The sequence below is a fragment of the Scytonema sp. NUACC21 genome, assembly GCF_054684315.1.
This window is the reverse complement of record NZ_BAAFZH010000107.1, coordinates 1-368,878: the sequence shown is the minus strand read 5'-3', so window position 1 is coordinate 368,878 and position 368,878 is coordinate 1. Positions and strand designations below refer to the sequence as shown.

Annotated in this window: 260 protein-coding genes and 14 pseudogenes; 143 read left to right on the top strand and 131 right to left on the bottom strand. The window is 42.1% G+C overall.

Features of this window, described 5'->3' with window-relative positions; translation table 11 throughout:
* Positions 1-54: 54 nt before the first annotated feature.
* The 8 genes from ACYRY3_RS40530 (at position 55) to ACYRY3_RS40495 (ending at position 12,707) form a co-directional block, all read left to right on the top strand.
* Positions 55-7,650, top strand: coding sequence for an amino acid adenylation domain-containing protein (locus ACYRY3_RS40530; RefSeq protein WP_460207482.1), 7,596 nt, complete (start codon positions 55-57; stop codon positions 7,648-7,650).
* Entirely contained in the window at positions 7,643-8,998 is a 1,356-nt protein-coding gene (locus ACYRY3_RS40525; RefSeq protein ID WP_460207481.1) for an MFS transporter, read from the top strand. The genes ACYRY3_RS40530 and ACYRY3_RS40525 overlap by 8 nt, the downstream gene beginning before the upstream one ends.
* A gap of 48 nt (positions 8,999-9,046) precedes the next feature.
* A complete protein-coding gene (locus tag ACYRY3_RS40520; RefSeq protein ID WP_460207480.1) occupies positions 9,047-9,382 on the top strand; it encodes a hypothetical protein in 336 nt (111 codons plus the stop codon).
* A gap of 45 nt (positions 9,383-9,427) precedes the next feature.
* Complete coding sequence (locus ACYRY3_RS40515) at positions 9,428-9,754, top strand: MbtH domain protein (RefSeq protein WP_460207479.1); 327 nt, start codon at positions 9,428-9,430, stop codon at positions 9,752-9,754.
* Between the two features lie 112 nt (positions 9,755-9,866).
* Positions 9,867-10,091, top strand: coding sequence for an MbtH family protein (locus tag ACYRY3_RS40510; RefSeq protein WP_460207478.1), 225 nt, complete (start codon positions 9,867-9,869; stop codon positions 10,089-10,091).
* A gap of 369 nt (positions 10,092-10,460) precedes the next feature.
* Positions 10,461-10,952, top strand: a complete 492-nt coding sequence (locus ACYRY3_RS40505; protein ID WP_460207477.1) for a tellurite resistance TerB family protein — start codon at positions 10,461-10,463, stop codon at positions 10,950-10,952.
* A 477-nt stretch (positions 10,953-11,429) separates the two neighbouring features.
* Positions 11,430-12,206: a hypothetical protein gene (locus ACYRY3_RS40500; RefSeq protein ID WP_460207476.1), complete on the top strand. Its 777-nt coding sequence runs from the start codon at positions 11,430-11,432 to the stop codon at positions 12,204-12,206.
* 312 nt (positions 12,207-12,518) lie between these two features.
* Positions 12,519-12,707 (top strand): hypothetical protein, encoded by a 189-nt coding sequence (locus tag ACYRY3_RS40495; RefSeq protein WP_460207491.1) that lies wholly within the window; start codon positions 12,519-12,521, stop codon positions 12,705-12,707.
* 566 nt (positions 12,708-13,273) lie between these two features.
* On the opposite strand, the gene ACYRY3_RS40490 is transcribed toward ACYRY3_RS40495, so the two are convergent.
* Both ACYRY3_RS40490 and ACYRY3_RS40485 read right to left on the bottom strand, forming a co-directional pair.
* Entirely contained in the window at positions 13,274-14,056 is a 783-nt protein-coding gene (locus ACYRY3_RS40490) for a sulfite exporter TauE/SafE family protein (protein ID WP_460207475.1), read from the bottom strand.
* An 8-nt stretch (positions 14,057-14,064) separates the two neighbouring features.
* Entirely contained in the window at positions 14,065-14,829 is a 765-nt protein-coding gene (locus ACYRY3_RS40485; protein WP_460207489.1) for a class I SAM-dependent methyltransferase, read from the bottom strand.
* A 168-nt stretch (positions 14,830-14,997) separates the two neighbouring features.
* Between ACYRY3_RS40485 and ACYRY3_RS40480 the strand changes: the two genes are divergently transcribed.
* Positions 14,998-15,897, top strand: coding sequence for a LysR family transcriptional regulator (locus ACYRY3_RS40480; RefSeq protein ID WP_460207474.1), 900 nt, complete (start codon positions 14,998-15,000; stop codon positions 15,895-15,897).
* A gap of 56 nt (positions 15,898-15,953) precedes the next feature.
* On the opposite strand, the gene ACYRY3_RS40475 is transcribed toward ACYRY3_RS40480, so the two are convergent.
* The 3 genes from ACYRY3_RS40475 to ACYRY3_RS40465 all read right to left on the bottom strand — a co-directional run bounded on the left by ACYRY3_RS40475 (position 15,954) and on the right by ACYRY3_RS40465 (position 19,234).
* Positions 15,954-16,553, bottom strand: coding sequence for a CHASE2 domain-containing protein (locus ACYRY3_RS40475; RefSeq protein WP_460207488.1), 600 nt, complete (start codon positions 16,551-16,553; stop codon positions 15,954-15,956).
* A 1,708-nt stretch (positions 16,554-18,261) separates the two neighbouring features.
* Positions 18,262-18,852 (bottom strand): DUF1822 family protein, encoded by a 591-nt coding sequence (locus ACYRY3_RS40470; RefSeq protein ID WP_460207473.1) that lies wholly within the window; start codon positions 18,850-18,852, stop codon positions 18,262-18,264.
* Positions 18,853-18,886: 34 nt separating this feature from the next.
* Positions 18,887-19,234, bottom strand: coding sequence for a hypothetical protein (locus ACYRY3_RS40465; protein ID WP_460207472.1), 348 nt, complete (start codon positions 19,232-19,234; stop codon positions 18,887-18,889).
* A 999-nt stretch (positions 19,235-20,233) separates the two neighbouring features.
* On the opposite strand from ACYRY3_RS40465, the gene ACYRY3_RS40460 reads away from it, so the two are divergent.
* The 10 genes from ACYRY3_RS40460 to ACYRY3_RS40415 all read left to right on the top strand — a co-directional run bounded on the left by ACYRY3_RS40460 (position 20,234) and on the right by ACYRY3_RS40415 (position 31,117).
* Positions 20,234-20,782, top strand: coding sequence for a hypothetical protein (locus tag ACYRY3_RS40460; RefSeq protein ID WP_460207471.1), 549 nt, complete (start codon positions 20,234-20,236; stop codon positions 20,780-20,782).
* Positions 20,760-21,284 (top strand): helix-turn-helix domain-containing protein, encoded by a 525-nt coding sequence (locus ACYRY3_RS40455; RefSeq protein WP_460207470.1) that lies wholly within the window; start codon positions 20,760-20,762, stop codon positions 21,282-21,284. The genes ACYRY3_RS40460 and ACYRY3_RS40455 overlap by 23 nt, the downstream gene beginning before the upstream one ends.
* 198 nt (positions 21,285-21,482) lie before the next feature.
* Complete coding sequence (locus ACYRY3_RS40450; protein WP_460207469.1) at positions 21,483-22,001, top strand: 3D domain-containing protein; 519 nt, start codon at positions 21,483-21,485, stop codon at positions 21,999-22,001.
* 24 nt (positions 22,002-22,025) lie between these two features.
* Positions 22,026-22,808 carry a LysM peptidoglycan-binding domain-containing protein gene (locus ACYRY3_RS40445; protein ID WP_460207468.1) on the top strand — a complete coding sequence of 261 codons (783 nt, stop codon included), beginning with the start codon at positions 22,026-22,028 and terminating at the stop codon, positions 22,806-22,808.
* Between the two features lie 629 nt (positions 22,809-23,437).
* Positions 23,438-24,115 carry a CAP domain-containing protein gene (locus ACYRY3_RS40440; protein WP_460207467.1) on the top strand — a complete coding sequence of 226 codons (678 nt, stop codon included), beginning with the start codon at positions 23,438-23,440 and terminating at the stop codon, positions 24,113-24,115.
* Positions 24,116-24,300: 185 nt separating this feature from the next.
* Positions 24,301-25,137, top strand: coding sequence for a caspase family protein (locus ACYRY3_RS40435; protein WP_460207466.1), 837 nt, complete (start codon positions 24,301-24,303; stop codon positions 25,135-25,137).
* A complete protein-coding gene (locus ACYRY3_RS40430; RefSeq protein WP_460207465.1) occupies positions 25,061-25,582 on the top strand; it encodes a hypothetical protein in 522 nt (173 codons plus the stop codon). The genes ACYRY3_RS40435 and ACYRY3_RS40430 overlap by 77 nt, the downstream gene beginning before the upstream one ends.
* Positions 25,582-25,800 carry a hypothetical protein gene (locus ACYRY3_RS40425; RefSeq protein WP_460207464.1) on the top strand — a complete coding sequence of 73 codons (219 nt, stop codon included), beginning with the start codon at positions 25,582-25,584 and terminating at the stop codon, positions 25,798-25,800. Before ACYRY3_RS40430 ends, ACYRY3_RS40425 begins: the two co-directional genes overlap by 1 nt.
* A gap of 73 nt (positions 25,801-25,873) precedes the next feature.
* Positions 25,874-30,061: an nSTAND1 domain-containing NTPase gene (locus ACYRY3_RS40420; protein ID WP_460207463.1), complete on the top strand. Its 4,188-nt coding sequence runs from the start codon at positions 25,874-25,876 to the stop codon at positions 30,059-30,061.
* Positions 30,062-30,097: 36 nt separating this feature from the next.
* Positions 30,098-31,117, top strand: a complete 1,020-nt coding sequence (locus tag ACYRY3_RS40415; protein ID WP_460207462.1) for a beta/gamma crystallin-related protein — start codon at positions 30,098-30,100, stop codon at positions 31,115-31,117.
* A 58-nt stretch (positions 31,118-31,175) separates the two neighbouring features.
* Here the strand turns inward: ACYRY3_RS40415 and ACYRY3_RS40410 are convergent, their stop codons facing one another.
* The 3 genes from ACYRY3_RS40410 to ACYRY3_RS40400 all read right to left on the bottom strand — a co-directional run bounded on the left by ACYRY3_RS40410 (position 31,176) and on the right by ACYRY3_RS40400 (position 33,782).
* A complete protein-coding gene (locus ACYRY3_RS40410; protein ID WP_460207461.1) occupies positions 31,176-31,712 on the bottom strand; it encodes a hypothetical protein in 537 nt (178 codons plus the stop codon).
* Positions 31,713-32,137: 425 nt separating this feature from the next.
* A complete protein-coding gene (locus ACYRY3_RS40405; protein ID WP_460207460.1) occupies positions 32,138-32,344 on the bottom strand; it encodes a hypothetical protein in 207 nt (68 codons plus the stop codon).
* Between the two features lie 43 nt (positions 32,345-32,387).
* Entirely contained in the window at positions 32,388-33,782 is a 1,395-nt protein-coding gene (locus ACYRY3_RS40400) for a GTPase family protein (RefSeq protein WP_460207459.1), read from the bottom strand.
* 1,143 nt (positions 33,783-34,925) lie between these two features.
* On the opposite strand from ACYRY3_RS40400, the gene ACYRY3_RS40395 reads away from it, so the two are divergent.
* From ACYRY3_RS40395 to ACYRY3_RS40385, 3 genes and pseudogenes are all read left to right on the top strand, one after another.
* Entirely contained in the window at positions 34,926-35,417 is a 492-nt protein-coding gene (locus ACYRY3_RS40395; protein ID WP_460207458.1) for a sigma-70 RNA polymerase sigma factor region 4 domain-containing protein, read from the top strand.
* A 20-nt stretch (positions 35,418-35,437) separates the two neighbouring features.
* A complete protein-coding gene (locus ACYRY3_RS40390) occupies positions 35,438-35,938 on the top strand; it encodes a DUF1822 family protein (RefSeq protein WP_460207457.1) in 501 nt (166 codons plus the stop codon).
* A 10-nt stretch (positions 35,939-35,948) separates the two neighbouring features.
* Positions 35,949-36,243: pseudogene (locus ACYRY3_RS40385) on the top strand (putative PEP-binding protein); the annotation flags it as partial.
* A gap of 142 nt (positions 36,244-36,385) precedes the next feature.
* Here ACYRY3_RS40385 and ACYRY3_RS40380 read toward each other — a convergent pair.
* Positions 36,386-37,285, bottom strand: coding sequence for an ABC transporter ATP-binding protein (locus ACYRY3_RS40380; RefSeq protein ID WP_460207456.1), 900 nt, complete (start codon positions 37,283-37,285; stop codon positions 36,386-36,388).
* 133 nt (positions 37,286-37,418) lie between these two features.
* Positions 37,419-38,192 carry an ABC transporter permease gene (locus tag ACYRY3_RS40375; RefSeq protein ID WP_460207455.1) on the bottom strand — a complete coding sequence of 258 codons (774 nt, stop codon included), beginning with the start codon at positions 38,190-38,192 and terminating at the stop codon, positions 37,419-37,421.
* A gap of 26 nt (positions 38,193-38,218) precedes the next feature.
* Between ACYRY3_RS40375 and ACYRY3_RS40370 the strand changes: the two are divergent.
* The 4 genes and pseudogenes from ACYRY3_RS40370 to ACYRY3_RS40355 all read left to right on the top strand — a co-directional run.
* Positions 38,219-39,214, top strand: a pseudogene (locus ACYRY3_RS40370) (FAD-dependent oxidoreductase); the annotation flags it as partial.
* Positions 39,215-39,470: 256 nt separating this feature from the next.
* Positions 39,471-44,147: a trifunctional serine/threonine-protein kinase/ATP-binding protein/sensor histidine kinase gene (locus tag ACYRY3_RS40365; RefSeq protein WP_460207454.1), complete on the top strand. Its 4,677-nt coding sequence runs from the start codon at positions 39,471-39,473 to the stop codon at positions 44,145-44,147.
* A gap of 893 nt (positions 44,148-45,040) precedes the next feature.
* On the top strand, positions 45,041-45,622 hold the full coding sequence (locus ACYRY3_RS40360; RefSeq protein ID WP_460207453.1) for a LemA family protein: 582 nt from the start codon (positions 45,041-45,043) through the stop codon (positions 45,620-45,622).
* Between the two features lie 29 nt (positions 45,623-45,651).
* Positions 45,652-47,607 carry a DUF3137 domain-containing protein gene (locus tag ACYRY3_RS40355; RefSeq protein ID WP_460207452.1) on the top strand — a complete coding sequence of 652 codons (1,956 nt, stop codon included), beginning with the start codon at positions 45,652-45,654 and terminating at the stop codon, positions 47,605-47,607.
* Positions 47,608-47,927: 320 nt separating this feature from the next.
* Here the strand turns inward: ACYRY3_RS40355 and ACYRY3_RS40350 are convergent, their stop codons facing one another.
* The 3 genes from ACYRY3_RS40350 to ACYRY3_RS40340 all read right to left on the bottom strand — a co-directional run bounded on the left by ACYRY3_RS40350 (position 47,928) and on the right by ACYRY3_RS40340 (position 49,690).
* Complete coding sequence (locus tag ACYRY3_RS40350) at positions 47,928-48,536, bottom strand: hypothetical protein (protein ID WP_460207451.1); 609 nt, start codon at positions 48,534-48,536, stop codon at positions 47,928-47,930.
* 157 nt (positions 48,537-48,693) lie between these two features.
* Positions 48,694-48,897: a hypothetical protein gene (locus ACYRY3_RS40345; RefSeq protein WP_460207450.1), complete on the bottom strand. Its 204-nt coding sequence runs from the start codon at positions 48,895-48,897 to the stop codon at positions 48,694-48,696.
* A 451-nt stretch (positions 48,898-49,348) separates the two neighbouring features.
* Entirely contained in the window at positions 49,349-49,690 is a 342-nt protein-coding gene (locus ACYRY3_RS40340; RefSeq protein ID WP_460207449.1) for a hypothetical protein, read from the bottom strand.
* Between the two features lie 807 nt (positions 49,691-50,497).
* Between ACYRY3_RS40340 and ACYRY3_RS40335 the strand changes: the two genes are divergently transcribed.
* The 4 genes from ACYRY3_RS40335 to ACYRY3_RS40320 all read left to right on the top strand — a co-directional run bounded on the left by ACYRY3_RS40335 (position 50,498) and on the right by ACYRY3_RS40320 (position 56,754).
* Positions 50,498-50,650 (top strand): hypothetical protein, encoded by a 153-nt coding sequence (locus ACYRY3_RS40335; protein ID WP_460207448.1) that lies wholly within the window; start codon positions 50,498-50,500, stop codon positions 50,648-50,650.
* Between the two features lie 5 nt (positions 50,651-50,655).
* Positions 50,656-53,616: an ATP-binding protein gene (locus ACYRY3_RS40330; RefSeq protein WP_460207447.1), complete on the top strand. Its 2,961-nt coding sequence runs from the start codon at positions 50,656-50,658 to the stop codon at positions 53,614-53,616.
* A 166-nt stretch (positions 53,617-53,782) separates the two neighbouring features.
* Positions 53,783-54,925: an IS4 family transposase gene (locus tag ACYRY3_RS40325; protein WP_460207446.1), complete on the top strand. Its 1,143-nt coding sequence runs from the start codon at positions 53,783-53,785 to the stop codon at positions 54,923-54,925.
* 41 nt (positions 54,926-54,966) lie between these two features.
* Positions 54,967-56,754 (top strand): hybrid sensor histidine kinase/response regulator, encoded by a 1,788-nt coding sequence (locus ACYRY3_RS40320; protein ID WP_460207445.1) that lies wholly within the window; start codon positions 54,967-54,969, stop codon positions 56,752-56,754.
* 205 nt (positions 56,755-56,959) lie between these two features.
* Here the strand turns inward: ACYRY3_RS40320 and ACYRY3_RS40315 are convergent, their stop codons facing one another.
* On the bottom strand, positions 56,960-57,406 hold the full coding sequence (locus tag ACYRY3_RS40315; RefSeq protein WP_460207444.1) for a hypothetical protein: 447 nt from the start codon (positions 57,404-57,406) through the stop codon (positions 56,960-56,962).
* Between the two features lie 751 nt (positions 57,407-58,157).
* On the opposite strand from ACYRY3_RS40315, the gene ACYRY3_RS40310 reads away from it, so the two are divergent.
* Positions 58,158-58,346 carry a helix-turn-helix domain-containing protein gene (locus ACYRY3_RS40310; protein ID WP_460207443.1) on the top strand — a complete coding sequence of 63 codons (189 nt, stop codon included), beginning with the start codon at positions 58,158-58,160 and terminating at the stop codon, positions 58,344-58,346.
* A 241-nt stretch (positions 58,347-58,587) separates the two neighbouring features.
* Here the strand turns inward: ACYRY3_RS40310 and ACYRY3_RS40305 are convergent, their stop codons facing one another.
* Genes ACYRY3_RS40305 through ACYRY3_RS40295 form a run of 3 tightly spaced genes read right to left on the bottom strand, consistent with a single transcriptional unit; the run spans position 58,588 to position 62,158 of the window.
* The gene (locus tag ACYRY3_RS40305) at positions 58,588-59,514 is read right to left on the bottom strand and encodes a hypothetical protein (RefSeq protein WP_460207442.1); all 927 of its coding nucleotides are present in this window, start codon (positions 59,512-59,514) and stop codon (positions 58,588-58,590) included.
* A complete protein-coding gene (locus ACYRY3_RS40300; protein WP_460207441.1) occupies positions 59,508-60,977 on the bottom strand; it encodes a caspase family protein in 1,470 nt (489 codons plus the stop codon). The genes ACYRY3_RS40305 and ACYRY3_RS40300 overlap by 7 nt, the downstream gene beginning before the upstream one ends.
* Positions 60,974-62,158 carry a lipase family protein gene (locus tag ACYRY3_RS40295; RefSeq protein WP_460207440.1) on the bottom strand — a complete coding sequence of 395 codons (1,185 nt, stop codon included), beginning with the start codon at positions 62,156-62,158 and terminating at the stop codon, positions 60,974-60,976. The genes ACYRY3_RS40300 and ACYRY3_RS40295 overlap by 4 nt, the downstream gene beginning before the upstream one ends.
* Before the next feature lie 1,451 nt (positions 62,159-63,609).
* Here ACYRY3_RS40295 and ACYRY3_RS40290 point away from each other — a divergent pair.
* Positions 63,610-66,243: an ABC transporter substrate-binding protein gene (locus ACYRY3_RS40290; RefSeq protein WP_460207439.1), complete on the top strand. Its 2,634-nt coding sequence runs from the start codon at positions 63,610-63,612 to the stop codon at positions 66,241-66,243.
* A 172-nt stretch (positions 66,244-66,415) separates the two neighbouring features.
* Here the strand turns inward: ACYRY3_RS40290 and ACYRY3_RS40285 are convergent, their stop codons facing one another.
* The 3 genes from ACYRY3_RS40285 to ACYRY3_RS40275 form a co-directional block, all read right to left on the bottom strand.
* Positions 66,416-67,549, bottom strand: coding sequence for a DUF1822 family protein (locus ACYRY3_RS40285; protein ID WP_460207438.1), 1,134 nt, complete (start codon positions 67,547-67,549; stop codon positions 66,416-66,418).
* A gap of 24 nt (positions 67,550-67,573) precedes the next feature.
* A complete protein-coding gene (locus tag ACYRY3_RS40280; protein WP_460207437.1) occupies positions 67,574-68,212 on the bottom strand; it encodes a sigma-70 RNA polymerase sigma factor region 4 domain-containing protein in 639 nt (212 codons plus the stop codon).
* Positions 68,213-68,887: 675 nt separating this feature from the next.
* Positions 68,888-70,804 (bottom strand): GTPase family protein, encoded by a 1,917-nt coding sequence (locus tag ACYRY3_RS40275; protein WP_460207436.1) that lies wholly within the window; start codon positions 70,802-70,804, stop codon positions 68,888-68,890.
* A 756-nt stretch (positions 70,805-71,560) separates the two neighbouring features.
* Here ACYRY3_RS40275 and ACYRY3_RS40270 point away from each other — a divergent pair.
* Positions 71,561-72,640 carry a glycosyltransferase family 4 protein gene (locus ACYRY3_RS40270; protein ID WP_460207435.1) on the top strand — a complete coding sequence of 360 codons (1,080 nt, stop codon included), beginning with the start codon at positions 71,561-71,563 and terminating at the stop codon, positions 72,638-72,640.
* Positions 72,641-72,704: 64 nt separating this feature from the next.
* On the opposite strand, the gene ACYRY3_RS40265 is transcribed toward ACYRY3_RS40270, so the two are convergent.
* Positions 72,705-74,417, bottom strand: a complete 1,713-nt coding sequence (locus ACYRY3_RS40265; RefSeq protein ID WP_460207434.1) for an HAD-IIB family hydrolase — start codon at positions 74,415-74,417, stop codon at positions 72,705-72,707.
* Between the two features lie 179 nt (positions 74,418-74,596).
* Between ACYRY3_RS40265 and ACYRY3_RS40260 the strand changes: the two genes are divergently transcribed.
* A complete protein-coding gene (locus ACYRY3_RS40260) occupies positions 74,597-75,523 on the top strand; it encodes a ribonuclease D (protein ID WP_460207433.1) in 927 nt (308 codons plus the stop codon).
* Positions 75,524-75,526: 3 nt separating this feature from the next.
* On the top strand, positions 75,527-76,261 hold the full coding sequence (locus tag ACYRY3_RS40255; protein ID WP_460207432.1) for a tetratricopeptide repeat protein: 735 nt from the start codon (positions 75,527-75,529) through the stop codon (positions 76,259-76,261).
* A gap of 170 nt (positions 76,262-76,431) precedes the next feature.
* Here ACYRY3_RS40255 and ACYRY3_RS40250 read toward each other — a convergent pair whose 3' ends face one another.
* Positions 76,432-77,424 carry an aspartyl/asparaginyl beta-hydroxylase domain-containing protein gene (locus ACYRY3_RS40250; protein ID WP_460207431.1) on the bottom strand — a complete coding sequence of 331 codons (993 nt, stop codon included), beginning with the start codon at positions 77,422-77,424 and terminating at the stop codon, positions 76,432-76,434.
* Between the two features lie 392 nt (positions 77,425-77,816).
* Positions 77,817-78,182: pseudogene (locus tag ACYRY3_RS40245) on the bottom strand (Uma2 family endonuclease); the annotation flags it as partial.
* 345 nt (positions 78,183-78,527) lie between these two features.
* On the opposite strand from ACYRY3_RS40245, the gene ACYRY3_RS40240 reads away from it, so the two are divergent.
* The 3 genes from ACYRY3_RS40240 to ACYRY3_RS40230 all read left to right on the top strand — a co-directional run bounded on the left by ACYRY3_RS40240 (position 78,528) and on the right by ACYRY3_RS40230 (position 82,742).
* Positions 78,528-79,256 (top strand): phytanoyl-CoA dioxygenase family protein, encoded by a 729-nt coding sequence (locus ACYRY3_RS40240; protein WP_460207430.1) that lies wholly within the window; start codon positions 78,528-78,530, stop codon positions 79,254-79,256.
* Positions 79,257-79,305: 49 nt separating this feature from the next.
* A complete protein-coding gene (gene dprA, locus ACYRY3_RS40235; RefSeq protein ID WP_460207487.1) occupies positions 79,306-80,424 on the top strand; it encodes a DNA-processing protein DprA in 1,119 nt (372 codons plus the stop codon).
* Positions 80,425-80,741: 317 nt separating this feature from the next.
* On the top strand, positions 80,742-82,742 hold the full coding sequence (locus ACYRY3_RS40230) for an ATP-binding protein (protein WP_460207429.1): 2,001 nt from the start codon (positions 80,742-80,744) through the stop codon (positions 82,740-82,742).
* Here the strand turns inward: ACYRY3_RS40230 and ACYRY3_RS40225 are convergent.
* The 4 genes from ACYRY3_RS40225 to ACYRY3_RS40210 form a co-directional block, all read right to left on the bottom strand.
* Complete coding sequence (locus tag ACYRY3_RS40225; protein WP_460207428.1) at positions 82,728-84,314, bottom strand: serine hydrolase; 1,587 nt, start codon at positions 84,312-84,314, stop codon at positions 82,728-82,730. The genes ACYRY3_RS40230 and ACYRY3_RS40225 overlap by 15 nt on opposite strands.
* A 237-nt stretch (positions 84,315-84,551) precedes the next feature.
* Positions 84,552-85,328 (bottom strand): RNA methyltransferase, encoded by a 777-nt coding sequence (locus ACYRY3_RS40220; RefSeq protein ID WP_460207427.1) that lies wholly within the window; start codon positions 85,326-85,328, stop codon positions 84,552-84,554.
* Positions 85,329-85,440: 112 nt separating this feature from the next.
* Positions 85,441-86,589 (bottom strand): hybrid sensor histidine kinase/response regulator, encoded by a 1,149-nt coding sequence (locus ACYRY3_RS40215; RefSeq protein WP_460207426.1) that lies wholly within the window; start codon positions 86,587-86,589, stop codon positions 85,441-85,443.
* 13 nt (positions 86,590-86,602) lie between these two features.
* A complete protein-coding gene (locus ACYRY3_RS40210) occupies positions 86,603-88,129 on the bottom strand; it encodes a sensor histidine kinase (RefSeq protein ID WP_460207425.1) in 1,527 nt (508 codons plus the stop codon).
* A 419-nt stretch (positions 88,130-88,548) separates the two neighbouring features.
* On the opposite strand from ACYRY3_RS40210, the gene ACYRY3_RS40205 reads away from it, so the two are divergent.
* Entirely contained in the window at positions 88,549-89,349 is an 801-nt protein-coding gene (locus tag ACYRY3_RS40205; RefSeq protein ID WP_460207486.1) for a hypothetical protein, read from the top strand.
* Here ACYRY3_RS40205 and ACYRY3_RS40200 read toward each other — a convergent pair.
* The 3 genes from ACYRY3_RS40200 to ACYRY3_RS40190 all read right to left on the bottom strand — a co-directional run bounded on the left by ACYRY3_RS40200 (position 89,292) and on the right by ACYRY3_RS40190 (position 94,636).
* Complete coding sequence (locus ACYRY3_RS40200; protein WP_460207424.1) at positions 89,292-90,881, bottom strand: bifunctional metallophosphatase/5'-nucleotidase; 1,590 nt, start codon at positions 90,879-90,881, stop codon at positions 89,292-89,294. The two genes, ACYRY3_RS40205 and ACYRY3_RS40200, sit on opposite strands and share 58 nt — an antisense overlap.
* Before the next feature lie 198 nt (positions 90,882-91,079).
* Positions 91,080-93,569 (bottom strand): ATP-binding protein, encoded by a 2,490-nt coding sequence (locus ACYRY3_RS40195; protein WP_460207423.1) that lies wholly within the window; start codon positions 93,567-93,569, stop codon positions 91,080-91,082.
* Between the two features lie 2 nt (positions 93,570-93,571).
* Entirely contained in the window at positions 93,572-94,636 is a 1,065-nt protein-coding gene (locus ACYRY3_RS40190; RefSeq protein WP_460207422.1) for an nSTAND1 domain-containing NTPase, read from the bottom strand.
* Between the two features lie 175 nt (positions 94,637-94,811).
* Here ACYRY3_RS40190 and ACYRY3_RS40185 point away from each other — a divergent pair, with 175 nt between their 5' ends.
* Together ACYRY3_RS40185 and ACYRY3_RS40180 are read left to right on the top strand one after the other, a co-directional pair.
* A complete protein-coding gene (locus tag ACYRY3_RS40185; RefSeq protein WP_460207421.1) occupies positions 94,812-95,738 on the top strand; it encodes an ABC transporter ATP-binding protein in 927 nt (308 codons plus the stop codon).
* 27 nt (positions 95,739-95,765) lie between these two features.
* A complete protein-coding gene (locus ACYRY3_RS40180; protein WP_460207420.1) occupies positions 95,766-96,539 on the top strand; it encodes an ABC transporter permease in 774 nt (257 codons plus the stop codon).
* A 291-nt stretch (positions 96,540-96,830) separates the two neighbouring features.
* On the opposite strand, the gene ACYRY3_RS40175 is transcribed toward ACYRY3_RS40180, so the two are convergent.
* The 4 genes from ACYRY3_RS40175 to ACYRY3_RS40160 form a co-directional block, all read right to left on the bottom strand.
* The gene (locus tag ACYRY3_RS40175) at positions 96,831-97,976 is read right to left on the bottom strand and encodes an outer membrane protein assembly factor BamB family protein (RefSeq protein WP_460207419.1); all 1,146 of its coding nucleotides are present in this window, start codon (positions 97,974-97,976) and stop codon (positions 96,831-96,833) included.
* Positions 97,977-98,088: 112 nt separating this feature from the next.
* Positions 98,089-113,445: a CARDB domain-containing protein gene (locus ACYRY3_RS40170; RefSeq protein WP_460207418.1), complete on the bottom strand. Its 15,357-nt coding sequence runs from the start codon at positions 113,443-113,445 to the stop codon at positions 98,089-98,091.
* Between the two features lie 356 nt (positions 113,446-113,801).
* Positions 113,802-113,924: a hypothetical protein gene (locus tag ACYRY3_RS40165; protein WP_460207417.1), complete on the bottom strand. Its 123-nt coding sequence runs from the start codon at positions 113,922-113,924 to the stop codon at positions 113,802-113,804.
* Between the two features lie 350 nt (positions 113,925-114,274).
* Positions 114,275-115,051, bottom strand: coding sequence for a glucosamine-6-phosphate deaminase (locus ACYRY3_RS40160; RefSeq protein ID WP_460207416.1), 777 nt, complete (start codon positions 115,049-115,051; stop codon positions 114,275-114,277).
* Positions 115,052-115,264: 213 nt separating this feature from the next.
* Between ACYRY3_RS40160 and ACYRY3_RS40155 the strand changes: the two genes are divergently transcribed.
* Entirely contained in the window at positions 115,265-115,945 is a 681-nt protein-coding gene (locus ACYRY3_RS40155) for an HAD family hydrolase (RefSeq protein WP_460207415.1), read from the top strand.
* 686 nt (positions 115,946-116,631) lie between these two features.
* Complete coding sequence (locus ACYRY3_RS40150; protein ID WP_460207414.1) at positions 116,632-116,898, top strand: hypothetical protein; 267 nt, start codon at positions 116,632-116,634, stop codon at positions 116,896-116,898.
* A 130-nt stretch (positions 116,899-117,028) separates the two neighbouring features.
* Here the strand turns inward: ACYRY3_RS40150 and ACYRY3_RS40145 are convergent, their stop codons facing one another.
* The 4 genes from ACYRY3_RS40145 to ACYRY3_RS40130 all read right to left on the bottom strand — a co-directional run bounded on the left by ACYRY3_RS40145 (position 117,029) and on the right by ACYRY3_RS40130 (position 120,914).
* Positions 117,029-117,580 carry a DUF1634 domain-containing protein gene (locus ACYRY3_RS40145; protein ID WP_460207413.1) on the bottom strand — a complete coding sequence of 184 codons (552 nt, stop codon included), beginning with the start codon at positions 117,578-117,580 and terminating at the stop codon, positions 117,029-117,031.
* 4 nt (positions 117,581-117,584) lie between these two features.
* Entirely contained in the window at positions 117,585-118,421 is an 837-nt protein-coding gene (locus tag ACYRY3_RS40140; protein WP_460207412.1) for a sulfite exporter TauE/SafE family protein, read from the bottom strand.
* A 324-nt stretch (positions 118,422-118,745) separates the two neighbouring features.
* Positions 118,746-119,405 (bottom strand): cadmium resistance transporter, encoded by a 660-nt coding sequence (locus ACYRY3_RS40135; RefSeq protein WP_460207411.1) that lies wholly within the window; start codon positions 119,403-119,405, stop codon positions 118,746-118,748.
* A gap of 51 nt (positions 119,406-119,456) precedes the next feature.
* Positions 119,457-120,914 carry an APC family permease gene (locus ACYRY3_RS40130; RefSeq protein ID WP_460207410.1) on the bottom strand — a complete coding sequence of 486 codons (1,458 nt, stop codon included), beginning with the start codon at positions 120,912-120,914 and terminating at the stop codon, positions 119,457-119,459.
* A gap of 767 nt (positions 120,915-121,681) precedes the next feature.
* Between ACYRY3_RS40130 and ACYRY3_RS40125 the strand changes: the two genes are divergently transcribed.
* Positions 121,682-122,365, top strand: coding sequence for a hypothetical protein (locus tag ACYRY3_RS40125; RefSeq protein ID WP_460207409.1), 684 nt, complete (start codon positions 121,682-121,684; stop codon positions 122,363-122,365).
* 235 nt (positions 122,366-122,600) lie between these two features.
* Here the strand turns inward: ACYRY3_RS40125 and ACYRY3_RS40120 are convergent, their stop codons facing one another.
* Positions 122,601-123,371: a phosphatase PAP2 family protein gene (locus ACYRY3_RS40120; protein ID WP_460207408.1), complete on the bottom strand. Its 771-nt coding sequence runs from the start codon at positions 123,369-123,371 to the stop codon at positions 122,601-122,603.
* A 594-nt stretch (positions 123,372-123,965) separates the two neighbouring features.
* On the opposite strand from ACYRY3_RS40120, the gene ACYRY3_RS40115 reads away from it, so the two are divergent.
* Positions 123,966-124,763: a sulfite exporter TauE/SafE family protein gene (locus tag ACYRY3_RS40115; RefSeq protein WP_460207407.1), complete on the top strand. Its 798-nt coding sequence runs from the start codon at positions 123,966-123,968 to the stop codon at positions 124,761-124,763.
* Between the two features lie 73 nt (positions 124,764-124,836).
* Here the strand turns inward: ACYRY3_RS40115 and ACYRY3_RS40110 are convergent, their stop codons facing one another.
* Complete coding sequence (locus tag ACYRY3_RS40110; protein ID WP_460207406.1) at positions 124,837-125,484, bottom strand: cadmium resistance transporter; 648 nt, start codon at positions 125,482-125,484, stop codon at positions 124,837-124,839.
* 117 nt (positions 125,485-125,601) lie between these two features.
* Here ACYRY3_RS40110 and ACYRY3_RS40105 point away from each other — a divergent pair, with 117 nt between their 5' ends.
* A complete protein-coding gene (locus ACYRY3_RS40105) occupies positions 125,602-126,282 on the top strand; it encodes a cadmium resistance transporter (protein WP_460207405.1) in 681 nt (226 codons plus the stop codon).
* 45 nt (positions 126,283-126,327) lie between these two features.
* Here ACYRY3_RS40105 and ACYRY3_RS40100 read toward each other — a convergent pair whose 3' ends face one another.
* Positions 126,328-126,762, bottom strand: coding sequence for an RrF2 family transcriptional regulator (locus tag ACYRY3_RS40100; RefSeq protein ID WP_460207404.1), 435 nt, complete (start codon positions 126,760-126,762; stop codon positions 126,328-126,330).
* A gap of 286 nt (positions 126,763-127,048) precedes the next feature.
* Entirely contained in the window at positions 127,049-127,975 is a 927-nt protein-coding gene (locus ACYRY3_RS40095) for a LysR substrate-binding domain-containing protein (protein WP_460207403.1), read from the bottom strand.
* Positions 127,976-128,512: 537 nt separating this feature from the next.
* Between ACYRY3_RS40095 and ACYRY3_RS40090 the strand changes: the two genes are divergently transcribed.
* The 3 genes from ACYRY3_RS40090 to ACYRY3_RS40080 all read left to right on the top strand — a co-directional run bounded on the left by ACYRY3_RS40090 (position 128,513) and on the right by ACYRY3_RS40080 (position 131,412).
* Positions 128,513-130,000 (top strand): APC family permease, encoded by a 1,488-nt coding sequence (locus ACYRY3_RS40090; protein WP_460207402.1) that lies wholly within the window; start codon positions 128,513-128,515, stop codon positions 129,998-130,000.
* An 84-nt stretch (positions 130,001-130,084) separates the two neighbouring features.
* On the top strand, positions 130,085-130,813 hold the full coding sequence (locus ACYRY3_RS40085) for a cadmium resistance transporter (protein ID WP_460207401.1): 729 nt from the start codon (positions 130,085-130,087) through the stop codon (positions 130,811-130,813).
* Between the two features lie 182 nt (positions 130,814-130,995).
* On the top strand, positions 130,996-131,412 hold the full coding sequence (locus tag ACYRY3_RS40080; RefSeq protein ID WP_460207400.1) for a YidH family protein: 417 nt from the start codon (positions 130,996-130,998) through the stop codon (positions 131,410-131,412).
* 137 nt (positions 131,413-131,549) lie between these two features.
* Here ACYRY3_RS40080 and ACYRY3_RS40075 read toward each other — a convergent pair whose 3' ends face one another.
* A complete protein-coding gene (locus ACYRY3_RS40075) occupies positions 131,550-132,032 on the bottom strand; it encodes an RrF2 family transcriptional regulator (protein WP_460207399.1) in 483 nt (160 codons plus the stop codon).
* A 200-nt stretch (positions 132,033-132,232) separates the two neighbouring features.
* Between ACYRY3_RS40075 and cysE the strand changes: the two genes are divergently transcribed.
* Entirely contained in the window at positions 132,233-132,958 is a 726-nt protein-coding gene (gene cysE / locus ACYRY3_RS40070; RefSeq protein WP_460207398.1) for a serine O-acetyltransferase, read from the top strand.
* Positions 132,959-133,123: 165 nt separating this feature from the next.
* Entirely contained in the window at positions 133,124-134,326 is a 1,203-nt protein-coding gene (locus tag ACYRY3_RS40065) for an FtsW/RodA/SpoVE family cell cycle protein (protein ID WP_460207397.1), read from the top strand.
* A gap of 296 nt (positions 134,327-134,622) precedes the next feature.
* Here ACYRY3_RS40065 and ACYRY3_RS40060 read toward each other — a convergent pair whose 3' ends face one another.
* From ACYRY3_RS40060 to ACYRY3_RS40050, 3 genes are all read right to left on the bottom strand, one after another.
* Positions 134,623-136,986, bottom strand: coding sequence for an SBBP repeat-containing protein (locus ACYRY3_RS40060; RefSeq protein WP_460207396.1), 2,364 nt, complete (start codon positions 136,984-136,986; stop codon positions 134,623-134,625).
* A gap of 715 nt (positions 136,987-137,701) precedes the next feature.
* On the bottom strand, positions 137,702-138,853 hold the full coding sequence (gene devC, locus ACYRY3_RS40055) for an ABC transporter permease DevC (RefSeq protein WP_460207395.1): 1,152 nt from the start codon (positions 138,851-138,853) through the stop codon (positions 137,702-137,704).
* Positions 138,854-138,866: 13 nt separating this feature from the next.
* A complete protein-coding gene (locus ACYRY3_RS40050) occupies positions 138,867-140,090 on the bottom strand; it encodes an ABC exporter membrane fusion protein (protein WP_460207394.1) in 1,224 nt (407 codons plus the stop codon).
* Between the two features lie 1,113 nt (positions 140,091-141,203).
* Between ACYRY3_RS40050 and ACYRY3_RS40045 the strand changes: the two genes are divergently transcribed.
* The 6 genes from ACYRY3_RS40045 to ACYRY3_RS40020 all read left to right on the top strand — a co-directional run bounded on the left by ACYRY3_RS40045 (position 141,204) and on the right by ACYRY3_RS40020 (position 154,102).
* The gene (locus ACYRY3_RS40045; protein ID WP_460207393.1) at positions 141,204-143,042 is read left to right on the top strand and encodes a fatty acyl-AMP ligase; all 1,839 of its coding nucleotides are present in this window, start codon (positions 141,204-141,206) and stop codon (positions 143,040-143,042) included.
* A gap of 319 nt (positions 143,043-143,361) precedes the next feature.
* The gene (locus tag ACYRY3_RS40040) at positions 143,362-144,195 is read left to right on the top strand and encodes a response regulator transcription factor (protein ID WP_460207392.1); all 834 of its coding nucleotides are present in this window, start codon (positions 143,362-143,364) and stop codon (positions 144,193-144,195) included.
* A 561-nt stretch (positions 144,196-144,756) separates the two neighbouring features.
* Positions 144,757-145,104 (top strand): acyl carrier protein, encoded by a 348-nt coding sequence (locus tag ACYRY3_RS40035; protein WP_460207391.1) that lies wholly within the window; start codon positions 144,757-144,759, stop codon positions 145,102-145,104.
* Positions 145,105-145,162: 58 nt separating this feature from the next.
* Entirely contained in the window at positions 145,163-146,569 is a 1,407-nt protein-coding gene (locus ACYRY3_RS40030; protein ID WP_460207390.1) for a hypothetical protein, read from the top strand.
* Positions 146,570-146,740: 171 nt separating this feature from the next.
* Positions 146,741-152,809 carry a thioester reductase domain-containing protein gene (locus tag ACYRY3_RS40025; RefSeq protein WP_460207389.1) on the top strand — a complete coding sequence of 2,023 codons (6,069 nt, stop codon included), beginning with the start codon at positions 146,741-146,743 and terminating at the stop codon, positions 152,807-152,809.
* Between the two features lie 39 nt (positions 152,810-152,848).
* Entirely contained in the window at positions 152,849-154,102 is a 1,254-nt protein-coding gene (locus tag ACYRY3_RS40020) for a glycosyltransferase (protein ID WP_460207388.1), read from the top strand.
* On the opposite strand, the gene ACYRY3_RS40015 is transcribed toward ACYRY3_RS40020, so the two are convergent.
* Together ACYRY3_RS40015 and ACYRY3_RS40010 are read right to left on the bottom strand one after the other, a co-directional pair.
* A complete protein-coding gene (locus ACYRY3_RS40015) occupies positions 154,070-154,669 on the bottom strand; it encodes a sugar-binding domain-containing protein (RefSeq protein ID WP_460207387.1) in 600 nt (199 codons plus the stop codon). The genes ACYRY3_RS40020 and ACYRY3_RS40015 overlap by 33 nt on opposite strands.
* 623 nt (positions 154,670-155,292) lie before the next feature.
* Complete coding sequence (locus ACYRY3_RS40010; protein ID WP_460207386.1) at positions 155,293-155,511, bottom strand: hypothetical protein; 219 nt, start codon at positions 155,509-155,511, stop codon at positions 155,293-155,295.
* Between the two features lie 349 nt (positions 155,512-155,860).
* Between ACYRY3_RS40010 and hflX the strand changes: the two genes are divergently transcribed.
* Positions 155,861-157,567, top strand: a complete 1,707-nt coding sequence (gene hflX / locus ACYRY3_RS40005; protein ID WP_460207385.1) for a GTPase HflX — start codon at positions 155,861-155,863, stop codon at positions 157,565-157,567.
* Positions 157,568-157,771: 204 nt separating this feature from the next.
* Here hflX and ACYRY3_RS40000 read toward each other — a convergent pair whose 3' ends face one another.
* Positions 157,772-158,140: a cupin domain-containing protein gene (locus ACYRY3_RS40000; RefSeq protein WP_460207384.1), complete on the bottom strand. Its 369-nt coding sequence runs from the start codon at positions 158,138-158,140 to the stop codon at positions 157,772-157,774.
* A gap of 167 nt (positions 158,141-158,307) precedes the next feature.
* Here ACYRY3_RS40000 and ACYRY3_RS39995 point away from each other — a divergent pair, with 167 nt between their 5' ends.
* The 9 genes from ACYRY3_RS39995 (at position 158,308) to ACYRY3_RS39955 (ending at position 171,128) form a co-directional block, all read left to right on the top strand.
* Positions 158,308-159,219 (top strand): pentapeptide repeat-containing protein, encoded by a 912-nt coding sequence (locus ACYRY3_RS39995; protein ID WP_460207383.1) that lies wholly within the window; start codon positions 158,308-158,310, stop codon positions 159,217-159,219.
* Positions 159,220-159,588: 369 nt separating this feature from the next.
* Positions 159,589-160,284: an SIMPL domain-containing protein gene (locus tag ACYRY3_RS39990; protein ID WP_460207382.1), complete on the top strand. Its 696-nt coding sequence runs from the start codon at positions 159,589-159,591 to the stop codon at positions 160,282-160,284.
* A 510-nt stretch (positions 160,285-160,794) separates the two neighbouring features.
* Positions 160,795-162,843: an NAD-dependent DNA ligase LigA gene (ligA, locus tag ACYRY3_RS39985; RefSeq protein WP_460207485.1), complete on the top strand. Its 2,049-nt coding sequence runs from the start codon at positions 160,795-160,797 to the stop codon at positions 162,841-162,843.
* Between the two features lie 729 nt (positions 162,844-163,572).
* The gene (locus ACYRY3_RS39980; RefSeq protein WP_460207381.1) at positions 163,573-165,462 is read left to right on the top strand and encodes a response regulator; all 1,890 of its coding nucleotides are present in this window, start codon (positions 163,573-163,575) and stop codon (positions 165,460-165,462) included.
* On the top strand, positions 165,459-168,971 hold the full coding sequence (locus ACYRY3_RS39975) for a PAS domain S-box protein (RefSeq protein WP_460207380.1): 3,513 nt from the start codon (positions 165,459-165,461) through the stop codon (positions 168,969-168,971). Before ACYRY3_RS39980 ends, ACYRY3_RS39975 begins: the two co-directional genes overlap by 4 nt.
* Positions 168,968-169,342 (top strand): response regulator, encoded by a 375-nt coding sequence (locus tag ACYRY3_RS39970; RefSeq protein WP_460207379.1) that lies wholly within the window; start codon positions 168,968-168,970, stop codon positions 169,340-169,342. Before ACYRY3_RS39975 ends, ACYRY3_RS39970 begins: the two co-directional genes overlap by 4 nt.
* Before the next feature lie 105 nt (positions 169,343-169,447).
* Positions 169,448-169,852: a response regulator gene (locus ACYRY3_RS39965; protein WP_460207378.1), complete on the top strand. Its 405-nt coding sequence runs from the start codon at positions 169,448-169,450 to the stop codon at positions 169,850-169,852.
* Between the two features lie 179 nt (positions 169,853-170,031).
* Positions 170,032-170,454 (top strand): hypothetical protein, encoded by a 423-nt coding sequence (locus tag ACYRY3_RS39960; protein ID WP_460207377.1) that lies wholly within the window; start codon positions 170,032-170,034, stop codon positions 170,452-170,454.
* Between the two features lie 101 nt (positions 170,455-170,555).
* A complete protein-coding gene (locus ACYRY3_RS39955) occupies positions 170,556-171,128 on the top strand; it encodes an SCP2 sterol-binding domain-containing protein (protein WP_460207376.1) in 573 nt (190 codons plus the stop codon).
* 42 nt (positions 171,129-171,170) lie between these two features.
* Here the strand turns inward: ACYRY3_RS39955 and ACYRY3_RS39950 are convergent, their stop codons facing one another.
* A complete protein-coding gene (locus ACYRY3_RS39950; protein ID WP_460207375.1) occupies positions 171,171-172,505 on the bottom strand; it encodes a glycosyltransferase in 1,335 nt (444 codons plus the stop codon).
* 578 nt (positions 172,506-173,083) lie between these two features.
* Here ACYRY3_RS39950 and ACYRY3_RS39945 point away from each other — a divergent pair.
* From ACYRY3_RS39945 to ACYRY3_RS39915, 7 genes are all read left to right on the top strand, one after another.
* Positions 173,084-174,220 carry a ricin-type beta-trefoil lectin domain protein gene (locus ACYRY3_RS39945; RefSeq protein ID WP_460207374.1) on the top strand — a complete coding sequence of 379 codons (1,137 nt, stop codon included), beginning with the start codon at positions 173,084-173,086 and terminating at the stop codon, positions 174,218-174,220.
* A gap of 265 nt (positions 174,221-174,485) precedes the next feature.
* Positions 174,486-176,498 carry an interleukin-like EMT inducer domain-containing protein gene (locus ACYRY3_RS39940; RefSeq protein WP_460207373.1) on the top strand — a complete coding sequence of 671 codons (2,013 nt, stop codon included), beginning with the start codon at positions 174,486-174,488 and terminating at the stop codon, positions 176,496-176,498.
* Positions 176,499-176,663: 165 nt separating this feature from the next.
* Positions 176,664-178,676, top strand: coding sequence for an interleukin-like EMT inducer domain-containing protein (locus tag ACYRY3_RS39935; RefSeq protein ID WP_460207372.1), 2,013 nt, complete (start codon positions 176,664-176,666; stop codon positions 178,674-178,676).
* A gap of 284 nt (positions 178,677-178,960) precedes the next feature.
* Positions 178,961-180,187 (top strand): polyprenyl synthetase family protein, encoded by a 1,227-nt coding sequence (locus ACYRY3_RS39930; protein WP_460207371.1) that lies wholly within the window; start codon positions 178,961-178,963, stop codon positions 180,185-180,187.
* Between the two features lie 53 nt (positions 180,188-180,240).
* Positions 180,241-181,773, top strand: a complete 1,533-nt coding sequence (locus tag ACYRY3_RS39925) for a hypothetical protein (protein ID WP_460207370.1) — start codon at positions 180,241-180,243, stop codon at positions 181,771-181,773.
* A 2-nt stretch (positions 181,774-181,775) separates the two neighbouring features.
* On the top strand, positions 181,776-182,843 hold the full coding sequence (locus ACYRY3_RS39920) for a hypothetical protein (protein ID WP_460207369.1): 1,068 nt from the start codon (positions 181,776-181,778) through the stop codon (positions 182,841-182,843).
* A 1,029-nt stretch (positions 182,844-183,872) separates the two neighbouring features.
* Positions 183,873-184,754 (top strand): putative Ig domain-containing protein, encoded by an 882-nt coding sequence (locus tag ACYRY3_RS39915; RefSeq protein ID WP_460207368.1) that lies wholly within the window; start codon positions 183,873-183,875, stop codon positions 184,752-184,754.
* 138 nt (positions 184,755-184,892) lie between these two features.
* On the opposite strand, the gene ACYRY3_RS39910 is transcribed toward ACYRY3_RS39915, so the two are convergent.
* The 8 genes and pseudogenes from ACYRY3_RS39910 to ACYRY3_RS39875 form a co-directional block, all read right to left on the bottom strand.
* Positions 184,893-186,125, bottom strand: coding sequence for a DUF4336 domain-containing protein (locus ACYRY3_RS39910; RefSeq protein WP_460207367.1), 1,233 nt, complete (start codon positions 186,123-186,125; stop codon positions 184,893-184,895).
* A gap of 189 nt (positions 186,126-186,314) precedes the next feature.
* Positions 186,315-187,076, bottom strand: coding sequence for a phycobilisome rod-core linker polypeptide (locus tag ACYRY3_RS39905; RefSeq protein WP_460207366.1), 762 nt, complete (start codon positions 187,074-187,076; stop codon positions 186,315-186,317).
* Between the two features lie 163 nt (positions 187,077-187,239).
* Positions 187,240-187,983 carry a phycobilisome rod-core linker polypeptide gene (locus ACYRY3_RS39900; RefSeq protein ID WP_460207365.1) on the bottom strand — a complete coding sequence of 248 codons (744 nt, stop codon included), beginning with the start codon at positions 187,981-187,983 and terminating at the stop codon, positions 187,240-187,242.
* A gap of 101 nt (positions 187,984-188,084) precedes the next feature.
* Positions 188,085-188,921, bottom strand: coding sequence for a phycobilisome rod-core linker polypeptide (locus tag ACYRY3_RS39895; protein WP_460207364.1), 837 nt, complete (start codon positions 188,919-188,921; stop codon positions 188,085-188,087).
* A 39-nt stretch (positions 188,922-188,960) separates the two neighbouring features.
* On the bottom strand, positions 188,961-189,581 hold the full coding sequence (locus ACYRY3_RS39890) for a HEAT repeat domain-containing protein (protein WP_460207363.1): 621 nt from the start codon (positions 189,579-189,581) through the stop codon (positions 188,961-188,963).
* A 6-nt stretch (positions 189,582-189,587) separates the two neighbouring features.
* Positions 189,588-190,418: a HEAT repeat domain-containing protein gene (locus ACYRY3_RS39885; RefSeq protein ID WP_460207362.1), complete on the bottom strand. Its 831-nt coding sequence runs from the start codon at positions 190,416-190,418 to the stop codon at positions 189,588-189,590.
* A 9-nt stretch (positions 190,419-190,427) separates the two neighbouring features.
* The gene (locus tag ACYRY3_RS39880) at positions 190,428-190,673 is read right to left on the bottom strand and encodes a phycobilisome linker polypeptide (protein ID WP_460207360.1); all 246 of its coding nucleotides are present in this window, start codon (positions 190,671-190,673) and stop codon (positions 190,428-190,430) included.
* Between the two features lie 98 nt (positions 190,674-190,771).
* Positions 190,772-191,479, bottom strand: a pseudogene (locus ACYRY3_RS39875) (phycobilisome rod-core linker polypeptide); the annotation flags it as partial.
* An 897-nt stretch (positions 191,480-192,376) separates the two neighbouring features.
* On the opposite strand from ACYRY3_RS39875, the gene ACYRY3_RS39870 reads away from it, so the two are divergent.
* Both ACYRY3_RS39870 and ACYRY3_RS39865 read left to right on the top strand, forming a co-directional pair.
* Positions 192,377-193,849, top strand: a complete 1,473-nt coding sequence (locus ACYRY3_RS39870) for an aldehyde dehydrogenase family protein (RefSeq protein WP_460207358.1) — start codon at positions 192,377-192,379, stop codon at positions 193,847-193,849.
* 294 nt (positions 193,850-194,143) lie between these two features.
* Entirely contained in the window at positions 194,144-194,656 is a 513-nt protein-coding gene (locus tag ACYRY3_RS39865; protein ID WP_460207356.1) for a pentapeptide repeat-containing protein, read from the top strand.
* Between the two features lie 129 nt (positions 194,657-194,785).
* Here ACYRY3_RS39865 and ACYRY3_RS39860 read toward each other — a convergent pair whose 3' ends face one another.
* The 3 genes from ACYRY3_RS39860 to ACYRY3_RS39850 all read right to left on the bottom strand — a co-directional run bounded on the left by ACYRY3_RS39860 (position 194,786) and on the right by ACYRY3_RS39850 (position 198,502).
* Positions 194,786-195,952, bottom strand: coding sequence for an IscS subfamily cysteine desulfurase (locus ACYRY3_RS39860; protein ID WP_460207355.1), 1,167 nt, complete (start codon positions 195,950-195,952; stop codon positions 194,786-194,788).
* 77 nt (positions 195,953-196,029) lie between these two features.
* Positions 196,030-196,722: a L,D-transpeptidase family protein gene (locus ACYRY3_RS39855; protein WP_460207354.1), complete on the bottom strand. Its 693-nt coding sequence runs from the start codon at positions 196,720-196,722 to the stop codon at positions 196,030-196,032.
* Positions 196,723-197,044: 322 nt separating this feature from the next.
* Positions 197,045-198,502, bottom strand: coding sequence for a cytochrome P450 (locus tag ACYRY3_RS39850; RefSeq protein WP_460207352.1), 1,458 nt, complete (start codon positions 198,500-198,502; stop codon positions 197,045-197,047).
* 392 nt (positions 198,503-198,894) lie between these two features.
* Between ACYRY3_RS39850 and ACYRY3_RS39845 the strand changes: the two genes are divergently transcribed.
* From ACYRY3_RS39845 to ACYRY3_RS39835, 3 genes are all read left to right on the top strand, one after another.
* On the top strand, positions 198,895-199,893 hold the full coding sequence (locus ACYRY3_RS39845; RefSeq protein ID WP_460207350.1) for an aldo/keto reductase: 999 nt from the start codon (positions 198,895-198,897) through the stop codon (positions 199,891-199,893).
* A 12-nt stretch (positions 199,894-199,905) separates the two neighbouring features.
* The gene (locus ACYRY3_RS39840; protein WP_460207348.1) at positions 199,906-200,505 is read left to right on the top strand and encodes a TetR family transcriptional regulator; all 600 of its coding nucleotides are present in this window, start codon (positions 199,906-199,908) and stop codon (positions 200,503-200,505) included.
* Between the two features lie 300 nt (positions 200,506-200,805).
* The gene (locus ACYRY3_RS39835; RefSeq protein WP_460207346.1) at positions 200,806-201,657 is read left to right on the top strand and encodes an FAD-binding domain-containing protein; all 852 of its coding nucleotides are present in this window, start codon (positions 200,806-200,808) and stop codon (positions 201,655-201,657) included.
* 80 nt (positions 201,658-201,737) lie between these two features.
* Here ACYRY3_RS39835 and ACYRY3_RS39830 read toward each other — a convergent pair.
* Positions 201,738-202,097, bottom strand: a pseudogene (locus tag ACYRY3_RS39830) (GNAT family N-acetyltransferase); the annotation flags it as partial.
* A 113-nt stretch (positions 202,098-202,210) separates the two neighbouring features.
* Here ACYRY3_RS39830 and ACYRY3_RS39825 point away from each other — a divergent pair.
* The 3 genes from ACYRY3_RS39825 (at position 202,211) to ACYRY3_RS39815 (ending at position 204,924) form a co-directional block, all read left to right on the top strand.
* Positions 202,211-203,062 (top strand): DNA adenine methylase, encoded by an 852-nt coding sequence (locus tag ACYRY3_RS39825; RefSeq protein ID WP_460207344.1) that lies wholly within the window; start codon positions 202,211-202,213, stop codon positions 203,060-203,062.
* A complete protein-coding gene (locus ACYRY3_RS39820) occupies positions 203,055-204,380 on the top strand; it encodes a type II restriction enzyme (protein WP_460207343.1) in 1,326 nt (441 codons plus the stop codon). Before ACYRY3_RS39825 ends, ACYRY3_RS39820 begins: the two co-directional genes overlap by 8 nt.
* A gap of 127 nt (positions 204,381-204,507) precedes the next feature.
* Entirely contained in the window at positions 204,508-204,924 is a 417-nt protein-coding gene (locus ACYRY3_RS39815; protein WP_460207342.1) for a hypothetical protein, read from the top strand.
* Positions 204,925-205,231: 307 nt separating this feature from the next.
* Here the strand turns inward: ACYRY3_RS39815 and ACYRY3_RS39810 are convergent, their stop codons facing one another.
* On the bottom strand, positions 205,232-205,462 hold the full coding sequence (locus tag ACYRY3_RS39810) for a hypothetical protein (protein WP_460207341.1): 231 nt from the start codon (positions 205,460-205,462) through the stop codon (positions 205,232-205,234).
* Positions 205,463-205,474: 12 nt separating this feature from the next.
* Between ACYRY3_RS39810 and ACYRY3_RS39805 the strand changes: the two genes are divergently transcribed.
* The gene (locus ACYRY3_RS39805; RefSeq protein WP_460207340.1) at positions 205,475-205,699 is read left to right on the top strand and encodes a hypothetical protein; all 225 of its coding nucleotides are present in this window, start codon (positions 205,475-205,477) and stop codon (positions 205,697-205,699) included.
* 136 nt (positions 205,700-205,835) lie between these two features.
* Here ACYRY3_RS39805 and ACYRY3_RS39800 read toward each other — a convergent pair whose 3' ends face one another.
* Both ACYRY3_RS39800 and ACYRY3_RS39795 read right to left on the bottom strand, forming a co-directional pair.
* Entirely contained in the window at positions 205,836-208,124 is a 2,289-nt protein-coding gene (locus ACYRY3_RS39800) for a CHAT domain-containing protein (protein WP_460207339.1), read from the bottom strand.
* A 226-nt stretch (positions 208,125-208,350) separates the two neighbouring features.
* On the bottom strand, positions 208,351-210,675 hold the full coding sequence (locus ACYRY3_RS39795) for a CHAT domain-containing protein (protein ID WP_460207338.1): 2,325 nt from the start codon (positions 210,673-210,675) through the stop codon (positions 208,351-208,353).
* 87 nt (positions 210,676-210,762) lie between these two features.
* On the opposite strand from ACYRY3_RS39795, the gene ACYRY3_RS39790 reads away from it, so the two are divergent.
* The 3 genes from ACYRY3_RS39790 to ACYRY3_RS39780 all read left to right on the top strand — a co-directional run bounded on the left by ACYRY3_RS39790 (position 210,763) and on the right by ACYRY3_RS39780 (position 213,989).
* The gene (locus tag ACYRY3_RS39790; RefSeq protein ID WP_460207337.1) at positions 210,763-212,832 is read left to right on the top strand and encodes a caspase family protein; all 2,070 of its coding nucleotides are present in this window, start codon (positions 210,763-210,765) and stop codon (positions 212,830-212,832) included.
* A gap of 421 nt (positions 212,833-213,253) precedes the next feature.
* Complete coding sequence (locus ACYRY3_RS39785; protein WP_460207336.1) at positions 213,254-213,418, top strand: hypothetical protein; 165 nt, start codon at positions 213,254-213,256, stop codon at positions 213,416-213,418.
* Positions 213,419-213,758: 340 nt separating this feature from the next.
* Entirely contained in the window at positions 213,759-213,989 is a 231-nt protein-coding gene (locus tag ACYRY3_RS39780) for a hypothetical protein (RefSeq protein ID WP_460207335.1), read from the top strand.
* Between the two features lie 24 nt (positions 213,990-214,013).
* Here the strand turns inward: ACYRY3_RS39780 and ACYRY3_RS39775 are convergent, their stop codons facing one another.
* The 3 genes from ACYRY3_RS39775 to ACYRY3_RS39765 form a co-directional block, all read right to left on the bottom strand.
* Positions 214,014-215,285, bottom strand: a complete 1,272-nt coding sequence (locus ACYRY3_RS39775) for an MFS transporter (protein WP_460207334.1) — start codon at positions 215,283-215,285, stop codon at positions 214,014-214,016.
* 214 nt (positions 215,286-215,499) lie between these two features.
* Positions 215,500-216,570 (bottom strand): hybrid sensor histidine kinase/response regulator, encoded by a 1,071-nt coding sequence (locus ACYRY3_RS39770; protein ID WP_460207333.1) that lies wholly within the window; start codon positions 216,568-216,570, stop codon positions 215,500-215,502.
* Positions 216,571-216,573: 3 nt separating this feature from the next.
* The gene (locus ACYRY3_RS39765; RefSeq protein ID WP_460207332.1) at positions 216,574-220,953 is read right to left on the bottom strand and encodes a PAS domain-containing protein; all 4,380 of its coding nucleotides are present in this window, start codon (positions 220,951-220,953) and stop codon (positions 216,574-216,576) included.
* Positions 220,954-221,513: 560 nt separating this feature from the next.
* Here ACYRY3_RS39765 and ACYRY3_RS39760 point away from each other — a divergent pair.
* Both ACYRY3_RS39760 and ACYRY3_RS39755 read left to right on the top strand, forming a co-directional pair.
* Positions 221,514-222,005, top strand: coding sequence for a hypothetical protein (locus tag ACYRY3_RS39760; protein ID WP_460207331.1), 492 nt, complete (start codon positions 221,514-221,516; stop codon positions 222,003-222,005).
* Positions 222,006-222,010: 5 nt separating this feature from the next.
* Positions 222,011-222,289: a hypothetical protein gene (locus tag ACYRY3_RS39755; RefSeq protein ID WP_460207330.1), complete on the top strand. Its 279-nt coding sequence runs from the start codon at positions 222,011-222,013 to the stop codon at positions 222,287-222,289.
* 288 nt (positions 222,290-222,577) lie between these two features.
* Here the strand turns inward: ACYRY3_RS39755 and ACYRY3_RS39750 are convergent, their stop codons facing one another.
* Entirely contained in the window at positions 222,578-223,303 is a 726-nt protein-coding gene (locus ACYRY3_RS39750; RefSeq protein WP_460207329.1) for a Crp/Fnr family transcriptional regulator, read from the bottom strand.
* A 223-nt stretch (positions 223,304-223,526) separates the two neighbouring features.
* Here ACYRY3_RS39750 and ACYRY3_RS39745 point away from each other — a divergent pair, with 223 nt between their 5' ends.
* Complete coding sequence (locus tag ACYRY3_RS39745; protein WP_460207328.1) at positions 223,527-224,144, top strand: chemotaxis protein CheB; 618 nt, start codon at positions 223,527-223,529, stop codon at positions 224,142-224,144.
* 241 nt (positions 224,145-224,385) lie between these two features.
* A complete protein-coding gene (locus ACYRY3_RS39740; protein WP_460207327.1) occupies positions 224,386-226,566 on the top strand; it encodes a PAS domain-containing protein in 2,181 nt (726 codons plus the stop codon).
* Positions 226,567-226,589: 23 nt separating this feature from the next.
* On the opposite strand, the pseudogene ACYRY3_RS39735 reads toward ACYRY3_RS39740, so the two are convergent.
* Together ACYRY3_RS39735 and ACYRY3_RS39730 are read right to left on the bottom strand one after the other, a co-directional pair.
* A pseudogene (locus ACYRY3_RS39735) lies at positions 226,590-228,173 on the bottom strand (UPF0182 family protein); the annotation flags it as partial.
* The gene (locus ACYRY3_RS39730; protein WP_460207326.1) at positions 228,059-228,760 is read right to left on the bottom strand and encodes a hypothetical protein; all 702 of its coding nucleotides are present in this window, start codon (positions 228,758-228,760) and stop codon (positions 228,059-228,061) included. The pseudogene ACYRY3_RS39735 and the gene ACYRY3_RS39730, both read right to left, overlap by 115 nt.
* 113 nt (positions 228,761-228,873) lie before the next feature.
* Here ACYRY3_RS39730 and ACYRY3_RS39725 point away from each other — a divergent pair, with 113 nt between their 5' ends.
* The gene (locus ACYRY3_RS39725; RefSeq protein ID WP_460207325.1) at positions 228,874-229,260 is read left to right on the top strand and encodes a hypothetical protein; all 387 of its coding nucleotides are present in this window, start codon (positions 228,874-228,876) and stop codon (positions 229,258-229,260) included.
* On the opposite strand, the gene ACYRY3_RS39720 is transcribed toward ACYRY3_RS39725, so the two are convergent.
* Complete coding sequence (locus ACYRY3_RS39720; RefSeq protein ID WP_460207324.1) at positions 229,257-231,002, bottom strand: 5'-methylthioadenosine/S-adenosylhomocysteine nucleosidase family protein; 1,746 nt, start codon at positions 231,000-231,002, stop codon at positions 229,257-229,259. The genes ACYRY3_RS39725 and ACYRY3_RS39720 overlap by 4 nt on opposite strands.
* 221 nt (positions 231,003-231,223) lie before the next feature.
* On the opposite strand from ACYRY3_RS39720, the gene ACYRY3_RS39715 reads away from it, so the two are divergent.
* A complete protein-coding gene (locus tag ACYRY3_RS39715; protein WP_460207323.1) occupies positions 231,224-233,674 on the top strand; it encodes a tetratricopeptide repeat protein in 2,451 nt (816 codons plus the stop codon).
* 112 nt (positions 233,675-233,786) lie between these two features.
* Here ACYRY3_RS39715 and ACYRY3_RS39710 read toward each other — a convergent pair whose 3' ends face one another.
* From ACYRY3_RS39710 to ACYRY3_RS39680, 7 genes are all read right to left on the bottom strand, one after another.
* A complete protein-coding gene (locus ACYRY3_RS39710) occupies positions 233,787-238,199 on the bottom strand; it encodes a CHAT domain-containing protein (RefSeq protein ID WP_460207322.1) in 4,413 nt (1,470 codons plus the stop codon).
* Between the two features lie 5 nt (positions 238,200-238,204).
* Entirely contained in the window at positions 238,205-239,431 is a 1,227-nt protein-coding gene (locus ACYRY3_RS39705; protein WP_460207321.1) for a hypothetical protein, read from the bottom strand.
* Positions 239,418-240,344 (bottom strand): AAA family ATPase, encoded by a 927-nt coding sequence (locus ACYRY3_RS39700; RefSeq protein WP_460207320.1) that lies wholly within the window; start codon positions 240,342-240,344, stop codon positions 239,418-239,420. Before ACYRY3_RS39700 ends, ACYRY3_RS39705 begins: the two co-directional genes overlap by 14 nt.
* Entirely contained in the window at positions 240,329-241,474 is a 1,146-nt protein-coding gene (locus ACYRY3_RS39695) for a hypothetical protein (RefSeq protein WP_460207319.1), read from the bottom strand. The genes ACYRY3_RS39700 and ACYRY3_RS39695 overlap by 16 nt, the downstream gene beginning before the upstream one ends.
* 190 nt (positions 241,475-241,664) lie before the next feature.
* Entirely contained in the window at positions 241,665-244,334 is a 2,670-nt protein-coding gene (locus ACYRY3_RS39690; RefSeq protein WP_460207318.1) for a metallophosphoesterase family protein, read from the bottom strand.
* Between the two features lie 757 nt (positions 244,335-245,091).
* Positions 245,092-245,532 (bottom strand): tetratricopeptide repeat protein, encoded by a 441-nt coding sequence (locus ACYRY3_RS39685; RefSeq protein ID WP_460207317.1) that lies wholly within the window; start codon positions 245,530-245,532, stop codon positions 245,092-245,094.
* A 240-nt stretch (positions 245,533-245,772) separates the two neighbouring features.
* Positions 245,773-246,516: a hypothetical protein gene (locus ACYRY3_RS39680; RefSeq protein ID WP_460207316.1), complete on the bottom strand. Its 744-nt coding sequence runs from the start codon at positions 246,514-246,516 to the stop codon at positions 245,773-245,775.
* Positions 246,517-247,533: 1,017 nt separating this feature from the next.
* Between ACYRY3_RS39680 and ACYRY3_RS39675 the strand changes: the two genes are divergently transcribed.
* The 3 genes and pseudogenes from ACYRY3_RS39675 (at position 247,534) to ACYRY3_RS39665 (ending at position 249,858) form a co-directional block, all read left to right on the top strand.
* Positions 247,534-248,322 carry a ParA family protein gene (locus ACYRY3_RS39675; protein ID WP_460207315.1) on the top strand — a complete coding sequence of 263 codons (789 nt, stop codon included), beginning with the start codon at positions 247,534-247,536 and terminating at the stop codon, positions 248,320-248,322.
* The gene (locus ACYRY3_RS39670; RefSeq protein WP_460207314.1) at positions 248,319-249,389 is read left to right on the top strand and encodes a ParB/RepB/Spo0J family partition protein; all 1,071 of its coding nucleotides are present in this window, start codon (positions 248,319-248,321) and stop codon (positions 249,387-249,389) included. The genes ACYRY3_RS39675 and ACYRY3_RS39670 overlap by 4 nt, the downstream gene beginning before the upstream one ends.
* Before the next feature lie 176 nt (positions 249,390-249,565).
* Positions 249,566-249,858 (top strand): annotated as a pseudogene (locus ACYRY3_RS39665) (HNH endonuclease).
* A gap of 262 nt (positions 249,859-250,120) precedes the next feature.
* On the opposite strand, the gene ACYRY3_RS39660 reads toward ACYRY3_RS39665, so the two are convergent.
* The 6 genes from ACYRY3_RS39660 to ACYRY3_RS39635 all read right to left on the bottom strand — a co-directional run bounded on the left by ACYRY3_RS39660 (position 250,121) and on the right by ACYRY3_RS39635 (position 254,625).
* On the bottom strand, positions 250,121-250,840 hold the full coding sequence (locus tag ACYRY3_RS39660) for a hypothetical protein (protein WP_460207313.1): 720 nt from the start codon (positions 250,838-250,840) through the stop codon (positions 250,121-250,123).
* 88 nt (positions 250,841-250,928) lie between these two features.
* Positions 250,929-251,531, bottom strand: a complete 603-nt coding sequence (locus ACYRY3_RS39655; RefSeq protein ID WP_460207312.1) for a hypothetical protein — start codon at positions 251,529-251,531, stop codon at positions 250,929-250,931.
* Positions 251,532-251,552: 21 nt separating this feature from the next.
* Complete coding sequence (locus tag ACYRY3_RS39650; protein ID WP_460207311.1) at positions 251,553-252,581, bottom strand: ImmA/IrrE family metallo-endopeptidase; 1,029 nt, start codon at positions 252,579-252,581, stop codon at positions 251,553-251,555.
* A gap of 241 nt (positions 252,582-252,822) precedes the next feature.
* A complete protein-coding gene (locus tag ACYRY3_RS39645; RefSeq protein ID WP_460207310.1) occupies positions 252,823-253,830 on the bottom strand; it encodes a PD-(D/E)XK nuclease family protein in 1,008 nt (335 codons plus the stop codon).
* An 11-nt stretch (positions 253,831-253,841) separates the two neighbouring features.
* Positions 253,842-254,342 carry a 3'-5' exonuclease gene (locus ACYRY3_RS39640; protein ID WP_460207309.1) on the bottom strand — a complete coding sequence of 167 codons (501 nt, stop codon included), beginning with the start codon at positions 254,340-254,342 and terminating at the stop codon, positions 253,842-253,844.
* 19 nt (positions 254,343-254,361) lie between these two features.
* The gene (locus ACYRY3_RS39635) at positions 254,362-254,625 is read right to left on the bottom strand and encodes a UvrD-helicase domain-containing protein (protein ID WP_460207308.1); all 264 of its coding nucleotides are present in this window, start codon (positions 254,623-254,625) and stop codon (positions 254,362-254,364) included.
* A 233-nt stretch (positions 254,626-254,858) separates the two neighbouring features.
* Here ACYRY3_RS39635 and ACYRY3_RS39630 point away from each other — a divergent pair, with 233 nt between their 5' ends.
* On the top strand, positions 254,859-255,920 hold the full coding sequence (locus ACYRY3_RS39630) for a ParB/RepB/Spo0J family partition protein (RefSeq protein WP_460207307.1): 1,062 nt from the start codon (positions 254,859-254,861) through the stop codon (positions 255,918-255,920).
* Positions 255,921-256,033: 113 nt separating this feature from the next.
* On the opposite strand, the gene ACYRY3_RS39625 is transcribed toward ACYRY3_RS39630, so the two are convergent.
* The 4 genes from ACYRY3_RS39625 to ACYRY3_RS39610 all read right to left on the bottom strand — a co-directional run bounded on the left by ACYRY3_RS39625 (position 256,034) and on the right by ACYRY3_RS39610 (position 258,501).
* Positions 256,034-256,339 (bottom strand): TRADD-N-associated membrane domain-containing protein, encoded by a 306-nt coding sequence (locus ACYRY3_RS39625; RefSeq protein ID WP_460207306.1) that lies wholly within the window; start codon positions 256,337-256,339, stop codon positions 256,034-256,036.
* A gap of 166 nt (positions 256,340-256,505) precedes the next feature.
* Positions 256,506-257,174: a hypothetical protein gene (locus ACYRY3_RS39620; protein ID WP_460207305.1), complete on the bottom strand. Its 669-nt coding sequence runs from the start codon at positions 257,172-257,174 to the stop codon at positions 256,506-256,508.
* 4 nt (positions 257,175-257,178) lie between these two features.
* The gene (locus ACYRY3_RS39615; protein ID WP_460207304.1) at positions 257,179-257,574 is read right to left on the bottom strand and encodes a PadR family transcriptional regulator; all 396 of its coding nucleotides are present in this window, start codon (positions 257,572-257,574) and stop codon (positions 257,179-257,181) included.
* A gap of 315 nt (positions 257,575-257,889) precedes the next feature.
* A complete protein-coding gene (locus ACYRY3_RS39610; RefSeq protein ID WP_460207303.1) occupies positions 257,890-258,501 on the bottom strand; it encodes a hypothetical protein in 612 nt (203 codons plus the stop codon).
* 28 nt (positions 258,502-258,529) lie between these two features.
* On the opposite strand from ACYRY3_RS39610, the gene ACYRY3_RS39605 reads away from it, so the two are divergent.
* On the top strand, positions 258,530-258,685 hold the full coding sequence (locus tag ACYRY3_RS39605) for a hypothetical protein (protein WP_460207302.1): 156 nt from the start codon (positions 258,530-258,532) through the stop codon (positions 258,683-258,685).
* Between the two features lie 50 nt (positions 258,686-258,735).
* On the opposite strand, the gene ACYRY3_RS39600 is transcribed toward ACYRY3_RS39605, so the two are convergent.
* From ACYRY3_RS39600 to ACYRY3_RS39580, 5 genes and pseudogenes are all read right to left on the bottom strand, one after another.
* Positions 258,736-258,957, bottom strand: coding sequence for a hypothetical protein (locus ACYRY3_RS39600; protein WP_460207301.1), 222 nt, complete (start codon positions 258,955-258,957; stop codon positions 258,736-258,738).
* 155 nt (positions 258,958-259,112) lie between these two features.
* Complete coding sequence (locus ACYRY3_RS39595) at positions 259,113-260,699, bottom strand: WD40 repeat domain-containing protein (RefSeq protein WP_460207300.1); 1,587 nt, start codon at positions 260,697-260,699, stop codon at positions 259,113-259,115.
* 4 nt (positions 260,700-260,703) lie between these two features.
* Positions 260,704-261,057, bottom strand: a complete 354-nt coding sequence (locus ACYRY3_RS39590) for a PadR family transcriptional regulator (RefSeq protein WP_460207299.1) — start codon at positions 261,055-261,057, stop codon at positions 260,704-260,706.
* Between the two features lie 609 nt (positions 261,058-261,666).
* Positions 261,667-262,686: a tyrosine-type recombinase/integrase gene (locus ACYRY3_RS39585; RefSeq protein WP_460207298.1), complete on the bottom strand. Its 1,020-nt coding sequence runs from the start codon at positions 262,684-262,686 to the stop codon at positions 261,667-261,669.
* A gap of 80 nt (positions 262,687-262,766) precedes the next feature.
* Positions 262,767-263,166, bottom strand: a pseudogene (locus tag ACYRY3_RS39580) (four helix bundle protein).
* Positions 263,167-263,548: 382 nt separating this feature from the next.
* Here ACYRY3_RS39580 and ACYRY3_RS39575 point away from each other — a divergent pair.
* The gene (locus tag ACYRY3_RS39575; protein WP_460207297.1) at positions 263,549-263,782 is read left to right on the top strand and encodes a hypothetical protein; all 234 of its coding nucleotides are present in this window, start codon (positions 263,549-263,551) and stop codon (positions 263,780-263,782) included.
* 69 nt (positions 263,783-263,851) lie between these two features.
* On the opposite strand, the gene ACYRY3_RS39570 is transcribed toward ACYRY3_RS39575, so the two are convergent.
* Positions 263,852-264,328 carry a hypothetical protein gene (locus ACYRY3_RS39570; RefSeq protein WP_460207296.1) on the bottom strand — a complete coding sequence of 159 codons (477 nt, stop codon included), beginning with the start codon at positions 264,326-264,328 and terminating at the stop codon, positions 263,852-263,854.
* Positions 264,329-264,447: 119 nt separating this feature from the next.
* Here ACYRY3_RS39570 and ACYRY3_RS39565 point away from each other — a divergent pair.
* A pseudogene (locus ACYRY3_RS39565) lies at positions 264,448-264,963 on the top strand (cobaltochelatase subunit CobN); the annotation flags it as partial.
* Between the two features lie 240 nt (positions 264,964-265,203).
* Entirely contained in the window at positions 265,204-265,782 is a 579-nt protein-coding gene (locus ACYRY3_RS39560) for a transposase (protein ID WP_460207295.1), read from the top strand.
* Between the two features lie 153 nt (positions 265,783-265,935).
* Here ACYRY3_RS39560 and ACYRY3_RS39555 read toward each other — a convergent pair whose 3' ends face one another.
* Positions 265,936-266,343 (bottom strand): WD40 repeat domain-containing protein, encoded by a 408-nt coding sequence (locus ACYRY3_RS39555; protein WP_460207294.1) that lies wholly within the window; start codon positions 266,341-266,343, stop codon positions 265,936-265,938.
* Between the two features lie 3 nt (positions 266,344-266,346).
* A pseudogene (locus ACYRY3_RS39550) lies at positions 266,347-266,424 on the bottom strand (hypothetical protein); the annotation flags it as partial.
* A 124-nt stretch (positions 266,425-266,548) separates the two neighbouring features.
* Between ACYRY3_RS39550 and ACYRY3_RS39545 the strand changes: the two are divergent.
* From ACYRY3_RS39545 to ACYRY3_RS39535, 3 genes and pseudogenes are all read left to right on the top strand, one after another.
* Positions 266,549-267,768, top strand: a pseudogene (locus ACYRY3_RS39545) (ISL3 family transposase).
* A complete protein-coding gene (locus tag ACYRY3_RS39540; protein ID WP_460207490.1) occupies positions 267,738-268,241 on the top strand; it encodes a hypothetical protein in 504 nt (167 codons plus the stop codon). Before ACYRY3_RS39545 ends, ACYRY3_RS39540 begins: the two are co-directional and overlap by 31 nt.
* Before the next feature lie 5 nt (positions 268,242-268,246).
* Positions 268,247-268,516, top strand: coding sequence for a type II toxin-antitoxin system HicB family antitoxin (locus ACYRY3_RS39535; protein ID WP_460207293.1), 270 nt, complete (start codon positions 268,247-268,249; stop codon positions 268,514-268,516).
* Between the two features lie 65 nt (positions 268,517-268,581).
* On the opposite strand, the gene ychF is transcribed toward ACYRY3_RS39535, so the two are convergent.
* Both ychF and ACYRY3_RS39525 read right to left on the bottom strand, forming a co-directional pair.
* Complete coding sequence (gene ychF / locus ACYRY3_RS39530; protein WP_460207292.1) at positions 268,582-269,673, bottom strand: redox-regulated ATPase YchF; 1,092 nt, start codon at positions 269,671-269,673, stop codon at positions 268,582-268,584.
* A 54-nt stretch (positions 269,674-269,727) separates the two neighbouring features.
* On the bottom strand, positions 269,728-269,937 hold the full coding sequence (locus ACYRY3_RS39525) for a hypothetical protein (protein ID WP_460207291.1): 210 nt from the start codon (positions 269,935-269,937) through the stop codon (positions 269,728-269,730).
* Positions 269,938-270,100: 163 nt separating this feature from the next.
* Here ACYRY3_RS39525 and ACYRY3_RS39520 point away from each other — a divergent pair, with 163 nt between their 5' ends.
* The gene (locus ACYRY3_RS39520; protein ID WP_460207290.1) at positions 270,101-271,600 is read left to right on the top strand and encodes an aminotransferase class I/II-fold pyridoxal phosphate-dependent enzyme; all 1,500 of its coding nucleotides are present in this window, start codon (positions 270,101-270,103) and stop codon (positions 271,598-271,600) included.
* Between the two features lie 279 nt (positions 271,601-271,879).
* On the opposite strand, the gene ACYRY3_RS39515 is transcribed toward ACYRY3_RS39520, so the two are convergent.
* From ACYRY3_RS39515 to ACYRY3_RS39505, 3 genes are all read right to left on the bottom strand, one after another.
* On the bottom strand, positions 271,880-272,398 hold the full coding sequence (locus tag ACYRY3_RS39515) for a GNAT family N-acetyltransferase (RefSeq protein WP_460207288.1): 519 nt from the start codon (positions 272,396-272,398) through the stop codon (positions 271,880-271,882).
* Positions 272,391-272,678: a type II toxin-antitoxin system TacA family antitoxin gene (locus tag ACYRY3_RS39510; protein ID WP_460207287.1), complete on the bottom strand. Its 288-nt coding sequence runs from the start codon at positions 272,676-272,678 to the stop codon at positions 272,391-272,393. Before ACYRY3_RS39510 ends, ACYRY3_RS39515 begins: the two co-directional genes overlap by 8 nt.
* A gap of 546 nt (positions 272,679-273,224) precedes the next feature.
* The gene (locus ACYRY3_RS39505) at positions 273,225-274,037 is read right to left on the bottom strand and encodes an SDR family NAD(P)-dependent oxidoreductase (RefSeq protein ID WP_460207286.1); all 813 of its coding nucleotides are present in this window, start codon (positions 274,035-274,037) and stop codon (positions 273,225-273,227) included.
* A gap of 765 nt (positions 274,038-274,802) precedes the next feature.
* On the opposite strand from ACYRY3_RS39505, the gene dhaK reads away from it, so the two are divergent.
* The 7 genes from dhaK to ACYRY3_RS39470 all read left to right on the top strand — a co-directional run bounded on the left by dhaK (position 274,803) and on the right by ACYRY3_RS39470 (position 281,985).
* Entirely contained in the window at positions 274,803-275,876 is a 1,074-nt protein-coding gene (gene dhaK, locus ACYRY3_RS39500; RefSeq protein ID WP_460207285.1) for a dihydroxyacetone kinase subunit DhaK, read from the top strand.
* A 3-nt stretch (positions 275,877-275,879) separates the two neighbouring features.
* On the top strand, positions 275,880-276,518 hold the full coding sequence (dhaL, locus tag ACYRY3_RS39495) for a dihydroxyacetone kinase subunit DhaL (protein WP_460207284.1): 639 nt from the start codon (positions 275,880-275,882) through the stop codon (positions 276,516-276,518).
* Positions 276,519-276,680: 162 nt separating this feature from the next.
* Entirely contained in the window at positions 276,681-276,881 is a 201-nt protein-coding gene (locus tag ACYRY3_RS39490) for a hypothetical protein (protein ID WP_460207283.1), read from the top strand.
* 131 nt (positions 276,882-277,012) lie between these two features.
* Positions 277,013-278,158 (top strand): hypothetical protein, encoded by a 1,146-nt coding sequence (locus ACYRY3_RS39485; protein WP_460207282.1) that lies wholly within the window; start codon positions 277,013-277,015, stop codon positions 278,156-278,158.
* A gap of 228 nt (positions 278,159-278,386) precedes the next feature.
* Positions 278,387-280,648, top strand: coding sequence for a heavy metal translocating P-type ATPase (locus ACYRY3_RS39480; RefSeq protein ID WP_460207280.1), 2,262 nt, complete (start codon positions 278,387-278,389; stop codon positions 280,646-280,648).
* A gap of 69 nt (positions 280,649-280,717) precedes the next feature.
* Positions 280,718-281,026 carry a DUF5132 domain-containing protein gene (locus ACYRY3_RS39475; protein WP_460207279.1) on the top strand — a complete coding sequence of 103 codons (309 nt, stop codon included), beginning with the start codon at positions 280,718-280,720 and terminating at the stop codon, positions 281,024-281,026.
* A 374-nt stretch (positions 281,027-281,400) separates the two neighbouring features.
* On the top strand, positions 281,401-281,985 hold the full coding sequence (locus ACYRY3_RS39470) for an HMA2 domain-containing protein (RefSeq protein WP_460207278.1): 585 nt from the start codon (positions 281,401-281,403) through the stop codon (positions 281,983-281,985).
* Between the two features lie 8 nt (positions 281,986-281,993).
* Here ACYRY3_RS39470 and ACYRY3_RS39465 read toward each other — a convergent pair whose 3' ends face one another.
* Together ACYRY3_RS39465 and ACYRY3_RS39460 are read right to left on the bottom strand one after the other, a co-directional pair.
* Positions 281,994-282,374 carry an alpha/beta hydrolase family protein gene (locus ACYRY3_RS39465; protein ID WP_460207277.1) on the bottom strand — a complete coding sequence of 127 codons (381 nt, stop codon included), beginning with the start codon at positions 282,372-282,374 and terminating at the stop codon, positions 281,994-281,996.
* Between the two features lie 50 nt (positions 282,375-282,424).
* Positions 282,425-284,755 (bottom strand): WD40 repeat domain-containing protein, encoded by a 2,331-nt coding sequence (locus ACYRY3_RS39460; RefSeq protein ID WP_460207276.1) that lies wholly within the window; start codon positions 284,753-284,755, stop codon positions 282,425-282,427.
* A 562-nt stretch (positions 284,756-285,317) separates the two neighbouring features.
* On the opposite strand from ACYRY3_RS39460, the gene ACYRY3_RS39455 reads away from it, so the two are divergent.
* From ACYRY3_RS39455 to ptsP, 3 genes are all read left to right on the top strand, one after another.
* Positions 285,318-285,470 carry a hypothetical protein gene (locus tag ACYRY3_RS39455; protein ID WP_460207275.1) on the top strand — a complete coding sequence of 51 codons (153 nt, stop codon included), beginning with the start codon at positions 285,318-285,320 and terminating at the stop codon, positions 285,468-285,470.
* 132 nt (positions 285,471-285,602) lie between these two features.
* Positions 285,603-286,334 (top strand): class I SAM-dependent methyltransferase, encoded by a 732-nt coding sequence (locus ACYRY3_RS39450; RefSeq protein ID WP_460207274.1) that lies wholly within the window; start codon positions 285,603-285,605, stop codon positions 286,332-286,334.
* Between the two features lie 288 nt (positions 286,335-286,622).
* On the top strand, positions 286,623-289,196 hold the full coding sequence (gene ptsP, locus ACYRY3_RS39445) for a phosphoenolpyruvate--protein phosphotransferase (protein WP_460207273.1): 2,574 nt from the start codon (positions 286,623-286,625) through the stop codon (positions 289,194-289,196).
* 94 nt (positions 289,197-289,290) lie between these two features.
* Here ptsP and ACYRY3_RS39440 read toward each other — a convergent pair whose 3' ends face one another.
* On the bottom strand, positions 289,291-289,680 hold the full coding sequence (locus ACYRY3_RS39440; RefSeq protein WP_460207484.1) for a hypothetical protein: 390 nt from the start codon (positions 289,678-289,680) through the stop codon (positions 289,291-289,293).
* A 181-nt stretch (positions 289,681-289,861) separates the two neighbouring features.
* Between ACYRY3_RS39440 and ACYRY3_RS39435 the strand changes: the two genes are divergently transcribed.
* The gene (locus tag ACYRY3_RS39435) at positions 289,862-290,137 is read left to right on the top strand and encodes a DUF2087 domain-containing protein (RefSeq protein ID WP_460207272.1); all 276 of its coding nucleotides are present in this window, start codon (positions 289,862-289,864) and stop codon (positions 290,135-290,137) included.
* Here the strand turns inward: ACYRY3_RS39435 and ACYRY3_RS39430 are convergent.
* Positions 290,134-291,612, bottom strand: coding sequence for a CoA-acylating methylmalonate-semialdehyde dehydrogenase (locus ACYRY3_RS39430; RefSeq protein ID WP_460207271.1), 1,479 nt, complete (start codon positions 291,610-291,612; stop codon positions 290,134-290,136). The genes ACYRY3_RS39435 and ACYRY3_RS39430 overlap by 4 nt on opposite strands.
* 416 nt (positions 291,613-292,028) lie before the next feature.
* Between ACYRY3_RS39430 and ACYRY3_RS39425 the strand changes: the two genes are divergently transcribed.
* Positions 292,029-294,518 (top strand): DEAD/DEAH box helicase, encoded by a 2,490-nt coding sequence (locus tag ACYRY3_RS39425; protein WP_460207270.1) that lies wholly within the window; start codon positions 292,029-292,031, stop codon positions 294,516-294,518.
* A 396-nt stretch (positions 294,519-294,914) separates the two neighbouring features.
* Here ACYRY3_RS39425 and ACYRY3_RS39420 read toward each other — a convergent pair whose 3' ends face one another.
* Positions 294,915-295,658 carry a Uma2 family endonuclease gene (locus ACYRY3_RS39420; protein ID WP_460207269.1) on the bottom strand — a complete coding sequence of 248 codons (744 nt, stop codon included), beginning with the start codon at positions 295,656-295,658 and terminating at the stop codon, positions 294,915-294,917.
* Between the two features lie 117 nt (positions 295,659-295,775).
* Here ACYRY3_RS39420 and ACYRY3_RS39415 point away from each other — a divergent pair, with 117 nt between their 5' ends.
* Positions 295,776-296,279, top strand: coding sequence for a hypothetical protein (locus ACYRY3_RS39415; RefSeq protein ID WP_460207268.1), 504 nt, complete (start codon positions 295,776-295,778; stop codon positions 296,277-296,279).
* Positions 296,280-296,348: 69 nt separating this feature from the next.
* Here the strand turns inward: ACYRY3_RS39415 and argS are convergent, their stop codons facing one another.
* Both argS and nadC read right to left on the bottom strand, forming a co-directional pair.
* A complete protein-coding gene (gene argS, locus ACYRY3_RS39410; protein WP_460207267.1) occupies positions 296,349-298,109 on the bottom strand; it encodes an arginine--tRNA ligase in 1,761 nt (586 codons plus the stop codon).
* A 304-nt stretch (positions 298,110-298,413) separates the two neighbouring features.
* Positions 298,414-299,271 carry a carboxylating nicotinate-nucleotide diphosphorylase gene (gene nadC, locus ACYRY3_RS39405; RefSeq protein ID WP_460207266.1) on the bottom strand — a complete coding sequence of 286 codons (858 nt, stop codon included), beginning with the start codon at positions 299,269-299,271 and terminating at the stop codon, positions 298,414-298,416.
* 377 nt (positions 299,272-299,648) lie between these two features.
* Between nadC and ACYRY3_RS39400 the strand changes: the two are divergent.
* Positions 299,649-299,846: pseudogene (locus ACYRY3_RS39400) on the top strand (DUF1825 family protein); the annotation flags it as partial.
* Positions 299,847-299,943: 97 nt separating this feature from the next.
* Here ACYRY3_RS39400 and ACYRY3_RS39395 read toward each other — a convergent pair.
* Complete coding sequence (locus tag ACYRY3_RS39395; protein ID WP_460207265.1) at positions 299,944-301,866, bottom strand: transglycosylase domain-containing protein; 1,923 nt, start codon at positions 301,864-301,866, stop codon at positions 299,944-299,946.
* 185 nt (positions 301,867-302,051) lie between these two features.
* Between ACYRY3_RS39395 and tyrS the strand changes: the two genes are divergently transcribed.
* The 3 genes from tyrS to ACYRY3_RS39380 all read left to right on the top strand — a co-directional run bounded on the left by tyrS (position 302,052) and on the right by ACYRY3_RS39380 (position 304,710).
* On the top strand, positions 302,052-303,221 hold the full coding sequence (tyrS, locus tag ACYRY3_RS39390; protein WP_460207264.1) for a tyrosine--tRNA ligase: 1,170 nt from the start codon (positions 302,052-302,054) through the stop codon (positions 303,219-303,221).
* Between the two features lie 86 nt (positions 303,222-303,307).
* A complete protein-coding gene (pyrF, locus tag ACYRY3_RS39385) occupies positions 303,308-304,027 on the top strand; it encodes an orotidine-5'-phosphate decarboxylase (RefSeq protein WP_460207263.1) in 720 nt (239 codons plus the stop codon).
* Positions 304,024-304,710 (top strand): hypothetical protein, encoded by a 687-nt coding sequence (locus ACYRY3_RS39380; RefSeq protein ID WP_460207262.1) that lies wholly within the window; start codon positions 304,024-304,026, stop codon positions 304,708-304,710. The genes pyrF and ACYRY3_RS39380 overlap by 4 nt, the downstream gene beginning before the upstream one ends.
* A gap of 11 nt (positions 304,711-304,721) precedes the next feature.
* On the opposite strand, the gene ACYRY3_RS39375 is transcribed toward ACYRY3_RS39380, so the two are convergent.
* Positions 304,722-305,417, bottom strand: coding sequence for a uracil-DNA glycosylase (locus ACYRY3_RS39375; protein WP_460207261.1), 696 nt, complete (start codon positions 305,415-305,417; stop codon positions 304,722-304,724).
* 306 nt (positions 305,418-305,723) lie between these two features.
* Between ACYRY3_RS39375 and ACYRY3_RS39370 the strand changes: the two genes are divergently transcribed.
* Positions 305,724-306,401 carry a phosphoribosyltransferase gene (locus ACYRY3_RS39370; protein WP_460207260.1) on the top strand — a complete coding sequence of 226 codons (678 nt, stop codon included), beginning with the start codon at positions 305,724-305,726 and terminating at the stop codon, positions 306,399-306,401.
* A gap of 69 nt (positions 306,402-306,470) precedes the next feature.
* On the opposite strand, the gene ACYRY3_RS39365 is transcribed toward ACYRY3_RS39370, so the two are convergent.
* Both ACYRY3_RS39365 and ACYRY3_RS39360 read right to left on the bottom strand, forming a co-directional pair.
* Entirely contained in the window at positions 306,471-307,565 is a 1,095-nt protein-coding gene (locus tag ACYRY3_RS39365; RefSeq protein WP_460207259.1) for a tetratricopeptide repeat protein, read from the bottom strand.
* Positions 307,566-307,748: 183 nt separating this feature from the next.
* The gene (locus tag ACYRY3_RS39360) at positions 307,749-308,054 is read right to left on the bottom strand and encodes a hypothetical protein (RefSeq protein WP_460207258.1); all 306 of its coding nucleotides are present in this window, start codon (positions 308,052-308,054) and stop codon (positions 307,749-307,751) included.
* Between the two features lie 497 nt (positions 308,055-308,551).
* Here ACYRY3_RS39360 and ACYRY3_RS39355 point away from each other — a divergent pair, with 497 nt between their 5' ends.
* Together ACYRY3_RS39355 and ACYRY3_RS39350 are read left to right on the top strand one after the other, a co-directional pair.
* On the top strand, positions 308,552-308,821 hold the full coding sequence (locus ACYRY3_RS39355; RefSeq protein WP_460207257.1) for an SAM-dependent methyltransferase: 270 nt from the start codon (positions 308,552-308,554) through the stop codon (positions 308,819-308,821).
* On the top strand, positions 308,811-309,230 hold the full coding sequence (locus ACYRY3_RS39350; protein WP_460207256.1) for a UbiA family prenyltransferase: 420 nt from the start codon (positions 308,811-308,813) through the stop codon (positions 309,228-309,230). Before ACYRY3_RS39355 ends, ACYRY3_RS39350 begins: the two co-directional genes overlap by 11 nt.
* A gap of 202 nt (positions 309,231-309,432) precedes the next feature.
* Here the strand turns inward: ACYRY3_RS39350 and ACYRY3_RS39345 are convergent, their stop codons facing one another.
* Both ACYRY3_RS39345 and phnD read right to left on the bottom strand, forming a co-directional pair.
* Positions 309,433-311,322, bottom strand: coding sequence for a sensor histidine kinase (locus ACYRY3_RS39345; RefSeq protein ID WP_460207254.1), 1,890 nt, complete (start codon positions 311,320-311,322; stop codon positions 309,433-309,435).
* A 26-nt stretch (positions 311,323-311,348) separates the two neighbouring features.
* Complete coding sequence (gene phnD / locus ACYRY3_RS39340; RefSeq protein WP_460207252.1) at positions 311,349-312,239, bottom strand: phosphate/phosphite/phosphonate ABC transporter substrate-binding protein; 891 nt, start codon at positions 312,237-312,239, stop codon at positions 311,349-311,351.
* Positions 312,240-313,086: 847 nt separating this feature from the next.
* On the opposite strand from phnD, the gene ACYRY3_RS39335 reads away from it, so the two are divergent.
* The gene (locus ACYRY3_RS39335; protein WP_460207250.1) at positions 313,087-314,688 is read left to right on the top strand and encodes a tetratricopeptide repeat protein; all 1,602 of its coding nucleotides are present in this window, start codon (positions 313,087-313,089) and stop codon (positions 314,686-314,688) included.
* Between the two features lie 204 nt (positions 314,689-314,892).
* Here ACYRY3_RS39335 and ACYRY3_RS39330 read toward each other — a convergent pair whose 3' ends face one another.
* Entirely contained in the window at positions 314,893-315,111 is a 219-nt protein-coding gene (locus ACYRY3_RS39330) for a hypothetical protein (protein WP_460207249.1), read from the bottom strand.
* 119 nt (positions 315,112-315,230) lie between these two features.
* On the opposite strand from ACYRY3_RS39330, the gene ACYRY3_RS39325 reads away from it, so the two are divergent.
* Positions 315,231-315,425: a hypothetical protein gene (locus ACYRY3_RS39325; RefSeq protein ID WP_460207248.1), complete on the top strand. Its 195-nt coding sequence runs from the start codon at positions 315,231-315,233 to the stop codon at positions 315,423-315,425.
* Here the strand turns inward: ACYRY3_RS39325 and ACYRY3_RS39320 are convergent.
* From ACYRY3_RS39320 to ACYRY3_RS39310, 3 genes are all read right to left on the bottom strand, one after another.
* Entirely contained in the window at positions 315,422-316,423 is a 1,002-nt protein-coding gene (locus ACYRY3_RS39320; protein ID WP_460207247.1) for a PRC-barrel domain-containing protein, read from the bottom strand. The genes ACYRY3_RS39325 and ACYRY3_RS39320 overlap by 4 nt on opposite strands.
* A gap of 57 nt (positions 316,424-316,480) precedes the next feature.
* Positions 316,481-320,158 (bottom strand): chromosome segregation protein SMC, encoded by a 3,678-nt coding sequence (gene smc / locus ACYRY3_RS39315; RefSeq protein ID WP_460207246.1) that lies wholly within the window; start codon positions 320,156-320,158, stop codon positions 316,481-316,483.
* A gap of 299 nt (positions 320,159-320,457) precedes the next feature.
* The gene (locus ACYRY3_RS39310) at positions 320,458-323,700 is read right to left on the bottom strand and encodes a hypothetical protein (protein WP_460207245.1); all 3,243 of its coding nucleotides are present in this window, start codon (positions 323,698-323,700) and stop codon (positions 320,458-320,460) included.
* Between the two features lie 486 nt (positions 323,701-324,186).
* Here ACYRY3_RS39310 and ACYRY3_RS39305 point away from each other — a divergent pair, with 486 nt between their 5' ends.
* Together ACYRY3_RS39305 and ACYRY3_RS39300 are read left to right on the top strand one after the other, a co-directional pair.
* Positions 324,187-324,864: a hypothetical protein gene (locus ACYRY3_RS39305; protein WP_460207244.1), complete on the top strand. Its 678-nt coding sequence runs from the start codon at positions 324,187-324,189 to the stop codon at positions 324,862-324,864.
* 16 nt (positions 324,865-324,880) lie between these two features.
* The gene (locus ACYRY3_RS39300) at positions 324,881-325,876 is read left to right on the top strand and encodes a M4 family metallopeptidase (RefSeq protein ID WP_460207243.1); all 996 of its coding nucleotides are present in this window, start codon (positions 324,881-324,883) and stop codon (positions 325,874-325,876) included.
* 89 nt (positions 325,877-325,965) lie between these two features.
* Here ACYRY3_RS39300 and ACYRY3_RS39295 read toward each other — a convergent pair.
* Positions 325,966-331,389 (bottom strand): annotated as a pseudogene (locus ACYRY3_RS39295) (AAA family ATPase).
* Between the two features lie 306 nt (positions 331,390-331,695).
* On the opposite strand from ACYRY3_RS39295, the gene ACYRY3_RS39290 reads away from it, so the two are divergent.
* A complete protein-coding gene (locus ACYRY3_RS39290) occupies positions 331,696-334,425 on the top strand; it encodes a protein kinase domain-containing protein (protein WP_460207242.1) in 2,730 nt (909 codons plus the stop codon).
* A 186-nt stretch (positions 334,426-334,611) separates the two neighbouring features.
* Here the strand turns inward: ACYRY3_RS39290 and ACYRY3_RS39285 are convergent.
* A pseudogene (locus ACYRY3_RS39285) lies at positions 334,612-335,265 on the bottom strand (Clp protease N-terminal domain-containing protein); the annotation flags it as partial.
* 299 nt (positions 335,266-335,564) lie between these two features.
* Between ACYRY3_RS39285 and ACYRY3_RS39280 the strand changes: the two are divergent.
* The gene (locus tag ACYRY3_RS39280) at positions 335,565-335,855 is read left to right on the top strand and encodes a DUF3288 family protein (RefSeq protein WP_460207241.1); all 291 of its coding nucleotides are present in this window, start codon (positions 335,565-335,567) and stop codon (positions 335,853-335,855) included.
* Between the two features lie 69 nt (positions 335,856-335,924).
* On the opposite strand, the gene ACYRY3_RS39275 is transcribed toward ACYRY3_RS39280, so the two are convergent.
* Entirely contained in the window at positions 335,925-337,469 is a 1,545-nt protein-coding gene (locus tag ACYRY3_RS39275; RefSeq protein ID WP_460207240.1) for an MlaD family protein, read from the bottom strand.
* Positions 337,470-337,548: 79 nt separating this feature from the next.
* The gene (locus ACYRY3_RS39270; protein WP_460207239.1) at positions 337,549-338,331 is read right to left on the bottom strand and encodes an ABC transporter ATP-binding protein; all 783 of its coding nucleotides are present in this window, start codon (positions 338,329-338,331) and stop codon (positions 337,549-337,551) included.
* A gap of 114 nt (positions 338,332-338,445) precedes the next feature.
* Here ACYRY3_RS39270 and ACYRY3_RS39265 point away from each other — a divergent pair, with 114 nt between their 5' ends.
* Complete coding sequence (locus ACYRY3_RS39265; RefSeq protein WP_460207238.1) at positions 338,446-339,969, top strand: phytoene desaturase family protein; 1,524 nt, start codon at positions 338,446-338,448, stop codon at positions 339,967-339,969.
* Positions 339,970-340,127: 158 nt separating this feature from the next.
* The gene (locus ACYRY3_RS39260; protein ID WP_460207236.1) at positions 340,128-340,646 is read left to right on the top strand and encodes a peptidoglycan-binding domain-containing protein; all 519 of its coding nucleotides are present in this window, start codon (positions 340,128-340,130) and stop codon (positions 340,644-340,646) included.
* 96 nt (positions 340,647-340,742) lie between these two features.
* Here the strand turns inward: ACYRY3_RS39260 and ACYRY3_RS39255 are convergent, their stop codons facing one another.
* The 3 genes from ACYRY3_RS39255 to ACYRY3_RS39245 form a co-directional block, all read right to left on the bottom strand.
* Entirely contained in the window at positions 340,743-342,023 is a 1,281-nt protein-coding gene (locus ACYRY3_RS39255; protein ID WP_460207235.1) for a dihydroorotase, read from the bottom strand.
* 312 nt (positions 342,024-342,335) lie between these two features.
* Complete coding sequence (locus ACYRY3_RS39250; protein ID WP_460207234.1) at positions 342,336-343,688, bottom strand: histidine phosphatase family protein; 1,353 nt, start codon at positions 343,686-343,688, stop codon at positions 342,336-342,338.
* Positions 343,689-343,997: 309 nt separating this feature from the next.
* Positions 343,998-344,348 carry a hypothetical protein gene (locus ACYRY3_RS39245; RefSeq protein ID WP_460207233.1) on the bottom strand — a complete coding sequence of 117 codons (351 nt, stop codon included), beginning with the start codon at positions 344,346-344,348 and terminating at the stop codon, positions 343,998-344,000.
* Positions 344,349-344,601: 253 nt separating this feature from the next.
* Here ACYRY3_RS39245 and ACYRY3_RS39240 point away from each other — a divergent pair, with 253 nt between their 5' ends.
* Positions 344,602-345,774: a DNA cytosine methyltransferase gene (locus ACYRY3_RS39240; protein WP_460207231.1), complete on the top strand. Its 1,173-nt coding sequence runs from the start codon at positions 344,602-344,604 to the stop codon at positions 345,772-345,774.
* On the top strand, positions 345,764-346,453 hold the full coding sequence (locus tag ACYRY3_RS39235) for an exonuclease (RefSeq protein ID WP_460207229.1): 690 nt from the start codon (positions 345,764-345,766) through the stop codon (positions 346,451-346,453). The genes ACYRY3_RS39240 and ACYRY3_RS39235 overlap by 11 nt, the downstream gene beginning before the upstream one ends.
* A 406-nt stretch (positions 346,454-346,859) precedes the next feature.
* Here the strand turns inward: ACYRY3_RS39235 and ACYRY3_RS39230 are convergent, their stop codons facing one another.
* The 3 genes from ACYRY3_RS39230 to ACYRY3_RS39220 all read right to left on the bottom strand — a co-directional run bounded on the left by ACYRY3_RS39230 (position 346,860) and on the right by ACYRY3_RS39220 (position 350,444).
* Complete coding sequence (locus ACYRY3_RS39230; protein ID WP_460207227.1) at positions 346,860-347,477, bottom strand: Uma2 family endonuclease; 618 nt, start codon at positions 347,475-347,477, stop codon at positions 346,860-346,862.
* Positions 347,478-347,650: 173 nt separating this feature from the next.
* Positions 347,651-348,865 (bottom strand): DUF790 family protein, encoded by a 1,215-nt coding sequence (locus tag ACYRY3_RS39225; RefSeq protein WP_460207225.1) that lies wholly within the window; start codon positions 348,863-348,865, stop codon positions 347,651-347,653.
* Positions 348,866-348,902: 37 nt separating this feature from the next.
* Positions 348,903-350,444, bottom strand: a complete 1,542-nt coding sequence (locus ACYRY3_RS39220) for a DEAD/DEAH box helicase (RefSeq protein ID WP_460207223.1) — start codon at positions 350,442-350,444, stop codon at positions 348,903-348,905.
* A 422-nt stretch (positions 350,445-350,866) separates the two neighbouring features.
* Here ACYRY3_RS39220 and ACYRY3_RS39215 point away from each other — a divergent pair, with 422 nt between their 5' ends.
* From ACYRY3_RS39215 to ACYRY3_RS39205, 3 genes are all read left to right on the top strand, one after another.
* Entirely contained in the window at positions 350,867-353,167 is a 2,301-nt protein-coding gene (locus tag ACYRY3_RS39215; protein WP_460207221.1) for a hybrid sensor histidine kinase/response regulator, read from the top strand.
* Positions 353,168-353,244: 77 nt separating this feature from the next.
* The gene (locus tag ACYRY3_RS39210; RefSeq protein ID WP_460207219.1) at positions 353,245-355,092 is read left to right on the top strand and encodes a tetratricopeptide repeat protein; all 1,848 of its coding nucleotides are present in this window, start codon (positions 353,245-353,247) and stop codon (positions 355,090-355,092) included.
* 604 nt (positions 355,093-355,696) lie between these two features.
* Entirely contained in the window at positions 355,697-358,117 is a 2,421-nt protein-coding gene (locus tag ACYRY3_RS39205; protein ID WP_460207483.1) for an adenylate/guanylate cyclase domain-containing protein, read from the top strand.
* 100 nt (positions 358,118-358,217) lie between these two features.
* On the opposite strand, the gene ACYRY3_RS39200 is transcribed toward ACYRY3_RS39205, so the two are convergent.
* Both ACYRY3_RS39200 and ACYRY3_RS39195 read right to left on the bottom strand, forming a co-directional pair.
* Positions 358,218-359,402, bottom strand: coding sequence for a homospermidine biosynthesis protein (locus ACYRY3_RS39200; protein WP_460207217.1), 1,185 nt, complete (start codon positions 359,400-359,402; stop codon positions 358,218-358,220).
* A 197-nt stretch (positions 359,403-359,599) separates the two neighbouring features.
* On the bottom strand, positions 359,600-360,790 hold the full coding sequence (locus tag ACYRY3_RS39195) for a GGDEF domain-containing protein (protein WP_460207215.1): 1,191 nt from the start codon (positions 360,788-360,790) through the stop codon (positions 359,600-359,602).
* Between the two features lie 744 nt (positions 360,791-361,534).
* Here ACYRY3_RS39195 and ACYRY3_RS39190 point away from each other — a divergent pair.
* The 6 genes from ACYRY3_RS39190 to ACYRY3_RS39165 all read left to right on the top strand — a co-directional run.
* Positions 361,535-362,329: a metallophosphoesterase family protein gene (locus ACYRY3_RS39190; protein ID WP_460207213.1), complete on the top strand. Its 795-nt coding sequence runs from the start codon at positions 361,535-361,537 to the stop codon at positions 362,327-362,329.
* Positions 362,330-362,964: 635 nt separating this feature from the next.
* Positions 362,965-363,606 carry a (2Fe-2S)-binding protein gene (locus tag ACYRY3_RS39185; RefSeq protein ID WP_460207211.1) on the top strand — a complete coding sequence of 214 codons (642 nt, stop codon included), beginning with the start codon at positions 362,965-362,967 and terminating at the stop codon, positions 363,604-363,606.
* Positions 363,500-366,103 (top strand): xanthine dehydrogenase family protein molybdopterin-binding subunit, encoded by a 2,604-nt coding sequence (locus ACYRY3_RS39180; RefSeq protein ID WP_460207209.1) that lies wholly within the window; start codon positions 363,500-363,502, stop codon positions 366,101-366,103. Before ACYRY3_RS39185 ends, ACYRY3_RS39180 begins: the two co-directional genes overlap by 107 nt.
* 1 nt (position 366,104) lies before the next feature.
* Positions 366,105-367,166 carry an FAD binding domain-containing protein gene (locus tag ACYRY3_RS39175; RefSeq protein ID WP_460207207.1) on the top strand — a complete coding sequence of 354 codons (1,062 nt, stop codon included), beginning with the start codon at positions 366,105-366,107 and terminating at the stop codon, positions 367,164-367,166.
* A 157-nt stretch (positions 367,167-367,323) separates the two neighbouring features.
* The gene (locus ACYRY3_RS39170; RefSeq protein ID WP_460207205.1) at positions 367,324-368,481 is read left to right on the top strand and encodes an XdhC family protein; all 1,158 of its coding nucleotides are present in this window, start codon (positions 367,324-367,326) and stop codon (positions 368,479-368,481) included.
* Positions 368,463-368,878: nucleotidyltransferase family protein (locus ACYRY3_RS39165; protein ID WP_460207203.1), on the top strand; the 416-nt coding region annotated here is incomplete at its 3' end. The genes ACYRY3_RS39170 and ACYRY3_RS39165, both read left to right, overlap by 19 nt.

The window sequence follows — 368,878 nt, the reverse complement described above, 5'->3', positions numbered from 1 at the left end:
GTGGAAGCACTACAGCCCGAGCGCAACCTCAGCCACCAGCCCCTGTTCCAGGTCATGTTTGTCCTCCAGAATGCCCCAATGGCAACATTGGAACTACCCGGTCTGACCTTAAACCCCCTGTCGATGGACAGTACAATTGCAAAGTTCGATTTAACTCTGTCGATGGAGGACACAGACCGGGGACTGGTGGGATGGTTGGAATACAACAGCGACTTGTTTGATGCTAGCACCATCACCCGGATGCTCGCCCATTTCCAGACGTTACTTGAAGGTATCGTCGCCCACCCCGAACATCGGCTTTCAAACTTGCCGCTGCTAACACAACAAGAGCGCCAACAGTTGTTGGTGGAATGGAATCGCACAGGGACGGATTATCCGAATGATTTATGTATTCATCAGTTATTTGAAGCGCAGGTGGAGCGCACACCAGATGCTGTGGCAGTGGAGTTTGAAGACCAACAACTAACATACTTTGAATTGAACCGAAGGGCGAATCAACTAGCGCACTACTTGCGTTCGTTGGGAGTGGAACCGGATGTTTTGGTAGGTATCAGTTTGGAGCGCTCCAGTGAGATGATATTGGGGATTTTAGCTGTCCTGAAGGTGGGCGGAGCCTACGTACCCATAGATCCAGCGTATCCCCAAGAACGCTTAGCTTACATATTGTCTAATTCACAGGTGTCAGTACTCTTGACTCAAGAGAAGTTGCTGTCTGGGCTTCCTGAGTCTCAAGCGTCTTTGATCTGCTTGGATAGAAACTGGGACATAATCTCTCAGAAGAGTGAGGTAAATCTGACCAGTAGAGTCAAGCCAGAGAACTTGGCTTATGTGATTTATACTTCTGGGTCTACGGGAAAGCCCAAGGGCGTTCTAGTTACCCATCAAGGATTGTGCAATTTAGCTTCAGCGCAGATTCAGCTCTTCGATGTAAAATCAGACAGCCGTGTTCTCCAATTCGCTTCTTTTAGCTTCGATGCCTCAATCTGGGAAATTGTCATGGCTCTTTGTTCCGGAGCGATGCTCTGTCTGGGAACGCGGGAATCCTTGCTACTAGGACCTACTTTAATGCAGTTTGTGCGTGAGCGGTCTATTACACATGCTACGCTTCCCCCGTCAGCGCTAGCAACCCTACCTACTGAGGAATTACCAGCATTGCAGAATATGATTGTGGCGGGAGAGGCTTGTTCCACTGAATTAGTAGCACAATGGTCAAAAGGTCGTAAATTCTTCAACGCTTATGGACCAACTGAGTCAACCGTGTGTGCAACCGTGTATGAATGCGCCAATGACATTCGGAAGTCGCCCATCGGACGTCCCATCGCCAACACCCAGGTTTATATTCTAGATCCCCATCTTCAGCCAGTCCCAATCGGAGTTCCTGGTGAAATGTATATCACTGGTGCTGGACTGGCGCGAGGATACCTCAACCGTCCAGAGTTGACCAGCGAGAAATTCATCCCCAACCCCTTTAGTAATGAATCAGTGGCACGCCTATACAGAACCGGCGACTTAGCTCGATACTTAGCCGATGGTAACATTGAGTTTCTTGGTCGCCTTGACGACCAAGTAAAAATTCGCGGCTTCCGCATCGAGTTAGGGGAGATCGAGTTCGTGCTGGGTCAACACCCAGGTGTGCGGGAAACCGCAGTCACGATCCGGGAAGATGTAGTTGGTAGCAAGCGCTTAGTGGCCTATGTAGTCGTGAACCAGACACTGACACCAACGATTACAGAACTGCACCAGTTTCTCAAAGATAAGCTACCCCAATATATGGTACCCTCAGCCATAGTGGTGCTAGAAGCCCTACCGCTAACGCCCAATGGTAAGGTAGACCGTCGTGCCCTCCCTGCTCCTGATACAGCTAGGACAGAATTACCAGGTACCTTAGTGGCAGCTCGAACCCCGGTTGAGAAAGCACTGGCTCTCATCTGGACCGAGGTTTTGGGACTGCAACAGGTCAGCATCCACGACAATTTCTTTGCGTTGGGTGGGGATTCCATCCTCACCATTCAGATCGTTGCCAGAGCCAATCAAGCAGGTCTAAAACTCACCCCCAAGCAGCTGTTTCAACACCAGACAGTCGCCGAGTTAGCCCTTGTGGCTGGCACTACCTCTGCACTTCAAACCGAACAGGGTTTGGTGACAGGATCGGTGTTGCTGACGCCGATTCAGCAATGGTTTTTTCAACAGGAGCAGCCGCAACCACACCATTGGAACCAAGCAATGTTCCTGGAAGTCCGACAACCCCTAAACCCGGTACTGTTGTCCCAGGTGGTGCAGCAATTGCTAGTACATCACGATGCCCTCCGGCTGAGGTTTGTGCGCTCTACATCTGGGTGGCAACAAGTTAACGTAGAGCCGGACTCAACATTAAGTTTCTGCACGCGCATAGATTTGTCAGTGCTGCCCGAGCTTGAGCAAATACCGATGATGGAGGCTGCTGCTGCCCAACTGCAAGCCAGTTTGAATTTGGAGGAAGGACCTTTAGTGCGGGTGGCTTTATTCGACTTAGGTCCGAACCAGCCGAATCGACTGCTGTTAATCGTTCATCACCTAGTCGTAGATGGCGTTTCCTGGCGAATTTTGCTGGAGGATCTGCAAACAGCCTACCAGCAACTGAGCCGTGGACAGACAATTTCACTGCCACCCAAGACAACTTCCTTCCAAGATTGGGCGCAAAAGTTGAGCGAGTATGCGCGATCTGCCCCTCGGGCAGGAGCGAAGCTATCGCCAGAGATGGAGCAAGAGCTGGACTACTGGCTGGCTCAGTCTTGGACTGGAGTCACCTCCTTACCGATAGACTATTCGGTGGATAAGGACGTCAACACCACAGCCAGTGCTAAGAACGTGGTAGTTGCGCTCTCGCCCGAAGAAACCCGAGCCCTGCTTTCGGAAGTGCCGCAAGCTTACAATACCCAAATTAATGATGTGTTGCTGACAGCTTTGGTGCAGGCTTTTGCCCAGTGGACCGATACTCGCTGCCTGCTGGTTGACTTGGAAGGTCACGGGCGAGAGGAAATATTGGAAGGGGTGGATCTGTCACGCACGGTGGGTTGGTTCACCACTGTTTTCCCCGTGCTTTTGGATTTGAGGAAGGCACGCGATCCGGGGTCGGCGTTGAAGTTAGTTAAAGAGCAATTGCGCCGCATCCCCAACCGGGGTATCGGCTATGGTCTGCTACGCTATCTTAAGGGGGATGTGGCAATCACCGAGAAACTGCAAGCTCTTCCCCAAGCTGAGGTGAACTTCAACTACCTGGGGCAGTTAGATCGGGTGCTGACGCCGGATGCAATGTTTGAAGCGGCGAAAGAGTCCACCGGACCAGAGCACAGTCTGCTCTCAAAGCGAAGCCATCTGCTAGAGATTAACGGAATAATAACTGGTAGCTGCCTGCACCTAAATTGGACATACAGCGAGAAGGTACATAAACGCTCAACGGTTGAGGGCTTAGCCCAGAGCTTTGTGGCGGCACTGCAAAAGCTGATTGCCCACTGCCAGTCCCCCGAAGCAGGGGGCTTTACACCTTCCGATTTCCCATTGGCAAAACTGAATGAGCAAAAACTTAGCAAACTCCCTACCCTGATTGATAAAACAGATGGCTCGTCAACAAAAATTAAAAATGTTGAGGACATATATTCCCTATCGCCAATGCAGGAGGGTATGCTCTTTCATACCCTTTATGCCTCAAACTCTGGAGTATATTTCGAGCACTTGAACTGTACCCTCAAAGGAAACCTGAATGTTTTGGCATTCCAAAAGGCTTGGCAACAAGTGGTGGAGCGACACCCAGTTTTGCGAACCGCCTTCATTTGGGAGGGCTTAGATGAACCGCTCCAAGTGGTGCGCCAGCACATCAGCCTGCCTTGGGAGCAGCACGATTGGCGTTCTTTGTCCCCAGTAGAGCAGCAAGAGCAACTTGAGGCTTTCCTTCAGGCAGATCGAGAACGGGGCTTCGATCTTTCCCAAGCACCGTTAATGCGCCTGACCTTGATTCAGCTTGCATCGGACGCCTACCAATTCATCTGGAGCCACCATCACCTGTTGCTGGATGGATGGTCGCTGCCTTTAGTACTCAAGGACGTCTTTGCTTTTTATCAAGCATTCTCTCTCAAGCAGGACTTATACCACAAACACAGCCGTCCTTATCGCGATTATATCGCCTGGTTGCAACAGCAAGACTTGACTCAGGCTGAGGCGTTTTGGCGGCACACACTCAAGGGTTTTACTGCACCAACTCCACTGGGCATCGATAGAGCATTGGACAGCACTTCCTCTCTGGAAGAACCCCACAGCGAGCAACTTCTTCAGCTATCGATCGCAGTCACCTCCGAACTACAGTCCTTTGCCCGACAACATCAACTGACACTGAACACCCTCATACAAGGAGCTTGGGCTCTACTCCTCTCGCGCTACAGTAGTCAGGAAGACGTGGTTTTTGGGGCTACCTTCTCCGGTCGCCCAGCCGCTCTGGCGGAGGTTGAATCGATGGTGGGGTTATTTATCAACACCCTGCCAGTGCGCGTGATGGTGTCGCCCACGACTGAGTTGTTGTCCTGGCTAGGGCAGTTGCAAGCTCAGCTCTTGGAGTTGCGCTCCTACGAATACAGCCCACTGGTACAGGTACAGGGGTGGAGTGACGTGCCCCGAGGGCTGCCCCTGTTCGAGAGCATTGTAGTATTTGAGAACTACCCGGTGGATGCTTCCTTGCGGGAGGAGGGCGGTAGTTTAGAGATCCGTAATGTTGGTGCTGTTGAGCAAACAAACTATCCCCTGACTCTAGCGGCAGCGCCCGGTAAGCAATTGTCACTGCACCTAAGTTACGATTGCCGCCGCTTTGATGCAACCACCATCACTCGGATGCTGGGGCATTTGGAGACCTTGCTCTGTGGCATTGTCACCAATCCAGAACAGCGTCTTAGCGACTTGCCAATCTTAACACCAGCAGAGCGCCTGACATTGCTTGAGGAATGGAATTGCACAGAGGTAGATTATCCCAAAGATTTATGTATCCATCAGCTGTTTGAAGCAACCGTGCAGCGGACTCCCGATGCTGTGGCAATCGTGTTTGAAGACCAAATCCTCAGCTACTGCGAACTGAACCGCCGCGCCAATCAACTGGCGCATTACCTCCGTTGCCAGGGAGTGGGGCCGGATGTTTTGGTGGGTATCTGCGTGGAACGCTCAGTGGAAATGGTAGTTGGGCTGTTGGGTATCCTGAAAGCGGGTGGTGCATACGTGCCCTTAGACCCAGCCTATCCCAAAGAACGCTTGGCCTTTATGCTGGAAGATTCACAGGTTTCTGTGCTATTGACCCAACAGCAGCTAATGGCAGCACTGCCAGTTCATAGCGCTCAAGTGGTGCAGTTGGATGGAGATTGGGAAATTATTGCCCACAACAGCGAAGCAAATCCACTTAGCCCGGTCACCTCGCAACACCTGGCGTATGTGATTTATACTTCGGGTTCTACAGGTCAACCAAAAGGTGTCCCCGTCGCCCATCAAGGGTTAGTTAACCACTCTGTTGCGGTTGCCAAACAATACGAGCTGCAATCGAGCGATCGCATTCTACAATTCTCGTCAATTAGCTTCGACATTGCGGTGGAAGAACTCTTCCCTTCTTGGATGAGCGGTGCGGCTGTCATCCTCCGTTCGGAAGATATGGTAGCTGACAGCAGAGATTTTCTGCAGGCGATAGCTTCGCTCCTGCCCGAACGGCAGATCGAACACGAACAATTAACTGTCCTCAATCTACCAACAGCATACTGGCATCAGTGGGTGCATGGCTTATCTTTATTAAACAAGCCTTTACCCCAAACTCTGCGACTGGTAGTGGTAGGTGGGGAAAAAGCTTCACCAACAACTTTCGTCGCTTGGAAGCAGCTTGGCGGAGTGGAGCGCATCCGCTGGCTAAATAGCTATGGTCCCACAGAGACAACCGTCATCGTCACGGTGTATGAACCAGGGGCGAACGCCGTCACCCAGAAACTCGTGTTGGAGTTGCCGATTGGTCGCCCGATTGCCAACACGCAGATTTATCTGCTGGACACCCAGTTGCAGCCTGTGCCCATCGGCGTTCCGGGCGAACTATATATTAGCGGTTCTGGTCTGGCTCGGGGGTACCTCAACCGTCCAGAATTAACGGCCCTTAAGTTCATTCCCAACCCCTTCAGCCAAACACTGGGAGCACGGCTGTACAAAACTGGTGATTTGGCTCAATACTTACCTAATGGTGATATTGAGTACCTCGGTCGCCTTGATGACCAGGTGAAGATTCGCGGCTTCCGCATTGAACTCGGAGAAATTGAGTCCGTGCTCAGCCAACATCCAGCAGTGCAGGAGAGTGTGGTCATAGCTCGGGAGGACGTACCGGGTAACAAGCGCCTGGTAGCATATGTGGTAGTTAACCAGACACCAGCCCCCGAGAGCAAGCAACTGCAACAGTTTGTGAAGCAGAAGTTGCCCGAGTACATGGTACCCTCTGCCATAGTGCTGCTAGAAACCCTACCCCTGACACCTAACGGTAAAGTAAACCGTCGGGCTTTGCCTGCACCTGACACGGTCATAGCCGAGCGACAGGAAACCAGAATCGCACCCCGTGACACCTTAGAACTGCAACTCGCCCAAATCTGGGAATCTGTTCTGGATGTCCGTTCTATTGGTGTTACCGACGACTTCTTCAGCCTGGGTGGTCACTCCCTCCTAGCTATACGCCTGATGGCTCAGATTCAGCAGCAATTTGGACAGAATCTGTCACTAGCTACACTCTTTCAAGCCCCGACGATTGAACAGCTTGCCCGTACCATCCACCAGCAAACAGGTTCTCTACACTGGTCTTCTTTGGTGGAGATTCAACCTCGTGGTTCAAAGACACCTTTTTTCTGCGTGCCAGGTGCTGGTGGACATGCCCTCTCCTTCTACAATTTGGCCCAATATCTGGGCAAAGACCAACCGTTTTACGCCTTGCAACCACGGGGTCTGGATGGGGAACAGGCACCTCACACGCGAATCGAGGACATCGCGGCTTATTACATTGAAACTCTACAAGCCGTTCAGCCACAAGGCCCATACCTTCTGGGAGGTTACTCCTTTGGCGGTCACGTGGCCTTTGAGATGGCCCTGCAGTTGCAATCATCCGGTCAGGAAGTTGCCCTGCTTGCCATTCTGGACACCCCGGCACCGATTCCCACTAACCAGCCCATAGCAGTTGAAAAGGATGATGCCAGATACTTAACCGATCTTGCAATTCTGATAGAACATTTTTCGGGAAAAAGCTTATCGGTATCCTACGATGATATCCAGCGACTCCAGCCAGACGAGCAATTGAACTACCTCTTGGAGCGATTGAAAACGATCGACTTCTTGCCTCCGGAGGCAACGCTTTCCCAATTTCGCGGCTATCTGCAAGTTCTCAAGGCTAACGATCGAACTGTTTATCTGCCACAGGAAGTTTATAGGAAGCGAGTTACCTTCTTCCGAACCAGCGAGCAGTTCTGTGATGATTCCACAATGGGTTGGAATAAGATTTCTGCCGAACAGGTAGAAATTTACGATGTCCCAGGGGATCACATCACGATGCTCACCGAACCCCACGTTCAGCTTTTGGCAAAACAGCTAAGAACCTGCCTTGAGCGGGCACAGGCAAATGATTGAAGAAAATAAGACAACCCAACTCCCTACAGGCAAACGAATGTCGGTCTTCATCCTCATCTGGCTGGGACAACTGGTCTCCCTCATCGGTTCCGGTCTCACTAGCTTTGCCTTAGGCGTATGGGTGTACCAACGCACCGGGTCGGTCACCCAATTCGCCCTCATCTCTTTATGCACAACCCTACCGCTCATCGTGATTTCCCCAATAGCGGGTGCCCTTGTGGATCGCTGGAATCGGCGCTGGACAATGCTGCTAAGTGACTGCGGCGCAGGTCTGACTACGCTGGCTCTTGCACTGATGCTCTTTGTTGGCAGACTTGAAGTTTGGCACATCTACTTAGCCACCTTCGTTAGTTCCATTTGCAGCGCCTTCCAGTCACCTGCTTATGTGGCAGCAACGACGCTACTTGTGCCCAAGCAGCATCTCGCCCGTGCCAGCGGGCTCATCCATCTGGGGCGATCCGTCGGTCAGCTCATCTCACCAGTGCTAGCGGGCGTACTGGTCGTAACCATTCAGATTCGTGGCGTTATCCTGCTTGATTTTGCTACCTTCCTTTTTGCCTTGCTCACGTTGCTGTCGATCCGTTTTTCTGAGGCAAAGATGACAGCTACGGCTGACGCAGGGGAAAACTCCTTGTTGCGTGAAGTTGCTTACGGCTGGTCATACGTCACGGCTCGTCCTGGGCTTCTAGCTCTGCTCATATTCTTGGCTGCGAGCAACTTCGTTATGGGCGCAGTTGAGGTTTTAGCCACGCCACTGGTATTGTCTTTCGCTTCAGCCGCTGTACTCGGCACTGTACTGTCTATCGCAGGCTGCGGTATGTTGGTCGGCAGCCTCGTATTGAGCACCTGGGGAGGACCACAGCGCCTGATCAAAAGCGTGTTTGGCTTCATGCTGCTAGGGGGATTGAGCATTATGGTCGCCGGACTGCGACCCTCACCCTCGCTCTTTGCCGTCGCTGCCTTCCTCTTTTTCTTCGGTCTACCTATTATTAATGGCTCCAGCCAAGTTATTCTTCAGAGAAAGGTGCCACCTGATGTACAGGGCAGGGTCTTCGCCTTGACAGGAGCGATCGCAAGCTCATCCCTACCCCTCGCCTATCTTATTGCCGGACCGCTAGCCGACCGGGTTTTCGAGCCCCTACTAACCTCTGGTGGAGCGTTAGCCGGAAGTATTGGGCAGTTAATCGGCGTTGGACGAGGGCGGGGCATTGGTCTGATGTTCATCATCATGGGAATACTCACCATGCTCGGAACGGTTGTCGCCTACCAGTACTCTCCTTTAAGGTTGCTAGAGGAGGAACTGCCAGACGCAATTGCCGAACCACTTGCTGAAGGCTCTGTAAATTAAGGTTACGTTATTTGCAATAAAATAAGTTTATTCTAAAGAGGTGTCACTATGGCAACAATGGGAAAATATTGCAAAGCTTACTCCCTTAAGAAGTTACGTGAGTTCAGTCAGTGGACTGAGCGTGTTGAAAACGTTAGAAAAGAAACGAAAGAGGTCGATGGAAATGTTGTCGAGGTTTCCAGACAACTAACCGATGATGACTTTCTTTACCTACAAGAAAATTATGTTGTCACAGATGGTATCTTCATAGATGAAAATATCATCTTTGATAACGTAACTCCTGAATGGAAAGATTTTTGTAAAACCACACTTTTGTTCGAGATTCCAGTTTATGAAACTGTAACAGTAGGAGCGTCAGCAGCTCAAGACAAAAGTGAGTCATAGATATTTGACCCAATAAAAATAACAAAGTTATTAGGAGAAATTGTGATGAACGAGCTAGTACAACGATTGTCTCAAGGGGAACATCCCGTTGAAGCCAGCTTACGACCAGCAAAAACAGCCGCTGCTCTAAAAGAGAGCATTGACCGAGGCTATGTTCACATCAAATTCACAAACACAAAGGGCGGAACGGAGTTAGGCGTCAGGCTTGACTCAGCAGCATCCAATTTCAATGACGCTGACTTTGAGCGTCAGATGGGTAAGGTTCATTTAGTTGGGAACCTAACACTAAATTACGTGAAAGTGCAATGCATTGCAGATATCGATCTGGCAACCTTAGAAGGCAAGGGACACCTTCAACCCATAGAGGATTGAGATATACCGGGTGAAAGTTATAAGGTTTATGAAGGGCTCTTGAAAACAAGCAGACTAAGTCTGGAACCCTCAGTTGTGCAAACTAGAACTAATGAACTTATAGGAGACAACAATGAATCGAGACGACAAAGAAGATACGACAATTTACAAAGTTGTAGTCAATCACGAAGAACAGTACTCCATTTGGCCCCTTGACCGAGAGAACGCACTTGGCTGGCGAGATGCAGGCAAAAGCGGTCTTAAACAGGAATGTCTTGATTACATTAAGGAAGTATGGACAGATATGCGCCCCCTCAGCTTGCGGAAAAAGATGGAAGAATCAGCAAGTCAGACCTAGTTTAGTCTAAGTAGGATGACCCAGTTAACTTATAAGGGTCGTCCTTAGTCCTTCTTCATCCGTTATTAGTAAGAATTTTGTATCAATTTACATTTCGTTACACAATTCTATTTATTTCTGTCTACTTAGGGTAGCTAACTGTTGCAGACAGTAGTAATTTGACTGCTTTTCGTCGCTTTGCTAAGCGATTGCGTGAAGATGATGACGCTGTGAAAGCAGGTGTAACTATGTCAGTTAGGGATTAAGCCGATATGTGCAAGTGCAATTCGTTTGCTCTAAATCAGTTTGTACACACAGACACCCATCGTATAAAAAATTTCAATTTTGTGGTATTAGTAAAAGAGCTTTTGCCAAACCAAGAGGTAATCTATGAGTGATATTACACAAGCAGTTCCTTTTTCAGAATTTCTGAAAAAAAACTTAGGTATTTCCTCAGCCCCCTATGAAGCAGTCCTTAACTACGGATATGCACTGCTCGCTATTGCTGGTGCTGATGGAGAGGTTTCAGAAGCCGAACTAAACTGGTTACTAAATCATCAACGCACTGTAGGCGCTCCTGAAGAAATAATAGAGAAATACAAAACATTTGACTACAAAAATGCTGATTTAGAAAACTTGTTGACCAAGATTACAGTTGATGTTTCTACTTGGTCAAAATCAAGAACATTGTTGTATCATGCAATTCAAATGTCTCGTGCTGATAATAATTACTCACTCGAAGAGCAAAAAGCTGTTAAAAAAGCAGCGAAACTGTTGAAGGTTGAAGATGATATTGCTCTTGCTCTCAACAAGTTGGTAGATACAGAAGAAGCAGTAACTGCATTACGCAAAGCGCTACTACAAACTGAAGTTTTAACTTAATCCAACAAAATTTTCACCCATCTTTGTAACAAAATATTAAGCACCGTGCCACCTGTAGTCCAATACTACATCGCACAGTGCTAATTTTTCGTTGTAGTTGTAGCACGAAAATACCCCATCAGTCCAAATAAAAAGATGCATCTTCGCTGAGAACTGCATTTTAGGAATGTTAATACCATAACTCAGTAGTATCTAGAGCAAACAACTCCGTCAGTACTGCCATTCCCGCACACAAGAGCCGCATTTTTGGTAAATTTTTTACTTTAATACTAAAAAAAGCCCTTTTTCAGTATAATTAATAACAAACATAAAGTGAGTCCATGCGCTTCTTTTAAAAGCAGCCTCAGCGCACACAACAAGATTTTATGAATTTTTTTACTTGAATACTAAGCAAATTCACAGATTTGGTATAATCGGTAGCATTCATCAAATCCAGTCTAAGTTTCAAAGACAATTTAGGTTTGGGAGAATTTATTAATGGCGATCGCAACTCGATGGCAAAACCTTTCCATTAAAAATTTGCTGACTCCTGTTGTAGGAGCCGCACTAGCAGCTTGGGTGACAACATTAACATCACCAGTTCAAGCACTTACGTTTATAACGGAACGGGCTACTTTAGCAGGCAATGACCGAATTGATTGGTCAAGTTTGGGTAAAGTGTTCAATCCTTTTTCTCCCAATCCAACTGATTTTTTGCCCAACTCGTTTTCAGCAATGTCTCAAAAGGGTTTGGGGCTTTCTGTTGATATTCCAGTACCCTCTAACTCTCAAATCAGCCCACCATTTGTCTTTCTAACGGGCATTCCACCTAGAGGGATTCCTACTAACTTTGCCAATGGCGATTTTATTCTTTTTACAGGCGTCGCATCAGGCTCTTTTCCTGCCGTTGGCAACCCAGGACCTCTAAGCATTAGCTTCAAGACTCCTGTTTTGGGTGCGGGCACTCAAATAGCTGTAGATGATACTGAAAACTTTACAGCATTTGTCTCAGCTTTTGATAGCGCTAACAATCTACTAGGAACATTTTCAATCTCCGGTACTGGTGCAGAAGCGCTAAATAATTCTGCCGTGTTTGTTGGTGTTCGCAGTGACATTCCCAATATCTCGCGATTGGTTTTTAGCAGTTCCCAACCCAATCGCGCTTTGGGGATTAATGCCGTTAGCATTGCTACAGTAAGCGAACCAACTGCTGCTTTTGCTGTCATGCTTGTTGGTGTTATGGGTGCAAGTTTTGCTATCAAGCGTCAAGTTTAGGGTAGCGCTATCCGCGAAACAGTGGACAACACTGAACAACTAGTACCAGGGGAAACAGGGCTAGTCCCTGGTAAACCTGGTCTGGTTGGCAGTATTGAAGCTCGTTGCAGGATTTGCTGCACATCTTCGTTACTATACAACCCACATTCCGCACTTCAAAATGTAGCACAAAAAACTACATAATGATTTCTGATTGCAAGTAAATAATAATATACATAAATTTTCAGTAAACCTGCATTGAGAAATAAACCTGTGTGACGAAGACGGTGAGGCTAAAGTGCGAGCAAAAAAATTGATTTCAAGCTAGTCCAAGTGAGACAATCAAAAAAACTCAAAAATATTTCAGGGGGAAAAATGTCTCCAATCGAAAATGCAAAAATTAAAAATATCGACCACTTAGGAATAGTAGCTGGATTAATTGATGAAATAGGAGTAGAAATACTTTTAAAAATAAATACAGACGTGTTTAGTGTAGTAATCTTTAAAGTTTCTATAAGATGAGTGATGAAAATAAATAATTCTCGTTTTATTTCAATAACTAAAGCTTATTAAAATTATAATCTATATGTATGTGTTCCTACAATCTTTACTCTGCTTAGTTTTCAGACTTTTTCTTACGTCGAACTTAGGTTAAGATAGGGAGGAAAGAATTTATCATTAAGGCAGAGGGGGAGAGGGGGGGAGAGGGAGAGGGGGAGCAAAGCGATTGAGGGCATTATTCCAAATATATAGTAGTCATCGCCAATTGGGGTAGCAGTTGCCACCCCAGCAATACGCCTCCGTATTTGTACTAACTAGCTTGTTGCAGTATCGATGAAATTACCTCGGCTGTTTGGATTGGTTGCTCTTTGAGTCGTGCTTTGATTTGCGATCTTAACCAGGACAAGGGTACATTTTTGCCCTGCACTTTCTGAGCTATGTTTAGTGCCTTGGCTATTTTACGCGCTGGACGGAGTTGTAGCTTCTCAATGTTTATTACCTGAAGCAAGTTATCAACAAGTGCGGTAGTTTCTGGGATAGGGGAGATAGCGCTTTTGCTTACAACAATCAGTACCTCATTAAGCGGTCTAAGTTAGATTTTTAACAAAAAAATAGGCAGTCATCGCGAAACCGACACAGGTGATAAAACCGCGAACCCAAGATTGACTGAGGCGACGAGCAAAGTGAGCGCTTGCGTAACCACCAAGTGATGCACCAATTGCCATTAAGATTGCTGGAAACCAGACTATGACATTTGCTCCCATAAAATGAATGAGGGCAACTGCGTTGAGGCAGGTAGCTAACCAACTTTTAAAAGCATTCATGGCATGGACATTCTTCATCCCCATCATGTCCAAAACAGCAAGTATAAGAATGCCACCACCTCCACCAAAAAAGCCGCCGTAAATTGCAATTGCTAACTGTAGTGGCAGAATCACAGTGATGGGCATGGGAGAAGAAGGTTTGTTACTGCCCTTAAACCGCTTTTTAATAGGCTCATTTACAGCAAACAACAAAGTGGCAATTAACAGTAGGTAGGGAACTAATTGCTCAAAGTCCACTGGCGAAGTGTGTAAAAGCAAGTAAGAACCTAACGCACCTCCCAAGACACTGGTACCTGTTAGTAGCAACAGTTCCCGCCTTTGGGTGGAGAGTTCTTGACGATAAGCAAAGCTACTTGCAGCTGTTCCAAACCACAATGCTGCTGTGTTAGTTGCATTTGCAGCAAGCGGTGGTACGCCTGTCAGCAGCAGCGATGGAAAACCAATTAATCCGCCTCCACCAGCAATCCCATTGAGCATCCCTGCGACAACAGCCATACTAAATAAAAATAGAGATGGCAGTAAAGGTAAAGTTGTTTGAGCTATCATTAATTCAATTATGCTTTGATAGCAACAACACGAATTCTGCGGTAATCAGCTGTCCATCTGCCATTTTGATAGAGCACTGGTTTTAAACGCTGCTCTACACCACGAATCACGCGGGTTTGCTGTTCGGCAGATAGCCCCGACAAAAAGCACGCGCCAAACATCCGAATCCAATTTTCCAAGCCTGCATCTCCATCTTCTAATGGGGTGGGGCGATCGAACAGAACCGCATAGCGAGCTTCAAATCCATGCTGTTCCAAATATGTTGTGTACTCACTAATACTGGGAAAATACCAAGGGCTGAATTGTTCGGGGGATGGTATGCCATTTTCTTTGAGGACACTGTAAAGAGCTTCTGTAATGGCTTTGACATTCCCCTTACCACCAAACTCTGCCACAAAACGACCGCCTCTTTTGAGGGATTTGTAAATACAGCGAACAACTGCATCTGCTTCCGGAATCCAATGTAGCGTTGCGTTAGAGAAAACAGCATCATATGGATCGTCTACCTGAAAGTCTTTTGCATCAGCAAGTGCAAATTGTAATTGCGGGTAGTTTTGCCTTGCTTTTTCAACCATCATCGCATCGGCGTCAATTCCCATGACAACAGCCCCAGCAGCGGCAATTTTTGCCGTCAGCTGTCCCGTACCGCAACCAATATCCAAAATACGCTCTTTGGGTTGTGCGGATAACAATTGCAGCACTTCTTCTCCGTATTGCCACACAAAAGCGTGTTTGCCCTCGTAGAGAGCTGTATCCCATTTATTCTGAAGCATCATCAATTCTCCTAAGTTTGCAGAATTTTAGTTCCAAAACACATATGTGCTCTGATGCCCACACACCTGTTAATGGATTCTTTCATTACGGTATAAAATTTCCAAGTGATTGTCCAATATATTTTTCCCTACTGAATAATATGTAAAAGATATTAGTTGGGAACCAAAATGGAGCTTCGACACCTGCGCTACTTTGTCACTCTTGCCGAAGAACTGCACTTTGGAAGGGCTGCAGAGCGATTGCACATTGCACAACCACCTTTGAGCCAGCAAATTCGTCAACTAGAAACAGAGTTGGGCTTTGAGCTATTTCATCGCACGAAACGATCGGTGCAGCTAACGGCAGCGGGAGAAGTTTTCTTTGCACAAGCGCAACAAATTCTCGAGCAGGTAGAGCAAGCAATCCAAATGGGACGACAAACCAGTCGGGGTGAAATTGGACAACTAGCGATTGGTTTTGTCAGTTCTGCAGCGTATAATATTTTGCCAGATATCTTACGTAGGTTTCGCACAACTGTTGCCAAAGTGAGGTTAGAATTGCACGAACTCACGACTGACCAACAACTGCAATGGTTAGCCGAAGGAAGAATTGATATTGGGTTTCTTCGTCCCCCAGTTGAAGACACTCTTTTTTCTACGGAAACGATTTTTCGAGAACCTTTGGTAGTCGCTTTACCCTCCGGGCATTCTCTGGCAAATGAAACTCAAGTGTCCGTGCGATCGCTCTCGTGCGAACATTTTATTCTATTTCCCCGCAAGCTTGCTCCTGGGCTTCACGACCCGATTATCAGTCTCTGCCAACAGGCGGGTTTTAGTCCGAAAGTAGCACAGGAAGCATCTCAGATGCAAACAATTGTGAGTCTAGTGGCTGCCCAGATGGGGGTGGCTATTGTTCCTGCGTCATTGCGACATCTACAGCGCACTGGAGTTGTTTACAAACTCATACAAGAGTCAACCCCAGAGGTAGCGATTAACATGATTTGGCGACGACATGAACATTCCCCAACTGTACAACGTTTTATAGAATTGGTTAAGAGTATTGCACCACAGTTAAGCGCTTGTTGCTAAAGACCGTTTTGCACCCTTACAGACGTACCTCGTTGAATTGCAAATCGCTATAATTTTTACGTTTCAAGCGCTCGATCCCGAACCTGCACTCGGTTCCAACACTCGCAGATAGCAGAGGATGCAGGGGTGCGATCGCGTTGATAAAATGCAAAAGCACTCAAACCTACTCCGTTGATACTTAAAATTAACAAATTGGGGGCGACAGGAACCCACCAACCGGATAGAAGAAGCAAATAACTCCCTCCAACTAAGGAAAGACTCGTCACGCCAACAGCAAATAAATTCATAAGTACGGATTGAGTCATCCGCCCGATGACGATGGGAATAAAACCCCAAACCGCAATCCACAGATATTCCCACTCATCTGACCAAACTTTTAACAACGGTCGTTCATTGAGAACTGCACTAATAATTTGGGAACAAGCATGAGCGTGAAATTTGACTCCAAAAATATGACCATCGGGTTTTAAACCAGCAACGGCTTCAGTATTGATGTAGTCTGGAACGCTGGGAGCCATTATACCTATTAAAACAATGCGATCGCGCAACCATTCTGGCTGAAATTTATCTGTTTTAATATCATCAAGAGATAAAACTCGAAATGGTTCTTTTCCACTCCGCCACTTGAGTAATGTTTGAACTCCACCTGCATCTATCTTTTACCACAGTCCTGCTCTACAAAAAGAGTGTTATTGAACATCGTGTAAAATGCTATGAGCGATACGGGTTTAGCCGTTACGCGTAGCTTTCGCGATTCAATCAAGTTACTTTTGATACATATGATTTCATCATAAGCACATCTGTTGGCGTACTCATTTATTGTATTAGAGGCAAATTTAGAATCGCATACAGAAAAGTGTATTTTTTGCACCTAAGTTTGGCACTTAACATAGCACAAATGATAAATGCATAATTCAAACGATGTTTTTATCTTATTACTTAAGCTTAATAGTTTAGTAAATAAGGACATAAAAATGCCGAAACTCATTACCGTACTAACAGTATCCAATTTTACTGAAGAAATTCACACTCCGTAGCTTAAGAAGAGTTTTGTAAACTATTGTAAATAGTCTAATTTTTTTAGATAAAGCTCCAATTTCCCTGCGATAAGTTTTTAGAGAAACACAATCCTACATGAAGAGAACAGCTTAAATCAATACCAGTCGCCACCGAATAAGCATTGGGTGAGTACTCAAATGCTTATCAAACCCAATTGCAAAGTATTTTTCCAACTAAAGTATCAGTAATTGAAATTTAAGGAGAATATCTATTTTGAAAAGAAGAAGATATCAAGTCATTTATGTAATAACTTCATACTCCTTACCTACAAATAACTTTGCTCAAAACAATTTAAAAGCATCAGAGTTGTTTTTCAAAGTTGTTTTTTTCTCAGTTGTGATGTGGCTTTGTTTATTTATTAGTACGTTATTTCTCTTTTCTTAAGAAGTATTTTCAGCTATCCTCAATTGTAAAGAAAGCTAACGTATGGAAAGCAAGCGATCGCAACCAATAACTTATGACAGTATTGAGCGTAACCTTCAGAAAAAACGGTAATTGATTGGATTATTGAGCGTTGCATTGCAAGAATACTAAAGCATAGTTCACTTGTTTAATAGATCGATAAGCGCTTTTTCGGCTTGCGCCTTGCGATACGGGTTTAGCTGTTAGCGCTTACGCAATCGAGATTTTGGTAGTTCGTTAAAGTATGCACTGGTAATTGACCTCAGAAGTTTTGATGCGTAAGTGAACACACTACTGGTCCATCGCATTAATTTTGAGCGGCTCTCAGATCTCCGACTTCTTAAAGAAGTCGGAGATCTAGACCAACTTAACCTATCAAAACTTTTGCGACAGACTACTAGAGAAAAGATTCAGTGTTGTTTATTATTTCCAAGCGTACCATTCTTCATTGGTGGTACAGTTCTGGCTTGCATAAGAAGTAGATTGAGCAGTGCATACAGAAAAGTGTATTTTTGATAGCCCGATTTGATATTCAACACAGCACAGATGGTTAGTGTGTTCTTTGGGCTTTCTTTTTATCTTATTAATTAAGGTGAATCTTATCCAAAAAATAGAAAATTTTTGAAGAAGGAGCTAGAAGACAAAAGCCATACCATTTCACGAAATGATTGCTAAATACGATTCCCCCAATCCTCTTATTAAGGGGGCTAAGAGGATGTTTTAAAAGTCCTCTGGTTGGTAGCAAAATGTTTAGCTTCCCCTAAATTTTTCGATAAATTGAGGGACTTTAAGAAGTCTTTTCCCCCTTTTTTAAAGGTTGATTGTTGGGTTTCGTTCCTCAACCCAATCAACCTCTGGTACCTTTATTCTTTCATGTTAAAAGTAGAACTGTGAAAAACCCGATCATTTGGCTCTTGGCTCCTGGCTACTTTCTTGTTCAATGGAATTCCCAGCCGTTTCAAAATTGTTTTTCAACCATACTTTTAAATCCACAAAGCCTTTACTAGGTAAGTCTACTTTTGTTAATTGCGTGCATTCCTCTAAACAATAAAATAAATGTTCTAGAGGTTGTAATTGATTGATGTGCAAAGAGGTTTTTGTAATTTTTTTGACAAATCCTAATAACTTTGCTTCTCGTAAATTCTCACTTATTTGTACAGCAACATAACCAACTCTATTTGATTGAACTTCTGGTGGTACGTAAATTGATTGTGCATTCTCTAAAACAGGAAGGCATTCTAATTTACCTAAATTTTTGATTTGTAAATCTGCCACATTCATCAAAGTCTGCTGTACTGAATTCCAACTGTCACTAGCTTCTATATCTGTCTCAAACCCCATGCAGTTTAGATAAAAATTTACGAAGGATACAGATAAGCTATTGAGCAAAACTTGCTGTTTTTTTTCAGGCGTAGCTTGCTGTTTTGACCATTGTCTTGCTAGTTTACGAGAAACTGGAGATATAAAACTAGTAAATGTAGAGAGGGTTTCCATTAGATTTATAACTTCTTTGACTAATGTTAAGCTTCTAACTCACACAAATTTCAGAATGAATTTCCTGAGATTCTTCAACTATCTTGGGAACAGCTTCTTTAAAAAAACGCTGACTTAATAACATATTCACCCACGTCATAAATTCACCACGTTGGGAATCGTATTGGTCAATATTTTTACAAAGATACAAAAATAGGTCTTGTACAGCCTCCTCATAGATGTGTTTGTAAAGTTTAGGCAACTGACCCTTATATGGGTAGCAGAGTTTGCTCGAACGGTAAATACTGTCAATGAGCTTTGATAGAGCTATTCGCCTGGCTGTTGTACCTGGCGGATGTTGTTGGGCTATTAAAGCTAACTCTTTCAGCTGTTGTTCGTTCATATAAATTGTTCTCTTACAAAAAGTTATCGGACAGTTAACAAAGCTTTTATCTGAATTATTTTACAAACTTTACAAAAATTTACAGATAAATGTGTCAGAGGTCTTGGTTTAATGTTTGCGATCGCAAATTTTTCTACAAGTCTTACAAGCCCTCCCAAGCATCGGCACGCAAGCGAGAGATGAGGGCAGAAGGTTGATGTGATAGTCTATACTAAGATTGTTATGCCATCCTCCTTTTTAATTCAACACTGCTTTAAGCGAAAGCATAATGCTAAATAAATTTCTTTGCGTTAAAGAACCGGAAATTTATGGACTTCTACACATTTAAAATATGTTTTCCATAAAAATAAAAAAATTTTCTGCAAAAATCCGTGATAGCAGTAAAAATTTACACTTACAGAAAAAATAGGCGCTTAAATAGAAAAGCACGAATAAAAACTTCATGCTAATGGTAAACGCCATACGCTACATATATATAGGTTAAATTCATGCTTAGCTATGCACTTGTAATATTTGAACCAAGTAGGTCGGTATGAAAAAACGTAACTGGGAATGGTTGTCCTTAGTCATTTGTCATTGGTCCTTGGTAAGGATTTCAGCGGATTTACATTTTGTAATGTAGTTCTGTTTATTCCCACCCACTTACTTATTCACAATTACATAATTCAAAACTGCTTTTTTTATTAAGTTATGTAAATAAATTGTAATTTTAGAGATAAATAGGGTTGTAGCAACCCGAGTAATAAGTGAAGCATCTCAATTATCGATCCTGATTCGGGCGTTGCATTACAGCCATTTTCAGGTAAATAGACCACAATCGTAGGGCGCAATGCCTTGCGCCCCTACTGTAGCACCAAAGACGGAAAGACTTGGTAATACAGAGGTACAGAGGATAACACATCCTCTATATTTGCATACCTATCTCAAACTCACCATTATTTAGAGCTTTCTGTGATTCTGATTTAGCAAATTCTTAGCAATAACCACTTAGATTGAAGTATGTCAGAAAAATCTACCAAAGGATACGTTTATTCTTTTAAGAACAAACAAGACAATAATAAGTTTTGTGTATTGAGATACACGGATATTTCTCCCCCTGAAAAAGCACTTGAAGAAATAGAAAAGGAGTATCCTAAACTAAAAAATACCTTGTGCTTATCTAATACGCTTCAGGTTCCAGACATTAACAAAGCAGAAAACTGGTTTGAACACGAACTAAGCTATCTTCACCAAGAGAACGTAATAGAGCGGGATTTTTATGACGACAAAAACCATAGGCTTCGACGTATAAAAAGTCTGAAAGTTTCGGCAGAAGAAAAAATTAGTGATTTAATCAACTGTTATCCATCCGCAAAAAATAGCAACTCCACAAAAAATAGTGACTCCACCAACAGTGCAGTACTTTTTATTGTAGTGCTTTTATTACTTTTCTTTTGTTCTAAAAATTCAGACCCTCAATATCAAGACTGTGTAGACAATGGTGGTGGTAGAGCTTGTGAAAAATTCTACGAGACATCTAGAGATAATGAATACTATCTTAGTAATTGATGAGAATCTTGAAAATAAAAATCTCTTAATGACATCCTTGAAGACAGCAGGATTTGAGGTGATTGACACAGAGGACGGTCTTGTTCGTGTTCGGAAAGCCCAGGAGAAATTATCTGGTATTAAGGATAAGGAGAGCCAAAAATTAGAGGCTCCTCAGTCCATATTTCCTTCCATTCCCCGCATGAATAAAGTCTTTCAGTTTATTGAATTGAATTACCATCAACCTATTAAGCTAGATGATATTGCTAAAGAAGTTGGTTATGCTTCAGCGTATTTATCCAACTTAATGCGTAATCTTACAGGAAAAACAGTAATTGATTGGATTATCGATCGCCGCATGGCAGAAGCACGCATCTTGCTTTTAAAAACTAACAAATCTGTCAAGCAGATTGCTTTAGAAGTGGGCTATCAAAATACCAATCTTTTCTACTACCAGTTTCGCGATCGCCACAATTCTACTCCTCTCGTTTGGAGAAAGACACGGCGGTTTCAACAACGATAGCGGTCAAGTTAATTACAAGCATTACTGGACACAAGTATTTGGTACACCTGTGTAATACCATTTCACAAAAAAGATCGTACGAATGTAGGTTGGGTTGAGGAACGAAACCCAACTGTCTCATTTTTTTCTGGAATTGGTATAAGCCCTTAATACGGCTTCTGGTCTTTTGACAACGGAATTCTTGAAACGGAGAAAATTATGACAGCAGCCCAAGCATCCAGTCAAACTTATACCGTCCAATCTGGAGACACGTTATTTTTGATAGCCCAAAAAGTTTACGGGGATGGCAATCGTTGGCGTGAAATTTATGAAGCGAATCGTGGTGTAATAGGAGGGAATCCCGAACAACTTCAAGTAGGGATGGTACTTGTTATTCCAGGGCTTGGTCAACCCAATCCCAATCCCCCTAACACATTAAATGTAGAAGCTACATTCTATAGTAGAGAAGAAACAAAAGGACATCTCCCTGCAACAGGCATACATGGAGCCACATTGCAAGAAGCCCTAAGCGGTAGAGGGCGGATACAATGTGCTGTAGATCCAAACGTTATTCCCCTACTAAAAGAGTTCACTATAATACTGTGGGACGGTCGTCAAGTTCCTGCAACTGCGTTAGATAAAGGTACGGCAATCATCGGTAATAAAATTGATATTTTTGTCGATACCATCCAAGAGGCCATTAATTTAGGTAGAAAACAAGTTCAGGTCATTCTTTAAGCAGACATTTGAAAGGAGAAAATCATGGCATCTGGTCAAAATTATACTGTTCAATCTGGCGATACGCTGTTTTTGATAGCCCAAAAATTCTACGGAGATGGCAATCGTTGGCGTGAAATTTATGAAGCGAATCGCGGTGTAATAGGAGGTAGCCCCGAGCAACTTCAAGTGGGGATGGTACTTGTTATTCCTGGCTCCGGTGGAAATCCTGGTTCGGGTGGAAATCCTGGTTCGGGTAGGGGAAATTTCCCAGCTATGCTAGAAGCCCTCGGAGCATTTGAATCAGGGTTTCCATCAGGAGATCCAAGACAGTACACCTCTGAAAACTCCCTCGGTTTCATGGGTAAGTATCAATTTGGAGAGCCGTTACTGATTGACCTTGGCTACTACAAAGCTGATGTTTTTTATGGAAACGGTGCTGACAAGAACTATTGGCGGGGTGCTTGGACGGGAAAAAGAGGTATTAATAGTAAAGAACAATTCCAAAATTCCCGTGAAGTTCAAGAAGCTGCTATTCGTGAAGCTTTTAATCTCAACTTACAACGTATTAACAATACACTTGGAGCGCAAGCACAGTCTCTCAACAATTACCTCGGTCAGCAAAAGACATATAACGATAGAGGGGGGTCAAAAACAATCACTCTTACCCTTTCCGGTATTTTAGCCGGAGCACACCTGCGCGGTCCTTTTGGAGTCGCTAACCTTTTGTTGAAAAATGAAGTTTCTCAGGATGAATTTGGAACTTCTATACTCCGGTATGTGGAAGAATATGGCGGTTACAATGTTTCGCCTGCTGATTTCTCTTGAAATTGTCTTGCGGACGAGCGCCTGTATAGTCGCGATTTCAATCGCAAACGTGTTTTTTCCAAATTGGGATGCTCCCCAAAATTGAGACAGGCGATCGCTTATCACTGGTAACTCATAATTGTTGTTAAATATTCTGACTTTTCACGGGATGAGAAAAGTCAGAATGATTGTTTAATAGCCATAAAAGAAAGTATTTACATCCTTAAAATAATTACTTATTTCTTGAATACAATCTAAAAATAATTAATTGTCGCTTTTATTAAAAAAGCTACCATTGTTATTAGGAAATAAAAATATCTGATAAACAACTTGTATTTTGTATTTCCAGAAGTCTGCAGGAAAGAGAATTTGTAAAGTCAATCTTAAGAAATCGGTAGATTGGGTTGAGGAACGAAATTCAACATTGAATTGAATTATTGGATTCCACTTTGTTCTGCCCAACTTACACAGGAAAATTGACAGTTAAGATTTGCTTTATAAATGACTTTGTCAGCAGGAAAATATTAGAAGAGAAGCAAAGAAAATATTCTTTAAAGAGGAAAGCATTAACTGTGAATTATTTAAGAATATCAAGCTCGAAATCTTCTTTTTTTGTAGAAACAAATTAACCAATTTTTCGAGGTCTTATTATGGCTCAGATAGAAATTTTTTCGGATGCAAATTTCGCCGGAGCGGCTTCAGGTGTACTTACAGATTTAACAAGTGCCTACGTTGGAGATTTTTGGAACGACAAAATCTCATCAATTAAAGTCTACTCCGGTACTTGGCAGTTCTTTGAGCACATTAACTTTCAGGGAAGAAGTTTTCAACTTCAACCTGGTGAATACTCTTATGTAGGCGATGCTTTCAATGATACTATTTCCTCGTTTAAACCGATTACTAAAACTTCAACTTTTGCTGAAGAAATTTTAAATGCTCATAATAAATACAGAGCCGAAGTAGGGGTTCAACCACTGCAATGGTCAAACGATTTAGCAGCAAGTGCTCAACAGTGGGCAAACCATTTAGCTCAAATTGGAAAGTTGGAACATAGCAGATCTGGAGAGAACCTTGCTCTTGGTACTACTGGTGCTTTTTCCGTCACCCAGCTAGTAGATATGTGGGGTAATGAAAAGCAATATTTTAGAAACGGTACTTTCCCCAATGTATCCAGTACTGGGAATTGGCAAGATGCGGGTCATTACACTCAAGTTGTTTGGAGAAATACAACTTCTGTTGGGGGTGGTTTAGCCCGTGGTAATGGCAGAGATATTTTGGTTTGTCACTACAATCCTGTAGGTAACTTTATAGGACAACCTGTTTTCTAATGATATTCAGCAAATGCTTCAGAGGTCATTTATAAAGTAAATCTTAAATGATCGAATGTATTGTGTAGGTTGGGTTGAGGAACGAAACCCAACAACAAGGGTTCAATGTTGGTTTCGTTCTTCAACCCAACAATAAGGGTTCTCTTTTTAATGGTTACTCCCGAACAAATTCAAGTGTAATACCCATGACCAAGAACATTTATGCACTACTAGTTGGCATTGACAACTATCATCCTGACTCAAGTCCAAAGGTGCGATCGCTTACAGGTTGTCTCAATGACATTAAAGCAATAGAATCATACTTGCGCGATAGAATTTCCTTTGGAAGTGAATGGAAACTTGTAGAATCTACAGATGTCCCCTGGATTCTTACCAACGAACAAGCGACTCGTCAAGCAATTATTAATGGTTTTCAACAACACTTGTGCAAGGCAGATAGCGATGATGTCGTACTATTTTACTATGCAGGTCACGGTTCCCAACAAAAAGTACCAGAAGCTTTTTCTCATTTAGAACCAGACAATTATAATGAAACGTTAATTTGCTATGATAGCCGCACAAAAGGGAGTTGGGACATAGCAGATAAGGAACTGGCATATTTGATTTCTCAAGTGTCAAAGAACAACCCACATACCCTTGTGATTTTGGATTGCTGTCATTCCGGGACTGGGACAAGAGACTCAGAAATCGTGCGTCAGGCTGCTGGTGATGAACGCCAACGCCCTTGGGATAGCTTTATTTTTGCCAAGGACTCTGTTGCATTAGAGGAATTGGCTTCTTTGAAGAACCAAGACAAGAAGATGAAATGGCGGGGATTTCAGGGGAAACATATTGCGATCGCCGCCTGTCGTTCTCACGAAACAGCGAAGGAGTACACATCAGTTGACGGTCAACGGCGAGGCGCTTTTTCCTATTTCCTCACGGAAACCTTGAAAAAAACCAATAGTGAACAGTTCGAGAACCCTCTACTGCAACGTACTGGAACTCTCAGAAAGTTACGGTATTTACTTACCCTTCTTTGAGGAAAGAAGTAGTATAAGTATCCCAGCTTATGCAAGCATCGAAAGTGAGTGTGAATTTTACATACCAGATGATTTCTTAGAACGAGGAGTCACTGAGTATAAAGAGATATTTAAGCTGATTGTCAGCACCGCAGAATTCGACGCCGGAGTGTTAGAACAAGATGGGCTAAATCCACCACCGCAAACTCGTTCGCTGGGATTACCTGAGAGTACTTTCAATCTTTTATTGGATCGGGTTAACACCCGCGAACCGGGTAACTCAAGCAGAAAGCTGGATGATTGGATGACAAAGAGCATTGCACTCACAATTGTGCATCCGCAAGATGCTGTTCAAATTCAGCCCAATGAAAGTACCACTTTACGGGATGGAGCCGTTCAACTGCAACCGCATCCCAACTTACAGCTTCGCAACTCAAAAACCAATCCAGTCAGTTACAAAGATTGATGGAAAAGCTGTTTGGGGAAGTTGTGGATAAAGCGGTCGATTTCGTCTTTTTTAAACAACCTAATGATATTGCTGTCAGTCTAAGCAGCATCAAAAGTGTTGATTCTCAGCGATCGCCTCAACCCAGAATACTAGAACCAGATGCTGCTTGCGACCATGTCACCTACTTCACAACTCCAGCCGGATTGGAAGCGTTAGTGAAAGCGTTGACTTCGTAGGCTTCGTATAAGTTTTCACTCTAAAGCCCACCTCTTAAATGGGGTGGGTTATGAAAAACATAAAAATATCCTTATGAACCAGATTAAACATAGCTACGCCATTGTTATTGGTATTAATAATTACATAAATGACGTTCCAACCTTAAAAACAGCAGTCAATGATGCCAAAAGATTGGCAGAAATTTTGAGACAGTCACACCAATATCAGGTTTTAGAGTTAATAGACACTAATGCGACTCTCGATAAACTAAAGAATCTCCTTGAAAACCTCAAACAGGGAAAACTTCCGCTATCTACTGAAGCGATCGCTATTGAAAAACACGACCGCATACTATTTTACTTCGCCGGACACGGTATAGCCTCAGATGGGCTGGAAAGCGAGGACGGACAAGCAGCCGGTTACCTTCTCCCCCAGGACGCTCACAAGGATGAAAACAGCTTTCTACCAATGCAATTATTACACGATGCACTGGTCGCACTGAATTGCCGTCACCTGTTAGTGATTCTGGATTGCTGCTTTGCTGGTGCTTTTCGCTGGTCAAGTTTAACGCGAGAAGCAAGGCGTCATCCCAAAATGTATCGCGAACGTTACGATCGCTACATTCAAGGCTGTGCTCAACAGGTTATCACTTCAGCCGCCCATGATGAAAAAGCAGTCGATGTCCTTTCTCGCCTTGGCGATCGCGGTGTAGGTAGCACGGGAAAACACTCTCCTTTTGCAGAGATTTTGTTTGAAGCTCTGGAAAATGGTAAGGGAGATGTGATTCAAGATGGAGTGATGACAGCTTCCGAACTTTACATATACTTGCGCGAAGAACTGGGAAAGACAGTACACCGACAAACACCAGGGTTGTGTCAATTAAAAAAACACGATAAAGGCGAATTTATCTTTTTAGTTCCTGATTTCGATCCCAAGAATCTGGAAAATGCACCTCCACTTGATGAGAACACAAATCCCTATCGAGGACTAAAGCCTTACGAGTTTAATGAAGAAGATAGCAAGTTCTTTTTTGGCAGACAACAGGCTATAGACAACCTAAAAACTCATCTTTTGAATTCAGAAAAACCACCAATTACCGTTGTTTTGGGAGCTTCAGGGACAGGTAAATCGAGTTTAGTCAAAGCCGGGTTACTCCCTTCCCTGTCAAAAGAGCAATGGCATATCCTCAGTCCAATGCGTCCTGATTCAAGCCCTTTTACTGCCTTAGCAAGTGCTATTCTACCGCTTATCAATCAATCTACATCTGACAATTCAAATTTCATTTATACCCTAAGCCAGGAATTGCAACAACCTCAAAAATTAGGAGAAATTATTAAAAATTGGAGTCGGAACAATTCAGCAAAATTACTTTTGGTTATTGACCAATTTGAAGAACTGGTGACCATGTGTCAACCAGAGGATAAAAACTTATTTTTGCATATACTAAAAGCATTACTCACTGATGGTTATGAAAACTTGAGAATTATTATAACTTTGCGTTCTGACTTTGAACCTTATTTTTCTAACAAAATTTTGGAATTAAATTCTTGGTTAGCAGCGTGTTTTCGTGTACCCCTTATGGGACGAGAGGAATTGCGAGAGGTTATTGAGAAGCCAGCCGCAGAAAAAGTGCTGTATTTTGACCCTCCACAACTGGTTGAGCGGTTGCTTGATGATGTCGCCCAAATGCCTGGTGCGCTCTCATTGTTATCTTTTACTCTTAGCGAACTTTATCGTAAATATTTACATCGTCGGGGTTCTGACCGAGCGTTAAAACAAGAAGATTATGAGGATTTAGGTGGTGTTATTGGTTCTTTGACAACAAAAGCTACACAAGAATATGGAGAATTAGTTTCTCTAAACTCCGCTTATCAAAAAACAGTGCGTCAAGTTATGCTGCGAATGGTTTCACTTGAGGGAGGAGAGTCAGCAAGACGAAGAGTACCATTATCTGAATTAGAATATTTAGATGCAAATGAAAACGAGCAAGTGAAAGCATTTCTGAATTGTTTTTCTAAGGCTCGCCTTATTGTAGGAGATAAAGACGTTGAAGGCAAACCTTATGTTGAGCCAGTCCACGATGCATTAATACGCGGATGGAGTCAGTTACAAACGTGGATCGTAGAGGAACAAAAAACCTTTACTTTGCAAGAACGCTTGACACTTGCTGCTAATGATTGGTTAAATAATAGTAATGAAGAACAAAAAAAGGGTTTTCTTTGGGATGATGACCCTCGCTTACCAATATTAGAAAAGCTACTTCAGTCTGAGAATAACTGGCTCAATCGGGTAGAAACAGAGTTTGTTGAACAAAGCATTCAACACAGAAATCAAGAACTTGAAAAAGCCAAGCAGCAGCTTGACGAAGCAAGACAAGGTGAGATAAGTGCATTGGTTGCATTGTCTGAAGCTCGTTTTCAAAACGATCAACTTGGGGCATTAATATATAGTTTGAAAGCAGGTAGACTATTTCAACAAATTAAGCGTTCGCCCTGGCTGAAAGAGGACGTTGTGACTCGCACATCTGTTGTCCTCCAACAAACTCTCCGCCGAGTGGAAGAATACAACCGCTTGGAAATGCACCAAGGTGGGGTCAATGCTATTGGTTTTATTTCCAACGGTCAAATGATAGCTACGGAGGATAAAACAGGAATCATACGGATATGGCAATTGGACGGTGCATTGTCTCAAACTTTAGAAGATAGAAGATACCATCTTTCTGAACTGGCTGTTAGCCCAGATGGTGAGATGTTTGCTTCACGGGGTCAAGAAAGAGGCACAATTCATCTCTGGAATCGTGATGGTTCTTTGCACAAAACCCTAGAAGTGCATGGGAATCAAGTCATGAAAGTTATTTTCAGCCCTGACAACCAAATATTTGCCACAGCCAGTTGGGAACATGAAATTAAACTCTGGAACCGAGATGGGACATTGTACAAAACCTTAACAGGGCATCAAGGTTCAGTCACCAACTTAGATTTTAGTCGTGATGGTAAGATGATTGCTTCGGGAAGTACGGACGGAACGGTAAAACTATGGAAGAGCGACGGGACTCTGTTGAAAACTTTTACCGATCATCGGGATGCCGTTTGGAGTGTCTGTGTCAGCCCTGATGGTAGTCTCATTGCCTCAGGAGGTCAAGACACTACAGTAAAATTATGGAAAAGTGACGGCACTTTAGTAAAAACCCTTTACGGACATAAAAGCGCAGTTCGTGCTCTTCGTTTTAGCCCAGACGGTCAAATTCTCGCTTCTGGAAGTGATGATGAAACGGTGAAACTTTGGAAGATAGGCGGTACATCGTTAAAAATTCTAGATGGGCATATTGATGTGGTTTATGATGTGTGTTTTAGTCCCGATGGTAAGACGATTGTAACCACACACGGACACGGGTTGGTATCGCTTTGGAATAGCGATGGTATGTTAATCAAAACAGAAAAATGGCAAGGTGGACCCATAACTGCTGTAGATTTTAGCCCCTATGGTGAAGCGATCGCGACTGCAAGTGGCGATAGAAGCGTACATCTGAGGAGTTCTGATGGCGCTTTCTTGAGAACACTAGAAGGGCATACGGGGGAGATCTTCCATAAAGAAGTTCTTGGATTGAGCTTTAGCCCTGACAGTCAAATGCTTGCTACTGGGTCTGTAGACGGGAGTGTCAGACTTTGGACAATAGATGGCAAGCTACACGCAACTCTTCAAGAACAAGGAAGCACAGTTCGAGGTGTATGTTTCAGCCCCGATGGCAAAACGGTCGCTTCAGGAGGTGATGATAGAACAGTCAAAGTTTGGACACGAGATGGCAATTTGCTTTTAACCCTTACAGGGCATAAGCATTCAGTGTGTGCGGTGTGCTTTAGCCCAGACGGCGGTCTCATTGCTTCAGCAAGCGCAGACGGCACAGTCAAACTTTGGAGACAAGATGGCATTTTATACAATACATTAAGAGGGCATCAAAATGTAGTGAGTGCAGTACGTTTCAGTCCAGATGGCACACTCATAGCTACGGCTAGTTATGACAAGACAGTGAAACTATGGAGACGAGATGGAAAATTATACAAAAATTTACACGGTCATAGCGATCGCGTTTATGCACTGGCTTTTAGTCCTGATGGTAAAACCATTGCCTCAGCCAGTACTGACAAGACTGCGATTCTCTGGAATTTAGATCTCGCTTTAGATTTGGATGAATTGCTGTCCTATGGTTGCCATTGGGTGCGCGATTATCTCCATTGCAATCCTAATGGTCACAAAGAGCAAGCGGTGTGTCTGCCTGAATGAAAAACATTATCCACCAAACAATCAAGAGGTAAACAAATGAAAGAACTTATCCGCGAAAACACTTTTGAAGACATCAAAATCTGTATAGAAATCCCACCAGATATGTCTGAAGAAGCGCAAAAAATAGCGTTTGAAGAAAACCCACTCAACGCAGAAGCGATCGATAATTCATCAGACAGAATAGCGCTCATCACCGGGAAAAAATGGCAACCCGGTCGTACTCTGCGCGTTCGTTTTTTAGACGGACACCCTGTCGTTCAGACAAAAATTGCAGCTATAGCCCAACAGTGGACTCAATACGCCAACATCAAGTTAGTTTTTGGAAATGACCCCGATGCTGAGATTCGCATTTCATTGCAACCGGGAGGCTCCTGGTCATATCTTGGTACTGATGCTTTAAATATTCCAAAAAACCAAGCCACAATGAACTATGGATGGTTAAAACCAGATTCATCCAACCAAGAATATACGCGAGTTGTGCTTCATGAATTTGGTCATGCTCTTAGTTGCATCCACGAACACCAACACCCACAGGCTGGAATTCCTTGGAATCGGGATGCTGTTTACCGTTACTATAAAGAGACCAACAATTGGGATAAAGAACAAGTAGACAACAATATTTTCCGACGTCTCGGTACTGACATCACGCAATTCTCCCAGTACGACAGAGAGTCAATTATGCATTATGCAATTCCCAAAGAGTTGACAATTGGAGGTTTTGAAGTGCCTTGGAATACTCAACTCTCAACCACGGATAAAAATTTCATGCGTCAAATGTACCCAGGGGGAACGGTAGGGTCAAATAGAGTCGTGATTTACTCAGACCGTGACTTTCAAGGAAGAAGCCAAGAACTAGAACCAGGTCGATATGATGTCGGTCAAATTGCTATTGGAAACGACCACTTAAGCTCGTTAAAAGTACCATCAGGGCTTCGAGTCATCTTATACGAACATGCGGGATTTCAAGGCAGAACTAAAGTGTTTGCATCTGACACACCCTATGTTGGAGATGACTTTAACGATTTCACCTCCTCCCTTGAGATACAAGCTGCATAAGTTAGGTCAAGGTTAAGACACCCCTAAGTCCTCCTTTTTAATGGGGATTTAGGGGGAGCTAAAAAATTAGAAGTCTTAACGAGTTGTTTGAAAACACTCTCCAGACACAGATACGGCAATTGTAGCGCAGAAGGGCAGCATCTTTGTTAAGACTCTCCAAGAAATAATTTAGGTTTTTGGATAAAAGCTTTAATTCTCTGGCTTTTTCTGGAAGTGTAGCCAATTCCAACATTGTACCAATCACAAACAAGTGTGGTGTGTTCACTAAGCGTTCCTTTGGAACAGAGCGAACTTCCAGCAATCCTGTTGCTAATTCCAGTTCATCATTATTTTTAATTTCTTTCCAAGAATCATCTAACAAATCAGCTAGACTGCAACCATTAGGAGGTTGTAGTTGTTTACTCTTCGCAAGAATTTTCTTTACTAACAATTCCCGGTAACGTTTTAGATCGCCAGTTTCCAGTTCATACATCACCACAGAACTGCTAAATACTTCTCTCACTAATAGAGCTACTTGCAACGTCCAAGGTAGCAGCTTGTAAGTTTGCTGTTCCCAAGCGGTTACAATTCTGTCTAAATCTTCATTAGCAGCCACTCGAATCTCCAAACGATGTACCCGCGCCTCGATTTCATGGAGGTGTACCCCAACCTGTTGAGCGAGTTTATTTAGTTGCTCGCTTAGTTCAAATAATGCTTCATCTTGAAGAAGAGATTTTTGTTTGAGATTGCGAGTTGAATGTTAATGGTCGGCTAAATTAGAAAACTGTAGCAAGCGAGTTGCGGTTTTGAAGATGCTCTACTTATAATTCGGGTCGGCTTCATCATGTTTATCTAAATAACAGCAACTTTTTACAAAACTTCATAAACTACAGAGCATCGGTACAGAAATTATAAAAACCCAGTTTTTTCGTAAAGACTAGCCATGCTAGTCTCTACATTAACGAAATATTAGGATTTACAGCAAAAAGAAAACGTGTTGTTTGCTCCCGTTTTAACTACTTTACCGCCGCTCTATTCTATTCAGTTAGAAAAGTTATTTGAGATGTAATTAAAGAGTTCTTTAAGCGCTTCCCAACTGATTTTTCCGATTACCCAACCAGCTGCTTGTTTAATCCATGTCCTGAATGAATTTTCACTAGCAATAATGGCGTTTTGGTTATCTTTGGAAAGCTGACGAAACCTTCTAATTATCTCTATTTCTTCTTGAGTAAAGCTTGAATCGAGCATACTAATTACCTCTAAAAATGTATTTTTTGCCTTACGTAAATTTTTATTGATCTAACTTTTTTCTTAGTAAGTCTCTAACCTCCTCAGCAGCTAGTTCAATGGGATCGGCAGGACTGATAGAAAATTTCCAACCAACATTCCCAGCCGCTTTGATAATTGCTGCTAAAAGTTGATACAGCCTGTATCTTTTTATTGCTGAGAAATATTCTACTTGCTCAACGTTAATAAAAAGGCTTGCGCTCAACTTTTCCTGTATGTCCTTACAGCGGCGATTAATGTTATCTTCCTGTTCTGGTGATGGATAATTAAATTTTTCGTTCCAATTGCCAGGATCTATCTTATCCACCTGGTTTAATCCGACTACAAGGCGATCCTTCAAGTTGCCCATGGCATTTTGCACAATGTCCCTGAGAATTTTTTGATCCTCATTTAGAGCTTTCAAATCTGCTTGTACAACGTACAGTACAACGTCCGCTGAGGGCAAAACTTTTTCGTAAATCTCTTTATATTGCCTGTCCAGTTCAATATCTTCTCCCAACCCAGGCATATCTATTACCGAAAGTTGACCCCCATTAGGCAGTTCAATAGTGTTTTCGCTTGGTTCTTTGGTTCCAGTCGTCGTGTGACTAACTCTTTCTTGTAAATCAAACAGCGAATTAATAGTGGTAGTCTTACCAACACCAGCTTTACCAATGATGGCAATTTTTGGTGGCTTGGCAAGTTCGTCGTCTATTAAACGCTGAAACCTGTTAAAATCTGTTGTACCCAAAACTTGGCGCAGTTTGTCTATTGTTTTTTGCTGTTCCAGTGATACATTCTTCCTAAAAAATGACATTTTAGACTCCTTTAGTCGGTAATAGTTAATGGCATTCACAAGATTATTCAGCCCATATCGCCTCAATGCAGAACAGGGAAGGATATGTTTTTCTGCAATAGGTAGATAGGGCGAGAAACGCTTGTAAACAAGATTGACTTTCTCTGGAATTAGAGAAAATTGTTCAGCCGATGGCACATTATCGACCGTATTCCAATTTTCTGGATATACTCGATCTATTTGGTTAATTCCTATGACAAAATGCGCCTTTGGTATTTTCTGACCATTGTCAGTTAACCGCAGTATTGACTCCTGATCTTCAGTAAACGCACGAGTGTCAGCCTGAACAACCCATAAAATCATGTTAGCTGTGTGAAAAGATTCATAAAGTTGTTGGAAGTGCCTTGCATCTGCTTCTTCGCTTTCGCCTACACCCGGAGTATCGAGTAGTCGCCACTCTGGAAGCATATCTCCATTGAAGACTGAAACTATTTTTCCTTCATGTTGAGATACTGTTTGTGTACAAGCCACAGCCGGATCGGTGCGCCAATTTAGTCCAAAAAGGGCATTTGATAAGCTGGTTTTGCCAGAACCAGTCTGTCCAAAGATAGCTAGGGTAAACATAATAAGCTCATCGTCTTAGTGTCCTCTAAAGCAGTAGAGATAGAAGTAAATAAGGTCGTACATTTGACATATGCAGAAAATGAGTGTAGACAGAACATAAGTTAAAGTTTGTTTACTCAGATGTTGCACCAAGCTTAGAAGGTATTGAGCCGAGACATGACCAGAATCTATTGTTCGGCCTTCATTCGTGTTTGATTCCTCGTTGCCAAACCAACTTTTTTGACAAGAGTGTAGTCAATTATTCAACCCAAATAGGATAAGGGTTTTCAGACCATCTTGCAGGAAATTACACGTATCTTGGCTCAATACTAATTACGCATGACTCAAGGTATTGAATACTTTGCTTCAACAATTGAGTTGCTCTACTTATGACTCGGGTGAGTGCAACCCTATTTATCCAAATGACTGCAAGTTTGTTACAAACTTCATAAATTTAGAAATCTGCAAGTAATAACTGAGGAATGCAATAGCGCGAAGCTTCCACCGTAAGTGATTTGCATCACTGTCGCTGTAGAATAAACTATGCCATAAAAAAGTAACTAGCATTCCTGGCACATATCATCATGAATCCCTATACATCGATTTTGCTCCTGATAACGTCGTGTTTGTGTAGGAAACTGTAAAACCGAATTTCAACAAAGCTATCGGTTCGACATCCGTTACTATCAACAGTAAAGACAATTGCTAAAGAGCACACTAACCATTTGTGCTGGCTTAGACACCAAATTTGATATCCGAGAATACACTTTCCTGCATAGACCGCTAGACTTCTTCCCAATAAGATCGATAAGAGCAGTGTTATAACCACTATGCAATTAAGAAGTGCATCTGGTGAAGATGTACCTTCTTGAAAGCCCCTCTTCCAGTTCCTTATCCGGAATCCCTCCTTAACACCCTCAAACGTCCAATTGTAAAGTTTTGTAACTTTTATCAGATGATTTGGATAAAAGCCGTGCTTATCTTGCGAAAACTTTTTATAGGAGTGCTTTCTACATGAAGGAGTCCGAATTTAAACAACTAGCTCTAGAAGCCCAAAAACACCCCCTAAATTCAACAGCTAGACGAATGGCGTTATCAAAGTTGATCGAGGGTCTTTATAAATCGCATAAACTTTGCTCCCCATACAAAGGGAGATTTTCTCAAGTGTATCAACATATATATGAGGAGGCAGTACAAGACCTATTCTTATACATCTGTAAAAATATAGACAAATACGCTCCCGAACGTGCTGAATTTATAACCTGGGTCAATATGTTACTCAGCAAGCGTTTCTTTAAAGAAGCTGTTTCCAAAGTCGTTGGGAAAGCCAACGAAATCAAGGTAGAAGCTTCTTTTCTAGAAAACTTAGAAGATTTGGCACCAAAAGACAACGAAGAGGATTGTATATCTGATTTTTTAAAAATCAGACAATATATAGAAAAAGATCCACAAGGAGTGTTTCGACAAACATACATCAAAAGTTACCCCCAAGCAAATTTTCAAGAAATAGCGATGAAAAGATGGTCTGGTCTCTCTTGGAAAGACATTTCAGAAGAGTTCTGCGTTCCCATTCCAACGTTAAGCAACTTTTATCAAAGGAGTTTAGATAAGTTTCGCCATGAATTCAAAGAATTGTGCGATCGCTATGTATTGTAAAATCAAAAAAATCGAGTAGTATGACAACTCTTTCAACATTTACTGGTCTGATATCTCCAGTCTCCCGGAGATTGGCAGAAAAATGGTCAAAGCAGCAAGCCACACCTGAAAAAGGTCAGCAGGTATTGCTGAATATCATGGCTGTATCCTTCGTAAATTTTTATCTAGAATGTATGGGATTTGAGACAGAACTAGAAGCTAGTGACAGTTGGAATCCGGTACAACAAACTCTTATGGATGTAGCCGATTTATGCATTAAAGATTTGGGTAAATTAGAATGCCGTCCCGTGTTAGAAAATTTCCAGACTGTCTACATACCGCCAGAAGTTACATCAGACCGGATTGGCTATGTAGCCGTACAAATCAGCGAAACATTGCAAGAAGCCAAATTATTAGGCTTTGCTAAAGAGGCATCAATGAGTGACTTACCTATCAATCGATTAGAACCTCTAGAAAACTTACTAAGGTATCTAGAAGAATGTACACAAATACAAAAAGCTAAATCATCCATAAAGTCATAAAAACCTAAAAATCATTTTGATGCTTCCTTTCTGCCGTACTCCTCAAGAAGGTCGTCGCGTAATTGCAGAGATGGCAAAAAATGGTTTGGTGCAAGGAGAAAACGGATTACAAACCTACGTGATGTGTGAATTACCTAGCAATGTACAACTAGCAGATGAGTTTAGTGAAGTCTTTGATGGATTTTCTATTGGCTCAAATCACACTGACTCAGTTGATGCTGGGATTGGATCGGGATTCAGAGTTAGTGGCGCATTTATTTGATGAACGTGACGAAGCACTCAAGCGAACGATCGCAAAGGCAATTTACTTACATTAAGTCCGGTTAATTAGTTATTATTAAACAATCTGTGCAAAAACCGGAAAACCCTCTCCCCATCTCCCCATCTGCCTTAATGATAAGTCTTTACCCGGACATGATATTACCTGCCTCATCGACCAATGCAACCTCAAATGTCAGATTCTTGCGTCAACTCTAAGTAAATATGTTCCAACCCCACCTGCTTCCTGGTAATCGAATCCAGAGGAATACCCTCAAAGCAAGCAAGAATTTCCTTTAATTCCAAATGTTCCGGCAACCAAAAAGCCAAATCGCTACCATAACGACGAGGAGTAAACCCACACTCAATTGCCCGTGCGATCGCTTGTTCTTCATTAGGAGTTTGTACGATCGCAATCTCTTTAGCTGAAATCCGCCTTTTCAATTCTGCCAAGCTACCTTCAGCCAAAATTCTACCTCTTTTAAGAATACCAATTCTGTGACAAAGACGCTCGGCTTCATCTAATAGATGAGTCGTCAGTAAAATTGTAATTCCCTGATTTTTCAGTTGTTTAATCAACTCCCAAATTTCATATCGCGCCTCAATATCCAAACCTGTCGTTGGTTCATCAAGAATCACTAACTTTGGTTGATGTACCAGTGCAACCGCAATATTTAAGCGTCGCTGCATCCCGCCACTGAGAGTTTCTACTGGGCTTTTTGCCCTATCTAACAAGTTCACAGCTTCCAAAGTTGTTCTTACCTGTTGCTGTCGTGTTTTATAGTCCAGACCGTAAATCTTAGCAAAAAAGTTAAGGTTTTCTTCACAAGATAAAGTTTTGTACAGTAAATTTTCTTGAGGTGCAATACCAATAAGTTTTTTGGTTTCTTCTGACACTGGCTGATTGTAAACTGTAATATAACCATTATCAGCCTGAAGAAGATTACAGATAATATTAATTGTTGTAGTTTTACCGGCTCCATTTGCACCCAGCAAACCGTAAATTTCTCCTGTATCTATATGTAGGGTCAAATCTTGCAGAACTTTTCTTTTACCGTAGGATTTATTTAAATTTTTAATTTTTAGCATAGGGTTATGGATAACCTATTTCTGACATCTTACACCTTCTCAATAACGGCGTGGTGGGCAGTGCCCACTACGAGCGGGATCGGCTTTTTAGGCTTTTATTTTTGCAATAAGGCGATGGTGCAAGATATGAGATTTACAATCTCTTTTCTACCATCAACATCCGCCGATAAGACAACCATCCTCCTAAAAACATTAACAATGCAAACACGGATAAAAATTGAAAGTGAGATGCTATATCAGCAACTCCATTTCCCTTTGCCGACACCCCTACAAGAGCTTCATTCATATGATATATTGGATTGAACCTCGCGATGTTCAATAGTCTTTCAGGGAATAATGAAGTGGGCAAGAATACTCCCCCCAAGATTAACAAAGGCACCCCAAAAGCTGCGACTAGAGCATTAACATCTTCGGTACGACGAGCTAATTGTGTACCCAAAATAAACCCCAAGCCTACATAAGCAACTATACTCATCAGAATGATAAGGAATCCAAAGAAGAGAGAACCCTTGAATTGGGCACCCCAAAAAGCTGCAATAGTATAAACAAGCAATGTTTGTCCAATGCCAATGCAACTATGAGCAAGAAAAATACCTAAAAAATAAGATGTGCCGCTTAAGGGAGAAATAAAAAGACGTTTGAGAGTTTGTTGTTCTCGTTCTGCAACGACAGTAGCTACACTACCACCCAAACAACTAAAAAATAGTGCTGCGCCTACCAAGGTTGATGGTGCAGCATTTTCAAAAGCAAGAGCTATTGACAATTTTGCCCGTTCTGCCAAAATATTTCCGTTAAGAATTAACACTGAAATGGGAAAAATACTCCAAAAAATCAGACTGCGTCTCCGTCGCAATAATTCAATTAAAATGCGCTGAGTGACAGCTATAGTTTCATGCCAGTACTTCATAGTGTGGGGAGTTAATTCAGTAACAAATGACTCAAGGATCTAATTCACCAGAATCATATACCCTTTCCCGTCGTGCATTGCTGCAATTGTTCGGCGTAGGTACTGTTGGAGGAGTCTTAGGATACTCCCGGTGGAGCAAACCAAGACCAACAGTTTTTATACAAGATACCCTAAATTTACCAACAATGCTAAGTCAACAAAAAAGTGTTGTGGTTGTTGGGGGTGGTTTGGCTGGTTTAGCTTGTGCATACGAACTCAGTCAAAGAGGCTTTACGGTGACACTGTTGGAAAAGTCTCCACAATTAGGCGGCAAAATTGCGAGTTGGCAAATTGAAGCTGTGGGTGAAACCTTCAACATGGAGCATGGCTTTCATGGATTTTTCCCTCAATACTACAATCTCAATAGTCTGGTAACAGAATTGGGGATTGGGGAAAATTTCAAGTCATTAAATTTTTACTCTGTTGTTTACCATAATAGTAAGTATCGCCCAGAAGTCTTTCGACCCAGTCACTCTGCTTTTCCTTGGAATATTGTAGATTTAGCTATAGCCTCTCCCAACCGCTTTCAATGGGGGATTAATTTAGTCAAGATAAAACATTTGCAAGTGTTTCAAGCAATTGGTGGTTTTGAGCGCGAAAAAAACTATCGGCGCTTTGATAATATATCAGTTGCAGACTGGGTGAAGGAAGAATTTCCTAAAGGTTTATATGACTTGTATTTTCTACCTTTTGCTAAGTCTAGCTTGAATTCACCAGATGATATGAGTGCTGCTGAATTGTTGCAGTTCTTCCACTTTTATTTTTTTGGAAACCCAGAGGGATTAGCTTTTAATGGCACCAAAGATGATATGGGAACATGTTTGGTGCAACCTCTAGTTAGGGCAATTCAGGGCAAAGGAAACAAAATTATCACGGGAACAACAGTCAGTGAAATTCGCGCTGCACAGGGTAAAATTGCTTCACTAAGTTATGTTATTGGTAGTCAGACAAGCAATGTTCCTTTCTGGGTAAAGCGCAACACTGATGTAGAAACGCCCAGTTTAAATGTAGAGACGCGCCATGGCTCGTCTTTCCGGACGCATGAATCGAGGAATTGATGACCGTAGTGATTTTTAGTCCTTAGGTGTCACTTTCTTTGAACTCCTTACAGGACAGTTACCCTTTAGTAGCGACCGTCCTCTGGAGTTAGTACACTCTCATATTGCTAAGTTGCCGCCACTCGTCCATAGTATCAATACGGATATTCCCCCGACTCTATCTGCCATGATTAATAAGCTGATGGCAAAACATGCAGAAGATCGCTATCAAAGTGCTTTTGGTTTAAAGCATGACTTAGAAAAATGCTTGCATGACTTGAAACAAAAAGGGTATGTTGATTCATTTAAATTAGCACAAAGAGATATTTCCGATCGCTTTCTCATACCCGAGAAACTTTATGGGCGGGTAAAGGAAGTGGAAAAGTTACTTGAGGCATTTGAGCGAGTGTCGCAGGGAAATTCTGAAATGATGATGGTAGGAGGTTTTTCTGGGATTGGAAAAACCGCCGTGGTTAATGAAGTCCACAAACCAATTACCAAACGGCAGGGCTACTTTATCAAAGGTAAATATGACCAATATAAGCGCGATGTTCCTTTGTCGGCATTTGTGGAGGTGTTACAGGACTTAATAGAACAACTCCTCTCTGAAAGCGATGCTCAATTACAACACTGGAAAGACAAAATTTTGGCTGCTTTGGGCGAGAACGGTCAAGTGATTATTGATGTGATTCCAACACTCGAACAGATTATTGGTCCGCAGCCCCCTGTTTTGGAACTATCAGCCACTGCTACACAAAACCGCTTCAACTTACTGTTTCAACACTTTATTCAAGTCTTTGCAAATACCGAACATCCTTTGGTCATATTTCTTGATGACTTACAGTGGGCAGACTTGGCATCACTGAAGTTGATGCAACTATTAATGACAGAGACAGGTCATGTGTTAATGATTGGGGCATACCGAGATAATGAAGTCTCTCCAACACATCCATTAATGCTAACGTTGCAGGAAATACAAAAAGCAAAAATGGTTGTCAATACCATAACCCTATCATCCCTCACAATAGCTGATATCAACTCTTTGATTGCCGATACAATGAGTTGTTCTATTCAACGAGCGCAATCTCTCACGGAACTAGTTTACCAAAAAACTAAAGGCAATCCATTCTTCACCAATCAATTTCTCAAATTCCTATATAACGAAGGTCTAATTTGCTTTGATTTTAAGATAGGTTCTTGGCAGTGCGATATTGCTCGGGTGAAGATGCTAGCACTTACCGAGGATATTTTGGAATTCATGGCAAGGCAATTGCAGAAACTGCCAATTGCCACTCAATTAGTGTTGAAGCTAGCGGCGTGTATCGGTAACTCTTTTGATTTAGCGACCCTGGCTATTATATGTGAAAAAACAAAATCTAAAATCGCTAACGATTTGTGGAAAGCATTGCAGGCGGGATTAATTATTCCCACAACTGAAGTTTACAAGTTCTTTCAAGATGAGTCAATAGTTTATAGTCAAGAGGATGTTAGTTCTGAATTTTGGACTTTGGACTCCGAACTGTGGACTATTAATTACAAATTTCTCCACGACCGAGTACAGCAAGCAGCGTATTCTTTAATTCCTGAAGACCAAAAGCAAGCTACTCACTTTAAAATTGGACGGCTGCTGTTAAAAACTACACCCAAAACTCAACAAGAAGAGAAAATTTTTGAAATTGTTAACCAATTAAATTATGGAATAGAATTAATTACTCAAGAAACCGAGCGGGATAACTTAGCATCGTTAAATTTGATAGCTGGACGAAAAGCAAAGTTTGCCACTGCTTATACAACTGCTATGAAATACCTTAGGACTGGAATGCAACTTTTAGCAGTTGATAGCTGGGAGAACAGTTATGAGTTGACACTTGCTGTATATCAAGAAGCAGCAGAAGCAGCATACCTAGCTGGTGAATTTGAGCAGATGGAAAAATTAGCAGATGTTGTGTTGCAGAAAGCTGATTTATTACTAGATAAAATGAAAGTGTATGAAGTTCAAATTCTAGCTTTGGGAGCACAAATACAACCAAAAGAAGCTGTCAGGAAAGCACTCGTCGTTTTAAAAATGTTAGGTCAAGAATTGCCATTTAATCCCAGTCCTGATGATATTCAAGGGGCAATGGCAGAAACAACATTACATCTTAATGGAAAATGTGTTGAGGATTTAATAGATCTGCCAGAAATGACAGCAGCCAAACTCCTAGCAGCTATGCGTATCCTATCTCTTATCATTACTTTTTCCTATCAAGCTGTTCCTGAGTTATTTCCACTTATTTTGTTTAAACTGGTCAATTTATCACTTCAACATGGTAATTCTCCTTTATCGGCTTTTGCATACGTAGTATATGGGTTAACACTTTGTGGTGTCGTTGGAGATATTGATCGAGGTTATCAATTTGGCAAACTAGCATTAAACTTGTTGGTCAAGTTTAATGCTAGAGAAGTGAAAGCAAAGGTTCTTCAAACATTTAATACTCTTATCAGGCATTGGAAAGAGCATACAAAGGAAATGTTACAACCTTTACTAGAAGCATATTCTGCTGCATTGGAAACGGGCGATATAGAATTTGCAGCCCTTTCTCTTAAAGTTTATTCCTACTCTTCATACTTTATTGGTAAAGATTTAGCTACACTAAAACTGGAAATGGCAATCTATAGTCATGCCATTAGTCAACTCAAACAAGAAATGCCATTAAGTTGGACTGCTATCTTTCGGCAGATTGTCCTGAATTTACTTGGGGAAGAAAATCCGTGTTGCTTGCGCGGTGAATCTTATGATGAAAAGAAAATGTTACCGATTCACCAACAAGCGAATGATAGAATTGGACTTTTATTTTTATTTTTCAGTAAACTCCATCTGTATTATCTATTTGAAGAGTTTCAACAAGCAGTGAAATATGCAACTTTGGCAGAGAAGCATTTAGATGCTGGAATAGGACAGATAGTCACCGTGCTTTTTTATTTTTATGATTCACTATCTAGACTAGCAGTATACCCTGAAGTCGTCAAATCCGAACAAAAAAGTATTCTCGACAAGGTACACATCAATCAGGAAAAATTGCAGAAATGGGCACAACATGCTCCTATGAATTACCTGCACAAATTTTATCTGGTTGAAGCAGAACGGTATCGGGTGCTGGCTCAAAAGTCTGAAGCTATAGACATGTACGATCGCGCTATCTTTTTAGCTAAAGAAAATGAATATGTAAATGAAGAGGCACTAGCTCAGGAATTGGCAGCCAAATTCTACCTTGAATGGGGAAAGCAACGGATTGCTCAAGACTATCTTAGCAATGCCTACTACTGCTATGCTCGTTGGGGTGCAAAAGCAAAAGTTGATGACTTAGAAAAACGCTATCCTCAATTACTGACCAACACCCTGCAAGAGGAGAAAATTCTTCTGAGTCCCACTGATACAGTCACCACTTCGGGTTCTATTTCTTTACCCATCACTGGCAAAACGATCTCCTCTAGCACCAGTGTTTCAGAAATACTGGATTTGAGGAGTATTATCAAAGCGTCTCAAACTCTTTCTAGCGAAATTCAACTGGACAAGTTACTTGCTAAATTAATGGAAGTCGTGATGGAAAATGCAGGTGCAAAAAAATGCGCTCTCATTTTGCCTTATGGGGATCGGTTGGCGATCGAAGCGCTCGCAATGTTTTCACAAACGCCCACCATTCTGCAATCTCTTCCTGTTGAGTCTTCTTTAGAAATCCCCATTACCCTAATTTATTACGTCAAAAACACTCTAAAAACCTTGGTGATGGATAATGCTGCGTCAGAAAATTTCTTTGCTGCTGATGCCTACCTCAACCAACACCAAACAAAAAGTATCTTGTGTACGCCCATTCTTAATCAAGGAAAGTTAATTGGTATTTTGTACTTAGAGAACTCTCTAACCCCTGGAGCGTTCACTAAGGACAGAGTTCAAATTCTTAACCTTCTGGTGTCCCAAGCTGCTATCTCTTTAGAAAACGCTCGTCTTTATCACAAATCTCAAGAACTTTACCAAAAAACTCAAAGCTATGCCCAACAACTGGAAAGCTCTCTTGCTAACCTGCAACAGATGCAACTTCAACTTATACAAAGTGAGAAAATGTCTGCACTTGGCAATCTAGTTGCAAGTGTAGCACACGAAATCAACAACCCGGTGGGATTTATTGTTAACAATCTAGAACCAGCGCAAGAATATATTCGCGATCTTTTTCATCTGATCGATCTTTATCAGCAACATTTTCCCCATCCCGGTGCTGAAATTTTAGAAACAATAGAAGCTATCGATCTGGAATATGTGCGAACAGATCTATTCAAGCTTATTAACTCATTAAAATTGGGGACTGACCGCATTCGTAATATCAGTAATAGCTTGCGAATTTTTTCCCGTAATGATACAACTGCAAAAGTCTCCTTCAATATTCATGAAGGACTTGACTGTACTCTTCTTATTCTTAAGCATCGTTTGAAAGCTAACGATACGCATTCTGAAATTGTAGTTATTAAAAACTATAGTAACTTACCATCGATCGAATGTTTTCCCGGACAACTTAATCAAGTATTTATGAATATACTAGCAAATGCTATTGATGCAATAGAAGAGTCTTTGAAAAAAGAAAAAGGAAAAATTTTAATTCAAACAAAATTAAATTCAGACAATACAAGTGTAGTCATTAAAATTACAGATAATGGTTTGGGAATACCAGATGAAATAAAATCAAAGATTTTTAACCATTTATTCACTACGAAAGCCGTAGGTAAAGGAACAGGATTGGGATTATCAATTGCTCATCAAATTGTTGTCGAACAGCATCAGGGAGTTTTGGAGGTCAACTCAGTTTTAGGACAGGGTTCAGAATTTACAATTATCCTTCCTATCTAGAATTTGCCCTTATTTCTACTAGCTTGTTCATCTAGTAATCCCACACAACATAGTTTCTATTGTTATTAAAAGCTATTTTTCTTTGACTAAAGTTCAAGAAACTGAGTTTCTGTACTCTGGCTATAGATAACAAAATAGCTTTGCTTAAATCAAAGATTTAAGGTTCTTCCTTCACTTGCACTTTAACCTTAACCCAAATATCATTATTATCCGAGATATTGACCTTAACTAACAGTCTAAACGTAGAATTCACTTTGACTAAAACGTTGACTTTAAGCACAATTGATAAAAACCCCGGTATTAAACCGGGGAAATGGGGTTTTGTCTTATGCTGTGGGTCTTTTTTGCAAGACCGCATTGATTTCCTAAAGATACTGTTGTCACCATTTCAAGAGTTGCCAAATTGCCGAGTTAACTAAAAGTTGCTAAAACAAAACCCCAGGTTATAAACCTGGGGCATCCGGTGTTGCAAAAATGATGTGCATGACGATTTCTTGCATTAATCTATCTTTCTGGTTTTATAAAGACTAGCCAATTTGGCAAGAAAAGGTAGCTTCATTAAAACTTTAAAATCTTCTCGCGGACAACACTGTATTGACAACTCTTTGTGATACTTGAGCGACCTAAGACTGAATCACGAATTTTACGTATTTTTTCCATTCTAGATAAGAAAAAACTTATGTATGCTAATAAGCAATATTTTGTTAGCTAATATTTAACTACAATTTTAGTTTAACAATATTTCTCATAACAATCCTGATGAAGTCATGAGCTTCAGTTTGTTGCGCGGGCTTTTAGTCCGCACTTTTATTGGTTTTACATGGCAAGCAACGTTCGGAACTGCAATAGGACTGCCTAAGGCGTAAATATCTCAATCAAGACAATTTTTAAGTATGTTAAAAACATTATTGACAGGATTTATTCTAGCACTTCTTCTTTTTTCACTAATTCCTATCATTGTTATATTACTATATAACAGCCTAGTGGCTAAAAAAAATCAAGTTGAGAAAGCCTTCGGTACTATAGACGTGCTTCTAAAAAAAAGAAGCGATCTGATTCCCAACCTAGTAGCAGTAGCCCAAAATTATATGCAATATGAGAAAGAAACTCTAACGGAAATTGCCAGACTGAGGTCAAGAGCAATGTCAGGGCGAGTGACTGGCAAGAATAGAATTGACCTAGAAAATCAAATATCTAAGGCACTAGGTAATATTATGGTTTCTCTGGAAGCATACCCAGAGTTGAAAGCGAACAATCACTTTATCAAGTTACAAGACTCTTTAAATGAAATTGAAGAGCAGATCTCAGCTGCCAGACGTTTCTATAATAGTGCCGTTACCGATTACAACAATGCTTTGGAAATGTTTCCCACTAGCCTGATAGCATCATATATGAATTACCACCAAAAAACAGTATTTGTAGCTACAGAGCAAGAAAGACAAAACGTAAATGTCAGTAATTTATTTAATCAGTAGAGAAAATATATTAGCTTAGAAAAAAGTTTATGCTATCTGGAGAATATCAACCTGGGCTAGAGGCGATTCAGAAAGGTCGTTACTCAACAGCTATTCAATTGTTGGAAAAATTTTGCCAAGAATGTCAAGTTGACCCTCAGGCAAACTTTAAGGAATACATTCAAGCGCAAATGGGCTTAGTGAAAGCCTATCATTGTACTGGTGAGCAGCAAAAAGCAATTGCCTTGTGTCAACAGCTAGCAGCCAGCAAGCATTCTCAGGTTAGGGCTTGGGCACAACGAATCTTGCCATCTTTATCTACACCTACTGAATCTGCTGAGTCTTCTCCTGCTGAAACACAGTTAGCCGAAACACAAACTACACCCGAACCCACGGTGGCTGAAAAAGTTTATCTGACACCAGAACAAGCAGCTGAACTACTTGCATCTGGAAGTAAAGCATTGAAATTTAAGCGCTTTGCAGATGCTGTTAATGCCCTTGAACAATATTCTCAGGGAGTGGATGCGGGGACAAAAGATTATTCTCAAGCCCAGATGTGGCTGGTGAAAGCATATAAAGGGAATGAACAGTTAGAAAATGCGATCGCACTTTGTCAGCAGTTAACAGCACACGAACAAGAAGTCACGCGGATTTGGGCACGACAATTTCTTGAAACATTATCACCGAATGCAATACCAGCTTCAGTAGGAAACCAGACAGCCACAGAATCCTCTTCTCAAGAACAACCCCACACCACCTTGGCATCTGGACAAGATATTGTCGTGGAATTCAAATTAAAAAGTTGGAATGAATTCAAAAGTTTCTGTCAAAATCAATTATTGAATGAATTAAAGGCTGTTGAAAACACCAGAAAAGAAGTTCTCAGGTCTATTAGTTTTGTAGGAATTACCTTGTTCATTATAGCTGGAGGTATAATCCATTTTTTTACTTCAAGTTTTTTAAATTTTAGCTCGCGCTACTCACCAAGACCATCTGCTTTGATTGTTTTTTTGTTTTTATTGGCACTTTTAACTTGTTGTTGGCTTTGGGTAGCATTTTATACTTCTGCAACGGAAGCCTATGCCAGTGGTTTTAGGTCGAAAATTATTGAAAGAATTTTTGATTTTATCAACACTAATAAAACTTTAAAATATTCTAGCTTTTCATCCGATTTAGACACAGAGCTTACTATGTCTGCTTTTATTCATAGTAAACTTTTCCAAACTTTATTAAAACCTAATAAAATTCAACAAAATGATTGTATTTCTGGTGTAATTGGTGAAACTCATATCTTCTTTTCTGAAATTTTTGCTCAAGTAGAAGTTAGCCATGTTTGGGCGAAATATCTAAATTTTACACAACAAATAGTAACTCTTAACTCACTTCTTCCCAGATTTATTACCAGACGAATTATTTTATTCCTGCTGCCTTTATATATCATTGTTTTTCTCATCAAATTCCTGAAAGGGCTTCCTTACGTAGCCACCAGAATGATTAAAGGCAGAAAAATAGACTATAAACGTTTTGAAGAAGAGATAATCAAGAACGAATACTCCAGAAAAACAGTATTTAAAGGTTTATTTTTTAGAGCGAGGTTTAATAAAACCTTAAAAGGTAAAACAGTGGTTTTGCCACAATTATATAATTCTAATATTAATTCTCTAAACTTGAGAAAAGGACAATTGGTCAAGTTAGAAGATCCAGAATTTTCTCAGTTATTTACAGCTTATGGAGATGACCAAGTTGAAGCACGGTACATCTTGTCTACAAACCTCATGTCCAAGTTGGTTAAGTTTCGGAAAAAAGCACGAAGAAACATTTATGTTTCTTTTGTAGAGAACATGATATACATTGCCATTGAGTATCCAGAAGATATCTTTGAACCCAAGCTGTTCCACACTATGTTAAGCTTTGCTCCCATGGGAGAATACTTTGAAAGCATACAGTTAATGTTGGGAATTGTTGAAGACCTAAATCTTAACAGACGCATTTGGGGAAACAATTAATACCTTCTTACACTAATTCTCTATAAACTTGCACTCTTCTGATTAAATTTCTCGTCTTGGGGCTCTTAGCGTATGTGCGCTAGTATGCACGCTTCGCTATGGCGGTCTGTCCGGATTGCCAGTTTTTAAATTTCTCTCAGTAGTAGGTAGGGCTAAAGCCCACCACCCCTCCCACTAAGAATTTGCAAGATGTCAATAGCTGGACTCTTGGCTAAAGGTCATAAAGCGGCTTTCATCCCGGCATAAATGCACTGGGCTTTCAGCCGCCTTTCTAGTAAACCAATGGTTTACTTCAGCAAAGGAGAACTCCAAAGTCTTCCTTAGCCCAGGCGATCGATGCCAACGTGTTTGTCAAAAGCATACCAATTGCTAGAAAAGCCCTTGATATCAAGGTCTTGAAGAGAAAATCTGACATGATTCTTCACAATAGGAAATCTTACAGCACCATTTGCATCGGGTCTGCTGGTAGCTAAAACCAGTTCTGTGCCTGCAGGAATTGTCTGCTTGAACTCATCTCTGAGAACAGATGAGTCAACTGGTTCGCGTTTAAACACGGTGTCTGTGTTAGCGACAATTTTCAAAAAGCTTCTTTGGTTCCCAACAGAGTCGCGGTCGACAAAAATTTTTACTTCATTATTGTTTTGTTGTTCGGCGGCAATATCATCTACATTTCTGATAGGGAAAACTTCATCGGAAAATATATCAACATCTGGTGCGAAAGCATACCAGCTACTAAAGCCTTTTAATTGAAGGTTTTTGAGTGTTATTCTGTGGTGGTCTTGGGTAATCAGGAATGTGTAGGACTGAAGAACCAGTACAGTAAAAGCTGGAATGTTCACACGTTTAAAGCTTGGCAGTCGGCTAGATTGAATGGGCTCTTGCTTCAGGACTGTATCTTGGAAAAAGACGATTCGGGTTGCGAATACCATAGATTTTACCTGTGTTCTAGAAAAAACCGGATAATTTATCCTGGAACTGATACTGGCACAAATTCTGAATCAAAACCAAATCTATAATAAAAGGCGGATCTTCACCGCCCACGAAAGAAGTATACTTAATATAGTAAAAATGGCTAAAGATCCCAGTTCAGCACGTTACCTCTGTACGTCTCATTTCACGTGATTCTTGCCGAATCAAACCAGCCATAGCAGCTTCCTGTAGGCTTATAAAAGCGTTTAAATCTTCTAAATCATACTTTGTTCTCAGCAGTTGCCGTAATTGTTCTTCTGCGGCAACGCTAAGAAAACCAGTTATCATAGCTTGTCTCACAACATCACGAATCATTACCATACACATACCAATGTAGTTTAAGTACAACCATGTCTGAAGCCGATGCGTTGCTCTATGTTATGTCTCGGGTCACACGGGTTGTTTTACGCAAATTTTAACGAAGCTTTACAAAAATTGCATTAAAATTTATCGTGTTCTAGGTAATTTAATGTAAAGCTTAGATACCATTTGGTTATTTGATAAGAAAAGCCTATGAAAATTTCAAATCCAAAATAGTATAACTTAGCCCATGTGGAATCTAAAAAAACCACGTTTTTGTACCCTGGGGAAACAGGCTTTCCTTGTGCAGCCTAAGACCTGTAGCCTTTAGGCTTGGAGAAAGATATTAGCCCCAACTAGGGGCGCACCAAGAGAGGAACTTGAATGTCAATACTTTTCGCTCTTGTTTGAGCTTTTAGCTGGGAATTTATGTCTCGGTCTATCTCCTATACCTTGAAAATATCCAAAAACCTTATTTGACTATTTGTTGCTTAAAAAAATCTGTAAATTGAAATATTCTTTTTCTTGTCTTTTGAAAGAAACTCACTCTTGCTCTGGGCTCATTATCAACATAAGTAGGTAGAGAATCTGCTAATTGCTCAATCAAAGCTGCTAACAGTAAAACGCTTTCTTCATTGTTAATACTGGGATCGATATGTTGTTTAACAGCTAATCTATACTTGTTAAATGCATTCATTAATACTCCGTAATTCTCAGGGGATTGAAATAGAGAAGGTTGTTGCCCTTTGGTAAATTCTTCTAACTTATCATTCGCTACCGCGACATACGTATCCCTATGCGATTGCTTGTTCATATCTTAAAATTTTTCCATCCTCCAAAAAATACCCTTCTTTAAAAATGTAAGACAACTTAACACAAGGTTAATTTATCTTCCCTGATTTTACTATTTTTGTTTTGACAAAACTAATACCACCTAAAAAATATTTACCACTTATAAGAAAGATGATCAAGTTCTTTCCTAAACTTTTCTTCGGGTTGACTATTCGTGTTCATTTATTGCTCCATAGAGCAACATCTATCCAGTTGTTGATAACAACAACTTAGCTTTATGCAAGTTCTACTCTTTCTTTACAAAAAGTTCATATTGATTTCATGATTTCTACAAGTTGACCTCCTAAATTTCACCACAAGAAAAAGCTATGTGCGTAGATTCTACAAGTAAAAACCCTGCCTGACAATTGTAAATTGAACAGTGCAGAGTTTGATGGTGATTGTTGTTGCAGCATACAGTTACTCTTCAATTGAAGAACAAGGTCATTACGCAAAATCCTGGCAACTTTGATAAAACTTTACAAATCCTATCTAAAAAACTCTAATTTTTGGCAAAATACAAAGACCACTTAACAGTGGTGGGAAAATTCAGTAAGGCAGGATACATAAAGTGAACGAGTTTTGGTTATTCTCTAAAATTAGTTAAGTGTAAAGCCCTTCACATCCTCACAAAGGTGAATAAACTTCACTCAATACTTGTAGCTTCAAGGGCGATCGCTCCTCGAAATCCAACCTTAGGTAGAGAAGCATCAACTTAGGGTAATAGAATATTAGATATCATGTGTGTTACATCTGGCTTAAGCAGATGCCATCTCCCAACCAAACCATCATGTTTAAAAGGACAGCGGTGCTTCGACAACAATCGCTGCCAACACTGAAACAAATTCAAGCAGTGCCAGACGAACTGGGCAATTTGCCAGAAGCAACCTTCGGGGAACGCAGCAAACACCTCCTTACCAGATGTTTTCCAAAAGCGGAGTAAAGGGTGTGACTCACAGACAGAAGGCAACTGCAGAAGAAAATATCTTTATCGGCGGTGGGGAAATGGGAGCACTGATGCGAAGGCTCAACTGGTCCCAGACGCTTTTAGGACCAGTATCGTCATGGCCACAGAGCTTGAAAACTGCTGTTAGTATTATTCTCAACTCCCGGTACCCCATGTTTATTTGGTGGGGACGCGACTATGCCACCCTTGATAACGATGCCTACCAACCAATTCTCGGTGCAAGCAAGCACCCCCAATTTTTAGGGAAGTCAGCCAAAGACTGTTGGTCGGAGATTTGGGATGTTGTGGGATCGCTTGCTGATAGTGTTCTTACCACGGGTCAACCCACCTGGTCTGAGAATTTGCTGCTGCTCATGAACCGCTACGGCTACCTGGAAGAGACCTACTTCACCTTCTCCTACAGCCCGGTGCGAGACGAAAGCGGTGGAATCGGCGGAGTCTTCTGTGCTGTAACTGAAACAACTGAGCGGATCGTGGGAGAGCGTCGGTTGCGAACACTAAGGGAACTTGCCAGCAACACAGCAGAGGCAAAGACGGTAAAGGAAGCGTGTCACATAGCGATTGAAACCCTATCTCACAACCCTGCGTGTATTCCCTTTTCCTTACTGTACCTAATAGAGGCTGACGGAAAACAAGCTCGTCTGGTAGGAACGACGGGTATTGAAGAAGGGACACTCGCCAGTCAACAGCTGATAGATTTGACTCAAGAGACGGACGACTGGCATCTGGCACGGGTGTGCCATACAGGACAAGCTGAGGTGTTGGATGATTTAACTACGAGGGTAGGAGCACTATCGGGAGGAATGTGGAAGGAACCGCCAAATACCGCCTTAGTCATGCCTATTGCTCAATCGGGACACAAGCAGCAGTTATCTGCATTATTGGTCGTTGGAATTAGCCCAGTGCGTGCATTGGATGACGACTACCGAGGTTTCTTGGATTTAGTTGCCAGTAATGTTGCAACCGCGATCGCTAATGCTGATGCTTACGAAGCAGAACGCAAACGAGCAGAGGCACTCGCAGAACTAGATCGGGCGAAAACTCACTTTTTCAGTAACATCAGCCATGAGTTTCGCACCCCCCTGACTCTCATGCTCAGCCCTCTTGAGGACATATTAACCAATCCCTCAAAGGATCTTCCCAGGCATGAGGGCGAGCAATTGGAAATGGTGCAACGTAACGGCTTGCGCTTGCTAAAGCTAGTTAATACCCTGCTAGATTTCTCCCGCATTGAAGCAGGGTGGGTAGAGGCGGTTTACGAACCAACCGAGTTAGGGTGCTTGACGGCAGAGCTAACCAGTGTGTTTCGCTCCGCAATTGAACAAGCAGGGCTGAAGCTTTTGGTCAACTGTCCACCTTTACCAGAACCCGTGTACGTAGACCGCGAGATGTGGGAAAAGATTGTGCTTAACCTGCTCTCCAATGCCTTTAAGTTCACCAATGAAGGAGAAATTGAAGTCACGCTGTGCGATCGCGGGGATCGTATTGACTTAGCGGTACGGGACACAGGCATAGGCATCCCTGACAGTGAGCTACCTCATGTGTTCGAGCGGTTCCATCGCGTCAAAGGAGCGCGGGGACGCACCCATGAAGGTTCGGGCATTGGGCTATCCTTAGTTCAGGAGTTGGTAAAGCTGCACGGTGGCACGATCCAAGTGAGCAGCATTGTGAATGAGGGAACTTGCTTCACAGTCTCAATTCCCACTGGCGCTGCCCATTTGCCGAGCGATCGCCTTCGGTGGGGGGAAGCCCAACGCACTGACGCAGCCCGAACCCTCGCATCTACAGCACTAGGTGTTGCCCCGTTTGTAGAAGAAGCGTTACGCTGGCTTCCTGAAGAAGAGAACAGGGGAGCATCTACCATGTCCCCCTTGTCCTCCCCTGCCCGGATTCTCCTTGCTGACGACAATGCGGATATGCGAGACTACGTGAAGCGGCTTTTGTGCCAACACCATCACGTAGAAACTGTAGCAAATGGTACTGATGCGTTAGCCGCTGCTCGTGCCCTCCTTCCAGACCTGATTTTAACTGATGTTATGATGCCAGGGCTTGATGGCTTTGAGTTGCTTCGGGAGTTAAGGGCAGATCCACGCACCAAAACAACCCCTATCATTCTGCTTTCTGCCCGTGCTGGGGAAGAATCCCGCATTGAAGGTTTGGAAGCAGGGGCAGATGACTACTTAATTAAGCCCTTTTCTGCTCGTGAACTATTGGCGCGTGTCAATGCTAAGTTAGAGATGGCTCGATTGCATCAGGAAGTCACACGGCGGGAGCAGGAATTACGTGCTGTGAGCGAAGCGGCACAACGTGCGGCAGAGACAGCCCGCGACCAAATTAGCAACATTCTTGAAAGTATCACTGATGCTTTTGTAGCTTTCGACCGCGAGTGGCGGTACGTTTATGTCAATCAGCAAGCAACGAAACTTTTACACAAAACCCGTGAAGAGTTGCTTGGCAAGCAGGTGTGGGAGGAGGTATATCCAGAGATAGTTGACACTCCAGAATACCATGAGTTGCACCGTGCTGTAACGGAACAGGTTGCTGTTGTCTTTGAACATTTCGACCAATTAATAGGTAAATGGCTTGAGATCCATGCCTACCCTTCCCCAGATGGTCTTGCTGTTTATTTTCGGGATATTAGCGAACGGCAAACCGCGCTGAGAGAACGGGAATGGGCAAAGGAGGCGCTCAAAGAACAGGAGAATAAATACCGCCATATCTTTGAAGGTGCAGGTGTGGCAATTTGGGAAGAAGACTTTTCTGTTGTCCTAGCAGCGCTTACGGATTTAAAAGCGCAAGGAGTCCGGGATTTTCGCACCTTTTTTGCTGACAATCCGGGCTTTGTTCAACAAGCAGTCGGCATGGTGAGAGTTACCAACGTAAATGATGCGGCTGTGCGGATGTTTGATGCTCGAGACTTGAGGGGGCGACAAGGAAGGTGAAACAAAGACAGGAAAAAGGTTTCACGTGATAGACCCCCTGAAAAAATGGAGGGAAAAACCGTATTTATTGAGAAGAAATCGTGAGGTTATTAGACAGCTATGCCGGAGGGACAGTTTAATGGTAGAAAAGAATGGTCTCGTCAAAACAACAAGACCAGAACAATAAATGCTACCACCATTCTATCAAACAATCCTGGAAAAATACCTGAGCGATAGACAGTTAATAACTCTAAAAATGTTGGTGTGGGTACTCCAAAATCAGAAGGAAGTCAGAATAGAAAGATTAGCCGCTAACTTGCCTTTACCAATACAAGAAAATAGCCGTCGTCGTCATATACAAAGATTTTTAAAATCAAATAAGTTGAGTGTAGTGCTATTATGGTTTCCAATTATTGAAGAAATTTTAGCTCGCTTATTTAAACCGCAGTCACAATTAATTATCGCCCTAGATAGAACCCAGTGGAAAGATAATAATATTTTGATGGCAAGTGTAATTTATCAAAAAAGGGCATTCCCAATATACTGGTGTGTTCTTGATAAAAAAGGTTGCAGTAACTTGTCTGAACAACAGAAAGTATTACGCCCGGTCATCAAGTTATTGAAACAATATCAATTAGTCATCGTTGGGGATAGAGAATTTCACGGTATTGAATTAGCCGATTGGTTAGCCCGACAGGGGTTGAAGTTTGTGTTCAGACAAAAAAAGGACACCACATTTCGAGAGAAAAGACAAAAATTTCAGCCCCTCAGTACAATTCCAATTTATCCTGGAGAACACAGATTTTATCATCAGGTCAATCTTACCCAAAACAAGGGTTTTGGTCGTTATAATTTAGCAGTCTATTGGAAACGAAAGTATCGTGGTAAGCAAGAATCAGAACCTTGGTATTTATCAAACAATCTGTCAGACATCTCAACGACAGTGAAAATCTATCATCAACGTTTTGGGATTGAAGCTATGTTTAAAGACTGTAAAACTGGGGGTTATAATTTAGAAGGCTCTCAAGCGAATCCTGATAGACTGGTCCGCTTAATTTTTTTGATAGCTTTGGCAATGACTTCTGCATGGTTACAAGGTCAAAAAACTCAATTCTCCAGACAAAAATCTTATGTTTGTCGTCCTTGTGAACAGAAAAGAAGCAGAAGAAGACATAGCGCTTTTTGGATAGGTTTATATGGTTCTAGTTGGATAGTTTCTCTCAAGGAGTGCCAAGAATTAGTTCTTTTAATGATGGCGCTCGTTCGCAATAAGCTGCCATTTTATCAGAAGGGTCTGAGGGCTATGATGCTTATACAGCAACCTTTTTAACTTCTTTGTCGCCCCCTCAAGCTCGAGACAAAAATGAACTCTTGGCTTCACTTGACCAAGTCTTTCTACCGAAAACCCTAGAGGTTTTTGTCGAAGAACTCGTGGCGCTTGCAAACGGAGAAACTTACTTTGAATCGGAAACAATTCTGAAAACTCTTAAAGGACAGCGTCTCAACATCCTGTTTACGATTACATTTCCGCCCCCAACTGCAAAATTTCATAATGTGTTGGTGAGCATAATGAATATTACGGCTCGCAAGGAAGCAGAAGCAGCAGTTCAAGCCAGTGAAGAGCGCTTTCAAGCTTTTATGAACAACAGCCCTACTGCTTCTTGGATTACGGATGCAGATGGGCGTGTACTTTACCTCAGTCAAACTTATCTTCGCACATTTCAGCTACCAACACAAGATGCGATCGGTAAAAGCATCTTCGAGCTATACCCGAATGAAATCGCCCAGCAATTCCTTAATAATATCAAAACGGTTGCCCAAACACATCAAGTGGTTGAAGCAATTGAAACTGCCCCACGCACAGACGGCACCCTGGGCGAGTTTTTAGTGTATAAGTTTCCAATTGCAGATGTCTCCGGGCAATGCCTGGTAGGAGGAGTTGCCATTGATATCACCGAACGGGAACGGGCACTTCGCGAACTCCAGCGTGCAGAACAAGCTTTGCAGCGACAGACAGAGCAATTGGTTCAAGTTAACCGCATCAAAGATGAATTTTTAGCAGTCCTCTCCCACGAACTTCGCACACCCCTCAACCCCATTCTAGGATGGTCGAAGTTACTGCGAACTAAAAAGCACGATGAAGCAACCACTGCTCGCGCTTTAGAAACCATTGAACGCAATGCCAAACTTCAGACGGAGTTAATCGAAGATTTGCTGGATATCTCGCGCATCCTGCAAGGTAAACTCAGCCTAAATATAAGTGCAGTTGATTTGGTGTCTACGATCGCAGCCGCAATAGAAACTGTAAGATTAGCTGCCCAATCGAAATCAATTCAGCTTCAAACCGTGTTTGAGGCGAACATGGGACAGGTTTCAGGGGATGCAAGTCGTTTACAGCAAGTTATTTGGAATTTGCTTTCCAACGCTATTAAGTTTACACCCCAAGGTGGTCGGGTAGAAGTTCGTTTAAAGTCCCTTGGTTGTGAAGCCCAACTTCAGGTGTGCGATACAGGGCAAGGAATTGCGCCTGAGTTTCTACCCTACGTGTTTGACTACTTCCGACAAGCTGACGGTACAACGACCAGGAAATTTGGTGGGCTGGGGTTAGGGTTAGCCATTGTCCGCCATATTGTAGAATTACACGGTGGCAGGGTGAAAGCTGAAAGTTTGGGAGAAGGACAGGGAGCAACTTTTACAGTTATGCTGCCGGTGATAAAGACTCAGGGACATAGCAATGTGAGCGATGGACAAGCGGATGAACCTTCCGATCTCAATGGAGTGAAAGTTCTGGTTGTAGATGATGAGGTTGATACGCGAGAATTGATTGCTTTTATTTTAGAGCAGTCTGGGGCAGAAGTGACACAGGTGGCTTCCGCAACTCAAGCACTACAAGCGATAACCGAATTTCAGCCAAATGTGTTGGTAAGCGACATTGGAATGCCAGAAGTAGACGGGTATATGCTAATACGTCAAATCAGAGCAATGCCTCCAGAACTTGGAGGGAAAATTCCCGCGATCGCTCTCACTGCTTACGCAGGTGAAATGGATTCCCAACAGGCAATTGCCGCCGGATTTCAGCAACATATTGCCAAGCCAGTAGAGCCCGCCACCTTAGTTGCAGCTGTTGTCAACCTTGCTGGAAGTTGCCGCAATGTCTAGAGTCGAAGACTGTAGTACTGTCCGTCGGGAAATCATCCCATCAAGCCATCTTTTTCTGCTTCAACACTCGTAAGACAACTTGCGGGTGATACAGTGCCAAAGGAGATTTGAGTTGTTGAGTCACTTCTATAAATAAGCGCCAGTTCTGCCAATTCATCTTAACTGCGATGAATTACGAATTGGAGCAGGTACTTTTTGACTATTTTCAACGCTTTGGTTGATTGATATTCAATGCTGGCACTGAAAACAATGGAATTGCATCATTTCCTTCCCCTCGAAAAACGCTAGCAGCCGCACGCAAATCCTCTGGAGTTCCTCGATAAGTCCATCTACACGCAAAAATTCTATCGGTAGGCAAGCTAAATGCAACAATTGAACCAGAGCGTTCTGGAGCCAAAATATCTACAGTTCCCCCCGATATGTTTCCAAACTGGTCTAGGATATCAACTTTAACATCCAGTTCTCGTTGGCTTACGTTAATATGGGAACATCCAAATGCCCTAACATTCTCAAGTGGTGGAGAGTACAATTGCACCTCTGGTAGCTTTACATCTACCTTAGTTTTCGCGAGCGGCACTAATTCCCCTGCATCTGCTTTCCCTCCGCTCATAAGCATTACCCCTATTACCAGGTATGCAACTTTCTTAAGCATATGATTTCTCCCACTTATTAAGCGTAAAATGATACAAAAAACTGATTTTCTCTTAGGAACATTAGGTGTCGTACCAATCCATACGTGTGTTGCTAATGTTTATGCAGGGTTTCCTTTTCTTAAGCAGAAGTTGTAAAATTGCTTAATATTTTGCATTTAATGGGTGATTGCTAAGGGCAAAAGCATTAAAATTTGAAACGATAAAAATCCCATATGTTTGTATTGAAAGCGATCGCAGTTCCTACTTAGCCTAAGATATCGCAACAAAAATCGACATTCAAACCATTGATTTTGTGTTGTTGAATATATAGCGATCGCCGTCCTACTGAAAGATTATGGTTGAACTTAGATATAGTTGTTCCAGTTCCAATAGTAAAGCGCCAAACTCTATAACCTAGAGGTGACGCTTTACAGAAGCTATCTTCAAGGTCTTTATAATGGCTGACCCTTTTGAATTGGGAAATTTTATCTTTTATTTAGATTTTCATAAAATTAGTCATATTTCGTAAAACTTAATATTTTATTTAAATTTAAGGAAAGATTTTTTCACCATTGTTTACCATCCAATATTACCTATAATTCTGCAGATTGGCGGATTGGGGCTTTTAAATGGATAAGCAAAGTTTCTCATTATCATGCTGACACGGCGTATCTTGGCGAGCGATTCGTTACATTTTTTTAATTTTCTTAAGAAATCATTCTAATTAAATTAGATAGTTGTCTAATTTAATGACCGAGAAAGCAACAGTATATGCAGAAGCAAGGTGTTTCACTGGCAGAGGCAGCAAGGCGTTTAGGTGTGAGTCAGAGTACTTTATATGTGGCTGTGCAAAAAGGACAAATTTCTTCCTTTAGAAGAGATAGGAGAACTGTAATTTCTACGGGAGCCTTAAGAGACTATCAAGTCAGGCAACGCTCTATCTCTGATTACAGACTCTAGCGCTAAAAGGGTTGAAAGTAGCGCGGTGGCGTAAATGGGAGAGAGAGGGTTCGGCAAGTACACGCGCCGCTAGCAATCCGGCAATGCTACCACCAATAACAACAGCTTTGTGCAGTATCATATCCGCCAATCAACATCCACATTAACTATCCTAATTGTTACTTAATTCGCGATTGGGCTCCCGTCGTAGGAAACTATAGCAAAAACAACTCACCGTAATGTTTATTCTCGATCGGGACATTTAGTCTTCTCCAGAAATTAACCTTTCTAAAATAAATGTGTCTAATTCATTTAAAGGCACTACTCTCATAGGGGTTGCTAGAAATGTCATGCCTTGGTTAAAATATTTACTAACAATATTGAAAAATTGCCTATCTAAAATGAAATCTACCCAAGTTATTACTGGGTTTTGTGGATTATAGTTATCAATTTTTTGACACATTTCACATGAAGCTTTTTGGAGCGCTTCATTGTAAAGATTCTCGTAGAGTTGTTTGTGAGACGACCAACTCTGTCTTTCAAGATGCCCTAGATTTGGAGCTTGCAAAATTTCACGAGAAAGTTTAGCCAAGACTGATTGTCTTTGAGGACTTAGAGGCGGTTTCTCTTGAGCTTCTATTGCTAGAAGCCGCAGTCGCCTATCTAGTTCTGCTAATTTGTTTAAACTAGTTTCCTCATTTAAGTGTTGGCTTAACCAATCTTGATAAACTATCGCAGCTTCGGCAAGGTGAGGAATGGCTTGATTAATTTTAGTAATATCTCTCTGAGTAAGTGTCGGGGAAATACTCTTCACTACTTCTACCATTGCTGCACAAAAGCCGCGCTTGAGTTCCGATGCTTCTGCTAAATCTTCTAGCTTGACGCGCAGTAATTCCCGAATTCGCTCGTGGATTTGGTAGGTGCCATCCTCTACTAAATATTGCAGCAGATATCGCTCAATCAAAAGATTGCGGCTTACTGCAATGTCGAAGTTTAAATTGCTAGCGCTTGCTGCTGATTGTACCAAAGACCAAGAAATAGGAGCCAAGGCAAATAAACTCAATAGACAAGCTAACTTTTGTGTTTCAGGTTTCAAAGATTCCCAGTTGAGTTCAAAGGCTGCTGTTACATCTGACTCGCCAATGGAAGTTTTCTTTTGCTGTAACTGTGCAAAGATGTCTGCTAGCATAGTATTCTCCTGGGCTTTTCTCTGTATGCTAATGCTGCTACTTGGTAAAGTCCAATAGGTCGATAACCCACATACTTGCAAATTTGTTTTGCTGTTTCCTGTTCCTGTTTAACATACTCATCCCCCATTAGCTTGGTAAACAACTCTAACGCTGCATCTGCTGATAATCCATTAAGCTGGAGTGAGGGATATGAGCAACTTATCTGTTGGCGAGTGGTGATTAACGCCTTAAACCGAGAACCTTGTGGTGGGAGGTACGGTTGAATTTTCGTCCAGTCTGTGACGTTATCAAACACCAGTAATACCTTCCCTGGTTGCCAATTTTTCCAGCAATACTGAATTTGAGCACCAGCATTTGGTAGCGAAGGATTGAAGTTAGAGAAATTGACTGTGCCAAAGCCTGTTAATTGTGTTACTAAATCAGGTCTCTCTGGGTACAACCAACAACACCCACCGTTATAATTTTCCAAATTCTTCCAGGAATAGTGAATGGCTAATTCTGTTTTACCTACCCCTCCGTTGCCATCTACATCAGTAATAGCTACTATATTGTTCTCTTGTAATAGCTGATGTAAACGTTCTAGCTCTTCCTCTCTACCAACAAATTTAATCGCAGTGCTTTGAGGAATATTGTGTGGGATCTCAAAGGGGTCTAGGTGTTGTTCTTCTTTATCTCCGTCCCCACTACGATAATACCAGTAGGTTGGGAGTTGTTTTTTATCTAAGTTCGCCAAACACTGTTTGACTTGTTTAGCGACTTGTTGCATATCTGGCGGGAAAATATGAGCGGGTGCTTGTTCCAAGGCTTCCCGCACTGCTTGGGAAAAATATCCTGTTCTTTGGGGGCTGACTTTGGCTTTTTCACCATCTTTGGTTGCAAGCAAGACAAATTGCTGACTATCTTGCCTTGGCTTACCCCTATTAAATATTTTTCCACCTAAGTTCGTCGGTTTTCCCGCGATATCTAGGTAACAATTTGCACAAGCATCAATAATACAAATATGATTGGGAATTTTAAAGAAATCTGAGCTTAATAACCGCAGCAGCGAATTTAAATCTAAATTCTGCCAATTGTGGGATGTTGCATCAGCACAAAGTAGCCTGCGATCGCGTTCTGATGTTATCAAACCATGTCCCGCCCAAAAAATAAAAAGTAAATCTCCTGACTTTCTTAAAAGAGAATTATTAATGACATCGTCAAGAGATCCCAAGGTCGCTTCTGCTACTGGGAACTCACATTGCCTCACTCGTTCATTATTTTCCTCTAGTGGAGACAAACACAAATGAATGTTTTTCTGAGGCACACCCTGCCTTTTACACAGCCATTCAGCGAACTTAAGGGCATCGTTGATTGGTCCCCCACCTATTACATTCCAGCTAGATTCTTGATATTTTTCAATACCTACAATCAAAGCGTAAGTTTGCTCTGGTCTAGCGGACAATTCTTTTATAGGGGCTATCATCGGATAACCTCCATAATACATTCCCAAGTTCTATCCTGCTCCCAATATGCACTGTGCGATCGCGGGAATGGTTGTTTGCTAGTAACTTCCTCATCCCTCACTTTAGGAAAGATTTTACCTGCTTTGTAACTCAGGAAGTCTCGTAAATCGTATATATTTAGCCATTGTGGAAAGTGTTCTGGCAGTGGTTGTCCAAATTCTAAACTACACAAAGCGTTAATCTCATACAGAAATGGTGCTTGGGAGCCAACTGTCACTAAATGTGCTATTTGAGGTAAAGGTTCTTCTACTAGTAAATCTACACAGGCAATCCCGCCCAAACTGTGAGCAAGTAATACTACTGGTGGTTCTGCTTGTTCTATCTTTTGCTTAATAAAATGGTGGATTTTTCCACCTCGTGCTTGATACAGTAGGATATCGCAAGGCATAGGTGAAACTTTATTTGTCACAGCCCCACGTTTTCCTACTACATAATTTGTTCCTATGGGAAGCGCCAATCTAGTAATTTGTTCTAACACCCAATTACCCAATCCCAACTCAGCCTCCGCTAAAGCCAGACTCAGTAATTCCACTACTTTATCTCGCAGATGGGCGTTAGTAAGTACGGGTAGATATTTTTCTTGCTGTTCATAAATCAGCATTGCCTGAGCTACAATAGCCCTGGCAATAGCATTGCTATATTCAGCATTAGATTCTTCTGATACATTTTGCAATGCTTCATTATAGGCATCAGAGCGTATTACTGTTTCTCGCGCTTCATCAAAAATGTCCGCGATTCCCGCCTCTACTAATTTAACTTGCAGTTCGCCTGACGGAGCCAGACGGTGAACGCGAGCACGGAATACATCCGCTGGACTTTCTGCAAAAGGGTTACCGCTTCCCTCTTCATTGGTTTTTAGTGACAGCAACCGCAATTCACACAATGGGTCGCGGTATAATTGCGCCCATCTAAGAATTTCTTTGTCTTCTTCCTCTTCCTCATCAAGTGCCAAAGTTTCGTCATACTTGGGAACAGATGCGCCAAAAGCGAGTAAACTAGTTCCTAATTCGTCACCCCAAAGGCAACGTTCTACCTTGACACCAGAACGTTTTGCGTGAATCTTTTTCTCTATTATTTTAAAAGTTTCCTCGTATTCATCCCCTCGCACTCCTGTACCGTGTATAAATATTACTGTTGTCATTGCTTGTTTAGGTATAGGGTTAAGTTGGCTTTAATGGTGAGAAGGCGGTACTTGTTTATCTTCTCACTACTGATTTCTGAAAAAGTCAAGCATTTTTACGCAAATCTTATAAATTATAATAGGGTATCGCTTTCCCAAACTTACGTAGTAAAGAACTCTGTGATACTTATATAAGTCATAGCAACCTTGACATTAAAACTGCCTTTTGGATGCTGCTATTTACGGGAGTTCTTGTTAGTGAAGCGATCGCAACGCCCACCAACAATACACCTTTTTGATATCCATATACTCGTAAAAATAACTAAGCTGTGATTAAAATCACAATGTTAATGTGAATCTACTTTTATCAAACTTCCAGACTATATAGTACGGTTTAGGAGAGTAAAGTCAGTTATGTTCAGCCTTATGAATTGCCAGAAACATTTTCTGTGTGGCGAACTGTACGTTAAACATTATTGTATCTTAGATAAGCCAGCGAAAAAAGCTCCATACTCAAACTACACCTAAACTAAAGTCTAGGTAACAACCTCATCTAACAGTCAGTTTTTTACTGAATTTAGGAATAGTGACAAGATATGGCGGGTTGTATTAGTTAAGTAGTAACTGCTCTGGGATGACTGTAAGAAATTATGTGAGTGAACTTGAAGCTGAAAGGATTAAAAAGACAATCAAAGGAGGGCGATCGTACATCTTGCACTAAAAATTACTCCTTTTCTGCTGTAAAATTACCGATTTTTGTAGATTTTTGTAGGGTGGGCACTGCCCACCAGCAGCCTATATCTTTAGATAATCTTCTGGCGAGAAGGAAGTAGTGTATCTAAACTACATAGTATGAAACCCAATATCCTTAATTTACAGATAAAAGTCGATAAAACGAAGGTATCTTTATGACGAGTATTTTTAGTTATCAGGATTAGTACGGATAGACGCAAGATAGGAGTTGAGAGAAACCGCTATTGTGATAGATAGGTATCTATATATAAATTGATTAGAGGCTTGCTCAATCTATGGAATAAAACGTTCCTTTTGGTGGAAAAATGAGAATAATTTGTGTCACAATACTACCATCAAAACTAGCTGAATCCTCAGCAAATTTACATAAAATGCTGACGAGATAAGCAGTGGTTAATCTACTTAATCCTAGTTTTTGCTCTCAGATGGCTGCAACTGAAGTGGCAAAATATTTATTTTGTTTTCAGTACCAGATTCTCAAGCTATCACATTAGGAGCAAACGCGTGCTAATTGTAGTTTCTGGTTCTGGTGTTCATATTTTGCTGAACAACTACTTCACAACCATGTTAATGCTTTCACTCTGATTAACTCTGAAACCGTTAAGAACACAAATTTTCGTTGTACAAATTATGATATCAAAGACTTAGAGTATTCCGAAAAAAGAAACGCTATTCATACTAAATTAAATACTAATTAACATTATAAAATTTAAAATAATATGACAAAATTGGTTGTACTCACAATTCATAATGGTAGCTTCAATGATGGTTTTTTTGTTACCTTACAAATTAGTGATAATGGTAGAAACCTCTTCCAGGAACCAAAACCAAAAAATTTACCCCCTGCAGCTGACATTCCTGAACTTTATCAAAATTGGCAGAGACAGTATTCTTCTTGGAGAAAAAGATCTATTACTTATTCCGATAATCAAGTCACTAATGTCTCTAATCATCAAAGTTCTAAGGATGCTGCAGGAAAACTTGAAGCAGCTATGAGAAAATGGTTCCAGAATCCATCTTTTTCACAATTGACTAGTGAGGTGCTAAGTTGTGTTAAAGAGGACGAATCAGCTCATATCATCTTTAAAATAAATAGTGAACTTTTACAGATACAGAATAATAAACTTTTACAGAAGCTTCCTTGGAATGTATGGAATGTATTTGAGTTCCGTAACAAAGTGTGGTTTTCCCTTAGCCTTGTACTTAATCAAGATTCTAAGACTCGGAAAATATCTGTGTTAAAAACACCTGTAAAGATTCTGGCAATTTTTGGTAATGCGGAAGGAATTAATACCCAAAAAGATAAAGAATTATTGAAGGAGTTAGAAGCAGAAGTAGAAATAATGCCCAACCCATCACAGCACAATTCATTACCATTACGACAGCAGGTTCATGATAAGTTGTGGGATGAGAACTGGGATATTTTGTTCTTTGCAGGACACAGTTCTAGCCATAATGAAGGTAATAGTGGTGAAATACAGATTAGCAGGAATGAAAGTTTAGATCTGAATGAGTTTAAAAAAGCCCTTAGAAGGGCTATACAAAAAGGTTTAAAACTAGCTATCTTTAACTCCTGTGATGGAATGGGATTAGCGAATAAGCTTGCAGAATTAGAAATCCCTCAAGTGATTGTGATGCGGGAATCGGTACCAGATGAAGTCGCACAGAGGTTTTTACAAGAATTCTTGCGCTTGTTCTCTAATGGTGAACCTTTTGATTTAGCAGTGCGACAAGCACTAGAAAGGTTGGAGATTATTGAAAATGAATACCCCGGTGCTTCTTGGCTACCTGTGATTTGTCAAAATCCCGCAGCAAAGTTCCCTGTTTGGCCTCAATCAATTTGGCTTCAAATTTGGCAGTCGCATAATAAAAAAATTGTTTTCGGTAGTTTAGTGTTTATAGGTTTGTTAGCGAGTATTCCGATATATCAATCAATAACCAGATCTTCAAGTGTGCGAAGACCTCTTGTTCCAACACAAGAAATAAAATCATCTGTTTCCTCGCTAGTAAAAACACAAAACCCAACTCCATCTCCAAATTCTAATGATTTATTTAGCCAGGGAGAAAAAGTTTTAATTGTCACAAATAGTTTTGACGATAAAAGTAAGAAAGCAGAATACGAAAAGAAAAAAGGCACAGAAGAATTTGCAAACAATAATTTTAAGAGTGCTATTACGCACTTCCAAAATGCTCATAACATAGATCGGAACGATCCAGAAAACTTAATTTACTTGAACAACGCCAACATTACAGTTGGCAAGCGTCAATACTACACGATTGCCGTACCAATTCCCATGACTAAATATAAAACAGGTGCAGAAGAAGTCTTGCGCGGGGTGGCTCAAGCTCAAAATGAAATTAACAAGGCAGGCGGTATCAATGGTAAACTGCTACAGGTGTTGCTTGCTGACGATCGTGACGATCCCGATTTAGCCAAGCAAATAGCAAAAGAATTGGTCACTCGTCCTAACGTGCTTGGAGTTGTGGGGCACTCTGCCAGTGACGTTGCCTTAGAGGTAGGTAAAGTTTATGAAGAGAATAAATTAGTAGTAATTTTCCCAACCAGTACATCTGTAGAATTGTCTGGCTTTGGTGATTATGTTTTTCGTACCGTTCCCAGTGATGCCTGTGCTGGAAAAGTATTGGCTGATTTCATGCTTAATGACCTCCGGCAGAAAAAAGCAGCAGTTTTCTACAATTCCCAAAGTGAGTATAGCAACTCCCTAAGGTCGGCTTTCAAAGACGCAATTTCTCAGAAAGGAGGGGAGGAGGCAATCGCATTTGACTTGCAAAGTCCTTTGAATATTCCTATGAGTTTCAAAAGCTCTCTTAAGGAGAAAGCCACCGTCTTAGTACTCTTTCCAAATACCGAAAAATTAAAGGATGCACTACAGGTATTGAAAGCGAACGACAAGGGACTTACCGTTTTGGGCGGAGATGATATCTATGACACCTTAACATTGCAAGATGGTGCTAATACATCGGGTATCCATATTGCAGTTCCCTGGCACATTCAATCAAATGACCAAGCAGAGTTCGTACAGAAATCTCAAAAGCTTTGGGGAGGGGATGTCAGTTGGCGAACTGTCACGTCTTACGATGCAACCAAAGCCCTGATTGCTGGTATTAAGCAGAACCCAACCAACTCAACCCGTGAAGCAGTGGGTAAAACTCTTCGTTCAAACAACTTTACTGCAAAAGGAGCAGTCAGCGAGGTAAAGTTTTTGCAAGGCGATCGCACTAACGCGTCTATCCAACTCGTTAAGGGACAATACTCTGGTTCTTCCTCCCGCACTGGTCTGGAGTATGAGTTTCGTCCTATAGGTCAACCAAGGTCTTGTCAACTTGAATAGTTTCTTCATAAAAATTTAAATTGATAGGGTACCGCGATCGAGATTTTGGACATTGGTTTATTGATATCTAAGTCAATAGGCACAATAGAACATATCCATCAACACTGGTTAAGGCGAGGATATTGCCATCTAAGCTGAAATTGACTGACATGACTCGGTCTTTTTCTCAAACTCAGGCTACAAAAAACTCTGTGATGCTAGCATCGGCTAAAACAACCTTGACACTGAAACGATCTCCTGGATCTGCTGTCAATTTGAATAGAATATAATTATCTTGCTCCCTAGCTGATACTTCTTTAATGAGTATGCCAATTTCATCTAAAACAATCAATTTGAGACTGGGAGGCAGGTAAGATCGATCGCTCATTGTTACTTGTATACGAATTGCTCTCCTACCATCGGGTATTGGTAAAATGGCAACTATAAGTGTAAGTGGATAACTTGCTAACTCTACACCTAAATTTTTAAGTCCTCTTTGTCCAGCATCAGGATAGTTTGGGTTTATCTGCCATAAGTAGTCAGCTGCTTGCCATTGAATTTCTGGATTCTGAGTTGATTTTATAAGTTGCGTTAATGCTGAACTTGGATCTAATTCAGCTAGAGAATTGGCTTGTGATTGATTAATACTAGGTTCACTGGCATATACTTGTGCAATCCAACGTTTAACACTTTCAGGAGCGTTCGGGTCAACCATTTCCGATTGTCCACGACGAAATGCACCAGCCAAGCCTTGTGGCTGACTGAACAATACTGCTACTCCTAGTTCTATTGCTTGCCAACCATTGGTAAAAACATTAGAAATATTTTTATTTTTTAACCAATTTTCCAGATTCACTTCTTGTTTTTGGCTCAAGTAATTAGGAAATTCTTCAAGCGATCGCAATGCGCTCAAAGGAACGATTCCTTGCTTAGATGCTACCTCTGGAGTAAATCCTATCAGTTTTGCTTCTTTCAGAGATGGTTCTAGCTGTACAGCTATATAACCAATTCGACCCTCCCAAGCCTCTGGAGGTACCTCCAAAACTTCTGCATTTGGTAACACTGGACGACACTCAAACTTACCTAAATCTTTTACATACAAATCTGCTACATCTCTTAATTTTCTATTTAGTGAATTGTAACTATCACTTTTATCATAGTCTGTTTCAACTGCTATTATTTGAAAATAATAGTTTACTGCATAAACTGCTAAAGTATTGAGATAAACTTGCTTAGCTTTTTCTAACTGTTGATGCTGTTTACTATATTCTTGTGCGAGTGAGTGTGCTTCAAAAGACAGCATGACTGGAAAACTGTTGGCGTTCATAAACTCCTTCCAATTAATTTCAAACTACGATTTTAATTTATCCTGCAGAAACGGGATAAAACCTTTTAAACTACGCTCATAAAAGCTAGAGAGTGTTGAAATTTTAACTCCTCCTAATTCCTTGGAAATTTGTTTCCATCCTTGACCATCTAGCCGAGCTATAGCTATGTATTGAAAACTGGCTTGGGGAAGACCCTTTATATGCTTTCTTTTAAAAATATTATCGGGGTCTTCTTCCAAGTATTTCCGTAATAATTCTTCATCAGAGATTTTGTCTTTTCCGGAAATTAACCTTTCTGAAATAAAGGTATCTAATCGATCTAAAGATATAATTTGTACCGATTTTTTAGCTTTTGAAGTTATGCCTTTGCTAAAGTCTTTATCAAGAATATCCTTAAATCGGTATTTTAATGTTTCATTAATCCAAGCCATCACTGGCTTTTGTGGATTGTACCTATTAATTCCTTTAAAAAACTCAAGCATAACTTGTTGGAGCGCTTCTCTATAATGTTCTTCATAGAAGTCAGACCAATCTGGATAATGGTTTCTAGCACGCCAAAGAGTGGGCGCTTGATAAATTTCCTTAAAGAGGATATACAAGGCTTTCTTTCTGTGAGAACTGTCAGTTTGTTGCTCTTGAACTTCTATTACCAGCTGTTGCAAACGCCGATCCAGGGGTATGGAACTCATATATTGCTTGCATACTCCGAGTGCTCCTAGTGATTTTCTAAAGAAGTGTTTGAGTTTTACGCAAAACTCTGATTTCTTAACAAAACTTCATATTTAAGACTGGATAAAAAAATATTAAGTCAGTCAGTGTCAAGAATTGTTACTGCTTATAGCGTTTCTCGACCTGGTGAGGTATGTTTTCAAAGCTACTACCCTTGTTACACAAGATTTTGGTGTACCTCAGTTGTTTAGGAAACGCTATAGTAGTTGCGGTGCACGCGTTCGCCGCTCTTGCGTGCCGCAGGCTAGACAGCGCTACTACGAGCCAAATACAGGGGTTTTGCTTTTCTTTACATAGTTTGGTTTTTTCAAGTCGTTCTACTTACTACTTTGGTACCCGATGGGAGGATGTTATATCATGTTCGGTTAAACGACTTGTAATATAAATACCCCTCCCTAACCCTCCCCGAAGTTCGGGGAGGGTGCCGTTAGGTCCAGAGAAGTCGCGTGCGGGGGTTCCCAGAGTTGAGCGAACTTCGGGGTGGGGTAGAATTTGTGTATCGTAAGTAATGAGTCGAACATGATATTACGCTATGGAAGCAGTTTAGCAAGCAATAACGGCTAGTAACTGTTAGATAATTTCTGCTCAAACCTGCTCATTAGTCAACTCTATCCCTTTAGATAAGAATTAAACCGTTCCCGTAATTGTTCAACCGTCAGATTCTGAGTCCAATATTCCACCAAAGCGTGACCAAATGCCCAGGCGTTGCGATCGGGAGAGGCGGAGTTTTGCAACAGCAACGGCCAAAGGGATAGTAGCTCAAAGTTGAGGGGATTGGAATTGCCAGTGCCTAATAGTGAGAAAAGATCGTAAGCCATTTGAAGTTTGCCAATGACGATAGGCAACTGTTCTACTGGAATTTGCGATGCTAGCAAAGTAGCTAGAGTTGGCGAACCAGTTGACAGTGTAGAAATAAATTGAAGTACCGGGCTTTTAAGAAATGCTGTGAGTCCCTGAGTTGTTGCCATCTGAAAGGTGTAGCGATCGATGATTTTGCTTGCCCCTAGTATGCGGGCTTCTCGATCGCGTAAAAATCTGGCTAGACGGAGTTGCTTGGCAGGCGCGATCGCATTTATCAGCCCCAATGACAGTGCATCTATTCCCCAAGGGAGGCGACCTGTTTTGCTGTCACCAGTTACGACAGGTAAAACCAAATTGCAGAAGTCTCCCAAAAGTTGAGCGCGATATTCAGTAGCTTCCCGAATAGCAATTTCCTTAGGGCGATCCCCCCATTCCCAATCATAGGGTGGAGCCCACTCGCGAATCGGGCGCAGACGATCCACCTGGGTGACGGCTGCAATCGCAGGTAAATCTGCGATATCTGTCTTTAAGTCTTTCAGAAAGTCCACATCCATTTGCAGAGCCGGATCGAGAGCAGGGGTAACTAAGACTAACAAATCGGCATTTTTAGCATAATCTAGCACAATTTCGCGTAAATCTGTACGGTTGACTTGTTCGTAACCTGGTGTATCGCAAAGCGTTAGAGTTTCTCCTGTTTTGGCTTGCCAGTGGTAATTTTGAATTCGATCTGTACTGGGTAACACATCAACAGCAGCTAAATCTGTTTGAAAAAGCGTGTTAATCAGACTGCTTTTTCCAGACCCGGTTCTTCCTACAATTAGAATATTAGCGGGTTTTTGCTCCACTGCCTCCGCAGGTTCTGCTTGAGCCAGGATATCTCGAAGAGTTTGAGTTTTTGCTGTTTTGGATGGCGTTTGTGCGGGAATAGAGGGTGGTGCCACTGGCAAGGTACTGCTACTGTAGAGAGCGATCGCTTGGTGGCATAAGTTTCTCAAAGCGGCTTCTCTCAAAAGCTGGCTCAAATTCCCCAAAAGTTGCTGAGTTGCTTGGTTGCTGGAACGGTTACTGGCGAGTCTAGCCACTGCAGCCGCTGGGTTCAAAACCCACTGTGCCCAGTTCCATGCTTGTAAAAATTTCCGAGCAGATGGCTCTACCTTACGGTACATCTCGTATGTTTTGTATGCCTGCCCTACTGTCACTTGATTGAGAACAGGAGATAAACCCTGCATCCACCGATCTAGGTCATCCACCGTTCCCCGAATCAAACCATAAGCCTGGGGAACGTAGATATTCAACAGGGGATACTTTTCTTCAGGATTGTAAATATGAGCGATCGCAACTACAAGTTCCTGACACCTCTGCCAAAAAGTTGACCATTCCTCCCAAATTGGGGGATCGGCTTGAGAAGCTTGGAGTACTTCCTGTAGGGCTGCTTCTGCTTGCTTTGCAGTGTCATCACCTGCGGGTAGATTTGCTACAGCATCGGCAGACGCTCCTACTTCTTTGCTAATTGCTGCCACCACCGCTTCCACTTCCCCAACCAAAGGTCGCGTCCATTTCACCAACAACCAACGCCAACCTACAAATACAAGGATGAATACACCCCAGATCCAATTAATACGCCATTCATGAATTTGCAACCCTGCCGCTACCAGTAAGAAACCGACGATCGTAGCGATCGGCATTGCCAACACAATCCACTGCCACAACTTTAATCGTACCATTACCCCATACCCGTTTCGATTAGGTTACTTAACACCAACTGCAAATTTTAAAGTTTATAAAGCAACCTTTTTTCACAAAGCACGCTTTTTATCTGGTTAAGTTCGGTTCTCTCTACCAAAAGTAGAGTATTTACCGTAATTTACAGTGTGTTCAGAGTCTTTCTAAATTTTAATTAAAACTCGATATCAAATCTATCTCAAGTCTAGTTGTTAAGAGTGTTCAGCGCTAAGGTTGAAATTTTTTGTAATTGATTGTCTATTGTCTCAAGCACTTGTATGCAACATTCAGTCAGATTTCAAATTCGAGAACAAAGTTGAATTGGTGTCATCAATTATGCTAAATTCACTCAAAATCATTCAAATTCATCAACTATTCGTGAATATTTGGTTGGCGATATCAAACCGATTTTGTAAAGAATCATTAGTTCATAAAGAAATGTTGCCGTTACACCCTTTTCCGATGCAAACGGATTGCCAGTCAAAGATAACCCTTCTTCAGCAAAGACAAATTTATACCTGAGGATTGATTGATAAGTAATAAGTAAGTGGACAGAATTAAATATAACCATGTTGACCGTCATTAGTTATGAAACATTAGTCTTTTGCTCGATACAAACGATTAATGACTGAGAACCAGCGACGACTCATCAGTTAACTTTATTTCTATCGGCTTACTTCGCTGTTACCAATTGATGTAAATAGCTGCCTATCATAATGCCAGTGCAGATATTTTTAGGAATGTTTTAGGAGAATAATATGCGAATTGCTCAAGTTGCTCCATTATGGGAAAGAGTACCTCCTCCTGGATATGGTGGTACTGAGTTAGTGGTGGGTTTGTTGACTGATGAATTAGTCCGACGCGGTCATGATGTTACGCTATTTGCATCAGGAGATTCCATAACTTTAGCAAAATTAGAAACCGTTTGTCCCAAAGCTTTACGTCTGGACTCGACTGTTAAAGAATACAACGTCTACGAAGCCTTGCTACTGAGTCGCGTCTATCAGAAGGCAGAAGAATTTGACATTATCCATTCTCATGTAGGCTATCCAGCTTTAACTTACGCAAATTTTGTCAAGACCCGTACCGTTCATACACTACACGGTATATTCACCCCAGATAACGAGAAAATCTTTTCCGCAAGTTGCAAACAACCTTTCATCAGCATATCTCACTCTCAGCGAGAACCTAGATTAGGTCTAAATTACGCTGCAACAGTTTATAACGGTATAGATACAGACAGTCATCGCTTCTATCCCGAACCACAACAGCCTCCATATCTAGCATTTTTGGGACGGATGTCTCCTGAGAAAGGACCCCACATCGCTATTGAAGTTGCTAAGCGAGCGGGGATTCCACTTAAGATGGCAGGTAAGGTAGATGCGGTAGATTTAGAATATTTCGAGAGTCAGGTGAAGCCTCATATTGATGGCAAGCAAATAGAGTTTTTGGGTGAAGCCAATCACTTTGAGAAAAATAAGCTTTTGGGTGGAGCCTTAGCAATGCTTTTCCCCATTGCTTGGCGCGAACCTTTTGGGTTGGTGATGGTTGAGGCAATGGCGGCTGGAACTCCTGTAATTGCTAGATCTCTGGGTTCGGTGCCAGAAGTGATCCTAGATGGTCAAACAGGCTTTGTGTGCAATAGTGTTGAGGAATTTGTGAAAGCGAGCGCACGTTTAGGAGAAATTGACCGTCGTGCTTGTCGCGCTCATGTAGAGCAAAACTTTAGCGTTAAAAGTATGGTAGACGGTTATGAAGCTGTTTATCAGAAAATACTTGCAGAGAAATTTGCTCAAAATGGCTATTCCCGCACCTTAGCCAGTCAGCTTAGCAAGTAAAAAGTACTTTGACCGACAGAAATAAAATTCCCTCCTCTTTATAAGGGGAGGGTTATGTAACGGTTTAAGCAGGTAAGGTATAACGCTGTTCGATAGCAGCTTTAATAGCAGCGCGGCTTTCCGTTGCTGAATTGTTAGCAGTTTTCTCTATCTGTTCAGCTTCCTCTGCCAAAGAATCATCCTTAATTGCTTCTTGAAACCAGCGTGAATAATCTCCCTGTTGCAGGTGGTACAACCAGGTTTCATCATCAACACCTTCAGCCAGTTGTGTGAACAAAATCAAGTTTTGGGCGCGGAGATTGAGCTTACCCTCTGGTCCTGTGAAGTAAAAGCTTTTGTCTTCTCCGAGTTGTCCTTGAGCATACTTGCGAACGTGACGGCGGCGTTCTGTGTGTCCCGGAGTGATGCGGAAGCGGAAGGGATCGGAATTTGCTTGTCGGAACCATGCGATCGCTTCTCCCGGTTCAAGGGTTTGGGGAGCAAGCTGTGGCGGACAATGACCTACGACGGAACAGAATTGCTCAATATTCTTTTCTGGTGACAGACCTACAGTAATGATAGCGTCCACCAAAGACAAGGCAGCTGGCGCAACTTGGTCTGGGTGGACAGTGATGAGCATCATGCAATTTAGCTCTTGGGGTAGTGTAAGAGAAGCGGGATTCCAAGAGGCAGGCATGAGATGGTGAGCCTCGTCTACAACGATCCAATGAGGACGACCAGTACGTGCTCTAAGTTCTTGCAATTGAGGTAAAAGTTCGGCAAAAAATGCCGGACGATCTGCTAAACCAACACCCAACAAGTTAATAATGACATTTTGATGTGGTTGTTCAAGCAAGTCTAGTACTTCTGCTATCCTGGGTGCTCGGTTGGCATCACCTAAAATAACTGCTCCTTCAAAGTTTTCGTAATCGCCTTCTGGGTCAATAATACAGAACTGATAACTTTGTTCTGCGATGCGTTCAAGTACACCTGTTGCCAAAGTAGATTTACCACCACCAGAAGTGCCAGCCAGTAATAAACTTGAGCCGTAAGCCTTCATATTTACAGAAGAGCCATCTTCTTTTGTCCCCAGTAAGATATTGTGTTTTTCCCGTTGGGTATCTATTTCCGACAAGTCCGAAGCCAGTAGTTTGTCAATAAGTTCGATAACACCCTCACCGCGACTGTTATTCGTGACAAAATCCACTCGTTCCTTGACCATTGGCAAAGCGTTGGCAACCGCAACAGAACACTCGCACAATTCTAGGAAAGCATGGTCATTTTCGGCATCACCAACACCTACAACATTGTGTGGAGATAACTTCATTGCATCTAAAGCTGCAGTCAGCCCTGCTGCTTTGTTGATCCCTGAGGGCAGCACCATCACCGCACCCTTGTTAAAAATAACTTGCAACTCCAGCCCTAGCTCGCGGATTGTTTGCAGTACAGTTGTTTCGTTGGGATGCCAGGTAGCAACAATAACTCGACCTACTGACAAGGGGTTAACTTGGCGATCGCGCAATGCTTTGATGAACTCTTCGGGTGGTTTTGAGCCTAATGGTTTTTCCTGACGTGAAGCGGGTGAGTAAAACAGAGCGCCATTTTCAGCCACGACACAATCAAATAAATCCAATTGTGGAAATACACGCTGCAAATCATCTAGCTCGCGACCCGTAACCATGATAAGTTTTCGACCGGAAAGGCGCAAGCGTTTCAGCGCTGCTACGGTTTCATCACTAACATGACCATCTGCGGCTAGCGTGCCATCGTAATCAGTGGCTAAGACAAAGTAGCGCATGGGTAATTAAAGGTGGAGTAACTCCAGGCATAAAAGATGTACATACATAAAATGACCTGAGTCACAGAGGGATGAAATCCGGCTTGAGAAATAAATAACCCTATACCCGTTTGCTGAAAATGCTATTTTAGGTAGCTATAACCGAATTTACCCTTGCCTCTTTTTAGGAAAAATCACACATGCCATACTTAACTTCAGAAAGCGCTATCCGTTCTCTTGTTGCTGAGTATACAAAAGCCAGTACTTTATGGATTGATACAGAAGTTGCTGACTACAACAGTCGCAACCCCAGATTATCACTGATTCAGGTATTGGACAACCCCACAGATTTGAGCGGCGATCGCACGTTTATTTTGGATGTCCTCAACCAGCCCGATACAGTTGCTGAGTTTATTGACAAAATTATGGTTAATTCCAATATTGAAAAAGTATTCCATAATGCTAATTTTGATGTGAAATTTCTGGGTAGTAAGAAAGCAAAAAATATCACCTGCACTTTAGAAATGGCGAAAAAAATTCCTTATTATGCTTTACCAGTCTCCAATTACAAACTCAAAACTTTAGCTGAGGAACTTTGTGATTTTCGGACTATAGATAAACAAGAACAGACGAGTGATTGGGGACGGCGACCTTTAACCGAAGAACAAATAGAGTATGCTTACCTAGACTGCATTTATCTTGCTCAAGTGCATTTGAATTTGGTAGAATTAAGCAAAGAAATAAATCCAGAACCCGCTACAGAAGATATAGAAAAACTAAATGCAAGATACATACAAATTGAGGAAGAGTGGAAAATATTAAATTCAGAATACGAGCATTTGCAAGAGCGCATCAAAAAAGCCATGCAATCTCAAAATGTATCTGAAACATCATATTTGAAGCTGACTCCTTACGAACGCACGACTGTAAAAGTGTCCTTTACAGAACTAGTACGACTCTTACAAAACCAAGACATTGACTTTGATTTTCCCATCACTTTGACTCAAAAACTACAAAAGGATTTAGGGGAAAATCTCGAACAACTGTCTGTGGATATTGAAAAAACGACTTCGTGGAGACTGAATTCCAAAAATCAAGAAGGTGACGAAAAAAAGGATGAAGGATAAAGGATGAAGAACCGCGATGCTAAAATTTCTACTTCAAACTTAAAATTTTTGCCTTCATTGCTGGCTGCATTTGTAGCTATTGCAACTGTTGCTTGTAATAACAATAAAGAAGTATTTGTAACAGACATCCAATCTCGTCCTGTTTTGCGTTCAGTTGTTAGACCAAGCAGCGCTAAAGATTTTTACACTCTGGGTCAGTACAGGCAAACTCAAGGGGATTCTAGAGGGGCGATTGCTGCATACAGTCAAGCGATTAACCTTAATTCCAATAATAGCGATGCTTATAATAAGCGAGGGCTGGCTTACTTTAGTTTGGGAAATAGACAGCAGGCAATCGCGGATTACAATCAAGCAATTCGCATCAATCCCAAATATGCCGAAGCCTACAATAACCGGGGAAACGCTCGGGCGGCTAGCGGAGAGAGAGACGCAGCAGTAGACGATTACAGTGAAGCAATTCGCATCAATCCCACGTATGCTGTTGCCTACAATAACCGAGGAAACGCCCGTACTGCCCTGGGAGATAGAGAAGGAGCCATTGCTGATTACGATGAAGCGATTCGCCTCTCCCCCAACTTTGCCGCAGCATATAATAACCGGGGAAACGCTCGCGCTGCACTAGGAGATAAAGAGGGTGCTATGGCTGACTTGCAGAAAGCAGCAAAAATCTTTGAAAAACAGAAGAATCAGCAGTTGTATCAAGAAGTTATGAATAATATGAAAGAGCTTGGGCAATAGTCTTTTGTCATTAGTCCTTTGTCATTGAATATTTTTGTACTTGCTCGTGAGTAAGTTTCATTTCACCTTGTCGAAGTATTTAACCGGAGGGTGGGCAACCGCCCACCATCACCAAGAAATTCCAACCGGAGGGTGGGCACCGCCCATTATTACTAAAAAGACGCAAAATATCAATCGTTAAACAAAGGCAAATTAATCCTCGTCTTGTGACGCCCGCTGCATATTACCAACTGTAAATCACAAACCGAATTGTTGAAAGTTTCAAATTCCAAGTAGCGCTCGCAAGTCCAACCAGTAAAGCAAAAACGTGTCGGAGAAATAGGAACTAGTGAGATTAACGGTCTCTCTTCTACAAAAAATACAAGCCGATCGGCTTGTATTTTTATACTTGCATTAAACTCACCGGGAATTCCATCATCCGTCTCAAAAATTCCCTTCATAAGAGCTGCAGGAATGATAAATTTGCATTCAAATTTCTCCAGATTTTCTTTGGGTAAATTCACTGGCTCTTGATGCTCAATAATACCATTAGTCCTCACTTTAGCAATAAAGTCCTCAGGAAATAAGTTTAGTACAAAATCGTTAATAATGACATCAAGGATCATATGTATCCTATCCAAAGGACTATTATTTTCAACCCTATGAGGTTTCGCAAAGTTACCATACCACACCTGACCTGCTTCCCACTGATAGCGATCGCCATCAATCACTAACATGACATCTTCATGAGTAACAAGCGGGATGTGTAAACGTATTTGACCGTATTTAAAGTCATGATAAGTATCGCAGTGCTCCTGAATGGAAGCTCCTGCAGGTAGCAGAGATAAACGGACACTTCGCTTATAACATTTAAAGCTGTCAATGATTTCCTTAAAATAAGGAGTATGCTTGAGAATAGCTGTTTCTTCAAAAGGCTCCAAACCAGGACCACCTGGATCGGATTTGTCCCATCTTCCTCCTTGCGATCGCAAACTTAGACCCTTCCACTTGCCATCATGAAAAATTTCTGGGGAAGAACCCCATAAATCTTTGAAAGAAAAAGGCTCTTCTGGTATCCAACTAAAGGAATTGACTATTTTCAGTTCTTCTTGAATCCTTTCAGAATCAAAAGACATTTTTAATGGAAGAGAAGAGGGTAGCTTTTCTGCTTTTAGTCCAATCATTCCTAGACCTCCTAAATTATGTTGAAATCTGGGAAAATGATAGTCCTCTCTTTCGAGATGGTTTTGTTTATTTATTTAACCTCTTTTTTTCTTACCATTTCTTATAATAATTGTTAAATATTTTTTAGAAAAATTAATTGTGACAAATATCAGGTAGTTCGTGTTCTACAGTTAAAAGGAAATTTATTTAGCAGCATTAGATGCAGAGCGAACAGAGAGAAGAAGAGCCGTACTACGCTTTTCTGTTTTGTAACTCAGTTAAAGATTCAAGTAAGCAAAAGAGGAATGCTTGGGAAGATTAATAATTTACTTTTCCAACGTTTTCGCATCCGAATTCCCCATTATAGGATTTCTACATACCCTTCTGTTCCATGCACGCGAATTCGTTGCCCATCTCCTTGGTCATAATTTTTAGTCGATGTAGATAAAACCTCAGCAATAAATGAGGGATTCATGACAGTCGTCGTACTCGTTCCCGTATAAACAGGTTGTCCCTGAATGACCATGATATCGGGATATGTATATTGCCGATAACGAGGTATCCACAAACGCACATCTCCAATATAAACCCGATAATCACGTCCTTTTAGGGAAACTTTTAAATTGGAATACAAATTTCCTGCAATTTCGTTGTGATTTGTCGTTCCCCCAGCCATAGGTACAATTTCTCCATCTCGATATTCACTTTTATATTCTGCTTTTTCCTCAAGTTCTAGATATTCTTCAGGTGTAAAGATTTTTTTGGTTTGTAATTGCATAAATATTACCTAATTTCTTATTTATCATATTTTATCAACATAATACCGCTAAAAAAGTAGGGTGGGCACCGCCCACCAAAATTATTAATGGGCAACATAACCCAAAAAGGCACCGCCCACCAAAATTATTAATGGGCAACATAACGCAACAAAGTTAAGTTAGCTCTAGATAATGATATCGAAGGTTTGTTGAGTTACAGAAGGAAATCTAACAAGCGATTTGATTGTGTTGGGTTTCACAAGCGATGGATTGTGTTGGGTTTCACTATCGTTCAACCCAACCTACGGTGTCTGTGTTAAAATTCTCGGAAGATTAATTGCAAATAAAATTGATGGGATGTTGATTTGACAGAGCTTGAACGCTACCTGTTTGATTTACAAGGGTTTCTAGTGCTGGAAAATGCCCTAGCTCCAGCAGAGATAGCAGCTATTAATGCACTTTTAGACCAGCAGATTGCTCGTGTAGATGAGCCGGGAAAACTATGGGTACGCTTTGATAGCCTGTTAAGTTGGGGAGTTCTGTTTCAAAATCTCATTGACAATCCCCGAATCACGCCTTATCTCTATGCTCTACTGGGAGTGAACTTTCGCTTAGATCACGATTACGTTCATGTCATCCGCCAAGGGACAGGTCCAATTGGCAGCTTACTGCATGGCGGTGGTACTCCCTATGACCCTTGTCAATATTACCTTTATAAAGAAGGAAAAATTCACAACGGTTTGGTTGCAGTAGCTTATAGCCTAACAGACGTACCAAAGGGCGCTGGTGGTTTCGGCTGCATACCGGGCAGTCATAAAAGCAATCTACCATTGCCCAAAGAGTGGGAGGATTTAGAAAACCCACTCCCCTGCGTACAAGAAATTTCTGGGAAAGCAGGAACAGCAATCATCTTCACCGAAGCCCTGACTCACGGTACTCTGCCTTGGAAAGGAGAACACGAACGCCGCACTCTGTTTTACAAGTATTCTCCCTATGCCAGTGCTTGGGCGCGGTATTACTATAACCCCGATGATTATCCCGGCTTAACAGAAGCACAACGGCGTATTTTAAAGACTCCAGGTTTTTATCCTTAGGTTTGGAATTGGGAACAATAAACCTAGAAGGGATGAGGATGGGGAATTGGTGGGACAAGAACGTGCTTATTGGTTGGCGTGGGCGCAAATTTCTGGAATTGGACCTATATTGTTAGGTCGCTTGCAGCAGCATTTTGGCACGCTAGCAGGGGCTTGGGATGCAACAGCTGCTCAATTGCGAGAGGTAGAAGGTTTTGGTGTTCAAACATTATCCAAGGTGGTGGAACAGCGATCGCGTTTGCACCCAGAAAAATTTCTCCAGCAACACCAAGAGCAAAACCCGCATTTTTGGACGCCTGCAGATGCAGAATACCCCCGGTTGCTGCTAGAAATTCCCAGCCCACCACCTGTCTTGTACTACCGTGGTGAAGTCGATTTGCAAGAAAATCTCGGGTACAAACCGACGGTTGGTATTGTGGGTACGCGCCAACCCTCAGAGTATGGTTTGCGTTGGGCTCGCCAAATTAGTACTGTATTAGCTAAAAATGGCTTCACAGTTGTTTCCGGCTTGGCAGAGGGAATTGATACTGAAAGCCATGCCGCTACAATTAAAGCAGGAGGACGCACCCTAGCAGTCCTGGGAACGGGTGTGGATGTGGTTTATCCATCCAAAAACAAAGAACTGTACAAACAGATTTTACCCAACGGATTGGTGTTGAGCGAACATCCAGCAAAAACTCCACCCGATCGCACTCACTTTCCCCGTCGCAATCGAATCATAGCAGGGTTAAGCCGAGCCATATTAGTACTGGAAGCACCAACAAAATCAGGTGCTTTGATTACCGCCAGTTATGCCAATGAATTTGGACGAGATGTGTATGCATTACCGGGTAGAGTAGATGACTACCCTTCTCAGGGGTGTTTAAAACTGATAAGCCAGGGGGCTGTTCCCATCCTCAAAGAATTAGACGAACTCCTAAAAATGTTGGGAGCAATACCGGAACTTGATTCTGTGGAAGCATCGCCTGCGCCGCAGCAACTCACTTTGCCCGATCTATCACCGGAACTTCAACGGGTTATGGATGCAATTTCTTCAGAGGCATTACCCTTCGACTTGATTGCCCAAAAGACTGGCATGAGTGCTGGTTCAATCTCCAGCGCTTTATTACAGTTAGAATTGATGGGTTTGATTTCACAACTTCCTGGAATGCGATATCAACGATGTTAATTTCTCGTCGTACTCCGCAACTTCATATTAAGTTATATTGTAAATATGAATACAAATTACACATAACCTTAGTTAGATTTATGTACGCTGAATTTTTTCAAGCTTAAAGCTATGGTATGTATTAGAGCAATAGGAAAACAGTTTGCTAATGCTAGGTCAATGCTTTTTTATACTATATGGAGACTTGTTGATGAATACTAGTTAGAAGCAACTATTATTCATCTTAATATTCATAAGCTAACTTGACATTAAGCCGACAGCGTTTATTTGCGTAGTCACAGCAGAAAGTAGCGAATACACTGTTGGGAGAGTGCACTATGGAACAACGAACCGTTCTGATTATTGATGATTGTCAGGAAGATAGGGAGATTTATCGCCGCTATTTGCTCCAAGACCAAGAGTACCGCTACACAATTTTGGAAGAAGAATCGGGAGAAGGAGGATTGGTATTGTGTCAGCAGTTCAATCCCGACAGCATCTTACTAAACTGTGTGCTGCCTGACATGGATGGACTGGAATTTTTAGCGCAGCTGAAACAGCAGACACAAGGATATGTTCCGCCTGCGATCGTGCTTGCTGAACAGGGCAATGAATCGGTTGTCGTGCAGGCTATAAAGAGGGGCGCTCAGGATTATCTGTTTAAAGGACGGACGACTGCCAGCGACTTGCTTTTTACACTCAATAGTGTTATAGAAAATGCCCAGTTGCGGGAAACTCAGCGATTGATTCAACAGATTGCTAATACAACTCCTGGGATTTTATACGTTCAAGACATTGTCAAACGGCATAATGTCTACATCAATCGTCAGACTGCCGAAGTTTTGGGTTACACTCCTCAACAGATTCAGGAAATGGGAATAGGGGTGCTGGAGGAGTTGATGCACCCTGAGGATTTGGCTCGAGTTCCCGAACACTTCGGGCGGTTTAGCTCAATTGAGGATGGACAGATTGTAGAGTTTGAGTATCGGCTGCGTCACGCAAACGGTGAATGGCGTTGGTTTTGCAGTCAAGAAACCGTATTCAAAAGAAACTTTAATGGTTCGGTGCAGCAGATTTTAGGTACGGCGCTGGATATTACCAGGCACAAGCGGGCGGAAGTTGCCCTGAAACAACAGTTATTGAGGGAGCAGGTTGTAACAAAGATTGCCCAACACATTCGTGAATCACTTAATTTAGAAGAAATTTTTAAGACAACCGTGGAGGAAGTGCGGCAGTTCCTCCAAACCGACCGCGTGCTCCTTTTCCGCTTGGAACCGGACGGCAGCGGAACTGTGGTCATGGAATCCGTCAGCCCGAACTGGACTTCGATTGTATCAACTAACATTTACGATCCCTGTTTCAGGGAAACCTGGGTCGAACCCTATCGGCAGGGGCTTGTTGTTGCAAAAACGGATATCTACAATGCAGGTATTGACCCGTGCCACGTTGAACTATTGGCGCGGTATCAAGTTAGGGCTAACCTAGTTGTTCCCGTGCTTCAAAACGAGGAATTGTGGGGACTGCTTATCGCCCATCACTGTGAAGCCCCCCGGCAATGGCTTCAGGTGGAAATTGATTTACTCAAGCAATTGGCAACCCAGGTGGGAATTGCTATTCAACAAGCCACACTTCTCGAACAGGCTGAGGCAGCTAACCGTGCCAAAGATGAATTTGTAGCAATGGTTACTCATGACTTACGCAGTCCCCTGAATGCCATTCTAGGTTGGACTCATCTACTGTGTCATGTTAAGTTAGATGAGGCGGCAGTGGCTCGCGGTCTGCAATCTATCGAGCAAAGCGCGAAGTTTCAAGAGAAATTGCTTGAAGACCTGCAGGATATTACACGTATCGTTCAAGGCAATCTAAAGCTAGTCTTGAGTGAGGTAAATTTAGCTACCGTCATTCAGACAGCCTTTGAAACTGCTTACCCCCTCGTCCGCGATAAAAACCTTCAGTTAGAATCTTCAGTTGACAGTTCCATTGAGCCTATTTCGGGCGATCCCAATCGCTTACAGCAGGTTTTGGGGAATTTACTCTCGAATGCTATTAAGTTTACGCCAGAGGGTGGCAGAATTGAAGTGCGGTTGGAGCGGATTGAAACCTTCGCTCAAATCACGGTGAGCGATACGGGCTGCGGTATAAGTGCGGAGTTTCTTCCTTACGTGTTTGAACGGTACCGTCAGGCTAATGGCGATCGCCAAAAAGGTGGCTTGGGATTAGGGTTAGCGATCGCCCGTCATTTAGTAGAACTACATGGCGGAACAATAGAAGTCGCCAGTCTTGGTTCCGGACAGGGAGCTACCTTCACAATCAAGCTACCGCTATTAACGTTGGTATGAAGGATAGTAATATTGCGGAGCTACTTGTGGAGCCATCACTGGTGGTTGATACCCGGTTAGAGGTATGGTATTTCCCACGCCATTGGGTAACGGTTGATTCATCATTGGCGGCTGATACCCTGTGGGAGGTATAGTAGTTCTTATGCCACCGGGTAATGGTTGATTCATCACTGGCGGTTGCTGATAATTGGTGTTTGGTACGCTACTACTTCCCGTGCTGTTAGGAATGGGAGGATTTTGGTTAAACTGTTCGTATGCAGCACGAGAAATTGAGACAATGAGTTTTTCGGCACTGGGGTCGTTACTTGGGCGTTGTACCATCACAGCCACAACATAACGCTTGCCAGTAGGCATATCAACTAAACCTGCATCACCGATTATTACTCCAATATTGCCCGTTTTATGGGCAATGGTTGCGCCCGATGCCAAACCTGCGGGGAGCAAATGATTTCTGACAGTACGACGCATAATGTCCAGTATGCGATCGCGGGATGGCATACTTACCAAATTCCCTTTCCCGACCATTGCCATCAAATTACCCAACTCTTTGGGGCTCGTTGTGTTTGTACCTCCCAAATCGGGTAATAAATTGCGAATTGCTGTAGTTGACAAACCCCAAGTTTGAAAGCGCTGATTGAGAGACTCAATACCACCCAAGCGAGCAATCAGCATATTTGTTGCTGTATTATCGCTAATCGTCATCATCTTGGTTGCAACCTCAAGTGCTGTAAACTTGGTTCCTACAGCGCTGTACTGCATATTCCCAGAACCACCTGCAATCATTTCCTTTTCAAGGGTTAGGGTTTCATCCAGACGAATTTTCCCTGCATCCACGTCTTGGAAGAAAGCGACCAAAATTGGAATCTTGATGGTGCTAGCAGCAGAAAAACTCGAAGATGCATTTACATCCACATAACCACCGTTGTCCAAATCAACTAAGAAAACACCAGGTGTGAGATTTGGATTTGCAACTGCCAAACTTTGTATAGCAGATTTCAAGGGAATAATTTCTTGGGATAAGTACAAGCCAGAAGCAGTTTGTGTGGGAGTTGGGGTAGGTTGGGACTGGGCTTGCTCAATTGCCGTATTGGGTGATGCTCCACCTGGGGTAGTGAGACGAGTGGCAGGGTCTAATACTGATAAAATCGTACCTACAATCGCACCGATACCAACTCCTACAATTAACAACCGCAGCGCATACAAAATTGTTCTTGCCATCGGCTTCAACCGTGTTCTTTGAGATGAACTGCTTTGTCGGATCGGCAACTGCTTCCGTACCCTTACAGTTTTTAATTCTACAGTATTGGGGTTATAGGGAGGAATGCTCGGTCTATAAGTCACCGTAGGTCTGATAATTGGCGCTGCTACTTTTGGTCGTCTTGCGGGTGCAGTAGCAGGATTCATTGGTGAAATAACCTTGATACGTGGAGACGCTGGTTTCTTTTGTGAGGAACGCTGCTGGTTGTGAACTCCCGCGTTCTTGGGTCCCTGCTTTTGAACTTTGCGGGGAACCGGACGGCGAGAAGGGGATTGATGCCTGGGGACGGCTTTTATACGAGCTCTCGTATCCATAACATAGCCTGATGATAAAATTTTATATAATAATTAATATTTATTCTAGGTGAATTCGAGGGCATAGGGGCAATTACATACTAATGCCTATTAGGAATGAAAAAGATTTTTTTTACGTGCTGACCACCCAAACACGATGAATTAATACCTCTGTATTTAACAAATAATATTTAGTAATTAGTGTAAGCCAAGTTTTTATCCTTTGGGGGGATGCCTGGTAACTCAACAGAATCTCAATTATAGTTCTTCATCAAGATTCTGGCTCCTGCCATCTTGCCCTAGTGCCCATTCTACCTGTCGCAAAATACCTCGCAACATGGAAACTTCTTTATTTTGTATTTGACTGCGATTGTACAATTGCCGAAATTTTGCCATTCGGCTAGCAGATGTATGGGGGTAAAGATAACCAATCTTGAGCAGCAGCGATTCTAGTTCCTGATAATATGCTTCCAAAAAATCCATAGGAGCAGGATCTTGAAGGGGCTGGGGGATATTTTCTGTCTGTGTGTCCCCATGTTTTTCAGCCTCCACCTCAATTTGTGCCAGTTCATAGCAACAAAGGGCAACAGCGGTGGCTAAATTGAGTGATGGATAGCTCGAACTCGTGGGAATGCGAATAAACCGCTGAGCGTAGTTCAATTCTTCATTGCTCAATCCCCGATCCTCTCTACCAAAGATAAGCGCTGTAGATTGTTCTGAGTTTTCTAATAACCAGGGCAGTGCTGTACGCGGATTTTCCAGAGGGGAATCCCAGTAACGAACGCGGGCAGTTGTTGCGATCGCTCGCGTACATCCTTGCAAAGCTTCTGGCAAAGTCTCCACTGATAAGGCTGATTCTAAAACGTCCTTCGCATGAACCGCCATTTGACGCGCTTCTGCTGAAAGCGGATCGCATTGGGGATTGACCAACACCAGATGATTGAACCCAAAATTTTTCATTACCCTTGCCACCGATCCCACATTCATTGGACCTGCTGGTTCTACTAAGATGATTCTCACCAAGCCCAGTGCCATTGTTGCTCTCTCATGCCAATTTGAATTGATTTTATAGCAATCTGTCCATCATTTTTTGTAGGGTGGGCAATGCCGCACATTCTACTTGTCCGTTGACGGACTACTAGTAACATCAGGATTGAGGTTCGCTAACGGCTAAATCGGTCAACTTTAACGAAAAAGTTGTCCATCCCCCAGTGCTTTCAACTTCAATTGTGCCTTTTAGTTGTTCAACCAGCTTCTCCACTAAAGTTAGCCCTAAACCAGTGCCTTGTTGTTTTTTGAATTCAGGGCTGCGAACACGATAGAATTTCTCGAAAATTTTTGGTAAACCGGCAGCGGGAATTTCTGTTGAATTGCTAATGGTAATTACAGTAGTAGAAGTGGAAGTATCTTTGTGAACAGCAATAACAATTTCACCCCCAGCAGCAGTGTACTTACAAGCATTATTTAATAATTCTCCCACGATTCTTGTTAAGCAGGCATTATCGGAAATCAGTGGGGGTGTATCTGGGGAAATATTTAGCCGTAGAGTTTGCCGATGTTCCTGAATGCGGGCATAAAACCCATCAATAATGTTGGGAAGCCAGTACTGTAACTCTAATGGTTCACCATTTAACAGGCGAGTTATTCCAGATTCTGCCTTCTGCAAATCCAGCAAATCGTTGATCAGACTCATCTCGCGATCGCACTCTGCTTTTAAAATATTAATATATTGCTGACCTTGTTCAGCGACTCCACTATTTTGCAGTAATTGAATTGCCATTCTAATATTAGAAAGAGGGGCACGCAACTCATGAGAGACAGTAGATAAAAATTCGTCTTTAAATTTGTTACTTTCTGCTATTTTTGCTAACGTTTGCTCGTGTTCAAGTTGCTTTTGATAAGCTTCAATAAGTTGCTTTTCCTTTTTATATTTGCTTAGAGCTATTTCAATAGTCGTGTGTAATTCTTTTTCTTTAAAAGGTTTGAGTAAATAACCAAAAGGTTCTGTTAGACGAGCGCGTTCTAATGTATTATCGTCAGCATAAGCAGTAAGATAAATGATAGGAACATCAAATTTACTTTGGATTTGCTGGACAGCTTCTACACCATCTATGTTTCCTTTTAATCTAATATCCATTAGTATTAAATCTGGATGTATATCTTCCGCCATATGAATAGCTTCTTCTCCTGAAGAAGCAAGAGCAGGTACATTATAACCCAGCTTTACAAGACGTTTTTGTAAGTCTTTAGCAACGATTCCTTCATCTTCCACAACTAAAATTGTTGTCCCAGTCATTTTTTTCTCCAGTTTATTTCTTTTCAAGAATAGGAAATGTAATTAGCACTTCGACTCCACTCTTAGTGTTCATCTGTATATTCCCTAATAATTGATTTGTCAAAGCTTCTACTAACTGCAAGCCTAAGGATGTTATATTTTTTAAATTAAATTCTGAAGGTAACCCAATACCATTATCCTTGACTTTCAAAGTATAAAACATATTACTTTCTAACTGAATTTCAATACAAATTTCTCCTGTCCTTCCTTTAGGAAATGCATATTTTAGGGAGTTGGAAACAAGCTCTGTGATAATCAAGCCACAAGGAATTGCTGCATCTAAGCTTAATAAAACATTCTTAATATTCACTGTAAGCGCAATCACATTTGTATTCACCTCATAGGAACTAAAGAGACTTGCTACCAAATCGCGAATGTATTCACCGAAGTCAATCCTTGCTAGGTCTTGAGATTGATATAATTTTTGGTGAATCAAAGCCATTGATTCGATCCGCATTTGGCTTTGTTGGAAGATTTCTAGATCGTCTTTATCCTTAATATATTCTGATTGAAGATTGAGTAAACTAGAAATAACCTGTAAATTATTTTTAACTCTATGATAAATTTCCTTTAAAAGGACTTCTTTTTCTAGTAGGGAAGCTTGAATCTGCTCCTCTGCCTGCTTGCGTTCGGTAATATCAACACAAGAGCCAATGTAACCTGCAAAGTTGCCATTTTCCGTGTAACGTGGGATACCTGTATCTAAAACCCAGCGATACTCACCATCCAATCGTCTCAGCCTGTATTCCGTTTTAAAGCTTTGACAAGCATCAAAAGCTTTGGAACGGATAAAAGAACAACGTTCTCTGTCCTCTAAATGGACAGATTCTAACCAGCCATTACCCATTTCCTGTCGAATAGTTCTTCCAGTAAACTCCAACCAGACTTTATTAAAATAATTACAGTACTTATCAATATCAGACACCCAAATCATGACTGGGGCTGTATAAGCTATGAGGCGAAATCGCGCTTCACTTTCCCGCAAAGCCTCCTCTATCCGCTTACGTTCGTTGATTTCTGCCTCTAGTGATTTGTTAATTTCTATTAAATCCGCTGTTCGTTCCTGAACTCTTATTTCTAGTTCATCACGTATTTTTTGCAAAGCAAGATTAGCTGCCTCTAGTTCTGATGAACTGGGTAAAGCTAGGGCTTTGGGTAACACAGAGACAAGATCGATCGCAGTCAAAACAGAGATAATAGCAGTGATGGCTTTGATAAATCCCGAAACCCAATACGTTGGATGCCATAGTGTCCATACTTCCATTAAATGTGATGTGCCGCAAGCAATAATGAATGCGCTAAACATCACGAACATCCCTGCAAAAGGTACATCCGGTCTGAGACGGACAAAGTATACCAGTATAAATGGTATTGAATAATAAGCAATTGCAATTAATAAATCTGACAGGACGTGAAGCCACACTAAGTTTGGTATCCAAAGGTAGCAATGCCCGTGAGGAATAAACTGTTGGGATAGAAAATTTTGTAATAATTCAGTCATAAAATCGGGTAATTCTATGCAGTTATCCGGTATTTATAAGTAATTCCACTGAGAAGAAACCACATGAAAATTTATGCCATTTCTCTGCTTTCTAAGATAATGCTTGGGGCATTAACTTGAAAGGTTTTCAGATTGATTTTTTGTTTGCATAACAAATGTTACGGTCATACATAAAATCTCTTAACCAAATGTAAAAAGACTATTAAGTTTAAAAGCAAAGTGCTATAAATAAATCTTCGAGAGTCAGAACCTCTGAATTTTCATCTTTTCTTGTTTTTCTGCAAAGCGTAAGAATACTTAAGTCAAAGTTACTCCTTAAATCATTCTTGGGCAAAAACTTACGGATAACCTACTCTATAGGAAAAGCCCTGGAGAGAGTTAATGTCAAATTATTTGAAATAAATAGGTTAAACATTATGATGAAATATGGCTTGGCTGGAATTGCTGCGATCGCGACTTTGTTACTAACTTCTGCTTGTTCCAAACACGGACATTCAATGGAACACAGCCATCAAGAAGGCTCAACAACCCAGGCAAAATTAACACTTCCTAAAAATCTTTCTCAAAAACAGCCTCTTTCCTTGCTCATTGATGTTAAAGATTCTCAAGGAAAAGCTGTCACAAAGTTTGACACTTTTCAAGAAAAAGCAATGCACTTGATTTTAGTCAGAGAGGACTTGCAATCTTTCACTCATATTCATCCCGACTATAAAGGGAATGGGCAGTTTGAGGTTAAAGCTACTTTTCCTACAGCTGGTGAGTATAAGCTTTTCAGCGATTACAAGCCATCGGGACAAAAAGAACAAGTTTCTCTCATGGCACTGAATATTCCCGGTTCAGTTCCTCTTCCTCAAGAACTGGGAAATTTCAATACAACCAAGAACTTAACAGATACTAAAGTCAACTTGAAGTTGCCTGAACCAACTCTAAAGACCGGTCAAGAGGTGACCTTAACGTTTGATGTCACGCAAGCAGCTAACAATCAACCAGTTAAGGACTTACAACCTTACTTGGGGGAAAAGGGGCATTTAGTCATTTTAAAAAGCTCGCTTCCGCTGACAACAGCTGATTACATCCATGCTCATGCTCTCAAAAATACTGTAGATGGGCGGATAGCTTTTAAGACAAGTTTCCCTCAGCCAGGAACATACAAGCTTTGGGTTCAGTTTAATCGCAATGGCAAAATTAATACTGCTGATTTTTGGGTCAATGTTTCGTAAGTAAATAAATTCTGGGGAATTTGGTTTGATTGCAGCATTTTACTAGAATTTTCTTGTTTTTTTAAATGGTCAATGAGCGCAAAACGAATATCCCGTTTTTCAGCAATCAGTTTAATCCCTGGTTGTTGAAGATTTAAGAAGTCCAATCCTTGTTCTTTCCCGCTAATTAAAAAGTCATTTATAGCGATTTTATAAGTGCGTTTGGGGTCAAGGGGTTGATTTTGCCTCGACCCATTTCTTGAATTTGCTTCCTGACTCACTTTGGTTGTTTGCAAATAGCCACCAGTGCCTTTATTGGCTTGCCCTTGGTTCAAGACTTTTTGCAAAAGCGCACCATCAATCTCTACTGCAAGAACTTTACCACCAAAAGGCAGTATCCGAATCACATCATATTGGGTAATTGGACCGGGTGGAATTACATCATCAATGCGAATGGAACCGCTATTAAATACGGCTAAATCTGCGTCAGGTACTTCCTGCAACATAGCCTTGGCAATTAACTCTGTCAGATTTGTGGATGTGTTGCGGACGCTGGATTCTAAACCATCTAAAGCAAATGTCAGTTGAGCAATTTTCTGAGTTGGTTCAAAACCATCGGCGCGAAATGCTTGATAACCTCGTTTTACCCATTCATCGACTATTTTTGCCGTTTTTGGGTCTTCAGGAATTTCTTCGGTAATTGGTACCAATCGGGAGTTAATTGCAAGACTTTTTTTGATAGTATCGTAACTCAATTGGTGAACGTAAACTGTACGTGCATTAGCATCTGCTTTAAAAATCGGTGTAAAATCCCGCCCCCGCCATTGCTGGATATTTTCATGTTCGTGACCACCCAGAATTATGTCTATTTCCGGTACGGTTTCGGCCAGTTTGCGGTCATCTTCAATTGATAGGTGAGTGATGGCAACTATAATATCAGCTTTACCCTTCAGTGCTTTCACCTGCTGTTTGGCTGTTTCAATCGGGTCGGTATAACTGACGTACTTAGGTCGATTACTATCCAGGGTTACACCAATTAATCCTACCCTAACTATAGCACCGCGATCGCCTTTAACATTGAAAACCATTGAACGAGGAACACCCTTGAAGGGTTGCCCTGTGCTATCTGATACATTACTGGAAATCCAGCGAAACCGAGATTCTTGCAATCTTTGATAGAAGAGGTTTTCTGGTAGGTCAAATTCGTGATTCCCAAAAGTCGCATAGTCAAACCCCAAGGCGTTCATCACAGATACCATTTGCTGACCAGCCAGAGGTGTACCATTAATTTTGGCAGTTCCCAAAGCCGAAGGGCTAAAGGCATCTCCAGCTAACAAAGTGTAGGTACGGGGATTGGCTTTGGAAAGCTGTTTTCGTAAGGTGGCGACACGCGCTAAACCACCACGAGTTCCACCCTCCACAGGAGTAATTTCGTAGATATCGTTAAGTTGTAGCAGGTTAATATTAACGGTTTCTGCAAGTGCAGGAGTCGCTAAGGTTACTGCCGCTAATACTTGTAAAAGGATACCGCACCCGTGAGAAATAAGTTTCATATTTAGCTTTGAAAAGTCCTATTTTACGGAATTTATTGTACATCCCACAAACAGCTTGGAGTCTTGAATCATCCCCGTAGTAACAAAAAGCTAAAGTTCCGTAGGGTGGGCACCGCCCACCATTCCCTTCCACCTCTGGGCATACAAGACGTGAATTATAACCACAATATGATAATGTAAAACTGCTTTCTACCCTACCTATGTTTCAGACGCCTCTATTTCCTCATCAATCACCTGCGCCACAAATCGTTGCACTAAAGGCACTCGTAAACCACCTTCCTCAGTCAAAATTTCCTTGCGTATTAATTTGTTCACCACCCCTTTATCTTCTTGAGTCGGGGTTTCGCCTTTAACTAAACGCTTGAGTAAATTCCTATCTTTCTGACTTAAACTCGTCCATAATTCCCGAAAATACTGGTCGCCTCGTTCTAATACGGTAGGAATAACTGTTTGAATATCTCGTAAAGTTGCTGTCGCTGTTGTGATTTCTCGTCTATTTTTTCTGATTTCTTGATTGAGGTATTCCACAACTTCATAACAAACCAGTTGGACGAGATAGGGTTGACAGTGGGTAAGTTGGATAATTTTATCTACCGCTTCTGGTTCGTATATTTTCGGAAAATCCTCCACTGGTTCTACAATCAACTCGCGGGCTGATGTTTCATCTAAAAAACTGACGCGCACAGTACGAGTATTAATCAAATAATCGTTCCAATATGGGGGGAGTTCGGCAACCAAGTGCGAACCACTAAATAACAAAGTCCACTGACGGCGGTGTTGTAAAATATTGCGGAGAAAGTTAAGCGGAACTCGACTCTTTGTCATCTCAACTACTTCGCTCAAACGCTCAAATTCATCCAAACAAAGCAGAAAGCGCTTGTTTGGGTGACTACCTTCAATTTTTGTGAACCAATTCTGTAGTTCAATGAAGGGATCGTTGGCAGAGATGCTGAAATTCCCTTCTCTATCCAAATTGGGATAAGGTAAATCTAAACGTCGGGGTAATCGTCGTGCAGCTTCAAGAATTTGGGATACTAGATTTTCAGCTAAGCCATTGAGTGTTGTTGCAGATGCTGCACCTTGTAAATCAACGAGTAAAGGTACAAGCTTTGAGTCTACTTTGTAGGGTAAATATTTGAGAGCTGAGGTTTTGCCCGTGCGGCGATCGCCATATAATAGTAGAACAGGTGGCTGTTCTGAGAGTGTTAAAGATTTAATTTCCCGAAAAATATCAATGCGTCCTTTAAAGCGAGCTTTAGCAGTTTCTGGATCTAAAGAATTACCAGCAATGTAACGTTGTGGAATTTCCCTTTGTTCCCCTACTTGTTCTTGCAGCGTGGACTGTGCAGTTGTGATAATTTCCAGCCAGTTGTTGGTAATGCGGCGAAAATTGGTAGCTATTTTGGGATTTTTTTCAAACGCTAGGCTGCTTTGAAGTGTTTGCAAAGCTTCAATGGGACGGTTGAGCAATTCAATACGACGAAATTTAGTAGTTGTCGTTTGATTGGATGCGTTGACATCCTGGCTAATGTCTAACAATTGGGGTAAGGCATTGCCAAGTTCTTTTGGTGGTGGTGAGGGAATCCACCTTAACTGGTTGATAGTTTCAGCAACGTCGCCAAGTGTTTTACAAGAACTTGTAATATCAATGACAATATCGGCTATAACTTGTGCAGCAACTTTTTGCTGGTTAGTGGAAGTAATTAAGTAATCAATTGTCTCGCGGGCTTTGATTGGGTTTTCTTTATATGTATCTGAAATTAATTCGGACATAAAAGGCAGAGGCAAAATGATTTTTTCATCAAAGCGAGGCGGTAAATAATTTAATAATTTTGATTTGGCTGCATTGAGCGAAACAAATCGTAAAAATAGCATCCATAATAGCTCAGGTATCCAAAAATACACCCGCAGCACACCCAGAATAAACGCCACGCCATACGCCACGCCCGCGCTCCCCGCCACACCAAACACCACGCCATACGCCACGCCCGCGCTCCCCGCCACGCCAAACACCACGCCATACGCCACGCCATACGCCACGCCCTCCACCACGTCTAACGCCAGGCCAACCGCCACGCTTAACGCCACGCTTAACGCCACGCCATACTCCACGCCATACTCCACGCCATACTCCACGCCAAACGCCACGCCATACGCCACGCCAAACGCCACGCCAAACGCCACGCCAAACGCCACGCCAACCGCCACGCCAACCGCCACGCCAACCGCCACGCCAACCGCCACGCCAAACGCCACGTCTAACGCCACGTCTAACGCCACGCCTAACGCTAGAATTAAAATCATGAGCCAAAGATATTGCCTCTCAAACCAACGACTTAAAACTGGGTCTAATATCAAACCCATCCACCAACCAAGTAAAAACTGCCCTACCCGAAGCCATTCAAAAGGTTCTTTACTGACCAAGTTGTAAACCGGAGCTACAATTATCACAACGAGTAAAGGCGCGATCGCTATTAACAATCGTGCTTGTCCTGCATAGCGGCGCAACCGGGAGTTAGTACGAAACTCATCCTGCATTTCCCATAGATTACTGGTTGGTTTTAAGTTTGGATGAATATCCCGCAGCCAACTTTCAAGTGTATAAGGCTTAAAATAAACACAATAAAGCAGGTACAGACATTCGCCGATGTAGGTTCGCAGTTCAGCAAGTGGGTGGTTTCTGCTCATGACTATTTTGTCAAGTTCAAGAGGTATCCTAACAATTCTTTAACTTTATCTGGATTCAAAACACGGAATATAGCCAAAATAATGGTAACTAAAATGACTATTCCCAACACAAGAGTTTTGGCATTATTCCATACTTCAGCCAGCCATAAACTAAAAGCACCAATACTCGAAAAAATATCCCCAATTAAACGTCCCCGACGCCACCACCTACGCTTGTTCCCTGGTAAACGCTTTGACTCTTGAGCAAACCTCGTTTTCACCCAGTTTTTATCCTTCCCTTGCTGACGTGCTTCCCAAACCAAGCTTCCCGCAATTTGCAATAAAAAAGGGTGATTTCCACCCAGTTCTCGTGTCAGTCCTTGTTCGTCCATACTTAAAGCTGCATGAGCACCGTTAACCGTACTCGCTGGTAGACGCACTAACTCTACCGCTTCGTCTTCCGTTAGTTCCCCCAACCTTAATAGGTGCCCTAAATTGAAAAACGAAGAAGTTAATTGATGTTGTTTGGCGTAAAAATCAAGCCCACTTATTGTCGCTATCACCAGCATTAAATCGCTGTTGTCCATTAAAGAGCGTAAGTTATCATAAAAATCATCATTAAATTCGGTTTTTCTCTCAAATAATTCTTTAAAATCATCCAAACAAAGCACGGGTAATATTCCCTGGCACTTGCACTCTTTGATTGCTTGCGAAAATACCTTGCGTTCGATTGGTCTTGTTTGCAACAAATTACATACTGTTTGTTTTGTCTGAACTGTCGGGCGGTTCAGCAACTCTTGAGCAACAGCTTCATAAAAATCCTTTTCTTGCTGACAATGCACGCTTTGCAGGGATAAGTAAATCACGACATAAAGGCTTGCATTTTGTACTCGCTGCTCCCAAGTCAAGAAAAAATGATACAGCAGTGACGACTTACCAATCCGTTTTTCTCCAACAACATTTATGCTCGTTGGCTGTACTCCTGTCATCCGTGAGACAATAGCGTTAATGTATTCTTTACGTCCCACAAATAACTTGCGGTCTTGAATCATCCCCGCAGCGACAAAAGGGTTGGTAGCAGAGTTCATACACTGATTTGGTAAGTAGCTCAAATAAATTGAGTGTAAGACACTTTTAGGTTTGGAGTTGGGATGCATGCGAAGACAGAGCAACTACAAACATAATACATCTGGGCGATCGCCCTTACAATCTGGTTAATACTTAAGTACTATGGGAAGAGTTAGTACTTGCTTCAGTATTTTTATGCAAACGTTAGAAGCCTATAACTTGAAAAAGACGTTTCGGCGAAATAAGCAAATTGTCGAAGCTGTCAAAGATGTTTCTTTATCGATTTCCCCTGGAGAAGTACTAGCGTTCCTTGGTCCTAATGGTGCGGGTAAGACAACCAGTATCAAAATGATGGCGGGGCTGATTCAGCCAGATGCTGGTTGGGTGAGAATTGCGGGAAGCGACCCCCACCGCAATCCAGCTGCTTTGCAAAAACTGGGTGCTGTCCTAGAAGGAAATCGCAATGTGTACTGGCGGCTGACTCCAGAAGAGAATTTAGAATACTTTGGGGTGTTGAAAGGATTAACCCGTCGAGAAGCCCGTAAGTCGGGAACCACACTTTTGGAACGATTTGGGTTAATGCACAAACGCCGAACTCCAGTACAGAACTTGTCTCGGGGAATGCAGCAGAAGTTAGCATTTGCTGTCGCCTTAGTTCATCAACCCCTACTTTTGTTACTGGATGAACCAACTTTAGGTCTAGATGTAGAAGCGACTGAAGATGTAAAAATTCTCGTGCGAGAGATTGCGGCTTCTGGTTGTGCTATTTTGCTGACAACTCACCAACTTGCCATAGCTGAAGAACTTTCAAACCGTGTTGCCATTCTTCAAAAAGGTGAAATATTAGCAGAATCACCTACTCAAGAACTTATTCAGCAGTTTTCCGGTACAGCATACAAGATTGAGATAGAAGCTGGACTGGATAAAACACAAATTGCAGGATTAGAAACAATTGGTGCCGATTTTGAAGATGAAAAAACTATCTATATAGGTAAACCGGAATTACTTTATAAGGCTTTTGATATTCTCAAATTTGTTCCTTTAAAAAGCGTACAAAAAGAGCAGGCAGACTTGACAAAGGTATTTTTGCAGATAGTGAGAAAAGGAAAGAGTGTATCTTAAATTTTTAGATAAAAAAAGAGAGAAATTATGTTGGAATTATTTCAAGCGGAATTGCGTCGCAGTTGGACGATGTTTCGCCGCTATCCATTTGAAGCTATTGGCTTACTTTTTATTACCACTACCATCTTTTATGGTCTTTTCTTAAGCGCCCGTTATATAGCTGGTCCTGCTTTAAAATTAGGAGATAGGCTAGACTCGGTTATCATCGGCTATGTGCTTTGGAATTTGGTCACATTTATTATGGCAAGTATTACTGGAACGTTACAATATGAGTCACAAACGGGAACTTTAGAACAACTATTCCTCTCTCGATTTGGTGCTATCAAACTTGTTTTAGTTAGGTCATTGGCTGAACTAACATTACAGTTATTTTTGATGCTGAGTAGCTTATTTTTAATCCTAGCACTCACGGGAAGCCGTCTCAATTTTTCTCTTACTGTGCTTTTTCCTTTTGTGACTGTACTCCTAGGAGCCTATGGCATGGCTTTTACAATGGGATCGTTAGCTTTATTGCTCAAGCGCGTCCAACAATTATTTGTAATCGTGAATTTTGCTCCATTGTTTTTGCTCTCAACTCCAACTGAAACCTGGGCACCACCAGCAAATATTTTGGTAAAATTATTGCCGCTGGTTCCCGGTGCAGAAATTTTACGTGATTTGATGGCACGAGGTGAAAGTTTAGATTTTACTAAACTTGTTATTGCTTTCATCAATGGGGCAGTTTATTTTGCTTTAGGGTTGCTTCTTTTTCGTGTTGCTGAACGCGAGTCTAAGCGGCGAGGAATATTGAACGGATATTAAAGCAAGAATTGCCTTCAAACTTACACAACAAGAACTAGTAGCTTTAAGCGATCTGTCGAAGGCAGTAGCGAAGCTATCGCACATTCGAGCAAATCAAAGCATTTGAGGAGAAGAACTATCGCAATGCTAGTTTTATAGATTTTCTCGTGTTACCAATGCCTTGGAAGTTAAGATTATTAATGGCAAATTTGTTGCACAATTAGATGCTTTTTACAAGCAAGAAGTAATCCTTTTCCGCTCTAAAACTCCCGATTGTTGTAGGGCTATGCCGCACAACAGCCCGAACGCTTATTAGTGCAATGCATAAACGTATCCATCATTGCAAATAACGTAAATCACTCCATCAATAATGATTGGGTTAGAAAATATTACAAACGTAGTTCCTGTTATGATCTCCTTGATATTATTTCCTATTAGATTCAACCAAGAGTTTGGCTGGAATAACCACCCATTTGGGATTGGTGCAATAAACTTCCATAGTTCTTGCCCTGTAAGACCATCGAAAGCATACACAGCCCCCCAAGAAGCACAATAAAGTATTCCTTCAGGAGTTAGTGCCAGTTCATTGAACAAAAAAGCTTGGTTTTGAACTTTCTTCCAAACTTCTCTTCTATTTTCAATATTTATTGCATAAATACCACCCGTTATTCCTAAATAAACAAATCCATTAGCAATTGCTAGAGAAGTGATTGGAATTGAAGAATTTTCTGTAATAAATTGCCAAATTTCCTGCCCTGTATTGGCATTTAATGCATAAACAATTCCCTTATTGGCGCTTATATAAATGACGTCATCGACAAACACGGGAACAGAATCAGAACCAAAGGGTCTTAATTCACATTTCCACTGTTGCTGTCCAGTTCTAGCATCTATTGCATAAAGATCTCCTCTTCTATTACCAACAAAAACAACCCCATTAGCAGTTGCTGGATGAGTCATTTCTACATTTTGTATCGTTTGAAATGTCCAGATCAATTGTCCGCTCTCTTTATCCAGCCCATAAAAATAACCATCAGGATCGCTAACACAAAGAACAGGCTCGGCAATGACAATTTCTAAGGTTTTAACTGGAACTGTGTTACTTGAATCTGAAGTTTTTATTCTCCACTTCTGCTGTCTGGTACGAACATCAATTGCACATAAATATCCGGCTCTGCCACTAATGTAAATGACCCCATCATGAAATATTAAGCTTAATGAGTAAGAAAACAAATAGGGAAATGATGCATCTATTTCTAATTGAAAACTCCAAAGCTCTTGTCCTGTTTGGATATCTATTGCATCTAGGTATCCATTGTTGTTAAGTAAATAGAGTACCCTATCACCAAATACTGGCTTTCCCGAAACAATTTTTTTGAGCTTCCACTTTATTCCCCTAAGATCGCGGACACCCCTTGTGTTATACACACCTGTACGTTGAGAGTTGGCTCTAAACATAATTTTGCTTATTTGTTTTGTATGGAATCAGGTCAACCAAAACTGATTTAATATGCCACAGCCAAGTGCTCCGATCGCAAATTGCTTGACTGTGACAGTCAGTAAACCTTAACTAAGCCGTGACAAAGATGTCACTAGTGCCAATGGTTGGTTTATTTGATAGCGTCGTTACCTGCACCGCCCCAAACCCAGTCTGGTTACCATCGGCATCAAAGAACAGAGCACCTGTAGTTGTGTTGTAGATAAATCGTTGACTGGAATTAGTCGCTGATACGGCACTGCTACCCATGAGAAATTGGCTTGAGGTAATGGCAGAACCCACAGTTAACCCACCACCGAAACCAGCCGCAGAAACACTCAGTGTATCATCAACTGCCGAGAAGTCGCTAATGCTGTCAACTCCAGAGTTCGGATTGTTGAGAACGAAGATATCAGCGCCGGTACTACCCGTGAGTACATCATTGCCAAAACCGCCAATGAGGGTGTCATTGCCACTGCCACCAATTAAGGTATCCTCTCCTGTTCCGCCATCAAGCAAGTCATTACCAACACCTCCAGTCAGATTGTCATTGCCGTCATGACCAAAGAGGTTGTTACTGACACTGTTTGCTGCGATCGTGTTATTAAGAGCATTACCGATACCGTCAATGATACTCGAACCCGTTAGAGTTAATTTCTCCAAATTATCCCCTAGAGTCCAACTGATAGAGGAATTGACGGTATCCGTACCAGCATTAGCAGCTTCTAGAATACTGTCACTAGTACTGTCAACAGTATAAGTGTCATCCCCATCGCCACCAAAGAGAACATCGTTCCCCGTGCTACCATCAAGGGTGTCGTTACCCGCACCGCCACTGAGGGTGTCATTACCCGCACCACCATTTAAGGTATTGTTGAGAGCATTTCCAGTGATGACGTTGTTGAGTGAGTTCCCAGTACCGCTAGTAGCACTACCAGTCAGTGTTAGGTTTTCGATGTTGCTTAACCCAGAGATTGAGAAGCTGACAGAAGCCTCAATTGTATCAGTACCGCTACTAGCATTCTCAATGATGATATCGCTTGTGGTATCAACGATGTAAGTGTCATCGCCAGTGCCACCATCCATTGCGTCATTGCCCGTGCCACCAATGAGAGTGTCGTTACCAGCACCACCAATCAAGGTATCGTTAAGGGCTCCACCATCTAAGATATTGTCGAGGGCATTCCCTGTGATGCGGTTGTTGAGCAAGTTGCCCGTGCCTTTGATAGCATTACCAGTTAGTGTCAGGTCTTCGATATTAGTCAGGGTAGCGATTGAAAAGTCAATAGTAGCTTCGACAGTATCGGTACCTTCTGAAGCATTTTCAGTTATGGTGTCGTTGAGCGAATCAATATTGTAAGTATCGTTACCTACACCTCCGACAAGAGTATCGTCACCAGCACCACCAATGAGAGTGTCATCACCAGCACCACCATTTAAGGTATTGTTTTGAGCGTTACCAGTTATGCGGTTGTTAACTGAATTACCTGTACCGTTAGTGGCGTTACCAGTCAGTGTTAGGTTTTCTACATAGGTAAGACTAGCGATGGAAAAGTCAATGGCAGCCTCAACAGTATCGGTGCCTTCTAAGGAATACTCAGTTATGCTGTCATTGAGTGAATCAATAACGTAAGTATCGTTACCTACACCCCCGACGAGAGTATCATCAGCAGCACCACCAATTAAAATGTCATCACCGCTGCCACCATTCAAGGTATTATTGAGGGCATTACCAGTAATGACATTGTTCAGTGAGTTACCAGTACCGCTACTGGCACTACCAGTTAGTCTTAGGTTTTCTACATAAGTAAACCCAGAGATTGAGAAGCTAACAGAAGCCTCGACTGTATCAGTGCCGCTACTAGCATTCTCTACAGCGATATCTGTGGTGCTATCAACAATATATATATCATCACCAGCACCACCTTCCATTCTGTCATTGCCTGTACCGCCATCAAGGGTGTCATTACCATTACCGCCAATCAAAGTATCATTGCCAGCGCCTCCATTTAAGGTGTTGTCGAGGGCATTTCCTGTAATGTAGTTGCTTAAGGAGTTGCCAGTAGCGCCAGTTGCACTACCAGTTAGTGTCAGGTTTTCTACATTTAATAGCCCAGCAATTGAGTAGTCAATAGAAGCAATAACTGTATCAGTCCCGCTACTAGCATTCTCAATAATGGTACCGTTGGTGTTGTCAACAATATAGGTGTCATCACCGCTACCACCATCCATCGTGTCATTACCAGTACCGCCATCCAGTGTGTCATTGCCCGTACCGCCAATCAGGCTGTCGTTACCCGCATCACCAATTAAGGTGTCATTGCCGCTATCGCCATTCAAGGTATTATCAAGGGCGTTTCCTGTTATGCGGTTGTTCAAAGAATTCCCTGTACCGCTGATGGCACTACCAACTAATGTGAGATTTTCGATATTGGTAAGCCCAGCAATTGAGTAGTCAATAGAAGCAATAACTGTATCAGTTCCGCTACCCACATTCTCAATGATGGTATCAGTGGTGCTGTTAACAATGTAAGTATCATCACCAGTGCTACCTTCCATTCTGTCGTTACCCGTACCACCATCAAGGGTATCGTTACCAGTACCACCAATCAAGGTATCGTTACCGTCATTGCCAAATAGGTTGTTTCCGTAGTTGTTGCTCCTAATTGTATTGTTAAGAGCATTACCTATACCAGCGATGATGCTTGTACCCGTTAAGGTTAAGTTTTCTAAATGATCGCCGAGCGTCCAACTGACTGATGCACTCACGGTGTCTGTACCAGCATTCGCTGCTTCCAAAATGCTGTCAGAGGTACTTTCAACAGAGTAGTAATCATCCCCATCATCACCTGCGAGGACATCGTTACCCAAGCCCCCATCAAGGCTATCATTACCTGACCCACCGTTGAGCGTATCATTTCCCTCATTACCCCTGAGGTTATCGCTGCCACTGCCGCCATTAAGGATGTCATTACCAGCATCGCCATAGAGATTATCACCACCAGCACCGCCATCTAAGGTATCATTTCCATCACCGCCATTCAGGCTATCGCTGCCTTCCTCGCCGTAAAGAGTGTCATCCCCAGCCTCTCCGTAGAGGTAATCGTAACTCAGACCACCAGACAGTATATTGTTAGCAGCATTACCCGTGATTGTGTTGCTGAGCTGATTGCCCGTGCCGTTAATGGAGTTGGAACCGTAAAGTGTTAAATTCTCTAGATTTTCTCCTAGCGTCCAGTTAACAAATGACCACACGCTATCTATGCCAGCGTTTAACTCTTCGATGATAGTATGTGCCGTAGTGTTAACATAATACACATCGTTACCATTACCTCCAACTAAGGTATCGTTACCTTCATAAGCAGAAAGAGTATCGTTGCCCGCACCACCAATTAAGGTATCATTTCCAAGATTGCCCCAGATATTATCGTCACCTTCTCCTCCGTCCAAAACGTTATCGAGTGCATTTCCCTCAAGGTAATTGTTTTGGGCGTTACCAGTACCGTTGATAGCATTCAGAGTTAGTATTAGTTGCTCTATATTAGAAAGCCCAGCGATTGAGAAGCTAACAGAAGCGTCAATCCTGTCATAACCTTCGTTCGCATTCTCAACAATGGTGTCATTGAGCGAATCAACAATGTAAATGTCATCGCCTGTCCCCCCAATGAGGATATCGTTACCCGTGCTGCCATCCAGAGTGTCGTTACCTGCATCACCAATTAAAGTATTGTCTTGAGAGTTGCCTATAATTCTGTTGCTTAGAGAGTTGCCAGTACCGTTAATGGCATTACCAGTTAGTGTTAGGCGTTCTATATTAACCAGCCCAGCGATTGAGTAGTCAATCGAAGCTTCAATCGAGTCATAACCTTCGTTCGCATTCTCAACAACGGTGTCGTTAAGTGAATCAACAACATAAGTATCATCACTAGTACCACCAATTAAGGTATCATTACCCGCACCGCCAATTAAAGTGTCATAGCCTGCGCCACCATTCAAGACGTTGTCTAAATCGTTCCCTGTGATGCGGTTGCTCTGGTTGTTTCCAGTCCCGTTGATGGCATTAAGAGTTAGTATCAAATGTTCTACATTGGTCAACCCAGCGAGTGAGTAGTCAAAAGAAACTTGAACGGTATCATCACCTTCATAAAGATTCTCAGTAATGGTGTCGCTAACTGAATCAACAATGTAAGTGTCATTGCCAGTGCCACCAAACATTCTGTCATCGCCAGTACCGCCATCAAGAGTGTCATTACCTGTATAACCATACAGAGAATCATTGCCGCCGCCGCCAATTAAGGTGTCATCGCCTTCATTACCAATGAGGGAATCATTGCCTTCTCCCCCGGACAAAATGTTGTTGAGTGCATTTCCATCAAGATAGTTGTTTTGGGAGTTGCCAGTACCTTTGACAGCATTACCAGTGAGTATCAAATGTTCTACGTTAGTTAACTCAGCTATTGAGTAGTCCACAGAAGCTTCGACCTTATCTTCACCTTCTGCCGCATTTTCAACAATGATGTCATTAGGCGAATCAACGATGTAGGTATCATGACCAAGGCCACCAGACATGGTATCATCGCCTGCCCCGCCATCCAAAGTATCACCGCCGTAACCGCTGCCACCATTCAGGATGTTATTTTGAGCATTCCCTGTAATGCGGTTGTTCAGGCTGTTACCAGTACCACTGATGGCATTACCAGTCAGGATCAGATCGTCTATACTTATCCCATCTATCGAGAAATCAACAGAAGCTTGAACTGTATCAGCACCGCCACCCGGATTCTCAATGATGGTATCAGTAACGCTATCAACAATATAGGTGTCATTACCAACACCACCGTCCATAAAGTCATTGCCAATACCACCGTCTAATGTGTCAGATCCCGTACCGCCAATAAGGGTGTCATTACCAGCACCGCCAATTAAGGTGTCCGAGCCTTCTTTACCATCTAAGGTGTCATTACCATATGCTCCCACTAAGGTATCGTTGTTGGCGGTACCGATGAGGTTAAGGGGAGTGTCATTGTCTTTAATTATGAAGGTGGCGGTGCTTTGAGACCCAATTGTCCCACCAAGAGTCGGGTTGGTTAAGGTCAGGTAAATTGCCTCATCACTTTCAGAGACCGTATCGTTAACAATTGGGATGACAATGGTCTTAGTTGTTTCTCCGTCAGCAAAGTTCACAACTATAGACGTACTGTCATAATCAGTTGGGGAGGTAGCAGTACCATTACTAAGTGTAATAGTAGCGCCCACTGCTCCAGAGATTTTGCCAGTACGGATAACCGTGACAGCAGCCTCTTGTGTGCCGTCTTCGATCGCGCTAAATGTTGCAGCACTAAAAGCTAGATGCACATCATCATCTACAATGGTCACGCTAGCGCTGTTTTGACCGCCAATAGTCGCACCGCCTGTGGGGTTGCTCAAAACTAAGTTGAGCTTCTGTGAGCTTTCAATTAACGTATCATTGACAATCGGGATAAGAACTGTTTTGCTTGTTTCTCCCGATGCAAAGGTAACAACAATGGGAGTGTTATTGTAGTCGATTGGAGAGATAGCGGTATCATCGCTCAGAGTGACAGTGGCACTAATTGAACCTGCCGTGCCATCGGTACGGATAATGGTGACTGCATGAATTGGGGTGCCATCTTCGCTAAAACTAAACTCAGCAGCACTGAATGCTAGCGTACCGGGGTTACCACTAGCAACGGTCGTAGATGCTTGAGGACTGCTAGGAGCATCTTCAATATTCCCCGCGTTGTCCTGGGCACGGCTGTAGAAAGCATAGCTGTGACCTGCAATACCAGTAAATGTAGCTTCGGTAAGAGTAGTATTTTCCAGCCAAGGAACAAATGCGCCGCCATTGTCCGAGACGTAAATTGTAAAACCAGCCAAAGCCGATCCACCCGTATTGTCACTACCAGACCAACTGACGGAGAAACTAGTATCGTTAGTCGCACTTGGCAATGCGCTGACAGTGCTTGTGGGTTTACTCTTGTCGATGGTGTTAAAAATTGCTGGTGTATCAATGGGTTCGTTAATATCAAAGATAATGCGGGCTTGAGCGTCAATGACAGCACCATTCTCAATACTCGATTTGGCTTTTACGGAATAACTGACAAAGCCATCTCCTTCAGGTTTGGTGATGTTAGGTGGCAAGAAACCTTGCAAGGGATTGGTTGGCTGTACTCCAGTGGTTGGGTCTATGGATGTCAGTTCCCAAAAGGCTTGCCCTGTGGCAACATCAATACCCGCTACAACATCTACGTAGATTCCCTTGGTAGCAGTTAAATCCAGACGAGTTTGATAAAAAGCTCGGTTGTCCGGTACATCAATAAACGTGTCGGCAAAGCCGAAGTCACCCACGCGGAAGGTACGAAAGTCGAGGTCGCTGTCAAGTTGTTGGGTGATGCGTACAACTTGGGCAGGCGCAGTCGCAAAAATTGGGTCGTTTTCAAAGCGGATGGTGTAGTTGAGAGGGTCTTTTGCGGTTACCCAATGTTCTGCACCAAACCCTTGGGGACCAAGGATATCGTTGGGATCAAAGGAGGAAACAATATCTACAAACCAGCGTACTGGTTGATTTAACGGATTGTTAAAAGGCCAACGGAAAATAGGAGGAATCCAATCTGGCAATTCTGGCCACTCGAATGCTGGTGCTGCAGGAGGTTCATTCGTTGGTTCTGTTTGGGGAGGGGAGTCTGATGATGGCGTCTGAACAGGTTCTGTAATTGGAGGAAGGGGCGGACCGGTTAGTATATACGTTCCCTCGCTTATGTTAAACCCAACCATACCCGGTAAAGGTATGGATCCTTGCAGATTAAACACAGCACCAAGGCCACCCTCTACAGTCTCGATGTTCTTAGATTTCTTACTCCAGTTAAATATAGCAGTACCGAATGCAGCGCTAACTTGGATACGGAAGTAGTCTCCCGGTTGAATATCTTCGACAGATGAAGTCACGCCAACTGCTAGATCTCCCCCAAATTTCGTCTCACCTATAAATCGACCTTGTCCTTGCGTTCCTACTACTCCAGCAACAGTCAATTCTGGGCCACTAACACTAATAGCTGTATAGGCTAATCCGTTGGCATCGATCCAATTTGTGGGATTGTTGGCAGTATAAGCGTATAAATTGAGCCCTCCAGCGACTTCAATCGGATCGGGGTTAAGAAAGCGTCCTTCAGAAGGCAAATAATATCTTGCCCGCATGAAGTGAAGATCGTTCTCTTCATCCATCACACCCCACTGCCCAACGTACTCGAATGGGTTTGCCACTGTCTCAATAGAAGTTAAGTTCTCCCCAAAAGGCAGATAGTTATAGGTATTAAGGTAGTTGCCGCCTGAACCTGTCAGCCCCATCGTGGAACCAAGTGCATCGAAGTCGTAGTAAGTTGAGAGATTATTAACATCTGTGCGGCTAGCCAAGCCCAGACCATGAACATAGTTGGCAATTAAGTTACCATTGCTGTCATACTCCCCAACCACATTTCCCATCCCAGTTGGGTCTATCAAGTACTCTGTCCGCTGACCATTATGAATCGTAGCGACACGGTTGCCAAAGACATCATACTCGTAGCGCCAGCTGCCATCAGGAGTGTCGAGTTGGAGCAAGCGATTTTGGTCATCGTAGGTGAAGGTTGAGATCTGTTCATTCTCTGTTCTAGAGAATAAGTTTCCGTCCGCGTCGTATACGTAGCTGACCCCAGTGGCATTGGTGTACTGGTTCAGGTTATTCGTTGTATAGTCTGTGGTGACATTGTTTTCAATCGTCCGAATTCGATTCCCGGCTGCATCATAAACATAAGTTAGATTTTGACTGGGGGTAGCAGGATTTGTGGAAGCGAAAGTCGCACTAGTTAACTGACCAACAGCATCGTAACCGTAAGTCCACATACCATCTAGGGTTGTCATGCTCGTCTTTTGCCCTAGAGCGTTATAGGTGTAACTCAAGCGAGAGTTAACACTGCCATCCGGAGCATAATTGACTAATTCCTTAATCTGTTGGGTGTTGTTGTAGGTATAGGTAGTATAAGTGCCATTGCCATTGTCTTCCCGGCTCAGGCGACCAACATTGTCATAGGTGTAGCTGATAATCCGGTTGTTATTGCCATCGGTTAAACCTGCCAGTCGTCCTACATTGTCATAGGTGTAGTTGACGGTGAAACCATCCTGATTCACCGTTTGTGTGCGACGACCCGCAGCATCATAGGTAAACTGTAAGAAGCGCCCTGAGGGGTAAGTAATCTGCTTCAGCCGATTTTGAGCATCATACACCATTGTAGTAGTGCCCTGGCTTTCAGTGGCAGACTTCAGGTTCCCTCGATTGTCATAGGTGTATTCAGCAAACGTGCCGTTAGCAAAGTCCTTGCGGGTAAGTAGTCCATCGTTATTGTAGGTATAGTTGATGGGAATTTCACGACGGTTGATCGATTGGGTGAGATTGCCTGTGGCGTCATAGTTGAACTCTTTAGTACTGCCGTCAGCATAAGTAATACCTGTTTGGTTGCCCCGGCTATCGTAACTGTAGCTAATGGTGTTACCCCGCTGGTCTTCAATACTGAGCAATCGATTCAGAGCCGAGTCGTAATCAAAGTTAACCTCATGACTTAAAGGATCTATCTGGCTGGTTAGATTTCCTTGGTCGTCATAACGGTAAGCATAGGTGAAACCGTTGGGAGTAAGCAGTGATGTCAGATTACCATTGTCATTATAGAAAAACTGGGTACCGTTCCCAAGAGCATCATGGATCTGACTTACTTGCCCAAAATCATTAAGCAAGGTTTTTGTTGTTGAGCTATCAGCATTGGTAATCGTGATGCTACCAGCACTATCGTAAGTATAAGATACTGTTTCAGCACCAACATCGCCATAGGTACGAGCCAGCCTTCCTTGAGTGTCATACTCGAAGTAGCGGTGTGTATTGTCTGGATAAGCAATAGACAGCAGAGCATTTTCGCGGGCAAGATGACTGCTAGTTTCGTAGGTATAAGTTACAGTGCCAGAGTGAGTCCTGACCGAAAGCAGCCTCTCGCCCGCTGTATCATAAGCATAGGTGGCGATCTGACCTGTTGAATCTGTAATTTGACTAATGCGACCCTGAGGGTTGTAGCTCAACGTCAGACTGTCACCATTGGAATGCAGCAAACTAGTTAATTGTTCCCCAGTGTAACCGGCAGTGATGCGATTCCCGTTGGCGTCTTGGGTATAATCCAGCTTGCCATTGACTCGGAAAGCCGATACTGTCCCATCTATTTCTTGCAGGCGATATCCTTCCTGCTTCCAGATCAGTGTGGCTTTATCATCTCCATACCCGGCGTACATACCATTCCCTTGGTGGAAAAAGAACCTTTGCTTACCCCCACCATTAATACTGGCAACGTTTCCAGTGGAGTCTGTACTCAGAAATACTTCCCACGGAGTTGTCCAACCGTAGCCTAGAGAACCCAGACTATAGCGCCCTGCCAAAGATTGCAGAAAGATCCGCCCAAACTGAAGTGAAAGCCCTGGTGTGGCATCGACTATATCGACGGCAGCAATTGCAGGATTAGTGAATGCATTACCGGCTTGTTGAAGTTCAAATTTCAGTAGTCTGGCAGCACTATGAGTATACTCACCCATCTGACTGAGATGGGTTGCATTATCTGCCAAAACTCCCAGGTAATCACTTACGGTACTGCCAACAGAAGCAGTAAAATTGTTCCAAAAAGCATCCCAGAATCTTTCAGGAACAAAATCCGGTCGCGCTTCCTCCTTAACCGTTGCCCAATCAAATAGCCGATCTGATTCTGACTGTACTTGTAAATCAAAATTAACTGAGCCAGTCGTAACGGTTGGAGCAAAGACGAACGAGATACTACCACTTGCTCCTGGAGATAAGATGCCAGCTGGGCCATCAGTATTAATTGCTAGAAATTCAATCGAACTTGTAGATGCCCCTGAACCAGGCGGTAATAACTCAGCATTCTCGGCAGTAAGCGAGATCAACGGAGCTAGGACATCAGTTTCTCCAGTGTTAACATATTCCACCGTGATGATACCATTCTGTCCGAGACGCAAAGCTTTGGGTGCCACAATCTGCGTTTCAACCTTGCCTGGAGCACCTGTGTTCACCGTGAAGGAATCCGCCAAAATCGCTGTCTTGCCGTCATCCTTGACCTGCACATCGTACTGTTCCGGATTTAAACCCCGCAGGTCAAATGTTGCCCATAACTCCGTGCTGTCTTTCCACCACACACGACTAGCAGTGCGCTGACTGCCATCAGGCGCAATTAGGTTCACCTCAGCATCGGTGGAAAACTTAGCCCCCGATATCATCATCGTTGTCTGACCAAGATTGCTTCCCCGAGTTGTCCCCAGGCGTAGAATCGACAAATCCAGCGCATTTGCTTGCAAGGAATACTCAGCCGGATCTCCAACCACACTACTACCGTAAGCAAGAACATAGTAAGTTCCACCCTGGGTTGCAGGCACGACAATTTGCTGATCGGAGGAAAAGGCATTGCTGAAACTCAGGTCAAACTCACTCCGAGTTGGCATTGCTCCATAACGGACATAAACCTCATTAGCAGCTGTGGTAGAGACACTGTCAAAGTTGAATTGTAGTGTCTCACCTGGGGCAACATCAATTCTGTAGTAGACCGACTGCCCTTGCCCCAAAGTACCACTTGCAAAAGCTCCCAGTTGCAGACGCTCGGCATCAATTGCTACTTTTGTTAAAGAACCTCCAATGTTGTTATTTTCGTTGTTTTCTACGATAGCGTTGCGGATATCGCTCTTGACAATAACGTGATAGTCGCCAGGGACAACACCAGGTAAGGGAGCAGTTATGGCTGATTCATAGCTTTCTCCTACAGCTGCGTAGCTAACTGGTGCTTGGATACGTCCAAAGAAGGTATCATTTATATCCCATTTATCATCAGCAGAGATGTAGATTGAGTCATACCAAATACCTTGAGCCGCATTTGGTCCGATGTTGTTAATTGTGTAGCTGATGGTGGCATCAAGCCCTGGAACAGCATTAGTGGGGATGGTGATAGTACCAACTGTTAGGTCAGCAGGTGCTGGTAAATTGACCCGCATATAGTTAGTATCATATTTTACGTTGTTTCCTTCTCCACTGCGCTCGTATATCTGATTGCCCCCATCGGTGGCTACAAAGACGTAGAATGAACCGGATAACCCTTGCGGCACTTTGAACAACTGGTTTTTGGTGTACGACTCTCCAGCTGCTAAGCCGCCTACATGGTCTTGGTAATCGAGATAAATATCGCTGCTGCGATCGAAAATTTGGTCGCGAGAAAGGTAGATGGCATCATACCAACGCTTGTAGCCAGTAGCAGCACCTTCGTTGCGGACAGTCCAAGTCAAATTAAATTGCTGACCGCTAATAGCATTAATGGGTGCATCAACACTTTCTACCACCAAGTTAGGAACTTCACCCTGGGTAATGACAGTGGTGTTGCTGGTTGCTTTGTCGTTGTTGTCCTCCAAAGAACCTTCCAAAACCTGGTCGTTATAGTTACCATTGGCACTTTTATCTGTGTGGACAATAACGTAGTAATTACCCTTGAGGTCTATCGGCAGGTCGAAGGTACCAGAACCGTCATAAGAGCCGAATTGGTCTAGGGCACCAGAATGGAAAACTTGTCCCAAATAAATGTCTTGTTGAGAGTTTAGTTGGATGTCGGTAGAAAGGTAAACGCTGTCGTACCAGGAGTAGGCATTAGTGCGACCATTACCGAAGTTTTTCACTGTCCAATTAACAGTAAGTTTGTCGGTTGATGATACAGAAGGTGTTGCGTTAATTACACTAACTCCAGTCACCTGCAAATCAGGAGTGTCTCGGTTGACGGTAATTAATTGAGATTTATAGTTATTGCTAATAGCAGTTGCTTCATAGACTTGATCGTTGGTATCAGTCACAACAAATAAATTGTATTGACCTGACAAGTTGAAGGGAATGGTAACCAGTTCGTCAAGTGAATAGAACTCCCCAGGGTTGAGCACTCCATAGTGGTTGGAATAGTGTAAAAGAACATCATCACTGTTACCCAGTGTTGTATCAGTAGACGCAAATATTTTGTCAGTCCAAGCCCTGACAGCAGTATCACCTGTTCCAATGTTAGTGACAGCCCAAGAAATGCGGGTAGCTTTACCTGCCTCAACGCTTGGCTGAACATCAATTGCCGAGACTACCAAATCTGCCGGATGTGATGAAACTGTAACTAATCCAACGCTGGAACCAACATTGTTGCCATTATTCAGCTCAAAGACGTCATTGGGCTTGTCAGTAACAACAAAGACGTGGAAAGTACCACTTAGCCCATCAGGAAGAGTTGAGGTAACAGAGCCGTGATAAAATCCACCTGCTTCTAGGTTGCCATAGTGTGTAACGTTGTCCAAAAAGATATCTGTGCTAGGTTCAAATTGAGTATCTGCTGACAGGTAAATAGCATCAATCCAGGTATAGTTGGGAGTAGCGGTCGCCCCGTTATTGACCACACGGTAATTAATTGTTAGGGGATGACTAGCTACAGCCGCTACAGGAGCTTCTACTAACTCCACTTCCAAATCTGGAGGTGGTGTGAGGTTAACTGTAGTAGGTGTAGGTTGGTAAGCAACGTTATTAGCTTCTAATGCTAATTCGTGAATTGAATCGCTCGCGTCAGTTTTGACCAAGAAGTAGAAATTTCCGCTCACCCCTGTTGGTAAGGTTACATCTAAACTTGCTCTGTAGCTTTCATTAACACCAAGGTCGCCGTAGTGGTAACGCATACCAAGGTAGCGATCGCCTATGTCAAGCTCATCATCAACTGACATATAAACTGTGTCGTACCAGCTGTATTTGGAAGTGCTACCGGGACCGTTATTGGTAACAGTCCAATTTAGGGTCATCCTCTGACCTGAAAATGCTTGGGAAGGTGAATTGACGACAGTCGGTTGTAAGTCAGGCTGTGGAGTCAGTTTAATAGAACTGGAGTTACTGACGCCAAAATTGTCGCCCTCGTTTTGAAGTTCTTGAACTTGTGCATTGTAGTCGGTTTTAACTAGGAAGTGGTAGTTGCCGTTAACCGTTTCAGGTAAAGTGACTGTCAAACTATTGGTATAGCTTTCATTAACATTTAGGTAGTTAGTATTTTCAACCTTACCTAAGTAAATGTCACTTGAGTCAAACTTGTCATCTAAAGACAACCAAATTGCGTCATACCAAATCGGCGCACTAGTAGAGCCAGTTCCCGTATTCGTGACAGTCCATTCAATAACAGTCTTCTGACTGGAGAAGGCAGTAAGTGGAGCAGTGACACTTGATACCCGAAGGTTTGGGAAGGGGGAGAGGTGAATGTTGATTGGCTGAGCGGAAATTCCAGTATTGTTGCTTTCTTTATTGTGTTCGTAAACTTTTTGATCGGTGTCTGTTTTGACTACAATCCATCGCTCGCCACTCCAATCCACAGGCAAAGTAATTTCTTGTATCCGGGTAACAAGTTGACCTGCCACCATCGTACCTGTGAACTCAAAAGTATTTATTAACTCGTCATCTTCATTTCCAATTACAGCGTCATTAGATAAATAAATTTGTTCAGACCAAGTGCCACTTGCAACGCCGTTACCTTGATTATGCAGCGTCCAACTGACCTGAATGCGTTGTCCTGAAAACTCTGTGGGAGGAGATGTTATATTGCTAACAACTAAATCTGGCAGAAGAGGCAATGTCAAATCCCGACTTGCACTCACTTTATTGTTGCTGTCACTGGTTTCTAGTTGTTCCTTATTTGCATCAGTTTCCAGCAAAATATAGTAAGTACCTTCAGACAGGTCGGGATTTAAAGGTAAAGTTGTTGTAGCACTTTTGCTGTAAGTAGTATTTTTAGCAAAGGGTGTTGTATTTATGATGTCTTCAGTCCAAATGACTATATCATCATCGCTAATAGTTCCATCTGTAGAGAGATAGAAGCGATCGCGCCAGTTCCTAGTTGCCGTCCCATCTCCGGTATTGCGAACTGTCCAGTTGAGAGTGATTGGACTGCCAAGTACGTTACTGGAAACAATATCGAGTGACTCAACTTGCAAATCAGGAGCAGTAATTGCGATCGCTCGCGCTTGCACATTGTTCGTCTTGTTATCTTCATATTGGTTGTTATCGCGATCCGTCACAAACAACAAATACTTACTACCCGTTATTGCCGTTTCGGGAATGATGATATCTACTAGCTGCTGGTCATAAGTCCCACCGTTGGCAGCTAGCGGGGTTTGCAGCTTGATTGTGCGCGTAGTTAACAGCGTATCTCTATCACTGCCATCAAGGTCGAGCTCAGTATCGTCAGACAGGTAAACAGAGTCAACCCAATTATCCAGCTGAACTACTCCATCCCCTAGGTCAAGGCTAGTAGGCACAACTGCTCCATCCCCCTGATTTGTCACCGTCCAGCTTACCTGGATTGTCTCTCCGAGATAAGCTGTAAGAGGAGCTGTAGCAGTAATACTTAGATCTGCTTCAGGAACATTATTGATAGTGATTGTTATTGATTCATCGTGAGTAAGACCGCCAATATCTGTGGTACGAACGATGATGTTGTGGCTGGAACTGGTTTCGTAATTTAGCTTGGCTTGATTTGCGACAATCAGCTGCTTTCCATCAATAGCAAAGCGACCACCAGCATCATCTAACAAAGTGTACGTATATAACTGCTCTGCATCTGGGTCAGTAGTGGTTAAGGTTCCAATGAAAGTGCCGTTAGGACTGTTTTCATGTACAGTTGAATAAGATAAAGATATATCGGTTGGTGGCTGATTGGGATTTCCATTAACAACAGAAAATAAAAATATGCCTGCTTGATTGGTATTACTAGCTGATTCCAGGTCGAGCATTTTGTCTGTGCCAGAGTCGCTCAACTCAAAGAAGTTAGTACCATTAGCAGCCGAGAATCCAGCCCGTGCATTTCCGCCATACCATTGAATATCCTCATAGCGAAACTCAATGGTAAAGTTACCTCCACCCGTGTCTCTAAGACGCAACTGGAAAGCGTTGGGTGTTGTTCCGTAGCTAAACTGTCCAACATCATCCCAAGTAATTGTTACAGTGTTATTAGCTGGGTCAAGATCCCAATAAACAAGGTTAGAGCCAGTAGAATTCCCTCCAACAGAAGAAGTTACAGCATCGGCTCTAGTATCAATATCTGTAAAAAAGGGAGCAATAATTGGTATGCCTGTATTGCCCGTGATAGCAAAAGGTGTGTAGGTGTTGCTAGGAGCATTAAAAGTAATATTGCCATTGTTGTTAATATAAAAGCCGTTATAAACTGTACCAAAAAAGTTTAAGCCAACATCAAAAACTGACGTAATGTCAATAAACCCAGTAGAACTATCGTCATTCCTATCCAAAATATTTTCGCCAAAACCTGCTAGCCCACCAAGACCATCGATCAGAGAGTTGCCAGATGTACTCATAAATCATCACCCAAATTTTTACTAATGAACTTGAAAAACAGATAAGAAAGGAGAACAAATCGTCAAAATGATAGCAGCACGGAAAATGTAGAATAAGCTAGTGCTACCACCTTTCTAGATTTAGTAATCCTAAAAGAATTGTTTATTATTGAGTGTTTGATGAAACTGCATGACAAGTCAGATGCAGTTGAGTTAATAATGTCTGTATATTGTTAGCTTCAAATACTATAGGAATCCTATTTGATTTTTGAAACATACGTAGGTAGGGCTATGCCACACAATTGAACAACGGTGGGCACTCCCCACCCTACGTTACTTAGAGATTTTTCAAGAATTATTTAGGAGTGCTATAGCAGTTATTGCAAATAAGCTCGGAACCACAGCAGCACTTCCAGACGCTCTAGCAATTGAATCGAAACAATGAGTATTTCTGCGCCGTTGCTATTAACCGACTCATCAAATACTTTGATCGGATTCAATTCTTATTATCAAATAGCTCAATAGATAAAAAAAGCGAAATTTTACTGACAAGTGTCCGGATAAGAAAAATCCAGTAAAAATACTCAAGTTGTTGGGAAGGTTTTGAAAATTTTCTCACAAATGGTAGGGCATTTTGTTTTGCACGTGTAAAGTTAGGGATAGTTGACAGTTCTGCTTTTCTCTATAGGAATAGGCTTACAGGCACAGCCACCTGCTGTGCTTTTATCACTTCTGCCTTAAGTCGATTTTCATATGCGTGAGGTACACCTAATTGTCAGGGCAAACGTGAGCCCCTACTAATGTACCTCACTGACTCGCAAACCGAATATATGTCTGGTCTCTACAATTCCTAACTTTCCACGAAAGCAGCAGAATCAACATCTAAAAATAGTGTTGCTTGCTGTTGGGTGCGAAGAATAGAAGCGGGACAATTAGTGGTTACATCCTCATACAACATCTGTTGTACTATCTTGGCTTTACGTTTCCCTTGTGCAAGACAGATGATTTTTTGAGCAGAACAAATCAACGGGATAGTTACGGTAAAGGCATATTGCGGGACAGCTTCCAATTTTGGAAAATAACCTGTATTCACTTGTTGCTGGCGGTTAACTTCATCTAATTTTACGAGTTTCACTGTATGTGAATCGTGAAAATCCGCTACGGCTGGATCGTTAAAAGCAAGATGTCCGTTCTCGCCAACACCCAGACAGCACAAGTCTATAGGTTGTGCTTGCAACAGATTGGTGTAGCGATCGCATTCTATCAAAGGTTGCATGGCATCACCTTCAATATAGTGAAATTGTTTGGGCTGAACTCGGTTTTCAAGACGTTCACGTAGATAGCGGCGGAAACTAGCAGGATGGTCAGCAGAAATACCCAAGTATTCATCTAGGTGGAAAAAGATAATCCGCGACCAATCAACATCACCGATTTCTATCAAAGCATCAAGAAATTTAATTTGGGAATTCCCTGTTGCCATTAATAAAGCTGCCGTTTCTTTCTTTAGGAGGATGTTTTGTAAATCTACTTGTGTTATTTTCGCTACATCCTGTGCCAGTTCGACTTCAGAGCGGTACACGTGTACCTGTAGAGCATCAACACGAAAAGACTTGTTTGCGGTTGGCATTGGAGTCTCAAAAAATCTTTCTACTTCGAGGAAAGGAACGAGTAAGGGTACTTACCGGGACAGCCCCTACTCGTGCCGTTTACCATAGGTTGTCACAATTTGAATGATTTATTATAGTTTTTTCTTTTGAAGCAATCCTATTAATTAACAAAGCGGCATAAAAAAGTGTAAACTGATTAAAGAAACTTTACAAGAGTTTACACTATCAAAACCATGCTGGCTGCAATTCTTTTTGACCTGGATGGCACTATTGCCAATACTGACCCGATACACTACCAAGCTTGGCGGGAAATGCTATTGGGTTATGGCATGGATATAGACGAAGCATTTTATAAATCCAGAATTAGCGGGCGAACCAACCCGCAAATTATAGAAGATTTACTCCCACAATTACCACTGGAAGAAGGTGTAAAATTTGCAGACGACAAAGAAGCTCTTTTCCGCCAAAAAGCCAGGGAAATTCTGAAACCAATGAATGGCTTTTCAGAACTCATAGCATGGACAGATAGCCACAAACTCAAGCGTGCTTTGGTGACGAATGCTCCAAAACTCAATGTCAAATTCATGTTTGAAGTTTTGGACATCGAAAAAATCTTTGATGTAGTTGTCATCGGGGAAGATTGCATAGCAGGTAAACCAGACCCCGCACCATACCAAGTCTCCCTAGACAAGTTAGGTATCACAGCAGAACAAGCAATAGCATTGGAAGATTCACCGTCTGGAATTCGTTCTGCTGTTGGTGCTGGTATCCGCACTATCGGTGTGACTTCTACTCACGATCCAGCAGTTCTCAAAGCAATTGGGGCTTTTATGACAATTGCAGATTTTACCGATCTACATTTGTGGACGTTGTTGAACTCTCAGTTTACAGAAGATTTAGCGACTTTGGGATAAGTGGTTGGTCATTGGTCATTGGTCATTTGTCATTTGTACCCCCCTTAATCCCCCCTTATAAAGGGGGGAAACAACAATCAAGAAGAGGGAAACAACAATCAAGAAGGGGGAAACAACAATCAAGAAGGGGGAAATAAGAAATCAAGATAAAGGGGGAAACAGGAAATCAAGGCTTGACAAACATCCTCTAATACCAATTCTGTATAAAGATGCGCCGAATTATATAACGAACCGCGAAGGCGCAAAGGACACAAAGAAAGAACAGAAGAAATTTGGCGCAACCTTACAAAGAATTGGTATAACTCATATCTTGCACCATCAACTTATTGCAAAAAAAAGCCCAAAAAGCTTATTAGTTCGTAGGTAGGGCTAAAGCCCACCACCCTCTTATTAAGAAGATGCAAGATGTCAGCTAAGAGAAGTTGGGGATTTTGCTAACCAGAGATAGCTAACCAGAGTAGGTAGGGCTAAAGCCCACCACCCTCTTATTAAGAAGGTGCAAGATGTCAGCTAAGAGAAGTTGGGGATTTTGCTAACCAGAGATAGTTGTATTGATGTTTTCATCTGCAGGAAGTATGAAATACACCTGATATGAGGATGCAAGTCTTGCGTCCTTAGTGTTGTACCTCATTAAATCGCAAATCGCTATAATTTCTAAAGTATAGATAACAATCCTTGTTAAAACTATGACTAATGTACCCCTAACAACCTATTTGATAATCATAGGAATTGTGTTCTTAACGATCGCTGTTATAGGACAATCACGGTTGGGTTTTATGGAAATTAACCCTGGTTTTTTTGGAAGGTTTCTGGCTTTAATAATTGGTTTCTTTAGCTTAGTATCTGCTGTAGCTTTGGGATTATTCCCTGTTGAAATGATTGATGTGGTAAGAACCTATGTCTCAGAGTTCATTCAACAAAATTTGGGTTTAATAAACCAGTTTCTTTTTTAAGAGTATAAAGAGGTTTTCCGAGATACATAAAAGGTGGGCAATGCCCACCCTACAATTTACTTAGCGGTTCCATAAAAAGGAGTTGATCAACCGGATTGAGTATTACCAAATTAGAAAATAATTGGCTGAATTAATAGTATGCTCCTATAAGGCTGTAAATCAGAGCAGTGAGGACAATCAAAGTAATAACAACATAGTTATATTGTCGCTGTCGTAAAAAGAAAAATAGGGAAAGGATTACACGTAAGATGGGAGTTGCAACGAGTAGCAGTAGTCCGAGTTGAATGATTCCACGATAGCTACCTGATAAAACGGCATCTATAACACCTGATGGAGAGCAAAGCTGAGGTGGTTCTCCTTGAAAAAACTGGTATTGAGCGGGTTCATGACCGTTGCGAATTAAATAAAGTAAACCACCAACAAAAACTAAAGTGCTAGCAATCAACACGCCATACCTTAATAAATTGCTAAGCAACTGCTCAAGTTGCAAATCACTTGATGTTTTTGTATCGTGTTTGCTAGCACCAATCTCACAGTTATTTGAGATTTGCACCACTGTGTTGGTGTTTTGCTGAGTCAACTCCCCATCGGACTTTTCAAGTTGCGGTAACTGAAATTCAGCCGATCTACTTTTTAAGAGCGTAGGTGAACCCCGCCAAAAACCAAAATTCATTTTTTCCATGTTACTATGCCCCGGTTGTTAAGCTGTTGAATACCATTTTGCATGCCATGATGACTAACACAAGACTAAACACAATCCTTAGAGTTCGGGTCTTAGCTCCTATAAGAACTCGTGCTCCTAAAAAAGCACCAGGCAATACCCCCAACATCACTGGCATTGACAATCCCGGATCTATATAACCCCTTGCCAAATAAACTCCAGCTGATGCAGCTGCTGTTACCCCAATCATAAAATTGCTTGTGGTTGTAGAAACTTTAAACGGGACACGCATAATCTGATCCATTGCCAGTACTTTGAAAGCTCCCGAACCAATGCCCAGTAATCCAGAAAGCACTCCCGCAACAAGCATCACGCTAAATCCACCGGGGACGGAGTGAACTTGATAAGACATCAGCCCTTCAGGTGCGGGGTAACTGCCATTAAGTTGTAAATAAGTTCCGAGGGGATCGGGTGCATCGCTTTCGGAGTTCTCAAGTTTGGGCTGTTGTGAAAGATAAGCAGAATAAAGTAGAACAACAGCCAGCACCACAGTTAGAGCTTTCACAGAAATAAAAGTAGCAATAAATGCTCCAATTAGAGCCCCAATAGTTGTTGCTACTTCTAAAAACATTCCCAACCGCAGATTTGTGTAGCCTTTTTTTATATATGTAGATGCTGCACCTAAGGAGGTAGCAATGACAGATACCAAAGAGGCACCCACTGCATATCTAATATCAACGCCAAATACTGAAGCTAATAATGGGACAATCACGACTCCTCCCCCCAAACCAGTTAATGCCCCTAGAAAGCCAGCCGTAAATGACCCAAACCAAACTAATAATGAAAATTCTAAGATACTCAATTTTATTCCTCTAGTTTATAAATTTATACTAGAACAACCGGACAAGATTTGTATATTTGATACCAAAATCTTTAAAAAAACGCTTTATTACGTAGAATTTACATACGGGATTTTTTAGGTAAATGAAGTCCATGGGTAGGGAAAGACGGCTGTTTGACCTTACAATAATCTGTACTTCATACTTGTTGCAATCTCCTCTAGTTAGAAGTTAGTAGTTAGTGTTTAGTAGTTGGGTGTTAATAGTTAATAACTACACGATTATAAATACACCAATAACTAATATCTACTCTCCACTAACCACTATCTACTAACAATCTTCCATCTTTACAACCAAATCGAAAAGTCACCCTTAACAACAGAAAGCAAAGAAGACACTATGCCACTTTCTACCAAAATTAAAGCTCCCAATCCTATCAAGACAAATGGGACAAAGGTATTGCCATGACACGACAGCATTTCAGCTATTGCTTTTTGATTGGTCAATTGATACGCTGTAAAGCAGAGAATCCCTACAAGCAGAAAAAAGACCGCTATAATAACGAGCAAGCTCTCCAAGGTGCTGCTAGCAAATAAAGGAACATAAATGCTAATGTTATCGCTGCCGTTAGCAAATGTGACAGCAGCAACACTATAAACTTGTAGATTGAGAAACTTGGCAAAAAAAGAGTTTTGAGGCTGCGCTGATTCTTCCTCGGCTTTCTCGGAATTTTCTTCTTTGTTTATTAAGCATCTAATACCTATAACGAGAGGTACTAAGCCAAAAAGACCAATCCACGGTTTCGGAACAATTAAACCCCCAAAGAAACCGGGAAGGCTAGCAAGAACTAGTGCTGCAAATCCTAAATACTGACCAAGTACTATGTGCCAACGGCGAAATGTCGCATTAACTTGTGAAAAAAAGACCGTGAGGATGACTATATCATCAATGTTGGTGGCACCGAAGGCTGCTGCCCCTGTACTAATTGCAGTTACTAATCCACTCATATTTATCTTTAGGTGTCTTTTCTAAGGGCACGATCGCAATTTTGGATAAAATTAAAGCTTGTCGCGATCGCTAAATCTAGCGTGAATTTCTTCCACTCCTTGCTGCATTTCGGCAACAATCCAGGGATAACGAAGCCTTTGCATGACAAAAGTCCCACAAGTTACAGCCAAATACATCAAGAATAGGTAGGGAAAAATATCATAGGGAGCCTCTGGAACTGGAAACAAACTGCTACCAGGAATTCCTACACTTCCCAATACGGGAATCATCATGAAGCAAACTGCCAGCACGGAGAACATCACATTAGAAGGACGAAGTTTTCCGATTTTATACAAATAAACTGGTGCTGCAATTGAAATGAGGATATAAACAGTGAGAAATCCATAGCTGCAAATAGCCCCTAAGTAACCCATACTCTCAAATAATTTGATGTTAAATAGGGACATGACTGCAGGGACGAGGAATGTCAGGAACGAGCACATTGTCACAGCCATGTGGGGTGTACGGTTAGAAGAATGTGCGACACCTAACTTAGAGTGGAACAATCCATGACGTGCCATCATAAAAGACACTCTAGCAGCGGGATTGATGCAACCAAGCACGCAAGCAAAAAAGCTAAATAAGGCACCAACAGCGATTAACTCTCCTAAAAATCCCATGCCCACTTGTTTGGACAAAAACCCCAAGGGTTCTTCGGTGTTGGTAATGGATACGCCAGTACCGCTAAAGCCCAATATTTCAATATATGTTGTGGATATATAGAATAAACCCGCGAGAATCACACTACCCATGACAGATTTGGGAATTGTTTTCAGTGGGTTTTTCGCTTCATCACCTAAAGATGTAGCACTTTCAAATCCAGAGAAAGCAAACATCACCAACACTAATCCCGTCGCCAGTTTCCCTGGCTTCACATCAGACAGAGTTAGTTGGGACATATCTAAAGCAAAACCCTTATGCGCCCAAACCATCAAGCACAATACTGCAATCAAGGCTATCGAGATTCCTTCCAGCCACAGCATTGCCATAGCGGAAAGCTGGATATCTTTATAAGCTGCATACCACGCGATTCCCGCCCCCAATGCTAACAGTGTAATGCTGGATGGATGAATACCCACTTGAGCTATCAAGATTCCACTGAAGTTGGCAAAGCCACATAATACCGACATCCCTGTAAACAGATACGCCAAAACCAAACTCCAGCCACAAATCACACCAGCAGTCGGACCCAAACCTTTGACTATGTAAGAGTAGAGGGAACCAGGTGACGCCGAACGACTGGCGAATTGATTGATGTTTACACTCACTAATATCAATCCAATCAAGCCAATGAGAAAGCTTAACCAGGTTCCATTTCCTGACAGTGCTACTATCAAACCGATATTGGATGCAGGGATTGTGGTAGGTGCAATAACAGCAAAGGATTGAGCCAGAACTTCTTCAAAAGAGAGACAGCCCGGTTTTAATCCGTGAGCACTTTCATGGTGGGATAATATTTTCTTTTTCATCCTAAAAGTTTTTCAAATATGGAATAGCACATATTCTGGGTTATTTATGAGGGAATTTTTAAATAGCTTGGGCTGATACGTCTGAAAGGAGCTAATCCTTAACCTCAAGACATATGTTTCATTGTAATTTGGAAACAGAAATACATTTTTCCAGGTTTTGAACGTCAGTCTTATTGCGAAGTCATCATAGCTTATGTAATTTTGACAATCAAGTCTTTTAAAAACTCAGATTAAGTCTTTTCTCATAACATCTAATTCTACATAAACTTCATCGGAATACTAGATTTTATTCTGACTGTCAAAAAATAAGTATTTAAAGATACAAAATTTTTGTTGCAGTAAATACACACAAAGTTTATCGGAATACTTTACATGAGATGGTTCGGCAATATAGAAGAGTCAATATTCCAGAAATCATCACCCTGAAGTCAGAAAATATTTAAATTCATGTGGTGTAAAATTCATGTTTTCTTAAGGTTACAAAACAATGACTGAGATGATAAAGTAATTTCTGATTGAGAAGACAGAAATATGCATAAACCTTGTGCCTTTGCAGTTGCTACAATATTGATAAGTAGGTAGGCAAAGTTAAACATAACTGTGTTGACTGAGATTAGTCATTTGTGCTTTGCTTATTACAAATAATTAATAACAAAGAACAAAAGTCTTTTTCACCAGTTAACTTGAATTTGTACCAACTTACTTTATCCTTCTTGCAAGTGATAGGTTTAAATCTGTTGCTTTTGTCATTTAGCTTGGAAAAAATCATGAAAGCTTTCAAATATATTTTGATGGTGGTGCTACTCTTAGCAAATTTCATCTTTGCTCAGCCTTCCTTTGCAGATCCACCAAAAGTTACGAAAAGCTCAGAATACAAAGAATTGACTAAAGAAATCGATAAGTTGCGAACGGTGCAAGAATCACAAACGCAACTGGAGAATTACACACCAGAGGAAATTGAAAATAAGCTCAATGAGTTGGAATTGCTCAAGTACGCTTTTGAAACAGGGGTGAATTGGGGTCAGTGCCAGAACAACACTGGTAACACTCTAGCTGTTTACGGACCAATACCAGCAAATGTTGATGAGGAGGACTTCCCTTACGATGCTGGGTTGTATTTTCTAGCTGATGGTCAAACAACTCAAAATGACTGGGATTGTCAGGGAATTTACATACCTACTGATGTCAATGCTGTCTCTCCAACCTCTGACGGACAAAATCAGGAAATCACTGGTGGTGTTGTTGTCAAGGTACCAAAAGGAACTAAGTTGGCGATCGCTACCAATCAAAATACAGGAGCGATAGAATTTAGTATGCCTGTTACTCAAGTTTCCAAATCCAGCAAAAGTAAAATAAACTGGTTTGTGCCTAAAGTATCTCAGGCATTCTTGGATACAAGAGCTACCACTGCGCCTACAAATCAGTTTCCACAAATCAGTCTTGGCGATTAACAAGGCTAACGCAAAGGTTGGGCAACACAATGTAGAGACGCTTCAAATAGCGCGTCTCTACACACGTAATTTTTTACACATTAACCCTAATTGAACTGTATTGACTTATAATACACAAACTCTACCCCACCCGTCTGACGGCACCTTTCCCGAACTTCGGGGAGGGTTAGAGAGGGTTATTTTTATACAAATGCTTCACCGAACAGGATATTACATTCGTTTCCCATCCTTTGCCCTACTGTTCTCCCAACATCTGTTTTTCTTCAGTTAGTAATGTCGTTTCTTCTGCTGTTCGTGTTTCGGTGACGGCAGTTTGTTTGGTTAAATGCGGTCTGATAATTAGGCTCACACCAATCACCCAGGCTATGGAAACCATCCACCCTGCTAAAATATCGCTGGGAAAGTGGACTCCAAGGTAAAGTCTCGTCCAGCCAATCGCTACAACAAACACACTTCCAGCAGCTAGCAAAATCCAAGACCAAATAGTTCCCCAAGTCAAAATAACCAAGGTTGCTACTAGTGCCATGCTCATCATGGCATGACCGCTCGGAAATGAAAAATTTAACTCGGGAGCAAGTGAGTCCCATAAATGGGGACGTATTCTATGCATGAATTCTTTTGCTGTACGGTTGACGATCGCGCTTCCCACTGTAGTCGTTAGCAAATAAGTGAGCGATCGCCACCGTTTTTGGAACAAGAGGGCTAGTCCCATAAACCCAATAGCGGGAAACATAAATTTTGAAGAGCCAAACTGAGTCAGGGTGAGTGCGATCGCGTCTAATTGCGGTGTTGCTGTAGAGTGAATTGCCATAAGAATCGGTACATCCCAGGCAAAGGGGAAACCACCTTTACTTTCCCAAACTTCTATTGCTAATAGCCCAAAGATTTGCAACGGTAAGTAGATACCAAGAAATAGCAACAGCAGAGAACGCCAACGGGCAGCAAGTAGCCCTTTAGAAAAGTCAAAAAAGGACTGGATTTGTTTGTTGAAGTCAGTTTGAGTCATTTGAATAACACTACAGTTCAGTAAATCCTTAGGTATTATGTTTCTATTTATCTAGATGACACAAGGCACTAGTACAAAAAGGTTGAAGTATGGAGGCTAAAGGATGAAAGTAACACCCTTATACTGCAATGTGTACTAGTCAGGATGTCCCATTCCCCTAAACTCCACTTTATAAGGGGACTTTATAAGAATTTTCCCACAGCAACATTACTCCATCGGCTTCCCCTCAATACCCTCCTTTAAGGCAGAATTTTCAGGGTTTTATCTCTCTTACCAAGGGCATGGGGCAGAAAACGATAATTCCTGTCATTGTGATTTTTTTGCCGTCAGAATTTATTCTTGAGGATAATAGGATTGCCCAAAGCCTTTAATTATCAGCGTTTTTGACCATTGACGCTACTGCCCAACTACTGTAACAAATAGTTTTATTTGCGTATGTGCGACTACGCTGGACTTTAGCGTAAAATTTAAGTTAAAGTACGGTAAGCCTATCGAGTTTTGACATTTATCAAAAAAAGGGGTTTGAATCTACCAAGCTGACTTCTACCAGAAGTTCAGGCACCATAACAACCCTTTATACAAGCAGCAAGCAGTATGCATTACTTATTACTACCCTTCTTCAGTTTCTTTGTTGGTGTCATTGTTGGTTTAACGGGAATTGGAGGAGCATCTTTGATGACGCCAATGCTGATTTTTATCTTCCAAGTTCCCCCCGCGATCGCAGTCAGTTCTGATGTTGTAGCTGCGACATTAATGAAATTCGTGGGGGGTTTTCAACATTGGCAACAAAAAACCCTCGACTTGCAAGTAGTGAAGTGGCTGGCGTTGGGTAGTGTTCCTGGCTCTTTGTTTGGGGTAAGCATCTTGCACTTCATCAAGCAAACTGGGGAGCAAAACTTAAATCATATTCTGCTGCACTTAGTTGGGATGATGATTTTGTGTGTCACCTTATTAGCCCTGACACAACTGCTGCTACTGACATTTTTCCCCAATTTGAAGTTTCCCGAGCTACCAAAGTTAGATTTAGACACAACATTGGGACGTGTTCTCTCAATGGGTATAGGAGCAGTTTTAGGCTGTTTGGTTGGTTTAACAAGTGTTTCTTCCGGTTCAATGTTCGCCTTGGTAATGATTTCCTTTTTCCAGTTAGATGCTCGTAAATTAGTAGGTACAGATATTTCACAAGCAGCTATCTTATTACTCTTTACCTCAATTGGACACCTCAGCCTGGGAACGGTTGATTGGAGTTTGGTATTCCCAATATGGATGGGTTCTGTACCTGGAGTTTTCCTTGGTGCCAAACTTTGCCAGCTTGCGCCTCAACGTCCATTGCGGTTCGTCATCTACACACTTCTGCTGATGGTAAGCTACAAGCTAGTGTCTCCGGTGTAACACAGTTATTGGTCACCAAAATAGGTCAGCGGAAATAAAAACCCTTACAAATGACCAAGGACTTTTGACAAATTCACAGAAAGAGTTTAAAAGTCCCTCTTTCGTACATAATAAACAGACCTAAACCAATCAGTACATAAGGAACTGCCATATCACCGTAACGAGTTAAAATATGCGCGATCGCTGTTTGACGAGCCAAAGAGAATGCGATCGCACACCAAATACCAACCATCAAGAAGAAGACAAACAAAATCACTGCCATACTTGCAAAAGTATGACCTGCAAATAAAGGTATATAGATGCTGATATTATCTCCGCCGTTAGCAAGCGTTACTGCAGCTACTTTATAAGTTCGAGGATGCAAAACACTCAGCAAAAAAGATACGGCGGGATGACTGTGTGAAGAGGGATTAAAATCACTGGTTACTGTCTGAACCTCTGTAGATTCTTCTTTACTCACCAGTTTTTTCAAACCAATTGCTATCGGTAATAATCCCAGTAATCCAATGAATTCTTGAGGAACTACTAAACCACCAAAAAATCCTGGTAAACTAGCAATGATAATGGTTAAAAAACCGAGGTACTGACCAATAATGATATGTCTTCGGCGGAAATTGCCATCTACTTGTGAGAAAAATAGTAACAGAATTAAGATATCATCGATATTGGTAGCAACAAAAGCGATTACACTTTCTGCAAAAGCTGTCCAAAGCTCAGTCATGCTTAATCGTGAGAGAAAGTTAGTTTAACAAAATCATAACTGATAGGAGTTTCTCTCACAGGCTACCAGAAAAGAGAACTTTGTGTTTTGGCTTGAGATTTTCATAATAAAGACACAATGGGAGAATTTATCACTGCAATTACTACGGGCGTGCTTGCCTTCACTGCCACTAACATAGATGATATTTTCATCTTATTGTTATTTTTTTCTCAGGTAAATGCCAACTTGACTCACAAGCATATTGTTATAGGTCAATATTTGGGCTTTATAGTATTAGTTATCGCCAGTCTTTCCGGTCTATTTGGGGGATTAATTTTACCAACTCAGTGGGTTGGATTACTTGGTTTACTTCCAGTTGTTATGGGTATCAGCAGTTTGGTGAATGGACAGGAAGAATCTTTAGAGGAAATCCAACTAGAAACAAAATTATCTGAAGAAACTGTTTTCACCAGTTTTGTTTCTCCCCAAACTTACAGTGTTGCTGCTGTTACAGTTGCTAATGGTAGCGACAACATTAGCGTTTACGTACCTTTATTTGCAAGCAGCGATTTAGGTACTTTTCTAGTTACTGTATTTGTATTCTTTTCACTGATAGGTATTTGGTGCTTTGCGGCTTATCAATTAACTCATCAGAAAGAAATAGCTGAGCTTCTCACTCGTTATGGCAAGAACTTTGTACCCTTTGTGCTGATAGGCTTAGGGAGTTTTATTCTTTTAAAAAATGGAACGTTAAGCCTGACAAAGCTCATTGCCAGCTGTTTTTGTTTAACAATTTTAGTAAAAAAAAATAATTCGTAATCAATATTTCAATTGTATATTAATTACAAATTATCTGTTTTTTAATCAAATATAGTACATGAGTTCTATTTGACGTTTGGAGATGCGTCGCTCACAAAGGTCTTGAAGCGTATACTTTTGCAAAACGTCGTAAGCTGCTTGACGCACTTCTTGCCAAACATCGCGAATGACGTCAGTTTCAACTGTTTTGATGTTGGAAGATTTTACAGATTCAGCATCTAACCCTTCTATACAAAGTAAAGCTTCTAGAACGGTTATTTTTTGAGGTTCTCGTGCTAGAACATAGCCTCCTTTGACCCCACGTATGCTCTTGATCAAACCTCCACGCCTCAGTGTTGCTAGAAGTTCTTCTAGATAGCGGTTGGGAATGTTTTGCCTTGCTGCTATCTCTCGGATTTGCAAGGATTCACCGTCGGCATGGCATTTTGCTAGTGCCAACAGAGAGAGAATTGCGTACTCGGTTTTGTTTGAGAGTTCCATAGGCAAAAGAGCGTAGACACCTAAGAGTTATTTCGTATAAGAAGGCAGCGGTCAGCCTAACTAAATAAAATCAGGGTCAGAACGTTTTGATTGATATTTCGCTAGCTATATGCAAGAAGTTTGACACCACTATACAAGACCGCTGTCAATAAAAGCAAATGTTTTTTTTTCTTATTTTAATAAAAAAAATTGATTATTTGGAGCAAAAAAAAGACAAGGGGGATTGGGGAGGGAGTGAGGGAGTGAGGGAGTGAGGGAGTGAGGGAGTGAGGGAGGGAGGGTTTGCTCAAACTTCGAGCGAACACTGGGTAAGTAACTGTTCAAAGGCACTTGCAACTCTGGTTTGAAAACGCTGTCGGTGTTTGAGCTTCCAAACGGGTTGGACAATTTTTAACTTTGTGCCAGAAGCTTTATCTATGACGCGAACTGCGTGTAGTGTAGACAGATGTAGTTCCTTTTTCACCATCAACTCAGGAATTGCTGCTGCACCAACGCCGCTTTCCACGACTGCTTTTACCATTTCGCTACTGCTTAAAACCAGAACAATATCTAGTTCAGTCGGATCGATTCCCCAGTCTTGTAAGGCTTGCTCAAATACCTGTTGCGCCCCCGAACCCGACTCTCTCATTACCCAAGTTGTTGTTAGCAGTTCTGCAGGAGATATTTCTATTCGCCCAAACCAAGGGTGAGATTTGCCAACGACTATCTGGAGGCGATCGCTTCCCACAACTTCTTTTTCCAAATAGTTGCTGAGGGTGGGTTTCACTTCACCTGTCACCAAACCGAAATCAAACAACCCTGTCGCTGTCCCCTCGCAAATTTCTTCTGCATTGCTCAATGTACAATTTATATGTATACCGGGGTACTGACGGTTGAACTGGCTAATCTTCTCGGGTAACCAGTAGTTACCAATGGTAAGGCTGGAGCCTAGCTTTAATTCACCCCGTTGCAGATTGTTTAATTCCCGCAAACCCCGCTCGGTTAAAGAGACTTGATCTAAAATTTTCTGTGCCTCTATTTGGAGTAACTTGCCTGCATCAGTGATTTCGATGTGGCGACCAATTCTATGGAATAATCTAACCCCATATTCCACCTCCAAACTCTGAATTGCTGCACTAACGGCAGGTTGAGTAATGTAAAGCGCTTCTGCAGCACGGGTAAAGTGCATCAGTTCTGCAACGGCAAGGAAAATTCGCAACTGCTCAAAGGTCATAGTGGCTCTTTTAAGCTTGTTGAGCGGGTATTGTCACCCTGATAGGGTTGATAGCTGTATATTATTATACGGCAAACCTATTAGGCTACCGTAGTATATCATAACCAATGAAATTTTTACAGTAAAAGTCATAGAAGCGTTTGTTTACCCCCTGTATGGTAATAAAACTGTGCCGAATTTGTATCAACAACAACATTAATAAACTTTCGTAAATTCTTACGGAGTCAAAAATATAACTTTATTTTGAATGGCTGTCAATTCTATTGAAACTTTTTTCTCTCAAGCATAGAAGAGAACATTAATCCGCTCCTTGTAGAGTCATGCCATGAATTAAAAGTATAAGTTTATACTTAATATTTGAAACATGAATAAATTTATTTTATTACTTTAACAAAAAAGAATATTTGCTTCTATACATTGGGAACAATACAGTGAGAATTGTGACTCAAAAGTGAAACCCTGGTAAAGGAAAGTTTACAACTTCAATTTAGCTAAAAATCTTCTCTTGAGACATCTTTAAGATCCGGAAATTTACTTATGACTGACCAACCCGTACACAAACAGAGCGTTCACGGCTTAAAGCCCAATTGCCTTTCCTTTGGGGAAGTCCTGGCTCAATCCTTTGCCGTGATTGCCCCTACCACAGTCCCGGCGTCAAACCTTGGTTTAATAGTTGCACTTTCAGGAAACGGAACTTGGTTGAGCTTTGTTATCGGCTTGGTTGGACTCATCTTTGTGAGCATCAACATCAATCAGTTTGCCAGCCGTTCTGCTTCTCCTGGTTCGCTGTACTCTTACATTGTTAAAGGGCTAGGTCCAACAGCAGGTGTTATTTGTGGCTGGAGTTTGGTGCTAGCGTATTTGTTCACGGGAATGTCTACTTTGTGTGGCTTCGCAAACTTCAGCAGTGTCTTGATGGCTCAAGTGGGTATTCATCCCTCTAGCATTACTTTGCTGGCATTGGGGGCGGGAATAGCTTGGTATGCAGCTTATAAAGATATCCAACTTTCCGCGATCGCAATGCTGTGGATGGAGGGGATTTCTTTGGGGCTGATTGTTTTGTTGTGCATTATTATCTGGGCAAAGACCGGTTTTGCACTGCATATGCCACAACTCACCCTCGAAGGTGTCCGTCCCGGTAATGTCGCAACAGGGCTAGTGCTGGTTTTGTTTGGCTTCTCTGGCTTTGAGAGTGCTACATCGTTGGGTGATGAAGCCAAAAAACCATTGCGAACGATCCCCAGATCGGTGACTGGCAGTGTTATCCTAGCAGGGTTATTCTTCATTTTTACATCCTATGTAGAAGTGCTGGGTTTCAGCGGTACTGGTGTCTCTATTACTAAAACCGAAGAGCCTTTGGGTTTCCTGTCGCAACAAGCAGGAGTTGGATTTTTAGGAGAATTAATAGCTTTAGGCGCTTTGTTGAGCTTCTTTGCCTGTGTCCTTGGCTGTATTAATCCTGCTGCCAGAATATTTTTTACGATGGCACGTCATGGGTTGTTCCACTCTAAACTCGGTGCCGCCCATTCATCAAACCGCACGCCCCACATTGCAGTCACAATGTGTTCCTTCATTACGTTTTTAGTGCCTGCGGTCATGTCTTTGTTTCACATTAAGTTGTTTGAGTGCATGGGTTACTTGGGAGCAATCTGCAGCTATGGATTTCTCACAGTCTATATCTTGATATCAATTGCAGCTCCTGTTTACCTGTACAAACTGAGAAAACTCTGCCTGCGCGATGTGGTGTTTTCTGTGTTGGGAATTGGATTCATGATGATTCCTGTTATTGGTAGTGTGGGAATTCCTGGAAGCACAATGTTTCCGGTGCCGGATGCTCCATATAATGTGTTCCCCTACTTGTTTGTTGTTTATCTGTTTATGACTTGTGGATGGTTTTTCAGACAAAAACGCCGTTCACCCGATGTTGTTCGGTCAATGCAGAAGGGCATCGACGAAATCCACGATAGATATGCAACTCCATCGCCTGTAGTTATTTCTTCTATCGATGAAGACCCCTTTCATTAAACGGGAACAGTTAACAGTTATCTCTCAAGGCGAATTCTGTTCGCTGTTCCCAGTTCACTGATTTATACATAAGGACAAATAGAAATGAGCGGACTATACACTGCGATTCCCACTGGGCTAGGTGCCTTTGCTGCGACCAATATTGATGACATTGTGATTCTGTCTCTGTTTTTCTCCCAGATTAATGCAATGTTTCGTCGCCGTCACATTGTTATTGGTCAGTACATTGGTTTCAGTGCTTTGGTGATTGCTAGTTTGCCAAGTTTTTTTGGCAGCTTTATCCTACCAAAACCCATAATTGGATTGCTAGGTATTGTTCCTATTGTTATTGGTATTGGACATTGGTTAAATCCAGATATAGATGATGAAGAAACAGATGTAGAAAAAGAAGAGCCTTCACAACCTTGGTTTGTTAGCTTTTTGTCTCCTCAAACCTATAGTGTGGCTGCTGTCACAATTGCTAACGGAAGTGATAACATCGCTATCTACGCACCATTGTTTGCCAGCACCACTTTGGAGAGCCTTGCAGTGATTATTGCTGTGTTCTTTTCTCTCGTGGCAGTTTGGTGCTATGCAGCTTATCAGTTAACTCGTATGAAGGCGATCGCCGATGCTCTAACTCGCTACGGTCATCAACTTGTTCCCCCTGTCTTGATTGGGTTGGGTATTGTCATTTTAGTGAACAGTCACACTTTGGAAAATCCTACTTTAGCTGTAGTTGCTGCGATCGTAACAGGTTTTAGTTTGTTAATTATCGGTAGGAATATAGAATCACCAATGCACCAATTTATGACTAAATTTATGACTAAATAAGCAGTTCTTTAAAAGAATTTCAAATCTAGATGCGTGCGTTAATTTTTATTAACGCATTTTTTTAAGTTGAATTTGAATCTGGATAAAAGTAGGAAAAAATTAAATTTAATAGTATGAATATTATGAGCCAGTTTTAAAAAATGGCTAAAAAAAAATTGTCCATTCGACTCTCATTAAACTTTATGACAACCAATGCACAGGAAAAACCAGAAAAACCTAAGAGCAAAAGCGCTGACCGTGTCCGAGAGCATTTAGCTAACGAGCGTACCTACCTAGCATGGATGAGGAGTGGAATAGCCCTCATGGGTTTTGGCGTTCTTATTGTCCGCCTTCGCATACTCCGTCCTCCTCTTGCACCTCAATCCCCTGGTAATGGTTGGAAGCTAGGTTTAGCCTTTTCACTCGTTGGTTTGATAACGGTCATGCTTTCAACCCAGCACTATCTTGTTGTTCGTCGGGACATTGATGATGATGCTTATGAACCAGCAGATCGTTTTGTTATCCTTTCCAGTCTTGCTGTCATTCTCTTGGGGATCGGAGTTGTTTATTATGTTTTTACAGTTCCTCTTGACTCATTAAATTCAGTTATAGTTGAGTAAACATATGTACTTAGCTTTTCCGCATTTGGGGGAGCATACTTACTCTTGAGAATCTTCCTTTGTCATGAGTCATGAATTACTCAACTTAACGGACAAATGACAAAGGATAAATGACACTCAGTACTCCTCTTTTGCCTTTAAATGTAATACATTGGTCCCTGTTGTATCCGTGCTTCTCTTTCTTGACACAAATCTTGGAGTGTTTGACGGCGCAAAACTTCAATAGCAGCGGCGTTAGCTTGCTCCCAAACCTCATGCACTAGATTCTTTTCCAGTGTGGGAGGAAGAGACGATTCTCGCTCTTTGCGCTCACCTTCGACGAAGGTGACAACCTCTAACAAAGTAATCTGCCAAGGTTCTCGAACTAAAACGAAGCCGCCTCTTGAGCCACGATGGCTTTTTACCAGCCCAGCCCGCCGTAAACTGGTTAAAATTTGTTCGAGATAGCGTTCGGGTATGGGTTGTTTAGCGGTAATCTCACTCATGGTGAGAGGATCTTTTTTTCCCTTATTGCTTGCTAGTTCCAAAAGAGCTAGCAGCGCGTACTCGACTTTGGAAGACAAATCCAAGAGAGCGTAGTTTTGGCTATTCAAGTCTTTATTCAATATACTACTGTTCATCAATAGGATTATAGTAATTTTATAATAAATTAGTTCTTATTTTAGGTTGAATGTGGTACAATTCCAAGCAAACCTAAAAAAAGGCGTATTTTTATCGCCTTACCGTAGATTATCTAATAAAACTACCAAAATGATGCATTTTTTTCAAGTGATATTTTACCAGCTACTAATTTGAGCGTTTTTCAAATCGGAACTACATTATGTTACTAACTGATTTGCGAGCAATCCGCGATCGCGATCCCGCAGCGCGTAACTGGCTGGAGATTTTGTTTTGCTATCCAGGGTTCCAAGCTATACTGTTACATCGTGTTGCACACTGGCTCCACAATCGGGGAATTCCCTTTTTCCCCCGGTTCATTTCGCACATAAGTCGGTTTTTGACGGGAATTGAAATTCATCCAGGAGCCAAGATTGGCAAGGGAGTGTTTATAGACCACGGTATGGGAGTTGTCATTGGTGAAACAGCAGTTGTAGGTGATTACACGCTAATTTACCAAGGAGTTACCTTGGGTGGTACGGGAAAAGAGACAGGAAAGCGCCATCCAACTCTAGGCGAACATGTGGTTGTCGGAGCAGGTGCTAAGGTGTTAGGCAATATTTATATCGGCGCTCGCGTCCGTATTGGGGCGGGTTCGGTAGTATTGAGAGATACACCAAGCGATACCACAGTCATTGGCATTCCCGGACGCATCACGTCTGTGAATAAGAAGAGTGTTGACGCTCTAGCTCATAATATGCTGCGGGATGTAGAAGCAGAGGTGATTCGCGTTTTGTTTGAGCGAGTTAAGACTTTGGAACAGCAGATTGAGCAGTTAAAGGTGTCCCCATCTTTTGATGCAACGCAAGAAAGCAACACAGACACACACAATGAGAGTTGGGATAGCGATCGGGTGATTGAAGAGTTTTTAGATGGTGCTGGTATTTAAATATTATCGTGTAGGGCGGGTAACTTCACTATGCAAGCGGTAGCGATATACAAAAACTTTGTAATTTGTAATTTGTAATTCTAAGATTGTAACGATGAATTTATGGTTTGGCGTAGTATCATTAACGTCATTCTGAGCGATTACCCTTAGACACTAGTTTTCATCGTGAATTTACGCCGCCTGATTCCATTCTTCGATGACTCCGTGTCCAGTTGGGCACTAGAGGCGCGGTTATTGCGCTGGTTGACATTGATATGGCTGTTTGTGGGATTAGTCATTCTATTTTCAGCATCATATGCCGTTGCTGACGATCGCCACAATGATGGGCTGTACTACTTTAAGCGCCAAATCCTCTGGGTATTCGTAGCATTAATAGTATTTAACATCATTGTTAATTTACCCATACGTAAGGTTTTAGGTGTAGCCCACTGGTTTGTAATAATACTGATGGGGTTGATTTTCCTCACATTGGTACCGGGACTTGGAAAAAAAGCATTTGACGCATCTCGCTGGATAGCTTTAGGACCGATACCAATTCAACCTTCTGAGTTAATTAAACCCTTTCTCGTACTGCAGAGTGCGCGACTTTTTAGCCAATGGGAAAGGTTAAGCTGGCGCGTGCGCTTTTTTTGGCTGGGTATTTTTTGTCTGATTATTCTGGGAATACTAGCACAACCAAACTTAAGTACAACAGCACTATGTGGTATGATGATTTGGCTAATTGCCCTGGCTGCTGGATTACCCTACAAGTACTTGGGAGGAACAGCAGTAGGTGGAGTGCTGTTAGCCACTCTTAGTATTAGTATTAAAGAATATCAGCGCAAGCGAGTGCTATCTTTCCTAAATCCTTGGGCAGATCCAACCGGGGATGGTTATCAACTTGTGCAAAGTTTGCTAGCAGTCGGGTCTGGTAGGCAATGGGGGGCTGGCTTTGGGCTTTCCCAACAAAAACTGTTTTATCTACCGATTCAGGACACCGACTTTATTTTTGCTGTCTTTGCTGAAGAGTTTGGCTTTGTTGGCTGTATGGTGCTCCTGGTACTGTTGGCTTTATACGCTACTTTAGGATTGATCGTAGCCCTAAAAGCCAAACAGTCAGTGTACCGACTGATAGCAATTGGGGTAACAATTTTGATGATAGGACAATCATTACTTCATATTGGCGTTACCACTGGTTTCCTGCCAACAACTGGGTTGCCATTACCCATGTTTAGTTATGGTGGCAATTCAATGATTTCCAGTTTAGTAGCAGCAGCTTTGCTGATTCGTGTAGCACGGGAAAGTAATGAAGCGGAAGTGGTACCCTTGCGAGACGAATCTCAGAACAGGCGAAGAAGAAGGCTCTTTCAGAAAAATAATGTCAGTTAACTGTTAAGTTCTGACAAACGTTCTTTTTCTTAAATATCTTGTACCATCGTCTCGCAAGCAAAAATAAAAGCCCAAAAAGCTAATTATTTCGTAAGGTGGGCATCTGCCCACCATCTATTAGTATTTCGGGGCTACGTGCCTCCCGTGCTATTTAACTATAGCTAGTACAAGTCGGCGTAAATAAGGCAACCATTGTGAATTGCTCCAAAGCTTACAGTGTAAGCCTTTTAATTTCATCCTTTATCCTTGATACTTCTCCAGAGGAGACGCTACGCGAACAGCCTTTCTGTACTAGGTTACACGAGAACTTGCTTGCACCATAATTTAACTTTAGTTGCATAGCCCTTGGCTTTAGAGGCTTTATTTTTGAACCTGCTTTCTATGTTGTGACCTTTATCAACCACCCGTTGTTTTAAGGTTTCAACTTTAGTTTTGAGTCGGTTTTCAATGCGATGACTCTTGTCTAAGATTCCCTGGAAGGTTGAACTAGAGGTGCTTATCGTTGACAAACGCCCTTTCACCTTTCTGGCACCGATAGTTGACATAGCACCAAACATTAGTAGACCAACAGCAGAAGATGGTTCGGGTACGGAAGCAGGTGGAATGTAAGGGTTAGGGTTAGGAATTAGACGTGCCAAATTAGTTCCGTCTGGGCCTCCGCTACCAGGAGGCAGTTGCAATGTGTTACGGGTGAACTGCTCAAAGTAATTTGCAATCTCTTCTTCTTGTGATTGAGTGAGTTTTTGAAATTTAGCGAGTTGAGGAGAGTTAGTGTTAATTTCCTCAAGGTCAAAAGATTCTAAAGGTGACGAGGATCGAGCAAACAAGGCTTGAACGGTCTCTGGACTACCATTAAAGTTTTCCAAAACTCCCGTTGCTGCATTTAACTTAGCCACCCAAGTATCAAATGACCCTTCATTAGTACCCCCAAGGGAACCTTGAGTCACTCCTGTAACGAAGACGTTACCTGCGTTGTCACCAGTAATTCCGTAGGCTTGATCGACATCGGAGGTGCCAAACTGTTGAAGCCACTGCTGATTACCCTCGGTGTCAAACAAAGCTACCCAGGCATCAAACAACCCATTATTAATTCCTTCTAAGTTGCCGTTAGTGTATCCCGTTAAGAAAATATTGTCATTTTCGTCGATGAATAAATCAAAAGCTTCATCATCACCAACACCTCCGAATTGTTTAATCCAGAGCTGGTTTCCATTGCTGTCATATTTAGTTAAGTATGCATCATAAGACCCAGCATTCTCTCCCTCCAAACTCCCCAGAGTCCAGCCAGTTGTGTAAAGGTTGCCTTGGCTGTCGGTTTGAACATCCCAAGACCATTCATAATCTGAAGTTCCATACTGTCTAACCCATTGCTCCTCGCCTGTTGTGTTGTCGTACTTGGCTATCCAGTTGTCATACTTCCCTTGATTGGGACCTCCCAAATTCCCTACAGTCCATCCAGTTGCATAAATACTCCCATCGTTGCTAACAGTCACGCCATAAGCTTCATCAAAAGCTGCAATCCCGAGATTAGCACTAGTGGTAGTGCCAGTTTCAGTCTGCCACTGCTTGTTCCCATTGGTGTCAAACTTGATAACAAAAGCATCGTCCGTATTCTGTATATCGTTTCTGACGTCAACTCCCGTTATGACAACATCACCAGTATTTTTATCAACAGCGAGGTCAAAGGCATTAAAAATCACATTTTCCCCAATCTGTTGAATCCACTGTTGATTGCCATTGGAGTCATACTTAGCTACAAAAGTATCAACAATGTCTGCTTGCTTGGTTCCACCTAGATTTCCTTCAGTAATTCCTCCTACATAATAGTTTCCTTGATTGTCTGTTCCAATACCATAGATTGTGTCAGGGTGGGAAGTGCCAAACTGTTGGAGGAAGACTTGATTGCCCTGGTTATCGTATTTAGCTACTAAAGCATCACGAAAACCAGCATTAGTTCCTCCCAAAGAACCAGTGGTTGCTCCTGCTACATAGACGTTACCAAAAGGGTCACTGGCAGTGCTGAGGGGGAGGTCATAACCTGAGGTTCCTAGTTGCTGAGCCTGAGGTACTGCTGGGCCTGGTGGAGGAGTAACACCTTGGAATTTGAAGTAATTACTCCCTAAATTCAAATTAGAATTGCCAAGCACAAAGCCGACAACATCCAATCCGGTTTCCTGTTGCTGAAGTATTGTAGTTCCAAGCCCGGTATCCAGTAACTGGTAATTGTCTGCAGACCCGAATAGCTGAATGGTATCTAGCGCTGGGTTGAAATCAGTGATGTATGCAGTAGTTTCCAAACCCAAAGGGTCTGTGATGTTATTGGTATTGTTGGCATAGTAAGACTGCCTCCAATCACCCAAAGCAAATGTATCGTTCCACTGACGGAATTCGGGAATATCATCTACAGCCACATCGCCCAGCAGAACATCAATCCGTCTTTGATCCGCAGTAGTTGTAAGAGGTTGATAAGCAAAAACAAAATCGTTTCCAGTACGACCTATAATAGTTTGGTTGGGTTGAGAGCCTACGGCAATGTCACTGCCAGGTGTGTAAATCTGAAGTGAAAATAATGAATTCTGATTATTATTAGACACCGGATTTCTATCTCCTCTCACAAAAAATAACAGTAAAAGCTGTTGCAAGCCTGTTTGGACTTGCATCACTACTCTCGATCGAGGTGTAATAGGAAGGCACAGTAAGTTCCCTTACCAGCGCAACTCGGTAAGCATTGTCTGGTTAACTTTTCCTTTCATGACCGTCCTTTTAGAGAGCACATGGTTGACAAAAACTAAGTGATTTTCCCGACCACTGTCTCTCACAATTCTTCCGGCAGATGCTTTGAATAAAGATGCAAATTTATCTCTTGCGTCGCTTGCTTGCTATGTAGACGCTTCTTAAGTGGGTAGACGCTTTCATTAAAAATGAGAATATAATTCTACGCGAGAGTAGTAATCCCTTTAACCCTGTAACTCGCTTAATACAAGCATAATCTCATGACTACCAAAGAAAAGTCGAGACTTTTTCAAGTATCTTTATTAAAAAAACATATAGATAAATCTAATACTAAATATTGTCAATTTTAGCTAAATCCAAAAGAAGCCCCACATCTGACACGAAGTGCAGTGTATGATTAATTTTGGGGCAATGACGATTACACCTAATACATATACTAAGCCGCAGGCTTCAAGGAATTAGGTAGATGACTCGTTGCCTATCTCTAGGGTTGGCAACGAGTCAATGAAGTCTTCGAGTATTTGAGCCATAGTCTTATCTTTCCAAGCTGAGTATAGTCGCAACTTATTGAACCTGCGTTCTGATAGCCGTAAATTCAAGTAGACTACAGCCTATAAACTTCTACCTTTTGCTTTAAAGCCTTTAAAAAAGGTCAGCTGGATCTGCCTTACGAAGTCTACGCACAGCAATGAAACCAGAAATAGCACACATTACTATTGTTAACATCATGACTAGTATAGCTCGGTTAGGTTCCATTACAATAGGCAACAGGGTAGCATTTTTAGTCAGGTCGTACAGTCCTAAAGTGAGAGCAAATCCAGGAATGTAACCTAAAGTTGCTAGGATAATTGCTTCTTGGAAAACTACAAATTCTAAGAATCTGTTTCTATACCCCATTGCCTTTAAAGTTGCATATTCTGATAAGTGGTCGGTTACGTCTGAATAAAGAATTTGATAAACAATAACCGTACCAACAATAAATCCCATTCCTACGCCTAAGGTAAATATAAATCCAATTGATGTACTCGTTTTCCAATAGTTTTTCTCAAATTCTATAAAACCTTGATGAGTTAAAATTTTTATATCATTTGGTAAATTTAACTGTATTTTGTTTAAAATTCTCTGGGCATCTACGTGAGGTTTAAGTTTAATTAGCCCAATCTGAATTTCTCCTAATTGACGGTCGGGAAATACCTTGAAAAAATTTAAGTCACTCGTTATTACATTTCCATCAGCACCAAAAGATGGTCCTAATGTAAACAAACCCACAACCCTAACTCTTTTATTTCCTAATTCAGTAGTAATTGAGTTTCCCTCATCAAATTTTTTAGCGATAGGACCATACTCTAAACGAGCAGCTCTATCAAACAAAATATTTTCATCAAGTTTAAGTCGATCTAAATTTTGAGCAACTTCAGGAAACTTAAAAACTAGATCTCCAGGTTGGAATCCATAGACAAGTATAGTCCGAACACTTCCCCTGTAAGGATTTTTCCAATCTTGAAAACCTACATACACGGGGCTTATAGATTCCACTCCATCAAAGCTTAAAACCTGATATAAACGCCGCCAAGAAAACGGGCTCATATAATTCAAAGACATAGAACGAGTACTAATCATAACTAAGTCTCCTTCCAACCTTTGATGTAGTCTTGTGGCACTATCAAAGAGAGATGCTTGAAACCCTAATTGCATAAACATGAGAATAACTGCAAAAGCAATTCCTGCTAAAGCAAGCAGCAAACGGGTTTTGTCTCGCGTAAGTTGTAGCCATGCTAAAGGTGTATTAAACATTGTAGATAACTGTTCACTGATTTTTGTTAATGACTACAGTGACTTGCAAGTTGGTCAAAGCTGAAACTTTTTGACTATCTGCAGAGTTTAGACGAATTTTTACCTCAATCACTCTACGATTAACGTCTGTTGTTGGATCGGTACTTAACACTTCTTGTGGATTGACTTGTAAACCAATTTCAGTGACAACTCCGTGTAGTTTTCCTGGAAAGGCATTGCTCGTAATCGTAGCTGTTTGCCCAATCCGCACTTTGCTGACATCTAATTCGTAGACTTCTGCGACTACATTCATTCGATGTGTTTGTCCTAAAGCAACAATTCCGCGATCGCCAACCGTCTCTCCCTCTCTAGTATTGATTTTTAAAATTTGCCCTTCTAGAGGGGCGCGGATCTGGGCTAACTCTAAGTCAGCTTGAGCTTTGTCAACATCAGCAAGGGCTCGATCCACTTCAGCTTGCGCTGCTTGCACGTCGGTAGGACGAACTTCAGCTATCCTATCCAGGTTTGCTTGGGCTGCTTTGATTTGGCGTTGAAGAGTTGTTTCAATTCGATCGCGATTGGCTTGAGCCTCCTTGAGCTGTTCTTGTGCTGTTTTCATCGCAAGTCGCTTACTATCGAGTTGAGATGCTGCTGCTGCTCCATTGAGAAACAATTGATTGTAACGTTGATAATCGACAGTGGCTGTATTTAGCTCCGCTTTTAAGCGTGCGATCGTTTTGTCCTGAGTGCTTAACTGTCCGTACAAGTCAGCTTTCAAACCCTCTATAGTGGCTTTTTGAGCTTCTATTTCTCCCTTCTTAGCGCCTGCTTTTACCCGAGCAAGGTTAGCTTTGGCAACTTTGACCTGTTCTTGAGCCAATTTTAGAGATGCTTGTAAATTTTTATAGTTGTCTATAACAGCAACGACTTGCCCTTGTTTAACTTTATCGCCCTCCTTAACTAAAAGTGTGGAGACGCGACTTCCTCCCAATCCATTGAGCATTGTAGGAGCAGATAAGTAAACCACTTCGCCTTCTGGTCTTAAATGCCCTAAAGCAGAAACAGCTGTGTTTGCTGTGTTTGTGGGAGTTGCGATCCCAGAGCTTGATGGGGATTCTTCAGCGCTAGGTTGCAATCGAGAGACATAAAGCACAGCAGTTCCGCTGAGGGTAAGAGCTGCTAAAACAGCAGCAATAATCATCAGCAGCCCTGATGGCTTCAACAATGGCTTTTCTTTTGATATGTATTCAGGCTTCATAGTTGAGGAAACCCTGTCATTTGATAGTTTTGCATGGCTCTGACTGGACTTTTAGTCGAAACTCACTATGTACCCCCTTACCCTTGTCTCTTGCCCCCATGGCTAGAAACAGCCTTAAGTCAAATCAACTCGCCATACACATTCAGTTCGTTGCTCGGACTACTCCCTGGGAGTGCCATTCGATTACCTAAAGACGTAGGTAGGGTCATGCCCCATAACAGCGAACAGTAGGCAGTACCCACCATAGAAAGACTGGTAATTCTTAGAACGGAAAAGGAGTAATTCCTTACAACCAGCAAAATTACTTATTTTAAAAATACCATGATATTCTAACTCGTTACGTGCGCTCGGAGAGATACTATAGCGTTTTTATGTGGGTGAGGTACACCTAGCTGTAAGGGTTCTCGACCGAGAGCCCCTACTAACGTACCTCACTTGATTGAGAAAGGCTATAAAACATCAAATAATCTTTACTCATGTCTTGCTTTTACAAAGCTCATGACACTTGTCTGTGAAATTGCAGCAGTTTTAGTTATTTACTTCAAGAAATAAATTTAATTTATTTATTTATATAAATGAAGGCAAGAACCATTCTTTTTTTTAATCTTTTTTTACTACAATTACAATTATTTTGTATAAATCTATACAGCAAAAAACATTTTTTTATGGATATTCTGAATTTACTTTATTACTGAATTTTCAGTTTTCAATCTAAAGATAGATTTATTTTCATCCTAAAGTGGATTGAAAAAAATATTTTTTTGTTATAGAGGTTAATCTTAACTTACTTAAAATTCATCAACTCTTTACAAAAACTTCAATACTATAAACAGTAAGCTTTTTCACCTTTAAATCCTGCATAAGGAACTTGAAATTTTTCTTTAAAAATGTAATTCTGCAAAGTGATTATCACAAGCAAAGTTACCCAAGCTGAAAATAGCAACAAAAAAATAAGTCTATTGTCCGTGTTTTCTCCCGACATAAGCTCAGCTTTACACCCTCCAGATAATTACCAGGCATTTGTCCATTGCCAATCTTGAATGAACCGAAACTGTAGACGTAAAAACCTACAAAGGTTTGTCATATTGGCATAAATTTACCAGGGAGTATCCAATGAGTACTTGTTTAACCGATTTAATGAATTCGGGGCATGAAGTTTCGACTTTAGTGGATCTGCTGAGGTTCAGGGCACAAAGCCAGCCGGATTCGATGGCTTATACCTTTTTACAAGATGGGGAAACAGAAAGTATTGGCCTGACATATAGGGAATTAGATCGAAAAGCACGAGCGATCGCAGCTCATCTTCAGAGTCTGAATGCAGCTAGTTGCCGTGCTTTGTTACTCTATCCACCTGGTTTGGAGTTTATTGCTGCCTTTTTTGGGTGTTTATATGCTTCTGTTGTAGCAGTCCCCGCATATCCACCCCGACCCAATCAAAATATGCTCCGGTTGCAGGCAATCGTATCAGATGCTGGAGCAACCCTGGGACTGTCCACTTCATCCCTTTTAGGAAATATACAAAGTCGGTTTCCTGAGAACCCAGAATTTGCTAACCTGTATTGGTTAGCCACAGACAATCTTGATAGCAACTTGTCAGAAGCATGGCAAGAACCAGAGGTATACACCAGCCACTTAGCATTTCTCCAGTACACCTCAGGTTCTACAGGTACACCAAAAGGTGTTATGGTGAGCCACGGCAATCTTTTACACAATTGTGTACTCATTCAGAAAAGTTTCGGTGACACCCCTAAGAGCCGGGGTGTGAGCTGGCTACCTCCATATCACGACATGGGATTGATTGGAGGAGTCATACAACCGCTTTATGTTGGCGCACCAATGATTTTGTTGCCATCGCTAGCTTTTATACAAAAGCCCTTGCGATGGTTGAAAGCTATTTCCCACTCCAGAGCAACTACTAGTGGTGGACCCAATTTTGCTTATGACCTTTGTATTCGTAAAATTACGCCAGAACAACGGGCGACCCTTGACTTGAGCAGTTGGGAGTTAGCTTTCACTGGAGCTGAACCTATTCGTCCAGAGACATTAGAGCAGTTCGCTCGCACCTTTGCTGAGTGTGGCTTCCGAAAAGAGGCACTTCATCCCTGCTACGGAATGGCAGAGACAACTCTGATTGTTTCTGGAAATTCAAAATCAACTCCACCCATTGTTTGTTATCTTGATGGGGCAGCCCTTGAACAAAATCATGTAGTCCCTCATACTGATGATACCGACACTATAAAACGGGCAATTGTGGGGTGTGGTGGGCCTTTAGAACAAAAAGTCCTCATAGTTGACCCACAATCTTTAACTCAGTGTCGGGATAACCAAATAGGGGAAATTTGGGTTCACGGTCCTTCTGTAGCGGGTGGCTATTGGAATCGACCCGAACAAACACAACAAACTTTTCATGCTCGCGTAGCAAATACAGCAGAGGGACCATTTTTACGTACTGGAGACTTGGGATTTTTGCAAGACGGTGAACTGTTTGTCACCGGACGTATTAAAGACGTTATTATTATTCGCGGGCAAAACCATTATCCCCAAGATATTGAATTGACCGTAGAAAAGAGCCATCCCGCGCTGCGCCCTGGTTGTGGAGCTGCGTTTACAGTGGAAATCAAAGGTGAAGAGCGTTTGGTCATTGTTCAGGAAGTGGAGCGCACTTATTTGCGGAAGCTAAATGTAAATGAAGTGGTAGGAAATATTTGTCAGGCTGTGGCGACGGAACATAGTTTACAAGTTTATGCTGCAGTCTTGGTTAAAACTGGAAGTATCCCCAAGACATCAAGTGGTAAGATACAGCGTTTTGCTTGTCGCTCTGGGTTTTTGGCTGGAACTTTAAATGTCGTAGAAGATTGGAGCGAAAATCCTCAGAGCAAAGCTAAGTTTTTGCATTTACAGGCTGAGGTTGAATCTGTTTTGCAGAAATTAACAGCTACAAAACAGGTGTAGAAGGAAAAACTCAGGAATAGGAAACGCCATTTCTGATTTCGGATTCTACACTTCGGGTCACAATTCATGACACGAATTCTTGCAAGGTAAATATTGCTCACCAACAGATGAGAAGGTGAGCAGTACCCACCTACTTGGCTGCACTGCTTAAAACATTTTTTAGCATTCAAAAATCAGGCTAAAAAGCAATTTTTATTAACAGGGTAAACGAAGGTATGGGTCTTTTTAGGCAGGCAAAGAAACGGGTTTATTGGCGTGGCTGAAACGATCCTCTAGTGCGATCGCAAACTTCAAAATATTTGCAAATGGGAGGAAAAAGTTGAAAACAATTTTAGTGATTGAAGCAAAAACAAAAACCAGAAATCTTGTTTTAAAAGCTTTAAAAGCACAAGGTTTTTCTACTCTCAGTACTGGAAACGGTAGAGATGGCGTGCAGCTTGCTCGAGAAAATTTACCCGATCTGATAATTTGCGGTATGATTCTGCCGGAACTTGATGGCTATAGTGTCTTAGCAGCGTTACGTCAAGAAGCAGCTACAGCAATTACCCCTTTTATTTTTGTCACCGCTAAACCAAGTGAGATTGACTTCCGTAAAAGTATGCAATTAGGAGCCAATGACTATCTCACAGAACCCTTTACATTAGAGGAAATAATGAAGGCGATCGCAACCCAATTAGAAAAACAGGCTGTCCTCAGACAATCCTATGCTGCATTGCACCAAAAAGACCAAGAAACACAGCTAGCTGACACTGTAATTAAGGTAACTTGTCCTCAGTCTGCTAGAGAGTTGGATGTGCAGTTGCGAGAAGTTTTTAGTTTTATTAAGGCGAATTATCACCGACCTATTAGTTTAAGCGATGTAGCCCAGGCTGTTGGGTACTCGCCAGCTTACTTAACGGACTTGATGCGACGCCAAACAGGACAAACCATACAACGGTGGATTATTGAGCATCGGATGGCAGCAGCGCGGTCTTTACTGTTGGAAACCGACCAAATGATGGAACAGATTGCTGCTCAAGTGGGTTACAACAATGTCGTTCACTTCTTTCGGCAGTTTCGCCAAATTCACGGTACAACGCCCCAAGCCTGGAGAATCACCCATCGCAACCAGCCTGAGAAAATCGAAAGAAGTGTTAGTCTTATCAAAAAATAGATTATTGAAATAATCTGTCTTATATCATAAGATTATTTAACAAATGTTCTAGCTGAATAATAAATAATAGCTAAAACAAGAACAGCGGAAGAAATTGTCACATACAAATCTTTCTTCCTAGTGACACCATGTCAAACCTATTGCTTGGGAGAAATTTTCGTGTCAAAAAGCTTGTAAAAAGGAGCTTCTCTCACAAAATAGCAATCTTCCAATTAGAAGACTAGAATTGGGGCTGGTTATTCTCATTCTAAAAAATAGTGAAATAGTTTGTTGACGCCTATGCAAATTCTTTTATTGAATTGCTTGGATCGAAACTGTTGGTGTACTGTTGAACAAAGAAAAACATTGATAGATAGACATAAATCTCGCTGAAAATCTATAGCTTAAGTTATCACTTGAAACTTGCAACTCAAGAGAGCTATGGAGAGGATTTAATATCAGCAGTTGTTTGGATGCATAAATGTCAGCCGAAGCAACGCTCAAAGTTAGGGTAACTTTGCTTGATTCACTGTACAAAATTGTTGAAGCTCGCTTGTTATAAAACTATACAGGGTTGACAAAATGGAAGTTAAAAATTTTCAAATCACCATACCAACAGCTTCAGAAATTATCACAATCGATGCGAAGAGTAACACACGCAAAGCAACACCGACTGCATCAGAAATTCAAGCGTGGATAGTTTCGTACCTAGCTCAACTGCTAGAAGTAGATCCAGAAGATATCAATGTAACTATTCCTTTTGAACGCTACGGTTTGGATTCTGCAGTGGCAGTTGGTTTGACAGGAGATCTAGAGGATTGGTTGGAAACAAAGCTCGACCCAACTTTACTGTACGATTACCCGACTATTGAAAGTATGTCCCGGCATTTAGCTGAGGAATTACAAGCAAAACAAGTCGTAAAAGTGTAACTACCTAAAACCAAAGAGACATCAGAATTTACACTTTTACATTGTGAGGAGTAAAGTTATGGTGAACACCATCCAACAATCAGAGCTAGAAAACCAAGTTTCAACTGTATCTGACGAAAAACTAAAAAAGCATATCAAACTGTCAGAAATCAATTATCGACGCAATGTTGAGTCAGACTACACTGAAAAAATCGAGGAGCTAGATAAGCACTTCGACTACAAGAGCAATAGCGATTACTATTGGGGTGAGCCTGAGCTTTCGCTTCTTTACGGTACCCCACTCTACGAACAGGCTTCCCCTTCTCAAAAAAAAGCTCTCAGTCACCTATACTGGGCGACCCAATATAACCAAACAGCCGCAACTGAAGCGAATGCCGTACTTTATAACCAGGTGACTGCCGGTGTTTTTGACGCCGTTGGTGGTTATGATTCCCTTTGCAAAGAGCTAGATTTGGAAACAGCCCAAGAACGCCATCACATTCACGCCTTTCACGCAATTGGTTACAAAACCAAAAGAGCACTATTAGGTCAAACGGGATTTCAGGCTTCCATTCAGGGTAAGTCGTACAAAAAGAATGATGTGACTAAAGGAGCAGCAACAGGACAACGGCAGATTTTTACCTTTAACTGGCAAGCTTCCCCTTTGTCAGCATTTCAAGAATCTGCTGCTCGCTTTATCACCAATAAGATATTTCTCAAGAATCAAGCACACTTGTATTCTCAATATTTGAGACAGTTGGATGAGAAAGGGGAGCCAATACCAGCCCAAACCACTGGCTTGTTAGGTCAATTAGCACCCAAACCTTTATTACAATACTTCACATTAAACTGTGGAACCTCTCCTTTCTTAGCGTGCGTATTCTACGTTGCACGCTTCATGGCAAATATGCTGATTAAGAATTATGAGTACCGTTATTCCCACTACTATCGGGAATTGGAAAAGAAAGGTGAGTTTATTCCAACCCCAATAGCGGTTTCTCATTATCATCTCTTAGATGAAGCTTTCCACACAACAACTTCTCAACTCATTGCTCAAGAACTATACAAAGACTTCTCCAAACCAACAGCCTACGAGAAATTCATAGCAAATCTCACAATTTATAGAGCGCAAATTGTCGGTTTAAATGGGCTTTCTGGGGGAATACCTGCTATATTCCGCAGTGATGATGCCTTCATACTCTCGTTCTACAGGCTGCTTCAGTCTCCCGTGTTTAATATGTCTGCTCCAGAAGCGCTTGAATGGCTCGAAAAGTGCTTGTGTCAGGAACATGAAGGCTTTCATGTGACTCTCAAGTATCACGATCGCCTTTTGACAGATTTGCGGAGACTTTTTGAGCCCATTGATTATCTGTGGTCCGTTAATCGCGAAATGAGTGTTATGGCAAAAGGAGGCTCAATTAACAAAGCACTTCAAAGTAATATCAAGGCGTTTAACCAGTTCTCTAAGTCTGTTGTCCAAGTATGACTACTCCCGAACCCTACTTACAAACATAGGTAAATTTAGAGAAGAAAAGGAGTAAGAAGCTGAAATTGTGGGGTGGGCTAAAGCCGACTAAAAACCTCACAAGGTGAGCTTGAAGCCAACCTACATTTATTCCAGCAATCAGAACTTAACACTTAACTTAGAGGCTTTGCAGTGGAACCTATAGCAATTATTGGTATTGGTTGTCGTTTTCCCAAAGCTCAAGATCCAGAATCTTTCTGGCAGCTTTTGCGTAATGGAGTGGATGCTATCACTGAAGTGCCCAAAGAACGGTGGGACATTGATGCTTTCTACGATCCAGAACCAGGTAAGCCAGGAAAAATGAGCACCCGTTGGGGCGGCTTTATAGAGCAGGTAGATCGGTTCGATTCAAGCTTCTTTGGGATTTCTCCCCGTGAGGTTGAGCGAATGGACCCCCAGCAACGTTTGGTTTTGGAAGTTGCTTGGGAAGCCCTAGAAAATGCCGGACTAGCACCAGATAAGCTGAGTGGCAGTCAGACAGGGGTTTTCATGGGAATTGGCAACTACGACTATTGCAGGTTACTCACTAAGGATCTCTCTCTTGTAAACGCCTACGATGGCACTGGCAATACCCTTTCGGTTAGTGCCAATCGCCTATCGTACATTCTAAATTTGCGCGGACCAAGTGCAGTTATCGAAACAGCATGCTCCTCATCTTTAGTAGCATTGCATTTTGCTTGTCGGAGTTTGCAGAGTGGGGAGTCCAATTTGTGCTTGGTTGGTGGAGCAAGCCTGATGCTGTCTCCGGAACCGTTTATTACCTACTCCCATGCTCGGATGATGGCATCAGACGGACGCTGTAAAACCTTTGATGCTAGTGCTGATGGATACGTTCGAGGGGAAGGGTGCGGTGTTATCGTTATCAAGCGGCTTTGTGATGCCATAAGGGACGAAGACAACATTCTAGCAGTTATCAAAGGTACGGCAGTTAACCAAGATGGTCTGACCAATGGACTAACAGCGCCCAATGGTCCTTCTCAACAAATGGTCATCCGCCAAGCTTTAGAAAATGCAGGCGTTGAACCATCGCAGATCGGCTATGTTGAAGCTCACGGAACTGGCACCTCTTTGGGAGATCCAATTGAATTTAAATCCTTAAAAGCTGTGCTAATGCAAGACCGGAAGCCAGATCGACCTTGTTGGATTGGTTCGGTCAAAACTAACATTGGTCACTTGGAAGCCGCATCTGGAATGGCTGGCATTATCAAGTTAGTCCTTTCACTACAACACAGAGAAATCCCACCCCATCTTCACTTCAAGCAACTCAATCCATACATTTCTTTAGAAGGAACAACTTTTTCGATTCCAACCCAATGCCAGCCTTGGGAACCTGGAACAGACAGTCGTATCGCCGGAATAAGCGCCTTTGGCTTTGGTGGTACTAACGCTCATGCCATTTTGGAAGAAGCACCCTCTTTTGAGACAAGGGGAGAAGCTTTTCACCCTTCCCTATTATCCCCAGAAGGAACCCCGAGTGCCCCCCTGCGCCCCCTCCACCTTCTTACCCTGTCCGCAAAGACTGAGAAAGCTCTTTCGGAATTAGCACAACGTTATGCAAATTTCCTAGCAAATCATCCTGAAGTTGCCATAGCAGATGTTTGCTTTACTGCCAATACAGGGCGATCGCATTTTGACTACCGTTTGGCAGTCGTCGCGGAATTCACCACACAGTTGCGCGAAGATTTAGAGGCTTTCGCCACGGGGAAACAGACAGCCGCAATTATTACTAAACAAGTACCAACTAAGAAGCGCCCGAAAATAGCTTTCCTTTTCACGGGTCAAGGTTCCCAATACGTAGGTATGGGTCGCCAGCTCTACGATACCCAACCCATATTCCGCCAAACCCTTAACCGTTGCGATGCAATTTTACGTCCTTATTTAAAGCGATCGCTGCTTGAAGTACTTTATTCCGAGCCAGGGGAAAAATCTCCCTTGAATGAGACAGCTTACACTCAACCCGCCTTATTTGCCCTTGAATACGCATTATTTCAACTGTGGAAATCTTGGGGCATAGAACCTTCAGCTGTTATGGGTCACAGTGTAGGGGAATACGTTGCTGCAACCGTAGCAGGTGTATTCAGCCTAGAAGATGGTTTGAAATTGATTGCCGAAAGAGCTCGTCTCATGCAGGCGCTACCCGAAGATGGTGAAATGGTAGCGGTTTTTGCTTCAGAGAGCAAAGTGCAAGCAATAATTCAGCCTCACGCACGGCAAGTTGCAATTGCAGCCATCAACGGTCCCCAAAGCGTAGTTATTTCCGGTCAGCGAGACATTATTGAGTCGGTAATAGCTGCTTTGCACTCTCAAGGAGTCAAGACGAAAAAGTTAAACGTTTCTCATGCCTTCCACTCACCACTGATGGAGCCAATGCTAGCAGCTTTTCAAAAAGTTGCCGCAGATGTGGTATACTCGCCACCACAAATGAAATTGATTTCCAATGTGACTGGAGAGTTTGCCACAACTGAGATAACAACTCCAGAATATTGGTGTCGCCATGTCCGCCAATCGGTAAGATTTACATCGGGTATGGAAACCCTCTACCAAAAGGGTTACGAAGTGTTTGTGGAGATTGGACCAAAACCAACCTTGTTAGGAATGGGGCGTTATTGCCTGCCAGAGGGAGCAGGCGTTTGGTTACCTAGTTTGTATCCTGGAAGAGATGATTGGCAACAACTTCTCCAAAGTTTAGGAGCATTATACATACGTGGATTATCAGTAGACTGGCAGAACTTTCACCGCGATCGTCCCCATCGCCGACTGCAATTACCAACATATCCATTTCAACGCGATCGCTATTGGGTGGATTTGCCGGAAACCGTGTACGTAAAAACAGACAAACTTCCCCAAGAAACAGTTCAAGGTTCTATTATCAACCTTTTGAATCAAGGCAACAGCCAACAAATTATCCAAGATTTAGAAAAGACAGGAAAACTTTCAGAAGACGAACTGAGATTACTGCCAAAGCTACTGCAGCTATTGATTAAGCAAAACCAACAACAGTTAACAGCAGCATCTATCAAAGATTGGCTCTACGAAATAGAGTGGAAACTCAAACCACGTCAAAAAGTGGAGACGCCACAGGCTGGGTCTATAGAAAACAGTGCATACCAAAAAGCTGGTAGTTGGTTAATTTTTGCTGATGTAGGTGGTGTTGGGCAGACCCTAGCAAAACTTTTGCAACAACAAGGACACACCTGCATTTTAGTTTATCCCGGCGAGAAATATAACAATAAAGAAGTTAATACCTGGAGTATAAATCCTTCCAAACCAAAAGAATTTGAGCTTTTATCCCAAGAAGCTTTAGGAACCTTAGAGCGACCTTTGCAAGGAATAGTTCATCTATGGAGTTTAGAGACAAAATTGGCATCCAATGTGTCAATTACCTCTTTAGAAGAGGCTCAAACTCTTGGTGTTGGTAGTGTATTACACTTGCTGCAATCTCTTATTAAAGGAGTAAAATTTTCCTCTTCTCCCTCACCCAAATTGTGGCTAGTGACACGAGGCGCAGTCGGTCTGGGTTCAGAAATTCCAGGGTTAGCTCAAGCACCTCTGTGGGGACTGGGCAAAGCGATCGCAATGGAACATCCTGAATTGTGGGGAGGACTGCTTGACTTAGAACCAAAAGAAAAGACCTTACAGATAAACTCTTTAATAGAAGAAACAATCCAGCTTTTAGCAGAGATTAACAACTCACAAGGGGAAGACCATTTAGCCTTTCGAGATGGAAATTGGTTTGTCGCCCGCCTGGTACAAAAACAATTACCAAAACCTGCTGTAGAGACGCGCCATGGCACGTTTGCCAACGGTGCGTCTGCCAACGGTGCATCTGCCAACGGCGCATCTGCCAACGGCGCGTCTGCCAACGGCACATCTCTACAGCCAAATGCCACTTACTTAATCACTGGTGGTCTGGGTGCTTTGGGATTGCGAGTTGCCGAATGGATGGTAGAGAAAGGAGCTAGGCACTTACTGTTAAGTGGGCGTCATGGAGCAACTGGTAAAGCACAAGAAATCATAAGCCAACTCAAGCTTGCAGGAGCCAAGGTTATAGTTGCTCAGGCAGATGTGTCCCATCCGGAAGACGTAGTTAGGATGCTTGAGGGCGTTGAAGTAACAATGCCACCTCTACGAGGTATTGTTCATGCGGCAGGTGTCCTTGATGATGGAATTTTATTGCAACAAGACCAAGAGCGTTTTGCAAAAGTCATGAACCCCAAAGTAAAAGGGGCTTGGAATTTGCATTTATTTACTCAGAATCTGCCGCTCGATTTCTTTGTGTTATTTTCCTCTGCTGCCTCGTTATTGGGTTCCCCCGGTCAAGGCAATTACGCAGCAGCCAACGCCTTCATGGATGCCCTAGCCCATTATCGTCGCTCATTAGGGCTACCTGGGTTGAGTATTAACTGGGGACCGTGGAGTGATGGCGGAATGGCTGCTAGCTTGAGAGATCGCGATCGAGCTCGTTTGGCTACTCAAGGAGTAAGTACCATTGCGCCCGAGCAAGGATTGCAAGTGTTAGAGCAGTTGTTGGGACAGCAAGGAGGGCAAATTGGTGTTTTACCCTTCGAGTGGTCTGCGTTTAAGCAGTTAAATCCAAATAAACAACTGCCACTTCTTTTGGAATTGATTGGTGAAGTCAGCCCACAAGAAGAATCCAAGCAAGCGCCAGCACGGCAAGAGATTCTACAACAGTTGAAAAAGGTTTCTGCAAAAGAACGGCAAGCAATTTTACTAAATTATCTCCAAAGTACTGTTGCTAAGGTACTGGGACTTTCTACAACCAAATTGGACACACAACAACCTCTCCACGAAATGGGGCTTGATTCCCTAATGGCTGTGGAACTTACCACTACGCTTCGGGCTGAGTTACAGGTGGAATTACCCGTAAGAGCATTAGTGGAAGACCCAAGTATTGAAAGCATTGCAACTTTGTTGAACGAGCAACTCGAACCAGAGAGTTCTCAAACCAGGACTAGGGTGGATTTTGCCGCAAACACTTTGGATCTGAATGCCGAAGCTGTTCTCGACCCGACGATTTCTCCCGACAACGCCTATATTGGAATGGTTGCCGAACCAACCTCTATCCTCTTAACCGGTGCGACTGGGTTTTTAGGAGCTTTTTTGATTCAAGAACTTCTCGATAAAACTCCAGCTAACGTTTATTGCCTGGTACGTTCTTCTGATATTGAGTCAGCAAAGGCAAAGCTGCGAAATAATTTAGAAACTTATAACCTTTGGAAAGAGGATTACAATTCCAGAACGATCCCAATTGTTGGTGATTTAGCTCAGCCTCAATTGGGTCTTTCAACCAAGCAGTTTGAAGAGATGGCTCACCAAATCGATGCTATCTATCACAATGGAGCTTTGTTAAATTACGTTTATCCTTACTCTAAATTCAAAGCAATTAACGTTTTAGGAACGCAAGAAATTCTGAGACTAGCATGTCAAACCAAAATTAAATCGGTTCATCACGTTTCTAGTGTTGCGGTTTTTGAATCCTCTGCTTACTACGGAAAGCGGTTAACAGAATTGGATGATATCGATCGCAGCGAAGGAATTTACCTGGGGTACTCTCAAAGTAAATGGGTATCAGAACAGTTAGTTAAGATTGCAGGAGATCGCGGGCTTCCAATTACGATCTACAGACCACCTTTAGTATCGGGCCACAGTCAAACTGGGCTTTGGAATACTACAGGTTTCCTCTGCCGAATGATTAAAGGCTGTATCCAACTGGGGAGTATTATGACAGATTTAGATATGATGTTAGATTTGTCTCCCGTTGATTACAACAGCCAAGCGATCGTTTACTTATCCAGACAAAAAGAGTCCCTTGGAAAAGCTTTTCACCTACACAATCCCCAACTGCTTCACTGGAAACAACTTGTCGATTTTATCTGCTCTATGGGCTATCCAATGGAACGGGTTTCTTATAAGGAATGGCAAATGAAGCTGAGTCAAGCTAGGGACAACGTGCTATATCCCCTTTTACCTTTCTTTAGCCATAAGTGGTCTAATGAACAATTGACTTACATTGAATTAAACGAGCAAGGGAGAAGACCCCTGATTGGCTGCGAGCACACCCTTGCCGCACTGGCTGGTAGTTCCATTGTCTGTCCGCCTCTAGATTCTAAATTGCTAAATACCTATTTCTCCTACTTCATTCGTAGTGGATTTTTGGAAGCCCCAAAGGTATTGGCATAACGGAAAAGCGATTTTATTTAAATAACAGGGGTGAATTTCATGAGTTTTCGTAAGACCCATACCCTAGCTTTTCTTGTAACAGCCTTTCCCCCCGAAGTGAGTGGTTCTTCTCACTTCAATTGGGCGCGTGCTCAATGGTTTGCCAAACAAGAAATGTATCGTGTTGTTGTTTTTGCGCCCGACCATCAAAAGGAAATAAGTGCTTCATTTACTTCCCAAAATTTGATTGTTGAACGCTATCCTTCAAAACCTTGGATTCCTTATAATCTGACTTACGTTCCTACGCTTTCATCTGCCCGTCAAATTAGCGAAAAGATAGATTTTTACAAGCCCGATTTAATTGTCATGACGGACGTAGAGCGCTATTTCTTATTAAGTGCATGGCAATTACCGGGTCGGCGCTATGCGAGAGAAAACCGCGTTCCATACCTAGCGGAATACCATACTGATGTTTATAATTTTTCCGCGACTTATCCGGGTTGGCAATGGTTGAGAAGTTTTGTTCGCAGAACTCATTTATTAAGTTATTTATATCATCAAGTTGATACAACTATATGTCCGAGCACTTCTGCCAGTAAAAGCTGTCAAGAAATGGGAATTAAAAATACCCATGTTATCCCGTTTTTCGGCACGGATATCTCCACATATAATCCCAAGCGTAAAAACCACAAATGGTTAGAACCGTGGTTAAGCTCTAAGGAAAAAGATAATAAAATTGTGGGCTTTTTGGGTCGTCTTGGCTTTGAAAAACGAGTTGATTTGCTGATTGAAGCTTTTGCAAAATTAAAACGCACTCATCCCAATTACTCCCTCATCATTGTTGGGGATGGACCTGCTGATGTTGTCAATCATTTAAAACGTCTTGCTGAACCCATACCCGATATCCACTTTACCGGTTTTTTGCTTGGAGAAACCAAGGCTAATGTATTAGCTTCGTGTGATGTATTTTGCAGCCCTTCTCCTTATGAAACTTTCGGGTTAACTGTAGTAGAAGCAATGGCTTCGGGTGTTCCGATTGTAACAGTTGATAGCGGTGCCGTGTCAGAGTACATCGTTGATGGTGTAAATGGTTACCTTGTGTCACCGGATAATGTGGAAGAGTTAGCCAAGTGTCTTGAAAAAGCACTATCGACGGACAACACGGAAATGATTCAACGTGCTTTGCAAACTGCAAATCAATTTTCTGATGGGCGAGGATGTCAAAATCTTAATAATTACTACGAGCAATTATTAGGTATGATATCATATTCGACTCATTACTTACGATACACAAATTCTACCCCACCCGCCTAACGGCACCCTCCCCTTATTAAGGGGAGGGTTAGGATACCAAATACTGTGGGGCTCAAGCTGCCAATCCTGCTTGCCCCTCGGTTTAGCGAGATCGTGAGGGTCGTCCTGTGCCCAGACTGTCACCTTGGTAATTCCACTCTCATTTAGGACAGGGGTAATATCGATTGTGAAAGGAGTATGTCCGCCTTCGTGGTCAGCCATAAAGTGACCGTTTACCCAAACACGAGCGCGATAATCCACTGCCCCAAAGTGCAGCAACAATTTGCCCTCCCCTGGTGGCGTTTCAAATTCCCTCTCATACCAACAGTTGGGGTGAAATCCTGTATCCCCAATACCACTTTGGATAGATTCGGGAGCAAAGGGAACTTCTATATGATGAGTCCACTGGCTAAGGTCACTAGGTTTAATGCATTTGCCTTCGTCATCAAACGCGAACTTCCACTGACCGTTGAGACTCTGCCACTGGGAACGCTGCAACTGAGGGCGCGGGTATCCCGATTCTCCTAAGCTTAAAAAATTTGTCTTGATATTAGCAAGCTGAAGATTATCTAATTCCAATAGGTTCATCTTTTTAATTCCTTACTATAGTACAGAATGAATCATTAAAAGCTTGTCTAGTTCCGAAAATTTTCATCCAAAAAATTTCAGACTTTAACCGTGATATTACGTAAATTTTGTTACTAGACTCAAAGCAGATTATTCTCCTGTAGAAAATAACTATAAAATCGGTTTTTGCAGTAACCAAGAGGCTTCCATCACCCCGGTCTTGGGGTGATGGAATTAAGTATTTTTTTCCGACTCGTGACATTATGCCACACCTTGGGGAGTTGTGTAGGGGGGTTGGCAAAAAAATCTGATGAAATTTTTGCGGTTGCTCAATATGAAAAAACCACCCGTATCCCAACTGTTTTAGGGTGGTTTGTTTATCTGATTTTTTGAACTGAAATTTGTTATAAAATCATGCGATCGCGATTTATTTCAAGCAATAGCAGCCAGAATAGTAAATAATGGCTTTTAATAAGGGAAAAAGCTGGAAATGACTGGTTATTCAATTTGGAATATCGATCGCCCCTATTTTAGGCAATAATTGATGCTAGGCTTCGCTATCTTATGAAAAGTGCCGAAGTTTTTCCAAAAACGCCATTTCAAATGCTGTAACGCACCATTTTTAGGCAGTGCGTCACAGTTCGTTAACCTACCAGACTTGGAAGCTTGCGGTTGTTAAACTGTTTCAGCTGGCTTTTAATCCAATTGGCACCTTTAGCAACGCAATCAGGGCAAACATCGCCATAGCTATCACCCTGAGTGTTGCATACAATTAATCTTGCCTCTGTTGGTTGAAACATCTGAGTACAGGTTAAGCACAACTGTTTATTTTTTAAGCTGTTACATTCAATTTGAAATTGCATACTGTCTTCTCCTCAACCAAGTTTGGGTGAAAATTGTTAAATCAAAAAAATTATCTTTATCTTAAAAATAAAATTTTATTTTCAACCTGTCGTCTGCCCAACGAAAGGAAAATCATGTCAGTTGAATTTGTAATTTAGAATACATTATTATAATAATAAAAAGAGAAAAACAACTCACGAAAGGGTAAATTCTGAGATGTTTGAGGAAGAAGGTTTTTATATTGGAAATAAGAAAAGACAAAGCTAGGTAGACCTAAAAGAATAGCGATCGCCTACTTCTAACTTTAGAAGGATTGAGTAAAAAATATAGAACGCTAAGTATGAGATTGACGAATTCAAAAACAAATTTATGGAAACTATTTATGGAAATCATCAGGGATTAAAATCAAGCCAACTCAGAAAATTACAGCAATTTTACGAACAACAGCAACCCTCGTATAGCGTTACAACTCCAGAATTTGCCCAAGCCTTAGCAGCCATTAGTGCAGAAATTCATCAACCTGTATGCACCTACATTAATAGACGGGGTCAAGTGATTCGCGTGGCGGTTGGGACACCAAGTCAAACTGCAATTCCACCACAACAATTACCCCGCCATAGTGCAGAACGTTTAAGCGGAATTCGTTGTATTGCAACTCAATTCAGATCGGAAATACCTGACGAAGCCGCGCTGATTGCAATGGTTCGCCAGCGTTTAGACGCTCTGGTGATGTTGAATGTGGCTGACGGAAAAGTCGCAACAAGGAGTCAAGGAGTTAATGGCTTAATTCAAAAAGCTTATTTAGCTCACATTCTCCCCGATTCCGAAAATCCTTGGGTCATTTCTCCTCCCTTAAGTTTAGATGACTTAACCGAGCAAGACTTTGACGACTTAGTTGATGAATGGGAGCGAGAAATTTCTGAATCTGGCAACGGAGCATTACCATCCCAGGACATCGTATCCGACCGGGACAAAGTGTTGCTGGTGGGATTGAAAACAGATGATATCTCCCAACAGAGATTTGAAGATAGCCTGCAAGAACTGGCAAGTTTGGTGGAAACTGCTGGGGGAAACGTATCGGACACAGTGCAACAAAAGCGAAGCCGCCCCCATCCTCAGACTGTCGTAGGTCAGGGAAAAGTTGAGGAAATATCCCTTTTGGCTCACAAACTAGGAGCTAATCTGATTGTTTTTGACCGAGATATTTCTCCCTCACAAGCCCGCAACCTAGAAAACGAGATTGGCATTCGAGTTGTAGACAGAACCGAAGTCATTTTGGATATCTTTGCTCAACGCGCTCAATCTCAAGCAGGTAAATTGCAAGTAGAACTAGCGCAATTAGAATATATGCTGCCTCGGTTACGAGGTCAAGGGCGAGAATTGTCCAGACTCGGAGGTGGAATTGGTACCCGAGGACCGGGTGAAACAAAACTTGAGACTGAACGGCGGGCAATTCAGAAGCGAATTGCTCAACTCCAACAGGATGTGAATCAATTACAGGCACATCGCGCACGCCTCAGACAACAGCGACAGCAGCAAGAAATTCCTGTTGTTGCATTAATTGGTTACACCAATGCTGGGAAGTCCACTTTGCTCAATGTGTTAACTAATGCTGAGGTTTACACGGCAAACCAACTTTTCGCTACCCTTGACCCCACAACACGCAAGTTGGTCATTATAGAACCAGAAACTCAAGAACGCAGAACAATTCTGCTGACAGACACTGTAGGGTTTATTCACGAACTCCCACCGCCCTTGGTGGATGCATTCCGTGCAACCTTAGAGGAATTGATGGAAGCTACAGCATTGCTTCACGTTGTTGATTTATCCCATCCTGCTTGGGAAAGCCATATCGCTAGCGTGCAGGAAATCCTCGATGATATGCCTGCTATTCCAGCAAAAAGTTTGCTTGCCTTTAATAAAATTGACCGAGTCGATAGTGAAACTTTGGCTAAAGCTCAGCAAGAGTATCCTGAAGCTGTATTTATTGCAGCAACCAGAAATTTGGGTTTAGAAACTTTAAGACACCGGGTGTTGCAACTGATTGACAAACCTGTTGTTTCAAAAACCATTTAAGGGATTTCCAAGAAATAAATTAAGCAACATTGTGGGGTGGAGAGCATCGCCGTGCGGGGGTTCCAAGCGTTGAGGCGACTGCGGAACGTCCTCGCCCGCCCGCCACCTACAACGTCTGATACAGACGTACCACAAGAAATTTTTGAGTATTTTTTATTTGGAAGCCCCTAACTTGTAGCAATTTTCGAGTAGATAGACCAACTTTTAGGTCGCCGCAACACTATCACCAGGTTTTGAGGGCCATCTGACAGTCAGAATAGTACAGTCAGACTCGGCAAGCCAAGAATGCGGTACCCCAGCACACCACAAAACATAATCACCCTCACGGGACAATACAACTTCTCTATCTTCAAATTGCAAGCGAAATTGTCCTTGAATGAGAATTGAAAGAGTTGCAGCTTGGTTATTGACTGCCCACTCTGTTCTGCTGTCACCAGATTTATGGATAGCCCATTTAACTTCTAGTGCTTCTGTAGAGCGCGGGTCATCCGTAGGGGTGATAAAGTGACCGAGGAACCATCCCCAACGACTCGCGCCTTCGATAGCCGCGTTACCAAAAACCACTTTAGTCATTATTTAACACTGAGTAGTTCTTCTGTTATGTGCAACATATCTACAAGTATATATAGCCTTGGTATAAAAACTTCATTATCATCTCAAAAACTGGCATTCCACAATCAATGAACGAAACGATATTCTAAACCTATACTTTAGTGAAACGGTTGCAGAGTTAAAACTAGATGGCAAAGCAGGAACATCTTTCACTGCTAAGGCAGGGCGTGTGTGTCTGGAATCAGTACAAGAAAGAAAATTTTGAGGAACCAACGGACCTTACTGATGCAAATCTTATGGGGGAAAATCTCAGGGATGGGTACTTCCAAAGTTCCAATCTCAGCCGAGCCAATCTCAGCCAAGCCAATCTTCGCCAAGCCAATCTTAGCCGAGCCAATTTGTATCAGGCAACTCTTGAGGAAACATCTTTATGTGGGGCTTGCTTGAATCAAGCTTTTCTTTCAGAAGCAGTTCTGTTCCAATCCGATATCAGTCAAGCAAATTTAATAGGTGCTTGCCTTGATGGAACAGATCTCCAGAAAGCAAAACTCATGCATGCGAACTTAACGGCAGCTTCTTTAAAGGCAGCAATTTTCTGGCAATCGAACCTTGCCGTGGCAATTTTGAGAAGGGCGAATCTCACCCAAGCAACAATTCAGGAAACAAGTTTTTGGCGGGCTGACCTTCGGGAAACAGATATAATACAAGTTTACTTCAATCAAGTTAACCTCAATGAAGCAAATCTTTGTGGGGCTAACCTTATGAGTTCGCTTATTAAGAGAACCAGCTTCTGGAAAACAAATCTTGAGGGAGCTTTCTTAAAAGAGGCATACCTTAAAGCTATAGTCTTCTATCAAACTAACCTTACAGGAGTTTCCTTTCAAGAGGCAAACCTACAGGGAGCAATCTTTAAAGACGTTAACTTGACAGGAGCCAATTTTACAGGAGCCTCCCTTGAAAGAGCTGTGTTTATTAGAGCTAACCTCAGAAGAACCAATCTAACAGGGGCTTCCTTTAAACGGACAATTTTTCAGAAAGCTAATTTTGAAGCAATTCAAGGATTTGATAGCAACAATCAAAGCGGAACATTAATTTACTAATCCTGTAAGTAGGATGACAAAAAGAAATTTAACTCATGAGGGTCTTCCTTAGTCCTTTATCATTGGTTCTTAGTAAGGATTTTGATTGGGTTGACATTTCGTAGCACAATTCTATTTATTTCTGACCGCCTACTTAGTAAGACCATTAGTGAATTATACATAAACCATCGCACCTGAGATCCCATGAGAAACGACACTGCTCCTCACCAGTAAATTCTCACTGTTTCCAAAATCGTAACAGTCCAACACCTGAAAATTTTAAATGCCATATTTGGAACACCAATATGTTCCATTGCTTCTATGCCTTTGTCTTTACTATTTAATAATAAGTTCCATTCCTGGAAACAGTTACGAATTCTGTTGTTAGCAATGAGTTTTCTAGGTCTAGTTGCCTGTGGTTCAACGCCGAATGAACCACGTAATTTAGCTTCTTTACCCAGAACCTTAGTTGTTTCAGGGCGTGGTATTGTTAATACTCCAAAAACAACTTCTCGCGTGCGTTTGGGAGTTGAAGTTCAAGATGTGACTTCAACAAAGGTACAGGAAGAAATACGATCGCGCTCATCAGCAGTTGTCACACTCTTAAAATCAAACCAGGATGTCAAAAAACTAGAAACAACAGGTATTAGACTGAATCCAACTTATAGTTACAAAGATAATCAGCAAAACATAGTTGGTTATAATGGCAGCAATATAGTAAGCTTTGAAATTGCCCCAGACAAACTGGGTACGCTTTTAGATGAAGCCATCAAAGCAGGTGCAACACGTATTGATGGAGTGACCTTGGTGGCAACTGATGATGCGATCGCATCTGCACAAAAAGAGGCAATTAGCTTAGCCTCCAAAGATGCTCGCAATCAAGCGGAAGCAGCTTTAGGCGCTCTATCTCTTCAAGAACGGGAAATTGTTAGCGTACAAATTAATGGTGGTCGTTCATCTCCAGTTTCTGAAACAGGAAATTTTGCTGCAATGGATCTTCAAACAGCATCGAAAGCAGCTGCTACCCCTGTGGTTGCAGGTGAGCAAAGAGTGGAAGCTTCTGTTACCCTTCAAATTCGTTATTGATGATTTGATAAACTGCTCCAGAACTTAATTATAAAGGATAAAGTATGAAGGGTAAAGTATGAAATAACGCCGAGCAGTAAATAAATTGAACCTATTTTTCATCCTTTATCCTTCATCCTTATTAACAAAAAATCTAAGCTAGTAGAAATACTAACTATAGACGCTTGATGTTCTTTCCCATAGAAATAAAAACCACATTCAATACGGAAATAAGCAACCGTAGTTTCCGGAACTATCACCACTTAGCCCTTAGCGCGTCAAAAAACTTTAATGCTATACATTATCAGCGTGTATCTCCTCCCTGTTCTGTAGTTGTGAGGGAATAACGATTGGAAGCTTCAATCAAACGCCAAACTTATCATGAGAAACGATCTTGCTTCCTCTCGAAGAAGAGGACGAGTGCTGTTACATTTGATTAAGCTATTTTAGTTGATAGTTAACAGCTGGCTGTTGACAGAAAATGCGGTCAACAGTCAACCGTGGACAAAAGATTGCTTATTTGGGAACGTCATGGAAGCTATAGAGTCAGAAGCCAAACAACGCGTTCAAGAACTGCGACAACTCCTGCGAAAGGCAAGTTACGCTTACTATGTTCTTGATAACCCCATTATGGAGGATGCAGTTTACGATCGATTGTATCGAGAATTGCAACAATTGGAAAATCAATATCCAGAATTGGTGACACCGGATAGCCCCACTCAGCGGGTTGGAGAGAAACCAGCAACCCAGTTTACTTCGGTGCGCCACAACATTCCTCTATACAGCTTAGAAAATGCCTTTAATATCGACGAATTAAACACATGGGACCAACGCTGGCGGCGACAAGCACCCAATGTAGGTGGGGTGGAGTATGTCTGCGAGCTAAAAATTGATGGTTCTGCTTTAGCCTTGACTTATGAAAATGGTGTGCTTGTCAGGGGTGCCACTAGGGGCGATGGAGTGACAGGGGAAGACATTACCCAAAACGTGCGGACTATCCGCTCAATTCCTTTACGGTTAAATGTCGAAACATTGCATGAAGCATCTCTACCGGAAAGGATAGAAGTACGGGGTGAAGCGTTTTTGCCTCTAGAAGTGTTTAAACAAATTAACCAGGAAAGGCAAAAAGTCGGTGAAGCAGTGTTTGCCAATCCTCGAAATGCCGCAGCTGGTACACTCAGGCAATTAGATTCTCGGGTTGTAGCGCAACGACGGTTAGATTTCTTTGCTTACACGCTCCACATTCCCGGTAGAGATGATGCCAGTATTGCCAGTACCCAGTGGGAAGCGCTAGAATTGTTGCAAAAATTGGGATTTCGAGTGAACCCTAACAAGCAGTTATGCTCGTCCCTAAAAGATGTCGGACAATATTACGAACACTGGGATACAGAACGGCTGAATTTACCTTACATGACTGACGGGGTTGTGGTAAAGCTTAATTCTTTCAAGCTTCAAGAACAGCTTGGGTTTACGCAGAAGTTTCCCCGTTGGGCCGTGGCGCTGAAACACGCGGCAGAAGAAGCACCGACGCGTGTGGAAAATATTGCTGTTAATGTGGGCAGAACAGGAGCATTGACTCCCCTGGCAGAAATGCGCCCCGTACAATTAGCAGGGACAACAGTTTCTCGCGCAACTCTACATAACGCCGATCGCATCGCCCAATTAGATATCCGCATTGGAGATACTGTTATTGTACGTAAAGCAGGGGAAATCATCCCAGAGGTGCTGCGAGTTCTTCAAGAACTCCGTCCTGAGGGTACCCAACCTTTTGTTATGCCCACTCATTGCCCTGTTTGCGGTCAACCAGTGGTGCGCGAGATGGATGAAGCAGTGACTCGCTGCGTGAATGCTTCTTGTGCGGCTATCCTTAAAGGGGCAATTGAGCATTGGGTAAGCCGCGATGCCTTGGATATTCGGGGTATGGGCGAAAAGCTAGTACATCAACTTGTTGACAAAGGAGTCGTGCATTCTGTTGCAGATTTGTATGACTTGACAGAGGAAAAGTTGTATGAACTAGAACGGATGGGGAAAAAGTCGGCTCAGAAGTTGCTGGAAGCTGTAGCCCAGTCAAAAAACCAACCTTGGTCGCGTGTGTTATACGGTTTGGGTATCCGTCACGTTGGCAGTATCACGGCACAGGTTTTGACTGAAAAGTTTCCTACTGTGGAACAATTGGCTGAAGCCACACAAGCCGATATTGAAACTATTCATGGTATTGGTGCTGAAATCGCTCAGTCGGTTTACCAGTGGTTCCGTATTAGTGCAAATCAAACTTTGATTTCTCGCCTCAAAGCTGCTGGGTTGCAATTGGCGATCGCATTGGAAGATACAGTGGTAAGTGATGGAAATCCAAAATTTGCTCTGAAGACTTTTGTCATTACTGGTACGCTACCCACTTTAAAACGGGATGAGGCAAAAGCTCTGATACAAAAAGCAGGTGGTAAGGTAACAGATTCTGTCAGCAAGAAAACTGATTATTTGGTTGTAGGAGAAGATGCCGGTTCTAAGTTAACAAAAGCCCAAGACTTGGGAATTACTCAGTTGAGTGAGGCGCAGTTGTTGGAGATGTTGGAAAGTTAAGGAATTACCAAAACCCGGAGGAGGAAAATCTAAGATGTTGCAGTAGTCAACGGCAACTGCTTCCTCCCTCTTTCAACTCCAGTACCAGAAATTGATAACTTTAACTTATATCATTGTTTAATATTTTTTAACTTTATTGTTTGCTTAACTGTCCTAACTGTCTTAAATTTCCTTGCATTTTTGCTCTAAGAATGAGATTCTAGAAACGCTTAAATTAAACCTCAAATATTTTAAGGATTAGTCGTTTGTGATGTCAAAACCCGAGGAAGTCAAACCATTAATTTGCCTTGCCGTAGGGAGCTTGAATGTCGGTAATGCGGTAATTGAGAGATTTCTGTAGGGCGGGCTATGCCGTACAACGGTAAATGGTGGGCTTTAGCCCTACCTACTACCGTGTCCACACAAATATGTTGGGTTAAGGCAGGGGTGCAGGGGCGATCTGGAGACGGAAAACAGCCCAATTAATCGATTAATTCCTACCTAACAAATTAGGCTAGACGCGCTACTAGTTCTGTACGATTGCTACCGGAAAGCTTTCTCCTATAGGCTCAACTAATATGAAAATGATGTAACTTTAGCAGTTGATTGACAATTTGAACCAACTACAAAGGGAGTTGTTCAGAGCGGCGTTCTATCAGCTCGTACTCAGCTAGCACTCTCAAATTCTCTACCCTTTGTCTTCTGATTTGCGCTCGCTTATCAACATATAACTTGTGAGATGATAGAGTTGTGAAAATCCTACTAGTCGAGGACGATCTCCAATCAGCAACATTACTGCGTGAGGTTCTCACTGCTGAAAACTACATAGTTGAGTTGGCAACGGATGGTCAACAGGGGTTGGCATTAGCAACATCATTCAACTTTGATTTGATCTTGTTAGATCTGCTGATTCCCAAACTAGATGGTATCAGCCTGTGCCGTCAACTTCGCGCTTTGGGAGTTCAAAAACCGATTCTCTTACTTACTGCTAAAGAGCGGAGTGTGAATGCGGTTCAGGGATTAGATGCAGGCGCAGACGATTATCTTACCAAACCCTACGATATTTGCGAAATGCTAGCACGGATGCGGGCGTTGCTGCGTCGAGGACAAAACGAGCTACTACCTACCATACTAACATGGGAAAATCTTTGCGTCAATCCTGTCTCGGCAGAAGTGACTTATGGAGGGCAGCCTATATCCTTAACCCCCAAGGAATATAGCTTGCTGGCGCTGTTTCTGCGTAATCCGCAGCGTGTCTTTAGCCGCAGTGAAATCATCGATCGCCTCTGGTCATTTGATGCTACACCTAGCGAACGCACTGTCACTAATCTGATTAAAGACTTGCGGCAAAGGCTAAAGGCGGCAGGAATGTCTGCTGAGCTACTGGAAACTGTATATGGCTTGGGCTATCGTCTTAAGGCTCCACCCAAAACTGGGGAAGCAAAGGGTGTGTTGTGTGAGGAACAGTGCGAACAACAGACACACAGACTGGGAGAAGTAGGCAAAGGAAAATGTCAGGCGCGTGCGTCAGTCAACAAAGTCATAGAACGTTATCAAGATACTTTTGCCCAACGGTTAACTATACTGGAGCAAGTCGAACAAACCTTGGCGAAAGGGAAATTGCAGCCCGAACTCCAATACCGTGGGAGCAACGAAGCACACAAACTGGCAGGGACGTTAGGATCGTTTGGCTACGAGACGGGCTCAAAGTTGGCGCAGGCGATAGAACACCTCTTAATGAAGAGTAAGCCTTTAGCACCACAGGAAGCTTCTCGATTCTCAAAACTCCTGAGCGAACTCAAACAAACCCTCAGTAAACCTCCTACACCACTAACTGTTGAACGGGAAACAACTCAGATTCCCCTAGTGCTGGCAATTGATGATAAATCTTTTACCAATCAATTAAAAACCGAGGCTGGGAGTTGGGGAGTGCGGATTGAAGTAGCTCCTAATTGGGCGAGCGCTCAACAACACATTTCTCAATCTCCCAACGCTGTTTTGCTCAATCTCAATGACATGGAGCTGATTGAAAAGGGTTTAATGTTGTTGCAAAAACTTAAGGAACAACTTCCCAATACACCAATTGTGGTGATAGCTGAGCAAAATAATCTAACGCAGAGAGTTGCTGTTTCTCGTTTGGGAGTACAGCGATTTTTGTACAAACCAGTCACCACTGCCGAGGTTTTTGAGGCAATCGATCGAGTTCTGTCTCAGTCTCAAGCTTCCCAACCCAAAGTGATGATTGTAGATGACGATCCAGTAGCGCTGGAGCTATTGAGCAATCTGCTCCAACCTTGGGGGCTGAGGGTGAAAACCTTGCAAGACCCCCAACAATTCTGGGATGTACTAAATGCTACAAAACCTGACTTACTGGCAATTGATTTGGAAATGCCAACCTACAGCGGTATAGACTTGTGTCGTGTAGTGCGACAAGATACGAAATGGGGGAATTTACCGATTTTGGTAGTAACAGCATATACAGACATAGAATCAATCCAGCAGGTATTTGCAGCGGGAGCCGATGATTTTATTAGCAAGCCCGTAGTGGGACCAGAGTTAGTGACCCGTGTCATCAGTCGCATCGATCGCTCCTGGTTGCAGCAAGAACTCAAAACCCTAAAGTGGAGGGTTGGAACGTGAAACTCTCCAATCTTTTTAGGCAAGGGCTGTGGCAACGCCCAAAGCTGAAAATTCCCCTAAGCCTCGCCCTTACCGTTCCCTTTGTGTTGCTAACAATTGGAACAGCAGGGCTCGTGGGTTATCTGTCTTTGTACAATAGCAAGCATTCAGTGAATAGCTTAGCATATCAGTTGATGAGCAAGGTGAGCGATCGCATACACCTCTATCTTGGTAACTACTTAAAGACCCCAGACTTAATTAATCGCCTAAATGCTAGAGCGACCGAGCTTGGACAGATAGACCTAAGCGATCCTAAAAGTTTAGAAAGCTATTTTTTAGGTCAAATCCAAGAATTTGACTCAGTAAGAATTCATTTTATCAATCCTCAAGGCGGACTCGTTGGAGCCGGAAACGATGAGCGAGGTATTACCGTTTCCTTAACAGAGAATTTTACCAAAGGAATGCTACTCGTGTATAGTGTAGATAGTCAAGGGAAGCGGAAAAAATTACTAGTTAAACGGCAAAACTATGATGGAAGCCAAAGACCCTTCTATCAAAAGGCACTCTCAGCAAGGAAACCAACTTGGACACCTGTTTATATATATGTACCAGCTTCGAGAGGTCTGGGAATTGCAGCAACTTACCCGCTATATAATCAAACACAGCAACTTCAGGGTGTTTTAGCTAGCGATTTAACCCTTGTCACCATTAGCGAGTTTCTCAAAAAATTGAAGGTCAGCCCTCACGGACAGGTATTTATTATTGAGAGATCGGGACTGATGGTTGCTTCTTCAACCTCCGAAAAACCCTTCCTCACAGATTCTAATGGGACACAACACAAACGGCTCAACGCAACTGAAAGTCAGGAACCCGTAATTCGCCTCGCAGCTCGGCATCTACTCTCAAGCTTTGGCAGCTTAACTCAAATTAAGACAGCACAGAAACTTGAGTTTGAAATAGAAGGCAAAAAGCAATTCTTACTGGTCACCCCTTACAGAGATCGATTGGGTCTTGACTGGTTAATTGTGACCATCGTGCCAGAATCCGACTTTATGGCAGAAATTGATGCCCATACCTACGTCACTATACTCTTGAGTGTTGGCGCGTTGGCAGGAGCGATCGCCCTAGGATTGTTGCTCACCCAATTCATTGTTCGACCAATGCAGAGATTGGGTCAAGTGAGTTTGGCCCTGGCAGACGGGAAATGGAATAAAGCAATTGAGCAAGATAGCCCACTCGCCGAACTCCAAATCCTCAGTGACTCATTTCACCGGATGGCTGGGCAACTTAAGCAGTCGTTTGAGCGTGTCAAAACTGCCCTACAAGAGTCGGAAGAACGTTTCACCAAAGTGTTTCGTACCTGTCCTAATGCGATTGGAATTGCTACTTTAGACGGGCAATGTGTAGACGTGAATGATGCTTTTATTGATTTGTTTGGCTATTCTAGGGCAGAAGTCATTGGTAACGTAGTAACCAAGATTGAATATTGGGCCAATCTAGAGGAGCAACAATGTTATTTCCAGGATTTGCAGGCAGGCAAACAGGTTCATAACTGGGAACTTACCGTTCATCACAAAACAGGTCAGCCTTTTACCGTCCTGATTTCAGCCGATATCATCGATTTGAAGGGGCAACCCCATATCATTGCAGTTATTCAAAATATTACTGCTCGCAAACAAGCAGAATTAGAACTGCAACAACAAAAAGACTTGCGCGAGACTATTTACAACGAATCCACCGATGCTTTGTTTCTGGTCGATCCTGAAACATTGCTAATATGTGACTGCAATCATCGAGCAGTGGAGCTGTTTGAAGCGGACAATAAAGCGGAACTGATTGGTATCCAAGGTCACACACTTCAGCTTCGTCCGTTCACCTCCAACGAGCTGGAGGAAATCACCGCACAAGTTCACCAAAAAGGCTTCTGGAGCCGGGAAATTGAATACGTAAGCAAAAAAGGAAATTTCTTCTGGGGCAACTTGGCTGCTAAGCGCGTTTCGATTGCCAATCAAGACTTCGATCTAGTGCGAGTCACAGATATCACAGAGCGCAAACGCATTGAAAAAGCTCTACTGCAAAGTGAAGCTCGTTTCCAAAAAATCGCGGCAGCTTCACCCGCACAAATTTACATCCTGGTTTATAACCCCGATAAAGGTGAAATGCGCTATGAGTATGTCAGTCCGGGAGTTCGGGAAATTCAAGAATTGGAACCAGAACAGGTATTAGAGGATGCCCTACTTACCTATAACCAAGTGCATCTTGAAGATCGCCGTCTCTACAATCAACTAACTAGTCGCACTCTCAAAACGCTAGAACCCTTTGCTCACGAATGGCGAATTGTCACTCCCTCTGGAAAGATAAAGTGGGTACGTGCTAATTCCCGCTCAGAACCCCGGAAGAATGGTGAGATTGCTTGGTATGGAGTGCTGTTAGATATTAGCGATTTCAAACAAGCCGAAGCAGCTTTGCGCGAGAGTGAAGAGCGATTTCGCCATGCGTTTCATAATGCCCCCATTGGCATGGCACTTCTGGGATTGGACAATCGCTGGCTCCAAATCAATCCGATGCTGGGTGAAATGCTTGGCTATTCCGAATCAGAGTTTCTCAGCCTGAAAGTATCTCAGCTCGTTCACCCGGAAGATGTTAACCAGCTTCAGCACTGTATCAACCAAGTTCTGAGCCACGAGAATCGTAATGCTCAAGTAGAGTTGCGCTACTTATGCAATGGAGGACGCGTTGCTTGGGGACTAACGAGCCTGTCGCTGGTACGAGATTTTCACAACCAGCCGTTGTATTATGTTGCCCAGATCCAAGACATCACCCAACAACAAGCCATTGAGCGAATGAAAAATGAATTCATCTCCGTCGTTAGTCATGAACTTCGCACCCCGCTCACAGCCATTCAAGGATTTTTAGGGCTGCTCAATACTGGTATCTACGATAACAAACCCGAAAAAGCCAAAAGGATGCTGCAGCAAGCTTTGACGAATAGCGATCGCCTCGTGCGTCTGGTTAATGATATCCTTGACTTCGAGCGCTTGTCTGCAGGTAGAGTACAGCTTGTGAGAGAAGTCTGTCATGCAGAAGATTTAATGCAACGAGCTGTTGAAGGGGTACAGCCAATTGCTCTAGATGCTGCCATTACACTCTCGATTATTCCTACCACTGCCCGCGTATGGGCTGACCCTGACTTAATCGTCCAAACTCTGACAAATTTGTTAAGCAACGCCATCAAGTTTTCTTCCCCGAACACGGTGATTACCCTGTCTGCCCAAGCTCAAGTTGACTCAGTTCTGTTTCAAGTCAAAGACCAAGGCAGAGGTATTCCCGCTGACAAATTAGAAACAATTTTTGAACGCTTCCAGCAGGTTGATGTCTCTGATGCTCGCGCCAAGGGAGGAACTGGTCTGGGCTTGGCGATTTGCCAAAGTATTATCCAACAGCACGATAGTAGCATTTGGGCAGAGAGCACCCTCGGTGAAGGCAGTACGTTTTATTTCACCTTACCAATACCAGTAGGAGAAGTATGACCAAACGCATCCTTATTATTGATGATGAAGAATCGCTTCGGGAACTTGCCTGCACTTGTTTGGAGGATTTGGGAGGTTGGGAGGTGATTTCTGCCTCCTCCGGTGACGAAGGTCTCCACATAGTTCTGGAGAAGAATTTTGACGCAATTCTCCTCGACGTATCGATGCCTGACATGGATGGCTTTCAATTTTATCAGCAACTTAAAGCTAACCCCACTACTCAAACCATTCCAGTGATTTTGCTAACGGCTAAAGTGTTACCACACGATCGCAACCGCTTTGCTCAAATGGATGTTGCCGGAGTCATTACAAAACCTTTTAACCCAACACTCTTGTGCGAACAAGTGAAGCAACTACTGGGTTGGACTTAGCAAAGTTAAGTTTTAAAGTTTATTTAATGAACTCTATCAGTTTCTTATTTTCTTAGTTTAATCTTGAATTGTTAATCGCCTCAACCTTCTTAAAACAAGCTCATAATGACAACTAAGAAAATATTGCTGATTGATGATGAAGCAACTATTCGAGAACTTGTAGAAGCCTGCTTGAGCGATTTAGCGGGATGGACAGTTGTAGCAGTCTCTTCGGCTCAAGCTGGACTAAAACAGTTAGCCGTAGAATCTCCTGATGCGATTTTGCTTGATGTTTTTATGCCCGGTATGAATTATGCCACATTTCTGCATAAACTTCAAGCTAGCCCTTTAACCGCAGCGATTCCAGTCATCCTTCTAAGTGTAAGAGCGGGTTGCTTTACATCACAAAAACTTCAGCAACTTGGTGTTGTAAAGGCAATCGCCAAGCCTTTTAATCCAGTGACTTTACCTTCGGCGATCGCTCGTGCTCTCGGCTGGACTTCATCGGCTGAAGATGAATCTACCGTTTAGCAAAAGTCGGTTACGAAAAAGTTTTGCCATCCCTACCAGTTCCTTATTTTTTATTGATACCTTTAGGGCAGGAGGTTAGAAAGGGGGCAGGAAAAGGGTAAAAATTGCTACTTACGTCATGGACGAGCGCGACCTTCACATAGGCTTATCACCAAAATCTTTGATTTTAAGGAGTAAAAATGCTTACTGCCCAACCAGTAATTACCGATTTGGTTGTTAATAGTGTCAACAATTGCTATCAACTCACAACAGAGCAAATAGAGAGTATCCAAAAGACAGGAGTAACAGCCGAATTAGAAAAAGGTATTTACGTTGTTCGTATTAAGACAGGTTCCTTTGATTATATCAAAGACTCTCAAGACGCAGAAAGCGAACCTCTAGTCATGCTTTGGATTTATGGTGGTCAGTTCAAGAATTTAAAAACGAATAAGCAAGTTTCCGCTGGTTGGTCAACCTTAAACGGATATGATGATACTCTCACTTTAGCGGTATCAAAACCATCCAAACTATGTGCTTTCTTCTTCGATACGGAAACGCAAGATAACGCAGGAGAAGTGACCATTTCAGTGATTAAAGTTGACGAATATCGTAACTTTAACTAACTGGCTGTAGAAATAAAAATGGTAAGGACGACCAAAAGCTTTTAACTTCATTTGTACCAACCTACTTACTAGGCACAACCTAATTTGATAAATTTTAGTTGATGCAAAGCCAATCAAATGACCGCCATGCTCAGCTAGCTCAATCTCTGCATCGTATTGTAGAAATTTTGCGAACTCAGCAAGGTTCTACTTGGAGAGATTTGGTGCAGACAGTTTCAGGGAAAACTGCTGTCATCGATCTAGATGGAATTCAGTTACTACTGCGAGCCTCAGGCGGAGAACAACTCCAAGTTGAGAGCGAATATCCGGTAGCAGTGGCGTCAGTGAATTTTCGCACTGAAGCCGAAACTCTGCGAGATATGATTGCTGGTAGGTTAACTTTAGATACAGCGATCGCGCAACAGAGGATTGACCTGCGCGGTAGTTTAGAAGACTTACTCGGTTTTTATCGAGTGGCACTCTCAGTCTTAGCCGACAGTGCCATTAACCCGCAGTTGCGTCGTGTATGGACTCAGTTCGACCAATCATGGTCACGTCCCTCTGCTCCACCACTTTGTCTTGCTTTGGAACAGCAAAGACCATCCTATGGTGTACTGACTCGTCAAGTGCCGGAAGATGTGCTTGGCATTGAGATTAACCTTCCACAGTCGGACTCTACAGAGGAAGAGGACTAAAGCAGATTGGGTTAGGCTAGTCTAACCCAACCTCTTTACTCTTTAGCGACTACAGCGTAACAAATGAGCCTCGATCTCATCGCAAGCCGTTCCAACACCATCTTCCGCCTGCAGTAAACGACCGACTTCGGCAGCTTTAGTTGCATAAGTGGAGTCAAACAGCAGAGATTGGAGTTCGGTAGCGATACGGCTAGCAGTGCCATGCTGACGCTCAAGCATTCGCGCTACACCTAAGCGGATCAAACGAGCAGCGTTATCTGGCTGATCGAAGGCGTGGGGAATCACGAGCATGGGACGACCAGCACGTAAAGCCTGCGCTGTGGTTCCTACACCACCATGATGAACAATAGCTGCTGCCCGAGGAAAAATTGCCTCGTGGGGAGCAAAGTCAACGGCGTAAGCTCCTGGTGGAAGTTGCTCAGCTGGTACTGAATGCGCCCCTAGACCCATAAGTAAGACGCATCTAAATCCTAACTGTGCTGCAGCAATAGCTCCTTCAAAATAAAAATTCCCCGGTGCCCACACCATTAACGAGCCCAAGGTAAACACGATAGGAGGCGATCCCGCTTGCAAAAACTTCTCCAATTCCAAAGACAAACCTTTACTTTTTCGGCTACTGAAGAAAGGAAAGCCTGTCACCCGAGTTTGAGGGGGCCAATCTGGTTGAGCTGGGGCAAAAACCTTAGAGAACAAAGCCAGCACCAATTCAGGTGAATGTTGACCTTCAAACAGAGCATCGCTGCTTGGTGGTAAACCCAATTCCGCTCGCAACTGTCGTACTGGTGCGCTCCAATAACGTGTCTGCCAACGAAGTCGTCTGTAGTAGTTATCTTTAGCAACTAATGTCAAGGCTTTTTCATAAGCAGAACTGGGAGTGGCTGAACCATCTGGAGAGCCGTAGGCAGATAAAAACGAGACCGGTGAGAGGATGGTGGATATCCTGGGAATCCCGGTTTTCTCAGCCACAAGAATGCCAGCGCAAATAAGGGGATGTGTTATCAGTAAGTCAGCTTCTCGTGCGGTTTCCATTAAGTCAGAGTATGTTGCCCGTAAATGGGGTATCGTCAGATAGCTGATGCCGTAATCAAGCATTTGCCCTGATTCTGAAAGCAATTGGATAAACTGCCCTACTTGTTTAGCATCGATATACCCATCGGGTTTGATTGCACGAAACTCAACCCCTTCAGATTCAATGAGATGGCGATGAATTTCGTTAGTGGCGATGGTGACACGATATCTCCGTGCTTGTAACTCAAGAGCTAGGGCAATGAAGGGAAATACATCCCCAAAAGAGCCAGTAGTAGCGAGCAGAATATGTTTGCTCTTTCTTTTACCGTTCTGCAAATTAAAGGCAACATTGATTGATTGGTTCCTCATATTTAACTTCCACAATTTGTAAGTATGAATGGTCAATAACTTCTCGGACTTACTTACTAGATGGAGACAGAATTTTGAGTTGGATAAATTTACTGTTTCTGATTTCGCTCAACCCATATGGTTAAGGAAATAGCAAAATCTCAGACCGGAAAAGTTGTGTTTGATTAATAAATACCATATCTTGGTTTTTGAGAAATTGCAAATAACAAAGTTTTTTAATCGATTGAATTGCTTGCTCAATTTAATCCATTTTTTAATGGTAATTTTTCTTTTTTCAGATAACAAAAATATGTCATTTACTTAAAAAGTATCTTTTACTATAATTCTCATTAGATTGGTTTGGGATTTGAAATCATAGGCGCAATAAAATTTTGGACTTTGGACAAAAAAGAGTTACAAGATGATTGAAAATGTACGATTTGAATTTTTTGAATATAAAATACACTGATTAAACTTGCCCCAACACCGGGAAATACAGTGATGAAAAATCATTTGCTCCCGTCTGTTGGGAAGAGATATATTCTCCCAACACACTCAATCAAATAATCCGACAAAAATTGTTCAACTCAGGAGAACACATGAGTACGCCCAGCTACTTTCTTATCAAAAGCAAACTCAATGGTCTGGTACTAGATATTGCTGGGGGTAATCCCGCACCAAGAACACCCATCGTGTTGTACACAGCTAGCAATGGAGCAAATCAACAATGGACAATCAACGAGCAGGGGGTGATAGTTAGTAAGCTCAATGGTTTTGCCCTTGATGGTAGCCAGCCTTATAACGTAGCAGTTACTAACCCAGCCACGGGTGCAGCAACTCAGCAATGGATTATTACAGACCAGGGTGTGGTCATAAATCAAGCAAATGGCTTTGCCCTAGAGGTTTTGGGAGGCAGTAGTGACTTATTCACTCCGGTAATTGTTTCCCCAGTCAAAGACGGTGACTTGAGCCAGCAATGGGAACTTGTGCCTGTTCCAGAGGAAGTACCACCTCCGGTGCTACCAACAGATTGCGAGGCGCTGGCTAATTCACTCAAATCCTGTTTACCGCAATTTACTGATGTGGTGAGTCAGACGACCACCAATGACCTGGATGTGACAGGTACAAGCCTAACCTCCACCGTTAATGGCAAAGCCGACACCGTCGATCTCACCGGCGCTGTTGCCACAATTTTAAAATCAGGTAATGCCGATATTACCAAGGGATTAAAGCAAGCCACTACCAACACCCTTGCTTTGAGCGGTTCTAACCTGACATCTACCGTCAACGGTAACGCATCTAGTGTTGACCTAGCGCCCGTTATCGCTAGTGTTACTAATAAACAGCAGAGATTGTGGTACAGCAAGCTTACAAATTCTACTACAACAAAATCAACAGACTATACCGACATTAGCACCTTGTCTCCGCTAACAATCACTCTAAACAGTCCATCTAAAGTCTTGATTACCCTAAACTGTCCAGATACATGGATGAACACGAAAGGACTTCGGGCCTGGTTTAAGATAAAAGTTGCAACCCAGGCAGGCCAAGAACAAAGTAGCGCTACCGGATTATATACCTCACCAGAAACAGACTATAGAGTTCCTATTACAGTATCAACTGTCGTAGAACTTGCTGCAGGTACATACGTCATTACTCCACAGTGGCACGTAGATGCGAATGGAGAAGCTAGTATAGGTTCACAAACTACAATCCTAACTGCTCAGGTCGTTTAATTGCGAGATTTTCGGTAGCAATGAGAAATCCTTCTGCTAGTTAAACTTAATCAAATAGCAGAAACATCAAAAGATTGAATTAATTTATTTAATTCAATCTCCTAGCTGCATACACTTTCTAATATATTCACTTCTAAATCAGGGAGCAAAAAAGTAAGATTTTAAGTAAAAAGCTATATTTTTACTTAAATGTGTATTTAGAAGTGACATATTAATCATTCTCCCAACGCTCTCAATCAAATAATCCGACAAAAGAGGGAAAACTATGGCAATTACAATCAACCCCGTTAGTGAAAATTTTGTCCTATCAGCAGAACAAATTGTTGAACGAATTGTGACGGTTTACGTCCCTAGGTCTGCGCCAATTCCCAAGATAGATGTTTATTTCTTGGCAGATACAACAGCAAGTATGAAACCTATCATTGATGCTGTTAGGGCAGGGGCGGATACAATATTAAATTCATTAACAACCTTCGCATCAGAGTTAGATATCTGCTTTGGTGTAGGGAATTACAGAGATTTTTCTACACCAAATGGAAATCAGAAGTTTTTATACCCCTATGAGCATCAATTAAGCTTAACTGCAGATAAATCTCAGGTCAGTGCTGCAATTAATACTTGGAAAGTTGAGGGGGGAGATGATACTTCAGAGAATCAACTGTTTGCGTTAGACCAGTTGGCACAGGCTCCCGGTGGCTCAATCGGTTGGAGAGACAATAGCAAGCGCATTATCGTTTGGTTTGGCGATGCACCAGGACACGACCCAATTTGCCCTGCGCTTTCACACCTAGTAACGGCGGAGATTACTGAAGACTCTGTTACCAAGAAACTGGCTTCTGAAAGAATCTTGGTCATCGCCATCAGTTCGGAGACTACCATTGCTGGTGGGTTAGATGGAGATCCAAGGGCAAGTGCGGCAACTTATGTCGGTATATGCCCGATTGGCGGAAATCCAGGTCAGGCACAACGAATAGTTCAAAATACAGGAGGCAAGCACTACACCAAGATTGAGCCGAACAAGGTAGTCGAGACGATTATCCAATCAACTCAATCAGTTATCTCTGTTATCAATAATCTCAGCTTAGTGCCAACGGAGGAGATTGCGCCGTTTGTCACCTCTATTACTCCTGTAAGCGGCTACGGTCCGCTAGCAAACGATCGAGAACATATTCTCACCTATAGCGTGCGCTATGCAGGTGTGAGGTCTGCTCTGGTCAAGAAACTCGTTTTCAACGGCAAGCTCAATGCTGTCGCAGATGGTGCGGTAATGGCAAGCCAGGATGTGACCATTACTAAGGGCAAATCAACCATCACCATCAAAGCCGATTCTGCTGGTGCCAAGTCGGGAAATTTTGCCTTCATTAGCTTAAACGACTCAGAAATCGGTTTTGGTAACTACACTCGCGGGCTGAATGTGGCTGTGTTCGATGAGACGACAGGTCAGCTCCTCACGACCACTAGTTTTGATACTTTTATCTACAGCAATGCCAAGAGCTTTGCTTACTTCATCGAATCTCTGCCAAATGGACGAATTGTCGCTATTACCGTTAAAGATGACGCTACTGGTTGTTTATTCTCCGACCCAGAGGTCATAGAGCTTGTCACAAAAGCATTTTTATCAATTGGCAGCATCAAATTCTTTGACTTGAAATTCCAAGGTTCAGGGGCGCTGATTGGACAAAAAGGTGCTTCTGTCGGCAGCGCTACCGAAGAAGTGTCTGAAACTGCCCCAGTCAGTGTCACTCGTGGCTTTGAAATATTACCTGTGAGCGATTTGCGTCCGCTAGTCACAGTCACCTCCGTCACACCCCAGCATAAGGGAGAAGTCGAGATTACCCTCAACGGTACAAAGGTTGAAATTGAGGGCGGCTATTACAAAGGACTGAATGTCGCCGTCATTGATGAAGTTCAGGGCACCTTAATACTCGGTCGCGCTTTTAATATCTTTGAGAATCCAGCGAGCATAGATGCTTTTGTGGAACTGATTAACAGCTTGCCATCAGGACGGATAGTGGCGATCGCTATGAAACAAGGAAGTGAAACCGTTGCGCCAAATACAAACCCATTCCCAGACTCGGTTAAGACAGCCTGTACTAAGTTAGGTTCATTGCGGGTCTACTATGTCTGGGAGAAAGGAATTTGGGCAATGGTAGGGGCGAAAGGCGCTGCTATTGGCTCGGCTCGAGAAAACTTGGACAACGGCTCTCAGTACTACCTTGGCTATGATTTTCTCATTGAGGCTGGAGTCTCTATCCGTTCCTGGGGAACTCCACAGTAGAGTTAGCCACCCTCGGTTGGGTTCCGCTAACCCAACCCCTTTACTATTAAACTCGCCCCAACACCGGGAAATGCAGCGCTCGAAAATCACTTGCTCCTGTCTGTTAGGAAGAGATACATTCTCCCAAAACGCTCAATCAAATAGTCGTACAAAAGAGGGAAAACTATGGCAATTACAATCAACCCCGTTAGTGAAAATTTTGTTTTATCAGCAGAACAAATTGTTGAACGGATTGTGACGGTTTACGTCCCTAGGTCTGCGCCAATTCCCAAGATAGATGTTTATTTCTTGGCAGATACAACAGGGAGTATGAAACCTATCATTGATGCTGTTAGGGCAGGGGCGGACACAATATTAAATTCATTAACAACCTTCGCATCAGATTTAGATATCTGCTTTGGTGTAGGGAATTACAGAGATTTTTCTACACCAAAGGGAAATGAGAAATACTTCTACACTTTTGAGCATCAATTAAGCTTAACTGCAGATAAATCTCAGGTCAGTGCTGCGATTAATACTTGGACAGTTGAGAGTGGGACGGATTATTCCGAGGGTCAACTGTTTGCGTTAGACCAGTTGGCACAGGCTCCCGGTGGCTCAATCGGTTGGAGAAACAATAGCAAGCGCATCATCGTTTGGTTTGGCGATGCACCAGGACACGACCCAATTTGCCCTGCGCTTTCACATCTAGTAACGGCGGAGATTACTGAAGACTCTGTTACCAAGAAACTGGCTTCTGAGAAAATCTTGGTCATTGCTATCAGTTCGGAGACTCATATTGCAGGTGGGTTAGATGGAGATCCAAGGGCAAGTGCAGCAGCTTTCGTCGGTATATGCCCGATTGGCGGAAATCCAGGTCAGGCACAACGAATAGTTCAAAATACAGGAGGCAAGCACTACACCAAGATTGAGCCGAACAAGGTAGTCGAGACGATTATCCAATCAACTCAATCAGTTATCTCTGTTATCAATAATCTCAGCTTAGTGCCAACGGAGGAGATTGCGCCGTTTGTCACCTCTATTACTCCTGTAAGCGGCTACGGTCCGCTAGCAAACGATCGAGAACATATTCTCACCTATAGCGTGCGCTATGCAGGTGTGAGGTCTGCTCTGGTCAAGAAACTCGTTTTCAACGGCAAGCTCAATGCTGTCGCAGATGGTGCGGTAATGGCAAGCCAGGATGTGACCATTACTAAGGGCAAATCAACCATCACCATCAAAGCCGATTCTGCTGGTGCCAAGTCGGGAAATTTTGCCTTCATTAGCTTAAACGACTCAGAAATCGGTTTTGGTAACTACACTCGCGGGCTGAATGTGGCTGTGTTCGATGAGACGACAGGTCAGCTCCTCACGACCACTAGTTTTGATACTTTTATCTACAGCAATGCCAAGAGCTTTGCTTACTTCATCGAATCTCTGCCAAATGGACGAATTGTCGCTATTACCGTTAAAGATGACGCTACTGGTTGTTTATTCTCCGACCCAGAGGTCATAGAGCTTGTCACAAAAGCATTTTTATCAATTGGCAGCATCAAATTCTTTGACTTGAAATTCCAAGGTTCAGGGGCGCTGATTGGACAAAAAGGTGCTTCTGTCGGCAGCGCTACCGAAGAAGTGTCTGAAACTGCCCCAGTCAGTGTCACTCGTGGCTTTGAAATATTACCTGTGAGCGATTTGCGTCCGCTAGTCACAGTCACCTCCGTCACACCCCAGCATAAGGGAGAAGTCGAGATTACCCTCAACGGTACAAAGGTTGAAATTGAGGGCGGCTATTACAAAGGACTGAATGTCGCCGTCATTGATGAAGTTCAGGGCACCTTAATACTCGGTCGCGCTTTTAATATCTTTGAGAATCCAGCGAGCATAGATGCTTTTGTGGAACTGATTAACAGCTTGCCATCAGGACGGATAGTGGCGATCGCTATGAAACAAGGAAGTGAAACCGTTGCGCCAAATACAAACCCATTCCCAGACTCGGTTAAGACAGCCTGTACTAAGTTAGGTTCATTGCGGGTCTACTATGTCTGGGAGAAAGGAATTTGGGCAATGGTAGGGGCGAAAGGCGCTGCTATTGGCTCGGCTCGAGAAAACTTGGACAACGGCTCTCAGTACTACCTTGGCTATGATTTTCTCATTGAGGCTGGAGTCTCTATCCGTTCCTGGGGAACTCCACAGTAGAGTTAGCCACCCTCGGTTGGGTTCCGCTAACCCAACCCCTTTACTATTAAACTCGCCCCAACACCGGGAAATGCAGCGCTCGAAAATCACTTGCTCCTGTCTGTTAGGAATGTCCAAAAAATAAATTATCCTTTGAATGTGGGACGGGCGTCCTCGCCCGTTCTATAGAGGTGGCGCTCAAGACGCCCGCACCACAAGAGAAAGTAGGATATTTTTTTATTTGGAAGTTTGTTAGCACGACATATATTCTCCCAATACACTCAATCAAAGCAATGCTTGACTCAATGCCATTATCTTCTAAGGTGAACTCAGACATCGCTGTACTTGATGACATCGCCACAAATTTGTCAACTCAAGAAACTGTACAAAACGGTAAGGTTGAACAAGTCACCAACACCGTTCAAAAGCAGTCGATGTATGACAAGACAGTTATTGATGCAGCGGTGCGCGAATCCCAGCTGGCGATCGTTAACAAAATCAAAGAATTTGTTGCAACAAAAAGTCATATGTCAGGTGCTTATGAACCCTTATATGACTTGTTAACAGATTACCCGTTTCGCAACGGCAAAATGATGCGACCATCTATATGTATTAGTGCTGCTAGGGCTGTGGGAGGAATGGGACACGATGCTTTGACATCAGCAACAGCTCTGGAACTTTATCACAACGCTTTTCTCATTCATGATGATATCCAAGATGGTTCGCAAGTTCGACGGGGTAAAGAAACTTTACATCAAATGATTGGTATTCCCCGTGCCATTAATGTAGGTGATGCAACAAACGTTTTAGCAGTTGGTTTATTGTTAGAAAATTTGTCTGCTCTTGGAGTTGGTAAAGCCCTAAGTATTTTGCATGAAATCGAGTTGATGGCGCAGCAATCTGTTGAAGGACAGGCTATGGAATTAGATTGGATTGCTACCAATGCCTTCAACCTAACTGACCAAGATTATTTTAAGATGTGTGTCAAAAAAACTTGCTGGTATTCGTTTATGACTCCCTGCCGAATTGGTTTAATCGTTGGACACCCATCCGCAAATATTAGAGATCTGGTCGAACCTTTAGCAGGTCTAACTCGATTTGGTATGCTTTTGGGAATTGCCTTTCAAATCCAAGACGATTTGTTGAACTTACAAGGCGAACTTGAAAATTACGGTAAAGAAATTGGTGGTGATATCTATGAAGGGAAACGTACTTTAATGTTAAATCATGTGTTAGCACACAGTGGAGAAAAAAATCAGCAGAGAATATTAAAAATACTCGCCTTACCCCGCGTTAAAAAAACACCCAAACAACTGAATTTTATTATGGATCAGATGCTGCGTTGTGGTAGTATAGAACATGGCTGGAAAATTGCACGTTCGCTTGCTAACCAAGCAGCAGAAATTTTTGAATCACTAGATTTTATTCAAGCAGAAACCCCATTACGTTCAGAAGAAAGATGGGAATGCTCCCTTCACGATCGCCGCTTTCTTAAAGAACTGATAAATTATGTGATTTATCGAAATCAGTAAATAAGTAGGCGGGCAAAATTAAAGGCAAGGTGCGGGTTTCCTAAAGGAGCAAGATGAATAGAAATTCAGAAATTTTACAAGACATTCCCGAGGTTGCAGTCAAAGTTCAGCCAGGGACAAACTTGGTATTACAGTTGTCGATCCACAGCCAAATTGCTGAAAACTGGTTTTTTCGTCCTGCTATAGACGATTGGGTAGTGGATAATGGTCAAATTTTGACTATGGAGAGTCATATCGACCCCCCGTTTGTTCAACTTACTTGCGGAAATAAATTTACCCAAACAGTAACAATCCCAATTCCCTCTGTTCTCAAGCCAGGGCAGTTGCTTAAGAGTTGGTTACGCTTCCCTGCACTTGCTGAAGTATCTATTCCTATAGAAGCAGAGATTTTGTCACCAGAACAGGAAAAAGATAAATATCAGGTCGTTGAAGTTTCTTTGTCAGTCACGTTGCCCTTTTACTTAGAAAAAAACTTCTTGCCCAAAGCCTTAGAGCCGACAACATTTGGGGCTTTTGATTTGATGTCAGGTTTGATGGATTTAGATAAAATCCCATCTCGTTGGTTGGTGGCTGAACTTTTAGTCATTTTGTGCCAAAGAGGAAATGAATACGCTCAAACTGAAGCAGGCAAGGAGTTACTTAATCAACTCAAATCCACTCCCTTGTTTCAAAATGGAGTCAGTGCTTTTGCATCTGCTCAAATTCCCAATTGGATTGCTAGTAGCCTCAAAAGTATGAAGACAATCTTGGGAGATAAGAGTTTACTATCTGTTTGGGAGCAATGGTTGTTGAGTCTGGTTGGATCTGATTTAGAAGTCGCTCAGAAAGTAGGAACAACTTTTGTTTCTGCTGTGTCGCCAGAAGCCATCGCCTCCAAGATAGGAGATGCCGATCGCTGGTTTGCTGGAATAGTCCTCGGACTGGCACACAGTTTGCCCAGAATTGCCACAACCTTAAGTGCGATCGCCTCAACTGAAGTCTCTCACTCAACTCAAGGGAAATCGCGGAAGACACAAAACAGCGCCAGTGCAACACAAGCAACTCAAAGTCTTATTACCAAATTACCAGGTCTAGATCTACTTCCAGTGCGTTGGCTGGTGGTAGAACTATTGCTTTTACTGTGCCTTAAAGGTGACGAGTACGCTAAAACTCAAGCAGGAAGCCAATTACTGGCACAGCTGAGAAACACGAGCTTTTTTAACAACGGGGTCATTGCCTTCACTTGTGCCCAAGTTCCTCGTTGGTTAGTTATCAGTCGTGAAGCAGCCAAAGCCTATAAAACCTCCGCCAGTCCTCAAATAGGGCAAGGTAGTTTGCTTGAACTGGGGGAACGGTGGTTGTGGAATTTGCAATCAAGCGATATCTCGGTACCAGATGCTGCGGTAGATAATTTCGTGGCATCCTTGGGGCTGAATTCAGAACACTGGTTTAGTTGCGTTGTCTTGGGACTAACGTTAGTGTCGCCCAGAATTGCTGAGACTTGCCGTGCGATTGTCAACACCCAAGGTGACACCTCCCTCGTTTCTCCAACGCCATCTGAACAAATAAACCTCAACTCAATTTTCCCAGAAGGAGGATCGCTGTAGCGATGACTATTGACGAACAACTGTTAGCTCATATTGAAGCATTACGCATCCCCTTGGATGACCCAGCTTTGCCTATGGACTGGAAAGATTGGTATCACTTCCTGCTTTGGGATAGACAGGGAAAAATACGGATACTGGTCAACATCGCTTTCATTGGCGGACCACAACAAGGAGAAATTCAAGTAAGTTTTTTGGTCAACATCGCCAAAGAACTGCTGCCTCCAGAATACCAAGTGGATATTCCCATAGCAACTTTCGGCACAGCCTTGAGCTTGGAATGGCAACCTGATATGCTGCACCGACATCCCTTGCGTCTTTTAGGAAACGGGCTTTTGCTGGAAATAAATGGTAAGCACTCGACATTGGAAGTCCAAGATGAAAGAATGCAGTTATCCATTCGTTTTCAAGGGGAAGCGGAAGCTACACCCATACTCGTCACTGAAGATTCTCCTTTTGGCAGTGGTTTTATTGGTTGGGGTTTGGTTCCGGGTTTACAGGTTATGGGAGAGTTATCTGTAGGCTCAAGAAACTTTAGTATTGACGAGAATTGGTTTAGCTATCACGATCGCAACTTTGGTCGTTTTCGCTGGGGTGAAGATATTGGTTGGGAATGGTTTGTCGCTTTTGCCACTTGTGATGATGGTCGGCAAATAACATTGGTTCTAGACCAACGTACCAACAAAGATCATTCTTTCAAAGGTTTGCCCTACATTTTTGTCTATATTAATAATGTGTTCACCAAAGTTTTCATTGGCTCTAGTTTACACATTGACTGGGAGTGGTCGCCTTCTTCGGTAATGCCTGTACGCTTACCTGGAATTATGGCTTCTGTGTTTGGCGATCGCACCATAAAAGTTCCTGAAAGGTTAGAGGTGCAAGCTGCTGACGAAGAAGCTCGATTGTCGATCGACGTTCAATTTGAAACGATAGCAGAGTTAATCGTACCTGACAATCAAGACCGTCAATACACTTTCATTGAGGAAGCCAGCGGCACAGTTGAAGTTAGCCTTTTTCTACAAGGAGAAACTCTGCGAGCAAAAGGATTACTTTATGGAGAATATGTACTTTGATTGTCCTGCCTTGGAAATGCAGTTTACTAGAAGTGTTTGTGAGCTTTCTCAAACACATCAAAAACTATTCTTGCAAACTTTGTAGTTGTCAATTTTTCATGAGAAATCTAAACACATATACACAAATAACTGTATGACATTTTCTAAAATACAACTGATATGAAAAAAAGATAATAAGCAATGGTCAATGGATACAAAATCCTCTTAAAAGATATTGGGAGAGTATAAAATGGAGCGGTTATAGCCTTTCCCGATTGAGTGAGATACGTTGGTAGGAGTTCTCGACCGAGAGCCCTTACAATTGGGTGTACCTCACGCATATGAAAGCCTCTATAGGCAAGCCTTCTGGGCATTAATCGAATAATGACAACTTGTACAAAAGTTTCATTGGTTTCCAGATTTTCTAATCTTTCCTTAAACGATAGTATAGGGTAGTATTTCCACATAGCTCGCATAACAATAGTCTGTCGCATTTTTATTGATGACAGATTATTGTTATGCGAGTTTTTTTGGCTTTTTAAGAATTTTCTTATAGGTGGGCTTAGTTACAAAAGAACTTACACTTTAAACACTGACAAATGTAATTTATTTACTTTTGCAGTTTATAAAATAGCCCTGCTTAAAGACTTGATTTACTCATTTTATATTAACTGTCTTAACTGTCTTAAGTATCTTACAATTTTTATATTAACTGTCTTAACTGTCCTTGACTTTTCATAAAAGTTTTATCACAATAATAATTGTCAACTGCACTGATACAGCTTTCAAGTGACATCAACCTTTATAAGGTGCGAGCTAGAAGTTACTAAAGACATACAAGTAGACATCGCCAATAACGATAGTAAAGACGTCATGAACTTTAAGTACAGTTCTGTTTTCTGGCGATGTCTAATAAATTCTTTTAAATTCAATGTTTAGTCTCTTCTAGTTTTCTTAAATAACTTTTTAAAAGGTTGTATGCATTATAACTTGAAACTTTGTTTTATTGCAGAGATGAAGAGCATCGAGCCACATTTAGAAACAATAGCCATGAAAAAGCTTAGTTCATTTGTGTTGGCGGCATTTTTATTTGTGAGTGCATTATTGTTAGCATCTCCACCTGCCTTTGCCAGCACAACGACTTGGATACCGGGAAACCCAGGAGGAACTGGAGTACTTGCATTTCTTTTCCGTAATCCAATTTATATTCCTATAGATCTGAAACTCCCACCACCACCAGCTAATCGCAACCCCATAGTTGCTAATGCCATTAGTAAGCAAATAACAACTGAAGGGGAGAATCTTCAGTTCACCATACCTGCTAATACATTCAGCGACCCTGACGGAGATCGTCTTACATACAGCATCTCAAGCCTACCAAGTGGAGTAAGTTTTAACTCCAGCTCGGGTACCATTAGTGGCACTCCATTTGGCAGTAAGGATTACACGTTAACAGTGGTTGCATCTGACGGTCGTGGCGGCAGTGCTAGTACTTCCTTCACACTTACAGTCGCTCCAGGTGACTACATAAGCGACAAACAGAGATCGGGCGAATTTGCTGTTCCTGCTAACCTGGAAGGTGGTTTTCCTTTTACCAATTACACTAACAAGCAGGTCACAATCTCTATTTCTGCTCAAGGAGCCCTTGATTACGTCAATAGTGGAGCGGAATTACGTAACATCAGTCCTGATGGTATACCACCAGAATATTTGAAAGACTTCATACAGTATTTTGAATATCCTGACTACACACCATTTTCCTTAGTAGGTGTACATCAAGTCAATCCTCCCCAAGTGTCGCAATTAGGGAAGGCTGGTAAACTAACTTTACCTCCCAACGGAAGCGTTTTCCTTCTGGCAAATAGTATTAGAGAAGGACACAAATTCAACACAGGTAGTTTTACAGTCCAATGGTCTGTAGACCCTAGCTAAATTCGGCACTTAAGAATTTATTAACTCTAACTGTGTGAAAAACTTGTGGTTGAAGAATTCTTTTTGAAACTCAACCACAAGTTTCACTGATAGAAGTCTGCACAGCAACTTCAGACCACATCTTCTTCTTAAACAGTTTCAAACCCTTTCCTTGGAAACTGTCGCGATACCACGCTCAATGAGACCTGCCTCAAGTTCTCTGATAAATCTCAAATCTTCCTCCAGTAGGGGTTGGCTTGAGTTTTCGCTTCCTGAGGGTGGCTTTTCTAAAAAAGCAAACGCTTGCCGAAATTGACTCGGATTTGCTGGAATTGGTGCATCAAAGTGACAGGGAATAATCCTCTGAAAATTCCAAGTTGCAACTTTGTCAGCCCAATCCAGCACTTGTTTTGGTTCTTGGGGAAGAATGAGGGTTTGCAGAATTGGTGCCACAAACGGACGCCCATCTCTTCGTAAGGCATCGAATGAGTACTTCCAGTTGTCTTTCCATCGGAACGGAAATAAACCGAAGTACGCTTTTGGCGAGCGATCCGGTGCTTTAAGCGCTTCGCCAAACATCTCCAGAAGCCCAGCCATCTCTAAAGCACTGGGACGAAAGTAAATTGCGAATAAGGAAATGCGCTGCCATCCTTTGCGACGGTTTGCTTCATTATTATCGACGACTTGAAGTGCATTGTCCCTGGCATGGAACAGCAGGGGGTACGGATCTAATTGGACGATCGCGGGTGGCTGTTCCGGTACAGACAGTACAGAATCGGTTACAAGTAGAGTGTGCGATCGCTTGTGAAAGAAGGCAACTTCTGCAAAAGAGCCCCTTCCAAGGTCAATGTCCAACACGGCATAATCGAACTCATCAGCAAAGGGGGCTTGGCTGCTGTTTTCTGGAAGCACCTGGGTTCGTTTACGGGGAAAGCCCAGCCAACTCAAGGGTAGGTTGAACGGGAAACTCCACTGATTTGGGGCAACAAAAACCCGTGCTTGGGGAAAGCGTCTGGCAAAAGGACCCACAAAAACTTTGTGCTCCAAACCAGAACTGGTTGGCAGGATGATGTACTTAACATCACCGTGCTTTGCCACCAACTCATTAACCAAGCGGACACATTCCCGTGTTGGGGCAACAGGTGCATAGACGAGAAGACCGCCCGCAGAAAGCTTCACAACCGTCATGCGAATCGGTACGATGGTGTAAAGGATACCTTGAATCTGCTCAAATGTCCAAATAGTATCCTTAACTATTTCCCTGCAAAGTGTCCGCCGGGTACCGTAGGGGTAAAGCGGTACAACAGGCCAGAACGTCCATGACCAATCCCTGGAATGCATTGGTTGCTCCTGTAGCTGCGCCTCTGATTTTTTAAGTCGTTGTGCGTCCATCTTTAATTTTACCCCCGACCTGAAATGCTCCTTTCCAATTTCTACCACTGGAAACTGGAGGACTACAAAAACGACTGGGTCTAGTGTCCGCTTTGTGTAACACCCGGTTAACATAGTAAGTTAACCAGCTGATGCACAAACGCAGTTACCAGACCCAGTATGGAATTTTAGGTATTCAAAGATGAAATCTTAGCGTTTGCCACGATTGGGCACTAAGTTGAGATAATCGAGGTCAAAGGCAGAAACACGTTGAGCGTAATTGCCCTTAGTGTTAATGGATTCTGCCATATCGCGGTACTTTCGTGGATCGCCTTCTGCCAATCGCTTTTCTTGGGATTTGCGGCTGTAGAATTTGTCCAGAGTGAAGCGCCAATCGGTGGTGACAGTGCCAGCTGTTTCTTGGAAATCTTCGCCGTAGCGAGGAGTCACCAAGTTGAAGGGACGTCCTTCCATGCGCTTGCGCTGGTAGGGGACAGTGTTTTCGCCAAAGTTTTCAGTGTACTCTTGACTATCTACAAGAGCATCAATAAAACCTGTAAAGCCCAAGGTAGCTATTTTAATTGACCAAGCGATTTCCTCGTCTTTGTTGTAAGGCGCACGACCTAACAGACGCTTGAGACAGATTTCTACCAAACGGTAGTTGTTATTTACAGCAACTACCAAACGGTAAAAAGCTTCAGACTGAGCTAAACCGCGAATGAAGTCACGTACAGTGATGGAACCATTTTTCAGCTGGGATTCCAGATTCTTCTGGCGATTGAAACTGAGAATCTCATGCTCGCTGAAAACTTGACGATATCCAGCCCAAATGATGTTTTGCATGTCAGTGTAACTGCTGACGTCTTCTAGGCGATAGATATATGGTGTATCTTCATTTTGGTCGGATTTGCCAAAGCTCTTAACACGTTGATTTTGGCTGCTTGGCTTGTATTGAAGTAATGGCAGTGCCATGTTCTGTTCTTCCTCGTAAATTAACTATCTAAACCAAGAACTGGCTTGTGAAGAGGCTTAACTGCCTCATTCTCTATTGTCCCGTATTTGGTTGTTAGTTATTAGCAATTGGTTATTAGTTCTTCTACCACTAACCACTAACCACTAACCACTAACTAACCTCCTATCGAATAGGAAAACTGGCAGTGGGGCTGATAGAAACAGGAATTCCCCCTGGCTTTGTTTCCCTTGTGGTATCGGGAATTTTGATGTTTGCCGTGTTAACTGGTGTGTATTTAACTGGATTTACCCGAATGGAACTTGCCATGTCCAAGAAGTTGTTGATATCGCCCCACTTGTAGCGCTCATCTTCTTGTTTATCACGCCAGTAGTTACCGTAGCGAGGTGTTACCAGATTAAAGGGTCTATCTTTAAAGCGACGGCGTTGGTAGGGAACTGTGTTTTCACCAAAGTTGGTGGTGTACTCTTCGCTGTCTAATAAAGCATCAACAAAGCCATCGAAACCCAAGGTAGCTATTTTAATCGACCATGCAATTTCTTCGTCTTTGTTGTAGGGCGCACGTCCTAAAAGCCGCTTCAGGGTAACTTCTACAACACGGTAGTTAGAGTTTGTCTCAACTACCAGGCGACGGTAAGCTTCTGACTTTGCCAAACCTCGAATGAAGTCACGCACGGTAATAGCACGGTTCTTCAGTTGAGATTCTAAATTTGTCTGGCGATAGAAATTCAAAATTTCGTGTTCGCTGACAATTTGCCGATAAGCAGCCCAAATCAGTTGTTGAATCTCGCCATCAGAAGGAGAATCTTCTAGGCGGTAAATTCTAGGAGTTTCTTCGTTGGGGACTTCATAACCCTCAACGCGCTGATTTTGGGAACTGGGTTTGTATTGCAGTAGAGGTATTGACATAATTATTATTTGTCCTTGGTCATTTGTCCTTGGTCATTTGTCCTTGGTCATTTGTCATTGGTTTTTCCACTAATGACTCATGATTCATGACTCATGACTCTTCAGGTTGTCTTATTTCCAGGAATGTAACGATAAGGAAGAGCAACTTTTGTTGGTTTCACTGTGGGTTTGACTGGTGCTTCGCTGTATGACTCAGGAAGCTCTACTGAAGCGATATAATTTCTTGCCCTGTCCTGGGTACGCTGGTAGCTTACTCCGCCTGGAGCAATACTTGCAGCCATTGATAAGAAGTTATAAGGAATGCTTCCACGGACTCCCCGTTGTACTGATTGTCCTGTCACAGCAACCTGATAGAAGGAGCGTCCTGCTAGGTTGCGTGACATTTCCTGATTGCGCCAGTAGTCATTGTAGCGGGGATTAACCAAGTTAAAGGGTCTGTCTTTGAAGCGACGGCGTTGGTAAGGAACTATATCATCGCCGAAGTTTTGGCGGTATTCGTCGCTATCTACCAGTGTATCAATGAAACCATTTAAGCCTTTTGTAGCAATGACAATCGACCAGGCAATCTGTTCATCTTTATTGTACGTAGCCCGTCCTAAAAACCGTTTGAAGCTGATATCAACTAAGCGGTAGTTAGAGTTGGTGTCTCCTACAAGAGATCGATAAACGTCGGATTTGCCCAATCCCCGGATAAAATCTCGGACGTTAATTGCCCGATTTCGTAATTGTGATTCTAAAAAGGGCTGGCGGTAGCTATCTAAAATCAGGTGTTCGCTGAAAATTTGGCGATATCCTGCCCAGATGATGGCATCAATATCGGCGTCTGAGATAGCGTCTGTTGAGCGGTAAATTTGTGGAGTGTCTTCGTTAGGCACTTCATAGCCCTCAACACGCTGGTTCTGCGTGGTTGGTACGGATTCAAGCAATGGTATTGACATCTTTACTTTTACCTTGTTTTATGGTATGCAAAGTGGTAACTAGGGGCTGGTAACTTGTTGCTGGGCTAAGAGCACCCGAGCACGGATTGCTTTTTCGGCATCGCTGGCTAGCATTTCCTCCAATTTGGTGTGGATCGAACTTTGGAGTTCGGGTATTTTGGCTAGTGCTTGCAAGCCAACAATGGCGGCATAGCGAATTGACCAGTCAGAGTCTTGCGTTAGGGCAATCAGGGCATCCATCGCTCTGCCAAGTGCAATTGCGCGATCGCTCTGAGGCAATTTGTGCCATTGTAAAAAGCCCAACCCCTTAGCAGCTGCGCGGCGAACAGTGGGTGCAAAATCTGTAGCAGATGCTGTTAACAACACTTCTAAGGCGCGGGGGTCACCGATCGCAGCTAAAGTGCGAATTGAGTAAGCCCGTGCGCCATAGTTATAATCATCTATGTTTTCCAGCAACTGTGGCACTGCAACCTCTCCTAATTCTGTCAGTCCAGCAACTGCCACTACTGCTGCTCCTGGGTTGTTGTATCCAAAGGAAGCAATTAGGGTGGGAATTGCTGCTGGATCTTTTGCTGCTGCCAATTTTTCCACTGCCGCTACCATTCGCGCAGGAGAGTCTGCTTCGGCAACGGCGCGAATTAATTCTTGGGTGTCACTCATTGGTTACTACAACAATGAATCCATCAAGTTTAGGACTCGAATAGCATCATCAGTTAAAGACAATGCTTCGGACTTCTTATTGAGTTGACTTTCCAATAAGCCTTTAAGAGCTATTAGTTTGAAGCTATTTTCTACTGTGGCATTGGCAATTGCATCTGCAGCGGCTATGTACCCTATTGCTCCTAAATCTCCTAAAGCTACACGGCGCAATTGTAGGTTAGTGTTGTCCAGCACTTTCACCAAACGTTCCCCGTACTGGGGGTCTTTTGTAAGCTGGTACATTGCCCTGTTTGCAGCACATTCCACTCTTGGAACTGGATGCTCGGTAAAGGGTTGAATTAAGGGAATAGCCTCAGTAGCACCAATTGCTCCTAAGGCTTCAAGCACCGCTTCATATGGCTGGGTTAGGTGGGGGCGTCCCGGTACCTGGATGGCAGCTGCAACACCCCCTTCCAACAGTTGCATAAGTGGAGTGGCGGCGCTAGGGTCACGTAGCATTTCCAGAGACTGGGCTGCTGCTTCCCTTACGTAAAAATCGGAGCATTCCAAACACTTAATTAGCGCTGGTACTGCTCTCGCGTTGCCTATTTTCCCCAGTGCTCTTGCGGCATTGCGTCGCAGGGGGTACCCTCCAAGTTCTGTTCTATCAGCTTCATCCTCTAACGCTGCAATCAGAGCATCTACAGCTTCTGTTGAACTGACTCGAAATCTACCCAGCCACCAAGCTGCGTAGTAGCGGAGACTTAAATCTGGCGAGCGCAAGTTAGCAGTTGCTTGCTCTGGTGTTAGTGGCTGCGTGCTGTCTACTGAATACTCTTCTGCACTGGGTTCTATCATTGATAGACTTTAGTTGGATTCTTCGGCAGTTAAAGGCTCAATTTTTACAATCCTACCACCCATACGGGTAATGCGCTGCATTTCTTCATTCATCCGGCTGTAGGGTACTGTGATATACACGCTGCCACTGCGGCGGATGTCATAGTTGTTCTTGTCGTTCTCTGAGTTTTGACGCAAACCTACGACTTCGTAACGGAACATCCGGCTACCTGCACTAGAAAGACCACCGGTTCCAACTGTGGTTTGTCCGAACATAACTGCTATATCTCCTTTCGTTCAATAGGTAACCATGATGGGTAATTTGCGATTGGGGATTGGTACTGAGTCAATTCTTCCCTATCCCCTATCCCCTATCAAGCGGGGTTGATACTGACGATTTTGCCGCCTTGGCGCTGAAGTTGTTGTAACTTCTCCGAAAGTCTTTCGTATGGCACAAATATGGCGGTGCTGCTGCGGCGTACCTTAGGATAACCCGGACTCAATAGCCCTGTGACTTCAATTCGGTAAACGCGATCGCCTTGACCTACAGCGTTCCCCAAATTCTTCCGGGGTGCGACATCATTGGATGCACGGTAGTTCCAGTTCTCGTTGCTTCCAGAAGGTCCGACGATGGAGGATGCAGTGTTTGTTGCCAGTTCGCGAGCCAGACGAGCAGTTTTTCCTTCTACTTGTGCGCGATCGCTATTGGCATAACCACGATATAACCGGAACATCCGGTTAAATCCTACTGTTTTTTGTCCTGGTTGAGTTGCAAAACCGCGATAGTATGGTACTATATTGTCGCCGAAGTTAGTTTGATACTCTACAGAATCAATATAAGAGTCTATTTCGGCATCATACCCTTGGTTTTGATACAAGTCCAAGTGGTAAATCACTTCCGACTCATCGTAGGGAGCGCGACCCAACAAATGTTTGTAGTTGAGTTCGATTAGTCGAGTTTGGAAACTGTTGTAGAAAAACTTCTTCTTGTAAAGTTCTGATTTGGCAACGCTACGCACGAACTCCCGGACTGTTAGATTCCCATCTCGCAGGAGTGATTCGGCGCTCTTGAGACGTTCTGATGTGGATCGAAAAATGAGGTCTCTAGGCTATCAATGAGGTAGGATGCAAAAGCCCATCAAAAACGGTCAATAAATCGCTCGTTAAATTGGGTACTTTTTTGCACAATATCCTGTGAATCTGATTGCATAAGGGTTAATTGGGCATCAATTTTGGGGGAAAATTTAGTACACTTGAACGCGTTGAAAGGGCTGGCAGTGCCCATCCTACGAAACTACGAAACTATAAGTACTACGAAACTACGAAACTATAAGTACTACGAAGCTACGAAACTATAAGTACGATCGCACGTAGTACTTAAACCGCTACCTTTTTAAAGTTTCATGAAGTCGAGCAGTGAAGATCGGTTACGGCTTTATTAGCTGCACCTCTTTTTGACTTATACTAACCTTCTAGTTCTAGTGGGGTATGGTGTGGTGTTGGAACCCTAAAAATATTACCTCATATCTTGTATACCCAGCATTGGAAGGGGACATGCAGTATAGCTCGAATGAGAAAATAATAATTATTAATTTATATGGATTAGTATCAGCTATTTGTGAAGTTAAGTTACTTAAATATTAATTTAAAATTAAATTCATGGAATTGGCTAGTATTATGAAAAAATGTCGAAACGGCAGTTTTCAGGCTTGCTTAGTTATAACAACTTATTAAATGAATAGTGATGTAAAGAAAATGTGTGCAATAGTAAAATATGAATTTTAATTAACAGAAAAATCTAAATTTAAAAATATTAATTATGTCTTTTGAGAGATGCATTATTTAGAGTATTTTTACAGAATTAAGTCGGAGATAGTTGTGTGAGTTTCTAGGCTTTATTGCTGCAATTTACTGCAGAAGTCAATAAATCTTTTATCTATTAATTAAGTAGGCAAACTTCAGTCTATAAGGAGGATGCAATGGTTACAGCCACAGCACCAGAAAGGCAGGCGAAAATTGGTCCGACTCAATTACTTATTAATAATGAATGGGTCGAAAGTGCAAGTAATCGCCGATTTGAAACGATTAACCCAGCTACAGGTGAAGTTATTTGCGATGTTGCTGAAGCTGATGCTGCAGATGTTGATAAAGCAGTGCAAGCGGCTCGCAATGCCTTTCAGAGCGGGGAATGGCGAAATATGTCTGCCCGTCATCGCGGAGAACTACTTTACAAGCTAGCTGATTTAATTGAGGAGAATAAAGAAGAACTAGCAAGGTTGGAAAGCCTCGATAACGGCAAACCATTCATGGAGGCATTGGGTACAGACTTGCGGCTGGTAGTCGATTGTTACCGCTACTATGCAGGTTGGGCAGATAAAATTCAAGGCAAAACTATCCCAATTAACGGTTCGTACTTGTGCTATACACGACATGAACCAGTGGGTGTGGTGGGTCAAATTATCCCTTGGAACTTCCCCCTACTCATGCAGGCTTGGAAGCTTGCACCAGCACTGGCAGCTGGTAATACAGTGGTTCTCAAAACTGCTGAACAGACTCCCCTGTCAGCGTTGCGAGTTGGGGAATTAATCCTTGAAGCAGGTTTTCCTCCGGGAGTTGTGAATATCTTATCAGGATACGGCCCAACAGCTGGGGCTGCGATCGCCTCCCACATGGACATCGATAAATTAGCCTTTACTGGCTCTACGGAAGTGGGACGCTTGGTTATGGAAGCAGCAGCTAAAAGCAACCTCAAGCGCGTCACTTTGGAATTGGGTGGGAAAAGCCCTAACATTGTTTTTGCCGATGCTGACTTAGACGCAGCGATCGCAGGTTGTCACCACGCTCTCTTCTTTAATCAAGGTCAGTGCTGTAATGCTGGTTCGCGGTTGTTTGTAGAGGAAAAATGCTACGACGATTTTGTTGCCAAGAGCGTTGAGCAAGCTCAACAGCGCACTGTAGGCGACCCTTTTGACTCCAACACTAAGCAAGGTCCACAGGTAGACCAAGAGCAGTTTGATAAGGTGATGAGCTATATCCAAGCTGGACACCGGGAAGGAGCAAAGTTAATGTGCGGTGGTAGTCGCGTAGGCAATCGCGGATTTTTTATTGAACCAACCGTATTTGCTGATGTTGACAACAAGATGAAGATTGCCCAAGAGGAAATCTTCGGTCCAGTCATGAGCATTATTAAGTTCAAAGATATTGAGGAAGTCATTCATCTGGCAAACACCACCATGTATGGATTAGCAGCTGGTGTGTGGACGAAGGATATTACAAAAGCTCATGCGATCGCGAATAATGTCCGCGCTGGTACTGTCTGGATAAATTGTTACCATGTCTTCGATGCAGCTGCACCCTTTGGTGGTTTTAAGCAGTCTGGTATTGGTCGGGAACTCGGCGAATATTGCTTGCAGAATTACACCGAAGTGAAGACAGTGACGATTCAACTGTAAAGTTTTTTGTCTCAATGGCGTTCCTAGATTTGTGGCGGGCAAGATGCCCGCACCACAAGAAATCTTGGGACATTTTTTTATTTAGTAGGTGAGTGCAAATAAACCTATCTATGTAAACAAATATTGAGATGCTCTCAAGCCTACTAACCACTAACTACTAACCACCATCGTTTAATCACTTAAATTTATAAATTTGAAAAAAAATAATATTTGATTTTATCAATCGACTTATTTAAAGTTAAGAAATCAAGCAATTTATTAACGGCTCAAGAAAAGCAAAGCTGGCAAAGTCTAATGAATAAATCAAATTCAAAAAACTTAATTAACTGGTTCTTAACTACAGTATGTCTGGTACTGGTAATCGCATTTTCTCTACTCAATCAACCCAGTGCTAGTGCTCAAACACAAACACCATCTGTCACCACTCAACCTACACCTGCTCCCGTAACATCTGTAGCAGCCAACGTTCAGCGTTTACTGCAAACCAACGAATGTGTAGGGTGCAACCTATTTGGAGCACATCTAAAAGATGCAAACCTGCAAGCTGCAAACTTAGAGAATGCGAACTTGCAAAATGCTGACTTAGAGAGAGCAAACTTACAAGGAACTAACCTACAAGCTGCAAACCTGCAAGGTGCAGATTTGGGCAAGGCAAATATCACAGGAGCAAACCTAGAGGGAGCAAACCTCTTTGATGCGGACTTAGAGAAGGCAAATCTAACCAACGCCAATATTGTTGGGGCAAACCTGCAAGGTGCAGATTTGGAAGATGCAATCGTGCCCCCAGGATTTTATACCGTTCAGTAATAAACAGTGCATAGCGATCTGCCCTGCGGGCAGGAGCGAAGCTATCGCGTCATAAAGGCTTATTGAGGACATCAAGCCCCTACTCCCAGGAACGGCAGTAGGGGTTTTTGCTAGTCTCGGTAATTCATTTTATACCAACAACTTCTGTTTCCGCAGGCTTTGAATAGTAGAAATCGCGTGCTGCGCCGCCGTGTCAATTTCCTCAGTCGTGTTGAATCTCCCTATCCCAAACCGTATTGATGCATGAGCCAATTGTTCCGGGTGTCCCAGTGCTGTGAGAACATGGGAGGATGCAGTTGTTGCTGAAGAACAAGCCGAACCAGAAGACACTGCCATCACGGGTTGCAACCCTAATTGCAAGGCAGCGCCATCCACTCCTTCAATACTGATATTCAAGTTCCCCGGTAATTTTTGTGTAGGGTGCCCGTTGAGATGAATGCCCTCTAGCTGGGAAAGTTGTTCCCACAATCTTTGCCTCAGTTGAATCAGGCGTTGCGTTTCTGTGGCTTGTTCTTGTAAAGCGATTTCTACAGCCTTACCAAAGCCGACAATTTGCGGTGTATACAAAGTTCCAGAACGCATTCCTCGTTCGTGCCCACCACCATGTTGTTGGGGCGCAAGTTGTACTCTGGGATTTTTCCGGCGAACGTACAATGCACCGATCCCCTTTGGCCCGTATACTTTATGTGCTGTCAGCGACATCAAGTCAATTTTCATCTCCTGCACATCCAAAGCAACTTTGCCAATGGCTTGGGCTGCATCAGAATGGAAAAGGATATTGCGAGATCGACACATTGCGCCAATTTCTGCCAGTGGTTGCAACACACCAATTTCGTTGTTAGCAGCCATCACTGAAACAAGAATCGTGTCGGGGCGGAAAGCTCGTTCCAACTCATTTAAATCTATCAATCCATCCTTTTGGACGGGGAGGATTGAGACATCAAAGCCCAAGCTTTTCAGATACTTACAAGGGTCAAGTATGGCGTTATGCTCGGTTGCAACAGTGATGATATGCTGTCCTTTTTGGAAATAGGCTTCTGCAACACCTTTGATAGCTAAGTTATTTGCTTCTGTTGCACCGCTGGTAAAGACAATTTCTTCTGGCGTAGCGTTAATAGCACCGGCCAAAATTTCCCGTGTCTGTTTCACAGCAGCCTCCGCTTCCCATCCATAGACATGACTCATGCTGGAGGGGTTGCCAAAGTGTTCTGTGAAGTAGGGGATCATTGCTGCCAGCACCCTTTCATCAACAGGTGTAGTCGCGTGGCAATCCAGGTAGATAGGACGAGTAGACATAATTTGTACAATCTATAAAATCAAAATTTGAGCTAGTTTTTTTACCACACATCAATGGAAGCCAGTACGGATGTCAGTTACGGAACAATTTCTACCAATGTACCTTTTTGTACAAATTGATACAGTTCATCTACATCTTTGTTCTTCAAAGAAGGGCAGGCCAGCTTCCAGTTCGTTCGGTCGTCTATCATTTTGTCCCCGCCTTGAGGGACTCCGTGAATACCAACTTCACCACCGATAGGCTGATACCAAGCAATTGTACCTTGAGTTTTTGCTTGGAAATGTTTTCTCCAAGATTGAGGGTGAGGATAGTCTAACCACAGAAACTTCGACCATTGAGGGTGCGGGTAGAGGTCTTTGATACGCAAGATACCTTCTGGAGTGCGATTATCACCTTGTTGTAACTTATCCCCTGTTGGATTGCCACCGAAAACGACAGGATAAGACTTTAATGGTGTTTGATTGTAGTAAAATGTAAGCCGATGCTTTGACTTTTCAATCAAGATAGAGGTTTTCTCCTTAACATTTGCATTATTAATAAGTTGTGAAAGAGGTTTGTTGTAGTTCAATAATTCTTTCCCTGCGGGAGGAATATGCAAGACCTGTTGTGGTGGACAACCCGTTAAACATAGCACCTCTGGAATTGCCGTTAAGGGCACAACAAATCCTTGACGAGCTAAAAGAAGATAGAATGCGGAAAAACTGACCCCTAACAGGGCGATTCCAAGAATATTCCTTTGATTATTTCTGTAAAAGCTTTTCCAACTCACTGCAGTTAAAAATTATATCTCATGATAGCAGATTTTATTCGCTAGTTTATTCGAGGGAATTCCAATCTGCAAGGAAATTTGCCTTTGCGATCGCGCTCCTCCTACAACCAACAATTGTCAATTTTTGTAATTTTTCAGATACTTGCAAGGGTCAAGGACAGCATGATGCCTGATTGAGACAGTGATGATATGCTGTCCTTTTTGGAAATAGACTTCTGGGGGCTGCCTACTTTCTCAATCGGAAACGCACAGGCATTCCATCTGATGGATAAATCAAAAGGTTCTGCTGTAACTGTTCCACAGATGAACGACCATTGACCAATTACCAATCGAAGTAACGCAGCATTAGTGCTAGCATCACCGTTGCTTCTAACATGGACAGATGCTCTCCCAAGCAACGATGAGAACCCGATCCAAAATCTATCATTGGTAGTTGATTGGTTTCTTTGCTGTTGTCTAACCAACGTTCTGGCAGAAATTCCTCAGGGCGATAATAAACTTCCGGATCTCGTCCAGCAGCAAGCATTGACCAGAATATTTTCGTACCAGGAGGAATCACCTTACCCTCAATGACTATCTCCCTTTGAACCTTCAATGAAGTTGAGCCGGAAGCAACAGAATAAAGGCGCAAAGTTTCCTTAATAATCGCACGGATGTAACCCAATTCTTTAAAGCTTTCCGTGTTAATACTACCTTGGCTTTGCCAAACTTTATCGACAACGGTTTGTGCCTGTTGAAAAACCCTCTGATTTAAGGACAACTCTGCTACCGCAAAAGATAAAGTATGGGCTGTTGTATCAGTACCAGCTATTAATAATTCAACAGCTTCTGCTAACAGTAATTCCCGATTATATTTTGGTTCTTTAGCGGCAATTTTCACCAACATTGATTCCTGGAACAAAGAACTTACCTGTGCTAAATCGGTCTTGTTTTGTTCTCTCATTTGCAAAGCCAAGTTTATACGGGGAGACAGAAACTCCTCTAAATATCTCCTTGCTGCCCAATAATCTTGTGAATTTTTAGTTGGCAGATATTTCATCCATATCTTTTCGCCAGTCGCTACCCGTAAGAAGCGATAGCTTAAAATAGATGTCACTTCGTACACCTTAGCAACGTCGAGGGGTGATCCCTCAGGACTAATGGCTTTTTTATCCACAGGAATGCCCAGTACCAAGCAGGAAATCACCCTCATTGTCAGTTCTACAAACAGAGGATCTACCTGAAGCTCTTTTGATGGTGTAGCTTCCTGCATTTTCTCAATAACTTGTTCACAGGCTTGGCTAATAATATCAACATATTTGGAGAGACTACTAGAACTAAATTCAGGATTCCAAGCTTTTCGTCGCCACTGCCATTCGGTTCCACTTTGACCCAAAAGAATGGGGCCAGCAATATCGTTCCAAGCTGTGCTGGTTCGCTCAGACCTAATTAAGCTGCCGTCTCTCATTCCATTGATAATGGTTTCTTCGATAACTTTTGGCTGACTCAAAACAAGAACTGGCTCGTTAGCCCAGTAAACATACATTGAACCTAGCTCTTTGCTCCATTCAAATAGTAATTGGAAAAATTTTTTCTGTTTAACTGCTGCTAATACTTGAGGAATATTTCCTAACAACCAGTGTTTTGGAGGAGAGGGAAGTGACTTGAGGAATTTGTAAGCGTTCTTTTTTTTCCACCACCGCCAACCAACTATTCCTACTGTGCTAGTCACGCCTAAAACTGTAGCTAAATTTAAAGATGAGGCAGAAAAAGCAACTCGATCGGCAATTTCTTGGAACATAAATTTCCTGTCAACAGTAACATGAAGTTATCCAAATAATAGCGTATCTTGGATCTCGTTTGAGAATAGCAATCACTAACTAGAACTGCTCGCACTTTTTCAAAAATCATTTCCTACCCTGTTTCAGCAATCTATCTTGATTAAGAATTACTAATCGCCTCTTCCCCAGTGAAAACAACAGTCTGATTAACTTATTGAAACCAAGTTTGTTGATACGTATCAGCAGCGCTGTAAATCTTTCTTTTGCGCTCCTTAAGTTCACCCCTGTTTTCTGTTCCAGTGCTAGAGCATAACCCTAACCAGATTCCTGGTGTCACAAAACAAATGACAAATATTGATTTTTGTCATTTGTTTTGTTACAGTAGGTTTGTTACTACAGTAAACAAATTGCTATGCTGTCACGCCAACTTGGAGCGAACGGACCAACTGTATCGGCAATCGGACTTGGCTGTATGGGTATGTCCGATTTTTACGGACCTGCCGATCGCGAGGAAAGTATTGCAACGATTCATACAGCGTTGGATGCAGGTATTACCTTGCTCGATACGGGTGACTTCTACGGCATGGGACATAATGAACTGCTGCTGCACGAAGCACTTGCGGGACGGCGACGGGAAGATGTGTTCATTGCCGTCAAATTCGGTGCGTTGCGATCGCCTGACGGTAGCTTTATTGGCTTTGATGGTCGCAAGAGTGCAGTCAAAACCTCCCTCGCTTACACATTGAAACGTCTGGGAACTGATTACATTGACCTCTATCAGCCCGCCCGCATCGATCCAATGGTGCCAATTGAAGAGACTATCGGGGCGATTAGTGAAATGGTCAAAGCTGGATATGTTCGCCACATTGGCTTATCGGAAGCAGGTGCAGATGCAGTGCGGCGTGCCCATGCGATTCATCCCATTAGCTGGCTTCAAATTGAATACTCGCTCTTAAGTCGGGGCATTGAAGCGGAGATTCTGCCAACAGTTCGCGAACTGGGAATTGCGGTCACGGCATATGGTGTGCTGTCGCGGGGGTTGTTGAGCGGTCATTGGTCCAAAGAACGCTCCGAGCAAGCACGGGATTTTCGGGCACATTTGCCACGCTTTTCTGGAGAGAATCTGGAGCGCAATTTGTCATTGGTCGAAGCCCTGCGCCAAATTGCCCAAGAACAGAACGTGACGGTTGCCCAAGTGGCAATTGCCTGGGTGTTGTCGCGGGGTAACGACATTATTCCACTGATTGGCGCACGGCGTCGCGATCGCTTGAATGAAGCATTGGGTGCAGTAGATCTACACTTGACGGAGGATGAGCTAGCCCGGATTGAGGCAGCTATACCACCAGACGCAGTGGCAGGCGATCGCTATGATGCTGGGCAAATGGCAATGCTAGATAGTGAAAAGCCCTAAGGAATTAATTGCGTGAATAATTCAGTGTTGACACCAGAACGGATTCTTGATGCAGCCGAAGAAGTTTTGCGTCGTTACGGGCCGGCAAAAACAACAGTTGTGGATGTGGCTCGCTTTCTAGAGGTGAGTCACGGCACAATTTATCGACATTTTCCCAGCAAGGCAGCCTTGCGCGATGCGGTGGCAAAACGATGGTTGCATCGGGTTTCAGTGCCATTAGCGGTAATAGCAGAAGAACAAGGTTCTGCTACTGAGCGGTTGCACCGATGGTTTGAGCAACTCATGACTCTGAAACGTCAAAAAGTTCTGGACGATCCTCAGTTGTTTGCAACCTATTCGGCGATCGCAGAGGAAGCCCGAGGTGTAGTTCAAGCTCACGTTGATGAACTGGTGCAGCAACTCGCTCAAATCGTTGACAGCGGTATTTCCAGCCAAGAATTTAAGGTTGCTGATTCCCATAAAGCAGCAAAGGCAATCTTTGATGCAACAATCCGGTTTCATCATCCCGCTCACGCCACTGAATGGAGCAATCCAGATATTAACACTGACTTTGCCCAGGTTTGGCGCTTGATACTTGCTGGTCTTGTAGCTGATGACTCGGCATTCCATTGAATCAAATGCTAGCAAAACTAGCCAACAGGGAATATAGGGGACTTCCAGATTAAAAAATCTACAACTGTTTCTTGTGGGACAGGCTAGAAGCCTGTCCTATAAACTGAGATCTCAAGGATGCCCACCCCACATTCTGGAATAATTTAGCTCTTGGAACTCCCTAGCGCTTCTTTTTTTATCCTTTATCCTTCATACTTCATACTTTTTTGGTCATAATAATTGTTGAGGCAGCGGAGGCAAGCTTTAATTGCTAGCGCCACTTAACCAACTAGCTTTTCTAACGTGCAATTTTGGTGAAACATGACTAAAGATATGCGACGCGAGTTTAGCAACCGCGATGAACTCGTAGCCTACCTCCGCGAACAATTTCCTGAAGCCGCACAACGCGATAACAACGTCAGCGAAACCCTAGGTGGACGCAAAGCCGCCAATAAAGCACTACAAAAAGTAGACCCAGCAAGATATGGAAAAACACGTAACTTTTTCACAGGTGCTGTCACCAGGCTTTCTCCCTACCTGCGCTATGGCGTTTTAAGTTTGCGTGAAGTCAGGGATTATGCCCTTGAAAAAGTCAGAAACCAAGATGATGCCACAAAATTGGTTAACGAATTAGGCTGGCGCGACTATTGGCAAAGGCTGTATGCCAAACTAGGGGATGGTATTTGGAAAGACCAAGAAGAATATAAAACTGGTTACACCGTCGCTGAATATGCACCCGAATTACCCGATGATATCAAAGAAGGAAACACAGGGCGAGTGTGCATCGATAGTTTCAGCCGAGACTTGCGGGAGACAGGCTACCTGCACAATCACGGACGTATGTGGATGGCAGCATATATGGTGCATTGGCGGCGCATCCGCTGGCAAGCAGGCGCAAAGTGGTTTCTCGAACACCTACTGGATGGTGACCCGGCTAGTAATAATATGTCATGGCAGTGGGTAGCCAGCACCTTTAGCCACAAACCCTACTTTTTCAACCGAGAAAACTTGGAACGCTATACCGAAGGTGTTTATTGTCGCCAATGTCCCCTATACGGTCATTGTGATTTTGAAGGAAGCTATGAACAATTAGAAGCAAAACTTTTCCCCAAAGGAGAATTTACCAAAAAACCCAACAGCCAAAGCTGGCAAAAAGGGAAAAAGCGAAGGTAACATAGCAGAGGTGCAGAAAATGAGATGAATTTAAAGGATGCTGGAAATTGCTGCGTATAAGAAGCTACAGATGCTCTTACCTACGCAGAAATTTTCTCAGCATCAACGCGATGTATAACCTGCTCTCGTATAGAATTTGCAGCTGCTGTAGCGATCGTTTCCCAATCAGAACTAGTCAACAATATCGAGAGTAGCGTTTCTAAATTGTCATAGTCCTCTTCTGAACCATAGTCGAGCATTCCTTGCTTTTCATAAAACCTTTCAGCACCGGGCAAAGAATGTAATCCCACTCTCCCCTCATAGCCTAACTCCACGCTTAATAACCTTGCAAATCTTAATAAAGCAGTACCAACACCCTTAAACATTGGCGGATATTGAATTTCTATTCTATTCCAAGGAGCAGAGGCAATTCCTTGAACGTAGACAAGCCTTTGACCTATAGTACTTTTGTCAAAAAACCTCCTTCCTGTTAAGAGTTGCCTTCTTGTTAAATAAATTACAAAATTAGTTTATATGTACTATAATTCTCTAAGTCAGTTCTTTGAGGAAAAAAATGGTATCGGCAAATACACTAGTTAAACCTTTTTTGAAATGGGCAGGAGGAAAAAGACAGCTAATTCCGTCAATCATAACAAATCATCTTCCCAAAGATTTTAACACACAAGAGAATACATATTTTGAGCCTTTTATAGGTGGAGGAGCGCTCCTTTTAGCTCTACAACCCCAAAAGGCAGTTATTAATGATATTAATACAGAATTGATTAACTGCTATCAAGTGATTAGAGATTCAGTAGATGAACTCATTAAAGATTTAGAAAGACATGAAAATGAAAAAAATTACTATTACGCAATTAGAGATTGGGATAGGGGAGAAGATTACAAGTACAAAACTCCAGTAGAAAGAGCATCAAGAATCATATTTCTAAATAAGACCTGTTATAATGGACTGTTTAGAGTTAATTCCTTAGGGCAGTTTAACGTACCTTTTGGTAAATATAAAAAACCCAATATAGTAGATATAGCTGTTTTAACAAGCGTTAGTAAGTATTTAGATGAAAATCAAGTAGAGATATTAAATGTAGATTTTCAAGAAGCTGTTAAAAATGCAAAAAAAGGAGATTTTTTATATTTCGACCCTCCTTACGATCCTGTTTCCGACAGTGCATCCTTTACTGGCTATTCTCTTAACGGATTTAGTAAAATTGACCAAAAAAGATTGAAAGAAACTGTGGACGAATTAGACCGTAGAGGATGTAAGATTTTACTTAGTAATGCTTATACTCAATTTATTGTAGAGCTATACAGTAATTATCAACAATTTAAAATATCTGCAAGTAGAGCTATCAACTCAAATACTCTTAAAAGAGGAAAGGTAGACGAAATATTGATAAAAAACTATGAGTGATATATTAGATAGTAAAGATAAAAACAGAAATGATATTGCTTGGCAAATATTGTTTGAAGAACATTCTATTTTAGAAAATGTAAATAAAAATGGTTTTTTTGAAATAGATTCTTCAACAATCAATAAAGTCAGAGAAAGTAGGTTGATGGCGAAATTCGACCATCATGCAAACTTACCAAGATTATTTAAAAATAATAATTTATCTATCTTACCTGTTTCTAGAAAAAAGTACGTGATAGGCAATTTCAATACTTATTGTAAAGTACAATACAATCATTCTTTGAAACCAAATCATGTTAATTTTCCCTCAGAAATAAAGAGTATAGACTATACAAGCTTATCATCAGAAAGTATGGCTTTAAGTTGTGCGTTTAATACAGGTATCATAGATGCCGTTCTTGGAGGTGAAAAATCTTTCCACACTATTTTTGGCAGAATGTCTACAGGTAGGTTTAAATTCTCTATTAGCAACCTCTTAGAGAGTAAATCTTATGAAATTTGTGTTGATAATTCCCAATGTGAAATAGACGCAGGCTTTGAAAGTGAAACTTACCTACTGATACTTGAAGCAAAGCTATACAGTGTTGATGACTTTTTAATTAGGCAGCTTTATTATCCATATAGGCTTTGGGCAAGTAAGATAAACAAGAAAGTCATTCCTGCTTTAATGACATATTCAAATTCTAGTAATATTTTTAGCTTTTTTTTATACGAATTTGATAATCATCTTGATTATAACTCTATAAAGTTAAAAGAACAAAAGAATTATATTATATCTTCTGAAGAAATAACCTTAAAGGATGTATCAGGGGTGTTTCAGTCTGTTATTCCAGGTAGCGAACCACCAAAAGTTCCATTTCCACAAGCAAATGATTTTGAAAAAGTTGTAGATTTGCTTACACTGCTGTTAAATAAAGAATTAACGAAAGAAGAGATTACAATAAACTATCAATTTGATATAAGACAAACGCATTACTACACTGATGCTGCAAGATACTTGGGATTAGTTAATAAATATAAAGATATTAATACGAAAGAAACCATATTTCAGTTGACGGATGAAGGGAAATCTATTCTAAATAGAACCCGCAAAGAAAAGGTTCTGTCTTTAATTAGAAAAATTTTAGAACATGAGGTTTTTTACAAGTCTTTTGAGACTACTCTTTTTACTAAAGTAGTACCATCCAGTCATGCAATCAGCAAAGTTATGTTATCCTGTAACTTGGATTTAAATAACACAACTATCATCAGACGCTCTAGTACGGTTCGTGGATGGCTCGAATGGATATTAAAGATGATTTCAGATGAAGTAAAATAAGTAGGTAGGCGGGAATAAACAGAACTATATGACAAAATGAAAATCTGCCGGAAAGCCTTACTAATGACTTTTGACCAATGACTAAGGACGACCATTCCCACCTACCTAATACTCTTTTAATTTAACAATGACTAAACCAATTATCTGGATACACGGCGATTGTCTCAGTCCCAAAAACCCCGCACTTGAAGAATACCCCGACGCACCCGCCATTTGGGTTTGGGATGAAGCTTTGATAGAAGAATGGCAACTGGGCTTAAAGCGCCTCACCTTTATCTACGAATGCTTGTTGGAATTACCCGTAGTCATCCGCCGTGGCGATGTCGCAAAAGAAGTTTTAGCCTTTGCCAAAGAGCATAATGCTAACCAAGTAGTCACAGCAGATAGCCCCAGTCCCAGATTTGATGCTATCTGTGATGAAATAGAAGGTTCTTTGGAACTGGAAGTCTTTGAGGTTGAGCCATTTTTTGACTACGACGGTTACATCGACCTCAAGCGCTTTTCCCGTTATTGGAAAGTGGCAGAACAGTACGTATTTGATTGACACTTCCTGCAAGGGAACTGAAATAAGTATACGCCGGACTTACATACAAATTTCGTCACTACTAACCATTCAGGGATGTTCAAAAAATAAATTACCCCGGAATGTGGGACGGGCGTTTTCGCCCATCCTGTATGAGTGGCGGGCGGGACGCCCGCACCACAAGAAATTTTGGGAGATTTTTTTATTTGGAAGTCCCTAACCACTCACAGCCCTGTCAAAAAACAGTAGTTATCTTGAGGAACGTCAACCTTTACAAATGACTAATGACAAAGGACGACCAAAACCAGTTAACCTTATTTTTACCAACCTACTCCTTTAAATTCTGCAACAGTTCTATCGACTCCTCACACCAACTATTCCACGCCTGGTCATAGCAAATGCCCATCTTCAAAACCATGTATCGGCACAACTCACTGTAAGACAGTTCTTCTGGATGAGCAAAACGGCTCTGTTCTATGTCTTTATAAGCTTCTAACCTCTTCAAGTGAAGACGGCGATTCTGTTCTAACTTTTGAGGTATCAGGAGGTTGTTGTTCATTCCACCCGCCATATGATTGCCACAACCATTACTGATACTGCTGGCTTTACACCCCTTTTGTTCGATCCAACAGGTTTCTGGAATCCGTTGGCAATTGTCATTGCTGGTGGTTTGGCAGGTGCCACTCTCCTGTCACTCTACTTTGTGCCTTCGGTATACCTGCTACTTGCACGTAGGAAGAAATCTGTGCCTACCTCTGCTTCACATCCTGTACCGTTATCCTACAAAAAGATTTAGGTGTTTTGAATCTCAGCTTATTATGCAGAGGGGTGTTAGGTTTTTTACTTGCTGAAATCTTAAGGAAATTAATTCTGCAATAGGTAAGTATGCTAAAATTAGCACTAGAACAAGCTAAAAAGATTCATAATCACCATCAGTCAGCGGACAGACGAGCAGATGAATACTGGCGTTCATATGTAGCTTCGCCAATTAGGGTGAATGCAGCCCAAGATTTTGGGTTATCGGGATGTTGTTTCATGATAGTTAACATAGCCTGACGCAGGGCTTGAGCTTTATCAAAACCTCTACCCAGATTTTGATAGAACTCTATCATCAAGTCTGCAGTTGAGGTATCTGGCACAGCCCATAGAGATACAATAACGCTGGGCACTCCAGCCGCAATTAGGGAGCGAGATAGTCCGAGCACACCATCTCCACTTAAACGACCCCGACCTGTATCACAAGCGCTCAAAACTACCAGTTCTGCATTAAGTTTCAACGACAAAATTTCGACTGCCGTGAGCAGACCATCATCTTCCTCTGAAGGAGCCAGTGCGATCGCGCCTGGTACATCCAATCCCTTTAAGTCTTCTAACATCCCGTGGGTCGCTAGGTGAACAATCCTTGCCTCAGATAGCCTGTGGATGACCGCTAGCTTGGTGGCTTGGTCACCAGTAAGAGCTTTGGTATTGAGAAGCTTAGCAATAGCCTCAGCTTCCCGTTTTGCGCCAGGAAGCGGATTTAATTTCTGGGGTGGTTGTCCCAACTCCAGCAAAACTTTGGGCATTTTAGGATTACCGACTACCAAAGCTTCTTTTTTTGCCACCATTTGGACTTGTTGTTGTTGCCAACGGGTTAAGTTGAGAATTTGGATGGAAGGGGCTATAAGAATAGTGTGTTGTTCAATTAGATATTTGCCGCCAGCATCTTGCAAAGCCGAAAAAGGAGCTAGGAATAAGGATTCGTGAGGGATGAAAATCACTCGTTCATTTTCATCTTGAGGTAAACAATCAGCAATAGGCTGGATTAGCTTGTCATAAAGTTGCTGTAAACGTTTATTATCTGTGTTTTTTAAGGTAATTGTGCGAACTCGAACAGCATCACGCTCCCTGACTCCAATGGATTCACGGCTGATAGCAACAAAATCTGCCAAAGTAGTTTTATCTTCTCGCCACAATGATTTCAGGTCAACCTGTCGAAATATAACTGTACCTTTTGGCTGGACTAGCCAAATAAACAGTTCTGATTCCTTAGCCTGTAATTTTCCTTTAATCCTGAACTCATCATAAATAATCGAATACTCTACTAAAGTCGCATTTTGCTGCCTAGCAATTTGTTTGATGTGCTCAATTTGGGTTGATTGTACAGGCGATTGAGACTCAGTTAATCGTGGCGATTTCCTAACCAAAAACTCTACAAAAACACTGGAACGTCCCCGTTCGCAAACTTCAAGTGCCTCTTCAATTTTATTCTGAGCGATCAAAACTTTTTGTAGAATTCGGTAAGTTAAATCTTGTGTTTCAAAAAATGAAATTTTTTGAGCTTCACTTTCACCTAATTCTGAACGCAGAGATTCTCCTAGATTGACGGCATCGTAGAGATGTTTCTGTGCGGCATCAAAATCCCCACATTTCAATAAGGCTTCACCTAAATTTTTTAGAGAGTCTAATTCCCCTAAACGGTATTTGATTTCTCGACTTATCGCTAAACCTTGTTGATGATGTTCAATAGCTTGGTTAATGTTTTCTAATTCACTGTAAACTAATCCTAGTCTGCCGACAATATGCACCTCTCCTCGACGATCTCCAATTCTTTGCTTAAGTTTCCAACTCAGTTCATAATACTTCACTGCTTGGTCATAATCTCCTATTAAATAGAAGAAATATCCTAAATTATTTAGAATATTTGCTTGTTCTTGAGTATCGTTAACTTGTTGAGCCAGTACTAAACTTTTTTGAAAGTATTCAATGGCGTGATTAAAATCTCCTTTGATCTGATAAACATTTCCTAAATTACCAAGAACTGATGCCCGCATTGAAATGTCTTGAAGTTCCTGTGCAATCTCTAACCCCTGGTGGTAGTAACTAAGCGCTCGGTCATACTGTCCCAAGTCACAGTAAATATTTCCTAAATTAATCAGGACATTGCCTTCGCCTTTATAGTCTTGAATTTCTTTAGCAATTACAAAAGCTTGCTGATGATACTCAATGGCTTTGGTGTAGTTTCCTATGCCTTCATAAGCCAGTCCTAAATTTGATAGACTTACCCCTTCTGCTTGTCGCATACTTAGTTCCTGATAAATCTTCAAAGACTGTTGCCAGGACTGTAATGCTGCTACAAATTGGCTGTTATGATACTGGTCATAGCCTTGCATCATCAGAAGGTCAGCTCGTTGCACAAGACGGCGATTGAGAGAAGGATTAAACTCTTGGTTTTGGTTCAAAGCTTTTACCTTTGTTTATTGGAATAATTTAAGAGTATTTGGAAGAAATTTAGAGAGTTTTTGCGGGGTTAATTTATAGTAAGTAGAGAGGCACAAAAAAACCGAACTATGTAACGAAAAGTAAAGTAGCCGAAAAACCTTTTCCCTTCTGCCATCTGCCCTCTGCCATCTGCCTTGTTATGACGATAATTTTTAATGCCGACCTACTTAGAACCACTTTTCTTGTTCACTCTGCTTCACCTACTAAAGTAAAAGCAGCCCAGTTCCTAGGATGGTGTGCTACATCCATTGTTTCTAGCATAGCTTGACGCAAAGCTTGAGCTTTGTTGTGATGTTGAACTAAGTTTTCATAAAACTTCTTCATCAGCACCGCAGTAGGAGCATCCGGTACTGACCAAAGAGACACGATGATACTAGGGACACCAGCTGAAATAAATGCGCGGGATAGTCCTATGACTCCGTCCCCTGTCAATCTGCCTCTACCTGTGTCACAAGCACTGAGAATCACTAATTCAGCATTCAGTTTCAAATCTAAAATTTCTTCGGCAGTCAGCAAACCGTTATCTTTGTCTGAGGGAGCAAGAGCAATGGCACTTCCCAAACCCCGGAACTCATCCAGTAAACCGTGAGTAGCTAAATGAATAATTCGTGATGACGCCATCTGCTGCACAACGAAAGCTTTGGTAGCACTGGTTCCGATGATAGGTTGGGAATTAAACAGAGATGCAATAGCGTGGGCTTCCTCTTCAGCATTAGGTAGATTCCGTAATGGTTGAGGAGGTTCACCAATAGATGGCGGTACGCTGGGCATTTTTGGATTACCGAGAATCAGGACACTGTTCAAAGCAGCTGTCTTAACTTCTTCCCGTTTCTTGTGAGTTAAATCTAAAACTTGAATTGACGGAGCAGTTAAGATTGTATGTTTTTTGAGCAGATATTCGCCGGATTCATCTTGCAACGCGGGAAATGGAATAAGAAACAGGGAGCTTTGAGGGATAAAAATAACTTGAGCAGTTGGATCTGTTGGCAGTAAATCTACTATCGGTTGAATTAAGAGTTGATAGAGTTGTTGCAAATATTGCTTGCTATTCTTGGGAATTTTAGTTCTCATTGCATCGCGTCCCCCTACGCCCATTGCTTCACGGGTGCTGTTAACCAGATTGACTAAAGAAGTATTTTGCTCTTGCCAAAGGTGTTTCAGGTCAATGCTACGAAATCTAATTTCACCTGAAGGCTGAATTACCCAGATTAAAATTTGTGATAACCAAGAAACGTCCTGATTTTTCAGCCTGAAATCAGAATTGTAAGTTATCGAATATTCAACAATTGTAGATTTTTGCTTTCTGGTAATTTGTCGAATCTGCTCAATAGTGGGCGGATTGTTAGTAGCTTGCTCATTTTGAGTAGCAGACAACTTCCTAGTTAATAACTCAACAAATGCACGAGTGCGACCTCGCTCAGCAACTTCTAAAGCTATCTCTATCTTGTTCTGAGCGATTAAAGCCATTTGCAGGAGACGGTAAGACTTAGACTGAGTTTCAAAAATTGACACTTTCTGGGCATCGTTACTACCTAAATCAGCACGTAAAGATTCCCAAAGATTAATTCCTGTAAATAATATTTTCTCTGCCTCTGCAAAATCCCCCGATTGGAGAAAGTAGCAACCCAAATTGTGCAAGGCTTGTCCTTCTCCAAGCTTATCTCCAATTTCCTGAGAAATTTTTAAAGCTTTCTGAAAGTAGCTAATCGCCTCAACATAGTTTCCCAAGACTTGATAGGAGTTTCCTAAATTGAGTAAAGCACGCTCCTCCCGCCAAGGGTCACGAATTTTTTGGGCTATTTGCAGGTATTGCGTAGAATATGCAATTGCTTTTTCGTAGTCTCCTAAAAAATAGTAAGCACCTCCCAGATTCCCCAACACCCCCGCCTTTGCATCACTATCTCCAATTTCTTCGGCTATGGTCAGACTTTGTTGAAAAAACTCAGTAGCTTGCTCCACGACTCCACAGTCATGATAAGCAATTCCCAAATTTCCCAAAGCCAAACATTCACCTCGGCGGTCGTCAATTTCTTGTGCTATTGTTAAACTCTGCTGATGGTGTGCGATCGCTTGTTCATAATCACCTAGAGCATGGAAAGCGTTGCCCAAATTCATTAGAGCCTGTCCTTCGCACCACCTGTCTTCATTTTTTTGAGCAATTTGCAAACTCTGTTGATGATGTTCAACGGCTTTTCCGTAGTCTCCTAACGCTTGGTAAGCATTTCCTAAATTAACCAAAGCTTGACCTTCACCCCAACTGTCTTCGATTTTTCTAGCAATCACCAAGTTCTGTTGAGAACACTCAATTGCCTTCATGTAATTTCTTGAAGAGTAATAAACAGTTCCTAATATACCTAGCGTATTGCTTTCCCATTCATGGTCTTCAATTGCTTGGTATATGGTCAATGCCTGCTGCAAAGATTGTAATGAAATGTCATATTGACCATGATTGTACTGGTCTATAGCTGTTTGAACGAGACGATCTGCTCGATCTTTAAGTTGTATACTCATCTCGCCACTCTCCGAATTTATTCTGATTATAAGATTAATCAATAATTCAGTTAATTTAATAATTAATACAAGCTAGGTAGACAGGCAATGGTCAATACAGTTCAAGAACGCCAAAAGTGGGCATTATTAATTGGCATTAATAAGTATAAATACTCCAATATTAACCAACTCCAAGGTTGTGTCAATGATGTCGAGCTGATGTCCAAAATCCTGCAAGAGAACTTTGGCTTTAGTGCCAACAACATCACCCGCAAGCGCGATGAAGAGGCTACTCGCGACGGCATCTTAGTTGCTATGGATGAGTTAGTTAACAGTGTTGGCTCTGACGATATTGTAGTCATTCATTACAGCGGACACGGCTCCCAAATGACCGACCGGGAGGGAGACGAAAAAGATGGCTTAGATGAGACCATTGTGCCTCACGATAGTGGACGCAGCCCGTATCCTAACCGGGATATTACTGATGACGAAATTTACATACGTTTGTTGCGTCTGAGCGAAAAGACTCCGCACGTCACCCTCATCTTTGACTGCTGCCATTCCGGTACTATTAGCCGTGACCCCTTTGGTGCTGACGAACGCTGGGTGGAACCTGACCTTAGACCTGTTGAGGAACTGCCACCATCGCCCGTTGCTGCTGAGCTAGCTAGAGAAGCCAAGCGAGATGTCGGACCCAGTGGCTGGTTGCCTCTGAGTCAAAGTTACGTCCTAATTGCAGCTTGCCGCGATGAAGAAAGAGCTTATGAGTACACAGCCAACGAAGGCGACAGTCAACTAACCCACGGAACCTTAACGTATTTTCTAGCTCAATCCTTACATAACGCTCAGTCTGGCACCACCTACCGAGACATTTTTGAACAGGTGAACCACCAAGTCACGGCGGTACGACTGTCCCAGCACCCGCAGATGGAAGGAGCACGTGACAGGCTGTTGTTTGACGTCCAAGACATCACACCTATGCGCTTTGTATCTGTTCGACAAAGGACAGGCAAGCAAGTTACTTTGGCTGCGGGTGCAGCTCATGGCATGACGGTAGGTTCATACTGGGTAATTTACCCATCCGGTAGCAAACAAATCACAACGGAAACTTCTAGATTAGGACTAGTGGAGATTACTCAGGTTAAAGCTGTGACTGCCTTTGCAGAAATATTAGAAGAAAGTGATTTGGATGCGATCGCACCTGGAAGCAGAGCTGTAGAAGACGCTCACTTCTATGGTCAGATGTGTCTAAAGGTGGAAATTCTAACTCCAACTGGTCATGAAACTGCTGTCAGCGAATTGATTGAGCTGATAGGAGTCTCTACTTTGTTACAACAAGCATCAGTAGGGGAAGCAGCTGACGCAAGAATCTACTTGATTGCACCCCGAACTGAAGTTAGAGAAGGTGAGCCTGTACCACAGTTGAGGAAGGTGACTCAACCCACTTGGGCAGTCATTGGGCAAGATGGTCAATTGATGGTACCTCCACAAGTAGTAAATCATCCAGGAGCAGCACTTATACTACGTAACAACTTGGAGAGGGTGGTACGATATCGCCAGACGCTATCGTTGCGAAACCCCAATGAGGAGAGCCTGCTGAAAGACAAAGTGGAATTTATTCTCAAGCGGCAAACTATTGATGGTACCTGGGTAGTGGCAGAACCGGAAAATAGTAGTGGGCAAATTGTCTTTAGCCATAGCGAACAAATTGCCATCAAAATTGTCAATCACTATGATGCTCCCATTTACATTGGTATTCTCGACTTTGGATTGACAGGGAAAGTTGATTTGATTCACCCTATTGAAGGTTCTAATGAACAATTGATGCCGGGACAAAGTATCGAGATTGGGGTGCGAGCGGGCGACGAAATCAAACTGCAAATACCGCCAGACTTTCCCTTTGTACCAGTTGTTGATGCTCAAACACCGATTGGGGAAATTGAAACCTTTAAACTCCTTGCTACCGTTCAAGAAGCTGACTTCAGCCTGAGAGTACAGGAGGGATTTGAACGGCAAAATAGGAGTGATGACGGCAACCCTTTAAGATTATTGCTAGACCTAGCATGGATGGGAGATGAAGGGCGGGATGTGGTCCGCCGCCGTCTACGCAATCATCGCCGACCGGAACAAGAGTGGACAACAGTGGAGCGCTCATTTTTTCTACAACTAGATAACTAGTGAATATCAACTAGCATCTTACTTTACTCTTCTTAATACTTTCTTAGTAGACTTTTTAATATTTCTACAAATGGAGGAAAATGCAACTGGGGAGTTGAGTGTGGGGTGTGGGAGTTTATAGAAGATTTTAAATTATAAATATATTTTATTTAAAAATACATTTTCTATCTAATTAGTAAATAAAAAGCTCAAATAATTTGTGATATTTAATACTGTAATCGCTCAAAAATAGTTATTTTTACCAGTTATTAGGTTTTTGATTCTATAATTTTAAATTATTAAATGTATGTTATTCAAAGAGTTTGATTAATTTTACCCCCTAGTGTAAATTGTGTCTAAAAAAAATTATGTACGAGTTAATACCAATTGTTAAGACTATGAAGTATAGTTAAATTAGGCTTGTTGTAACTATTGAGTGTTTATGTTATCAACAACTAAAGATTTGATTTTTGGCTTTCTAGCCATTGTTGCATTGATAGGGTTACTCGGTTTATCTGTGGTAGACCCGTTAGCGAAAGACACTTTTCTCAAGGTTGCAGAATGGTCACTGGCAGCATACCTGGGTTATTTAATCCCAAACAAATAACCCCCATTGATATACATAGGGGTCACTCGATTATTTACTTTATTGTTCTTATCATACCCCTATAGTTTCAATTTGAATCACTCCCTGAGACATTAGGGAGTGTTTTCTAGTGAGTATATATGCTTTTTATTACAGCTTGTGAGGTAACTGGTGAAGGGCGCTGATAGAGCTTAGGCTGAATGTGTAGTTAGACTTCCAAATTAAGGCTAGGGATATTTGTGCATAGAATTAGCAAGCACAACAAACTCAGAGAACGTAATACCCGGAAAATCTTCTCTTGATGAGTTTATGGGTGATGATAACAAGGTGACACAAAACCGCTCTGTTTCTATTAGAGGTAATGTCACTGACAGTGCAAACAGGCTTAATAACTTTCACCCAAGAAGACAGGCTGACTCCAGGTTCAACTGATGAACCCTTAACCTCTAGAGGTGTAGCTGTACTAAATTTCTCTATACGAACTCCTCAAAGAGTTCCAGAACCAGCAGCTACAACGACGTTAGTCGGCTTGGGTGTTACTGGAGCAGCTTTGTTGCTACATCAATATCGTCGTCGGCTTAATAATTTTTAACGTGAGTTCGACCCACAAAAGAACTTAAAGACCCAAAAGCCCGATGAGCAAGGCTATGGGTGCCGCAATTAATAGCCACATCGTCCAGTGCAAACCATACTGTTGGGCAACCAAGCCAAGCGCAAGCGGCATTAAACCACCTACTAAACCAAACAAGTTGTTTAACGTCATCACCGTACCACTCTGTCCCGGCATCGCCTTGTACAACTGCCCTTGGACAATTGAATACCAACCCGAATTGAAGAAACCCAGGAAGCCGAGAATGACCAATTTGGCATTGATATTGGGTACAACCAAAAAAGTCGGGTAAACAAACAAAACAACGATGGCACTGAACCTTAAATAATCTAATCCCCGCACCCGTTCTAGTAAGGGAATCAGGAAAAAATCTCCCAGCAAGCCAATCCCCAACCATACCGTGACAGCAAAACTTGCCTGAGTGGTGGGAGTACCCACTACATCTACAAAGTACAATGCCAAAAAGCCACCCAGAACATCCAGCATTAAATCTGCAAACTGCAACAAGGTTAACCAACGTAGTACGTTGCATTGTTTTAATGCGCTCACAGCATTATAAATGCCATCTTTGAAACTAAGTACGGGTTCGTCAACATGAGTTGATGTCGTTGGAGTTGCAAACCCATACTTCCACAGTATTCCGACAAGCAATACCGTCAGTACTGCCAATATTAGAAATACAGCCCGCCAGCTTTGATGAAATGCAACAGCACCTGCTAAAGCCATTGGTCCAATGACATTGCCGACAGAACCAGCTAATGCCCAACGCGCCATGTTTTGCTCGTGGCGTGTCGGTTCGATATCCATTAAGGTGGCTTGGGAAAGGCTGACAAAGGAACCTGATGCTGGGTAAAACAGCACAAAGGCGGCTAATAACAACCCAAAGCTATGGCTGAAACAGATGAGTAGCAACGCAAGGGCGAAGGCAACACCGCCTCCCAAAATCAACTGCCGTCGCTGACCGATATCCCCCAATATCCCTAGAATAGGTTCTATGAGGCTAGCGATCGCATTGGGAATGGTCAGCAGCATTCCAATTTGCACGTAGGAAAGATGCAAGTCATGGCGGATTAACGGCCAAGCTGCACCCCTCACTCCATCTACAAGCTCGTCTAATAATTCAATAGCCAGAAAGATAGTGGCTAATAAAATAGCAGTCTTGGTGGTTTTGTTTTTCCCATTAAATGGCATTTTTGTTATTCTCCCGTCCTCAAAGTTTGACAACCAACGCAAAATCACGAGCAGCGCTGGTTCTTGGAGGGGGAATCCACGAACCAAAATTTCGCCTTCTTTGTAAGGCTACAAGCTTGTTGGATTGAAGTTCACTAATTTACCAAGGAGGAAAAATCATAGAGCTAAGAAAAAATGACTTGCAAACGTGCTTGTACTATATTGTAGTATATATTGTCAGAAAATAGAAAAATTAAATAGAGGTGTCAGCAAATGAGTTGGAACCAGACATCTGAAGAAATAAGTTTCATCAATACCATTTCTATACCTCAATGGTAAAAATTGACCCCTGTGGCAAGTTGTTTTCTACTATGATAGATCCTCCGTGAGCTTCTACTGCCATTTTGCAAAAAGCCAGCCCCAATCCCAGTTGCGATGACGGTTTAATGGGAGTGCCAATTTCGTATTTTTCAAAAATGATTTGGTGCAATTCTTCTTTAACTCCGAGACCCGAATCAGCGACTTGTATTCTGGCTCTTCCTGGTGCTGTGTAATCAGCACTTAAGACAATCTCACTGTCTGGGGGTGCGAATTTAATAGCGTTGGATAGTAAATTATCAATAACTCGACGGAATAGAGCCGTATCAACACAAATAGTTCCACCAGGTACTGGCAAATTGCCGATTAATTTTCGCTTGTTTTGAACGGCAAGTGGTTCAAGATCGGAAAGTGCAGAGGCACACAGATTGTGGAGATCGACCTCTGTTTTAGTAAGAACCATCTTCCCGGATTCTAATTTTGCCATTAACAACAAATTATTAATCATCAATTCCAAGCGTTGTCCTGCTACAATAATGTTCATAGTTTTCGTTTGCAGGCGTTCGGGAGAGCAATCAGCCGTCTGTAAGATTGCTGCTGATGACATTATTATGCTGAGGGGATTTCGCAGATCGTGGACGATTGACTGGGAGAGGTCTTCTCGCAAACGCATGGTTGCTTGTAGGGCATCGTGTTGTTGCTTGATACGCAACATGGACTTCACCCGAGCACGCAGTTCAATCCCGTTAACAGGTTTGCTGATGAAATCATCAGCTCCCATAGCCAAACACTTTGATAGGTCTTCTTTGCTACTAAGAGCCGTAACAATAATTACTGGGATATGCTTCCATTCTAAATGAGATTTGAATCTCTGGCAGAATTCAATACCGTTCATCTGAGGCATCATTACATCCAGCAAAATCACATCCGGCAGAAACGTCTTGAGTAAATTAAGAGCTTTGTTTCCATTGGAGGCATAACTCAAGTGATAACCTTCACTCTCCAATAATGTATCAATGACATCGAAGTTATCAGGTTCATCATCGATAATGAGAATTTTGGGGGAAGTTTTCATAGCTTAAGATGTCTTTTGATTTAACAGGTATTGAATTTTTTCTACGAGCAGTTTTAGCTTGACAGGTTTGGTCAAATAGTCATTTGCGCCTGCTGTTATACAGTTTTCCCTATCTCCAGGCATAGCTAACGCAGTCAAAACGATAATTGGGATATGATTCACCTGCAAATCGGCGCGGATTTGTCGCATTGCTTCCAATCCATCCATTCCCGGCATTTGGATGTCCATGATAATTAAATTGGGGTGTTTGGCTTTGCTAAGAGCGACAGCTTCTTGCCCATTAGTTGCTAGTATTAGACGAAATCCCCGAGTCTCTAGATAGCTAGATATTGTTACTATGTTAGCTTCATTGTCTTCTGCTAACAAGATGAGAGGAGGGGAAGTGTTTTTGATTGATGCTATAGGTGGGGGAATGATAAGAGTCGTTTTTGATGGTTCTGGATGCTGAATTTTTTCTAAAACATTGCAAAAATTTTCACGGGTAATGGGTTTAACCAAGTACTCAGTTGCTCCGAAAAACAATGCCTGCGATCGCTCATCCACTACCGAAATCACCAATATAGGAATGTTTAGCGTTTGTGGATGTGCTTTAAGTTGTTTGAGAACTTCCCATCCAGATAGTTTGGGTAACAGAAGATCCAGAATAATCAGTGACGGTTGAATGCGGAGCGCTTCATCGATTGCTCCTTCACCCATAGAATAGATAATAGCCGACATATTCAGTTCGCTTAAATATCGGGCAATTTGTTCTGCTGCAGTAACGGAGTCTTCGATAATCAGCACTTGGGATTTCTCAGAGGAAAGAACACTGAGTGTCCTTGGTTCTGCAATAATTGGGGTAAATAACTGAGGTTGACTCACATAAGGTAAGCGGACAGTAAAACAGCTTCCCGAACCTACTTCACTGGTCACCTCTACCGTCCCCTGATGCAGTTTTACCAATTGTTGTACGAGGGCTAAACCGAGACCTGTTCCAGAATACTGACGGTTTAGGCTGCTGTCAATTTGGACAAAGGGCTGGAACAATTTATTCATGTTTTCTTGAGAAATTCCAATTCCAGTGTCCACAACTGAGAAACATAGAAAATCAGCGTTTGGCTGCTGTTCAAGTTGTACTACTAGCTCAACTCTGCCATCGTTGGGAGTGAATTTCACTGCGTTATTGAGCAGATTAATCAGTACTTGACGAATACGTCGCTCATCCACCACAATATCGGGTAGTCCTAAAGCTAAATCTATTGAGAGTTGAATATTTTTCTGCATTGCCTGTTGCCTGACAAAGGTCAAACTGGATTCGCATAGATAGCTAACGGCAACAGAATCCGTCTGCAATTCCAGTTTTCCAGATTCAATTTTTGATAAATCAAGAATATCGTTAATCAATTCTAATAGGTGTTTGCCACTGCGTTCAATAGTTGCTATTGCTCGTTTCTGGCGATCGTTTAAAAGCCCGTAAACTTCTTCCTGAAACCCTTCTGACATTCCTAAAATAGCATTGAGGGGAGTCCGTAATTCGTGGCTCATATTGGCAAGAAATTCATCTTTAAGCCGAGTAGCCCGATAAAGTTCGGTATTTGTCAAAGCGAGTCGCTCGTTCATCTGCCGGAGTTCTTCCTCAGCTTGCTTTTGCTTGCTGATATCAAAGTTAATGCCTATCATGCGTTGCGGTTGACCCTGTCGATAGCTTCGCTCCTGCCCGGAGGGTAGATCGCGTTGAATCAGACCATTGGCTTTAACAAAGCGGATAGCACCATCAGGATGCAGGATGCGGAATTCCGTATCAAATTCCTTTTCACCCCGTATGGCTTGTTGAATGGCAGTTTCGGCTTGAAGTCTATCTTCCGGATGCACTCCATTTGCCCATGCTTGGTATGCGCCACTAAAGTGTGACGCTTGTATTCCGTAGAGCTCGTACATCCGGTCATCCCAAATCAGTATATCGTTGATAATATCCCACTCCCAAATGCCAATTGCCCCCGATTTGAGGGCTACCGCCAAGCGATCCGAGAGGTTAGAAAGCTGTTCTTCAGTTTGTTTGTGTTCGGTGATATCGGTTTCAGAACCAGCCATGCGAATCACGTTACCTGCTTCATCCCACAATGCCTGCCCCTTATCCAAGATCCACATATAAGAACCATCTTTCCGTTGGACTCGATACTCTTGTTGGAAAAAGGGAGTTTTTCGGGCAAAATGGTCTGCAACAGCCGTAAGGACACGGTTGTAATCGTCGGGATGAATCCGGCTCGACCATTCCTCAATAGCATCCCCGATTTCGTGCTCTTCAAAACCCCGCATTTCCTTCCATCGAGTTGAGAGGAAAACTTTATTGGTTCTTATGTTCCAGTCCCAGATCCCATCATTACTACCTCGGAGGGCAAGGTGCCAGCGTTCCTCGCTTTCACGTAAAGCAGCAGTCCGCTGCTCTACCCTTGCTTCTAGCTCCTGATTAAGTTGACGCAAGGCTTCCATCGCTTCCTTGCCCTCAGTAATATCAGTAATTGTACCGATGTATCCTGCTATCTCTCCATTAGCTCCTTGTTCGGCAACCGCTTGACCAAAAACCCACGTCATTTTGCCATCTGACCGCTGAAACCGATATTCCAGACGAAAAGGAGTCAGTTCTTTGACAGAACGGTTCCACTCTTGAACAATTGGCTCTCGGTCATCGGGATGTAATGCTTTGACCCAACCGATTCCCATTGCATCTGCTGGTGTTAGTCCGGCTATTTCACACCAGCGCTCATTCACATACAGGCAATACCCTTCCACATTGGTACGAAAAATCCCCACGGGAGCAGCTTCTGCCAGCGAGGCATATCGATGCTCGCTTTGACGCAGCGCATTTTCTATCTGTTGTCGTTCTACCAGTTCTGCTTGGGCGCGTTCGTAAGCTTTTGCCTGGGCGATCGCAATTGTTGCTTGAGTAGAAATTTGTTGCAGCAGATTGACTTCCTCCGATTGCCAATGTCGTGGTGTGTACGCCTCAACGGCGCTTAACATACCCCAAAGAGTCTCTCCCTGAAGAATGGGAACAAGTATTTTTGCCCGTATTTGCAACTCCTCTAACATTGCCAAATGACAAGGAGACATAGCTACTGCATAAATATCAGGAACGACACGAATATTTCCATTGATACAAGGAGTTAACCAGTTTGAGGTATTGGAGTCATCGATAATTCTGCCTAAGATAGAACTACATTCTGGCGCTGCGGATTCTGCTACGATGGTGCCACTCAAGTCAGAATGAAACTGGTAGACGTACACGCGATCGCATTTCAGAAATTGCCGTACCTCAGTGACTATAGTGTTAAGAGTGTCTTGCAAATTTAAGGAAGATCGGATGCGGCTAGCAATTACATTCAAAAGTCGTTCCCGTTCTGCCTGTGCCTGTAACTCCAGTATATGTTCCTGCACCTGCTGTTCCAATGACTTATTGCGGCTTTGCAATAATTCCAGATTTTCTGCCTCCAGTTGGCATAACTTCTGCTCTAATATTTTTACCCGCTTATAAATCTCTACTGGGTTTAAAGTTTGTAATAGTGTCGTTTTAGTAACAATACCTACTAAATTTCCTTGTTTGGTCGTGACCGCAACCCAACCTATTTGCCTTTGCAGCATCAGCATTAACGCTGACATGAGAGAGTCATCCGGATACATCGAAAAGACAAGAGTACTCATGACTGCCTGTCCCTGAATGCGCTCAATATCCAGTTCTAATGCCTGAAATTGGACAATATCTCTTTCAGTAATAATCCCAATAGGAAACAGTAGAGAATTGTTTGTCGATTCTTGAGCCTTCTGTTCGGCAATCACTACCGTACTCACGTTCTTTTCTGCCATTAACTGCGCGATTTCCAAAACTGAAGCTTCTGGTGAAGCATGGACTACTTGCGTAACCATGACCTCCGACACCAAACCCAATCGCGGCAGGTCAGCAGGACGTAAAAGTTGACTGAGACTGTCATAACTTAAAAGTCCGATTGCTTGTCCACTCTCATCTGTCACGGGAAGATGTCGAATTCGATAGCGCTGAAACAAGTTGAGTGCTGCAAAAATGTCTGTCAACTCAGATTTCTGCAAAGTAACCACGGGGCGAGTCATGACATTGGCGATTGGAACTCCTGCAATCTGTTGCCTCTTCGCACTCAGGCGTACCACTTCCCGTTCAGTGAAAATTCCTAAAAGCTGATTTCCCTCCTTAACCAACACACAGCTCGTACAAACATCAGTTAATAGATAACCGTTTTGATTCTCTGTATCTTGCAATACACACATTCCTCTCACATTACTCATCAGTGCGATCGCATCGGTGACTGGTGTATCTGGGGTGACGGTGAGAGGCTTCTCAGCCATTGCTTGTTCTAAAAAGGAGGTGAAAAACATTGGTTATAAGTTGACGGGAGATAAAAATGGTTTTTAAATTTAATTAGTAATTTATTATACTGCCATCAATAATTTGTGTATTTTCTACAGCACTTATTTATTTGATATGTTTGCTTTCACTAATACCAATTTGAAAAAAGAATACAACAGATATAACAGCCCTAAATCACATTGTAAAAGGCGAGAACCCCGGTATCTTAACAATCAGTATACTGAAAACTTTTGCGATACCTTCGCTCCTACTCCCAATTCCCAAATTTCAAGTTCCACCACTAGCAAATTATACAGACATGATAACAAGCACTTCTATTTTGTTGTGGTTATAGCGTGAAAACACGCCCCGGTACTTAATAGAATTTTCTGAGAAACAAAACTGGATGGATAGGTAGAATACCTAATGTAGACTCTTAAATTGCTTCTATTCACGGTGTAGAGGTCTGGGAAGGCGAGAGTTTCAGAATTTCGAGTTTTTTCGTACCGTATAAAAAAAGTATAAATACATTAATCAAGTTTTTAACTATGGTAAAATTCTTTACAAAAATTCGTGAGGAAGGGTTATTATGAAATTGCCATCAGTATCGCTAAGTATTGGTTTAAGCGTTCTCAGCATCTCAACTCCTCTATTCAGTGTACTGCGAGTTCTCGCTCAAGAAGCTGCTACTGCCTGTCCTTTGCCAACGGAAATTGCCGTGACTTTCCTTGACTCTAAATGTCAGGAAGTCACACTAAAACAGCCTCAGACTTTTTATCGCTACTATAGTAGCAGTACAAACAAATACGGTAGATATTTAACTACAGACCAATATAAAACAAACGTAGAAGTCATCAGGAATTTAGCTCTCAATCAATCGTGGGGCAATAAAGCCACCACCATGCTCAAAGTGACTTTGCCAGTCGGCACGGTAGTTTATCAAGGCATTGTTGCTCCTCAAAATCCCTCACAATGTTACCCAGGGGGAGGTCAACAGACCTTCATTAAGGATACAAAAGATCCCAATATCAAATGGATTGAGGGAGAAAATCTTGTTGTCAAAGATTTCATCTGCCAATAAAATTTATGGAAACCAAGACCACACAATTGCTCAAACTCATAGAACAAGCGCTGAACATAGCAGAACAAATACGTTCTGAACTATCAAATCCAGAGCGTTTGAATAATGTGATTGGTGCCCTGCAATCAATCAGAAGTCAAACGTTAGCAGGTCAGCTTGAACCATCAGGAGGAAGCGCAACTCTTGGGTTGGCGCGTGAAGTAGCTGACTGGGTTGAACCTCTAGATTCGCCCTTATTGAAGGCTGTGGGCGCAATTGAGGAATATTATCAAAGGAATTTCTAGAGTAGCTTGCTTATGGGAGAACTGATTGGTTAGTGGTTGCGCGATCGCACGACTGCACCAATCTAGTTTTCCATAAGTTAAACTAGTGGTCTATCGCAAAAGTTTTGATAGGTTCGTAGTTGCGCTGTCTTCGCTATTACAACTCAGACCAACCCCCCAAAATTAATGGGACAGACCACTAGTTATGTTTTTTCTAACTACAAATATAGTGGGTTTTATTTAAATATTTTTCAACAGGAATTATTAATACTTGTATTTTCAAAAAAATCTACGGAAGAATCATCAGGTTTATTGTGCTGAATTACCGCCAAGCAAGCGATCGAACTCAGCTTTGACAATGCCGTAACACTCACAGGTGATGTCTTCGAGACCCTCTCTGTCAAGAATAGTCATTTTGCCACGGCTGTAGCTAATCAACCCCGCCCTTTGAATAGTAGCAGCAACTACGCTCACGCTAGCACGGCGCACCCCTAGCATTTGCCCTAAGAACTCGTGGGTGATGGGAAACTGATGTGACCCTACGCGGTCTTCAGTCATGAGCAACCACCGACAAAATCTCTCTTCAATCGAGTGCAGGCGATTGCAAGCAGCCGATTGGGCGATTTGATTAAACATTGCTTGCGTGTAACGTTGCAGCAGGTTGTGAAGGGGGCTACCTGGAGTTACTTTGCCTTTGAATACCTCTGCCCTCATCCGTAGGGCTTCCCCTGGGATTTGAGAAAAAGCTTGACCGGGAATTGAATTGGCTCCCAGAAATAAGGGCAACCCGACAAAGCCTTCATTGCCCACCGTACCCACTTCCACTGCCTCGCCATTTTCCATAATCGTCAGCAGAGAAATAACGCCGTTGTTGGGAAAATAGACGTACTCAATGGGTTCGTTGGGTTGGTAGAGAACTTGCTTGTATTCTAAGGTGATAAACTGCAGGTGAGGCAGGAGGCGTTGGTGTTCCTCTGGTGGAAGGGCAGCTAAAAGCCGATTTTTGGGATTGGGAGAACTTTGAGATCCGGACATGGGAAATCTTTTTGAACCAGTTCTATACCAATCAAATAACCCATAACATCCATCAAAGTCGTCTGGCAAAAGAAGAGCTATTGTAAAGAAGTTAAGTACGCAAGCGTACTTAACTTCTTTACAATAAATAGTAGGGGACAGATTATGTACGCTTGCGTACTAAAGCATTTCATCCCTAAGCCCATACTTAAACTCTCTAAAAGAGAAAACTAAAAACGTGGTTTTGTACGCGAAACATAAGGTTATCTCCCACTTTCCCAATATTGCTTACAACGTAGTAGCAATAGCAGCTTCCAGAGGAGGGCTAAAAGCTATCAGCACAATTTTGTCAGCACTGCCAGCTGAGTTTCCGGCAGCAATTACTGTAGTACAGCATCTGTGTCCCAATTACCGCAGCTATATGGCGGAAATTCTCAGCCGTCATACGTCTTTGCAAGTCAAGCAAGCGGAAGACGGCGAGGTGTTACGTCCAGCAACAGTCTACACTGCTGTTCCTGACAAGCACCTGCTGATTAACTCAGATGGGACTTTGTCTCTGTCAGATTCGCCAAAGGTGAATTTTGTCCGCCCTGCAGCTGATAAACTGTTTGCCTCAGCTGCCGCTAGTTTTAAAAGTCGAGCGATCGCCGTTGTCCTGACTGGAAAAGATAGTGACGCTACCCTGGGAGTGCTAGCAGTAAAAAAGTACGGTGGTACAGTGATTGCCCAGGATGAGGCGAGTTGTGAATGTTTCGGTATGCCCAAATCCGCTATTAATACAGGGAAAGTTGATTGGGTTCTTCCTCTAGATGCGATCGCCAACCATCTACAAAATCTGGTTATGGCAGAACAAGTAGTTTGAGCAAAACTATCTCTCTCATTAGTAAGATTCAAGCAAATTCAGATTAGTGTAACCTGTTAGCAAGAAGTTTATGTAAAATTGATTTAACTAATACCAATTTTCTGTAAACTTGAGCTTAATATTTGGTAACAACCAACCAGATAGACTAAGGTTTTCAGCTAAGAATATTACGAACTGTTAAGCTCATCTTCATAGGAAATTGGTAGAACAATAGAGCGTCTACTAACGGAACAGATGGGGCGTGAACGAGGAAAAATTTTTCCAGCAGCTCAAGATTCTGTACGAGCGCGTCAGTGCTTTACAGAAAGACACTAGTGGGGCTTCACTGTCGGCTCAAATGTGGCTGCCAACAGCTCTTGAAGAACTTAACTCCGCCTTTGAGGAATTAAAGGTAGCTGAAGAGGAACTGCGATCGCAAAATGAGGCGCTAGTAACGGCCCGCCATACAGTAGAAGCAGAGCGCCAGCGCTACCAAGATTTATTCGAGTTTGCTCCAGACGGCTACCTTGTTACTGATGCACAAGGGAAGATTTTGGAAGCCAACAGAGCTGCAGCCAAATTGCTCAACATCAATCCTAAATTTCTGGTTGGCAAACCGCTAGTCAACTTCGTCACCCATCAAGAGCGCAGAACCTTTCGTACCAAACTCAACCAGATGTGCCAGGTGAACAACCAATTACAAGATTGGGAAGTATGCCTGGTGCCACGCGGTGGGAAGGGCATAAGGACATCCTTTGACGCTTCTATGACGGTAAGCGCTATCTGCGATCGGGAAGGTTTGGTGGCTTTGCGGTGGTTGTTACGGGATATCACCGAACGCAAACGGGTTATGGAGCGGTTGAGATTACTGGAGTCGGTGGTCGTCAACATGAATGAAGCGATTCTCATTACAGAAACTGAGCCCCTGGACGAGCCTGGTCCGCGTATCGTATACGTTAACGAAGCTTTTACCCGCATGAGTGGCTACCATCCGGAGGAAGTGCTTGGCAAAACCCCACGTATGATGCAGGGATCGAAGACGGAACGCCCCGTGCTGGACGCAATTCGGACGGCTTTAGAGAAATTTGAGCCTGTGGTCACCCAACTAATTAACTATCGCAAGGACGGCTCGGAATATTGGGTAGAGGTGAGCCTGATGCCGCTCATGGATGAAACAGGCTGTTACACTCACTGGGTTTCAGTGCAACGCGATATCACTCTTGCCAAACGCGCAGAAGAAGACCGCGCTCAGTTGCTTCGCGAACAAACTGCACGTGCTGAAGCCGAAGCGGCAAACCGTACTAAGGACGAGTTTCTGGCAATTGTTTCCCACGAGTTGCGCTCACCCCTGAATGCCATCCTTGGTTGGGCGCACATAGTACTGCATTCTCGGAAGTTGGACTCAACTCAGACCAATAAGGCACTAGAAATTATTGAACGCAACGCCAAAGCCCAGAACCAAATCATTGAAGATTTATTAGACGTCTCCCGCATCATTCGCGGTCAGGTTCGCTTGTATCCCTGTCCAACTAATATGATACAAGTGATTGAAGCAGCTATTGATACAGTGCGTCCCACCGCTAACAACAAGAAGATTCAGATTGTGTCAGACTTTGACCCCGATGTCGGGTTGGTTTGGGGAGATCTTGACCGCTTAAAGCAAATCGTCTGGAATTTGCTCTCCAATGCCATTAAGTTCACCCCTACTGGTGGGCGGGTTGAGGTTTGGCTAACACGTGTTAATTCTCAAGTCCAAATTAAGGTGAGCGACACTGGCATTGGCATCAGCCCGGACTTTTTGCCCTATGTTTTCGATCGCTTCCGCCAAGCCGAGAGTGTAAGTACGAGGGCGCATGGCGGACTGGGGCTGGGTCTAGCCATTGTCCGCCAGCTAGTGGAACTACATGGTGGTACGATTCAAGTAGAAAGCCCTGGAGCGGGTCAAGGAGCAACGTTTACCGTGGAGCTGAGCGCGATGGCTCATACTTCACGGGTGAATGATTTGAAGCAACTCCCCCAACAGAACCCCACTCTGCCTGAGAATCCTCTGAATCTCAATGGTTTACGAGTCTTAATCGTAGATGATGAGAGAGATACCCGTGAGTTTTTAGTGACAGCGCTTCAAGATTGCGGAGCTCGAGCAATTGCAGCAGCTTCCGTGGGTGAAGCAATGCAGTTACTCGAACGCTCAAAACCAGATGTGCTCATCAGTGACATTGGTATGCCAGTCGAAGATGGTTACGCCCTCATCCGTCGAATCAGAGCTTTGACTCCAGAACAAGGCGGACAAATTCCGGCTGCTGCCCTGACAGCCTATGCCAGGGAAGAAGACCGCATTCAAGCCCTGAAAGCGGGTTTCCAGACACACCTAGCCAAGCCAATCGAACCAATGCAGTTAATTACAGCTATTGCGAACCTTACCGGAAAAGGCGCAAACGTTTAAAGTCACGAGAGAACCCTGACAAGTCATTCTACCGGGCGAACAATCGCAGGTGTTGTAGGTTGATTGGGCTTGAAGATAGCAGCAAGTGCTTGTTCTAAAGTTTCTGCCATCACAATCCTACTATTATAAGCAACAACTACCCTAACAAAGGTTGGCAAACTATTTTGTTCTGCTTCTAAATACAGGGGTTCAACATAAAGCAGAGATTTTTCAATGGGAATCACCAGTAAATTGCCTTGAATTACCTTTGAACCTTGGCGGTTCCATAGAGAAATTCTTTCAGAAATCACCGGATCTTGATTGATCAAAGCTTCAATTTGTTCGGTTCCGTAAACCAACTGCTGTTTGGGAAATTCGTACAGCAATAACTTGCCGTATTCTTTCCCATCGGAACGTGCTGCCAACCAAGCAATAAGATTTGCGCGTTGTGTGGGTTTAAAGGGCAGTAGTAAGATAAACTCTTCTGATTTTGCTTGAGGCAGTTTTGTAATCAGATAGTAGGGTTCTACTTGTTGTTGTTGGCTGCCATAAATTTCGTTGGGAATTTGCCACAAATCTTCTCGGTTGTAGAATACCTGGGGATCGGTCATGTGATAAGTTAGCAATCTTTCTGATTGGGTACTAAAAAAGTCCTGTGGATAGCGAATATGATTGCTAAGGGCAACTGGCATTGCATCCAAGGGTTTTAACAAGTTAGGAAAGATTGCCCCAAAAGATTGGATAATTGGGTCTGTTGGGTCAGCTACGTAAAAGTTAACCGAGCCATTGTAAGCATCAATAATAACTTTGACAGAATTGCGAATGTAATTAAATTTATTTTGTCCCGGATCGGAATAAGGGTAGCGATCGCTTGTTGTATAAGCGTCAAGAATCCAGTAAAGATAAGTTTCTTCGCCTTTTTTAGTTGTTTTTCCCCCATCAGCAGCGACAAGATAGGGGTCACTATCATAACGTAAAAAGGGAGCAATGGCTTGTGCGCGTTGCTTGATATTGCGGCGAAACAGCAGCTTTGTTTGTGGGGTGAAGTTGTTTGTCAGTAGCATTTGCCAATCCTTAAGATATTCGGCAAACAGCAAGCGCCGCCACATTGCACCAATGCCAATACCTCCACGTCCATCATAAACGTTGTATACATTATCATTCCCACTGGGATAGTCTAATTCTTTAGTTCTTGTCCCGGTCATGACATAGGTATCAGTAATTTCACCGTAATAGATACGTGGTTGACCAACGGGAAGACTGACTCGAACTGATTCGCTGGTAATCTGTACCGAACCCTGGTTACCCGTATTATCAACGCCAATATCTTTGACGTAGTAATAAGGTAGCCCACCCGTATCAACAATATTCACAGGGCTGAGTGTAAAACCATAGCCGTGAGTATAAATCAGGTGTTTGTTCACCCAAGTCTGTGCTTGTTGGGGAACATCGGTATAATCTAATTCCCGTGCTGCTATAATTGTTTGTTGTCTTTCGGTTTTCTCCTCCTGCTTCAGGGTGTAGCGGTCAATATCAGCACCGGGAAATTTGTAGTAAGGTCGAATTTGCTGTAATTGTCGGTTACTTTGTAACAGGGGACGTGTATCCCAAAGACGAATATTGCGGAGTTACCGTATCCAAGTCTATCGTGTAAACAAACAACTCTGTAGTTTAGTGCTTTGAGTCTCTCTTCTAATGCCAGCACATCATCTACACAGAAATTTAAACGTCCAAAGTTGGGGTCGTTATAGCTGTTGACACCTACCAAAAGTGCCCAGCGATTTTTTATAGGGCGAAGTTCTGGTGCTTGGTTATTTTTTTGTACTGCATTACCTCTTGAATGAATTTCTGGTTGATTTGTTGGTTGAGGCTTATTTCTAGTTGATGTACTTACTCGCGCATTTTCCAGTTCGACTGCTAAATCTGCCAGTTGTTGATGGCGTTCATCTTCCTTATCTATTAAATTGCTTAAAAGATGCAATAGCAGAACAAGGGCATTTTCCTGTGTATCGCCACGACGTTTATCAACTAAGTAGCCAATTACAGCATCCACCCTGCTAGTGAGACTATCTGCCTGGGGTACGCTCGAACGCCAAGGTCTGAGAGGTTCGTAGCTGTTAAAAACAGACCTGAGTTTGCGATCGCTTTCAAATTGTTCGCAATCTAACAGCACGTCACGCAACTGGCGGAGCAATTCTGGTGGAATACCGGGCATATAGTTCTCTTATAAATCATGTTGCAGGAGAAAATAAGTAAACGTCCCGCCATAAGATGCATTATTTATTGGGGACAAATTAAAAATGTTTACGTAACTACTATACTCACACCTTGTACCAAGAAAAGTCGTTGTCTTTCCTTTGGCTAACAGCCAAATTATCTGGTTTTGGCGGCTTTCAACCTGTGGGGGTTACTCATCTTACTCATACTTTAATTAAATCTTTAGGATTTTTACCCGGCTGTTTACCAAGGTCAATTGAATATATAGTTGTCTTTTATACATTAAATTCGATGCGAGAAGACCCTAGAATTCAACTATGGAAAAAGAAATTAGGTATAATTGCTGAAGCCATTACAAACAAAGAACAAGAAGTAGTGAGAAAGCAAATGCAACTTCATATAATACAACAAGAACGTGATAATTTACAAACAGAAATTGTTAACTTGATCTCTGAAGCTGAATCTATTCAGAAACGAATCCATGAGTTAGGTGGTTAGAAAACACCTTTAGAGAGATTAGAAATTAGAATTTCTAGGCTCTCTTTTACTTGTTGACCATCTTCGCCTATTTCTTCCAGTGCAATCATTCCTGCAATTTTAAGCACCTGTTGATATGCAGTTACAGGAAGACACACTGGAGAACCTGGTTGTTCGAGTAGATTCTTGTTGTCACTCAAAATATAGTAATAAATTTTTTTCAAGTAAATAGATATCTCATCGCAAAATCCTTCAAAAATCTTATCTGGTGGTAACCCTGTCTCTAAAATCATTTCTTCCAGTCTTGATGATTTATCATTAAAAACTCGCTGAACAGCTGTCCTTGCAATTTCTCTTCGTTTAGTTAACCAGTTTGAGGCTGTTATGGTATTTTGCGGTGCAACACTTTTAACTTGCTCTTCTAAAAAGGCACTTTCATTTTCTTGTTGCTTAATTTCTCCATTAAGCCTTGTTATGTCATCACGATATCTGTTTTCTTCCTCTTGAAGTCTGCTGTCTTGCTCCTGACGCTTGCTTATTTCTTCTATTAGTCTGCTTTTTTCCTTTTGAAGCCCTTGCTCTGAGTTGTGAGCTACGTTAATTTTTGCCAGAATCTCAAACGCAAACGCACTGGCGTTACGTGCGGCGATTTCTTGCCAACCTGCTTTATCTGTTTTACTTTTGCTACTAATTAAATCCGAAATACCACGAACAATTAGTGCTGATACTGGCTGATTAGCATGGGCTGCTTGCAGCAAACCCCTTCCCTCCATCTCTACTGCGATCGCATCACCATAATTTGAGTGGAGAAATTTCAAAAGACTAGAGCGTTTCGAGGCAATTACTTTTTCTCCAGCTGCAATAGGTGCAACTAATGCATTAGGTACTGGACTGGGGATGTTAGGCTTGAGCCTTTGCAACCAATCTTCTTTCTTGGCTTCGGCTCTGGCTCGCTGTATTAGTTTATATGTTGACAAACCAACATCTGGTCTGGGTTCAAATGCTATATTTGCCTTACCTGATTCGTAACCATATACTTTTGTTGCAGCTACTACATCACCCAAAGAAACATCCTTAAGACCACCCGCTACCCCAACGAAAAGTATTACATTTGGTTGAAAGTGGTTAATTGCACGTTCAGCTTCCACTGCGGCTCCAGTATTACCAGCGCCAATTTCAACAATTGCCAAATTCCAAACTATGCCGTTGGCAACAAATTTACCTCTTTCGTAAACTGTTCCCTGGGGATGTAACTCTTCTCGCAGTTCTGTTAAATGGGCGCGAACAGCTTTATACTCAACAGGTATAGCAGTAATAATTACTGCACAAGGTAAATTTTGTTCTCGTTGTTGCGAATTTTTATTTCCTTGACCAGCACTGTGAACTTGAATATTGATTGCTGAATTAATATTTTGTTTAGAATTTTTTGTAGTTGTGCTGCTTACAATAGCTCTTTCAAGCTCCGAAGCTAAACCAGCCAACTGCTGATGACGTTCATCTCCCTCATCTATCTGCTCACTTAATAACCGTACAAACAGCACAAGGGCATTTTCCTTGGTATCGCTGCGATGCTTATCAACCAGGAAGCCAATTAGATTGTCCACCCTGCTAGTCTGACTATCTGCTTGGGGTAAACTAGAATGCCAAGGACGGAGTGGCTCATAGGTGAAAATTGCTCTGAGCTGGCGATCGCTCTCAAATTGCTCGCACTGTAACAGTGCTTGACGTAATCGGTTAAGCAGTTGCGGGGGGATACCTGCCATATCTCCGTCTAAATGCCTTATAAATATATAAAATTGTACATGGGAAATCTAGCTGCAACATTCTGCATCACACCAACACCTTGCAAAAGTCAAAGGATTGTTGATTACAATGGATATAAAAGGTTGCTTGGAAACCGCAGTAGAGGTAAAATCTTACAAAGATACGCTACATTAGTCTCAGTAGCCTCAGTATCTGAAAAGTATTATTTGTTTGCAAAGAAATGAGTGCAGGACTGCCGAGAGAGCTAAATAATCAATGTCGCCAAGTTCTCTTGCAATGCGATGAGTTTAACGATTACGAGACTCTGATTGCAGTTTTCGTCACTGATGAACTACTTCCATTTAAATATGAAATTAGAAAGGCAAATAGTCGAAAGCAACTAGTTGACTTTTGTATAGGAGATTTAATAGGAAAATTTACAAATAGCGGTGAGCCTGTTTTAGCAATTTTGTTAGCTACTTTACGAGATAAGTACCATCCTGGGGATCGGCTACATGGTGAATTGAGAGAACTGTATGGGGCTGTAAAGCAATTTATTACCGTGGAGAGTAACCAAATTATGCTCCACAAAACTAATGCTATTGAAAATCTTTGCCAATTAGCAAGCTCCTTAGAAAAATGTGTTGAAAAACGAGTGGTAGGGTTAGAAGAAATTCCGGAAATAGCTGTGTGGGAAGGGCGAACTCAGTTAATAGAGCAATTAAAATCTAAATTGCTGCAACCTGGAATTAAGACAGATTCTACAAAGATTCTACCTAAAGTTATAGTATTGTTGGGTCAAGGAGGAATAGGTAAAACAAGTTTAGCTGTTAAACTTTTAGAATCAGTGGGTGTGACGTTTAAACCACCTTCTCTAGCTTTTGAAAGTCCTTATGATGGTGTGATTTTCTTCCGAGTAAAAGAAGGAAGCAGATTTGATGAAATTGCTCAATTCTTCTTGAATGCGTTAGAAATTGAAACGGCAAAATCAGCAAATAATGCTCAACAAAAAATTAACTTTATATTGGCGAAACTATTACAGCAGCGATTTTTAATCTTGATTGATGAACTGGAGGTAATGTTACACCCAGCAAGCCATCCTTTAGCTGGATATGCTATTTGTGAAGAATTGGGTGTTTTGCTAAATGATTTAACGTATAAAAACCACCAATCTCAAATTATTATAACCTGTAGAGAAAAACCATCTAATTTGGCAGATTCGCGTCATGAAGGTTCCCAACCAGACTCAGAGTTAGTGCATTTAGAAACTCTGGCTGGTGTATCAATTGAAGCAGGTATGAGAATTTTACAGCAACGTCGGCTTACAGATAGTGACGAAGATTTGCAATGGGTAGCAGAACGTGTAGATGGATATGTATTTTTACTTACTCAATTAGCTGCTATTGCTAAAGGTAAACCTGGATATCTTCGCAAACATCCAGAATTGATAACAAAAAATGCTGCCAAACTTTTGAGAGTTCAATTTGATCGTCAAAGTGAAGAGGGAAGGGAACTTTTACAACGTATATGTGTATTGCGTGAGTCTATTAATATTAAAGGTCTAACATTTTTACGTTTATATACAGATGATTGGGTTAAAGAAGGTGACTTAATAAAGCCTATTAAACTAGAAAAAAGATATGAAAATAGTGATATAGAGATTGATAAAACACAGTTAATTATAGAACGATTAGTTGATAATTGTTTAGTTGAATCGTATTACAACAAACAAGAGTGCGAACATTATTATGGCTTGCATAGGATTATTAAAGATTTTTTACAAGAAGAGTTTATAAATAAGTTACCTGCTCTTATACAAAGAGTTTACTTGTATTATCGGGCAGCTAAAAATATATATGATACTCCTAAAAGCATCAAAGATTTATATCCATGTTTAGAAGCTCAATACTTATCGTTCTATTTAGGAAATTACAAGGAAGCATACAAATTATTGAACTCCAGTGCAAAAAAATATTTAAAGCGTTGGGGTTACTGGCATTTATTGCAAGAACTGTATGAAAAACTTTTGCCATATCTAAGTAACATTGAACTCTCTGAATGTCTACACTCATTAGGAGAAAGCTATTTTGATTTTGGTGATTGGCAGTTAGCAGAAAAATACTTCAATATGGCTTTGTCTATAGCTCAGGAGCAGAGTTATGAGAATTTAGAAGAGATGTCTACTCTTTCATTGCAATTAATTGAAAGTGAACGTCAAAGCTGGGATTTAGAAGAACAAAGTTATCAGTTAAGACTGCAATCACAGCATGAAAATTATGACCGGGCTAGAATGCATAATTTTTATCAATTTTTGGATGATTGCAATCGTCAGAGTTGGAGTATAAAAGCAGAAACATACAAAAAACAATTACAATTTTACGAAGAATTATCTAGTTTTCCTGAGCTTGAAATTAATATTGCTGAAACTACAGGAAATTTAGGGGAAGCTGAATTTTATATTGGTAATTTTGAATCAGCTGAAGAAATTTTAAAAGAAGCTTTAGCTAAGATGCAGGAGATGTGTATGGTTAAACATATTGCATTGACTAACTATCGGTTAGCCAAGCTAGAACATCGACGTGGCAATGTAAAAATGGCAGAAGGTTATTATAATACAGCTTGCCAAATATATCTAAATTTAGGGGCAGTAAAAGAGTTAGAAAAAATTGAGCGAGAATGGAGACGAATGTAGTAATTGTAATTTTCTCGCAGATATCAAGTATAGTAAGGTTTTTCAAATTATTTTTATTCAGTGGTTATCATCCAAATACAGATAGATGAACTCATATTTACTGGCTTAAATTTCATTCTTTTTTCGTTTGAGACGAAGAAGAATCTGGCTGGTTTGACTTGCTACTTTGAGTTACCGAGTTTTCAATCATCTCCTTACTTTCTGCACCTGTGATGGGAGTCCTACGACCGCCCGCAGCTCGTAAACTGTCTAAATCCTCAACTGGTACGTTGAGGATAGCATCTAAAATGTGCGGACGGGTTTCGTACCAGAGGGCGATCGCATTTGAGATTTCTTCAACATCATCTGGAAGGGTTGAAAGCAATTCAAGTACATCAGTACGGTCTTCTGCCGTTAATAGCTCAGGTTGGGTTTGTAATATGTATACAAAAGTTAAAATATTTCCTTCGTAAGGTGACATTTTTGACTCCATCTGACCAATATAACAGAATGCTGCCCAGTCCAAAGGGTCCTTAAATGGATGTTCTTCTGTGTCAAATCGGTTAAGCTTACTAAGTAGATAGAGTCTACGTGCCGGATTTAATGATGATAGCAGATTTTCTTGAATCCATTTTGATAGTTCACTTCCTGTGCTATCCCGAAGCCATATTTGGGCTTGATTAAGGGCAACTACTACCGTCGTATTACCTATATGTAGATTCTGATAAAATTTAATCATCAACAAAGCTGTTGATAAATCATTAGGTGACCAAAAACTGCCTACTACGCTAGTAGTACCTGCAACAATAAAAGCACTGGGAAAGCCGATATATTCATCACTAACACTTGTAAAGTCTGTTAAGGCTGTTTCAGTAGCTGAGAGAGTAACTAAGCGACATTCACTTAGGTTGAGATTAAAGATTTCTGCTAAAGTAAGGCATTTGCTTAGGTCAATATTTTCAGTAACTATGGCGTCTGCTAAGATTAAAGCTGACTTTAGAGGAGAGTTAAAATTAAAGTAACTGTGACCAGAAAAATGTACACAGTGGGCAGACTGGAGTAGCTGGTTGGTAACTGCTGCCTTGTTTGCAGCATTTCCTACTAACACATCCGCATGGGGAAAGTATTGTCTAATAGCTTTTACCTCTATATTGGTATAATCCAAGTCTTGGGTGGGATTTTGAATAGCAAACAAATTACTAAATTTAGGACGTTGCCTAGTTTGGACTAATTGCAATATTTGACAACTGGGTGCATAGCCTACGCCGTTAAGAAATAAGTCAATTAAGTATGATTCCCCTACAGGTAATGCATGGAGCGGTAACAAGTGCAAGAAGCGATGGGGAATGAGGATTAATCGAGCGCAGCGCCTTGGTATTAGGGCTAAGATTTCATCAATGTGCAGAATGGAAGCTAATTTTTTGAGTTCTTCCCCTAAGAAGCTTTTCTTCCATTGGTTTTTTTGCTCCCATTGATCTTTTTGCTCGTAGTAGTTCTGCAAATATTGATTTAACCAATTTTCTAAAGCTTCTCGGTCTTCTGGTTGGGACTTCCAAACAGTTAGCCCTCCTCTTTTTGTGACAATAAACGTCAGAATTTTCTCCTCCAGAATATACCACTCGATAATGGCTGTATGCTCATCCAAAGTAGCCTGGAATGAGTCAAAGTTGAAACCATAACCAACTCTTAAGTAGCGGTTTTGCAATTCATTACGCTGCTGTCGCAATTCTTGGAGATGTTGTGCTAGGGCTTGTGGATTTTCAGCTTTACCATTTTGGATTTGATATTGTCCTGTGACTATTTCATCCCTGTATTTTTCTAGTTGAGTGACAACATCTAGGGGGAAGATGGTTTTAGAGCCCCGTTCGAGAATCTGTTCAACTAAGTTGCGGGTTTTGATACGTTCAATATATTCAATCGCTTCCTTAATATTACTTAATTCCACGCAAACTTCTACCATGAAGCTATAAAATTTGTTCCATTCTTCCGCTTGTTTGCGCTTGCTTTCCTCCCCAGAAACTATTTCTGACCGTAAAGATTCTACTGTGGCAATGGCAGATTCAAGGGTGTTGTAAGCTGAGGTAAACTGGTTTGCTTTTTGGTAAGCTATCCCCATGTTAAATAAAGTTTCTGCATAGTTTTGGGGAAAAGCATCAAAGGTATAAACTCTCAAAGTTTCTTGCAAACAAGCAATCGCTATTTCTAAATTCTCAGCTTTATTCCCTCTGATTCTATTAAGGTAAGCAGTTGCTAGATTATTTTGCGTTTCTGCCCAATCAATGGGAAAAGCGTCAATAGTTCTAACTCTCAGAGCATCTTGGAAACAAGCGATCGCCAATTCAATATTTTCGGCTCGTTCTCCTAAGATTCTGTTACAGTAAGCAGTTCCGAGATTATTTTGCGTCTCTGCCCAATCATAAGGCAAAGCTTCGAGAGTTCTTACTTGCAACCCGGCAGCAAAAGCAGCGATCGCATTTTCGATGTTATCTGTCCTGTCTCCTTTGATTCTATCCCTGTAGGCAAGTCCGAGATTATTTTGCGTTGCTGCCCAATCTAGAGGCAAAGCTTCCCTGGTTCTGACACTCAAAGCAGCAGAAAAAGCAGCGATCGCCTTTTCCAGGTTTTCTGCCCTCTCCCCCCGAATTCTTTCACGGTAAGCGGTTCCCAAATTATTTTGTGTCAAAGCCCAGTAATATGGGAACGATTCACGGGTGTATACTTGTAAGGCAGCAGAAAAAGTAGCGATCGCCCTTTCCAGGTTTTCTGCCCTCTCTCCCAGAATTCTCTTAAGATAAGCGGTTCCTAAATTATTTTGCGTGTCTGCCCAATCATAGGGTAAAGCATCGCGGGTTCTGACACTTAAAGCAGCTTGGTATACAGCGATCGCCTTTTCCAGGTTTTCTGCCCTCTCCCCCAGAATTCTCTCACGGTAAGCGGTTCCCAGATTATTTTGTGTCAAAGCCCATTGTTGAGGAAAGCTAGTGCGGGTAAAAATTTCTAGTGCAGATAAAAAAGTGGCGAGCGCATTTTCTAGATTTTCAGCTTTATCTCCCCGAATTCTGCTAATGTAAGCAATCCCCAAACTATTTTGTGTCAAAGCCCAATCTTGGGGAAAAGCAGTGCGGGTTCTCACTTCTAAAGCCGCAGCAAACGCAGCGAGCGCATTTTCTAGATTTTCAGCTTTATTTCCCAGAATTCTGTTAATGTAAGCAATTCCTAGATTAATTTGTGTACCTGCCCAATCTTGGGGAAAATCATCGCGGGTAAGGATTTGGAGCGCAGCCAAACAAGATGCAATTGCCTGTTCTAAATTCTCCGCTTTATTTCCCAGAATTCTGTTAATGTAAGCTTCCCCCAAACAAATTTGTGTCAAAGCCCAATCTTGGGGAAAATCAGCGCGGGTGAAGATTTGGAGTGCAGCCCAATAAGATGCAATTGCCTGTTCTAAATTCTCCGCTTTATTTCCCAGAATTCTGTCTCTATAAGCATTCCCTAAGAGTGCCTGTATGCCTGCCCAATTTTTAGGAAACACCTTGCGGGTAAAGACAGTCAGCACTATTTCATAACCAGTAATAGCAATCTCTATATTGCTGGCTCTAGAACCCAGGGGAAACTGAGTTAGCAAAATACTAAAATTGCTGATGACTGTAGCTCGTGATTGCGCTTCATCTGGCTGCGCTTCTGTCAAGTTATTTTTTGCCCAAAGCCGCAATACTTCTGCTAAATGTTCATTCAGTTTCCCTATATTCTTTTGCAGAAATGAGTAAACTACTTGTGCATCACTATTACTTTCCGAAATTATTTGCAACAATCTTTGCAAGAAAGCTAATTCTACTTCAATTAAAGGCTCTTCAACTTCATCAGGAATCGATAAATTGACTCCAGCAATCTCAACCTGAAGTTCCCGCCTTTGCAGTTTGCTAAATTCTTCTGCCGCACCCTCTAAATCCCCAGTAGTGTAACTCAACATTCCGCGAGCATAAGTCATCAGTGGTGCTTCAAATTCGGCCAATGCTTCTGGAATGGCTTCTATAGATGATGCTATACGAAACAGTTCTTTCCAGTTTTGCTGTTTGAATCTCGACTCAAGAGCTTTTGCTAATTCACGATTAACTTGATTGGGTTGACTATGAGCAAGTACTATCCAATGTTGAGGTTGGGTTAAATCTTTTTCTTCTCCTTCTTCGCTACCAAATTGCTGTCTTAAATAATGGCTATAAAACTCGGCTAATTTATCTAATTGCTGCTTGCCAAAGCGCTCATCTTCCTTAAGTTCTGTTAGTAACAGATTTCGCACAGCGACATCCATCTCGTAAAGTTCATAACCCACCTCACGACACAAACGAGACAGAAGTATGCGAGCAACTGCTGTCCAGGGCGCTTGCGGTACAAAGCGTAACCAAATTTGGTAAAGTAAATCTGGTGTGAGTGTTTGCGGAAATGCTGCATGACAAGCCAAGTCCAGATGTGCCCGATCGAATTTTTGGGCAAATCCTACGACTCGCTCCATAGCTATGTCTAAATTTGTTGCACTTGTTTCACTCATAGTAACTATGACAACATCCACTGATAGGGATGCTCCCAGTAAACATAGCGACCGCGTAAAGTGTTAATAGCTGCACTAAGTCCTTCACGGCTCATTTCAAACATTGGCACAAAACGAGCAATCTCACCAGCTGTGGTATACTTCCAGCTATCGTTGGGCATGGGATTAAGCCAAGCATAATAATTAACTGACTGCTGTAGCTGTTTGATAAATTCCTGTGTATCCTTGACTCTTTCTGGATTATAGTTACCTCTTGCAGCACCAGCATCGCTAACAATTAGTACGGATGTTTTTTTGTCAATAGATTCTAAAAAGTTCGTAATTAGTTGAGCTTTCAGCCGAGTAGGGTCGCTATAAAGATATTTTTCAGGATAGTTCTGGAAGTAGTAAACACTGGTTTGCTTAATGTTTCCACCCCGTTTAGCTTTATCTATTAATTGACGGGAAAGATGATGAAAAGGAATCATTGAGCCGCCTTGGTCAACTAGTAATACCAGTTTAACTTGGTTGGTATAGCGTGGCACCATCACTGGTTCAGGTAAAATACCGTAGCGACAATTTTTTTCTATCGTACCTGCTATATCTAACTCCTCCAATGTACCTTCGCGCACGCGACGACGTAAAAAACGCCAACCCTGCTTTATCTCTCTGCTAGTTACTGGTAGATATTCAGCTGATAAATCTGTGGGGTAGTAGCTTATTTCAAAGCTGTTAGACTGATTGCTGCGAACTGCTTGAATTACCTGTTCCGGTTCAATTTCTTGCACTATGTCAGCAGGTGGACTTGGTTCAGCAACTGGTTTTGGAGGCTGAGTTGGTTGATTTTCAAGCGGTGCTTGATTAGATTCTTCGGAAACAGGTGTTGATGTAGAGGAACCTACAGTTTCTTGTGGCTTTGTTGATAAATTTGAAGGTTGAGGCGTTTCGGGTTCTTTGGGTATTTGGATCGCAGATTTTACTGGTTCTTTAGTGGAAGATTGATTTACATGAGTTTGGGGTTGAGCTAGCACTTCATTAAAAAGTCGATTGAGTAGACGGGCTTCTTGCTCAGATTTTGTCCATAGTGTACAGCACAATCGCTCTAATGTTTGGCGATCTCCCATACCAAATCCACCTTGCAACGCCTGTAGTGCCAACATATAATCATCAACACCCAAAGGAAAACCGTATGACCGCAATTTATTAAATAAAATTAATAAAACATTGAGTAAAGGAATTTCAACGGAATTCATTTTTTTCTCCCGTGTAATCCTGATAATCTTTCCAATACTTTAGTAAAACTCCAGCAAATGGCAGTTTTCCTTCTAGTTTACTCAAAGCCTTGTCTTCGGGATATTCTCGCAAGATTGTAAACCAGTCAATTAACTCACTAGTACTCACTTTTTTACCAGTTTTACTTTTCATATTCTTTCGCAGTTCTTGAAAGTGTTCAACTGCTTTTCCTATAACTGCTGGTTGTGAGTTCGGAAAGTGGGCGTTAATAATTTTGACTAACTCAGATTCTTCAGGAAACTTAATATAGTGGAATAAGCAACGACGTAGGAAAGCATCAGGTAAATCTTTCTCGTCATTGCTGGTAATAAATATAATTGGAGGTTCCTTTGGGTTTGCTTTGATTTCCTCTCCCGTTTCTTGAATGGGAAATCGCCCCTCATCTAGCGCTTGAAGTAAGTCGTTGGGGAAGTCAATATCGGCTTTGTCAATTTCATCAATAAGAACTACAGTACGTTGCGATTTTAAGAGCGAGTTTTGAAAGGCACGACCCAACGGACCAAGCTTGATATAATTTTTAGGGTCATTTACTTTTGAGCGTCTCTGTTCATCAAACTGTCCTAATTGGGCATCCTGAAGACGAGCGATCGCATCGTAAGTGTAAAAACCATCTTTTGCCCTAGTTGTAGACTGGATATACCAAGACTCATAAGGTAAACCTAGCTCATCAGCCACAGCACGAGCCAAGCGAGTTTTACCACAACCCGGTTCACCCTTGAGCAACAAAGGGCGTTTTTGTAAAAAAATTGTAAGATTTACTGCCTCAACCAACTCTGGCGAAGGTATATAAGGCTCACGTCCATCAATTTCGCATTCCTGCGGGGATGGTTGCTTTTCGCCTGTGTAAATGCTAGGTATTACTGAATCAACCATTGTGCTAATTTTCCCTCCCAACTAGAACCACAGTAGTGACAAATTCTTTGATAAACAAGTTCAGGAACACCTCCTTGAGACTCTACTAATAATGTTTCCGCACATAGACTTTCAGGTACTACCTCTGCGGCTTGTGCCATTCCTAACCATTCTTGCAGTTTCTTTTGTGGAAATCGACTAACTGGGGGTAAATATAAGGGAATCTTGGGGTATTCAGGCTGATTAAGTTGCCAAGCTAAAGAAACTCCCGATTTATATACGTATCCTTTATTATCAACTAGGAACATTACTAAGTATGTTTCTTTGTAATTTTTTTGAGATATTTTATCTATAATTAATTGCCAAAAATCCTGAAGTAACTCAGACAAAAAACCAATATATGTACGGTTGACTTCAGAAATAATAAAAATTAAATTTTGTGTTTGTAAAATTTGGCAGATTATATCTATAACTTCCTCCGACAAAAGTCCAGCAGACTGATTATAAGTACAAAGGTATTTGGCAACTTCATTCCATAGGTTAGAAATGTCGTTCATGCCGCAGGCTTTAATTTTAATTTGCCGCCCATTCCGTAGTTGAGGTAATTGAGAAAGTCGCGTTACCAGAGTTTCTTGACCGAACTTATCCTCTCCATGAACCAGAAAAGCTGCTGTTTTTTTGTAGAAAGTTTGTGACTCTAAGGCTTGTCTTACCAAATCTTCCTGTTCGTCAAAGTCAATGCGTAGAAGTAATTTAAACAGTCGCTGTTCTGATTTAGGTTTTTGTGGTGTATATGCTTGAGGTTGATTTCTAAGTTCTTTAACCTTTACTGAGAGGTGATTGAGTTTTCCCCGACGTGCGTCCCCATCAGGACAAGCTTGTTTCAAAGCTTCCAAAAAAATAGGAAATATCCAGCCATGTTGTTCGTGTTCGCTCTCAAGTAAAATCGGTAGATTTAATTCATATAATTCCAGCAAATCAGCAGCTTGTCTCAACTGAAATCTCAAAAAATGTAGCTTCTGATGTCCTCTACAAAACGAGCGAAGTCGCTCATAACTACCAAACTGGTCGCACTCTAAAAGAATATCCTTACACAATATATAAAGTTCATCCGGTAGCCCTTTCACAGTCAAGACAATCTCCCTAGACATTGCACTGTTCCAGCGAGCGCTGAGATATCTCCAATGCATCCCGTTCGTTTTTTTCTAACTCCTGAAATTTTTGCTTCATCTTCGATGAACTAGATTTTCTATCAACATGAAATGTGATTATTAGTATATACCAAAAATTTTATATGAATTTCAAGATGATTAGTGACTCGTTTTTAGTCAAGTTATTTTTTTACATATCCTCACAGACATAAGGTTGCAGCAGTTCAAACTCTTTCGGGTTGGTGTGCTGGTTATCGGTCAAATTTACAGAATAATCTGGCACAATACTTCTCTGTCCTCCTTGTAGTCGTGCTTCACGAGGCCAAAATATCAAATTCCCTTTATTCTCGCTAACTTCTACTTTGGCAGCCGTGTAACCATGTAGACGTTTAACTTCTGTATTTTCCCTGGAGTAGTATTCTAAGCCAAAAAGCGAGCGACCTTGCCAAATGCGTCGAGTATCAGTCCCACCTTCTGCAATTTCTCCAGAGTATGCTTCGTGTAAGTGCCCGCACAGGTGAACTGCAAAGCGCCCATGAGATGTAATTTCCGCTTTGAGATGCCGTTGTGAATCTGGGCTTAACCATCCCGGTGGGTGATGTGTCAGCAACAGGCAGGCATTATGTTGTTTTGCCCAAGCTGAACCATCGCCGTTACAGGCTTGATGAAATTGGCGGGGATGAAGCGCTAGCTTGCCTTCATAGTTCTCACCAGTTAATTGGAGAAAGCTTGTATTTAAACCTACAATTCCCAGCTTTGCACCTTTCTTTTCAATGGTGGCTGAAAAATCGCCTGGTAAAATTCCGGGTTTTAGGTCTTCGGGCTTGAAGGTTTGGTTTTCCCACCATACCATGTAGTTTTCAAATGCTTTTGTAACCACTTGACGATATGGTGACTCTGCATCCTCCCAAAACTCTTGCTGTATATCTAGTAGGTTTAGCCACTGCTGCAAAAGTCGTACCGCAGGTTCTTTTTTATTAGGTCTAACTAAATCGTGATTGCCTGGTACTGCTAGTAGCTTGGGGGATGAACCTAATTTATCGAAACAATCCCATAGTTCTTTCATTAGTTGATTGAGTGTTTGGAATTCTTGAGCACTTCCTTGCTGAGTCAGGTCTCCAGTAAATAAAACTAAGTCCCACGGCCCACACTTATCGTGAAGGCGTTTCAAATCTGTAAAGAAGATGTCTCTTACACCAGGCCAAAACCAAGACTGCATCGTCATGCCTTGATGAAAGTCGGTGAGGTGCAACCAACTGAAGGTGCATTTTGTTTCTCTTTGATTTCCTATATAATTTTGATCCCTAGTGTTGATTTTAGTGGGAATATTAACTGGGTTTGAACCTTGATTAGATGTGTGGGGGGAAAGTACAACATTAAGTTCCTCTGCCAGTTTTGCTAAAGTTTGATGGCGGCTATCTGCTAAGTTTATTGACTCCGCTAGTAAACGTACTAAGATAACTAACACGTTTTCCTGTGTGTCGTCACGAAATTTATCATTTAGATAGCCGATGGCATCCTCCACAAGCACAGACGGGCTACCAGCTTGCCAACGGTGTTGCCAAGGTGTAAGTGGAGCATTTGCTCTAAAGAAATTCCGTAAATATTGGGCATTGTCAAACTGGTCACAACTTAACAAAGCATTGCGTAATCTAATGTAAATTTCAGAAGGAATTCCAGACATATTGTTGTTTACTAGTTCAGTATAAAGAGCTTGCTGAAGTATAACTTTTAGGCGTTCTATGCGAGCGTATCCCCGTTCTAAGAAGCGCAAGTCTGTTTGAAGTTGTAGTTGTAATTTATTATGGATATGCTGTAAAAACTGTTGCCATAAACGTAAGTTTGTCTCTGGTAGCGACTCCAGTTTTTCTAGCTTAGTCCTGTAATTTTGTTCATTTATAGCTATAGTATTTTCGTGGTCTGCCAGTTCCCCCAGGTAGCGAACATACTCTAATTCCGTCTGTCGGAGTTCTGCTAGCAACTGCCTTAACAGCCATTGCTGATTTGCAGCTTGAGAAATTTGATTAAAGCGCGACCTGTACTCCTCCAATTTGCCGTAAAGTTCTTTTGCTTGGCGATCGCACCATCGAGATTGATGATAAACATATTGAATTTTATGGCGATGCCACAGTAGATACAGTAGAATTTCAGCTACTTTATCCATATGTTCTGGATGTATATTTTGGCATTCAAACCAAACTAAAATATGCAGTTTTTGAGCAGGGTCTGTGTGGGTGCTTTCATATTCAAAAATAGGATTTTCTAGCAGATAGCCTGTACCAATTAACTCGATATCTTTTCTTACTGAAAGTATTTCTGCAACACACGCATCAGCCAAATATTGATAGTCTTCTTGTGGTTCTATTGGTTGACAAAAAAGCAATAATGTTTGCCCCAAAGAAGCTTTAACTTGTGGAGGTAGCAGTAGATTATAAGGATTGAAATTACTTAATTTAGACAGAGAGAACGTGTCTTTAGAAAATAGGGTTAAATCGATTGCATAAGTATCATGTAACCGAAAAGGGCAAAGGAATCCCAGAAGTTCTAACTCATTAGTTGTAGAAATTAACTGAAAGTTTAAACTTTCTTTTTGATTAGGCAGTAGATTAAAATATTCAATCACCAGACTATCTTCTGCTTGTGGAAAATATTGATTGTCTTGGTAACAAATAAGTTGTTGTTGCAGAGTTTGTAATTCTGTAATGTGGAGCTTATTACCCAAATCAACTAACTGTTCCCACAGCTGTGGTGCTTCTGCTACAGTCGGCTCTAGTCCCTGGTTGATGCTATTTCGCAGATGGAAAGCATAAAGAGTAATACTAGGACTACGCAGTCCAAAACTTTGGGTAATTTCGTTCATGATTTGAGCAGATTGTACCGATAACCGCAAGTGTATATTATCGATATTTTGTCATCATTGACTGATCGCACAAAATGCCGCCCAATATCGGGGATGTTGAAATAGTTTAGCATTATCATCTAACTGATGCAACCTCCGGCGTAGGTTCATTTTCAGGGTGGCATCAAAAAATCTCTCGTTAGTTTTGACCCAAACTTCCAATTCGGTTTTCGTAACTCCTAACAGCCAGCGTTGAGCCTCGTTGCGGAAGGCTCAAATTTCAGGGGAAGCTGGGAATACATAATCCCAATCTTTGAAATCAGCTTGCAAACATGGCTACCACTCAAAAGCAGCAGTTATTGCGTAAAGGCTTTGATTAAAAAGTATTTATTTACACGATTGACTTACTGAACTCTCACTCTCCTGGCAAAGAGTATATATTGTACTCTGCCTCAAGGAAATAAGTTTTGCTTTTCCTCACTGTCACATAAATTGTTTCTGTATAAAAACAATAAAGTTCAACTCTTGGCAATAAACTCTTACCCCAGACAATAAAGTTCTACACTGGAACCATCCATAGTTTGGTACGTTTGCGACTGGATTTTGTATGATGGGCCTCTATTCTCAAGCATTTTCAAAAACTTAGTGTAAAACTTTATTGTCACGCTCGCTCCTTAAAAAAGGAATGGGCAAGCGTCCCAAGGTAAAACTTTATTGTCAATCCAGTTTTTTTGGCTAACGTAAGATTAAGGCTTTTGGGCTACGCCAGTGTAAGACTTTATTGTCTCAATACAGTTTCAGCTTCTTTTTGGCGATCGCTAATCTCCTTAAAAACTTCTAAGGCTGTTTGTGCTGTCTCCCGTGCTTTGGCAAAATTTCCTTGCCCAAAATAAACTATTCCCAGGAGTTTGAGGGCTTCTGCTTCAATCGATTGGAGATGTTGCTGTTCCTGGTGACTGGTCTCTTTGGCAATTGCTAACGTTTGCTCAATCAATTCCAGCGCTTCAATGTATTTACCTAAGCGATTGTAGAAGTCAGCCATGCAGATGAATGCTTCTGCCTCACCTAAGCGATCGCCTGCCTGCCGCAGCATCTCTAAAACCTGCTGGAAAATCTGCAATGCGTCCTGCAATTGCCCTTTCTGAAACTCCCGATCGCTACGAGAATTCAGCAGTCTCTGAATCATATTAAGATAAGCATTTTGGTGTTGCTCATTCATTATTACTTTTCCCTCCATTACTGACCCATAGCACAGGAAGCTGCTAAAAGTGTTCTATGCAAGAATTCCTCAATTTTATTTACAAAATGTCCCACTTTATGCCGGAGATAAAGCAGGAATGATGCGATCTGCCGCTATGCTACAGCGCTACGCTATCGCCTCCTGCAAGAACGAGAGTGTCTGAAGCGCTCTGCCGTGTCGTAAACACTCTTTTTTCAAATTAGTTCACGCGAAGCGCAATTATTGAGTCATGAGAAACTGACTGGAATTTGAATCAAGTCTTGCCGGATTAAATCCAGTCATAGCAGCAATTGCCGCCCTCTTTTGGAGACTTTCCTTGGCACACGCCTTTAAAACAGCACTGGCTTTAGTATTGCCGTGGTTGGCGAAATACTCCCAAATTGTCAGCCAGTCGTCAATACTAAGAGTTTCCATTTCTTGGACACCATTTGGTGTATGCACGTAACAGAATATTGATAATCCAGAGAAACCTTTATTTTTTAAGGTTCTTAACTTTCTAGGGGAATTTTTTAATTCCTTTAACCAGTTTGGATTGGTTCCAATTACAGCCAGTCCAGATTGGTAACTGATGCGGTACTCCCCAGAAAAGATTGCTAGCACTTCTAGTTCTAGATTGATGGTAGAGTAAGAGCCTTGTAATTGCAATTTTATGGGTTGAGCAGATACCACAGTTCTCAAGTTTTGGGTATCTGTTTTGAATTGGGAGATGGGGCAAATTTCACTCTTCAAAAACTTGCTTGCCGATTGTTCTACCCATTCTAAAAATTCCTCCCAGTTGAAGGAATTAGAGCAACTGGTAACTAAACCAAGCTCTAAAAGCGATTTCCAATAAGCTACTACTGTAGAGAGCGGATTTGCTCTCATTAGGGTGTGGTTTGGAAGTTGTACAAGGATGGTGTTTAAGTTGTTGCTGCGTACAAAATCCTGAGCAGCTTTTTTGGATTGTCCAACAGCCAGTGCCATTTGACGATCGCTAAAAACAAGTTGTCCTGTCGAAAGTTTGTAAGCAGCCCAAGTGTAGTGCTGCCATCGCAGTTTGGTTACAGTAACGCTGGGAATTTCCTTTATACACGTAGTTTTTGTTTCTGCCTCCTTTGCTTTGTTAAACCAGCATTTGAATTTGGGGCAAATTCTAAATTAATGGTTCTCATTGCTGTTAATTCGGATACTTACTAAAAAATTTCAGTTCTATAAGGAAACAGTCAGTGTTTCGCTGCTAACTGATACAATGTGGTTTTTCTTTCTTTGTAATTTAAGTATCGTAAAGCTTAAAAGCAAGTGATATCAACCTTTAGATAGAGATAATATCTGTCTAAAGTAAGATTTAAGTATTGGTTTTTATTGATAAGTAAATTTACAGTTCTTAATCATAAGTTTACTTTAAAAATTAAGTATCAATACGATATAGTTCGTAAAATTTTAATATATTCGCTGATTGATTAAGTAAAAGTAAAAATTTACCAATAAAAACTTACACCCTCAAACGGAGAATGTGTGGATTGGTAAAATCACGTTCATTATCTAAAACATTGGCTTTACATCTTGGCGCATCGCTGCAGCGAAGATACCTTGCTCTTGCGGGCGTCGGGCGTTATAACCCCAAATTTTTACAGATGCGATCGCAATTACACAGACAATAGGGTTCTTTACTGAAAAAGCCGGAAACCCCTATTATGTCGGAGCCAAAATTTTTCGCGCCTTTACGGTCGAGCGATTTTTCTCTTAGGCTCGCCCAGTCACAAACAATAAAGTTCTTGACTGTCACAGAGTGTGAATACTTAGAATCATTGTGTTTTGATGGTAATGACCTCCATCTCTTCTTATGGGACAATTGTCACGATACTAAGTTTTGCAGCCAACGCCTGACAGCAAATAAACTTGTCCACTTACAACTTAACTGGCACCTTCACCAATGAACCAGTTAAGCGTATGATTTTATTCTTCAGTCAAGAACTTTATTGTTTAGGAAAGGACTTTATTATGAGGGAACAGAGCAAAACTTGTATAATTGCGCTATTCAATCAAAGTGGCGGCGTTGCTAAATCAACCCTCACTCAAAATATAGGCTACCACTTAGCACAAAAGAAGCATCGGGTACTGCTCATTGATATGGACCCGCAAGCCAGCCTCACCAACTTTATGGGAGTCGAACCAGAAACACTAGAGAAAACCGTTTACGATGCCATTGTTGACGAAGAACCACTACCCATATACCCAGAAAAAATTCACGGGCTTTGGCTTGCTCCCACCAACATCAATCTCAGCGCCGCCGAACTACTTCTACCAGCAGCCACCGCTAGGGAGTATCGTCTCAAAGAAGCGCTTTCTCCTATTCTGAACAACTACGATTTTATCCTGATTGACTGTCCCCCCAGCTTGGGAATCCTAAGTATCCTGAGTTTAACAGCCGCCACTCACATCCTAGTTCCCATCCAATGCCAGTTCAAATCATTCTTGGGAACAGATTTACTACTAGGTACGGTAGAACGAGTTCGCAAGAAATTAAATAAAAATTTGCAAATTGCTGGCTTTATTCCTACTATGTTAGATAGCCGCACGGCACAAGAATCTCGCACCGCTAGTGCCGTACAGGAGCAGCTCTCATCCGTAGCAACTGTGTACCCACCAATACCCAAAACCATTGCTTTTGCCGATGCTTCAGAGCGCCGATTACCGTTAGCATTGTTTGATAAAAGTCATTCAGCAGTTAAGGTACTAAAGAAAATTGTTAGTAGTTTAGAAAAACTTGAAGTCAAAACAACGCCGTGAGTAGAAAAAAGGATATACCTTATACCCAACTAAAAAGACCCGTTGACCTCCTGTTTGGAGGAGCAGATACTCCAGAGACGGACTCCGATTCCGAACAAGCACCAAAGGGCGAAATTGCTGTCTTCAAAATTCAATTACCCGCCTCCCAGCCCCGGCGCTATTTCGATCCTAAAAAGCTGGAAGATCTAGCACACTCAATCAAAGAGTTTGGCATTCTCGAACCGTTGCTCGTTCGTCCGCTGACTGATGGTGATTATGAATTAGTTGCAGGGGAACGACGCTACAAGGCTGCACTTATGGCTGGCTTGTCACAAGTGCCTGTCGTCATTCGAGACATGGATGATGCGATCGCCCGACAAGTCCGCCTTGTAGAAAACCTTCAACGGGAAGACTTAAATCCTTGGGAGGAAACTGAGGGGATTTTGGAACTATTATCTATGAAGTTAGATGTGCCTGTTGAGGAAGTTCCTCGCTTGTTATATCGCTTGCAACGCGAGCAAAAAAAAGCTTCTCATAACAGGATTGAGTCGAGTCACGAAGAAGCCCATAACGTTATGGGTAACTCTGAGTCATCTGCCCATAACGTTATGGGTAACTCAGAATTGTCCGAGCAAATGCCCGAAACATCAACATTATTCAACCCAAAGCTTAAGATCGTAGAAGAAGTATTTGCCGCTTTGGGTCGCATGAGTTGGGAATCCTTCGTCAAAAACCGTCTTCCCCTCATAACGCTTCCCCAAGATATCATTACATCTTTAAGAAGCGGTCAAATAGAGTACACCAAAGCAAAGGTAATTGCTCGAATTCCCGACTCTGAGTCACGAGCCAAAATCCTGAGATTGGCGATCGAAAACAATCTCTCATTGACAGAAATTCAACACTCTGTCAATGCCATTCTCAAGAAGACATCCGAAGAAAAAACTTCACCCCTGAAACTACAGTACAAAGAATTGAGCAAGCAATTAGGAACATCCAAAGTGTGGAACGATCCCAAAAAACGGAAATCTTTAGAGAAATTATTGGCTCAAATCAAAGCAATTTTGTCAGATAACCAGACCGAGCGGTGAAGGGTACTGGGTACTGGGTAATAGGCAGAAAACTTCTTCCTAATCGCCAATTCCTAATCCCCAATCCCTAGTCCCCATTTATCTTGTGTTATAAAAGAGAACTTAGCATTATGTTGCTGCATCAGGTAAAATTGTCCGTGATGAAAGTTATCGTGAGCTAAAACATTCTTCATGACATGAGCACTGCCCGTTATCCAGACAATTGGAATATATAGCCACGGCTGTCAAACAAGCCTCTGAATGGCGCTGTACCAAATGCGGTAGGGTTTGTTTGCGCCCTGGAGAAAAACCAGAAAATTGGACTCTATCCCAACGCAAAGCTTACACGCTTCAAGTCCATCACTGGAATCGCGATCCTTCTGATAACAGAAGAGAGAACCTAGTTTCCCTGTGCAGTGGCTGTCACCTTCGCTATCATCAATTTAGACAAGGTAATATATCTCCTGGGCAATTGTCACTATTTTTATAAGAGAAAGCTGTCTTGAAAATAGGGAGTAGGGATTAGGGTCAGAGGAATTTTCAATACGTCATGTAAAAAAAACATTTCAAAACGCAAAAAAAGCCGTTAGAGTATCCGATTTAGTAACTTCGCTATTCAACATTTATTTATGGCTTAGCGACTAAAGTTGTTCCGTTACTACGAAAACCCCGAGTTCTTCACCCACTGGCGACAATATCGCCAACGTTGAAACAGCCCCTAAGGTCTAGTTATCATTCCCCCCACACTCTTATTACCTAAGTAGGCGTTGTTGGTAGGAACTATTATTTGCAAAATCACCCATAAAAGCCATGTTTCTCATGCCTAATGTAGCATTTTTCATTCGTTGTAATGCTACATTCAAAGCTTGTCTTTTAATGGATTCTAAATAGATGTATTGACGAATATTTTCGCCTAATACATAGTCAAAGTTATTATTACCAGAAGCGCTTTTCATTGCTTCTACACAATCGTGAAATGTGGTTCCCCCTTTAAATAACCTGTGATAAAAAGACTGATAAGCCATGATAGCATCTTTAAAGCTGACTTTTGTATTATTTCCTATAAGAGCATAAAATGATGGTTTATTATCCAGATACATAGCCATTTGACAACCATGAATACCAAAGCAAGTAGACATACAAATAATTAGAAAAATATTTAATTCTTGTAATAATGGAAGAAGTAAAATACGTAATTCGTGCCATGATATAAAATCATTAGTCAGATGTATACCCCCTTTACTGCCATGCATACTAAAGTGAAGAATAGGAATACCTTGAAAATTTTCACAAGCTTGAATCAAGTGTGAAGTAAGAGCTTCAGCTAACTGTCCTCTATTAGTGACAAAGTTGTAAGAGTAAGGAATATCACCGCCCAATTTAAAATATTCTGTTAAAACTTTTCCTTCAATGCGACCGTTTTCAATATCTTCATTTGAAGGGGATTCAATAATATATACAAAGAAATTCATTTAACTTTACCGGAAATTACATATAAAGTATTCCCAAAAACTTTATAGAACTAACATACTATAGCAAAATACTACTCTCATCTCCTTATTAGAGGTTAGCTAGCAATCCTTCAGTCCGTTTTCGCAAGTCCTCTATATATCCTTCTAGTGCCTGCAAAACACTTTCTTGAGTAGCCTTCTCTCCAGAGCCAAAAATCGCCTTTAAAGCAGTATCGTATTCTCTGGCTGGCAATACTTTTGCTAAAACCTCATCAAATCCCTTTTGGTCAATCAACTTCAAGATTAGCTGTTCCAAACAAACAACTCGCCCTATCAGCCTTTGTCTAATCTCGACTAATTGCGTCGCCGCTGCTAAAGCAGTAAGGCATCGCTTATCCCCTGTAGTTAAATAAAAAGATGTCTCATACTTGGTGGCTGAAATTAATATCCTCTCACCAGGGTCAATTCCTTCAACTTCCAACTCTTGCAGTTCCTCACTGGGCGCAGGTTGAATTTTTGTGCATCTATCCACAATTAAAATTGCACTGTCCCGGATAGCTTGAGGATACTTTTGTGCTATCCGGCGACTTTTACGAAATACATATTTTGCGTCGGATAAAACTCGCAAGTCTGTTTCAGCCACACCCAGACAGGTTACTGCTTCTTCAAACAGACTGCAAGCTACTAACTTAAGAATAATGTCATTATCCAAAAAACAAACTGGTGACAAATACTACTCCGTAAGTGCTAATTCTAGATAATCCTGACTGTCTTCATCCAATCTATCTAAGTCCAAGTGCTGTTGGACATAGCGATTGATTTGTTTCGGAGCATCAACATCACCTTCAATGATTTTAAGAGCCTTGGTTGCTGTTGCCCAAATAATTTGTTGGTCTTTTTTGATCGCCGTCCTGTTAGTTCTACTCCAGGCATAATTTAGTACTACCACACCAGGGTCAACATCGTCCCTAGCTGAAATCTGTTGGGCGTAAGCTGCCAGTTGTTCTCCAGTGAAGTAACGTGGCGTGTAATACCCCATATCCGGCTTGCCTAACAAAAGTTCTACAGCAAACTCGTTGGCTTCTATTTCCTCAATATCTACACTTTCTGGCTCAATTTCCTCATCTACAATTGCACCATTATTTATATGACCTTTAATAATATGCCCCAATTCGTGCGCCAAGGTAAACAGCAACCAAGCTTGTGTTCGCCGCTTGAGACTAAGAACAATAACTGGGCGAGTGTCAAAAAACGCTACCATGCCATCAAAGGGACGCACCTCTTGAGCTTGAGGAAACCCATCAAAGTACACAACTGGAATTCCATAATTCCAGCAGAATTCTAAAACCCCCTCCAGGTTGACAAACTGTCGAGTTTTAAGAATTTCATCACGCACAAACAAAGCTTTTGCAGGCAAGAACTTAAACTCTGGCACACAGGTATAAGCAACCATTTCAGCGATCCGTGTTGCCATACAGTGTGCAACTAAAAGTTGTTCATTTGCAGTTAATTGCTTTGTCTTAAATTTAGCCTGACATGACTGCTTAAAAACTGGGGTAGCTTCAGGTTTTAGCAAGGAAGTCATGTCAAGGTTTAATCGACGCGAAACATATGCCGCCGCTTCTACCACAGCCCCAGGTGTGGCTTCAAATTCTTCATCCCACCAATCAGGCAGTGCTTTCTCCCGAACAAACTTTTCAGGAAAGCCAACCTCTTTAAGGCGCGAGTAGAACGTTGTCATCTTTAGTTGAGTCTGTGTCATAGGAACACCTCCTCTGATTCCTGTTGGAGTGGAATTTGGTAAACCTTTCAATCCCTAAAAGGGATTTGGAATATTTGTCATAGTTTCTTTTTCTTGTTTTATAGTATTAACATTCAAAATGTAGTGAACGGAGCTAATTCAATCGTACCACCAGATGACAGATGCGATGGGGTATTTTTCTTGTTAATTCCCACTTTTTGACTCGGTTTATCTACACTGTACCCCATAGCTTCATTGGTAGTCATGGATATATTAGTTTGACACCGTTTCCACCATTAGGAGTCTTACAATCCCAACGGAGGTCACAATTCTTACAATCTTGTTCGCTGATGTCACTTGGTGCCGCAGCTTCCCATTTATCAGTGAGACGTGATTGTTCAATTTGGTTTACAGTCTTAGTGAACTCATCTATTGCCTCCTGAATCTCAAGTGGCTCAATGCTGACTTCCATGAGAGCATTGACTGGGCGTTTAGATGGACAATTAGAACCATCAAGTTCATTTAGGAAATATAAAACAGCTTTTCGTGGCAGCACGCCATGCTTGCGTTGGTAGAGATAGGCGTAAACACGCATTTGAAACTCATACGTTTCTAAGTCTTTGGGATTAAGACCAACACGGCTACTGCCTTTATAGTCCCACATCTCACAATTTGCAGGGTCTACGTTTTCATAGGTTGCATCTACCAGCAAATCTACAACCCCATGAAGAATGTGATCGGTTTGATCTGCCTGTAATCTGTGTTCTGTATCCTTAACTCGTGGGTAAAGTGTGGGTCCTTCCAGTGCATTAAAATATTGAAGAATTTTTACAGCTTGCACTCGAGTATCCGATCTGATAGCCAGAATTCCTTTGCTATTCAACCCATTCTCAACCTGGATAAAATACCTGACAATATCGCTTGGAGGAGATGGTGCTGTTTTCCCAGTTTTCTGTGCTCCTTTAACTTCATCAAAATATTCACGAATATCTTCTTCACTTAGACTAAGCCCATTATCAGGAAGCAAGCCCTTCGTTGTCGGATCTATTATTCCATGAAAATGAGCATGACAGCGGTCTAAAACTTGGTGAATGACAGTACCGAAATAAGTCTGGGTTTGGTGTGCTGGTGCATATTTGTGAACATTGAAAGCCCCATATTGACGAGCACAGCGTCGAAAAGAAACGACATCTTGAGTGACGCTGTAGCGCCTCTTCACCACTGTTTTATTATGTAGGGGTACTGAAATCCCTTTGAACGGTTTTGTCATAAATGCTATCTCTAAATTACAAGTGTATTTCTACGAAATTCAGTGTAATTTCGTCCAGGCGCAGCCACATGATTCTTTATATTATCTTGTGTGCCGACTAAAATTAGACCATACTGTGCGCGTGAGTAAGCTACATAGAGTAAACGAATGTCATCTTCTAAAGCTAGTAGTTCTGGGCTTCTTGTACTTCTAAAATAAATGTCCTGTCGAAATGGCGCTAAATCACCCTCAAGAATTTGTGCCGCTCCAACCTGTCCCCCTTGACCTAATTGTGCAACGAACACAAAGGGAAACTCTAAGCCCTTTGCTTGGTGGATAGTCATTACTGGCAGGTATCCTTTAGGTACAATGACCTCCTCATCTTCGTCATCATCAATTCCAGCTTCAATAAGATAGCTGATGAACATTGTATAAAACCGATTTAGAAAAGTAGGATCGAGGTCAGTCCCAGCTGCATTTGAGCGTAAACCATCTAGTTTAAAACTATGATAACCGTCAAAAAGACGGCTCACTTTGGAAAGGCGTAAATTTTTAACAGGGTCTTTTTGCCATGTCCGAAAGTGCCGCTTTATCAGTGAAGGTGGTTAGCAGAATAGACCGTGGTTTAACACCATCTACACAAAGCAGCTTTAAGGTGCGTGTAACCAGAACCTCACTTTTTCCTGAGCCTGGTCCTGCTAAAAGCCACAAAGACCCATCACTGTACTCCACAGCTTCCTTCTGCTTTTTATCTAGGTCGTACCCACGAGCATTAGCCTGGGCAAGACACACATGAAAAGTGGTTAGATTTATCATTGTAAATAATACTCAAACTTAAAAGTTACATGACAGCGCAATGATTGGGTTGAAAATAACAATTGAACTTCCATTATCTATTTCAAACCCTCCAAAACTTTCAAATATTTATAATGAATGAATACCACCCGTTCCTAGTATGCCCAAAGGCAGCACGAACTAACATCATATATATTATTTAGTCAGGTGATATGGTGAGGTTAGACAGATAACAAGAGTACGGAGAGTTGAAGATGAGTCCCAGACAAGCTAGCCAGCGCGAGCCTGCAAAGCCTGCAACAACCAGAAAGCCCAGAAAAGTTGGCGCTGCGAAAAATGCTACTCAAAAGAAGGAAGATTCTTCATCTGTTGTGGCTGCTACACACTCGCCTGCATTGGATAAGAAAGAAGATGATACATCGTCAAGTGCCGCTACACACTCGCCCGCATTGGATAAGAAGGAAGATTCTTTAGCGGCGGCAAAGATGGTGTCTTTAGATAAGATTGTCATGCCTAGCAGTCAACCCAGGCGTTATTTTGACCCACAAGCTATGCGCTCGCTCTTTGAATCTGTCAAGCGGGATGGCATCTTAATGCCCCTCTTGGTAAGACCCGTGGGCGAGCGGTATGAGTTGGTTGCAGGCGAGAGGCGATATAGAGCAGCACAAGAAGTCGGTTTAACCGAAGTACCCGCGAGCATCCGGGAGATGTCTGATTCTCAGGCAATACAATATGCCTTAGTCGAAAACTTGCAAAGAGAAGACTTGAACCCGTTAGAAGAAACGGAAAGCATATTGCAACTTTTGGCACTGCGATTGGGATGTGACGATTCCGAAGTTCGCACTTTACTTTATAAAATGGAGAATGAAGCGAAAGGGAAAATTACCCGAAACGTTTCGGGTAACGAGCCAGCGTCAACAGTAGAACAAGTCTTTACGGACTTGGGGCGCATGAACTGGCAATCATTCGTCCGCACCCGACTTCCGCTCTTGAAATTGCCACCTGATGTTTTAGAAGCCTTGCGTGCTGGACGTATTGAGTATACTAAAGCCCTAGCGATCGCTAAAGTTTCATCAGATTCCGACCGCACGGAAATTTTGGAGGCGGCGATAGATTATTCTCTTTCATTAAATGAAATTCGACAGAAGGTCAAAGCTTTACAACCCCCTGCTGAAAGTGGAGAAATTCAAAAACTCTTGGAAAATACCTACAAAAAAGTCAAGAAATCCAAGGTTTGGGAAAATCCAGACAAACAGGAGAGGTTAAAATCTTTGTTGGCAGATCTGTCAGCGCTGCTGGATTCAATTGAGAATTAAGACACAAATTAATAGACCTGCCTTAAAAGTTTACTTTCATTGTTCCTTGTGAGCGCTCGCGTTCATAGAGTCTCTTGTACAAAGATTTTTTTGTTAAGACAGTTCTCCCAAAGTTAATTTTCGTTTCTCCATTCCTTTGCAATCTTGTCCAACCTGTCATTAGCATCCTTAGCAAATTTCAGGCAACACACGCTCGAAACTGCTCCACCAGATGCTGTGACCACTCCTTCTGTAATCTGACCTGACAGTAAGAGTACTGCTCCTCCCACGGTAATCATGCTACACGCTGCGGTTGTGAACCAAGCCAAGTTGAAACTTTGACGGGCTTGGCGCAGACGTTCATTCGCAATGCTCAACTCGATTTCTAAATAAGGGTTGCGGCGAGGTTCAGAAGCTGAAGATAAAGAAGAGTTAGTCATATTGTGGATTATGATTTATTAACAATTAGAATGTGCGTCAGGCATTAAATTTGAGTACCTAGAATAGGTGTGTCAATCGATTGATAGCTTGTTGAAATTTAAAAGAATAACCATCACAAGAATATCCAAAACCATGATGAGACAAACTGGTTATCGATCCAAAAACCTAATTTGTTGTACGCTTATCACCAAAAAGCTTCGTTGCATTACCATCGCGCAAATCTTGCCATCGAATCATCAAGAAAGCCCAACTCATTTCCAGCAATCTTTGGAAAGTTCGTAGTTGGAACACAAGCCACGAGCATCCTGAATTTATCCAGTCACGTTGTAACTCTTCTAAGTCACTGCGCCACTCTTCTGGAAGTTTTTTTACAAGCCATACAGGTAATTTGGGTCTTTGTTTGAGTTGTTCGGTGTCACATAAAAAATCTTTAATGGCTTCATCAAATTCCGCATTGGCTTTGTACAAATTTTGCTTTGAAATTTGTAAAGTTTTAATTGCGTCTTCTACCTCACCCTTGGCTTGCTGTAGATTATTACTGTTCTCACCGTTGTGGTGATGCTTATCAATTTGAATTTGGAGCTTGATAGCCTCATAAATCGTCTCAATTTTACTAATGGCTTGATTCATTTCCTGATTTTTCTGCTCCACGAACTGTTCCATAAATCCTTTTAGTTCATATCTACGACAGAACAAAACTGTAAACGAGACCATGACAACGGATAGGGATAAAAGTAATAGCAGTACTAATACTGGCAATAGCACTACCTGCAACAGTATTGGTAGCTTGGGTACAAGTTTTAAAAACTCATCAAAAGATTTTTTCAAGTCCATCGTCTTATACCCCCTCTATTCCCAGTTGACCAAGTGATGATTGTACAAAACTCAATTGTTCGATGAGTGCTGGTTTCCATCCCGCAAGATGGGCGCGGTATTCCTGAGTTTCTCTAAGCACTCGTTCCCCTAAACCAGTGATTACGTAGTATTTTCTTCTTGCACCACCAGATTCGGAGTCGGTTTCTTCGCCCCACCGCGATTTGACCAAACCTTTCTTTTCCATCCGGTGGAGCGTAGGATAAAGGCTACCAAATCCAATCTGACGCTTGCCTTGGCTTGCTTCGTTAATGGCGTTCATAATTCGCAGCCCGTAAAGCTCCCTGCCGCACAAAACTGTCAGCAGGTCTTCTTCTAGCGCTGACAGAGTGATTAATTCATCATCGTTTTTCTTTGCCATATGTGTTTTGCAAATTGGATGATATTTACAACTAAGATGTATTATACAAACTTGATATATAAAGTGCCAAGTAAAGTATAGCAATTAATACTTTTTCTAGATGGCAATATAGTAAATATACGTAATCAACGCTGTACTCGCGCCCCAAACGTGTGTAACTCTTCGGACGAACGCGGTGAAAACCGGAATGCCTGCTTCCATCAAAGATTTGTGAGCATCAAAGACATTGAGCAGATGGGCTTTCATCATTGGTGTATATTTCTACATTGTCAGGGAAGAATTCGGCTTCATATTTTTTACACCCCCAAAGCTGTGTTATTGCTCAATTGGATGATATAATCCATCATCTTTATAGCGCCAACCTGTTCTGCTTGCATCCCGACTTCGAGACCACTTCTCAAACTCGGCTTCGCTCAAACTTTTACGTTGCTTGATCAAAGTCGAGGTATCTACAGCCAATCGGCGAGCCAGGTTCTCCTCGGTAAAGGGTTCAAGCTCAAGAGCTTGCGGTACGTAAGGATTGTTGTACGGTGTTCTGTATCCTTTCCTTTGAGGGTACTGTTTCTGCACAACGGCTGACTCCAGTATGGCGAGCTTCAGCGTCACGGCTTCGAGCTTCTGTTCCAAACTCCCCAAGGATTTCTCTAACTTCGCTATCAACTTGTTGTCAGTCGCTCGCTCGCTGTCAGCCAACCGGGATTCCAACTCCTCTACCCTTTCGACTAACTGTCTTACTGCTTCACTATCCGCACCAAAATCGATATCAATTTTGCTATCAATATCTGATATCAATTCCTGTAACCCTTGAAGCACAGCCTTTGTATGACCCTCCCTGTGTAGTCGCGCCAATTCCTGTACTGCTCTAATCAGTACCGTAGGGACGCGGAGCATTTGACTCGGTGGGGACTTCTTATCTTTAGATTTCAACGCTGGTAAACCTTGATAGCACTGTTGCTTGCAATTATGCTATCAAAATCTCGCTCCCAAAATTCAAATAGAAACAGTTGAGGCAACTGAAGCAGTTGATATTTGGGGAGGAGAGCGAGGTCATCAAGCATTTGGCCATGAGAGTGAGTACCGCAGAGTCGCTGACACTGGGGGTGCAGAGTAAGATTGGGACTCGGTTGGAGGCGATAGAGTCTTCTTTAGGGCATATCAAACTTAATCGTTATCTTTACCTTCTGCTGTACCTGATACGGAAGATTTCTTCTCCCTCAATCCTAAAATTAGTGGGGTAGCAGCAGTAATTAATGCTGGAAGTAATGCGAAGTAATCATATGGTGTTAGTGACAGTGGTTGACCTTGAGGGTTTGGAATTGAGCCACTGGAAGGAACGCCAACATAAGTTGCTGCTGACAGTTGGTTTGTTGTATTTGATAACATGGTGTTAATTCCTTTAAATTCATGAAAAATCCTGTCAGTACTGATTGCGACTCAGTACGGATGGAAATGATTCAGAGATTTGCCTAGTAATGACTGCGAATCATTATTTGGCTATTGTGTGAATTACCCGCTTGAAAAGTATAAATCCAAGCGGGTTACTCATTTGAATCATTGTGATTTGCATAATCATCTTTGTTTTCTGCAATGGACTTCCGACCTGTAACAGCCATCCAAAATTCCCCATCGTAAAGATTTTCTAGTTTTATTTGGATACCACCACAAAGCATATCCAGCAATGTTGTGACTGTAATAAATCTGATATACCATTTGGATTGATTTGCAGATATCAATTCATAGCGCAATGTTTCCAAGTTCCCTCGCCAATCTTCTGGGAGAACACAAGCTATCCATCCAGTGATGATGTAGCTTCTGTGAGTTTTGGATGTATTATTATGCTTTTCTCTTTGTAGACGTTTCATGAAAACGAAAACTATTGCACTTGAACCTAATCCGATAACCACTACAAATAGTGCAGTTGTAAAATCAAATTTTTGGATAGATAAGTCAGAATTCCAGAGTTTAACTATACCATCATCACTAGCAGAAGTAATGAACCGACCATCTAAGTTATAATTAACTCTATTGACCTTTTTCTCATGTCCTTTAACTGTACGTATTAATGTACCGTTATTAGTATTAAAAAGATGAATTGTGCCATTATCACACCCAGTAACAATGTTCTTACTATCTGGACTGATATCAAGACTGTGAACTCTTCTACCAGCACTAAAAGTACGTAGCAACAAACCATTTTGATTCCAGATTCTAATTGTGCCGTTATCACTAGCTGCAACTATGGTCTTGCCGTCACGACTAAAAACAACACTGTTAATTCTACCGCTATCACCTCTAAGGGTCTTCAATTCTCGACCATCTTGACTCCAGAGTTTAACTGTACCGTCATCACTTCCAGAAGCAAGAATCTTTCCATCCGAACTAAAACTGATGCTCCTCACCGCACCATTATGTCCAGAGAGGGTTTTAAGTTGTTTGCCCGTCGCCAAATCCCAAAGTTTTATGGTCTTGTCACTACTACCAGAAGCAATCGTCTTGCCGTCGGAGCTGAATGTTACGTCCCAAACTTCTGCTGTATGCCCTTTGAGGGTTTGCAGTAACTTGCCATCTCGCCTCCACAGTTTGACGGTCTTGTCCGAACTTGCAGAAGCAATCCTCTCGCCGTCGGGGCTGAATGCTACCCCCCAAACTTCTGCTGTATGCCCTGTGAGGGTTGTGAGTTCTCTGCCATTTCGCCTCCACAGTTTGACTGTTTTGTCAGAACTTGCAGAAGCAATCGTCTTGCCGTCGGGGCTGAAAATTACGTTGAGGACTTTATCGCGATGCCCGTTGAGAGTTCTAAGTTCCCGCCCATCTATACTCCACAACTTCACTGTGTTGTCAAAACTAGCAGAGGCAATCGTCTGACCATCGGGGCTGAAGGAGGTGAAGCCACCATACACAACATTCTCTTTCGCAGTATTGTCCCTACTACCAAAGACAAGAGTCTTCTCATCTTGAATAGAATTGATGGTAGAAAGCTCAACCGCATTGTGTAACTTCTTTTGAAAGTATGAATAGGCGCTTTGTTGCCAGAAACAGATATAAAAAGTTGTTACTCCTCCTATCACAAGCGTCTTCAGCATCGAACCTCTAAATGTCTCAATTTGGTGCTTTTTTTGAATCATCTTTTTAAGCTCCTTCTAATCCAGGAATAGCTGTTCCTGGTCGCCAAGCCAGCTGAGCACGGTATTTCCGTACTTCTTCAAGAACTGTTGCACCCAAAGCTTCTACTTTATAGTATTTGCGCCGTGCTCCACCTGTTTCTTCAGCTTCATCACCCCAATGCCATGAGACTAAGCCTTTCTTCTCCAGTCTATTGAGAGCCGGGTATAAGCTACCAAAGCCAAATGGTATTGGTCTACCATCGTTGAGCAAATTCAGGATTTCAAGACCGTAAAGCTCCCTCCCCAGCAAGACTGTAAGGATGTCCTCGTCTATGGCTGATAGCTTAACCAACTCTGATTCATTCTGTTTTTTGTTCATTGTTGAGCCTCAACCTCTGTTAATTCATATAGTACTGTAAAAACATATAAGTGTAATTATATTTATAATATTCCAAAAGTAGTATCTTTAACTATCTTTAGGTCTGCTGGCGGCAGAGTCAGCCCAATGTATTATTTTGATATCATTGCCGTGGCTGTAAGTGGGTAGATGGGGGGAGATATAATCGCCTCAACTGGTACAGCGACTAATAATTGTTGAGTTGATAGGACGGGCGAGCGCCATGCTTCGATTACGAACCCTAAAAAAATTTTTACGCAAGGTAGCGCTCACCATGCCAAGAATTAAGTGGCGATACCTTGGCTGTAGCCAAGCAACTTCTTTTAGCTATATTCTGGAACACCTAAAACAGAAGGTGGGCTTAAATGCACATAGTCAGATTTCTGTCAATGCGTAGATTGGGTGAGGGTGCGATGGCGCGAAGCGCCCGCCGGAGGCGATCGCCCTCAATAGCCCTCAATCACTGCACATATCGGTGACATTCCACACAACAATCAAAAACAGTCGCTATTGTCAGCATTTTTTACAATGAAAGTTCCTCCCCAAGAGAAGACTGTGTAAAATACGGATTAATCAAGAGGTAGAAGGTTTCTATTCATCTATCTTCAACATTCCTGTCAACAGTTCTGACATTTCCAAGGCGTCTTTATTCCTGTTATCGTCATAAATTATTAACGTTCTTGGGTCAGCATGCCGACTCAATTTCTGCACCTTCCTGATATTCCCATCAGTTGCATCCAATGCAGCAGTTATTGCAGAGTGCCTTATGCGATGGGGGGACATGGGTTTTTTGATTCCAGCCGCCTTAAAACTAGCAGCAACTATTTTATAGATAGCATCCCCAGTTAAACGATGTCCTGAGTTATGAAAATCCAACGCCGTAAATAATGGCGATAACGAATTAACGTCACCACGAGCAACCAACCAATCAGCAACAGCGCTCGCCACATCCTTTGATATATCTATATACTCTTCATTAGTCCCCCGACCCTTCCCCATAACTCGTAACTTGCGTCCGTAAAAATCAAAATCCCCCACATTCAACTGACACACTTCGTTACGACGCAGAGCTAGACCCCATAAAACCATAAAAATTGCAAAATTTCGCTTCCCAATGAGCGTTTCTCTGTCAAACTGCCCAATTACCTTTGCTATTGCCTTGGTATCAACACCCCTGGTATCCCTATACGCCCTGACCTTCTCCCCCTCCACATCTTCTAAGGAATAGTTGCACACACCCAACTTGCGCCCCATCTTGGCTAGCGACTTAATTGCAGCCAGCCTGCGGTTTACTGTTGCTTCCCGCACACCACCCTGAATCAACAGCGCCTTGTACTTCAGCACCACCATCACCGCCTGCTCTCGCTCTAAGTGCAAAAACTCCAGCACGCTGTCTTGAGTGGGATATAGACCAGTCATCTTACTGAAAAAATCCCTTATATCTTTCTCATATGCCCTGCGGGTATTGGGATTGCGTTTATCCGCCAACAACTGAGCCAGCACATCGGGGTCATTTCTTAGTTGCGCGTCAAAATACCTGGTTATCGGAGCATCCAAACACGCCTCTAACTCAGCAAAGACTATTTCTCCCTCTCGGACATCTTTAGGCATAATCAATGACCACTCATTAAGAAAAAGAACAGGCAGGGGAGCAGGGGGGCAGGGGAGCAGGGGAGCAGGGGAGCGGGTTTTCATTGCTCAGAAGCTCCCTTCATGAGCCAAGGTGATGGGTTATTAATCATGTTTACTAAGCTACCTAGAATTTGATTATACATCCCATAAAGCTCTCGACCCGTATCAACATCTAAGTAATTACATTTGACAGCAAATTCTATCCATGGAGCGAGTTTCGGCTGATTCAGCTTCGCAATCATTCAACTTTGCCACGAAAGCTGCTGAGTACCTTCGCTTGCGCCAAGCTTCAGCTAGATTAGCACAAACGGAACGCGACGACCGACGAATTTGATCGGTTAACGAGTATCTTTCCTCTACAGGGAACTTTTTAGACACCTCAAAAATTTTCATGGCTGCATCAAAAGCCATTTGATAGACTCTCAAATCTTTGTGATTTTTAATTGCTTCTCTTTCCATCTTCTCTACTCCCCTACTCCCCTGCTCCCCTGCTCCCCTGCTCCACATTTAGGCATAATTGCCTACCCACTCGTTATTGATAATGTACCTTTCCAATAACGTACACTATTTTTGGTAAAGCCAACACCAGACTATGTATATCTCGTTATAAACTCCCCAAATAGATACGGTTTTTATTATGTGTCGTGGTAGATGCCTATTCTACGTAAAATTTCTAGAACTCCATCAGTTAAATTGCTTTGACTGTTAAAGTACCTTATGGGATTAGTGGCAATTTCTATCACTAGTCTTGTATAATGTTCTAATGGCTAAATGTTTGTATCTTTGACGACTTCCCGCTCCGGCTTTAGCCTTAATCCTTTGACTTATCGCTACTCCTTTTTTGCCAAAGCATCAAAGCAAAGCCGCGAGCAGTTGGATGTATCATGGATATGTTTTGCAATCGCTTTTTAGAGAACAAGTGAAATCGGTAGAGTTATTTACAGGTGCTGGTAGTTTGGCGCGTATGCTGTGCAGAGGCTGGCTTTCATCATCTGGCACTTGTAGAGCAGTCCTTAGCACAGTTGTCATACCCTGCGTCAAAATCAGCAGCGATCGCGTAGTGTCTCCCGAGTGAGAGAGATTGCCCTCATCTCAGGGGCGACTGCCCTTCGGTATGTCCCTACCTTGTAACTGGTACAGGGTATTAGTTTTCATCTATAGAATATGGATATTCAAATAACTTTAACAGACACTTTATTAAATATGTATTAATAATTTCAAAGGCTTCTTGCATAATTTTTTCAGATAAAAATTGCGGTTTATTTGATTTAATTTGAGGATGAATAATGGTATTTCTAATTTCAATAATCGCTATAATACTGTCAGTCCAATTTAGTTCTTTGGCTTTTTTCTGAATTTCTATATATTCTTCTATAGGTTCTAAACGAATATCAAGAGTTTTTAGTAAAAGTCTAATTTGTCCAGATGCCTTTAGTCCGTTAAATCCATCAGAAGTAACATATTCATTACCTTTCAGGAAGGTCCAAGCTATTTTCTCTAGAGCAGCTTGTAATAAAATAATGGAACTATTATATCCCTTGGAATGCTTCAAACTTTCTATATACCACTGAATCGCATTTTGAATAACTTCTTTCCATGTCGGGTCTTGCCACTTTTTCATAAATCCAGCGAATGGAGCAACAATTTCTGTGGTTGAGTCAACATAAGCCCAATGACAGCCATCTTGCCATGAATCAGCTTCAATGATAGGATTACGCCATTCTTCTAATAATTGATTAAAATCTTGACTCTTCCGAAATTAGCTTGACTGACGTTTCCCACTACTTCGATTCCGATCCCACTAAGGTTGTTGCTAGCCTGCGGGGTGATGGTAAAACACCAGCATCCTACATTGCTGACACCACCACAGCTAACGCACAAGTCCGTACCTTATCAGAAACCGTGCGTTTGGATGCCCGTACTAAATTGTTAAATCCCAAGTGGTACGAAGGTATGCTATCTCACGGTTACGAAGGCGTGCGCGAACTCTCCAAGCGATTGGTTAACACAATGGGTTGGAGTGCAACCGCAGGCGCTGTTGATAACTGGGTTTACGAGGATGTAAATACCACGTTTATCAAAGATGAAGAGATGCGGAAACGTTTGCTCAATCTCAACCCCCATTCTTTCCGCAAGATGGTTTCTACTTTGTTGGAAGTGAATGGACGCGGTTATTGGGAGACAAGCGAGAACAATTTGGAGTTGTTGCGCGAGTTGTACCAAGAGGTTGAAGACCGGATTGAAGGAATTGAGTAGGTAATAACCGTGTAGAGACGCGCCATGGCGCGTCTCTACGCTGTGATGATTCCTACACAAATGTAAAGGGCTAATGAAAACATTAATGCCTGATTAAATTTTTAGTGTAAATATTTAAATCACAGAAATTGCGTAGGTTATAACCGTTGAGATACCCAAATGTAGAGACGCGCCATGGCGCGTCTTTGTCATAGCCCGTCTTTGGTGCGTCTTTGTTATAGCCCGTTTCTACAGAATTCGATGGAACCTATAAAACCAAAGTTTAAAGACAAATACCGGATTGAATCAATCAGGTTACCTAATCATGATTACGCAGCTAATGGATGGTATTTTGTCACAATATGCACACGCGATCGCACCTGTTTTTTTGGTGATGTAATTGAGGGAAAAATACATTCATCACAAATTGGGCAGATAGCCCAACAATACTGGTCAGAAATACCCAGCCATTTTGAATATACATATATAGATGCCTATGTCATTATGCCCAATCACATACATGGCATTATTGTTATAAACCGACCCAATTCTCTAGAGACGCGCCATGGCACGTCTCTACACCAACCACAAATAACAGATCAATCAAATAAATTTGCGCCCCTTAAAAGTGGTTCATTGCAAGCTATTATTAACGCCTATAAATCATCTGTTACCCGTTGGTGCAGAAAAAATGGACAAGAGCACTTTAGTTGGCAAAGCCGATTTTATGAACATATTATTCGTGCTGATGGTTCCCTAGAGAAGATTCGAGAATATATTGTCAATAATCCTGCCAAATGGAAAGACGATAAGGACAATCTATCAAATCTGTGGATGTGAGACATTACGTTTTGAATTGTTATAGGTGAGACGCGTTGCATTCCATTGAAGTTTTGCGATCTGATGTGATTTCTCTTATTGTTGAGACAGCTTCTTGAAATTTCTAGCAGACGAGAATCTAGATCGGCAAATCGCACTTATTATCTTTATAGACTACTCCTTCCAAACATACTGTTGACAGATTTTGCACACTTGCTTTGCTATCTCTGTTTCGGGATTTTTGAGGATGGGATGGTAGCGCAGCCTATTACATGCCACTTGGAGATAATCTTCCCAATTTTCACTTGACTGGCTATGAATGTCCCATAACCTCACTGTTCTGTCACTACTGCCACTGATAATATATGTTCCATCCGGGCTAAAGGCAACTGATGTCACGTCATTCTCATGCCCCTGTAACGGTTGACGAATTGGGTTGCCTTGGGTGTCCCACAACCGCACTTTGCGATCGCGGCTACCACTGACGATGTACTTCCCATCTGGGCTAAAAGCAACTGATGTGACAGCACCTTCATGTCCTTCAAAGGGTTGACCAATTAGTCTACCCTGGTTGTCCCACAACCGCAACGTCTTATCATCACTCCCACTGACAATGTATTTCCCATCTGGACTAAAGGCGACTGATGTGACGGCATCCTTATGACCTTGGAAGCGTTGAGGTCAGCATAATTCTCTTGGAAATTTTCAGCCTCAGCCAATCGGTTCTTGCGTACTTAACGTGCTAAATTATTAAGATGATCTGGAATAGTATTGAGCTAATTCAATTATGAAAAGAATAATGACCCAACTCCTAAATTTGCCGGAAGTAGTAGTAGAATCAAGTCTACAAGAGGGTCAGACCTTAATTTTATCAATAAGAAAAAAGGGGAAGAGCGCGATTTGCCCACAGTGCGATCGAAAATCAGAACACTTACATCAAAATCAAAAACATTTAGTCAAAGATTTACCAATAGGGGATAAAGAAGTAATACTAAATGTAAATAGACGGAGATTTAAGTGCAAAAAATGTCAAAAAACATTTAGCGAAAAGTTAGATTTTGTAGGTAAAAAAAAGAGTTATACACATCGATATGCAGAACATATTGTCAAACAAGTTATTAATAGTAATGTAAGTAGTGTGGCGAGAAATAATGGATTAAGCGATGAAGAAGTAAACTCAATGATTGAGGATGTAGCCAAAAATGTGATGCCAATAGACGTGAAAAAATTAAGAAGATTAGGAATAGATGAAATTAGTTTGGTTAAAGGACAAGGAAAATTTATTGTCGTGTTAGTAGATATAGATACAGGAAAATTAATAGGTTTAGTCAAAGCTCGAAAACAAATTGAAATCGAAAAGTTCATGAGAAAGTGGGGAGAAGAAGTTCTAGAACAAATAGAAGAAGTCAGTATTGATATGACAGGGAATTATAAATATTTAATTGAGAAGATTTGCCCAAACGCTTTGATTACGGTAGATAGGTTTCATGTTACAAAAATAGTACATGAAGAGTTAAATCAAGCTAGGATAGCAGAAAAGAAAACAGCATCAGAATTAAATGCTTTGGAGAGGAAAAAAGTATTTGATAGTTTAAAAGGAAATAAATTTACAATTTTAAAAGCAAAAAATAAGCTGACAGAGAAGCAAAAAGAAAAATTAGATAAAATTAAAGAAGCTTCGCCTTTAATAGCAATAATGCATTCATTAAAAGAGGATTTTCATAACATATTTGAGATGAAGAAAGATTTAGGAATAGGAATGTTAGAATTAATCGATTGGTTAAAAAAAGCCGAACCTTATTATCAAAAAAGCGTGCGGACAATTAAACGATGGTTTGGAGAGATAGTAGAATATTTTGAGAACAAAACCACCAATGGGGTAGTAGAAGGAATCAATAATAAATTGAAACTTATAAAGCGAAGTGGATTTGGCTTTTAGAAATTTTCGCAATGCGTGAAATTAGAGCTTTACTTTCTTGGCATTATTCTGTCAATTTAGCACGTTAAGTACGCAAGAACCTCTCAATTTTCAAAGTCACACGATAGAGATCAATTTAAGTAATTATAAAAAACGCTTAGAGCGAATTATAAAACAAGCAGAGGAAAAAAGCGAACTAAATTTTTTACAAGGATTTAGTAACTTAGTGACTGATAAATATTTGCTACAAATAACAAAAGACTATGAGCATATGGAGATGAGTTCTAAGTGGTTAGATATTTCAATTAATACGCTTCGTAGCCGCATTGAAGTAGAACAGGCTGAACGCGATCGCACCTTCCAGAACACTGTGGGCATTGTCGGTGTAGGATTGGCTACAGCTTCTCTCGTTATGGGTTTAAAGGAAGAGCTAAAGCCCACCTTCCGCAATGATCCTAGTTTTAATAATATCTTCTTACCACTAATATACAGTATTATTGCCGGGGTGATAGCAGGCGCGTTGACTTGGCTTTTGATTCGTTTATGGGCGCGATCGCGTTAACTCAGGTGATTAGAGATGTTATCACTTTTAAAGGAACAAGAGCTGATAAGGTTTGTCAAGAATTTCACAAATCAGTGGATGACTATTTAGCTTTTTGTGAAGAATTGGGAGAGGAGCCTGATAAACCTCTCTTTGGAAAACTTCCCTTTCGTACTACTTCTGAAAACCACCAAAAAATTTTTACTGCAGCTAAAAAATCAGGCAAAAGTATTAACGCCTGGATGGATGAAGTTCTCACGAATGCTGCGGCTGAATTTATCAATAGCTCAGTTTGAGCGATTTTTATATCATTTAGTTAGCTTAAGAGACGCGCCATGGCGCGTCTCTACATAGACTGAACCTACACATTAAAACGGAACAACATCACATCGCCTTCCTGAACGATGTATTCTTTTCCTTCGCTGCGAACCAACCCTTTTTCCTTAGCAGCATTCATCGAACCAGATGCTACTAAATCTTTATAAGCAACTGTTTCCGCACGAATAAAACCTCGTTCAAAATCAGTGTGAATTACACCTGCTGCTTGGGGTGCTGACATCCCTGCGGTGATAGTCCAAGCACGAGTTTCTTTTTCACCAGTGGTAAAATAGGTTCGCAAACCTAACAGAGTATAAGTAGCACGAATTAACGATTTTAAACCGCCTTCTTCTACTCCCAAGGACGATAAGAATTCTGCTCTTTCTTCTTCTGGTAACTCAATCAATTCTGATTCTACCTGAGCAGAAACGACGACAACTTGTGCATTTTCTTGGGCTGCAACTTGCCGCACTCTTTCAACGTATTCATTTCCCGTTGCCAAATCATCTTCTGATACGTTGGCAGCGTAGATAATTGGTTTAGAAGTAAGCAGTTCCAGTGGTTTAACTATCTCAGCTTCTTCTTCAGTTAAACTGACCTGTCGCACTGATTTTCCTTCATTTAATGCGGCAGCTATTCTTTCCAGCAATGCTAATTCAATTTGCCCTTCTTTGCTAGACCGAGCTTGTTTGCGGGTACGTTCTATCCGCCGCTCAATTTGTGCTAAATCAGCTAAACCAAGTTCCAGACTGATAATCTCAATGTCCCTTGCTGGATCGACCGAACCAGCAACGTGGATAATGTCGTCATTTTCAAAACAGCGGACGACATGAACGATCGCATCCACTTCCCGAATGTGAGACAAAAATTGATTTCCCAGTCCTTCACCCTTGCTGGCACCTTTAACCAAACCGGCAATATCTACAAATTCTACACGTGCCGGAACGATTTGTTTTGAAGAGGAAATTTTTGATAAAACATCTAACCGCTCATCTGGCACAGCAACAATGCCGACATTCGGTTCAATAGTGCAAAAGGGAAAGTTGGCTGCTTCTGCTTTAGCATTGGCAACCACGGCATTAAATAAAGTCGATTTTCCAACGTTAGGGAGTCCGACAATTCCGGCTCGTAGCATTTTAGATCTTAAGATTTTGGACCTTCGTTTAAAGTGTACAGTAGCTACGCGATTTCAGACAGGTCCGGGAACTGTTTGGGGAATTGGTGCTGGAACTGGCTGAGGAATGGTTGTAGGTACGGGTTCCGGTACTGGTCCCGGTACTGGTTCGGGGGCGGGACTGGGTACGGGTTGCGGTATTGGTCCGGGTGTTGGCTGGGGGTTTGGTACCGGATCGGGAGTCAGGGGTACGTTTGGTAATGGACCGGGATCGGGGTAAATCATGCTATGTCTACTTAAATTATGATTCCTCGTTTTCAACCTAAATGACAACAGATGCTAATGACATCTTCCTAGAAACGGATGAAATCACATATAAAGGATGGGTTACCTGTAGAATTAACAGATTGACTATCCGCTACATCCGCTACAATCATCCGTTGCAAGAATGCTCACTCAAAATCAAACGCCCCTGTTAGACACTTTAAAAGCTTGTGCAAAACGTCCCCATGCACCTTTTTATACGCCTGGGCACAAGCGGGGGCAAGGAATTTCTCAATCGTTGGCTGACGTTTTTGGTGAATCTGTCTTTCGTGCCGATTTGCCAGAACTGACAGAACTTGATAATCTCTTTGCACCCAGTGGAGTTATCGCACAAGCGCAACAACTTGCAGCGGAAGCATTTGGTGCGTCACAAACTTGGTTTTTGGTGAATGGTTCTACCTGTGGCATTGAAGCGGCTATTCTGGCTACCTGCGGTACTGGAGATAAAATTATTTTGCCGCGAAACGTTCATTCTTCTGCGATCGCAGGCTTAATTCTCTCTGGTGCCATCCCAATTTTTATTTATCCAGAATACGACTCAATTTTAGATATTGCCCACAGTATTACCCCCAGCACCGTACAAGCAGCCCTAGAACAGCATCCAGATGCTAAGGCGGTGCTGATGGTATACCCCACATATTATGGTGTTTGTGGAAATGTCAGTGCGATCGCATCTCTTACCCATCAATACAATATCCCCTTACTAGTAGACGAAGCACATGGCGCACACTTTGCCTTTCATCCCCAACTTCCTACCCCTGCTTTAGCTGCTGGTGCTGACTTGACAGTGCAATCGATTCATAAAGTACTGGGTGCAATGACACAAGCATCCATGCTGCACATTCAAGGTAACAGGATAGATCCTGACCGAGTGAGCAAAGCTTTGCAACTTGTGCAGTCCACCAGCCCCAGCTATATACTTTTAGCTTCCCTGGATGCAGCACGTCAACAAATGGCACTGCAAGGCAAAGAGTTAATGTCCCATACATTGCAATTGGCACAAGAAGCTAGAAGTCGTATCAGTCAAATCTGTGGGTTGTCAGTTTTGGAGATTCCCCCCAGTCCTTCTTTGCAAGAGTCTATCATCTTAGATAAAACACGATTAACCGTCACCGTTTCTGGTTTGGGCTTAACTGGCTTTGAAGCTGAGGAAATTCTTGATGAAAAGTTAGGTGTCACTGCTGAATTTTCCTCCCTGCAACATCTCACATTTATCATTAGTTTGGGTAATACCCAACGAGATATAGAACAATTAGTGCAAGCTTGCACAACCCTTGCCAATAAGTATCAAAAAAACCTACCTGCAAACCCCTCTTTATTTTCCCGTAACTATAAGGAGGAATTATTGGATGATAATGAATTAAAACACTTTGTTAATTCTTTGTGTATTTCACCCCGTGAAGCTTTCTTTTCTACTACGGAAATCTTACCGGTAGAACAAACAACAGAACGTATTTGTGCCGAAATTGTTTGCCCTTACCCTCCAGGAATTCCTGTTTTAATGCCAGGAGAATTGATTACAGAAGCATCTCTAAACTATCTGCAAGCAATTCAAAGCACAGGTGGTTTTATTAGTGGTTGTGCAGATAGTAGTTTACAAAAATTGAAGGTAGTTAAAATGTAGCGTTACTTCCGTTTTTACCGATTCTTAAAGACGATGTTTATAGTATGCTCACATATTAAGTATGTCGGCAAGAAACAACCAAACTATATAAAAAAACGTAAAATCCTTGCTCGTAGTAGCGCTTTAGCGCATGCATTTCTACGAAAACCTAGTTATAATTCTTTACGCCGACTTACTTATGGTATTTGTGGAAATATCAGTACGATCGCATCTCTCACCCATCATACAACATCCCCTTAGTTGTAGACGAAGGTTAAATATATGTGAAAATACTATTTTTTAAGGTTTTAATTGTTTGCGAATATCTTTTAACATTAAAAACAAATGTAATTCATCTGTTGGGCTACTTTCAAAATCAAATTGCTCGTACCATTTTCGTGCTTCATCATCTTTAGCATGGACTAGTAATGCACGAATTCCAACAATATCGGCTGCTGCATTGACACGTTTTAAGCAATCTTTTAATAAATTTTTACCAACACCTATTTTCTGTTTATTTTTATCAACTGCTAAACGCGCTAAAAGTACTACAGGGATTGGGTATGGGGGTAGTCCTTTTACAATGCCACTGGGAGCATTTACATGAGCAACAGACGCTACAGTTATACTATAATAACCAATTACTTCACCACATAAGATAGCTACGTAAGTTGTAGAACTACCAGAACTTTGATTTTGTAAGGCATAATCGGTCAGAAATTTATTTAAACTTGGCACTCCACAATCAAAATTTTTGATACTGTGTTGAGCGCATAGCTTCTCAATATAAGGTTTATCTGGTGGTAATGAACTATTCAAAAATACTTGGCTCCGTTAATAAACGAGCAAGACCTGGCTTTTCTTGTGGTGGAGAATCTAGAGCTGTTTGAAAAGCTTGCCATTGTTCATCATTTAATACAAAAAGACGACGCTCTGTCAATGTTTCCTGCGCTGCAATTAAACCATGCTCCAGTAAAAATTCGCTAACATTTTTGTTGCTAGCTGCTGCCGCTTGTTGCAAAATCTTTTTAACTCTATGGCTAGTGCGGATATCTATCCGTTCTGTTCTTGGTTCAGTAAAACTCATTTTTTTAGTCATCTAAGAATAATTTAAAGCTATTATACACACATTGTCCTGACAATGGCAGAATCAAGAGGGCGAACAACCGTTCACCCTTACAACAATCTGTACCTCCTCCGCGTTGCAATCTGCCGTAGGTGGCGGGCGAGACGCCCGCACCACAAGAGAAAGTTGGATGTTTTTTATTTGGAAGTGCTTAAGAAATTCTTTACGCTTTTGTGTTAGTCCTTTCCCGCCAAAAGATTACCTATTAAAAAACCGCCAAGACGAGCCAGTGCGTTGGACGGGTTCCCCGGCTTGAAGCACCTGGCGTCGCCAAGAAAGCCAAAGTTTAAGATAGGTAATTTTGTAATGGGAAGGGAGTAGCTTTCATCCTGACTTTTCACGGTATCTGAAAAACCCCACTTCCATTCCTCTCACGCCAGTTGCTACAACTCCCGAAGAGCAACGCACTGGCTTACCTACAAAAACAGAGGTGTTGATTTCTCCCCCTTCCCTTGTAGGGAAGGGGGCTGGGGGTTAGGTTTTCCACATGACGTGAAAAGTTAGGCTTTCATCCTGAACTTACCTAGCGTCTTTCCATCTCTGATAACGTGTTTGTTTCTCCTGTGATAGTGGAGAAGCCATTTGTAAAACCTTTTCCAACAACCTAGGTGCAAGACGATCGCACCATACAGCTATATGACTTTGCCAGCCTACTAAGATTTCAGGGGAATCTCTTTGTAAACCTCTAATAAGTGCTTGAGCCACCTGTTGGGCAGTCATGGGTATAACCCAACGAAACCACGCTAAATCTCTCACCATATCAGTATCGGTCAGGGATGGTAACAACGCAGTAACTCGAATATTGTATGGTGCTAGCTCACATCTCAAAGCTTGAGTGAAGCCTATAATGGCAAATTTTGTAGCTGAATAGGTTGCCATTGTTGGGGCGGCAACTTTACCCATTAAACTCGAAACGTTAACGATTGTCCCGGAACGCTGTGCTGCCATGCGTCGCGCAATGAGACGAGTCATGGTGTACATACCAATTAAATTGACAGATATCTCGGCTTGCACATTTGACAATCGCGAATTGAGGAAGGATGTTTGGTGGGCGATTCCAGCACAGTTAATGAGCATGTCTATCGGACCGTGATTCCGCCAAGCTTGGGCGATCGCAATATTCACTTCCACAACCTGAGATAAATCCAATGGCATGGCGATCGCTTGCACGCCAAGCGTCTCTATTTCCGCAGCTATGTCAGCTAATCGAGCCTTGTCCCGTGCCACCAACAATAGGCGTTTGGCTCCTTGTTTTGCGATTTCCATTGCAATTGCCTGCCCAATGCCACGGGAGGCTCCGGTAATCAGAACCGTTTTTCCTTGAATATTCATAACTAAATCCTACAAAGTTGGAATCTCACGTTAATCATTACTCCAGCGCCAGTGTAAATATTGTGCAAAAGACTGCATTCTTAGCGCGGAGTGAGATAGAAAAAACTTGTGATGGAGGTATAAGTGACCAAAGGTTCAGGAGTTAGGGGCTAAGGTTCAAGCCTCGCTCCTTATGAGGGATTGACATTTTTGAGGACAAGTGTAAAACCGAGTGGACTTATAGGCGGTCTTTTCCCTGACCCCCGATCCTTGCTTCCTCGCCTCTTTCATCAAAACCTTTAATAGCAAGAGAGTTAGATACGTATCTAAATAGAAGTCAACAAAATTTGAGTTGGACTGAACAATATGTCAACTAAAGGATGAGGTGCGAAGGATGAGGTATCCTATAGCAAAACGGGGAGCTTGAAATTGTTTAGAAGTTTTTTTCTACATTGAGGGGCTTGCATCCCTGTTTGTAGAGCGAAAAATTTTTCATCCTTTATACTTTTCTGGTTAAGCATAAATACCTTTTCAGACAATTTTGTCAGAAAGAATGAGTGAAAAACCGCGATCGACATAGAGCATGGAGAACACCTCTGTGAAATACGAGTGTTTACCAGAACCAACTTTCTTTGCATACGCTAGCAAAGGGATCGATCCTCAGCAACATTTCTTAACAAGAATCCTTGAGTTTTACATAACTTTATAAAGCTCTCAGAAATCACGAAGCAGCAAGAGTGATTTATTCTTGGTTCTAGCAACTTTTAGATTAGGAATGGTCAGACCGTGAAAAAGCTTGTTAATAAACCAGATGACTTTGTCCGCGAAAGCCTAGAAGGTATGGCAGTCGCTCATGGCGATTTGCTCAAAGTGAACTATGACCCAACGTTTGTCTATCGAGCCGATGCACCAATTCCAGGAAAAGTCGCAATTATTTCTGGTGGGGGTAGCGGTCACGAACCAATGCACGCAGGTTTTGTAGGGCTGGGAATGTTAGATGCTGCTTGTCCGGGAGAGGTGTTTACTTCTCCTACTCCTGACCAAATGTTGGAAGCTGCCAAACAAGTCGATGGAGGGGCTGGTATCCTTTACATCGTTAAAAACTACAGTGGCGATATCATGAACTTTGAAATGGCGACGGAACTAGCTCGTGGTGAAGGTCTGCGAGCGTTAAATATTTTGATAGATGATGATGTGGCAGTTAAAGATAGCTTATATACTCAAGGGCGTCGGGGTGTGGGAACAACTGTACTGGCAGAAAAAATTTGTGGTGCTGCAGCACAGCAAGGTTACGATCTACAGCAAGTTGCCGATTTGTGCCGTCGGGTAAATTTGAATGGGCGTAGTATGGGAGTGGCTCTTACTTCTTGCACGGTTCCTGCTAGAGGCACGCCTACCTTTGAACTGGGCGATTGCGAAATAGAAATAGGTATCGGTATCCACGGTGAACCGGGACGAGAACGCAAAGCCCTTGCATCAGTGAATGAGATAACAGAGATGCTAGCCATATCTATTATTGAGGATGCACCCTATAGCCGCACGGTGCGAGAATGGGATGAAAATCAAGGTGAATGGGTGGATGTGGAACTGATTGACCCAGTTTTTCAGCACGGGGATCGCGTGCTAGCGTTTGTTAACAGTATGGGTGGTACTCCCCTGGCTGAACTTTATCTTGTCTACCGCAAATTAGCAGAAATTTGTGAAAAGAAGGGGCTACACATTGTACGCAACCTGATTGGTCCCTATATCACTTCTTTAGAGATGCAGGGTAGCTCGATTACTCTATTAAAGTTAGATGATGAGATGACTCGGTTGTGGGATGCACCTGTAAAAACGGCAAGTTTACGCTGGGGAGTTTGAGAAATGGTGACGAAAGAGCAGATTTTGCAATGGTTGCAGCAGTTTGCTGAAGAAATAGAAACCAACAAAGAGTATTTAATAGAATTAGATGCAGCAATTGGCGATGCTGACCACGGTATTAATATGGATCGTGGATTTAAAAAAGTAATGAGTCAGTTGCCTACTGTTGCGGATAAGGATATCGGCAGTATTTTGAAAACTGTCAGCATGACCCTTATTTCTACAGTTGGTGGTGCTAGTGGACCCCTTTATGGCACTCTGTTTCTGCGAGCAAGTACAGTTGTAGCTGGCAAACAAGAACTCAGTGATGAAGATATGGTAGCAATGTTGCAAGCAGGGTTAAATGGCGTGCTGGAGCGGGGTAAGGCGCAACTGGGAGATAAGACAATGCTAGATGCCCTCTCTCCTGCGGCGATCGCTTTTCAACAAGCTGTAGCTGGGGGTAAGAGTTCCCGAGAAGCAATGCAAGAAGCTGTTGCCGCAGCCGAACAGGGAATGAAAGAGACAATACCCAAGATAGCTAAAAAGGGGCGAGCTAGCTATTTAGGAGAGCGAAGTGCGGGACATCAAGATCCTGGAGCAACCTCATCTTATTTAATGTTGAAGAGTTTTTTGGTAGCGTTGGAGAGTTCTGGTGAATAACGTAAAAACTCAGTGAAGTCAGAATTGTTGTACTTGAAGTCGCAATACAATAGTGTTGATTTTTCTTTATCGAATTAATTGTAAATTCTAATACCCCATTTCTGGATATAGATGCTATGATAGTTGTTTCAGTATCATAGCATTCCCTGAGGTTGTGGAAGATTGAAACGTTATTTGTGTTTTGCGGGGGTTGGGGGATCGGTTACCAGGCATCAAGCAGTTGAAGCGGAATCTACGGGTCGAAGTAGCAAGCTGCAAATGCCAGAACCCAGAAATATCGTTGCTCGTGTTAACGAATATGAGTATCATTATCTTAATGATGCGTTTAAAGGCGCTAGAAAGCGGCTTAAGCAAAATCACTGAGCAACAGTATCAAACGTAAGTTGCTTAAAATACTAAAAGGTAAATAATTCTAAAGAATGATAATTTACCTGCGATCTTAAGTTACATTTAACCTAATGTTAACCTTTTGGCTTGATTGGGCTATCGGGTAAATGACCAAAACTATTAGTAGTCGCAAGAGATTAAGTCCTGGTTTAAGAAAATCTGATGACTTAGTCTTTTCTAATCTGAAAAGCGATGAAGTGAAAGAAAATCAGGGGGCTGTTGCACAGTCAACAGGGGGATCGTCTTTAAACGGATTGCAGATTATTCATGCGACAACAAGTCGCATCCGCATCCGTGCTACTGACACTAGTCACAGCGCAACACTGGACACTATCTGCCAAAAGTTTCATCGGCAAAGTGGTGTCAAGGAAATTTATATCAATGAGCAAACGGGCAGTTTGGTCATTAACTTTGATGAGAAGAAACTGTCTTTGTCCCAAATGTTGGAGTTACTCCAGCCATTTGGTATAGACAAGTCGCAATTGTCGCCTCAGTCAAAAAGTAAGATAGACCCGTTTGCTGCGTGGAAATCTCCAGATTTTTGGAAAGAACAGGGAATTTCCCTTATTCCCTTATTTGCTGGACTAGCGGTAACAGGTAGATTAGGAGTCAGCGGTTTTGCTGCGCTTCCTGTATACTTCATTACAACAAATGCAACACGCAGTGCTATAAGCTATTTGCAATCACAATTTTCAGCAGCAGAAAAAAGCTCATCATCCGATGGAAAAAATGATTCTGCTGTAAAACTCAATAAAGTTGACCAATCGTTGTTATCAAAAGTGGAGAAAACTTCTACCGACACAGCGGCTCAGGCTGCAAAGATTACTTACAATATCGTTCATGCCATTCCAGGACGCATAAGGTTTAATGTACCCCGAGTTGCTAGCGATCGCGCCTATGCAAGGAGGCTGGAGAGGCTACTTAAAACCGATTCTCACGTCACAAACGCACGGGTGAATTGCGATGCAGCTTCAGTAGCCATTGCTTTTGGCGCGAAGCAGATACCAGTCAGTCATTGGATAGGTTTGATGCATTTGGCTGAAGAGACAGCCCCGCAAACAGCTCCTGTCAAGACGAAAACTGAGCAACAGTTTCCAGAAACAAAGACTCAATCAACTGAACTGACGCAATTGACAGAGAAAAACGAGGAACGAACTCTGGAAGTTGTAGGTTTGTGGTCTGATTACAAAACTCCCGCGCTCTCTGCTGCTCTGTCCTTCATGGCTAACTTTCCGTTAGATATGGTTTCATAACTCGTTAAATCAAGCCATATTACTTCTGTCTGGTTAAATTTAGACAGTGGGTAGAAAGATCTTGATTTATAGAGTTGAGCAGCGAGTACGCGAAAATTTTCTCAAAGCTAATCACACTTATAGGCATGGGAGAGGTTGGCATCTCTCCTGCCTATCAGTATCTCCTTGAGTAGGATGCTTGAGAATCAAAAAAGTTGAACATTACCTTATCTTTATGCGAGCAAAGAAATGGCAGAACTTAGTGTGCAAATACCGACCCCCAGACCCCATATCGCTGAAGTAGTAGTACCCCAGAAGAATGGGAAAGTTGCTTTAGTTGATAAAAATGGACACGGGCAAACTCAAATTCCTAAAGTCAAGCATAGCGTTGTGCATACAGTTCCAGGACGGGTGCGGTTGCGAGTACCTCGCCTGCGTTATGACAAGGATTATGCACAACGGCTCCAAGTCTTGTTAGAGGCTGATTCCCAGGTGACAAGTGTACGTATTAAGCCTGCGGCGTCTTCATTAACAGTGACTTACAAAGCCACTCAGGCTACAGACGCTAAAATACGAGGGCATCTGAGTTACTTAATTCAGGCGGCAAGTGAAGTTGTTGTTCTCAAACCCTCTACATTAAAACCTGCAGACAGCGAAGCAGAGAAATCTTGGCCTGGCTTGAAACTTTCAGCTTTGACGGCGGCTTTAGCTGTGCTTGGAGGACCTTTAGGAGTTCCAATTCCACCTGTGATGATAGCGGCAAGTATCGCCATCACAACCTTACCCGTTGTCCAACGAGCCTGGGAAGGTATTACGGTAGAAAAGAAATTCAATATTGACTTTCTGGATTTTATGGCAATCGCCATAACAACTGTTCAAGGTCAATTTCTTACCCCCGCACTGATGCTTGGGTTGATTGAGATTGGTGAAAATATACGCGATCGCACTGCTCGATCTTCTGCCCAGCAAACTCTAGATTTATTAAGTTCCCTCGGACAGTTCGTTTGGGTTGAGCGTGATGGAGAGAAAGTGCAAATCCCCATACAAGACGTGCAAAGAGGGGATACAGTCATTGTTTATCCCGGCGAACAGGTTCCAGTTGACGGCACTATCCTGCGAGGGAAAGCGCTACTGGACGAGCAGAAACTGACTGGGGAATCCATGCCAGTTTTAAAAAGAAAGGGACAAACTGTCTACGCTTCAACCCTGGTAAGAGAAGGACAGATTTATATCTTGACAGAACGGATGGGGAATGACACTTGTGCTGGACAGAGCATTCAGTTGATGCAACAAGCTCCTGTCCACGACACCCGGATGGAAAACTACGCTGCAAAAATTGCCCAGAAAGCCGTTTTGCCAACTCTGTTACTTGGAGGAGTAGTGTTTGCCGCAACTCGCAACGCAGCACGGGCGGCAAGCGTTTTGACTCTCGACTTTGCAACTGGTATTAGGGTGTCAGTGCCAACAACAGTTTTAGCAGCACTGACTTCTGCAGCAAGGCGAGGCGTTCTTATCCGCAGCGGACGGGCATTGGAAAAACTTGCTGAAATAGACACTATCGTTTTTGACAAGACAGGCACTCTGACTAGAGGTGAAGCAGCTGTTGTTGGTATTGAGTGTCTCAATCCTCATACCTCAACAACGCGAGTACTGCAATTGGCTGCATCTGCCGAACAGCGTCTAACCCACCCGGTTGCAGAGGCAGTGGTACGTTACGCCGAGGAACAGAAAATTGAAATTCCAAGCCGTAGCAAGTGGGAATATCAGCTTGGTCTAGGCGTGCAGGCAGAGATTGACGGAGAAACTGTATACGTGGGTAGCGAGCGTTTTCTCCGACAAGCAGGGGTTGCAATGGAACAGCTTGATGGAGAGCAACAGCAAGCAACCTCAATGATATATGTCGGCAGTAATGGTCAACTTCAAGGTAGAATAAAATATAGCGACGTATTGCGATCGGAAAGTCGAGAGGTCATCGAAACTCTGTTAACGGTTGAAGGTGTGGAAGTTCACATGTTGACTGGAGATAACAGACACACTGCTAGTGCCGTTGCTGCTGAACTTGGTATTTCCCCAGCCCATACCCACGCAGAAGCTTTTCCCGAACAGAAAGCAACGGTTGTCCGCGAATTGCACGAACAGGGCAAAACAGTTGCATTTGTTGGCGATGGGATCAACGATTCGCCTGCACTAGCCTACGCTGATGTTTCTGTATCCTTTGCCAACGGCTCTGAAATTGCTCGCGAAACTGCAGATGTCGTTCTCATGCAAAATGACTTGCACGGACTGTTGGAAGCGATTGAAATCGCCCGTAAAGCTAAGCAATTAATTCGGCAAAATACAGGCTTGATTGCTGTTCCCAACTTAGCGGCATTAATTGTAGCAGTTTTGTTTGGGCTAAACCCCCTAGCAGCGACTATGGTTAACAACGGCTCGACAATCGTTGCAGGAGTAAATGGCTTGCGCCCGGTTATTACAAGCCGCAAACAAAAAGCTCTACCTGCAGCAAGATGAGATCTCGGTGGTAACGAGAGTATCATGGTACACTTTACTAAATTTTCATTTCATTAGAGGGAAATAATCATGGCACCAAAAATTACTGATTTTGTTGAAGACGCAGGCGCACCTGGAATCATTGCCGGTATTGGTGCAGTCCTCCTCGCACCTGTGGTTATTCCAGTTGTTGCTGGAATTGGCAAACCAATCGCTAAGTCTCTTATCAAAGGTGGGCTTGCTATTTACGAAAAGAGCAAAGGCGCTGTTGCAGAACTGGGCGAAACTTGGGAAGACATGGTAGCTGAAGCAAGGGCAGAAATGGCTGAAAGCAGACAACTACCAGCTGTTGATGTTGCAGGTCGCTCGGGTGACAATGCAGTGGATAACGGTGTATAACTTATTACCAAAGTGTCGGTTGTACATCCAGCTTAAATCAGTGTTTAAAATAGAGTTCTTGTGGGGTGGAGAGAAGTTGCTCGGAGGGAAACCCTCCGAGCAAACTTCGGAGCATCCCGCCCGGTCCTAATCGGGCTCTTGCCCGCACCACAAGAATTGCATTTTGTGGCTCATTTTATGAGGGATTTCCAAGAAGTAAATTATTTCTTCCGTGTTGTGGGGTGAGCGTCCCTGCCCACCACCCTCCAACATCTGTGGGCAAGAAGCCCATCCCACAATCAATTTTTGGACACTTTGTTATTTGAACTTCCCCAAGACAGGGATACTACAAAATTGCAATTTTCAAAGTTTGAACAGATTCCGAGGGTAGGCAAGTGTCAGACAATGGTTATGTAAACGTTACTCAGATGCCGATAGCAATGCAAGAGTGTATAAGAAAAGCTCAACATAAACCTATATCATCACAGGTTGTGAGCTCTACCCCAGGACGGTTACGTTTGAGAGTTGCACATGCCCATCGTCAATCTGGAGATATGCAACGTATTGCCAGTGTCTTGGAGGCATCCCCTAATATTAGTCAGGTAAGAACTAATATGCAAAATGGTAGTATTGTAATACACCATGACCTGAACGATGGTAGCTTTGAAAACGTTATCGCCACTCTACGAGATTTAGGTATTATTTTCGGTGATATCGCTCTTGGCAAATCCGAGGTTGCAGCAGGAGTATCCAACGCCGTTGTGGACTTGAATAAACGAGTTCAATACGCAACTAATAATGTTGTTGATTTACGTATGCTCTTTCCTCTGAGCTTGGGCATTCTTTCCATTCGGAAGTTGCTATCGCAGGGGCTACAGTTTGATATTATTCCTTGGTACGTGTTGGCATGGTATGCCTTTGATAGCTTTATTAAGCTGCACGGAACGAGCCAACCTCAATCAAAAACTCGGGAACCTTGAGCTCTTTCCTAACTATTGACACCAGTGTGACCCTGGATATCACCTGCAGGTTCAAACCTGCCGCCCAAGTACTTAGCGAGAAACTCCTCTGCGATCGCGAAAAAATGCAATCGGTTTTCTGGTCGTGTAAACCCGTGCCCTTCATCAGCGTAAATGACGTATTCCACTGGCTTACCCGCTTGACGCATAGCGCTTACAATTTGCTCGCTTTCTGATTGCTTGACTCGGGGATCGTTAGCACCTTGAGCAATTAGTAAAGGTTTTTTGATTCGGTCGGCGAAAAATACAGGCGATCGTGATTTGAGAAACTCTGGTTCTGTTTGTAGATTACCCACTCTATGGAACAACATAGTTTTCATGGCTTCCCAATAAGGGGGAATAGTTTCCAAGAGTGTGATTAAGAATCTCCGTGGCTGTCTTCCCGGAGACTGTCAACTAATTATTTGATTTGCCAAACTTTGATTGTTTTATCTGAACTACCGCTAGCGATAAATTGACCATCTGGGCTTATAGCAAGGGAATTGACTGCTGCTGAATGTCCAGAAAGGGTCTGTAGTAATTCCCCTGTTTGTAAGCGCCATATCTTGATAGTTTTGTCGTCACTAGAGCTTAAGAGAGTTTCTTCATCAGGGCTAATAGTAACCGATCGCACCTCATCTAAATGACCTGTTAAAGTAAGCAGGATTGTACCGCTATCCAAATGCCAAATTTTTACAGTCTTATCAGCGCTACCGCTGATCAAAAGTTGTCCATCAGGAGTCATAGCTATTGAATTCACAGCACCTGAATGTCCGCTTAATGTGTGTAAAGGGTCTCCTGTACTTGGATTCCAAACCCTGATTTTGTTGTCACTGCTACCACTTGCTAAAATGGTGCCGTCGGAACTAATAGCCGCCCCATAAACTGCGGAGGAATGCCATAGGGTACAAATGCGATCGCCTGTTTGCAAGTCCCAAATCTTAATTTTATTACTGCCAGTAGCAAGAATTTTTCCATCAGGACTGATAGCTACAAAATTAACTGGTTTTTGATGTCCCAGCAAAGTATGTACTAATTTCCCAGTAGGAAGATGCCATACTTTAACGTTACTTTTTGGGTGTTCGCAACTTCCAACAGCAAGGAAATTTCCATCAGGGCTGACCGTAAGGGATGAAACTTCTCCTATTTTTCCTGGTAAAGTGCGAATAAGTTGACCAGTAGTCAAATTCCAAACCTTAATGGTTTTATCTGCGCTTCCGCTAACTACAGTTAGCCCATCAGAAGTCATGGCAACAGATGTAATTTTTTCAGAATGTCCAGTTAAAGTGTAGCTAAGATAAGCATACTCATTTTTTCTTTGCGTTTTCAGGTTAGCGATCTCATTCAAAAGCTCTTCAACATAAGCCATCTTCTGATTATCCCCAACTTTGGCAAAACATTCTCTTAACTTTTCCAGATATTCTTTGTCTTCTATTCTCAAAGCTGATTGCATTGGCTGTAGGAGATGCTTTCCTGGTTGTTGTGAAACTTGACGCAGTCGCAACCATGTGTCAAACGAGTAATCAACTTGTTCCTTTGCCCAACTAGGATCGCTGAAGTGTGATAAACTTTGGGCTAATTGTAAAGCTAACTCAGGAATCCAGTAACGGCGTTCAACCTCAAGCGCTTGGTATAGCTGCTTATAACCTGTAACGATGGCTTGTAGTGATGTTAAATCAAGATCGTCTTTCAGCAAATTTGGCAGCAACTCTGGTAGTAGAGGAGGAACATCATGATGAATCAAATGATAAGAATCTGCGATCCAGCTTGTGGCTAAGATGTGACAAGTAATCAACACTTGACAAAGTTTTTCGACATCCTGACGATTCACTTGGTACTGTAAAGATAATTTACTAACATCAATTCCCTTTGCTTTCCATTTCTCTTCTTTTTCCAAAATTTCTAGATTAGCAGCATTATCCTTACCAATACTATTGATGACCTCTAAATCTTCTCCTAACGATATAAGTTCATCTCGAATTTTTTTCCACTCTAAAGCACGGTTTTTTGCTGACCAAAAAACAATTTCTTTATAGGGCAGCCGGGAAATTGTTTTATAGTAATAATTTTCTTGCCCAATTCCCCAGTATCCAATACGAAAATTGAGATAATCCCCATCAGCTTCAGATTCTAAAATTAAAATAGGCTCTGTTTTCAGCATTCCAAACAGTGCTTTTATACTTGATTCACTGTGAAACCGCTTGCTATCCCACGCTCCTGCTAATAACTCTGTTGGTCTAATAGGATTTTGCAGTGAGTAATATTTATTGAGAAAATCTCGCAATCCCTCAGCTAACATTAACTCAAGATTGAAAATATCTTCTTCAGAACGATCGTATCTATCAAAATTAACCTTAGGAGGAGCAAGGAAAATTTTCAGTGGAGTACATCCATGATTGGAGTTAGAAGCTAAAATTTGCGAAGGAGATAATCGCAAAGGCCAGCTATCTAAAATTTTATGAACTTCTGGCAACTTCAGTGCTGTTTCTCTCTGGTGCGTTGCTAACTCTAATTGGGTTTGATGATAATAAAGCGCTAACTGTTGCTGCTGAGCTTTTTCTTGCTCATCTCGTTCTAAATCACTAATACTTTGACGTGCATCATTAACAGTTTGGATTAATTCTTGAATGGTTTCAGAAGGCAAAAATTTTGTTATGGATGAACGTCCTTCACTTCTTTTTTCTATAAGGTTTGCTATGACAGGTGCAAAATCTAATACGAGTTGAATGAGTAACCTTAATCCTGGTTCCATAAAAAGATACTTGCTGGGTAAATAGAATTTATGGCAATTAATAATTATTTCAATTATAAAGAGGTTCTTCAGCAGAGTTAGCTTGAACTTCGTTGCACCCTAGGTATTCACCCAACTTTAAGACCAAGTGAAGTACAGATTGTTGTAAGGGTGAACGCAGCTGTGAGGCGATGCTAGCAGGTATAAGGTCGAGAGTTCCGCCGATGTACTTCATTTACCTGGGAAATTTTATATCTGCTATTCTAGCTGATGTTTTAGATGATACACAAATATACAGAATTCAAAAAATAAAAACTCTCTGTGGTAATAGATTTTCTAAAATGAGATCGACTCCTGAAGTTACTCGTCTTTATCTCAATCAGTACCTATTTTGTGTAAAAGTATGCAAAAATGTATATAAGGTGCATCTCTGTGAGAGTTACGATCCGTCCAAGGAACTTTTAATTTAAAAAGTTCCCAACAGCCCTCTTGTAGTGGCAGGTAACATACAGGGTTCCTTAGATAAAACCTCTTACAAAGACGAAATATACTTACGTATATATCTAAGGAATAGTAATAAATAATGCTACAAGGAAACATGGCAGTTAGCGCCAGTCATGTTGTTAGCGTCTTAGGAAAACAGCCAACAGACCGAATTAAAGTTCAGATTGCTAGTTTGCTGATTTTTAGACTTAGCTCCGGTTGCTTGGAACCAAAACTAAACCGCCATAAATAGCAACGTAAAAGCAAATTTTGAATACTCTCATTTTTAAAACACTAAGTTTTAAGGTTAGAGAAGATTTAACTTCCAAAAATAGTGTTCGGGAGTGAGTTGATTTTGTTTAAGATAATCATGTGGGAGAATTTTATGACAGACTTATATAACAGTATTGGCGGGAATTACGAACAATACAAAATGCAAGGCAAATTAGCGATCGCCGAAAAATTCACCTTTTTCAAGATTCTTGGCAATTTTCAAGGAAAAAGCATTCTAGATTTAGCCTGCGGTTCTGGGTTTTATAGCAGATTACTAAAAGAACAAGAAGCAGCAAGAGTTGTCGGTGTAGATATATCAGAGGAAATGATAAAAGTTGCACGCCAAAAAGAACAAAATAATCCACTTGGTATTGATTATCATCTGTTTGACGTTGCCAAACTTCCCAAGCTTGGCAGTTTTGATTTAGCGATCGCAGTTTATCTTCTAAATTATGCAGAAAACAAAGAAACTTTACTACAGATGCTACGCTGTATCCGTAATAATCTAGAACCAAACGGACGTTTGATAGCCGTGACAGTTAATCCAGATTTTTCTATAAAAAAATCTAACTCCACTAAGTATGGGTTAACAGTACTGAAACAAGAACCTTTATCAGACGGGTACTATTTTGAAACTGAAATTCACACCGAGCAACCTTTTATTATCAAATTCTTTGGTTTGAGCCAAGCGATCTATGAATGGGCTGTAACGGAAGCAGGATTTAAAAACTTGTCATGGCACTCTATAGAAGTTCCCTTGCAAACGATAGAACAGTACGGAGAAGATTACTGGCAGGATTTGTTTGACAACCCCTTAATCGTTGCTCTAAGTTGTGAAAATTAACTTTTTTGACATCCTTCCCCACTAGGTTGGAGCATCGGTACAGAAATCATGAAAATTGAGTTTTTTTGTAGAGACGCGCTGTTTGAAGCATCTCTACATTCACGAAATATCAAGAGTTACAGCAGATGTACTCTGATTAAGACAATACATATTGATTGCAGAAGAGTACTAAAGCTACAGCATAAAAGAACGTGCGTTACACTTCTTTAACGTTAGATGTCACTCTTTCTGCTTTAATCTGTGTAAATAGGTGGGTAAAAGCATATCACGAGAATTGACGGAGTTGCCGTGATTGGAATTGTCATTGTCTCTCACAGCAAACAGCTAGCGGCAGGAGTTCGAGAACTTGCAGCACAGATGGTTCAGGGTACAGTCCCCCTAGCTATTGCGGCAGGAGTTGATGATGCAGAAAATCCGCTAGGTACAGACGCAATGCAGGTTTATGAGGCGATCGCGTCAGTTTACAGTGAAGAAGGTGTCATTATCTTAATGGACTTGGGTAGTGCTTTAATGAGTGCGGAAATGGCGCTAGAGTTTCTTTCGGATGAACAGCGAGAGAAAGTGCATTTGTGTGAGGCACCACTTGTTGAAGGAGCGCTCGCCGCAGCCGTAGCAGCTTCCTCTGGCTGTAAGCTTGAGCAAGTTATGGCTGAAGCAAGAGCAGCACTAGTAGCAAAAGCAACTCAATTAGGTATAGAAATCGGTCATTCTTCATCTGTCACTAGCGAAGGACAAATGACTAGTGACAAAATACAAAATACAAAAGAAATACGCCTAATTATTCGTAACAAGTTGGGATTGCATGCGCGTCCCGCAGCTAAATTTGTCGCAACAGCAGCACGTTTTCAATCTCAAATTATGGTGCGTAATTTAACTAAAGGCACTGAGGCTGTACGTGCTGACAGTATTAACCAAGTAGCAACATTAGGTGTACGTCAGGAACACGAACTTGCCATTACTGCCACTGGGATTGACGCAAATGAAGCGCTAGCTGCATTACAAGCATTAGCAGATAGCAACTTTGGAGAAAGCGACAGTAAAACTACGGTTATACCCTTAGAATCTCACCCTTTTCCATCTCCGCATCCGAACTCTGAATCCTCGCTGTACCTCCCCACAACCTCATCTTCCCATCATTTTCTACAGGGAATACCAGTATCTAGTGGAGTTGCGATCGCCTCTGTATTTCTCCATATTCCAACTTCTATCAATGTTCAGCAATACCACGTAGAACATAGCGAACCTGAGTGGCAGCGTTTACAGGTTGCCATTCAAGTTGCAAAAGAGGACATTCAAACCTTGCTTGCACAAGCTTGTACCCAAATTGGTGATGCTGAAGCTGCCATTTTTGATGCCCATCTACTTTTTTTAGAAGACCCCGTATTGCTAGAAGCCCTTCACCAACGTATTTTTGAGCATCATCAAAATGCCGAAGCTGCTTGGCAAGCAGTCGTCAATGAGGTGATAAATAACTACCGTACTCTTGAAGATTCCTACTTACGAGAGCGAGTTGCAGATGTCATAGATGTGGGACAGCAAGTATTGCGGCTCCTTAGTGGATTTCAATCTCATCTCAAAACCTCAGATTCTGATTCTGTCAGCTTGAATCTTTCTCAACCAGTTATTTTGGTGGCAACAGACTTGAGCCCTTCTGAAACGGCTAGACTAGATCCGGAAAAGATACTCGGTATTTGTACTGTAGCTGGTAGCGCTATTTCTCACAATGCCATCATAGCTCGCAAGCTGTGTATTCCAGCAATTGTTGGCTTACCACCAGAGATTATGCAACTAGCCAATGGTACTACTGTGGCAATTGATGGTGAGACTGGTAGGATTTGGGTAAATCCAGAATCAGATATTTTAGCTGCACTGGAAACAAAGAGAGATGCACGACAGGTTGTTTCACAGGAAGTCTTATCGACAACATTTGCTCCAGCAATTACCCGAGATGGAAGGCAAATTCATGTCCTAGCTAATATCACCAGTCTATCTGATGCAGAAGAAGCCCTAAGATTGGGAGCAGAGGGAGTAGGGCTGCTACGTACTGAGTTTCTCTATATGCCACGGACAACCCCTCCTTCTGAAGCAGAACAACTATTGGTTTATCAAAGTATTGCCCAAACTCTCGGTCATCGTCCGTTAATTGTTCGGACTTTGGATATAGGGGGAGACAAGCCAATTCCTTATTTAAAATTCCCGCCAGAAAACAATCCCTTTTTAGGTTGGCGTGGAATCCGCTATTCTCTCGATAATCCCCATATTTTTAAAACTCAGTTACGGGCAATTTTAAAAGCAAGCCCCGGACACCAAATTAAGATTATGTTTCCCATGATTGCTTCTGTAGAAGAGATACGGGCAGCTAAGGCAATATTGGCAGACGCACAAACAGAATTACGTCAAGCAAGTATCTCTTTTAATGAAGGGATGGAATTGGGCATTATGGTAGAAGTGCCTTCCGCAGTGACCATTGCCGATAAATTAGCTGCTGAAGTTGATTTTTTTAGTATCGGTACCAACGATCTCAGTCAGTACGTGATGGCAGCAGATCGTACCCACCCACGAGTCGCAACCTCAGTTGATGCTTTCCATCCAGCAGTGTTGCGGATGGTTCAACAAACTATCCAAGCTGCACATTCAGCTAATATTTGGGTAGGGTTATGTGGTGAACTAGCATCAGACCCTTTAGCAACACCAATTTTACTGGGTTTGGGGCTTGATGAGGTTAGTATGAATGCCCAGGCTATTCCCGTGTTTAAACAGGCAGTTTCTCAACTGACGATGGCAGAAGCAACGGAAATTGCTGTATCGGCATTGCAACAAGATTCTGCAAATGCAGTCAAAGCTTTGCTGCGCTCAGTATAAAAAAACGTCAAACACAAGCATTCTACGTTTAAATAGGTAAGAATCAAAGTTACACACGTAGGTTGGGTTGAGAAACGAAACCCAACTATGTGTTTTAAAACCGTATCCCTAATTGTCCGTTGATTCCTCGTACAGAATTGTAACCAACACCAACAAAGAGGTTATCGGTAGCGCCTGCTTGAACCCCGCCTGAAAATGCCACACCCTTATCTTCTGAATAGTACCCAAGCCCCACGTAAGGTGAAATTACGGGTAAAGGAATAAATTTTAGTACATCGACTCCAGTAGAACCGTCAGGGCCAAATCCTAACTCAGCCCCAAAACCCAAGGCCTTTGCACCGACAGAATAGGTAATATCACCTTCCTTACTACCTACTGACACCCAGGGCTGTGGTACCAGTTGAGCTTGAACGCTTTGTGGGGCAAATAAAGCCAACAAACTCACTGATGCAAACAGTGTTTTTACAATAATTCCTCTTTTCACGTTCACTCCTTCACTTTTTGCCAATTTAATATGAATACTAAATCCCCAGTAAGCGCTTGCAGTAGACGATTTTTGTGCTGCCGTTAGCTGTGGTTTGTCCATTATGGCTAAGAGTGACGGAATTTGTCATTTGCAAGTGCCCGACTATAGCAATTTGTTTACTTGATTTTCAGTAAAAACTATGAATGACTTAGATGACCTGAAAAGGTATTTGGATGAAGAAGGACGCGTGAAGCTATGGCCCTCAAAACGGAATAGGGCAAAGTTTCAGCAGTTGATTTTGGAGTATTTGGCAAGTCAGTTTGAACTAAGTAGAATTTATACCGAAAAAGAAGTCAATCAACTGCTGAATCGATATCACACCTTTGGCGATCCTGCTTTATTAAGGCGGGAGTTGTTTGAGCGGGGGCTAGTAGATAGAAAACGAGATTGTTCCGCCTACTGGCGTAAAGTTTAAAATTGACGAGACCAGTCGCTGGGCCAACGTTCCACAACGACTTTTGTTTGAGTAAAAAATTCTACTGCGTGATTGCTTTGACCGTGCAAGTCACCGAAAAAGCTTTCTTTCCAACCACTAAATGGGAAAAACGCCATTGGTGCGGCAACTCCTATATTAATGCCAATGTTACCAGCCTCGGCTTCATAACGAAACTTACGCGCAGCCGCACCACTGGTTGTGAACAAACAAGCCATGTTGCCGTATTGACCGCTATTCACTAGAGCGATCGCCTGCTCAATTGTCTCTAGATGGATTAAACTCAGGACTGGACCGAAGATTTCTGTACGGGCAATTTCACCTGATGGGTCTACGTTTTGCAGAATTGTAGGGCTGACAAAATAACCCTTTTCATAGCTTGGTATATTTGGGTACCGTCCATCAACCAACACTGTCGCTCCTTCATCTGCACCTTTCTGAATCAAACCCTCAATTCTTGTTTTGCTTTCAGCAGTGATGACGGGTCCCATCTCTACACCCTGGTCTAAACCGCAACCAACTACACGTTTTTTTGCAGTTTCTGCGATTGCTTCCGTAAACGTCCGACGTGCTTTACCCACAGTCACTGCTATAGAAGCAGCAAGACAGCGTTGTCCGGCACAACCAAAGGCACTATCAGCTGCAATACGTGTTGTCATTTCCAAATCGGCATCTGGTAGGACAATCAGGGGATTTTTAGCACCACCTTGACATTGAACCCGTTTGCCGTTTGCCGCTGCTCTACTATATATATATTTAGCGACTGGAGTAGAGCCGACAAAACTAATAGCCCGAATTTTGGGGTGATCCAAAATTGCGTCCACAGCTTCTTTTGCACCGTTGACCAGATTGACAATACCTTTAGGAAATCCTGTTTTTTCCAGTAACTGAAAGATTTTTTGCATCGTCAGTGGCACTTTTTCCGAAGGCTTAACAATGTAAGTGTTGCCACAGGCAAGGGCATAAGGCATAAACCAAAACGGAATCATACCGGGAAAGTTGAAGGGGGCAATAACCGCACAGACTCCTAATGGTTGCCGGATCATCATTTCATCAATACCTCTGGCAACGTCTTCCAAGTTTGTTCCCTGCATCATCATCGGGATTCCACAAGCAACTTCCACGTTTTCAATAGCGCGACGCATTTCACCTTTGGATTCCGCCAAAGTTTTACCGCACTCCAAAGTAATGGTACGAGCCAAGTCTTCAAAATGTTCTTCCAGTAGATTCTTCAGTTTAAATAAATACTGCACTCGCTCTGTAGGTGGGGTACGTCGCCAACTCACAAAAGCCTCTGCTGCTGCTTGCACTGCTTGTTCTACCTCAGTGGCTGGTGATAGTGGTACCTTGGCGATGACTTCTGTCGTAGCTGGGTTGATAACATCCAAGTACTCTGTAGCGATAGATGCACACCACTGTCCGTTAATGTAGTTTTGTAACGTAGAAGTTGAGTTCATGAGAACGATGCCAAATGAGCAGAATATAAGTACAGCAACATGACTATTCTAATCGTTACTGTACGTATGCTGTCTTCTTTAAAGAAACTCAGCAAAATTAACGATAAAATTATGGTTTGTCATAGAACAAGATTGGATTTAAATTTGTAGATTAATAAATTACGGATTAAAAGGTGTTGAGCGATTTTTTGAAAATCATACTGTTATATCTTGTTTAAAGAAAATTTAAATTTTTTTTGTTATGAAAATTGTATTTTTGTAAAGAATAAAAAACTTTGTTAAGGGATTATTTTCAGTATCTATCATTAATGTTTCGCCATAAGCTTTAGAAGGGGTATATATATGTAGACACTGTTGGCGAAATATTTCTTATTAAGCATAATAGATATTTAGACTTAAGTAGTACAGGAGATATTATGCCTATTGACTTTGGAAAAATTAATAGCGGAAACAAAAGTAATACAGCTCTTCATCCTAGAGAAATATTTACAGCTCTTCCAAATAAGAAAGAAGGTAAGTTTGAATATCCGAGAGACGTCCAAACGCAGGTTTGGGATCACTGGTTCTCTAGGAGGAACGAAAAAGATTTAGTTGTCAAAATGAATACTGGTAGTGGCAAAACCGTAGTCGGATTACTTATCCTAAAAAGCTGCTTAAATGAAGGTAAAGGTCCTGCCGTTTATGTGGTTCCTGACAACTATCTCGTAAAACAGGTTGCTGGTGAAGCAAAAGACCTTGGACTTGAAGCTACGGAAGACTCTAATTCCCCTATATTTCTATCAGGCAAAGCTATTTTAATTGTTAATATCTACAAGCTAGTTAATGGAAAGTCAGTTTTTGGTATTGGTGATGAAGGCATCAAAATTAGTATTGGTAGCATAATTATCGATGATGCACATTCATGTCTCGATACAATAGAAGACCAATTTCTGTTAACAATTGATAGCCGAAATCCTGCGTACAAAGAAATTTATAAGCACTTTCAAGCACCACTTCAGGAACAATGCCGTATAAAGGAATCTGAAATTGATAATCGTGAACGTGATGTTTATATGCAGGTACCTTTTTGGAGTTGGCAAAGTAAGATAGGAGAAATATCCAAAATATTAATTAAATACAAAGAAACTGAATGGCTCAAGTTTGTATGGCCATTGATAAAGGAATCACTACCTCTATCAAGGTGTGTTATTAGCTCAGACAAAATAGAGATTTCACCACATTGCATACCAATTGATATCATTCCAAGCATTACCAATGCTCATAGAAAGATATTTATGACAGCAACTTTAGTGGATGACAGTATTTTGTCCAGCCATTTTGGTATTACAGAGGAGTCTATTAATAAGGCAGTTATACCCGATACAGCAGGTGATATTGGTGATAGGATGATTCTCCTTCCACAAGTAATCAACACTGAACTAACTGATGATGAAATAAAGGAATTTTGTAAGTCAATTTCACAGGATGTAAATGTTGTTGTTATCGTTCCGTCAGATGAACGAGCGAAATACTGGAAAGATCGGGCCGATCTGATTCTGAATAAGGATAATCTATATGAAGGAGTAACTCGCTTAAAAAGCGGAAAAGTTGGTCTGACAATCTTAGTGAATCGTTATGATGGAATAGACTTACCAAAGGATTCCTGTAGATTTCTTGTAATTGATGGATTACCAGTAGCTAGACGGTTAATCGATAAAGTTGAACAAGTTATTTTAATGGGAAGTTCAAGAAAAGCTGCTCAACTAGTTCAAAAAATAGAGCAAGGGATGGGGCGAGGTGTTAGATCCAGCGACGATTACTGTGCAGTATTTTTAATGGGACGTAATCTTACTAGCCAATTATATGCTGGAGGTGCGATAGATAGATTTTCTCCAGGGACTAAAGCACAAATAAAGCTGTCAGAAGAGATTTCCGATCAGATTAAGGGAGGAGATTTGTCTCAGATACGGGAAGTAATTATGTATTGTTTATTTAGAAACCAAGACTGGGTATCTGCCAGCAAGGGGGTTTTGGCATCACTCGTATATGAAGCAAGTAGTACACCAGATTCGGTAACAATTGCACAAAGAAAAGCGTATGATTTTGCTTTTAGAAAAAACTATAATGCCGCAGTGAGTGAGCTTAGAAAAGCTGTAAATGCAGTAAATGAGAATGAGAAATTTCTTAAATCGTACCTAAAACAGTGCTTAGCAGAGTACATCAATTTCTACGATCTGGCAGAGGCGCAAAAAACTTTGATGTCAGCAGCTAGTGATAACTCAAGAGTAACTAAGCCAATGGCGGGCATTTCATATCATAAGCTTGAGTCGAAAGCTATGGATCAAGCAAGAATATGTGGGGATTACTTAAGACAAAAATTTGATGATCCAAATAAAATCGTTATTCAGATGAATGGATTGTTAGAATTATTGATATTCAAACCAGAGACAGCAGATATATTTGAAGAATCGTTGAAAACGATTGCTCGGTATATTGGGTTTAATAGCCAGCGTCCAGAAGCAGAGTATAGAAAAGGTCCAGATGTACTTTGGGAACTTGGAAACCTGTCATATTTTGTGATTGAGTGTAAAAATGGAGCTACTACGGATACTATTTCCAAAGATTACTGCAATCAGTTAAATGGATCTGGTGAGTGGTTTACTAATACTTATGATAAAACTTGTAGTTTTACTCCGATTTTGATTCATCCATCACTCAAATTTGAATATGCCGCTTCACCTAAAGCGGAGACGCGAATTATTAATGAAGAAAAACTGAATCTGTTGCGTGAAAACCTATCTAATTTCATCAATTCATTGTGTATAGATAATAAGATTAATGACGATAAAAGTATTAGGGAAAGATTGCTGTATTACAAACTGACAGCCGATAGATTTTGCGAGCATTATACTACTAGCTTTAAATAAATAGGGATTTCATGACAAAAGTAGTTTAAAGCGATATTGCTGGTTTACCAGCAATATCGCTTACTATCGCAATACTTATTATCTTTAAAACAGTAACCACTCAATTAATAGGAAATTTGTTGTTTATAATTTAGAATATATATTATGATGCAAATATTCTTGCTGGCGCAAGAAGCAAATATGAAATGTTGAAAAAAGCCATGCAAGAAGCAAAAAAAGATTTGGGAAGATTTTTCAATGACTTCATATTTACAAATGAAGCTTTAAAAACATTGATACCTGAGGAGAAATTTTCCACCATTTAGGCAGACTTCTGTTAATTTATGTTTGACATTTGCTGGAGATAAATCCACTTTTGCCCAGTTGAAACTCCCGTCACTAGCTATCCACAACACCTCACTGCTCTGAGGCTTTTGGATCGACACTGAAATTCTTAAGTTTAGCCAGTAATTCTTGTACCTGCTGTTGTGCAAGTTCCTTCTGTTTTCGTTCTACTTCAGCCTGTTGTTGTGCAGTTTCCGCTCTCTCTTCTGGTGTTGGTATCAGTTGCTTATCTGGACTGAAAAACCGTAACTTTGACTCATGAACCCCCAAGAACAACTCTAACTGTTGACTCCACAACCATTCTTCGGCATTTGGTTCTATAAGTTGATATTGACCTCCCATGAGACGGAATCCTTGGAACTCCAGTGTATCTGGGTGAAACCAAAAATATTCTGGTGTTCTAAAGGTATCTCGGTATAGTTGTTTCTTTGCTCCTTTGTCAACCTTGGCTGTACTGTCAGAAAGCAATTCCACAATTACATTGGGATACTTGCCCTGCTCTGCCCACAAAACCCAACTTTTGCGAGGGCGATTTTCACATCCTAAAACAACAAAAAAGTCAGGACCTCTAAAGTCTCGCGTAGTGATTTGTTCCGGGCTGAAATAAATAGTGAGATTACCACTGGCGTAAAAGTCAGTACGGTTTCGCCATAGCCACTTCAGGCAAACCAGCAGAAGTTCTATTTGTTCTCGATGAAGGTCACTTTCCAAAGGCGGCTCATCACTCCACAAATCACATGGTGGAATGAGAATACCTTCTGCTTCAACCTGCATAGTGAATTCAGCAGGTACTTGTGAATTTTTGGCAGCCGTCATAGTTGTGGGTGATTTTCGTTGCTACCTTTAGTTTAGTTGTTATCAAAGCTAAGTAGGTGGGCACAAATAAAGTTAACTAGTTAGGGTCGTCCTTTGTCCTTTGTCCTTTGTCATACTATGCTGAATAATCACGACGTGCGTTCTGCCTTATCACGTGCAAATATTGTGGCAGCAAAATTGGATGCTATTTCCTCAGATCGATTGCGACGAGTTAATCGTCATGTGGAGGGAATTGGCTTACCTTACATCTTGGAGGGACTAGAGAAATTTCAACAGGAGTACCCAGGAAGCCTAACTATTCAAACTATGATTTTATCCCCTTGGTCTTTCGAGGAACGCCTTACTTATATTGATTTAATGCAACAGATAATGCCAGATGAAATTCAACTGAATTCTCCTACGCGTCCTCGACCCCTGATTCATCAACTCGAAGCACGGGGCAACCATACTCAATCCCTCCCCTATCCAACAAGAACCCTCAAACAAGTAAGTTTGAGTTTTCTTCAAGCATTTGCGGTTCAGATTGAAGAAGCTACTCGTATTCCCGTGCGTATAGCACCTGTCGCAACTAACTCAATAGGGTACGAAGCTTTCACAGAAACCTTAACTTCGTGCTCTTAGCGTTTTCGCGGTTCATTAATTTTTTTCTAACCGCAAAGACACGAAGGGCACGAAGGAGTGTCAACCTCCCTACATTCTCTCTAAAACTTGAATTCCAAGCAAAGATAATCCAAGCTTCAAAGTTCTCGCTGTCAAATAACACAGTACTAACCGTGATGTTCGCACGGGTTCTTCAGATTTAAGCACTGGGCAATTTTCAAAGAATTGATTGAATTTTTGGCTTAGTTGATATAAGTACTCGCACAAGCGATTTGGCAGCAAATCCTTTTCGACTTCACTGATAACTTCATCTAGCTGTAACAAGTGCTTAGCTAAAGTTAGTTCTGCTTCTTCTTGCAGGATAACTGGGGCATCTGCTCCAAGCTTTTCATAATCAATGTTACCTTCACGGCTGATGCCTTGAGTCCTGACATAAGCATACAGCATATATGGGGCGGTGTTGCCTTTTAAGGCGAACATTTTATCATAACTGAAAATATAGTTGCTGGTACGGTTTTGGCTCAGGTCAGCATATTTAATGGCGCTGATGCCAACCACCTGCGCTACATTATTGATGAACTCTTCTGTTTCTTCGCGTCCTTCTTCTTTTAATCTGGTTTCTAAGTCTGTACGGGCATGCGCGATCGCTTCATTCAACAAATCCTGCAACCGTACTGCTTCCCCAGAACGGGTTTTCAACTTTTGACCGTCTTCGCCCAATACCAAACCAAAGGGGGCGTGAACAAACTCTGTCTCATCTGTAATCCAACCTGCCTTTCTGCCTACTTGGAAAATTTGGGCGAAGTGGTTTGTTTGTTCTGCACCAACGGGATAAATGACACGTTGGACCTTCTCTACCTGAACCCGGTGTCGGATAGCTGCTAAATCTGTTGTGGCGTAGTTGTAACCTCCATCTGATTTTTGCACTATCAAAGGTAGAGGTTCTCCTTCTCTATTGGTGAAACCATCAAGAAATACGCACTGTGCTCCTTGGTTTTCTACAAGCAAACCTTTTTTATCCAGTTCTTCTACGACTTCAGCTAGTAGAAGGTTATAGAAAGATTCTCCCCGTTCAATAAAGGAAGCAATTCCTAGTAAATTGTAAATGACTTGATAAGCTCTACTGGAGAGTTCACAGACTATCTTCCAAGCAAGCAGCGTTTTTTCATCTCCAGCTTGTAACTTCACGACAGCTTGCTGTGCTGCTTTGCGAAAATCCTCATCTGCATCAAACCGTTTCTTTGCTGCACGGTAAAATGAAGATAAATCGCCCAAATTGAGGTTTTCAGTGGTAATCAATGCTTCTGGGTATGCTTCTTCTAGATAGGCGATGAGCATTCCGAAGGGGGTTCCCCAGTCTCCCACGTGGCTGATCCGCAGGACTTCATGACCTGCAAATTCTACTATTCGGGATAGGCAATCTCCTATCACAGCTGGGCGTAAATGCCCGACGTGCATTTCTTTGGCAATGTTTGGGCTGGGATAATCTACAATCACCCGTTTGGGGTTGTTGGTTGGAGCTACTCCTAACCTTGGATCTGTTTGAATTGCCTTAATTTGTTCTTCCAAATATTCTGTTCTCAGCTTTAAATTGATAAACCCAGGACCAGCAATTTCTGGTGGTTTGCAAATGGCTGATATGTCAAGTTTATTAACGATTTGTTGTGCGATCGCTCTTGGTTGTTGTCCTAACTTCTTTGATAAGGACAAAGCAACGTTTGCCTGATAATCTCCAAATTTTGGGTTGCTAGCTGTTACCAAAATTGGGTCTGCTTCAGCGTAGTCAGCTCCAAAAGCTGCTCCCAACGCCTCCTGTAATTTCAGTTTTAGTTTTTCTTGTGTAGCTTTCATAGATTAAACATAATACTCTAAAGGGGTAATTGCTCTTTTGATTATTTCTTTAGGCTTATAGCAATTCCAGGTGAAAGCCCATTAATTGTAGCAGGCTAGAGGAATACAACGTATATTGTAAGCGGGGTTGGATAAAGCTGTAGGAACCAATGGATATAACGTCTGGAAAGCCTTTGGAGTGTAAAAAGCTGCTTGTTCTAACAATGAATTAGCGCATCATAATAGCTTATCTAATACATCGCGAAGATTACCTTAATACTACAATACTACAAGATTACATTACTGCTTTGCTACAGTTAGGTAATTATTGAATTTTCATGCTCAAATCCAACCAAGTGGATTGGGTAATCGGGGCACTTGTAGAAATATAGTCTACGCCTGTTTGAGCAACAGGACGAATAGTTTCTAGTGTTACGTTGCCAGAAGCTTCGATTTTGACGCGATTATTGTATTGCCGAATGAGGTTAACTGCTTGACTCATTAAGTCAACGGGCATATTGTCCAACATAATGATGTCAGCGCTATGGTGTAATGCCTCTTGCACTTGGTCTAGACTTTCGGTTTCTACTTCTATCGTTAAGGGATATGGAATTTGGTTCCGAATGCGAGAAATAGCTTCCCCAATTCCTCCGGCTGCAGCAATATGATTGTCTTTGATCATCACCGCATCATCCAGTCCCATACGGTGGTTGATTGCTCCACCCATAACGGTTGCGTACTTTTCTAATAGTCTTAAACCTGGTGTTGTTTTTCGGGTATCTACCAATTTAGTAGGTAAGTCAGCGATTTTCTCTACATATTTTCGTGTCAGCGAGGCAATACCACTCAGTCGCATCACTATATTAAGTGCAACCCGTTCCCCCATAAGTAGCGCGTCTAACGGACCCTCAATTTCCGCTACGACTTCTCCCCGTTCTCGATTTTCACCTTCGGCTACAACGGGCACAAAGGTTACTTTTTCGCTCAACAGGTTGAATACTTTTGCTGCAATAGGTAAACCAGCAATCACTCCAGGCGCTTTTGCTACCCATTTCGCTTTCCCTTGTTCATTATTTATCAGCGCTTGGGTTGTGCGATCGCCCCGACCAATATCCTCTAGCAACCAATCACGTAATAACGGCTCTATAACCAGATCGTGCGGCACAAGTCCGAATTTACCCACAGTTTTACTACTTCCTTAAATTAAATCAAAACTACTTTACCCTAAATGCCTTTACCAGTGAGGCTTTCAGTCGTGTCTCAAAAAAAATTTCAAAAATCTCAAAAAAATAGTTGACAGTCGGAGGAGGGGTCGCTACTATATAAAAGTGCCTGAGAGGCGGGCGCACAAATGAGCGACGCCACAAGGCAGCGAACCTTGAAAATTCTATAGTTTGAAAGCTATTATACAGCGTGAACCTTGTGTAAGTAAAGAATAAACCCAAGGTTGATGGGGAAAAATCAACCAAAGAGCTAAACAAACTAACTTCAAAACGGAGAGTTTGATCCTGGCTCAGGATGAACGCTGGCGGTATGCTTAACACATGCAAGTCGAACGGTGAGCAGATGGAAGCCATGATGGATCGCTATCGCGTTTTTATGAAGCGCTTTGAGCTATCAGAAGATTTTATGGCACAAATGACTGTAGAGCAACTGAAAACACAGTTGAATCAGTTTGGTATCACCCCTCAACAAATGTTCGACCAAATGCACCTCACATTAGAGCGGATGAAAGCTGAACTGGAGAAACAAGCGTAGATGGTTAGGGGTTAGTGGTTAGTGGTTAGTGGAATAGCGATCGTTAACTACTAACTACTAACTACCAACTACTAACCACTACCTACTAACAAACCCCCTAATTTGATTTTGGGCGAGGAAATTGAGAAGGCGATTTAAAGTTCTCAGAGGGTACGCCCCTAAGTGCTTTGGTCATAAAATCGCGCCAAATAGGAGCAACCATCACACCACCCGTTGCACCGTGGGCCAAGGTTCTGTTATCGTCTCTACCTACCCAAACAGCAGTGGTTAACTGGGGTACGGTGCCCACAAACCAAATATCTTTTTCAGAGGAGGTTGTTCCTGTTTTACCTGCAGCAGGACGACCTATAGCAGCATTTTTACCAGTACCGTTAGTAATTACCGATCGCATGGTATCGATAACAGCTGCTGATGCCCAAGGATCGAGAACGAGCTGTGGTTTGGGAGTGTTATCAAGCAACACATTGCCACTACTATCAGTAACACGAGCAATCACCGTTGTAGGAGATTGCCAGCCGTAATTAGCAAAGGTAGCATAGGCACTTGCCATTTCTAATGGTGTCACGCCAATAGCACCCAAAGGCAAAGAAGTTACGGGTTCCATCGGACTCATAATTCCCAGAGTGCGGCAAGTTTCAACAACTTTATTCATCCCCACTGCTTTACCAAGCTTAATGACAGGAATGTTGCGAGACTGGGAGAGGGCTGTACGAATTGACATTGCTCCGCCATAGCCACCATCGTAGTTTCGTGGATGGTACCAACCGCTTCCATCTCGATAACTAACTGGTGCGTCTATGACTGTTGAATCTGGACCATACCTACCAGTTGCAAAGGCGGCATAGTAAACAAACGGCTTGAATGAAGAGCCTGGTTGTCTCAAAGCTTGAGTGGCGCGGTTGAATTCGCTGGTTTTTGGATCTACACCACCTACTAGTGCCTTGACAAAATGAGTGCGGGGGTCAACGGCGACTAGAGCAATTTGGTTCCTATACAATCCCTGCCCTCGCAACCTTTCGTGCCAGCGTCTCACCGTTGCTTCCGCCATCCGTTGGAAATCGGAATCAACAGTGGTTTGAATCCGCATACCACCTTTAAGCAGGGCTTCACGACCAAATTTCTTGGCTATCTCCTGTGCTACTGCGTTAGTTACATAAGGCAAAGCACTACCCTGAAATGACCTAATTTTGCCGAGTTTGATTGGTTGTTTCAAAGCGTCGTCGTATTCTTTCTGGGAAATCCAACCCAGGGTGAGCATCCGTCCCAAAACTTCCTTTTGTTGGTACTTAGCCTTTTGCATATTGACAAACGGGCTGTACTCTTCCGGTGCTTGGATCAAACCCGCCATCATTGCTGATTCAGCCAAGGTTAAATTTTCGGCAGCTTTATTGAAGTAACTGCGTGCTGCCGTTTGTACCCCATAGTTGTTATGACCCCAGTAAACTTGGTTGAGGTACATCTCCAAAATTTGGTTTTTAGTAAGAATTTGCTCCAAGCGAATTGCCAGTACGCCCTCTGCTATCTTTCGAGTAAAGGCACGCTTGCGGGACAAAAACAGGTTTTTCACTAACTGCATGGTGATGGTTGAGCCACCTTCCCGCACGCCACCTGCTGTCCAGTTGGTGACCAAGGCACGTCCAACACCTTTAGGATTTATACCGTGGTGATAGTAGAAGTCGCTATCTTCGCTCGCCAGAACCGCTCGTTTGAGTTCTGGAGAAATTCTATCTAGAGGCACGACTTCGCGATTGGCTTCCCCGTGAATGCTAGCTAAGAGTTTACCCTTGATATCGTAAATGTAAGTAGTTTCCGAAGGCAAAAAGTTACGTAATTGTCTGACATCAGGCAAATTACGGAAACTGACGGCTAAACCAACCAGCCCTCCCGCTACAATAGAACTGGTCAGCATAGTGATGGAGAGTAGAGTACCGCCAGCTACCTGACCTACTCCTTTAAGAAACTCAAAGCCTGATGAAACCTGTGGTTGAGACTTATTACGATCGAAAGTTCTGGACGACACGGCGATTTCACTTCCTCACTGTATATATAAGTGTAATTTCTTGGATTAAGCAAAGCAGTTAATTTTTTGCAATTATATTAGTTTGTTAGTTTGGCACAAGAAAATAAGATAAATATAAATTGCTAGTGACCATCACCAACCCTACTTTGATAGTGCAAAGCGTAGTTAATAGTCAATCCCCTAGTATGACGCAAAATTTCTCTTGGTTGCGTCGTGGTATTGCTGAAATTTTCCCTCAACCCACTGATTCTGACAGTGAAATTGAAAGTTTGGAACAGCGTTTGGCGGTAACTGACCGACCATTAAGGGTCAAATTGGGAATTGACCCAACAGGTACTGACATTCACCTCGGTCATAGCATACCAATCAGAAAACTGCGAGCATTTCAGGATGCAGGTCATACAGCTGTGCTAGTCATAGGTGATTTTACTGCTCGCATTGGCGATCCTACAGGTAAGTCGGAAATGCGCCGTCAGCTTACAGAAGAAGAAGTCGCAAAAAATGCTCAAACTTACCTCGACCAGGTACGACCTATATTAGATTTTGATACACCAGGAAGGCTTGAGGTACTTTATAACTCAGAATGGCTTTCTCAGCTTAATCTGGGCAAAATTTTAGAGTTACTCTCCACTATGACAGTGGGGCAGATGCTGGCGAAGGAAGGGTTCGCCGAACGCTATAAAAAAGAGAATCCAATTTTTCTTCATGAGTTCCTCTACCCATTAATGCAAGGCTATGATTCTGTTGCTATTTCTGCTGATGTGGAATTAGGGGGGACTGACCAAAAGTTTAACATCGCTGTTGGAAGGGATTTGCAACGCCATTTCGGTCAAAAACCCCAATATGGGTTGTTGCTGCCAATTTTGATTGGTACAGATGGCGTGCAAAAAATGTCTAAATCTTTGGGAAATTATGTGGGATTATTAGAACACCCAACTCAAAAGTACCAAAAGCTGCAACAAGTTCCAGACCATCTACTGGAGCAATATTTTACTCTACTGACAAATTTACCTTTGGACAAACTGCCAGACAGTCCTCGCGACCGCCAAAAGCTATTGGCGCAGGAAGTAGTTAAGCAGTATCATGGCGAACAAGCTGTTAAGGATATTGAAGCTGGCGATCTGCCGGAATTTTCCCTCTCAGAAGTTCAATTTCCGGCAAAATTGGCTTATATTCTCAATGTCAGTGGTTTGTGCAAAAGTACCGGGGAAGGCAGACGGAAAATCTCTGAAGGTGGAGTCCGCTTAGATGGCGATCGCATTACCGATGTAGATACCAGTGTCGCTGATGCCAGTGAATTGCACGGTCGTGTTTTACAGCTTGGTAAAAATAAGTTTGTCCGATTGGTACCCTAATGGTTAGTGGTTAGTGGTTAGTAGGAAAACTACCAACTACTAACTACTAACTACTGACTACTAACTCTTACAGGAGCCATTGCTAAATGAATGCGGAAGATCGAATTATTGTGCCTCTAGATGTACCGGACGAGGAAGCAGCAATAGTTCTTGTCGAAAGGCTAGAGCAAGTCAGTTTTTGGAAGGTTGGTCTAGAACTGTTTACAAGCACCGGACCAAAAATTCTGGAGGCGCTAAAATCTCGGCAAAAGCGCATTTTCCTAGATTTGAAGTTTCATGACATCCCCAACACTGTTGCAGGTGCATGCCGTGTGGCGGCTCGTTATGGGGTTGATTTGTTGACAATTCATGCAACATCTGGTAAAGACGCTCTCAAAGCTGCGGCTGAGGCGGCACAGCTAGGGGCAGCACAGGCAGGTGTAAAACCGCCAAAGTTAATTGCTATTACCCTGTTAACGAGTATTTCTTCCCGGCAATTGGCAATGGACTTGAAAATTCCTTTAGAATTGCCAGAATATGCTCAACAGATGGCTTTGATGGCTCAAGAGATGGGTTTGGATGGGGCAGTTTGCTCCCCCCAAGAAGTAGCACAACTGCGACAAACTTGTGTCCGTGATTTTTTACTGGTTTGTCCGGGTGTACGTCCAACTTGGGCACAAGCAAGAGATCAGGCGCGATCGCTAAGCCCAGGGCAAGCACTCAAAGCAGGAGCAGATTATCTTGTGATTGGACGTCCTATTACTGCATCTGACAATCCAGAGTTAGCTTGGAAGAGGATTTGCGAGGAGTTACAAACAGTTGCATGAAGTCAGAAGTCAGATATAGAAATCCAAGCTTGTGGCTTATAGGTTGTAGCTTTTGGCTGTTGACATCAGTTGATGAATTGAGTGTTGGCTGGGCAGCCCCTATGAAATACCAAGATGGGTCAGCGCTGCGCGGCTTACAATTTGAGCTTTTTAATCATTCGTCAACAATATCCTCCCAAGGTGAGGGGGTATTGGTACGGGATGTTTCTCAAAAATCTCTTTGCTCAAATCAAAACTTAGAAACAATAACTACTCTACTATTGCGTGATTTACCTAGTTATGCAAATCGCGTCCGTCAACGTGCCCGTCGATTAAGCAGGGCAAATGAAGTTTTTAGTTACGTAGTTGTTGCCGGAAGACCTGAGTTGAATCCGCTACCTCTTAACCCTAGTGGATACACATCAGATTCAGTAAAAACCACTTCATTTGGAGTGGAGCAAGTCTTTTTTACAACTTTAGAGCGACAGTACGTAGATAGAAAAGCAGTTCAATTACAAGCATTCCACTGGCTGTTTTTAACAAAAGCAGAGGACGGCTGGCGTTTTGCGATGATGTTTTCTCAAGTTGGTTCTTATCCAAAAAAACAGCCCCCAACACCACCAAGAGAAAGTAGTAATGGCTTTATTGCCCAAGGGATTAGCAATTGGTTGCGAGATTGTAGAGCAGGAAGCGTGCCCAGATAATTTCAACGTTGTCAGCTGTTGTTCCGAATTTCGTCAAACTTGGCACGTACTGCTTGTATATCTTGCCACATTAACCATTTCGGGCTGCCGACTTCACGAGAAGGGTTACGTAACAAATAGGAGGGGTGGAAAATTGGCATACACAAACGCCCATCCCATTCCATCCATTTGCCGCGAATTTGGGTAATACCTCGCTTGTCACCAATAACTCCTTTGACAGCAGTTGCACCTGTCAAAAGAATGATTTTTGGATCGACCAAGCGGATTTGCTCCATTAGGTAGGGTTTGCAGGCGTCCATTTCTTCAGTCGTTGGCACGCGATTGCCCGGTGGTCGGCACTTATTCACGTTAGAAATATATACATCTTTCTCAGTATCTAGCTTCACTGAGGCAAGAATTTTCTCTAGCAATTGTCCTGCTTTGCCAACAAAGGGCAATCCCGTTTCGTCTTCGTTTTGACCTGGTGCTTCCCCAACAACCATGATTGTTGCTTTGAGGTTGCCTCTTCCGACAACAGCATGGGTACGGGTGTTTCCCAATCCACAGCGATGACACTGATTGCAATGCTGTGCTATTTCAGTTACATTGCCATAGGTTCCACGAGGAATTGGAATCTTGACACTGGTGGGAATTAACTCTTTTTGGTTAAGCTTAGATGGCCCAAAGTCAGATTCCCCGAAGAGGCTGAGTTGTTGTTCGCTGCTCATGAAAATTGAAATATCTTACCTACTCGGGTGCAGCCTGCTATTAACAAACAAATTTTGCTAAGTAGGTCGGTACAAATAAATGTAACTTGTGAAAGCCGCCCTCAGTCATTTGTCCTTTGTGCTTTACAAATGACGGATGACTGAGGACAAATGACGACCAACAGTTATATTTAACTTTGCCTACCCGCTGACCCGCATTTTGTTTAGTTGATTTTGTTAATTATTAACATCCTATCGCATTCACTCAGTTTAAAAAAAATCAGTCATGATAAAAGCAATGGCGTCTTCATCTGCTGGGCAGCAATCATGCCAAAAAACCCACTTTTTAGCGATCGCACACAAGCTGGTGAACAACTAGCGCAGACGATTCAGGATATTTTGACCCAGCAAACGATTGACTCTGGGATACCGCCAAGAACAATAGTTTATGCTTTGCCAAGAGGAGGAATACCCGTAGCAGCACCAGTTGCACGTCTTTTGAGTTGTCCTCTGACAATCGAGGTGGCAAAAAAAATTAGCTATCCTGAAAATCCTGAGTTAGCTATTGGTGCGGTGACTGCTTCAGGTAATGTTCTTTGGGATCGACAAAGCTTCCAAAGCAAAATAAAAAATTCTCAGTCGCGAGAAGACGCGTTAAACTCTGCCATCAGCCAAGCTCAATTGCTTCAAGCTCAATTAGCTCCTGCTTGTCCCCAAGTCGAGCCTGAGGGTGCGACTCTCATTTTAGTTGATGACGGTATTGCCACAGGTATGACAATTGCAGTAGCAGCAAAAGCTCTGAGAGGGCTTTCTCCCGCTGAAATTTGGCTTTGCGCCCCAGTCGCGCCTTTGAAGTTGCTACCTTGGTTGCGTGAATGGTGCGATCGCCCGATTGTATTAGCAACACCATCACACTTCCCAAGCGTTAGTCATTTTTACTCAGAATTTCCGCAAGTAAAAACACAGGAAGCTCTAGACTATCTCCTAGAAATTCGTAATTTGTAATTAAGAATTTTTCAACCTTGGGTTAGTTTGACCCTCACTAACCACTAACTACTAACTACTAACACCCAATCACAAATTATCAACTATTTGGTATTTCATTGCTTTAGCATAATCGCCTAAAGCATAACAAGCCATTTTTAAACTGCCAAGAGTTTGTTCCTCGCTGCGACGGTCTTGCAGCAATCTTGCTATGTCCAATCGTTGTTCGTAATACGTAATAGCTTGAGCGTAATCCCCTAATGCTTCACAAGCAACGCCCAAACTTCCCAGAGATTGTTCTTCACTACGTTTATCTTTGATTGTCCTAGCTAATACCAGACGTTCCTCGTAATAGACTATTGCCTTAGCATAATCGCCTAAAGCATAACAAGCATTGCCTAAATTCTTTAACACTTGAACTGCACTGCGGTGATTGTTAAGGGAGTAAGCTATTTTGACACACTGTTCGTAGTAAGTTATTGCTTTAGTATAGTCTCCCAAAGCATACCAAGCATTTCCCAAATTTTTCAATACTTGCTCTTCTCCCCAGTGGTCTTGGAGTTCTCTGACAATTTCTAAACTTTGCTGTTTGAGTTCTACCGCTCGTGGAAGGTCACCCACAGCTTTATAAACTAAGCCCAAATTATTCAGCCCTGCTACCTCGCTGCGCTTGTCTTGCAGTTGTTGTGCTATTCTCAAAGACTCCTGCAAGGATTCCATTGCTTTGGGATTGTTGCCTAGGTGACGATAGGCATTGCCTAAATGGGAATACGCTTGCATACACATCCGCAAGTCTGTACCATCTTTAGCCAAACTCAAACATTGTTGGGAGTATGAAATTGCGCTTTTGTAGTCTCCCAGAGTGTAAGCTATCAATCCCAAACAGGAAAGCACTTGTCTTTGTCGTTCATTGTCTCCAACTGCTTGGAAAAGGGCTAGGGATTCTTGCAATGACTTCATAGCCGCAGTCAAATCTCCAGCTTGTTGCTGTTGAACTCCTTGTCGCAAAAGTCTGTGTGCTTCCAAAGAGTGGTCGTCCTGCTCCTGTGGAACTAGTATTTCCTCTTGTGAATTTTGACTAACATCATGGTTAGTTATGCCCTGTTTCCTTGCTTTCAGGTATGCCGCAGGTGGTTGCAAGGGAACTGTATTTTTTGAGTTAAGATTCCATCCGCCTTTCCACATCGACCGCTCTCTGTTAATACTGGTGATAGATTATAGTGTTCCCAGAATTAGCTTGCATCTTTCATCTCAGAAGAAGGGAACTCTTAACTCTTAACGCTTAACAGGGAGGAACGTGCTATCGGGGAGTTTTCAGGCTCTTACCACAGGCAGCCCTGTTAAGGGTTAAGCGCGAGGAGTTTCCCCTCAGGAAATATAAGAACTAACGGGTTTCCTATTTATTGGGGTTTTAGAATTCCAAACCAGTTCAAATTCTGCCTTTGTAATTTCAAATTCTTGTATTTCTTTTTTATCCATTTTTTTATCATTTAACATTCCATAATCATCACGAGTATGCTCGCGATCGTAAAATAGTACGTTACCATTCTCATACACTTCTATCTGACGAATAGCATATAAATTCTCTCCAATTTCCATAAAGTACGTGCTAGTACCCCAAGCATCAAATTCACCCCCAAGAGGTTCATCCCAGAACCATTTATAGTATTTCATACCTTTAAATATAACTCCTTACCGAATATCATACTTTACCCGTTATGATTTTCATAAAGGTCTTCAAGTTTTCTTTTATATGCTTATAAATTACTAAAAAAGAGCAATTGTTTAGTTAAATTTTATCAAACTACTTAAATAGTCAGTTTTAGTAAATTGAAGGCAGAAACAGTAGGTATTCTCAATACTGTATTGCTATCAGCGGTGGCGCAATATTTCTCTCACTTCCATTAAAATTTTGCCTAACATATTTTTACCACTGCCATCGCTGGTTTTTTCTGCATTCTCATCCATTTTTTGTCTTGCTTGTCAATGCGTAAGTTTTATACACAATAAATACTTTGTATTCGTACATTACGTACCCTTTACTAACCCCAAGCGCCATAATACCAACTTTGTATACACATGGTCAGCCTCAATATATAGGAGATTTGGTCAATTTGCTACGAATTTATGCAAAGCTGTACTAAGTCAATCAGTTCCAAGATTAAGAAAAAATGATACATGATGACCGTTATACACTAGCCACTGGAGAACTAGGCGCAAATCGATTGCAAATTCTTCACCAAATCCATAAGCCATATACAGAGTTTTTACTTGGGCGAGTTGGGCTCACCGAAGGGATGCATATAGCTGACATTGGTTGCGGTATTGGAAGTGTTTCCACTTGGTTAGGGGAGCAAGTTGGACTCAACGGTTCAGTTATTGGTGTAGATGTGAGTTCAGCTATTGCTGGCAATTATTTGGGGTCTTGTCGTGTTGACTAGCTCGACTGCGGTGAATGAGCAAGTAGAGTTTACTACTTGGTTGCTGTGTGGCTCAACTGCGCTCTGGGCTGTAGGATTCGACACCATTTACGCCATGTCTGACCGCGAGGATGACCAACGGATTGGCGTTAAATCCAGTGCTCTGTTTTTTGGTAAGTATGCTCCTGTTGCTGTTATGATTTGCTATGCAGGTGCTGCCTTACTCTTGGGTTGGTTAGGCTTCTATATGCAATTGCAACTGAGTTTCTGGATTAGCCTGCTAATTGCAACTATTGCATGGATTTGGCAGTTTATACGACTGCTTGACTCACAACTTCCAAATGTTGCCTACAATCAAATGTTCGCTCAAAATGTCTGGATTAGCTGTGTGTTACTTTTTGGGATGATTTTCGGGTTTTTAAAGTTTTAAATTGAGATATAGAGCAATACAGTTTAGATAAGACCAGAACCCTTATCAGGAACATAACGTAGAGACGCTTCAAACAACGCGTCCCTACAAAATTTTTATTTTATACATTAATTTTACTGAACCGTATTGAGATATAGGGCTCCAATTTAATTACTAGATCTTTTACCTACTTCAATATTGAAAAATAGTGCTAGAACATTCGCTATGTCATCACTGCTTTAATTGGTAGTGTAAGTATAAATGCTGTTCCTTGACCAATGTCTGAAACCACTTCAATGGTGCCTTTGTGCTTCTCAATAATTTTGTAACAAATACTTAATCCCAAACCAGTCCCTTTACCTACTGGTTTAGTTGTGAAGAAAGGATCGAAAAGTTTATTTCTTATTTCTAGGGGAATTCCCGGTCCATTATCCCTTATTCCTACTTTTATGTAATGATTACTGAACTTTGATGTTTCAATCTCAATCTGCTTGCTAACACGATCGCTATCATCTAGTAAAGCATCAACAGCATTACTTAAAATATTCATAAAGACTTGATTGAGTTGCGCTGGATAACACTCAAGCAAAGGTAAATTACCGTAATTTCTAATGACTTCAATACCATGTTTAAGTCTATGATTGAGAATTAATAGTGTATTGTCAATTCCTTCGTGAATATCAACTGCTTTCATCTCAGCTTCATCCAATCGGGAGAAATTACGCAAAGACAACACTATTTCCCGAATGCGCTGGGCACCTATTTTCATAGAAGAAAGTAGTTTTGTTAAATCTTCGCTCAAAAATTCCAAATCCATTTGTTTAATTTTCTCTTCAATTAGCATCGTCTGGTTCGGGTGGTGCTGCTGATATAAATGTAATAAATCAAGTAAGTCCCGAAAATAATCACTAGCACACTCTAGATTGCCATAAATAAAGTTGACGGGGTTATTGATTTCATGGGCTACCCCTGCTACCATCTGCCCGAGGGAAGACATTTTTTCTGTTTGAATCAGCTGCCCTTGGGTTTCTTGCAGGTCTTGTAATGCAAGTTGAAGTTCCTGGGTTCGTTCTTCTACTCGTTGTTCTAAAGTTTGACGTGCTAGTTCCAATTCATGAGTATAATCTCCTACCCACTGGATCAATTGATTTAGAGAGTTTGCTAGCGTCCCTACTTCATCAGTGCTTGTGATGTGAGACCTTATGTCAAAATCTTGTTCTTGAGTAACTTTTCTAGCAACGTCAGTCACAGCTACTAGAGGGCGGGCGATCGCTCCACTGGTGTATGCTGCTAGTGCTGCTGCGATCGCAACTGACAGCACCATACTTCCAATAATAATTTGCAGCCTCAGTACTTGAGCATTTCTAAAACCAGTATTTGCTTGCTGCTTTTGAGTTTCAGCTCGAGCTAATATCCGAGTTAAATCCTCTGAAAGCAACTCGAAGGTGACATTGATATCAATAGCTTTCTTCCCTTTTATCAAGGTCAGGAGACTATTCGGATTACTTTGACCTTTTGCTGACTGCAACTTATTAGAATCTATTTTTTGCCAAAAAGACTTAACTAGCTGAGTATATAATTCTGTATTAGTTTGATACTTTTGTAATAATGTTTTTAAATTGATATTTTCTACTGCTAAATGATTGGGATTCTTTCTAATGAACGTTTCAAGTTTAGACAAATATATCTTCACTTGATTGACATCCATTAAAAACTTACTTTTTTCAAACTCCAACCAAACAGAATCTTCAACGACAGTAACTAACCGTTGCGGATGTAATCGTGTCGTTATTACGGATTTTTCTAAATCTCTTAAAATAGATTCCTGCCGATAAGCTAGGTCTAGTTGCTTCCGGGCTTGTTTTTCATAGTAATCTGCAATAACTAACCCGCTAGTTGTTCCTAAAATAGCAATACTAATTGACAGTGAATATCCATAACCAATTTTTTTGGCAATACTTAAACTAGTAAGCCAGTGTTTTATGGATAACCAGATATTTTTTGAATCTGGCTGTTCTGTTTTAGCTTGACTTTTTAAATCTTTTACAGAAGAACTAGAGCCTCGAAACAGCATTTTTTTAGTTTCCTTGTGTACTTCATTTAAGCCAGTCATTTCTTCCTATAAAAAATAGTTAGCGCTTATTTAATAAAGTCGCCTTCTCCTATGGCTTTATACACTTCCCGTATCATATCGTAATCTGCATCAGTAGCTGCCATCATTTTAGAGCCTTGAAACTGCTCGTTAGCTGGCGATTCTAAAATAGCTTGAAGTAACTTATCTTGATGTTTTAGCATGAGATTTCCTATTTGTTTGATGAAGGCGGTTGTTAACTGACTACTAGCAACAAACACATCACTAGGGAGGTTTGGTCCACTTGCTATTACGGGAAATGCCGTTGTAGATACACCTGCATCTCGCAAAATTTTTTCATATCCTGAAAAAGAACGTGCCAAAGCATCAACATCACCTTTTTCTAACGCTTCTAATCCCTTGTCTTCTAAAAAGAGAACTGTGACATCTGATTTTGGATCTAACCCAGCGTCTAAAAGAAGCTTTGTGGGGTAAATATGTCCGGCAGTTCCTGCCTTTGCTCGCATAGCGATTTTTTTCCCTTTCAATTGAGATACTGACTTAATACCACTGTCGGCACGAACTGCAATAACTGAGTAGTACTTTGGTCTTGTGATGGCAACAATAGGAACTGCCTTTGACCTGGCATTTAAAATCACGTATTCTGATGGACCTGAAAGAACTATATCTACATGGCCCAACTGTAACGCTGGTGCCGCTGCTACAAAATTCTCAACTGGAAAAAAATCAATCTTTATGTTTAATATATCCTCTAACACAGTCCGAAAAGTTTCATAGTCACGTTGCAACTCTTCTAAACCTTTAACATCGGTTACCGTAAATTTTAATTGTTTAGGTAGATTATCAATTGATTCCTCAGAAATACTATTAGCATTACTGGCTACTGTACAACCACTACTAAATAGAAGAGAATACCAAATAAAGTTACGTCGTTTCATTTATTTATAAATAAAAAGATAATAAATAACCGGATTTCTGCTGTTTATTTTTTAATATCAGTATTACTTTATTTTATGATTAATGACTACCGTAATATTACCAGTATTACAATTATGAAGTAAAAAAATATGTTATAATTTTTTACATTATTTGATAATGCAATATTTCAAAATCACAAAAATGAAAAACTATATTTCTATGGTCTTGGGTTCAAAAATCTGGATTCCTAATTACATTTTATGTCCTCAAAAGATTGGTAAGTATTTCAACATAAAAAGTTTTTACGTCTAATTTGTTTGAGGTACTTATGACATCTATTTAATAAAATCACCTTATCCTATGGCTTTATAAACCTCACAAATCGCGTTATATTTAACGTTTACAGCCGAGATTGTTTTGGAACCTCTAAACTTTTCATTAGCTGGAAATACCAGAATAGCTTGTAGTAGTCGATCTCGATGTTGGAGCATCAAACTTTGTATTTGTTCGATGAAGACTGGAGCAAACTAACTACTAGCAACGAATAGGTCACTGGGAAGGTTTGCTCCTCTTGTTATCACTGGAAATGCCGTTGCAGATAAACCCGCTTTTTCTAGAGTTGTTTCATACCTTGAAATAGAAACTGCCCAAGCATCAACATCTCCTTTTTCTAAGGCATATAGCCCGTTATCTTCTAATTGTGTAACATATTATTATGTTTCAGTGAGGAAAAGCCCAGCAGGAACACTGATAGTGGTATGGTGCAAAAGTTAGATTACGTAACGTCAAAATTTTAGATGAAGACAGAGCTACGCTAATTTGTTATTTTTATAAATAACCTTATCACTAAGATTCGCAGAACGATAAATGGATTGGATTACCCTACTGCGATCGCTACAATCAGATTTTATCAAAAGGCTTACATCTGGTCGTTTGCTGCACTGTGAAACAGAAGGGCAACATAGCGAATTAACAGTCATCTCAGGAGAGAGGCTAAAGGCACTACGGGAATTTTGCTGGCAGATGTCTGAGAAATACAAACGTACTTCTCCAGTCCGTGATGTTTTTATTAGCAATTTAAAAGGAAAACTAGGTGAAGAGGTTGTTAAAGAACGTTTATCGGATTTTGTGACTGAAGTCGATTATGAAAAACGCTATGGTGGAGATGGCAAAGTTGATTTCACACTGACTTTTGATGCATCGGTTGGGATTGCCGTAAAATCACGTCATGGCAGTATTGAGAAAGCTAGGTGGTCAATTAGTATAGATGAAGTTCAAAAAAATGCAGTTGTTGTTTGTATTTTGATTCAAGAAGAGGTGAATGAAGCGCAACCAGAATACCATCTCTTCTTAGCAGGCTTTCTTCCCACCCAGATGATTAAGCTGAGGACGGGAAAAGTGACATTTGGAATAGAACAATTACTGTATGGAGGAGGTTTACGCTGCTATTTAGAACAGTTACAAACTTTTACAGATGATAACTTTCCCAGGCAAAAACCTCCAATTTACAGATATAGCCCTAAGCCAGAATTTATAGAGGTGCAACCCAAAACTCAGTTTGTTAAACCTAACTTCTATCCTGAGGAAAATAACTATTCCCCTTCTCGCACCGAAGAGTTAAATCAGGTTTACATAAAACTGGGTGACGAATGCTTTGAGAAAAAACAGTATGGTGCAGCTATCAGAACCTATAATGAAGTCTTACAACTGAACCCCAAAGATGTTGTCACCTATTACAAACGTGGTTTAGCTCGCTATCATTTGGGAGATTATGAGGGAGCTATTGCAGATTACATCCAAGCTATTAAAATAAATCCTTATTATGGCAAAGTATATACCAGAATTGGTTTAGCTCGCTATCGTTTGGGAGATTATGAAGGCGCGATCTCAGATTACACCCAAGCCATTAGGATAAATCCCAATGATGCCTTTGCTTACAAAAATCGTGCTGACGTTCGTTCTCATATAGGCGATCGTCAAGGGGCTCTAGAAGATTATACCCAAGCAATCAAAATGAATCCAAATCTGCTTAAAGATAACCAGGGATTCCCTCAAATAGTCGAAGCTAATCCTACTAATGCTGAGAGTTATAAAAAGCGCGGTCATTCTCGACATGATATAGGAGATTACAAAGGCGCTATTGAGGATTATACTCAAGCAATTAAGATGAATCCTCATGATTTTGATACTTATTACAGACGTGCTAATGCTCTTTATGATTCGGGAGATTACGAAAAATCTATTCAAGATTACGATCGGACAATCAAGATGAACCCTCACTATACAGATGCTTATTACAGCCGCGCTAATGCTCGTTTTCACTTGGGAGATAAGCAGGCAGCACTCGAAGATTTTCAAAGGGCTGCAGACCTTTATCGAAAGGAAGGTAAATTAGAAGAACACAAAAATGCGCGAGAAAAAATTTTAGATTTAGAAATAGAAGAATCACTAGATATTCTTAATTTTTAACAAGAAGGAACCGGGGAACCGGAAACGCTACATTAACCCCTTTTGACCGTGCAACAAATAGATTTTTGTAGGGTGGGCACTGCTCACCATTGAAGCAGTGGCTGTAGTAGCTGTTGGGTGGGCACTGCCCACCATTGAAGCAGTTGTAGCACTGCCCACCATCGAAACAGTACCCGTACTGAAAAAAACAAGAAAAGCTATTATTTAAGCCCTCAAATGATTTTTTGCCCACTCCTCAACAAGCTCCCTCACCCAAGCGCCACAGGGTTGTTTGGGATCTTTCACCTTTTGAATTTGTTCAATCACCCAATCTTCCAGAACAACTGACAAGGTAGTTTTGTTTTTTCTGTAGTTTTGGTTATATTTCCTCACCTTTTCTTTATGGGCTTTTTGCCATAATTTTCCCGATTCACTTTTTGCCATATTAATACCTTTTTTAAATTTTTATTTACTCTTAGTACAGTAATTGGAATTTGTCACAATTACTTTGCCATTGTTAGATTATAGCGGTTCTGAAATGAGTGAGGTAAGTTGGTAGGGCGATGCTGCTCATTCATGATATTGGTGGGCACTGCCCACCCTACTACTACTACTACTACTACGCATTTATGATATCTGTTCCCCGTTCGCTGTTAAGAGTTCCCTGCTGCGATAAAAATATTCAAAAACTGCAAAATAAAGAGTTAGGAAAAACATCTCCTAACTCCCTATTTTTAATTGTCGATCGCAGAAACTAATATCCGCCTTCTTCTTCGTACTCCGGCTGTCTTTCCTTGACCTTCTTGGGAATATTGACTGGCTTTGGTGGCTCGTCATCAGCCCAAGCATCGCTGTCTAAATCGTCATCATAATCGTCATAATCATTAGTGTATGACTTATTGCTGCTAGGTCTTGGTTCATACTTGGGTTGTGGCTTGTATCTATCTTGACCCGTTGCCTCACTCCAATTGTCTTCTTCCTCTTCTTCGTACTGAATCGATTCGTACTGACGTGCTTCCATCACCCGACGTTGGGGACGTTCTTCTTCGTAATAGTCCTCATCCCATCTTTCTTCCATGACGGGGTCAGGTGTACGAGCAATTTTTGGCTTTGGTTGCTCTAATGGGACACCAGGTGGCAGTTGATTGCTTGGTGCTATTGTGCGGGAAGCATAGCCCCCACCGTATTCTTCCGCGTCTTCACGTTCCCAAGGTGCTCTGCCGATTCCCAAGCGCTCTAGCACACCAACTGTCAATTGAGTGACTCGCTCTTCGGCTCCCTCAAACACAATCAATCGATTTGGACCTGTGCTGACAATTTCATCTACTGAAATCTCGTAGGTGCTGAGAAATTGGTCGGGAATTTGTGGCAGTCCCAACGATGCAATTGTTATGGAGTAAACCTTTCCTGTTTCCCCATTAAACTTGAAGCCCCGTACCCTACCCAGGACTTCTCCTGTTTCTGTGATCACTTCCCAGTTGACTATGTTGCTGTATGATTCTACTTCAATATCTTCTATGGCATCTTCGTTATCAACCAAAATGACATCGCCAATCTGGTTGATGCTGTTGAGGTACATATAACGTGGCACTCCAGAAACAGAGATCAGGCTGTCTCGCAAACTAAGAGCCACAACCTCTCGCTGATCGACATCAACCCAAACTTGGCTGATAATGCCAAGTCGTTTGCCGTTATCGCGGGTGATTACCTGGGTGTTTAAAATATCGGAACGTCTAATAATTTGTTCGGAGGTCATTATATACCGAGTCCTGATCTCGAATCCGGTTGTCTATACACTATTATTAACAAAAACTCAAGCACTCGTATGGTCGGATTGTAACTTAATACCCAAAACCTGGGTGTATGCTCCGCGAGCTTGAGTCACGCCGATTGTGCGTTCGGCTGATTCTATCATCGGACGACGCAAACTGACAACGATAAATTGTGCTTGTTGCGCCTGTTGCTTAATCATTGTAGCTAATCGTTCTACGTTTGCCCCATCTAAAAACATATCAACTTCGTCAAAGGCGTAAAATGGCGACGGGCGGTAACGTTGCAGGGAAAAAATAAAGCTCAACGCAGTCAAAGATTTTTCACCTCCGGACATGGAAGCTAGCCGCTGTACGGGTTTCCCTTTGGGATGCGCCACCAGATTCAAGCCACTGTTAAATGGGTCTTCTGGATTGTCGAGTTGCACGTAGCCGTCGCCCTCGGAAAGGGTAGCGAAGATGGATTGAAAATTTTCATTGACCGCATCAAAGGCTTCTTTAAATGCGCGTTGGCGCAATGTGGTGAAATTCTCAATCCTTAACAGTAATTCGGTGCGTTCTGCTTCTAAAGTCTGCAATTTTTGGCTGAGCCCCTCCAAACGCTTTTGCGTGCGTTCATACTGTTCCAATGCCAGCATATTGACAGGTTCCATTGCCTGCAGCCGTTTGGCAAGCGATCGCAATTCTTTTTGTAGGTCTTCTAAATCAACTTTCTCTGGGACTTCTGGTAAGGGGCTGGGCAATTCCGAACCCACAGTTTGCAACTGGGTTTGCAGTGCAGCTAGTTCTTCCCGCCTTGTTTGCTGGGTTTCTTGGAGTTTTTGCAATTCCCATTCCAACTGTTGCTGGCTTTGTAGACGCGATCGCAATTCCTGTTCGGTGCGATCGCGTTGTTGTTTTTCTTCCCCGAGGTTTTTTTCCATTTGAGCTAAAGATGCCCGAGTTTCAGCGATAGCGCTGCTCAGTTCTGTTAGCTGTGTGGATATGCCATCCCTCGCCTCGCTAGAGGATGTTTGTTGGTCTCGATATTCTTCAACGCGTTTTTCGCTTTCTTGAATTTTTTCTTGCAAACGCTGCTGCTGGTTTTCTAGATTTTTCAGTGTTTGCTCTGCTTCCCTTAATTCTGCTTCCCTTTGTTTTAATTGCTGCTCTTGAACTTTGATAGTCGCCTGAATTTGTTGCCATTCTTGGGGAGTTTGGGACTGTTCCAACTCCGTCAAAGCCTGCCTTAATTGTTGCAATTGTTGCTCTTGGCTCGGTAGTTCCCGATCCAAAACCTCCAAACGGGTTTGGGCAGTGGTTAACCTTTCCCTATTTTGAGTTAATTGGGAGCGCGTTCCTTCCAACTGCACCGTCAAACTCTTAATTTCTTTTTGTAACTGTTCCAAGTGCAGCTGTTGTTCTCGCCGCGCCTGTCTTGCTTCAGTCAGTTCTTGACTCAGTTGTTTTGTCCTGACAGACATTGAACCGATTGCTTCACCACAACGCTCTAAAACCCGTTCAATATCAGCTAAACGGCGTTTCAGATTGACAACTTCCTCTGATTCCGTTGCTTCTACCGTACCAAACCGCAATGCCGAACGTTGAGTCGTGCTACCACCGGTCATGGCTCCGCTAGTTTCTAACAATTCTCCATCTAAAGTAACAATTCGATACAATCCCAAATGCTGGCGTGCTTGATGCAAATTTTCAAAGACCACCGTATTACCGAAAACGTAAGCAAACACATCACGGTAGCGGCGATCGCATTCAATCAAGTTAACAGCATAGTTAACAAAACCATTGGCATAACGCAGGGTAAAATCCTGAGTCAATTTGGGGGCTTGAATTTTATTCAGCGGTAAAAAAGTTGCCCTACCAGCACGTTTTTGTTTGAGCAGTTCAATTCCGGCTGCGGCTATGCTGTCATCTTCCACAACTATATGCCCCAAACGTGCCCCTGCGGAAATTTCCAAAGCTAATTGATACCGGGGTTCCACACGTCCTAACTGCACAACCATACCGCAGACTCCAGGCATACCCGATTGCAAAATCACTTTGCTAGCTTGGGTTCCTTGAACTTCTTGCTGGGCTGCTTGTTGCGCCTCAAGTTTATCCAAGGAGCGTTGTTTTTCCCGTTGTTCCTGTAAGAGGCGCTTTTGGGTATCCTGCTGAACTTGCAGTTCTTGTTCTGTGGCTGATAGAGTTTCGGCTAGGTGTTCGACCTGTGGTAGACAAGCAGCATAGCTGGTTTCTACATCAACGAGTTGAGACTGTTTTTCTGCAAGTTGAGGTTCTAAGGTTTGAATCAGTTCGGTTTGTTCTTGAATCAGTTGCTGTAGCTGATTATTACGCTCTCTCAACTGTGCTTGTTCCGTGCGTTGGGGTTCAACAGTTTGCAGCACCGTTTCAATTTGACGGTTAAGAGCAGTTTGTTGCTGTACCCAAGCTTCCGAAGCAGAGGCAATTTCTGCGGCTACTTCACGGGATTTTTCTAATTGTTGTTGTGCTTCATCTCTTTGTGTTTGTCTTGATGCGATATATTGCGTTTGTTCAATTTCATTTTGTGCCAGTTGTTCCAAAGACTGCTGGTACTGTTGAATTTCCTGCTGGGTTTGCTCCCGGCGTTTGAGCGTTTCTTGGATGGCTGTTTCCAGTTCCGTTTGTTGGCGCTGAAGTTGCTTGCGTTCCGCTTCCTGGGTGGCAAGGGTAGATTGTACTGCTAAAAGTTGTTCTTCTCCCAATGCTTTGACACGGGCATTGAGTTGCTCGAGTGCGGCGGTTTTTTGTGCAATTTCTGAGTTTAGGGTTGCGATTTGATTTGTCAGTTCGCTGGTAGTGCCATCGCCTTGTTGGATTTGGTTCGATAACTTTTCTTGTTGCGCTTGCAAGGAACGCCACGATAGAACCACTTCCCACAGTTGTTTTTCTTGATACTCCGTGCGGATTTTTTGGTATTTCTCTGCTTTAGCACGGTCTTGAGAGAGGCGATCGCGTTGTGCGATTAACTCTGTCTCCACAATGCGACAGCTGTCTTCCTTCTCCTTAACTTCATCTAAAGTTCCTTTTGCTTGGGTAATTTTGCGATCGAAGGCTGCCACTCCTGCCAATTCATCAATAATTTCCCGTCTCTCACGGATATTCATGGAAATAATGGCTGTGACGTCCCCCTGTAATACGACGTTGTACCCTTCTGGATAAATCCGCAGTTTCTCCAGTTCCTCATGTAGTTCTGTCAGCGTACAGGAGACACCATTGATGTAATAGTTTGACGTATATGTCCCTTGGCTTGTGACCCTCAGCCTTCTGGTGACACTCCATTCAACGCCAGATTTTGCTTGAATTTTAGCTTTACGATATTTTTCCTCTTCAGTTTCTGCCTCTTGATTTGTGACATCTGTTACCTCATCGGTGAGTTCCGTTTCCTCCTCTATTGCCAAATCCGGAACTTGATGGACATCATCTACGACCAAATCTGACAAATCAAAGGTCACCGTCACGCTGGCTTCGATGCTGGCTCTTCCCTTTGCAGTTTGAGTATTGTTGACTAAGTCGGGTAGGCGATCCGCCCGCATTCCCTTAGAACTGGCTAGTCCGAGGCAAAAAAGCAGTGCATCCAGAATATTGGATTTACCGGAACCATTGGGGCCAGAAATGACTGTAAACCCCGGCAGCAAGGGGACAGAGGTCGTACCGCCGAAGGATTTGAAGTTGGTGAGTTCTACCCGTTTTATATGCACCATAGGCGGTTGCTAACTGAGAAGACTGAAGTTCAAGTGTACCAACAAAGTTATCAAGAGGTTAGGGGGTTTGGATGATTGAACTGCAGGGGGCACAGAGGACGCAGAGCATGAGAGGAGGTTAACGTCAGTTTATCAAGAATAATTATGAGACGATGAAACGAGAATCCAAGATCCCCCGACAACTTCTGCAAGGTCGGGTATCTGACGAACCGAGCCCGCTATACGGAATAGTATAGAAATACACTAATTATTAGGATATGCGATACAAAGGTTGAATTATTACCTGAAAAAATATCTTGCTATGGTTTTACATCGCTTTCACCACGCATAATCTTAAAAATATCTCTCACAACTTTATTACGAATATCTATTAAATTGGTAATATTCATTTTTTTATCTTTAAGTTGCTTAAAATACTCAACTAGGCGATCGCAGTGGCTTTCAAGATGTCCATTATAACGCTTTTGTGTCCCAGCATTTTGTAAAACGCGTTTTTTATGGCTATTAGGCAAATCCTTGAGCAACTTATCAATTTCTGTCCAGTCACTATTTGAGTGATACAAATTTAGAATGACTTGACAAGTTGCCGCCCAAATTTTACCTAAATCTGCAAATTGGGTCAGACGGTGCGGATACAAACCTCGAACTAATTCATCTCCCTCTGTAAAAATTCTTTCCAAGTAAATTTTTTCCTCGTCAGGATCTTTGCTCTCCCGATTTCCTTCTTCTGCGATCGCGGAAGAATAAGTGAAAATTTTGAACGATTTCTTTATCCGAGCTTCCAGCGAGCTTTCTTTCTTTTCATCATCACATAATTCTAACATTCCCATTGCAAAAAGTATAATACTTGATTGTGTGCCAAACAAATATATAGAACGTTCTTCTTCCACGGAATTATTCTTTAAAATAGAAAAATCAATATTGATAACATTTTTTTCCACATCATAAATTTTCCGATCTTCTCCACTACCTTCTTTTAACTCTTGAATTAATGGTACAACTTGTATTTGAATATTGCCATAACTTTCATAGTATTTTTTATTTCTCATATTATGAGTTATTTTGCCACCATTATCTTTAATTTGTTGATAGCATAATTTTCCATTTTCCTGGTAGCAAATTAAAGCACTTTCTATCAAATTCTTCGCCCAAATAATACATTCTTCTCGGCTAAATGCTTGATTTGTTGTTGGCTCGTAATTTCCTAAATAAGCAACCATAAGATAGCACCAGCTTTGGTAAGAAGTCCAAGAAGAATATAATGCTGGGTTACCATCTCTAGCAGCATAAATTCGCGCCTTTTCAAGCAGACGAAGAGGCTCTATAAAACTATTAAATCTGCGGCTTGGGAGATCTGTATAAGAAGATGTAAATATGTAAAGTTTAGCTCGATGTGCATATATTCTTGAAAACAAATAGAAAAAAGGATGAAAATTACTTTGAGCACTTGCACGAATAATATAGTATTTTTTCAAAAGTTGTTTCAAATATTCCTCAGCATAACGCAAGCTTTCTGTTGCGGCTCGAATCGCGCTGGAACGTTCGGGATGTAATTGAGGATTTTCAGAATCGGGATCGTCCTGTAAATCTGTTAAGTAATGATAACGAAATTGGCAGAGATCGTACTCTGCTAGTAATAGCTCGCTAAAAAAGTAGTTTTTACCTTTTTTTGCATTTTCTATATGGGGTTTGAGAACATCTAGATATTTTTTAGCAATTTGATAAAGACCTTCCTTAAGATAGCCTTCAGCAATTGTCAAGTGAGCATCATAAGCAACTGTGCTCCAAGGGCTATTTACATCTTTTTCTAAAAAATCATACTGATTATTTACAATACGATATTTATCGCGAAAAATTGTCTGATTAAGGTAAGCTTCCATTGCTTTTAAAGAAAATGGATAAAAATTCAAATAGCTTTCAGCTTTTCGGAATGCATTCAATTCTTCAACACGATGGCACAGTTGAATCAGATATTTAGCTGGATTGATTCCAGTCTGTTTAATTGCTCTTAATCTAGCGTGGAGTGAAGCCTTTGCAGCTACTTCTACCAAATCAAACCCGCAGTACTCTCCATAAGCAGGTTCATAATGGCTCGCTACTCGATCGTAGCTTTTATTTTCTTTAAGTGCTTTTTCGATATCATCTTTTTTACAGAGATTGACTAAAGTATAAGACCAGACTAAGCTAGGGCTACCAAAGAAGTCATTATGGCTCACAATACTACGAGCTACTGGAAAATAGTCAATAAGCTCTGGTATATCCCATAAAAGAACCTTGTTTATTGCTGCAATAATATGATGTATCGGGCTACCAATACCTGTAATTTCCTCAAAGAATTCTAGTTTTTTTTCTTTTTTATTAAAAAAACTACTTTGAGCTTCTTCTCTAAAAGCTTGAGTATAATCATCTGTAATTTTTACATAAAAATGTACTTTTATTTTGTAAGCAAATTGTTTTTGTAACCCATTAATATCTTCTTTACCTTCTTTTTCATCTATAAATTCTGGGTTGAGAAGTCCATTTTTATGCTCTTCATCCTTTAAATACAATGGTAAAGGTTTTGTTTTCTCTACTTCAATGTGTTTGATATTAATAGGAAATTCATCAGTTAATATTTCATTTTCTACAATTGAGCGAGTTAAATGTTTGATAAAAGCATAAGGTAAAAAGTCTGGATCTGTTATACTTTCATCTAAATTTGCTGTGTCTTTCAATAGAGATTTAACTTGCCTTATACCACATTGTAGTTCTAATCGGTTAATTTCTCTATAAACTTTATTTACTAAGTCATCTATTTTGTTGTTTTTTAAATTTGAATCTAATCCCTGATAATACTCTTCAATTAAATTGTTAACATAATGTTTAATTTTCTCATCACCATGCCTTGTTTCTACATCTTGTTTGTTGCTTGACTCAGCTTGTTTTAATTGATGATAAATATTTATTGCTCCTTTATAGAAGGGGATAATATCCTCATACTTTAAACCTTTAACCGTGTCTGTAACAATTTCTAACAGTTGCTGTAGTAAGGAATCTCCTGGATGTAATAGAAAATTAAGTTTTTCCTTTTCTGCAAAACTTAATTGATAAAATATACGAAATGCCCTTAATTTCTCACTTCTTGTTAAAATTCGAGGTATTTGTGCTTCTGACGTTGTTAACCTTTTTTTATTCCAGTAATCTTGAATGGCAGCTAAAATTTCTACTAACTTGCCAATAGTTAATCCGGGAACAGGTTGCTCCAAGTCTCCTTCGTTTTTTTCATAGTATTTAGGAAGAACAGAACGCAGAACACGCCTAATAAATATGCGATTATTTGTTTGGCCCCATTGCTTTGCTATACTACTTTCATTGGGTTTTGAGTTTTCTTCTCCTTCATTTATCCCTAAATCAGTTAAACATTCTAACAAATATTTGTAAACAGACTTATCGCGTTCTTGATCCTCAGAGCTACGCCGTCTCGTCTGTGAATCTTGACTCTCAAATGATTCTGCGCTTGATAGGCTGTTCTTACTAATGGGTTGCTGATTGCGTTTAACCATATTTATAAGCCTCTGTACCCCGTAATATTTTGTATAGATTTATACAAAATATTATAAGACTTGAGAAATGCCTGTACAATATGTACAGAAAAATCATTTTATCAGATTATATTTAGGTTAGGATATATCAACAATCTAGTTAAATATTTCCAAGACCGAGTCGGTTCCAACTAAATCCTGTTGAAGGAAACCAGACTCTACTTTATTCGTTTCCCCTTATTGTTGATTTGCAATACACGTTGTAATCCTGATTTCGCAACGCTTGTACGCTTGCATCACACACTCTTTTAGTTTTAAACCCCTGAGAGTAAGAATAACTACTGCCGTTGTCACTTTCATAATATTTTGAACAGTAAAAATATATTTTTTTGTACATCTTGCACAATGTGGTTTAAAATATCCATAGACATATAAGCCTATAAGTCTAGTACAAAAGTTCGCGACCTGTGGAAGTGGACATCTTACCAACTTATGAACAGGAGTGGTATGAAGACCTTTGCTTACCATGCCGAAGATGAAAAGGCAGTATCTAAGCATCGTGGTATTGATGCGGTTGCTACTGCCTTAAAGAGAGTTCATCTGTCGGAAATGGGATCTAATCAGTGGAAGCACCAGTTCAAAGAGGTCGAGAAGAGCTTAAAGATATTGCTAGCAACAGAGCCGATAAGGGGTTTCGTTGAGACGAAGACACAATTTGTTCAGTCTGAATTTGAAAGTATAGATACTCAATGGTTGAATCTTACAAACACGCGCATAGTCAAGTTTCGCCAAAAGTATAGAGATATACCTGTTTACGGGGCTCAGGTTGTTGTAGAAGTTGATGAGCAGAATGAACTGTTGGCAATCAACTCAGCCATTGGCGAGCCAAATGGGATCAATGCATCTCCTCAAGTTAAACCTGATGAAATCAAGCACATAATCGAGGGAAAAAAAGGTTATAAGTTACCAGATTTAGACCTCAATCCAACGCTCTACTATTATTACGACTCAAAGAAGGGGTCCTGGCGACTCGTTTATATCACTGATATTATCTTCAAAGATAGTGAGAAATACAGTCAGTCCCAATTTCTTATGGAAATGGTAGACTATGTAATTGATGCTCATACTAAAGAGATAGTTTTAGAACTGCCTCGTGTGAGAACACTTAAGAGAAAGATGAGGTAGAGGGAAGAGTAATTGTATGTCTACACCGGAGGAGATTCTTGATTGCCTTGGTAACCCCAGTTTCTCCAGGTGTCCTCAGAGCTCTAACCCACAGCTAGCTCCAACAGAAAACAACGGACTCAACGTATATAGCTACAACTTTGAGTTTCGCAGTTATAGGCATGAGATGTACTTTCTTCCCGGTCAGCTTGCAATTAATAGTCATTGTATAAAACAATGTGTCGATGCTCGTGACAATGTTAGGAGAGTAGCAAGCTTCATTAGAGATGTACTTCAGCACGAATTACCTAATGGAACAACAGCACAATATACTTCTAGTATTAATTGTGTTGAAAATCCCGGTCAAACAGAATGGAGAAACGCCGCTTGGCTTGATAAGCAAAAACAGGCAATTTTTGGACAGTGCATTATTAACGAACAACTACGTTCCTTTGCAACATCCCCAGATCTAGTTGCTCACGAGTTTTTCCACGGATTAAGCTATCAAATTGTAGAGTTTGAATACTGTGGACAATCAGGAGCATTAGATGAGTCCTACGCAGATATTTTTGGCGTTTTGGTTGCTAATTTTGAAAACAGTGATATTGCAACTTGGAATTGGGAGATAGGAAGTGGTTTTGGTGAGGATGGCAGAGCAATACGCAATTTAAGGGTGCCTGGTTGCTATGGTCAGCCGGAACACATGGATGATTACCGCTCTTTCCCTGATGATGATGATTGCGGCGGCGTCCACTATAACAGTGGTATTCATAATAAAGCAGCTTACTATTTACTAAGTTCCCAAGACGCTCAAGGTAACTACCTCTTTGACGCTTCTAGTGGATCTAAACTTTTCTATCTAGCTTTAAGGCAGTTGTCCGAGCAATCTGTTTTTAGTGATAGCCGCCGTGCTATTCAGCAAGTAGCAAGAACTTTATTTCGTCGAGATCTAGCCAAAGTCGAGAAACTTAACGCGATCGCTACAGCTTTCGATAATGTGGGTATTGGCGACAATCTTGGAATTTTTGAGTAAGTATTTCTCAAACGTTGATTGTTCGTGCGATAGCTTCGCGCTCAGCATAGCGACAGATCGCGCTCTTGGATTTGTGTTTTTACTTCATTTCATACAGATTGTAGGGGAATTTCAATCCGAAACTCTGCACCTTGTCCCCATGTTGAATTTATATTTATAGTCCCTCCATGTTTTTCCACAATAATTTGGTGGACGATAGATAATCCCAATCCCGTACCTTTACCCACAGGCTTTGTGGTAAATAAATGTTCAAAAATCTTCTCTTTCACCTCCTGGGTCATTCCCACGCCATTATCTTGAATCCAAATCGCGATACTTTTTCTATCTTCTGTCACCCTTGTAGTAATGCAAATTTGAGGGCTGGTTTTTTGTTCTTTATCATTAGTCAGACTCTGAGTGGCTAATGACTCTTCAATTGCGTCAATAGCATTTGCTAACAAATTCATAAAGACTTGATTGAGTTGTCCGGGAAAACATTGAACAAGGGGTAAATTCCCGTAGTTTTTAATAACTTCAATTGCTGGGTAAGTTTCTGATGCTTTCAATCGATGTTTGAGAATTAAAATTGCGCTATCAATACCTTCATGAATATTGAAGAGAGTTTTGTTTTCCGTATCCGCTCGTGAAAAAGTTCTTAAACTCTGACTGATATCGCGAATGCGTTGTACGCCTTTTGTCATAGAAGACAACAGTTTAGGTAAGTCTTGACGTACATATTCCAAATCAATAGTTTCTATTTCTTCTTCAATTTCACAACCTGGGTCGGGAAATTTCTTTTGATAGAGATCGAGTAGAGCGAACACATCTTTAACGTAGTCAACAGCAGGTTGAATATTACCTGCAATGAAACCCACAGGATTATTGATTTCGTGAGCAATACCTGCAACTAAATTACCTAAAGCAGACATTTTTTCACTTTGCACGAGTTGTAATTGCATTTGTTTTAGGTCTTCCAAAGAGCGTTTTAGTTGTTGAGCGTGCTCTTGAGACTGTTGATAAAGGCGTGCATTTTCTAAGGAAATGGCAACTTGGGAACATAGGAGATTGATAACTTGAATTCTATCACTAGTAAATACGCCTTTAGTGAAAGGATTTTCTAAATAAAGAATGCCAATTAATTTACCTTGATTGAGGATGGGTGTGCAAAGTAGACTTTTTGGCTGGTTGTCAATAATATATGGATCGGAAGCGAGCAAAGTCTGAGTTTTTGGATCGTCCATCACCAATGTTTCTATGGTGTTCTTGACGTAGTTTATGAGGTTAGCAGGAACCTCTGGGCTGGACTCGAAGGGAATAGATTGCATAACGATTGGTGGCTGTTGAAATTTTTGACTTGCTTCTATAAACAAGCGATTTTTTTTGAGCAAAATCAGAACAAATTTTTCAGAGCCAGCATTCTTCATCACTACCTGTATTAATGTGGAAAATAGCTTCTCCAATTGCATTTCACTAGAAAGTGCTTGTGATGCTTTGATAACACTTGCTAAATCTAGAGCATCTGAAATGTCTGTGATACTGGAAGTGAGACTTATGTTATTGCTAGGGTGAGATAAACAAGTATTAACCCTACCAGTGATTGTTTCAGTAGGATTAAGGCGAATTTTCTCCCGTTGTAAGATGGGATTGAGAAATTTAGTGTAACGTTTTTCTAAGTCTTCAACTTTGGCTTTAGCTCCCCAGAGAGAATAAGCATAGTAAGCATCAAGCATATAGGTTTTAGCAATTTTTTCCTTGCCCGCATTCATATAGAATGTGGCAGCAAGTTCGTTGGCGAGGGCTTCTTCATGGAGGTATTTGTTTTCCTGCGCTCCAGCAATAGCGCGATCGTAAAGCTCTGCTGCTTGCCAATTTTGTTCTAAAACTCGCGCTTTTTCTGCTTCTACAAGATCGTACTTATGCTGAAAATTCATTGGGGCATTTTCAGCCCACACCTTCATTTTTTCCTGGTTAATGGCTACCTTTTTCAGATTTTCTTCGGTTTTTTGCTTGGTTTGGGAACACTCAATGCTTTCAATAGGGGAACACTGAGCTAGGAGAGCCAAGGAATAGTAAAAAGGATTTTGGGTAACTGGAAACAACACAGACATTGCTTGTTCGTATTTTTCCGCCATAGAAGCATTTTTAGATGCTGCTGCATAATCTCCAAACAAATATGCCACCAAACTTTTAGCGAAATAAATTGAAAACAGCAACATAGGATTTGTCTGTTGGGGATTGGAGAGAATATTTGTCTCATCAAACCTTTTACCCCTAAGCTGCTGAATCTCTAAGGCTTCACCTATTAAATTCAACACGAGTTGTCCCCAGATTTGCGTTGCTTGTAACTGAAATTCTTGTTTCATCTTTCGCAATAATCCAAGATATTGCTCTAGCTGTTGATTGACATAGTCCAAAGGCTTCCCAATTAAAAAGATATTGTGGCAATAGTTAAATGACGCATAACTTGCGTATTCCAAGTCCCCTGTTTCCAAGGCAATCTTTACAATTTCGCGGAAAGGTTCTATTGTTTTACTGGCATTCTCTTTCCAATGTCGGATAAAACAGTTAAAGAGGTTATAAACTTTATTTTTGAAGTCTTTATTATCAAATTTATTCGACATTTCCAAAGCCAGCTGTCCAAACTGATAGCCAGACTCATAATCACCTATAATACAGAGAACTACACCGTAGATTCCATAACCAAATGATGCAGGTGGCGAATTGCCATTATTGATACTTAAATGAACCATTGTAAATGCTATAAATGGTAAGATTCCAGGATTGGCGTGATAAGCAGGTGCTTCAATCTGTGTTAAAATATTCATAGCTGCCAGCTTATGAGGATCGGTCATTTCTGGAAGATTGTAAAATTCTTTAATAGTGAGATGAATTGGTGGGTTTTGTATGAGGGAAATCCCAAGCATATCCAAAATTTGTAACCCTGTACTTAGCGCATTCTGCATCTGATTTTGAGCTGCGTACATCTGAATTTTTATTTCATAGGTTTCGATTTTTTCCAAAAGAGTTTTGGCTTGTTTAAGAATAATCTCAATTAGCCTCTCAGCTTGCTCAAAGTCACCACTTAAGTAAGCAGCTTCTGCTGCTGTCTCATACAAAGCTAATGTCAAGTTATAGTTATTTAGCCAGCTATCTGCTGCCAAAAGTTCTCTACCTATTGCTAAATATTTAGTAGCAGCGGCATAAGCAGTGGAAGCTTTTGCTTTCTGTCCGGCAAGCAAATTCAACTGAGCCAGTTCATCTTTCTCAACCTGACGCTCAATCCAATCTACCCCAATATTTAACTGATTAATAATTTCAAAAATTTTTTCTTCTAATTCCTCTTTTGGGATGTGACTGAATAGTAATCTTCCAATTTTAAGATGAGTAGATTGTTTCTGTTCTTCAGGAATCAGAGAATAGGCTGCTTGCTGCACGCGATCGTGGAGAAATTTATAATTAACAGTCAAAAGTCCAGCGTTGAAATTCTCTGCCTTAGAGCCAAGATACTCTTGACTATTGACTTTTGACTCATCTTGAAAAAACTTGTAGATTTCACTTTGTGGGATAATAAAGCTTTCTTGCAATGCTTTCCACAAATGAGTTGCTGTCTCTGTTTGAGAGGTTTCATAGATGACAGACAGAGTTGCCAAGTTAAATTGGTTTCCAATACAAGCAGCAAGCTTTAACACATCTTGAGTGGTAGCTGGCAATTTTTGTAACTGGATTGCCATAAACTCTACAACATCATCTGTTAAAGATAATTCCTTCACTTGTGCAATGTCACACTGCCAATAACCAAGATTTAAATTAAAGTTAATCAGAGCATCTTCATAAAGCGATTTAAGAAACTGAGTGGCAAAGAAAGGGTTTCCTTTTGTTTTCTGAAATACCAATGCAGTCAGGGGTAAAGCTAATTCTGGGGAACAAATAAGGGTGTCAGCAATGAGATAGTTTAGCTCGCAAGAATTGAGGGGTTCTAGCGTAATTGTGTTAATCTTGGCTTGAGTTTGACGAATTTCATCCAAAGTTAGCATTAATGGATGTACTGCTGACACTTCATTATCTCGATAAGCCCCAATCAAAAGCAAATATTGGCTTTCTACTTCACTCATCAACAATTGTATTAACTTCAAAGATGCAAAATCTGCCCATTGTAAGTCATCCAGAAACATTACCAAAGGGTGTTCTGGTGTAGTAAAAATGTGGATGAATTTCTGAAACAGCAAATTAAACCGATTTTGTACCGCACTTCCTGAAAGTACGGTGGCTGGAGGTTGTTTGCCAATGATTTTTTCTAATTCGGGGATAACTTCAACGATAACCTGAGCATTTTCTCCCAATACTTCTATAATTTGAGTTTTCCACATCCGCAGTCGGGCATCGCTTTCACTCAGCAATTGCCCCATTAAATCGCGAAAAGCTTGCACAAATGCCAAGAATGGTATGTCCCGCTGAAATTGATCGTATTTTCCTTTGAGGAAGTAACCTCTCTGCCGTACTATTGGTTTGTGAATTTCATTGATAACGGCAGTTTTACCAATACCAGAGAATCCCGCCACTAACATCATTTCGGTATTTCCCCTTGCCACGCGCTCAAAGGCAGCAAGTAAGGTTTCTACTTCTGCTTGCCTACCATAAAGTTTGTCTGGAATTTGGAAGCGATCGCAAATATCTCGTTGTCCTAACGCAAATGGCTCAATTTTTCCTGTGGCTTGTAGGACTTCCCAGCAAATTTCTAAATCGTGTTTCAATCCCAAAGCACTTTGATAGCGATCTTCAGCATTTTTCGCCATCAACTTGCTAATAATTTCAGAAATAATGGGCGGAATATCTAAATTAATACTATGAACTTGTGGAGGTTGCTTGGCAATATGATAGTAAACTAACTCTGTAGGATCGTCTGATTCAAAGGGTAGCTGCCCGGTAAGCAATTCAAAGAAGGTAACTCCTAAAGAGTAAAAATCGCTACGCCAATCAATTAAGCGGTTCATCCGTCCGGTTTGTTCTGGAGAAAGATACGCCAAAGTCCCTTCCAAAAGGTTGGGGCTTGTGGGCACTTGCGTTTCTTTTGGCAACAGGGAAGCGTTGCTAAAATCAATGAGTTTGACTTGTTTGTTATTGGGGTTAATCAGGATATTAGCGGGTTTAATATCCTTATGAATCACTCGGTTGCGGTATAGTCCTTCTAAGGTAGCAACTATTTGCAAGGCAATTTCGAGAAAATCGAGTAGGGATAGGAAATGCGAGGCAATGTACTCTTTGAGAGAAATTCCCCCAAAGTCTTACATAACTAGAACATAGCCGTTTTTATAGGGTTCTAGGCTATAGAGCTTGACAACACCATTCATATTGAGGTTTTTGGCAATTGTGTATTGATTGCGGAATTGCACCAAATCGTTGAAGGTAGGATATTCCTGACGCAACAGTTTAATCACAACTTGTGTGTGGTTCTTTTCTCTGATTCCTCGATAAACTAGAGTGCTGCTACCTGAATAGATTTGCTCTGTAATTTTATAACCAACGAGTGTGACCATTGCCGCTACCGTTCATATAGTTGTTTTTCTCTTTTGTAAATTATTGTTCCCAAAATTTTGTGTGATTTTAACTAGAAAATCTGAAAGCATTGTTCATACTGAAAATGTTGAATGATGCACATAAAATTGCGATCGTGTGTGATTGCGATCGCCTAAAATGTTGAATGTTAATCCCAGACTCAGCATTTAGTACATTATTATTTTGCCTGTTAAGATGACTGATAAGTTTTATAGGGGCGCACCCTTGTCTAAAGTTCTCTTTCCAATGTTTTATAAATTACATAATATTCTCTAAGTACTAACTAGATGGCTCCAACGCTACTCAACAATCGCTATCACATTATTCGTGCGTTGGGAGGGGGTGGGTTTGGCGACACTTTTCTGGCGGAAGATACCTATTTGCCTTCCCGTCGTATCTGTGTCATCAAGCAACTCAAACCTGTGACGCACAATCCCCAAGTTTATCAACTGATTCAACAACGCTTTGGTAGAGAAGCAGCAATTTTAGAGGAACTGGGTGAAGGACACGAACAAATACCCAGACTGTATGCTTATTTTACAGAGAATGAGCATTTTTACTTAGTTCAGGAATGGGTTGACGGTTTTACCTTAAGTCAAAAAGTTCAACAGGAAGGGCTTTTTAGCGAAACTTTAGTTAGAAAATTACTGGTAAGTCTTCTACCAGTTTTGGATTATATCCATACCAAAGGCATTATTCACCGGGATATCAAGCCCGGTAACATTATCTGTCGAAAACAAGATGGTAAACCTGTTTTAATTGATTTGGGTATTGCTAAGGAAATGATGACGACTGTAGTGGATTCTCAAGGGGAAATAACTAGCTCCATTGTAGTTGGAACTCCAGGTTTTATGCCGCCAGAACAAGCCGCAGGTAAACCAGTTTATTCTAGCGATTTATATAGTTTGGCGTTGACAGGAATTTATTTGCTAACAGGTAAGCGTCCCCAAGATTGGCAAACAAATCTTGCAACGGGTGAAATCATTTGGCGTTCAGAAGTTAATATCAACAACTACTTAGCAGATGTTTTGGAGCGTGCAATTCAATCTCATCCACGCGATCGCTATCCGAATGCCAAAACTATGTTAGCTGATTTATCTCCACAAGATAGAATCCTTCTAGGAACTGGAGAACCTACAGCCAATAACGAAAGATTGAACTACAATTCCCCATCCCCAATTGCTCATCCCCAGCCCCTCATCCCCCCTAGAAAAACACCGATCGCAAAGATTCCTGAAAACAATCAGGAGTATCGCAACCGCCAAATATTACTTAACAAAGTCAGAAATTACTGGGTAAAAGGAGTTTTAGAAACTTCCTTACATGGAGTAGCCTTAATTGAACTAGGTTTGGAAAATCGCTTTGATGCTTTAGATCGACCTTGGGGTATGCTGTGGGAAACTGCTGCACAAGCAAGACAACCTATCCCAAAGAGTACTAGAATAATTGATTTATTTCAACAGATGGGTGCTGGGCGATCGCTTTTAATTTTAGGCGAACCCGGTTCTGGTAAAACAACAACACTTCTAGAACTTGCTCGCGATTTACTTAACGAAGTCGAACTAGACATCAACCAACCAATTCCAGTTATCTTTAACCTTTCTGCATGGACAAATGAAAAGATAACAATTGCTGATTGGCTGGTGCGAGAACTTAATACCAAGTATCAAGTGTCAAAAGAAATTGGTAAAACTTGGATTAAAAATCAACAATTACTGCTATTATTAGATGGCTTAGATGAAGTCTCGGCTGAGCGGCGAGATATTTGTGTGGAAGCGATTAATAAATTTTGTCGGGAATATGGAGAAACAGAAATCGTCGTTTGCAGTCGTATCAAGGATTATGAACTATTATCCAATCGTTTCCATTTTCAAGGTGCTATTTTTATCCAACCACTCACTTTAGAACAAATTCACCAATATTTACGAAATGCAGGTTCCGAACTTGGTGCAGTACAAACTGCACTCCAAGGGGATACAACAATTCAAGAGTTAGCCAAATCACCCTTGCTACTGAGCATTATGACCCTTGCTTATCAAGGTATGTCAATGACAGATTTACCGGGAATGAGTTTGGAAGAACGCCGCCGACATTTATTTGATAAGTATATTCAAAGAATGCTTGACCGTCGGATGTCAAGAAGACTTTATTCTAATGAGCAAGTTATTTCCTGGTTGAGTTGGCTGGCGCAAAGATTAAAAACACAATCCCAAACAGTATTTTTAATCGAACGTATGCAGCCTAGCTGGTTTCAAAATCATTGGCAAAAACGCCTTTATATTATTAACGTTTTGTTTATTTTTATATTACTTGGTTTGCAGATAGGATTATTATTAATACCTATTAATCGAGTTTTATTAGCATTGAGTTTCACAACAGTATTTTTTTGGTTGATTTTTGGATTTGACCGCATTCATCCTGTGGAAACTTTAAAATGGTCTTGGAAAAATGCCAGCAACAGTTTAATTGTTGGGATGATTTGGGGTCTGGTTTTTGGCGTGCTATTAAAGCTAACTGCTGCGACGTTATATATATCATTAGACATACAAAGCTTTGTAAATTATATAGTCAATTTACCCATTTCTGGATGGATACGTGGTATAGTTTTTGGTTTTTGTTTGGGATTGATTTATGTTCTCATTCGTGGGTTGACTGGTCCTGGTATCCAAACCCTGTCTGTTCCCAATCAAGGAATTAGGCAATCTGCCAAAAATGCAATTGTTTTTGGTTTAATAGGATTTTTACTACTGGGCTTAGCTGCGATCGTATTGCGCTGGCGGATTTTAGTTTGGGGAATTTTTGGTTTATTGTTTGGAGTTGCAGCCGGCGGTGGCGAAGCTTGTGTAAAACACTTAATTTTACGGATTATTCTCTACTTTCATGGTTGTATTCCTTGGAATTATGCCCGTTTTCTTGATTATGCTACCGAACGTATCTTTTTACAAAAAGTTGGTGGGGGTTATATCTTCATCCATCGCTTGCTGCTGGAACATTTTGCTCAAAATCCAAGGTTGTAATAGCTCTGCTCGTGAGTTATTTGTCATTCATAATTATTAGTAATTAAGTGAGTAACTACCAATTACAAACTTTGGGATTTTAGGGCTGGTGGTAGCACATTGGACAAGCCACAATAGAAGAGACAGGCTTTGTAATACATAGCCTTGCCTTTTAAATGGAGTTTGTTATCAGTGGTATTACAAGTAAGTTTTACCTACTCCTGGTTCCCCAATCAACACCGGATTGTTCTTAGTGCGCCGACCAAGTATTTGAACTGCGCGTTCAATTTCCTTCTCACGACCAACAACCGGATCGAGCTTGCCTTCTTTGGCGAGCTTGGTAAGATTTTTACCAAATTCTCCTAACGTGAGAGTTTGGTTGCGTCGTTGACCGCTACCACCACTACGATGTCCGGAAACAGATGCAGTTTCACCTAAACTACGAATCACTGCGGTGCGAATGCCTTGTAGCTCTTGCCCAAGATTTTGCAGGACTTTAGCCGCGACACCTTCACCTGCTTCGGTCAAACCTAGGAGTAAGTGTTCGGTACTGATATAGTTATGCCCCAGGCTGCGAGCTTCTTTAAACGCTTGCTCAAACAGGCTTTTCACCTTGGGGGTAAAGGGAATTTCCGGGGGGACAAAGCCAGAACCCCGACCAATAATTCTTTCTACTTCGCGACGTGCGTCCTTGAGGGTAACGCCCAAGTCGGTCAGCACTTTGGCAGCAATCCCTGTTCCTTCTCCAATCAAACCCAGGAGAATTTGCTCCGTGCCTACGAAGTTGTGTCCCAGGCGACGCGCCTCTTCCTGGGCTAGCATAATGACTTTAATAGCTTCAGATGTGAAGTGTTCAAACATAGCGGGTACTTGCTCCCTTGCTGCTTGGGCTTCGGGTGATTTGATTCACCCTTACCTGAACATTTGTTTACTTTACTTAATAACAATGTATCTTTCTTCAAAGGTGACTGACAGTAGTGAGACCCGTAAGAGTTAAGGTGTGTTAGCCGTCAGCGTTAGCGCTTAGTTGGCAAGGGTTTAACTCACTAGTTCAGTTGTGTAGTAGTCAGAGTATCCTTAAGTAATCCCTCCGTACAGTAGTAGTTTTTCAACAAGTCACTACTAACTACAAACTAGTAACAATTCTTAATCCAAATTTTATGAGCACGGAAAGTAAAGATCAACAGCATCCTCTATACAATCGCGATCGCCCCATCGTTGAGACCCTATTAACTCAAGGGGCAACTGATTATAATTTAGCAGAATTAGCGAGATTGCGGATACGCTATCAAGGCTTTCCTGGTGCAAGAGACATTCAACGGGCTCTAAACCAAATTTTACAGCAATGGGGTTTGACAGAAGAAGAACTGTTTGAGAAAACGCGCCTGATTCATAGCCAGGGAGGCATATACAAGAGTCGCGGCAAACGGGAAGAAGAAGATTGGAATTAGTTTTTAGTCCTTAGTCCTTAGTTATTCTTCCTTGTTCCTTGCTTCCCCTGCCCCCTGCACCCCCACTTCCTACTCCCCCTTCTCCCGTTCCTCACGGTGTTGCCTGAGTTGTTTCAAGAGATTTTCTTGAGATGAAGGGAGATTGATGGAAGTGGTCACTGGTTGAGGTTCTTGAGTAGAGATTGTCACAGATGTAGGTAAAACCTGACTAAATACAATCTGCTGCCCATCTGTTTTTGAGGTAGGAGAAGTCAAGATAACTGATGTTGGTAGGGATCTTTTGTCCGTGCTTTTATCGACAGTAGATGATATGTCAAACTTAGGATGCAGTGGATTTGTGCTTTTGGGGGAAGTTGCAGCATTGATATCGTGAATAGCTGCTTTGACCGAGTTTATGGTACTTGCGACCTCCACTTGCTGCTGCATCTGCTGTGTGGAAGATACCAAACTGCTCAAACCATTAACAAGTTGTCGGAGATTTTGTCGAAAAGCAGGATCTCCAGTCAATTCATCCAAATCAGAGGTAATCTTCTGGGTATTCTCAAATGTCACTCGTGCAGAATCTAGGGTTTGTTGCAATACCAACACATTATTAGGATTGTTTAAGGCATTGCTAACATCACGTAAATTAGCAGAGGCTTGTGCGGCATTTACCGAGAGAGTTTCTAAGTTTTGCAGTAATTGACCTTGTGTAACGCGATTGACAGTCGGTGATAGACTGCTCACTGTCTGTCGCAGTTGGGTACTGGTGGCGCTGAGATTATCTAATGCTGCAACAAGCGAAGAACGGTTGTTCGTCAGCAGAGTATCGAGGTTGTTAACCAGTTTATTCACTTGATTGACAGTTAAACGAATTTCCTTTGCGGTACCACCAAATTCACCAGCAGTACCACCAAATTGATTGGCTGTGCGGCTGATTTGATTTAAGGTTCTAGTGGTTGATGCCGTGAGTAGAGTTGCTGATTGTTGAACTGTTCTAGTAGTTGTCGAAAGGCTGTTTACTTGTTGTTGTAAGCTTTTGCTCAGAATATTGAAGTTTCGAGTTAATTCAGCAACATTGGCTGCCGCTAATGCAGTGTTTTCTACAGCTTTATTAACGTTACTATAAAATTCTGGGTTAGAGTATACAGTGGTGAGTTGTGTAGTAGCGCGAATCAGTTCATCTGTACTAATACCTATTTGACCTTTTAACCGAGAACCATTACAAACAATCAACTGGGGATTGCAATTTTTATCTAAGGGTTTGGCAACATTGCCCAAGGGGAACTGCGATCTTGGTGTGATGTCAATAACGTTCTCGCTAATTAGCCCGGTCTGATTAGCTTCAACTTTCACGTCACTGGGAATTATGAGGTTGGCATTAACAATTTCAATTTGTACATCAACGTTATTCGGTCCCGGTCTAATACCTGAAATTCTACCTACCTCAACACCACGATACCTGACCAGTGCGCCTTGTTGCATCCCACCAGCATTGGCAAATTCAACTATAGCTTTGTAAGAATTGCGAGCCGCCGTCACTCTATTCAACCATAGAATAACTATCCCAAACATCCCCAATCCCAGCAAGAGCAACAATCCTACAGAACCTTCTCGAAATGTTCGCGATCGCATTTTCTTCTCCTCATGTACAGATTTTAGATGTTAAATTTGTGTTCAATCCAAAATCCAAAATCCAAAATCCAAAATTGTTCTAGCCGACAACGTGAATTGGTCCAGTAACGCTGCCACTCATAAATTGTCTAATTAAAGGATTGTCTGTGATATCTAATTCAGCGACTGTACCTTGCCATTGCACTTTGCCGTGATAGAGAAACACGAGCTTGTCAGCCGTGCGACGAATAGTGCTGTCTTGGTGGGTGACAATTGCGTAAGTGCTACAGACTCCTTGTGTACATTGCAACTGCCGGATTAAATCTTCTATCACCGTGGAAGCGATGGGATCGAGCCCGGCTGTTGGTTCATCGTACAGTAAAACTTCTGGAGTGTCTCTAGAGTTATCGGGATTAGACATAATAGCACGGGCAAAACTCACCCGTTTTCGCATACCTCCAGAAAGTTCTGCAGGATAGCGGTCTGCTGTGTCCGCCAACCCAACCATTTCCAATTTTTCACGAACTAGTTTTTGAATGCGGTTACGGGGTAATTTTGTGGTTTGATAGAGCCGAAACCCCACATTCTCCTCTACAGTCAAAGAATCAAACAAGGCTGCTTGCTGAAAAACCATACTGATACCAACTGGATCTGCGCCATCCTCAATTAACCCCTCTCGTCGTACTCCTTTAATATAGATTTCTCCAGCATCAGGAGGAAGCAACCCAGCAATCACTCGTAAAATTGTCGATTTACCAGTACCGCTAGGACCTATGATTCCCAAAGCTTCTCCTGGGTAAATTTTCAAATCCACGTTATCTAAAACCTTATTATTACCAAAAGACTTGGAAACGCCTCTTAGTTCGATCAATGGTTCACTCATTAGTTAAAAGTCAAAAGTCAAAAATTAAGAGTCAAAAGCCAAGAGTCATTAGATATTTGAAAAAAGACCAATGACAAGGGACACTGGACAAATGACACTGGACAAATAACAAAAATGCAAAATATTGATGTCATAGTCATTGGTAGTGGTATTGGTGGGTTAACTGCTGCTGCATTACTTGCTCGTTACGGTAAGCGGGTCGTAGTTTGCGAAAGTCATACAGTTCCAGGAGGTGCTGCTCATAGCTTTAAACGACGGGGGTTTGAATTTGATTCCGGCCCGTCATTCTACTGTGGTCTGACCGGGGACAAGAGTTTAAATCCTGTGAAACAGGTTCTTGACGCTTTAGGCGAATCTTTACAAACTGTAGGTTACGACCCCCTCGGGCATTATCACTTCCCAAATTGTACTTTTCCTGTGTATAGTAACGCTGAACGTTATTGTAAGGAAATAGCTAAAAATACGCTTCAAGGTGCTAGAGAATGGAAGCGCTTTGAAGAACGCTTGTTGCCTTTGTATGAGGCGATGAAAGGTATTCCTACCTTGGCTTTAAGGGCTGATTGGCAGTTAGTTCCCCTATTGATTGTGCGTTACTTGCCATCACTGTTAAAAATGCTACCAATTTTGCACATTGTGCAAGGGTCTGTAGGCAATGTGATTGATGAAACAATCAAAGACTCCTGGGTAAGACAGTTAATCGATTTGGAATGTTTTTTGTTATCCGGTTTAAAAGCACATGGCACTATTGTCCCAGAGGTCGCTTTTATGTTGGGTGAACGTTCCTGCGGTAGCGTTGAGTATCCTGTGGGAGGAAGTGGGGCAATTGTCAAAGCTTTGGTGCGGGGATTGGAACGCTGGGGTGGTCAGTTATTACTAGGTCATCATGTTGAACAAATTCTTGTAGAGACGCGCCATGACGCGTCTCTAACTAAGGCTATCGGTGTACGTTTGAAAACGGGTGAAACTCTGAAAGCACCAGTGGTTATTTCCAATGCCAGTCTTTGGGACACATACGATCGTCTGTTGCGACCTGAGGATTTACCTCCTGCTTTCCTCAAAGCAGCTTTGAATACACCGACTGTTGATAGCTTTATGCATTTACACTTAGGTATTCGAGCCAGTGGGTTGGAAAATTTAACGGGGCATCATGTTGTTGTTCGCGATGCTAGCAAGGATATTACAGTACCGGGAAATACCTGTATGATATCAATTCCTAGTGTTTGGGATCGAACTTTAGCCCCAGAAGGGCATCATGTTGTCCACGCCTACACCTTGGAACCTTTTACCGGGTGGGAGCGAAATGATGGTTACGAACAAAAGAAGCAGGAGAAAGCACAAACTTTATATCGTGCCTTGGAGCGAATTATCCCAGATATTAGAGAGCGTATTGTGTTGGAACTGATTGGTACGCCTTTAACCCATGCTTATTACGTGCGAAGGTATCGTGGAACCTACGGTCCAGCTATTGAAGCGGGTAAGGGGATGTTTCCGGGACCCCACACGCCAATACAGGGTTTGTATCGTGTAGGTGATAGTACCATGCCCGGAATTGGTGTACCAGCTGTAGCGGCTTCTGGCATCCTGTGCGCGAATACACTTGTGGAACCAAAGCTAACAGCAAAGTTATTGAATTTTTAAACTGCGATAGCAAAGCGTGTGCGCCAGCACATAGATATAAAGAACTCGAAGCTGTTATTTGGGGAATTCTTCAAATTAAGAATTTCTTTATAAATGTTCTTGCGGAATGAGTTAATTCAACAGTGATTTTGAGGATAGAAATACATTAAGGAATAACAATGACTGTTGATAATCAAGTGACCGCTTCTGCTCAACTGAATAAGCCTGTTCTAAAAGAAGGTTCTAAAGGTGATGCTGTAAAAGAACTACAAAAGCTGTTATTGCAATATGGTGCTTTTGTATCCCTTGGACCCGATGGTGCTTGTGTATTTCCTGGTGAAGAAGTTATTGACGGCGTATTTGGTTCTAAGACAAAAAATGCAGTTATTTTCTTTCAAGGAAAAGTTTTTCTCAAAGAAGATGGAGTGGTCGGCAATAAAACTTGGCAGGCGCTTTTCAAAGGCGCACCCGTTGATATGCCTGTTCTAAAAAAAGGTAGCAAGGGAGAATTGGTTAAGCAAGTTCAGGAGAGACTGGCGATCGCGGGCGATTACAGTGGTGCTATTGATGGCGACTTTGGTAATGGAACAGAAACAGCGGTAAAATCTTTGCAAAAGCGTACTGGATTGCCTGTAGATGGAGTTATTGGCGATCGCACTTGGTTTGAGTTGAGCAAGGTAAATACAGTTTTTTGCTAATCAATATTTAATCCTGCTCAAAGAAAAAACTTTGCCTATCGATCCCTTTGTAGAGACGTTGTAAGTAATGTCTCTACATTCTCTTAACACTAACTATTAACACCAAGTTCTGACAATCCGACCTTGAACTTGTTGTCCCAACCAAGGCGTATTAGTTGAAAGCGTATAAAGATTTTGCTTGTCAACTTTCCAGTTTTGCAGGGGGTCGAATAAAGACATTTCTACTGGTTGTCCTGGTGCGATTGCACTTGGTTTTTGTTGCAAGCAATCTGCTGGACGAGTACTTAAAGCTGCCCACAATTCTAATGCTGTAAATTCTCCTGTTTCCACTAAATGCTGCCACAGAAAGGGTAAAGCCAGTTCAAAGCCAATCGCCCCTGGTGGGGCTTCAGCAAAGGCAACGGTTTTTTCTTCATAGGTATAAGGCGAGTGGTCAATGGCTATGGCATCTATGACATTTGTTCTTACTCCTTGGCGCAACGCTGTTACATCTTTGGGATTCCCTAAAGGTGGTTCTAAGCGAAGACTTGTGTTGTAGCTTTTAACTGCTTGTGTATCTAATAAAAGATGCATCCAAGTTGTACTAGCAGAAACGGGTACACCTCTGGCTTTTGCTGAGGCTATAAGCTCAACGCTACGCTCAGTAGAAACACGCATAATATGTATGGGTACGCCTGTAGCTGCAGTTAATTCCAGTAAAGCTGCAATAGCAGAGGTTTCAGCACTTGCAGGTACAAAAGGTAACCCCAAGCGGATTGCATCTAAACCTTCCCGCACTACACCATTTCCTTTCAACTCCAAGTTACAGCACGAAAATGCGACTGGTTGGTGCAAAGGTTGGAGATATTCCAACACCCGTCGCACAAGGGCAAAATTCTGCCAAGGCTGACCATCAGTAAAACCAACCACTCCTGCTGCTGCCAAATCTGCTAATTCTGTCATTTGCTTGCCAGCAGACTCCTTTGTGATTGCACCCCACACATTAAGGAGGGGAAGAGCAAAGGAGTTTATTCTTCCATCCGTTGCCATTCTGCTTTTTTGCAACAACTTTGCCACTACAGAAGGGTTATCAATGGCTGGGGAGGTATCGGGTAGTAGATTAATTCTTGTAAATCCCCCAGCCGCCGCAGCTTGCATCAGGGACAAGAGACTTTCTCTTTCTTCAAACCCTGGTTCCCCAGAGTGGCTGTATAAATCCACCAATCCCGGTCCCAGAACTAAACCGTGACAATCCTTGATGTGGGTATCACTGGGCAAATCAGAAATATTATCAGCAACAATCGCGATCGCGCCACCATCAATTAACACATCAGTGATGCGGTCAGTTCCAGAAATAGGGTCGATAACCCTTACTTGTTGTAGCAGTTCACTCGTCATTTTATCTATTAGCTATTAGCTATTAGCTTTCATCTAAAAATCTCTGGGAGCGTGGAAACCTTGCGTCTGTAAACTAAGGAGGAAACGCGACGCAGGCGTTCCTTATTAGCCGTCACCCATACCGCCTTAGATAGATTGATACCGGGTAGCTTTGCATTCTACTTTCAATTGGGCAGTTACAAGCTGATATCGCTCTCTGTGTAGGCATATGGTTTTGCTCAAGAGAGCCTCCCATTTCTGGGGCTTTAACTACTACTTAGACTAGCCAAAGCCTCCGAATTTAATTCAGAGGTTGCTTACTGTATGCAGGAGTTACAATGCACCAGCTGCTGTTTTATCCAGTATGCCTCCACCTAGGTGAGTGGTGATATTCATTGCTTGCAGTACTGGTAGACCATTTGCTCCCTGAGGGTAGTCTATAACGCTAACTGCACCATTCCCCTGACGAAAATTCCAGAATTGTTCTGATGACAAACCGAGAATGTGACAAAGCAAGGTTTTATTAGTAGCGTCGTGAGCAACAACTAATACGGTTTTCAATCCTTTTGCCAATGCTGTGCCCACAATAGATTGCCATGATGCAACAGCACGATCCCAAACTTGCTGTAAATTTTCCCCTTCCGGCATTTGCACTTCTGCTGGTGTGGTACGCCAGCGATGTAACTCTCCTGGAAACTCTTGCTCTATTTCTTTTTCTAATTTTCCTTCCCAAAGCCCGTGACTAATTTCCCTCAAACCATCATATAAGTCCAACTGGATATTGGAATGGAACTGCAAGATAATTTCTGCAGTTTCTTTCGGACGCTGCATTGTGCTGCTAACGGCAAAATCAATTTCTACATCTTTGAGAAATTGGGCAGCTTTTTGTGCTTGCTGTCTGCCATTGTCATTCAAGGGAACATCAATTTGACCTTGAAATCTTGTTTGGCGGTTCCATTCGGTTTCCCCATGACGCACTAGCAACAATCGCACTCCTTTATGATTGGGACGGAGGGAAGGCAACGTGTCTCCAAGATGTTGAGTTTGGTTAAGTGATTCTAGTTGAACTGGTTCTCCCAATCCCCCAGAAAAATTGAGTACACTGATGGCACAGTTAGATTGTTGGATGGAGTGGTAGCGAGATGGGGGTATGGAAAGCGCCGTGCTAATCAACGCACGGTTGATACCGTTATGCCCAACAATCAGAATAGTTTCACCTTTGTGGCGAGACAAAACCTCTTGCCAAAACTGTCGTGCCTGTTCGTACAAAGCTAAGACAGGAAAAAATTTTTTTGTCCCCTCACCATCTGGAATTGGCATCTGTAGTTTGTCGGGGCTTTCCTGCCAAGTGCGGTAGTCTTCAGAAAACTTCTCCTTGACCTCAGCAGTCACCATTCCCTGCCATAAAGGAAGGTCAATTTCCAACAATTTCTCAGAAGCTTGGGGAATAGAAGATTGTTTGGAATGAAGCGCTAATTCACGGCAAATGGTATCTACAGTGTCTTTCGCTCTTTGTAGAGGGCTGCTATATATTGCATTAAATACTATATTTCCGAGGGCTTTGCCTACTTTACTCGAATCAATACGACCTTGCTCTGTTAACTTAGATACATCAGTGCGTCCCTGTATGCGTTTTTCTGCGTTATATGTGCTTTGACCGTGGCGCACAATAATTACACGAGTCACGTTCTGCCCTCCTTTATTTTAAGTGCGCGAGTAAACTCTTGTGAGAGTAGATAGCTGTTCACTACTACGGAGCAGTTTCCCATGTGGGATTCTTTTCACAGGAGATAAACTCGCGCAACATATAAAAAGAGTACCATCCTTAGCTATCGTGGGATAATTGCTACCAAATATATTTCTTGTCACTTAATAAATATCCCTCCAGTTTTTCGGATTTTATGCCAAGGAACTGGAGGACACGACTGCTGTCTGGCATTTTGCAAAATTTTCGTTAAGTATTGCTAGAACGCGCTGTGGGGATGACAATTATTTTTACCTGGGTGTCACCTGAACTTCCACAGCTTCTCTACCATCAAAAATCACATTGTTTGGAGTTGTTAAGGTTTCACTACGGCGTAATTCAACTCGCTCGCCTAGTGGAATGACACCCGTTGGAGCCACTTGAACGTTTGCCCTAGAATTATTGCCCGAATTTTTTTCTGAAAAAAATCTTGCGTAATCGTTCTCCGCTGTTCTATTATCTATACCAGTCAAGGAACCACCGTTGATGGTGTAGCCTTCTCGGTTGGATTCTGGTGCCTTTGGAGATTGACCGTAAGCTGTGCTCAATACACCAAAAGTGCCTGCAAAAACCGCAAACGCAACGATAAGTTTACTACTCATTGTCTTAACCTAAGCTCTAAATCTTTACACCTGGAACTACTGTAAAAATTGCCAGTTTTTTCTCCTATTTTAAGCTAAAATAAAGTAAAAAAAGTATTGTAGAATACATATTTTTAAAGCTCGCCATAGTATCTGTCTTAAGGCGGAGAAGAAAACTGTCTGCAACTTCCTTATTGGTAGAAAAATACCGATGTAGAACTTTGCCGAACAGTCTTAATTTGGCGGTTATTTGAGAGTTATTGAAAAAGCCAAAATGGAACCATTGCAGCTGTCTTTATTTTCTTTAGAAGAGGAGAAACTTCCAGCACAAAAACCAAAAAAAGCCAAACTTGGACGTTATGAACGTATTCAAAGAAAACTAGAAAATTGTGAAAGCGATCGCTACAAAATATACATAGAAATTTCTCCACCACCAGCACCAGCAGATAACTATAGATTTGTAGATTTATTTTGTGGTGCGGGAGGAATGACGCAGGGTTTTGTTCAAGCTGGATTTGAACCAATAGCAAGTGTGGAATTGCATGAAATTGCTTCTTCAACCCATAAAAGAAATTTTCCCCAATGTCATCATTTCTGCGGGGATATCGAAAAATTCGATTCCAAACAATGGCTCTCGGAAATCAATTTCCCTGAAGTGCATCTTGTGGTAGGAGGACCACCATGTCAAGGCTTTTCTGTAGCTGGAAAACGCAATCCTCACGATCCTCGCAATCGCCTATTTCGAGAATTTGTGCGTGTTGTTTCAGAAATTCAACCTTGGTACGTGGTCATGGAAAATGTGCCGGGAATTCTTACCATTAATAATGGGGCTGTAAAACAGGAAATTTGCGCGGAATTTGCTAGGATTGGCTACCCTCATGTTTCTGTTGCAATTTTAGAATCTGCAGCCTATGGGGTGCCGCAAATTCGCCCGCGAGCCATCTTTATTGCTAACAGATTTGGTTTGCCAAACCCCTATCCAAAAGCTCAGTTATTACCTCCCCAATATAAACCCATTGAGTCCGCGATCGCTGATTTGCCAGAATACACCCCCATACCAGAAATCAATCATGAGTGGACTCGCCATTCACCCGAGTATATGGAAAGAATCGCTAAAGTTCCACCAGGAGGCTCTTTATACGATAAATACGTTGATGCTTTTAAGCGTCAATATCAAGGGCTACCAAGTATGACCGTTAAAGAAAATCACGGGGGTACTCACATTCACCCATATCTCAATCGTGTTATTTCAGCGCGTGAAATGGCAAGATTACAAACATTTCCAGATACATTTCTTTTTGCAGGTTCCATGAAGAAAGCAATGTGGCAAATTGGAAATGCTGTACCACCTCGGTTAGCCGAATGTATTGGCTACGCACTGATCCCTTATTTGAAGGATATACACGGTAAACTTTCGACACAAAAATTAACCAGCAATGCCCTCTGATATTCAACTACTGCCCCAAATTAACGCCAAGTGCGTGCGGGAAAATGGTAAACAATATTATTTAGACGAGCGGGGAAATCGCTTTCCGAGTGTAACTACTATATTGAACGCCACCAAACCCCAAGAGGAACGTGACAGGCTCAACAACTGGAAATCCCGTGTCGGCGTAGAAGAAGCAACCCGCATTTCTACAACCGCCAGTCGTCGGGGAACTCAAACCCACAAACAAATTGAACGTTACCTACTGGGAAAAGACTTTGATTGTCCTGAAGCCAGCCGTCCTTATTGGGAAAGTATAAGACCTGTTTTAGAAGAAATTGATACAGTCAGACTGGTGGAAGGTTCAGTATTTCACTATCACAAGAGCTATTCTGGTAAAGTGGATTGTGTTGCTAGTTATAAAGGTATACCTTGCATTTGCGAGTGGAAGACAGCTGATAAACCGAAAGGTTCAGTAGAGAGGCTGTATGAGTATCCTTTACAACTTACAGCTTACTTAGGAGCGGTGAACGATTATTATCGAGATTATGGCATTGAGATTAATCATGCATTGGTGGTTGTAGCGATACCAGAGAGGGACGCTGAGATATTTTTATTTGAACCAGAAGCAATGAAAGGGTATTGGGAAAAGTGGGAAAAAAGAGTTGCGGAATATTGGCAGAGGATAGGTAATAAATAACACGTGCGATCGCGTGATGCTGTGCATAGGGGTAGATTACTAGTACAACGCAGCGGAAATAAAGCTATCATCAGTAAATCGCAAAGTTTTTCTGAAGGGCGAAGGCTAACTTAATTCTAAGTACAAAAAAGTAGTAAAAAAGACATAATACATAAGATAAATTTATAAATGGTAAGAAAATCTTCAAAACATAAAAAAATAAAGGATACGAGTCATAAGATGAAAGCCAATGACTTTATCGAAACAGCCAACCTTAACAGACTCAGAAACTCTTGAAGAGGTTTTGAATAGTTTCATTGAAAATATTTCGATTGAAACACAAGGAGCTTGTAATCAAAAAAACTTTATTTGAAATTTTAATAAGACCAGCAAGTAATGGAGACAGTATTGAGAACGTTATAAAGCCTTAATTCCCTGTAGCAAAAATTTGTTCAGCCGTTAGCTGTAAATCCTTGAATGTGGACGAGATAATGCGATCGCTGCCCCGAAATTGAGCTGGCTTCTGGTACTGATTTCCACTCGTTGATAACCCGTAAATTGATACTGTCGGTTGCTTTGGGTTACCAATATAATCCCGACCTCCTAAGCCCAAGTAATCCACGATCCAGTATTCCGGGATACCTATTGTGCTGTAATCTTCTACTTTTCGGGCATAGTCATTTTGCCAGTTGGTGCTGACTACTTCTACGACAAGTTTGACGGAAGCCCCTAAAGTGATGACAGGCTCATCTTGCCACAAAGGTTCATTAGCGATGGCTGCTTTGTCTAGCACCACTACGTCAGGACGGAAAGCTGTTGTAGTTCCCAGAGGTTTGATTAAACAACGGGTAGGTGTAAACCAATCGACACCCAGCCGATCTATCTCAACATTAACCTTTCGCAAGACAAAAGCAGCTACCTCTTCGTGAGGTCCAGTTGGTTCCATATCAACGAGTTCCCCGTCAATCAATTCGTAACGCTCGTTATCTCCATACCGAGCAATAAAATCATCGAATGTTAGGAGTTTCGGAGCAGCTTTTGTCATTGCGATAGAACTTCCTAATTTGCCCACTGATGTTTTTATCTTTCATTCTAAGCCTATCGATACTCAGCTTCAATATGCAATCTAATAGTTGGTGAAGGACAGCGCCAATCTGGTCGTGTGGAATAAAGTTAAAGATTCTAGCGATCTGCCGAAGGCAGTAGCGAAGCTATCGCTTATTCAATGACAGCAAATATAGATTTCGGCAATAACTTGTCCTTAAACCATACAATCCTAGCAGGCACATCCTGCAACTTAACTCCTGCTTTTTCCAAATTCAATCGTTCGGAAATAGCCAAAATCAAATTCTGACATTGAGCACGCCGCACCTGTGAAAACTTTTTTTGTAAGTATTCCGGTCTCCAATAACCGACAATCTCCAACAAAAAGGATCGCCCGTCAGGATGAACCAATCTAAAATCAGGAATCATCACACTTCCGGGAATGGGAATTAAATCAACTTCGCGCTCCAAAACCCAATCCGTTTTCAATGAATCCCACTTATCAGCAAAAGAATTCTCCAGCATACTATCGTATGGCTTCCCTGGAGGATAATGAGTCACCAAACCGCAATCCGAATTGAGAGTAAAACGCCCTGTTTTCCAGGTATTTGTATAAACATCCCGAGTTTGCAACGTAGAGGAAAGACTCCATTTTGTCACATGGAGTAAAGCAGGTATGAGTTTAGCTATTGCCAAACCATACCGCGTACTGGGAGTAAACAAACTTGTTGGACCATCAATGGTAATTGTAAACCCGTGGTCAGCATCCCCCTCTATATAAGACATTAATTGAAACAATTTGAGATATCGAAACAAAAGCTTATATTGACCCGGAACATTGCGATGGGCATTGATTGTCAATTGGCTTGCTTTATAAAACACCCCCTGCACCTGAGACAAATTGTAGCGATGTAACAAATCCTGAGGCTTAGGTGCATCAAAAGCAGTCAAAATTTTATTTTCAGCCAAATCAGCATACAATCCATCACGAACTTGTGATATGACGACTTCGCGTTCAAGTTCACGGCTTAACTCATTAGCGATGGTTTGCAAAGTAACTTCCGTTAACTCACGACTGGGAACCGATTTTGCTGCGAGTGCAAACACTCGTTCCCGTAACATTTGAGGTTCTAAAGGGCTAACCACCTCAAACGTACAAAAACTGCTTTTCAAGATATAAGCCAAACCCCGCTTCATCCTGTAATCTGGAGTATCCCCTTCAAACTCCAACAGCTGACGCTCAAGCTTACCCTGAGAAGCACCCACCGCTTTTTCAAAAAAACCAACTAACTCAGTTGCTATCTCCAAATTCTTATCATCAATTTTCAATCTTTTTGGGATAATTTCCTCACCATTTTGTTTGTAACTTAACAAATCTGTTGGTAGCATTGAACCGAAATGGAATCAGGTAATTATATAAATATTATCAGTATTCATCTGAGTTTTTCTGTGATTTCTTCTCAATAGAATAATTTAAATCCAACTGTTCGGCGGCTTTATAACTTTTTTCCTGACCACTGCCATAAACAACCTGCAAATTACCTTTGCCCTGTTTCTCGTCTCCTCCGTGTCCTCCGCGCCTTTGTGGTTCTTTTTTCCTCTCAACACCTCGCCTCCTAGCAGAAGTCCCCTCCTCTGTCGTACCCTCTGCTACAACTTCATATAAAATTGCTTGCTTATTACCTTCCTTACCCTTTCTTAAAACTCTTCCCAACCGTTGAATATACTCCCGTGCCGAACCAGTCCCTGATAAAATAATTGCAACAGAAGCAGACGGTACATCCACACCTTCATTTAACACGTGGGAAGCAACCAGAGTTTTGTACTCTCCCTCCCGAAATTTGGTTAAGATTTCATGGCGTTCCTTCACAGGGGTTTGATGAGTAATTGCTGGAATCAGCAATTCTTGGGAAATACGATAAACTGTAGCATTATCAGCAGTGAACACCAAAACTCGTTCCGGGTAATGCTGCGTCAATAAGTCGGTAAGAATCCTTAATTTTCCATCAGTTCCCAAAGCTATTTCTTTGGCTTCACGGTGCGCTAACATCGCCCTACGTCCTGCTTGAGAACGAGCGCTCATTTGGACGAATCGTTGCCAACCTTGTATGCTACCTAAAGAAATTTTAGATTCTTTCAAAAAATCATTGCGAGTTTGAAGAAGTTGATTGTACTTTTCTCGTTCCTGTTGCGAAAGTTTGACTTTGATTTGTCTAATTTCGTGTTCTGCTAACGCTTTCCCCGCGAGTTCCTCAGCCCTTTTGCGATAGACTTCCTGTCCTATCAAAATATTTAAGTCAGCGTGCTTGCCATCAGTACGTTCGGGTGTGGCAGATAGCCCCAGACGGTAGGGTGCGATTGCATATTCAGCAATCACCCGATTAAAATCTGTTGGCAAATGATGACATTCATCAAAAATGAGTAAAGCATAGCGATCCCCAAGTGTTTCTGCATGAATCGCCGCGCTATCGTAAGTTGCCACAAGAATGGGTGTTTTATCCCGCGAACCACCCCCCAACAATCCCACCTCAGCATCGGGAAAAGCTGCTTTTAGGTGAGCATACCACTGGTGCATTAAATCCAGTGTTGGTACAACAATCAACGTTGTGCGGGGAGTTGATTGCATTGCCATTTGCGCCAGATAAGTCTTGCCCGCTGCTGTTGGAAGTACGACAACTCCTTGTCTTCCTGCGAGTTTCCAAGCTGCTAGCGCCTCGCTTTGGTGGGGGTAGGGTTCCATTTCCAGGCTTGGAACTAACTCTATTGGATAGAATGCCTTAGCTTCGTCGATAAAGGTTGTATTTTCTGCTTGCAGTGCTTCCACCAAAGGACGATACTGAATAGCTTGAATGCGGAATTTTTCCACCCTGTCATCCCAAGTTGCAAAATCCATCCAAGCTTTGCCCCGAGGTGGTGGATGCAAAATTAATGTGCCCCGATCGAAGGTCAATGTTGGGATGCGACCCATCTTGCTTTTTTCCCTACTTTTTCTAGATATTTTACCGGAAACGATCGCTGTGAAACTCAAACAATAGAACCCTACGGAATAGCAGCCCCCTTGCAAGTTGGTGAAGCCACCTATGAGCATTCAAAGATCGGTTCAGGTTAGAAAAATGAGGTTTAATTACGGTCAAAGGAAAAATGATGACATCTTGACTGGAAAAAGCAGAAATTAAGAAATAATAAAAATTTTGACAAAAATTATGAAAAAACAAAAAAAATTAAGCAAAAGTGTTGCTAAGATTTATACAAAAATAGTGGCTCGTACCAGTAGGGAAAGTACTTTTGGTTGAATAAGCTTGCCTTATGCTGAATTAGGTCAGAAGTCATCGCGTTACCTGAATTATGAAACAGTCGCTGAAACTATTAACAAGACGCGGAGAATCGACGTTGAAAAGACTTCGCCCTCTTCTTGCACCTTACGTTGTTGCCACCTTCGCTGTAGGTAGCGCATTAATACTGACACTAATGCTAGAGTCGTTGTTAACACCAACCTTATTCCAACTATTTTTTGCTGCTGTGGCAGTAAGTACTTGGTACGGTGGGATGGAAGCAGGGTTATTAGCCACTACTTTGTCAAGTTTAGCGATCGCTTACTTTTTAATAGAACCAAAATATTCACTCTTATTTTTTAATCTAGACGACATCCTAAGGTTGGTGGTGTTTGTGCTTGTGGGAATACTAATAAGCTCGCTAAACTCAGGGTTACGTACTGCAAAGCGTCACTTGGAGATAAGCTTGCAGCATTTGCGATCGAGTGAGGCACGCTTTGGATGTTTAGCAGAATCCAACATCATTGGGGTAATTGTAGCCGATATCAACGGTGGAATCGTTGAAGCTAACGACGCGTTTTTACGAATGGTGGGTTACACGCGGGAAGAACTGCTTTCAGGACAAATGCAATGGCGCGATCTGACACCACCAGAATATTTTGAGGTGACACAGCGATCTATTCAAGAACTTAGAGAAAGAGGAGCGTGTGCCCCTTTTGAAAAAGAGTATCTTTGTCAAGATGGCAGACGCGTCCCTGTGTTGAAGGTTTCTGCATTGTTGGAAAGCAATCGAGAGCGAATTATTGGTTTTGTTGTGGATTTGAGCGAACGCAAACAAGCAGAAGAAGCGTTGCGCCTCCTCATTACAGATGCTGTGCCCGCTTTAATTTCTTACGTTGATGCCCAACAACGATATCGGTTCAATAATAAAGGATATGAAGAATGGCACGGAATTTCCGCTTCAGACATTAATGGCAAGCATATCAAAGAAGTTGTGGGAGAGTCAGTGTATGAATCGATTCGTCCATACGTGGAAGCCGTGTTATCAGGAGAGCACGTAACCTACGAGACCAAATTACCATACCAAGATGGCAAAATCCGTTATGTCAATGTCTCTTACGTTCCCCAGTTCAGTTCTAAGGCAGAGGTTGTGGGATTTGTTGCCCTCATCAAAGATATTACAAAGCGCAAGCAGGCAGAACTTGCGCTAAAACAAAGCGAAGAACGGTTTCGCCAATTGGCAGAAAAGGCAGAAGCAGCAAACCGCATGAAAGATGAGTTTTTAGCTACTCTTTCCCACGAACTCCGCACCCCCCTCAACGCGATCTTGGGGTGGACGCAGTTACTCACAACTCGGAAATTTAATGAGAGTACCACGAATCGGGCGCTAGAGACAATTGACCGCAATACCAAGTTACTGGCGACACTGATTGAGGATGTTTTGGACGTTTCGCGAATTATTACAGGCAAACTGTGCTTGGAAGTCCGTCCCATTCAAGTTGCACCAGTTGTGCTTTCAGCAATTGAGACAGTCAATTCAGCTGCTAATGCTAAAGAAATTACTATCGAAACCTTTCTAGACTCCTCTGTTGGCGTTGTTTTAGGTGATATCAACCGCTTGCAACAGATTGTGTGGAATTTACTTTCCAACGCTGTCAAGTTTACACCTCGGGGTGGTCGAGTTTATGTGAGATTATCAACGAGTACTGAATTTACAGATGGACATTCAGCACTACTACAGGTAACTGATACTGGAGAAGGAATTGCACCGGAATTTCTCCCCTATGTGTTTGAACGCTTCCGTCAAGCTGATAGTTCAAGTACGCGATCGCATGGGGGGCTGGGATTGGGTTTGGCAATCGTCAGACATTTGGTAGAATTACATGGTGGTACAGTTCGTGCCGAAAGCGCGGGAATTGGACAGGGAGCAACGTTCATTGTCAGTTTGCCAATAAAGGTCACAACTGTAGAACTCAGCGAACCACAACAGTTGTCATCCACAGTTGAAGTTCAAGTAGCTCAAACGAGTAACTTGAAGTTGGAAGGTTTGCGGGTGTTAGTCGTAGATGATGAACCAGACGCCCGTCAGATAATTACCACAGTACTGGGGCAATATGAAGCAAACGTCATGGCAGTTGCCACTGTAACAGAGGCACTGATTGCCCTGCAACAATTTCAACCAGATGTACTGGTGAGCGATATTGGTATGCCACAAGAAGATGGCTATTCATTGATTCGTAAAGTCAGGGCGTTAGACGAAGAAAAAGGTGGGAGAACTCCTGCTGTGGCCCTAACAGCATATGCTAGAGCAGAAGACCGCACTCAAGCACTACTTGCTGGTTTTCAACTTCACGTTCCCAAGCCAGTGAATCCAGCCAAGTTAGCAGCTGTAATTGCTAACCTCGCAGGGCGCATGTAATGGCGATTCAGGTCTACTTTTGTGCATCTTTGACGGAACAACAATTAGAATGAACATAATGCTTTCAGGTTGCTACAGTGTCCGATTCTCTGCCATTGCGTGAAAAGTATCTCGCCTTAATCGACGAAATTGTCCAAAACACTCTCAAGGGAAAGATTAGCTCTCAAGAGCAGGTGTATCAAATGTTACTAAAAGGTGTGACCGCAGATACAGGTGAAATCTTTGAGCTGGCTTTGAGCGATCGCCTCAATTCTACCCAGCAACAAGTGGATACAGAAAAAGACGAACTCAAGCATGCCAAAGCAACCCGCTCTCTTAGAGCAATAAAAACGATTCAAAGTCAATGGCAACGGGCTGAACAGCAAACTAAGGCGGCAGAAGCAATTATCTCAGCAATCAAAGAAATTACTTCGACTGAATCAAACGGGCGTCTAGCTGCATTCTTGCGTGTCACCGACCCTAACCGGAAAAACCCATTAACATTACCGCAAATTCAACAAATCTCAAAATCCTTACAGCAATTTGCTCAAGCAGATTCTGATTACCAGCAAATAGCAGAAGGTATTACCCGTGGCGTGGCTTCTTGGCAACGGTTGCAAGACCATTTAGTCAGTTGGATGTACGAGCAAAGCCGAGGAACACTGGGATTTGGAGGATTACCGGAAGAAAGCGGTCCTTGGGCAACTTGGGCAAAGCAGGTGAATAGCGAGATACCCCAAGTACTGTTTCGCACCCTAGCTTCTGAGCAATCTGCCATTGAATTTGCCCAACAAAAATCCGATATGAACCTCAGTGATTGGGTGGAGATTGCTGTTATTTTACAGTATTTGCAAAGAGGGTTAGTGAATTGGTTTGACCAACAACCCTACAATGTCAAAGCTGGGTCAAAGCTATCGATTTCAACTTACTTAACCTTTGCAGTCATTTGGAGCCTACTCGCCAGTGGTTTTAGTGGCAGTGCTTCGGTGTATAGCACAGCTTGTCATCAAGCCATGCTCCAGATTTTGCGAACTTTTGCACAGCGTCCCTATTTTCCTTTGTACGGAGGAATTTTTGCTTCTTTCTCCGGGAACTCTTTGCGGAATGCACTGGATTATCTCAACGAACCATTAAGACAAGTAGAAGGAACCCAAGAAAAAGCAAGAATTTTGACGCTGTTAGGTTACTCTCAGCGTGCTTTGGGTCAATATCGTCGCGCAGCCGAGTTTCACGCTTCAGCACTGGAGATAGCCCGCAATGCAGGTGACCGCCCCTGTGAAATTGCCAACCTCAATCACCTCAGCCGTACTTGCGTTGATGAAAAAATGTATGGTGAAGCAATCAATTACAGCCAACGTGCATTGATTATGAGCCGTCAGACAGGAGATCGTACTGGCGAAGCAAATGCTCTAGTGAATTTAGGATATAGTGAAGTCATGCAAGCACAGCAGATGGAACAAACAGAACCAGAAACATATGAAATGGCAATTAACTATCTGCAACAAGGCTTAGCATTATCAGAACGACTAGGTGACCTTCAAAGTAGAGCTTTATGTTTCAGTAGTTTAGGCATAGCTTACCTAGTTATTGGACAACAACAGGAAGCGATTAAACATTTAGAAAGCGGCTGTCAAACAGCGCAAATTTCTGGTGATTTATATCTCCAAGCTTTAAATTTAGCTAATTTAGCTGAAGTTTATTATCAACTGCAAAATCTCGAACAAACAGTTTATGCTGGTTGTTTGGGAATGTATTTGTTGAATCAAATTGCTTCAAATGAGTGGCGAAAAACAGCAGGGTTGCTTACAGTTTTACAGGGTCAAAGAGGAGCGGAAGAATTTGGGCGATTATTACAACAAAATCGTTCTAAAATCATTCCTTTGATTGGCGTAGATGGATACGATTGCATTCCGGAACTGTTAGAAGAATACAGGCAAAGTCTCTAGTTGTGGTGCCCCCACAGGGAACTTTTTTGATAAATCAAAAATTGTCATCGCTGCATCAAACGCTTTTTGATAGATTGCTAAATCTTCATGAGTTTTAATTTTCCTTGTTCTTCTTCCTTGTCCACTTTCCTTCCTTGTCTGCTCTGTCTCTCCCTATTCTAACCTCGTCTGTAAAAAACCTACCCTTGTGAGGGAGGGTGCCCTCAGGCGGATGCGGTAGAACTCGTGTATCGTAGGTAATCAGTCGAACATAATATAAAGCAGAAATTTTTTTCTGTGAAGTAAATCCCCCATTGGATATATTTTTAAATCTACCACTATAAGTATTATAGATTTAGGGGTCATAGCCCTATACAACAGCAGTTCAGCATTAAAATTATGTTGAGTATTTCTAAAAAATTGCAGATATGGTGAATTGGAAGTCGCACACGCAACTCTAATTCATCCTGTGATAAAGTGTACTTGTTGATAAAGTTTCTGAAAAAATAGCTAGAAAAATCATTAGTGGTGCCAAGTCTTGAGCAGGAGTAGGGGCGAGCATTTGTTTGCCCGTGCAGGAGTTAGGAGTTATCCCTCAATCACCCATTACCCTCTCTGTACAAACATGAAATATCAGGCACTCAATCAGATTTTCAAAAGATACAAAGCCATACGTAAGTTTGAACGTATAGATTTAGATAGCAATTTCCGTATTCTGTATGCATCTGAGCAAGTGCAACAATTTGCTACTTGTTCCAAAGAGGTCATGTTAGGAAAAGATATCCGTCTGGGCTTTCCTGAATTTATGGGGCTTGAAGATATTTTGATATCTATTTTAAAAGGAGAGCAGGAATTATTTGAATTGAAAGCTATTGAAAGATATTCTGCTAAAAAAGGTTCTTTATATTTTGATGTTTATATTATTAGAAATTATCTTGAAAAAAATCATAAAAATCAATTGATACTCATCTTTGAAAATATTACAAAACAGACGGTAGTCAAACAAAGATCTAATAGTAATACAAAGCTGATATCAAGTATTTTATTTACCTATAGGAATTATATAGAGAAAGCGATCGCTTCAATGCCAGAAGCCTTAATAGTGACAACTAAATCCGGTAAAATTAAGAAAGTTAATCGCGCTACAGTTGAGCTATTTGGTTATAAAGAACAAGAACTCATCAAGCAATCAATATCTTTAATATTTGATGATAATAGATTATTTCAAAAAGCAATTCAGCATGATTTCTTATATAAAAAATATTTTCAATCTATAGAAATTCTTTGCCGAAATAAAGAAAAAGAAAAACTGGTGATAGCATTTTCTTGCTCAATTATTCAAAATAGAATAGATGGTTTAGTAGATATTGTTTATATTGGTAGAGATATTACTATTCAAAGGAAAAGACAACAACGTGCTGGTATCCAGTATGCCATAACTCGCATACTATCAGAATCAAGAAGTATAAAGCAGGCTATTCCCAAAATTTTACAAGCAATTTGTGAATGTCTGGAATGGGATTTGGGGGAACTTTGGACAACAAATGAGTACATTGCACCATCAGTACAGCAAGAGTGTATTTATCCAGTACTGAGATGTGTAGAAATGTGGTCAAGTCGAATAGTGACAGTCCGAGAGTTTAAGGCAATCACTTGGCAAACGACTTATACCCCCGGTACTGGTTTTCCCGGTCGAATCTGGTCAACAAAATTGCCTCTTTGGAGCAAAAACATAACACAAGATGAAAACTTTGGAAAATTGGAAGATGGCGTAAAGCAGCTATCTTTTTGTAGTGAAAACGAAGTATCTCAAAGGGAACCAGCACAGGACAGGCGAAGGGAACCAGCTGCCGAAGCAGGATTGCAATCAGCATTTGGTTTTCCCATTTTGGATGATGGCGTAATTTTGGGTGTAATGGTTTTTTTAAGTCGGGATATACAATCAAAAGATGCTGATTTACTGCAAACGTTAGTTTCTATCGGTCATCAAATTTCCCAGTTTATCAAAACTAAGTTGGTAGAAGAAGCACTTGTAGAAAGAGAAGAACGATATCGAGACTTATTTGAAAATGCTAATGAACTAATTCAATCTGTCACTCCTTATGGTCATTTTGAGTATGTTAATAACGCATGGATTCAAACTTTAGGCTATTCACCCTCAGAGATTACGCAAATAAATTTTTTTAACATTATCCATCCTGATTTTCGAGAGCAGTGTCGGCATTTATTTTATCGGTTGATGTCAGGAGAAAAACTTGAACAAGTGACCATGACATTGGTTTCTAAGAATCGGCAAAAAATTTTTGTAGAAGGAAACATTAACTGTAAATTTGTTAAGGGAAAACCCGTTGCTCTTCGTGGTATTTTTCGTAATGTGACTGAGCGTGTTGCCGTAGAAGAAACTTTGCGCCATCAACAAGAACAAACAGAGCGGCTGTTGCTTAATATTTTGCCAGAAGTTATTTTCAATCGTTTAAAAGAAGAACCAGGTACAATTGCAGAACACTTTACTGATGTCACAGTTCTGTTTGCTGATATCGTGGGTTTTACTGAAATTGCCTCTCAAATCAGTGCTATTCAGCTTGTCAATATACTCAATCAAATTTTCTCAATGTTCGATCGCCTCACCGAGCAATATGGTTTGGAGAAAATCAAGACTATTGGTGATGCTTACATGGTCGTTGGCGGTTTACCCGTGCGATGCCCAAATCACGCCCAAGCAATCGCTAGTATGGCACTAGATATGCTAACAGCGATCGCCCAGTTTAACTCTGAGAACAACCAAAACTTTAGCATTCGTATTGGAATCCATAGCGGACCTGTGGTAGCAGGAGTTATTGGTCTGAAAAAAGTGACATATGACCTTTGGGGAGATACGGTAAATATTGCCCACCGTATGGAATCTCAAGGTTTGGCTGGCAAAATTCAGGTTACTAAAGCTACATATCAACGATTGCGTAACGAATTTACCTTTAAAAAGCGGGGTGAAATTGAAATCAAAGGCAAAGGTAAGATGACAACTTATTTGCTGATTGGACGACACTGAGGAGTGGATAGTGGATAGTGGTTAGTGGTTGGTCGATAGTGATTAGTGGTAGCTACCAACTACCAATTACCAACTACTAACTACTAACTACCATCAATTTCTACTGCCCACCTCCGGTATTGGGAATCAGCCGACCTACAGGATAGGTTGCAGCTTCTTGAGCACCACTTTCAGTGACAGCTACTGGAATTTGCGACGGTGATTGAGATTTGGCTGTTAGATATTCTTGCCGCAGTTGCTCTAACATTTTTTCTCGCCGATCGTACAACCGCTTTAAGATGCGTGGTTGGCACTGATTCAAAACATAAGCAGTGACTATTGGCAAAGCAATAGTGCTGTCAGTGTAACAAACAATAGTGCTGGGTAACTCTTCCGGGTCAACCTTACCCCAACTAACAGCTTCAGAAGGTGTTGCTCCAGACAGACCTCCGGTATCTGGACGAGCATCAGTAAACTGTACAAAAAAATCGTGTCCCCGTTCTTCTAATCCCAAGACCTCATGAATTTGTGGTTGAGTTTGTAGCAAAAAGTTTTTCGGACTACCACCACCAATAATAAAAGCTGCACTCTTACCTCCTGATTCTCGCGAATAGTAGGCAATCGCTGCCGTCTCATTGACATCAATTGAAGGATCTAGTATCAGTTGAGAACCTTCTAACGACAAAGCTGCAACGTTCATTCCTATAGAGCTATCACCAGGTGAGGATGTGTATATAGGTACACCACATTCATAAGCTGTAGCCAGCAAACTGGAATTTTTCACCCCGACTTGCTTTTCTACTTCTCGAACATATTTGCCCAGCAAATTGTGAAACTCTGCTGTTCCCATCCGTTTTTGGAAGGCTGGTGCTTGTAAAATCTTACGGATGAAAGCATCTGTTTCTAGCAGGACATCATAGCTAAAGATAATGTCATAAATACGGATGGTGCCTTCCTGGCGCAGTTTCACATCATTCAAAAATGGATTTCCAGCAAATAATTCAAAACCCAAACCATAGTGCATATCGTGGTAAAGGTTAGCACCAGTGCTAATCATCCAATCAATGAAACCATTGCGGATAAGCGGTGCTAGCACAGAAACTCCATATCCTGCTGGTGTCATCGCACCGGAAAGGCTCACTCCTACCGTCACACCTTCTTGGAGTACATCCCGACTCAGTAGATGACATATTTCCCGCAATCGCGCCGAGTTGTATGCCGTAAAGTAATTATCGATTAAATCGACAACTCCAATGTTGGTTGACATTGGTACGGGTGCGATTTTTTTGCCCAGCTGTTTTGACATTTTTGGTAGTCCCCTGTGAGTGACTAGATGTCCATATCTAAATAAGTAGACAGGATATATCCTAACTAGCTTTGAGTTTTTCTTACATTATCTGCAAGTAGCAATTATGGAGAATATTGCTGGGAAGATTGTCTATTTAATAAAAAGTTATATTTTATACATTAATTATAGCTTGTGGCATACTTATTGTTGTACGATCAAGCACTCAATACACAGTACCTGTTCCGACCTTGTTCCTTAGCTGAATAAAGCGCTTCATCAGCAGTTTCTATTAGGCTTTTAGAAAAGGATTCTGAGTTGGGAATTGTGGTAGCAACCCCTATGCTCAATGTTAAGTACCTACTGATTGGAGAAGCCATGTGAGCAATTTTAGCTCGTGCAATTTTTACCTGGATTTGTTTGGCGATATGAACGGCTTCAGAAGAATTTGTATTTGGTAAAATGACAGCAAATTCTTCACCGCCATAGCGAGCGACTAAACGAGTATAGCCCTTGACAACTTCGCTAATAACATGAGCCACTTGCGTTAAGCACCCATCGCCTGCTTGATGACCGTAGCAGTCATTGTAGAGTTTAAAATAATCAATGTCGCACATAATTAAAGATAAAGGCTTTTGCTCCTGTTCTAGCTGTTGCCACTGTTGGTTGAGGTAGCGATCGAACTGACGGCGATTGGCAACTTGAGTTAAATAATCTACACTAGCTAAGTGTCGTAGCTTGATATTGGCTCTATGAAGTTGGGCAGTCCTCTCCTTGACACGCATCTCTAGTTCTGCATATGCTTGTTTTAGCACTTCATCTGCTGATGTTCGTTCAGTAAGAATGGCATGGTAGAACTGTTCTTGACAGACCTTAAGCTGAATACTGCACTCCTCCAGTCGTTGTTTTAACTCTGTGTTTAGCCGTTGCAGTGCTTGTTCTGCTTGAGAATGATATTTCTCAATATTGTCCAGATAATGTGCATTCCAGCAAATGAATCCTAAAAACGCAATGATATCTAAAACACTTTCTATCATAAATTTGAATTCTGCAGCATAGCCAGAATCGTGGTAGCTTAACGCACATATACTTTTTATTAAAATCGGCAAGAAGAGTGCCACAGGTAGGAGTTTCCGCGCCATGACACTACCCGCACTATTTCCATTTATCGCTAGCCTGACTGCATAGCACAGCCCTAAAAAAGCTCCAACTAACATACAGCCAATTAATGTGGGTATTCCAAAAGCAATACTTTTAAACACGGGAATGTTATATATCCAGCCCAGCAGAAAAAACCCTCCTATTAAGAATGCAAAAAGGCTAATTTTTTTGTCACTAAAGTGGAGAGAAAAGGTTCCGGTTGTAATCTGGAACCTTTCTAATTTTCCAGGAATACCCATAATTCTCATATTGTTTATATTGCTTATTTTTAAAGGATTTACTTTTGATATGAGTGATGTTTTGCTTATTAATGTTCTTGTTTGTCTATGTGACTTCACGCAAACATTAGTAAACTTTGAATCTTCACCCATATTGTAAAATTTTCACACGAATTTCCGAATATAACACCGTATAATTACTTAGAAATCGGTTAAAAAAAACTTAAGAAAAATCGCGATCGCTCGTTACATTTTTTTATCCTTAAAATTTTCGCGATAACTTCATAAATAAGTTCCGTAGAATTACTTAAATTGCTGAACAAGCTTAACAAAACCATCTCATTTTAAGTAACTCCTACATATTGGCAGAAATAAGGCTACTATTGTAAAGCTTTATAAAGCTTCCAGTAAAAGCGTCTTAATTTCATCCTTTTGCCAAATCCGATAACTTATGGGAAACATAAACGTTAGTAAGATCCCCAACTACGCAGAACTCAGGTATCTTCTAGCTCATCGAATTGCTGAATTTATTGAAAAAACTTTATTGTATACATTTTTAAACAAAAAAATCTATACTAAGATAGATTTTTGTATTTGCTTGACCAGTAAACGGTAGTCTGAGTTTTTCTAAAAATAAAACTTTACAAACATCTGTAACAACTCATAGACAAAACACATAATATATGAGGATTTTAGAATATGTATGGATCTCACATAAATTTGTCAAGCCATCACATAGCTGGGCATAAGATATCTATGGATATCCAATAAAAAATGCGAATCCTCTCTATTTCCGACCAATTTATTCATCACATACCATTTATTACCCACGCTCCTAGTGGTGTTGGTGTGGTTAATAGAATTTTGCCTGTTTTATTAGCAAAAGTTGATTCGCTTCCAGATGGGTTAGAGGCAATTATTGCTACAAGTGACTTACAGGGGATCGATCAAAAAAATCAACGCCTTCTTGGTTATCTTGTGAATGAAGAATTAGAAAAGTTGGCTGATTTAGGAAAAATTCCTTCACCAAAAGCAACAGGCATTATTTTAGCTGGGGATTTTTACGCAAAAATAGACAAGCGTGGTGGTGTAGGTGATGTCCGTGAAGTGTGGCAAGCGTTTCGTCAGAGTTTTCGTTGGATTGCAGGGGTAGGGGGTAATCACGATAGTTTTGGGAGGACACAGCAGGAAATGAGAGCTTTTCAACAAGGCAGAGGTATACATTATCTAGATGGTAGTATCGTCTGTCTTGATGGGCTTCGTATTGCTGGAATTTCAGGCATTATTGGCAAGGCAACCAAGCCTTTCCGTCGCGCAGAAAAAGATTTTAGAAAACTGATTAAGGAACTCCTTAAGGAATCACCAGATATTTTTATATTACATGAAGGACCTAATGACATAGAAGCTAAATTTCCCGGCAATCAGTCTATCCGCGCAGAATTGCTGAAGAGTAGTGATTTATTAGTTATCTGCGGTCACTCCCATTGGAAAGTGCCAATGACCGCTTTGCCCCAAGGAGTGCAAGTGCTAAATGTAGATACTCGGGTGGTTGTAATGGTAGTAGATTGACAAATTCACTTCTGTACCTGTAAACTAAACCGAACGCTTGAAAAAACATATAGAAATGCAGTTTTCCAAGAGGAAAAATATAAAAACTTTTCGCGTGCCTGCGACTGCAATATTCATCAGAGTTGCCTTAGTTAGTTCCATACAAGCACAAAATCTAAAACAAAACAACCAAGACAAAAATTAAGCACTTTACAACCAAGACAAAAAATTAAGCACTTTACAACTAAGACAAAAAATTAAGCACTTTACAACCAAGACAAAAAAAATTAAGCACTTTACAACCAAGACAAAAAAATTAAGCACTTTACAACCAAGACAAAAAAATTAAGCACTTTATACAGTTTTTCATGTAGCACTATCTGTACCAAACATTCATGAATCAGTAACTTGGTATTCTGAAAACCCAGGCTTTCATCTTCAAGAGAGTTGTCTTGAGCAAAGAACTAATGACTAATGAATGTCAACGTAAGTTATATTTCTTGTTGCCCACCTAATTTAATTAACAACTGTCATTATTTTGTCACAAACATCTGTGATAATGAAAACAGTAAGATATAGCAATTCTCAAAGTGGGCATCAGTCAAGAAAATAACTGGTTTAACACGCAATCAATAATTGAATTGCACGGAATAACTATGACAAAAAAAGACAAGCCTGATAATGCAGCACAAAACGGTGTTTCTCGTCGTGGATTTTTCAAACGAGCAAGTCTCACCGTAGCTAGTGCGGCTATTTTAGATTCTGGTTTGATTAATACTCAAGAAGCAGCAGCGGCACCGTCTAACTTTGTTGGTCCGGGACGCACAGCGATAAAATTACGCATTAATGGTACGGAACGTCGTGTTGAACTCGAACCCCGTACTACCCTCGCCGAAGCGCTGCGCTTCGACCTGGGGTTGACAGGCACGAAAATTGTTTGCGATCGCGGTTCCTGTTCAGCCTGCACAGTCTGGTTGGATTCAACACCTGTTTGCTCGTGTATGATGCTGGCAATTGATGTGGGAGATCGCGCCATTACCACCATCGAAGGACTCGCTAAAGGAGAAAATTTACATCCGGTACAAGCAGCATTCATTGAGTACGACGCCCAGCAATGCGGTTATTGTACCCCAGGGATGGTGATGAGCTGCGCGGCGCTGCTAGCAAGGAATTCAAACCCAACACTTGAGGATGTCAAGGCGGCAACAAGCGGCAATTTATGCCGGTGCGGTACCTATCCCAAAGTTTTTGAAGCAACCCTTGCGGCTGCCAAATCTATTCAAGGCACAAGGAGTTAAGCACATGGCTCCCAATCGCAAGCTCAAAAATAGAAAGCGTTATGTCATCTTCATGGCTTCTGCGATCGCTGCAACCGTTGCAGAAGCAACCGCAAAAAGCCAAGCCCAATCCAGCTCATTTACAGGACGAAGGACGACGACCCTTGCCATCGGTATCCCTGGTGTGAACATGAGTCAGGTTCAGCGCGAGATTCCGCCAGATGAGCCGCCACCACTGCCACCCAACGCCGATCTCTCCGTAATCGGTAAGCCAATCCAACGTTTGGATGCCCGTCTGAAGGTGACAGGAGCAGCGCGTTACACATCAGATGTACGCTTGCCCGGTATGCTATACGGAAAAATGTTGCGATCTCCTTACCCCCACGCCCGTATTCGTTCGATTGATACGAGTGCCGCAGAGCGTTATCCTGGAGTGCGTGCCGTGCATATCCTTGACAGGGTGGTAGGTGGCGCAACTGAGCGCAATCCCGAACCTGTCAAAACTGGGCAACTACCGCTCATTCGCTTTGTCGGTCAGCCGATTGCTGCCGTGGCTGCAGCAACACCAGATGCGGCTGCGGAAGCAGTGCAGTTGATCCGCGTTGACTATGAGCAATTGCCCTTTGTTGCCGATCTAGAAGCCGCACGGCAACCCAATGCGCCCCTAGTTTTCACTGGACCAACAGAGCAAGCTGGCACGGGAGGGGGTGGTGGAGCGCCCAAGGGCTTACCGCAACGTGGCAACGTGCGCGGACCAGTGAAAGAAAATCTGTTCGGTGGTTCCCGTGGCGACGTTAAACAAGGGTTTGCTGAAGCAGAAGTGACTGTCGAAGGGGAATTTCGCACGCAAGTACAGACCCATTCTGCTTTGGAAACACATGGCATCGTAGCTGATTGGAAGCCGGAAGGCTTGACAGTTTATATCTCCACACAGGACACTGCAGGGGTGCGTAACGACCTAGCAGACTTGTTCAAGTTGCCGAAGAGTCGCGTGCGCGTGATTACAGAATTTATGGGTGGCGGCTTTGGTGCCAAATTCGGCGCGGGCAATTACGGTGCTGCCGCAACCTACCTCTCCCAAAAGGCGGGTGCTCCCGTGCGTCTGATGCTCGATCGCAAAGAGGAGCATATCGCAGTTGGAAATCGTCCAGCCACGATGCAGAGGCTACGCATTGGAGCAAAGCGTGACGGAACCCTAACCGCCATCAGTTTGAGTGCCTACGGGACCGCGGGTGTTGGATTGGGGGCAGGTGTTGGCAATATCGCACAGGTGATGTATAAATGCCCAAACTTCGATTCAGAACAGTACGACGTTCTGATCCATGCTGGACCCGGCGCTGCCTTTCGCGCACCCGGTAATCCCCAAGGTGCTTTTGCCCTTGAGCAACTGATTGATGAACTTGCCGAACGGATCGAAATAGACCCGTTAGCACTGCGTGACAAAATTGATGAAAGTTCGACGCGTCGGGAACAACGGCGTATCGGAGCCGAGCGCATTGGTTGGAGCCGACGACACGCGCCCGGTGCCGACTCTGGATCGATTAAACGTGGCATCGGCATGGCACAGTCTTTTTGGCCCCGCATTGTTGAAATGGATTCGTCCTGCGAAGTGCGAGTTTTGCGCGATGGCTCGGTGGAGGTAAGGTCAAGCGTCCAGGATATTGGTACTGGCATTCGCACGGTACTGGCCCAGGTAGTCGCGGAAGAGTTCGGTTTGCAAGCAACAGACATCACCGTGCGTATTGGTGACACCATGTTCCCTGCCGGACCGGGTTCGGGTGGCAGTAAAACAACTGGCTCGATCACCCCAGCTGCCCGCAACGCTGCATATCGTGTCCGGCAACAAATGCTACAACAAATCGCACCCGCGCTGGAAGTGAGTGCAGATGCTTTGGCGATCAAAGGCGGTCGTATCTTTGTAAGTGCCACTCCATCAAAAGGGCTATCGTTTCGTGAGGCAGCGCGTATGTTGAGAACCGAGCAGATTGCAGTAACAGCAAACCGCAGCGAAGACTATGGTGGTTTCCAGATTAAGACTCCCTCCGGGGATGGCTTCAGTCATGGCGATCTGGGTGGTGTGCAGTTTGTTGAAGTGTCAGTGGATACAGAAATTGGGCTGGTGCGAGTTGAGCGCGTCGTCGCTGTCCACGACTGCGGTCGTCCAATTAATCCATTGCAGCTAGAGAGCCAAATTAATGGCGGTATTCTTCAAGGCACATCTTGGGCGCTTTATGAAAATCGGCATTTGTGCCAAAAGTCCGGGGTGATGGTCAACGCAAACCTAGACCAATACAAAATTCTCGGTTCCCGCGAAACCCCAAATATTGAAATTCTCTTACTGGAGGATTATCAAGGACGTAGTTCTACTGATGCAAGTGGTATCGGTGAACCAGCGATTATCCCAACGGCAGCGGCGATCGCCAATGCCATCTATAACGCAACTGGTGCCCGTCTTCGAGAATTACCAATGACACCAGATCGAGTACTGGCTGCGCTTACTGCATCAAGGAGGGCTTGAGATGAACCGCTTTGCATGGACAAATGCTTCTACTATCAATGAGGCTGTGGCGCAAATCAATAGTACGGTTGCCGATGCTACAGTTGCTGCTGGTAGTCCTGTAGCTGCCAATAAAGACAACCAAACCGCGAATAATACGGCAATCGCCAAAGCAGGGGGCATCGATGTACTTGATTTGTTAAAGGAAGGATTGGTTACACCATCGCGGGTAATCAACATCCGCACACTTCCCAACATGGATCGCATTAGTGCTGATGCTCAAACTGGTTTACGCATCGGACCCCTGGTAACACTTGCCCAACTGGATGCAGATCCGGCAGTGCGCCAAAACTACACTGCACTTGCGGAAGCAGCAAGTCATATCGCAACGCCACAAATCCGCAATATTGCAACCATTGGCGGCAATCTGTTGCAACGTCCGCGCTGTTGGTATTTCCGCGCAGAACAGTTTCGCTGTCTAAAGCGGGGCGGCGAGCAATGCTTTGCCATTGAAGGCGAACACAAGTATCTTGCCATTTTTAATAATGAAGTGTGCCCATGCGTACATGCATCGACAGCTGCAACAGCGCTCGTGGCCCTCGGTGCCCGACTGGTGCTAACGAGCCCAAAAAAAGTGCGCGAAGTTGCACTGGAAGACTTTTTTGTCACCCCCGAAAAAGATGTTCAGCGCGAAAACTCCCTTCAGCCCAACGAGCTAATTACAGAAATCCGAGTGCCTGTATTGGGGGCAAATGTGCGCTCGGTACATCTCAAACAGGGTGAGAAAGAATCCTTTGACTGGGCGAGCGCGGATACTGCTGTCATGTTAGAGCAGTCCGGTGGACGCTGTACAAAAGCTTCTATCATCTTGGGCTCAGCCGCCCCCGTACCATTGCGTGCTCAAGCTGCAGAGGCTGTTTTAATTGGCAAACCGATTAATCAAGAGACGGCGCGTGCAGCAGCAAGAGCAGCAGTGCAAGGTGCAAAACCACTGCCACAAAATGCCTACAAAGTACCTATCTTCGAGGTGTTAGTCCGCCGAGCAATTCTGCTTGCAGCCTCAAATGCTGAAAGTACTCGTTGAACGCAGAAAATATTGCCTTTGGCTAAGAAATTGGAAATCTTGATGTCAAAAGTGTTGTGGGTGTTGTAGCAGGTGTAGATGGAACAATTCTGCCACAAGCAGTGGCAGAAATTTACTGAGTTCTGAATTCTGAGTACTTTTTTCATCAATTAGGGAAATGAAAGAACTACAAAAGATTATCAAAGCTTTTGAGCAAAGCAAACAAAGCCGTCAGCGTACTGCCCTCGCCACTGTTGTCAAAACTACTGGTTCGGTTTATCGTAGACCGGGCGCACGTATGTTGCTGAGTGATGACGGTCAAATGATTGGTGCCATTAGCGGTGGTTGCCTTGAGAACGATGTTTTTGAACGGGCACAATCCCTGATGTTTTACTCAGGCACTCCAACCGTGGTAACCTATGATACTACTTCTGATGAAGACATTGTTAAGGGCTTTGGTTTAGGTTGCAATGGAGCCGTCCATGTGTTGCTTGAATCCCTCTGTGATGCTAGGGCAAATAGTCATCTTGAGTTCATTGGGGAATGTTTTTCTCAAAACCAACTAGGAGTTATTGCGACTATCTTTTATATAGAGGGAGAAACCCAGGTAAAAGTTGCTTCTCGGCTGTTTTTAAAACAAGATGGCACTGTAGCCATTGATATTGAAGACCATAATTTTGCTCAAAAGGTGCTGCAAGATGCCCAACAAGTTCTACAGAAGAAGCGCTCTTGTGTAAAATCTTACTCACTTACTAATGGGTTGGCGGAAGTCTTTTTAGAATTCATCCAACCACTAGTTCCCTTACTGATATTTGGGGCAGGTCACGATGCTATTCCAGTCGTTGATTGTGCTAAACACCTTGGTTGGAATGTTACAGTGATTGATAATCGACCGGGTTACACAACACGAGATCGCTTTCCAAATGCAGATAATATCATCTTTTGCGATCCAGAAGACCTGGAAGTGCATCTCACCTTGAATTCACGCATGGTTGCTGTGGTGATGACTCACAAATATCTCTACGACTTGGCATTGTTGCCAATTTTACTATCCTCCCCACTGCGTTATGTAGGCATCCTAGGACCAAAAACTCGTACCCAAAAATTACTTCAAGATTTACAAATCTCTGGATTCATTCCTACAACGGAGCAATTAAGTTGTCTTTATAGCCCGGTTGGTCTTGACATCGGTGCTGAGACACCCGAGGAAATTGCCCTTTCTATTGTGGCTGAAATTCAAGCTGCGATCGCTCATCGTCAGGGTAGCCCACTCAGAGAACGTACTCGACCCATTCATTCACAGGATGAGGATCTCAAATGCCTGACATCGGTCTAATGTTACTGGCAGCTGGCGCATCTACCCGTATGGGTACACCAAAGCAACTACTACAGTATCAAGGGAAAAGCCTAATTAGTCATATGGTGCGGCAAGCTATTGCCTCGGGCTGTAACCCCATTATAGTTGTGCTAGGTGCATATGCCGATCGCATCAGACCAGAAGTGGAGATGCTCAATACACCCATTATTGAAAATCAGAACTGGTCTATTGGGATGAGCACTTCGATTCGATGCGGTATAGAAGCCCTAAATGAAATGAATCCCAATGTGGAAGGTGTTGTGTTGATGCTGTGCGATCAGCCATTAGTCTCTACCCAAATTATTAATCAACTTCTGGCAACGTACAAAACTACAGGTCAGCAAATTATTGCTTCAGAGTATGCAGGAGTTCAAGG

What these genes read in the sequence shown, in the direction of transcription:
- ACYRY3_RS40530 (WP_460207482.1), top strand. Translation starts at nt 55, where the DNA reads ATGTTTGTCCTCCAGAATGCCCCAATGGCAACATTGGAACTACCCGGT.
- ACYRY3_RS40525 (WP_460207481.1), top strand. Translation starts at nt 7,643, where the DNA reads ATGATTGAAGAAAATAAGACAACCCAACTCCCTACAGGCAAACGAATG.
- ACYRY3_RS40520 (WP_460207480.1), top strand. Translation starts at nt 9,047, where the DNA reads ATGGCAACAATGGGAAAATATTGCAAAGCTTACTCCCTTAAGAAGTTA.
- ACYRY3_RS40515 (WP_460207479.1), top strand. Translation starts at nt 9,428, where the DNA reads ATGAACGAGCTAGTACAACGATTGTCTCAAGGGGAACATCCCGTTGAA.
- ACYRY3_RS40510 (WP_460207478.1), top strand. Translation starts at nt 9,867, where the DNA reads ATGAATCGAGACGACAAAGAAGATACGACAATTTACAAAGTTGTAGTC.
- ACYRY3_RS40505 (WP_460207477.1), top strand. Translation starts at nt 10,461, where the DNA reads ATGAGTGATATTACACAAGCAGTTCCTTTTTCAGAATTTCTGAAAAAA.
- ACYRY3_RS40500 (WP_460207476.1), top strand. Translation starts at nt 11,430, where the DNA reads ATGGCGATCGCAACTCGATGGCAAAACCTTTCCATTAAAAATTTGCTG.
- ACYRY3_RS40490 (WP_460207475.1), bottom strand. Translation starts at nt 14,056, where the DNA reads ATGATAGCTCAAACAACTTTACCTTTACTGCCATCTCTATTTTTATTT.
- ACYRY3_RS40485 (WP_460207489.1), bottom strand. Translation starts at nt 14,829, where the DNA reads ATGCTTCAGAATAAATGGGATACAGCTCTCTACGAGGGCAAACACGCT.
- ACYRY3_RS40480 (WP_460207474.1), top strand. Translation starts at nt 14,998, where the DNA reads ATGGAGCTTCGACACCTGCGCTACTTTGTCACTCTTGCCGAAGAACTG.
- ACYRY3_RS40470 (WP_460207473.1), bottom strand. Translation starts at nt 18,852, where the DNA reads ATGGAAACCCTCTCTACATTTACTAGTTTTATATCTCCAGTTTCTCGT.
- ACYRY3_RS40465 (WP_460207472.1), bottom strand. Translation starts at nt 19,234, where the DNA reads ATGAACGAACAACAGCTGAAAGAGTTAGCTTTAATAGCCCAACAACAT.
- ACYRY3_RS40460 (WP_460207471.1), top strand. Translation starts at nt 20,234, where the DNA reads ATGTCAGAAAAATCTACCAAAGGATACGTTTATTCTTTTAAGAACAAA.
- ACYRY3_RS40455 (WP_460207470.1), top strand. Translation starts at nt 20,760, where the DNA reads ATGAATACTATCTTAGTAATTGATGAGAATCTTGAAAATAAAAATCTC.
- ACYRY3_RS40450 (WP_460207469.1), top strand. Translation starts at nt 21,483, where the DNA reads ATGACAGCAGCCCAAGCATCCAGTCAAACTTATACCGTCCAATCTGGA.
- ACYRY3_RS40445 (WP_460207468.1), top strand. Translation starts at nt 22,026, where the DNA reads ATGGCATCTGGTCAAAATTATACTGTTCAATCTGGCGATACGCTGTTT.
- ACYRY3_RS40440 (WP_460207467.1), top strand. Translation starts at nt 23,438, where the DNA reads ATGGCTCAGATAGAAATTTTTTCGGATGCAAATTTCGCCGGAGCGGCT.
- ACYRY3_RS40435 (WP_460207466.1), top strand. Translation starts at nt 24,301, where the DNA reads ATGACCAAGAACATTTATGCACTACTAGTTGGCATTGACAACTATCAT.
- ACYRY3_RS40425 (WP_460207464.1), top strand. Translation starts at nt 25,582, where the DNA reads ATGGAAAAGCTGTTTGGGGAAGTTGTGGATAAAGCGGTCGATTTCGTC.
- ACYRY3_RS40420 (WP_460207463.1), top strand. Translation starts at nt 25,874, where the DNA reads ATGAACCAGATTAAACATAGCTACGCCATTGTTATTGGTATTAATAAT.
- ACYRY3_RS40415 (WP_460207462.1), top strand. Translation starts at nt 30,098, where the DNA reads ATGAAAGAACTTATCCGCGAAAACACTTTTGAAGACATCAAAATCTGT.
- ACYRY3_RS40405 (WP_460207460.1), bottom strand. Translation starts at nt 32,344, where the DNA reads ATGCTCGATTCAAGCTTTACTCAAGAAGAAATAGAGATAATTAGAAGG.
- ACYRY3_RS40400 (WP_460207459.1), bottom strand. Translation starts at nt 33,782, where the DNA reads ATGTTTACCCTAGCTATCTTTGGACAGACTGGTTCTGGCAAAACCAGC.
- ACYRY3_RS40390 (WP_460207457.1), top strand. Translation starts at nt 35,438, where the DNA reads ATGACAACTCTTTCAACATTTACTGGTCTGATATCTCCAGTCTCCCGG.
- ACYRY3_RS40380 (WP_460207456.1), bottom strand. Translation starts at nt 37,285, where the DNA reads ATGCTAAAAATTAAAAATTTAAATAAATCCTACGGTAAAAGAAAAGTT.
- ACYRY3_RS40375 (WP_460207455.1), bottom strand. Translation starts at nt 38,192, where the DNA reads ATGAAGTACTGGCATGAAACTATAGCTGTCACTCAGCGCATTTTAATT.
- ACYRY3_RS40365 (WP_460207454.1), top strand. Translation starts at nt 39,471, where the DNA reads ATGGCAAAACATGCAGAAGATCGCTATCAAAGTGCTTTTGGTTTAAAG.
- ACYRY3_RS40360 (WP_460207453.1), top strand. Translation starts at nt 45,041, where the DNA reads ATGTTAAAAACATTATTGACAGGATTTATTCTAGCACTTCTTCTTTTT.
- ACYRY3_RS40355 (WP_460207452.1), top strand. Translation starts at nt 45,652, where the DNA reads ATGCTATCTGGAGAATATCAACCTGGGCTAGAGGCGATTCAGAAAGGT.
- ACYRY3_RS40350 (WP_460207451.1), bottom strand. Translation starts at nt 48,536, where the DNA reads ATGGTATTCGCAACCCGAATCGTCTTTTTCCAAGATACAGTCCTGAAG.
- ACYRY3_RS40345 (WP_460207450.1), bottom strand. Translation starts at nt 48,897, where the DNA reads ATGGTAATGATTCGTGATGTTGTGAGACAAGCTATGATAACTGGTTTT.
- ACYRY3_RS40340 (WP_460207449.1), bottom strand. Translation starts at nt 49,690, where the DNA reads ATGAACAAGCAATCGCATAGGGATACGTATGTCGCGGTAGCGAATGAT.
- ACYRY3_RS40335 (WP_460207448.1), top strand. Translation starts at nt 50,498, where the DNA reads ATGTTTAAAAGGACAGCGGTGCTTCGACAACAATCGCTGCCAACACTG.
- ACYRY3_RS40325 (WP_460207446.1), top strand. Translation starts at nt 53,783, where the DNA reads ATGCTACCACCATTCTATCAAACAATCCTGGAAAAATACCTGAGCGAT.
- ACYRY3_RS40315 (WP_460207444.1), bottom strand. Translation starts at nt 57,406, where the DNA reads ATGCTTAAGAAAGTTGCATACCTGGTAATAGGGGTAATGCTTATGAGC.
- ACYRY3_RS40310 (WP_460207443.1), top strand. Translation starts at nt 58,158, where the DNA reads ATGCAGAAGCAAGGTGTTTCACTGGCAGAGGCAGCAAGGCGTTTAGGT.
- ACYRY3_RS40305 (WP_460207442.1), bottom strand. Translation starts at nt 59,514, where the DNA reads ATGCTAGCAGACATCTTTGCACAGTTACAGCAAAAGAAAACTTCCATT.
- ACYRY3_RS40300 (WP_460207441.1), bottom strand. Translation starts at nt 60,977, where the DNA reads ATGATAGCCCCTATAAAAGAATTGTCCGCTAGACCAGAGCAAACTTAC.
- ACYRY3_RS40295 (WP_460207440.1), bottom strand. Translation starts at nt 62,158, where the DNA reads ATGACAACAGTAATATTTATACACGGTACAGGAGTGCGAGGGGATGAA.
- ACYRY3_RS40290 (WP_460207439.1), top strand. Translation starts at nt 63,610, where the DNA reads ATGACAAAATTGGTTGTACTCACAATTCATAATGGTAGCTTCAATGAT.
- ACYRY3_RS40285 (WP_460207438.1), bottom strand. Translation starts at nt 67,549, where the DNA reads ATGAACGCCAACAGTTTTCCAGTCATGCTGTCTTTTGAAGCACACTCA.
- ACYRY3_RS40275 (WP_460207436.1), bottom strand. Translation starts at nt 70,804, where the DNA reads ATGGTACGATTAAAGTTGTGGCAGTGGATTGTGTTGGCAATGCCGATC.
- ACYRY3_RS40270 (WP_460207435.1), top strand. Translation starts at nt 71,561, where the DNA reads ATGCGAATTGCTCAAGTTGCTCCATTATGGGAAAGAGTACCTCCTCCT.
- ACYRY3_RS40265 (WP_460207434.1), bottom strand. Translation starts at nt 74,417, where the DNA reads ATGCGCTACTTTGTCTTAGCCACTGATTACGATGGCACGCTAGCCGCA.
- ACYRY3_RS40260 (WP_460207433.1), top strand. Translation starts at nt 74,597, where the DNA reads ATGCCATACTTAACTTCAGAAAGCGCTATCCGTTCTCTTGTTGCTGAG.
- ACYRY3_RS40255 (WP_460207432.1), top strand. Translation starts at nt 75,527, where the DNA reads ATGAAGAACCGCGATGCTAAAATTTCTACTTCAAACTTAAAATTTTTG.
- ACYRY3_RS40250 (WP_460207431.1), bottom strand. Translation starts at nt 77,424, where the DNA reads ATGATTGGACTAAAAGCAGAAAAGCTACCCTCTTCTCTTCCATTAAAA.
- ACYRY3_RS40230 (WP_460207429.1), top strand. Translation starts at nt 80,742, where the DNA reads ATGGAACAACGAACCGTTCTGATTATTGATGATTGTCAGGAAGATAGG.
- ACYRY3_RS40225 (WP_460207428.1), bottom strand. Translation starts at nt 84,314, where the DNA reads ATGGATACGAGAGCTCGTATAAAAGCCGTCCCCAGGCATCAATCCCCT.
- ACYRY3_RS40220 (WP_460207427.1), bottom strand. Translation starts at nt 85,328, where the DNA reads ATGGCACTGGGCTTGGTGAGAATCATCTTAGTAGAACCAGCAGGTCCA.
- ACYRY3_RS40215 (WP_460207426.1), bottom strand. Translation starts at nt 86,589, where the DNA reads ATGACTGGGACAACAATTTTAGTTGTGGAAGATGAAGGAATCGTTGCT.
- ACYRY3_RS40210 (WP_460207425.1), bottom strand. Translation starts at nt 88,129, where the DNA reads ATGACTGAATTATTACAAAATTTTCTATCCCAACAGTTTATTCCTCAC.
- ACYRY3_RS40205 (WP_460207486.1), top strand. Translation starts at nt 88,549, where the DNA reads ATGAAATATGGCTTGGCTGGAATTGCTGCGATCGCGACTTTGTTACTA.
- ACYRY3_RS40200 (WP_460207424.1), bottom strand. Translation starts at nt 90,881, where the DNA reads ATGAAACTTATTTCTCACGGGTGCGGTATCCTTTTACAAGTATTAGCG.
- ACYRY3_RS40195 (WP_460207423.1), bottom strand. Translation starts at nt 93,569, where the DNA reads ATGAGCAGAAACCACCCACTTGCTGAACTGCGAACCTACATCGGCGAA.
- ACYRY3_RS40190 (WP_460207422.1), bottom strand. Translation starts at nt 94,636, where the DNA reads ATGAACTCTGCTACCAACCCTTTTGTCGCTGCGGGGATGATTCAAGAC.
- ACYRY3_RS40185 (WP_460207421.1), top strand. Translation starts at nt 94,812, where the DNA reads ATGCAAACGTTAGAAGCCTATAACTTGAAAAAGACGTTTCGGCGAAAT.
- ACYRY3_RS40180 (WP_460207420.1), top strand. Translation starts at nt 95,766, where the DNA reads ATGTTGGAATTATTTCAAGCGGAATTGCGTCGCAGTTGGACGATGTTT.
- ACYRY3_RS40175 (WP_460207419.1), bottom strand. Translation starts at nt 97,976, where the DNA reads ATGTTTAGAGCCAACTCTCAACGTACAGGTGTGTATAACACAAGGGGT.
- ACYRY3_RS40170 (WP_460207418.1), bottom strand. Translation starts at nt 113,445, where the DNA reads ATGAGTACATCTGGCAACTCTCTGATCGATGGTCTTGGTGGGCTAGCA.
- ACYRY3_RS40160 (WP_460207416.1), bottom strand. Translation starts at nt 115,051, where the DNA reads ATGCCAACCGCAAACAAGTCTTTTCGTGTTGATGCTCTACAGGTACAC.
- ACYRY3_RS40155 (WP_460207415.1), top strand. Translation starts at nt 115,265, where the DNA reads ATGCTGGCTGCAATTCTTTTTGACCTGGATGGCACTATTGCCAATACT.
- ACYRY3_RS40150 (WP_460207414.1), top strand. Translation starts at nt 116,632, where the DNA reads ATGACTAATGTACCCCTAACAACCTATTTGATAATCATAGGAATTGTG.
- ACYRY3_RS40145 (WP_460207413.1), bottom strand. Translation starts at nt 117,580, where the DNA reads ATGGAAAAAATGAATTTTGGTTTTTGGCGGGGTTCACCTACGCTCTTA.
- ACYRY3_RS40135 (WP_460207411.1), bottom strand. Translation starts at nt 119,405, where the DNA reads ATGAGTGGATTAGTAACTGCAATTAGTACAGGGGCAGCAGCCTTCGGT.
- ACYRY3_RS40130 (WP_460207410.1), bottom strand. Translation starts at nt 120,914, where the DNA reads ATGAAAAAGAAAATATTATCCCACCATGAAAGTGCTCACGGATTAAAA.
- ACYRY3_RS40125 (WP_460207409.1), top strand. Translation starts at nt 121,682, where the DNA reads ATGAAAGCTTTCAAATATATTTTGATGGTGGTGCTACTCTTAGCAAAT.
- ACYRY3_RS40120 (WP_460207408.1), bottom strand. Translation starts at nt 123,371, where the DNA reads ATGACTCAAACTGACTTCAACAAACAAATCCAGTCCTTTTTTGACTTT.
- ACYRY3_RS40115 (WP_460207407.1), top strand. Translation starts at nt 123,966, where the DNA reads ATGCATTACTTATTACTACCCTTCTTCAGTTTCTTTGTTGGTGTCATT.
- ACYRY3_RS40110 (WP_460207406.1), bottom strand. Translation starts at nt 125,484, where the DNA reads ATGACTGAGCTTTGGACAGCTTTTGCAGAAAGTGTAATCGCTTTTGTT.
- ACYRY3_RS40105 (WP_460207405.1), top strand. Translation starts at nt 125,602, where the DNA reads ATGGGAGAATTTATCACTGCAATTACTACGGGCGTGCTTGCCTTCACT.
- ACYRY3_RS40100 (WP_460207404.1), bottom strand. Translation starts at nt 126,762, where the DNA reads ATGGAACTCTCAAACAAAACCGAGTACGCAATTCTCTCTCTGTTGGCA.
- ACYRY3_RS40095 (WP_460207403.1), bottom strand. Translation starts at nt 127,975, where the DNA reads ATGACCTTTGAGCAGTTGCGAATTTTCCTTGCCGTTGCAGAACTGATG.
- ACYRY3_RS40090 (WP_460207402.1), top strand. Translation starts at nt 128,513, where the DNA reads ATGACTGACCAACCCGTACACAAACAGAGCGTTCACGGCTTAAAGCCC.
- ACYRY3_RS40085 (WP_460207401.1), top strand. Translation starts at nt 130,085, where the DNA reads ATGAGCGGACTATACACTGCGATTCCCACTGGGCTAGGTGCCTTTGCT.
- ACYRY3_RS40080 (WP_460207400.1), top strand. Translation starts at nt 130,996, where the DNA reads ATGACAACCAATGCACAGGAAAAACCAGAAAAACCTAAGAGCAAAAGC.
- ACYRY3_RS40075 (WP_460207399.1), bottom strand. Translation starts at nt 132,032, where the DNA reads ATGAACAGTAGTATATTGAATAAAGACTTGAATAGCCAAAACTACGCT.
- cysE (WP_460207398.1), top strand. Translation starts at nt 132,233, where the DNA reads ATGTTACTAACTGATTTGCGAGCAATCCGCGATCGCGATCCCGCAGCG.
- ACYRY3_RS40060 (WP_460207396.1), bottom strand. Translation starts at nt 136,986, where the DNA reads ATGCAAGTCCAAACAGGCTTGCAACAGCTTTTACTGTTATTTTTTGTG.
- devC (WP_460207395.1), bottom strand. Translation starts at nt 138,853, where the DNA reads ATGTTTAATACACCTTTAGCATGGCTACAACTTACGCGAGACAAAACC.
- ACYRY3_RS40050 (WP_460207394.1), bottom strand. Translation starts at nt 140,090, where the DNA reads ATGAAGCCTGAATACATATCAAAAGAAAAGCCATTGTTGAAGCCATCA.
- ACYRY3_RS40045 (WP_460207393.1), top strand. Translation starts at nt 141,204, where the DNA reads ATGAGTACTTGTTTAACCGATTTAATGAATTCGGGGCATGAAGTTTCG.
- ACYRY3_RS40035 (WP_460207391.1), top strand. Translation starts at nt 144,757, where the DNA reads ATGGAAGTTAAAAATTTTCAAATCACCATACCAACAGCTTCAGAAATT.
- ACYRY3_RS40030 (WP_460207390.1), top strand. Translation starts at nt 145,163, where the DNA reads ATGGTGAACACCATCCAACAATCAGAGCTAGAAAACCAAGTTTCAACT.
- ACYRY3_RS40020 (WP_460207388.1), top strand. Translation starts at nt 152,849, where the DNA reads ATGAGTTTTCGTAAGACCCATACCCTAGCTTTTCTTGTAACAGCCTTT.
- ACYRY3_RS40015 (WP_460207387.1), bottom strand. Translation starts at nt 154,669, where the DNA reads ATGAACCTATTGGAATTAGATAATCTTCAGCTTGCTAATATCAAGACA.
- ACYRY3_RS40010 (WP_460207386.1), bottom strand. Translation starts at nt 155,511, where the DNA reads ATGCAATTTCAAATTGAATGTAACAGCTTAAAAAATAAACAGTTGTGC.
- hflX (WP_460207385.1), top strand. Translation starts at nt 155,861, where the DNA reads ATGGAAACTATTTATGGAAATCATCAGGGATTAAAATCAAGCCAACTC.
- ACYRY3_RS40000 (WP_460207384.1), bottom strand. Translation starts at nt 158,140, where the DNA reads ATGACTAAAGTGGTTTTTGGTAACGCGGCTATCGAAGGCGCGAGTCGT.
- ACYRY3_RS39995 (WP_460207383.1), top strand. Translation starts at nt 158,308, where the DNA reads ATGGCAAAGCAGGAACATCTTTCACTGCTAAGGCAGGGCGTGTGTGTC.
- ACYRY3_RS39990 (WP_460207382.1), top strand. Translation starts at nt 159,589, where the DNA reads ATGAGTTTTCTAGGTCTAGTTGCCTGTGGTTCAACGCCGAATGAACCA.
- ligA (WP_460207485.1), top strand. Translation starts at nt 160,795, where the DNA reads ATGGAAGCTATAGAGTCAGAAGCCAAACAACGCGTTCAAGAACTGCGA.
- ACYRY3_RS39970 (WP_460207379.1), top strand. Translation starts at nt 168,968, where the DNA reads ATGACCAAACGCATCCTTATTATTGATGATGAAGAATCGCTTCGGGAA.
- ACYRY3_RS39965 (WP_460207378.1), top strand. Translation starts at nt 169,448, where the DNA reads ATGACAACTAAGAAAATATTGCTGATTGATGATGAAGCAACTATTCGA.
- ACYRY3_RS39960 (WP_460207377.1), top strand. Translation starts at nt 170,032, where the DNA reads ATGCTTACTGCCCAACCAGTAATTACCGATTTGGTTGTTAATAGTGTC.
- ACYRY3_RS39955 (WP_460207376.1), top strand. Translation starts at nt 170,556, where the DNA reads ATGCAAAGCCAATCAAATGACCGCCATGCTCAGCTAGCTCAATCTCTG.
- ACYRY3_RS39950 (WP_460207375.1), bottom strand. Translation starts at nt 172,505, where the DNA reads ATGAGGAACCAATCAATCAATGTTGCCTTTAATTTGCAGAACGGTAAA.
- ACYRY3_RS39945 (WP_460207374.1), top strand. Translation starts at nt 173,084, where the DNA reads ATGAGTACGCCCAGCTACTTTCTTATCAAAAGCAAACTCAATGGTCTG.
- ACYRY3_RS39940 (WP_460207373.1), top strand. Translation starts at nt 174,486, where the DNA reads ATGGCAATTACAATCAACCCCGTTAGTGAAAATTTTGTCCTATCAGCA.
- ACYRY3_RS39935 (WP_460207372.1), top strand. Translation starts at nt 176,664, where the DNA reads ATGGCAATTACAATCAACCCCGTTAGTGAAAATTTTGTTTTATCAGCA.
- ACYRY3_RS39930 (WP_460207371.1), top strand. Translation starts at nt 178,961, where the DNA reads ATGCCATTATCTTCTAAGGTGAACTCAGACATCGCTGTACTTGATGAC.
- ACYRY3_RS39925 (WP_460207370.1), top strand. Translation starts at nt 180,241, where the DNA reads ATGAATAGAAATTCAGAAATTTTACAAGACATTCCCGAGGTTGCAGTC.
- ACYRY3_RS39920 (WP_460207369.1), top strand. Translation starts at nt 181,776, where the DNA reads ATGACTATTGACGAACAACTGTTAGCTCATATTGAAGCATTACGCATC.
- ACYRY3_RS39915 (WP_460207368.1), top strand. Translation starts at nt 183,873, where the DNA reads ATGAAAAAGCTTAGTTCATTTGTGTTGGCGGCATTTTTATTTGTGAGT.
- ACYRY3_RS39910 (WP_460207367.1), bottom strand. Translation starts at nt 186,125, where the DNA reads ATGGACGCACAACGACTTAAAAAATCAGAGGCGCAGCTACAGGAGCAA.
- ACYRY3_RS39905 (WP_460207366.1), bottom strand. Translation starts at nt 187,076, where the DNA reads ATGGCACTGCCATTACTTCAATACAAGCCAAGCAGCCAAAATCAACGT.
- ACYRY3_RS39900 (WP_460207365.1), bottom strand. Translation starts at nt 187,983, where the DNA reads ATGTCAATACCTCTACTGCAATACAAACCCAGTTCCCAAAATCAGCGC.
- ACYRY3_RS39895 (WP_460207364.1), bottom strand. Translation starts at nt 188,921, where the DNA reads ATGTCAATACCATTGCTTGAATCCGTACCAACCACGCAGAACCAGCGT.
- ACYRY3_RS39890 (WP_460207363.1), bottom strand. Translation starts at nt 189,581, where the DNA reads ATGAGTGACACCCAAGAATTAATTCGCGCCGTTGCCGAAGCAGACTCT.
- ACYRY3_RS39885 (WP_460207362.1), bottom strand. Translation starts at nt 190,418, where the DNA reads ATGATAGAACCCAGTGCAGAAGAGTATTCAGTAGACAGCACGCAGCCA.
- ACYRY3_RS39880 (WP_460207360.1), bottom strand. Translation starts at nt 190,673, where the DNA reads ATGTTCGGACAAACCACAGTTGGAACCGGTGGTCTTTCTAGTGCAGGT.
- ACYRY3_RS39870 (WP_460207358.1), top strand. Translation starts at nt 192,377, where the DNA reads ATGGTTACAGCCACAGCACCAGAAAGGCAGGCGAAAATTGGTCCGACT.
- ACYRY3_RS39865 (WP_460207356.1), top strand. Translation starts at nt 194,144, where the DNA reads ATGAATAAATCAAATTCAAAAAACTTAATTAACTGGTTCTTAACTACA.
- ACYRY3_RS39860 (WP_460207355.1), bottom strand. Translation starts at nt 195,952, where the DNA reads ATGTCTACTCGTCCTATCTACCTGGATTGCCACGCGACTACACCTGTT.
- ACYRY3_RS39850 (WP_460207352.1), bottom strand. Translation starts at nt 198,502, where the DNA reads ATGTTCCAAGAAATTGCCGATCGAGTTGCTTTTTCTGCCTCATCTTTA.
- ACYRY3_RS39845 (WP_460207350.1), top strand. Translation starts at nt 198,895, where the DNA reads ATGCTGTCACGCCAACTTGGAGCGAACGGACCAACTGTATCGGCAATC.
- ACYRY3_RS39835 (WP_460207346.1), top strand. Translation starts at nt 200,806, where the DNA reads ATGACTAAAGATATGCGACGCGAGTTTAGCAACCGCGATGAACTCGTA.
- ACYRY3_RS39825 (WP_460207344.1), top strand. Translation starts at nt 202,211, where the DNA reads ATGGTATCGGCAAATACACTAGTTAAACCTTTTTTGAAATGGGCAGGA.
- ACYRY3_RS39820 (WP_460207343.1), top strand. Translation starts at nt 203,055, where the DNA reads ATGAGTGATATATTAGATAGTAAAGATAAAAACAGAAATGATATTGCT.
- ACYRY3_RS39815 (WP_460207342.1), top strand. Translation starts at nt 204,508, where the DNA reads ATGACTAAACCAATTATCTGGATACACGGCGATTGTCTCAGTCCCAAA.
- ACYRY3_RS39810 (WP_460207341.1), bottom strand. Translation starts at nt 205,462, where the DNA reads ATGAACAACAACCTCCTGATACCTCAAAAGTTAGAACAGAATCGCCGT.
- ACYRY3_RS39805 (WP_460207340.1), top strand. Translation starts at nt 205,475, where the DNA reads ATGATTGCCACAACCATTACTGATACTGCTGGCTTTACACCCCTTTTG.
- ACYRY3_RS39795 (WP_460207338.1), bottom strand. Translation starts at nt 210,675, where the DNA reads ATGAGTATACAACTTAAAGATCGAGCAGATCGTCTCGTTCAAACAGCT.
- ACYRY3_RS39790 (WP_460207337.1), top strand. Translation starts at nt 210,763, where the DNA reads ATGGTCAATACAGTTCAAGAACGCCAAAAGTGGGCATTATTAATTGGC.
- ACYRY3_RS39785 (WP_460207336.1), top strand. Translation starts at nt 213,254, where the DNA reads ATGTTATCAACAACTAAAGATTTGATTTTTGGCTTTCTAGCCATTGTT.
- ACYRY3_RS39780 (WP_460207335.1), top strand. Translation starts at nt 213,759, where the DNA reads ATGTCACTGACAGTGCAAACAGGCTTAATAACTTTCACCCAAGAAGAC.
- ACYRY3_RS39770 (WP_460207333.1), bottom strand. Translation starts at nt 216,570, where the DNA reads ATGAAAACTTCCCCCAAAATTCTCATTATCGATGATGAACCTGATAAC.
- ACYRY3_RS39765 (WP_460207332.1), bottom strand. Translation starts at nt 220,953, where the DNA reads ATGTTTTTCACCTCCTTTTTAGAACAAGCAATGGCTGAGAAGCCTCTC.
- ACYRY3_RS39760 (WP_460207331.1), top strand. Translation starts at nt 221,514, where the DNA reads ATGAAATTGCCATCAGTATCGCTAAGTATTGGTTTAAGCGTTCTCAGC.
- ACYRY3_RS39755 (WP_460207330.1), top strand. Translation starts at nt 222,011, where the DNA reads ATGGAAACCAAGACCACACAATTGCTCAAACTCATAGAACAAGCGCTG.
- ACYRY3_RS39750 (WP_460207329.1), bottom strand. Translation starts at nt 223,303, where the DNA reads ATGTCCGGATCTCAAAGTTCTCCCAATCCCAAAAATCGGCTTTTAGCT.
- ACYRY3_RS39730 (WP_460207326.1), bottom strand. Translation starts at nt 228,760, where the DNA reads ATGCCCGGTATTCCACCAGAATTGCTCCGCCAGTTGCGTGACGTGCTG.
- ACYRY3_RS39720 (WP_460207324.1), bottom strand. Translation starts at nt 231,002, where the DNA reads ATGGCAGGTATCCCCCCGCAACTGCTTAACCGATTACGTCAAGCACTG.
- ACYRY3_RS39715 (WP_460207323.1), top strand. Translation starts at nt 231,224, where the DNA reads ATGAGTGCAGGACTGCCGAGAGAGCTAAATAATCAATGTCGCCAAGTT.
- ACYRY3_RS39710 (WP_460207322.1), bottom strand. Translation starts at nt 238,199, where the DNA reads ATGAGTGAAACAAGTGCAACAAATTTAGACATAGCTATGGAGCGAGTC.
- ACYRY3_RS39705 (WP_460207321.1), bottom strand. Translation starts at nt 239,431, where the DNA reads ATGAATTCCGTTGAAATTCCTTTACTCAATGTTTTATTAATTTTATTT.
- ACYRY3_RS39700 (WP_460207320.1), bottom strand. Translation starts at nt 240,344, where the DNA reads ATGGTTGATTCAGTAATACCTAGCATTTACACAGGCGAAAAGCAACCA.
- ACYRY3_RS39695 (WP_460207319.1), bottom strand. Translation starts at nt 241,474, where the DNA reads ATGTCTAGGGAGATTGTCTTGACTGTGAAAGGGCTACCGGATGAACTT.
- ACYRY3_RS39690 (WP_460207318.1), bottom strand. Translation starts at nt 244,334, where the DNA reads ATGAACGAAATTACCCAAAGTTTTGGACTGCGTAGTCCTAGTATTACT.
- ACYRY3_RS39685 (WP_460207317.1), bottom strand. Translation starts at nt 245,532, where the DNA reads ATGAATGAGCAACACCAAAATGCTTATCTTAATATGATTCAGAGACTG.
- ACYRY3_RS39680 (WP_460207316.1), bottom strand. Translation starts at nt 246,516, where the DNA reads ATGGCACTGGCTGTTGGACAATCCAAAAAAGCTGCTCAGGATTTTGTA.
- ACYRY3_RS39675 (WP_460207315.1), top strand. Translation starts at nt 247,534, where the DNA reads ATGAGGGAACAGAGCAAAACTTGTATAATTGCGCTATTCAATCAAAGT.
- ACYRY3_RS39660 (WP_460207313.1), bottom strand. Translation starts at nt 250,840, where the DNA reads ATGAATTTCTTTGTATATATTATTGAATCCCCTTCAAATGAAGATATT.
- ACYRY3_RS39650 (WP_460207311.1), bottom strand. Translation starts at nt 252,581, where the DNA reads ATGACACAGACTCAACTAAAGATGACAACGTTCTACTCGCGCCTTAAA.
- ACYRY3_RS39645 (WP_460207310.1), bottom strand. Translation starts at nt 253,830, where the DNA reads ATGACAAAACCGTTCAAAGGGATTTCAGTACCCCTACATAATAAAACA.
- ACYRY3_RS39635 (WP_460207308.1), bottom strand. Translation starts at nt 254,625, where the DNA reads ATGATAAATCTAACCACTTTTCATGTGTGTCTTGCCCAGGCTAATGCT.
- ACYRY3_RS39630 (WP_460207307.1), top strand. Translation starts at nt 254,859, where the DNA reads ATGAGTCCCAGACAAGCTAGCCAGCGCGAGCCTGCAAAGCCTGCAACA.
- ACYRY3_RS39625 (WP_460207306.1), bottom strand. Translation starts at nt 256,339, where the DNA reads ATGACTAACTCTTCTTTATCTTCAGCTTCTGAACCTCGCCGCAACCCT.
- ACYRY3_RS39620 (WP_460207305.1), bottom strand. Translation starts at nt 257,174, where the DNA reads ATGGACTTGAAAAAATCTTTTGATGAGTTTTTAAAACTTGTACCCAAG.
- ACYRY3_RS39615 (WP_460207304.1), bottom strand. Translation starts at nt 257,574, where the DNA reads ATGGCAAAGAAAAACGATGATGAATTAATCACTCTGTCAGCGCTAGAA.
- ACYRY3_RS39600 (WP_460207301.1), bottom strand. Translation starts at nt 258,957, where the DNA reads ATGTTATCAAATACAACAAACCAACTGTCAGCAGCAACTTATGTTGGC.
- ACYRY3_RS39595 (WP_460207300.1), bottom strand. Translation starts at nt 260,699, where the DNA reads ATGATTCAAAAAAAGCACCAAATTGAGACATTTAGAGGTTCGATGCTG.
- ACYRY3_RS39590 (WP_460207299.1), bottom strand. Translation starts at nt 261,057, where the DNA reads ATGAACAAAAAACAGAATGAATCAGAGTTGGTTAAGCTATCAGCCATA.
- ACYRY3_RS39585 (WP_460207298.1), bottom strand. Translation starts at nt 262,686, where the DNA reads ATGCCTAAAGATGTCCGAGAGGGAGAAATAGTCTTTGCTGAGTTAGAG.
- ACYRY3_RS39570 (WP_460207296.1), bottom strand. Translation starts at nt 264,328, where the DNA reads ATGAAAAAGTGGCAAGACCCGACATGGAAAGAAGTTATTCAAAATGCG.
- ACYRY3_RS39560 (WP_460207295.1), top strand. Translation starts at nt 265,204, where the DNA reads ATGGAACCTATAAAACCAAAGTTTAAAGACAAATACCGGATTGAATCA.
- ychF (WP_460207292.1), bottom strand. Translation starts at nt 269,673, where the DNA reads ATGCTACGAGCCGGAATTGTCGGACTCCCTAACGTTGGAAAATCGACT.
- ACYRY3_RS39525 (WP_460207291.1), bottom strand. Translation starts at nt 269,937, where the DNA reads ATGATTTACCCCGATCCCGGTCCATTACCAAACGTACCCCTGACTCCC.
- ACYRY3_RS39520 (WP_460207290.1), top strand. Translation starts at nt 270,101, where the DNA reads ATGCTCACTCAAAATCAAACGCCCCTGTTAGACACTTTAAAAGCTTGT.
- ACYRY3_RS39510 (WP_460207287.1), bottom strand. Translation starts at nt 272,678, where the DNA reads ATGACTAAAAAAATGAGTTTTACTGAACCAAGAACAGAACGGATAGAT.
- ACYRY3_RS39505 (WP_460207286.1), bottom strand. Translation starts at nt 274,037, where the DNA reads ATGAATATTCAAGGAAAAACGGTTCTGATTACCGGAGCCTCCCGTGGC.
- dhaL (WP_460207284.1), top strand. Translation starts at nt 275,880, where the DNA reads ATGGTGACGAAAGAGCAGATTTTGCAATGGTTGCAGCAGTTTGCTGAA.
- ACYRY3_RS39485 (WP_460207282.1), top strand. Translation starts at nt 277,013, where the DNA reads ATGACCAAAACTATTAGTAGTCGCAAGAGATTAAGTCCTGGTTTAAGA.
- ACYRY3_RS39480 (WP_460207280.1), top strand. Translation starts at nt 278,387, where the DNA reads ATGGCAGAACTTAGTGTGCAAATACCGACCCCCAGACCCCATATCGCT.
- ACYRY3_RS39475 (WP_460207279.1), top strand. Translation starts at nt 280,718, where the DNA reads ATGGCACCAAAAATTACTGATTTTGTTGAAGACGCAGGCGCACCTGGA.
- ACYRY3_RS39460 (WP_460207276.1), bottom strand. Translation starts at nt 284,755, where the DNA reads ATGGAACCAGGATTAAGGTTACTCATTCAACTCGTATTAGATTTTGCA.
- ACYRY3_RS39455 (WP_460207275.1), top strand. Translation starts at nt 285,318, where the DNA reads ATGCTACAAGGAAACATGGCAGTTAGCGCCAGTCATGTTGTTAGCGTC.
- ACYRY3_RS39450 (WP_460207274.1), top strand. Translation starts at nt 285,603, where the DNA reads ATGACAGACTTATATAACAGTATTGGCGGGAATTACGAACAATACAAA.
- ACYRY3_RS39435 (WP_460207272.1), top strand. Translation starts at nt 289,862, where the DNA reads ATGAATGACTTAGATGACCTGAAAAGGTATTTGGATGAAGAAGGACGC.
- ACYRY3_RS39430 (WP_460207271.1), bottom strand. Translation starts at nt 291,612, where the DNA reads ATGAACTCAACTTCTACGTTACAAAACTACATTAACGGACAGTGGTGT.
- ACYRY3_RS39425 (WP_460207270.1), top strand. Translation starts at nt 292,029, where the DNA reads ATGCCTATTGACTTTGGAAAAATTAATAGCGGAAACAAAAGTAATACA.
- ACYRY3_RS39420 (WP_460207269.1), bottom strand. Translation starts at nt 295,658, where the DNA reads ATGACGGCTGCCAAAAATTCACAAGTACCTGCTGAATTCACTATGCAG.
- ACYRY3_RS39415 (WP_460207268.1), top strand. Translation starts at nt 295,776, where the DNA reads ATGCTGAATAATCACGACGTGCGTTCTGCCTTATCACGTGCAAATATT.
- argS (WP_460207267.1), bottom strand. Translation starts at nt 298,109, where the DNA reads ATGAAAGCTACACAAGAAAAACTAAAACTGAAATTACAGGAGGCGTTG.
- tyrS (WP_460207264.1), top strand. Translation starts at nt 302,052, where the DNA reads ATGACGCAAAATTTCTCTTGGTTGCGTCGTGGTATTGCTGAAATTTTC.
- pyrF (WP_460207263.1), top strand. Translation starts at nt 303,308, where the DNA reads ATGAATGCGGAAGATCGAATTATTGTGCCTCTAGATGTACCGGACGAG.
- ACYRY3_RS39380 (WP_460207262.1), top strand. Translation starts at nt 304,024, where the DNA reads ATGAAGTCAGAAGTCAGATATAGAAATCCAAGCTTGTGGCTTATAGGT.
- ACYRY3_RS39375 (WP_460207261.1), bottom strand. Translation starts at nt 305,417, where the DNA reads ATGAGCAGCGAACAACAACTCAGCCTCTTCGGGGAATCTGACTTTGGG.
- ACYRY3_RS39370 (WP_460207260.1), top strand. Translation starts at nt 305,724, where the DNA reads ATGCCAAAAAACCCACTTTTTAGCGATCGCACACAAGCTGGTGAACAA.
- ACYRY3_RS39365 (WP_460207259.1), bottom strand. Translation starts at nt 307,565, where the DNA reads ATGTGGAAAGGCGGATGGAATCTTAACTCAAAAAATACAGTTCCCTTG.
- ACYRY3_RS39360 (WP_460207258.1), bottom strand. Translation starts at nt 308,054, where the DNA reads ATGAAATACTATAAATGGTTCTGGGATGAACCTCTTGGGGGTGAATTT.
- ACYRY3_RS39355 (WP_460207257.1), top strand. Translation starts at nt 308,552, where the DNA reads ATGATACATGATGACCGTTATACACTAGCCACTGGAGAACTAGGCGCA.
- ACYRY3_RS39345 (WP_460207254.1), bottom strand. Translation starts at nt 311,322, where the DNA reads ATGACTGGCTTAAATGAAGTACACAAGGAAACTAAAAAAATGCTGTTT.
- phnD (WP_460207252.1), bottom strand. Translation starts at nt 312,239, where the DNA reads ATGAAACGACGTAACTTTATTTGGTATTCTCTTCTATTTAGTAGTGGT.
- ACYRY3_RS39335 (WP_460207250.1), top strand. Translation starts at nt 313,087, where the DNA reads ATGGATTGGATTACCCTACTGCGATCGCTACAATCAGATTTTATCAAA.
- ACYRY3_RS39330 (WP_460207249.1), bottom strand. Translation starts at nt 315,111, where the DNA reads ATGGCAAAAAGTGAATCGGGAAAATTATGGCAAAAAGCCCATAAAGAA.
- ACYRY3_RS39325 (WP_460207248.1), top strand. Translation starts at nt 315,231, where the DNA reads ATGCTGCTCATTCATGATATTGGTGGGCACTGCCCACCCTACTACTAC.
- ACYRY3_RS39320 (WP_460207247.1), bottom strand. Translation starts at nt 316,423, where the DNA reads ATGACCTCCGAACAAATTATTAGACGTTCCGATATTTTAAACACCCAG.
- smc (WP_460207246.1), bottom strand. Translation starts at nt 320,158, where the DNA reads ATGGTGCATATAAAACGGGTAGAACTCACCAACTTCAAATCCTTCGGC.
- ACYRY3_RS39310 (WP_460207245.1), bottom strand. Translation starts at nt 323,700, where the DNA reads ATGGTTAAACGCAATCAGCAACCCATTAGTAAGAACAGCCTATCAAGC.
- ACYRY3_RS39305 (WP_460207244.1), top strand. Translation starts at nt 324,187, where the DNA reads ATGAAGACCTTTGCTTACCATGCCGAAGATGAAAAGGCAGTATCTAAG.
- ACYRY3_RS39300 (WP_460207243.1), top strand. Translation starts at nt 324,881, where the DNA reads ATGTCTACACCGGAGGAGATTCTTGATTGCCTTGGTAACCCCAGTTTC.
- ACYRY3_RS39290 (WP_460207242.1), top strand. Translation starts at nt 331,696, where the DNA reads ATGGCTCCAACGCTACTCAACAATCGCTATCACATTATTCGTGCGTTG.
- ACYRY3_RS39280 (WP_460207241.1), top strand. Translation starts at nt 335,565, where the DNA reads ATGAGCACGGAAAGTAAAGATCAACAGCATCCTCTATACAATCGCGAT.
- ACYRY3_RS39275 (WP_460207240.1), bottom strand. Translation starts at nt 337,469, where the DNA reads ATGCGATCGCGAACATTTCGAGAAGGTTCTGTAGGATTGTTGCTCTTG.
- ACYRY3_RS39270 (WP_460207239.1), bottom strand. Translation starts at nt 338,331, where the DNA reads ATGAGTGAACCATTGATCGAACTAAGAGGCGTTTCCAAGTCTTTTGGT.
- ACYRY3_RS39265 (WP_460207238.1), top strand. Translation starts at nt 338,446, where the DNA reads ATGCAAAATATTGATGTCATAGTCATTGGTAGTGGTATTGGTGGGTTA.
- ACYRY3_RS39260 (WP_460207236.1), top strand. Translation starts at nt 340,128, where the DNA reads ATGACTGTTGATAATCAAGTGACCGCTTCTGCTCAACTGAATAAGCCT.
- ACYRY3_RS39255 (WP_460207235.1), bottom strand. Translation starts at nt 342,023, where the DNA reads ATGACGAGTGAACTGCTACAACAAGTAAGGGTTATCGACCCTATTTCT.
- ACYRY3_RS39245 (WP_460207233.1), bottom strand. Translation starts at nt 344,348, where the DNA reads ATGAGTAGTAAACTTATCGTTGCGTTTGCGGTTTTTGCAGGCACTTTT.
- ACYRY3_RS39240 (WP_460207231.1), top strand. Translation starts at nt 344,602, where the DNA reads ATGGAACCATTGCAGCTGTCTTTATTTTCTTTAGAAGAGGAGAAACTT.
- ACYRY3_RS39235 (WP_460207229.1), top strand. Translation starts at nt 345,764, where the DNA reads ATGCCCTCTGATATTCAACTACTGCCCCAAATTAACGCCAAGTGCGTG.
- ACYRY3_RS39230 (WP_460207227.1), bottom strand. Translation starts at nt 347,477, where the DNA reads ATGACAAAAGCTGCTCCGAAACTCCTAACATTCGATGATTTTATTGCT.
- ACYRY3_RS39225 (WP_460207225.1), bottom strand. Translation starts at nt 348,865, where the DNA reads ATGCTACCAACAGATTTGTTAAGTTACAAACAAAATGGTGAGGAAATT.
- ACYRY3_RS39220 (WP_460207223.1), bottom strand. Translation starts at nt 350,444, where the DNA reads ATGGGTCGCATCCCAACATTGACCTTCGATCGGGGCACATTAATTTTG.
- ACYRY3_RS39205 (WP_460207483.1), top strand. Translation starts at nt 355,697, where the DNA reads ATGAAATATCAGGCACTCAATCAGATTTTCAAAAGATACAAAGCCATA.
- ACYRY3_RS39200 (WP_460207217.1), bottom strand. Translation starts at nt 359,402, where the DNA reads ATGTCAAAACAGCTGGGCAAAAAAATCGCACCCGTACCAATGTCAACC.
- ACYRY3_RS39195 (WP_460207215.1), bottom strand. Translation starts at nt 360,790, where the DNA reads ATGAGAATTATGGGTATTCCTGGAAAATTAGAAAGGTTCCAGATTACA.
- ACYRY3_RS39190 (WP_460207213.1), top strand. Translation starts at nt 361,535, where the DNA reads ATGCGAATCCTCTCTATTTCCGACCAATTTATTCATCACATACCATTT.
- ACYRY3_RS39185 (WP_460207211.1), top strand. Translation starts at nt 362,965, where the DNA reads ATGACAAAAAAAGACAAGCCTGATAATGCAGCACAAAACGGTGTTTCT.
- ACYRY3_RS39180 (WP_460207209.1), top strand. Translation starts at nt 363,500, where the DNA reads ATGTCAAGGCGGCAACAAGCGGCAATTTATGCCGGTGCGGTACCTATC.
- ACYRY3_RS39175 (WP_460207207.1), top strand. Translation starts at nt 366,105, where the DNA reads ATGAACCGCTTTGCATGGACAAATGCTTCTACTATCAATGAGGCTGTG.
- ACYRY3_RS39170 (WP_460207205.1), top strand. Translation starts at nt 367,324, where the DNA reads ATGAAAGAACTACAAAAGATTATCAAAGCTTTTGAGCAAAGCAAACAA.